A 457,620-nucleotide genomic window follows, 5' to 3' on the forward strand; every position below is an offset into this window, starting at 1 on the left:
GGGGCGATCCTTGGCGTGCTGGTTGCGGCCTCGCTGCGCTCGGTCACGCTTCAGGTTGTGTTCGGGGTCTTCGGGATTGTGATCGGGCTTTACATGGGCTTTGGACGCGCCTCGTGGCGACTGGGCGATGAAATGCCGAAGGGGTTGAAACGCGCGATCCTGTCGCCGCTGATGGGGTTCATGTCGGTGCTGATGGGCATCGGCGGGGGCAGCTTCGGCGTGCCCACCATGAGCCTGTTCAACGTGCCGATCCACCGTGCGGTGGCGACGGCGGCGGGCTTTGGCGTGCTGATCGCGGTGCCCTCGGTCATCGGTTTCCTGTTCCTGCCCATCGCCGCCGAACATCGCCCGCCGCTGACCGTGGGCGCGGTCAACCTTGTGGCCTTTTTCGTGGTGATCGCGATGACGCTGATCACGGCTCCGCTGGGGGTGAAGCTGGCCCATGCGATGGACCCGAAACCGCTGAAGCGGGTGTTCGCCGTGTTCCTGACGCTGGTCGCGCTGAACATGCTGCGCAAGGCGCTGGGGTGGTAGATTAACCCTCGCCGCGCGACATCCGCGCCGCGCGTCCGCCCCGGCGTTTCGCCAGCCGTGGCGCGCGCGCAGGCAGCTCTGCCATGACGGCGCGGCGTTCCTCGGCGCTCATCCGCGACCAGCGGGCGATTTCGTCGATGCTGCGCAGGCAACCGGTGCAAATCCGTTCCACCGGATGCACCACGCAGATTTTCACGCAGGGAGAGTCGACCTCGTCGCGTTTCCAGACCTCTTCCGCCATCAGCCCTCGCGCTCCAGATGGCGCATCCGGTCCAGCGCGCCTTGCAGGATGAAACTGGCGGCAACGTGGTCGATCACCTCGGCACGACGGCGGCGCGAGGTATCGGCCTCGAGCAGCGCGCGCTCGGCAGCGACGGTCGACAGGCGTTCGTCCCAGAACCCGATCGGCAGGTCGATCCGCGCCGCAAGGTTGCGGGCAAAGGCGCGCGTGGCCTGACAGCGGGGGCCCTCGGTGCCGTCCATGTTGCGCGGCAGGCCCAGCAGAACGGCCCCCACCTCGCGCGCGGCAAAAATCGCCTCGAGCGCCTCGGCGTCCAGCGTGAACTTGCGCCGCTTCACCGTCTCGACCGGAGTCGCGACCGAGCGGATACGGTCGGACAGGGCCACGCCGATGGTCTTGGTGCCAAGGTCCAGCCCGGCGATGGCGCGCATCGGCGGGCAGGCGGCGGCGAATTCGGCAAAATCGTCGTGGATCATTCAGCTATCCCTGCGCGCTGTGCGGCCTGTTCTATCTGCTCCAGCGCAGCGCTGTCACCGGCAAAGCGGTTGCGCGCCTCATCTGCGATGGCACGGGCGCGGTCCACCTCGCCCAACACGCCAAGCGCCGCGATCAGCCGAGCCCACTCCGGTGCCGGGCCCCCTTCTTCTGCGAGCCGGGCGGCCAACCCCTCGACCATACCTTGAATCATCTCTTGTCGGCCAGCGTCGTCCAGTTCGGCGGCATTGGCGACATCTTCGGCCGTTGGGCCGGAGGCCTGCGCAGGCAGGGCGTAGTCGACGCCCGCCAGCCGCGCGGCATCGGCGATTTGCGACCGGATCGCGGGGACCCAGGGCGCATCTGGCGGGCTGGCCTGCAGCAGCCTGTTCCATATGCGAAAGGCACGGTCGGGCCGGGCGTTCTGGGCCTCAAGAAGCCCCATGTAATACTGCGCCGGCCCACTGCGCGGATCGCGGGCCAACGTGTCCTTCAAGGCCTGTTCCGCAGTGGGCGAGACATAGCCCCCCGCCGCGAGGATCAGAAGATCGGCATAACTGGCATAATCGCCAGCACCTGCGCCGTCGCCCTTGATGTCGATCACGCGGGCCTGCGCCGCATGGGCAGCGACAAAGTTGCCAAGGGCGGATTCATGACGCGCCAGCAGTTGGTTGCCCTGAAGGTCATCCGGCCGCTGCGCCACGGTTTCGCGCAGCTGTGCCACAAGCGCCAGGTATTCCGGCCCCGGGTCCTGCGCCGGGGATTGCGCAGGCGTCTGCGCTTCGGCGTCAGACTGAGTGGGGCGTTCGGTGCGCAGTCGCTCGGCCATGGCATAGCGTGTCTGCAAGCCCATATCGCCATAGCCCGGCACCCCGAGCCACGCGTAGAGCCCAAGGCTTCCAACGACGAGAACCGCGCCAAGCGCCAGTGCGGGCGCCTTGCCTGCTGGTGCAGAAACCGATGTCGCATCGCGTGCGGCGCTGTCGGCAGCCAGGATGCGGCGGGCGACTTCGGTGCGCAGTTGCTCGGCTTCCGACTCGGGGATGGTGCCGCGCGCGCGGTCGCGCTCGATCTCGGCCAGCTGATCGCGATAAACCGACATGTCATGCGACGCTGTCGTGTCGCCTGCATCGCGCGAGGCGGTCATCACGCGGGCGATCAGCCCTGCGACGGCCAGCGCGACGAGCGCGGGAATGATCCAGAAAACCATGGGCTCTCCTGCCTTTGGCCCGATTGCTGCGTCTGTCTAGCCGCGCAAGGCCGATGACAAAAGGGGCGATACGGTCACAACCGCCGGGGTGCGACATCAAATCTTTGGGCATGTCGCAAATCATGCCGCGAATGCCGCCCATGGTATCCTCTTTTTAGCGGCGTGAGCCAGATACGGGGGGTAGGATACCAAGGTCCGAATCCATGCCGGGGGTGCACCAGATGAAACGCTATTCCGCCTTTGCCGTTGCGCGCGAAGCCCTGCGGTTTCACACGGGATGGGAGCGCGCCTGGCGCAGCCCCGAGCCGCGCCGCCGCTATGACGTGGTGATCGTGGGCGCGGGTGGCCATGGGCTGGCCACCGCCTATTACCTTGGCAAGAATTTCGGCATCACCAATGTCGCGGTGATCGAAAAGGGCTGGCTGGGCGGCGGCAACACGGGCCGCAACACCACCATCATCCGCTCGAACTATCTGCAGGACCCGTCGGCCGCGATCTATGAAAAGGCGCGCGGCCTGTATGAAACGCTCAGCCAGGACCTGAACTATAACGTGATGTTCAGCCCGCGTGGCGTGATGATGCTCGCGCAAACCCAGCACGAGATCCGCGGCTATCAGCGCACGGCCCATGCCAACGCGCTGCAGGGCGTTGAAACCCGGTTCATCACCCCGGCCGAGGTGAAGGAACTGTGCCCGATCATCGAACTCGACGGGCCGCGCTACCCGGTGCTGGGCGCGCTGTGGCAGCCGCGCGGCGGCACGGCGCGCCACGATGCTGTGGCCTGGGGGTATGCGCGGGCCTGTTCGGCCATGGGCATGGACATTATCCAGAAATGCGAGGTCACCGGCATCCGCAGCGAAAACGGCAAGGTGCGCGGCGTCGACACCACCAAGGGCCCGATCGACTGTGCCAAGCTGGGCATCGTCGTTGCGGGCCATTCCGGCGTTCTGGCCGAACAGGCGGGGTTCCGCCTGCCGATTGAAAGCCTTGCGCTGCAGGCGCTGGTATCGGAACCGATCAAGCCCTGCATGGATGTGGTCGTGATGGCCAACACGGTGCACGGCTACATGAGCCAGTCCGACAAGGGCGAAATGGTGATCGGCGGCGGCACCGACGGGTTCAACAACTACACCCAGCGCGGCAGCTTCCACCATATCGAGGAAACCGTCCGCGCCCTGATCGAAACCTTCCCGATGATTTCCCGGCTCAAGATGCTGCGCCAGTGGGGCGGTATCGTGGACATGACCGGCGACCGCTCGCCTATTCTGTCGAAAACGCCCATTGAGGGCTGTTTCGTGAACTGTGGCTGGGGCACCGGCGGGTTCAAGGCAATCCCCGGTTCCGGCTGGGCTATGGCCGAGCTGATGGCGCAGGGGCGGTCTCCGTTGGCCGAGGAATTCTCGCTCGACCGGTTCCGCGTCGGCAAGTTCATCGACGAAAGCGTCGCGGCAGGGGTTGCCCACTGATGGGCGCCTGCTGCCACATATCTTCAGCTCCACGCCGTTCGGCGGGTTCCTGCGCATCCTATGGCGGTGCCCGGAACCGTGCCCGGGTTCATGGTGTTGTTCTCCCAATCGTAAACACGAAGGAGGAAGCACCATGGCCAACCCTGATCTGCACGGAACTGAATACAGCAACAACGGCACCTACGTCGAGCGCGAGCGTATTGAACGCAAAGAAAGCTCGGGCACAGGCATTGCCTTCATCGTTGGCGGCCTTGTCGTCGCGGCTCTTGTCCTGTTCTGGTTGTTCGCTGGCGCCGATACTGCACCGGTTGCAACCGGCACCGATGCCGGCGACGTGTCCGTCACCGTCGAAGGCGCCGACGCCCCGGCAGCGCAAACGGCAACTCCGGACGCCGCAGCCCCGGCGGCTGACTCGGCTGCACCTGCTGCAGACTCGGCTGCTCCGGCTGAAACCGCACCGGCTGCACCCGTCGAAAACAACTAAGGCGCGAGCGCGCGTCCCGGGGTTGCCCCATAGCGGGCAACCCGATGCTTTTTTTCGGAATTTCGTGAAAAAGTCGCCAAACTGCGGGAACCAATTCGCCCCGGCATCTGTTGCGCATACAAGAAGCAGCAACAAAAGAGCGACAGTATGTCTTACCAATCAAACACAACGTCGAGCGCCGGGACAACGGGGCTTGCCTTCATCCTTGGCGGCGTCGTCGTCGCGCTTGGTGTTGTGGTCTGGCTTGCCTTCGGCAATGGTCTGCCCTCAAGCGATCAGCCTGACATCCGTATCGAATTGCCCGGCGGCCAAGCCATCGAAGGCGAAGTTTCCGGAAACTGACGGGGGCCTGCCCCTCGCAGGCGGCGCAGGCTGCGCCGCGCAACCAGTAAGTAGATTTAAAGAGTTCAGGATGGGCCCGCCTCGTGCCCGTCCTTTTCCCGTTTCGGGCCACGCATTTGTGGCCTGCCACGCGAACTCTCCCCTTATCACTCCCCACTTTCCAGCTGATGCCCGGCCCCGGCCGAATGCATCCGCCTGCCTGACCGGAGGTCTGCCATGCTGATCCTTGAATGTCCCTGTTGCGGTGTCCTTGCGGATGAAACCGAGCTGACAGCCGGTGGCGAGGCGCATCTGAAACGCTTTGGCCCGGAGTCGTCGGATGACGAGTTTGAGGGTTATCTGTTCCGGCGTGAAAACCCGCGCGGGGTGCATTTCGAACGCTGGCGCCATTCGCATGGCTGCGGCAAGTGGTTCCACGCCGCGCGCAATACCGTGACGCTCGAGGTTTACGGCACTTACTCGGCGCAGACGACCGAGCCGCCCGAAGCGATCCGCCAGAAAATCTCGGGCGTTGCGCCCGGCTGGAAATGGCGGTTGTTCAAATGACCCGCCCCGCATCGAACCCCTACAAGAACCTCACATCCGAAAGGGCCAAGGGATGAGCCAGCGCCTGCCCAAAGGGGGCCGTCTGATCGACCGCTCCACCGAAATGTCGTTTACCTTCAACGGTCAGACGCTGCACGGCTATGCCGGAGACACGCTGGCCTCGGCTCTGCTGGCCAATGATCGCATGATGGTGGGCCGGTCGTTTAAGTACCACCGCCCGCGTGGCGTGGTCGCCAGCGGCGCGGAAGAGCCCAACGCCCTGATCAACATGGGGCAAGGGTCGCGGTTTGAACCCAACCAGCGCGCCACAACGACGGAACTGTTTTCCGGCCTGACCGCACGGTCCCAGAACCACTGGCCCTCGCTTGACTTCGACGTGGGCGCGGTCAACGCGCATCTGTCGCGGTTTTTGCCGGCGGGCTTCTACTACAAGATGTTCATCCACCCCCGGTCGTTCTGGAAACACGTCTACGAACCCTTCATCCGCCAGTCGGCGGGTCTGGGCCAGGCGCCCACGGAACGTGACGCCGACACCTATGAGCACTTCTATGCCTTCGCCGACGTGCTGGTGATCGGCGGCGGGATTGCCGGGCTGGAAGCTGCGCGGGCTGCGGGCGCTTCGGGTGCAAAGGTGCTCGTGCTGGAGCAGACCGCCCACTGGGGCGGGCGCGCGCCGGTCGATGGCGGGCATGTGGGCGGCCGCCCGGTCGAGGATTACATCGACAGCCTCGTGGCCGAGTTGCAGGCAATGGAGAACGTGACCCTGCGCAGCCGCTGCATGGGGGCGGGCGTCTATGACCACGGCTATGTGCTGGGCTATGAACGCCTGAACGATCACCGCCCGGGTCAGGATGGTCCGCGTCACCGCCTGTGGCGGATCCGCGCGAAACAGATTGTCACCGCGACGGGCGCCATCGAACGGCCGCTGTCCTTTGCGGGCAACGATGTGCCGGGCGTCATGCTTGCCTCGGCCATGCGCGACTATGTGGTGAACTGGGGCGTGACTCCGGGCCAGCGCGTGGTGGTGGCCACCAACAACGACGACGCCTATCGCACGGCGATTGCGTTGAAAAAGGCGGGCGTGGACGTTCTGCGCATTCTGGATGCGCGCGAAACCGGTGGCGGGGCATTGATGAACACAGCCCGCGACATGGGCATCCGCATCGATTGTGGCCGGGGCATCGGCAAGGTCACCGGCGGCAAGCGCGTGAAAAAGGTGCAAATCTGCGCTCAGGCCGGGGCTGGTGGCGCGCTTGAGGAGATCGCCTGCGACGCGGTCGCCATGTCGGGCGGCTGGTCTCCGGTCGTACACCTGTGGTCGCATTGCGGCGGCAAGCTGCTGTGGGACGGCGATCAGGCGCATTTCCGCCCCGACCCGTCGCGCGCCCCCACCGGGGCCGATGGCAAGCCGTTTGTCACGGTCGCCGGGTCGGCCAACGGGCACCTTGGGCTGGACGCGATCCTGCCCGACGCGGGCGAGGCCGGGCGCGTTGCTGCGCAGGCCGCCGGGTTCAAACCCAAACGCGCCGCCGCCGTCGCCGTGGACCCCACGACCGAGGCCCCGATGGAACCCGTCTGGATGATGCCTGCGCAGGCACGCCCGGCGCTGCGGGCGAAGGCGTGGCTGGATTACCAGAACGACGTGAAAGTGTCAGACGTGCGGCTGGCCGCGCAGGAAGGCTATGAAAGCGTCGAACACACCAAGCGGTACACAACGCTTGGTATGGCAACGGATCAGGGAAAGCTTTCCAATATCAACGGTCTGGCAACGCTTGCTGATGCATTGGGCGAGGCCATTCCCAACGTCGGCACCACCACGTTCCGCCCGCCCTATACGCCGATCTCGATGGGGTCGATCGGGGGCGAGGCGCGCGGCGCGGTGTTCCAGCCAGTGCGAGAAACGCCGATGTACGGCTGGCATGATAGCCACGGCGCCGATTGGGAGCCGGTGGGCCAATGGCGCCGTCCCTATGCCTATGTGCGCCCCGGCGAAACCACCCATGACGCGGTGATGCGCGAGGTGAGGAACGTTCGCGAAGGCGTTGGAATGCTTGATGCATCCACGCTGGGCAAGATCGTGGTCAAGGGCCCCGACGCGGGCCGCTTCCTTGACATGCTGTATACCAACATGATGTCGACGCTGAAGCCCGGCAAATGCCGTTATGGCCTGATGTGCAGCGAGAACGGCTTTCTGATCGACGATGGTGTGGTTGCCCGGATCGACGAAGATACCTTCCTGTGCCACACCACCACCGGCGGCGCGGATCGCATCCACGCCCATATGGAGGAATGGCTGCAAACCGAATGGTGGGACTGGCAGGTCTACACCGCGAACATGACCGAACAATACGCCCAGATCGCGGTTGTCGGCCCCAAGGCGCGGGTGCTGCTGGAAAAACTGGGCGGGATGGACCTGTCGAAAGAGTCGCTTGCTTTCATGGAATGGCGCGACGGCAAGATCGGCAGCTTCGATGCGCGGGTCTATCGCATCTCGTTCTCGGGCGAGCTGAGCTATGAGATCGCCGTGCCTGCCAGCCAGGGGCAGGCGTTCTGGGATGCGCTGATGCAGGCGGGGGCCGACCTGGGCGTGATGCCCTATGGCACCGAGGCGCTGCACATCCTGCGCGCCGAGAAGGGGTTCATCATGATCGGCGATGAAACCGATGGCACGGTGATCCCGCAGGATCTGGGCCTGAACTGGGCGATCTCGAAGAAGAAAACCGACTACCTGGGCAAGCGAGCGCAATCGCGCGATCACATGACCGACCCGACCCGCTGGAAACTGGTGGGGCTGGAAACCGTCGATGGCTCGGTGATCCCCGATGGCGCCTATGCGGTGGCCGAGGGCACCAACGCCAACGGTCAACGCAACACCCAGGGTCGCGTCACCTCGACCTATCATTCGCCGACGCTGGGCAAGGGCATCGCCATGGGGCTGGTGCTGAACGGCCCCGACCGCATGGGCGAGGTGATCGATTTCCCCGGCACCGATGGTACGGTCTACAAGGCAAAGATCGTCGATCCGGTGTTCTACGACAAGGACGGAGAAAAGCAGAATGTTTGACCTTCAAAGCGCATTGGCCAACGCCCGCTTCGACGGGATCGCCCAAATCCGCGAACTGGGCCTGCAAGGCATGATCACCCTGCGCGGCGATGTTGCCGCGCCCGTGCTGAAAAAGGCCGCGACTGCCGCATCCGGCACCGCGATGCCGGGGCAGCGCAAGGCGGTGTTCTCTGACACCGGCGGGATGGCGTGGATGTCGCCGGACGAATTGCTGATCCTGTGCCCCTATGCCGAGGTGACAGACCGGCTGGAGGCGCTGACAGACGCGCTGGCAGGCACCCACGCGCTTGCCGTCAACGTGTCGGACGCGCGCGCCGTGTTCGAGGTCAGCGGGCCGCACGCGCGCGAGGTGGTGGCGAAACTCTGCCCCGTCGATCTGTCGCCGCAGGCCTTCTCCCCCGGCGATTTCCGACGCACCCGCATGGCGCAGGTGGCCGCCGCGATCTGGGCCGATGACGACCAGACGCTGCGTATCATCTGTTTCCGCTCGGTCGCGCGCTATGTCTTTGGCGTGCTGTCGGTGGCGGCGCAAAAAGGTTCGGAAGTAGGGTATTTTCAAGCCGGTTAGCGGCCGTGACCGGGAACGGGGCTTGACGCCGCCGGGTTCCGCGCTCACTTATCCGGTAACCGATGCAACCATGACAAGGGGGCCCGAAATGGCTTTTGAACTTCCCGATCTTCCCTATGCGCACGATGCGCTGGCAAGCGATGGCATGTCCAAGGAAACGCTGGAATATCACCACGATATTCACCACAAGGCCTATGTCGACAACGGCAACAAGCTGATCGCCGGAACCGAGTGGGACGGCAAATCGCTGGAAGAGATCATCAAGGGCACCTACGACAAATCCGCTGTCGCCCAGTCGGGGATCTTCAACAACATCAGCCAGCTGTGGAACCACAACCAGTTCTGGGAAATGATGTCGCCGGGCGCGTCGAGCATGCCGGGCGAGCTGGAAAAGGCGCTGACCGACAGCTTCGGCTCGGTCGACAAGTTCAAGGAAGAATTCAGCGCCGCCGGTGCCGGCCAGTTCGGCTCGGGCTGGGCCTGGCTGGTCAAGGACACCGATGGCGGCCTGAAGGTCACCAAGACGGAAAACGGCGTGAACCCGCTGTGCTTCGGCCAGACCGCTCTGCTGGGCTGCGACGTGTGGGAACATTCCTACTACATCGATTTCCGCAACAAGCGCCCGGCCTACCTGACCAACTTCCTCGACAAGCTGGTGAACTGGGAAAACGTCGCCTCGCGCATGTAAGCGCCGCGACCATCTGACTGTTTCAACCGCCGGGGCCGCGTGTCTCGGCGGTTTTCTTTTGCGACCGTTACGATTGCGCTGCCTTGACGTGGCCAAGGGCGCGTGTCAGGCAGCCTCGGTAACAACCGGGCAAGTGCTGATGAGCGATACCAGAAAGGGACTGCTGGCCGCCTTCCTCGGATGCGTGATGTGGGGGCTTTTCCCCATCCTGTTTCGCATGATGGCCCATATCCCGCCGGTCGAAGTGCTGGCCCATCGCGCAACGTGGTCTTTTCTATTTTTCATGGGTCTATTGGCCCTGCAACGGCGTCTGCCCGCGTTTCGGCATGCCCTGACTCACCGTGCGACCCTTGTGCCCCTGGTCTGTGCGATGGTGATGATCTCCTCCAACTGGCTGGTGTTCATCTATGCGACCAGCTCGGGCCAGACGACACAGGTCAGTCTTGGCTACTATATCTTTCCTTTGGCCGCCGTGCTGGTTGGGCGGGTTTGGTTCAGCGAACGCCTTGGGTTGGTTCAGGGTGTCGCGGTGGCGCTGGCGGCGGCGGCGGTGATGACCCTTGCGTTGGCGCAGGGCGCCTTGCCGTGGATTTCGCTGTATCTGGCGATGTCGTTCTGCCTGTACGGGGTGGTCAAGAAACGGCTCGATTTGGGGCCGGTGCTGTCGGTTGCGGCCGAGGTCGCCCTGTTTCTGCCGGTGGCGCTGGTGATCCTGGCGTCAACCTCACTGTCGGGTCAGGGGGCGTTTGGCGCCAGCTTGCAAGACAGCGTGCTGCTGGTTGTCGGCGGCGTCATTACAGCCGTTCCCTTGATCCTGTTCAGTTACGCGGCAAGGCGCGTGCCATTGGGGACGCTCGGGATCCTGCAATACATCAGCCCGTCGATGCATTTTCTATGCGCCACACTGCTGTTTGGCGAGCCCTTCACCACGGCGCATAAGATCGCCTTCCCAATGATCTGGAGTGCGCTGGTTGTGTTTTCCATCGCAACCCTGCGCCAGGATCGCGTCGCGCGTCGCCTTGCCATGGTGCCACCAGCGGTGCCCACCACAGTGAACACCGCTCCGCGCGCCTAGCAGGCGCGCAGAACTTCCATGTTGCGCCTAGCAGGCGCGCAGCTCTTCCATCGCGGCTTCGGGCGTGTCGACCACGCGGAACAGCCCGCGCAGCGAGGCATCGGCAAAGCCCTGGTCGATAACGTGATCCACCAGCGCCAGCAGCGGCTCCCAGTAACCTTCGGTGTTCAGAACAAGGATCGGCTTGGCGTGCAATTTCAGCTGCGCCCAGGTCAGCACTTCGAAAAATTCATCCAGCGAACCTGCACCGCCCGGCAGCACCACAACTGCATCGGCGTTCATGTACATCACCTTCTTGCGCTCGTGCATGGTTTCGGTGACGACATAGCTGGTCAGGTCTTTCTTGCCGACTTCCCAGGCCACCAGATGCGCCGGGATCACGCCGAACGTGCGCCCGCCCGCGCCCTGCGCCGCGCGCGCCACTTCGCCCATCAGCCCCACGTCGCCCGCGCCATAGACCAACTGCCAGTCTGCATGCGCCAGCGCGGTTCCAAGCGCGCGTGCGGCCTCGGTGTAGGCGGGAAGGGCGCCGGGGCGGGATCCGCAATAGACGCAAACGGATGTCACGGGCATGGGCTGACCTTTCGGATAGGGAAATAGGCGATTTGGCGCTTTGACCCCTGATAACGCGGTTGCTAGAGTTGCTCAACTCTGCGGCAGAGCGGGCAATCGCTCTGTGGCACTCTGGGGAAGGGCAAGGATGGCAAACGGTTCGGGCGCGTTCAGCGTGAAATCACTCGTGGGAATGGCGCTGCTGGTGGCAGCGGTGATCGCAAGCGGGGTCTACCTTACGGGCGGGGTGTCGGACCTGCCGGTCACGACAACGGCGCAGACCGACACGGGCAAGACTTCGGGCCAGACTTTGAGTCAGACGGCGGAACCGCCTGCCACATCATCCCAGCCTCAGCCAGAAGCCCAAGCAACACCCGAGGCCAAGCCAGACGCTCCCGCGCAGGCAGAGGCAACCCCCGATCCCGCATCGCCAGCGCCCTCTGACGCCGCTGAGGCGACCGATCCAGCGCCGGAACCTGTGGCCCCGATCATCACCTTCACCCGTGTCGAACCCGATGGCAGCGCGCTGTTCGCCGGGTCGTCCGAGCCGGGCGCGCGTCTGATCTTTTTGTTGGACGGTGTGGAAATCGGCGATGCCATTGCCGGAACGGACGGTAAATTCGCACACATGCTGGACATCGGAGCCAGCAATCAGCCCCGCGTTCTGGCTTTGGTGTCCGAACACGAAGGCACGCAGGTGGAGTCAGACGATCAACTGATCCTCGCCCCCGTTGCGGCCGAACCTGTCGTCACCGCGCAGGCCGATCCGGCCCCCGAGGCCACGCAACCGGCGCCGTCGCAGCCTGCTTCGGACCAGCCAGCAGCCGATCAAACGGCCGAGCCCACGCCAGAGCCGCAGGCTGAGCCCACCACCGATCCTGTGCAGACCGCCGAAGCGGAAACGCCAGGCACGACCGCCGTCGCGCCAGCCTCCACCACAAAGGCCGCCCCGGTGCAGACAGCCCAGGTGGAGCCAACACCAGAGCCGTCACCCTTGGCGCGCATCCCCGCGACAGAAACGGCCCCTAACCCTGCGCCCGAGGCGACCGCACCGGACACATCGCCTGGTGAAGCAGCGCAAGAGTCGCAGCAGACAGCCAGCACGACAGAAGCGGCCGCACCGGCCCCCGAAAGCGCCGAGACCGCTGCCGCGGAGTCGGACACGGCTGCGGGGTCGGCTGAAGACTCGGCCAGGCAGATTGCCGAGGTATCTGCACAGACGCAGCCCCAGCCAGCGGATGACCCGGCCAGCCCTGCGCCGGTACAATCGGCGCAAGCCGGCGACGCGGTGGCAGCCGCGGGCCAATCCGAAGAAACCGCCGATGCAACGCCGGTGGAATCGTCATCCCCGGCGTCGAACCCGGCGGCAGCGCCTTCGACAAACGCCGAACCAGCGCCGCAAACCGCGACGGCGGATCCGGCCAGCGACGTGCAACAAACATCAGAACCGGTGACCCAGACCGCAGAAAACACGGGCCAAACCGCAGAAGACACGCCCAAAACCGCCCCCACGAGGCAGGACACGCCCGCGCCAAGCACCACCACTGTCGCCGCCCTTGCCGACGAGCCTGCCAAGGCGCCGGTGCCCCAATCCGCGACGACTTCGGTGACCCCTGTGGAAACCCGCGCGCCCGCCACGCCGCCAGCCCCCGCCGGGATCGCGGTGATCCGCGCCTCGCGCGACGGAATCGAACTGCTGCAACCGGCCAGCCCCGACCGCCCCGAAGCAATGGACCAGATTGCGCTCGACACCATCGGCTATTCCGAGGCGGGCGAGGTTGAACTCTCGGGCCGGTCGCAGGGCCTGTCCACCGTGCGCGTCTACCTTGATAACCGCGCCGTCGCCGATCTGGACGCAGACGATCAGGGCCGCTGGGCCGGTGCGCTGAACGGTGTCGCCCCTGGCATCTACACCCTGCGCCTTGACGAACTGGACGCAGGCGGCGATGTGCTCAGCCGCCTTGAAACGCCCTTCAAACGCGAAGCGCCCGAGGTGCTGAACCCGCCCGCCAGTGAAACCGCGCCCCAGGGTTCGGCCCTGATCCGTGCGGTGACGGTGCAAAAGGGCGATACCCTTTGGGCGATCTCGCGCGAACGCTATGGCGACGGCGTGATGTATGTCCGTGTGTTCGAGGCCAACCGAGATGCGATCCGCGACCCCGATCTGATCTATCCCGGGCAGGTTTTTACCATCCCCGAATGACAGTGCAGCCGCGCACATTGCAAGGGGCGGTGCTGCACTGGCCTTTGCCGGGCACCCGGCCTATATGGATCGCCCATAGCAAGGCCAGCCGATGACCCAAGCCACCGATCCACACGCCCCTTCAGACGAACGCGCCAGCCGGGCCCGCGTGATCCGAAAGGTTGCGCCCTACCTCTGGCCCAAGGACGCGCCCGCCATGCGCACCCGCGTGGTGCTGTCGATGGTGCTTCTTGTGGTGGCCAAGCTGATCGCCGTCTACACGCCGATCCTCTACAAGGGGGCGGTCGACACGCTGGCGGGCGAAGGCGTGCCGCCGGTTGCGCTGGGGGCGATCGGGCTGACGGTGGCCTATGGCGTCGCGCGGATGCTGAACGTGGGCTTTCAGCAGTTGCGCGATGCGGTCTTTGCCCCGGTGGCGCAACGTGCCCTGCGTCAACTGGCGCTGGAAACCTTTCACCACATCCACCGCCTGTCGATGCGCTATCACATTTCGCGCCGCACCGGCGGGCTGTCGCGGATCATCGAGCGCGGGGTGAAGGGTGTCGAATTCCTGCTGCGCTTCCTGCTGTTCTCGATCGCGCCGCTGATCCTGGAACTGCTGCTGGTGGCGATCATCCTGACCGTGCTCTTCGACGCCTGGTATCTTCTGATCGTGGTGGTGACCATCGCCGCCTATGTCTGGTTCACACTGGCCGTCACCGAATGGCGCGTACGCCTGCGCAAGCAGATGAACGATCAGGACACCGACGCCAACCAGAAGGCCATCGACAGCCTGCTGAACTATGAAACGGTGAAATATTTCAATGCCGAACAGCGCGAAGCCGCCCGTTACGACAACGCGATGAAAGGCTATGAAACCGCCGCCCTGAAGACCGCCTATTCGCTGTCCTTCCTGAACGCCGGGCAATCGCTTTTCATCACCCTTGGGTTGATCGGAGTCATGTTACTGGCGGCGATTGGCGTGCAGAACGGCACGTTGACGGTGGGCGATTTCGTGATGGTCAACGCCTATATGATCCAGATTACCGTGCCACTGAATTTCCTTGGCAGCGTCTACCGCGAAATTCGTCAGGCGTTGGTCGATATGGGCGAAATGTTCGATCTGCTGGAACAACCGGCCGAAATCACCACGCGCCCCAATGCGAAACCGCTGCAAATCTCGGGCGGCGAAATTGAATTGGACAATGTACAATTCGGATATGATCGCAGCCGCGAAATTCTGAAAGGCATCTCTTTTTCGATAAAGCCCGGGCAAAGTGTTGCCATCGTTGGCGCCACTGGATCCGGTAAATCCACGATTGGTCGCCTGCTGTTCCGCTTCTACGATGTCTGGGACGGCGCGCTGAAAATCGACGGGCAGGATGTGCGCGACCTGACACAGGACAGCCTGCACGCCGCCATAGGAGTCGTGCCGCAGGACACGGTGCTGTTCAATGACACGATCCGCTACAACATCGCCTATGGCCGCGATGGCGCCAGCCAGGACGACATCGAAAATGCCGCCCGTGCAGCTCAGATCCACGATTTCATCCAGTCGCTGCCCGAAGGCTATGACACCACAGTGGGCGAGCGCGGGCTGAAGCTCTCGGGCGGCGAGAAGCAACGCGTCGGGATCGCCCGAACCCTGTTGAAGGATCCACCGATCCTGCTGCTGGACGAAGCGACCAGCGCGCTCGACAGCGATACCGAACGCGACATCCAGGCTGCGCTGGATCGCGCCGGGCAGGGGCGCACCGTCATCATGATTGCGCATCGGCTTTCAACCGTGGCCGAGGCAGATCAGATCGTGGTGCTCGAACAAGGTACGATCGTCGAAACCGGAACCCATGACGATCTGCTCGCGCGTGGGGGCCGCTACGCCCAGCTCTGGTCGCGTCAGAAAGCGGAAGAGGTCCGCGCTTCGGCATAAGAGGCAGTCGGCCGGGGGGGCTGCACGTCTCGCGGGCCCACCGGCGCGCCATCGACCTCGTAGACCAACGCGACATCTGTCACGATGTCCGCCTTGCGCGTCGCGAACCGAAGCTGCGATCCGATCTCAAGACACCGCCAGAGATCGGGAAACATGGTCTTGCGCAGCGCAACAAGCGAAACGTCAATACCATCGGGCCAGATATAGGCCGTGGTGCGTTCCCGGTCAAAGAACAGGACAGTTCCGTACACGTCTTGGCCGCTCCATTTCTTGCTGCCAATTGCGCCATCATTTCTGATGTCATGCTGCGCAATTAACATTTATTATGCATGCCAAATACATATTAATTCTTGAATTTTTATATTTGCACGAATTAATCTCTATTTAAACATAATTCTGACAAGAGCCGGTCTGCCTGAGGTTGTGTTGCTTTTTTGGCAAGGCACCATTGTCAGGCACGGCGCTGCCCCGCCTTTCACCTTCGCGTAAATACTCCGGGGGACTCCCGCAGGGAGGGGGGCAGAGCCCCCTTGCTGGAGCCGCTATTCAGCCGCTCCCCGGAGCCTACTCCGCTGCGCGCATCGGGGTGGGCATAGCCGGTGCCTGTGCCTCCGCCTCTGGCGCCATCAGCGCACTGTCCCACTGAATTTCGGTCGCGGGCAAGCGACGGGCCTCGCGGCGCAGCCGCATGTCGCGCGCAATGCGCGAACTTCGGCCCGACGTGAGCCGTGCCAGCAGTCGCCCGATCCATGTGGCATAAACCCCGGCCCAGACCCGCAGCGCCAGGAAGGAAGGCGTCACGATCAGGGTCAGCACCGTGGCAATGCCCAGCCCGAACACCACCGCGGTCGCCAGCTGTTTCCACCACAGCGAGGTTGGCGAATTGATCGAATAGCCACCCCCGATGAAATCAAGGCTCAGCCCGAACATCATCGGCGCCAGGCCAGCCATCGTGGTGATCGTGGTCAGCAGCACCGGGCGGATGCGCGATTCTGCGGTGCGGATGATCGCCTCGATCCGGGGCATGTAGCGGCTGTATTCCTGGTAGGTGTCGATCAGCACGATGTTGTTGTTCACCACGATCCCGGCCAGCGCCACGATCCCCGTGCCCGTCATGATGATCGAAAACGGCTGATTCATCACCATCATCCCGATCAGGACGCCGGTGGTCGACAGCACCACCGCCAGCAGCACCAGGACCGAGTTGTAGAAGCTGTTGAACTGCGCCAGCAGGATGATGAACATCAGCCCCAGCGCACCCAGAAACGCGTTCTGCAGGAACGCGCCGGATTCGGCCTGTTCTTCCTGATCGCCGGTCCATTCCCAGGTGATCGCTGCGGGCAAGGGGTTGGTTTCCAGCCATTCGGTTATGACCCCGATCCGCTCGTTCGCGTTGATCGGGGATATGCGTGCGTCGCCGTCCGCCAGCGCACTTCGCAAGGCGTCAGTGCTCTCGGCGCCCGTCAGTTGCTCAACCGTATAGCCTGCGCCATTTGGGCCCGTTATCGTGCCGCTCTGACCTTCGGGCAGGGCGCGCAACACCGCCAGCCGGGTTTCACTGCCCACCGGCCCGCTGACCGCCTTGAACAGGCCCGCGCTCACGTCCGCCTTCACGTCGTAATGCCGCTTCTGATCGACCCGGCTGATCTTGGCCAGTTTGGCCACCGGCTCGCGGGTGATGAAGTTCGACAGGGGCACCAGTCCGCCCTCGGTGCGCACCTTGAGCGTGTCGAGCGTCGACAGCACCCGGTCTTCGGCAGGCAGACGTACGCGAATGTCGATTTCCTCGTCCGAGCTCGGCACCCGCATCGAATCCAGAAAGATGCCGCGCGTCACCAGCTGCACCATGGCGCCCACCGTGGCGACATCGGCGCCGAACCGGCCGGCCTTTTCCACATCGACGTTGATCTGCCAGTCGATGCCGGGCAGGGGCAGGCTGTCTTCGATCTGGATCAGCCCCGGTACGGATTGGAAATGCTGTCGCGCCAGCCGCGTCGCCTCGTTCAGCTCGTCCCAGCCATCGCCGAACAGACGCAGATGCACCGGCTTGCCCGAGGCGGGGCCCTGTGCCAGCGCAAGGATCTCCGCCTCGAACCCCGGCAGCTTGGCCAGTTCGCCGTTCAACTGGTCGATCACCGTGTCGCCATCGAAGTCCGGCGCGGTGACATGGCGGGTGAAGCGGCCATTCAGGAAAGGTTCGTCCACCTGGGGGCGATCCTCCCACGGGATGATTTCGAACTGCACCTGCCCGATGGTGTCAGGCGGTTGCTGATTGCCGCTGGTGTCGGTGTTCAGCCCGCCGTCGCCCGCAAAGGCAAAGACGTTGATGACGGCGGGGTGCGCGCTGACCACGTCCTCGACCTGCCGCACCATCGCATCGGATTCCGTGAGCGAGATATTGCCCCGCGCCCGCACGAAAACCGTGGCCTGTTCCGGCTCGGATTCGACAAAGAACTCGACGCCCTTGGAATTCGCCGGAAACAGGATGAAGGCGACGTAGAACACCGCCCCGAAGACCGCGCCAATCGCGACCACCGGCATCACCGGGTTGCCCGCGATGGCCTTGATCGCCCAGCCGAAAGGCGTCAGCCGGTGGCCGCTGTCTACACGCCGCGCGCGCCGTTCCACCCGCGCCGCCCCCAGCGCGACCGAGGCCGCAAACGCACCGGCCAGGAAGAGCACCGCGCCAATCAGCGACCCCGGCATCGCCCCGGTGCCCGCGCCCATCAGGTAGGCCGGGTTCAGCACCTGCATCGCGCCCAGGAACATCGCGTACCACGCCAGCGGCACCAGCAGCGCGCAGACCACCCAGGGCAGCCGCCGCCGCAGTGCATCCGACGCTCGGTCGAAACTGCGCGACATGCGCCCGGTCACACCGCCCATCACTGGCAGGTACACCAGCGCCACGATCAGCGAGGCCCCCAGCACGAAGATGATCGTAACCGGCAGCATCCCCATGAATTCACCTGGCACGCCCGGCCAGAACAGCATCGGCAGGAAGGCGCAGAGCGTCGTCGCGGTGGAGGAAATCACCGGCCAGAACATGCGCTGCGCCGCTTCGACATAGGCGTGCATCGGGCCGATCCCGTCGTTGATGCGCTTGTCGGCGTATTCCACCACCACGATGGCGCCATCCACCAGCATCCCCACGGCCAGGATCAGCCCGAACATCACAATGTTGGAAATGGTCACGCCCATCAGGGCAAGAAAGGCAAAACACAGCAGAAAAGATGTGGGAATTGCAAATCCGACCAGAAGCGCGGCACGGCTGCCAAGCGAGGCCAGCACCACTATCATCACCAACGCCACTGCCGTCAGAACTGAACCTTCCAGCTGGCTGACCATCGACCCGACAACCCGGCTCTGGTCGTTCGAGGTGCCGACCTGAACCGCGGCCTGCAATTCCTCGGGCCATTTCGCGCTGGACGCGGCAACCGTTTCCTTGATCTGTGCCACCGTGTCGATCAGGTTGTAACCCTTGCGCTTGACCACCTGCAGCGCGACCGTCGCCTCTCCGTTGAAGCGCGCAGTGCCAACACGATCTTCAAAGGTGAAATTAATCTCGGCCAGATCGCCCAGCGTCACCACCCGGTCGCCATTCGTCTTGACGGGCAGGGCATAGACATCGCGCGGCTCGTCAAAGGACGACGGGATTTTCACGCTGAACGTGCCCTGATCGGATTCCACCTCTCCGGCGGCAATCAACTGGTTGTTGTTGCGCACCACGTTGACCAGTTCAGCTGCGGTAACGTTGTAGGCTTCAAGCCGCTGCGGGTCGATCACGACCTCCAGCATCTCGTCGCGGTTGCCGGCGATGCCGGCTTCCAGCACCGAATCCATCGCTTCCAGGTCGTCCTGCAGATCCTTGGCGATGCGCGCCATGGTGCGTTCGGGCACGGCGCCTGTCAGGTTCACGATAACGATGGGGAATTCAGAAAAGTTGATCTCGGTGATCGAATACTTCTCGTAGCCTTCGGGAAACTTGCCCTCGGCCGTGTTCATCGCGTCGCGCACGTCGGCCATGATGGCCGTCTTGTCCCAGCCGAATTCAAACTCCAGCGCCACGCCGCCATAGCCCTCGGCGGCGGTGGCCGACATCTTCTTCAACCCGTCCAGATCGGCCAGTTCCGTTTCCATCGGTTTGACCAGCAGCGTCTCGGAGTCGGCGGCCGAGATGCCGGGGAAGGGTACAGAGATGAAAAGCGCCGGGATCTCGATGTCCGGCTCGCCCTCTTTCGGCAATGTCCAATAGGCGAAACCGCCGATGATCAGCGACAGCGCGATGAAGGCAAGGATCATCCGGGCCCGGTCTGCGGCCCAGGCAACCAGCCCCGTCATTTGCCGGCCTCGCGATAGGTCGGCGCGACCTGCACGCCCTGGGTCACGAAATCCTGCCCGACGACGATCACGTCGGCTTCGGCCGCCAGCCCCGAGACCCAGACGCCGCTGGATTCATCGCGCAGCATCCTGACGGGCACGAATTGCACCACGTTGTCGGCGTCCACGATGCGCACGCCCAACTGGCCGTCGTTGTTCAGCGTCAGTGCCGATTGCGGCAGCTTGTGCGCCTGCGCGCCCTTGGACGAAATCGCGATGGTGGCGGTCTGCCCGTCGCTGATGCTCAGATCGGGGTTGGGCACTGTCACCTCGGCCAGGAAGGTGCGCGTGGTCGGGTCGGCAGAGCGGCTGACAAATGTCACCTCGCCCGCCACGCGGTGCCCGTCGACCAGCTCGGCCCCCGCCTGCGCGCCCAGCTTCACGCGCGAGATTTCCGTTTCGGGGACATAGCCCACCAGCTTGATCGGGTTCAGCTGAATCACCGTGGCGCACAGTGACCCGGGCTGCATCAGGCTGCCCAACTCGGCCGAGTCGCTTTCCAGCAGCCCGGCAAAGGGCGCAGTGATCTTCAGCCGGGTAATTTCCTTTTCGGCGGCGGCTACAGCGGCGGTGGCGGCCTCGATACCCGATTCGCTGCTCTCCACCCCGGCCTCGGCCGATGCGATTCCCGCTTCGGCGCTCCGCACACCCGCGCGGGCGGATTTCAGCCGGGTTTCCGAGGCATAGCCCTCGGCGCTCAGCTTCTCGGCGGCGTTATAGTTGATTTCGGCCTCTTCCAGCAGAGCGCGCGCCTCTTCCAGCCGCGCCTCGGCTTCTGGGCGGTGGCTGCGGGCCTCGGTCAGACGGGCGCGCGCCTCGGTCAGCGTTGCCTCGCGCGTGCCCGGATCCAGCTCGCACAGCAGATCGCCCTGCGCCACCTGCGCGCCCTTGCGCAGCGGTTCCGAGATCACCGTGGCCGAGGTTTCGGCACGCACTTCGACCTGGCGCGAGGCTTTGGTTTCACCTCGCAGGATCACGGCGTTGTCGATCTCCTGCGCGCTCGAGCGCAGCACCACAACGCCAACCCGCGGTGTGGCCTTGGCAGCCGGACCTGCCTCTGCGGTGCTCTCTTCCTCTGCAACGGGGCGGTCGTCACCGCGGGCAAAGGCCAGCATGCTGTCTCGCTCGAATACCGCCAGATACAGGGCGAACGTGACCAGAAGAGCGGTCAGGATCGGTATTACACGCATGTCGGGCCTTTCGCAGCGGCAAGCGCACCCAAACCGAAGGTGCCGGATGCCGTAAATATAGGGTCGTTATAATCTGAACTAACCGGTTCAGAATAAATTTTTTCGCCTCCCTCTGCAAGGCGGAGACGTGCGGGAAACGCTGGCAGACTTGGCTTGCGCCTTGATGCGGGTTAATAGAAAGCGAATGTGCCGATTTTTCGGCAGGATACAGGTACGAAAACGGGCTGTTTCAGGCATGGCGCACCCGGGAATCGCGGTCACGGCCAGGGGGGCAAATGAGCGATAGCGACAGTTTCATCGACGAAGTAACGGAAGAGGTCCGCCGCGACCGGCTGTTCGGATACTTCCGCCGCTATGGCTGGATCGCCGCCGTGGTTATCGTGGTCGTGGTCGGCGGGGCGGCGTGGAACGAATACCAGAAGGCCCAGTCGCGCGCTCAGGCGCAGGCCATTGGCGACCAGCTTCTGGCCGCGATGCGCGAAAATGACGCATCCGCCCGTGCCTCACGTCTGCAGGCGATCGATCCGGTCGGCCCCGGCGAATCCGCTATCGTGGCCATGTCGCTGGCCGGTGCGCAGGCTGAAGCGGGCGATACTGCCGCCGCCGCCGAGGCGCTGAACGCCATCGCGGTGAACGGCGAGTTACCCGAAATCTATCGTCAGATCGCCGCCTTCAAGGCGCTGACGCTGCAATCCGCCTCGATGACATTTGCCGAACGCCGCGCCGCGTTCGAAAACCTCGCGCGCCCCGGTGCGCCGCTGCGCACTCTGGCCGAGGAACAGCTGGCCCTGATCGACGCCGATGCCGGCGAGACCGAGGCCGCGATTACCCGCTTTCAGGCGCTGCTTCAGGACGCCGAAGCCAGCGGTGATCTTCAGCAACGCGCGATGCAGGCCATCGTGGCGCTTGGCGGCACGCCCCAGCCCCGCGCAGGCGGGCAGGGGTAAGGTATGGCTGGCGAAGAAGCTGCGCCCCACGCGCGAAATAACGGACAGGTTGGTATGAACGCATCGTTTTCCGAACCCCGCCATGCGACACGGCGGATAGCGCCGCTTGGGCTGGCCGCCTGTGTGCTGCTGCTGCTGGGCGCCTGTGCCGAAAAGGAAATCATCTTCAAGGGCGAACGCGAAGACATCCGCGAGATGACCGCCGACACCAGCCTGGAGCGCGCCCCGGACGAGGCCGACAACGTCTCGCGCGCCATTCGCCTGCCGTCGCAGGTGAACAACGCCAGCTGGCAGCAAAGCATCGGCACCGCCTCGCACCGCGTGGCGCACCCCGCGCTTGGTTCCAACCCGGCGCGTATCTGGAGCGCAAATATCGGGTCAGGCGATGGCCGCCGCGTGCGCATCACCGCCGATCCGGTGGTTGCGAACGGGCTGATCTATACGCTCGACAGCGGCGCGCGCGTCAGCGCGGTGAATACCTCGGGGCAGGTGGTCTGGTCGGTCGACCTGATCCCCGTCACCGACGATGAAGAGGACGCAACCGGCGGCGGCATGGCCTATGACAAGGGCACGCTGTATGTGTCCTCGGGCTATGGCCGCCTGACCGCGCTGGACGCCACCAGCGGCGCGGTGCGCTGGCATCAGCGCCTGGAATCGACCGGCAGCGGCACCCCGATGATCGACAACGGCCTGATCTATCTGGTCGCGGGCGATGACACCGGCTGGGCCATCAACACCAAAGACGGCCGCGTGGAATGGCAGATCGAAGCCGCACCCAGCGTCGCCAACGTGCTGGGCGCCCCGGCCCCGGCCATCGCGGGAGACTATGTGGTCTTTGCTTTCGGATCGGGTGAACTCACCGCCGCCTTCAAGCGCGGCGGGTTGCGCCGGTGGAGCACGAACGTCGGCGGCGGCCGCGTCGGGCAAGCGTCCTCGCGTATCAGCGACATCACCGGCAGCCCGGTTGTGGTGGGCCGCACCATCTACGCAGGCAACCACTCGGGCCGCACAGCCGCGATTTCTACGCTGGATGGCAAACCGGTCTGGACAGCCCGCAACGGCGCGCTTGGCCCGGTCTGGCCCGCAGGCGACAGCGTGTTCGCAGTCACCGAACAGCGCCAGCTGGTGCGCTTCGACGCCAACAGCGGAGTGGTGGTCTGGGCCCGCGACCTGCCGGGATACGTCAAGCAGAAGCCAAAGAGGCGCGCCGAAGTTTACGGCAACTACGGCCCCATCCTCGCGGGCGGCCGTCTTGTAGTGGCCAGCAACGACGGCTTCCTGCGCTTCTTCTCTCCGCAGGACGGCAGCCTTGTGGGCCAGGCCGAAGTGCCGGGCGGTGCCACCACCGCGCCGGTCGTGGCGAACGGCACTCTCTACGTCGTCGGCACCACCGGCCAACTGCACGCTTTCCGTTAGCGGCGATATGCGCTAAACCGCGCTTCTGGACGTGCCCCCCGGCGCGTCCCGCAGTATTCGGAACGCGCGTGTCATGACCTTTACACTGGCCATCGTCGGCCGCCCCAACGTGGGCAAATCGACCCTGTTCAACCGGCTTGTCGGCAAACGGCTGGCGCTGGTCGACGACCAGCCCGGCGTCACCCGCGACCTGCGCGAAGGCGCCGCGCGCCTGGCCGACCTGCGGTTCACCGTGATCGATACCGCCGGTCTGGAGGACGCCAACGATGACAGCCTGCAAGGCCGGATGCGCCGCCTGACCGAACGCGCCGTCGATATGGCCGATGTCTGCCTGTTCATGGTCGACGCCCGTACAGGGATCACCCCGACCGACGAGATGTTCGCCGAGATCCTGCGCAAACGCGCGGGTCACGTTCTGCTGGCCGCCAACAAGGCCGAAGGTGCCGCCGCCGATGCCGGTGTGATCGACGCCTGGGGCCTTGGCCTGGGCGAACCGATCCGCCTGTCCGCCGAACACGGCGAGGGGCTGAATGACCTCTACACCCAGTTGATGCCGCTGGCCGATGCCTTTGCCGAGCGTGCGTCCGAGGATGCGCCCGACACGGATGTCGACCTCGACGAGGACGATGACACGGACGAAGCCGCGCCCGCCCGCAAACCCACCAAGTCGCGCCCGCTGCAAGTGGCCGTGGTAGGCCGCCCCAACGCGGGCAAATCGACGCTCATCAACCGCATCATCGGCGAAGAGCGCCTGCTGACCGGCCCCGAGGCAGGTATCACCCGCGATTCGATCTCGCTCCAGATCGACTGGCAGGGCACGCCCATGCGCCTGTTCGACACCGCCGGGATGCGGCGCAAGGCGAAGGTGCAGGAAAAGCTGGAAAAGCTCTCGGTCTCCGACGGCCTGCGCGCCGTCAAATTCGCCGAGGTGGTGGTGGTCCTGCTGGATGCCGCGATCCCCTTCGAACAGCAGGATCTGCGCATCGCCGACCTCGCCGAGCGCGAGGGGCGCGCCGTGGTGATCGCTGTGAACAAATGGGACATCGAGGAAGACAAGCAGGACAAGCTGCGAGAGCTCAAGGAAGCTTTCGAACGCCTTCTGCCGCAACTGCGCGGTGCGCCGCTGGTGACGGTCTCGGCCAAGACGGGGCGCGGGCTCGACCGGCTGCACGGCGCCATCCTGCGCGCCTACGATGTCTGGAACCGCCGCGTGACGACGGCCCAGCTGAACCGCTGGCTGACTGGAATGCTCGAACAGCACCCGCCTCCGGCGCCACAGGGCAAACGGATCAAACTGCGCTACATGACCCAGGCGAAAACCCGCCCGCCGGGATTCGTGGTCATGTGCAGCCACCCCGACAAGATGCCCGACAGCTACTCGCGCTATCTCGTCAACGGTCTGCGGGAAGATTTCGACATGCCCGGCACCCCGATCCGCCTGCACATGCGTGGCCAAAGCGACAAGAACCCCTACAAGGGCCGGCGCGAACGCAATGCCGGCGCGCTCACCAAGCACCTCGGGAAAAACCGCAAGGGCTGAAGATCGCGCTGACGCGCGATGCCTCCGGCGGGGATATTTGAAGCCCAAAGAAGCGGCGGCTTCCCCAACTTCTTTGGGCCATAAATATCCCGGGGGAGTCCCGCAGGGACGGGGGCAGCGCCCCCTTCCTCCTTCAATGCCGCCTCCTGGCGCCATGTGGCAGACCCTCTTCTTCTTGTATTTGCGCCTTCAGGTGGCAGGTGGGCCGCACTTTGCCGGGCGCGCGTGTGCCCGTTGAAGTTGTTACATGAATCGGGCATCCTTAACCAATTGATGCCCAATTGACGAGTTGCGCCATGGCCACTTCACCGGCCTCTGACTTCAACCTCCGTGCCCATACCCGCGCCTATTGCGAGAAGGACAACCGCCTCGCCGCGCTGTCCTATTTTGGCACCTTCGCGGTCTATTTCGCCTCGCTTTTCCTGGCGATCACCTATGTGCACCTTTGGTGGGTCCTGGCACCGATGGCGCTGGTGCATGCCATGTCGGCGGTCCGGCTCTATGTGCTGCAGCACGATACCGGGCACCATTCGCTCTTTGCCACGCGGGGGCAGAACGAACTCGCCGGCCATGTGCTGTCGCCCTTCACCTTCGCCCCCTTCGAGGTGATGAAGCAGAACCACAACCTGCACCACGCCAACATCGGCAACCTCGACCACCGCGAAACCGGCGAGATCCACACGATGACGTTGCGCGAATGGCACGCGGCCGGGATGTGGCGACGGTTGTTCTACCGGCTCTACCGCAATCCTCTCGTCTTTGTGCCCCTTGGCTCGGCGTTTACCTATTTCGTCCGTTACCGCTGGCCCAAGAACACCACGCGATTCGGCATTCCCGGCGTGATCCTCCACAACCTGGCCATAGCCGCCTATATCGGGTTGCTTTACTGGTTCGCCGGCACAACCGGTGTGCTCGTCTGGTTGGGCGCTTCATTCCTTGGCGGCATGATCGGCGTCTTCCTTGTCTACCTGCAGCACAATTTCGAAGATACCTATTGGGATCGCCGCCCCGATCTCGACCCGCAGATCGCCGCGATCCAGGGGTCGTCCTGTCTCGATTTCGGCTGGTGGTTCGATCACACGGTGGCTTGCATCACGCTGCATGATATCCACCACTTCAACGCCCGCATCCCCAGCTATCGCCTGCGTGCCTGTCATTATGCGCTGCCTGAGCATGTGGCACCCCGCCGGATCAAATTTCCCGAGGCCGTCGCGGCGCTCAATCTGAAACTCTGGGACGAAGATCAGGGCCGCCTTGTGCCATTCCCGCCAGGGGAATTTCCGGCACAATCCAAAGCGAGCAGCTGAAATATGCCCCGCCGGGGTTGATTTGGCATATCAGGTGTATATACAAAAGATATCTTCAAGCGTAAGCCTCGTGGTATACCAATGTAGGAGCTTGAACATGTCGAAGTCATCGAAACTCAAATCGCTTAAGGCCGAAGTCAAACTGCGCAAGAAGAAAGTCGCGCGGCAGGAAGCCAAGCTGAAGCAGGCAAAGAAGGCGCTCAAGAAGGCCGCATAGCCCGCCCTGACGATTTGAAGAAGGACACAGCCATGACTGCACTCACCGATATTCCCGGCGTCGGTCCGACACTTGCTGCGCTGTTCAGGGACCACGGGTTCGACAGCGTCGAGGCGGTGGCATCGGCCACGCCCGCGCAGCTCATGCAGGTGCCCCGGATCGGCGCCCTGCGGGCGCCGGCTCTGATCGCTCTGGCGCGCGATCTTGCAAAGGCGTCTCCCGCGCCCGAGGCTGCGAAAGCCGATGCCAAACCGATGGATGCATCGTCCTCTAATCCCGCGACACCAGGGGCAGAGGATGGCACAAAGCCTGATAAATCGACCAAGAAGAAAACCAAGGCGAAAAAGTCCAAAGCAGGCTCGAAAAAAAAATCCAAGCTCGAAAAGTCGAAGCCATCGAAATCCAAGAAACCGGCCAAGAAAACCACGGCAAAGTCAGCCGACAGTAAAAAGCCCAAATCAACCCAAAAGGACAAATCTTCGAAGAAGTCCAAGCCGGCCACTTCAAAGAACTCGACCAAACCCACCAAGAAAAAGAAAAAATAGCCGCGCCGACCATTCGGCGCCAGGGGACAGGGGGACCGCTTGCCCCCTTGCTTCACCTTCACGAAAATACTCCGGGGGAGTTCGCCATAGCGAACGGGGGCAGAGCCCCCTATACCTTCCATTGCCGCCTCCCGGCGGCGGGGGCAGCGCCCCTATCCCACGGCTACAGCCGCGCGCCGGGCTCGCTCAACTTGAAGAACAGCGCCACCAGCATCACGACAATGGCCGCAATTGAGGCTGCAACGATCAGCCCGTTCTGCCCCCAGTTCGACACCACGATCCCGATCAGCGCCCAGACGATCGGCGCCCCATACAGCCAATCCGTCGTCCGCCGCCGCAGAACCCAGACTCCAAGCGCCAGCACAACAACCAGCGCCAGAATCGCGCCCGCCTGCGCCGAAACCACGCCATAGCCCGACAGCACGAGTCCCAGAGCCACCGGCGAGGCCGCCGTCAACCAGCCCGCATACACGCTGATCGGCGCCCGCGCGGTCCATCGGTCCAACACGGGCGTGCGCCGCAACGCCGCCAGCGCAAACCCCAGCATGATCCAGATCAGCACCACCGCGGCCGGCGCACTGACATTCGCCACCGGCAGCCAGGCCGCCCCCACGCCAACCGACAGGGCATAGGCCGGGCGCATCGCCTCCCAATCGGGTGCGCGCCGCCGCGCCAACAGACCGTAGACGGACCCTACCAGCAACCACAGGTAGATGAGGCCCCAGATCGCAAAGGCATAGCCCGCAGGCTGCACCGGCGGGTCGATCTGCGGCACCGGGAACTGCTCGGGCCGGAACCCGCCGAAATCCGGCACCAGCAGGGGCGAGCTGACAAAGGCCAGCGTGACGGCGGCGCTCAGCACCGCCATCAGCGTCGGACGGCGCGGATCGCTCATTCCAGCGCGCCCGCCGCATTCAGCCGGGTCTTGCCGCCCAGGTAGGGCGCCAGCTCCTCGGGCAGCTCGACCGAGCCGTCTTCCTGCTGGCCGTTCTCCAGCACCGCGATAAGGCAGCGCCCCACCGCCAGGCCCGAGCCATTCAGCGTATGCACGAACTCGGGTTTGCCGCCGCCTTCGGGACGGAACCGCGCGTTCATCCGCCGCGCCTGGAAATCGCCGGTGGTCGAAACGCTGGAAATCTCGCGATAGGTGTTCTGCCCCGGCAGCCAGGCCTCGATGTCAAACGTGCGCCGCGCGCCGAACCCCATGTCGCCGGTGCACAGGATCACCGTGCGATAGGGAATCCCCAACGCCTCCAGGATCCCCTCGGCACAGCGCAGCATCCGTTTCTGCTCGGCGTCGCTCTCATCCGGGTGGGTGATCGACACCATCTCGACCTTCTCGAACTGGTGCTGGCGCAGCATCCCCGAGGTATCCTTGCCCGCACTGCCGGCTTCGCTGCGGAAACACAGCGTATGCGCCGTCATGCGGATCGGCAGGGAGCCGGCCTCAAGGATATCCTCGGCCACGGAATAGGTCAGCGGCACCTCCGAGGTCGGCACCAGCCACCAGCCATTCGTGGTCTGGTAACTGTCGTCGCCGAACTTGGGGAGCTTGTCAGTGCCATACATCGCCTCGTCGCGCACCAGCACGGGGCTGTTCACCTCGGTCAGCCCATTCTGGTCCACATGCGTGTCCACCATGAACTGCGCCAGCGCCCGGTGAATCCGCGCCACGGCACCCTTCAGCATCACGAAGCGCGCGCCCGAAATCTTGCCCGCAGTGCCGAAATCCATCGCGCCGGCCACACCGCCGATCTCGAAATGCTCTTTCGGCGCAAAACCGAAGTCGCGCGGCGTGCCCCAGCGGGTCACCTCGACGTTGTCAGCCTCATCGGTGCCTTCGGGCACATCTTCGGCCGGCAGGTTCGGGATTCGCGCCAGCATGTCGGCCAGTTGCGCGTCCAGCGCCTTGGCCTCACCCTGCATCGTGCCCACTTCGGCCTTCTTCTCGGCCACCAGCGCGCGCAACCGCTCGAACTCGGCTTCGTCACCCGATGCCTTGGCCGCGCCCACGGCCTTGCTGGCGGCATTCTGCGCCGCCTGCGCCTCTTCCGAAGCTTGGATCTTGGCCCGCCGCGCGCTGTCCAGCTCCAGCACCTGCGACGACATCCCCGCATCCCCGCGCCGCGCAAGCGCGGCATCGAAACCGGCGGGGTTTTCGCGAATGGCACGAATGTCATGCATGGGCCTGATCCTTGTCTGAGTCGTTTCGCGCGCCTTATGCCCCATTCCCCGCCCCGGGGGTAGGGGGCGTGGGCCTTGGCCGATCCCGCCAAATCGGCTATCCTTGCGCCACCCGCAGGCTCATTTCGCCCCTGGGCAAAATTCCCCAAGACCAATTCCGTTTGAAATCCTTCAAAAACCCGGAGCGTTCCCCATGCGCAATCTGCTTTTCATTGCTCTTGTAACGGCCCTTGCCAGTCCCGCAGTTGCGGGCCCCAAACGTATCAAGACCGAACAGGAATTCACCCAGCTCATCGTCGGACGTGACCTGACCAATCCCGCCGGCACCGTGCGCGCCGAACCGGGCGGCAAGCTGCGCGGGAACATCGCGGGCGCAAAGATCATCGGCGGCGGCTGGAATTGGCAACAGGGCTATTTCTGCCGCGCCTTGAAAACCGCGAAACGCGAATGGCCATCCGAATGCCAGCTGGTCAAGGTCGACGGCAATACGCTTACCTTCACCGGGCAGCAGGGCAAGGGCGAAATCTCCACCTGGACAATCAACTGAGCCACGCCCCGGTTCGCAAATCTCCCTGCTTCTTTTCGGCCCAAATACTCGAAATCCCGACCTCCGCCCCGGGCGCCTCCACCGGTGCCCGCAGGGCCGCCGCGCCCCGCGCCACATCCTGCCCGAACCCGCCTTGCAAAGCCCCCCCTCAGCGCATAGGTTCCGCCCACATTCGCGGGGGGCGCCCGCGATCCGATATTCAAGAAGGAAGACCCCATGGAAGGTGGCGCAATCGCCCAGTTTCTCCCGCTGATCCTGATTTTCGGGATTATGTATTTTCTGCTCATTCGGCCCCAGCAGAAAAAGGTCAAACAGCATCAGGCCATGGTCGAAGCGCTGCGCCGCGGCGACAAGGTGGTGACGCAGGGCGGCATCATCGGCGAAGTCGTGAAGGTCAAGGAAGGCGGCGAGATCGAGGTCGAGATCGCAGAGGGCGTCAAGGTGCGTGTCATCAAGTCCACCATAGCCACGGTGATGAGCAAGACCGAACCGGCCAAGTAACCGGCCACGCGCGAAGAAGGGGCAGGTAATGCTGCACATCGATCTCTGGAAGCGTGCGCTGATCTGGCTGGTCTGCGCCGCTGGCATCGTGCTTTCAATGCCGAATGCCTTTTACACGCGGGTCGAAGGCCATAACGATGCCATCGCCGCGATCGAGGCGGGCAATGACAGCCCCGAACTTCAGGCGCAGGCGGCGCAATGGCCCTCTTGGCTGCCGACTGATCTTGTGAACCTCGGGCTTGACCTGCGCGGCGGCGCGCATTTGCTGGCCGAGGTTCAGGTGTCCGATGTCTACGCCACCCGGATGGAGGCGCTCTGGCCCGATGTGCGCGATGCGCTGCGCCCCGAGCGCGATGCGGTCGGCGGCGTGCGCCGTGTCCAGTCTGCTCCGGGCGAGCTGCGCGTGCGCATCGGCAACCCCGATGGCATGGCCCGCGCGGTCGAGGTGGTGCGCGGGCTTGCCCGCCCGATCCAGACGCTTTCGGGCGTAGGCGCCAACGATATCGAGGTGGGAACCGAGGGCGACATCATCATTGTCACCCTGTCCGAAGCCGAACAGCAGGCCACCGACGATCGCACGGTGCGGCAGGCGCTGGAAATCATTCGTCGCCGCATCGACGCCGTTGGCACCCGCGAACCCACGATCCAGCGTCAGGGCGCCGACCGGATTTTGATTCAGGTCCCGGGCATCGGCTCGGCCACGGAACTCAAGGACATCATCGGCACCACCGCTCAGCTGACGTTCAACCCCGTCGTGTCGCGCGGCACCGACCCGGACGCCCGCGCCGGCACGGGTAACAAACTGGTGCCCTCGCTCGACGAAGAAGGCACCTATTATACCATCGAATCCAATCCCGTGGTCACGGGTGAGGAACTGACCGATGCCCAACCGGCATTCGACCAGAACGGCCGCCCGGCGGTCAATTTCCGGTTCAATACGTCCGGCGCACGCAAATTCGGCGACTACACCCGCGACAACATCGGCCAGCCCTTTGCCATCGTCCTTGATGACGAAGTGATCTCGGCCCCCGTGATCCAAAGCCACATCCCCGGCGGCTCGGGCATCATCACCGGCCGCTTTACGGTCGAGGAATCGACGAACCTTGCGGTGCTGCTGCGCGCAGGCGCGCTGCCTGCGGGCATGACGTTCCTGGAAGAACGGACAATCGGCCCTGAATTGGGGCAGGACAGCATCGACGCGGGCAAGATTGCCACCGCCGTTGCCTTTGGCGCGGTCCTGATCTTCATGGCGCTCAGCTATGGGTTGTTCGGCATCTTCGCCAATATCGCATTGATCCTGAACATCGCGTTGCTTTTCGGGCTGCTGTCGCTGCTGGGCGGCACGCTGACCCTGCCTGGTATTGCCGGGATCGTGCTGACAGTCGGTATGGCGGTCGATGCCAACGTGCTGATCTTTGAACGCATTCGAGAAGAGCTGAAAACTGCGCGCGGCCCCGCCCGCGCCATCGAACTGGGGTATGAAAAGGCGCTCTCGGCCATCCTTGACGCCAACATCACCACCTTCATCACCGCGATCATCCTGTTCGTCATGGGCTCGGGCCCGGTACGCGGGTTTGCCATTACCCTTGGCCTTGGGATCGTTACCTCGGTCTTCACCGCGATCTTCGTGACCCGCCTGCTGGTGGTCATGTGGTTCGAACGCCGCCGCCCCAAGACAATCGAGGTCTGAGATGCGCCTGAAACTTGTTCCCCAGGAAACCAGCTTTGATTTCTTCTCGCGGTGGAAGTTGTGGTTCGGCATCTCGATGGTGCTGATCGTGCTGGCCGCCGTGTCCTTCGGCGTGCGCGGGCTGAACTTCGGCATCGACTTCCGTGGCGGCACGAGTATCCGTACCGAAAGCACGACGGACCTTGATATCGGCGCCTATCGCGACGCGCTGAACGCGCTGAACCTTGGCGATATCTCGATCTCCGAGGTGTTCGATCCGGCATTCGGCGAAGACCGGCATGTTGCCATGATCCGGATTCAGGCGCAGGACGATCAGGAAGCGGTCAGTGCCGAGATGATCGAAGCCGTCGAAACCGCACTCACCGAGGTGGTGCCCGACATCCGCTTCGTCTCGGTCGAATCCGTTGGCCCCAAAGTGTCGGGCGAGTTGATCCAGACGGCGATCTATGCGGTTCTGGCGGCAATTGGCGCGGTGCTTGTCTATGTCTGGTTGCGGTTCGAATGGCAGTTCGCGGTGGGCGCCGTGGTGGCGCTGGTACACGACGTGATCCTGACGATCGGTGTGTTCTCGGAACTTCAGATCAAATTCGACCTCGCGATCATCGCCGCGCTGCTGACCATCGTGGGCTATTCGCTGAACGATACGGTGGTGGTCTTCGACCGGGTGCGTGAGAACCTGCGCAAATACAAATCCCGCCCGCTGGCCGAGGTGCTGAACCTGTCGATCAACGAAACCCTCAGCCGGACCTTCATGACCTCCTTCACCACGCTGCTGGCGCTGTTTGCGCTGATCGCGCTGGGGGGCGACGTGATCCGCGGTTTCGTTTTTGCGATGATATGGGGCATCTTCGTCGGCACCTATTCGTCGGTCTTCATTGCCTCGACGATTCTGCTGTGGCTGGGCGTGAAACGTGACTGGTCGAAAACCGACAAGAACGAAGGCAATCAATACGCCAACATCGATGCCTAAGGGGCAGGGTGCCCGGCCGGGCCTCGCGTCATGACACTCGACGATCTGGCCGAGGTTCCGGCGCTGGTGCTGGCCTTGCCGGGGCTGGGCTGGCTGGTCCTTGCGGTGATGGTTGCCGGGCTGGTGCGCGGCTTTGCCGGGTTCGGCAGTGCCATGATCATCATGCCGGTCGCCAGTTCCGTGCTCACCCCGGTTGGCGCGCTGACCTTCCTGATCATGACGGAACTGTTCGGCCCGCTGCCCAACCTGCGTGCGGGATGGCGCACCTGTGATCGCGGTGATGTGGCCCGTCTGAGCTTTGGCGCGCTGGTGGCGCTGCCACTTGGCGTCTACGGGCTGTCGCGCCTGCCGGTCGATCTGTTCGGATGGGTGGTGTCGGGCGTTGTACTGGTGTTGCTGGTGGCGCTGATGTCGGGCTGGCGATACCACGGTCGGCTGACGCCCTCGCTGGTCACCGGCACCGGCGCGCTTGGCGGCGCGATGGCGGGCGCGGTTGGGTTGGCAGGTCCACCGGTTATCATGCTCTACATGGCCTCGACCCTGCCGATCGCGAAAATCCGCGCCACGCTGTTGCTGTTCCTCTTCGTCATCGACCTGCTGATGATCACCGTCTTTGCGGCTTGGGGCCTTCTGCTGATCGAACCGATGGTGGCGGGCGTCCTGCTGGCGGTGCCCTACATGCTGGCCAACCGCGCCGGAGCCCTGCTGTTCCGCCCGGAAACCGAGTCGCGTTTCCGTGCGGTTGCCTATACGATCATTGCGGCATCGGCCATCCTGGGCCTGCCGGTGTTTGCCGCGGGCCACTAGGCCCCGAACCGCGAAAGGAGCCGCCCCATGCGCCTGAACGAAGTCACCTATACCGATGCCGTTCCGGTTGATGGCTATGGCCCGGGCTTCTTTCGCATCGGCGGCACCGTGTTCCACGGCCCCGTCCTTACCGGCCCCGACGGCCCCCAGCCCTGGGGCGGGGTCGACGATACCGCCCCGCTGCTGGCGCTGGTCGGCAAGGTCGACGTGCTGTTCCTGGGCACCGGGGCCGACATCGCCCATGCCCCCGCCGCCCTGCGCGCCACGTTGGAACAGGCCGGTCTCGGGGTCGAGGTGATGGCCTCGCCCGCCGCCTGCCGCACTTACAACGTGCTGCTCAGCGAAGGCCGCCGCGTTGGTCTGGCCCTGTTGCCCGTTGCCGCACCCGACACGGCAGTGTGACCGCACCCCGATTTCAGGCTTTTTGACGCCCCGCCAATGGGCTAAGCCAACCTAATGATGCTTGGCCTTCACGATCTTTCGGTCGCGCGCGGCGGCCGCCCGGTGCTTTCGGGGCTGTCACTGGCGCTTGCGCCCGGGCAGGCGCTGATCCTGCGCGGGCCCAACGGCGTGGGCAAGACCACGCTGCTGCGCACCATCGCCGGGCTGCAACCGCCGTTTGCCGGACAGGTCGACTGCGCCCCGGAAACCGTGGCCTATGCCGCCCATTCCGACGGGCTGAAACCCACGCTTACCGTGGCCGAGAACCTCAGGTTCTGGGCGGCGATCTTCGGCACGCGCGACATCAACCCGGCTTTGGCCGCCTACGACCTCGCGCCGCTGGCCGAGCGTCCCGCAGGCATGCTCTCGGCCGGGCAGAAACGCCGCCTTGGCCTTGCCAGGCTCATGGTCACCAACCGCCCGCTCTGGGCGCTCGACGAACCGACCGTTTCGCTCGACACCACGGCTGTGGCGCAATTCGCCACCGTGCTGCGCGACCATCTGGGGCAGGGCGGCGCCGCCCTCATAGCCACCCATATCGACCTGGGGATCACCGCCGATACGCTCGACCTCGGGCCCTACCGCGCCGCGCCCGACCGCGGAGATGCCTTCGACGATGCCTTCGAGGATTGGGCATGAGAGCCCTTTTGAAACGCGACCTCACCCTCGCCCTGCGCGCAGGCGGCGGCTTTGGCCTGGGGCTTGCCTTCTTCCTGATCGTCACGGTCATGGTGCCCTTCGCCATCGGCCCGCAACCCGAACTGCTGGCCCGTATCGCTCCCGGCGTCCTCTGGATCGGCGCGCTGCTGGCCTGCCTGCTTTCGCTCGATCGCCTGCTTGCGCTTGATTGGGAAGACGGCAGCCTTGATCTGCTCGCCACGGCGCCCCTGCCGCTGGAAACCGCGATGGCGACCAAGGCGCTCGCGCATTGGCTCACCACCGGGCTGCCTCTGACGGTGGCCGCCCCATTGCTTGGCGTGCTGCTGCACCTGCCGGCGCCGGGCCACCTCTGGCTCACGCTATCGCTGGCACTTGGCACCCCGGCACTTTCGATGATCGGCACCTTTGGCGCGGCGCTGACCGTCGGGCTCAAACGCGGCGGACTGCTGCTGTCGCTGCTCGTGCTGCCGCTTTACGTGCCCACGCTGATCTTCGGGGCCGAACTGGCCCGCCGTGGCGCGGAAGGACTCGCCACACAGACCCCCATGCTGATGCTCGCGGGCCTGACGCTCGGCACCTGCGCCCTGCTGCCCTTCGCCAGCGCCGCCGCCCTCCGCATCTCGCTTCGCTGACCAAACCCGCCTCTCATCCGTCTTTGGGCGACAAATATCCCGGGGGAACCCGCAAAGCGGGCGGGGGCAGAGCCCCCGCAACACCCTCCTCCGGTCGGTTCCAGCCACCACTGGACTCCCGATTGCCCCGCGTCAATCTGCCGACCTCTTCGTGAATTGCCGCCCCCCGGTTAACCCGCTAGAACAGCGCCATGTCACTCTGGCAATACGCAAATCCGCGGAAGTTTCTGGCCACGTCCGAACGTGTCCTGCCAGCCCTCTGGGCCGGGGCAGTGCTATGCCTGCTCGTCGGGCTGACATGGGGCTTTGCCTTCACGCCTGACGATTATCGTCAGGGCAGCACGGTCAAAATCATTTACCTGCATGTGCCCTCGGCGCTGATGGCGATCAATGCCTGGCTGATGATGCTGGTCGCTTCGCTGGTCTGGCTGGTGCGCCGCCACCACGTCAGCGCGCTGGCCGCCCGCGCCGCCGCCCCGGTGGGCGCCACGATGACGGTCATCGCACTGGCCACGGGGGCCATCTGGGGGCAGCCGATGTGGGGCACGTGGTGGGCGTGGGATCCGCGGCTGACGTCCTTCCTGATCCTGTTCCTGTTCTACCTCGGCTACATCGCGCTTTGGTCGTCGATCGACCAGCCCGATACCGCCGCCGACCTGACCAGCGTGCTCTGCCTCGTTGGATCGGTCTTTGCAATCCTGTCGCGTTACGCAGTCAACTTCTGGAACCAGGGGCTGCACCAGGGCGCCTCTCTCAGCCTCGACAAAGAGGAAAACGTGGCTGATGTCTTCTATCACCCACTTCTGATCTGCATTGCAGGCTTCGTTCTTCTGTTCCTCGCGCTCGTTCTCTACCGCACCGGAACCGAAATCCGCGCCCGCCGCATTCGCGCGCTCTTGTTGCGCCAAGGGGCCGAGGTATGAGCGTCGATCTCGGAAAATACGCCACCACCGTGCTCTCGGCATATGCGGCAAGCCTCGTGCTGCTGGCGCTGCTGGTGGCCGTCACCTTCTGGCGTGGCCGCAAGATCCGCGCCCGGATGACTGCGCTCGACGCCACGAAATCCAAGGCCCGATCCGATGCCGCGCATTAAGCCCCTGATGATCCTGCCTCCGCTGGTCTTCGGCGCTTTCGTGGCGCTGGCCGCGTTCGGCATGTTTCGTGACGATCCCGAGTCGCTTCCCAGCGCACTTGCGGGTCGTGCCGCGCCGCCGGTGAAACTCGAACCGCTTGGCCAGAATGAAACCTTCACCGATAACACCCTGCGCAATGGTCAGATCAAATTGGTGAACTTCTGGGCCAGCTGGTGTGCGCCCTGCCGCGCCGAGCACTCCAACCTCGAGGCGCTGGCTGCCGAGGGCCTGCCAATCTACGGCATCAACTACAAGGACGATCCCGCTAAGGCGCAGGCGTTCCTAGATGAACTTGGCGATCCCTATACGGCCATCGGCACCGACGAATCCGGCCGCACCGCGCTCGAATGGGGTCTCTACGGTGTGCCCGAAACCTATGTGGTGGATGGAGACGGCACAATCCTGTTGCGCCACGCCGGGCCGATCACCCAGCGCATCATCGACAGCACTCTTCGGCCTGCCTTGGAGCAGGCGCAAGGCCGCTAAACGCGCCACATCCTAAAAAAAGGAAAACCGCGCTGACGCGCGGTGCCTTTGGCGAGGATATTTGACCCCAAAGAACACGAGGCCTCATACCATCTTTGGGGGAGAAATATCCCGGGGGGTGCGGGGGGCAGAGCCCCCCGCCTTGGTCGGATCGCGTCAGCGATCCGAAACCATGTTCATCAGGCCGCGCTCGCCAGGTTGCGCAGCACGTAGTGCAGCACGCCGCCGTGTTCGATGTATTCGATCTCGATCGCGGTATCGATACGGCACTTCACGGTGATCGTCTTGACCGAGCCATCCGCCATGGTGATCTCGCAGGGCACTTCCTGCAGCGGCTTGATCGTGTCCAGCCCCTTGATCGATACGGTTTCTTCCCCGGTCAGACCCAGCGAGATGCGGGTGTCACTGCCGGTGAACTCGAACGGAATCACGCCCATGCCCACCAGGTTCGAGCGGTGGATACGCTCGAAGCTTTCGGCGATCACGGCCTTCACGCCCAGCAGCGCGGTGCCTTTTGCCGCCCAGTCGCGTGAAGATCCGGCACCATACAGTTCGCCACCGAAGATCACCAGCGGGGTGCCAGCCTCCTGATAGGCCATCGAGGCGTCATAGATCGAGGTCTGTTCGCCATCGGGGCCCTTGGTATAGCCGCCTTCGACCCCGTCCAGCATCTCGTTGCGGATGCGGATGTTTGCGAAGGTGCCGCGCATCATCACCTCGTGGTTGCCGCGACGCGACCCGTACGAATTGAATTCGCGCACCGGCACCTGACGGTCAACCAGGTATTTGCCGGCCGGCGTGGTGTCCTTGAACGACCCGGCGGGGCTGATGTGGTCGGTGGTGATCATATCGCCCAGCACGGCCAGAACGCGCGCACCTTCGATGTTGCTGATCGTGCCCGGTTCTTTCCCCATGCCCTGGAAATAGGGCGGATTCTGAACATAGGTCGAGGCCGCCGGCCAGTCATAGGTCAAGCTGTCGGTGATTTCGACGCCCTGCCACTTTTCGTCGCCCTTGAAGACATCGGCGTATTTGCTCTGGAAGGCTTCGCGCGTCACGGTCGCCTCGACCAGATCTGCGATTTCCTTCTGGCTCGGCCAGATATCTTTCAGGTAGACATCGTTGCCGTCCTTGTCCTGGCCCAGCACGGCGGTTGTGATGTCGACATTCATGTCGCCCACCAGCGCATAGGCCACCACCAGCGGCGGAGAGGCAAGGTAGTTGGCGCGCACATCGGGGCTGATGCGGCCCTCGAAGTTGCGGTTGCCCGACAGCACCGAGGTGGCGATCAGGTCGTAATCGTTGATCGCCTTCGAAATCGGCGCCTCGAGCGGGCCTGAGTTGCCGATGCAGGTGGTGCAGCCATAGCCGACCAGGTTGAAACCGACCTTGTCCAGGTCTTCCTGAAGCCCGGCCGCCTCCAGATAGGCCGAGACCACCTGGCTGCCCGGTGCAAGCGAGGTTTTCACCCAGGGCTTGCGCGTCAGGCCCAGCGCCGCCGCCTTGCGGGCGACAAGCCCGGCGCCGATCATCACATAGGGGTTCGACGTGTTGGTGCAGGACGTGATCGACGCGATTACGATGGACCCGTCGTGCAACTGGTAATGGCCGTCCTCGGTGGTGACATAGCCCCGCTTGTGGTGGCCTTCGTCGCCCGGAATCTCGCGCGGTTCCGGCGCACCGCCTTCACCTTCCCAGCGCACTTCCGACGATTTCGAGGTATCGACACCGCCGCGCACGCCTTTGACGTAGTCGCCAAAGGCTTTGGCCGCGCCGTCCAGCGCAATGTAATCCTGCGGGCGTTTCGGGCCGGAAATTGCGGGTACGATGGTGCCCATGTCCAGGCTCAGCGTGTCGGTGTAGACCGGCGCGTAATCCGCATCGCGCCAGAACCCGTTTTCCTTGGCATAGGCCTCGACCAGGGCGATCCGGTCCTTGTCGCGGCCGGTGTTGGTCAGGTAGCGGATGGTTTCGTCGTCGATCGGGAAGAAGCCGCAGGTGGCACCGTATTCCGGCGCCATGTTGGCAATGGTCGCCCGGTCGGCCAGCGGCAGGGTATCAAGGCCCGCGCCGTAGAATTCGACGAATTTGCCCACGACGCCTTTTTCGCGCAGCATCTCGACCACTTTCAGCACCAGGTCGGTGCCGGTGGTGCCTTCGACCATCTTGCCGGTCAGCTCGAACCCGATGACTTCCGGGATCAGCATGGAAATCGGCTGGCCCAGCATCGCGGCCTCGGCCTCGATCCCGCCAACGCCCCAGCCCAGCACGGCCGCGCCGTTCACCATCGTGGTGTGGCTGTCGGTGCCGACCAGAGTGTCGGGATAGGCGACTTCGTCACCGTTCTGGTCCACGTCGGTCCAGACCGTCTGCGCGAGGTATTCCAGGTTCACCTGGTGGCAGATGCCTGTGCCGGGCGGGACCACGCGGAAGTTGTTGAATGCCTTCTGACCCCATTTCAGGAAGACATAGCGCTCCATGTTGCGCTCGTACTCGCGGTCCACGTTCATCTGGAACGCGCGCGGGTTGCCGAATTCGTCGATCATCACCGAGTGGTCGATGACCAGATCGACCGGGTTCAGCGGGTTGATCTTTTCCGCGTCTCCACCCAGCGCCACGATCCCGTCGCGCATGGCGGCAAGGTCAACCACGGCGGGAACGCCGGTGAAATCCTGCATCAGCACGCGCGCCGGGCGATAGGCGATCTCGCGCGGGTTGTTGCCGCCTTTGTCGGCCCATTCCGAGAAGGCCTTGATGTCATCCACCGACACCGTCTTGCCGTCTTCGAAACGCAGCATGTTTTCCAGAACGACTTTCAGCGCGGCGGGCAATTTCGAAAAATCGCCAAGCCCGGCCTCGGTCGCGGCGGGGATGGAGTAATAGGAGATGGTCTTGCCGTTCACGCTGATCGTCTTGCGTGTCTTGGCGGTGTCCTGTCCAACGGTGATGGGCATGGTGGCCTCCTCAATGAACCTAGGATTGCGGATTCGCTGCCTGCTATCTGCATCAGGAGCCGCACGCTTTCAATAGCGATCACGGGGGGTGCGACGTTTTTTGTATACCATTGCACACAATTCCGGTGCCGGATGGTTGCACTCACGTCACTTCGGCGGGCGTCTCAAGAATGATTGATTTCCTATTTCAGGGTCGGATGGCTAGATGCTAGGGCAAGAAGCCAAGGAAAATCCCCTGATGAAACTGATCGCCGCCTGTTTATCCGCCATCCTTGCCGTTTCGGCAGCAGAGGCGGCGGATGATCCCGTGGTGGTCGAACTGTTTACCTCTCAGGGGTGTTCATCGTGTCCGCCCGCAGATGATCTGCTGCGCGAACTGGCCACGCGCGATGATGTGCTGCCGCTGGCGCTGCACGTCGATTACTGGGATTACATTGGCTGGAAGGATCCGTTCGCCAACCCCGCCTTTACCAAGCGGCAGAAGGCCTACGCCCGGGCTGGAGGGCGGCGGATGATCTATACCCCCCAGATGATCGTGAACGGGACCGAGGATTTGGTTGGCGTCAAGACGATGGAACTGGCCGATCTGATCATGGCACACAAGGCCGCGCCGACCCGCGTGTCGCTGAAGGCGCATCGCGATGGCGCCACGCTGACGATCCGGCTGGCGCCCGCCGATCAGCCGCTAAAAGGCCCTTTGACTGTTCATCTCGTACGGTTCGTGCCGCTTCAGACGACTGAAATCACCCGTGGCGAAAACGCCGGGCGCACCATCGACTATGCCAATGTGGTCAGCAACTGGGCTGTGCTGGGCCAATGGGACGGGTCGTCGGACACGGAACTCTCGGCGGATGTGGATGGCCCCGATCAGGTGGCCGTGCTGGTCCAATCCGGTACGACGGGCCCGATCATGGCCGCTGCGCGTCCCTAGTCCTGCCCGGGCTGCAGGCCCACGTCGAACCAGGGCTTCCAGCGCCGGTGGATCCAGAACCACTGATCCATGTGGCGGCGCACCAATTCCTCCAGTCCGTCGTTGATGGCCTGTGTCATCGTTTCGGCGTCGGAATGCACAATCGGCGCGTGCATTTCTATTTCAAAGTTGAGCCCGTCCGGCTTGCGCACGGCATAGACGGGGATCATCTCGGCCCCGTGCTTCAGCGCCAGCTCGGCCGGCACGACCGAGGTAACAGCCGGCTTGCCAAAGAAATCCAGCGCCCGCCCGCCGTGGGCGTGCAGATCGCCGACGATGGCAATGATGCCGCCACCTTTGAGATGGCGCACCATTTCGATCATGCCGCGGCGGCCCTGTTCGAACATCGGCGTGCCGATACCTGAAATCGTGCGCACGTAATGCTCGTTGAAGAACGGGTTCGCCATGCGCCGATATAATGCGCCCATCGCATGGCCACGATGGATCAACCCGGCGCGCGCCACGTCGTAATTGCCGAAATGCCCGGTCATCAGGATCACGGGCCGCCCTTCGGCGCGCGCGGCCTCCAGCGCCGCAAGCCCCGGTCCGGTAATCGGCGCGGCATGGGCACGGCGCAGGAATTCCGCGCCCGAGTACAACTCGATCAGGGTGCGCCCGGCGTTGTCGGGCACCGCGCGGCACAGGCGGTTCACTTCGGCCACGGGCATCTCGGGGCAGACCAGCGCCAGATTGTCACGCACCCTTCGCCGCAACCCGGCCAAGGGCGCCACAACGCGCGACACCAGCCAGCCCATCGCGGGCACCCGCCAGCGATAGGGCACCGCCAGCGTCGCCCCGATCAGGCCGCGCAGCACCAGGTTCCCGGCGTAGTACCGGACGCGTGCGCCTTGGCTCAGGCTGTCGGGATGTTCAGGCACCGGGCGCGCTCCGCACGAAGGTTTCGCGATACCAGACGTAGATACCGGCGCTGGCGATCACAAGTGTGCCCACCACTGTCCACAGGTCCGGCACCTCGGAAAACAGCATGAATCCCCAGAAGGCGGCAAAGATCAGCCCGGTATAGGAATAGGGCGCCAGCATTGCCGCTTCGCCTTGGGTAAAGGCGCGGATCAGGGCCAGCTGGCCCAGGGTGCCCGCGCAGGCAATCAGCGCCATCAGCCCCAGCGACACCAAGTCAGGCGTCTGCCACGCAAAGGGCACCAGAACCGACAGGATCACCGTGCCCACCAGCCCGGTATAGTACAGCGAAGTCCAGACATCTTCATCGGCGCCCACCCGACGCGTCAGCAGCACATAGCCGGAATAGCAGGTCGCCGCGACCAGCGGCAGGATGGCGGGCAGGGAGAACACCTCGGACCCGGGGCGGATTACGATCATCGCGCCAACCAGCGCCGCGCCAATCCCGGCCACACGCCGAATGCCCAGCCGCTCGCCCAGAAACAGCGCCGCGCCCAGAGTGATGAGCACGGGGTTCGTCGACATCAGCGCCGCCGCATCGGTCAGCGGGATGAAGGCCAGCGAGGTAAAGAAAAATCCGGTCGCGCACATCAGCATGATCGAGCGCGCCACCTGCAAGACAGGGTGCCGCGTGCGCACAACGTCCCTCAACCGGGGTGCGACGAGGATCAGCACCAGCGCCATTTGCCCCGCATAGCGCACCCAAAGCGCCGGAAGAACGCCAACCCGCGCCGTCAGCGCCTTTACGCTGGCGTCCATCAGCGAAAAGCAGAAGATCGCAAGGATCGCCAGCAAGATCGCCTGATTGCGCTGTGCCAGAACGGCCGAGGCGCTCATGTGCGTGCCTCGGGGCCGTCGCTTGCCGTGTCGCGCGGGGCGACAGGGTCGGGCCATGGGCAGGCGCGCCCCGTGATAGCTGAGGAAAGACAATCCGTGGCGCGCCGCTGGGGCAGGCCGACGACGAAAAACGGGCAGGGCGCGTAAACTGGCATGGTTTGGTGATATGCGCCCGGTGACCGGCTGTCCATCGGTGCCGAACAGTGGCAGTAAAAATCCGCGTGGCAAGGCGGGTGCCGCGGAGTCAGATCGCCTGCCCATGTTCGTGTCGTCTGTACCGCGCCCGCAATGCCCGTCTGACACCGCCTAAGCCAAGAACCAAATCGCAGATTTGACCTGTATTGCCAGAGCTGTGGTTATTCCTCTTCCCCGTCTTCGTCGTCCGGCACCACCAGTTCGATATCGCCGATCTGGATGAGTTCGCGGATCGCAATGACCACCTCGTTCATGGCGGCTTCGGCGTCTTTTCCCTTTACCTTGCCGCGGTCCGTCACCTCGTCGCGCAGGTTGTCGGCCATACGTTGCGACATGTTCGAGAACAGGAATTCGACCACGCCCGATGTCTGTTCGTCGGTGGCGCCCGCCAAGGCGGTCACCAGAACGTTGGGATCGACGGCGCGCACCACGGCAGGCACATCGGTGGGTTTCACGCGGGCCGAGATATGGGCGAAGGTGAAAATTTCTTTCCGGACCCGTTCCGCGAATTCGGCATCGGTTTCGTCAAGCGAGGACAGCATGTCGTCGCGCGTGTCCTTGGACGAGATGTTGAGGATTGCGCCGACCCGCGCGCCGGGGTCATCTTCAAACGCGATTTCAGGGCGGTCATCCAGCTGCGCAGCAAGTGACAGGCCGATCCTGTCAACCGCGTCAGGGGTGACACGGCCTGTTTGCGAGATCGCATAGGTGATGCGCCGCGCCAGGGGGCCGGGCAGTTTGCCCAGCAATTCCGCCGCCTTCACGGTTTCCAGCTTCGACAGCAACACCGCCGCCACCTCGATGCTTTCGGCTTGGGCGATGGCCAGCAATTCGTCGGTCTTGGCCGCACGCAAGCGATCCCAGGGATCGCCCAGCTGACGCACGCCAGCCTCTTTCCGAAGGCGGGCGGCGGTTTGCGGAGAGATCTTGCCATCCAGCGCCGAGAGCGCCCCCGCGATGCCCTTGGGAAAGGCCAGGCCCAAAGCCTCGAGCGCGTCGGCGAATTCCTCGGCCACGGCGGTCATGGTGGCCTTGTCGATCAGCCCCATGCGGCCCATTTTCTGGGTCAGCGCGGCCTGCAACTCATCTGGCAGCGATTCCAGCGGGATGTCGGCGCCGTGATTCATCAGCAAGCGTACCACGATGGCCGCCTTTGCCCGCCGGTCCAATGCCGCGGGTGATCCACCCGATGGTGTGGGCGACGGTTTTGTATCGCCGCCGCCCATCATCATCGGCAACCCCATCAGGGGAGCGTTGTCCTGCATAAGCCTGCCCTAGCCAAATCCATGGTCAAACCGTTGCGATGCAATCTGACAAAGACCGGTAAAGAAAGGCTGAAACGGGACTAGTAATTATAGGTCGTGCCGGTGGCGATGGCCTGCCGAAGCGAAGCCTCGGCCCATGTTCCTTTGCCGCCGCGCGCGGTGATTTCGCGCCATTGTGTCACGGCACCGTCGATGTCTCCGGCATCCACCATGCCTTGACCCATGTAAGACCTGGCAAGGATGTTGTCGGGGTTCTGTGTCAGCGCACGGTCATAGAATGCCTGTGCCTGAACCGTATCGCCCAGTTTGCGGTGGGTGAAGCCCCAATAGGTCAGCACACGATCGTCCTGTTGATTCGGCATCGCGGCCAGTACGCCCTGCGCGTCGGAAATGCGCCCGGCATAGGCCAGTTCACGCACTGCATCATAAAGCGTATCGGCATCCAGAGACGAGTCTTTCGGATCGACGCAGGTTTTCGTCTTTTCGTCCCAGACCTGCACGCCTTCGCAGCTTTGCGTGGTCTTGGTGGTGCTGGGCGGCGTCGTGCTGTCGCTGCCGGTGCCAGCGGCATGGGCGGTGGCGGGCAGGGCAAAGGCCAGCGCAAGGGCCGGCAGGGTCAGGAAGCGCATGAATAAACTCCGCATAAGGTTTGCCCCGGAGGCATTTCCACCGGGATCGGGCAATCGTTACATGGGCCGGATGGCCTAGCCAGTGACCTGCTTCACACAGGATTTCGAGGCGGCATCCCACATCATACCCTCGGCGCAGGATTGCGCCTGTTTCTGTCCGCAGCCCGCGGCAAGCGCGAGCGTCGGGGCGAGGGTGAGAGAAAGGGCGGTCAGTGCGATCTTGAGCGGCATGGCATCCTCCGATCTGCGGCTCTGAATGCAGTGAGCGTAGCGCAGGTGGCGGATTTCACCAAATCCTTTGCAAAGCGGGGCCCGGGATGGGCGCGGGCTGGCCGAAGCGGCGCTGCAATTTCAAGCGGTCCGCGCCGTTACGTTTCGCGCACGAAACGTTTGAAGTTGATTGTAAATCAATACTTATCAAACGCTTCTGCGGCTTTCTTCAACGCGATGGTGAATTCGGGCAGGAGCCTTGGACAGCCCCCGCCCGGAGGTGCTTAGCTGTCCTTGAACACGCGGGCAAAGATCGTGTCGACGTGTTTGGTGTGATAGCCAAGGTCGAATTTCTCGTTGATCTCGTCCTCGCTCAGCGCGGCGCGAACTTCTTCATCGGCCAGCAGCTCCTCGCGGAAGTCGGTGCGGTGATCCCAGACTTTCATCGCGTTGCGCTGCACCAGGCGATAGGCGTCTTCGCGGCTGACACCGGCCTGCGTCAGCGCCAGCAGCACCCGCTGGCTCATCACGAGGCCGGGGAACTTGTTCATGTTGTCCAGCATGTTCTGGGGATAGACCAGCAGCTTGTCGATCACCGAAGTCAGCCGGGCCAGCGCGAAATCGAGCGTGATGGTCGCGTCGGGGCCGATGTTGCGCTCGACCGAGGAATGCGAAATGTCCCGTTCGTGCCAAAGCGCGACGTTTTCCATCGCGGGCACCACCGTCATGCGGACCAGACGCGCGAGGCCGGTCAGGTTTTCCGTCAGCACCGGGTTCTTCTTGTGCGGCATCGCCGAAGAGCCTTTCTGACCCATCGAGAAGAATTCGGCGGCTTCCAGCACCTCGGTGCGCTGCATGTGGCGGATTTCGATGGCGATGTTCTCGATCGACGAGGCGACGACGCCAAGCGCGGCGAAGAACGCGGCGTGACGGTCGCGCGGAATGACCTGGGTGCTGATCGGCTCGGGTTCCAGCCCCAGTTTCTTGCAGACGTGTTCCTCGACCGCCGGGTCGATGTTGGCGAATGTGCCGACCGCGCCGGAAATCGCGCCGGTGGCGATTTCGAACCGGGCCTTTTCCAGCCGGTTCAGGTTGCGATCCATTTCCGCGTAGAAGCGCGCAAAGGTCAGCCCCATGGTGGTGGGTTCGGCGTGGATGCCGTGGCTGCGCCCGATGCGCACTGTGTCCTTGTGTTCAAAGGCGCGGCGCTTCAGCGCGGCGAGCAGCTGTTTCACATCCTCGATCAGGATGTCCGAGGCGCGCACAAGCTGAACGTTGAAACAGGTGTCGAGCACGTCGGAACTGGTCATGCCCTGGTGTACGAACCGCGCTTCCTCGCTGCCGACATGCTCGGCCAGGTGCGTCAGGAAGGCGATCACGTCATGTTTGGTCACCGCCTCGATTTCATCAATGCGGGCCACGTCGAATTCCACGTCCTTGGCTTTCCACACGGCGTCGGCGTTTTCGCGCGGGATCACGCCCAGATCGGCCATGGCGTCGCAGGCGTGCGCCTCGATTTCATACCAGATGCGGAATTTGGTCTCGGGCGACCAGATGGCAACCATGTCGGGGCGGGAATAGCGGGGGATCATTGGCAGCGGCACCGTTTTGTGATTGGGAAAGGTCGCGGCGGGTTTAGACCGCCACGCGGGGCGCGGCAAGCTGTTAGGCAAGACGGGGGTGAACGCATGGGGCAACGGGTGCTGGCGGATTTCGCGGGGCGCTGGCGGCTGGAGCGGCGGATCGTGCAGCGCGATGGCCCGGCGGCGCGGTTTTCCGGCGTGGCCGAATGGCGTGGCGACGCCGAGGCGCTGGACTTGCTGGAGCAGGGAACACTGAGCGTGGGCGACCAGCCGCCGATGCAGGCCGAGCGGCGCTATCGCTGGCTGGCCGATCTGACGGTGCTGTTCGACGACGGGCGGTATTTCCACCAGGTGCCGCCCGGGGGTGGCCCGACGGGCCACTGGTGCGACCCCGACATGTATCGCGTGATGTATCGCTTTGGCAGTTGGCCGGCGTTTGAAACGGTCTGGCGGGTCAAAGGCCCGCGCAAGGATTATGCGATGGTGTCGCACTATGCGCGGCTGGGCTGATACAGGTCAGTGCGGCAGGACGCGGGCCTTGTGGGCCTTTTCCGCAGCCTGCGCCAGTTGGCGCCCGGTCGCTGCGCCGGAACCGCGCGCGGCGGGCGAGTCAGGCGGCAGGTAGAGGTGCACAGCCGTGCCTGATGGCGCGGTTTCGATCACGATGCCCCCGCCGCTCTGTTCGGCGAAACCGGACACCATGGCCAGACCCATTCCGCTGCCTGTGCCGGGTGGCTTTGTAGTGAAAAAAGGCTCGGCGACATGAGGCAATACGCTGGCCGGGATACCCGGCCCGCTGTCGCGCACGGTGAATTGGACATACCGTCCTGCTGGCAGAATTCGCCCATTCAGCATTTCTTGCGGTGACATATGCAGCGAGTCGGCAATCGACAATGTGACCGGGGTGCCAGGGCGGCTTTCCTGGGCCTCTGCTGCATTCAGGATAAGCGCCAGAAGCGCCGTCACGAGCTGTGCCTGATCTGTTACAAGATGCAGCGACGACGATGGCCGCATCACCGAGAGGGGCGTTGACGCGGGAATAAGATCGTCCGAGAGCATCTGGATTTCGTCGGTCAAGGACTGCAAGTCCACAAGCTCGGGCGTGATCCGCGCGGTGCGGGCATAGGACAGAAGATGGCGCACCAGATCGGCAGCACGGTCTGCGGCCAGTTGCGCCTCGACCAGCAGGTCTTCGCGGTCCTGTCGGGTGGCTACCATGCGTGCCAGTTCAAGATTGCCGCGAATAGCGGTCAGCAAATTGTTGAAATCATGAGCGATTCCGCTGGAAATTCGGCCGATGGCCTCCAACTTCTGCGCCTCCGCCTGATGAATGGCGGCCCGACGCGAAAACTTAATGCGATTGCGCACCGCGATCTGGGCAATGTGGAAATAGGTCACGGCCGCCGCGCCACTCAGCGCCATGGCCCCGGCGACCCAGACATCCGCGACATTCGCCATGTGATGTGCGGTTATCAAAACGGCTGCCGCTGCCACCAGCGCCGTTTTACCCATAACCAGAAGCGGCTGGGTATCACCGCGCCAGATCAGGAATACCAGCGTTGCGATCATCAGAGCCACAGCCGAGAATTGCAGCGGCGGGTCGTCCACCAGTGCCATGCACACCGGCATCCACAGGAACGAAGCCATGATCACAAGATACAGCAGCGCCGCCACGTTCAGATCGCCCGGATCGGACGAGTCGACATGTGTTTTCAGAAACCTCCAATGAAGGAGGTGAAGCGCGAAATAGATCGGCAGCCACAGCAAAGCCGATGTCCATCCAGTATACAGATAAAGGATTGCGCTGCCGACAGCGAGGATGGCGAAGCGCATCGAAAGTTCGATGGCGCTCGGATATTCGGCGCGGTATAGGCGCTCTATCTCGCTGCGGCGGCGATGAGGCATTGAAAATGGGCCCTGAGAATGCGCGCGACGGTAGGCGTGAACGGGGACTCGGTCAATGGTACATGGGTTGTTTTTGCAACTCGTTCGCAGCTTCACGCTGATCTTTGCCAACCGGGGCCGAACCGAGGGCGGACATGACTGATACATTGGCGACGCTGCAAACAACTATCCCTTACAACCCGCTTGAAGACAGGCGCCTGCCGGGCGTGGCGCCGCTCGATATGGAAGACTGGCTGATCGCGGACGAGGCCTTTGCCGGCCAGATGGCGCGGCGCGATAGACTGCTGACCACACAGCCGGATACGGTCCGGGCGCTGGACCGGAGCGCGCAGGCCGCAGCCGAGGAAGTGCTCGATATGGCACTTGCACAGGCCTATCCCGGTGCAGGTGTGGACGTGACGCGCCACGATGGCATACATGTCCCGATTGACCGGACCGATCCGCTGCTGACATTGGGGCGGTTGGTGCAGGAAGATGTCTGTATCCTGCAGAAACAAGGCGACGAACACGTTCTGACCGGCGCGGTGCTGTGCTTCCCGGCCAGCTGGTCTCTGGACGAAAAATTCATGCGTCCGCTTGCCCGCATCCACGAGCCTGTCGATACGTATGACACTGACATGGCCCGGCGGGTCCAGCGACTGTTCGACGGGGTTCGCCCGGGGCGCCCTCTATGGCGCTGCAACGCGATCTGGTATGACGACGCTGAATTGCACCAGCCCCGCCGCGAAGGGGTGCGCCGCGCCGCGCCTTCGCGAGACACGGCCGCCTTCCTGCGCAGCGAACGGCAATGCATCCTGCGCCTGCCCGAAACCGGAGCGGTTGTGTTTTCGATCCATACCTACGTGGTGAAAAACCCGCATAGCCAAGGCATACGAAGACAGGTTCTGATCTGAGTATTTTTGGAATGATGAAACAGGGAGCGGCACTTCCGCTTCTTTGAGGCTCAAATATCCCGGGGGAGTCCCGCAGGGGCGGAGGCAGAGCCCTCTGATGTCGTCTCGGGGCGTGCGACACATGCGGCTAAAAACCCGCACCCCGGGGGGTTAGCGCCGGGGTGTACTCTTTACCGAACGGTGCTTTGGCCTGGGCTAGAGCGGCAGGGCCGCGACCGCGCTTTCCAGAGCCCCGGTGCTGTGCAGCATAAAAGTGAGTCCCGTCAGGGCGAGCACATGAGTATTCAGGCGGAAATCTTCGCCACGGATCAGATTCACGGCAGCGACAGAGGCTGCAACCGGCGCGGACATGAAGGCGATCATGCCGGTCATGCCCCAGACAGCAAGGCGGCTGACGTCACTGGGGCCGGCCTCGGCATCCTTGCCGGTGCGCTTGCCGACCGAGGCGTCCGCGGCCAGCGGTTCGGAGCGGAACACGATGGCCAACCGGTCTTCGGGAGAGACAGGTGCCGGGGTTTCGCTGCCATATTCGGGAACAGGGGCCAGTCGCGGATCGGCAATGCGGGCCATGGCATCATCGGTGTGCTCGGCCTCGGGAGTGATGGCGGCGAAGGCCGAGAGGAAATCGGCGGTGTTCATCACGGTCAGCGGATCAAGCCACTCGATCATCCGAACGTCTGCCACGGCGCAGATGCGGTGCAGCATCACGGCCAGCAGCATTTCCGAAATCTCGCGATCGTCACGGACCGGGTCCATCGGCGTCATGTCGATCTGGATGCGCCAGTGCTTTTTCGCGGCCTGCGCGTGGCCTGTGTTGATGCCGCCGATAGCGTCGATGCACATGCTGCGCTTGGCGTGTTCGCCCGGAGTAATCCCCTGCATCATCGACAGTTTGACCACGTGGTGGCTGCCAAGGATGCGCGCGGTACGGGGGGTCTGAAGGCTGTTGCGGTCGACCGGGTGGCCGTAATCCTCGAAGGTGGCCGCGACGATCCGGCTGAACCGGTCAAGCATGTCGGCCTCGGTACCAAAGACGACGACGCCACAGTGAAATCTGCTGCGATGGGACATGAAACTGCCCTTCCTTCCTGTATGGCCTGCTTATCTGATCTCGATGGAAACAGTCTGTTCGGGAAGGGTGGTTTTCCTGTGACCGAAAGTGAAAAACTTGTGGGCATTTACAATCACAGGTTGGGCGGATACCCGCTCAAATCTGCTTAAAATACCTCTGAGATGGGGCGATTTCGCAGATTCGAAGGCGCGACTGGGGCGTGATTGTGGCGTCGGCGGGGTCTGGCCGTCGATTAGCCGTCGATTCTGGCCGCCGTGATGGCTATGGCCTTCTGGTAAACCGTGGCGCCGTTCCACTGCTGGATGGCGGCGAAATTGGGCTGTCCGGGCTGATAGCCGCGGCCCGGGCGCCAGCCCTTGGCGCGCAGGAAATTCGCGGTCGAGGCCATGGCATCGGAGAGGTCGTAGAAGTCGATGCGCCCGTCGCCATTGCCATCCACGCCGAATTGCAGTGCGTTGCCTGGCAAGAACTGGGTATGGCCAAGTTCACCATGCTTCGCGCCCTGCGTCGCGGAGGTGATCGCGCCCATGTCGACGAGCCGCAATGCTCCGATGGCGTGGGGGATAAAGAACGCCGAGCGGCGACAATCATAGGCCAGGGTGGTGATGGCCGAAACCACGGCGCTGTCGCCCATGAAATTGCCGAATCCGGTTTCCATCCCGTGCAGCGCCAGCAGGATGCCCGCGGGCACGCCGTATTGCCGTTCCAGCGCGGCGTAGAAATTGGGGTTCGAGGCCTTGCGTTTGCGTCCGATGCGCACGATGGCATCGGCGCCGCGCACCTGCATGAACTTGTCCAGCGAGTATTTGAAACTTTTCTGGTTGCGGTCGGCGGCGATGGTGCGGGTGGCATAATCTGCGGCTGCCAGGGCCTGAAGCCCGCGTTTGCCGACTCCGGCACGGCGCGCCTGATCGGCGAAGTCCTGTTTCCACTGGGCAAAGCCGCTGCCGGTGTTGCCGCAGGTTTGGGCGGCCAAAGGCGCGGTGGCGAGGGTCAGGGCAATTGCAAGCGGGGTCAGGACACGGAAAAGGGGCATGGGCGGGCCTAGCAACTGGTTACAGATGCCAGAACCTTGTGCCAGCGGGCCGCGCCATTCAAGCCCCGGGATAAGCTATTGCTGTGGCTGTGTGGTGGTCAGACCGTCCGAGAAGGTGGCCTGCAACAGCTTTTGCGGTACGTTCAGAAGCGGCAGGCCGATCCACAGGAACAGGCCCACGCCAACGAGAATCATCCATGTCGGGCTGGAGCCCGAGCGTTCGCGCGGCGAGGCCGACAGCCCCGCGAGGCCAACAGGATCGGTGTCGTGGTCGCGCGCCGAGCGGTCCGGGGTCCATTCGTCGTTTGGACGGGGAGCAGCTTCGGCGCTGTGGCCCGATATCGCGGCATAGCCCGGGTGCGGCAGAAAGGGCTGACCGGCGGTCTGGCGCGGGCGTTGCGGTGCGGTTTCCGAGAACGACACTACGATGCGCCCGGCGGGAAAGGCCGCATTGGCCGAGAGGTGACGCACGTAAAGCGCGGTGCCCAGTTTTTCACTCAGCTGGTCGCCATGGGCCAGAGGAAGCGCGCCGCGCGTGGCCTGATGCAGCAGCGTATCCAGCAGGGTTTGCGCCATGTCCATCGGGACTGGTTCGGGGATGTCTTCGACGATCAAGGTGCGCCCCAGAAGGTACTGCGAATTGTGCGCGATCAGGCGGCGGAGGGGTGGCTCTGCGCGGTCGCCTTCGGGTGCGTCCGGGCGGGAGAGGTCGGGATGCACGACAAGCGCGGGGGGCAGCGGCTGGCCCAGTTCGATATCCAGGTCCTTGGGCGTATACATCAGGTCAGACGTGCACAGATGCGCAGCGCGGCAGCGGTAGCGGCGATGCACCATGCGCAGCAGCGCGAACAACAGTTTGAGGCGCTGTTCGACCGGGGCTGGTTCCACCGCATCAAGCGTGACCGGAGAGGTGCCGCTGCCAACCGAGATCACGACATGCGCGCGGCAGGAGTTCACCAGAGCAGGGAAATCGGCGTCTTTCGCGGCGCTGACGGGAGAGGCCAGCGCGCGAGCCAGAGCCTGCGCGCCGATCGGGTTGGCATGCACTGCGATCGTGGCGTGCAGCTTGCCGTCGGTCAGCAACGCGAATTGCGGCGTGGCCATCTGGTCAAGCGCGAAAGTGCCGAGCTTATGCTTCGTGTTCAGCTCGTCCAGCACGGAGACCGGATCGAAGCCCGGTTTCGAATCGTACAGAAGCGCGGCCTGCGTCGTCAGTGAAATGTCGGGCATTGGGGGTGCCTGTCGGTAAAAGCTGCTCGGAAGTGTCCGGATAAACGTGGCGATCGTTGGGCGGCGCGATGTAAATCCGGCGGTTTTTATTATGGGCGGGTCAGTTGGTCGCTGTTGGCGGCTCGGCGGGCTGATCGGGGGCGGGTTCAGACACCGAATGCGATGGGGCGGTCACCTCGGCCACGCGGCCGATGGTGTCGGACAGTGTTTCGTCAAAGGCGATGGCCAGCGCGCGCGCGTGGGGCTGCATCGCGGATGGCAGGTAGGGAGCCAGATCATTGGCAAAGAGCGCGCCGCAGAATAGCACCCCGGCGCACATCACAATCGCACGGCCCAACCCGCCGCGTTTCGGGCGCATGAGCCGTTCCATAGAGTTCACATCTTCGCCCACGAAGGGTGCGATGACGGGCTGTTTTGGCCCTTTTCCCGAATTGCGTGCCTCGATCCGGGCAACGCGGGATGCAAAATCGGTCTGGGCGCGCATGGCCTGGTCCTCTGGCGGCGGGTGTCATGGGGGGCTCCCCGGGCTGCACCATCGCGCTGAATCGCGCCGGAATTCGGGGCGAAACATGGCAATTCACGGGCCGCCGCCATCAGTGTTAAGCGGCGGTTACCGCTCAAACGAATACGGGGCGCCCTATGGGCGCCCCGATCCTTGCCGCATGACCCGAGGGGATCAGCAGCTGTAGTACATGCCGAATTCCACCGGGTGGGGGGTGGTTTCGTATTTCAGGACTTCTTCCATCTTCAGTTCGATGTAGCCCTCGATCTGGTCCTTGGTGAACACGTCACCGGCCAGCAGGTAATCCATGTCGCCTTCCAGCTCGGTCAGGGCTTCGCGCAGCGAGCCGCAGACGGTCGGGATGCCGGCCAGTTCTTCGGCGGGCAGGTCGTACAGGTTCTTGTCCATGGCTTCGCCCGGATCGATCTTGTTCTTGATGCCGTCCAGGCCGGCCATCAGGAGTGCTGCAAACGCCAGGTAGGGGTTTGCCGAGGGATCGGGGAAACGCGCTTCGACGCGCTTGGCTTTCGGCGATTCGGTCCATGGGATACGGACACAGCCCGAACGGTTGCGGGCCGAGTAGGCGCGCAGAACGGGCGCTTCAAAGCCGGGGACCAGGCGCTTGTAGCTGTTGGTGCCGGGGTTGGTGAACGCGTTCAGCGACTTGGCGTGCTTCAGGATACCGCCGATGAAATACAGCGCTTCCTGGCTGAGATCGGCGTATTTGTCGCCCGCAAACAGCGGCTTGCCGTCTTTCCAGATCGACATGTTCACGTGCATGCCCGAGCCGTTGTCGCCATAGATCGGCTTCGGCATGAAGGTCGCCGATTTGCCGTAGGCGTGGGCCACGTTGTGGATCACGTATTTGTATTTCTGAAGCTCGTCCGCCTGTTTGGTCAGGGTCGAGAAGATCAGGCCCAGTTCGTGCTGGCACGAGGCCACTTCGTGGTGGTGCTTGTCGACCTTCATGCCAAGACGCTTCATCGTCGACAGCATTTCGGCGCGCAGATCCTGCGCTTCGTCGACCGGGTTCACCGGGAAGTAACCGCCTTTGAGGCCCGGGCGGTGGCCCATGTTGCCCATTTCGAAATCGGCATCGGTGTTCCACGAGGCGTCGGTCGCGTCGACTTCGTAGGACACCTTGTTGATGGTGTTCGAGAATTTGACGTTGTCGAACAGGAAGAATTCAGCCTCGGGGCCCATGTAGGCCACATCGCCGATGCCGGATTCTTTCAGATAGGCCTCGGCCTTTTCAGCAGTGCCGCGCGGGTCGCGCTCATAGCTTTCGCCGGTGTCGGGTTCCACGACCGAGCAGTGGATGCAGAGCGTCTTTTCGGCATAGAACGGGTCGATATAGGCGCTTTCGGTGTCGGGCATCAGTTTCATGTCCGACGCTTCGATCGATTTCCAGCCCGCGACGGACGAACCGTCGAACATGAAGCCTTCTTCCAGGAAATCTTCGTCGACCAGATCGGCCACAACGGTCACGTGCTGGAGCTTGCCGCGCGTGTCGGTGAAACGGATGTCGACATACTCGATGTCCTCATCCTTGATCAGCTTGAGAACTGCCTTGTTGCTCATTCTCTTTGGTCCCCTTTATTGGAAATTTTGGAGTTTTTTACAGCGCGTCCGAGCCGGTTTCGCCGGTCCGGATGCGGATGGTCTGTTCAACCGTGGTGACGAAGATCTTGCCGTCGCCGATCTTGTCGGTCTTGGCGGCCGCGATGATCGCCTCGATCGCGCCGTCGACCTGTTCGTCGTCCAGCACCACCTCGATCTTCACCTTGGGCAGGAAATCGACGACGTATTCGGCGCCGCGATAGAGCTCGGTGTGGCCCTTCTGACGGCCGAAACCCTTGACCTCGATCACCGACAGGCCCTGCACGCCGACGTCCTGCAACGCCTCTTTGACTTCGTCCAGTTTGAACGGCTTGATGATCGCTTCGATCTTCTTCATCGGCGGGCTCCTCGCAACCTGTTTGGCCGGGTATGATCATTGTTCGGTGACACTCTCAATCGACGCGCTAGGATGCGCGAGGGGTGCAAGGCGAATTCCTGTGGGTGAGATTAAAATTTATGCTTAACGATGTAAAAATAGGCGAAACTGAATCTCGGGTTGTGCGCGCGTGAAGATTGGGCCGACCGAGCTTTTGACGGCCGCACAGATGCGCGCGATTGAACAGGCTGCCATCGACTCTGGCGCCGTCACCGGGCTGGAGCTGATGGAGCGCGCCGGGCAGGGCGTGGTTGACGCGATCTTCGAGGAATGGCCCGAGCTTGCGCCGGGCGTGGCCGTGGTTCTGTGCGGCCCCGGCAACAACGGCGGCGACGGGTTCGTCGTGGCGCGGCTGTTGAAGGAACGGGGCTGGGAGGTGGAGGTGTATCTGTACGGCGACCCGGGCAAACTGCCCCCGGACGCGCGGGCGAATTATGATCGTTGGGCGGCGATGGGGGAGGTTCATGCCCTTGGGTTTCCGGTGCTGGAGCCAGAGGCCGTAAGCGATCTGGCGAGCCTGCTAGTTCGCGAGATCACGCCTGACCCGGCAAAGAGAGGCCGGCTGCCAGTTGCCCTGGTTGTCGATGGCATTTTCGGGACGGGTTTGTCGAGGGCGCCTGATGCTTTGGGGCCGATCTTCGATCTTGCCGACAACCTGCATGGCGCAACGCAGGCGCGCTGGATTGCGATCGATGTTCCGACGGGGCTGTGTGCTGACAGCGGTCGGATCTGGCCCCGGGGCGAGGCGCAGGATTCGCCCAATGCGATTCTGTCGGCCGATCTTACGATTGCCTTTCATCGCGGCAAGTTGGGCCATGCGATCGGTGACGGGGCGCGCTGGAGCGATAGGGTCGTGGTCAAGGACATCGGGCTTGATGGTTTGGTGTACGAGACCGAGGGTAGCGCCCGACCGCGGGCGGGGGCAAAGCGCCCGCCCGGGGGGGCGGTCGGGCGCTGCCCGGCGATGCCGGGCGTGGTGCATCTGATCCAAGGGCCGGGTGGCGGGCTGGACAAGGCGGCAGGGCATAAATTCAGCCACGGCCATGCGCTGATCCTGTCGGGCGGATCCGGGCGCACCGGCGCGGCGCGGTTGGCGGCGCGCGGCGCACTGCGGATCGGGGCGGGGCTGGTGACGCTGGGGGTGCCCGGATCGGCCCAGCTGGAAGTGGCGGCGCAGGTGACGGCGGTGATGCTGCGGCGTGTAGATGACGGCGACGGGATGGCCGATGTGATGCAGGACAAGCGCATCAATGCGCTGTGCCTTGGTCCGGGTCTGGGCGTGGAGCGTGCCGCCGGGCTGGTGGCCGCGGCGCTGGCCGCGCCGCACCGTCCGGCGTTGGTACTGGACGCCGACGCGTTGACGGCCATTGCCCGGGCGCCCGAATTGTTCGCGGCCCTGCATGACCGCTGTGTCCTCACGCCCCACGGCGGGGAATTCGCGCGGCTGTTTCCCGACATTGACGCACGGCTGGCAGAGGCGCCGACACGCGGCCCGGCCTATTCCAAGGTCGATGCAACCCGCGAGGCGGCCGCGCGCTGTGGGGCGGTGGTGCTGTTCAAAGGTGCGGATACGGTGATTGCCAGCCCCGACGGGCAATGCGCGGTCAACGCGGCGTCGTATGATCGCGCCGCGCCCTGGTTGGCCACGGCCGGGTCAGGCGATGTGCTGGCCGGGTTCATCACGGGGCTGCTGTCGCGGGGGTTCGCGCCCATGCAGGCGGCTGAAACCGCTGCCTGGTTGCATGTGGAATGTGCTCGCGCCTTCGGCCCCGGGCTGATCGCCGAAGATCTGCCCGAGGTTCTGCCCCGCGTGCTGGCGCGGTTGGAGGCGGGCTAGGCCCTAGTCCTCCATCGCTTCCAGCTCGTCGATCATATCCGAGATCATGGTCAGCCCCTTGTCCCAGAAGGCCGGATCGCTGGCATCAAGACCGAAGGGCGCCAGCAGCTCCTTGTGGTGCTTCGACCCGCCCGCCTTCAGCATGTCGAAATACTTGTCCTGGAAGTCCGGCGCGCCCTCGGCGTAGACCGAGTAGAGCGCGTTCACCAGCCCGTCGCCAAAGGCATAGGCATAGACGTAGAAGGGCGAATGCACGAAATGCGGGATGTAGCACCAGAAGGTCTCGTACCCGTCCATGAAGTCGAACGCCGGCCCAAGGCTTTCGCCCTGAACGCTCATCCACAGGGCGTTGATGTCTTCGGGCGTCAACTCGCCTCCGCGCCGGGCCTCGTGCAGCTTGCATTCGAAATCGTAGAACGCGATCTGGCGCACGACCGTGTTGATCATGTCTTCGACCTTGCCGGCCAGAAGCACCTTGCGTTGTGCGGGCGTCTGCGCGCCATCCAGCAACTTGCGGAAGGTCAGCATCTCGCCAAAGACACTCGCGGTTTCCGCCAGCGTCAGCGGGGTGGAGGACAGCATCTCGCCCTGGCCGGCGGCCAGCACCTGGTGCACGCCATGCCCGAGTTCATGCGCCAGCGTCATCACGTCGCGCGGCTTGCCCAGGTAGTTCAGCATCACATAGGGGTGCACATCGGTGACGGTGGGGTGCGCAAAGGCCCCCGGCGCCTTGCCCGGCTTCACGCCCGCGTCGATCCAGCCCTTGCGGAAGAACGGCTCGGCAATCTCGCCCATGCGGGGATCGAAGGCGTTATAGGCCTCCATCACGGTTTTTTCGGCCTGCTCCCAGCCGACGGTGCGCGGATCGTCCATCGGCAAGGGCGCGTTGCGGTCCCAGACCTGCATGCGGTCAAGGCCCAGCCACTTGCGCTTCAGCTCGTAATAGCGGTGGCTGAGACGAGGGTAGGCGTTGACGACGGCCGTGCGCAGGGCCTCGACCACCTCGGGTTCGACATCGTTGGACAGGTGCCGCCCGGTCTGGGCCGTGGGCATGCCGCGCCAGCGGTCGATCACTTCCTTTTCCTTGGCCTGCGTGTTGTGGACGCGGGCAAAGGTCTTGACGTTCTCGCCGAACACTGCGGCCAGCTCGCGCGCGGCGGCTTCGCGGGTCTCGCGCGTTGGGTCTGTCAGCAGGTTCAGCGTGCCTTCGATGTTCAGCGGCTCTCCATCGACCTCGAATTCCAGCCCGGCGATGGTTTCATCGAACAAACGCTCCCAAGCGTCACCAACCACGCCAAGATCGTGCAGGAATTTTTCCAGCTCGTCGGACAGTTGGTAGGGCTTCATCGCACGAATGCGGTCGAAGACGGGCTTGTAGCGGGCAAGCTCGGCGTTCTGGGCAAATAGCGCATCCAGATGGCCGTCACCCAGCCGGTTGAGTTCCAGCGTGAAGAACACCAGCGGCGTGGTGAAGTTGGTGATCTTTTCCTGGCAATCCGACATGAACTTGGCGCGACCGCCATCGGTTGTCAGCTGATAATAGCGCAGGCCGGCATAGGACATGATCCGCCCGGCAACGGCGCTGATGCGTTCGTTGCGCAGCACGCAATCAAGGAAGCCCTTGGCGTCAAGCCCGGCCAGCTTGCCTTCGTAGTCGGCGGCAAAAGAGGCGCAGGCGGATTCAAGCCAGTCGAGGTCGCGCTTCAGCTCGGGCGCGTCCTGGCCAGTGTAAAGATCGCTGAGGTCCCACTCGGGCAGATCTCCAAGGTTCTTGCCGCCCGGGGCGGCGTTGGCATCGCGAAGGGGAAAGGGCAGGTGGAGCATGGAAAACCTCTTGTCTGGCGTTGGGCAACATCTAGGCAATGCCGGCGCGCTTCACAACCGGTGCCGGGGACTCTGCCCCCGTCCGCTGCGCGGCCTCCCCCGGAGTATTTTGCGAATAGTGAAGCGGGAAAGGGCCCCATATTTCTTTGAGGTTCAAATATCCCCGCCGGAGGCTTCGCGCGGTACGCGCGAATGGGCGGCGCGCAGCGGCGCCTAGCCGTATTGTGCCAGGATCGCGCGCAGGTCGTCCAGGGTATTGGCCTCTTGCACCGGTTTGTCGTGGCGCCAGCGCGCCATGCGGGGAAAGCGCAGAGCAAGTCCGGATTTGTGGCGTGGGCTTTCGTGGATGCCTTCAAAGGCGATTTCGAACACATGTTCGGGCGTGACCTGTCGCACGGGGCCGAATTTCTGCCGGGTGTTCCTGCGGACCCAGTTGGTGATCTGGCGGAATTCCGCGTCCGACAGGCCGGAATAGGCCTTGGTGAAAGGGACGAGGTCATTGCCGTTCCAGACGGCAAAGGTGAAATCGGTGAACAGGTTCGCCCGCCGTCCGCTACCGGATTGGGCGTAGATCATCACCGCGTCCACGGTCAGCGGGTCGAGTTTCCATTTCCACCAGTCGCCCTTTTTCCGGCCCACCTGGTAGGGGCTGGAGAGGCGTTTCAGCATCAGCCCCTCGGCGCGTTCCTCGCGGGCGGTGATGCGGCGTTCGGCGAGCTCGGACCAATCGGTGAAGCGCACCGTGGGGGCCAGCCGAAGCGGGGCGTCGAGCGGGAGGCTTGCGAACAGGTCTTCGAGTTGCGCACGGCGGTCGGCAAGCGGCTGGGAGCGCAGGTCCTGCCCCTGCCATTCGAGGAGGTCGTAGGCATAGAGCACGACGGGCGCACTGTTCAGCAGCGTCTTGGGCACGGTCTTGCGGCCGATGCGCTTTTGCAGGGCATTGAAGCTGTCGGGATGACCGGCCGTGTCGCCCGACCAGACGAGGATTTCGCCATCTAGCACCGTGCCATCCGGCAGGAAATCGGGCGCGCGGGCGAATTCGGGGAAGGCGGGCGAGACCAGTTCGCCTCCGCGCGACCAGGTGAAATGCTGGCCATCGCGCACCACCAGCTGGCCCCGGATGCCGTCCCATTTCCACTCGGCCTGCCAGTCGGCGGGGTCCCCAAGGTCCTCGGGTGGCTGTTCCAGCGGGTAGGCCAAGTAGAACGGGTAGGGGCGCGAGGCATCGTCGCCCGCGTCATCGGCTTCGGCCAGGCGGTGCCAGGTGGTGGTTTCGGGCGTCCAGTCACCCATCAGCCGATGCGCGAGGTCGGAGTCGTCGCGCCCCGTGGCGCGGGCCATGGCGCGGGTCATCAGCTTCTGGCTGACGCCGATGCGGAAGCCGCCGGTAATCAGCTTGTTGAACAGGAAACGCTCGTCGGTGTCGAGCCTGTCCCAGGCCGACTCGATCGCCTTGCGTTTGGCAAGCTCGTCCAGCGGGGCAAGGTCGGCAAGAAAGCCGATCCAGTCGGTCAGGCTGCGGTCTTCCGGGGCGCCTGGCGGCGGCAAGATCAGCGCGACGGTTTCAGCGAGGTCGCCCGCCACGGCGTAACTTTCCTCGACCAGCCAGAGCGGCAGGCCCGCGCGCTCGGCCGCCCATTCGCGCAGGCGCGCGGCCGGGACGGCGCGGCGCGGGCGGCGCCCGGTGAACAGCGCCACTGTCCAGAGCCGGTCCTGGTCCGGGGCTTCCGAGAGATAGGCGGCCAGCGCGTCAAGCTTTACAGTGGTGCGGGTGGTCTGATCGACCCCGCGGACCATCTCGGCAAAGCGTTTCATGCGGCGGCCTCGGGGGGACCGTCCTCGGCCTCGTCGCCGCCGTACTGTGTGCCCAGCACCTCGGCCTGCAGCCCTTGCGCCGCGAGATGGCGCGAGAACACATCGGTATAACCATGCGTGACCATCACGCGGCTGGCGCCTGTCTCGGCGACGGCGCGGTTCAGCGCGTCCCAATCCGCGTGATCGGACAGCACGAAGCCGCGATCAAGGCCGCGGCGGCGGCGCACGCCGCGCAGGCGCATCCAGCCGCTTGCGGTGGCGGTCGAGATCTTGCCAAACCGCCGCGCCCAGGTGCTGCCCAGCGCGCCCGGCGGGGCGACTACCAGCGCGCCGGGGTAGTCGGCGGCCTTGGTATCGGGCGTTACGGGGATTGTATCGGGCAGCGGATAGCCCTGTGCCCGCAGGATATCGGTGATGGCGCCCACTGCGCCGTGGGTCAGGATCGGGCCGATCGCCGGGTCGAGCATCGACAGAACGCGCTGCGCCTTGCCAAGACTGTAGGCGCCCAGCATCGCGATCATTCCGGCCTCGCGCGTGTCACGCCACCAGGCGTTGATATCGCGCGCGACCTCGGCCTGGTCTGGCCAGCGGAACACCGGCAGGCCAAAGGTGCTCTCGGTGATGAAGGTATGGCAGGCCACCGGCTCGAACGGCTCCGACAGCCCGTCTGGCGCCAGCTTGTAATCGCCCGATACCACCCAGACCTCGCCGCCGCGTTCAATGCGGATCTGCGCCGAGCCGGGCACATGCCCGGCGGGGAGAAAGCTGACCGTGACACCGTTGATTGCACGGGATGCGCCATAGGCGATACCCTCAAGCGTGATATCCCCAAGACGGTGGCGCAGAACGGGGCCGGCGGCATCGGTGGCCAGGTAGTGCGCGCTGCCCTGGCGGGCATGATCGGCGTGAGCATGGGTGATCAGCGCGCGGTCGACCGGTTGCCAGGGATCAACGTGAAAATCGCCGTCAGCGCAATACAGCCCGGCGTCGGAGACCGTCAGAAGAGGCGTTTTATAACTATGTCCCATGTGGCGGAGTTAGGGCCGGGACGGGGTCTGTCCACCAGCACGGGCAGCGATGAATTCGCGCGTCGCGCGAAGCCTCCGGCGGGGATATTTGGACCTCAAAGACGTAAGGGCATTTTTCCGCTTCACTATTCGCGAAATACTCCGGGGGAGTCCCGCAGGGACGGGGGCAGAGCCCCTTTGTCTCAACACCGTTAGGGGGTCAGGCGGTTTTGACGCTCAGGTCGCCCGAGGCGCTTTCAGGTCGGTAGCGGCCCGAGAAGAGATCGGCCATGCGGTCGAAGACGCGGGCTCGGATGGTGGAATTTTCCATCATCACCTCGTGTTCGGCCCCGGCGACCACGTCAAGTTCGCCACCCGGCCAGCGGCGCATCCGGTCGGCCACGGCGGCCGTGTCGATGATGCGCTCCTGCGCGCCGAGGAAGCAGATGCAGGGCAGGTCGGGCGAAGCCTGGCGCGACAGGTATTTGCATTCTTCCAGCCCCTCTCGCAGCCAGATCAGGCTGGGCCCGCCAAGGCCAAGATCAGGGTAGGAGATCAGCTGGCGCTGCATGAAGGCATACATGTCGGTATCCGTCGTGAGCATGTTGCCCTCGAACGGTTTCGCCATGACGTAGCTTTCATAGGTCGTGCTGGGCGGCAGGCGGTTGCCCATGCCAACCAAGTTCGCCACACGGGGCAAGGCCCATCCGAACGGGCGTACCAGGGCCGACATGTAGATGCCCCACATCGGCCCGGTAAAGGCGCAGGTTTCGACCGGCAGCCCCTGCAGCGCGGCGCGCAACCCGATGGCGCCGCCCATCGAGTGGCCGATCAGGTGCCAGGGTTCGGGCGCGCCAAGTTCGCGTGCCAGCGCAACCGTAGCCTCGACATCGTGTTGATAGTCGAGAAAATTGACCACATGGCCCACGCGGCGGTCGGGCAGCAGCCGGTCGGCCAGGCCCTGGCCGCGCCAGTCCACCGCGATGGTGGCGAATCCGCGCCGCGCAAGATCGGCGGCAGCGGCGCCGTATTTTTCGACGAATTCGGTGCGCCCCGGGAACAGCAGCACCGTTCCCGTGGCATTTTCACAGGGCCAATAGCCGACCCGGATGCGCACGCCGTCCTGCGTGGTGCACCAGTAGGCCGCACCGCCCTCCGGCCCGTCTGCCACGTCGTCGTAGAAAGGGGCCGGTTGCAGGGTCATCAGCCCAGCACCGAGGCCAGTTTCATCGCCATTCCCATGTCGCCATCGACCGAGAGCTTGCCGGTCATGAAGGCGCTGGTGGGGTTCATGTCGCCTTCAAAGATCGACTGGAAGGTTTCGGAATCGGCGCTCAGCGTGACATCGGCCTCTTCGTCGCCGACGCGTGCGCCGTCGCCGTCCAGCATGATCGCGCCTTCGTCGGCGATGGCAAACTTGGCGATGCCGTCGAAATCGGCGCCCGCCATCTTCGTGTTCAACTCGGCAACCGCCTGTTCAAGAAATTCGCTCATGATCCCCTCATGGATAATTGACGCGCGGGCCTATGGCCTTTGGCGCGCGCCGCGTTACACTGATACCCGTTATGAGCATTCATCATCCCAATCTCAAAGGTACCGTGGCGGCACTTGGTGTCATAGTCATGTATTCCTTACTTCCGGCTCTTCCAGCGGTTGCGCAGGATCCGGCCGAGCCGCCGCAACTGGACGAGCCGACCATTTCCCTGTCGGTGCCGGACCCCGACATGGACAACGTGCCGGATTCGCGGGACGAGGCCGAGTTGCTTCGCCAGCTGGCACAGTCGGACGAAGCCGGGGCCCGGCGGATCGACCGCCAGTTGCAGGCGCTGTGGAGCCAGAGCGGGTCACCCGCGATGGATTTGCTGCTGAAGCGGGGGCGTGATGCGATGGAGGTGGACGATTCGAAAACCGCCATCGAGCATCTGACCGCGCTGACCGACCACGCGCCCGAATTCGCCGAAGGCTATCACATGCGCGCCTCGGCCTATTTCTCGGCCGATCTGCTGGGCCCGGCGATTGCCGATCTTGAACGCGCGCTGGCCTTGAACCCGAACAATTACAACGCCATCTACGGGCTGGGCGCGATCCTGGAAACGCTGGACGACAAGCAACGCGCCCATGACGCCTATGAACGGGTGCTTGAAATTCATCCCTATCACGAGGAGGCGCTGGCAGGTATGGAGCGGCTGAAACCCGGGATCGAGGGACGCGCGCTGTAGCTTTGCTGGGTGGGCAGAGCTTTCGGCAGGATGTAGGGCACGAGTAGAACTGGGCACACCGCCAATGACCATGTCATCGCAGGTTGCGGCCGTCCTTGGCCCGACCAACACGGGCAAGACCCATTATGCCATCGAGCGCATGCTGGGCCATCGCACCGGGATCATCGGCCTGCCGCTGCGGCTGCTGGCGCGCGAGGTCTATGACCGCATCGTCGCGATCCGGGGGCCGTCGGTGGTGGCGCTGGTCACGGGCGAGGAACGCATCGTGCCGCCGCGCACGCAGTACTGGGTCTGTACCGTCGAGGCGATGCCCGAGGGGATGGGCACAGATTTCCTGGCCGTGGACGAAATCCAGCTCTGTGCCGACCCAGAACGCGGCCATGTCTTTACCGACCGGCTGCTGCGCGCACGTGGCACGCACGAGACGCTGTTCCTGGGCTCCGACACCATGCGCGGCCCCATTCAGGCGCTGGTGCCCGAGGCGCGGTTCATCCGGCGCGAGCGGATGTCGCAACTGGTGTATTCAGGTGGCAAGAAGATAAGCAGAATGCCCCCGCGCAGCGCCATCGTGGGGTTCAGTGTTGATAATGTCTATGCCATCGCGGAACTGATCCGACGCCAGAAGGGCGGTGCGGCGGTGGTTATGGGCGCGCTCAGCCCGCGCACGCGCAACGCGCAGGTGGCGCTCTATCAGAATGGCGAGGTCGATTACCTGGTGGCGACCGATGCCATCGGGATGGGTCTGAACCTGGATATCGACCATGTGGCATTTTCGGCGCTGACCAAGTTCGACGGGCGCCGGATGCGCCCGCTGGCTCCGAACGAGCTGGCGCAGATCGCCGGGCGGGCCGGGCGCGGCATGAGCCACGGCACTTTTGGCGTGACGGGCGAGGCGCGGCCGCTGGATGAAGGCGTGGCGCAGGCGATCATGGAACATCGCTTCACCCCGCTGAAGAAACTCAATTGGCGCAATGCGGCGTTGCAGTTCGGAACCTGCGACGCGCTGATCCGCTCGCTCGAGGCGGGGCCGCAGAACGAACATCTTGTTCGGGCACGCGACGCCGACGATCTGCTGGCGCTGAAAACCCTTAGCGCCATCCCCGAGGTGTCCGCGCGCGCCAGTGACGGTGTTTCGGTCCGCCTGTTGTGGGATGTGTGCCGGATTCCGGATTTCCGCGGCATCAGCCACGGCGAGCATACCTCGCTGCTGCAACGTATTTTCGAGCATCTTTTCGAACAGGGCCGGGTGCCCGATGACTGGCTGGCCCGACAGATTCGCCGGATCGATCGAACCGATGGCGATATTGATGCGTTAAGCAAACGTCTGGCCTTTATCCGCACTTGGACATATGTCGCTCAGCGCAAGGGCTGGACTGCGGACGAAAGCCATTGGCGTGCGGAAACGCGCGCGGTAGAAGACAGGGTGTCGGATGCGCTGCACGACCGCCTGACACAGCGGTTCGTGGACCGTAGGACCTCGGTGCTGTTGCGCCGGTTGAAACAGAAGGAGGCCCTCTTGGCCGATGTGAATGACAAGGGCGAAGTGACCGTCGAGGGTGAATTCGTCGGGAAGCTGGAAGGGTTTCGTTTCAAGGCCGACAAGAGCGCGGCCGGAGCCGAGGAAAAGGCGCTGAAGGCGGCGTCTCTTCAGGCGCTGGCACCGCACTTCCACCTGATGGCCGACCGTTTCTACAACGCCCCCGATTCCGAGCTGGATTTCACCGAGCAGGGCGGGTTGATGTGGGGCTCCAGCGCCGTGGGCAAGCTAGTCCCCGGCTCCGAGCCGCTGAAGCCGCAGGTCGATGTGTTCGTCGACGAGGTGGCCGGGCCCGAGGTGACGCAGAAGGTGCAACGCCGCCTGCAGCATTTCATCGACCGCAAGATTGCCGCCCTGTTCGAGCCGTTGATCGGGTTGCAACGCGATGACACGCTGAACGGTCTGGCACGGGGATTTGCCTTCCGCATGGTCGAGGCCATGGGCATCCTGCCGCGCGCCGATGTCGCGCAAGAGGTGAAGGATCTGGATCAGGACGCGCGTGGATCGCTGCGCAAGCATGGATTGCGGTTCGGTCAGTTCACCGTGTTCATGCCGTTGCTGCTGAAACCCGCGCCAACGCGCCTGCGTCTGGTGCTCTGGGCTCTGGCAAACGGCCAGTCCGATTTCCCCGAAGCGCCGCCTCCGGGGTTGGTGACGGTGCCGACGGTGGCGGACGCGCCCGAGGGCTATCACACCATGTGCGGCTATCGCGCTGCGGGCACCCGCGCCATTCGCATCGACATGCTGGAACGTCTGGCCGACATGCTGCGCGCTGAAAACAGCCGCGCCGGTTTTGAAGCCAAGCCCGACATGCTGTCGATCACCGGCATGACGCTGGAACAGTTCGCCGACCTGATGGGCGGGCTGGGCTATAATGCGGAACGGGGCGAGCGCGAGAAGGTCAAACCGGTGGATGCCGTCGTGCCGGGCGCCGATACCACGCCAATTTCTGATGACATCCCAGTCGCCGATCGCGGTGACATGCCCGCGCCGGGCGCCGTGACCGAAGAGCCGGGCGAGCCCGTGCCCGCCGATGTAACGCCCGACGTGGCCGCCATCCCTGACGAGGGCGTCGCCCCCATTGCAGAAACCCCGGCCGAGCCCGAAGCTGAACCGGCCGTGCCGGAGCAGAGCGAGACCGAGATCGCGCCCGGCGTTGCCGCCGATGCCGAAGTCGCCGGGCCGGAAACCGAGGTGTTCTTTACCTTCACCTGGGGCCGCCCGCAGAACCAGAACCGGGGCCGCAACCAGCGCGCGGGTGGCAAGCCGCAGGGCAAGGGCCGTCCGCAGGGCGGCAAGCCTCAGGGCGGCAAACGCAACGACAAGGGTCGCGGCGGGGACAAGGCGAAAGGGCCCAAGAATTTCTCGGCCCGTCCGCCGCGCCCCGAGAAGAAGATCGACCCCGACAACCCGTTCGCTGCGGCCCTGATGGGGCTGCGCGACAACAAGTAGCCGCGCGATGGCCACGGGTGCGGAAAAGCTGCGCATCGACAAGTGGCTTTGGCACGCCCGCTTTTTCAAGACGCGCACATTGGCGGCCAAGCTGGTGGGCGCGGGCGCGGTCCGGATAAACTCGGTCCGCGTCACCAAGTCCGCCCATGGCGTAGGCCCGGGCGATGTTCTGACGTTTGCCCAAACACAACGGGTGCGGGTCATCAAGGTGGTCGCCTTGGGCGAGAGGCGCGGACCGGCCCCCGAGGCGCAGGCGCTGTACGAAGACCTGACGCCGCCCGATGACACCCCGGCAACCGCCGAACGGGTCGGCGCGCGCCCCACCAAGCGCGACCGCCGCGCGCTGGATGCGCTGAACGACCCATGGGGCGAAGGCGACGCGTGACGCTTTGCCAGCGGATCGTGCGAATGCGGAACAATCGTTCGCCACGCCCCGCAATTGTCGAACCATGCGTCTTTCTGCGGCCTGACGGCTTGAATGCCCCGTATCCGTGATTTAGCTAGGCCGGTGAAGCATTACGGAACGCCGACATGACCTATATCGTCAACGATAACTGCATCGCCTGCAAATACACGGACTGCGTCGAGGTTTGCCCCGTCGACTGTTTCTACGAGGGCGAGAACATGTTGGTGATCCATCCGGATGAATGTATCGACTGTGGCGTTTGCGAACCGGAATGCCCGGCCGACGCGATCCGTCCCGATACCGATCCGGGCACTGAAACATGGGTTGAATTCAACCGTAAATATGCCGAGCTCTGGCCTGTCATCATCACCCGCAAGGACCCGCTGCCCGAGGCAGAGGAACGCGACGGCGAGACTGGCAAGCTCGAGAAATACTTTTCCGAGACGCCCGGCGAAGGCGGCTGAGCGATTCGAATCACGTTGGGCGTGGGTGCCGGCAGCTTGCCGGGCCAATCGTCTGTGTTTGCAGCTATTTTATGCGGTTTCCGTTGCGTCAGCTTCCATATGGGCCATTTTTGTGATATGGTTCCGTTACAAACTATGGAAACAGCCGGTCGGACCCAATTGATCACTCTGGAATGGGTCTTCGTGACATCGGACAACACGCAAACGTGCCGGGACATGGCAGTGCCCCGTTGCGGTTTTCGTGTCTTTGCAGATGCGGCCGGGTTATTGGGAAGTCCTGAATGACCAAATCGAAAAAGCTCGAATTCCGCCCCAACGACTATGTGGTCTACCCGGCCCACGGCGTTGGCCAGATCGTATCGATCGAAGAGCAGGAAGTCGCCGGTCTGTCGCTTGAACTGTTCGTGATCTCGTTCGAGAAGGACAAGATGACGCTGCGTGTGCCCACGCACAAGGCCACCGAAATCGGGATGCGCTCGCTCAGCTCGCCCGATGTGATCAGCCAGGCGATGAAAACGCTGAAGGGCAAGGCCAAGGTGAAACGCGCCATGTGGTCGCGCCGGGCGCAGGAATACGAACAGAAAATCAACTCGGGTGATCTGATCTCGATCGCCGAAGTGGTGCGCGATCTGCACCGCACCGACGACCAGCGCGAACAAAGCTATTCCGAGCGGCAGCTGTACGAAGCTGCGCTGGAGCGGCTGACGCGCGAAGTTGCGGCCGTGGGCGGGGGCGATGAAGTTGTCGCGGCCAAGCAGGTCGATGACGTGCTGATGTCGCGCGCGGCCTAACCGCTCTTTTACACGACAATCGCAACCGCGCCTTTCGGGGCGCGGTTTTTTCATGCGCTACAAGTGGGCGGCAAAGGCCAGCAGCATGGCGATTTCCCCCAGTTGCTGCGACGCGCCCAGGATATCGCCGGTCTGCCCTCCGATCCGTTTGCGCGCCTGCCGCGCCAGCCACGCCAGCGCCAGTGCGCCCAGCAGCGCACCGGTGACCACCTCAGCGCCGGCGGCCAGCCATGCCAGCGCCAGACCAAGCGACAGCCCAATGGCGCAGGCACGTGCCGTGGGGCGTCCCACCCCATGCGACAGGCCAAAATCGCGGGCGTGGGGCAGGGCGGCCATCAGCACCGGCATCCCCGCGCGCGACAGGCAGGCGGCGGCGACAATCGCGCCGGGGGCCACGGGCAGCAGCGCGGCGATCAGCGCCCACCGCAGGCCCAGCGACAGCACCAGCGCAATGGCCCCATAGGCCCCCACGGTGCTGTCTTTCATGATCTCCAGCCGTCGTTCGCGGGTGTGCCCACCCCACAGCCCGTCCAACGTATCGGCCAGCCCGTCCTCGTGCATCGCGCCCGTCGCGGCGCATTGCACCACCAGTGCCAGCCCGGCGGCCACCATCGCAGGCAACCCTGCGTGCAGCGCGAGGACTCCGGCCAAAGCGGCGAGCCCGCCCACCACCAGCCCGGCCAGCGGAAAGGCCCAGACCACGCGCGCCTGCCGCTGGAACGCGGCATCGGGCAGGCGCGGCAGGGGCAGGCGCGTCAGCAGCGCCAGCGCGACAAGGATGTCACGCGCGCGGTCGGCCTTGTCGTTTTCGGGCATTCACGCGGCCTTTCCCGGGGTTGTGCGGCGGGGTGCATGGGTTAAACACCGCGATGACGAATGATGCAATGAGGCTTTGAATGCTGCCCGACCTGAGTGACCTTTCGACGTTCCGTACCCTGCTGGCACAGGCCCCTGCGCCGGATCAGCCCGCGCTGGAGGCCGCGCGCGACCGCAACGGGCAGCTGACGAAACCGCCGGGCGCGCTGGGTCGGCTCGAGGATCTGGCGATCTGGTACGCGGGCTGGCGCGGCACTGGCCGCCCCCGGGTCGAGGCGCCGCAGGTGATCGTCTTCGCGGGCAACCACGGCGTGACCGCGCAGGGGGTGTCGGCCTTCCCGCCCGAGGTGACCGTGCAGATGGTCGCCAACTTTCAGGCGGGCGGTGCGGCGATCAACCAGCTGGCGCAGGCGGCCGGGGCCACGATGACGGTGCACGCGTTGGACCTTGACCGCCCCACGGTCGATTTCACCACCGGCCCTGCGATGAGCGAGGCCGAGTTGCTTGACGCGCTGCGCACCGGATGGACTGCGGTGGATCCTCAGGCCGACGTGCTGGTGGTGGGTGAGATGGGCATCGGCAACACCACCCCCGCCGCCGCGATCTGCACCGCGCTATTTGGCGGTGACGCGGGCAGCTGGACAGGTCGGGGCACCGGCGTGGACGATGCCGGGCTGGCGCTGAAAACCGATGTGGTGGCGCGGGGCGTCGCGCTGCACGCCGAAGCCGCAGGCGACGGGATCGAGGTGCTGCGCCGCCTGGGCGGGCGCGAGATTGCCGCCATGGCGGGCGCGATGGCCGCCGCGCGCGTGCTGCGAATTCCGGTCGTGCTGGATGGCTTCATCTGCTGCGCGGCGGCGGCCTGTTTGCAGGCGGTGGCCCAGGGCGCGCTGGATCACGCCGTCGCCGGCCACCAAAGCGCCGAGGGCGCCCACGCTGCGCTGCTGGGCAAACTGGGGAAAGAACCGCTGCTGACCCTCGGCCTGCGACTTGGCGAAGGCTCGGGCGGGGCACTGGCGCTAGGCGTCCTGAAAGCCGCCATCGCCTGCCACAGCGGCATGGCGACATTCGCCGAGGCAGGGGTGTCTGAGGGGGAGTGATCGGGTAGAGGGGGAACGGGGCCCGAGGCGGTTTGGTCGCCTTGGGTGTTTCTGGGCTGTGAAGGTCGGTTAAGAGCCCATAGCGAACAGTCGGAGGCGTAGCTTCAGGCGCAGACCCAGCAAGGGCTACTGCCCGCACACTGTCGGCGGTGGTAAAGTGCTGTTCCCTGTATAAGATACAGCATGAAAGATACAGCATAATTTTTGAGAGATAGCCGTTATGAGCAAATATGATATTTTAAGGGAGATATCTCGCGAACTGGAAACATTTGACGCCGGTCTGAAGAATATTTTTAAGTGCCCAATCTGTCTGCGAGACCTTCCGGTTGGGAATATTGATTCAAAAGACCGCCAATTTTCAATCGATGAGGAACACATCATTCCAAAATCAGTTGGCGGAAAAATAACAATATTCCTCTGTAAATCGTGCAACAACACTGCTGGCTCAAAGCATACAAAATGGCTTGGCGAATATATAGAAATATTTGAGGGCAAGGCGCCATTTCACGCTTCTGGAAAAAAGCAGAAAGCCACTGCCACTGCCGATGGTTATACGATTAATGGCACCTTAAAAGTGGCTGAAGGCGGGGATCTGGAGTTTGTCGCACTGCGCAGTCATTCGCATCCGCACGCTTTTGAGGGGCATGTAAATGCCCCATCTGGTTCCAAACTCACTGTGCAAGTTGATGTTCCAGCCTATCGGCAAGAGAAGCTGGTCGGGGTTGGTTTTCTGGCTGCGGCTTACGAGCTTTGGTTCAAAAATTTTGGGTACTCATTCGTACTGCAAAAATCGCTAGATATCGTCCGGGAGCAAATATCCAACCCAGAAGAAGACATCATTGACTGGTGCTATACTATAGACACGGAGGAGTATTTTGGTGAAGGACAGATTCTGAGGGAGCCAGCCATCGGTGTGATGAGGTTTGGACAAGATCACTTCGCCATAGCTGTGATCTTTAATCAGATAGTCATCCTTCCATCTCCGACAAAGCAGCACCCTGATAGGGCGCATTACAAGGAAATCCGTCATCTACTATTGTCGCTGAAGCCACAGATTGCTCCACGTTTTCAGAACCGTTGTACTGGGCCTGGATACATGATTTGTGGTGACGATTTGATTGTCAGACCAGACATGGTGGATCTAAGCGCTAAGCCTGTGCGGCAAGTAATCATGCCTGCATTGCAAAAATGGGCCTAAGCGGAGGTCCGCTTTGCCCAATTTGTTCGCATAGTCGACTTTGACCGCTCTAGCGCGGTATCGGCTCCAATCGACCTACAACGTAGACCCGCCCAAACTCGCCAAACACCTACCCTGCCTTCTTCCGGTCCGTGTCCGACACCCGGTTCAGCAGGGCGGTTTCCAGTTCTTTTTCCAGCTCTTTTGAGCGGGCGATGTAGGCGGCGTTTTCTCCGGCGGGGAGGTTCGGGTCCCAGACCTCGGCCAGGCGGAGGACGGATTCGCGATCGTGGGCATAGAACATCTGTTCGGCCTCGGCGGCCTCGTATTCGCTGAGGCCGACGTTTTCCAGGACATAGCGCCCGGCGCGGAGCGAGCTGTCGAACATCTCGCGCACGATGTCGTTGGCGCCGGCGCGGTACAGGCGGAAGACGTGGTTACGGTCGTAGGCGCGGGCGACGATGTGCAGGTCGGGCCTCTGGCGGCGGGCATAGGCCACCAGCTGGGTCGCCTTGTCGGGATCGTCCAGCGCCACCACCAGCACGCGCGCCTTGGCAAGCCCCGCGGCCTTCAGCAGCTCGGGGCGGGTCGGGTCGCCGAGGAAGCCCTTGAAGCCAAAGCGGCGCATCAGCTGGATCGTCTGCATGTCGTGGTCAAGCACGACCGTCTTGAACCCGCTGGCCTGCACCAGCCGGTTCACGATCTGCCCGAAGCGGCCGATGCCCGCGATGATGACGGGGCCCTCGGTGTCGATCTTGTCGGCCTCGTAACCCGATCCGCCATCGCGCATCCGGCGCGAGATCTGATCGTAGAGGATGAACAGCAGCGGCGTGATCAGCATGGTCAGCGCGATCACCAGCAGCAGTTTTTCCGACACGTCGCGCGGGATCACGTTCTGCTGGACGGAAAAGGCGATGAGGACAAAGCCGAATTCGCCCGCCTGCGCCAGCGACAGCGTGAACAGCCAGCGATCGCGCCCCTTGAGCCGGAAGGCGCGGCCCAGCCCATAGAGGATGACGCCCTTGGCGACGATCACCAGAACCGCCAGCCCGATCAGGTCGCCCGGATCGGCGAAGAAGGTGTCAAAGTCGATCCCCGCGCCCACGGTGATGAAGAACAGGCCCAGCAACAGGCCCTTGAACGGCTCAAGGTCGCTTTCCAGTTCATGGCGGAATTCGCTGTTCGCCAGCACGACGCCCGCAAGGAAGGCGCCAAGCGCGGGCGACAGGCCCACCAGCATCATCAGAAAGGAAATCCCGACCACGATCAGCAGCGCCAGCGCGGTATACATCTCGCGCAGGCGGGTGGCGTGGATGAAGCGGAACACCGGCCGGATCAGGTAGACCCCCGTCAGGATCACCACACCGATCGCCCCCAGCGTGACAAGCGTGACACCCCAGCCGGGCAACCCTTCGACCAGAGAGGGCACATGCCCATGCGCCTCGGCCGCCTGATGCACGGCCAGCGAGATCGAGCCGTCTTCGTTGATGGCGCCATAGATCGGGGCGGCCAGCAGCGGCAGGAAGGCCAGGATCGGGATCACCGCGATGTCCTGCGTCAGCAGCACCGAAAAGGCGGATCGCCCGCCACCGGTCTGCATCAGCCCCTTTTCGGAAAGGGTTTGCAGCACGATGGCGGTCGAGGACAACGACAGCGTCAGCCCGATGGCGAGCGCGACCGACCAAACCTGCCCGGCGGCCATCGCGGCCCCCATCAGCGCCAGCGTGCTGACCACCACCTGCATCCCGCCCATGCCGATAAGCCGGTGGCGCATTTCCCACAGCGCGCGCGGTTCCAGCTCAAGCCCGATCAGGAACAGCATCATCACCACGCCAAATTCGGCAAAGTGTTGTAATTCCTGGGTTTCGCTGCCCACGAGGTGGAAGGCAGGTCCAATCAGGATTCCCGCCGCCAGATACCCCAGAACCGAGCCAAGCCCCAGCCGCGAAGCAATGGGCACCGCGATCACGGCGGCGGCAAGGTAGATCGAAGCCTGGTAGAGAAAGCTTTCCATGGCGTGGGCAATATCCTGTCGACTATGCGCCCATGATCCGACGGGGGGGGCGACAAACTCAACCCGCAAAACGCGGGGATGACGGAAAGTTTCGCGCTATCGGCGTGCTCAGGTCGGCAGGGGCGCGTCGCGTTTCAGCTGGTCCATCACGATCTGGCTTTGCACCCGCGCGACCGACGGATGCGGCAGAAGCACCTCGTGCAGCAGGCGGTTCAGCGCGGGCAGGTCCGAGCAGTAGACGCGCAGCAGGTAATCGGCCTCGCCTGTCATGGTCCATGCGCTGGTGATTTCCGGGCGCGATTGCACCAGCCGGGCAAATTCGCGCGATTGCTGCGGCCCATGGGTGGCCAGTTGCACCTGAACGAACCCCTGGACGGCAAGCCCGATGCGCTGCGGATCCAGCCGCGCGGCATAGCCCTGGATATAGCCCTCGGTTTCCAGCCGCTGACGGCGACGCCCGGCCTGGCTGGGCGAGAGGTTCAGAAGCTCTCCCAACTGCTGCGCGGTGAGGTGCGCGTTCTGTTGCAGGGCCGAGAGCAGGCGGGAATCGGTGTCATCCAGCATATGCGGCGTTTTTCCATACTTGGTCGCAATAGTGCGTAGCATACGCATAAAATAGGTTCCGGGGAACGAAGAATGCGCAGAAACAGCATGGGTCCTGCGATAAAATGCATCCAAAGCGGTTCGTTCCGCGTTGACTTGTCAGACAGGAGGATGCCATGGGCCCGTTCCCGCACGACGCACCGAAATCGAAAATCACCCCGGAAAACCCCGCCGGCACCGACGGTTTTGAATTCGTCGAGTTTGCCCACCCCGACCCGGAAGAGCTGCGCGGTGTCTTCTCGCGCATGGGGTACGAGTTGGTCGGCCGCCACAAGACCAAGAACATCGAGCTGTGGCAGCAGGGCGATATCACCTATCTGCTGAATGCCGAGCCGAACAGCTTTGCCGCGCGCTTCGTGGAAGAGCACGGACCCTGCGCCCCTTCGATGGGCTGGCGCGTGGTGGATGCGCAGAAGGCCTTCGACCATGCGGTGTCGAAAGGCGCCGAGCCCTACGAGGGCGATGACAAATCCATGGATGTGCCCGCGATCAAGGGCATCGGCGGGTCGCTGATCTATTTCATCGACCAGTATTACGAGACGTCGCCCTATAACGAAGAATTCGAGTGGCTGAAGCAGTCCAAGCCGCGCGGCGTGGGGTTCTATTACCTCGACCACCTGACCCACAACGTGTTCAAGGGCAACATGGACAAATGGTTCCGGTTCTACGGCGACCTGTTCAATTTCCGCGAGATCCGGTTCTTTGACATCGAGGGCAAATTCACCGGGCTGTTCAGCCGCGCGCTGACCTCGCCCTGTGGGCGCATCCGCATCCCGATCAACGAAGACCGGGGCGAAACCGGGCAGATCGTGGCCTATTTGAAGAAGTACAACGGCGAAGGCATCCAGCATATCGCTGTCGGCTCGGACGATATTTACGACAGCACCGATGCGATTGCCGAGATGGGCGTGAAATTCATGCCCGGCCCGCCGGACACCTATTACGACATGTCGAAAACCCGCGTGGTCGATCACGAAGAACCGATCGAGCGGATGAAGAAGCACGGCATCCTGATCGACGGCGAAGGCGTGGTGGATGGCGGCGAGACCCGCATCCTGCTGCAAATCTTCTCGAAAACCGTGATCGGACCGATCTTCTTCGAGTTCATCCAGCGCAAGGGCGACGACGGCTTTGGCGAGGGCAACTTCAAGGCGCTGTTCGAAAGCATCGAACAAGAGCAGATCGACAACGGCGAAATCGCCGCCGAATAACACCGATCAGACGTGAGACAGGCCAGCCGGTGCGCCCCCCGCGCGCCGGCTGTTGCTTGCGTGCCATGAGGGTACGGGTGACGTTGGGGAAGCTGCTGCCTGTTAATTGTGCGCTTTGTAGGAAGTCGTTAACAAAAAGGACGGCGCGCATCATGGCCGCGCCGGCATTTGAAATATCCCGAGGCAGATCATGTCCAACATCGTCATTTACGACTACGTCAACCAGCTGAGCTTTCCCGGCTTCGATACCATCATGAACGCCGAGCCGACCGGGGCGTATTATGGCCCGACACGGATCTCGGGGTATGTCGACAGCTTCTACGTTTCCATGAATGGGTCATTCACCTATTCAAGCTATGACGTCACCGGCACCCTGAGCGGGATCAGCATTTATCATGGTGGCCAACCCGTGCTGGTCTATTCGGGCTTCAATGTCGATCTGGACGACCTGTTCTATGGCATCCCGTCGGAAGATCCGTTTCTGAAAGGCGATGATACCATCACGTCGTACTGGAATACGGGTGAATATTACGACTCGGGCACCGGCAATGATCGCATTCGCCTTGGCACTGGCGACGATACCGTGATCGGCGGCGCAGGGGTGGATACCTATGTGTTGGAAACCGCTTTTGACCCGGCAACGATCAGCTGGTCCGGATCGCGCTTCGTGATCGACGGTGTCTTTGGTCACGACACGCTGTCCGGCATCGAACTCGTCGAGTTTGCCGATGCTACATATGCGCTGGCCTTCGGGTCGGGCACAACGACCGATGGAGATGTGCACGCGCAGACCCGTGGCGTGGTGAACGACCTTATCGTGGGCAATTCCTACAGCGAGACCATACATGGGTTTGCCGGGACGGACCGGCTCTACGGTAACCGGGGCGACGATAAAATTTTCGGTGGCGCCGGGATCGATCTGTTGAACGGCGGAGCAGGCAACGACCGGCTGTTCGGCGGAGACGATTACGACCTGCTGATCGGTGGGACCGGACGGGATTTTCTGAACGGTGGGGCCGCGGGCGACCGGCTTCGAGGTAGCGCGGGACACGACACGCTGCTTGGGGCGCTTGGCAATGATACGCTGCTGGGCGAAGGCGGCAATGATCTGCTGAAGGGCCAGAAGGGCAATGATGTCCTGACCGGTGGCTCCGGCCGCGATACCTTCTATTTCCGGAAGGGCGACGGCCGCGACACGATCACGGATTTCGCCGTTGGCACCGACACGATCGAGATCGCTCGCGGCGCGGCGCGGTTCCGGGCACTGGAGCTGTCGCAGGAAGGCGACGATGTGGTGGTGGCTTTTGCCAATGTGGTGATCCGGGTCGAGGATGTGACACTGGCGGCGATGGACGACGCGTTGAACTTTCTGTTCTGACACGCATGCGCGTTGACGTGGGGTAAGGGGGGCGCTGCCCCCCTCCGCTGCGCGGAGTCCCCCGGAGTATTTTGCGATGGTGAAGCGGGACTGCGGCCATGCTTCATTAAGGCTCAAATATTCTCGCCGAAGGCAATCGGGCGCCGCGCGACTTCGCAGGGGGCGCGTTTATATCAGCTGCTGGGGATCTTGAGCGTGTGGTTGCGGCCGCCCTTTTGATAGCGCAACTCGCTGTCGCCAATGGCGACGATGCGACCCCCGTCGACGTTGTCGCCAACCTTGACCTTCTTGTAGCGCCCGCTGGGCAGTCGGATCAGGGCGCGGCGATTTGAGGGGGTTCCGTAGACGCCGATCAGGTTGAGCTGCCGCAGGTTGATTGCGTTGCGCACGGTGGCCTGGCGCGACACCGACGCGCTGGTGGGAATGCGCGGCGCAACGGTGGCCGCCGCGACGGTTTCCGGTTCTGGTTGGTCATCGGGTTCGCTGCGTTCGACGATAGCCGCGAAATCGCGCGGACGCCCATCCGGCCGGACCGAGGCGACCACCGCGAGACGCGTTGCATCGGCAAGGTCGGCCGGCGAGGCAGGCGTGACGTTTGACAGAACCCCGGCGGCAGCGGACTGGCGTTCTTCGATGGCGCTGGCCTGCGCGCGGGCCGCGGCATTTGCGACGGCTTCGGCCTGACGCTGCAATTCCGCTTGTTCCTGAACGGATTGCGGGCGCGCACGTGGGCGCAGCCCTGCCAGTTCGGTTCGGGTGAGCCCACCAAGCTGGCTGCGTTCGTTTTGTTCCACCAAGTCATCCGGGCGTGCGCGGGGCCGGCGCTGAGACAGGCGGGATTGCTGGGCAACTGTTTCGGCAGCGGCGTCATCCTCGGGCGTGCTGCGTTCGGGGTAGCGGCGCGGTTTCACCGGCGGCGCCGCGGCATAGACAAGGATCCCGTCAGGCGTGAGCGCCCCATCGCGGCTGGGCGTCACAAGCCCGCGCGCATCCAGCGTGAATTCGGTGCCTGCGGCAGCGGGCGAGCTTAGCGCGTCGGGGCCGGTATCGGTTTCGATTTCGGGAATTTCGGGCAGAGCAAGCGCATCGGTCGACAGGTCGGTCCGGTCGATCGAGGCGATCACCAGATCGTCCAGCCCGATGACCGCAGGCGTGTCGGGTTCGTCGGGGGCGTTGGGCCAGATACCTGTGGCGGCATAGAAGGTATCCGGATCGGACTCGAGCAGCATGGCCGGATCATCGAAGCCAGCTTCGGGGTCTTCTGACGCGGTCGGAGGCAGCAGAGCGGTATCGTCAGCGCCAAGCCCGGGGGCAACGTCCGCCGGAGCGGCCGCATCGCCGGGGCGCAGTGCGTCCAATACGGCGGCATCGGTGTCGGTCAACTCGGGCGCCGGTGTCTCGTCCGGGGCGTCGCGCGCGGCCAGTGTGGGCAGTGCGGTTGCGGGCGCCTCGGCAGGCGAGTCATCGCCCGGCGGCTCCGGGAGATCGGGATCGGCGCTTTGAAGCAGGGGAGATGCGGCGGGGGGCTCGATGACGCGGGGCGCGGGAAGGCTGGCGATGTCGACGGGGGCCGGCGCCGGCGTCGTATCGGTTTCGCTAACGGCGTCGTCCGCAGCACCCGTATCAAGCGCCTCTCCGCGTGGCGGAGCAACCGGTTCTGGCGCCGCAGCCACTTCGGGCGCGTCCGACGCGCCAAACAGCCCGGCAACCCCCTCGTCCAGAAACAGGCTGGCCCAAGCCGCAACTCCGGCGAGAAACAGCAGTAGAGCCGCCGTCAGGATCAGCCCCAGATGCCGGGGCTTTCCACCGACATCTCCGCTGCCGCGTGCTCCGAACACCGTCATCCGGGCCGCTTCGCTTGTAGGGACCTGGCGGTCGGGCAATGCGACACGCTGGGCGACGGCGGGCCGAACGGCGTCAGTCTCGGTTGAGTTGTCGTCGTGTCTTGGCCCGTCTTGCAAGGTGTCATCCGCACGTGCGGCGGCCGGAGGCGGTGAAACCGGACGGGCCAAAGGCGGTTCCTGGCGCCCAGATGGCGATAGCATTGCCGCAAGACGGGGGGGAGACAGCGGGGCAGAGCCATCGTCCAGTACATCGGATGCAACATCAATGCGCGGGGCGGTCACGCCGACCGCCCCGCCATTGGGGTTTGCCGCGCCTGTCGTAGTCTGGCGCGGAGCAGACCTGCGGCGCGATGTGAACTGTGTGGCGAAACTTTCGTCGGAACGAGCCTGATCTGGCTTGGCCTCGGCTGTGGTCTCTGTCTCAGTGGCCTTGGATGTTGCGTCAGTGGCACCATTGGCCTTGGCTGGCGTGTCAGATGCCGTATCTGACTCTATCTCCGGCACCGGCGTGTCGCGTTCTGCTCCGGCTTTTGCTTTCGATTCAGGCGCTTCGGGCGCGGCGTCTTCCTCGGCTTTCGGGTCGGGGTACACGGCCGGTCCGATCACGACCACGGCGATCCCGTCGGGTTCGACGGAATTGGCCCGCACGCCTTCGGGTGTGCCAAACCAGGGCTCGCCCAGAAAGGGCTGCTCGCCTGGGATGGCGGCGAATCCGACGGGATTGAATTTGTGCTCGCTCGCGAAGCCGGCCGCCTCTTCAAGCGTTTCGCGTGCGACGGCGGCCACATGGGTGGTACGCCCCTCGGGCGAGATATCAAACACCAGCTCCGAGACGGAATACGGCGTGGCCCCTTCCAAGGCCGCGCGCACGATTTCACGGCGCGCATCGCCTTCGAAATTGCCGGTTTCCACGCTGAGATAGCGGATCTGGTCGTTGGGCAGGATCAGCTTGGTCGCAAGCCGCGCATCGCTCAGCAACCGTGCCTTGGCGCGCAGCGCGGCCAGCTCGCCACGCAGATCGGCCACGTCAAGCGAGACATCGCCCACATGACGCCAGCCGCTGCCCGAGCGGTGCAAAAGCGTGATCCCCTCGAACGAGAGGGAGAGCGCGAATTCAGGTTTCATCTGCAGCCGATTCTTCCATCCCGACATCATCCTTCACGGCAAACTGGCCTGCCGCAACGGAGCACCGATGGGTCAGGCAGAACTTTGCCATAGGAAAGACTTCGCCCGCCATCGGCTTGCCCTTAGCATAGCAACACCCACATGGTGAATAAAAGGTTTATCCCCCACGTGGGGCCAATCGGAAAGGGTACACATAATGAAACGCAGCTTGATCGGAGCGATTGCGGTGCTGGCACTGACAGCCACGGCAGGGCTGGCGCAGGTGTCAGACAGGCGCCAGATCACGGTCAACGGGGAAGGCTCGGTCGAGGCCGCACCCGACATGGCCACGATCACGCTGGGCGTGACCAACGAAGCGCAGGAGGCCAAGGCGGCGATGGGTGCGACCTCTGACGCGGTGGCGCAGGTTCTGGCCCGGCTGACCGATGCCGGGATCGAAGATCGCGATATCCAGACCCAGAACCTCAGCATGAACCCGGTGTGGTCGAACCGTCCTTCGACGCAAGGCTACGGCAATCAGATCACCGGGTTCGTCGCCTCGAACACGGTGATGGTGCGGGTCCGGGATCTTGCCAGTCTGGGAGAGGTTCTGGACGCGGTGATCGCCGATGGTGCAAACGACTTCAACGGCCTTCGGTTCGGTGTGCAGGACCCCGATCCTCTGATGGAAGAGGCACGCAAACGCGCGGTGCAGGATGCGGTCGCCCGTGCCGAGCTATTGGCCGAGGCGGCTGGCGTCACGCTGGGTCCGGTGCATCAGATCATGGATCATGGCGGAGGTGGCGGCCCGATCATGATGGAGATGGCCGCAGCGTCGCGAAGCGGCGTTCCGGTGGCTGCGGGCGAGGTGACGGTCAACGCGAACGTTACCGTGGTGTTCGACATCGTGGAATAATCGCGCTACGCGCGAGGCCTCCGGCGGGGATATTTGGCCCCCAAAGAAGCAGGGACTCTGACCCTACTTTCATTATTCCCGAAATACTCCGGGGGAGTCCCGCAGGGACGGGGGCAGCGCCCCCGATTGTTTCAAATGGCCGAATCTCGGCGGCGCAGGCCAGTGCCCCCGCCGCCGCAAGATTCAGGCCGACGCCTTTGCAAGCGCCTGATCCAGATCGGCGATCAAGTCGTCGGCGTCCTCGATCCCGATCGAGATGCGAACCACGTTCGGTCCGGCTCCGGCGGCCTCCTGCTGTTCGGCGGTCAGCTGGCGGTGCGTGGTCGAGGCCGAGTGGATCACCAGCGAGCGGGTGTCGCCCAGGTTGGCCACGTGGCTGAAGATCTCCAGCGCGTTCACCAGTTTCACGCAGGCGTCATAGCCGCCTTTGATCGCGAAGGTGAACAGCCCGCCCGCGCCTTTGGGGCAAACCTTGGCCACGCGGTCGTAATACTTGGAGCTTTCAAGCCCGGCATAGGTCACATAGTCCACGCGCGGGTGATTCTCGAGCCATTTCGCGACCTTCTCGGCATTCTCGACGTGGCGTTGCATCCGCAGCGACAGCGTCTCGATCCCCATAAGGGTGTAGTGCGCGGCCTGCGGGTTCATCGTCATACCCAGGTCGCGCAGCCCGATTGCGATACCGTGGAAGGTGAAGGCCAGCGGCCCGAATGTCTCGTGGAATTTCAGCCCGTGGTAAGCCGGTTCCGGGGCCGAGAGCGAGGGGAACTTGTCCGAGGCCGACCAATCAAATTTGCCCGAATCCACGATGCAGCCGCCGGTGACGGTACCATTGCCCGTGAGGTATTTCGTCGTCGAATGCACGACCAGCGTCGCGCCCAGCTCGATCGGGCGGCACAGGTAGGGCGTGGCGCTGGTGTTGTCGACGATCAGCGGCACGCCGGCATTGTCCGCGATCCCCGCGATGGCCGCGATGTCGGTGATGTAGCCGCCCGGGTTGGCGACGGATTCGCAGAACACCGCGCGGGTGTCATCGTCGATCGCGGCGGCCACGGCGGCCTCGTCATCGAAATCGACGAACTTCGCCGACCACCCGAAGCGTTTGATGGTCTGGCTGAACTGGGTCACGGTGCCGCCGTAGAGCCGGGTCGAGGCGACGACGTTCTTGCCCGGCCCCATCAGCGGGAACAGGGCCATGATCTGCGCCGCGTGCCCCGAGGAACAGCAGACCGCGCCCACGCCGCCTTCCAGCGTGGCGATACGTTCCTGCAACACGGCCACGGTAGGGTTGGTCAGGCGCGAATAGATGTACCCGACCTCTTGCAGGTTGAACAGCGCGGCGGCGTGGTCGGCATCGCGGAACACATAGGCGGTGGTCTGGTAGATCGGCGTCTGTCGCGCGCCGGTCGCCGGGTCGGGCCGGGCGCCGGCGTGAATTTGCAGGGTGTCGAATCCGTAGGTGGGGCCGTCGCTCATCTGTCTCTCTCCCAAGCGAAATGTTTGCGCGCACCCTAAGGCGAATGCGCTGGAACTGGCAACAGGGGGAAGCAGGCTCAACATAGTTTTAAACTATGTTGACAGGCTGAGCATTTCGATATAGTTTCAAACTATGTTATCTGTTGGAGGCCAGATTATGGCACTGGATATGGACGAGATCAAAAAAACCGGCGGCAAGCGCGGAAAAGGCGCCAAGGCGGCGAAGGCCGAAGGCGACGCCACGCTGACCAACGCCGAAAAGCGCGTGCAGCGCCGCCAGCGCCTGGCCGAGGCCAATACCGTGACCGTCGTGCTGGACACCGAAGTGCGCAAGTTCATTGCCGCGCAAGCCAAGACCGAAGGCATGGACATGGCGCCCTTCATGCAGGTGCTGGCCGAGAATTACGTGCTGGCCACCGCTCCCGCCGATCAGCCCCTGGCCCGTCGCATTACCGCGAAACGCGCAATCATGGCGCGCACGCTGGAGATTGCCAGGACGCTGGACCAGTCGGGCGGATTTGACGAACATTTCGTGCTGAACGTGGTGCGCGAGGCTGCGGCCGATCCCGCGTTCATGGAACATTACCACGCCGCCGTCGATGCCGACACCGCCGACGAACGCGCGCTGGCCCGCGCCCAGGCCCCCGTGCATCAGCAAATGGGCCGCCTGATCAAACGCGCCGCCGGCGCCCGCAGCAAACGCGGCGACAAAGGCAAGATCCAGCGCGCGCAGGTCCAGGGCGAACTGATCTCGAGCTACACACTGCTGGAAAAGGCCGGCAAGAAGGCCTGATTTCTCTGTTTTTTGGATAAAGGCCGCCTCCGGTGACGGGGGCGGTTTTTTGTTGGTTGTGGGGGGCTGGGGGGATTCAGACCGCTTGACTGCTTTGAGCCGTCACTACCGTATGTTTCGGAAGACATGAACAACTGTTCTTCCAGTTCAGCCCTTGAACTCTCATTACAAGCAGACCTACGTCTACAGATGGCAGATACCGCCCGATTTCGTACAATTCCATGTCGACGATAACATTGAAATTTCCAAAGTATGCCAGCTCAGAAAACCATCACCATTTGGTTTCCAACAAACAGCGATGGATCTCTGACACATCAAATTCACAATTTTTCTGAAGACATATGGCGTGAAATTGAACAAGCAGGTTTAGGCGATGTCGGCGGGATCGAGACCATTGATCGCGCCACCGAAAAGCTGACTATCACGGTCTTTCATAACCGAAAAATCGGAACGGTCAGAAAACTTGTCGAAAGACTTCTGAAGGCGCACTTCCTGGATTATCGATCAGAAGTCGCGTACAGTTAAGGTCAATCTGAAGTTGCGAGCATCGACAGGGAGCGGTCAACTCGTGCTTCGATTGCCGGATGTTCAGAAGCCAGGCCCGACATCAGATTTGTCCGCAGGGCCGATCCTGATTGGTGCTCGACGCCCTGTGAACTTGCCTCGAACCGTGAGATGACCGTTTTGAACCCGAAGCGGACGGTTGGTTCAGCTTGCATCAATGGCCGCCACGACCCGGATTTCGACGACCGCGCCCTCCCTGCGCAATCCCGCGACCTCAACCGCCGTCCATGCGGGAAAGGGGTCGGAGACATAGCATGAACGAACCGCGCAGAACCTATCGAAGTGGTCCCGCAAACCGACATGATAGGGCGTCATCTCGACAACAGAGTCGAAATCCAGTCCGGCCTCCCGAAGAACCGCGCCAATCTTTTCAAACGCCTGTCGGAACTGTTCGTCCAGATTTTCCGGCATCGTGCCATCTGGGCCGCTACCTGTCATGCCCGTTAGAAAAACATAGTTGCCGGAGATGATCCCCGGCGAAAGCTTGATCTGGTCAGCCGCTGCACGCGACCCTCCGCTCGGAAAGAGTGCCCTCCGTGTCATGTTCCCTCGCCGGTCTGGTGAGATTTCAGAGTGCGCGAGCGAACTATCTGCGTCAACGGCTAGATCGTCCCACATAGCCGGCGGTCGTCACGTTTCATCGCGAAAAATTCGAAGACGACGCGTAAATCTGGACGTCGCACCAACTCGCGATTTGGTCGCCATCCGCTGATGTGTCGGGCGCCCCTAGCCTCACCCCTTGCCCCCCATATACCACTCGACTACATACCTCCCCAGCGGGGACGGCCCCGTGGTTTCGGTCAGATCGGGACGGCCCGAGCAGGTTAGGGGTATCCCATGCGCAGCCGCGCCGATCGTATTCGCCATTCGCTCAGCTTTGAAATCATCGCGCTGGCCATTGTCACGCCTCTGGGCGCGTGGCTGCTCGACATGCCGGCCAGCCATGTCGGCGTGGTCACGGTGGTGTCGGCGCTGATCGCGGTGGGGTGGAATTACCTGTTCAACATCGGGTTCGACCGGGCCTTGCTGGCAACCACCGGCACGGTGAAGAAGACGATCCCGCAGCGGGTCCTGCACGCGATCACGTTTGAGGCCGGGCTGGTGGCGGTGCTGTTGCCGTTTATCGCGTGGTACTTGCAGGTCGGGCTGTGGGAAGCGTTCATGATGGATATCGGGTTTTCGGCTTTCTACCTGGTCTATGCCTTCGTCTTCAACTGGGCCTATGACGTGATCTTTCCGGTGCCCGCGCCGACCCGCGCGGGTTAGCGCAGCCAGAACCCCAGATCTTTGATCTGCTTGCGCAGGATCTGTTCGCGCCGGGGCAGGGCGTTGCGGTCGATCCGGGTTCGCAGCTTTTGCCCTCGGCCATGGTAGACCAGCCGCTTGATCGGCTCGTATTGTTTCAGCACCTTCTTGATCGGGTTGGGCGCGGCGACCTGTTCCAGCACCTCGACCACCCGGTCGCTTTCGCGTGCGTAAAGCAGCGGGAACAGCCGATAGTGGCAGCTGACATCGCCATCCAGCAGGCCGGGGGGCAGCGTGTCGCGCCCGCCGCCAAGCGCGTGGATCGCCAGCGGCAGGGCGATCTGGTCCAGCCATGGGTCAAAGCTCTGGCAGGTCAGTTCATCCGGCGGGTCGTCGCGAATGGTGCGGGCATAGTGCAGGAAGGTGTCGCCAAAGCGGCGCGGGCAAGGGCCAAAGAACCAGCCCGCATTGAAATACAGGTAATGCCGCCAGTCGGTTGGCGGAAAGGCCGGGTCAAGGCTGCTGTCGAAATCCAGATCGAAGCGGTCATAGAGCGCGCGCCAGACCTCGCCCGTGGAAGGGCCATACAGCGTGGGTTTGGGCCAGGTCCATTCCCGTCGCATCGACGCCGAGGGGCGCGCGAAATCGAAGGGCACGCGCGCCAGGTCGCCGGTGATCAGCGTGTCGCTGTCGAAGAACACGAAAGGCTCGCCCTCGGGCAGGGCCAGCAGCGCCTCGATCTTGTTGCCGTGGGGGTAGGACTGGCCGAAGACCTGTGACTGGAACGGCAGGATGGTGGCGCCGAGCTTGTCGAGCGCGTCTAGAACGGCGGTATTGGTGAGGTTGGGCGCGCTGTCCCACAGGGGGCCGGGCTGCGGCGTGGCGACGAGCAGCCGCCCGGTGAAATCGGGCGACATCGCCCGCAGCGAAGCGGCAAACAGCACGCATTCATATTGCAGCCGACCAGGCTGGCCCACGATCAGGATATTGAAGTCTTGGCGCGGCGCCTGATTCTTTGCCATAGTCACTCTGCGCCGCGTGGTTTTTGGCGGCGTCTGCCCATTTTCGGGCAGTATAGGCGAAATTTTTCAATCCGGTAGTCTGGTTGCGCGCCAGCACACCGGCGCGGTTGGGAGCGGTTCATGCTGGAGATTTTCCTGTTGCTAATGTCATCGGGGGTGCAAACGGCGGCCGGAGAGTCCTCTGCCAGCGCGGCGGCACTCGCCACGGCAGAGGCACCCGCCGAGATTGTCGCGCCTGCCTTCCCGGCGCCCGCCGAGGCGCCCGAAGTGGCCCAGACCCCGCCCGCCAATGCCGGTGGCAACACCTCGTCCGAGGATATGGGCGAAACCGCTGCGGTCAGCGAACGCACGGCCACGTCGACCAGCGAACAATTCGCGATCGTCCTGCCCGAAGTCTCGCCCGAGGTGACGTTCGACACCACCGCCGAACTGGGCTTGCCGATCTTCCCCGGTTCACCCGCCGAGAAACTGCCAACAGTGGCGGCACAACCCGCGCCGGAACCGGCCCCCGAAACGCCCGCCGCGCCCGCGACCGGATTTGCCATTCTTGGCGCCAAGCCGGTTGAACCGGCGCCAGCGCCCGAAACAACTGCGCCCGAGACCACCGCACAGGCCCCGGCGTTCCTTGCCCCCAAGGCACCCGAAGCCGATGCCGGTCTGACCGCCGAGCCACAGGTCGCCTCGGGGCGGTTCCTGACCGCGCTCGAGGTCAAGCCGATCCTGAACGCGACCAAGGGCAACTGGGTCGCGGTGCGCGAATATGCGGGGCAGGATCTGGTCTATGTCACTCACGTCTGGGCATGGCGCTGCGGGCTGGCGCAGCTGAAGGTGGGCATCAATGGCGCCACCCCCGAGGTCTGGCCGCTGCCCGAGTGCCACACCAATCTGCCGGCGGCGAATTCCGTGCTGCCCGAAGATGGCGACCCCTATCGCGGCTTCCCGCTGCGCTCGGTCCAGCAGATTGAAATTCAACTGACCTATGACGACCTGAGCGTTGAAACCGGGCGCTTCAACCGGCGCGGTGCGTTGATCCCCTAGGCCTCAGCCCGCCACAGGCTCGGGCGCGGTAAAGGCCTGCTGTTCCAGCCAGAGCAGGCGCAGGGTGTCGCCCTGGCCGGTAAAGTAGTCATCCAGCTCTTCGCAGGCCCAGATACGGTCGGTTCGGAAATGCCGGAAGGTGTTGCGCAACTCGCACCAGGTGGCGAGCATCGCGCATTCGACGTGATAGACAATGCCGATGGGGCGCACCACGCGCTGCGTTTCGACTCCGGCCGCGTCGCGATAGGTGATGCGCAGCTTGCGTTCCGCCTTGACCGCATCGCGCAGCAGCGCCTTTGACACGCAGCCCAGCGCCGGGTCGTCCAGCGGCGCGCCCCAAGGGGCGACCTGCAGCCAGTCGGCCCGATTGTGCAGCGCCTCGATCTTGGCGCTGATCCGCGCGGCCGCCTGTTGCAGCGCGCTGTCGCCAGTGCGGGCCAGCATCGACAGCCCGACCTGCAGCGCCTCGACCTCTTCGGCATCGAAATTCAGCGGCGGCAGATCGTAGCCGCGCCGCATGATGTATCCCACACCGGCTTCACCCTCGATCGGCGTACGCATCGCCTGAAGCGCGACAATATCGCGGTAGACGGTGCGCTCTGACACTTCGAGTTGTTCGGCCAGCGCCGCCGCCGTCACCGGGCGCGGCGTGGCGCGCAGGATCTGGATGATTTCGAAAAGGCGGTTTGATCGCTTCATGGTGTCGGCCCCGGTTGCTGCTGACACCCTATCATGCCGTCCTGACAGCAGCGTGTCAGGAGGGGTGTGCGACACCGGGGAAAACATCCGGGAGAGGCAAGATGTGCGACTATGACCACCGCGTTGCGATGAGATTGCAACTGGGCCGTTGGGCGCCGCCTGATGCGCGGGCGGGCCGGGGCTATCCGCCCGCCCGCCCGTTCATGTGGCAGCGCCTGCGCCGGGTTACCCGCGCAGCCGGAACCGCTGGATTTTTCCGGTCTGCGTTTTCGGCAGCGCGTCGGTAAAGATCACCGAGCGGGGGTATTTGTAGGGCGCGATGCGGGCCTTGACGAAATCCTGCAACAGCTTGATCTGAAGGTCCGTCGGCTCGACCCCTTCGCGCAGTACCACATGGGCCTGCACGATCTGGCCGCGCGCCTCGTCCGCGACACCGATCACCGCACATTCGGCCACGTCCTCGTGCGCCAGCAACGCGGCCTCTACCTCTGGCCCGGCGATGTTGTACCCGGCCGAGATGATCATGTCGTCAGATCGTGCGGCGAAATACAGGTATCCGTCGTCATCCATGCGGAAACTGTCGCCCGTCAGGTTCCAGCCATCCTGCACATAGGCCGACTGCCTCTTGTCGTTCAGGTAACGGCACCCGGTCGGCCCGCGCACCGCAAGGCGGCCCACTTCGCCCACGGGCAGGTCGGCGCCATCTTCGCCCACGATCTTCGCCTCATATCCGCCCACCGGCTTGCCCGTGCAGCCCGGCTTGTGATCGTCGAACCGGTTGGTGATGAAGATATGCAGCATCTCGGTCGAGCCGATCCCGTCCAGCATCGGCTTGCCCGTCTTGCGCATCCAGTCGTGATAGACTGGCGCGGGCAGGGTTTCACCCGCCGAAACGGCCGCCCGCAGCGACGACAGATCGGCCCCGTCCTCCATCGCGCTCAGCATCACGCGATAGGCGGTGGGCGCGGTAAAACAGACCGTGGCGCGGTATTTCTCGATGATCTCGATCATGTTGGGCGGCGAGGCGTTTTCCAGCAGCACCGCGCAGGCCCCAAATCGCAGCGGGAACACCGCCAGCCCGCCCAGGCCAAAGGTAAAGGCCAGCGGCGGCGAGCCGACAAAGATGTCCTCGGGCGTCACCCCCAGCACGTCGCGCGCGTAACCGTCGGCGATGATCAGGATGTCTCGGTGAAAATGCATCGTCGCCTTGGGGTCGCCCGTGGTGCCGCTGGTGAACCCCAGCAGCGCCACATCGTCGCGGCCCGTCTGCACGGCCTGAAAGGTCACCGGCTTGTCCAGCGCGGCGCGGTCCAGCTCGGCATCGTGGTTGGCGGTGCCATCGAACCCGATCACCGTGTTCAGAACGGCGCTGTCCTTGGCACACAGGATCATCTCGTCCATCAGCCGCGTGTCGCACAGCGCCACCGTCACCTGCGCCTTGTCGACGATCTTGGCCAGCTCGCCCGCCCGCAGCATCGGCATGGTGTTCACCACCACCGCGCCCGCCTTGGTTGCCGCCAGCCAGCAGGCCACCATCGCCGGGTTGTTGGCCGAGCGGATCAGCACCCGGTTGCCGGGCTTCACGCCGTAATCTTCCACCAGAGTACGTGCGATGCGGTTGGTCCAGTCCGCCAGCTCCTTGTAGCTGCGCCGCCGCCCGTTCCCGATCAGCGCGGTATGATCGCCGAACCCGGCCTCGACCATGCGATCGGTCAGCTCGACGCCGACATTGACATGCTCGGGGTAGTCATGCGCGCCCAGCGCGATCTCGGGCCACATGTCGGGCGGAGGCAGGGAGTCGCGCGCGAATGTGTCGGTATGTCCGGTCGGTCCCAGCGTGGTATTCATGCTCATGCTCCCAGGCATTGGCGCGCGATGACGACCTTCTGAACGTCACTTGCACCTTCATAAATCCGAAGCGCGCGGATCTCGCGATAGAGGCTTTCCACGATATGGCCTTTGCGCACCCCGTCGCCGCCATGCAGCTGAACGGCGGCGTCGATCACCTTCTGCGCGGTCTCTGTCGCGTGCAGCTTGGCCATCGCGGCCTCGCGGCTGACACGGGGTGCGCCCATGTCCTTTGTCCAGGCGGCGCGATAGATCAGCAAGGCGCTGGCATCGACGCCCAGCGCCATGTCGGCGATATGACCCTGCACCATCTGCAGATCGAACAAGGGCGCGCCGAACAACTCGCGGTTCTGCACGCGGCTCAGGCTCTCGTCCAACGCGCGGCGGGCAAAGCCCAGCGCGGCGGCCCCCACGGTCGACCGGAATACATCCAGCACCGACATCGCGATGCGGAACCCGGCGCCGGCCTCGCCGATCAGGGCCGATTTCGGCACCCGCATCCCGTTGAATTTTAACCGCGCGAGCGGGTGCGGCGCCACCACGTCGATCCGCTCGGCAATCTCGAAGCCCGGCGTGTCGGCGGGCACCAGAAAGGCCGACAGCCCGCGCGCGCCCGGCGCCTCTCCGGTGCGGGCAAAGACGGTATAGACATCGGCAATCCCGCCGTTGGAAATCCAGGTCTTCTCGCCGTCGATCACATATTCGTCGCCATCCGCCCGGGCCGTGGTCGAAATATTCGCCACGTCCGACCCGCTGGCCGGCTCGCTCAGCGCGAAGGCCGACAGCGCCGCGCCGCTGCGCGTCTTCTCCAGCCACGCGCGCTGTTCGGGCGTGCCGAACAACGACACCGCCCCCATGCCCAGCCCCTGCATGGCAAAGGCGAAATCCGCCAGCCCGTCATGGCGCGCCAGGGTCTCGCGGATCAGGCAGAGCGAGCGCACGTCAATCGCGTCGCCCCCCGAATGCCGCAGGAACCCGCCCTTGCCCAGCGCCGCCACCAGCCGGCGACAGGCGGCATCCACATCGCCATGATCGACAGGCAGCGCGTCCGTCGCCCAGGTCTCAAGCTCGGCCGCCAGGGCGCGATGCCGGTCCTCGAAAAACGGCCAGTCCAGGAATGTCCGATCTGCCATGTTGCGCCTCTCCCTGCTTCTTTTCGGTCCAAATACTCAAATCCCGACCACGCCACAGGCGCAGCCGGTGCGGGTCATCGCGGCTCAGTCGCCCTCGAACACCGGTTTCTCCTTGGCGACAAAGGCGCGGTAGGCGCGTTCGAAATCGCGGCCCTGCATACAGATCGCCTGCGCCTGTGCCTCGGCCTCGATGGCCTGGTCCAGCGTCATGTTCCATTCCTGGTTCAGCTGGGTCTTGGTCATCATGTTGGCAAATGTCGGCCCCGCCGCGATGCGCGCAGCCATTTTCTGTGCTTCGGCCTCCAGCGCCTCGGCCGGGTGCAGTGCGTTCCAATAGCCCCAGCTCAGCCCTTCTTCGGCCCCCATGGCGCGGCCTGTGTACAGCAGCTCGGCCGCGCGGCCCTGGCCGATGATGCGCGGCAGCATCGCGCAGGCGCCCATGTCACAGCCCGCCAGCCCGACGCGGTTGAACAGGAAGGCGCATTTCGCCTCTGGCGTCGCCAGCCGCAGATCCGAGGCCATCGTGATGATCGCGCCGGCCCCGGCGGCGATCCCGTCGACGGCGGAAATGATCGGCTTGCCACAATGCAGCATCGCCTTGACCAGGTCGCCGGTCATTCGGGTAAAGGTCAGCAGGTCCTTCATGTCCATCGCCACCAGCGGGCCGATGATGTCGTGCACGTCGCCGCCCGAGCTGAAGTTGCCACCGTTGGGCGCGATCACCACCGCGTGGATGTCATCGGCATAGGCCAGCGCGCGGAAGGTGTCGCGCAGCTCGGCGTAGCTGTCGAAGGTCAGCGGGTTCTTGCGCTCGGGGCGGGTCAGGCGGATGGTCGCGATGCCATCGGCGGCCTGCCAGTCGAAATGGGTTGCCTTGTATCCGGCCATCTCGGTCATTCGTGTATCTCCCCTATACGGTCCAGCAATGTGATGAGCGTGATCAACTCGTCCTCGGTGAACGCCGACAGCCGGTCGTTCACCCATGTTTCATGATTGCGCGCCATGTCGGCAAAGCGGTCGATTCCGGCGGGAGTCAGGCGCACGCACATGGCGCGGCGGTCGCCATCGACGGCGACCCGTTCCACCAGCCCCTCGCTGGCCAGCCGCTCGACGATGCCGGTGACATTGCCGTTCGACACCTTCAGCCGGGCCGACAGGTCACTCATCCGCAGCCCGTCGCGATAGCGATCCAGCGCCGACATGACGTCAAACCGGGGCAGGGTGCTGTCATGGCTCAGCCGCAGCTGTTCGCGCAGGTGCATCTCGATCCCGCGATGGGCCGACAGCATCCGCAGCCACAGGCGCAGCCGCTGCTTCGACAGGGGCTTGTTCGACAGGGGCTTGGCCGGGGCGCTCATGTCTCGCCCCCCGAAATCGAAATCGCCTGCCCGGTGATGCCTTCCGATCCGGGGCCACACAGCCACAGCGCGGCGGCCGAAACTTCCTCGGGGCGGATCAGCCGTTTCTGCGGGCTGTTGCGGGCCAGGCTGGCGCGGGCGTCTTCCGCGCTCATCCCCGTCTTGTCGATGATGTTGGCAACCGACCGGTCGGTCATTTCCGTGTCAAGAAAGCCCGGGCAAAGCGCGTTCACCGTGATGCCGCCCTTGGCGGTTTCCAAGGCCAGCGATTTCACCATGCCCACGACACCATGCTTGGCCGCCGCATAAGGCGCGACATAGGCGTAGCCCTTCAGCCCGGCGGTCGAGGCGACGGCAATCAGCCGCCCCCAGGGCGCGCCCTTCATCCGTTGCATGGCGGCGCGGAAGGTCAGGAAGGTGCCGGTCAGGTTGACCGCCAGCATGGCGTTCCAGTCCGCCAGCCCGGTGCGCGCAAAGGGCGCGCTGGTCGAGGCCCCGGCATTGGCGATGACAATGTCCGGGGTGCCGATGTGATCGAACAGGGCCTCGACCGAGGCCTCGTCCGTCACATCGGCGGGGATGCCGTCTATCCCTTCGTGAGTGGCGGCAACGGCATCCAAACTCTCTCGCGTGCGCCCGGCGATGGTAACGCGCGCGCCTTGGGCGGCAAAGCGGCGGGCCATGTCGGCACCCAGCCCGGTGCCGCCGCCGGTGATCAGAACGGTTTTCCCGGTCAGATCGCTCATACGCGAATCCCCAGCCCCTCGCCGCGTTCGGCAAGGCGCGCCATCTGGTCGCGCCCCGGTTTATAGGGCTGCGGCCAGCGCACGCCCGTGTCGCCCAGCGCGGCGGCGGCGTGCAATGTCCAATAGGGATCGGCCAGATGGGGCCGCGCGAGGCAGACCAGATCGGCGCGGCCCGCCATCAGGATCGAATTGACGTGGTCAGGTTCGTAGATGTTGCCGACGGTCATGGTGGGCATGTTCAGCTCGTTCCGGATGCGGTCGGAAAACGGCGTCTGGAACATGCGGCCGTAAACGGGCTGCGCCGCCTTGCTGGTCTGCCCGGCAGACACGTCCACGATGTCGACGCCCGCGTCGCGGAACAGGGCGGCAATCTGCACCGCTTCTTCGGCGTCGACGCCGCCATCGGCCCAGTCGGTCGCGGAAATCCGCACCGACATCGGCTTGCCCTTGGGCCAGACGGCGCGCATGGCGCGGAACACGTCCAGCGGATAGCGCATCCGGTTCTCCAGCGATCCACCATATTCATCGTCGCGCGTGTTCGTCAGAGGCGAGATGAAGGAGGAAATCAGGTATCCGTGCGCGGCGTGCAGCTCCACCATGTCGAACCCGGCGCGATCGGCCATTTCGGTGGCGGCCACGAACTGGTCGCGCACCATGTCCATCTCGGCCCGGTCCATCGCCTTGGGCGTCGCGTTGCGATCCGACCACGCAATGGCCGAGGCCGACATAAGCGGCCAGTTGCCATCTTTCAGGGGGGCGTCCATTTCCTCCCACCCCACCTGGGTGGAGCCTTTGCGCCCGGAATGGCCGATCTGCATGCACAGCTTGGCGTCGGTTTCCGCATGGACGAAGTCGGTCAGACGTGTCCACGCCGCTTCATGTTCCGGCGCGTACAGGCCGGGGCAGCCCGGCGTGATCCGGCCCTCGGGGCTGACGCAGGTCATTTCGACATAGACCAGCCCGGCGCCACCTTTTGCGCGTTCGGCGTAATGGCTGAAATGCCAGTCGGTCGGGCGGCCATCGACCGCCTTGTACTGCGCCATCGGCGAGACAACGACACGATTGGCCAGCCGCATGTCGCGCAGGGCAAAGGGCGCAAACATCGGCGCGCGGTGCACGCCGTTGGCCCCGGCCTGCGCCTGAAACCACTCCTCGGCCGATTTCAGCCAGTCCGGGTCGCGCAGGCGCAGGTTTTCGTGGCTGATGCGCTGGCTGCGGGTCAGCAGCGAATAGTTGAACTGCACCGGGTCCAGATCAAGGTAGCGTTCGACCTCTTCAAACCACTCGGTCGAATTGCGCGCCGCCGATTGCAGGCGCAGCACGTCCAGCCGCCGGTCTTCCTGATAGCGGGTGAACGCCTGTTCCAGCGTGGGTTGGGTTTCCACCAGATCGGCCAGCGCGATGGCGGATTCCAGCGCCAGCTTCGACCCCGATCCGATGGAAAAATGCGCCGTGGCCGAGCTGTCGCCCAGCAGCACCACGTTCTTGTAATGCCACTTTTCACACAGAACGCGGTTGAAGTTGATCCAGGCCGAGCCGCGAATGTGGTTGGCGTTGGTCATCAGCGCGTGACCGCCCAGATGGTCGGCAAAGATGCGTTCGCAGACTGCAATGCTGTCCTGCTGAGACATATCCGCGAATCCGAAGGCGTCGTATGTCTCTTGCGAACACTCCACGATGAAGGTCGCCGTGTCGGCATCGAACTGATAGGCATGCGCCCAGATCCACCCGTGTTCGGTTTTTTGAAAGATGAAGGTGAAGGCGTTGTCGAACTTGGCATGGGTGCCCAGCCAGACGAACTTGCAGGCTCGGGTGTCGATTTCGGGGTTGAACTGCGCGGCATAGTGGCTGCGCACGCGCGAATTGATGCCATCGGCACCGACAACCAGATCATAGTCTTCGGCCAACGCGTCAATGTCTTCGACATTGGTTTCAAATTGCAGGTTAACGCCCAACTCGCGCGCGCGCTCTTGCAGCAGCAGCAGCAGGCGCATCCGCCCGATGCCGCAGAATCCGTGCCCGGTCGACACGGTGTTCACGCCTTTATGGATGACCGAGATGTCATCCCAATAGGCGAAATGGCCGTGGATTGCCTCGGCACTGACGGGATCGTTGGCCTTGAGGTTGGTCAGCGTCTCATCCGACAGCACCACGCCCCAGCCAAAGGTATCGTCGGGCTTATTGCGTTCGAACACGGTGATGTCGTGGTCGGGGTTCTTCAGCTTGAGGCTTATCGCAAAGTAAAGCCCGGCCGGGCCGCCCCCAAGACATGCAACTTTCATCACGACCTCCTCGCCAAGATTCTGGGTCAATTCTGCGAGGGGCCGAAATTTATTTCAAGCATAAAATATCAAGTGTGAAATATCCGGGGTCAAATGCCGTCACTGCCGCCAAAACAGGCGGCATCCGGCATTTTTTGACCGCGTGGTCAAAAAAATGTTGTCAAACGCGGGATCTGTGGCACTCTGACTGCAAAACAATACGACAACAGCGGAGACCGAGATGGCAAACAGCCAGACGACCCCCGGCATCGTGCCGGGGCGCCTTCCAGCCGATGACATTGCCCGAAACTTTACCGACCTGCACGCGCCCCTGGCCCCGCACGAGGCCGCCGTCGCGGCGGATCGCTGCTATTTCTGCCATGACGCGCCCTGCATGACGGCCTGTCCGACCAGCATCGACATTCCGCTGTTCATTCGCCAGATCGGGACCGGCACGCCCGAGGCGGCTGCGAAGACGATCTTCAACCAGAACATCCTGGGCGGCATGTGCGCGCGGGTCTGCCCGACGGAAACGCTCTGCGAAGAGGTCTGCGTGCGTGAAACGGCCGAGGGCGCGCCGGTCGAGATCGGGCGCCTGCAACGGTTTGCGACCGACCGGCTGATGGCGAAGGGCGTGCATCCTTTTGAGCGCGCTGCTGCCACCGGCAAGCGCGTCGCCGTGGTGGGCGCGGGGCCTGCGGGCCTGTCCTGTGCGCACCGTCTGGCGATGCTGGGCCATGACGTGACGATCTACGAGGCGCGCGCCAAGGCCGGTGGCCTGAACGAGTACGGCATCGCGGCCTACAAGACGCCCGATGGGTTCGCCCAGGCCGAGGTCGACTGGCTGATGCAGATCGGCGGGATCGAAATCGTCGAGGGCAAACGGCTGGGCGAGTCGCTGTCGCTGGCCGGCTTGCAGGACGACTTCGACGCGGTGTTCCTGTCGATCGGCCTGGGCGGCGTGAATGCCCTGCGCGCCAGTGGCGAGGACAAGGCGAATGTCACCGATGCGGTCGGCTTCATCGCCGATCTGCGCCAATCCTCTGACCTTGGCGCACTGCCCGTGGGACGCGACGTGGTGGTGATTGGCGGCGGGATGACGGCGGTGGATGCCGCGATCCAGTCGCGCAAGCTTGGCGCGGAAAACGTGACCATCGTCTACCGCCGCGGGCAGGAGGCCATGGGCGCCAGCCGCTACGAACAGGATCTGGCGGCGCAGAACGGTGTGCGGCTGATGTTCAACCTGCGCCCCGTCGCGGTGCACGGCAATGGCGCCGCCGCCGAGATCGAGCTGGAATATACCACCGTGCAGGACGGCACCGTCACAGGCACCGGCGAAACCCTCCGCCTGCGCGCCGATCAGGTTTTCAAGGCCATTGGCCAGACGCTGACGGACGCGCCCGAAGGCCTGGATCTGTCGGGCGGCAAGATCGCCGTCACGGAGGCCGGGCGCACCTCGGTCGCCGGGGTCTGGGCCGGGGGCGATTGCGCCAGTGGCGGCGACGACCTGACCGTGACCGCCGTGGCCGAAGGCCGCGACGCCGCGATGGACATGCACGCCGTCCTGGTGGGCTGATCAGGGCAGGGCGCCCACGGGCCCCGCGCCACACCCTTTCCGGGCACCTGCAAACGCCCGCACCGCGAGACATGATAGGAGGCCCGATATGGCCGATCTGACAACGAATTTTCTTGGCATCACCTCTCCCAACCCGTTCTGGCTGGCCTCGGCGCCGCCGACCGACAAGGAATACAACGTCCGCCGCGCCTTCGAGGCGGGGTGGGGCGGTGTCGTGTGGAAAACGCTGGGCTCCGAGGGGCCCCCGGTGGTCAACGTAAATGGCCCGCGCTACGGCGCGATCTATGGCGCCGACCGCCGCCTGCTGGGGCTCAACAACATCGAGCTGATCACTGACCGGCCGCTGCAAACCAACCTCGAGGAGATCACTCGCGTCAAACGCGACTACCCCGACCGAGCGCTGATCGTGTCGATTATGGTCCCTTGCGAGGAAGAGGCCTGGAAGGCGATCCTGCCGATGGTCGAGGCGACGGGCGCCGACGGGATCGAGCTGAACTTCGGCTGCCCGCACGGCATGGCCGAACGCGGCATGGGATCGGCTGTGGGGCAGGTGCCCGAATACATCACCATGGTGACGGAATGGTGCAAACAGTATTACTCCAAGCCGGTGATCGTGAAGCTGACGCCGAACATCACCGACATCCGAAAACCGGCGCAGGCCGCGTTCAAGGGCAATGCCGACGCGGTGTCGCTGATCAACACGATCAACTCGATCACCTCGGTCAACCTTGACCTGATGGCGCCGGAACCCACGATCGACGGCAAGGGCACCCACGGCGGATACTGTGGCCCGGCGGTGAAACCCATCGCGCTGAACATGGTGGCGGAAATCGCGCGCGACGCTGAAACCCGCGGCAAGCCGATCAGCGCGATCGGCGGCATCACCACCTGGCGCGATGCGGCAGAGTTCATGGTGATGGGCGCGGGCAACGTGCAGGTCTGCACGGCGGCGATGACCTATGGCTTCAAGGTCGTGCAGGAAATGATCTCGGGCCTTAGCCAGTGGATGGACGATAAGGGCTATGCCGCGACATCTGACTTCATTGGCGCGGGCGTGCCCAATGTGACCGATTGGCAGTATCTGAACTTGAACTATATTACCAAGGCGCGGATCGACCAGGACGCCTGCATCAAATGCGGTCGTTGCTATGCCGCCTGTGAGGACACCTCGCATCAGGCGATTTCCATGTCCCCGGATCGCGTGTTCGAGGTTCAGGATGACGAATGCGTAGCCTGCAACCTTTGCGTCGATGTCTGCCCGGTGGAAAACTGCATAACCATGGTCGAACTGCAACCCGGAGAGATGGACAAGCGCACGGGGAAACCGGTGCCATCAGAGTACGCGAATTGGACGACACATCCCAACAACCCCGCCGCCCAGGCCGCCGAATGACCTTCCCAACTCGCGGCCAAGAAAATTCAATTTTCTTGTGAAAATTCTTGAAAGAATTTTCCACGCCGTCGCATAAGGGCAGGAGATGAAACAATTCCTGCCCATCAGCGCCCTGTTGTTCGGCTCTGCCCTGCTGATCTTTGCGGGCGGGATCAATGCGTTGATCCTTCCGATCCGAGGCTCGGCGGAAGGGTTCACCGCAGCCTCTTTGGGTCTTCTTGGCACCGGCTGGGCGGTTGGCTACGTTCTCGGTTGTATCCTGTGCCCACGTCTTGTCGGGCGGGTCGGGCATATCCGGTCTTTCGGCGTGATGGCGGCGCTGGCGGCTGTGTCGGTTCTGCTCTCGCTGCTGTTCATAACGCCTTGGGTCTGGGTGCCACTGCGCGGGTTGTGTGGCTTCTGCTTTGCCGGGGCGGCGATGATCGTCGAAAGCTGGCTATCGGAACGCGCCGCACCTGAGTCGCGCGGCCGCATCTTCGGTATCTATACCATGGTGAATCTGCTGGCCTCGACCATGGGGCAGATGTCGCTGGCGTTGGGAGACAGCAGCGGGTTCACCTTTTTCGTCCTTGCCGCGATCTTCTACTGCCTAGCCCTGATCCCGTTGTCGATTTCCTCCAGCGCCACGCCCAAGCCGCTGGTCAGCGTGAAACTCGACCCGGCGGCGCTGTGGCGCAATTCGCCGGTGGCGGTGGTGGCCGTGTTCTGCGTCGGCATCTCGAACAGCGCCTTCGGCACGCTCTCGGCCGTCTATGCCGACCGGATCGGGCTGACCCTTGGCACCGTCGCGCTGTTTGCCAGCCTTCCGGTGCTGGCGGGGGCGATTTCGCAGGTGCCGATCGGCATGGCCTCGGACCGGCTGGACCGGCGCAAGGTTCTGGTTGTTGTGGCGATTGCGGCATTGGGGGCCGATCTGGCTTTTATCCTGATGCAACCCGAGGGGTTGCTGATAAACCTCGCGCTGGCCAGCGCTTTTGGCGCCACCGTCTATGCGATGTACCCGATCATCGTGGCCCATGCCAATGATCACGCCCCGCCCGGCACCGGCATTCAGGTCAGTGGGGGTCTGCTGATGATCTTTGGCGCAGGGTCGATCATCGGGCCGTCGCTGGCCGGGTTCGGCATGACCAATTTCGGTTCCTTCGGCCTTTTCGCAACCACCCTTGTGGCCCATGCGCTGCTGATCGGTTTTGCGCTGCTGCGCATCCGGGCGCGGGCGCCGGTGACAGAGGCCGAGAAGGGCAATTTCGTTGCAACACCCGCGGGCCGTGGATCGACCCCGGAAACCGCCGCGCTTGCGCTGGGGGAAGGTGAAAATGCGCCGGTCGAACCTGCTGGCTCTGACGTCAGCCCGGAGTCAGCATCCGGGTAAACATGGTCCGCAGGTAGGCCTCGGCCTCGGGGAAGGGGTCCGTCACACCTTCTCCCAGAACTGCGCGCACCTGCACATCGAAATCGGCGTAGTGCTGGGTCAGCGACCAGATCGAAAACACGAGATGATGCGGATTGACGCGTGCAATCCGGCCTTCATCAGCCCAAAGATCGATCACCTTGGCCGTATCATCCACCAGATCGCGCAGCGTTCCGCTGAGTTCGCCGGCAATCCGGGGTGCGCCCTGAATGATCTCATTCGCGAAGAGGCGGCTTTCACGGGGAAAATCACGACTCATTTCCAGCTTGCGCTGTACATAGGCCAGAATCTCGGCCAGCGGATCGCCGCCCGGATCCAGCGCGCGCAGCGGATCCAGCCAGGTGTCGAGCAATTCACCCAGAAGCGCGGTGTAAATCGCCTCTTTCGATGGGAAATAGTACAACAGGTTCGGCTTGCTCAGCCCCGCCGAACTGGCGATCTGATCCACCGTGGCCCCATCAAACCCCTTGAGAGAAAACACATCCAGCGCCGCATCGAGAATCGCGGCGCGGTTCTTGCGCTGAATGCGGGTCACGGGGCGGGGCTGTGCCATTTTCGGTCCTTCCGGTGCCTGTTTTCGCGTCACTTAACGCAGCCAAGGCGAGATTGCGTTGCGTCATCTTCTTGACGTGTCACCCTGTCGTGATAGCGTCGCTTTGACCAGATGGTCAAAAAGAATAATAGCCAAGGGGGACGGGCGATGCGCGCTGCCGCCACAGCCACACAGTTGATCGACGATGATCGCGTGCGGGTCACGCGGTTCGATTTCGCGCCCGGCGCCGAAACCGGCTGGCACGAACATGGGATGGACTACGTCATTACCACCCTGACCGATTGCACGATGACGCTGGAGGAACCCGGCGGCGCAACGCGCACCGTGCAGATCGAGGCGGGTACCAGCTATCGCCGGGACCAGGGCGTAAATCATAACGTGATAAATGGCGGCGATGCGCCGATGGCCTTTGTCGAAGTCGAGTTGAAATAGGAGAGACGCATGGCAGCGCCTGGCGAAAATCTGCGGATCAATGGCGAACGGCTGTGGGACAGCCTGATGGAAATGGCAAAAATCGGGCCCGGCGTGGCAGGTGGCAACAACCGCCAGACGCTGACCGACGCCGATGCAGAAGGCCGTGCGCTGTTCCAGTCGTGGTGCGAAGACGCGGGTTGCACGATGGGCTTGGACACCATGGGCAACATGTTTGCCCGCCGCGAAGGCACCGACCCGGATGCGCTGCCGGTGTATGTGGGCAGCCATCTGGATACGCAGCCCACCGGCGGCAAATACGATGGCGTTCTGGGCGTGCTTGGCGGGCTGGAACTGATCCGCTCGCTGAACGATCTGAACATCAAGACACGCCATCCCATCGTTGTGACCAACTGGACGAACGAGGAAGGCACGCGATTTGCCCCTGCCATGCTGTCTTCGGGCGTGTTTGCCGGGGTCCATACCCAGGATTGGGCTTACGGCCGCAAGGACGCCGAAGGAAAGAGCTTTGGCGATGAACTGACCCGCATCGGCTGGCGCGGCGACGAAGAGGTGGGCGCGCGCAAGATGCATGCGTTTTTCGAACTGCACATCGAACAGGGCCCGATCCTCGAAGCCGAGAAGAAAGACATCGGCATTGTCACTCATGGGCAGGGGCTTGATTGGACCCAAGTCACCATCACCGGCAAGGATTCGCACACAGGGTCCACTCCGATGCCGATGCGGCGCAATGCCGGGCTTGCGATGGCGCGAGTGCTGGAAAAGGTCGAAGAGATCGCGTTGAGCCACGCGCCCGATGCGGTGGGCGCGGCGGGACATATCGATGTCTATCCGAATTCGCGAAACGTTATCCCGGGCAAGGTCGTCTTTACTGTCGATTTCCGTTCGCCCGACAAGGCGGTGATCGAGGATATGGTGACGCGGATGAAGGCTGCCGCGCAGGACATCTGCGACAAGATGGAGATGCAGGTCGAATTCGAGAAAGTCGGCGGGTTCGATCCCGTGGCCTTCGACGAGGGCTGTGTCACCGCGATCCGCGACGCGGCCGATCGGCTGGGCTATTCGCATCGTGACATCATCTCGGGTGCCGGGCACGATGCCTGCTGGATCAACCAGGTGGCGCCCACGGCGATGGTGATGTGCCCCTGTGTCGACGGCCTCAGTCACAACGAGGCCGAGGAAATTTCGCCCGAATGGGCCGCCGCCGGGGCGAACGTGCTGTTCCACGCGGTGGTCGAAACGGCGGGGATCGTGGAGTAATCGGCCCGGGCGGGGGCCGCACAACATGGACACCGACACCGACATCCCCGGCCATATCAAGGCCCTGATCGCGCAGGAAATGCGCGATTTCCCCACGCAGGATCGCGCGGGGCAGATGACGGTCGAGGCGTTCCGCAAGGCCCTGCGCGAACCGCGCAAGGTGACGGTGAATTTTTCCGGCGGCATCACCCAGACCTGCTGGTCGGTGACGCGGCCCAACGGGCCCTACAGGGTCATCTATCTGCCCAGCGCAGATTACTTTTCGCTATGTGTCGAAAGCGACTTCGGTCCGCTGGACATTGGCGTGCACGGAAATGCGATCGGGTGTTACGCTTCGGTCTGACAACAGGAGAGAGAGATGGGCACCACAGTCATCAAGAACGGAACCGTCGTCACCGCCGACCTGAGCTACGAGGCGGATGTGCTGATTGAAAACGGTGTCATCACCGAAATCGGCAAGGATCTGCGCGGCGATCAGGAACTGGATGCGACAGGCTGCTACGTGATGCCCGGTGGGATCGACCCGCACACCCATCTGGAAATGCCCTTCATGGGCACTTATTCCACCGATGATTTCGAAAGCGGCACCCGTGCTGCGCTGGCCGGCGGCACCACGATGGTGGTGGATTTCGCACTGCCCGCGCCCGAACAGGGCCTGCTGGATGCGCTCCAGATGTGGGACAACAAATCGACCCGCGCGAATTGCGACTACTCGTTCCACATGGCCGTCACCTGGTGGGGCGAGCAGGTGTTCAACGAGATGGAAACCGTGGTGCGCGAACGCGGCATCAACACCTTCAAGCATTTTATGGCCTACAAGGGTGCTCTGATGGTGAACGACGACGAAATGTATGCGTCGTTTCAGCGACTTGCGGAACTGGGCGGCATCGCCATGGTGCATGCCGAAAACGGCGATGTGGTGGCGGAACTCTCGGCCAAGCTGCTGGCGGCCGGCAACACCGGCCCCGAGGCGCACGCCTATTCGCGCCCGCCGCAGGTGGAAGGCGAAGCCACCAATCGTGCCATCATGATCGCCGATATGGCGGGCGTGCCGCTTTACGTCGTCCACACCAGCTGCGAAGACAGCCACGAAGCGATCCGCCGCGCGCGCCAACTGGGCAAACGCGTCTGGGGGGAGCCGCTGATCCAGCACCTCACCCTGGATGAATCGGAATATTTCAATGCCGATTGGGACCACGCCGCGCGCCGCGTGATGTCGCCCCCGTTTCGCAACAAGCAACATCAGGACAGCCTGTGGCACGGGCTGCAATCGGGCTCGCTCTCGGTCGTGGCGACGGATCACTGCGCCTTTACCACGGAACAGAAACGCTATGGCGTGGGCGATTTCACCAAGATCCCCAATGGCACCGGCGGCCTGGAAGATCGGATGCCGGTGCTCTGGACCCACGGCGTGGAAACAGGGCGTCTGACGCCGAATGAATTTGTCGCCGTAACCTCAACCAATATCGCGAAAATCCTGAACTGCTACCCGAAGAAGGGCGCCATTCTGGTGGGCGCCGATGCCGATATCGTGGTGCTCGATCCAAAAAAGGAAAAGGTGATCTCGGCGAGCACCCAGCAGTCGGCCATCGACTATAACGTATTCGAAGGCATGGCGGTAAAAGGTCTGCCCCGGTTCACTCTGACACGCGGCCAGGTCGCCGTGCATGACGGCGAAATCCGCACCGAAGAAGGCCACGGCAAATTCGTCAAACGCGCGCCCAACACCCCGGTCAACAAGGCGCTGTCGTCCTGGAAAGAGTTGACCGCGCCGCGTCCGGTCAAGCGCAGCGGTATCCCGGCCACCGGCGTCTGATCAGGACTTTGTGGTGACACTTCAAGCGAATACGCAGATGTCTTCAAGCCAGCCGGTGATTGCCGCGCAGGGTCTGGACCTTACCTTCCAAACCAACGATGGCCCGGTCCACGCGCTGCGCGACGTGAACCTAAGCATCCATAAGGGCGATTTTGTCAGCTTCATCGGCCCCTCGGGCTGCGGGAAAACAACCTTCCTGCGATGTATCGCGGCATTGGAACATCCAACCGGCGGGACGCTGACGGTCAACGGTGTCACCCCCGAGGAGGCCCGCCGCGCCCGCGCCTATGGCTATGTATTCCAGGCGGCGGGGCTGTACCCGTGGCGCACCATTGCCAAGAACATCAAACTGCCACTCGAGATCATGGGTTTTTCCCGGGATGAGCAGGACAAACGCGTGAAAGACGTGTTGCAACTGGTTGATCTGGAAGGTTTTGGAGGGAAATACCCGTGGCAGTTGTCGGGTGGAATGCAGCAACGCGCCAGCATCGCGCGGGCCTTGGCATTTGACGCCGATATCCTGTTGATGGACGAACCCTTTGGTGCGCTTGACGAAATCGTCCGCGATCACCTGAATGAACAACTCCTGAAGCTGTGGGCGCGTACCGACAAGACCATCGGTTTCGTCACGCATTCGATCCCCGAAGCGGTGTATCTCTCGACCAAGATCGTGGTCATGTCGCCGCGTCCGGGGCGCATCACCGATGTCATCGAAAGCCCGCTGCCTAAAGAACGGCCGCTCGACATTCGCGACTCGGCTGAATTCATCGAAATCGCCCACCGCGTGCGCGAGGGTCTACGGGCGGGGCATGCCGATGACTGAAGGGCACCGTGCCACCCCGACCGAACTGCCTGCTCCTACGCACGCTTGGCTCTCAACGGCGCAGCGACATCCCAGAAAAACTTGTCGCAACCATTGCCGCGTCAGGCGCGGCCTTCGATCGAGGCGCATGGATAACGCGGTTGATTTGACCGGGCGCGCGAACAACGGCGGGCACAAAACTCAAATCCGCATAATGGCCCGGGAAGCCTCGGGCGCCCTCCGCTCCCCGGTACCATCCCGCATTGCGTGTTGGGCTGCGAGCGCCCCTTTCACCATTCACGGTCATCGGCTCTCCAGCCTGTACCGTGGTTACATTCAAGGCTTAAACCCTTTCATTATTCTTAAAATACTCAAAACCGCGTGCCTTCGGATGCCAAATAGCTTTGAGTATTTGGGGAATAGTGAAATCGGAAAGGGGGCTTCGTGAAGAGAGTCTTTCCGGTTCTTGTGGTGGTCGCCTGCATTTTTGCGATCTGGTATGCTGGTTCCTTCTTGATGAATCGCAGCTGGGTCATGGATCAGGCCGCGCGGGCGGGCACAGTGCCAGCGTTCTCGGAGGTTCTCCGAGATACGATGAACCAGGATCGCGCGCGTTTGCCCGCGCCGCATCAGGTGGCGGCCGAACTGCATGACGGGATCTTTGACAAGAAGGTCACCTCGAAGCGCAGCCTCGTCTATCATGGGATCATCACGCTTCAGGCGACGATGTGGGGCTTTGTGCTGGGTATCGTCTTTGGAGTGGCCTTGGCCGTCCTGATCGTCCTTAGCCGGATTGCAGACCTTGCGCTGATGCCATGGGCCATAATCTCGCAGACCATCCCCGTTGTCGCCTTGGCGCCAATGATCGTCGTGTTGGCGAATGCGGCGGGTGCTGGAAGTTTGATGGTGCCCAAGGCAATCATCGCAGGATACCTCAGCTTTTTCCCCGTGCTCGTGAGCATGGTGAAGGGGTTGCGCAGCCCCGATGCGATGCAACTTGATCTGTTGCGGACCTACGGCGCGACCCGGGCGCAGACCTTCTGGAAGCTGCGGTTGCCCGCCTCGCTGCCGTATTTCTTTGCCTCGCTCAAGATCGCCGTGGCGGCGGCCCTGGTGGGGGCCATCGTGGGGGAATTGCCGACGGGGGCCATCGCCGGGCTTGGGGCGCGGATGCTGATCGGGTCGCAATTTGGTGAGCCGATGATCATGTGGGCCGCGCTTTTCGCGGCTGCGATCTTGGCGGCGTTGCTGATCTGGGTGGTGAGCGCAATCGAACAGGTGGCGGTGCGGATGATGGGGGCGCGACCGGTATGATCCAACCCGTCTCTCCACTGCTGAAAATCGGCTTGCCCGTGGCCTTCGGGATTATCGTGTTGATCCTGTGGGAGCTGATCGTCGCGCTGTTTGACATTCCGCCTGCCATCCTGCCACCGCCATCGGACATTGGCGCGCGCTTTGCCGCCTCGACTGGGATTCTCTGGATCGACTTTGTGCAGACCGTTATCAAGGGCGCGCTGACCGGGCTGGTAATCGGCGCACTGGCCGGGCTGGGCGCGGCGATCGTTATCGATGCGAGCCCGTTCCTGCGGCAGGGCTTGCTGCCCGTTGCGAATTTTGTCGCGGCGCTGCCAATCGTCGGGATTGCGCCGATCATGGTGATGTGGTTCGGGTTCGACTGGCACTCCAAAGCCGCCGTGGTCGTGGTGATGGTGTTCTTTCCGATCCTCGTGAACACGCTGGCGGGCCTGCAGGATACCGACCGGATGCAGCGCGACCTGATGCGCACTTATTCGGCCTCGTATCTGCAGGAACTGACCAAGCTGCGGTTGCCTGCTGCCATGCCGTTCATCTTCAACGGGCTTAAAATTTCGGCAACGCTGGCGCTGATAGGCGCGATCGTTGCGGAATATTTCGGCTCTCCCACGCGCGGCATGGGGTTTCGCATCTCGACCGAGGTGGGGCGGCTGGGAATCGATATGGTCTGGGCGGAAATTGCCGTGTCGGCCATGGCGGGTACGCTGCTTTATGCCGGTGTCGCGCTGGTCGAACGCTGGGCGACGTTCTGGCATCCGTCGCAGCGGCGACGCTAAGAATAACAACGAGATAACAACAGGACGACAACAAGGAGGTCTCTCATGTCGAACTACAAAACTACGCTGGGTGCAGCCATGGCGGCGGCGCTGCTGGGTGGCGGTGCCCATGCGGCAGACGATGTTACGCTGCAGTTGAAATGGGTTACACAGGCGCAATTCGCGGGCTACTACGTGGCGCTGGAGAAGGGGTTCTATGAAGAGGAAGACCTGAACGTCACGATCAAGCCGGGCGGCCCCGATATCGCGCCGACGCAGGTCATCGCCGGGGGCGGGGCCGATGTGGTGATCGACTGGATGCCGTCGGCCCTGGCCGCGCGCGAAAAGGGTTTGCCGCTGGTCAACATCGCGCAGCCGTTCAAATCGTCGGGCATGATGCTGACCTGCCTGAAGGAAAGCGGCGTGACCAGCCCTGACGATTTTCCCGGCACCACGCTGGGTGTCTGGTTCTTCGGCAATGAATACCCCTTCCTGTCTTGGATGAGCCAACTGGGCATCCCGACGGAGGGTGGCGCCGATGGTGTCGAAGTTCTGAAACAAGGCTTCAACGTCGATCCGCTGTTGCAGAAGCAGGCGGCCTGCATCTCGACCATGACGTACAACGAATACTGGCAGGTGATCGACGCCGGGATCAGCGAAGACGAGCTGGTGACCTTCAAGTACGAGGACCAGGGCGTCGCCACGCTGGAAGACGGGTTGTACGTGATGGAAGAAAAACTTTCGGATCCTGAGTTCGTCGACGAGATGGTGCGCTTTGTGCGGGCCTCGATGAAGGGCTGGAAATACGCCGAGGAAAACCCCGACGAGGCCGCCGAGATCGTGCTGGAATATGACGAAACCGGCGCTCAGACCGAAAAGCACCAGAAGCGGATGATGGGCGAAGTGGCCAAGCTGACCTCGGGCTCGAATGGCGCGCTGGACGAGGCCGATTATCAGCGCACGGTACAGTCGCTGCTGTCGGGCGGGTCTGACCCGGTCATCACGAAAGAGCCGGAAGGCGCCTATACGATGGAGATCACCGACAAGGCGCTGAACTGATCTGATGCCATAGCCGGGCCAAGCGTTCGGCGGCTGACATCCCTCCGGAGCAATCCGGGGGGATTTTTTATGTGCGCTCGGAATCTGGGTGCATGGATCTGAAAAATGTGAAATCACTGTAGTAAGTTACGGAATCCGCCGCGTGATGGGAGAACATGCAGGATTTTGCGCAAGAATTCAGTTTGGCCCTACGGTTGATCCTGACCGGTGACCCCGATCTGTGGGAAATCGTTCTGCTGTCTTTGCAGGTGTCGCTGACGGCGGTGGTGATTGCCGCCGCGATTGCGATGCCGCTGGGGGCTGCGCTGGCGGTTCTGCGCTTTCCGGGGCGGCGGGCGGTGATCGTCCTGATCAATGCGCTGATGGGTCTGCCGCCGGTGGTGGTAGGGCTGCTGGTCTACCTATCACTGTCACGCTCGGGGCCGCTGGGGGTGTTGCAGCTGCTCTATACGCCGACGGCGATGATTATCGCGCAGGTTCTTTTGGTGGCGCCGATCATCACGGCGCTGACGCGCCAGACGGTGGAAACGCTGGATGCCGAATATGCCGAACAGCTGCGCAGCCTTGGGGTGTCGCGGCTGGCCTCGGTGCCGACGCTGCTGTGGGATGGGCGGCTGGCATTGTTGACGGCGCTGCTGGCAGGTTTTGGCCGCGCCATCGCCGAGGTCGGCGCGGTGATCATGGTCGGCGGCAATATAAACCATGTCACCCGGGTGATGACGACCACGATCGCGCTGGAAACCTCCAAGGGCAATCTGGCACTGGCGCTGGCCCTTGGCACGATCCTGATCGCGCTGGCAATCACGGTGACGGCGGCGGTCAGCGCGCTGGTCGAACGCGGAGAAGGGGCCGAGGTGCGCCATGCGTGATTTCGCCCCCGATATGGCCATGACATTTCAGGCAGAGGGCCTGCGGGTCGGGCGTAATGGTGTGACGCTGCTGAATGTCGATCACCTTGCCATTGACGGGCCGGGGCCGACGCTGATCCTGGGACCGAACGGCGCGGGCAAGAGCCTGTTGCTGCGCTGCTTGCACGGGCTGGTCGCGCCCGATGCGGGCCGGGTGCTGGTCGATGGCGCGCCTTGCGCCGAGGCGCTGCGCACACGTCAGGCGATGGTGTTCCAGCGGCCGGTGCTGCTGCGGCGGTCGGTTCAGGGCAACCTTGATTTCGTATTGCGCCGGCGGGGCGTTCCGCGTGCCGACCGACCCGCGCGTATCGCGGCTTTGCTGGCCGAGGGCGGACTGGCCCAGAAGGCGCGACAGCCCGCGCGCTCGCTTTCAGGCGGCGAGGCGCAGAGGCTTGCGATCCTGCGGGCCATGGCGACAGACCCCGAGGTGCTGTTCCTGGACGAACCCACCAGCGCGCTGGACCCAAGCGCCACGCAGGCCATCGAGGCCCTGATCCTTGACGCCTCGCGCCGGGGCATCCGCATCGTGATGGTGACACATGACATCGGGCAGGCGCGGCGGCTGGGGCAGGACGTGGTGCTGATGCACGGCGGCCGCGTGGTCGAACACGCCCCGGCGGCGCGATTTTTCGAGGCCCCCGAAACCCCCATTGCGCGCCGCTTTCTGGCCGGTGCGCTGGTGATCTGATCTCAACCCAACAGGAGTATTAACATGACCAGACCTTGGTTCCATGTGCCGCTTGGCGCGTTGGCCGTCACCGTGTCGCTTGCCGGTGCCGCCCTGGCCGCCGACAGTTTCATCGTGGTGCAATCCACCACCTCGACCGCGAATTCCGGCCTGCTGGATGCGATCCTGCCCGAGTTCACTGAACAGTCGGGGATCGAGGTGCGCGTGGTTGCCGTGGGCACGGGCCAGGCGATCAAGAACGCCACCAACGGCGATGGCGACGTGCTGCTGGTCCACGCCAAACCGGCGGAAGAAAAATTCGTTGCCGACGGCTGGGGCGTGCAGCGGTTTGACGTGATGTACAACGATTTCGTTCTGGTCGGGCCCAGCGCCGATCCGGCGGGCGTGAAAGGCGGCAGCGACATCGTGGCTGCGCTTCAGGCGGTCGCGAAGTCGGAATCCGTCTTTGCCTCGCGCGGGGATGACAGCGGCACCCACAAGGCCGAGCTGCGCCATTGGGGCAACGCCGATATCGACGTCAAGGCCGCGTCGGGCGGGTGGTATCGGGAAACCGGATCAGGCATGGGCGCGACGCTGAACGCCGCCGCCGGTATGGGCGCCTATGTGCTGAGTGACCGGGCGACATGGATTTCCTTCGGCAACAAGGACGGCATGGAAATCCTGGTGGAAGGCGACGACAAGCTGTTCAACCAGTACGGCGTGATCCTGGTGAACCCCGAAAAGCATCCCAGCGTGAAAGCGGTCGAGGGCCAGACCTTCATCAACTGGCTGATCGGTCCCGATGGTCAGGCGGCGATTGCCGACTTCAAACTCGACGGGCAGCAGCTGTTCTTTCCGAACGCCGAGTAATCCAGACAAGGCGCCGGTGGCAAATCAGCCGCTGGCGCCATTGAACTGCACCCGGCCCAGCCCGGTCAGGTCGTAGCCGCCGAATTCCTCGGCGCGGACGGCGCAGGCGGGGCTGGCAAGGAACTGCATCAGCGCGTGCAGCGGCGGGTCGAACCAGGCACGCCGCCACAGTGCCAGGTCAAACCGTTCCTGTATCAGCGGCACGAACCCCAGCCCGTAGATTCCGGCCAGCGCGCCAAGGCCGAACCCGGCTTCGGCCTTGCCCTGGCTCAGCGCCAGCGCCAGGTCTTCCTCGGTCCGGGCCCGGTCGGGCAGGGCGGTGATGTCGTGTCGGCTCAGCCCGGCCTGTGTCAGGCGGCTGTCGAATTCGCGCAGGCTGGCGGCGCTGTCCTGCCGCAGGATCACGCTGCGGCCCTTCAATGCGCCAAACCCGTCAATCCCCGACACCCCCGGCGCCAACAGCAACCCGCGCTGGCGCTGGAACAATTCGATCAGCACCACCGGCGCCTCGCCCATCGCGTCGCGGAGGGCGGCGACGTTCCAACCCTCGGCCTCGCGGATGTGCAGCCCTGCGGCCTGCGCCGAGCGATCAGCCAAGCGTTTCAGCCCGTCGAACGATCCGTCGTAAAAGCTCGCCAGCCCCGAGCCGCTTTCGCGCAAGGCCCAGTCCAGCAGCGGGTCATGGCTGCCCGCAAGGATCGGCGGCAGCGGCGGTTCCGCCACATCCGGCCCGCTGCGCGAGGCGGCGAGCCATGCGGCAATTTCAGCACGTGGAAACAGCAGCTTGCCCACCGCACGCACGCAGGGCACCTCTCCGCTGGCGGCCAGATCATAGACCTTGCGTTCGCCGATGCGCAGCAGATCGGCCAACTCGCGCGTTGTCAGATAGGCGCTCACCCGTCAGTCAAGCCGGACGTTCTCGCCGGTGCCGCGCTCGGCGGCGGAAAATCCGGCGTGGCCCAGCGCGAACCACGCGCCGGTCGAAACGATTGCGATGGCGGCAAGGGCGGCAACAAAGGCTTTCATCGGCTACTCCGGTGCAGTTGCGCGGCGCAGAAAGCCGATCAGATCGGCCCGATCCTGCGGGTTGGTGATACGCTGCATCGGCATCTTGGACCCGGGGATATAGTGGTCGGGCCCGATGTCAAACAGCTGGTCTATCGTATTGTCATTCCAGACGATATCCGATCCGTCAAGGATATCGGAATACGGATATCCCGCAAGGGCTCCGGCACGTCGCCCGAACAGTCCGGCCAGCGACGGGCCCGCACGGCGGCTGCCAGTGCCGCGCAGATCATGGCAAATCGAACATTTGCGCATGAACTGGCGTTCGCCGTTCTCCATCGTTTCAGGTGCGCGCAGGAAATCGCGGGGGGCACCCGACATGGGCACCTGATCGCCCAGATCGGCCAGCGGCCAGCCATAGACCCGGTTTTCCAGACCACCGGCCAGGATGTGGTGGCCATCCGTCGAAAACGCCAGCGCCCAGATCGGACCCGAGGCGGTGGCCCGGAAATCATGCGCCACGGTCCACGCCAGCGTGTCGATCACCATGATATAGCCGTGCCCATCCCCCACGGCCAGACGGCTGCCATCGGGCGACACGGCCAGCGCAAGGATCGGCCGCCGATCAGCGGTGAAATCGGCAATGGCAGCGCCGGTCTCGGGGTCAATCACACGGGTGGTGCCATCGGCCGCGCCATAGGCCAGCCATGCGCCCGCCGGATCCAGCACCAGCGCGTTGATCCCGAACCCGTCGCGCACCAGCCGCGCGGTTTCCTGCCCGGTCGCCACATCCCAGGCGCGAATGCTGCCGTCTGTCGAGGCCGACAGCAGCGCCCCGTCATCGCGCAGCACCAGCGCGTTCACCGGCCCCTGGTGCCCGGTCAGCCGCGACGGAGCGGATCCGTCCAGCGGCCAGAGGCCAATGGTGCCGTCCCAACTGGCTGATGCAATCGCCCCCGGCAGGGCGGCCAGCGCGACCACCTTGCCGTCATGGCGGCCCACCTCGGCCCCGTCGGGCCAGCGGCGCAGGGTGAAATCGTCGCCGCCGGAAAACAGTGCGCCACGGGCAAACAGCACGGCGTTCACAGCGGCGGCGTGGCCCTCGTACCAGTGCGGAACCTTATCCGACCACAGGCCCACCGAATTGTCGAAACTGGCGGTGGCGATGCGCCCGTCGGGTGCCACGGCGATCTGGCGGATCGGGCCGCCGTGGCCGTCGAGCGTAAAGAACTCTTGCGCGGCCACCGGAGAGGCCAGACACAGCGCCACCAAGCCCGCCAGCCAACGCCCCATACGCTATTCCGCCGGGGTGGCGCCCGGCGGTTGCGCCTTGGCGTCGGTGGCCTGTTTCTGCTTCACCTCGTCCAGCCAGAGGCTGTGGTGTTCGCGGGCCCATTGTTCCTCGACCTCGCCGCTGCCCATGGCGTCAAAGGCGCCCTCCATCCCCAGCGTCCCGATGTAGATATGCGCCAGGATCACGCCGATGAAGACGAAGGCGACGATGGCGTGCCACAGCTGGGCGTATTGCATTTCCTCATGCGGTGCCATGGTTTCGGGCAGGGGCGCATAGCCGAACAGCTGGGGCAGGCCCAGGTCGTTGATATGGGTGAAGGTGGCGGCGAACATCGGCATCTGGAACGGGAACAGCAGCGACAGGCCCGAGGCGCTGATCGACAGGCCCAGCACGACCACGGCCCAGAAGATCACCTTTTGCCCGGCGTTGAATTTCTTGGCGGGCGGGTGGCTGTGCTTGGTGAACAGCCCGCCGCCTTTGGCGATCCACTTCAGGTCGGTCTTGTCGGGCAGGTTGTGCCCGATCCAGGCGACGATCACGATGGCAAGCCCGATCATGAAGGCCCAGGCGACATTGTTGTGGACCCACTTCGACCCGATGGCGAGGCTCGAAAACACGTCATGTCCAAACGCGGGGATCAGGTAGGCGCGCCCGAACAGCGACAGAAGCCCGGTAAGACCCAGCAGGATGAAACTGACCGCCAGCAGCCAGTGACCAAAGCGTTCGATGGCCTTGAAGCGGGTGACGGTGCGGCCGGTCTTTGCGCCCTCGATCCGGATGCGGCCCCGGATCAGGTAGAACAGCGCCAGCAGCACGATCACGCCACCAAGGAAATACGCGCCGTATTCAAGCAGGGGACCACGCCGGAATCCCAGCCACCACATGCCGCCATCCTGAATTACCACATCGGCGGCGGGGCCGCGGGCACTGACCGTGGTGTTGGCACTGCCATAGCGCAGAGACCGGAACACCTCGGCGTCCGACGCACCGCCCAGAGTGCCCAACGGGCCAACCGGCGGCGCGGCGCGGGCCGGATCGCCGATCGCATCGCGTCGGAACTGGTCGTCGACCTTTTCACCGCGCTGACGGCGCAGGATGTCTTCCAGTGTCTGGGCGCCGCCTGTGGTGGGGCGTGCCTCGATCGCTGGGGTGGTTTCCTCGGGAGGGCGCACGGAACTTGCCCCCGGATCCACATGCAGCGGCACCTCGCGCACCGGGGTATCCTGCGCTGTGGCGGCAAAGCCGAACACCAGAAAAGTCAGACACAACAGAAGTTTGAGCGCGCGCATGAAAGCCTCGGATCAACTATGCGGCCAAAGGGCCAAGGGGAGACGCGCCCGGAAAATCGCAGGATCCTCCGGGCGCAGCCAGTCGTTCAGGTGTTGGTTCCAAAAGGGCGATCAGCCGCCCTTCTGGTCATAGGCTGTGCCCCAGCCCCATGCGCCCGAGCCAAAGCCGCGCGCCACAACGCGTTCGCGGTAGATGGCCGAAACCACATCGCCGTCGCCGGCAAGCAGCGCCTTGGTCGAACACATTTCGGCACAGATCGGCAGCTTGCCTTCGGCGATCCGGTTGCGCCCGTACTTGGCGAATTCGGCCGAGGAATGGTTCTCCTCGGGGCCGCCGGCGCAGAAGGTGCATTTGTCCATCTTCCCGCGCGAGCCGAAGTTGCCGGCCTGCGGGTACTGCGGCGCGCCGAACGGGCAGGCGTAGAAGCAGTAGCCGCACCCGATGCACAGGTCCTTGCTGTGCAGAACGACGCCTTCCTCGTTCTGGTAGAAGCAATCGACCGGGCAGACCGCCATGCAGGGCGCGTCCGAGCAATGCATGCAGGCGACCGAGATCGAGCGTTCGCCCGGATCGCCGTCATTGATCGTCACCACCCGGCGCCGGTTGATACCCCACGGCACCTCGTGTTCGTTCTTGCACGCCGTCACGCAGGCATTGCATTCGATGCAGCGTTCGGCATCGCAGAGGAATTTTGCTCTTGCCATCTGTCCGTCCTCCTTACGCTGCCCAGATCTTGCAGAGAGTGGCCTTCGTCTCCTGCATCTGGGTTACCGAGTCATAGCCATAGGTCTGCGCGGTGTTCGTCGCCTCGCCCAACACGTAAGGGTCGGCGCCCTTGGGGTATTTGCTGCGCCTGTCCTCGCCCTGGAAATGCCCGCCAAAGTGGAAGGGCATGAAGGCCACGCCGGAATTGACCCGGTTCGTCACCATCGCCATCACCCGCACCTTGCCGCCTTCGGGGCCTTCGACCCAGACCTGGCTGCCATCACGAATGCCAAGGTTGTTGGCGTCGCGCGGGTTGATTTCAACAAACATGTCCTGCTGCAATTCCGCCAGCCAGGGGTTCGACCGGGTTTCGTCGCCGCCGCCTTCATATTCGACAAGCCGCCCCGAGGTCAGGATGATCGGGTAATCCTCGGAAAAGTCCTTTTCCTGGATCGACTTGTACATCGTCGGCACGCGCCAGAACTTCTTGTCGTCGTAGGTCGGGTAATCCGCCACCAGATCGCGCCGGTTGGAATAGAGCGGTTCGCGGTGTTTCGGCACCGGATCGGGGAAGGTCCAGACCACGGCGCGCGCCTTGGCGTTACCGAAGGGGGCGCAGCCATGCTTGATCGCCACCCGCTGGATGCCGCCCGACAGGTCGGTTTTCCAGTTCACGCCGCCGATCTTTTCCTGCCAGTCCGAGGGGTACGGGCCCTGCTGATCCTGCTCGCCGACTTCCTCGCCTTCGCCGGTCCGGTTGCCTTCAAGGTCGCGATAGCCCGCGACATATTCGATCGAGCGGCGCTCGTCTTCGGTCAGGTCGCCGTCCCAGCCCAGGTCCTGCAACATCTGCATGGTGAACTCGGGATAGCCATCCTGGATCTCGGACCCGACGGAATAGACGCCCTCGGCCAGCAGGTTGTCGCCATCGTGCTCGACACCAAAGCGCGCACGGAAGGTCAGACCGCCTTCGGCTACCGGCAGCGACATATCGTACAGGTTCGCAGTGCCGGGGTGGTTCATCTCGGGCGTGCCCCAAGCGGGCCACGGCATCCCGTAGAAATCGCCATCGGCGGGGCCACCCACGGCGCGCAGCGTTGTGCGGTCGAAGGTGTGCTGGTTCTCCATATGCATCTTGATGCGCTCGGGGCTTTGCGCGGTATAACCCACCGTCCACATGCCGCGGTTGAATTCGCGGGTGATGTCCTCGACGTTGGGTTCGCCGTTTTCCACCGCGATATTGCGGAACAGCCGGTCCGAGAACCCGAACTTGTCGGCGAATTTCGCCATGATGGTGTGATCGGGCAGGGATTCGAACAGCGGTGCCACCACCTGTTCACGCCACTGCAGCGACCGGTTCGATGCGGTGACTGAACCGCGCGTCTCGAACTGGGTCGCCGCCGGCAGCAGGTACACCCCATCGGTGCGGTCCTGCATCACCGCCGACACCGTCGGATACGGATCCACCACGACCATCAGGTCCAGCTTTTCCATCGCGGTCTTCATCTCGGTCCCGCGGGTTTGCGAGTTGGGCGCGTGGCCCCACAGAACCATCGCGCGAACGCGATCTGGCTGGTCGATGTTGTCCTTGTCTTCCAGCACGCCATCGATCCAGCGGCTGACCGGAATGCCGGTGGCCTGCATGATGTCTTCGTCGTGGAAGCGGGTCTTGAGCCAGTCGAGGTCTTCCTGCCAGACGCGGGCCCAATGGGCCCAACTGCCCGCCGACAGCCCGTAGTAGCCGGGCAGCGTATCGGCCAGCACGCCCAGGTCGGTTGCGCCCTGCACGTTGTCATGGCCACGGAAGATGTTCGTGCCACCCCCGGCCACGCCCATGTTCCCCAGCGCAAGTTGCAGGATGCAATAGGCGCGGGTATTGTTGTTGCCATTGGTGTGCTGGGTGCCGCCCATGCACCAGATCACGGTGCCGGGGCGGTTGTTGGCCAGCTGTTGCGCCACGCGGCGCAGCTGCGAACCGGGTGCGCCGGTGACGCGTTCCACCTCTTCGGGGGTCCATTGGGCCACTTCCTCGCGGATCTGGTCCATGCCCCAGACGCGGGTGCGGATGAATTCCTTGTCCTCCCACCCGTTTTCAAAGATGTGCCACAGGATGCCCCAGACCAGCGCTACGTCAGACCCGGGCCGGAACCGCACGTATTCGTCGGCATGGGCGGCGGTGCGGGTAAAGCGCGGATCGCAGACGATCAGCGGCGCGTTGTTCTGCTCTTTCGCCTTCAGGATATGCAGCAGCGACACGGGATGCGCCTCGGCCGGGTTGCCGCCGATCAGGAAGATCGCCTTGGACTTGTGGATGTCGTTGTAGCTGTTGGTCATGGCGCCGTAGCCCCATGTGTTCGCCACGCCTGCAACAGTGGTCGAGTGGCAGATCCGTGCCTGGTGGTCGACGTTGTTGGTGCCCCAATAGGCGGCGAACTTGCGGAACAGATACGCCTGTTCGTTGGAATGCTTGGCGCTGCCCAGCCAGTAGACCGAATCCGGGCCGCTTTCCTCGCGGATCGCCATCATCTGGTCGCCGATCTCGTTGATGGCCTGGTCCCAGCTGACGCGGGTCCATTCGCCGCCGACCAGCTTCATCGGGTACTTCAGGCGACGCTCGCCATGGGCATGTTCACGCACCGAGGCCCCCTTGGCGCAATGCGCGCCCAGGTTGAACGGGCTGTCCCAGCCGGGTTCCTGCCCCGTCCAGACGCCGTTCTGCACCTCGGCCACCACGGTACAGCCGACCGAGCAGTGGGTGCAGACGGATTTGACGGTGTTTACAGCCTCGCGCGCGGCGCTTTGGGCGCTGGCCCGTGTGACCGTGCCGCCGGTGGCGCCGATCGCGGCCAGCCCGCCAATGGCTAGCCCCGAGCCGCGCAGAAAGGCGCGCCGGTCAACCGTTTTATGCGCGGCCTGCGCGATGATGCCGGTGCGCGCCGGCGTTCTGGAAACGCTGCTGGTCTTCTTTCTCAACATGGTCCGTATCCTCCCGTGCTGGCCGTCTTTAGCGGCTTGCTTGGTACTGTTGGTGCGTCGCGCGGCGGTCGCGCGGCCGTGTCAGAAGCGCGCCGAGTCCAGGTAGGCGCGGGTGTGATCGGTGTCCTGAATGCGGGTCTCGTTCACCGGTGGCTCGGCCGCTTCGGCCTGCGTGCCGCCCATCGCGGCTGCGGCCACGGCGGCGGGCGCGGCGGTGCCGGCCAGTTTCAGGAAATCTCGGCGGCTGCTGGCGCCTTTGGTCTTTTGCTCGCTCATCGCTGGCTCCTTCCCATATGTTGCTCGTCAGGCCGTGGTCAGCCTGAAACCTTCCTTTTCGATCCCCAGGAACACCCGTCCCACCTGGCCGACCCCGGCATAGAATACCGAGGACTCAGCGGCCTCGAGATCAGTCATGAAATGCGCGGCCCAAGGCCCGATGTGACGCGACCAGAACAACCGCTGGTCGGCCAAGTCGGCGGGCGTGCCGAACCGCCCCGTGATCATGCCGCCCATCATCTCTAGCAGCGAGGCGATGTTGTCCTCGGGCTCATAGGTGTTTTCCGCCCGGGTCATGGCGCGCGCGGCCATATCGCTGCGCAGCCGCGCCAATGGCTTTTCGTTCAGAAACCCGGTCAGGTAATAGCTGGCATAGGGCAGCAACTCGCCGCGGCCCAGCCCGATGAACAGCGCGTTGAATTCCCGTGCCGCCGCGGTTTCGCGGGTCACGCCTGCCACCTTGGCCAGCGATGCGATGGCGCGGCCCAGTTCGCTTTCGTCGCCCGTCAGGCAGGCCGTTTGCTGCAACAACTGCGCATCCGGGGGCGCGGCCAGCAGGCGGGCCAGAAAGTCATACAGATCGGCGCGCATCCGGTCTTCTTCGGGAATGGCGGTCTGAACGGCGGCGTTGCTCATGCCTGCGCCTCTTGCGGTTGCTTGAAGGTGAACGCCATGCGGCGCGGGCGCGGGGCGTGGTCTTCTATGTCTTCTACGTCCGGTTCCTCGACTGTTTCGGCAACGGCCGCGGGCTCTGCCTTGGTTTCCACAATCACGGGCGGCTCTTCACCAACCGTCTCTTCCGGCTCGGGCGTGTTTTCGGCCTGCGCGGCCAGCGCCTCGATATGCGCGCGCAGCCCTTTGCCGACCTGGTATGAGGTCTGGAGCATTCCTGTCGGCACGCTGCCGGTGGTGAAATCGCCGTCGTAATCGTTCAACCCATCAAGGTTCGCCAGCACCGGGTTCAGCCGCCACAGCCGCCGCAACGCCCGCCGGCGCAGGTGTTCGGGCACCGCGCGCGCCATGAAGGCGGCGACATCATCGCCCGAGATCAGCGTATCGGGATCGGGCAGATTGAACTCGGCCAGAATCTCTGCATCGCTTCGGGTATCCTCGGGCGGCGCAACAGCCTGCGCACGGGCCTCGGCCTCTGCTTCGGCTTGTACACCCGCGCGGCGGCGCGACCAGAAATCGCGTTCGGCCTTCATCGCGCACCCCGCTGCGGCACGCGGAACACATCGGCGTCCTGCCGGATACGCATATCGCCAATACCGTCCTGCTTCTGCTCGGGTGACCAATTGCGGCGGCGGCGCTTCACGAACACTTCTTCCTCGTGATGTTGATCGACAAAATCGCCGACCCAGGCAAGCAGCCCTTCGGGCATCGGTACCTTTTCGACCAGCTCTTCGCCGCTGTCGCAGTAATCCTGCGCCTCATAAACCGACGCGGTGACGGCAAAGGCGCGCAACGGCGCCGGGCCATCGGGTTCTTTGCGCAGAACGACGTAGATCGACGGCACCGCATCGGCAAGGTTCACGGCGTAAGCCTCTGTGTCGCTGGAATAAAGCGTCAGTGGCAAAGTGGCGGCATGATACTCGACACTCTCGCCGTCACGGCGCAGCTCGGCCCACTGTGCAGGCGCCGCGCCAGGTAGAATCGCGATGGCACGCCAGTACCAGCGCGCCCAGCGGGTCACGCCCGGAGTCCGGCGCAAAACAACGCCAAGGGGCAATTCGGCCCGATGTGCGCTTTTCTTCGTCATCGCTCCTCCCCGGTCGTCAGTTGTTTTGCGAAGCGTACCCGCGACTATGTGATACATTCGTGATTTCGCCAAGTGTTTTGACGAGGGATTGCACAGATTTCCGAACCAATTTCGCGTGTGCAGGTGTCGCCACGGCTTTACGGCGCCGGGGCGATGTGGCTAGGGTGGTGCGCCCAAGGGGATGGACAGGCAGGAGAGGCAATGCCCAAGTCGTTGATATTGTGCGATTGTGCCGGAACACAGCAGGTGGACCGTGCCGCTCTCGAATCCGCTTGTGGCGTGTCCTGCTCGCGCGTGTTCACAGCCTTGTGTGGTGACCAGATCGACCGGGCCGCCGAGGCCATGCAAAACGGCGACGTGGTGATCGCCTGCGGGCAGGAACAGGCGCGGTTTACCGCGCTGGCCGAGGATATTGGCGCCGAGGCGCCTGGCTTCGTTGACCTGCGCGACCGGGCCGGCTGGTCCGATCAGGGCGCGGATGCTGCGCCGAAAATGGCGGCCCTGGTGGCCGAGGCGTTGCTGCCCGTGCCATCGGTGCGCAGCCTTGATGTGCCTTCGCAAGGGGTCTGCCTGATCGTCGGCCCAGGAGAGGTTGCCTGTGCCCTCGCCGAGGAGGTTGCCGAGGCGCTGACCGTGACCGTTCTGATAACCGACGGGGCCACCGCGCCCCTGTCGCGCGGCTATGACGTGGTGCGCGGGCGTCTGAAACGTGTTCAAGGCGCGCTGGGTGGCTTTCGCGTGACCATCGACGCGCTGGAACAAATGGTGCCCGCTGGCCGTGGCGAATTTTCCTTTTCTTCTCCGCAAGATGGCGCGCAGTCCGAATGTGACATCCTGATCGACGTCGCGGGCGACGTGCCCTTTGTGCCCGCGCCGCAAAAACGCGAAGGCTATCTGCGTGCCGATCCGCGCGACCCGCTGGCGGTGATGCGTCTGGCAGTGCAGGCGGTGCAACTGGTCGGCACCTTTGAAAAGCCGCTGTACCTGCATGTCGAGGAACACCTTTGCGCCCATTCGCGCGCGGAACAGGTTGGATGCAGCAACTGCATCGACATTTGCCCGACGGGGGCGATTTCCCCGGCGGGCGATCATGTTTCTGTCGATCCGATGGTCTGCGCCGGATGCGGCGCCTGCGCGGCGCTGTGCCCGTCTACAGCGATCCGCTATGATGTGCCGGAATTCGATGTCGTTCTGAAACGAATCCAGACACTTGCGACGGTTTTCTCAACCTCTGGAGGAACCTCGGCGCATCTGCTGGTACATGATGATGCCGGGGCCGAGATGATCCGCATGGCGGCCCGTTTCGGGCGCGGCCTGCCTTCGCATGTGATCCCGTTCCACATCGGATCGGTTCAGGTCTTCGGCCACGCGGAGATGCTGGCCGCGCTCGCGCAAGGAATGGCGCGCGTTACCGTTCTGCGCGGCCCAAGGACCGAGGCGGACGCGCTGGATCGCGAAGTCGCGTTGGCCAATGCCATTGCCGGGCGCGAAGCCGCAAATATTCTGGTGACAGACGACCCAGATCAGATGAGCGATGCGCTGTATGGTTTTGACATAAAATCGGAAACCCGAACCCCTATCGTCACGCTGGGCAATCGCCGCCAAGTCACGCGCATGGCCGCGCGAGCGCTGAACCTGGGCCGTGAAACGCCCATCGACCTGCCGCAGGGTGCGCCTTATGGCGCGGTGCTGGTGGACACCGATGCCTGCACGCTCTGCCTCAGCTGCGTGTCACTGTGCCCCTCGGGCGCGCTGCTCGACAACCCCGACATGCCGCAGCTGCGGTTTCAGGAAGATGCCTGTCTGCAATGCGGCATCTGCGCGACGATCTGTCCCGAGCAGGCGATCACGCTGGAGCCCCGGCTGGACCCGCGCCCGCAGGCGCTGGAGCAAAAGGTGCTGCACGAGGAAGAGCCCTTTGCCTGCGTCGAATGCGGGGCGCTGTTCGGGGTGAAATCGACGATTGAAAAAATCACGGAAAAGCTGGCCGGGCTGCATCCGATGTTCGCCACCTCGGACAAGGCGCGGATGATCCAGATGTGCGACAACTGCCGGGTGAATGCGCAGTTTCACAGCGCCGACAACCCGTTTCAGGGCAGGCCGCGCCCGCGCGTGCGCACCACGGATGACTACCTGTCAAAACGCCGGGATCACTGAAGTTGCAGCGGAGCGCCCAGATCTGTGGCGGGCATGGCAGAGACGAAGGCCAGGATCGCTTCCATCTCGTCCCATGTCATTTCCACGGGCACGATGGGCGGGGGCCGGTCAATCGGGAACGGCTCGGTCACGTCGGCGATCTGGGTAAAGGCCATGTGCGGGGCAAGCACGAAGAACTGCTGAAAGCGCACGTCCCAGTCGGGCAGGCCGCGCAGCACGCCAAAAGACGGGGCCGAGCCAAGCCCGGCCATGCGGTTGCGCTGGTCGATCACATGACAACGCCCGCAATGGCGCAAGGACAGCGTGCCGCCGATGTCGCTGTCGCCGTCGAAGGTCACCGGTTCGGCCTCGACGGTGTCTTCCAATGGGGCGCTGAACGGTGGCGGGCTGTCGGGGGCAAAGGATTCGACGGTGCGCAACCCGATGTCGGACGTCAGCCAGTCGGCGAAGCGCCCCGCCGCGTCAGAGCCGTCGCCGCCGCGCAGGAAATACGCCTGATCGCCGCGCCGGAACACAGGCGTGCCGGGCGGCGCATCGGCAATGACCACCGCGCCATCTGCATCGGGGGTGACACGGACGCCGGTTTTCAGCGAAAACCGGGGCAGGATAAACCCCAGCAAACCGCTGTCCACCACTTCGGGCGGGGCGGCAAGGCCAAGCCGGTCTTGCGCTGCAACGGGGCTGGCGGTCAGCAGCAAGCTCAGGCACAACAGGGTCGGGCGAAAATCAAACCTCCGCATGGCGTGGATGATGCCCGGCACCGGGCCGCACGTCAAATGCGAGACTGAAGGAGAGCGAGGATGAGCGACGATTTCAACATGTCGATGCGCAAGTTTCTGAAGCAGGTTGGCGTGACAAGCCAGCAGGCCATTGAAGAAGGGCTGCGCAATGCCGATGCCGCAGCGGGCAAAAGCTTTGAGGCGCGCGTGGTGCTGACGATCCCCGAACTGGGGGTCGAGCACGAGGTGACCGGCACCATCAAGGCTGCGGACTGAGCGATGATTTCAAGGGATGACGTGCTGGCGGTGCTGAAGCAGATCACCGATCCGGTCAGCGGCAGCGATATCGTGGCCGCCGGATTGGTGCGGGCGCTGACGGTGGACAACGGCGATGTGCGGTTCGTGCTGGAAATCGACCCGGCCAAGGCCGAGGTGATGGGCCCGGTGCGCGCCGAAGCCGAACGGCGTGTCGCCGCGCTGGACGGGGCGGGCAAGGTGTCGGCCATGATGACGGCCCATAGCGCCAAAGCGCCGCCACCCGATCTGAAGCCGCGCCCGAAACCCTCGGAAACCGGGCCGCAGCGGGTGGCCGGTGTGGATCACATCATCGCCGTTGCCTCGGGTAAGGGGGGCGTTGGCAAATCCACCGTCTCGGCCAATTTGGCCGTGGCGCTGGCCGCCGAAGGGCGGCGGGTCGGGTTGCTGGATGCCGATGTCTATGGGCCGTCGCAGCCGCGGATGCTAGGCGTGTCGGGGCGTCCGGCCAGCCCGGATGGCAAAACGATCCTGCCGCTGCGCAACCACGGCGTGACGATGATGTCGATGGGTCTGATGACCAATGACGATCAGGCGGTGGTCTGGCGTGGCCCGATGCTGATGGGCGCGTTGCAGCAGATGATGAACCAGGTGCAATGGGGCGCGCTGGATGTGCTGATCGTCGATCTGCCGCCGGGCACGGGCGATGTCCAACTGACGCTGACGCAGAAATTCGCGCTGGACGGCGCGGTGATCGTGTCGACCCCGCAGGATGTGGCGTTGCTGGATGCGCGCAAGGGCATCGACATGTTCCGCCAGATGAAGACGCCGATCCTTGGCATGATCGAGAACATGAGCACGCATATCTGTTCGAACTGCGGACACGAGGAACATGTGTTCGGCCATGGTGGCGTCGCGGCCGAGGCGGCCAAGCTGGGCGTGCCTTTGTTGGCGGAAATCCCGCTGGATCTGTCGATCCGGCTGGCCTCGGACGGAGGCGCTCCGATCGTAGCAAGCCAGCCCGACAGCGCGCAGGCCGGGGCGTTCCGGCAGGTGGCGCGGGCGCTGGTGGAGGCGGGCGTCGCGTGACGCCGGCGCCGGTCTTTCCGCCGCTGCTGACCGGCTGTGCCGCGCCCGAGGGTGCCAATCCGGTCGAACTCGCCTGCGCTATGGCGCGGGCGGGGTGTGACGGCGGGACGATCGTGCATTCGGTGCAGGCCGACATGCTGCGCGCGGCGGTGGTCTTTGCGCCCGAGGTGCCGCTGGCGCGGGCGGTGGCGATGCTGCCGGTCTGCGGCGTCGGGTTGCAGAATGCGCTGGGGGCGCTGGCCCCGCCCGAGGTGGCGGTGCAATTCGGCTGGGACGGGGCGATCTTCGTGAACGGCGGGCGTTGTGGCGGGCTGAGCCTGCTGGCCTCGGGCGTCGACCCGACGGTGGTGCCCGACTGGCTGGTAGTGGGGCTGGCGCTGCCGCTGCTGGTGACGGGGCGGCCCGGTGACACCCCCGAGGCGACCGCGCTGTACGAGGAAGGCTGCGCCGAGGTGGGCGCGGTGGCCCTGCTTGAAGCCTGGGCGCGGCACGTACTGGTCTGGATCGAAACCTGGGAAAGCGAAGGCGCGCGCCCTGTGCGTGCCGAGTGGACGGGAATGCTGCTGGGCTTGGGCGAAACGGCCAGCGTGGCCGGAGAGACCGGCCGCGCCATCGGGCTGGACGAGGATTTCGGCCTGTTGCTGGAGACCGAAACCGGCACCCGCGCGGTGCCGCTGACCCGGTTGATCGGAGAGATGCAATGACGGATGGCCCCCTGAGTCTGGCCCGCGCGATCCATTTCGACGAAAGCGACCGGAACGTGTTCCACGCCCCGGCGCGCACCGGCGAGTGGTGCATGTCGGGCGGATTCGAGTTTTCGAATTGGGGCGAGGGCGATCTGACCGGCAAGGCGCGGCAGGCGTTCGCCAACGGCTGGCTGGGGCTGGAAACCTTTGGGCGGGTGACGTTTGTTGCGGTGACGCGGATCGAGCCGGGCGAATACGCGGTGCTGGAGCAGGCGCTGGCGCAACATTTCGTCGAGGTGTACGGCGCGCCCGATCTTGCGGCGGCGCTGACGGTGGCGCGGGACGAACTGGCGCAGATGGCCGAAATGTGCGCCGATCACGCGCCCAACACGCTGCTGACGGTTGCACGCGAACTGACGCCCGCGGGGGTGCACGAAAGCTATCGCACCATTGCGCCGCAGGATGCCGGGCTATATCAGCTTGCGGTGCATGTCACCCCCGACGAGTGACGGCTCCGGCGCTGTTCGGGCGATGCCCGAAGGCGCCCCGCCCGCCGTCCCCTGCACGCCTAGAACGAGGTTGCGTGGGTGGTGACAGCGGCCTGCACCTCGGCCAGGGTGGCATCAACGAGGGTGATCAGGTTGTCGGCGAGCGCGATGGTCACCTCATCGCCGTCCTGGGCGATGGCTATGTCGGAGGGATTGGCGGTATCGTACAGCCCGATTTCATCGCCGGCGTGGAAATCCGTGATCCTGTCGGAGCCGCTGGCGCCCGTGGTGCCAAACCCTTTGAACACGAAAGTATCATCCCCGGCGCCGCCAGACAGGCTGTCATCGCCCGCCCCGCCGCGCAGAATATCGCGCCCCACGCCGCCGCGCAGGGTATCCGCGCCCCGACCGCCCGTCAGCGTATCGTGCCCGCTTCCGCCGTCCAGCACGTCATCGCCGCTTCCACCAAGAAGCGCGTCATCGCCGTCGCCCCCCATCAGGGTATCGTGGCCCTTGCCGCCTGTCAGGGTGTCGCCATCCGCGTCACCGTACAGCATGTCATCGCCAAACCCGCCATCTAGGCTGTCTGATCCGTCGCCGCCCCTCAGCACGTCGTTTCCCTTGCCGCCCGTCAGAGAGTCGCTATCAGCCCCTCCGGACAGGGTATCGTCGCCCAACCCGCCGTCCAGCCTGTCCCTGCCGGTGCCGCCTTTCAGCCGGTCGCTACCTGCGCCACCGTCCAGCCTGTCATCGCCAGAGCCGCCTATGAGCCGGTCGTTTCCGCCGCGGCCGTACATCCGGTCAAAATCTGCGCGCCCGAACAGGTGGTCCCTTCCGGCGCCTCCGTCCAGGTAATCCCAGTAGGAGCCGCCATACAGACGATCGCGCCCGGCGCCCCCACGAAGATAGTTGTATCCTGTGCCACCGTAGAGGATGTCATTGCCATCGCCGCCGAAGAACCAATCGTCGCCGCCATTGCCATAGGCCGTATCGTCGCCCGGGCCGCCATCAAACCAATTGTGTCCCGCCGCGCCGATAAAGATGTCGTTGCCCTGATATCCATGAGCATCGCTTCTGGCGTTCGTCGCTCTGATCGTGTCGTCGCCGTTCAGAAGCGTCACAAGAGGATCGTTGCTGTAGCGCAGCACATCCCAGACAACGCCGTATTCGCGGTCCAACCCGGTGAGCGAGAGCAGGACCGTGCCTTCGTAGGAGTAGGTGACAGAGGTGACAATGCCTGCTGTCGCAAAGTCTGGCATGTGTGTGAAGGCGCCAGTGAACGTTATGTCGATTGGGAAGGCTGTCCATTCGCCCTCGACGGTTTGACCCGCCCGACCGATATAGAAGGCGCGGAATTCGACAACCGTATCCGTTGCACTGCTGCGTCCGCCAAACTCCAGCCCTAATGGAACGAAAAAGTATGGAAAATCCGGGATTGGGGTTTCGGCAAAAGTAAGATTGGCCATTCGGCACCTCGATCATGACGTTCTGTCACGGCGCGCGGGGGCGCCGGGCGTCACACTCGGGGTCATTCATTTAGATAGGGTGAACCGGGGCGAAGAACCCGCGCCTAAAGTTCGGAAAAGCCGCCGAACTGGCCGCGTTTGAACATCAGCCCCATGCCGGGGCGGTGCCAGAACCGCAGCACCTTGCCCAGCACGATGGAATGGTCGCCCGCCTGCTGGGTGCTGTAGCGGCGGCATTCGAACCGGGCGAGGCAATCGGCCAGCACCGGCTGGCCCGTGGCGCCTGTCTGCCAGTCGATCCCGTCGAAATCATCGCCCGAGCGCGCGAAATGCGAAGCGAGGTCGCGCTGTTCGGCGCCCATCACATGGATCACATAGTCGCGCGCCTGTGCCAGCGGATCGTGCCGGGCCGAGGCGCGCGCCGGGCACCACAGCACCAATGGCGGCTCGAGCGACACGGAGGCGAAGGAATTCGCCGTCATCGCCAGCGGCCCGTCCGGCGTGGTGGTGGAGACCACCGTGACGCCCGTGCCGTAACAGCCCAGCGCCTCGCGATAGGACGACCGGCTTTCGTGGCTTGGGACGTGAGAGGTGTAGGGGGTGTCAGTCATTCGGGTCTGGCCTGTGAAGCGGTGGCCGTGTTGCGGGCGCCTGTCCCTTCGGGTGCCACGTCGCGCGTGGATTGTCCAGCGGCAGGACGGGGCCGGCGCCTGGTGGAACCTTTCCCGCGCGATGACGTTGAACCGGGTACACGCGGCCGGGCCGCCCCGAAGCGGGGGACGATCCGGCACCACGGAAAGACATGAAAGGACGCGCAATGAAACTTGCAAAACTTCTGCCCGCACTGGGAGCTTCGGCCCTGCTGATGACCGGAACCGCAGCCATGGCCGACAACCACAACCACACCGAAGTCGGTTCGCTGTCGTGCGATGTGGCTGATGGCAGCGGCTTTGTCTTCGGGTCGTCCAAGGATCTGACTTGCACCTTCAACCCCGTTCAAGAGGGCGCCAAGGAAGAGGTCTACACCGGACATATTAACAAATGGGGTATCGACATCGGCAAGACCCAGAATGTCGAGATGAGCTGGCTGGTGCTGGCCCCCTCGGAAGACATCGGTGACGGCGCGCTGGAAGGCGAATACGGCGGTCTGTCCGCCGAAGCGACGCTGGGTGTGGGCATCGGCGCCAACGCCATGATCGGCGGCTCGGACGACACCATCGCCCTGCAGCCGATCAGCGTAAGCAAGTCGAACGGCGTGAACTTTGCCGTCGGCATCGGCGAGATCGTGCTGGAAAAAGCCGGCAGCTAAGGGCTGTCGCGCCGAGTTACGGAAAAACGCGCCCCTTTGGGCGCGTTTTTTTTGTCGGCCGGTCGTGTTGGACGCCAGAACGCGCCCCTCTGGGCGCGCCCTGTTTTCCGATCACGCCTTCGCGCGGTTTTCGATCAGGTCGTCCACGACGGACGGATCCGCCAAGGTTGATGTATCGCCCAAGGCGCCGAAATCGTTCTCGGCGATCTTGCGCAGGATGCGGCGCATGATCTTGCCGGATCGGGTCTTGGGCAGGCCGGGGGCCCATTGGATTACGTCGGGGCTGGCAATGGGGCCGATTTCCGAGCGGACCCAGTTGCGCAGCTCGGTGCGCAATTCGTCCGACGGTTCCTGCCCGTTCATCAAGGTGACATAGCAATAGATGCCCTGGCCCTTGATGTCGTGGGGGAAGCCGACCACGGCGGCCTCGGCGACCTTTTCATGGGCGACCAGCGCGCTTTCGACCTCGGCGGTGCCCATGCGGTGGCCCGAGACGTTGATCACGTCATCGACGCGGCCGGTGATCCAGTAATCGCCATCCGCGTCGCGGCGGCAGCCATCGCCCGAGAAGTAGTAGCCCTTGTAATCGGCGAAATAGGTCTTTTCGAACCGGGCATGATCGCCCCAGACGGTGCGCATCTGGCCGGGCCAGCTGTCGGCGATGACCAGAACGCCTTCTACGCCATTGCCTTCGACCACCGCGCCGCTGGCCGGATCCAGCACCAGCGGCTTGACGCCGAAGAACGGTTTCTGCGCCGCGCCGGGCTTGGTGGCATGGGCGCCGGGCAGGGGGGTCATCATGTGACCGCCGGTTTCCGTCTGCCACCAGGTGTCGACGATGGGGCATTTGCCCTTGCCCACGACCTCGTTGTACCAGTTCCAGGCCTCGGGGTTGATCGGCTCGCCCACCGTGCCCAGCAGGCGCAGCGACGACAGGTCGGACCCTTCGACAAAGCTGTTGCCTTGGCCCATCAGCGCGCGGATGGCGGTGGGGGCGGTGTAGAACTGGTTCACCTTGTGCTTTTCGCAGACCTGCCAGAAGCGGCTGGCGTCGGGGTAGGTGGGAACGCCCTCGAACATCAGCGTGGTCGCGCCATTGGCAAGGGGCCCGTAGACGATATAGCTGTGCCCGGTGACCCAGCCCACATCGGCCGAACACCAAAAGATGTCGCCGTCGTGGTAGTCAAAGGTGATCTGCTGCGTCATCGCGGCATAGACCAGGTAGCCGCCGCTGGTGTGCACGACGCCCTTGGGCTGCCCGGTGGAGCCTGAGGTGTAGAGGATGAACAGCGGATCCTCGGCGTTCATCTCTTCCGGCGGGCAGTCGTCGCTGACGGTTTCGGCGGCCTCGTGATACCAGACATCCAGATCGCCGCGCCAGGCGACCTGCTGGCCGGTGCGGCGCACCACAAGGCAGGTCACATCGTCGAAATCGTTCAGCAGGGCCTTGTTCACGTTGTCCTTGAGGTTGGTCACCCGGCCGCCGCGCGGCGCGCCATCGGCGGTGATGACGACCTTGGCGTCGCAGCCGTTCACCCGCGCGCCCAAGGCATCAGGGGAAAACCCGGCAAAGACCACGGAATGAATTGCGCCGATCCGCGCGCAGGCCAGCATGGCATAGGCGGCCTCGGGGATCATCGGCAGGTAGATCACCACCCGGTCGCCCCGGCCCACGCCCAGCGATTTCAGCACGTTGGCCATGCGGCAGACGTTCGAATGCAGTTGGCGATAGGTGATGTGCAGGGCCTCGTCTTTCGGGTCATCCGGTTCCCAGATGATCGCCGTCTGATCGCCGCGCGTGGCCAGATGCCGGTCGATGCAGTTGGCCGCGACGTTCAGCGTGCCATCGGCGAACCAGTTGATATGCACGTTGCCCAGCGTGAAATCGACATCGCGCACCTGGGTGAACGGCTTGATCCAGTCGACGCGCTGCGCCTGCTCGCGCCAGAACCCATCCGGATCGGCGATCGAGGCGGCATACATGCTGTCGTACTTGGCGGCGTCCACATGCGCCTTGGCGATCACGTCATCCGACGGTGCGTGCGCGGCCATGCTGGTGAGCTGGTCGGTCATCTGAGGCTCCTCCCTCTGACTTCTGGTCTGTCTGTCATTGGGCGTGGCGAACGCAACGTCAACACCCTGTGTCTTCCCCGGGCGACTATTATCCACGAAAGAAAATTTGTGAACAAGGCGCTGTGGCAAAAGAAAATAATTGTAAAGGATCTTTCGCTGCAATGCGAAAATCTGTTAACAGATCTGACGATTGACCGGGCAAATCCATGAAATGGCTTGCTTATCCGGTAAAACGCAATCGTTAACGCATTTCGCCCCGCAAAGGGTGCGGCTGGGAAAACTGCGGCAAATCGTTCCGCAGATCAGAATTTGGCGCCATCAGGCCGGGGTGCGGGGCTTGGCAGACCGGCATGTGCGAGATAGTTTCACCCCAAGCGGACGCGACAACGCGCCGCACAATGGGAGAGACTTGCATGAACAGCTTTTTGACCGGCGCCCTCACGGCCGCCCTGGGGTTCAGCTTTGCCGCCGAAGTCGCGGCCGAAGAATGGAACGTGTCCGTCTGGGGCAAACGTCGCGCCTTTACCGAGCATATCGAGAAGCTTGCCGAGCTTGTGTCAGAGAAGACCAACGGCGAATTCACCATGAACGTCAGCTATGGCGGGTTGTCGAAGAACCGCGAGAACCTTGACGGGATTTCCTTTGGTGCCTTCGAGATGGCGCAATTCTGCGCGGGCTATCACCCCGACAAGAACCGCCTGATCACCGTTCTGGAACTGCCGTTCCTCGGGGTCGAGAATCTGGATCAAGAGGTTGCCGTCAGCCATGCGGTTTACGCGCACCCGGCAGTTCAGGAAGAAATGGCCCAGTGGAACGCCAAGCTGCTGATGACCTCGCCGATGCCGCAGTACAACATCGTCGGCACGGGCGAGCCGCGCACCGAGCTGTCGCAGTTCGAAGGCATGCGCGTGCGTGCGACCGGCGGCCTGGGCGAAGCGTTCAAGGCCGTGGGTGCGGTGCCAACCTCGGTCACTTCGTCCGAAGCCTATCAGGCGATGGAATCGGGTGTTGTCGACACCGTGGCCTTTGCCCAGCACGCCCACCTGTCGTTTGGCACCATCAACCAGGCGAAGTGGTGGACGGCCAACCTGAACCCGGGCACCGTGAACTGCCCCGTGGTGGTGAACATCGACGCCTATGAGAACCTGTCGGACGAACACCGCGAGGCGCTGGACAGCTCGGTCGACGAAGCGATTGCCTACTACCTTGAGAACTATGGCAAGCTGCTGAAGCGTTGGGACGAGGTGCTGGAGGAAAAAGGCGTTGAAAAGGTCATGATCAGCGAAGATCAACTGATCGAATTCCGCCAGAAGGCCGCCGATCCGATTGCCGCCAAATGGGTCGAGGACATCGAGGCACAAGGTCTGCCGGGCCAGGAACTGCTGGATCTGGTGAAGGAAGAGCTGAGCAAAGCCAAGGGCAGCTAACCGGCCCTTATCTTCGGATGATCCGAACGGGGGCCGGCGCAGCGCCGGCCTTCGTCATTTTCCAATAACAACAAGACCGGGGGAACCGACATGGCGACAAGTGCCGCCGTGCTGGAGGATTCCAGCCTTCTCAGCCGTTTGGACAGGGCTTTGCTGCCGCTGGAGCGTTTCATGGCGCTTCTGTCCGGGCTGGCAATCTTTTCACTGATGTTTCTGGCCGCGTGGTCCGTCGGGGGGCGCAAGTTTCTTGGGATGCCGCTGCTGGGCTACATCGACTATATCGAGGCGCTGATGCCGGTCATCGCGATCCTTGGCATTTCCTATGTCGCGCGCGATGGCACTCATATCCGCATGGATATGGTGGTGTCGGCGCTGCGCGGGCGGCCGCTGTGGTTTTTCGAGCTGATCTCGGTCCTGCTGATGCTGCTGCTGATCGTGTTCCTGACCTGGGGCGCGTGGGAACATTTCGCGCGCTCGTTCGATTGCGCGCGGCCCCTGTGTTCGCGTGACAGTTCGATCGACATCGGGTTGCCGACATGGCCGTCAAAGCTCGTGGTGCCGGTGGCCTTTGTGGTGCTGGCGGCGCGTCTGCTGTTGCAGGCAGTGGGATATGGCCGTGCGCTGGTGCTGGGGCTGGACAACCCCGTGGCGGTGCCCCTGTCGATCAGCGTGGCCGAACAGGCCCGGCTTGAAGCCGAAAGCCTTGGAGGGGCCGACTGATGGAACCGATCACAATCGGCCTATGGGTCTCGGCCGCGATGCTGGTGCTGGTGGTGCTGGGCATGCGCGTGGCCTTTGCCGCCGGGCTGGCAGGCTTTGCCGGGCTGTTCTGGATTTTCTGGGACAAGTTCAACTACAACCCCGAGAAGATCCTGTTCTTCAACGAACGGCGCGAGGTCTGGGATGGCGCGCTGGCCAAGGCGTTCCAGATCGCGGGGCAGGTGCCCCATTCCAAGGTTTCGGCGCAGGTGCTGAGCCTGATCCCGGTGTTCATCCTGATCGGATACATGGCCTATCACGCCAAGCTGACGACGGCGCTGTTCGAGGCCGCCAAACGCTGGATCGCCTGGGTGCCCGGCGGGCTGGCGGTGTCGACTGTCTTTGCCACCGCCGGGTTCGCCGCCGTGTCGGGGGCGAGCGTTGCCACGGCGGCCGTCTTTGCCCGTATCGCCATCCCCGAGATGCTGAAGATCGGCTATAACAAGCAGTTCGCGGCGGGCGTGGTCGCGGCGGGGGGCACGCTGGCCTCGCTGATCCCGCCCTCGGCCATTCTGGTTATCTATGCGATTATCGTTGAACAGGACGTGGGCAAGTTGCTGCTGGCCGGGTTCATTCCCGGGGTCTTTTCGGCCATCGTCTATGCGATCCTGATCATTGGCATCGCGGTGGTGTTCAAGTCGGTCGGCCCGCCGGTGGGCGGGTTCACGTGGCGCGAACGCTTTGCATCCTTGCCCGGTGCGCTGCCGATTCTGGCCGTGGTCGTCATCATCATCTTCTTTGTCTACAACCCCTTCGGCGATGCCTGGGGCACCCCGACCGAAGGCGGGGCCGTGGGCGCGTTCATCGTGTTCCTGATGGCGCTGTTCCGGGGAATGCGGTGGAAAGAGCTGAAACTGGCGTTGCTGGAAACGGCGAAGCTGACGATCATGATCTTCACGATCATCTGGGGCGTGCTGATCTATGTGCGGTTTCTTGGGTTCGCCAAGCTGCCCGACGCTTTTGCCGACTGGATCACCGGGCTTGAGATGGCGCCGATCCTGATCCTGATCTGTATCCTGCTGGCCTATGCGGTGCTGGGCATGTTCATGGATGCCATCGGGATGCTGCTGCTGACGTTGCCGGTGGTCTACCCGGCGGTCATGGCGCTGAACGGGGGCGAAACGGTCAGCGCGGCCGACAGCGCCTTTGGCATGTCGGGGCCGATGTGCGCGATCTGGTTCGGGATACTGGTGGTGAAGATGGCCGAATTCTGCCTGATAACGCCGCCCATCGGGCTGAACTGCTTCGTGGTCGCCGGGGTGCGCGATGACCTGACGGTTCAGGACGTGTTCAAGGGCGTCACGCCGTTCTTCATCGCGGATGCGGTGACGATCGGGCTGCTGGTCGCCTTCCCGGCCATCGTGCTGTACCTGCCCAGCCTCGCCGGCTAGGCACGGAAAAAGCCGCGCCCGATCTGGCGATCGGGCGCGGCGGTTGTGTCTGTTGCTGGCCGACCGTGTCAGTGCAGGCGTTCGGGCCGGCTTTCCATGAATTCGGGTGGCAGCGTCGCCATCCGCTGAATGGCCAGCCCGACCCGTTCGGCCAGCGCCGTCAGCCCGGGCGCCGCATCGGGGCGCACCATCAGCGTGGCCAGCAGCATCGCGTCTTCGCGGTTGCCCTCGGCCGCGGCGCCGACCAGGTTTGCGAAACAGGCCTCATCCGCGCCCAGACAGTTGCACATCACGTCGTGGCGCATGATCGGGCGGCGGGCATAACCGGCGCATAGCTCCATCATCTGCTCCATCGAATGCACCGCGTGCCCGGCCTGTGCCGGCGGCAGGGCGCGGCGGAACTCGTCACACACGCGGGCCCGCGCCACGGCGCCATCGGCCCACATACGAAGGTACATCACCGCCCCGGCGCCCACGGCATCCAGATCGGCGAGATGCCCCACCGGGGCACCGCCGCGATGTCGGGATGTCATTTCGTCAGGATCAGCTTGCCCGCGCGGGTGATGCGCAGCACGTACATCTGGTCGTCCAGACGGATGTTCGCCAGCGAGCCGCCGTTGGTCAGCTCGACCGCATCATGGGTCGGCAGGGCGGTGTGGGTGGCGTCGGAAGAAGCGGCGTGAAGACGGGTGTCGATCTGCATGAAAAGACTCCTGGATCAAGTCGGACCGGCGGTGCCGGACAAGAACTGGCGTTGGCTGACTCATTTCTGACTGTTTTAGTCGGATTCGTCAAGCAACCAGTTTCCAGAGTGTTTTCAAACGGTCAGCTTCCCGTCACATCCGGCGAGTCATACTCGACAGCCGCGGCATCCTCGGGCTGTGGTGGCAGATCGGGGTAGGGCGGTTTCAGCACATGGTACTGCGCGATGGCCGACCGCAGCAGCGCCAGCAGGGTCATCACATCGGTTTCCAGCTCGATCTCGGCGGCCGGGTCCAGATGGCTGACATCGCGCACGCCCAGATCGTCGAGCCGGATGGTGCGGCGCGTGGTGCCATCGACGACAAAGCGCACATGCCAGACATCGCGCCCGGTCAGCACCAGCAGATCGGGGTGGAAGAACCGCGGCAGCAGTTCGTCGATCAGCAGATCGACCTTGTCGGCGGTGGGCAGATCGTTGAAGGTGACGCGTTCGTCGATGTCGAGATCGAAGGCGATCGCCAGCTTCAGCTCGGGGCGGAAGGCCACCATCAGGGCCTCGGCCCCCGGCGCAGCCGTGACCCTGGCGCGATCTGAGGCAATGGCTTTCTCGAGAGTAATGGATTTGCGATTATACGCGGCGGACTGGTCGATGAATTGCATGGGCGCCTCGGGCGGGAACGGAATGAATGATTAAAACACGAAAAATGTGCCCGCCGGGGGGGCGTTTGTAAAGGATTTAGGGGCGGTCCCTAAATCCGGGTGGTGCGTAAGCCTTCAGCCCGGCATCAACACTGTGCGGATCACCAGCGCCAGCAGACCCACGGCGCCCACGCCTGCCAGCCACAGCGCGACAAACCACGCGACACGCCGCAGACCGTCGCGCCGCGCCATCAGTGATAGCCCTTGTCCGGGTCGATCTTGCCCCGGAACACCCAATAGGCATAGGCGGTGTAGATCAGGATGATCGGCAGCAGGATCAGCGCGCCCACAAGCGCGAACCACAGGCTGGAGTCCGGCGCGGCCGCTTCCCAGATGGTCAACGAAGGCGGCACGATCATCGGGTAAAAGCTGATCCCGATGCCGACGAACCCGGCGATGAAGAACCCAAGCGCGGCCAGGAACGGCTGGATGTCGCTGTCACGCGCCAGCCCGGTGAAGAACAGAAACACCAGCCCCACCATCACAACAGGCACCGTATAGCTCCACAGACTGCCGGGAAAGGCGAACCAGCGGTCGAAGTAGACGTTGTCCTGAAACGGTGTCCACAGGCTGACCATGGCGATCATCGCCAGCGTCGCAAGTCCCAGCCCGAAGGACAGCCGTTTCATGTGATCGCGCAGCCGGCCCTCGGCCTTGAGCACGATCCACGTTGCCCCCAGCAGCGCATAGCCCAGCACGACGGCGACCCCGGTCGCCAGCGAAAACGGGCTGAGCCAGTCGAACCAGCCACCGGCATAGGCGCGGCCTTCAACCTCGATCCCCTGCACCAGCGCGCCCAGCGCAATGCCCTGACACAGCGCCGCAATGGTCGAGCCAAGGAAGAACGTCCAGTCCCACAGCCAGCGAAACCGCTGCGTGCGCCAGCGGTATTCGAAGGACACGCCGCGAAAGATCAGCGCCAGCAGCATCGCGATGATCGGCATGTACAGCGCCGGCATCACCACCGCATAGGCCAGCGGGAACACCGCAAACAGCCCGCCGCCGCCCAGCACAAGCCATGTCTCGTTCCCGTCCCACACCGGGGCGACCGAATTCATCATCACGTCACGGTCGCGGTGCGTTCCGGCAAAAGGAAACAGGATGCCGAGTCCAAGATCGAACCCGTCAAGGATGACATAGACCAGCACTGCAAAGGCGATCAGCCCGGCCCAGATGAAGGCAAGATCGTATTCCATCTACTGCTCCTGTCCCTTGATGCCGGTGTCGTCCTCGGGCAGCGGCGTGATTCCGGCGGCCCGCATCGGGGCATCGCGCAGGTCTTTCTTCAGCAGGCGCGCCGGTTTGTTCATCATCGCCAACAGGTAATAGGTGCCCGCCCCGAAAATCAGGAAATAGACAACGATGAAGGCCACAAGCGTGGTGCCCACAGCAGGCGCATCCACGGGCGAGAGCGAGTCAGACGTGCGCAGCAGCCCGTAAACGGTGAAGGGCTGGCGCCCGACCTCGGTTGTGATCCACCCGGCCAGCACGGCGACGAACCCCATCGGCCCCATCACCACGCAGGCCCGATGCAGCCAGCCGGGGGTGAACAGCCGCCCGCGCACACGTTGCAGCAGACCCCATGCACCGATCCCCAGCATGGCGAAGCCAAGGCCAACCATGATGCGGAAGCTGAAGAACACGATGGCGACGGGGGGCTGATCTTCCTCGGGGATCGTATCCAGCCCCGGCATCGGTGCGTTCGGGTCGTGTTTCAGGATCAGCGAGCCGAGTTTCGGGATCTCGATGGCGTGATCCATCCGCCCCTCGGCCTGATTGGGAATACCGAACAGGATCAGCGGCGCGCCGTCGGGGTGGCTCTCGAAATGGCCCTCCATCGCCATGATCTTGACCGGCTGATGTTCCAGCGTGTTCAGCCCGTGCGCATCGCCCGCGATGATCTGGAGCGGAGTCACGATCACCGCCATCCACATCGCCATGGAAAACATCCGCCGCGCCTCGGCATCGGCCTTGTTGCGCAACAGATGCAGCGCGCCGACTCCGGCCACCACGAAAGCCGTCGTCAGGTAGGCGGCCAGCACCATGTGCACCAGCCGATAGGGAAACGACGGGTTGAAGATCGCGGCCCACCAGTCGGTCGGCACGAACTGCCCGACCTCGTTGAAGCCATAGCCCGCAGGCGTGTGCATCCATGAATTGACCGAGAGGATCCAGGTGGCCGAGGCCAGAGTGCCCAGCGCCACCATCGCCGTGGCGAACATGTGCAGCCCCTTGCCGACCCGGTCGCGCCCGAACAGCATGATGCCAAGGAACCCGGCCTCAAGGAAAAAGGCCGAAAGCACCTCGTAGGCCATCAGCGGGCCAAGGATCGGGCCGGTCTTGTCGGAAAACACCGCCCAGTTGGTGCCGAACTGGTACGACATGGTGATGCCCGATACGACGCCCATGCCAAAGGCGACGGCGAAGATTTTCTTCCAGTAGTCGAACAGCTGACGATACACCCGGTCGCCCCGCCACAACCACAGCGCGTTCAACACGGCAAGATAACTGGCCAACCCGATGGAAAACGCGGGGAACACGATGTGGAAGGACACGGTAAAGGCAAATTGCACCCGTGCCAGGATTTCCGCGGAATAGCTTGCCAGCATGACCCACCTCTTACCCGTGACGCCCCCCCAGCGCCGTTGCTGGTAACCTAGATGCCACGGCCCGAGTGGCCATGTGGCGCAACGCCACGCTGCGACACTATGGAACCCGACCGCCCGGCCATCCGTTGTCCGAAGGTCAACGCAGGAGAGGATTACATGGCCGACAAGACGCGCGTTCCCCCAACCACGACAGATGCAGGCATTCCGGTTCAGAGCGATGAACATTCGCTGACCGTGGGGCCGGATGGCCCGATCGTCCTGAACGATCACTACCTGCTGGAGCAGATGGCGAACTTCAACCGCGAGCGCATCCCCGAGCGGCAACCGCACGCCAAGGGTGGCGGGGCATTCGGCTATTTCGAAACCACCGCCGACGTTTCGAAATACACCAAGGCGAAGATTTTCCAGAAAGGTGCGAAATGTGACACGGTCGTGCGGTTTTCCACCGTCGCCGGTGAACGCGGCAGCCCCGACACCTGGCGCGACCCGCGCGGCTTTTCGGTCAAGATGTACACCGAAGAAGGCAACTTCGACATGGTCGGGAACAACACGCCGGTGTTTTTCATCCGCGACCCGATGAAGTTTCAGCATTTCATCCGCAGCCAGAAACGTCGCGCCGACAATGACCTGCGCGATCACGACATGCAGTGGGATTTCTGGACGCTGTCCCCCGAAAGCGCGCATCAGGTGGCCTATCTGATGGGGGATCGGGGCATTCCAAAAACCTGGCGTGAGATGAACGGTTACTCCAGCCACACCTATTCGCTGGTGAACGAGGCAGGGGAAAAGTTCTGGGTCAAATTCCACTTCCACACCGATCAGGGTGACGGCAACGCGTACCTCAGCCAGGACGAAGCCGACAAGCTCGCCGGCTCGGACGGTGACTATCACCGCCGCGATCTGTTCAACCACATTGCGGATGGGGATTTCCCCAGCTGGACGCTGAGCTGGCAGATCATGCCCTATGAAGAGGCCAAGACCTACCGGATCAACCCCTTCGACCTGACCAAGGTCTGGCCGCATGACGACTATCCGTTGATCGAGGTGGGCAAACTGGTTTTGGACCGCAATCCAACCGATTTCCACACCCAGATCGAGCAGGCGGCGTTCGAGCCTAACAACATGGTGCCCGGCGTGGGGCTGTCACCGGACAAGATGCTTCTGGCGCGTGGCTTTTCCTACGCCGATGCCCACCGCGCGCGGCTTGGCGTCAATTACAAACAGATCCCCGTCAACGCCGCGAAGTCGCCGGTTCACAGCTATTCAAAGGATGGCGAAGGCCGCACGGAAAATGTGGCCGATCCGGTCTATGCGCCCAATTCTTACGGCGGGCCTGCTGCGCAGCCGCACACGCACGAGGCAGGGCTGTGGCACGCCGATGGCGACATGGTGCGCGAGGCCTATACGCTGCGCGAGGACGACGACGATTGGAGCCAGGCGGGCATTCTTGTGCGCGACGTCATGGACGACGCGGCACGTGGCCGGTTGGTCGACAATGTAGTCGGCCACCTGTGCGACGGGGTCAGCGAAACGATCCTGAAGCGGGCTTTCGAGTATTGGTCAAATATCGACGCCGATGTCGGCGCGCGCATCGAAAAGGGCGTGCGCGACAAACTGGGCGGCGAATCCAAAGCGCCCGGCCTGGCATCGGCCAAAAGCATCGGCGGCTAACGGCTCCGAGTGCGGGCGGGTCCTGTTGGCCCGCCCGTTACTGCTTTCAGAGGCGCCGCCGACTTGGCAGTCGGTATCCGGCGTGTCACATAATCCAGCCCCCTCAGTCAAATTTTGCACGGTTGAAGCCGTTCGCCGATGCCGTTCGTCACCCCGAGTGCAGACCCAAGAGTTACTGGTCCGACGCACGGCCATAATCTTTTACCGCAAGGGGCGCGGTGGCCGCTCAGCGTTCTGTGCAACGCCGGAATGGCACTGGCCGCGATGGTGCCGAACTGACGGCGGGGGATAAAGAATGCCCTGCGAGCCCTGGGCGCGAAGGACCAGCAGGCGCGGGACGCAGGCCATATCTTATCGGTTCACACAGGCCGTATGCGCGTGAACAAGCTAAAGGTGTGCCTGATAAGGTTTTACGACCAAGCGCCCCTGCCAAGGTGCGACACCCTGAGTTGGCAAACTGCGCCGCATATTTTGCACCCGATGTTCCGGCATACTGAGCGTGACAGTGTTGGTCGCGACGAACGCTGCGCGGTTGAGAGCGTTTTGCCGGAAGACCTGCACCGCGACTGGCCCACCTTCCTTGCGCTATGTTCTGGTTTGACCTGGAAGATGATCCATCTTTACGCGGCTCGGAGGCACAGTATTACTTCTCCGCGTGGGCACAGAGATTTCTGTCGGGTGTCGGCTGCTATTACTACCGGACGGCGAGCCTATCGTCGTCGGTGAAAGGGTCTTTAGACCTGCGCGAAAAAAGAAACAGCTTACCGCAGAGAAAAAGCGCCGTCGCGGTTCTCTGATTTACGCCACCCGACTGAACGTCTGGTGGGCTTCGGAGACCAGCGGCCACGTTAGGATAAAGGTGCTGCCACGACCATTTCCGCTGATTAAAGTGATTGAACCGCCATGTGTGTCCAGAATTTTTCGTACGATCGCCAGACCCATCCCGCTACCTTCAAGTTGGTCGCGGGTTCGAAGGGTTGAAAACATGTGCCAGATTTTATCATGGAATTGCGTGGCAATACCCGGCCCATCGTCGATCACGCAAAACTTCAGATCACCTCCTTCCATAGTGACGCGCAGGGTGACCACTCCGCGATCGAGGTCATGGTGTTTGATCGCATTGGCCACAAGGTTGATCAAAACCTGCTGAAGAGGCATGCGCTGAATAAGGATTTCCTCGTCCGGTAACTCGACCAGAAAGTCGAAATTCTCTGGGCAACTGGCAAACAGCCCGACATCTGCGACAAGTTCGGAAAGGGGGACCACATCGGTTGGTTCATTCGTGCGCCCGATCTGGGCGTGCCTTAGCAAATCGTCCAGGAAGCGATCCATCCGGTTTACCCGGCTTGTGATCATGTCCATGCTTTCCCGCGTGTCGTCGTCGAAATGGTCGCCCAAATCTTCCTCGAGCCACCGGGCCGCGTTTGCGATTGTGCGCAATGGTGACTTGAGGTCATGCGAGGCGACATAGGCAAACCGCTCGAGGTCGGCGTTTGAACGTTCGAGTTCAAGGTTTTTCGTTTCAAGCTGCGCCAGCACCAGGTTCATTTCCTGTCGGTGCAACACCTCCTGCTCATATGCCACTTTCTGCCGCAGGGCTTCGGCCTCTCCAATGCGGCGGCGGCGCCATTCAACGCTGGCAAAAATTGCAAGCGCGCCGCCGACTGACGACACGCAGACCGCAAGCACCCTGATCCTAAACGGGGTCCAAAATGGCTTTTCGCTTAGCCAACGCTGGCGGATCTGCTGGTATTGCTCGGAAACCAGGAAACCGGGGAGAAGCGCATTAAAGCGCTCGCGCACTTCGCCCAGCCCCTGGCGCAATGCGATCGCCCGGTCGGCTGTGGCAAACGGTCGCTCAATGGCGGCGATCAGATGGTCGAACCCGTCAATCTCGGCCTTTTCCAGAACTGCCGCCCGAAGATGAAGCAGGGCATCAACCTCGCCCGACAAAAATCCCTGTATCAAGTCGTTGATTGTCGCATAGGGGACGACGTCGAAACCGCCATGGCGCCTTGCGATTTCATTCGAGACGTTCAGGACGCTCACGCCGACGCGCATGCCGGCAAGGTCATCAAGATCGGTGATTCCATCCGCATCACCGGGGCGAACAAAGATGGACAGCGGGCTTGCGTCGATCGGCGTTGTAAAATCCATCCTCGTGCGGCGGTCTTCGTTCATCGACGCCTGGGGCAAAAGATCAAAGCTGCCTGCCTGTGGCCCAGACTTCCATTCAGCCGAGGAAATTCGTTCAAACCGCAACTGGTATCCGGCAAGATCGGCCAGAGATTTCAAAACCTCGATCGAATAACCCGATGCTGTCCCGTCTTCTGCAATCACGACGTATGGCGGAAACGGCATGACGCCGACCGACAGAACATCAGGCACGGGCGGAGCCTGCTCAATTGACCATCGGCGCCGCAGATCATCCAGGCGCCCATCGCTTTCAAGCGTCCCAATGCTTGCGTTAATGGCGGCAAGCAGATCCGCTCGGCTGTCGTGCAGCGCCACGAAACGTGGGACCGCCCCAAGATCGGGCCCGGCCGGAACGACACGGTGATCAAGGCGTGCGTGCCGCAGCATGTATCCATTCGGAGCATCGACAGATACGATACCATCAACCAACCCCGTCAGCAGGGCCATATGCGCATGTGCATAGCCTTCGTAGGCGATGATTTCGTTTTGATCCGCGATAAAGGGCGTATCAGAGCCGGCCGTCGGTGGAATGGTTCCGACCCGTCTTCCCCTGAACTGGCTCAGGTCGAATTCAACCCGCTCTTCCGCGCGAACGTAAAGGCGCACCCGGGACGTAGCGACCGGGTCCGAGAAATGATTGGTCGACTCGATCACTGGCAGACGTGCAAGGCCCGCAATCATCTGCGACTCGCCCGTCGCTTGTGCTTGGATGACCTCTGCAACCGTGTCGAAACGCCGAAACTCGATCGCGAATCCAGCGTCGTCTGCGACAAGCCGCGCGAGTTCCGCAAAGAAACCCGTTGGCGCCCCGTCACGCGCTGCAGAGGAAAAACCCGGTGCCTCTGTCCAGCCAACGATAACCGGTGACCGGTCCGGTTGGCCTGACTGGGCCAGTGCGGGAAGCGAAACCAGGCAAAGGGCTATCACGTATGACGCCAGTGCCCCAATTTGATATGCTCGTGGCACGAACGCGCGAAGCTTCATCAAGGTTTGCGCCAAGCACACCACGTTCTGAGACCGGACAGACCCTTGGTTACAGCACAATGCTTGCGCCCTTGGAACGATTTCGATGGGTTGAGCAGCGACCTACTGCCGATACTTGTTCAGTGGTCTGTGTGACGTTCACGAGTTAAAAATTGGTGAATCTTCGCAACCGCAGGAAGCAATAGTTGCCTTTTATTTGGTGAACGTTACCTAGCCTGATAGGTTCGAAGAAATTCGCTTATTAAGGGAGTGGGCCAATGGCCGATAAACTACCTGAGCCGAAATTTGCACCCGATCACCGCAAAGACCCTTTTATGCGCTCCGTATTGCGGGAACTCGTGGGTATTCTGGAAAGCACAGTCGGAGAGCGCGAGGCCGAGGCCTACATCAACCATGTCGGGGTATCGCTGGGCCAGGTGTTGAACGAAGAATACCGGGCGGCTTTTGCCGAAGACCGGCTTGATCTGGCCCAGGTCGCGGCGACCCTTGTTGACCTGAAGGCGCGCATCGACGGCGGGTTCTTCATTGAAAGCATGGATCGGAATGAAATCGTGCTGGTGAATACTGCCTGTCCGTTCGGAGATATGGTCATCGGGCGCACGTCGCTCTGCCGTATGACGGCAAACGTCTTCGGGCACATCGTGGCCGAGAACCTTGGCTATGCGCGCGTCGGGATTCAGGAAGCGATTGCGCGCGGGCACTCGCGGTGCCGGGTGACGATCGGCATCGCCGACCCGGTTCTGCCTGTCGACACTCAGGCCAGCGAATTTTTTGCCAGTGATCAGTAAGGAGAGCGCGTCTTGCCGGAAACCGTCTCGACAATGCTGGGCGCGATACTCGACCTGACAGATGATGCCATTCTTGTCATTGATCCGTCCAGTCGGACGATCCAGTTTTCCAGCCCGCGCGCGATCGAGATTATTGGCCGGACATTGGCAAGCGATAACGTCCCGTTGTCGCACATCTTTGCAAATGACGAGGCCGAATTCGATCAATTCCTGCAGCGTTCAAAATCGGTAACCGATCCGATCATCTCGCAGGTCTCAATTCTGCCCGGCAAGAATGTCATGACCGCGAAGGGTCGGCGTATGACGGCATCGGACGGAACGCCAAAGGTGCTTTTGCTTCTTGAACGCGAAGCTGAGCTGGCCCATCGGTTCCGGCTCATCTCGGATCGGATAACTGGCCTCAGAACGGAAGTCGGGCGCCGTGTACTGGCCGAGCGGAAACTCTCGTCGAATATGACGGCCCTGCGGCGCGCGCTGGATGCCATCCGCAAGATGGCCTCGGTCGATGTTTCCTCGGCAGGTTACCTCGACCAGACGGTGGCCCTGATCGCGGACACTCTCGAGGTTGATGCGGTGATGCTGGTTATGGACACGCTTGGCCAACTCCATGTCAGCGCGGCAGCCGGGAGGTTTGCCGACCATGGCCTTCATGACAGGTTTCTGGAGGTGTCTCGGGTGGACTTCGCGCGCCACTGGGCCGACGATCCACAACGGGCCAAGGCGCTTTTGCTGGCGGCCATACGGCAGGTCTCCGGCCATGCGATCAATGCCACCGACACGATGACTGTGCCGATCACGGTCACTGGCGTGACAAGGGGTGCGCTGATCTGCACCACAGAGCCGGGATCGGTTCGCGGCATGGCCACGCAAGCGGAAGGTGACATCGTGGCCGAAGTGCTTGGCAATCTCATCGCGCGCGCCGAAACCGAAGCGCGGCTTATCCATGCTCAGAAACTGCACGCGGTCGGGCAGCTCACCGGCGGCATCGCGCATGATTTCAACAACATACTTGCTGTTGTTCTGGGGAACGCGGAAATCCTGCTGGACGAACTCAAGAGCAACGAGCGTGAATTGGCCGAAGACATAGTCGATGCGGCGCGGCGCGGTGCGACACTCACCGCGCGTTTGCTGGCCTTCGCCCGCAAGCAGCCACTGAAACCGGAAGCCACCGACGTCAACGTGCTGCTGCGCGAGATAGAACCCCTGCTGCGTCGCACCGTACGCGAGAATATCGAGCTCAGTCTGATTAACGGCGGTAACCTTTGGTCAGGTCGGGTGGACAAGAGCCAATTCGAAAATGCGGTGCTGAACCTTGTGGCGAATGCTCGCGACGCGATGCCGACAGGGGGCAAGCTGACCATCGAAACCGCAAATGTCAGGCTGGATGAAAACTATGCCGCACAGCATGACGAGGTGACGGCCGGCCATTACGTCATGGTCGCTGTCAGCGACAGCGGTACGGGCATGTCTCCCGAGGTCGCGAAAGAGGCGTTCACTCCGTTCTTCACCACGAAGACCGTCGGGGATGGCAGCGGGCTTGGGCTAAGCATGGTCTTCGGCTTCGTCAAACAGTCCGAAGGGCACGTAAAGATATATTCCGAAGTTGGAATCGGCACCACGATCAAGATGTATTTTCCGAGTGCCTACACGGACGGGTCGGACACGTCGGCGCAGCTGTCCGACGATGTCGACAGCGAAGCGCAGCGTCGCGGAAAAATCCTGCTGACAGAGGATGACGCCGGCGTTCTGAGGTTTATCACACGAAGCCTTACCAGGCTTGGCTATGAGGTCGAGGCCGTTTCCAATGCCGAGGATGCTGCAGCCCTGCTACGACGTCACAGCTATGATCTGTTGTTGACGGATGTGGTGCTTCCCGGCGTGATGAACGGCGCAGAACTTGCCGAGATCGCCAAAAGCCTCGCCCCGGACATGCCTGTGCTGTTCATGTCGGGCTATACGGAGAATGTCATCGTGCACAACGGCAGGCTTGATCCGGATGTCGAATTCATCTCGAAGCCCTTTACGCGCGAACAGTTGGCATCACGACTGGCCGCCTTGATCGGCTATCAGCCGTAACGCGCCCCTGAGCCGCAGTCTCAGGGCGACCTTTCCACCAGAATCTACCCTTGCTGGACGGATAGGACCTCTCTTCAAAAGCTGTGGCCGTGGTCTTTCCCACTGAAGTGCTCCACCTTTTGGGTAGTTTGTCCCGTATGATGGAGGACTACTTGGATGGCAGGCAGGCTATGAGACAAATTGCTTGATAGAGAGGTCTTCTATTCGCTGCGAGGAGGCCAGACCCTGATCGAACGCTGGTGCCAGCCCTACAAGACGGTGCAGTGCGTCGGCCGTCCCGTCTGCGGCGCCTCTGTTGCTCCCAGCTCATTTCCGTCGATCACTTGCCGCCACGCTTTGCGGCGCAGCTTCTCCGAACGGTTGTGGAACATCGGGTTCAGGATTGGTTGAATAAGGGATGTCGGCTGTGCCGACGAAGCTGCCGTCGGGCTTTGCTTATGGATGTCCGCCAATCGAAGCAAGAGTTGACCGTTGCCTGTCGATGATCGCAACTTCAGATTGACCCTAACTGTACGCGTCTGACGTGGTCCCTGTTTCCCGGAGAGATTTGCGGCGCTGCTAAGCTTGCCTGTTGATCATGCCGCCGCCTGCAGGTCAGGGCCTTGGTGGGCCTCGACAGGTATTCTACCCCCGAGCGCGGAATGTGGTCGCTCGGTGTCATAGAAGTCGATCCACCTGCCTATGCCAGCCCTGGCCGCCGATCCGGTCTCGAAGGCATGGAGGTAGACGCATTCGTACTTCAATGACCGCCATAGCCGTTCGATCATGAGGTTGTCCATCCAGCGACCGCGGCCGTCCATGGACACCTTCACCGTTGCGTCGAGCAGGATCTGCGTAAAGCACGGGCTTGTGAACTGACTGCCTTGGTCCGTATTGAATATCTCGGGCCGACCATGGATCTTGAAGGCATCCTCCAGCGCCTCGATACAGAACTCGGTGTCCGTCCGCTATGGCCTCGGACCAATGGCGGCTCATGGCGAACTGTTCGACAGCCGCCACGACAGAACCCGGCGCGTGCCCCAGTCCATGATCGCAACCAGATACAGGAAGCCGCGCCGCATGGGGATATAAGTGATGTCTGCGCACCAGACGTGGTTCGGGCGCGTGATCACCAGATCCCGGAGCAGATACGGATACTTGCAGTGCTCCGGATGCGGCACCGTCGTCTTTGGTTTCTGGTAGACCGCGTGCAGGCCCATCTTCGCCATGAGCCAACGCACCTGTTTCCGCTCGACACAATAGCCCTGCTTGCGCAGATGCCTCGCCATTTGGCGGCTGCCGTAGAACGGCGTCTCCATGAACTGCGCGTCGATCAGCTTCATCAGCGCCAGGTTCAGCGGCGTCTCCGTCCTGCCCGGCCCATACCATGCCGACCGGCTTATCCCGATCAGCGCGCATTGCCGGGTGATCGACAGCACCACGTGCCGCGGATCGATCATTTCTCGCCTCCGGGACATGCTCACCGTCCGCTCGCCATTGTCCTCGGACCAATGGCGGACAATGGCTCGCCTTTCGCTAAAAAATCCCGTTCCACCACGAGCTGGCCGATCTTCCCTCTCGCACATGCAGGCATGTGCTGCCGGGCAGAGGGACGTGCAGCTTCTCTATCTCGCCGTCCTTCTCGGCGGCCTTCACTTCGGCTTTGCCCGAGACAATCCCGGACATGCCCCCAAGAGCCTGCCGCTTCCATGTGTTGATCAAGGTCTGATGCACCCCGTGCTTCGCCACCAGCTCGGCGACCGTCAGCTCCCCGCGAATGGCCTCGAGCGCCACCTTCGCCTTGAACTCGGCGCCGTAATTCTTTCGTTTGCCAGCCATGCTGTTCTTCCTCGTCTTCGTTGGCGGCAAGCTTAGCAGGATGTCCGTTTTTCGGGGACCACCTCATGCTCCTGCGGGTACGCGGCTGGCTTGCTGGTGGCTGAAATCGACCGGCCCGAGCTGACGGTGCAGGAGGTGGCAGACAATGCCCGTTGCACGCGCTGCCACGCGCACGGTGCGGTGTGTAAAATGGTCACCTTGGAGGGCGGGTCGTTCGACGCGATACAGGGCGCGCGGAGCGCACAATTTTGATTGGATTCGTGTGACTCATTGGCTGTAAGCCATTGAAATCATATGCGCGAACCTATGCGCTCCGTGTGACACAATGCCATTGATTTTATTGGATTTTTCGGCGGAGGTGGTAGGCCCGGCAGGACTTGAACCCGCAACCAAAGCGTTATGAGCGCTCTGCTCTAACCAATTGAGCTACAGGCCCGCCTGTCTGCTGGTTACGCAAGCGCGCGGGCCCGGTCAAGCGGCGAAGCGGCGCAGGGGGCGTGGACTCCGCGCGCGCTCTGCCGTATCGGAAGTCTCACTTGGATCAAGCGGAGATCGCAGACATGAGCGGCCAGTCGGGCAAAGGCATTACTTACGCGCAGGCAGGCGTTGATATCGACGCGGGCAATGCCTTGGTGGAACGGATCAAACCGGCGGCCAAACGCACCGCACGCCCCGGCGTGATGAGCGCGCTTGGCGGGTTTGGCGCGCTGTTCGATCTGAAAGGCGCGGGCTATTCCGATCCGATCCTTGTCGCCGCCACCGATGGCGTGGGCACCAAGCTGCGCATTGCGATTGATACCGGGCTGGTGGATGGCGTGGGCATCGACCTTGTTGCCATGTGCGTGAACGATCTGGTGTGCCAAGGCGCCGAGCCTTTGTTTTTCCTTGATTATTTTGCCACCGGAAAGCTGGAAACAGACAAGGCCGCGCGCATCGTCGAAGGCATCGCCGAGGGCTGCCTGCGTTCGGGCGCGGCGCTGATCGGGGGCGAAACCGCCGAGATGCCGGGCATGTACCCCGAAGGCGATTTCGATCTTGCTGGCTTTGCCGTGGGCGCGATGGAACGCGGCGCCGATTTGCCCCGCGACGTGGCCGAGGGTGACGTGCTTCTGGGTCTTGCCAGCGATGGCGTGCATTCCAACGGCTATTCGCTGGTGCGCCGTCTGGTCGACATCTCGGGCCTTGGCTGGGACGCGCCCAGCCCCTTTGGCGAGGGTGCCCTCGGCGAGGCGCTGCTGGCGCCGACGCGGCTGTATGTCCGCCCGGTGTTGGACGCGATCCGGGCAGGGGGCGTTCATGCGCTGGCCCATATCACCGGCGGTGGTCTGACGGAAAACCTGCCCCGCGTGTTGCCCGAGGGCATGGGCGCCGACATCGACCTTGACGCATGGGCGCTGCCGCCGGTGTTCGGCTGGATGGCCAAGGTGGGCGAGATCGAGCCGGGCGAGATGCTGAAAACCTTCAACTGCGGCATCGGCATGGTGGTGGTCTGCGCGCCCGACCGGGCCGAGGCGCTGGCCCAACTGCTGAGCGAGGCGGGCGAAACTGTCTGCTGCCTGGGCACCGTCGGCGGCGCGGCGGGCATCCGCTATACGGGTTCGCTGGCGTGAGCCACAAGCGCGTTGCGATCCTGATTTCTGGCGGCGGGTCCAATATGGTCGCGCTGGTCGACAGCATGTCAGGCGATCATCCCGCGCGGCCCTGCCTTGTGCTGTCGAATGACGCGGGCGCTGGCGGGCTGGAGAAGGCGCGCGCGCGCGGCATCGCTACGGCGGTGGTCGATCACCGCCCTTTTGCAGGCGACCGCCCCGCCTTCGAGGCGGAACTGGTGAAACCGATCCTCGAGGCGGGGGCGGACATCGTCTGCCTCGCCGGGTTCATGCGCGTGCTGACCGATGGGTTCGTGTCACAATTCCAAGGCCGGATGCTGAACATCCACCCCTCGCTTTTGCCGAAATACAAGGGCCTGCACACCCACGCCCGCGCGCTAGAAGCGGGCGACGCCGAGCACGGGTGCAGCGTGCACGAAGTGACGGCGCGGCTGGACGACGGCCCCATTCTGGGTCAGGCGCGGGTGCCCGTTCTGCCCGGTGACACACCGGACGCGCTGGCCGCGCGCGTGCTGGTGCAGGAACATCGCCTGTATCCGGCCGTTCTGCGCAAATTCGCGGCAGGCGACCGGACGCCGATCATCCTGACCTGACGGGATGGATTTGCAATTCCGGGCCAATCCCGTATGACTGCGCCCTGATAAACGCCTGCGCTTAAACCATTTCACCACCGGGACCACATGAAAACCATCACCACGACCGAGGATCTGGCCGAGTTCTGTACGGCCGCCGCTGCCCATCCCTATGTCACGGTCGATACCGAGTTTCTGCGCGAACGCACCTATTATTCCAAGCTGTGCCTCGTTCAACTGGCCATGCCCGGCGACACGGACGACACCGCCGTTCTGGTCGACCCGCTGGCCGATGGGCTGTCGCTGGAGCCGCTGTACGACCTGTTCCGCGACACCAGCGTGGTCAAGGTATTCCACGCAGCGCGGCAGGATCTCGAAATCTTTTGGGTCGATGCCAAGGTGTTCCCCGAACCGCTGTTCGACACGCAGGTCGCCGCCATGGTCTGCGGCTTTGGCGAACAGGTCGGGTATGAAACGCTGGTGCGCAAGATCGCGCGCGCCTCGGTCGACAAGACCTCGCGCTTTACCGATTGGTCGCGCCGTCCGCTCAGCGATGCGCAGAAATCATATGCGCTGGCCGATGTGACCCACCTGCGCGACATTTACGAATTCCTTGCCGCCGAGCTGATGAAAACCGGCCGTGATCGCTGGGTGGCTGAAGAACTTGAAATCCTGACCAGCCCTGAAACCTATGACATTCAACCCGACCGGGCCTGGGAGCGGCTGAAAACCCGCACCAACTCGCCCCGGTTTCTGGGAATCGTGCGCGAGCTGGCCGCCTTTCGCGAACGCCACGCACAGGAAAACAACATCCCTCGCAATCGGGTCTACAAGGATGACGCGCTGATGGAGCTGGCCTCGGCCAAGCCCAAGTCGCTGAACGATCTTGGCAACCTACGTCTCCTATTGCGCGAGGCGCGCAAGGGCGCAATCGCCGAGGGCATCGTGGCCGCTGTCAAACGTGGTATGGATTGCCCGAATGACGATCTGCCGAAACCCGATCGCAGCCGCGAAAAGATGCAGATCAACCCTGCGCTGGCCGATCTGCTGCGCGTTCTGCTGAAATCCAAAACCGAAAGCGCGGGTGTCGCGGCCAAGCTGATCGCCTCAAGCGCCGAGTTGGATGCGATTTCGGCGGGCGAACGCGATGTGCCTGCGCTGCGGGGCTGGCGGCTGGAAGTCTTCGGAAACGATGCGCTTGCGCTCTGCAATGGCAAGATCGCGCTGGCTGCCAAAGGCGGCAGCGTGCGCACTGTTCCGCTTTGACGCGTTAGCGGCGGCGGGATTCGCGGGCGTTCTGCGCGGCTTCCACGCGAATCGTGCGGATGCCACGAAGCGCCTGATGCGACAGTGAAAAGGCTTCGTGCACCGTGCGGCTGTGTTCGCTACCCGTGGGCGTGGCGCCCTGCGGATAGACAACGCGAAAGCTGAAACTCAGCACGCCATCTTCGTCGGGGATCAGTTCGGAATTGGCCGGAACCAGCCGCGCTTGGTAGGCGCCCTGACGCCGCGCCACGCCCGAGGCGTACAGGATCGCGCCGCTGTTCGTCGGCTCGATCCGCATTTCCGTGACGGTGGCGATCGGCTCGCTCAGATCGGCCTGCGGCGCGCGCTCAAGAATGCTGGACCGGCGCGGAATAAGCGGGTTCGTTGGCTCGACAACTGTGGCGGTGCGCACCTCGCGGCTGTTGCCGAACCAGTTGCGCGGATTGATCCGCGAATCGCGCCATCCGCAGCTGGACAGGGCCAGGGTTGCCACCAGAAAGACGAGTATTGATCTGCGCATCGCAAAAGCCGGTCCCAGTTTGATTTTCCATGGGGTAGCCGAAATAGCCGGGCTTGAAAAGCCGCAAGGCGGGCTGGACAGGGGTGGTGTGCCGCCTTAGGTCAACCAGAACCGCAATTGCGCAACATGGATGTCACAATGGCCACCGCCGCCTTCGAAGAAATTGTCGCCGATTTCGAGTTTCTCGAAGATTGGGAAGACCGCTATCGCTATGTCATCGATCAGGGCAAGACGATGGCCCCTCTGCCGGACGCACTGAAAGTCCCCGCAACCAAGGTCGACGGCTGCGCCAGTCAGGTCTGGCTGCATCCGCAGATCGAAAATGGTGTGTTCCACTTTGACGGTGAAAGCGATGCGATGATCGTGCGCGGGCTGATTGCGGTGCTGCGTGCGCTGTACAACGGGGTGCCCGTGGCCGATGTGCCTGGCATCGACGCGGGCGGCGAATTGGCGCGGCTGGGCCTGCATGATCACCTGTCGGCGCAACGCTCGAACGGGTTGCGCGCCATGATCCTGCGTATTCGCGAAGTCGCGTTGGCGGCTTGATGTCAAACGCCTAGCGCGGAGAGGTGACCCAATTCCTCAGGCTGCTCTCCAACTCCCCAAAGCCGGTTCGGCGATGCTCGAAATCCAGCCCAAGGCGGTCGGCGCAGGATTGCGCCCGCGCTAGCAGGGCGGGATCGTCAATCTGCGATTGGTAGACCAGTTTCGTGTAATTGCCGAAATACATTTCGATCAGTTCGGGGTGACGATCCAGGCCCAGCGGTTTCCACACGAAGGCATCGAATTGCCGCGCCAGAAAATCAGTCAGGTAAAAGGCGGTAATCTCATCCTCGTGGGCGGAAAAGGCTGCATTGCCTTCGAAAAACGAATAGCAATGCGGGCCAGAGATCATCTCGACACCCAATTCGTCGCAGACTTTTTTCAACGCGCCGCCCGTGCCGCAATCGGCGTAGGCCACGAACACCGCTTTATAGGTCTCACGCGCCCGCAGTACGGCTGTGCGAACCCGTTCGGCAATTTTCTCGGGGTGGTTGTGTAGTATGGCGGGCAGGCAGGCCAAATCAACGTGTGTCCAGCCCGCCGTTCGGGTTATCGCAAGGATTTCGCGCGCCAGCGCGCCGCAGGCGATAACCAGCACCGCGCCCTGACCGGATGGCGCCAATCCGGTGTCGGTGAGCGCGTCGGGGTCGGTTTCGGCCGGGTCTGCCATGGCGTGCCTGCCCTTGCTGGTTGGCTGCGCCCCCGAAAGAGGGCGCGCGCCGGTGTCAGGCGCGCATCTGGTTGTGCTTGCGACCGACGAAGTCTTTCGCAGTTTCCACTGCGACAGCGGCGTCGCGGCAATAGGCATCCGCGCCGATGGCCTTGCCAAATTCTTCGTTCAGCGGAGCGCCACCCACCAGAACGATGTAATCGTCGCGCTTGCCTTGTTCGACCAGCGTGTCGATCACCACTTTCATGTAGGGCATCGTGGTGGTCAGCAGCGCCGACATGCCCAGAATGTCAGGCTGTTCGGCTTCCAGCGCCTCGAGGTAGTTTTCGACGGGGTTGTTGATGCCCAGATCGACCACTTCGAACCCGGCACCTTCCATCATCATCGAAACAAGGTTCTTGCCGATGTCGTGGATGTCGCCCTTGACCGTCCCGATCACCATCTTGCCCACGCGCGGCGCGCCGGTTTCGGCCAGCAGCGGTTTCAGAATGGCCATGCCACCTTTCATCGCGTTGGCGGCCAGCAACACCTCGGGGACGAAGAGGATACCATCGCGGAAGTCGGCGCCCACGATGGTCATGCCGCCCACCAAAGCCTCTGTCAGCACGCGATAGGGTTCCCATCCGCGTTCCAGCAGGATGTTCACGCCTTCCTCGATCTCTTCTTTCAGCCCGTCATAAAGATCGTCGAACATCTGCTGGACCAGTTCTTCGTCGTCCAGTTCCGACAGGATGATCTCGTCTTCGTCCGACATGCGGGTGTTCCTTGTTCACGGGGCGCGAGGGCCGGTTTACCAGTTCTATTCCTTCATATTGCAAGGTTCGACTGCAAGAATTGCGACATGCGCCGCTTTGGTTCCGACCTGTGCGTTGGTTTCCAGGACGGTGCACAATGCCGACATAGAATGATTCTTGTTAATGTTCCCTTTATGTTCCATATGTAGACCATGCAGGAGCTGGACCAGATCGATAAGGCGCGGCGGCGCGGGCGCGGAGCGGGGTCAAACCGCGCTGGACGTTTTGATCTTGGCCGACGGGATGAATGCGATGGCTGGGATATTCCTGAACCGCGTGCCGGTTTCCCCACCCAGGTCGCGACAGAAGTCCCGAAAAGCCTGATCACCTACAATCGGTCGCCCGATCTGCCCTTCGATCGGTCGATCAATCCCTATCGTGGCTGCGAACACGGCTGCAGTTATTGTTTCGCGCGGCCAACCCACGCCTATCTGGGGCTGTCGCCGGGGCTGGATTTCGAAACACAGCTGATTGCCCGGCCCACGGCGCCCGAGGTGTTGGCGCGCGAACTTGCGTCGAAACGCTATCGTGTTGCGCCCATTGCCATCGGCACGAATACTGATCCGTATCAACCGGTCGAGGTGAAATGGCAGATCATGCGCGCCTGCCTGCAGGTGCTATCTGACTGGAACCACCCGGTGGCCATCGTCACCAAGGGCGCGCTGATCGAACGTGATCTGGACATACTGGCGCCGATGGCTGCGCGCGGGCTGGTGCGCGTGGGCGTGTCGCTGACAACGCTGGATCCGGGCCTCAGCCGCAGGATGGAGCCGCGCGCGCCATCGCCTGCGCGGCGGCTGGCCATGATCCGGCAGCTTGCCAGAGCCGGGATTCCGGTGCGGGCCATGTTGGCGCCCATCGTTCCGGGGCTGACAGACCACGAACTTGAAAACCTGCTGGCGGCGGCCCAAGAGGCCGGCGCCAGTGCGGCAAGCTGGATCATGTTGCGCCTGCCGCGCGAGGTTTCGGCGTTGTGGCAGGAATGGCTGGCCGAACACGCGCCGGGCCGGGCCGACGGCGTGATGCGCCGCCTGCGCGAGATGCACGGCGGGCGCGATTACGATGCCAACTGGGGTCAGCGGATGCGCGGGCAGGGGCTGTTGGCCGATCTGATCGCGCGGCGGTTCAAACTGGCCGCGCGGCGGCTTGGGATGGATGCATCGCAACCGTCGCTGCGATGCGATCTGTTTGCCCCACCAGCGCGCGCAGGCGACCAACTGGCGCTGTTTTAACGGCGGCGGCGGTTGCCGCGCGAGCGCCGTTCGCTGGGCTCGTCGTCGCCTGTGCCGTCGCTGGCCGATGAAAATGCACCCAGGCGGGCAACGATTTCTTCCAGTTTCGGGGCTTCGCCTGCGCGCGGACGGGTATCCAGCGCTTCGCGCATGTGGCGCAGGTGTTCGGGCATGGTGCCGCAGCAACCGCCAATGATCGTTGCCCCGCAATCGCGCGCCATCACCGCATAATCGCCCATCAATTCGGGTGTGCCGTCATAGTGGATGTGGCCGTCGACGTATTTCGGGATACCGGCGTTGCCCTTTGCGATGATCGGGCGGCTGTGGCCCTGCGCGGCGAATCCCAGCACGGTGCGCAGCAGATCCGACGCGCCGGTGCCGCAGTTGGCGCCATAGGCCAAGGGCGCCGGATCAAGGCTTTCGACAAGTTCGACCATGGCAGAAGAGGTCACGCCCATCATGGTACGGCCTGCGGTGTCAAAGCTCATCGTGCCGCACCAGGGCAGGCCGACCAGCGCAAAGGCTTCGGCCGCGGCGCGGTATTCCTCGGGCGCGCTGATCGTTTCCAGCCACAGTACGTCCACGCCGCCTTCCTTCAGCCCGTCCGCCTGTTCGTGGAACATTTCAACCGCCAGAGCGTGGCTCAGGCTACCGACAGGTTGCATGATTTCACCCGTGGGTCCGACCGAACCGGCAACGGCCACAGGGCGACCGGCCTTGTCTGCCACCTCGCGCCCCAGTTCTGCACCGATGCGGTTCAACTCGCGCACACGCTTTTCGGCACTGTGCAGCTTCAGCCTCGCGGCGGTGCCCCCGAATGTGTTGGTCAGGAACAAATCGCTGCCCGCGTCGACCGAACCCTGGTAAAGCGCAGTGATTTTCTTGGGTTCGTCGACATTCCACAGCTCGGGCGCGTCGCCGGCCTGAAGCCCCATGTTGAAGAGGTTCGTGCCCGTGGCGCCATCGGCCAGAAGCACATCGTGACTGTTCAGCATTTCGGTGAAGCGATTGCTCATTCTTGCGGCCCCTATCGTTTGGCACGTCCGATCGGGCGCCTCGCCCGACTATCGGCACGGCCCGGGGTGTGTCACGACCGGCGCAACAAGGCAAATCCAAACTTGCGCGGTGCGGGGTCGGGGGCAAAAGGATCGACCGCAGGTGCCAGCGCCTCGGGCCAGTGAACGGCGCGGGCGATATCGGCGGCAGCGAGGACCAGCGAAGTCGGGTCGGGTGCACACAGGTACATCGGCTTCCACACAGGGGCAAAGGCCCGTTTGAAGCGGACCAGCCCGGTTTCCTGCATCCCGCGCAGGGGCAGATCGGGCACGGCGGCAAGCGACAGGGCAGGGATTTGGGCGCTGGCGGCTTCGGCGATAGCCGCGTTGATCAGCGCGTGCATCGTCCCGTCGGGGGCGCTGTCGGTTGTGCGCATCAGGTCAAGGCACCATTCGCGGGGCGACTCGTGGAAGCTGGCAAATCCAATCAACTCGTCATCTTTCCACGCGAGGAAAACGATCTGGCAGGCAACGTAATACGGGTCGTACCGGCCCATAGTGATGCCGCGCGCGCGGCCCTGACGAACCTGCCATTCGGCGTCGACGCGGGTCATCTCGGCCACGGGCTGCACCGGCCCTGCGCGTTCGATGCGGATGCCGGCCTTGTCCGCCTGACGGATCTTGCGTCGCAGCTGACGCCGGGCCGGCGTGTCCAGAGAGAAGCGGGCCGGGAACAGCAATGCCTCGCGCGCGAACCGCACCGGCAGCCAGCCATCGCGGCGCGCGCGGGCTGCGGTTTGCCCGGAACATTTGTACAGGCAGGCGACGCGGTTTTCACGCCGGGCGGTATCGATCACGCGGCGGATGGCGTGCCCCGGGTCGCCACCGACCGGGTCGAACAGGCCCACCGCGACCTGCGGCAGGCTGACCACGGCGATGCGGCTGACATGGTCGCCAACGACGCGGCCGCCGTTCTGGCGGATGACCTGTGTTTCAGCCCGCGCCAGATCGCCGGGGAATGGGCCGGTTGGCGCCGCAGCCTCGACATGGCGGACCGACGTGCGCAGCGGCACGATGAAGAGCAGAACCGCGCCCGCGATCAGCGCCGGGGCAAGGTAATAGACAATGCGAAACGCCAGGATCCCGGCGACAAGCGAGTCGGCAGGGACCGAGGGCAATAGCATCAGCAAGGTGAGCTCGAATGGGCCAACACCGGCCGGCGTGCCCGACACGAGCGCCACCCCCAGCGCGATCAGGAAGGCCGGTAGAAGCGTGGAAAGCACCAGAGGAACATGATCGGGAATCAGGAAATATAGCGCGATGCAGGCGGCGAAGGTATCGACGATGGCCCACAAGCCCATCGCGGCAATGGCGGGGAGGCTGGGAAGGGGCAGGCGCAGTGCACCAAATCGCGCAACGGGACGCAGAAACGCCAGCGCGACCAGACCCAGCGACAGCGCCAGTCCGGCGCTGGCAAGCAGGGCAAACCCGGGAACCAGCGGTATCACGAGCCAGACCAGCGAAATCACGAACCCAAGCGCCCCAAGGAAGGTGACCGCGACAAAGCCGGTCAGCTTGGCGGCAGTGGCGGGCGATAACCCGCGCAACATGCGCCAGCGCGCAAAGCTGCCGGTCAGCAGGCCAAAGCCCACGGTTTGGGAAAAGGCGATGGCGCAAACGCCGGCGCGGCTGGCGCTGCGGGCGCGGATATCGGTGCCAAGGTGGCGGTGCGCGATCGCGTCGTAGCGTCCCAGCGACCAGAAACTGATGACGGTGGCGGCAATGGCACCCATCCACGCATGGGCACCCTGACCCTGCATCTGTCGCCAGACGGCGCCTGCGTCGATCGGACCGATCTGGCGCACCACCAGATACAGACAAAGCGCTGTCAGCCCCAATGGAACAAGATAGCGCGCCGCAAGGGGTGCGACGCGCGATGCAAAGGCGGTTCTGGAGGTCATGTCGATCCTTCGAAGCGGTGCCACCGTGATGGCAGGCTTCGATTACCGACGGGTTAAACCGCGAATTTGAACGGTCGTGACGTTGGGCGCCATCCGCTACAGGACGAGGGGCTCAGCCGACTTCCGACATGATCTGGGCTTTGGCTTCGGCCATCAGCTCTTCCATCTTGGCGCGGATCGCGTCGGGCGAGGATTTATCGCCCAGATCTGCATCAACCTTGCGCACAACGTCTTCGTGGCCGGCTTCTTCGAAATCCGCCAGAACAACGGATTTGGCATAGTCGGTGGCATCATCGCCGGTTTTGCCCATCAGCCCGGCCGCCCAGAGGCCCAGCAGCTTGTTGCGCCGGGCAACCGCCTTGAACATCATTTCCTCATCGTGGGCGTACTTGTTTTCAAAGGCTTTTTCGCGGTTCTCAAAAGTTGTCATGGCCTGTCTCCGGCTGTAGGTCTGTCACCAGATATGCACGGGCGCCCGCAACCATTCAAGGGCAGGAACGTCGCAAGCACCGCACAATACCCAAGTTTTGCGGGCACGGGCGCGGCGCGCTGCGCTTGCGGCGCGGGCGACCTTGGAATAAGAGGGCTCACGCGGCGGGGACTGGGCCCCGATGTGCAAAGGAGCATTGCCCCGATGGCGCGACGCAAGAAGATTTACGAAGGCAAGGCCAAGATCCTGTATGAAGGCCCCGAACCGGGCACGATCGTGCAGTATTTCAAAGACGATGCGACGGCGTTCAACGCCGCCAAGAAGGATGTGATCGACGGCAAGGGCGTGCTGAACAACCGCCTGAGCGAGTTTTTCATGACCGGGTTGAACCAGATCGGCGTGCCGACTCACTTCATCCGGCGGCTGAACATGCGCGAACAGCTGGTGCGCAGTTGCGAGATCATTCCGCTGGAAATCATCGTGCGCAACTTTGCCGCAGGCAGCCTGTCGAAACGGTTGGGGATCGAGGAAGGCACCCAGCTTCCGCGTCCGATCGTCGAATACTGCTACAAGGATGACAAGCTTGGCGATCCGCTGGTCACCGAGGAGCATATCGCGGCCTTCGGCTGGGCCAGCCAGCAGGACATGGACGATGTCCTGAGCCTTGCGTTGCGGGTCAACGATTTCATGTCGGGCCTGATGCTGGGCGTCGGGATCAAGCTGGTGGATTTCAAGATCGAGATCGGCCGCGTGTTCGAGGGTGATTTCCAGCGTCTGGTGATCGCGGATGAAATCAGCCCCGACAGCTGCCGCCTGTGGGACATCGAAACCGGCCAGAAGCTCGACAAGGACGTGTTCCGGCGGGATCTGGGCAGCCTGACCGATGCCTATTCGGAAGTCGCGCGGCGCCTGGGCGTTTTGCCCCAGAACGCGACGCAGATGACCAAGCCGAAGCTGATTAACTAGGCCCGTGGGCGCCTGTGGCCGCCCGTGGGATTTGAGTATTTGAACAAATGAGAAGCCCGGGGTGCCGGGATTCCCCGAGATGGACGGAAAGGCGAGACGATGAAGGCCCGCGTGCATGTGATGCTGAAGACCGGCGTTTTGGACCCCCAGGGCGAGGCCGTGCGCCATGCGCTTGGCGCGCTGGGGTTCGAGGGTGTGAACGGCGTGCGCCAGGGCAAGGTGATCGAGCTGGACCTGGCCGAGGGCGCGACCGAGGACCAGGTGAAGGACATGTGCGAGAAGCTGTTGGCGAATACCGTCATCGAGAGCTATTCGGTCGAACTGGTCTGAGCCGGCAGGGAGTAGGGCAATGAAGGCAGCGGTAATCGTCTTTCCGGGCTCGAACTGCGACCGGGATCTTGCGGTGGCGTTCGAGGCAGCCGGGGCCGATGTAACCATGGTCTGGCACAAGGACAGCGACCTACCGCGCGACGTGGATATCGTCGGCGTGCCGGGTGGGTTTTCCTATGGCGACTACCTGCGCTGCGGCGCCATCGCGGCGAAATCGCCTGTGTGCACGGCGCTGCGCGGCCATGTGGAACGGGGTGGCTATGCCATCGGTATCTGCAACGGATTCCAGGTGCTGACCGAAACCGGGCTGCTTCCCGGCGTTCTGCTGCGCAATGCGGGGCTGAAATACATCTGCCGCACCGTAGGCCTGCGGGTCGAAACCTCGGACAGCGCGTTTACCCAAGGGTACAACGCGGGCGACGTTCTGAACATTCCGATCGCGCATCACGATGGCAACTATTACGCGGACGAGGCCACGCTGGCGGCGCTGAAGGGCGAGGGGCGCATTGCCTTTACCTATACCGACAACCCCAATGGCTCGCAGTATGACATCGCCGGGATCCTGTCGGACAACCGGCGTGTGCTGGGGATGATGCCGCACCCGGAACGGGCGGCGGATGCCGGCCATGGCGGCACCGATGGAACGGCGTTGTTCCGCGCATTGACAGGCGCGCTGACCGCGGCGTGACTTGAGCGCCGCCGTCACTCGGCATAGCCTGCCTGTATGGCCGACCCCAAGCGCCCGATGTCTTCCCAGCTGATCTGGCCCCGCAGCGATACGCTCAGCTGGCGGGTTCGGCTTGCGCTTGTCGTGCTTCTGGTGATCGCGGTGGCCACTGTCTGGGTCACCAACAGCCTGCTGAGCGAGCGCTTTACCCAGACCACGCGCAATCGGGCCGAGCTGCGGCTGGCGCTTTACAGCGGCAACCTGCTGAGCGAGCTGCGCCGCAATGCCATCGTGCCGCAGCTTCTGGCGCGCGATCCGATTTTGATCGGGGCGCTGGACAGCAGCGATTTCAGCCAGTCGACCCAGCGGTTGATCTCTTTCGTCGAGGAGATCGGCGCAGCGTCGCTGATGTTGCTGGATATGGACGGGCGCACCGTGGCCGCGACCGATCGGAACCTTCTGGGATCCAGCCACCGGGGCGAGGCGTATTTCGTCGATGCGCTGCGATCGAACGCGACGGTATTCTCCGTCTTCCCTCGTGAAGTGGGCGGGTACCGGTTCACCTATTCGCGGCGGATCGAGATTGGGCCGACGGTGCTGGGCGCCATCGTGGTCGAGGTGGATCTGCAGAAATTCGAACGCGCCTGGGCCGGGATTTCGGATGCCGTTCTGGTGGTCGACAGCACCGGACAGATCGTGCTGAGTACGGAACCGCGCTGGCGCGGCCTGACGGAAACCGACGCGCTAAGCGTGCACACCCCCGAAACCGCAATTGAACGCGCGATCCGGGCCACTGCCGACTGGACGGCGCTGCCGCCCGATGCCTACCTGCGCGGCGAGGCGGTGATGCGGATGGAAACGCGCATTCCCTTTCGTGGCTGGCGGATGACATCCTTCACCACCTATACCTCGATCCGAGAGCGGGTGAACGGGGTGCTGGCTCTCGAGATCATGGGCTTTGCCATCCTGCTGGCGCTGGCCTTCTATGCGCTATCGCGCAAAACGGCGCTGCGCATGGCGCTGTTCCAGCGCGAGTCGGCGGAACTTCGCGCGCTGAATCTGCGCTTGCAGCGGGAAATCGCCGAGCGGGAGCGGGTGCAGGAAACGCTTGCCGTGACCGAACAGACGCTTGCACAATCATCGAAACTGGCTGCCTTGGGCGAGATGTCGGCCGCCGTCAGCCACGAGCTGAACCAGCCGTTGGCCGCGATGAAAACCTACCTTGCGGGGGCGCGGCTGCTGCTGCGACGAAACCGCCCGGACGAGGCGATGGCATCCTTCGGGCGCATCGACGATCTGATCGAGCGGATGGGGGCAATCACCCGTCAGTTGAAGTCCTACGCGCGCAAGGGATCGGATGCGTTTGCCCCTGTAAACATTGGCGATGCGCTGGCGTCGTCCCTGTCGATGATGGAGCCGCAACTGCGACAGAGGCAGGTGCAGATCACCAAGACATTGCCCGATCAGCCGGTGCGCGTGATGGGCGATCGAATGCGGATTGAACAGGTCATGGTCAACCTCTTGCGCAACGCGCTGGACGCCACCAAATCGGTGGCCGACCCCGAGGTAGAGATCATCCTTGCCGCTGGGGACACCGCATCGCTGACGGTGCGCGATAACGGAGATGGAATCGAGGATTTGGACTCGCTGTTCGAGCCCTTTTACACCACCAAGCAGGCTGGCGATGGCGTTGGTCTGGGGCTTGCGATTTCCTCGGGGATCGTGAACGACCACGGCGGACGTCTGACCGCGCGGAACGCAATGCGGGGTGGAGCCGTTTTCGAAATGCAGCTTCCGATCTTGGACGACACAAAAACATCAGACGGCGTAGAAGCCGCCGAGTGACAAAAGGATACCGCGAATGGCCCAGGCAATGAAAATCGCGATTGTTGACGACGAACAGGACATGCGCCAGTCGATCAGCCAGTGGCTGGCACTGTCGGGTTATGACACGGAAACCTTTGCCAGCGCCGAGGATGCGCTGAAGGCGCTGGGTCCGGATTATCCGGGCATCGTGATTTCCGACATCCGGATGCCGGGCATGGACGGGATGCAGTTCCTGAAAAAGCTGATGGGCAATGACAGCGCGCTGCCGGTCATCATGATCACCGGCCACGGCGACGTGCCGATGGCGGTCGAGGCGATGCGCGTGGGCGCCTTTGATTTCCTTGAAAAACCGTTCAACCCCGATCGCATGTCCGAACTGGCCAAGCGTGCCACTGGGATGCGCCGCCTGACGATGGACAACCGCGCATTGCGGCGCGAGCTGTCGGATGGCACGCAGCTGATGAACAAGCTGATCGGCGCCAGCCCGGTGATGGAGCGGCTGAAGGAAGACATCCTTGATCTGGGCCAAGCCGACGGGCATGTGCTGATCGACGGCGAAACCGGCACGGGCAAGACGCTGGTCGCCCATGCGCTTCACGCGGTGGGTAGCCGTGCGGGCAAGAAATTCGTGCTGGTCAGCTGTGCCGCGCTGGAAGAAAACGCGCTGTCCAAACGGCTGTTCGGCCCAATGCAGCCCGAAGACGGGCAATTGCCTGCCATCGAGGAAGCGCGCGGCGGCACGCTGGTGCTGGAAGACATCGAAGCGCTGACCGACACGATGCAGGCCCGTCTGCTGAGCGTCATCAACGAACAGGGCACCCCGGCGGAAACCCGGATCGTGGCAATTTCGAACCTGCAGGAAGCGGGCCGCACCTGCGAAGACGCGCTGCGCCCCGATCTGTTCTATCGCCTGGCCGCGCTGCGCATCACCGTGCCGCCGCTGCGCCAGCGGGGCGAAGATATCCTGACGCTGTTCACGCGCCTGTCGGAACAGTTTGCCGATGAATACGGCTGTGAGACCCCGCAGGTCAGCGCGCAGGAAGCTGCGCAGCTGCTTCAGGCGCCCTGGCCCGGCAACGTGCGCCAGTTGATCAACATCGCGGAACGCGCGGTGCTGCAATCGCGGCGTGGCTCAGGGACCATCGCCTCGCTTCTGATGAGCGATCACGAGGAAATGCAGCCGGTGATGACCACCGAGGGCAAGCCGCTGAAGGAATATGTCGAGGCATTTGAACGGATGCTGATCGACAACACGATGCGCCGCCACAAGGGCTCGATCGCCAGCGTGATGGAAGAACTCTGCCTGCCGCGCCGGACCTTGAACGAGAAGATGGCGAAATACGGATTGCAGCGGTCGGATTATCTCTGACCGCTTTGGGTGGGGTCAGTCGGCCTGACCCTGCCCACGCACCATCCGGCCAAAACCTTCTGGATCGGCCTGCGCCTGCCGCAGCAATAACGCTGCCCAGAGGGTAATGCGGCGCAACGTGGCGGGGTCGAAAATGGCCTCGGGCGACAGGTCTGCCGCGTCAGGCTGGCTGTCGATGCTGTCAAGCGCCGGGGCGAAACAAGGCGCGCCCACCCATTCGGCGTCCATCCGCACGGCATCGTCGGCACAGCGGGTGCGGATATCTTCGGCTATCTTACGGTGCAGGCGCAACTTCGGTGCGGGGTCTGGCAAAGCATTGTTGCGCAGGAACTGGCCCAACTGCTTGCCAAGGCTTACGTGCGTGTCGACGGGCACATCGCCCTCATTCATCACGCGCTGGAGCACGCGCATCAACGCCAGATCGGGGATCGACAGCGCGCTGTTATCATCCTGTCCGGTATCGCTCAGCGAATAGCCATCGGCCCCGAACACCTGCGCCGCAAAATCGTGGCGCACGTCGCCTTGGTGCAGATGGTCGCGGACGAAGGGGCGCACCACCAGTTTGTCGCCAAATTCAGCACGCCAGCCGTCCAGCCGCTCGGCATATTTCAAGCGGCCGGCCCGTCGGAACCGACGGTAGAACTCGTCCAGAGTGCCGGTATCGTGCCCCAGCTTGATGTTTTCGCAGAATTGCGACAGCACCCGCCCGGCGTGGGGCCGCACGTAAACTAGAACGCTCAGATCGTCCCACCACTGTCCCATATGGTCGCGCAGCGCGCGGGCGACCTTGCCGGGGTCGCTGAATTCAAACAGTTCCGACGACAGGATCGCCACGTCCCACTCGGCCTCGGCAAGCCGTTTCGCCATGCCTCTCCAGCGCGCAGGGTATTGCGCGGGCCGCTGGCCCAAAGACCGCGGCAGCGCGCCATGCACGCCGTTGCCCGGTACGAACAGCCGCGCGTCGCGGGGCGCGCAATCGCCCCTCGCCAGCATGGTCTGGATGACGGTCGACCCGGTCTTGCAGTCGCCGATATGCAGGATCAGGCGGCGCGCCACGCGCTCAGGCCACCGCCGCCGCGAAACTGCCGCGGAAGGTGGCCGCCAGCGCATCCAGCGCGGCTTCGGATTTGCCAAAACGCACGGTGGATCCGGTGAACTTCCCGATATGCGCAATCGGAACGCCCGCCTGTGCGGCGGCGCCCATCAGCGCCTCTGCCTGGTCAAAGTTGCAGCCGATCAGATAGCGCGCCTGATCTTCGCCAAACAGGAATCCGGTGTCGTCGCTGTCGATCTGCACACCAACACCGGCGCCTTCGGCCAGTTCAAAGGCCGCCAGCGCGATGCCGCCATCGGACACATCGGTGCAGGCTTTGATCAACGCACGGTTGTCGCGAATGAAGTCGCCGTTGCGCTTTTCCGCTTCCAGATCGACGGCAGGGGCATCGCCTTCCTCGCGGCCCCAAAGCTCGGCCAGCAGGGCGGATTGGCCCAGGTGCCCGGCGGTGTCCCCGACAACCAGCAGAACATGACCGTCGCGCACGTCACAGCCGATGATGTCGGCGACGTTCTCGATCAGGCCAACGGCACCAATGGTCGGAGTCGGCAGGATCGCCGCGCCATCGGTTTCGTTGTACAGAGACACGTTGCCCGAGACGATGGGCATGTCCAGCGCCGCAACAGCCGCACCGATGCCTTTGATCGCGCCCACGAATTGGCCCATGATTTCAGGCTTTTCCGGGTTTCCGAAGTTCAGGTTGTCGGTGCTGGCCAGTGGGCGCGCGCCCACGGCGGTCAGGTTGCGGTAGGCTTCGGCCACCGCCTGCTTGCCGCCTTCGACCGGATTGGCGCGCACATAGCGCGGCGTCACGTCGCTGGTGAAGGCCAGCGCCTTGTCGGTGCCGTGCACGCGCACGATGCCCGCGCCAAGGCCCGGCACGCGCGCGCTGTCGGCCATCACCATTGTATCGTATTGTTCATAGACCCACTGTTTACCGGCATAGTTGACCGAGGCGATCAGCGCAGTCAGTCCGGCAATCGGGTCAATCGCCGTCACGTCGCCCAGCGGTGCGGGGGCGGCGGGCTCAACCCAGGGGCGATCGTATTCCGGCGCCGAGCTTGCCAGCTTCGACAGCGGTAGATCGGCCTTGGTCTCGCCATTCAGCTGGATCAGAAAGCGATCCTCGGCGATGGTTTCCCCGACGATGGCGAAATCAAGGTCCCATTTGTCGAACACGGCCTTGGCCTCGGCCTCTTTCTCGGGGCGCAGGACCATCAGCATCCGTTCCTGAGATTCGGACAGCATCATTTCATAGGCGGTCATGTTCTGTTCACGCACCGGAACCCGTTCCAGATCCAGCCGGATGCCCAAACCACCCTTGTCGCCCATTTCCACGGCCGAGCAGGTCAGACCCGCCGCGCCCATGTCCTGAATGGAAATCACCGCGCCGGTCTTCATCAGCTCAAGCGTCGCTTCCATCAGGCGCTTTTCGGTAAAGGGGTCGCCCACCTGAACGGTCGGGCGCTTTTCCTCGATGGTGTCGTCGAATTCGGCGCTGGCCATGGTGGCCCCGCCAACCCCGTCGCGCCCCGTCTTGGCGCCCAGGTACACCACCGGCATCCCCACGCCCGAGGCGGCCGAGTAGAAAATCGCATCCGCATCCGCCAGACCAGCGGCAAAGGCGTTGACCAGACAGTTGCCGTTATAGGCCGCGTGGAACCGGACCTCGCCGCCCACGGTCGGAACGCCGAAACAGTTGCCATAGCCGCCGATGCCTTCCACCACGCCATTCACCAGCTGCCGCGTCTTGCGGTGGGTGGTGGCGCCGAAGGACAGCGAATTCATCGCCGCGATGGGCCGCGCGCCCATGGTGAACACATCGCGCAGAATGCCGCCCACGCCGGTTGCCGCGCCCTGATAGGGCTCGATGTACGAGGGGTGGTTGTGGCTCTCCATCTTGAAGACCACAGCCTGCCCATCGCCGATATCCACCACTCCGGCATTTTCGCCCGGGCCACAGATCACCTGCGGGCCGTCGGTGGGAAGCGTACGCAGCCATTTCTTCGAGGATTTATAGGAACAATGTTCGTTCCACATGGCCGAGAAGATGCCCAGCTCGGTAAATGTCGGCGCGCGCCCGATGATCTCGAGAATGCGCTCGTATTCATCCGGTTTCAGGCCATGCGCCGCGATCAGGTCGGGCGTGATTGCTGGGTCTTGCATCGGCTGTCAGATCCCCTGTTTCCTATATGGCGCCGCTTTTACGGCAAGGCCGTGGCAGGGGAAAGGGCCAATGCGGCGGGGCTTGGGTGGCTGCCGCATCACACCGGACTGGCGTCGGTCAATCTTGCCAAGGCCTGGCACGGCGCTCGCCGCAACTATAATCCAAAAAAAAGGCCGAGCACTAAGCTCGGCCGAAGTCCAACAGGGAGGTTGAAAGTGCCGCGCAACTAGGCGCTGCAACCTTCAAGTGTCCATTTATGGTGCGCACCTTGTCTGATCAAGGATCATTTTGCCGCAGTTGCATCAATGCTGATATGCAACTTTTGCAAGGCTAAATTTTTCCCATGAGCCTCAGTTGCTTGCGATGTGCAATAATCTCTTCCTGCACGAAATCGCGGAAAACCGAGATGCGCTGCGACTGACGCAGCTCTTCGGGATAGGCCAGAAATACCGGCACATCGGCCGACTCGATCTGCGGCAGGATACGCACAAGATCGGGAAAATCCTCGACCAGGTAATCGGGCAGAACGCCGATGCCCAGATTGTTCAGCACGCCCTGCAGGACGCCGAAATAGTTGTTCACCGTCAGCAGCGAGCCGGGGTTGTGGGAAATCAGCCGTTGCACCAGCGCCGCGCCCGCCGCGACCTGCGGCGCGTTCGGGTTCTGGCAGATGATGCGGTGGTTGGTGATGTCGTCGGGTTCGGTCGGTTCGCCGTTCACGTCAAGATAATCGCGCGAGGCATACAGCAACATCTGCACCGACATCAGTTTCTTGCGGATCAGGTCGGCCTGGCTGGGCTCTTTCATGCGGATCGCCACGTCGGCTTCGCGCATGGGCAGATCCAGCACCCGTTCTTCCAGCATCAGGTCGATTTTCAGGCCAGGATATTTTTCATAGAGCCGGGGCAGGCGGGGCACCAGCCAAAGCGTGCCAAACCCAAAGGTTGCCGTGACCCGAAGTTCTCCGAAAACTTCATCCTCGCTGTCGCGAATTCGCGCCGCCGCCGCATCCAGCCGTTTTGTCATCGACCGGGTCGCATCGAACAGCAACTCGCCCTGTTCCGTCAGGATCAAACCGCGGGCATGGCGGTGGAACAGCGTGGTGTTCAGCGATTCCTCGAGCGCTCGGATTTGTCGGCTGACGGCCGATTGCGACAGGTTCAACCGGTCGCCCGCATGGGTCAGGCTGCCGGCATCTGCAACAGCGTGAAAGATTCGAAGTTTGTCCCAGTCCATGTCACGGCCTTCGGGCTAACAAGTTGTGATGTCTATTCAGTGATTCACGCCTATATATGTAAAGGGCAGATAACTTGCACCGGGTCATCTGGCCGCGCGGTCAAAATGACTCCGATGTGTTGCAGGGCTATACAGGTCAGCTTTTTTGACCTATTGTGGTCCGGGAGCCAGTTTGTCGCGCTTGGGAGGGCCGCATGAGCACGCAAAAGATTTCCCTGAATGACCGTTTCGATCTGACCAAATCTCCGGTGCTGCTGAACGGCACGCAGGCGCTGGTCCGGCTGATGTTGATGCAGAAGGAACGCGACCGCGCGGCGGGGCTGAACACGGCCGGTCTGGTCACGGGCTATCGCGGCTCGCCCCTTGGGGCGGTCGACATGCAGATGACCCGCGCCGCCAAGCCGCTGGCCGCACATGACGTGACCTTTCAGTGGGGCCTGAACGAAGATCTGGCCGCCACCGCGCTGTGGGGCTCGCAACAGGCGGGTCTGCGCGGCGATGGCAAGTTCGATGGCGTCTTTGGCCTGTGGTACGGCAAGGGGCCGGGGGTCGACCGGTCGGGCGACGTGGTGCGCCACGCCAACATGGCCGGGTCCGCGGCCAATGGCGGCGTCATCATGGCGATGGGTGATGACCACACCGGCGAAAGCAGCACGGTATTGCACCAATCCGAATGGGCGCTGATGGATGCCTACATGCCCATCGTCAGCCCGGCGGGGGTGCAGGAAATCCTGGATTACGGCGCCTATGGCTTTGCGCTCTCGCGGTTCTGCGGGCTGTGGGTTGGTCTGAAAACGATGAAGGACACGGTCGAGGCGACCTCGGTCGTGGATGGCAACCCGCAGCGGATGCAGCTGGTCACGCCCGAGTTCCCGATGCCGCAGGGCGGGTTGAACATCCGTCTGGTCGATACGCCGCACCTGCAAGAGGAACGCGTGATCGACCACAAGCGTTTCGCGGCCGAGGCGTTTGCCCGCGCCAACCGCATCGACCGGCGCATGTGGGGCCAGCAGGGCGCCAAGATCGGGTTCGTCGCCGCCGGCAAGAACTGGCTTGATCTGGTGCACGCGATGAGCCTGCTGAACATCGACGAGGCCGAGGCAGAGCGCCTTGGCATCACAATGTACAAGATCGGCCAGACCTTCCCGCTGGATATGACCTCGTTCCACGAATGGGCCGAAGAGCTCGATCTGATCGTGGTGGTCGAGGAAAAGCGCAAGCTGATCGAGATCCAGATCAAGGAGGCGCTGTTCGACGACAACCGCTATCGCGTTTACGGCTGGTACAAGGGCGGCGCGGGCGCTTTGCACCGCGAAGAGCTGTTCCCGACACGCGGCGCGCTGGATCCGATCATGATCGCGGAAAAGCTGGGCGGCATCCTGATCGAGGAAGGCCGCGACACCGATGCCATCCGCGCCGGAATGCAGGCGCTGTCCGACGCGCGACGCAACGACAACGCCGAGGAAATCGCCGCCCGTCTGCCGTATTTCTGCTCGGGCTGTCCGCACAACACCTCGACCAAGGTGCCAGATGGCAGCCGCGCCTATGCCGGGATCGGCTGTCATTACATGGCGCAGTGGATGGAGCGCGACACCATCGGCTATACCCACATGGGCGGCGAAGGCGCGAACTGGATCGGCGAGGCGCCGTTTTCCAAGACGCCGCATGTATTCCAGAACCTGGGCGATGGCACCTATAACCACTCGGGCATTCAGGCGATCCGCGCCGCCGTCGCGGCGGGCACCAACATCACCTACAAGATCCTGTATAACGACGCCGTCGCCATGACCGGTGGCCAAAGCAACGAAGGCGATCTGGACGCCCCCCGCATCCTGCGCGAGGTGCAGGCGATGGGGGTGAAGAACATCGCGGTAGTGTTTGATGAGAAAGAAGAACCCAGCCGCGATGGGTTCCCCTCGGGGCTGGAATGGCACGAACGCGCCGAGATGGACGCCGTGCAAAAGAAATTCCGAGAGTTTCCAGGCGTTTCCGTCATTGTCTACATCCAGACCTGCGCCGCCGAGAAACGCCGCCGCCGCAAGCGGGGCAGCTTTCCCGATATCGACAAGCGCGTGTTCATCAACACCGATGTCTGCGAAGGCTGCGGCGATTGCGGGGTGCAGTCGAACTGTGTCTCCATCGTGCCGAAAGAAACCGAACTGGGCCGCAAGCGCGCGATCGATCAATCGTCCTGCAACAAGGATTTTTCTTGCCTGAAAGGATTTTGCCCGTCGTTCCTCACGTTGGAAGGTGCAAAGCTGCGCAAGCAGGCAACGACCGACCTGACGCTGCCCGACATGCCCGCGCCCACGCTGCCCACGATCACTGGCACGCATAACGTGGTCATCACCGGGGTTGGTGGCACCGGCGTTGTCACCATCGGCGCGGTGCTGGCGCAGGCCGCGCAGATCGACGGCAAAGGCGCGGGCATGATGGAAATGGCTGGCCTCGCGCAGAAAGGCGGCGCGGTGCACATCCATTGCCGCATTGCCAACCGTCCCGAAGACATAAGTGCCATCCGCGTCGCCACCGGCGAGGCGCACGCGCTGATTGGTGGCGATCTGGTGGTGTCGGCCGGGCCGAAAACGCTGGGCCTGACCAGCACGGGCCGCACCGGTGCCGTGGTCAACAGCCATGAAATCATCACCGGGGATTTCACGCGAAACACCGAATTTGCGTTGCCTGCCGACCGCTTGTCGCTGGCTCTTGAAGCAAGACTTCAAGGTAACCTGGCCTTGTTCGATGCATCGGAGCTGGCCGCGCGCACGCTGGGCGACTCGATCTTCTCGAACATGATGATCTTTGGCGCCGCATGGCAGCGCGGGCTGATCCCGCTGTCCGAGGATGCCATCCGCCAAGCCATCGAGCTGAATGGCGCGGCGGTTGAGCGCAACCTGCGCGCCTTTGATATTGGCCGCTGGGCGGTGCTCTATCCCGAAGAGGCCGCGCGATTGGGCAAGCCGAACGTCGTCGAACTGCCCAAGACACTGGACGAGATCATCGCCTTCCGCGAAACGCACCTGACGGCCTATCAATCCGGCCGCTTGGCCAAGCGCTATCGCAAGCTGGTCGATCGCGCGAGTGATCCGAAACTGAAAGAAGCCGTTGCAAAGGGCTATCACAAGCTCTTGGCCTATAAGGACGAATACGAAGTCGCGCGCCTGCTGCTGGACAGCCGGGAAAAGGCCAAATCCGAATTCGAAGGCGATTTCCGCATGTCCTTCCATCTGGCCCCGCCGATGCTGGGCGGCACCGATGCCAGTGGCCGCCCGAAGAAACGCCAGTTCGGCCCCTGGATGGAAACACCGTTCAAGATGCTGTCGCGGCTCAAATTCCTGCGCGGCACGCCGCTTGATCCGTTTGGTTATACCGACGAGCGCAAGATGGAGCGCGCGCTGATCGCCCAGTATGAAGCCGACATGGAGCGCCTGCTGACCACCCCGCCGAAGAACATGGAGGCCGCCGTCGCGCTTGCACAACTGCCCATGGACATTCGCGGCTTTGGTCCGGTCAAGATGGCGGCCGAGCAGAAGGCGGCGAAACGGCGCGAGGAATTGCTTGCGGCGCTTAGCCAACCGGGAGATAGCGCAAAGCACGCGGCGGAATAGCCGTCACACCGGCGTTACAGGCGGCGTGATATGCTGTGGAACCCCGCGTGGCCCGCGTTCAACCCGAGGTTTGCCCATGTCCGCCCGTCGCCCCACAGATCGCCCCGTTGATCGGCGCCACATCGCCCGCGACATCAGCTATGCCCATTCCGCCGCTTCCAAAGGCGGGCGGGCGCTGATCCGGCTGATGGAAAATTCCACCGGCCGCCTGCGGCTGATCAAACGCGCACACGGCTATGAACACGATATCGCATCGGGCCGCGATTTCTGGTCGGTCATGGTCGAACGCTATGGTCTGTCGCTGAACGTGACGCGCGGCGCGCTGTCGAACATCCCCGCGACCGGGCCCGTGATCCTGATCGCCAACCACCCCTATGGCATCCTTGACGGGCTGATGATGGGCCATATCCTTCAGGCCGCGCGCGGCGATTTCCGCATTCTTGCGCATCAGGTGTTCCGCAAGGCCGAGGATCTGAACCGCGTCATCCTGCCCATCGCCTTCGACGAAACCCGCGCGGCGATCGACCAGAACATCGCCACCCGGAAAGAGGCGCTGCGCTACCTGGGCGATGGCGGGGCGATCGGCATCTTTCCGGGCGGCACCGTCAGCACCGGGGCCAAGGTATTCTCGCACCCGATGGACCCGGGCTGGCGCGGCTTTACCGCCCGCATGATCGCGAAATCCGATGCCGTCGTGGTGCCCGTATTCTTTGATGGCCACACCTCGCGCCTGTTCCAGATTGCCAGCCACCTGCACAGCACCCTGCGCATGGGGCTGCTGCTGAAGGAATTCCGCAAACGGGTCGATACGCCCGTCGATGTGGCCATCGGCGCGCCCATCGGGCGCGACGTTCTGAACCCCCTGTCACGCGACGCCAAAGCGATGATGGATTTCCTGCGCAAAGCGACGTATGACCTGTCTCCAACGCCGCTTCGTGCGGATGAGATCGGGTATGAATTCGAGGAGCGGCATCGCGCCCGCGCATAGATGGCAATTGGCATTTTCGATTCCGGCCTGGGCGGTCTGACCGTTCTGGACGCCGTGCAGAAACGACTTCCGGCGCAGGATTTCCTGTATTTCGCCGACAGCGCCCATGCGCCCTATGGGGTGCGCGATGCCGACGACATCCACGGTCTGACCGTGAAGGCCGTGACCTACATGTGGGATCACGGCTGCGACCTGGTGATTCTGGCCTGCAACACCGCCAGCGCCGCCGCGCTGCGCCGGATGCAAGAGGCGGGCGTGCCCAAGGGCAAGCGCGTGCTTGGCGTCTTCGTGCCGCTGATCGAGGCGCTGACCGAACGGCAATGGGGCGACAATTCCCCCCCGCGCGAGGTCGCCGTGAAACATGTTGCCCTGTTCGCCACCCCCGCCACCGTGGCCAGCCGCGCGTTCCAGCGCGAACTGGCGTTCCGCGCCATCGGCGTGGATGTCGAGGCGCAGGCCTGCGGCGGCGTGGTCGATGCCATCGAAGATGGCGACATGATCCTGGCCGAGGCACTGGTGCGCAGCCATGTGGACGCGCTGAAGCGCAAGATGCCGCGCCCCGAGGCCGCGATTCTGGGCTGCACCCATTACCCGCTGATGCAGCAGACGTTTCAGGACGCACTTGGCGCCGATGTCAGTGTGTTCAGCCAGGCCGATCTGGTCGCCGCCTCGCTGGCCGACTACCTTGGCCGCCATCCCGGCATGGCAGGCAGCGGAGAACCCGGTTTCGTCACCACCGGCGATCCCATCCGCGTGAGCGACCGTGCGACGCAGTTCCTGCGACGACAGATTCGGTTTACCAAGGCATAAGCCTTGGGCCGCGTCCCTGGCGCATTCGCGCCGCCCTACGTCTTTTAGAATGAAAGAGGTCTGCCATGACCCATAAAATCGCAATTCTTGGTGCCAGCGGCTATACTGGGGCGGAACTGATCCGCTTGATTGCCGGTCACCCCGACATGGAGATCGTCGCGCTCTCGGGTGAACGCAAGGCCGGCATGACGATTGCCGAGGTCTTTCCCCACCTGCGCCACATGACCAATCTGCCGACGCTCTGCCGGATTGATGAAATCGACTTTTCCGATGTCGATCTGTGCTTCTGCGCGCTGCCGCACAAGACCAGCCAGGAGGTGATCCGCGACCTGCCCGCCACGCTGAAGATTGTCGATCTGTCCGCCGATTTCCGGCTTCGCGATCCGGCGGCCTACAAGAAATGGTACGGCAACGATCACGCCGCGCTCGCCCAGCAGGACGAGGCGGTCTATGGCCTCACCGAATTCTACCGCGACCAGATCAAGGGCGCGCGGCTGGTGGCCGGCACCGGTTGCAACGCCGCCACGGGGCAGTTTGCTTTGCGTCCGCTGATTTCGGCCGGGGTGATCGGGCTGGACGACATCATCCTCGACATGAAATGCGCGGTCTCGGGGGCAGGGCGCTCGCTCAAGGAAAACCTTCTCCATGCCGAGCTGTCCGAGGGCTACAACGCCTATGCCATCGGCGGCACCCACCGGCACCTGGGCGAATTCGATCAGGAATTCAGCGCCCTGGCCGGTCGCCCGGTCAAGGTTCAGTTCACGCCGCACCTGATGCCCGTGAACCGCGGCATCCTGGCCACCACCTATGTCAGCGGCGATGCGCAGGCGATTTACGACACGTTTACCGCGGCCTACGCGGATGAACCCTTCATCTCGGTTCTGCCCTTCGGCACCGGGCCCAGCACCCATGACGTGCGCGGCTCGAACTTCGTGCATATCGGCGTCACCGGCGACCGGATCGAGGGCCGGGCCATCGTGATCGTCGCGCTCGATAACCTGACCAAGGGCTCCAGCGGGCAGGCGTTGCAGAACGCCAACCTGATGCTGGGGATCGAGGAAACAACCGCGCTGATGATGGCGCCGCTGTTCCCGTAACGCTGCGGGAAAGGGCCGCCAATGCAGACACTTGGCAAGAAACGCCGCATCCAGATGATTGTTGTCGCGGCGCTGGCGCTGGTCGTCAGCACTGCGCTGATCGGTTATGCCATGCGCGACGGAATCAATTTCTTCCGCGCGCCCAGCCAGGTGGTGGCCGAACCGCCGTCGCCCTCCGAGGTGTTCCGCATCGGCGGGCTGGTCGAAGACGGCAGCCTGACGCGCGGGCAGGGGCAGGCGGTGTCGTTCCGCGTGACCGATGGGGGGGCGTCTGTCCCGGTGGTCTATTCCGGCGTGCTGCCCGATCTGTTCAAGGAAAACGAAGGCATGGTCGGCACCGGGCGGTTGATCAACGGCGTGTTCGAGGCCACCGAAATTCTGGCCAAGCACGACGAAACCTACATGCCGAAAGAGGTGATCGACGCGCTCAAGGAACAGGGCGTCTATCAGGAACCGACCGACTGACCTCTGCGCACGGTGGCCTCGCGCCATCTTAACCGCTTTTGCCGCACCTTCCCGCCGCCCGACATTGGGCCAAGGGCAGGAGCGTGCAGATGCAGACGGTACGGCAGATCGCAGAACAGATCGTCGCAAGGGAAGGCGGGTTCGTGAACGACCCGGACGATCCCGGCGGCGCGACCAATTTCGGCGTCACCATCCACACCATTCGCCGGCTGGGACTGGATCTGGATGGTGACGGGCAGGTGGATGTGGCCGATGTGCGCGCTCTGACTCGCGCGCAGGCCACCGACATCTTTATCGAACATTACTTTCGCCGCCCCCGCATCGCCGAGGTGCCAGAGGCGCTGCAAGCGAGCCTGTTCGACATGTATGTGAACGCGGGCGCCAATGCCGTGACGATCCTGCAAACCGTGCTGTGCGAGATGGGGTACAAGATTGGCGTTGACGGTGTTCTGGGGCCGCAGTCGCTGGCCGCTGTCCGCGATGCCGCCGCGCCCGATCCACTTCATCTGGTGGATGCCTATGGGATTGCGCGGCGCAATTATTACTTCCGTCTGGCGGACCGCCGCGCCGCCAGCCGCAAATACGCTCGCACCCGTGCCGGCGGCAAAGGCGGCTGGATCAAGCGGGCCGAGGAGTTCATGTCACCACGGTTTCACTTAAGCGACGCGGCGTTTCAGGAAAGGGTGCGGGAATGGGGCTGATCCAAGGGCTATGGGCCATGCTGTTCGGCAGCGGTCGCAATGTGGTGGTCGAAACCGCCGAAGTCTTCCGAGAAAACGCCGAGGCCGGATCGGCCCGCGCGGCCGAGATTCAGGCGCAGGCGATGCAGCAGTTCGGGGCCGAATTCGCGCAGGCGCGCGTCGGCTGGTTCGACCGCTTCATCGACGCGCTGAACCGTGTGCCGCGCCCGGCCATGGCACTTGGCACGCTGGGGCTGTTCGTGGCGGCCATGGTCGATCCGATTTGGTTTGCCGAACGCATGCAGGGCATCGCGCTTGTACCCGAACCGCTGTGGTGGTTGCTGGGCGTCATCGTGTCGTTCTATTTCGGCGCGCGTCAGCAGGCCAAAACACAGAACTTCCAGCGCGATATCGCTGTTACGCTGGCGCGTGCGCCATTGGTGGTAGAAAATATCAAGGCGCTGCGCGCGCTGCGTTTCGACAGCGTCGGCGCGGCCGACACAGGCCACGATTCCCGCCTTGCCATGGCAGCGGTAGAACCGTCTTCAAACCCCGCCATTCAGGAATGGCGCGCGGCCCGGCACGTCTAAGTTTCAAAACGGAACGTAAAGTAATAAGTCGGCCTATTTCGAAACGCAGCGTTTTACCCGGCCCGCCCGCGACAAAGTGATCGCCTGCGCGGCGCAAAAACCGTTTCAAAGCCGCCGCGCCGCTGCCTATACAGAAGGCATGACAACCGAACTCGGCCACTTTGCCCTTATCCTTGCGTTCATGGTCGCCATCGCCCAAGCGGTGGTGCCCCACATCGGTGCGACCACCGGCCGGCGTAGCTGGATGGCCATGGCCGAACCGGCCGCCAACTTGCAATTCCTGCTGACGGCCTTTTCCTTCGGCGCGCTGATGTACGCCTTTCTCACGTCGGATTTCTCGCTGCGGCTGGTGGTGGAAAACAGCCATTCGGCCAAGCCGTTGCTGTACAAGATCAGCGGAACATGGGGCAATCACGAAGGCTCGATGCTGTTGTGGGTGCTGATCGTCACGCTGTTCGGTGCGATGGTCGCGTGGTTCGGGAGCAACCTGCCCGACACGCTGCGTGCGCGCGTACTTGCCGTGCAATCCGCCATCGCGGTGGCGTTCTTCGCGTTTATCCTCTTCACCTCGAACCCTTTTTTGCGCCTTGCTGTCCCGCCGTTTGACGGCAACGATCTGAACCCGCTTTTGCAGGATCCCGGGTTGGCCTTTCACCCGCCGTTCCTTTATCTCGGCTATGTCGGCCTCTCGATGGCCTACTCCTTCGGCGTTGCCGCCCTGTTGGAGGGCCGGGTCGATGCGGCCTGGGCGCGCTGGGTGCGGCCCTGGACTTTGCTGGCCTGGGTCTTCCTGACCATCGGCATCGCCCTTGGGTCATGGTGGGCCTATTACGAACTGGGTTGGGGCGGCTTTTGGTTCTGGGATCCTGTTGAAAATGCCTCTTTCATGCCGTGGCTTCTGGCCGTTGGTCTGTTGCATTCGTCAATCGTGGCCGAAAAACGCGAAAGCCTGAAAAGCTGGACGATCCTGCTGGCGATCCTCGCTTTCGGGTTCTCGCTGATCGGCACCTTCATCGTGCGCTCGGGCCTGCTGACCAGCGTACACGCCTTCGCCAGCGATCCGGAACGCGGCGTTTTCATCCTGCTGATCCTTGCCTTCTTTACCGGCGGCGCGCTGACGCTCTTCGCGGCGCGCGCCAGCGCGATGCAGGCGCGCGGCGTATTCGGCCTTGCCAGCCGCGAAACCGCACTGGTCGCCAACAACGTGCTGCTGGCGGTGGGCTGTTTCGTGGTGTTCATCGGAACCATGTGGCCGATGGTGGCCGATATGGCGTTCGGGCGGAAACTGTCGGTCGGTCCGCCGTTTTTCGAGGCCGCCTTCACCCCCTTCATGATCGCGCTTGGCCTGCTGTTGCCGGTGGGCAGCCTGATGCCCTGGAAACGCGCGCGGATTGGCCGGGCGCTCTGGTCTCTGCGCTATGCGGCAGTACTTGCCATTGCGCTGGCCGGTTTGGCCTGGACGTTGCAAACCGGGCGGAGCCTGTTGGGGCCGGTCGGGTTGCTGCTGGGCGCCTGGATGGTCGCTGGCGCGGCGCTTGATCTGTGGATCCGCGCGGGCCGCACGCCATTGCGCCTGCTGCGCCTTCCGGGGGCCGATTGGGGGCGCGTTACCGCACATGCCGGTCTGGGCGTCACCTTCTTCGCCATCGCCGGACTCATGGCCTGGCAGCAAGAGGACATTCGTGTCGCCCAGCCGGGCCAGCCGTTCACGGTGGGTGCCTACACGCTGACCCTGCAGGGCGTCGAAAACTTTGAAGGTCCGAATTACATCGCCACCCGTGCCACGGTCGATCTGGCTCAGGACGGTCGGATGCTGGCCGAACTGCATCCCGAAAAACGCATGTACCCCGTTGCGCGCATGCCCACGACAGAGGCCGCGATCGATTATCGCCTGCTGCGCGATGTCTATGTCGTGATCGGCGATCAGCAGAATGACGGCGGATGGGTGGTGCGCACCTATATCAAACCGCTGGCAAACTGGATCTGGGGCGGCTGCATGCTGATGGCGCTTGGCGGGCTGATCTCGCTGTCCGACAGGCGTTTCCGCGTGGCGGCTGGCGCGCGCCGGGCCAGAGCGGTTCCCGCCGAATGATCCGCGCCTGCCTCCTCGCGCTGGCGCTGCTGGCCACGCCTGCTTGGGCCGTCCAGCCCGACGAGGTGCTGGAGGATCCGGCTCTGGAACAGCGCGCGCGCGAGATCAGCAAGGGCCTGCGCTGTCTGGTCTGCCGAAATGAATCCATCGATGAAAGCAACGCCGATCTGGCCCGCGATCTTCGTATCCTGCTGCGCGAACGGCTGGTAGCAGGGGACAGCGATACGCAGGCAGTTGACTATATCGTTGACCGTTTCGGCGAGTACGTGCTGTTGCGTCCCACCACGGGTGGCGCCAATTGGTTGCTCTGGGCCGCCGGGCCACTGATGCTCCTCCTCGCGGGCGGCGGGGCCGCGATCTACCTGCGCGGCCGGGCCAGCAGCGCGGCGCAACCCAAAGGCCTGACCTCGGAAGAAGAAGCCAGATTGCGGCAGATTCTAGAAAAGTGACGCGCCGTTTCGGCTTTCCTCAGCGGTCGGCGGGCGTATGGTTGCGCAAACCCTAACGGAAAGAGGCGCCCGATGGATTACGACACGATCACGCTCGACATCACGGATGGCATTGCCGTCCTTACTCTGAACCGCGCCGATAAGATGAACGCGCTTACCGCGCAGATGCGGGCCGAAATCGGCCATGCTATGCGCGCGGCCGCCAAAGAGGCCCGTGTCATCGTGATGACGGGCGCGGGCCGGGCGTTCTGTACCGGGCAGGATCTGGGCGATGGCGGTGACGCAACCAAGATCGACCTCGAGCGCACCCTACGTGACGAATATATGCCCATGCTCGAAGCAATTTATGATTGCCCCGTGCCCACCATAGCCGCCGTGAACGGCCCGGCCGCCGGAGCCGGCGCCAACCTCGCGCTTTGCGCCGATGTCGTGATCGCTACCGAGTCCGCCTATTTCCTGCAGGCCTTCACCCGGATCGGGCTGATCCCGGATGCGGGCGGCACTTGGTTCCTGCCGCGCCAGATGGGCATGGCCAAGGCAATGGGCGCGGCGCTCTTCGCCGACAAGATCAGCGCCCGCCAGGCCGACGACTGGGGCATGATCTGGGAGGCCGTGCCCGATGAAGCCTTTGAAGAGACATGGCGCAAACGCGCCGCCTTTCTTGCCAACGGACCAACCGGCGCCTTCGCCGGCGTCAAGCAAGCGATCCGGGCCAGCTTTGAAACCGGCCTGTCCGAACAACTCGCGATTGAGGCCCACCTGCAAGGCCAATGCGGCAAAAGCCGCGACTTTCAGGAGGGTGTCGTGGCCTTCATGGAAAAACGTCCCCCAGTGTTCGAGGGCCGATAGCCCTGAAAGTCGCGCTGACGCGCGAGCCTCCGGCGGGGATATTTATTGCCCAAAGAAGCAGGGCCGTTTCGCAAATTCTTTGGGCTGAAAATATCCCGGGGGAGTCGCCCGAAGGGCGGCGGGGGCAGAGCCCCCTCTTTCTATAGATGAAAAGATCAAAAAAACGCGCCCTCCGAACTGGAAGGCGCGTTTTCATTTCAAATAGCGGCGGCCTCAACGCGATACGACGTCGACTTCGTTGTAGCCGGCCGTAAAGCCCTTGAGAGACATCTCAAGCTCGACCACCTGATCGGGGGCCGGTGCCGGGCGCAGGCTGATCTTGGCAGTGCTGCCGCGTTTCATCGCGGTCACGTCTTCTTCGGTCAGGCCGATCTGGGCGATACAACCGATGGGGTTACAGAACGAATAGCCATAGCGTTTGCCCGGGTTCGAATCGATGGCAATGGTCAGCTGCGCCGGCAGCAGCGTTTCCAACGGCACGATGATCGTGGCGCCGGCGACGGCCTGCTGGCCATCGGCGATCCGGAACAGCGAATACTCCGCGATCGGGTTGCCAGCTTCATCGGTCAGAATCTGCAGAAGCGAGCAGGGATCGGTTTCGCCCTCGGTCTTGATACAGGCCAGATCCCAGTCATCGAACTTTTGCTTGGAATAGCGATCGCCCATAGCCAGTTCCCCGTCGTCGACAGAGCGGCCAAGATCCAGTTGATCTTCGCCCGATGCAGAGTCAGCGGCCGGTGCAGCCGTGTCTGCCGGGGCTTCGGAGGGTTGTTCCGTGTCGGTTTGCTGGGCCAGGGCCGGAGCTGACAGAGCAAGAACGGCAAGCAGAGACAGGGGCGTGAGATGTTTTAACATAGGGTACCTGTAGTTTGTTCGTTGCCGCGTTCTCTAGCACGTCCGCCCGGTCATGTCAGCGCGTTATCGCCATTCCTGCGGGCAGTGCGGGCATCGGCGGGGGCCAGCCGGTGGGCCCGGGCCAGCGAATTTCTGCCGGGTTCGGTGCGCCTGAAAACAAATCGGGGGACCGTTGAGGCCCCCCGACTATTTGTATCTCCCCGTCGGACTGGCCGACTTAGTAATTGTCCAAACGTTACGAAAAGGTTTCGCAACGGTCAACAGCAATAAAAGCGATTCTTTAAACCCTTCTTTCATGTGCTCAACTATTTGGCACACCACGGAAAAAAGGCCGTACCCGAAGGTACGGCCAGTCTGACAGGGAGGAAGTGCCCAACCGCCGAAAGGATCAGAGGCGGGCAGAAATCACTATGGCATCGAAACGTTAAGCGAGTATGTTCAAGCCCGGAATTTCGGGGGAACAGGTGATGGACGGCAAGATTTTCCTTGGTGGCGGCGGGCCGGATTACGGCGAAAAGCAAGGGCTTGCGCTGGATTATGCCAATCGTCACGGGCTGATCGCCGGGGCCACGGGCACAGGCAAAACGGTGACTCTGCAAATTCTTGCCGAAGGCTTCAGCGCCGCCGGGGTGCCGGTGTTCCTGTCCGACGTGAAAGGCGACCTGTCGGGCCTTGCCCGCGCCGGCAGCGCCGAGGCCAAGCTGCACGATGCATTCACCAGCCGGGCCCGGACCATCGGGTTTGACGATTTCGCCTATGCCGCCTTTCCCGTCACCTTCTGGGATCTCTTCGGCGCGCAGGGGCATCCGGTGCGCACCACCGTGGCCGAGATGGGGCCGCTGTTGCTGGCCCGTCTGCTGGATCTGACCGAGGCGCAGGAAGGCATCCTGAACATCGCCTTCCGGGTTGCCGACGAAGACGGGCTGCCGCTGCTCGATCTGCGCGATCTGCAATCGCTGCTGGTGTGGATCGGCGAAAACCGGGCCGATCTGTCGCTGCGCTATGGCAATGTCTCGGTCTCGTCGATCGGGGCGATTCAGCGCCGTCTGCTGGTGCTGGAAAACCAGGGCGGCACGCAGCTGTTTGGCGAGCCGGCGCTGGATCTGGCCGACATGATGCGCTGTGACCGTGATGGGCGCGGGCGGGTCAACATCCTCGCCGCGGACAAGCTGATGGGCGCGCCGGGGCTTTATGCCACCTTCCTGCTCTGGCTGCTGAGCGAGCTGTTCGAGGAACTGCCCGAGGTGGGCGACCCGGACAAGCCCAAGCTGGTGTTCTTCTTTGACGAGGCGCATCTGCTGTTCGACGGCGCGCCCAAGGCGCTGGTGGACAAGGTGGAACAGGTCGCGCGGCTGATCCGGTCCAAGGGCGTGGGCGTTTACTTTGTCACGCAAAGCCCCGCCGACATCCCCGAGGATATTCTGGGCCAGCTCGGCAACCGCATCCAGCACGCGCTGCGCGCCTTTACCGCGCGCGATCAGAAGAACCTGCGGCTTGCGGCGGAAACCTATCGCCCGAACCCGCGCTTTTCGACCGAGGATGCGATCCGCGATGTCGGCGTGGGCGAGGCGGTGACCTCGATGCTGATGAAGAAGGGCGCGCCGGGGATCGTGGAACGCACGCTGATCCGACCGCCCTCGTCGCAGCTTGGCCCGATTTCCGAAGATCAGCGCCGGGCGATCCTTGCGACATCGGACATGGCCGGGAAATACGACACGCCGCTGGATCGCCGCTCGGCCTATGAAATCCTGACGGAACGGGCGGCCAAGGCGGCCGAAGCCGCCGAACAGGCCGAGGCGCAGGAAGAACAGGCCGAGGCGGCACAGCGCGAATACAGCGCCGGGCGGCGCTATAGCGGGACGCGCGTCACGCGGTCCACCTCGCGCCGGGTGGGTGCCGAGCGCGACACGTTTGGGTCGGCCATGACCGAGGCTGTCATCAAGGAACTGAAAGGCACCACCGGGCGGCGCATCGTGCGCGGGATTCTGGGTGGGCTGTTCAAAGGCCGCTAGGGCCGGTTCACGTCGCGCCACAGGCTGTCGCCCTCAGGCGGCCAGCCCCGCACATAGCCCTGGAATCGTTCGACCAAATTGCGGTTGTAGCGGGCGAAAATCTCGGCCGGCAGATCGCCGCCGCCCACGGCCCGCATGGTGCCGCCTTCGCGCGGGCCGGCCCAGACGGCGGTGACGATACCATGCTCGGGGAAACCCACGAACCAGGCATCGCGGTTTTCCTGGCTGGTGCCGGTCTTGCCGAACACCGCGCTTTTGTCGAACCGCGCGGCATCGCCGGTGCCGCCGGGCGCGGTGACTTCGGCCAGCATGGCACGCATGGCGGCGATGGCACGCGGGTTCACAACGGTGTCGGTTTCCACCTCAGGCGGCTGGTACAGCACCCTACCATTCTGCCCCAGCACCGCGCGCAGCAGATGCGCCTGCCGCAGATAGCCTCCGTTCGCCAACACAAGGAACGCGCCCGCATTGGCCGCCATGGTCGTTTCTGCCGCGCCCAGCACAACGGCGCTGCCCGGCTCGGTTCCATCTGTCAGCCCCAGCCGCCCGGCCATTTCGGCGACACGCTCCAGCCCGACCTGTTCGGCCAGCCACATGGTACAGACATTGCGGCTCTGACGCAGGCAATCGCCCATCGCGATATCGCCCAGATAGCGGCCATCGACGTTGCGCGGCTGAAACTTGCCCTGCAGCGCCCTTGGATCGTCGCGCAGGATGTCCGTCGCGCTCCACCCGCGCTCCAGCGCGGCAAGGTAGGTGGAGATCTTGGCGGTCGAGGCCGCCTGCCGCCGCGCCTGAATTGCAAGGTTCCAGTTCGATTGCGCGTGATCCAGCCCGCCCACCATCGCCAGTATCCGCCCCCGCGCATCCAGCGTGATCAGCCCCACACGCGCCACGCGGCGGCCGGTGTAATCGGCGGCCTCTGCCCGGGCGATGCGCTGCGCCTGATCCTGCGCCAGCGGGTCGATGGTGGTCAGTGCATGGTGCAGCCCGTTCGGCAGGCTCCCGGCAATCGCCGCCACTTCGCGCATCACCTGATCTTCGATGTATCGGTCGCGCCGGGGCAGTGCGGCGTAATCGGCGGGCAGGGCGGCGGCAATATCGGGGTCGGTCCCCTCGGGCAGCAGCCCCTGATTGCGCATTCGCGTAATGACCAGAGCGGCGCGCCGCGCGCTGGCTTCGGGGTGGCGCACCGGGTTCAGAAGTGTGGGCGCGTTGATCATGCCCACCAGCACGGCCGCCTCGGCCAGCGTCAGCCGCGCCGGCGGCTTGCCGAAATAGGTTCGCGCCGCATCCCGCAGCCCGATCACCGGCACCCCGCGCGCACGCCCGAAATTCACCCGGCTTAGATACAGCCGCACCACGTCCTGCTTGCTGTGGGTCAGCGAGATGCGAGTCGCCAGAAACAGCTCGGCGAACTTGCGGCTGATGCTGCCAGACGCGCCTGTCATCGTGTTCTTGGCCAGCTGCATCGCCAGCGTACTGCCACCCCGGTCGCCCCCCGTCAGAAGCGCCTTGCCAAACGACAGCGGATCGACGCCAAAGTGGTAATTGAACCGTCGATCCTCGGTCGCGATCAGCGCATCCCGCACGACCTGCGGCACCTCGTCCTGCCGCAGCGTGGTGTCGCAGATGCAGGCGATCATCTCCAGCCGGTCACCGGATTTACGAAAGATGACAAGAGGTTGCGTCAGCGCCGCCTGAAACACGCGCCGGTCGATGGGGTAGAGCACGAACAGCGCCCCCAGCACCCCGGCCAGCGCCGCGCCCAGCAGGATCCCGCGCAGCAACCGCCCCAGAAACCCGCGCCGCTGGACACGCTCGGCCTCGGGGTCGCGGGATTGGATCGGCCCATCATCGGGGGGCGGGGGCGTGGAAAAGTACACGGGTCAACCGGGCTGCTACGGGTCTGACCAGACCCCACCAGCATCCGTCGGGTAAGTCAAACCATCCCGCTCACTTTTCCGGGATCAGCCCGCGCGGGCTGAACCGCAGCACCAGCAGCAGAACCAGCCCCATGGTGAACAGCCGCATATGCGCCGCGCTGTCCATCAGGTGATCCTTCAGCCAGTAGCCATCCGCCATCCCCGAGGTCACGGTCTGCATCAGCCAGATGCCCATCGGTTCAACCTGCACCCACAGGAACCATATCAGGAAGCCGCCCAGCACCGCGCCGAAGTTGTTGCCCGATCCGCCGACGATCACCATCACCCAGACCAGGAAGGTAAAGCGCAGCGGCTGGTAGGTGCCCGGCGTCAACTGCCCGTCCAGCGTGGTCAGCATCGCCCCCGCCAGCCCGCAGACGGCGCTGCCCAGCACAAAGATTTGCAGATGGCGGCGGGTCACGTCCTTTCCCATCGCCTCGGCGGCAACTTCGTTGTCGCGAATGGCGCGCATCATCCGGCCCCACGGGCTCTTCAGCGCCATCTGCGACATCCACAGGATCACCAGAAGCACCACCAGGAACAGCGCCGCATAGATCAGCTTCACATAAAGCGTCGAGGCTTCGACCGGGTCCAGCCCAAGCGAGGCCGCCCGTTCCACGAAGCTGGGGTCGCCTTGCAAATCAATCTCATAGGCCATCGGACGCGGGATCCCGACGACGTTCTTCACGCCCCGGCTCAGCCAATCCTCGTTCTTCAGGATCGCAATGATGATCTCGGCAATGCCCAGCGTCGCAATCGCCAGGTAGTCCGAGCGCAGGCCAAGCGCGGTCTTGCCGATCAGCCAGGCCGCCCCCGCCGCCAGCAGCCCGCCCACCGGCCAGGCCACCAGCACCGGCAGGCCCAGCCCGCCCAGATACCCCTCAAGCGCGGGGTTGACCTGTTCGACGGCATCCACACCCGGATCCAGCACACCCCGGTAGACAAAGAACCCCACGATCAGGATGGCAAGGACGGCCAGGCTGCGCATAGCCCCGCGCGGCATCCGTTTGTAGACCTGCACGGTCGCCACGATGGTCGCCGCGCCCAGCAGCAGCCCAAGCAACACGCCCATGCCGCCCGCCGACCAGGCATCGGGAACCGGCTGCATCGACACCAGAACCGTGGCCAGCCCGCCCAGTGCGACAAACCCCATGATCCCCACGTTGAACAGCCCGGCAAACCCCCATTGCAGGTTCACGCCAATCGCCATGATCGCCGAAATCAGCCCCATGTTCAGGATCAGCAGCGCAGTGTTCCAGCTTTGCAGGAACCCGGACCCCACGATCAGCACCGCGACGATGGCAAACAGCATCACATTGCGCATGGTCTCGCTCATACCGATTTCCCCCGGAACAGGCCGGTCGGCTTGAACAGCAGCACGATCAGCAAAATGACAAAGGACACGGCGAATTTGTAATCCGTGCTGAGAAGCTGAACCAGGCTCGAAGGCTCAAGCGAGTCGGGCAGCAGGTAGCCCAGCACCTTTTTCCACGCATAGGTGATAGTCACCTCGCTGAAGGCGATCACGAAGCCGCCCGCGATGGCCCCCAGCGGATTGCCCAGCCCCCCCACGATGGCGGCGGCAAAGATCGGCAGAAGCAGCTGGAAATAGGTGAAAGGCTTGAAGGATTTGTCCAACCCGTACAGCACGCCCGCCACCGTGGTCAGCCCTGCCACGATCAGCCAGGTATAGGTCACGACACGCTCGGGGTTGATGCCCGAAAGCAGCGCCAGATCCTCGTTGTCGGAATAGGCGCGCATGGATTTCCCGGTGCGCGTGCGGTTCAGGAACCAGAACAGCAGCGCCACGACAATCACCGCCGTCACCACCGTCAACGCCTGGCTGGTGCGCAGCGCCAACCCCTCGTCCAGCCCCGACCAGGCCTTGAAATCCCGCGCCGAAATGATGAAGCGCGCCCCGTCAGCGAAATTCTGATCGTCCGGCCCGATGATGAACCGCACGATCCCGTTCATGATGAACATCACACCCAGCGACACGATCACAAGGATCACCGGCTTGGCCTTCTGCTCGCGGTAGAACCGGTAAACCACCCGGTCGGTCGCCACCAGCAGCAGCGCCGTACCCGCGATGCCAAAGGGCAGCGCCAGCAGCGCGGTCGGCAGCACCCCGAGCGAAATCCCCGAGGCCTGAAAGCCCCAGGTCACAAGGATGGTGATCATCGCACCAAAGGCCATGGTGTCGCCATGGGCAAAGTTCGAAAACCGCAGGATCCCGTAAATCAGCGTCACCCCCAGCGCGCCCAGCGCCAGCTGGCTGCCATAGGCCATGCCCGGGATCAGCACGTAATTCGTCAACGCGACGATGGCGTTCAAAAGCTCCATCAGCTTGTCTCCCGCGTGCATTGGCCGGAATAGGTTCCGGCAGACGGCGCCAAGAAGGTGCCGTGAATGGATAGAAAGGCCGCGCCGCCCTCGAACAGGCTCAGCAGTGCGACGGCGTTCGCGTCCTCGTCAATATCGACCGACACGAAATGCCGGGCCTCGCCGTCGCCCATGATCTCGGCGAATGTGCCCGCGATGTCCGATGCGCTCTCAAGCGCCCAGCCTTCGCGCGTGGGTGTCAGCACGGCCTCGATCGGCGCATCGCTGCCGCAATCCGAGGTGCCACAGCCCTTTGTCAGCGTGCAGCGATAGGGCCCGGCCGCCGTGGCTGCACTTGCGGCCAGCATCAGCACCGCCGCGCCAAATCCTGCTGTCATTTTTCCCGCGCGCCTCATCCGCCCAGAAAACTCCGCCGAACCTCGTCATCCGCCAGCAGGTCCTTGCCGGTGCCGGTATGGGCATTGCGTCCCTGCACCAGCACATAGCCCTTGTCGGCGATCTCCAGCGCCTGACGGGCGTTCTGTTCCACCATCAGGATCGGGATGCCGGTCCGCGACACCTCGATGATCCGGTCGAACAGCTCGTCCATCACGATCGGGCTGACCCCGGCGGTCGGCTCGTCCAGCATCAGAACCTTGGGCTTGGTCATCAGCGCGCGCCCCACGGCCACCTGCTGGCGCTGCCCGCCCGACAGCTCGCCCGCCGCCTGCAGCCGCTTTTCCTTCAGGATCGGGAACAGGTCATAGACCTGCGCCATCGTATCGCGGAAATCGTCGCGCCGAATGAACGCGCCCATCTCAAGGTTCTCTTCCACGCTCATCGAGGTGAAGATGTTGTTGGTCTGCGGCACGAACCCCATGCCCTTGGCCACCCGGTCCTGCGGCGTCAGCGCGCTGATGTCCTCGCCATCCAGCAACACATGCCCGCCGCGCAGATCCAGCATCCCGAAGACAGCCTTCATCGCGGTGGACTTGCCCGCCCCATTGGGCCCCACGATCACGGCAATCTCGCCCGGATCCACGGCAATGGTGCAGTCGTGCAGGATGTCGGGCCCCTTGCCATAGCCGCCCGTCATCGTCTCGCCGATCAGAAAGGCACTCTTCGCCTCGGATTTCACCGCCGGCCCGCCCTTACGATAGGGTATCTCGCCCGCGCCCCCGCGCCGGGTAATCGAGGCATCCTTGTTGCCCCGGTCATCGTGATAGGGGTTCGACATCATCACATCCCTTCGTCAAGGCCCGGCGCCACCGCCTGAAGGCTGGCCCCCAGCTTCTTTGGGCCAAAAATATCCCGGGGGACTCCCGCAGGGAGGGGGGCAGAGCCCCCAGAAACCGCCGGCCTCATGCGCCCACCGTATCGCCCTGTACCAGGCCCTTGTTCTTCAACCCGGTGCCCAGATAGGCCTCGATCACCTGCTCATTCGCCTTGATCTCGGCCAGCGTGCCCTCGGCCAAGACCTTGCCCTCGGCCATGCAGATCACCGGGTCGCACAGGCGGTCGATGAAATCCATGTCATGCTCGATCACCACAAAGGTGTACCCGCGCTCGGCGTTCAGCCGCAGGATCGCGTCGCCGATGGTGTTCAGCAGCGTCCGGTTCACCCCGGCGCCCACCTCGTCCAGAAACACGATGCGCGCATCCACCATCATGGTGCGCCCCAGCTCCAGCAGCTTCTTCTGCCCGCCTGAAATCTGCCCAGCCTTGTGATCGGCGAGGTGTTCGATGGTCAGGAACTCCAGCACTTCGTCGGCCTTGGCCTTCAGCGCGCGTTCCTCGTCGGCGATGCGCCTGCGTCCGAACCAGGTGTTCCACAGGGTTTCGCCCGATTGCGCACCCGGCACCATCATCAGGTTCTCGCGGCAACTCATCGAGGAAAACTCATGCGCGATCTGGAAGGTGCGCAGCAGCCCCTTGTGGAACAGATCATGCGGCGGCAGGCCGGTGATGTCCTCTCCGCCCATCGTGACGCGCCCGGAAGTCGGTTCAAGAACCCCGGCGATCACGTTGAAAAGCGTGGTTTTTCCGGCCCCGTTCGGGCCGATCAGCCCGGTGATTGACCCTTCGCGGATCGTCAGCGTGGCCCCGTCGACGGCATGGAAACCGCCAAAGTGCTTGTGCACGTCTTCGACGACGATCATCGCACCCCCTGTCGGCCGCTTTGGTGCAGCCCTTGTGTTGATTGAGACAGCCCGGCGCAGATCTCCTGCGCCGGGCCGTCCGATGTCATGTTTGGATCAGCGGATCTTGACGGTTTCGTTCTTGCCGTCCTTCACCTCGATCTCGCGATAGGTGCCCGCGCTTTCGCCCGGTCCGATCAGTTCAACCGCCGAGGCGCCGACGTAATCGATGTCACCACCGTCGGCGATGATCTGCAGGCCCTTGGCCAGCTCGCCGGGATAGATTTTTTCGCCGGGCGCATTGGCCACTTCAAGGATCTTCGGGCCGTAGGCCGCCGGATCGGTCGATTTGGCCGCCTGCATGGCGAACATGAACAGCGCCGCCGCGTCATAGCTTTCCGGCGTATAGGGCGAGGTCGCGTCGAAATCGCTGCCCGCCATTTCGACCAGCCGGTCGATGCCGTCGCCTTCGGTGCCCGCGATCTGGCCAAAAGATCCGTCAAGATCGGGGCCAACGTTGGTGGGCAGGCTTTCCCCGATCATGCCGCCGGGCAGACCGAAGGTGTCGAACGCGCCCGAATCCAGCGCCGAGCGGATGATGCCCAGACCGCCTTGGTCAAGGTATCCCGCGACGACCAGAATGTCGCCACCGGCCGAGGCCAGCGCGCCCACTTCGGCGGAATAGTCGGCCTTGCCGTCTTCATGCGCGGCATAGATCGTCACTTCGCCGCCCGCGGCTTCGAAGTTCGATTTGATCGCATCGGCCAGACCCTTGCCGTAGTCGTTGTTGGTGTAGGTCAGCGCGATCGACTTGATGCCGCGGTCCTGCAGCACTTCGGTCATCACCTGGCCTTCGCGCGCGTCCGACGGTGCGGTGCGGAAGAACAGATCGTTGTCTTCGACGGTCGACAGGCCCGGCGAGGTGGCCGAGGGCGAAATCATCACCATCCCGTTCGGGATCGCCACGTTCTGCAGCACGGCGCCGGTCACACCGGAACAGTCGCCACCGATCAGCCCGGCAATGCCGTCCGCGATCAGGCGTTCCGCGTTCGAGGTCGCAAGGCCATTGTCGATGCAGCCCGAATCCGCGCGCATCGGCGTGACGGTCGCGCCATCCATGAAGGCGCCACTGTCGTTCACTTCCTTGATCGCAAGCTCGGCACCCGATGCCATCGGGCCGGCCAGCGATTCGATCGGCCCGGTAAAGCCGAACAGGATGCCCAGTTTGACATCGTCGGCCAGACCCGCCGTACCGGTCAGCGCAACGGCAGCCGAGGCAAGAAGAAGCTTTTTCATGAAGGTACTCCCTTGTTGGAACATTTACGTTCAAACCAAAACCTAGGCGGGGAAAAACAAAAAGAAAAGTGCCTTCCAGTCAGGTCACTGTGCCTTTTGCGCGGTTCCGGCGTTTGCCGGGCATCCGATGGGCGCTAGATTGAATGTCTGGCGCATGTATCGGGGAAGAAACATGATTTTTGCAGGTAATATCGCGCGCGGGCTGGTGATTGCGGGCCTGTTTTCGGGGCCGGTTGCGGCTCTGGACACCTCTGTCGGAGAGCTGACGGCAACGGAAATGGTGTCAGGCCTGTCGGAACCCTGGGCCATTGGCCTGCTGCCAAAAGGTGGCTTTCTGGTGACCGAACGCACCGGGCGCCTGTTGCTGGTGCAGGACGGGCAGGCGCAAGCCGTGGACGGGGCGCCGGAGGTCTGGGCGAACGGTCAGGGTGGGTTGCTGGATGTTACCATTGCCCGCGATTTCGACCAGAGCCGAGAGATCTTTCTGACCTACGCGCACCCGCAGCAGGGCGGTGGCAGCACCGCGCTGGCCGTGGCGCGGCTGTCCGACGATGGCTCACGGCTGGAAAATCTGCGCCGCATCTTCGCCGCCAGCCCGGTCAGCAGTGCGGGCCGGCATTTCGGCAGCCGGGTTGTTGAAGCCGAGGATGGTACACTGTTCCTGACGCTGGGCGAACGCGGTGACAGGCCGTCCTCTCAGGATCTGGGCAGCCATAATGGCAGCGTCATCCGGATCAATCGGGATGGCAGCGTGCCGCGCGACAATCCCTTTACTGAAACCAATGGTGCCTTGCCGGAAATCTGGTCGTACGGGCATCGCAACATTCAGGGCGCGGGGCTGGACGGCGCCGGCAAACTGGTGATCGCCGAACATGGCGCGCGTGGCGGGGACGAAGTGAACCGTCCGAAGAAGGGCGCGAACTTCGGCTGGCCGGTGATTTCCTATGGCGTGCATTATTCCGGGGCGAAGATCGGCGAGGGCACTGCGAAAGACGGCATGGAGCAGCCCGAATTCTACTGGGATCCCTCTATCGCACCCTCGGGGCTGATCGTGCATTCGGGCAAGATGTTCCCGGAATGGGAAGGCGACACCTTTGTCGGGTCGCTGAAGTTCGACTATATCGCCCGGCTGTCCGGCAGCCCCCTGACCGAGGTTGAACAGATCGAAGGCACGCAAACCGCCCGTGTGCGCGATCTGGCCGAGGGCCCGGATGGCGCGATCTGGTTCATCTCGGTCGGGCAGGGCGCGGTGTACCGCCTTACCCGTGGGTAAGATGCCTTCGGCTTGGGTAAGGCCGCAGGTAAGGTTTCGAAATCCGTGGCAACGCAAGGCGCCTGCGCTAAGATAGCCGTGAACTCAATTTGATGACCCGAGGTTTTCCAATGCGTATTCTCTGCCTGCTCCTCCTCCTGATATTGCCCACACTTGCCCCCGCCCAAGAGCGGGATTCCGTTTTTGCCAGCTACGAAGACTACGCCCGCTTCGTCGACAGCCGCGTGATGGGCCGCCGGTTCATCGAGCTGATCCAGGTGCTGGGCGGGCGCGATGAATACACACCCGAACAGTTGCAAGGCGCCGACCAGCGGTTCCGGGCGATCTATCCCCGCGATTTCAGCAATGGCGCAGTAACCAAGCAGATCGACCTTGGCAGCGGGTTCGGTCAGGAAATGCGGATCTACTGGGACGAGGGCGTTGGGTACATCTATTACTACGCGCTGCTGCACAATCGCGGCGACAGCCTTGTCGTCATCAACTTCACGCTCAACAGCAATGTCGACAAGGTGTTGGGAAAGTTCTGACTCCTCCCGCCCCGACCGCGCGCCCTAAATCGACAGCCGCGCCGCCTGGCTGCCACGCTCACGGTAAGGCGTCGTGTCGTAATGCGCGCGGTAGCATTTCGAGAAATGCGAGGGCGAGGCAAAGCCGCAGGCCAGTGCCACGTTGATCACGCTCATATCCGTCTGCATCAAAAGGTTGCGCGCCTTCTGCAACCGAAGCTCCATGTAATACCGCTTGGGCGAGCGGTTGAGGTATCGGCGGAACAACCGCTCCAGCTGACGGGTCGACATGCCCACGTCGCGGGCCAGAATGGCGGGGCTGATCGGTTCCTCGATATTGGCCTCCATCATCTGGATGACCTGGCTCAGCTTGGGATGGCGCACCCCGATACGGGTTGGCACAGACAGGCGCTGGGTGTCCTGATCGGTGCGGATCGAGGAATAGATCAGCTGGTCGGCCACGGCATTGGCAAGGTCCGAGCCGTGATCGTCGGCAATGATCTTCAACATCAGGTCAATCGACGACGTGCCACCGGCGGTGGTGACCCGGTTGCCATCCACCACGAAGACCGATTTCGTCAACGTCACCTCGTCGAATTCCTCGGCGAAGCTGTCGGCGTTTTCCCAATGGATCGTCGCGCGTTTGCCGTCCAGCAGCCCGGCGCGGGCCAGTGTGTAAGACGCGGTGCAAAGCCCGCCGACCAGCGCGCCCTTGCGCGCCTCGCGGCGGAGCCAGCCCAGAACCCGCTTGGTCGACACATCCTGAATGGTCAGCCCGCCGCAGACGATGATCGAATCGTCGCGGCTCAGCTCTTCCAGATCGCGATCGACCTGAAAGGTGCTGCCCGCCGAACAGGTGACCGGCCCGCCGCCTTCGCTAACCAGCTGCCAGGCGTACAGATCGTGCCCCGACATGCGGTTGGCGATGCGCAGGCATTCCACCGCCGAGGCAAAACTGAGCATGGTGAATTTTTCCAGCAGGACGAAGATAAACATCCGCGGTTTTACAGGCGGTTTGGCTGGCTCGACAACTTTACGTTGTTCTTTCATGGCTTTTCCTTCGCGTGTGACAAACCCGCACGCGGACGGCTTGTCGCGGCGTCACATTGCTCAGAGGTTTGGAGCGACGTCAAGTGGTCGCATTTCTGATATGGTCAGGGAGCGGGCGCTTTTGTATAAGGTTTGCTCATTCATTAACACAGGGGCTGAGGACATGGGCGACTGGTCGAAATCGGAATGGCGGAACAAACCCCGGATCCAGATGCCTGACTATACGGACGCAGACAAGCTGGCGAATGTGGAAGCGAAGCTGTCGAAGTACCCCCCGCTGGTGTTCGCGGGCGAGGCGCGGCGGCTGAAACGCGAGCTGGGCGCGGCCGCGCGGGGCGAGGCCTTTGTGCTGCAGGGGGGCGATTGCGCCGAAGCCTTTGACCAGTTCAGCGCCGATGCGATCCGCGACACCTTCAAGGTGATGCTGCAGATGGCGATGGTGCTGACCTTCGCCGCCAAGGTGCCGGTGATCAAGGTTGGGCGCATGGCGGGCCAGTTCGCAAAACCGCGCAGCGCGCCGACGGAAACCGTGGATGGCGTGGAACTGCCCAGCTACCGCGGCGACATCATCAACGATCTGGCCTTCACGCCCGAGGCGCGCATTCCCGACCCGGACCGCATGTTGCAGGCCTACACCCAGGCGGCGGCGACGCTGAACCTGATCCGCGCGTTTTCGACGGGGGGCTATGCCGATGTGCACCAGGTCCACGCCTGGACACTGGGATTCACCGAAAGCGGCAAGGCCGACCGCTATCGCGAAATGGCGAACCGCATCACCGACGCGCTTGATTTCATGTCGGCCGCCGGCGTCACGCAGGACACCGCTCATACCCTGCAATCGGTGGATTATTATACAAGCCACGAGGCGCTGCTGCTGGAATACGAAGAGGCGCTGACCCGTGTCGACACCACCAGCGGCAACTGGCTGGCGGGCTCGGGCCACATGATCTGGATCGGCGACCGCACGCGCCAGCCCGACGGCGCGCATGTGGAATATTGCCGGGGTGTGCAGAACCCGATCGGGCTGAAATGCGGCCCCTCGATGACGCCCGAGGATCTGAAGGTGCTGATGAAGCGGCTGAACCCCAAGAACGAACAGGGCCGCCTGACCCTGATCGCGCGCTTCGGCGCGGGCAAGGTGGCGGAACATCTGCCGCGCCTGATCCGCACCGTCCGCGAGGAAGGGGCCGAGGTGGTCTGGGTCTGCGATCCGATGCATGGCAACACGATCAAGTCGTCCTCGGGCTTCAAGACGCGTCCGTTCGACTCGGTCCTGCGCGAGGTGCGCGAATTCTTTGCCGTGCACCGCGACGAAGGCACCATCCCGGGCGGCGTGCATTTCGAGATGACCGGGCAAGACGTGACCGAATGCACCGGAGGCGTGCGCGAAGTCACCGACGAAGACCTGTCAGACCGCTATCACACCGCCTGCGACCCCCGCCTGAACGCCTCGCAATCGCTGGAACTGGCGTTCCTGGTGGCCGAAGAACTCACCTCCCTCCGCGAAGCCCGCCGCGACCGCGCCGCGGGGTGAGTTTGGGGAGAGGTTGAGAAAGAGGCGTCCCTGTGGGGGCGCCTTTTTTTTCGGCAAAAGCGTACACTCGCAAGTGCGCTAACCTGTGAGGCAAAATGCAAGCGGTCATCGTCGGTGCCGAGCCACGTAATGACCAACACTTGTTGTACCGAACTACGCCGGGACACGCAAAAGTTGCTATGGATGATCGCCTGGCGCATGTCAAAGAACAAGCTTTGTGGGCAGGGTCGCTTGATCGAAATGGAAAGTCGCTGCATCATGATGAGGTCAGTGATTTGAGGCACACACATTGACTGGCGCAAAATGAAGTGACTCCTTAATAGGTTAAATTTTGGCGACATAACTTTCTATATTGGAGGATTTCTGGTGGGGCTTAGAACGAACACGTACACGCCATATTTTAATGCCGTTCTGGTAATGAAGCGTGGGTCAAAGGAGCTGGTGAAGAAAAATATCGCCGCCTCAAGCGGAACCGTCAAGCTTGGAAAGGTTTTGGCGCCATGTGACTTTGCTATCGGCATTAAGGGGTTCATTTGCGATGCAAAAGCAAAAGGAAAGCATCCCAGGCCATTTTCGGATCCTTCCTTTTCAGTGCGGTGGTATATGAAGCTGGACGAGGCAGGGAATTGGGAGGCAGCAGGCGCACCACAGATCGAAAAGCTTTCGAAGCACAAGCTTTCCTTCGAAACTGGCGAAATTGTGCCTTTCATGAAGAAAGGTGAAGTTCAATTATCTGTAAAAATGACATCCAGCCCGCCACTTCTTCAAAAAAAGAAAAAAACTATTTCCATGAAGTTCCTATATGAAGTAGAAGAACCAAAGAAAGGAGTGAAGAAAAAGATTTCATTTAATTACACGGTCGGCCCATATCTGACTGACAAAGATCAGTTCACGCAAATTGATAAAAAAGCAAAGAAGCCGAAAGGTGTGCTGTATCCTTTGGAGTTTGAGAAAAAGATTTCGGCCATTTTGAAGAAATATACCGTTGAAGAGGCTACAATCACCGGCTACGCAGATTCTCGCGGGACGGAACTTCACAATAAAGGGTTAGGATTGCGGCGGGCAACAAATTTTGCAAAATTTTTACAGGCAATACCGGATATCGATCGCAAGAATACCTTTGTTGATCCCAAGACACGTGGCGAAGCCCCTGGATCCACGACAGAAGAGGATAATCCAAGCCAACGGGTTGTCGTTGTTAAAATTCTAGCCTCACAAAAGTAGCGGGGACCACTCCTTGCCGTCGCGCGATACCTGTACGTGCGATAGCTCTACGACTTCACCAGCCACAGGTAGGGGCGTTTGCGCTCGGGGCGGACCAAGGGGCGTTGGGGGTCGGCGAAACCCGGGGCTTTGCTAGTGGTTTTGGGCGCTTCGGGGGTGTCATAGCGCAAGCCGCTGATCTCGCGGTGGGCGGCGTGGGTGATGTCGAACCGGCAGGGCACGGTCGGGGCGGGGGCGTTCGAGACCAGCACGCCAAGGCAGCGGCTGATATCGCCAAGGTCGCTTTTCAGCGGCAACAGGATCACGTTGGCGTCGAACTGGCTGCGGCCACGGCGGGCCTCTGAGCAGAGGCTGAGTTCGGTAACGCTGGGGCCGTCGAAGGTGCGGCGCATCACTTCGCCCAGGCTGTTGCGGGCCGCGGGGGTGAACAGGGCGCTGGCGGGCATGCCGCGCACTTCCATTCCGGCAAGTTGGATCAGATGTTGCCCGGCTAGTCGGAAGCGGGCGATTTCCGGCGCGATCCGTTCAAGGATAAAGGCGTATTCCAGCAGGTTTTCCAACCCGCGCGGGTCAATCTGGGTGCGGTAGGGAATGCCGCCGCCGTTGCGTAGGGCTGTCCAATAGGCCTCGGCCTGCCGTAGCGGCGACAGGCTGTGGTTGGGGCGAAACTTGCCTAGCTCGACGATCTTGTCGGCCGGCGGCTGTGCCGCTTTGATTTCGGTGTCCACGATCAGAACTCCTGACAGCTGGCAGGTGCTGGGGAAGTCCCCGGCATCCACGCTGCCCGCACCTGTTATTAAAAGATGAATTGGTTACCTAAGTCTTAATGTATATCGAATCGTTTCAAATTTGGAGCATTAGGTTTCGAAATGGTTAACGGTTTGCCGGTGGCTGTCAGGGTTGCCCCGGTTGCCGGTTTGACGTTATCTGCGCCCACCCGCCAGAGGAGCGGGGCAGGCAACAGGCGCGGAGTTTCATGATACGGTCGATGACGGCATTCGCTTCGGGCACGGGTGGCCTGGGTCAGCACAGTTGGACGTGGGAGTTGCGCAGCGTCAACGCCAAGGGGCTTGATCTGCGCCTGCGGGTGCCCGACTGGCTGGACGGGCTGGAAGCCGCATTGCGGGCCGATCTGGGCAAGGCGCTGAGCCGGGGCAGCGTGACGCTGGGGCTGCGCGTGACGCGCGATGGCGACGAAGGCCGGATCGCGCTGAACCCGTCGACCATGAACACAGTTCTGGATGCGCTGGCCGAGATCGAGGCCGAGGCGCTGCGCCGGGGCATGACGCTGGCGCCCTCGCGCGCCGCCGATCTGCTGGGTGTGCGTGGGATGCTGGATGTCTCAAGCGGTTCGGATGATGCAGGCCCGCTGGTCGCGCAGTTGAAGCGCGAGTTTCCCGACCTGGTGGCGCGTTTCCTTGAGATGCGCGAGTCGGAAGGCGCGGCGCTTGAGGGGGTGCTGCGCGGCCAGATCGACCAAATCGAAACCCTGACCACGCAGGCCGCCGCCCTGGTCGAGGGCCGCCGCGCCGCGATGGCCGAGGCGTTGCAGGCCAACCTGGCGAGGGTAATGGGCAGCGGGCAAAGCGCCGACCCGGACCGCGTAGCGCAGGAACTGGCGATGATCGCGGTGAAATCGGACGTGACCGAGGAAATCGACCGGCTGGTGGCCCATGTCGCCGCTGCGCGAGAGTTGGTGGAAACGGGCGGACCGATCGGGCGCAAGCTGGATTTCCTGACGCAGGAATTCAACCGAGAGGCGAATACGCTCTGTTCCAAATCGCAGCACCGCGAGTTGACGGCGCTGGGGCTGGAGCTGAAGGCGGTGATCGACCAGATGCGCGAGCAGGTTCAGAATGTCGAATAATGCGCAAGGCGCGGCCCGCCGGGGGCTGCTGATCATCCTCAGCTCGCCTTCGGGGGCGGGGAAATCGACGCTCGCCCGCAGGTTGCGCGACTGGGACAGCGACATCGTGTTCTCGGTCAGCGCCACCACCCGCGCGCCGCGCCCCGGAGAGGTGGACGGCGCCGATTACCATTTCACCAGCGAATCCGCGTTCAAGGCGCAGGTGGCCAATGGCGGGATGCTGGAACACGCCCATGTGTTCGGCAACTTCTACGGCTCGCCCAAGGCGCCGGTGCAGGCCGCCATCGACGAAGGCCGCGATGTGCTGTTCGATATCGACTGGCAGGGCGCGCAACAAATCCGCAACTCGGCCCTTGGCGCGCATACGCTGTCGATCTTCCTGCTGCCGCCGTCGATTGGCGAATTGCGCCGGCGGCTGGAATCGCGCGCGCAGGACGATGCCGACACCATAGCGCGGCGGATGCAGCGGAGTTGGGACGAAATCAGCCACTGGGACGGGTATGATTTCGTGCTGGTGAACGACGATCTTGACGCCACCGAGGCGCATCTGAAAACCATTGTCACGGCGACGCGCCTGCGCCGCCTGCAACAGCCGGGGTTGACGGACCATGTGCGCGCCCTGCAATCCGAATTCGAGGATCTCTGATGCCGCTTTACGCCCTTGGCACCCATCGCCCGCAGTTGCACCCCGACACATGGGTCGCCCCCGATGCCAACCTGATCGGGCAGGTGGTGATGGAGGAGGGATCCTCGGTCTGGTTCGGCACCACGATCCGCGCCGACCATGAAATCATCCTGATCGGCAAAGGCAGCAACGTGCAGGAAAACTGCGTGATGCATATCGACGCCGGGTTTCCGCTGACCATCGGGGAAAACTGTACCATCGGGCACAAGGTGATGCTGCATGGATGCACCATTGGTGACAACACGCTGGTGGGCATGGGCGCAACCATTCTGAATGGCGCGAAGATCGGCAGGAACTGCCTGATCGGGGCCGGGGCGCTGGTGACCGAGAACAAGGAAATTCCCGACAACTCGCTGGTTATGGGTGCGCCGGGCAAGGTGGTGCGCGAGGTCGATGAAAAGGCGCTGCAGCGGATGATTTCCGGCTCGCTGCATTATCAGGACAACATGCGCCGCTTCCGCGACGAGATGAGAGAAATCGAAGAATGAAGAATTCGCGCGGGTCGCTGGTGCGGCCCCATCCGCTGCCCGGCAGTGCCAGCCGCCCGGTTGTCACGCCGCTGTCGCCCTCGGTCGTCTATGCCAGCGACACGCCCGATGCGCTGGATGACCAGTACGAAGGCCGGGTGTTCGGCTATACCTATTCGCGCGAGGGGCATCCCAATGGCGATGTGGTGGCCGCGCGGCTGGACGAGATGGAAGGCGCAAGCGGCGGCATCGTCACCGGGTCGGGCATGTCGGCGGTGTCGGCGGTGCTGCTGGGCCTGCTGAAACAGGGCGATCACGTTCTGGGTGGCAACCAGCTGTACGGGCGGTCGCTGCGGATGATGGCCGAGGATCTGCCGCGCCTGGGGATCGACACATCTCTGGCCGATCCCTGTGACGTGGACGCGATGCGCGCCGCGATCCGCCCCGAGACGAAGATGATCCTGGTCGAGGTGGTGTCGAACCCGACGCTGCGGGTGGCCGATATTGCGGGCATTGCCGCACTGGCCAAAGAAAGCGGCGCGCTTCTGGTGATCGATAACACGTTTACCACGCCGCGCGCGTTCCGCCCGTTTGACCATGGCGCTGACATAGTGATCCATTCGGTGACGAAACTGCTGGCCGGGCATTCAGATGTGATGCTGGGCTATGCCGTTGCGCGTGATCCCGCGCTGAACGACAGGCTGCGCGTGTTCGGCGTGACGGCTGGGCTGACGGCCAGCCCGTTCGATTGCTGGCTGGCGGAACGGGGGATGCTGTCGTTCGACCTGCGCTTTGACCGCTCGCAAGAAACGGCGGCGCGGCTGGCCGATCATCTGGCGGGGCTCGATGGCGTGAAGCGTGTGCTGTACCCGATGCGCGCCGATCACCCCGACCATGCGCGCGCGGTTCAGCTTTTGGGCGATCAGGGCTGTAATATGGTCAGCTTCGAGTTGACGGGTGGGCGGGCCTCCGCCAATGCCTTCACGAAGGCGGCAGATGGGCTGAGTTTTGCCCCGACGCTGGGCGATGTGGGCACAACGCTGTCGCATCCGGCCTCATCCTCGCATCGCGCATTGACCCCGGACCGGCGCGCGGCGCTTGGCATATCCGAGGGGTTCTTTCGCGTCTCGGTCGGGTTGGAAGACCCGGATGCGTTGTTGCAGATCATGACAGATGCCGTGGCCGCCGCCCGTGCTGCTGAAGGATAGGCCGAAAATGGCAACGGCGCAGATTTCCGATATTCTGGCCGCCGTGCCGCTTCCCGCCATTGTCATCGACACCAACCAGCGTATCGCCGAGGCGAATGCGGACGCACTGACCTTGCTGGGGCAGGGCATTGTGGGGCGCCATTTCACCGCCATCCTGCGCCGGCCCGAGATGATCGACACCATCGAAGGCGCGCTGGCCGACCGGCGTCCGCGCAAGGCGGAATACCAGACGAACGACGGCGCGCATGATATCATCTACGAAGTCACCTGCCGCGCGGTCGAGGCCCTGGGCGGCATCATGCTGAGCTTTCAGGACACGACCCACCTGCATCAGGCGGGCCAGATGCGGCGCGATTTTGTCGCCAACGTCAGCCACGAGCTGCGCACGCCGCTGACCGCGCTGATGGGATTCATCGAAACCCTGCGCGGCGCCGCTAGCAAGGACGAGGCCGCACGCGAGCGGTTTCTGGCGATCATGGACGCCGAGGCAAGCCGGATGAACCGGCTGGTGGGCGATCTGCTGTCCCTCAGCAGGGTCGAAAGCGAGGAGCGCGTGCGCCCGCGCGAGCCGGTGAACCTGACCGGGCTGCTGACATCGGTGCTGAATTCCCTGCGCCCGTTGGGGGAAACCGCCAATGTGGCTTTTGTGAAGAATTTCCCCGAGGGCGAGGTGACGCTGCCCGGCGATGCCGACCAACTGCGCCAAGTGTTCACCAATCTGATCGAGAACGCGATCAAATATGGCGGCACCGGCGGGCGGGTGACCGTGGCCCTGAGCGTGGCCGAGCGCGACCCGGCCCTGCGCGCGCCCGCCGCGCGGGTGCAGGTGACCGATCAGGGCCCGGGCATTGATCCGCGCCACTTGCCGCGCCTGACCGAACGGTTCTACCGCGCCGACAGCCACCGCTCGCGCCAGTTGGGGGGCACCGGGCTGGGGCTGGCGATCGTGAAACATATCGTCAACCGGCACCGCGGGCGGCTGCGGGTGGAATCGGAACTGGGCAAGGGCGCAAGTTTCACGGTGATCCTGCCAACCAGTGCCCCCGCGCAGGCGGACGAGCAGCAGGCGTAAGCCATGCTCGCCAAGGCGCTTGCGCGAAGGGGTGGGACCTGTCATAAGCCACCGGCTTACGTTTTTCTTTTTCGACCTACTGTCTCCTTCATACGGCGCTCAGTCCCTCGATACAGACCGACTACGCCAAGCTGCCGAATTCTTCGGGCAGCACACCAATTAGGAGACGACGCATGGCCAATGGCACCGTCAAATGGTTCAACTCAACCAAAGGCTTCGGCTTTATCGCACCGGAAACCGGCGGCAAGGATGTGTTCGTGCATATCTCGGCTGTCGAGCGCGCTGGCCTGACCGGCCTCGCAGACAACCAGAAGGTGACGTTTGACGTGGAAGCGGGCCGTGACGGCCGCGAATCCGCGACGAACATCGCTCTGGCCTAAGCCACAGCACATACCGTTCTGAAAGGCGCGGTCCCGGTCAGGGGCCGCGCTTTTTTGCGTTTCCGGGCCGCTGACGCAGGGGCCGTTAAGGATAAAATGACTAAAATCCGCGCTGTCATGAAACTGTTACATGCGTGTCACAAAAGCATTGCGTCGCACCGATAGCTCCCGCCTCAAGATCATCATGGGGGTGATCAGACTTGTCCTTAACTGGAGATATTCGATGTCGTTTGTGAAAATGACCACCTCGGGCCTCGCCCTTGCCGCTTTTGCCGCCACCGCCGCTGCCGCCCGTGATCAGGTGCAGGTTGCCGGATCGTCGACCGTTCTGCCCTACGCCTCGATCGTGGCCGAAGCCTTTGGCGAAAACTTCGACTTCCCGACGCCGGTTGTTGAATCGGGCGGTTCGTCCGCTGGTCTGAAGCGGTTCTGCGAAGGTGTTGGCGAAAACACCATCGACGTGGCGAATGCGTCGCGCCAGATCCGTGAAAAGGAAATCCAGGCCTGCGCCGACAATGGCGTGACCGACATCATGGAAGTGCGCATCGGCTATGACGGGATCGTCTTTGCCAGCGACATCAACGGCGAAACATTCGAGTTCACCCCGGTGCACTGGTACAAGGCGCTGTCGGACAAGGTTGTCGTGGACGGCGCCGTGGTCGACAACCCCTATACCACCTGGAACGAAATCGACGCCGCGCTGCCCGCGCAGCCGATCCAGGCCTTCGTGCCCGGCACCAAGCACGGCACCCGCGAAGTGTTCGAGGAAAAGGTGATCCTGGCTGGCTGTGAAGAAACCGGCGACTTCGAGGCCTTCAAGGCCGCGATGGGCGACGACAAGAAAGCCGCTGAAAAGCAGTGCATCGGCCTGCGCACCGACGGCAAGTCGGTCGACATCGATGGCGACTACACCGAAACGCTGGCCCGTATCAGCAGCAACAAGGACGGCATCGGCGTGTTCGGTCTGGCCTTCTACGAAAACAACACCGACAAGCTGCAAGTTGCGACCATGTCGGGTGTCACCCCCTCGACCGAGACCATCTCGACCGGCGAATACCCGGTGTCGCGCCCGCTGTTCTTCTACGTGAAGAAAGCCCACATCGGCGTGATCCCCGGCCTGAAGGAATATGCTGAATTCTTCGTCGCCGACGAAGTTGCCGGCCCCGATGGCCCGCTGGCCGAATACGGCCTGGTTGCCGACCCCGAGCTGAGCGAGACCCAGAGCGCGGTATCGAACGAAGAAACCATGGGCAGCAATTCCTAAGCTGGCCCGATCCGGCCGGGGCGTGCGTGCCATGCCCCGGCCGTTTTGTCTTTCCTACGAACCGGCGGAGTGTCCATGCCTGTTTCCTGGCTGATCCTAATCCTGGCTGCCCTGACGCTGGGCGGTTACATCGCGGGGCGCGCGCGCGCCCGGGCCTCGGTCCAGGGCGATGTGCGCAGGCTGCATTCGCTGCCGTCCTATTACGGCTATAACGTCGCGCTGTTCGCGCTGGTGCCCGCGCTGGCGGTTCTGGCGCTGTGGCTGCTGGCGCAGCCGATGCTGATCGACGCCCGCGTGTCGGGCATGATCCCGGACACGCTGATCCCCGAAGGGTCGAACCAGAGCCTGGTGATGAGCGACGTGCGCCGCGTCGCCGACGGGCTGGAACTGGCCGTGTCAAGCGGCGCGATGAGCGCCGACGAGGTGGCCGCGCTGGACGCCGACGCCACCGACATCCGCGCCCGCCTGGGCGAGATGGGCGTGGCGCTTGGGTCGGACGTGCGCCCCGAGGTGCTGGAGGCCGCGCAGGCCTATCGCGCCATGTCCTCGACCGGGACACTATGGATGACGGGGGTCGTGCTGGTTCTGGCGCTGGCCGGGCTGGCCTGGTCCTATTCGCGCACCCATTCCGAATTCCGCGCCCGCAACGTGGTGGAGCGGGGCGTTCTGACGCTGCTGATCCTGGCCGCGTCGATTGCCATTCTGACGACCGTGGGCATCGTTCTGTCGATGCTGTTCGAGACGATCAATTTCTTCAGCCTGCACGACTGGAAGGATTTCTTCCTTGGCGCGACATGGGCGCCGAATTTCCGGGGCGACAGCGAATTGTCGATCCTGCCGCTGCTGTGGGGCACGCTTTACATCTCGCTGATCGCGCTGATCGTGGCGGTGCCGATCGGTCTGTTTGCCGCGATCTACCTGTCGGAATACGCCAGCAAGCCGGTGCGCGCCTTCGCGAAACCGCTGCTGGAAATCCTCGCCGGGATCCCGACCATCGTTTATGGCCTCTTCGCGCTGCTGACGGTGGGGCCGCTGTTGGTCGATATCTTCGGGCGCGGAGAAGAGGGTCTGCTGGGCCTGAACTGGATGAGCGGGGCGACCTCGGTCCTGACGGCCGGGGTGGTGATGGGGATCATGCTTATTCCCTTCGTCAGCTCGCTGTCGGATGACATCATCAACTCGGTCCCGCAGTCGATGCGCGACGGGTCATTGGGCCTTGGCGCGACCAAATCGGAAACCGTGCGCCAGGTGGTGATGCCCGCCGCGCTGCCCGGGATCGTGGGCGCCATCCTGCTGGCTGCCAGCCGCGCCATCGGGGAAACCATGATCGTGGTCATGGGGGCGGGCGCCATCGCCAAATTCTCGCTCAACCCGCTGGAATCGATGACAACCATCACCACGCGGATCGTCAGCCAGCTGACCGGCGACACCGATTTCGCCAGCCCTGAAACGCTGGTTGCCTTTGCCCTTGGCCTGACGCTGTTCGTCCTGACGCTGGGGCTGAACATCCTTGCCCTCTACATCGTGCGCAAATACCGGGAGCAGTACGAATAATGACCGATCTGACGCAAAACCCCGCCAGCACCCCCGGACAGGTGCCGCCGCGCCACGGCTCGCTTCTGACACAGGGCGCGCGCACCAAGCGCCGCAACGCCGCCGAGAAACGGTTCCAGCTGTATGGCATGATCGCCATCGGGATCGGGCTGCTGATGCTGGTGATCCTTGTCACCACCATCGTCAGCCGGGGGCTGGGGGCCTATCAGCAAACCTTCGTGACGCTGAATGTCGAACTGCTGGAAAGCAAGCTGGACAAGAACGGCAACCGCGATCTGGACGAGATAAAGAAGGTGTCGACCTTTGGCTATGCGCCGCTGGTGAAGACCGCGCTGGCCGATGCGGTCGCCGGTTACGGGATCGACACCAGCGTGCCGGCCAAGGACATGGACGACCTGCTGTCCAAGGGCGCGGTGGCGCAGCTGCGCGACTATGTGATTGAGAACCCCGACCAGATCGGCCAGACCGTTTCGTTTGAATTCCTCGCCTCCAGCCGCGTCGATGGCTATCTGAAAGGCCGCGTCAGCCGCGAGAGCATCGCGAACGACAAGAGCATCAGCGCCGAGCAGCTGGATTTGGTGGACGATCTGATCGAACAGGGCGCGATCCGCAAGCAGTTCAACCTGTCGTTCATCACCGGGGCCGATGCGTCAGACCAGCGGCCCGAGGCGGCAGGTATGGGCGTTTCGATGGTGGGGTCGCTGTTCATGATGCTGGTGGTGCTGGTGCTGTCGCTGCCGATTGGCGTCGCTGCGTCGATCTATCTTGAGGAATTCGCCCGCAAAAGCTGGCTGACCGATGTGATCGAGGTGAATATCTCGAACCTCGCCGCCGTGCCGTCGATCGTGTTCGGTATTCTGGGCCTGGCCGTGTTCATCAACTACATGCACCTGCCGATGTCGGCGCCGCTGGTGGGCGGGCTTGTGCTGACGCTGATGACGCTGCCGACGATCATCATCTCGACCCGTGCCTCGCTGAAGGCGGTGCCGCCGTCGATCCGCGATGCCGCGCTTGGCGTCGGGGCCAGCAAGATGCAGGCCGTGTTCCACCATGTTCTGCCTCTGGCCGCGCCGGGCATCCTGACGGGCACCATCATCGGGCTGGCGCAGGCGCTTGGCGAAACCGCGCCGCTGCTGCTGATCGGGATGGTGGGCTTCATCGCCTCGAACGCGCCCGACAGCATCGCCAGCGGGTTGCTGGCGCCGAACTCGGCCATGCCGGCGCAAATCTATGAATGGGCGAAACGGGCCGATCCGGCCTTTTACGAACGCGCCTGGGGGGGCATCATCATCCTGTTGGTGTTCCTTGTCACAATGAATACGGTGGCCGTGATCCTGCGCCGCCGCTTTGAACGCCGCTGGTAAGGGGGACCGACCTATGAACCAGATGACCTCAGTGGAGAAGACCGTGAGCACCGAAGCCAACAAGATTACTGCCGAAGGCGTGCAGGTGTATTACGGCGATACGCATGCGATCAAGGATGTGAACGTCCAGATCGAGGACAAGACGGTCACCGCCTTCATCGGCCCGTCGGGCTGTGGCAAATCCACCTTCCTGCGCTGTCTGAACCGGATGAACGACACCATCGACATCTGCCGTGTCGAGGGGCAGATCCTGCTGGATGGCGAAAACATCTATGACCGCAAGGTGGACCCGGTCCAGCTGCGCGCCAAGGTGGGCATGGTGTTCCAGAAGCCGAACCCGTTTCCCAAGTCGATCTATGACAACGTGGCCTATGGGCCGCGCATCCACGGGCTGGCCCGCAACAAGGCCGAGCTGGACGAGATCGTGGAAAAGGCGCTGCGCCGCGGCGCGATCTGGAACGAGGTGAAGGACCGCCTGCACGCGCCCGGCACCGGGCTGTCGGGCGGCCAGCAGCAACGTCTGTGCATCGCGCGCGCCGTGGCGACGGAACCCGAGGTCCTGCTGATGGATGAACCCTGTTCGGCACTGGACCCGATTGCCACCGCCCAGGTCGAGGAACTGATCGACGAGCTGCGCCAGAACTATTCCGTTGTGATCGTCACCCACTCGATGCAGCAGGCCGCACGGGTGAGCCAGAAGACGGCGTTCTTCCACCTCGGCAACCTGGTCGAATTCGGCGAGACGGGGCAGATTTTCACCAACCCGACCGATCCGCGGACGGAAAGCTATATCACCGGCCGGATCGGTTAAGAGGGGAGAGACGACATGGCAGACCAACATATTGCATCCGCCTTCGACCGCGATCTCGAGGCGATTCAGGCGCGCATCATGAAGATGGGCGGGCTGGTTGAAGACGCGATCCGCAAATCGGCGCAGTCGCTGGAAGCGCGCGACGAGGAAATGGCCGACGAGGTGCGCCGTGGTGACAAGGCCATCGACGGGCTGGAAGAGCTGATCAACGAGGAAACCGCCCGGCTGATCGCGCTGCGCGCGCCCACCGCCATCGACCTGCGGGTGGTGCTGTCGGTGCTGAAGATCTCGGGCAACCTGGAACGCATCGCGGATTACGCCAAGAACATCGCCAAGCGCACCGGCGTGCTGGCGCAGATGTCGCCAGTGAACGACAGCGCCGCGGCCCTGCGCCGCATGGCGCGCGAAGTCGAGCTGATGCTGAAAAACGCGCTGGACGCCTATATTCAACGCGACGCCGAATTGGCCGACGACGTGATCCTGCGCGACCGCGAAGTGGATCAGATGTACAACGCGCTGTTCCGCGAATTCCTGACCTTCATGATGGAAGATCCGCGCAATATCTCGGCCTGCATGCACCTGCATTTCATCGCCAAGAACATCGAGCGCATGGGCGACCATGCCACGTCGATCGCGGAACAGGTGGTGTACCTTGTGCGCGGCGAACGCCCGGATGACACACGCCCCAAGGCTGACATGACTTCGGTCACGCCGATTGCGGAGTAACCGGCAATGAGTGCGACAAGACCCAGCGTTCTGGTAGTCGAGGATGAACCGGCCCAGCGCGAAGTTCTGGCCTATAACCTTGAAGCCGAAGGCTTTGACGTGATCCGCGCAGCCAGTGGCGACGAAGCGCTGCTGCTGATCGAGGAAGGCGCGCCCGATATCATCGTGCTGGACTGGATGATGCCGACGCTCTCGGGGATCGAGGTGTGCCGCCGCCTGAAGATGCGCCCCGAAACCCGGTCGATCCCGATCATCATGCTGTCGGCGCGGTCCGAGGAAGTCGACAAGGTGCGCGGCCTTGAAACCGGAGCCGACGATTACGTGGTAAAACCCTATTCGGTGGTCGAGCTGATGGCGCGGGTGCGGTCGCAGCTGCGGCGCGTGCGCCCGGCGACCGTGGGCATCCGGCTGGAGTACGACGACATCGTGCTGGACGCGGAAACCCACAAGGTTAGCCGGTCTGACCAGCCGCTGAAACTGGGCCCTACCGAGTTCCGCCTGCTCAGCACCTTCATGGAAAAACCCGGCCGGGTGTGGAGCCGCGAACAGCTGCTGGACCGGGTCTGGGGGCGCGACATCTATGTCGATACCCGCACCGTTGACGTGCATATCGGACGGCTGCGCAAATCGCTGACCCAGCATGGCGGTATCGATCCGGTGCGCACCGTGCGCGGCGCGGGGTATGCGCTGGGTTAGACGGCCTTCAGGTGGGCGATGGCGTTTTCCAACCTGTCATCGCCCCAGAACACCTCGCCCTTGGCGATGAAACTGGGCGCGCCGAACAGGCCCAAGTCCATCGCCTCGGCAACCTTGTCTTTCAACGCCTGTTTCGCCGCATCTCCGCCCGCCTGTTCGATCAGATCGGCGGGCAGACCGGACTGCGCGAGCAACTCGGCAATCAGCTCCGGGTCGGAAATCTGCCGGCCTTCGCCGAATTCGGCCCGGTAGACCGAGGTAACGTAGGCCGCGCCCTTGGCCGCATCCTGCGCCAAAGCCAGCAGCGCCACACGCGCAGCCAGAACGCCGTTCTGCGGAAAGGGATCGGGCTGCACCAGCGGCAACCCCCGGTCGGCACAGAGCCGCGCCATATCGCGCCACATATACGCGCCCTTGACCGGGTAGAGGTTGAACGGCGAACTGGTCCAACCCTGCGCGTGAAAGATGGGGCCCAACCAGAACGGATGCCATTCCAGATCAACCCCGGCGTCTTCCGCCATCTTCTCGACCCGCATGGCCGAGAGGTAGGAATAAGTCGAGGCGAATTCGAACCAGAAGTGCAGGGTAGGTCGGGACATTTCAGGCTCCTCCGGCTCGGTTGTCCAGACAAAACCACCGGCGCGATCAACTGTCAAAGGCCGTCTTGGAAATCCGGGGTTGCGATGCCGCCCCGCTTGCCCTATACGCGCGCCATTCAAACCCGCAGGCGGGGTTTGGGCCATCCGGGGGAGACATCCCCGGTGGTCCGCCGGTTGAAGCAAACGCTTTCAAACCCCCGCCGAGGCGAAACCGGAAAGGAAAACGAGCATGGCTCTTCCCGAGTTCACCATGCGCCAGCTGCTGGAAGCAGGCGTTCACTTTGGTCACCAGACCCAGCGCTGGAACCCGCGCATGGCGCCCTATATCTATGGCGACCGCAACGGCATCCACATCATGGACCTGACGCAGACCGTCCCGATGCTGGACCAGGCGCTTCAGGCGATCCGCGACACCGTTGCCCGCAACGGCCGCGTCCTGTTCGTGGGCACCAAGCGTCAGGCTGCAAAGGCCGTCGCCGAAGCCGCCGAGAAATCGGCGCAGTACTACATGAACCACCGTTGGCTGGGCGGCACGCTGACCAACTGGAAAACCGTGAGCCAGTCGATCAACCGCCTGAAGCACATCGACGAGCAGATGGAACAGGGCTTTGGCGGTCTGACCAAGAAAGAGCGCCTGGGCATGGAACGCGACCAGGCGAAGCTGAACGCCTCGCTGGGCGGCATCCGCGAAATGGGCGGCACCCCCGACCTGCTGTTCGTCATCGACGTCAAGAAAGAAGCGCTGGCGATTGCCGAAGCCAACAAGCTGGGCATCCCGGTTGTGGCCGTGGTCGACACCAACTGCTCGCCCGATGGCGTTGACTACGTCATCCCCGGCAACGACGACGCCGCCCGCGCCATCGCGCTGTACTGCGATCTGGCCTCGCGCGCCGCACTTGACGGCATGAGCGCCCAGCTGGGCGCCGCCGGTGTCGATATCGGCGCGATGGAAGACGCCGTTGTCGAAGAGGCGCTGGCCGAAGGCGAAGCGGAAACCACCGAAGCCTGATCGGGTGCGCGGCCCTCGACCGGGCCGATGTCACAAGATTGACATGCGGGGCAGGGTAGGCCTGCCCCCATCACGTTTGATTTGAGGAGAGCCGAGATGGCAATCACAGCTGCTATGGTCAAGGAACTGCGCGAAAGCACCGGCGCAGGCATGATGGACGCCAAGAAGGCGCTGACCGAGAACGACGGAGACATGGAAGCCGCCGTTGACTGGCTGCGCACCAAGGGCCTGGCGAAAGCCGCCAAGAAATCGGGCCGTACCGCGGCCGAAGGCCTGGTGGCCGTGGTCGTCGAAGGCGGCAAGGGCGTTGCCATCGAAGTGAACTCGGAAACCGACTTTGTCGCCAAGAACACCGAATTCCAGTCGATGGTCGGCGCGATAGCTCAGGCCGCTGTGTCGGCCGACGACATCGAGGCGCTGAAAGCGGCCGAGGTGAACGGCAAGACCGTCGAGTCGACCCTGACCGACGCCATCGCCAAGATCGGCGAGAACATGAGCCTGCGCCGCATGGTGAAGATCGAAGGCGGTCAGGTCGTGGCCTATGTCCACAACGCGGCCGCGCCCGGCATGGGCAAGATTGGCGTTCTGGTTGCGATGACCGGCGGCGACGAAGCCTTTGGCAAGCAGGTCGCGATGCACATCGCCGCCACCAACCCGGCCGCCCTGAACGAAGCCGAGCTTGACCCGGCCGTGGTCGAGAAGGAAAAACAGGTCCAGATGGACATCGCGCGCGAAAGCGGCAAGCCGGAAGAAGTGATCGAGAAGATGATCGTCGGCCGGATGAAGAAGTTCATGGCCGAAGTGACCCTGCTGAGCCAGCAGTTCGTGATCAACCCCGATCTGACCGTCGGGGCCGCCGCCAAGGAAGCAGGCGCCGAGATCACCGGCTTCGTGCGCCTCGAAGTGGGCGAAGGTATCGAGAAGAAGGTCGAGGACTTCGCGGCCGAAGTCGCCAAGACCGCCGCCGGCGGCTGATCGGGGCCTTCTTCGGATCGAATATGGGGCGCGGTGCATTCCGCGCCCCTTTTTCGTTGGGCGTCTCGTGGGGCAGATGCACACGCACGAAACCGCGCCAATGGGCGCGGCTCCGGCAGACGGTCCGGTAACTATGGGGATGGACGACCGTTCTTTTGGTTTCCGGCCCCGGCAGCGGATCAATACGCGCCCGGACCGGACGGGTCAGAGAGCCTTGATATGGCAAGGTTCTTTTCCCGATGTTCCCAGGCCAAAGCCACCACTCACGGAACATCCTTACCTTGCGTAAAATCGCCGGGATCCGAAAGTAATGGATTCCTTACCCTTAGGTCACGTGAGGCCGAAACGGAGGGCCGCATACCCCCGGATGTCACGGATGCTGCGGGCCGGTTCAGGGGGCGCTGCCCCCGCCCGCTGCGCGGGCTCCCCCGGGATATTTAAGGCCCAAAGAAGCGCTGATTTGGCTGAGTGACCCCCCGCATCATGCGCGGGGGGCTTCTTCGGGCGCGGTCATCGGCGTCCCCGCCTGCACCGCGCTCCAAATCTGCGACAGCAAGGTTAATCAAAGGTTTCTATGGATCGAAATCCGTCCGCTTCTTTGGGCCCTAAATATCCCCGCCGGAGGCATCGCGCGTCAGCGCGATTTTACAGGGCCTATGCCTCGAGCACGAACATCTGGTTGTGCATGGCCGCTTTCAGCACGGCCTGTGCGGTGGTTTCGACCGACAGTGACTCGCGGGCCAGGCGCAGATGTTTCTCCACGGTTGCCGATGTAAGTCCCATCAGCAGCGCGATATCCTGTGTGGTCTTGCCGTCGCCAACCCACTCCAGAGCTTCGCGTTGCCGCTTTGTCAGCGCGCGGTTCGGAGGCGAATACGGCAGAGTCAGGATTTTCAGATGCGCAACGTTGTTCATCAGATGAATGTCGCGCCCGTGCTCGGCCCAGATGGCATCGACCTCTTCCTGTGACATGCCGGCTCGTGCGGCCAGCGAGATGGCGCCCTTTGACCGCGCCGACACCGACTTGAAGCTGATCGTATAGCCGGCGGTGACCTTCATCGTCAGGTTGAACTCGATTACCTTCAGTTCCTGCTGGGTCAGGTTGCCCTTATCGAATTTCTCGCCCAGTGTGCGCCAGCTTCCGGCGCCTTCGTTTTCCAGCGCCCAATGCAGCATCGGCGCGTGGAAATACAGGCCGCCGTCCAGAAAGCCTTTCAGATACTCGGGGCTGTGATTGCTGAGGATGATGAAATCTTCGGGATCACCAAGCGAGGTTTGGGTGCGGAACCGCGTGAACCCGTAGATCAAGCGGTCGAACCCGTAGCTGGCCATCATGTCGGTATGGGCCGACCACAGATCTTCCATCGTCGGGCTGTTCGACAGATAGTGAAGATACGCGCGCAGATCCATCCGAGACCATCCAGACATTGCCATCTGAACCTTTTGGGGTTTCGTGACTATACCGTCAATGGCGGCGTGTGCAAATGCCCTGCGCGCGTGTGGTTTATCCCTGTTAGCCTTGGTCTTCGCCAAAGATGGCGACGCCCAACCAGTCGGCGACAAGGGCCGGTGTTTCCTGGCCCTCGATCTCGATGGTCATGGTGTTTGTGCGCAAAAGCTCTGTTTCGGACCGTTTGCGCACGGCCTTCAGCACAAACCGCCCTCGGACCCGCGACCCGGCCTTGACCGGCGACAGGAAGCGCAGCTTGTCAAAGCCATAGTTGATGCCCATGGTTTGGCCCGGCAGGGCGCCAAGCGCTTGGTAAGCGAAGGTGCTGGCCAGCGACAGTGTCAGGAAGCCATGGGCGATGGTGCCGCCAAAATGGGTCTCGGCCGCGGCGCGGGCCGGGTCGATGTGGATCCACTGGTGGTCGTGGGTGACATCGGCGAAGGTATCGATCATCTTTTGGTCGACCAGGATCCAGTCGGACATTCCGACTTCGGTTCCCAGCTTGGCTTCGGCGCTGGAGAGCGCGTCATCTATGGCTGTCATCATCTGTTCCTTTTCATTGAGAAATCTTATGCCGGATCCGAGCCGACGCGCACCATGCGCTTGCCTCGGTTGTCGCCGCCCAGCAGCCCGATCAGCGCACCCGGTGCGGCATCAAGCCCGTCCACGATGTCTTCCTGTACCTTGATCTGGCCCGCACCGACCCAGGTTTGCAGCGCGCGCAGGGCGGTGGCGTCCTGGTCGGCGAAATCCATCACGATGAAGCCTTCCATGCGCAGGCGTTTCACCACGACAAGGCCGGGCAGGTTGCGCGGGCCCGAGGGGGCGGTGGTATCATATTGGCTGATCGCACCGCAGCACACGACGCGGCCGCGCGTGTTCATGGAAAACAGCGCCGATTCCAGAACCGCGCCGCCGACGTTGTCGAAATAGACATCGACGCCATCGGGGCAGGCCGCGCGCAGGGCCTTGCCCATGCCGGGATCGCGGTAATCGACGCAGGCGTCAAAGCCCAGTTCCTCGACCACCCAATTGCACTTCTCGGCGCCGCCCGCGATGCCCACGGCGCGGCACCCGAGCGCCTTGGCGATCTGACCGACGATGCTTCCGACCGATCCGGCGGCGGCCGAGACCAGCACGGTTTCGCCAGCGATGGGCCGGCCCACGCCGACCAATCCGTGAAAGGCGGTTTTGCCGGCAATGCCATAGACCGACATCAGATGCGACAGCGGGCGGATGTCGGGCAGTTTCTGGCACTTGTGCGCCGGGCGCGCCACGTAGGTGGCCCAGACAGACTCTGCCGCGACGATGTCGCCTTTGCTCAGGCGCGGGCTGTTGCTGTCGACCACTTCGCAGATCGCATAGGTCGGCATGGCGTCGCCTGCGTTGACCGCATCGCGATAGGTGGCGCCCTGCATCCAACTGCGGTTGGCAGCGTCGATCGACATCAGGATCGTGCGCAGCAGAACCTCTCCGTCGCCCGGTTCTGGCATGGGGGCATCTGCCGCCGCGAAATGGCCTTCGGTCAATGTGCCCTTGGGCAGTTCGGCAATGGTGATCTGGCGGTTCTGCATCTGAGTCTCCGGGGGTAAGCTGGTTGTCTTGTGAAGGGTTTTGCCGTTAGGTCCGGGGCATGGCATGAAGAGGAGCACGCAGCACATGGCCCGCGAATACCACCAGTCCGACTATGCACCGCCCGAAGGCGCGGCCGACCTGCTGTTGATCCGACATGGCCGCACCGAAGCGGCGCGGGACGGCGAAAGCTTTCCGATGGTCGATGGCCATGGCGATCCTGCGCTTCATCCAATCGGTGAAGAGCAAGCCGTAAAGGTTGGAAATCGTTTCAAGAATGATTCCGACATCGCGGCGATTTATGTCACCACTCTGCGGCGCACGCATCAGACGGCCGCGCCCTTGGCTGGGCATCTTGGGCTGACTCCGATAGTCGAACCGGATCTGCGCGAAATCCGGCTGGGCGATTGGGATGGCGGCGCCTATCGGCGAAAGGCGGCCGAAGGTGCGCCTGAGTTCAACCGCGCGGTCGAGCGGCAGGAATGGGGCGAGATCCCGAATGCCGAAACCACGGCCGAGTTGCACGCACGGGTACGGGCCGGATTGCTGCGGATTGCTGCTGCGCACCCCGGCGAGCGTGTGGCCGTCTTTGTGCATGGCGGCGTGGTCGGCGCCGCCATGGCGATTGCCAGCGGGGCGCAGGCCTTTCACTTCAACGGTGCTGACAACGGATCTGTCAGCCGCCTTGTGATCCTTGGAGAATCCATGCGGATCAAGGGGTTCAACGACATATCTCATCTTCGGTGACAACTGGCGTCAGCCCATTGTCACCACCACCTTGCCGGTGACCTTGCGGCCCTGCATCATCTCGAGCGCTTCGCCCGCGCGCTCCAGCGGGAAGCTGCCCGAGATGCGCGGCTTGATCTGGCCCTTGGCGTACATATCGAAAAGCTCGGCCACGTTTTCGGCGTGGCCTTTCGGGTCGCGTCGGGTGGCATCGCCCCAAAAGACGCCGACGATCTGGCAGCCTTTCAGCAGTGTCAGGTTCAGCGGCAGTTTCGGGATTCCGGCCGGGAAGCCAACGACCAGAAACCGTCCTTCCCAAGCCAGTGCGCGCACGGCGGGTTCGGCATAGGCGCCGCCCACCGCGTCATAGACGACATTCACGCCGTCTTTGCCTGCCACATCCTTGATTTGCTGGGAAAATGCCTTTTGTCCATCGCGGTCGAGCTCGCGCGGATAGACGATGGTTTCGTCGGCGCCAAAGCTGCGGCAGACCTCGGCCTTGTCCTCCGAGGACACGGCGGCAATGACGCGCGCGCCTGCAGCTTTGCCCAACTCGATCGCGGCCGAGCCGACACCGCCTGCCGCCCCAAGGATCAGCAGGGTTTCGCCTGCTTTCAGATGGGCGCGATCCTTCAACGCATGGTGCGATGTGCCATAGGTAAAGATGAAGCAGGCGGCATCTTCAAAGGGCATCGAATCCGGGACCGGTATGACGCGCGAGGCATCGGCGATGGCGTGAGTGGCAAAGCCGCCGTGCCCGATCAGCGCCAGTACACGGTCGCCGGGTTTGACGGTGGTCACCTTGTCGCCCACGGCTTCGATCTCGCCCGAAATCTCTCCGCCGGGCGCGAAGGGGCGCGGCGGCTTGAACTGGTACATATCGCGGATCATCAGCGTGTCGGGAAAGTTCACGCCAGCCGCGCGCACGCGGATCAGAACCTCGGTGCCTTTGGGTGTTGGCGTTTCGGTTTCGGTCAGCTTCAGGGTTTCAGGGCCCCCAACTTCGGTGCTGAACATCGACTGCATCTTGATCCTCCCAGATATCGTGGCGCGGCGCGTCGGCTGCGACGTTAGGGCAGAAAGTGAGGGAAGCAAAAGCCTGTTGTCAATCGAATTTCGAAATGCAATTCTGCACAGCGGAACATCAGCGCAATGGAGGGGAGACATGGCGCCACAGGAGGAGCCACTTGCCCAGTTCAGATCCGAGCTGCGGGCATGGTTAGAGGAACATTGTCCGCCCGAGATGCGCGACGCAAGCACGACGCGGGGTCGCGACAAGACGTGCTGGGGCGGACGCAACTGGACATTCGAGTCGGACGCGCAACGCGACTGGCTGAAGGCCTGTATCGAAAAGGGCTATACCGTGCCGACTTGGCCCAAGGCCTATGGTGGTGCCGGGCTGAGCCGGGACGAAGAAAAGGTGTTCCTGTCGGAATTGGCCCGGATCGACGCGCGCAAGCCGCTGGAAAGCTTTGGCATCTGGATGCTGGGCCCGGCCCTTTTGCAATTCGGCACGGAAGAGCAGAAACAAAAGTACCTGATCCCGATTTCGCGCGGCGAAATCCGCTGGTGTCAGGGCTATTCCGAGCCCGGCGCCGGGTCGGACCTGGCCAGTGTGCAGACGAAATGCGAGGACAAGGGCGACCATTGGCTGGTGAACGGCCAGAAAATCTGGACCTCTTACGCCGATCAGGCCGATGCGATCTTTGCCTTGGTGCGCACCGACCGTGACGCGCCCAAGCATCTGGGCATCACCTTCCTGCTGGTCGATTTCGAACATGACGGCGTGAGCACCAAGCCGATCAAGCTGATCTCCGGCATGTCGCCGTTTTGCGAGACCTTCTTTGACAATGTCGAAGTGCCGAAAGAGATCGACGGCATTTCCACCGTGGTCGGCACCGTCAATCGCGGTTGGGACGTGGCTAAATACCTGCTGACCCACGAGCGCACGATGATTTCGGGCATGGGCAACAGCGGCGCGCGCGCGCTGGGTGCCGTGATGGCCGACGATCTGGGCGGAGAGATGGACGCGGTGACGCGCGCGGCCGCGCTGAGCGCCGAGGTCGACACGCTGGCGTTTGAACTGACGGTCGAACGCTACAAGGACATGGCGGAAAGCGGGCAGGGCGTGGGCCATGCCTCGGCCATGCTGAAATACGTCGGGACCGAGCTGAACAAGGACCGGTACGAGCTGCTGATGTCGGCCGGTGGCAGCGGTGCGCTGGAATGGGACGGCGAATTCGGTTCGCGCCCGGCGGACTGGCTGCGCACCAAGGCGAATTCGATCGAGGGCGGCACGTCCGAGGTGATGCTGGGCATCATCTCGCGCCGGGTTCTGGGGCTTCCGGGGTGACGACATGACAAAACTGGTGATGAGCGAAGAAGAAACCATGCTGGCCGATGCCGCGCGCGGGTTTCTGGACGAAAGCGCCCCGGTGGCGCATCTGCGGGGGTTGCGTGACGCAGGCAAACGCCACGATCCGGCGCTGTGGAAGGCAATGGCCGACATGGGCTGGGCCGGGATACTGCTGCCGGAATCGGCGGGCGGGTCCGATATGGGCCATGCCGCGGCGGGCGTGCTGGCGGCCGAGATGGGCAAGACTCTTGCGACCAGCCCGTTCCTGTCGACCGCGGTGATCGCAGCCACGGCGCTGCGGCAGGTGGCTGATGACCGCGCGGCACAGGCGATGGCAAAAATCGCCAGTGGCGAGGTGACCTATGCGCTGGCCATCGACGAGGGGCGCAAGTTCGCGCCCGAGGCCACGGACATGCAGGCCACGCGCGATGGCAACGGGTTCCGCCTGAATGGCACGAAAACCTTCGTGGTGGATGGCGCGCAGGCCGACCGGCTGCTGGTGCTGGCGCGGACCGATGCGGGGCTGACGCTGTTCGATCTGCCCGCCGACCGCGACGGCATCACCCGCGAGGCGCGCGCCATGATCGACAGCCGCGATGCGGCGCAAGTGGATTTTTCCGATGTCGCCGCCACGGGTGACGATGTGCTGGGCAAGGTCGACGATGCGATGGCGGTGCTGAAACCCGCGCTTGAGGCCGGGCAGGCGGCGCTGGCGGCCGAAATGTCGGGCGTGGCTGCCGGGGCCTTTGGCATGACAGTGGGCTACCTGAAGGAACGCAAGCAGTTCGGCACCCTGATCGGCAGTTTCCAGGCGTTGCAGCACCGCGCGGCGGATCTGTGGTGCCAGTGCGAGGTGACCGCCTCGGCCATCGCCCATGCGGGGCGGATGCTGGACAGCGATCCCGAGAATGCCACGCTGGCGGTGTCGCTGGCCAAGGCGCGCGCCACGGCCACGGCCAAGGCAGCGGTGATCGAGGGCGTGCAGATGCATGGCGGCATCGGGATGACTGATGAATTCGACATGGGGTTCTTCATGAAGCGCGCGCGTGCAGGGGCCGAGTGGCTGGGCGACTACGGCTATCACGCCGAACAGGTCGCGCGGCTGCGTGGATTCTAGTAGGGTCGCGGGGAATTTATCCGAAACGCCATAGATCAGGTTATTCCCATGTCGATGAAAAAACTTCGAGCAAAGGTTGTGCAGAATTTCAACGAGCAGGAAGGGTTGAGTTTCGCGAACTGGAAAGAGGTGCGCGCCTTTCATTGGGCGCGCAACGATTACCAGCCCGAGGTTGTGGATTACCTTGACGTGCTGCTGGGCGACTACAAGCTGGTCGCCAAGGCGCAGTCGGTCTTTCATCAGTTGAATCGTTTTGAGTTGGGCGAAACCGGCAATCAGGACAATACTAAATGGGTCAGCCGCGATGGACGCCAGGAATATGTCTTTCGGTATGACAACACCATCGCCGGCGGGCAGTTCGAGCTTTTGACGTTTTCTGATGGCATCAATGGGGAAACCCATCAGTCGCATCTGAATGTGGGCACCTATAATTTCGGAACCGGATTGCGAAAGCATGGCAAGCTGGATGTGGATCCTTGGCTTCTATGGGGGAATTCCAAAGAAGACGCCATGCAGTGGACCTATGCAGAGCGTGAGGATGCATTTCAGCCGGTCAAGGGCGCCATAAGCTTGGCTGCCGAAAAATTCGGTGGGTTTGTTGTGTTCGGGACCCCGTTCAGCAACACACTGTCTGGCAATGAACGAACCCAGACGTTCAGGGGCGGTCTTGGGAGCGATACGGTTGAATTCGAGCCGTTGGGCGGGCCTGTCACGGTAAATCTGGACAAGAAAAAAGGCTATGACGGCGATGCGCGGGGCGACAAGTTCATCAGCATCGAAAACATCACCGGCACGATGATGGGCGACATTCTGATTGGCGACAAGAAAGCCAACCGTTTGGATGGCTTTATGGGGAACGACACGATTGTAACGATGCACAATCGCGCGGATACAATCATTGGCGGCTCGGGCGATGACACGGTGATTGTAAAGGCCGGCCTGAACCATTGGATCGACGGCGGAACCGGTGATGACAGTCTTGACCTTCGCGACGTAAACGCGCGCAGGGTCGATTTCAGCCGCATACAGGATTTCGAAGAGGTTCTGACCGATCAGGTCTTCCTGAGTGAATATGGCGGACTTGCCGGTGCCAGTGTCGAGGTCAGCGGGACACACAGGTTCAAGGTAGACGCAGGAGAGAGCCTTTTCCTGATGGCTGGCGCTGAAATTACCCTGGCACACGGGGCTCGGATCGAGATTGCGTTCAAGTTCGATCAGCCAGAGGGGTTCACAAAACAAGACTTGCTGACGCGCGGCGTGAATCGCAGCTTTGACAGCGGGGTGTCGCGGCCTTGGGAAGGGAGCTGGTCAAAAACCAGATTGGCAGAGATCGAGGACGATAGCTTTGATTTCACCTCAGCCGCCTATCGCCAGGCGCATTATTTCGACCCAAAGCACTTGACCAATGGCTCCCAGACGCTGGAACGGAAATTCGAAGTCGATCTTGATCTGCGAGACTATGGCAATGCCGAGCAGATCCAGATTTTGACGGAGGCGACGGTTCGGGGGGCTGCGTCTGGCGAGGCGGATCTGATGTCTCTCTATGGCGGCTACAATGCGCTGGGGTTCGGCCTGCCTATGACGCCCTACCAAAGCACCCTGCGGACCAGCCTGAATTTCGATCTGGCCAATGGCTCGGCCGAATTGCTGGTGGGGGACACCGCCATCGATTTGACACTTATCATCATGTGACCACCACGAAGACGGACAAGAAGGTAGACGCAAATGACCATAAGATTTGACAACAGGGTCGCCATCGTAACAGGCGCGGGTGCCGGGCTGGGGCGGTCGCACGCGATTGAACTGGCCAAGCGCGGCGCGAAAGTGGTGGTGAACGACCTGGGGGCTTCGGTCGATGGCTCGGGCGGTTCCGACAGCGCGGCGAATTCGGTTGTTGACGAAATCAAGGCCGCCGGCGGCGAGGCGATGGCCCATGGGGCGGATGTGTCGAACGCCGAACAGGTCGCCGATATGGTGGCCCGCACGATGGAGGCCTGGGGCCGCATCGACATTCTGGTGAACAACGCCGGGATCCTGCGCGACAAGACATTCGCCAAGATGGAAATGGCCGATTTCCGCAAGGTGGTGGATGTGCACCTGATCGGGACGGCAACGGTGACGCATGCCGTCTGGCCCATCATGCGCGAGCAGAAATACGGGCGGATCGCTGTTACAGCGTCGTCCTCGGGGTTGTATGGCAACTTTGGCCAGTCGAACTATGGCGCGGCCAAGGCGGCGATGATGGGGTTCATGAACGTGCTGCACCTTGAAGGCGCGCGCGACAATATCCGCGTCAACACACTGGCGCCCACCGCCGCGACGCGCATGACGATGGACCTGTTTCCTCCGGAAACCCACGATCTGATGGGCCCCGAGACGATCACGCCGGGCCTGCTGTATCTGGTCAGCGAAGACGCCCCCAGCCGGGTGATCCTGGGCGCGGGCGCGGGCTGTTTCGCGGTGACGAAAGTGTACGAGACGCCGGGCGTGACGCTGACGGGCGACGACCTGAGCCCCGAAGGTGTGGCCGCTGCCTTTGACCAGATCGCCGACACCACGGGGCAGGAAGAGCTGACACAAGCGTTTCAGCAAACCCGGAAATACGCCAAGAACGCCGCCGAGGCGCGCGGCATGAAGTTGAACTGGGGCGAATAAGCCCTTTCGCCTGAACCTAATAAATACAAGGATACCGGACAGATGCGCGACGCAGTTATCGTATCGACAGCCCGCACCCCGATTGGCAAGGCCTATCGCGGAGCGTTCAACGCCACCACACCGCAGGCGCTTGGCGGCCATGCCATCGCCAATGCCGTGTCCCGCGCCGGACTGGACCCGGCCGAGATCAACGATTGCGTGTTCGGCGCGGCGCTGCAGCAGGGATTCACCGCCGGGAACATCGCCCGTCAGGCCGCGATGCGCGCCGGGCTGCCGGTGACCGTGGGCGGCATGTCGCTGGATCGCCAGTGCGCCAGCGGCATGATGGCGATTGCCACCGCCGCCAAGCAGGTGCTGACCGATGGCATGGATGTGGTGATCGGCGGCGGCGTCGAAAGCATCTCGACCGTGCAAACGCAGGACATGCGGGTGAACCGTGACGCATGGCTGAAAGAAAACAAGCCGGCGCTGTATATGACCATGCTGGAAACGGCAGAGATCGTGGCCGACCGCTATGGCATCAGCCGCGAGGCGCAGGACGAATACGCCGCGCAAAGCCAGACCCGCACCCACGAGGCGCAGCAGGCCGGCCGGTTCGACGCGGAAATCGTGCCGATGACCACCGTGATGAAGATGCAGGACCGCGAAACCAAGGAGATTTCCGAACACGAGGTCACGCTGTCGAAGGACGAAGGCAACCGCCCCGGCACCACGGCCGAGAGCCTTGGCGGGCTGCAGCCGGTCTTCAAGGACGGTCAGGTGGTGAAGGAAGGCAAGTTCATCACCGCAGGCAACGCCAGCCAGCTTTCGGACGGATCCAGCGCGGCCATCGTGATGGAAGCTAAACTGGCCGAGAAGAAAGGGCTGGAGCCGCTGGGCCGCTATGTCGGCGTGATGGCCGCCGGGTGCGAGCCGGACGAGATGGGTATCGGCCCCGTCTACGCCGTGCCGAAGCTGCTGAAGGCGCATGGCCTGACGGTCGATGACATCGGCCTGTGGGAGCTGAACGAAGCCTTCGCGTGTCAGGTGATCTATAGCCGGGATACCCTTGGAATCCCTGACGAATTGCTGAACGTAAACGGTGGGGCAATCTCGATCGGCCACCCCTATGGCATGTCGGGTGCGCGGATGGTGGGCCATGCGCTGATCGAAGGTAAACGGCGCGGCGTCAAATACGTTGTCTGCACCATGTGTGTCGGCGGCGGCATGGGCGCGGCTGGCCTGTTCGAGGTTCTGTAACCCGCAATGGCCGAGCTTATCGTTGTCCGGCACGGGCAGGCGTCTTTTGGCGCTGACAATTACGACAGCCTGTCCCAGGTCGGGCACGAACAGGCGCGGTTGGCGGGTGACGCCCTGCGCGATATGGGCTGGGTGCCCGACCGTGTGATCACGGGCACCCTGACGCGGCAGAAGGAAACGCTGGAGTCGATGGGGTTCAGAGCGGGCACACCCGAAGAGCACCCCGGCTTTAACGAATACGATTTTCACGATCTGCTGCACGTCCGCTATGCCGGTGATGTTCCCGTTGCCGTGAAGGGCGAGCGGAAGACCCATTTCCGCACCCTGCGCGAAACGATATTCGAGTGGCAGGACGGCGGGATCGTGGGTGCACGCGAAACCTGGGCCGAGTTTGAGACCCGCACCGGTGACGCGCTGCGCTTTGCCACCAAGACCGACGCGCGCCGCGTGCTGGTTGTCAGCTCGGGTGGGGTGATCGGGCAGTTGGTGGCCCGGGCGCTGAATGCACCGGTGCGCATGATGATGGAGGTTAACCTGCAGGTCAAAAACGCCTCGTTCACGCGCTTCGTGTTCAAGGGCGACCGTTTCATGCTGAGCGAATTCAATGCCACGCCGCATCTGGAATTCGCCGGTCGGGCGGATATTCTGACCTACAGTTGAGGGGGAGAGCATGGCGGACACGCAAACATTGAATACCGAGGCGGTGGCCGCCTATCTGGCCGAACACCTGCCGGGGTTTGAAGGACCGATCGAGGCCGAGAAATTCGACGTCGGCCAATCGAACCCGACATTCCTTTTGAAAACCCCCGCGCGCAATTATGTGCTGCGGCGCAAACCGCCGGGGGTGTTGTTGAAATCGGCCCATGCGGTCGATCGCGAATTTCGCGTGCAACGTGCGCTGGCCGACACCGACGTGCCTGTCGCCAAGATGCATGTGCTGTGTGAGGACGACAGCGTCATCGGATCGGCCTTTTACATCATGGACCATATGGATGGCCGCAACTTTCGCCAGCCGACGCTGGACGAGTTGGACAAGGCGGACCGGGGCGCGGTGATCGACGACATGAACCGCGTGCTGGCCGCGCTGCACATGGTCGATGTCGATGCCGTGGGCCTGTCGGACTACGGGCCTCCGGGGAACTACTTTGAACGGCAGGTGGGGCGCTGGTCGAAACAATACCGCGCATCGGAAACCGAGACCATCAAGGCGATGGACCAGTTGATGCAGGATTTGGCCGCACGGATGCCCGAGGACGATGGCCAGCGCACGCTGGTGCACGGTGACTATCGCATCGACAACATGATGTTTTCCAAGACCGGCACGAACTGCATCGCGGTGCTGGACTGGGAGTTGTCGACCATCGGTCACCCCTATGCCGATCTGGCCAGCGTCATCATGCAATGGCAGATGCCCGCCGGTACCGAAGGGCGCGGGCTGGCCGGCATCGACCGGGCGGCGCAGGGGTTGCCCTCGGACCAAGAGTTCATCGCGGCCTATTGCAAGCGGCGCGGGCTGGACGGGATCGACGATTTCGGGTTCTACCTTGCCTTCTGCTTCTTCCGCATGGCCGGGATTATCCAGGGCGTGCTGAAACGGGCTCTGGACGGCAACGCCTCGAACCCGGAACGCGCGATGAAGGTGGGCGCTTATGTGCCCATGTTCGCCGAACGCGGGCTTCAGGCGCTGCGCGGGTAGGGGCAGGAGTATGGTTGACGACGGCTTGGACGGACCTGACGACCCAAAGGACCGCAATTTCGTCACCGCGCTGGCGCGGGGGCTGGACGTGCTGCGCTGCTTCCGTCCGAACGAGACCGAGTTGACCAATACCGATTTCGCCGAACGCACTGGCCTGCCCAAACCCACGGTCAGCCGGTTGACCCATACGCTGTGCAAGCTGGATTACCTTGTGGCCGCACCGCGCACCGGGACCTATCGGCTGGGCGCCGGGGTGCTGCGGCTGGGGTTTGGCGTTCTGGCCGGGCTGGACATTGGCGAACGCGCTGCCGAGCTGATGCGCGGGCTGCGCAACGGGCCGAATTCTTACATTACCGTGGCCCTGGGCGAACGGCACCGGCTTGAGGTGATATACGTTGCTGTGCGGCGCTCGCGCGAGACGGTCTCGCTCAGCATGAATGTTGGCTCGCGGTTGCCGCTGTTTCACTCTGCCGCCGGACGCGCCTTACTGGTGGCGATGCCAGAGGCGGAGCGAGACGAGGTGTTTGATCTTGTGGCCCGCGACATGCCCGATCAGATGGACGACTGCCGCAAAATTCTGGAAAGCGCCATTGCCGAACACGCGCAACATGGGTTTTGTCGGGGTTACGGCGAGTGGCGGGCCGATGTGAATGGTATCGCGGTTCCGGTGGCTGCCCTGAACAGCGCGCGAAGCTATGCGCTGAATACGGGCGGGCCATCATTCCACGTGTCTCCGGAAGAGCTGGAAAGCACCTATGCAGAGCGCTTGCGCGAAGCTGCTGCCATACTGAGTTCGCCGATTTAGGCGAAATGCCGGCCCGGGCGCCGTCGGGTTTCAGAATCAATCGAGGGGTGTGGAAACTGATTCTGCTATGCGGAACCAGCCGCACTGATGCCTGCTTGCGCATTGGGTCGAATATTGGGCGTAGTGGCGCGGCAAGCGTTAAAAAAATTTTTATTTACCTAGGCTTGACCAAAGTGCTGAAAAATTTTTCAGCCTGTCTCTGGCCAAGGTGTATGACGCACGGGAAACTAGACCGATCAGTACAGATGAAATTATTGTTCGCCAAGGGGTTAGGTTTTGAAACTTCGTTACAATTCGTTGCATTTGCCTGCGACCGCTAACACGACTGCCATGTCGTAACCCGAAGGTGTCGGGGCCTATCCCCGGAAAGGGGCTTTTGGCGCCGGTCGCGCGCTTGACATTGCGCCATGATCTGCAAGGCTTTCCCCAAGCCCGGGAGGATCGTGATTGAAACACGACGGGCTCAGACTTTGGGAGGACATCATATGAAACGTACTATCAAGCTCGGCCTTGGGGCCGCGCTGGCTCTGTCCGTCAGCGCCACGGCCGTTCTGGCCGAGAATGTAAAGATCGCCTTCATCGACCCGCTGTCGGGGCCCTTTGCAACGACGGGCACCAACGGGCTGGCCGAGTTCCAGTTCGCCGCGGAAGAGCTGGTGAACAAGAAGGGTGGCGTTCTGGGCGGCACCAATTTCGAGGTGATCGGGCTGGACAACAAGATGGACGGCAAGGAGTCGCTCATCAACCTTCAGGTCGCCATCGACCAGGGTGTGCATTACATCGTGCAGGGCAACTCTTCGGGGATTGCGCACGCGCTGACCGAGGCGGTGAACAAGCACAACCGCCGCAACCCCGACAGCCAGGTTCTGTTCCTGAACTATTCTGCCGTCGACCCGGCACTGACCAACGAAAAGTGCAACTTCTGGCACTTCCGCTTTGACGCCAACGCCGACATCAAGATGGACGCGCTGACTGATGTGATCGTGCAGAACGACGCGATCAACAAGGTCTACCTGATCGGTCAGGACTATTCCTTCGGCAAAGCCGTGGCCGCCGCGGCCGAGCGTGATCTGGGCGCCAAGAAGAACACTGTCGAGATTGTCGGCAACGAGCTGCACCCGATCGGCAAGGTCAAGGATTTCACCCCGTATGCGCGCAAGATCGTGGCATCGGGCGCGGACGCCGTGATCACCGGCAACTGGGGCTCGGACATGGTGGGCCTTGGCAAAGCGATCATCGAGGCCGGGTTCAAAGGCCCGATCTACACCTACTATGCCGCATCGAACGGGATCACCCGGACCTTCGGCGAAGCGGGTGCGGGCACCATCAACCTTGTCGGCGAAGGATCGATCAACCCGTCGTCCTCGCCCGAGGTGGACGAATACATCGCCGCCTTCGAGGCGAAGTACCCCGACCATGACATCGCCCAGCCGCGGATCGTGAACGTGATCCGGATGCTGGCCATGGCCATCGACGAAGCCGGCACCGCCACCGATGTGGCCAAGGTTGCCAGCGCGCTGGAAGGCATGGAAGCCGACAACTTCTGGGGCGGCAAGATCAAGATGCGCGAGCAGGATCACCAGGCCATTCAGGACGTGTACGTCATGCAGCAGACCGCAGGCGTGAAGCACACGCTCGACAATTCCGAGTTCGGGCTGGAAACCGTCGTGAAGGTGGAAAACGCCTCGGCCGACATGCCCACCACCTGCGAGATGGAACGCCCGTAAGCCGCGTTTCACGTCTGAAAGGGTCGCCCGCGTCCCGCGCAAGCTGCGCGGGCGAACCCATCCGGACTATCCAATAAAACCTGACATTCGACCAAGGAGTGGTGGCCGATGGACCTGGTTGTCATCAATCTCATCGACGGGCTGTTCTACGGGCTGTTGCTGTTCATGCTCTCCAGCGGGCTGACGCTGATCTTTTCCATGATGGGCGTGCTGAACTTTGCCCACGCCAGTTTCTACATGCTGGGCGCCTATTTCGCCTATCAGATCAGCATGTACCTGGGCTTCTGGATGGGCCTGCTGATCGCGCCCCTTATTGTGGGCATTGCGGGCGCCGGGGTCGAACGATACGGGCTGAGGCGCGTGCACCAATATGGCCACGTGCCCGAGCTGATCTTTACCTTCGGATTGGCGCTGCTGATCGAGGAATTGGTGAAATTCTTCTGGGGCAACAACCTGATGGCCTATCAGGAACCCGAGATTCTGAAGTTCGCGCTGTTTTCGGTCGGGGCCAATGCGGTGCCTGCCTACAAGGTCTTCATGATCTTCACCTCGATCGCGATCTTTGTCGGATTGCTTTACGTTCTGACACGCACTCGGGTGGGCATGATCATCCAGGCGGCGCTGTCCTATCCGCGTACGGTCGAGGCGCTGGGCCACAACGTGCCGCTGGTCTTCATGGGTGTCTTTGGCGTCGGCACCGCGCTGGCCGGGGTGGCCGGGGTTCTTGCGGGGCCGGTGCTGGGCACCTTCCCAGGCATGGCCTTTGTGCTTGGCTCCATCGTCTTCGTGACCATCGTGATCGGCGGCCTTGGCTCTCTCTGGGGGGCGCTTGCCGCCTCGCTGCTGCTGGGCTGGCTGACCACTTTCGCCGCCTCGTCGTCGTTCCAGTTTGCCGATCTGCTGAATTTCTTCGGCATGACCCGGCCCGAGGACATGAGTGAATCCTACCTGCGCGATCTCTGGAGCCTGACGCTGCCGCAGATCGGGCCGATCCTGCCCTACATCCTGATGGTGCTGATCCTTGTGTTCCGCCCATACGGCCTGTTCGGGAAGCGTGACGTATGACCGATACTTATCAAAAAACCGCAACCGTGACCAAAGCGCCGGTGTTCAGCATGGCGCAGGTCGCGCCCTGGGTGATTGCCGTCATCTTCCTGATGGTGCTGCCCATCGCCTTCGGGTCGAACAGCGCGATCACCATCATGAACCAGATGATGATCACCATCGTCTTTGCGCTCAGCTACAACATGCTGCTGGGGCAGGGCGGAATGCTGAGTTTCGGCCACGCCGTGTACATGGGGGTCGGCGGGTTCTTCTGCATGCACCTGATGAACATCGTCGAAGCCAACGAACTGCCGATCCCGCTGCCGGTGCTGCCGATTTTCGGGGGGCTGTTCGGGCTGGGGCTGGCGACCATCGTGGGCTCTTTCTCTACCCGCAAGGCGGGCACGGTGTTTGCCATGATCTCGCTGGGCATCGGAGAGCTGATCGCCGCCTGTTCGGTCATCATCGTCGCCTTCTTTGGCGGGGAAGAGGGGATGCCGGGCGACCGGACCTATTTCCTGCCCTTTTTCGGCACCGAATTCCTGCGCCAGATCGAGGTGTATTACCTGATCGCCTTCTGGACGGTGCTGTCGGCGCTGCTGATGTACCTGTTTTCGCGCACCCCCGTGGGGCGCATGGCGAATGCCGTGCGAGATAACCCGGAACGCGCCGAATTCCTTGGGTATTCAGCGCGTTGGGTGCGGTTCTTTTCCTTCTGCGGGGCCGGGTTCTTTGCCGGGATCGCGGGTGGGCTGTTTGCGATCAACTATGAGATCCTGACCGAAACCAACCTGTCGACGACGCAATCGGGGATCATCCTGTTGATCACCTTCCTGGGCGGTGTCGGGTTCTTCTTTGGTCCGATCCTTGGCGCCATCGCCTTCACGCTGCTGCAATCGGTGCTGAGCCTGCAATCGGAAATCTGGCAGCTGTATCTGGGCGCGCTGTTCCTGGCGACGGTGATGTTCTTCCCCGGTGGTCTGGCCGGCGTGCTGATGATGCATGTACCGGCAGCGCGGATGGGGCGGCTGGGCTGGCTGGTGGGGCCATACCTGCGCACCATCCTGCCCGCGTTGATCGGCATCGCCGGGCTGGCCGCGCTGATGGAGCTGCTGTTCCATGTGCGCCACTCGGCCACGGGTGACACCGACATGACGCTGTTCTGGGTAACGTTTGACAGCCATTCTATCCTGCCGTGGATCGTTGCAATCGTCGCCACGGTGGGCGGTATCTGGCTCGCCCGGCAGGGCGCGCCCAAACTGCGCGAAACATGGCACCGCGCCAACACGCCCGGCGCGGCCAAGACGACAGGAGGTGCGGCATGACAGTTCCGGCATTGCAGCTTGAGGGGCTGCGCAAGAGCTTTGGCAAGACAGAGATCATTCGCGGCGTCGACCTGAGCATCGGGCGCAGCGAACGCCATGCCATCATCGGGCCGAACGGGGCGGGCAAATCCACCCTGTTCAACCTGATCACCGGTCGCTTTCCGCAGACCAGCGGCAAGGTGCGCCTGCATGGGCATGATTTGGCCGGTATGGCGCCGTTTGAAATCAACCGGCGCGGGCTGTCGCGGTCGTTCCAGATCACGAACATCTTCTCGAACATGACGGTGTTCGAAAACGTGCGTTGTTCGCTGCTGTGGTCGCAGGGGTACAAATATTCCTTCTGGAACATGGTCAGCCGCTCGCGCGAGCTGACCGAGGGCGCGATGGAGATCCTGGAACAGATCAATCTGACCTCGCGCGCCCAACTGCCGGCGGGCGTGCTGTCCTATGCCGAACAGCGGGCGCTGGAAATCGGGATCACCATTGCCGGTGGCGCCGATGTCATCATGCTGGACGAACCGACCGCCGGGATGAGCCATTCGGAAACCGACTATATCGTCGAGCTGATCCGCAAGGTGACCGAGAACAAGACACTGATCATGGTCGAACATGACATGGGCGTGGTGTTCGGGCTGGCCGATTACATCTCGGTCCTTGTGTACGGCGAAATCATCGCGACCGGCCGCCCGGAAGAGGTGCGCGCCAATCCCAAGGTTCAAGAGGCGTATCTGGGCGCCGCGCTGGAGGCAGAGCACTAATGCTGGAAGTTAACGATCTGCACGCCTACTACGGCAAGTCGCACATCCTTCAGGGCGTGAACATCGAGATCAAGGAGGGCGAGATCGTCGCGCTTCTGGGGCGCAACGGCGTGGGACGGTCCACCACCTGCAAGGCGGTGATGGGCGAAGTGCCCCCGGTCGGCTCGGTCAAGTTCAAGGGGCAGGAGATCGCCGGCAAGAAGGCGTTTGAAATCGCCAACCTTGGTATTGGTTATGTCCCTGAAAACCGGGACATCTTTCCGGGTCTAACCACGCGGCAGAACCTGATCCTGGGGCTGAAGCCCGGGCAGAAAGATGGCGCCGGGCGCTGGTCGATGCAGGACATGTTCAACATGTTCGAGAACCTTGAACGCCGCGCCGATGTCGAAGCTTCGGTGCTGTCGGGGGGCGAACAGCAGATGCTGACCATGTGCCGCACCCTTATTGGCGATCCGGACCTTGTGATGATCGACGAGCCGACCGAGGGCCTCAGCCCGCAGATGGTTCAGCGCGTCGCCGAGTTGTTGCAGGAAATCGCCCGGCGCGGCATCGCCACGCTGCTGGTGGAACAGAAGCTGGCCATCGCGCTGGACATCGCGCACCGCATCTATGTGATGGGGCACGGCAAGGTGGTGTTCGAAGGTACCCCGGAAGAGCTGAAATCGCGCGATGACGTGCGCAAGGAATGGCTTGAAGTTTGACGGACTGCCCCGGGCTTTCGCGGCCCGGGGCGCGTGTTACAGGGCCAGTGCCCTCTGGAATGCGGGTCGCGCTTTCAGCCGTTCGACATAGGCGGCCAGGTTCGGTTTATCCGAATAATCGGCGCCCAGACCACCCGAGACGTAACAGGCATGGCCCGTCATCACGTCGGCGGCGCTGAAATCGTTGGCCAGATAGTCACGGCCTTCCATATGCGCGTCCACCGCCGTCAGCATCTGGTTCAGCAGCTTGGTCGCGCGCTTTACGTTCAACTCGGTCCGGCGTTCGGGTGGAAGTAGGATGGTTTCGACCACGATCGAGTTGACGGGCGGCATGATCATGCCCTCGGCATAGTGCAGCCATTGAAGGAACAACGGAAAATCCGGGCTGGCAACGGCAGGTTGCAGCTGGCCGTTCCCATGTCGCGCCAGCAGGTATTGTACGATGGCGCCGGATTCAAACAGCGTCACGTCGCCGTCGACCAGCGCAGGCACGCGCCCCATGGGATGCACGGCGCGATAGCTGTCATCGCGCATCGCCTTGTCGCCCAACTGGAACCGCTCAAGCTCGTACTCCAACCCCAATTCTTCCAGCAGCCAGGCCACCCTTACGGCGCGGCTGTTGGGTGCGAAATACAGTTTCATTTTCCCCCCGAATTCGCTTTTGTTTCCACAGCTTGCATGGCAAATTCATATCTGCCGGCACTGTCGTGCAAACCCTAACCGGTTCGATCCGACAGCGTCAATCGCGCCCGTGTCCGCGCCCCGGCTCAACGACGCGAGGAGGACAGATGGCAGGCATCCTAGCACCTTTCCGGCTCTTGGCGGCGCGTAGCCTGCCACGGCCAGAATGCGTGCGTGAATTTCTGGAGCGCAGCCAGGTTACGATTTTTGTGTGCCGTATTTTTCGTCGGAATAGAACTTTGCGATTTATATTTAATGCAGGACTTCAATTATGGATAGTAAGAACCTGAAAAAAATCAGAATTCGCCGATCAAAAATACGTTCGCGCGGAATTCATCCACTGCTGAAGGAAGGCCCGGCCATGACAGACACACATATTCAGGGGTTCGACCCGATCCGGCTGGGGCGGATCGCGGCCTGGCAGGATAGGTACGTCGAAGAGCGTAAATTTCCGGGGTCCTCGGTGATTTTGCTGCGCGGTGGGGACGAGGTGTATTTCAACGCCGCCGGATCCCGCAATGTCGAGGACGGTCTGCCGTTCGAACGCGATACCGTGGCGCGGATCTACTCGATGACAAAACCGATCACCTCGGTCGGGATCATGATGCTGGCCGAACTGGGGCTGTTCCATCTGGATGCACCCGTGTCCGAATTCATCCCCGCCTTCCGCGACATGCAGGCGCTGGTGCCCGGCGCGCAGCGGATCGATCAGACCGAACCCGCGTCCAGCCCGACGCTGCACCACCTGCTGACCCATACCAGTGGGCTGAGCTATCCGTTCAATCCCGGTCCACTGGGGCAGGCGATGGATGCGGAAAAGATCATCTTCCGTGCCGACGATACCAGCCTTGCCGAAGTTGCCGATCGCACCGCGGCGCTGCCGCTGGCGTTTCAACCGGGCACGCGCTGGGAATATTCCGTGTCCATCGACATTCTTGGCCGCGTGATCGAGGTGGTGTCGGGCCAGCCGTTGGATGTGTTCCTGCGCGAGCAAATATTCGACCCGCTGGGGATGGGCGAAACTGCCTTCCGCGTGCCCGAGGGTACGGGCGACAGGTTTGCCTCTCTCTACACTCCGCTCGCCGGCAATGCGATGGCGCTGAACGCGGCGCGTGACAGCGACGAAACGCTGCGGCTTGTGGATCGCGCGGGCGCGTCGGTGTTTGAATCCACCACCTGTTTTTCGGGTGGTGGCGGTCTGGTTGGCACGATCGACGACTACGTGAAGTTCTGCGAGATGCTGCGCCGGGGCGGCGCTGCGCCGGGCGGGCGGATCCTGTCGCCGCACACGGTGGATTTTATGATGCGCAATCACTTGCCGGGCGACATCGCCTCGATGGGGCCGCAAAGTTTCGCGGAACAGCCGATGGAGGGTATGGGCTTTGGCCTTGGCGGGTCAGTCGTGCTGAACCCGGGCCGCGTGCGCGTGCCGGGCAGCGAAGGCGATTTCAGCTGGGGCGGCATGGCATCGACCATGTTCTGGATCGACCCCGTGCTTGACCTGACCTGCGTCTTCTTTACCCAGCTCACGCCGTCCAGTTCCTACCCCTGCCGGGCCGAGCTGAAGGCATTGGTACACGGAGCGCTGGTGGAATGAGCGAAGAACGCCCGATCCTGTGGCAGCCGTTGCCCGAGCGCATCGAAAGCTCGTCGATGGCCGCCTTCCTGCGCTGGCTCGAAGCAGAAAAGGACCTGATATTCGCCGATTACGAGGCGATGTGGAACTGGAGCGTGAGCGATCTTGACGGGTTCTGGCGCGCGATTTGGGAGTTCTTCGAGATCGGCCCGGCCGATGCGGTCGAAACCGTATTGGTGCGCCGCAAGATGCCGGGCGCCGAATGGTTCCCTGGGGTTACCCTGAACTTTGCCGAAGTCACGCTGCGCCCGGCCGCGCAGACGCCCGACAAACCCGCGCTGATCGTGCAATCGGAAACCTTTGGCGACGTAGAGATCACCTGGGCCGATTTTGCCGACCGGGTGGGCTGCGTGGCTGCACGGCTTCGGGCTATGGGGGTAGAGCAGGGCGACCGTGTGGTTGCGGTTCTGCCCAACACCGAAACGGCGATTATCGCGATGCTGGCCACCGCCTCGCTGGGCGCGATCTGGTCAATCTGCGCGCCCGACATGGGGCATGTGGCGATCCTTGACCGGTTCCGCCAGATCGCGCCCAAGGTTCTGATCGCACAGGACGGATACGTGCACGCGGGCAAGACAATCGACCGCCGCGCCGTGCTGAAGGACATCGTGGATGGGCTGCCCGATCTGGCGCATCTGGTGATGGTGCCCGTGGTCGGCGATGTGCCAGAGGGCGCGACCCATTGGGACGAGATGACCGCGAGTGCCGAAACGGTCACCCCGGTTCCGGTACCGTTCGATCATCCTCTGTGGATCGTCTATTCCTCGGGCACCACGGGCAACCCCAAACCCATCGTGCACGGCCACGGCGGCATCGCGCTGGAAGGCGCGAAACAATCGCTGCATCAGGATCTGGACGCAGAAGACCGGTTCTGCTGGATGACCTCCTCGGGCTGGATCATGTGGAACTGCCAATTCGTGCCCCTGGCGCGCGGCGGCACGGTGGCGATGTTCGACAGTGCGGCCAATCACCCCGATATGATGGCGCTGTGGAGCTTTGCCGCGCGCCACAAGCTGACGTTCCTTGGGGCAGGGGCGGCCTATTTCCAAAGCTGTCTGAAGGCCGGAATCCGCCCGGGCGACGCCTGCGACCTTTCGAACCTCGTCTCACTGGGATCAACCGGCTCGCCCCTGTCCGACGATGGCTATCGCTGGATCTATGACGCGGTGAAGCCTGACATCTGGCTTGCCCCGATCTCGGGCGGCACTGATTTCGCCGGCGCCTTTGTGGGCGGCAACCCGATGCTGCCGGTGCGTATGGGCGAAATGCAATGCCGCCTGCTGGGCAACGCAGTGCGCTGTTTCGACGATGACGGCAACGACCTGATTGGCCAGGTCGGAGAGCTGGTCTGCACCGAGCCGCTGCCCTCGATGCCGCTGTATTTCTGGGGCGATGATGATGGCAGCCGCCTGCATGACAGCTATTTCGACACCTACCCCGGCATCTGGCGTCACGGCGATTGGATCTCCTTCTCGGAAACCGGCGGGTCGGTGATCTACGGCCGCTCTGACACCACGATCAACCGGAAGGGCCTGCGCATGGGCAGTGCCGAGCTGTATCAGGCGGTCGAGGCGCTCGACGATGTGCAGGATTCACTGGTGATCGACCTCGAATTTCTGGGGCGCGACAGCTTCATGCCCCTGTTCGTGGTGCTCTCGCCCGGGGCGGTTCTGGATGACGCGCTGAAGGGCAGAATTGCAGATGCCATCCGAAACGCCGTGTCGGCCCGTTTCGTCCCGAACGAGATCGTAGAGATTGCCGAGGTGCCGCGCACCCTCTCGGGCAAGAAACTGGAACTGCCGGTGAAGAAACTGCTGCTGGGCGGCGATCCCGCGCGGGTCGTCAACCGCGACTCGATGAGCAACCCGGACAGTTTCGACCAATTCATCACCTACGCCAAAGACCGCGCGCTGACAGAAGGACCCTCCGCATGACGCTGGACCCCGCCGAAGAACTGCTGGACCTGCTGGATATCGAACAACTCGAAGTCGATCTGTTTCGCGGCATCGGGTCGGGCGGGGAAACCACGATGCGCATCTTCGGCGGCCACGTCATCGCCCAGGCCCTGATGGCCGCCTATCGCACGGTGCCAGACCGGCTGTGCCACTCGTTGCACGCCTATTTCATCCGCCCCGGCGATCCGAAAATCCCGGTGGTTTACCATGTCGACCGCGCCCGCGACGGCGGCAGCTTTACCACCCGCCGGGTCGTGGCGATCCAGCATGGCAAGCAGATCCTGAACCTTTCCGCCTCATTTCATGTGGACGAAGACGGCTGGTCGCACCAACACCCGATGCCAGAGGTCGACGGCCCCGAGGGCCTGGCTTCGCGCGCCGAATTGCGCGATGCCATCTCGGAAAAGGTGCCCGAGCCGCACCGCTCGGATTTCCTGCGCCCGCGCCCCATCGAACTGCGCGAAATCGCCCCGCAGGACATGTTCGAACCACAACCGGCAGACGATGTGAACCACCTCTGGTTCCGTATGCAGGCCGCCGCCGGGCGCGATCCGGTGATGCAGCACTGCCTGCTCGCCTATGCCTCCGACATGAACCTGCTGGGCTCATCGCTGCGCCCGCATGGCATCACGTGGTGGCACGGCGGCGTGGTGACCGCCAGCCTCGACCACGCGATGTGGTTCCACGCGCCGATCAGCTTTGACGACTGGCACCTCTATTCCATGGACAGCCCCTTTTCGGGCGGCGGGCGCAGCTTCAACCGCGGCTCGATCTTTTCGCGCGACGGCACTTTGGTCGCCAGCGTGGCTCAGGAAGGGCTCGTGCGCCGCTTCAAGCCCAAGGAAGACCGCACATGAGCGGCGGGCGCTATCCGCGCTGGGTGCCGGGGATCGAGTTGCGCGAGGATTGGCTTGCGCTGACCCGGGAAGAGATCATCGACCCCGACCGCGAAATCGTCGATCCGCACCACCATCTGTGGACCCATGGCACGTCCGAGGCGCCGGCCATCTACGAACTGCCCGAATTCGCGCGCGACACAGGGTCCGGGCACAAGGTGGTGCAAACCGTCTATATCGAATGCCGCGCCCGCTGGGATCTCGACGCGCCCGCTCACCTGCAATCGGTGGCTGAAACCGCCTATGTCGCGTCTTTGACTGCACCGGAGGCCGCGCCCATTGCGGGCATCATCGCCCATGTCGATCTGACCCTGCCGCTGGACCTGTTGGATGAGGCGCTCGATGCTCATACAGCGTCCGGGCAGGGGCGGCTGGTCGGCATCCGCCACTCCGGCGCCTGCGATCGAGAACCCGACAGCCTGATGATCCCGGGCCGCGGTGCGCCGGGGCTTTACGCCAATCCCGATTTCCGCCGCGGCGTTGCCCGGCTCGGCGCGCGCGGACTCGCCTATGACACCTGGCACTACCACCACCAGAACCGGGACTTCCTTGATCTGGCGCGCGCCCTGCCGGAAACGGTGATGATCCTCGATCACTTCGGCACCCCGCTTGGCGTGGGGCGCTTTGCCGAACAACGAGATGAAATCCAGTCCGCCTGGCGCGAAGACATGGCCGATCTCGCCCAATGCCCGAACCTGCGCGCCAAGCTGGGCGGTCTCAATATGCCCGACAACGGCTGGGGTTGGGAAAAAAACGAAACCCCGCCGTCCTCTGACGATCTGCTGAAAGCACAAGGCGACTGGTATCACCATACCATCGATTGCTTCGGCCCGTCCCGCTGCATGTTCGAAAGCAACTTTCCGGTCGACCGCACTTCGGTCGACTATCACGTGCTCTGGAACTTTTTCAAGAAACTCGCGCACCCCTTTGATGAAGAGGAAAAAAATGCACTCTTCGCAGACACGGCGCGCGCCACCTACGGCCTTCCGGATTCATCATTCTGAAAACACTCCGGGGGACTCCGGCACAGCCGGAGGGGGGCAGCGCCCCCTCCAACCTCTCACTTAGCAATTACCGCAGCTTGTCGCCGAAAACCCGGTTCAACTTGCGCATCCCGCCGATCCACTTGTCGTAGTTCTCGGCCTTGTTGCGCATGTATTGCACCACTTCCGGGTGCGGCAGCACCAGGAACGTTTCGGCCCGGATGGTGTCGACACATGCCTCCGCCACCGCTTCGGGCTCCAGCATCCCATTGATCGAGGCGACCCCGTCTTCATGGCCCCGGGTCATCTCGGATCGCACCGCCTGAGGGCACAGTACCGACACCTTGATACCGTCGTCGCCATGGGTCAGCGCCAGCCACTCGGCCAGTCCGACAGCCGCGTGTTTTGTCACGCCATAGGGGGCCGAGCCGACCTGGTTCAGCAAGCCCGCGGCACTGGCCGTGTTCAGCAGATACCCGCCTCCACGCTCTACCATGCGGGGCACCAGATGGCGTGCCGCCCAGACGTGGGACATCACGTTGATCTCCCAGATTCTCTGCCAGTCGTCATTGGCAACCTCGGCGCCACCCGCCACCAGAATCCCGGCGTTTGAACAGAACAGGTCGATCGGGCCAACATCGGCTTCGACCTTGTCGATCAAACCCGTGATCTCTGCCTCGCGCGACACGTTCACTTCGAAGGCTATCCCATTGATCTGGTTGGCAGTTTTCTCTGCGCCCGACAGGTTCATGTCGGCGCAAACAACAGCCTTTGCGCCCTCGGCGGCAAAGCGGATCGCCATGGCCCGGCCAATCCCGCTGGCCGCGCCAGTCACGACGATGATCTTGTCTTTCAATTCCATGGCTTATGTCCACATGTTCGAGCCACCGCAAACCGTCAGCGCCTGACCGGTCATATAGCGGCTGGCGTCTGACGCCAGATATACGGCTATCCCGCAGAAATCCTCGGGGTCGCCCAGGCGGCGCAACGGGATCTCTTGCTTGATCCGTTTCTCCACTTCGGGGTTATCCCACAGCTCTCGCGCGAAATCCGTCTTGACCAGCCCTGGGCAGATCGCATTGAAACGCACGCCCGACGGGCCGAATTCGGCCGCCAGGTTGCGCACCAGACCGATCAGCGCCAGTTTCGACATACCGTAGGTGCCCAGCATTTCCGACGGCTTGAAGGCGCCGATGGACGAGGTGAACATCATCGACCCGGATCCCGCTTTCACCATGTCGCCCACGGCAAGCTGCGCCAACCACAGGTTGGACTGCACGTTGGCCTTCATGGTCTTTTCATAGGCTTCGTCGGGAATTTCCGAGGTCTTGCCGTAATAGGGGTTCACCCCAGCGTTGCCGATGACAATATCGATGGGCCCGACGCGCGACCGCGTTGCGGCGACCAGCGCGTCGATCTGCTCTTTATAGCCTACGTTGCAAGCCACGCCGATGGCGCGCTCGGCGCCAACCGTGTCATTGATCTGGGCGGCAGCCGCATCCAGCTGATCCTGCTTGCGCGCCGAAATCACGACACGCGCGCCGTGATCTGCCAGCGCCGTTGCCATCGCCAGCCCCATGCCCTTGGAGGCGCCGGTCAACAGCGCCACCTTTCCGGTCAGGTCAAACATCTTCCGCATGGTTTACGGCCCCTCGAACATGCGCCCGCCGGTGGCACGCGCGGTGGCGGCCTGACGGTCGTTCGAGTTCTGATAATGGTTCACCTCGGCGCGGGCGACCACGTTGTGATGCACCTCGTCCGGCCCATCGGCAAACCGCAGAGTGCGCTGGCCCACATACATTTCCGACAGCGGGAACCACTGCGACAGGCCGGCGGCGCCATGCACCTGCATCGCCTGGTCGATGATCTGGCAGGCCTTTTCAGGCACCAGCGCCTTGATCGCCGACACCCAGATGCGGGCCTCTTTGTTACCCAGCACATCCATCGCCTTGGCAGCTTTCAGCACCATCATGCGCATGGATTCAATGTCGATCCGCGCGCGGGAAATGGTTTCCATGTTCTTGCCAAGGTCGACGATGCGCTTGCCAAAGGCTTTCCGGTTCAAGGCCCGGTCGATCATCATGTCGAGCGCTTTCTCGGCAGCCCCGATCGAGCGCATGCAGTGGTGAATCCGCCCCGGCCCAAGCCGCAGCTGGCTGATTTCGAAGCCACGGCCTTCGCCCAACAGCATGTTTTCACGCGGCACCCGGACATCTTTGAACCGGATATGCATGTGACCGTGCGGCGCATCGTCATGGCCGAACACGCGCATCGGACCCACGATTTCCACGCCGGGGGTGTCGATGGGCACAAGGATCTGGCTTTGCTGTTTGAACGGCTCGGCCTCGGGCGAGGTTTTGACCATTGTAATCATGATCTTGCAACGCGGATCTCCGGCGCCCGAGATATAGAATTTCTCGCCGTTGATGACCCATTCATCGCCCTCGAGCACTGCGCTGGTCGAGATGTTCTTGGCGTCAGAACTTGCCACGTTCGGCTCGGTCATCGCAAAAGCCGAGCGGATTTCACCGTTCAGCAGCGGTTTCAGCCACCGTTCCTTTTGCTCGGGCGTGCCGATGCGCTCCAGAACCTCCATATTGCCGGTGTCGGGCGCCGAGCAGTTCAGCGTCTCCGAGGCCAGCGGGTTCTTGCCAAGCTCGGCGGCGATATAGGCGTAATCGAGGTTTGACAGCCCTTCGCCCGTTTCGGCATTCGGCAGAAAGAAATTCCACAACCCGTTGTCACGGGCTTTCTGCTTGGCTTCGGCCAGCAATTCCAGCTGACCGGGCGCATGAGACCAACGGTCTGCGCGACCTTCGCCAAGGCGGAAATATTCTTCGGTGATCGGATCGACGTTTTCGGCGATGTGTTTGATCACGGCATCTAGAAGGGGCCGTGCGCCTTCCGACATCCGCAAATCGTTCATTTCCTGTGGGTGTACCGACATTGACATGAGGTGGGTTTTCCTTTCACCGTTTCAGCGGTTTTTCCATTCTGGTTTACGTTTTTCAACAAAGGCTTGAACGCCCTCCTTGAAGTCATACGTTTGGGCGAGATCGGCCTGAACCTCACGCGAGTACATCAGGCTTTCCGGCAGGCCTTCGGCAACCAGCATCGAATTCAGGATACGTTTGGTTGCCTTGACCGAACTGGGCGAGACTGCGCAAAGCTGTTCGGCCATCTCCATTGCGCGCGGCATAAGCGCCTCGGGTGCCAGCACCTCGTTCACACAGCCAAGTTTCAGGGCTTCGTCGGCCATGATGGTGCGCCCGCTCAGCATCATCTCTTGCGCCGCGAGCCGGCCAATATAGCGCGACAACCGCTGCACCCCCGAGGCTGAAGCGAAGAAGCCAACCTTGACTTCGGGCAGCGCGAATTTTGCCGTCTCCGAAGCCAGAATGATGTCGCAGGACAACGCTGTTTCAAATCCGCCTCCCATGGCAAAGCCGTTGACCGCAGCGATGATCGGCTTTTCCAGGTCAAACCGCGACGACAGCCCGGCGAACCCGGTCTCTGGCAAGCCGCCCTTCATGCCTTGGGCGGCCGTGGCCTTCAGATCGTTGCCCGCGGTGAACGCCTTGTCGCCTGCGCCGGTCAGCACCGCGACCCACAGATCGTCATCAGCGGCAAAGTCGTCCCAGCACTGGGCCATTTCGTTGTGCATCGGGCCGTGGACGGCATTGTATACCTCGGGCCGGTTCATGGTGACGATCAGGATATGCCCCTGCCGTTCGGTCTTGATGAACTCAAATGCCATTTTAATTGCGTCCTTTCATGTAAATTCCGGCCCTTCGGCCTGTTTGTTCAGGCACATTGAGCGCAGTGCACGGCGGTCCAGCTTGTCGGTGGTGCCTCGGGGCAGGGTGCCTTCAAGCAGCCAAATGTGTTCGGGTATCTTGAAGCGCGCGATGTGATCGCCCAGGAATCTTTGCAGGGCCTCCGGCTCCAATGTCGCACCGGGTTTCAGCACGACTCCCACGCCGACCACTTCGCCCAGCCTGTCGTCAGGGACTGCGAAAGCACAAGCCTCGGCGACGGCGGGATGGCGGTGCACCGCACCCTCCACATCAAGACAGGCAATGTTTTCACCGCCGCGAATAACGATGTTTTTCTTTCTATCAGAAATAGTTACAACACCAAATTCATCAATCGAACCAAGATCGCCGGTTCGCAGCCAGCCATCTTGCATCACCTCGGCCGTCGCTTCGGGCTTGTTCAGATAGCACCGCATATTACATGGGCTTTTTACCGTTATTTCCCCGACAGTTCCGGGCGAAACTTGATTTCCGGCATCATCCAGAAACCGCAATTCCTGCACCGGCGGATACAAACGGCCGGCCACGTTGGGGCGGTCGTGATACTCGCGCCCAACCAGACCGATCCCGTTGGCGTTGGTTTCGGTCATGCCCCAGCCCGTTGCGATCTGGGCCCCGGGAAAGCGCGCAACGAGGTCTGGCACTTGCGCAGCCGGGCGCTTGGCGCCACCCGCGCCTATGAATGTCAGCGAATTCAAGGACGTGTTCATCCGCGCAGCGGCAACCATCAAATCGGCGGATTGGGTCGGAACGCCTACCAAGCGGGTGATTTGCTCGCGCTCGATCAGTTCAACGGCGTGGTCTGCATCCCATTTTTCCATCACCACCAGTTTGGCGCCAGCCGCAATGCCCAGAAGGAAAACAGGATGGGTCGCCGTGACGTGGAACAAGGGTGTGACCACCAGAAAAGAGGGCCGTAAAGGGGCAGGGGCATCCGGTTCTGGCGGTTCGACCAATGCGGCAATTTCGGCCTGCATCAACCAGGTGTATACCGCGTTCATCGCACCGCGATGGGTTTGCACAACACCTTTCGGTTGACCTGTGGTTCCCGACGAATACATGATTGCCATGTCATCGTCGGTATCAATTTCTACCGTTTCGTCAAATGGTTGCGCGCCATTCATCAAGCCACTGAACGATAACGGGCCGGTTGAATCTGCATCGCGCACACCGATCACGGCAAGGTCGAGTTGATCGACCAACGGCGCAAGACGTTCAGATCGCAGACCATCCGCAAAGACAATGCGCGCAGCGCTGTCCTGGATGGCATAGTCCAGTTCTTCTGTCGTCCACCAGGCATTCAAGAACACCGCGACCGCACCCATCGACGTAATCGCCATCATGAGCATCAGAAGCTCAGGACAGTTGCGCATTGCGATGGCCACTGGCTGGCCTTTTTCCACGCCAAAGCGGCTGCTTAGAACGCCAGACAAAACGTTGATGTGTCGACAAAATTCTTCGTATGTGTACCGTTCCTCGCCAAATACCAGAAACGGATCGCCATTGGCCGACTGCACTTCGGCTGCGCGTTCCAGCAAAGCGCGTGTATGCGGCGGAATATTTGAGAACGCGGTATAATCAACGCCGCGGATACGCACCGGTTCAACCGCAAAGCGCGGGTCTGTCGCCAACAGATGCGCAACGGCTGCATCGATAGACATTGCCGGAGCTATGGTCGACGACGTCACTTCGATATCTCCGACACAGGCCGGAGCCAAGGGCGCAAGGCCTGGCGCATGATGCAATCCTCCCGTGGTGCGCTTGGCGCGGTTCTCCTCAACCGGGCAGCGACTCTTCTTCGCAAAATGCTAGACGGGATTTCAGGGCATGCCAATACCGCGTGTCGGAATTGTATTCCGCAAATTGCTCAGTGTGGATATATATAACATAATATCTATTATACGATATAGCTGCAGGCCAAAGCGCTGGCAGCACTCTCTCTGGCACCGCCCTGTTATGCGGCGCCAGAGAGCGTTTGGTTTAGAAAAACGCCTGAAGGCCGGTTTGTGCGCGGCCCAGGATCAGCGCGTGCACGTCATGCGTGCCCTCGTAGGTGTTCACCGTTTCAAGGTTTACCATGTGGCGGATCACCTGGAATTCGAGGCTGATGCCATTGCCACCGTGCATGTCGCGGGCCATGCGCGCGATGTCGAGCGCCTTGCCGCAGTTGTTGCGCTTGACGATCGAGATCATTTCCGGCGCGGCGTTCGCCTCGTCCATCAGGCGGCCGACGCGCAGCGAAGCCTGAAGGCCCAGCGAAATCTCGGTCATCATGTCGGCGAGTTTCTTCTGGTACAGCTGGGTCTGCGCCAGCGGACGGTTGAACTGCGTCCGGTCCAAACCGTACTGACGTGCCGCGTGCCAGCACGCCTCGGCCGCGCCCATTGCGCCCCAGCTGATGCCGTAACGCGCGCGGTTCAAACAGCCGAACGGCCCCTTCAGCCCTTCGACATGCGGCAGCAGCGCATCTTCGCCGACTTCGACGTTGTCCATCACGACTTCGCCGGTGACCGAAGCGCGCAGGCTCATCTTGTTGCCGATCTTCGGCGCGCTCAGGCCCTTCATGCCTTTTTCAAGCACGAAGCCGCGGATCTTGCCGCCATGCGCTTCGGACTTGGCCCAGATCACGAAGACATCCGCGATCGGCGCGTTCGAAATCCACATTTTGGAGCCGGTCAGACGATAGCCCGAGTCGGTTTTCACGGCGCGGGTTTTCATGCCCGCCGGGTCGCTGCCGGCGTCGGGTTCGGTCAGGCCGAAGCAGCCGATGAATTCGCCGCTGGCAAGTTTCGGCAGGTATTTCTGGCGCTGTTCTTCGCTGCCGTAGGCATAGATCGGGTACATCACCAAAGAGCTTTGTACCGACATCATGGAACGATAGCCGGAATCCACACGCTCGACCTCGCGCGCGACAAGGCCATAGCTGACATAGCCTGCACCGATTCCGCCGTATTCTTCGGGTACGGTGACGCCAAGCAGGCCCATTTCGCCCATTTCGCGGAAGATTTCGGGTTCGACGGCCTCGGTTTCAAAGGCTTCGGTCACGCGCGGTTGCAGTTTTTCCTGCGCATAGGCGCGCGCGCTTTCGGCGATCATACGCTCGTCTTCGGTCAGCTGGTCATCCAGACGCAACGGATCGGACCATTCGAACCGGCCCAGATCGGGCGCGTCTTTCGGCTTCAGCTTGGGTGTCGGGGCGTTCATGCGATATCCTCCGGTATGATCGGCATTTGCGCCACCATAGTCCGGCAAGGTCAGAAAAAACAGCGAGACTTCTTCGCTTATGTATGTCATTTACTCATAGATGAATACGCCTCGCCGATTGTTGCCCTCTATTGCCAGCCTGCGCGCGCTCGAAGCCTTGGACAGGCTTGGCAGCGCCTCGGCCGCAGCGGCAGAGCTGTCGCTCACCCAAGGCGCAGTCAGCCGTCAGATACAGGCGCTGGAATCGCAGATGGGCGTGACTTTGGTGGATCGTGGCGGCAAGAAGCTGGGGTTGACGCCGGCGGCCCGGGATTTCGCAGGCGATATTCGCCAAGCGCTGGGGAGGATTGCTGCGGCAACGCTGCGGCTGCAATCCGCTCCGACAGGTGGTGCGCTGAACCTTGCAATACTGCCTACGTTTGGGATGCGGTGGCTGGTGCCCCGCCTGCCGGGCTTTACCCGCCAGCACCCGGACGTCACTTTGAACATGGCGACGCGGCTGGTGCCTTTTGACTTTGCTGATGACCCCTTCGATGCCGCGATCCGCTTTGGCACGCCCGACTGGCCGGGCACCCGCCATCTGCTGCTGCGGCACGAACAGGTGCTGCCGGTGGCGGCGCCGGGGCTTCTTGACTCCGGACGCCCGGGCCATCCGCAAGCCTTGCTAAACCTGCCGCTCTTGCACATCCAGACACGGCCGCGCGCCTGGGCCGATTGGTTCGCCAGCCAGGATGCGCCGGTATCGGGGCCGATTCCGGGCATGATCTATGACCAGTTCTCAACCATCACGCAGGCCGCGCTGCACGGGTTGGGCGTGGCGCTGATGCCTGATTATCTGGTCGAGGAAGATGTCGCCACCGGGCGGCTGGTGCCGGTCTACGGACCCGCGCGCGAAGTCGCCGGAGGGTACTATCTTGTCTGGCCCGACAGCCGCGACCATCACGGGCCGCTGACCGCCTTTCGCGAATGGTTGGCCGGCCATTCCCAGCCCGAGGATATTTTGCCGCGTTAGCGCCCTGCCCCAATCGCGTCCTAATCACGCAGATCGCCCTGCGGGTGCGCTGCGCGCACAGCGGCTTCGGCGGCGGCGGCCAGTGCTTTGCGGTCGCTGAAATCCGCCACGCGCAGGGGCGGCAGATAGATCACCTGCACCGCGCCTTGCCGTCTCGCTGCCAGCGTCTGCAGCAGATGTGGGCCAAAGGCCATGTCGCCCCACCAACCGTAAAAACGCGAATCCTCGCGCGGCGGCGCATTGTAGATCACGCAACACGGCTGAACATGCAGATCGTCGATATTCAGGTCCGACAGGAAGGCCGCGAACAGCGTCGTCTTGAACGGCAGCACCCGGCGCCCGTCGGTCGAGGTGCCTTCGGGAAAAAACAACAGCCGGTGCCCGGCGCGCAACCGGGTGCGGAACAGATCGGTCTGGGCGCGGGCATGGCGGCGATCACGCTGGATGAACACGGTGCCGGTGGCACGGGCCAGCCAGCCGATGCCAGGCCAACCCGCCACTTCGGCCTTGGACACGAAGTAGACCCGCTTGCGCGCGTTGAGCGCAAAAATATCCAGCCAGGAACTGTGGTTCGCCACAACCGCGCCGGGCATCGGCATCAACTGCCCCTTGGAAGAAAACCCGATCCCAAGGATGAAGAACGCCGCCCGGCAAACCCATTGCGTGATCCATGGGGTCAACGGGCGCCGCGCGCCGAACAGCGGACGTTCGATCAGCCGTAGCGTCAACAGGATCGCCAGACCGCCGAAGACAACCGTGCCCAGGATTAACCCACGCCAGGCCACGCGCAGCCAGCCAAGCGGCGAGATCGGCGCCACGTCAGGCTCGGGCGCGGCATTCCAAAGCGGGCTCACCCTGCCCCGCCTGTCAGGCTGCGGCGGCTGCGGTCGTTCATCCGCGCCGTATCAAGGATCAGGCAGACATCGGTGGTGTTGAATGTGTGATCGACATACGCGCCATCGCCGACAGTGCCGCCGAGACGAAGATAGGCTTTGATCAGCGCGGGCACGGCCACCATCGCGCGGCGCCGGTCCAGTTGGTCGGGCGCGACAAGATTCATCGGCTGATAGTGTTTTTCAAGCGCCCGCACGCGCAATTCGGGCGGTGCCAGGTGGTTCAGGTGCAGCATGGTCAGCGGTTCGGCCAGCGCCTGCGCATCGGTGCCATGAAACGAGGCCGTCCCGAACAGAACGTCGATCTCGCGCTCGTGCACATAGTCGGCCAGCCCCTGCCACATATGGTGCATGCCGATCCCGCCGCGATAGTCGCGCGCAAGGCACGACCGGCCCAGCTCCAGCAGGCGCCGCCCGCTGTTTTTCAGCGGCGTCAGATCGTATTCGCCTTCGCTGTAGAACCCGCCAAGCGCCTCTGCCTGTTGCTGCTGCAACAACCGGTACACGCCCACCACACGGCCCACGGCATCATCGATCAGCAGCATGTGATCGACGTGATCGTCAAAGCGGTCCCGCTCCAGCCCTTCCACATGGTCGACCATCTCGCCGCCCGCGCCCAACTCGCGTACGAAAACATCATAGCGCAGCGCCTGCGCGGCGCGCAGGTCCTCGGACGTTTGGGCCAGTCGCACGGAGAAGTGCGCTTGGGACGATGTCATGGCTGTGAACGGTCTCTTACGGCGTGGGTCGCGGGGAAATACCGCAGGCACGCGCCATATGGCAACCGGCGTTAACACAGGTTTACGCGACTTGGCACAATTGTCGTGGCTATGTTAACCTTTCCTAAAGCAATTTTATCCATCAAAGACGGGCGTCAATTCAACCCGGGTGCCGTCAAGCACCACCTTGCCCTGTTCGCGGAAATTCACGGTCAGCCGGCCTCCGATGTTGGATTGCACCTGCCCCGTACCCCATTCGGGGTGGTCGGGATGGGTGACAAGCATTCCCGGCGACAGAAACGAATTGAGATCGGTCATTGAACATAGCCCTCGGAGGGAGAATGCCTCAGATTAGCGCAGAACTGGCAACACTTGTAGGGTCGCGAATTTGCCATGACCTGATCAGCCCGATCGGGGCTATTTCGAATGGGTTGGAGTTGCTGGATCTTGCCGGATCTTTCAAAGGCCCGGAACACGACCTGATCGCCGAAAGCGTCGCCAGCGCAAATGCGCGCATCCGGTTCTTCCGCATCGCCTATGGCGCGGCGGGCGAACAGATGCTGGGCCGGGCCGAGGTGGCGGGCGTGCTGCGCGATCATGGTCAGACAGCGCGGCTGCGGATGGACTGGCAACCCCAGGATCCCCAGCCCCGACGTGAGGTGCGGCTGGCCTTTCTGGCACTGCAATGCCTTGAAACCGCTCTGCCCTATGGTGGCGAGGCGCAGATCGGCTGTGAGGGCGACAGTTGGGCCATAACCGGGCGCGGCGATTGTTCGGGGCTGGATGGGGCGCTGTGGGACCGGCTAAGCGCGTCGGTCCCGCTCGGCGATCTGGCGCCCGCGCGGGTGCAATTCGCCCTGTTGCCCGTGCTGGCGCAAGACGCCGGGCGCCGCTTGACCACGACGCGCGACGCCGAGGCGCTTTCGATCCGGTTCTAGTCGCGCGACCCGGCAGAGCCACCTGAAGCGGCAGAACAGCTTGGATCAGCCGCGCAGTGCGCCGTTTCCGGTGACCAAATACTTGAAGCTGGTGAGCTGTGCTGCACCCACCGGCCCGCGCGCATGCATCTTGCCCGTCGCAATCCCGATTTCGGCCCCCATGCCGAATTCGCCCCCATCGGCAAACTGGGTCGAGGCGTTGTGCATCAGGATGGCACTGTCGAGCCGCTGAAAGAACGTCGCCGCCGCCTCGGCATCCTCTGTGATGATGCAGTCGGTGTGGTTCGATCCGTAGTGCCGGATATGCGCCATCGCGGCGTCAAGGCTGTCGACCGGTCGCGCCGCGATAATCATATCAAGATACTCGCGGCCCCAATCCTCGGCTGTGGCCGGGGTGGTGCCGTCAATCGCCAGCGCGCCTTCGGCCCGCACCTCGACCCCGGCGGCCAGCAACGCGGCCACCAGATCGCGGCCCAGCGTTTCAGCCACGTCAGAATGCACCAGCAGACATTCGGCCGCGCCACAGATGCCGGTGCGCCGGGTTTTGGCGTTCAGCAGTACATCGGCTGCTTTTACCGGATCGGCGGATTTGTCGATATAGATGTGTACGATGCCTTCCAGGTGCGCGAACACCGGCACCCGCGCCTCGCGCTGGACCAGCCCGACCAGACCCTTGCCGCCGCGCGGCACGATCACGTCGATCTGTCCCGTCATTGTCAGCATCTCGGATACGGCGGCACGGTCGCGCGTCGGGACCAGCTGAATTGCGTCTTCGGGCAGACCGGCGGCGCGCAGCCCCTGCACCATGCAGGCGTGAATTGCTGTGGCGCTGTGGAAGCTTTCCGACCCGCCGCGCAGGATCACCGCATTCCCGGCCTTGAGGCACAGCGCCCCGGCATCGGCGGTCACATTGGGGCGGCTTTCATAAATCACCCCGACCACGCCCAAAGGCGTGCGTACACGCTGGATGTGCAGGCCCGAGGGCATGTCCCATTCGGCAAGAACCTCGCCCACAGGATCGACCTGGGCGGCGACTGTGCGCAGGCTGTCGACCATGCCCTGTATTCGCGCATCGTCCAGCATCAGCCGGTCCATCATCGCGTCCGACAGGCCCTTCTCGCGGCCATACTCCATATCGCGCGCGTTGGCCTGCTTGATTTCATCCCGGGCAGCCCAAAGCGCCTCGGCGGCGGCGGTCAGCGCAAGGGTTTTCGTATCGGCTGGGGCAAAGGCCAGATCCTGCGCGGCGATGCGCGCGCGCGTGCCGATGTCGGCCATTACGGCGGCGATATCATCCAGATCTTTCATGGTCTTGCCCTTTCCCTTGTCTTGCGCAGGTTACCCGGTTTCCACGGCCAGCGACACCGCCATATCATCGCGATGGATCAGCGCCGCGCGGCCAGGATAGCCCAGCCGCTCTTCAATTTCCGAAGAATGGCAGCCGCGAATGCGCCCCGCCTCTTCCGCGGTATAGCGTATCAGCCCCAGCCCCAGCGGCCCGCCCGGACCGATGATACTCACGGGATCGCCGCGCCCGAAATCACCACCCAACCGCGTCACACCGGCGGGCAGCAGGCTGGTGCCCCGGCGCAGTGCACGTTCGGCGCCCGCGTCCACGTACACCTCGCCGCGCGGCTTCATCGCGCCGATCCAGCGTTTGCGGGCAAGCTGCGGATCCTCTTGCGCGGTGAACCACGTCGCATTGGCGCCCTGCTCCAGCAGCGAAAGCGGCCGGTTGGGCGACCCTTCGGTGATGACCATGCCGCAGCCGCCGGTCATTGCCATATGCGCGGCCATCAATTTGGTTTTCATCCCGCCTTTCGACAGACCCGACCCGGCATCGCCGGCCATCGCCTCGATCTCGGGCGTGATGCGGTCGATCACATCGAACCGGCGCGCCGACGGATCCTGCGAGGGATTGGCGGAATAGAACCCGTCGATATCCGACAGCAGCACCAGCAGATCGGCGCCCACCGTCACCGCAATTTGCGCGGCCAGACGGTCGTTGTCGCCATAGCGGATTTCATCGGTCGCCACCGTGTCGTTCTCGTTTACGATGGGCACGACATTCATGCCCAAAAGCGTGCCCAGCGTGGCCCGCGTGTTCAGATAGCGGCGGCGGTCGGCGCTGTCTTCCAGCGTCACCAGCACCTGCGCGGTGGTGATGTCATGCGGCGCCAGCGCCTCCTCATATGCGCGGGCCAGCCGGATTTGTCCGACGGCGGCAGCGGCTTGCGACTGTTCCAGCGCCAGATCGCTATTGCCAAGGCCCAGAACGCTGCGCCCCAAAGCGATGGAGCCGGATGACACCAGCAGCACATCGGCGCCCCGCGCCCGCAGCATCGCCACGTCCTGCGCCAAGGCGTGCAGCCAATCCACGCGCAGCTGACCCGAGCGCCGATCCACCAGCAGCGCCGAGCCGATCTTGACGACGATGCGCCGGGCGGTGGTTAGGGTCGCCATTCGGTATCCTCGGTTTCGGGTTTGCGGCGCAGGCGGTCGGCGTCGATGCGCGAGCGCAGGGCGCGCAGCACGTCGGTCACGCCATCCCGGGCCACGCCCGACATCTGCATGACAGGCCCGCCGCTGGCCTCTTCCAGTGCGGCGGCGGCCTCGGCGCGTTGCTCTTCGTCCAGCGCGTCGATCTTGTTCAGCACCGTCAGGCGCGGCTTGTCCGCCAGTTCGCCGCCGTAGGCCTCAAGCTCTCCGATGATGGTGTTGTAATCGGCGGCCACATCTTCCGATGTGCCATCGACCAGATGCAGCAGCACGGCGCAGCGCTCGACGTGGCCCAGGAACCGGTCGCCAATGCCGCGGCCTTCATGCGCGCCTTCGATCAGTCCGGGAATATCAGCCACCACGAATTCGACGTTGTCCACGCCGACCACACCAAGGTTCGGGTGCAGCGTGGTGAACGGATAATCTGCAATCTTGGGCCGCGCGTTCGACGTAGCGGCCAGAAACGTCGATTTGCCCGCGTTCGGCAGACCCAGCAGGCCCACATCGGCAATCAGTTTCAGCCGCAGCCACAACGTGCGTTCCACGCCCTCCTGCCCCGGATTGGCGCGGCGCGGGGCCTGGTTGGTCGAGGATTTGAAATGCAGGTTGCCCCAGCCGCCATTGCCGCCGCGTGCCAGTTCGACACGCATCCCAACCTCGGTCAGGTCGGCAATGACGGTCTCCTGATCTTCATCCAGGATCTCGGTGCCTACTGGCACCTTCAGCACGATATCGTCGCCATCCTTGCCGGTGCGCTGGCGCCCCATGCCGGGCTGGCCCGACTTGGCAAAGAAATGCTGCTGATAGCGGAAATCGATCAGCGTGTTCAGACCATCAACTGCCTCGGCATAAACCGAGCCGCCGCCGCCGCCATCGCCGCCATCGGGGCCGCCATATTCGATGAATTTTTCGCGGCGAAAGCTGATGCAGCCCGCGCCACCGCCGCCGGATCGGATGTAGACCTTTGCGAGATCGAGAAATTTCATATCGGTTCCTTATCGCAACGGCCCGGCCGTCGCATCACAATTTGCGGCTGTAGGTCCATGTGGCGACCGTTGCATCGCGCGCCACCGAGTAGCTTTCGGCGTCGCCCAGATACTGGAACCCGCAATGAGTCAGCACCTGGGCCGAGGCCGGGTTGTCCTGAAACACACTGGCGAACATCGTGTCATCCGCGTGCGGGTTGGCATCGATCAGCGCCTGTACGGCATCCGAGGCAAGGCCCGTGTTCCAGAACACCGGCGCAACCCAATAAGCAACCTCGGACTGGTTGCGGTCCAGCGGCTTCAGGGAAACGATGCCCATCAACTCGGCGCCGTCGGATTTCGTGCCGTCGATGGCCCAGATGTCTTCGTCGCGATCCTTCGACAGGGCGCGCGCCACGAAGGCCTCGGCGCTGCCCGGTGGCAGCGGATGCGGGATCGACGTGGTCATCGTCGCCACACGCTTGTCGCCGGCGTAGTGGCCAATCAGCCCCATATCGGACTTGCGTAGGGGGCGCAGGTCGAAGCGTTCGGTTTCAACAACCGCCTGTTCGGGTATATGATCCAGTTTCATCCTGTGTGTCTCCTCCGAAACAACTTAATCAATACATTCGCTCCGCCCCTCGCGCGCCAAGTGGCACGTCCCCCCGATTGGGCCGGAAACAAGAAAGGGGACCGGCTTTTGCCGATCCCCTGAATTTTGCAACCCTTCGGGTACGGCTTACTCTGCGGCCTCCGCCACTGGCAGAACCGAAATGAAGGTACGGCCCTTGAGGCCTTTGTGGAACGTCACGGCGCCATCGGTGGTCGCAAAGATCGTGTGATCCTTGCCAAGGCCAACGCCCTCGCCCGGCCAGAACTTGGTGCCGCGCTGACGCACGATGATGTTGCCTGCGATGGCCGACTGACCACCGTAAAGTTTCACGCCAAGACGACGACCCGCGGAATCGCGACCGTTGCGCGAGGAGCCGCCTGCTTTTTTATGTGCCATGCTATGCTCTCCTTAGCCTTTGCTCAGTTCTTTGGCCTGCTCGATCCAGCCTTCGCGCTCGATCCGGCCCTTGAACGACAGTTGCTCGTCCATAGCAGCAACATCGGCGTCCGTCCATGCCGCGATCTGGGCAAAGGTGGTCACGCCTGCGCCATGCAGCTTCTTTTCCAGCGCGGGGCCGACGCCCGACAGCTTGGTCAGATCGTCTGCGCCTTCGGCTTTGGCCGCGGGCTTGGCTTTCTTTGCAGGCGCCTTTTCCGACACGGTGGCCGAGGTGCCTGCAGCGCTGGCGCCGATGGCGGCCTTGATACCGGATTTGTCAGCGCCCGAAGCCAGGATCTCGGTGATCTTGACAAGGGTCAGCTTCTGACGGTGGCCACGGGTCCGCTGCGAGCCATGCTTACGACGGCGTTTGACAAAGTTGATGACCTTGTCGCCCTTGATCTGTTCGATCACTTCGGCCTGCACCCCGGCGCCTTCGATCAGCGGCGCGCCAACGGTGGTCTTGTCACCGCCCAGCATCAGGATGTCGTTGAATTGTACTGTTTCGCCAGCGTCAGCAGCCAGTTTTTCGACCCGGAGGATATCGCCCGAGGCTACTTTGTACTGCTTGCCACCGGTCTTGATGACCGCAAACATGTGCATAGTCCTTTTTCTACCGCGTCTTTCGGCCCCCAAGGTGGGCGTTTCGGGCCAATGGCCGCCCCGGACAGCGCGCCCCCATCGGGGCGAATGATAACAAAACCCGGCGCGAAGCTTCGGCCGGGTGCGCGGCTTATGCGAGGAACAGCCGTCGCTGTCAACCGGATTCGAGGGATTCTGGGCGCATCGACCCGCCTAGAGGTCGCTGGCCTGCAGTTCGTCCGCGACAGCCCTGCCAAGCGCGTAATAGATCGTGTGGTACATCCGGTCAAATCCGTCGAACAGCGCGGCATTCAATGCCTGTCCGGTCTCGCTTTCGGAAAACTCCAGGTAGGCCTGCATGTCCTGTTCCGACAACGGGCTGTACGCCATGAACAGGAACCGGCGCAGCCAGCCATCGGTATCGGCGCGGATCGCATCCTCCTCGGACCAGACAAGGTCAAGGATTTCACCCTCGCCCATGCGATGGCTGCCGCCATCGACCAGCCCGCGATAGAAGCGGTAATTCGCCCCAAGCGCGCCCGACACGTTGCGCTCGGTCAGGTCGTTGATGTCGATGAAACGATCTACCATCGCCACGCGGGACGATTGCGCCTCTTCAGCCTGCGAAAGTGCCTGCGCGGCCATTTCATCCACTGCCGGTTCAGTGATGGCGACGCGGGCGTCCAGTTCCAGTGTAATGATACGTTTGCCGCGGTCGCTGGTGAAAAAGGCGATCGACTGGTCGATCTGTTCCTCGGTCAGCCCCGCGCCGATCCGCGACCCAAGCGTATCAAGCATCGTCTCTGGGTCGTAGATGTCGGAAATGCGCCGGTCATAATAGGCGCCAGCCTGCCCCGACAGCATATCGGTTTTCAAACCGTTGCCATAGACCAGGCCTTCGTCGCGCAGCACCTCAACGACGCGGGCCAAGTCCAGGGCCCGTTCCATTTCGGGCACGCGGCCACCCGCATTTGCGCCACCCACCCCGATGAACAGGGCCGTGACCCAGACCAGAAGACAGCGCAAGGCGCGCATCGTCAGATATCCTGCCCGGGATGCAGGTCGGCCATCCGCGCGGCCAGAACCTCGAACCGGTTGGCCATGATTTCATACTGCACCGCGTTCAGCAGCTGATACACCTCTTGCATCTGCGGTGTTTCCAGCGCCTCGGCATAGGCGATCAGATCGGCATCCGAGATATCCTTGTAGGTGAACGCCGCAGATTTCATCGACGACTCCATCAATGCCGCGCGCATTTCATCTTCTTGCGTTTTCATCGCGGCGCGCAGCTCTTCCGGATCCATCCGCAGTTCGATCACCCCTGCGGCGGCGGCCGACACGAGAAACCGCACCTGAATTTCCTGAATGGCGCGCAGGCTCATCCCGGCCGAGTCGATGGCAGCCATCATCCGTTCCAGCGTGGCAATCCGCGCTTGTCCACGGTCGGTTTCGGACAGGTCGGCCAGAATTTCGGCCCCACCCGTTTGCGCGATACTGTCATCGCTTTCGCTGTGCGAGGCGTTTTCCACTTCGACCAGCCGTTGCCCCAGGTCCGAGGCGTAGAAGTCGACCGCGTGATCCAGGTTTTCCTGCGTCAAGGTTTGCTCAAGAATGTCCAGCGCCATCTTGCGCATGATCGCCGTGTCGAACACCGAGCCCGACACGCGCGTCCAATCGGCACCAAAAGCATCGGGCTGCACGCCCAGCATCTGCGGCGCGGACCCGGCGGAAAAGGCAATACTGTCCAGGGCAATGTCGAAGCCGGTCACATTCAGGAAGTCACGGATCGAGTCGCGATCGGCAGCGCGGGCAGCCGGTGGCGAAATCGCCAAGGCAATAAGGCAGCCGAGGGCCGCGAGCAGGGTAACATGAAGCGGGGCGCGACGCGCAGGAGCATGGGTCATACCGGGGATCCTAGGCGATTTGGGTTAACGGGCAATGGCAAATCGCAAGTTTGAATTTTCTGTGATTTCTCCCCTTGCCACCCGGAGGCGATCTGGTTACACGGTCGCTCCACAGACCCCCGCGGAGAGGTGCCGGAGTGGTCGAACGGGGCGGTCTCGAAAACCGTTGTGGGTGCAAGCCCACCCAGGGTTCGAATCCCTGTCTCTCCGCCATCAGGCTTCTTGGTATACGCCATCGAAACTGCCTGCTGCGCCCCTGAAGTATCGGCGAAAAGATTTATCTGTGACGCTGAATAGCGTCGTGTTGCCAGGGCAACAAACGGGGCATCGCGATCAAGCTCGGGCATCAAGGCGCTTCTGGCACCGCTGATATTTCGCTATTGGCAGCAATCTAATATGTATCAATACCCAGACTGTCTTGAATATGAATACCCAAGTACTGACGGACGCCGCCGGCCTAGGCGGCCACCACAGGCAAGCCACCGTCACCACCGCAGACATCGCAACTCTCGACGCGCTTCACGCGGTACAGCTGGTGGCTTGGTTCACATCCGAGGGCGAGCTGCAAGACGCCAACGGTAACGTTCTTTCAGCGACAGGGCTTACGCTCGAGACGATCCAGGAACGTACCCGGGCCGAATTGATCAGGTCACATGACACCGACGCGACCCGGGCATTCTGGTCGGCGCTGAACCGCGGCGAACCGCAACGTGGCGAATTCCGCCTGCCCGCCCGGGATGGCGGCAGCATCTGGGTTGAAGGTGCCTATGTTCCATCCGTCTCGGCCACGGGCACGGTTGACCGGATCGGGTTGTTCGGGTTCGACGTCACCGCCCGCAAGCTGGCCAAGTCCGACTCGGCCGATCAGATGGCGGCGATTGCCAAGTCTCACGCCGTCATCGAATTCGATCTCGACGGGTTCATCCTGTCGGCCAACGGCAACTTCCTTGAAGCGGTCGGCTACGATCTGGCCGAGATCCAAGGCCGGCACCACCGCATGTTCGTGCACGAAGACGAGGCCAACGGCGAGGTTTACGCAAACTTCTGGCGGCAGTTGCGCAACGGCACCTTTCAAGCCGGCGAATTTTCCCGCATCACCAAGCAAAACCACACGGTCTGGTTTCAAGCCAGCTATAGCCCCATCTTCAATGAACAGGGCGAGGTGACGCGGATCGTGAAATATGCGACCGACATCACCCGCGCCAAGGCCATGGCCGAGGACCTGCAAGGCCAGATCAAGGCCCTGTCGCATTCCCAGATGACGATCGAACTGTCGCTGGACGGCACGATCGTTACGGCAAACCGCAACTTTCTGGAAACCTTCGGCTATGAGATGTCCGAAGTTCAAGGCCAGCATCACCGCATGTTTGTCACGCCCCAGGAAGCGGCGGGCGACGCCTATCTTCAGTTCTGGGCCAAGCTGGCGCGCGGCCAGTTTCAGTCGGCCACCTATAAACGGATTGCCAAGGGCGGTCGCGAGGTTTGGATTCAAGCCAGCTATAATCCCATTCTCGACAAGCATGGCCGCCCGTTCAAGGTGGTGAAATTCGCCACCGATGTGACCGACACCCATTCCGGTTCCGCGGCTTCTGCAAAGGGCACCGCCCCGCAGGAAACCGAAGCTGGGCTGAAATCTGCGCTGATGCGCCAATCCATCACCGATGCGCCGAATGGCATGGCGCTGCTGGATTCGATGGGCACCTTCCTTCACATCAACCCGGCGCTATGCGCGCTGCTTGGCGCCGCCCCCGAAGAGGTTCTGGGCCAGCGGCTGGACGATTTCCTTGCGTCTGGCGCGCCGCTGTTCGGATCGGACGACACATCGGATCTGGAACAGGGCAAGACACAACTGATACAGGAAGAGCGCCCGCTGCAACGCAGCGACGGAACCGAGATCTGGACGATGTTGCACCTGACGCGCGAGCGCAACAGCAGCACGGGTTCCACCGCCTTCGTGCTTCAGGTACAGGACATCTCGGAACGGCAGGCGGCGCAGCAACTGAAGATCGATTTCATCGCCACTGTCAGCCACGAACTGCGCACGCCGTTGGCGTCGATCAAGGGCGCTTTGGGGCTGGTGCTGGCCAATACCCAGATCGCTTTGGACCCAAAAGTTGAACGTCTGGTGGCGCTGGCGATGAAGAACAGCGAACGGCTGGCCTCGCTGGTGAATGATTTGCTTGATATGGAAAAGCTGTCGTCGGGTCAGGCACAATTCCGGGTGTCGGACCAATCGATCAATATGCTGCTGTCGCAAGCGGTGGCGATCAACCAGCCCTACGGCACGGAATTCGGCGTCGACTATGCGCTGGAACTACCCGACAGTGATATCTGGATCAAGGCCGACGCGGACCGGTTTCATCAGGTGCTGTCGAACCTGCTGTCGAACGGCACCAAATTCTCGCCCCGGGGGTCGAAGGTGCGTGTGGTGTGCACGCCGTCCGAAGGCTCTGTTCGCGTGGGCATCATCGATGCGGGCCCGGGCGTTCCCGAAAGCTTTCAGAACAAGATCTTCCAGCCGTTTTCCCAGGCCGACAGTTCGGCGACCCGCCAGAAGGGCGGCACCGGGCTGGGGCTGAATATTTCGCGCCAGATCGTCACGCGGATGGGTGGCAAGATCGGATTTCAGAACCTCGACGAAGGCGGCTGCGAATTCTGGTTTACCGTGCCGACGATCAAAGGCCCCGATGTGGCCGCAACACAGTCGGCGGCAGACGATACCGGCAATGAGACCCAACGCATTCTGCATATCGAACCCGACAGCGATTTCGCCGAGGTTTTCGATGCTACACTGGCAGACCGGTTCGACATCACGCATGTCGCAAACATCGATGCGGCCCGGCCCACCCTGCGCGCCTCACGCTTCGAGGCCATCGTGATAGACTGGAACGGGCCCGACTCGGAAATTGCCGCCTTTTCAAAGGAACTGCGCAAGCTGCAACCGCACGCCAAGCTGATCGGCCTGTGCACTGAAGACCGGATCGTTGGAGCCTTCGGGGCCGGAAACTTCGTGAAAGGCCGTCAGGACATGTCGGTGTTCAAGGCGGAATTGGTCAGGATGCTGGCCTAGCCGTCCGGCTCGGCGTCCATCACATCAAACAACGCTTCCATCGCGCGCGTCTGGTGGCGGTCGGGATGGGTCAGCGCCGAAAACGGGCGCCGACCGTCGGGCAGCCGAATCACCGCAAGCGCGCCCGCATGGGTCAGCGCCAAATCTGACACAACAGTGGCATCGCCCCCGGCAGCAATGGCGCCAAGGATCGCCTCGTTCGAGGGCAGTTCAAGGCTGACAATCAATGCATCCAGCGCCATGCCCTGCCGCGCAAGGTGGCGTTCAAATTCGGCCCGGGTGCCCGAGCCACGTTCGCGCAGGATCCAGCGCGCCGTGTGATAGTCTTCGGGCGGAACCCTGTCGCGCCCGGCCCAAGGATGATCGCGCCGCACGCCGATGGCCAGATGGTCGCTGCCAACTTCGCGCCGGGTCAGACCGGTGTCGTGGATATCGCTCTCCACCAGCCCGATGTCGGCGCTGCCTTCGGTCACCGCCTCGGCCACCTGCGCGGTATTGCCGACGGATACCTGCACGTCAATTTCCGGATAGGCCCGGTGCAGCGCGATCAGCCGCGCAGGCAGCCAATAGCTTGCCACCGTCTGGCTAGAATGCAGGCGCAGCCGCCCGCGCGGTTTGGCCGACAAATCCTGCAACACGACGCGCGCCGCCTCGACCCGGGCGAGGATCTGGCGCGCTTCTTCCAGGAAAATCTTGCCCGCCTCGGACAGTTCGATCCGCCGCCCGACGCGGTGAAACAGCTTTACCCCGGACTGGTTTTCCAGATTGGCGATCGACACGCTGACGGCCGATTGCGTCAGGTTCAACGCCTCGGCGGCGCGCGTCACATGCAGCCGGTCGGCCACGGCCACGAAAATGCGAAGCTGGTCAAACGTCATCCACTCCATCTATCAGATCGAATGATCTAAGCAATATAATGAATTTGCTTTATGCGTCGGGGTGCTTTTCCATGGGCCGATACGAAGGGATCAGCCAACATGCCAAGTCAGCCCAAGGTCGCCATGGATATTCCCGCAGGTGATACAATGCGCCAGACGACCTGCTATATATGCGCCTGCCGATGCGGCATCAACGTTCACCTGAAGGACGGCAAGGTCAAATACATCGAAGGCAACCGGAACCACCCGGTGAACAAGGGCGTACTGTGCGGCAAGGGCAGCGCCGGGATCATGCAGCACTACTCACCTGCCCGCCTGCGCGCCCCGATGAAACGGGTCGGGCCGCGCGGATCCGGCCAGTTCGAAGAAATCAGCTGGGACGAGGCGCTGGAGCTGGCGACCGATTGGCTCGGCTCGGTGCGCAAGAAGGATCCCCGCAAGCTGGCGTTCTTCACAGGCCGCGACCAAAGCCAAAGCCTGACGGGGTTCTGGGCGATGCAATATGGCACGCCGAATTTTGCTGCCCACGGCGGGTTCTGTTCGGTCAATATGGCCGCCGGGGGGCTTTACACCTTTGGCGGGGCCTTCTGGGAGTTTGGCGACCCGGATTGGGATTTGACCAAGTATTTCGTGCTTTTCGGCGTGGCCGAGGATCATGCCAGCAACCCGATCAAGATCGGCATCGGCAAGCTGAAGGCGCGCGGCGCCAAGATCGTGTCGGTCAATCCGGTGCGCACCGGCTATAACGCGGTGGCCGATGAATGGGTCGGCATTCGTCCCGGCACCGACGGGCTGTTTGTGGGCGCGCTGATCCACGAGCTGTTCCGGACCGAGCAGATCGACCTCGATTACCTCGTGCGCTATACCAACGCGCCCTGGCTGGTGATCGACGCGCCGGGCACCGCGCGGGACGGGCTGTTCGCACGGGACGCTTCAGGCAATCCGCTGGCGTGGGACACCGCCAAAGGCGGCTTGGTGAACGGCAAGGCGGCGGGCATCACTCCGGCGCTGACCGGGCGCCGCGATTTGCCCGATGGCTCTACCGCGCGGCCGGTATTCGAGTTGATGGCCGAACGCTACATGGGCGGCGATTACACCCCCGAAGCGGTCGAGGATCGCACTGGCGTGCCTGCCGATCAGATCCGTCGCATCGCGGCCGAGCTGGCCCATGTGGCCTTTCAGGAAGAGATCGTGCTGGACCGGCCGTGGACCGACTGGGCCGGACGCCGCCACGACAAGATGATCGGGCGGCCGGTGTCGATGCATGCGATGCGGGGCATCTCGGCCCATTCGAACGGGTTCCAGACCTGCCGGATGATCCACCTGTTGCAGATCCTGCTGGGCTCGATCGACAGCCCGGGTGGCTTCCGCTACAAACCGCCCTACCCCAAACAGACCCCGCCGAACCTGCTGCCCCACGGCGCAAGCGGCGACATCAAACCCGAGATGCCGCTGGGCGGGCCGCATCTTGGCTTCCCGCATGGGCCCGAACACCTGCTGCTGGACGATGCAGGCCAGCCCAGCCGTCTGGACAAGGGCTTTTCCTGGGACGCCCCGATGAGCGCGCATGGCCTGATGCATATGGTCATCAACAACGCCGCCACGCGCGACCCCTACGGGATTGACGTTTTGTTCATGTATATGGCGAACATGGCGTGGAATTCGTCGATGAACGTGCCCGGTACGCTGGATGCGCTGACGGCCAAGGACGACGCCGGCAACTACAAGATTCCGAAGATCATCTATTCCGATGCCTATTATTCGGAAACCGTGCCCTTTGCCGATCTGATCCTGCCCGATACGACCTATCTGGAGCGGTGGGATTGCATTTCGCTGCTCGACCGCCCGATTTCCGAGCCCGAGCTTGTGGCCGATGCGATCCGCCAGCCGGTTGTCACGCCCGACCGCAACGTGCGCGGGTTCCAGGAGGTGCTGATCGACCTTGGCGCGCGGTTGAAACTGCCGAAATTCGTGAACGAAGACGGCAGCCCGAAATACCCCGGCGGCTATCCCGATTACATCGTGAACCACGAGCGCAAGCCCGGCATCGGGCCTTTGGCCGGGTTTCGCGGGGCGGATGGCGAAGACAGCTGTGTAGGCGCGCCGAACCCCGACCAGCTGGACAAATACATTGAAAACGGCGCGTTCTTCGGCCTGCATATGGCGCCGGAACATGCTTATTTCCGCCACGCCAACCGGGGTTATCTGGACTGGGGCATCGAAAAGGGCATCCGCATGTCGGCCGAGCCGACGATCTTTCAGCTTTACAGCGAACCCTTGCAGAAATTTCGCCTTGCCGCGCAGGGCCACGGCGACCGGCAGCCGCCCGAGCGCGCGCGCGATCGGATCCGCGCGCATTTCGACCCGCTGCCCTTCTGGTATCCCCCGCTGGAAGAACAGGCCGTCAGCGGCTACCCGCTGCACGCGATCACCCAGCGCCCGATGCATATGTATCATTCCTGGGGGTCGCAGAACGCCTGGCTGCGCCAGATCACGGCGGCAAACCGGCTGTATATCCACGACAGCGTTGGCGCGCAGATCGGGGTGGTGGATGATGACTGGGTCTGGCTGCGCTCGCACCTGGGCCGGGTCAAATGCCAGGTCCGGCTGATGGAGGGCGTGAACCCGCTCACCGTCTGGACGTGGAACGCCATCGGCAAGCGCAAGGGCGCCTGGGGTCTGGACGACGATGCGCCCGAAAGCAACCAGGGCTTCCTTCTGAACCACCTGATATCCGAGCTGCTGCCGGCGGGCGGCGGCGGCTATCGCTATTCCAACTCGGATCCGATCACCGGGCAGGCCGCGTGGTTCGACCTGCGCGTGGCCATCGAAAAGGCCGATGGCGCGGGCGAGACGGAACCAAGGTTCGAACCGCTGGGCCACGCGAGCCAGCCACCTTCGCCGCGCAAGCTGGCCTTTGGCCGGTCGTTCAGAAAGGCGCGCACATGACATCGCTTCCCGCCTGCACCGACAAGAAGCTGGGCCTGTCGATCGATCTGGATATCTGCGTGGGCTGTCAGGCCTGCGTGACCTCCTGCAAGGAATGGAACACTGGCGGCTACTCCGCGCCGCTGTCCGATCACGACCCTTACGGCGCTGACCCGTCGGGCGCGTGGCTGAACCGGGTGCATTCCTTTGAAGTCAGCGAACCGGGCTGGGCGCGCACGCTGCATTTCCCGCGCTCGTGCCTGCATTGCGAAAGCCCCGAGTGCGTGACGGTCTGCCCCACGGGGGCCAGCTATAAACGCACCGAGGACGGCATCGTTCTGGTCAACCCCGACACCTGCATCGGGTGCAAGCTGTGTTCCTGGGCCTGCCCCTATGGCGCGCGGGAATACGACCACGACGATGGCGTGATGAAGAAATGCACGCTCTGCGTCGACCGCATCTACAATGACACCCTGCCCGAGGAGGACCGCGTGCCCGCCTGCGTGCGCGCGTGCCCCACCGGCGCCCGCGCCTTTGGCGATTTCGCCGATCCCGACAGCGCGGTCAGCCGGGCCGCCGAGGAACGCGGCGGGTTCGATTTGCTCAAGGAATTCGGCATCGGCCCGGTCAACACCTATCTGCCACCACGCCGAGGCCCTGCCGCGCAGGCCAATCCGCATCAGCCGGGGCATCCGGCGACCTCGCCCAACGGGGCCAGGGTCGCGCCCCTGCCCGCCAGCCTGGCGAAACCGGGCGGGACGCTTGAAAAACTCTTTGCCTGGGCCGACCGGGCGCTGACACGTTAGGGGCGCGCAGATGAACCCGGCCTATTCCGTCATCTTCTTCACCACCGCCTCGGGCGCGGGCTATGGGCTGCTGGTGTGGCTCTGCCTTGCCGAGGTGGCTGGCCTTTTGCCCGATCACCGCTGGCTGCCCTTTGGCACGCTGGCGCTGGCGCTTGCCTTGGCGACCGCCGGGCTGCTGTCGTCCACCTTTCACCTTGGCCACCCGGAACGGGCGTGGCGGGCGCTGTCACAATGGCGGTCATCGTGGCTCTCGCGTGAAGGCGTGGCCGCGCTGGCAACCTATGTCCCCGCGGGGCTGCTGGGGCTGATCTGGCTGTTCGGCCTGTCGTCTCCGCTGGTGCCGGTGCTGTGTCTGCTGTCGGTTGCGGGGGCCGTGGCAACGGTGTGGTGCACCGGCATGATCTATGGCTCACTGCGCACGATCCACCAGTGGAATCAACCGCTTGTGCCAGTGATCTACCTTGCCCTTGCGGCGGCTTCGGGCGCGGTGCTGCTGGCGCTGATCCTGTCGGTCTGGGGTCTCGTCTGGCCCGCGCTGCTGGCGCTGGTGGCGCTGGGCGCGGCGTTGGCGTTGAAACTGGCCTATTTCGCGCGGATCGACGGCAGCAGCGCGGGCTATACAGTGCAGATGGCGTTGGGCCTGTCGCCGGATGCGCGGGTGCGTGTGCTGGACCCGCCGCACAGCCGGCCCAATTTCGTGATGCGCGAGATGGGGTATCAGGTTGGCCGCCGCCATGCCACGCGGCTGCGCCGGATCGCGCTGGGCGCGCTGTTTGGCGCGCCGCTGGTGTTGATCGTGGTAAGCCTGTTTGGCTTCGCGCCAGCCTTGCTGACGCTGGCGGTGCTGTCCTTGGCGCTGGGGCTGATCGTGGAACGCTGGCTGTTCTTCGCCGAGGCGCGCCACGTTTCGATGCTGTACTACGGCCAAAGCGAAGCCTGACCGCGTGTTTTGCCATAGCACCTTTGTGCCACCTGCATTAGCGTTCCGGCGAACCAATCGGGAGGCAAGATTATCGTGACATGGCAAGGCTTTGACGGAGGCGTCGCAATCATTACAGGCGGCGCCGGAGCAATCGGGATTGCGATCGCCCGCTCGCTTGGAAACGGGGGCGCGCGCGTCGCCCTGTGGGATACCCGCGACGAGGCACTTGAGGCGGCAGGGGCGACCCTTGCCAAAGACGGGATCGAGCATCTTCTCTACCGGGCCGACCTCACACAGGAACCAGAGGTCGAAGCGGCCCATGAAGCCACGGTTGCCGCGTTTGGCCCGGTCGACATGCTGGTGAACGCGGCAGGCATCTCTCCGCGCGAGGCGGCGGTGAGCCAATCCCTTGACACATGGCAACGCACGATGGATGTCAACGTGACATCGGTGTTTCTTGCATCGCGCATCGTCGCGCGCGGAATGATTGCCAAAGGCACGGCAGGCCGCATGGTCCACCTTGGGTCGATCATGGGGCTGTCCGGCGGTGGGCTATACCCTAACCTTGCCTATCACACATCGAAAGGTGCCATCGTCAACGCCACGCGGGCCATGGCCTGTGAATGGGCCGCCGATGGGCTGCGCGTAAATTCGGTTGCGCCGACTTGGGTCGATACGCCCTTCCTTGGCGCCTTGAAATCCGACCCCGAGGCGATGCGCCGGATTGCCGAGGTCACACCTCTGGGCCGCGTGGCAACGGCAGAGGAAGTGGCCGACGCGGTGTGTTTCCTGCTGAGCAAGCAAAGCGCGATGATTACGGGGCACACCTTGCCCGTGGATGGTGGGTTTCTCTCGAAGTAAGGGCCGGTTCGGATCAATCCCGATCCTTGGGCGCGGGCAGGATGGCCTCTGGTTCGATCCCCCGTGCCACAGCGCTGGCGGCAACCGCGTTGCGCAGCGCCTTGCTGCGGCCCAGCAACTGGCGGAACCGATCTTCGTCCAGTACCAGAAGCGTTGTCGGGGCGATGGCGCGCACGTTGGCGCGGCGGGCGCGGTTTGTCAGAATCGCCATCTGGCCGAACATGTCGCCACGCCCCAGCCTCCAGACCTGTCCCGCGGTTTCCAATTCGACCGCGCCCGAGGCGATGAAAAACACCTGACGCGCCGCGCTGTCCTTGTGCAACATGACCTCTCCGGCGTTCACGTACCGGGTGCGCAGCGATCGGCCCAGCCGTTTCAACGCGCCGTCGTCCAATTCGGCAAACACCGGGAATTGCTGAACAAACGCAGCACGTTGCAGGGCCACATCAAGGCGCGGGCGGTCTTCGGCGGCGGTGCGGCGGGCGGCCACATCCTGCATCAGCGCGGTGTGCACCTCGGCCCCGATCAGCCCATCCTCGCGCATGGTGATGTACTCGCGCTCCTCCATCCGAAGCGCGGTCCGGCGGATGAACCGGCGTTCCAGTTCCTCGGCATAGCCCGGATATTGCAGCCGCAGCGCCTCGAGCGCGGTTTCCACGCCGTCGATGCGGCGAGTCAACAGATCGCGCAGCAGATCGGCCACCCGGCGGCCGTGGATCCGCCGGATGCGCCCGTCGATGAAGGCGCCCAGATCGCGCAGGATCAGCCGTTGCGACAGCAGCAGCTCGAACCGATCGGCGGTCAGCCGCGCCAGCGGGCCCGACAGGCCCAGCCGCCCGTGCAGCAGAACGGCAGCGCGGAAGGCGGGCCCATAGACCACGCTGCGCCGGGCCGCGCGCTGATAGCCGTTGCGGCCCTGCGTGCGCGCACCTTCGATCAGCCGGTCGGCTTCGGACACCACCACATCAGCCATGCGGGCGGAAATCGTCCGCTCGCGCACCCGTGCAAGGATCGTGTCGCGCTCATGTCCCGCCAGCGCGATCAGGCCCAGCGTGATCCGGTCGCGGTCAAGGATGTCGGCGCTGTCCTCGGCCTGTTTCACCGCCAGATCCAGCCGTTCGCCAAAGCGTTTCGCCTCGGACCGGACAGTATCGCGGTTCAATTCGTAATTCTCGGTTGTACGGGCCACATCTTCGCGCACGGTTTGCAGGGCAACGGCGACCACCTGCCGCGACAGCGCCTCGTCGATGGGCGATAGCCGGTCCAGCCCCAGACGTCCGATGATCCAACGCAGCGTGGTCCCTTGCACCAGCAGCGTGAACAGCGTGAAGCCGGTGGCCAGGATACCGACAAGCCTCTGGATGTCACCGGGGACGCGCACGCTTTCCGTCACGGCCAGCGCCAGCGCCAGCGTCACAGCGCCACGCAAGCCACCCCAGAGGATGGCCGCCCGATAGGGCCGTTCGACCATGGGCGACAGGCGCATCAGCGTCAGCAACGGCATCAGCCCGAACAGGATCACCGCGCGCGCCGCGATGGCGGCCAGCACCACCACGCCGATCAGCGCGAAATCGCCCCAGCGGACCTCTTCCAGCAGGCGCGGAATCAGCAGCGCGGCCAGAATAAAGATCAGCGCCCCGGCCCAATGCGCCAGCACGTCCCAAAGCTCGCGAAGGTTGGCCCAGGACTGCGGAGGCAACCGCCCCGGCGCTGTCAGGTTCAGCGTCAGCCCGGCGGCGACCACCGCGATTACGCCCGAAGCGCCGATGATCTGTTCCGCCACGATATAGGCCAAATAGGGCAACGCGACCGAGATCGAGGTTTGCGCCAGCTCGTGCCGGTTGAACATCGCCATGACCCAGACGGCCAGCCGCGCCGCGAACCAGCCCGTCGCCGCGCCGCCCGCGATCAGCATGGGGAAGCGGGCCAGCGCCGCCCCCAGTTCCGGGTCGGGCACGCCCAGCATCACGAACCCCATGAACAGACCGAACAATGCGATGGCTGCGGCGTCGTTCAGCAGGCTTTCGCCCTCGATGATGCGCGCCAGCCGCCGCGGGGCCGAAATCGAGCGGAAGATCGAGACCACGGCAGACGGGTCCGTGGTCGACACGATCGCCCCGATCAGCAGGCAGGCCGCCAGCGGCAGCGCACTGACCCACGCCAGCGCGTAGCCGATGCTGAGGGTTGCAACCACCACCGCGACCACCGCCAGCACAAGGATCGGCACCCAATCGTCCAGCATCCGGCGCAGGTTCATGCCCAGCGTCGCCTGAAACAGCAGCGTCGGCAGGAAGACATACAGGAACACGTTCGATCGGATCGGCAGGCCCAAAATTGCCTCGGCCACAGGGTTCAGCGCATCGGTCAGATCGGTGCGCAGGAAAAACGTGGCCCCCGCCGCAATCAGGATGCCCAGAAGTGCAAGGATCACGCTGTAGGGCACGCGCAGCCGGGCGGCCAGCGGCTCAGCCGCGCCGATCACAAGGAACAGCGAGGCGATGACCGTGGTGACAAGAATGATGTCCATGAACCCGGAATACCAGAAATGGCCCGCAAGTGGCGGAAGAATTTGAACCTTTCGGTCCGGCGAAGGGATGGGCCGCAGCCGGAACAGGGGTCTCGGGCACGTCTGTCGTCTAGCTGGCGTGTCGCGGCGCTTGCGTCAAGGGGCGCGGCGGACAGGCATCGGCAAATTGCCGCCGCGCTCAGGGGCGCGCGCGGTCCAGCCCGTCCAGCACCGCGCGCGCGGCGCGCAGGCCCGGGCGCTCTCCTCCCTGCCCCAGCCGCTCCATCGTGAGCGCCATGGCATCGGTTTGGGCCTGCGGATCGGCCAGCACCGCCGACAACCCATCGGCAATCTCCTCGGGCGTGCAGGCGGGACCAAGGAATTCGGGCACGACGCGGGTGTCGGACACGAGGTTGACCAGCGTGACCGTGTCGATCAAAGCCATGCGCGAGATGATGTCATGGGTCAGCCGGTTCATGCGATAGGCGATCACCATCGGGGTCTGCGCCGCCGCCAGTTCAAGTGAGACAGTGCCCGAGGCCGCCAGCGCCAGGTCAGCGGTGGCAAAGGCCGCCCGCTTGTGCGCGGCCATCACCTCGGGCGCCACATCGCGCGGATCCAGCACCACGGTTTCGACGGGCCATGCGGCGACCGCCTCTTGCACCATGCCGGCCACCGGAGCGGCGGCGGGCACGATCACCGGCATGTCGGGATGGCGCGCGCCAAAGCGGGCCACCGCCGCGCCGAACACGTCGGATAGCCGCCCCACCTCGGACCGGCGCGACCCGGGCAGCACCAGCAGGCACGACCGGCTGCCAAGCCCATAGCGGTTGCGCAGATCGGCGATTTCGCCGGGTTTCGCCACGGGTTCGGCCACCACCGGGTGGCCGACGAAATCACACTCCATCCCCGCGCGAGTCATCAGCGGCGGTTCAAACGGGAACAGCGCCAGCACCTGGTCGACCACCTCGGCCATCTTGGCGGCGCGCCCCGGACGCCACGCCCAGACCGTAGGCGCGACATAGTGCACCGAACGCACCGCCATCTGCGCCTTGACCAGACGCACCACGCGCAGGCAGAAATCGGGGCTGTCGATGGTGATAAGAACATCGGGGCGCGCGGCAATCACCGCCTCGGCGGTTTCGCGGATCAGGCGTTTGAGGTGAAAATACTTCGGCAGGATCTCGGCCAGGCCCATGACCGACAGTTCGTCCATCGGAAACAGGCTGGTCAGCCCCTGTGCCTGCATCTGCGGCCCGCCGATGCCCTGAAAACTGATGCCGGGGGCCAGGTCGTGCAAGCCTTCCATCATCGCACCGCCCAGCCGGTCGCCCGAGGGTTCGCCCGCGATCACAAAGGCTTTCATGCGGCGCGCACCCACAGGAACAGCCCGGCCTTGTCAGCCGCCGCAATCACCGCGGGGGCGTCCAGCACCATGACACCATCAGCGGCCAGAACGATGCCATCCAGCCCTGCGGCCTTTGCGCCGATCACCGTGTCTACGCCAATGGCCGGCATGTCGAACCGCCGATCTTGCCCGGCTTTCGGCGCTTTGAACAGGATGCCGCCGCGCGGTCCGTCATGTGCGCCTTCGCCGGTAAGTGAGCGTAGCATCCAGTCGGTGCCCGGATAGGCCTCGACCGCAAGCACCTGACCGCGCGACACCACGCAGCCCTGTCCGATGTCCTGATCCGACAGCGCCGCAACCACCGCCATCGCGCGTTCCGCATCGCGGGCGTGGGTGTCGGCGGGTGTGTGTGTGCCCAGCACGCCCGCCTCGGGCAGAAGATCGGCGCGCAACTCATGCGCTGCGACCGGGGTCAACCCGGCCTCCTGAAACAGCGTTGCAACCGCGCGCAATGCGCTGTCATCTCCCCCGCCAAGCGCAGCGGCGATCCGCGGCAGCAAAGGCGCGGTGGCAGCATCGACAAGGCCGGGGTCGAAGGTGGGCCGCCGCACAGCCCCCGCGAAACACACGCGGGTCACGCCGCGCGCCACCAGATCGGCGATCAGGGTTCCCAACTGTTCCAACCGGAAGGGCATCACCGGCAGATCGCCGCGCCCCTCAATCGGATGGCCGTGCAGTTCGGCCAGCACGGGGGATTCGCCCTGAGCAACCAAAGCCTCGATCACCAGCCCGGGCAGCCGCCCGGTGCCCCCAACGATTGCCAGCATGACCTAGCCCCCGGGCGTCAGGAACGACCGGTCGCTGTCGCCCAGCACGAAGGCGACGATCTCGCGGACATAATCGCTTTCGGTTTCGTCACCCAGACGGCGGGCGCGGTCCTGAAAGGTGCCCTCGCCCTGCGCCAGCATCTGAAACGCCGCTCGAAGCGCGGTGATATCCGAACGTTTCACACCGCGCCGCTTCAGCCCGACAAGGTTCAACCCGTCCAGATGCCCGCGCGGCGCCTGCACCAGCCCATAGGGGATCACATCGTTGGTCACCATCGTCACCGCACCAATGATTGCGCCCTTGCCGATGCGTACCCATTGGTGAATGCCCGAGAGCCCACCAACGATCACGTCATCCTCGAGCACGCAATGGCCCGCGATGGCGGCATTGTTCACCACGATCACCCGGTCGCCGATCTGCGCGTCATGGGCGATATGCGCGCCTGCCATGAACAGCCCGTCATCACCCACGCGCGTCACGCCGCCACCACCTTCGGTTCCGGCATTCATCGTGACATGCTCGCGGATGCGGTTGCGCTTGCCCACGACCAGCTTGCTGTGTTCGCCGCGAAATTTCAGATCCTGCGGAATTTCACCGATCACGGCGAAGGGAAAGATCACCGTATCTTCGCCAACTTCGGTGTCGCCCGCGATCACGACATGGCTTTTCAACTCGACCCGGTCGCCCAGCACCGCCTGGGCGCCCACCACACAGAATGGCCCGATCGTGCAGTCGGCGCCGATCCGGGCGCCCTCTTCGATCACGGCAGAGGGATGGATGCTGCTCATTTCGACTACGCCTTCGGCAGGTCGATCATGGCGGTAAATTCGGCCTCGGCCGCCAGTTCACCGTCCACAGTCGCCTTGCCCGCGAATTTCCAGACCTTGCCGCCCGGTTTTCCGCGCGTGGTGGTCACCTGCATTTCCAGCACATCGCCAGGGCCAACCTTGCGGCGGAATTTGCAGCCGTCGATGGCCATGAAATAGATCAGCAGTTCCTTGTCCGCCATATCCAGCGCCACGCCCACCATCACGCCTGCGGTCTGAGCCATCGCTTCAACGATGGTGACGCCGGGCATGACCGGCACGCCGGGGAAATGGCCCTGAAAATGCGGCTCGTTCATGGTGACATTCTTGATGCCCTTGGCCGAATTCGTGCCGTCGATCTCGACCACCTTGTCGACCAGCAGGAACGGATACCGATGCGGAAGGATCCGCTGGATCAGTTGGATATCCGCGCTTTGCAAACCATCGCTCATGGCTGTCACTCTCCTGTTGCGGTGCTGTCACTGACTAACAACCGGGGCGCCGCTGGGCCAGACCCTAGTTTTGTGACCTTTAATCGCCAGCGGGGGCCTGCCCCGGCTCGGGTGTCGTGTCGGGGGTTTGAGGCCGGCCCGACAGCAATCCCTGCCCGTCGCCAATCTTGGCGTCGATCCGTTCAATCGCCAGTTCGGTTATATCAGTGGCATTGGCACTCAGGAACACGCTTGACCGTTCAAGGATCACCCCCGCACCCGTATCTTGCATGACCCCTGCCAGAACTGGCCGCAGTGCCTCGAAAAATGCTCCGCGCGCTTCGTCTCGGCGCTGGGCCAAGGCACGCGCCTTGCCGTCCTGAACGCTACGTATCGTCTGAACCTTGGCATCGAACGCATCGGCGAGCTTTCGAAACTCGTCCGGGTCCATACTTGCACGCCGTTCGGTCAGGTCCAGCTCTTCTGCGGTCAATTCAGATTCAATCCGGCGGTTCTCGGCCGCAAGAACAGTGCCGTCGGCCTCGATTTCGCGTGCGATCCGCTGGCCAAACGCCGAGTCCACAAACAACCGGTCCGAAGAAATCGTCAGGATCGCGCTTTGCGGCAGACCCAGTTGCTGGGCCTGCGCAGCTGACGCGCCGAGACATCCCAGAGCAATCAGACCCGCCAAGAGAACGCTACGAAGCCGGCTCACGCGCGGCCTAGAAACGTGCCTGAAGCGTCAGGTCGAACGTCTGTTCCTTGTCATAGGTTTCCTTGCGCAGCGCATTGGAAAAGTTCAGTCGCAGCGGGCCAAACCCGGTATCCCACAGGATCGAGAACCCGATGACATGACGCAGCGAACCGCTTTCGCCGACAATGGTCCCGACGCCAGAGTTCGAGTTTTCCAAGCCCCAGAGGTTGCCCACATCGTAGAACAGGCCGCCCCGGATACCCAGTTCCTCGGGCAGACCCAGCGGGAATTCGGCCTCGAACCGGGCGACGGCATAGGTGTTGCCGCCAAGCGCATCGCTTTTACCGTTCGACAGATCCCGGGGGCCGATGCCGGCCGGTTCGAAACCGCGGATCGAGTCGGGGTTAAGTATGAAACGGTCAACAGAACGCGACATGTTGTTGCCACGCCAGCGCAGCGCGCCAGCCTCGAACGTCGCCCTCAGCGTTACTTCTTCGCGCAGCACCTGCTTTTGCGCGATGGCTTTGGCCCGTGCGCGGACGAACTTGTTGTCGCCGCCCAGCCCGCCGAAATCTGCGCCCAGTTCAAGAAGGACCCCGGCATTCGGGTTCAGACCGGTCAGCCGGCTGTCGTAGCTGTATTTCAGACCAAAGGCGCTGGACGCACGCCGCCCCATGGCGATCTCGCTGGCCACCACGTTGCCTGTTGTCACGTTGTCGCGCGCTTCCATCAGCGAACTGCTGTAGTTGTAGCTGACCTGCAGCGATCCGCTTTCGCTGACGGGGAACGTCAGTTTGGGCACGAAGAAGCGCGTGTTGGTATCGTAAGACGCAAAGGACGAGTTGGTAGACGATACGCCAAGGTCCAGATCGAACTGGACATTGCGGCCCAGCAGGTACGGCTCTGTGAAGCCCAGAGTGTATTCTTCGGAATCCTGTGCCGTCGCGACGGTAAAGCTCAGCCGCTGGCCGCGCCCAAGGAAGTTGTTTTCCCGCAGGCCGACGGCCACACCAAACCCGTCATTCAACGAATATGAACCACCAAAGGACAGCGAGCCGGTCGGCTTTTCCTCGACGTCGACGTCGATGACAACCTGATCCTGCGTGCTGCCCTGACGCGCTTCGACATCGGCGTTTTCGAAATACCCCAGCGCGCGGATCCGCTCGGCGCTTTCGCGAATTTCGCGCGGGTTGAAGGGATCGCCCTCGACGATGCGGAACTGCTGCCGCACAACACGGTCCAGCGTTGTGGTGTTGCCTTCCACGTCGATGCGCTCAACGAAGATACGCGGGCCACGGGTCAGCACCAATTCGACGTCCAGCGTCAACTCGCGATCGTTCCGGGTGATCCGGGGTTCTACCCGCAGAAAATCGATGCCCTTCTTGATCGCAAGCCGCTCCATCCGGGCGATGGCGTTTTCCACCAGGGTCGGCGTGTAGACGACGCCAGGCTTGATCTTCAGCGCCTCTTGAAATTCTGCGGCGTCGGCCTCGGCAATTTCGCTTGTGGTGCTGATCTGGCCGAACCGGAATTGCTGGCCCTCTTCCACATTCACGACAAGGAAAAAGGCATCGCGTTCGCGGGTCAGCTCGGCATTGGTGCCCAACGTCCGGAAATCAATATAGCCGCGCGACAGGTAGAAATCGCGCAGAACCTGTCTGTCGAACTGAATCCGCTCTTCGATAAGGGTATCGGCGCGAATGAAGGTGCGCAGGAAGTTCGCCTGCTTTGTTTCCAGCACACGGCGCAGGCGCCGGTCGGAAAACGCGCGGTTGCCAACAAAGCTGACGCGCTCGATCTCGATGGTGTCGCCTTCGGAAATCTCGAACACCAGATCGACACGGTTGTCGCTGCGGCGGATGATACGGGGTGTGACCTTGGCGGCGATCCGGCCTTGCTGGGCATAGGCCTCGGCGATGGTTGCGGCATCTGCCTCGGCCTGCCCGGGGCTGAACACGCGACGCGACTGGGATTCGATGAAATCACCAAGTGCCTCGTCCTTGATGCGGCGATTCCCTTCAAAGTTGATCCGGTTGATCGTGGGGTATTCGACCACACGGACCACCAGCGTGCTGCCGCTGGGCACAAGCTCGACGCTTTCGAACAGGCCGGAATTCACGATCCGCTGGTAGGCATCGTTCAGCTCGCCCGCAGAGACGGGGCGGCTGTTGTCGAGCCCTGCGTAATTCGCAATGGTTCCGGTTTGAATCCGTTGGTTGCCTTCAACGCTGATCCGGTTGAACCGATAGCTCTGCGCCCAGGCTTCATGGGCGACACCGCCAGCAATCAGCGCCGCCGCGACCGCTGCCGCAGGCGTGATCTTATACCAGATTTTGGCGATGCCCCGCCGGTTAACGCAGGATTTACCCGCCGCGTTCCCCAAAGCCATATTTCCAACCCGATCCCAGCTACACTTACGTTTAGGTATCGGGATTGTTACGCGATGTCAAAACCAAGCGAAAGCGGCGCGGGAGTTTTTCCCGCGCCGCTTGGCAATTTTTTACGTGGTGCCTGTGCCTGTCAGAGGCTGCCAAGCCATGCCCCGGCGCAAAGCGCGATGGCAAGCGTGGTGACGTACAAAAGCCGGTCCCAATTCAGTGCCATGACAAGGGATAGACCGTTGTAAGAGTGTTGCAGCGTTTGCATGGTTACCGATTCCCTTTTTGCTTGGGCACAACCTAGGGTTCGAATGTGGCAACACTACGGCGCCTTATGGTTGTTTCCACTAGCAGAACAGATCGTTTCCAAGTGCGAAAAGCATCAGCGTCAGGATCGCGGCAATCCCGATCGACATCAGAACGCGCAGGGCCTTTTCGTTCGGCGGGCGGCCTGCAACCGCCTCGTAAATATAGAAAACAAGGTGGCCGCCATCCAGCGCCGGGATGGGAAACAGGTTCAGCAAGCCAACGGCCGTCGACAGAACGGCGATGAACCAGATAAAACTTTGTGCCCCCTGCGACGCCATGGCGCCCGAGGTTTCGGCAATTCCGATCGGGCCCGAGATATTACAGGTGCTGATTGCGCCGGTGATCATGTGCCACAGCCCCGACAGCGAACCCTCGACGATTCGCCCGGTCTGCGCGATGCCGCCCAACAGGGCCTCACCGGGGCCGGCGGCCTCTTTCGCGGGTTCGAATGCCATAGAACTGACGACGCCGATGCGCCAATGGGTCGCAAAACCGCCATCGGCCTGGGGTTCATCCGTCCGGCGCGGGGCCAGCGCGAATTCCAGGGTTTCACCGTCGCGCCAGACATCAATGGCCAGCGCCCGCCCGTCCGAGGATTCGACGGCATTCTTCAACTGGTCGAAGGCAAAGATTGCATCACCATCGACTGCGGTGATCACATCGCCCGTCTCAAGCCCGATGTCGTAAGCGGCGCTGCGCGGCGCGATACTTGAGATCAGGGGCGGATAGGGAAACGGGCCATCCACCGTTAGGTCGGCCCCGTCGCGACGGATGCGGTAATCAACAATGGCTTCGGCCGGAAGTCGGCTGCGGAACTCTTCCCAGTTGCCTGTGCCGTCAAAAGCGGGCGTGGCGATGCCGCCGATCTCAAGCACCTCATCGCCCGCGCGCAGATCGTATTGCGCCGCCAGCGGAAGGTTTGGCGCTTCGGCGACGGTCAGCGGGTCGCGTTCGACCCCGCGAAACATGAAGATCGCAGTGAAAACAAGGATCGACATGACGAAATTGAACACCGGACCGGCGGCAACAGTGGCCGCCCGCGCCCAAAGCGGCGCGCCGTGCATGGTACGTCGCAGGGTTGCGGGATCTTTGGCTGCGGCCTGCATCGCCTCGGCATCCTGACCGGAGGCGGCGTCGGCATCGCCCATGAACCGTACGTATCCGCCAAAAGGCAGCGCCGCGACCTGCCAGCGCGTCCCGCGCCGGTCGACCCGCGAAAACAGCACCGGCCCAAACCCCAGCGAGAACACCTCGGCATGAATGCCGGACCAGCGGCCGACGATGTAATGGCCGTATTCGTGAACGGCCACGATCACGGACAGGGCAACGACAAAGGCCACAACGGTGTAGAGAAGCCCGCCGAATTGGGGGATGAGTGCATAGATGTCCAAAAGTCTAACCTGCCTGCTTTGCCATAGCCTCGTCCGACCACATTCTTGCCAGATGGTCCGTTTGCATAACGTTATCAAGCGTCATTGCGGCATCAATAAGATCTGATTCCGCCTCGAACCGGTCAAGCACCCGTTCCACGATGTCCGCCATGTCCATGAACCCGATGCGCCCCGCGATGAAGGCATCAAGGCTGCGTTCCTTGGCCGCGTTGAACACCGCCCCGGTCAGTCCGCCCCGCGCCATCACGGCGCGCGCCAACCGCAGCGCGGGAAAGCGCGCCTCGTCCGGGGTGGTGAAATTCAACTGGCCGATGCGCGCCAGATCCAGCCGTGCCACGGGCAAAGGCTGACGCGCGGGATGGTGCAGCGCATAGCCGATGGCGTGTCGCATATCGGGCGCACCCAGATGCGCCATCATCGCCCCGTCATGGAACCCGACCAGCGCGTGCACGATGGATTCGGGATGCACCAGCACCTCGATCCGGTCAGGTGCGATACCGAAGAATTCTCGCGTTTCAATGACTTCCAGCGCCTTGTTGAACATAGAGGCGGAATCGATCGTGATGCGCTGCCCCATGTCCCAGTTCGGATGGGTCGCGGCCAGTTCCGGCGTGGCATGGCGCAGCTTGTCCATAGGCCAATCGCGGAAAGCACCACCACTGGCGGTAATTACGATTCGTTCAACACGGTCAATGTCTTCGCCACCAAGCGCTTGAAAGATCGCGGAATGTTCGCTGTCGACCGGCAGGATGCGCGCGCTGTTGGCCCGCGCGGTTTCCATCACCAGCGCCCCCGCACAAACCAGAGATTCCTTGTTCGCCAGCGCCAGCGTTGCCCCCTGCCCCAATGCGGCCAGCCCTGGGGCCAACCCGGCCGAGCCGACAATGGCCGAGAGAACCCAATCGGCGGGCCGCGCGCCCGCCTCCGACAGCGCGGTCGTTCCGGCCGCGGCCTCAATCTGCGTTCCTTCAAGCGCGACGCGCAGATCAGGCAGACACTCGTCGAACGCGGTGACGGCGATATCGGCATTCAGGCGCCGTGCGTCCTGCGCCAGCTGCGCGACGTTGCGCCCGCCCGTCAGCGCAACCACGTCATAGGAGGCTGGGTTGCGGTCGATCAGGTCAATGCAATTCTGGCCGACCGAGCCGGTCGCGCCAAATATCGACACGCGGCGCATCGCTTAACCCCCGGTGACCAGCGTGATGAGCCCGGCCAGCGAGGCGGCAGCCACCAGCGCATCCAGCCGGTCAAGAAACCCGCCGTGCCCCGGAATCAGGTTCGAGGAATCCTTGATGTCCACCCGCCGTTTCATCGCGCTTTCGGCAATGTCGCCCAATTGCGCCGCAAGGCAGACCAGAAAGGTCAGCCCCGCCGCCGCGATCACCGGTACACCGAATTGCGGCAGCACCACAGCACCGAAGAGCGCGGTGCAAATCCACCCCGCCACGGTGCCCGACCATGTCTTCTTGGGCGAGACGGCAGGCCAGAACTTCGGCCCGCCCAACGCGCGGCCCGCGAAATATCCGGAGGTGTCGGAAATCACCACGATGGTGACCAGCGCGACCAGCCCCCAGACACCGTGTTCGGAATAGGCAAAGGCCAGAAACAGCGCCGACCCGGCCAGCATGGCGCCATAGGCCAGCCACAGCAGCCGCCCGGATCGCAACACCACCAGCCCGCCGATCAGCGGCGCAATCAGCGCGATGGTCCCCGCGATATAGCCGCCGTAGAACAGGCCGCCCGGCGCTGTTCCCGGGGGCCGGGTTTCATCCGGCGTGCTGAGCCCTGCAACCAGCAACCCCAGTGCCAGCAGTGGAAACAGCATAGGCAAGGGCGCCAAAGCCCGGCGATGCCGTGCCGCGACATTCGGATCGCACAGCGGCATCAGTTCCCAGATCATCACGCAGTATATGGCATAGACGTAGATGCCCCAGACGATCTGCCCGCCCATCAGCGCCGCGATGGTCACCGCGATCATCACCAGCGCCGACAGCAGCCGGACGCCCAGATCGCGCCAGCGTGCGGGCGGTTTCGTCATACCTTCACCGCGCCAAACCGGCGGTCACGGGCGCCGTAGGAACGGCACAGCGTTTCCAACTCGGCCGCCGTGAAATCGGGCCAGAGCGTATCGATGAATTCATATTCGGCATAGGCCGACTGCCAGAGCAGGAAGTTCGAAATCCGCGCTTCGCCGCTGGTGCGGATCACCAGATCCGGATCGGGCAGAACGTGGGTGTCCAGGTAGCGCGTCAGCGTGGTTTCATCCACCTCGTCCGAGCGCAGGCTGCCCGCCTCGACATCTTCGGCCAGGCGGCGGATGGCCCGGGCCACTTCATCGCGGGCACCATAGTTCAGCGCGATGGTCAGCTCGACCCCGTCGTTCTCGGCGGTCAGGGTCTCCAGCTGGTCCATCAGCCCGGTCAGCTTGGCATCCAGCCGGACCCTGTCACCGATAAACCGCACCCGCACGTTGCGCGAATCCAGCGCGCGCGCCTCTTTCGCGATATAGCGGCGAAACAGGCTCATCAGCCCGGCAACCTCGACCTGGGTGCGCTTCCAGTTTTCGGTCGAAAAGGCAAAGATCGTCAGATACTTGATGCCCAGATCGGGGCAGGCCTCGACCACCTCGCGCACGCGGCGGGCCCCGGCGTGGTGCCCGAATAGGCGCGGACGGCCTCGGGCTTGCGCCCAACGGCCGTTGCCATCCATGATGATGGCAACGTGGCGCGGCCCTGCAATCGGCGCGTGATCTGGATCCTTTGGCATGCCCCCAAACCGCCGGATCAGACCTGCATGATCTCGGCTTGCTTGGTCTCAAGCGCCTCGTCGACCGCCTTGATCATCTTGTCGGTCAGATCCTGCACCTCGGATTCCCAGAATTTCTGGTCGTCTTCCGACATGCCGTCGGCTTTAGCTTTCTTTATCTGGTCCATTCCGTCGCGGCGCACGTTGCGCACCGACACCCGGGCGCCTTCGGCATATTGCCCGGCAACCTTGGTCAGGTCGCGGCGGCGTTCTTCGTTCAACTCGGGGATCGGCAACATGATGATGGTGCCGTTCAGCTGCGGGTTGATCCCCAGCCCGGATTCGCGGATCGCCTTTTCCACCTTGCCGACAAGGCCCTTGTCCCAGACGTTGATGGTGACCATGCGCGGTTCGGGAACGTTCACTGTGCCAACCTGGTTGATCGGCGTCTGCGAGCCATAGGCATCAACCATCACCGGTTCCAGCATCGAGGCAGAGGCGCGACCCGTCCGCAGCGATGCGAATTCGGTGCGCAGGTTCGCCATCGCGCCGTCCATCCGGCGTTTCAGATCGTCGGTATCCAGCATAAATTCGTCAGACATGGGTGAACCTCCGCGTAACCTTGGCCTTTGGCTGCTCTATATCCGCAGTTCCGACCGAATGTATAGTATGCAAGCGCATGGCGCGCCCTATTCGGGCCTAGCCCTGCACCTTGGTATAGGTGCCCTGACCGGCCAGAATGCCACGGAACCCGCCGGGTTCATCCAGACTGAAGACGATGATCGGCAGGCTGTTGTCGCGCGCCAGCGCGATGGCGCTGGCATCCATAACGCCCAGACGCTTGGCCAGCACGTCGTCATAGGTCACGTTGTCGTAGCGTTTGGCGTCGGCGTGTTTCGCCGGATCCTTGTCGTAAACACCGTCGACCTTGGTGCCTTTGAAGATCGCCTCGCAACTCATTTCATTGGCGCGCAGCGTTGCCGCCGTATCGGTGGTGAAGTACGGGTTCCCGGTGCCGGCGGCAAAGATGCAGACCCGCTTCTTTTCAAGGTGGCGCACCGCGCGGCGGCGGATATAGGGCTCGGCCACCTCGTCCATGCGGATTGCGCTGATGACGCGGGTGTGCACCCCCAGCGCCTCGAGCGCGGATTGCATGGCAAGCGCGTTCATCACCGTTGCCAGCATCCCCATGTAGTCGGCGGTGGTGCGTTCCATCCCCTGGGCGCTGCCTTGAAGCCCGCGGAAGACGTTGCCGCCGCCGATCACCATGCAGATCTCGACACCCAGTTCGTGGACCGATTTCACCTCGTTCGCGATGCGCTGGACGGTGGGCGGATGCAGGCCGAATCCCTGATCTCCCATCAGCGCCTCGCCCGATATCTTGAGCATGACCCGCCCATAGGTGACCGGAGCCGTTGAATTCTGCGATGTCGGGGAAGAGGTCATGTTGCGCTCCGCTTGGCCACGGGGTTAGTTTCGCGCAAAATGGCCGAATTCGCCCAGAGGTTCAATGCGCCTTCCGGGCCAAACGCAAAACCCGTGGAAAGGCGCCAGAATGAAGGTTCCCGGCTTTGGCGTCCTGCCCGATGTTGCGCCTGACATGCCGATTCTGATCGCGGGGCCGACGGCTTCGGGCAAATCTGATCTGGCGTTGCATATCGCGGAAACGCAGGGCGGCGTGGTGGTGAATGCCGACGCGAGCCAGGTATTCGACTGCTGGCGCGTGGTGACGGCACGCCCGTCGCAGGAAGACGAGGCGCGCGCGCCCCATGCGCTCTACGGCCATATCCCTTGGAACGCCGATTATTCCGCAGGCCATTGGTTGCGAGATGTCACGCCCTTCTTGGAAGGCGGTGCGCGCCCGATCATCACCGGGGGCACAGGGCTCTATTTCATGACGCTGACCGTCGGGATGGCGCAGATACCACCGGTGCCGCCCGAGGTGCGCACAGAGGGCGACGGGCTGAGCCTTGAGGCGCTGTTGGAAACCGTAGATACCCGCACCCGCGCCGGGATCGACTGCAACAACCGCGCCCGTGTCCAGCGCGCTTGGGAGGTGCAGCGCGCCACCGGCAGAGGGCTGGCCGATTGGCAGGCCGATACCCCGCCGCCCGTGTTGCCGATTACCAGTTGCCTGCCGTTGGTCGTTCAGACTGAAACCGGGTGGCTGAATGCCCGCATCGCGCGCCGGTTCGACAAGATGGTGGATATGGGCGCGCTGGACGAGGTAGCGGCCATGCTGCCATATTTCGACCCCGCCCGCCCGGCCTTCCGCGCCATTGGCGTGCCCGAACTGGTCGCCCACCTGACAGGCGAAGCCACGTTGGACGAAGCCCGCAGCCGCGCCAGCATCGCCACCCGGCAATTCGCGAAACGGCAGCGCACATGGTTCCGCTCGAAGATGCGGCACTGGCATGGGATTTCACCGATCCATTGAACTGGGGGCTTGCATTTTGGCAGACCCGCTGTCACGCATCGCCCCGTGACCCCGAAATTCATGATACGCCAGCAGCAATTCGGCCCGATCGGCGCAGCCAGCGCCGGTATCCGGCTGAACACGCTTGCCCAACTGGCCCGCCACGGCAGCTGGCAACTCGAACTTGCGCATGACCGCCCGCACCACCTGTTCGTCTGGATCACGCGCGGTCAGGGAATCGCGCTGATGGATGGCGCGCGGCGCGGTGTGGGCATCCACAATGCGCTGTTCCTGCCCGCGCGGTCGCTGAACGCGATTGATCTGGGGCGTCAGGGATTTGCACAGGCGATCACCCTGCCGCCCGATCTGGCGCTGAATCTGCCCACGCGGCCGCTGCATCTGCGGGTACGTGACGTGACCGCACAGGGCGAGATGACCTCGCTGCTGGAATCGTTGCAGCGTGAACAGAACGCGGGCCGTCCGCACAGCCAGAACGCGATGGAGGCCTATTGCCGCCTGATTGCGATCTGGATGCAGCGCCATACCGACATGAGCGAGGAACCCGACACCGCGGCGCGGCGTCTGATGCGCGGGTTTTTCCAGCGCCTCGTTGCGCCAGATGCCGGGGTAAACGTGACCGTGGCCCGCCATGCCGAAGCGCTGGAGGTAACTCCCACGCATCTGTCGCGCGTGTGTCGCGCTGAAACCGGCCGCACCGCCGCCGCCCTGATTGCCGAACGCGCGCAGCACCGTGCGCGGATGCTGTTGAGCGAAACAAAAGTGCCGGTGCAGGACATCGCGCGCAACCTTGGCTTTGGCAGCGCCGCCTATTTCAGCCGCTTTTTGCAGCAACGAACCGGGGCGTCGCCGTCCGAATTGCGCCGCCGTGCCCGCGCTTAGTGCCCTTGTCGCAATCGAACCGCGAAAATGTCGGTTTTGGATCCGATAATGCCGATTGCCGCCGTTGACGCCGTGAAAATTCTGGTGCCGAATGTGCTTCGAACGGTGGTGTCCAGTCACGCCCGCCGATCACAACGCCGATCAAAGCCAAAGCAGCCAACGAGGATCGCGATGACATCATGCAGGCAGAGGGGCCCCCGTGGGGGCATGTCACCCGCCCGCATGTCTCCCGATATCAAGACGAAGGTTATAGCCGCACCCCGTGCGGCTCATATGCGTTTCGCGCTTTGAGCGGCAACTGAAATACTCACGAAGGCCCGGTTTCCGGGCCCGACCAGACCCGGCAAACGGGCACAATAACAAGACGACCCACAGGGGGTAAAATGGGACTATTCATCCTGCGACGGACGGTCGTGATGATTCTGACGGCCGTGTGCCTGACGTTCATCGTGTTCTTCCTGACCAACCTGTACCCGAACCTTGAAAAACTGGCCAAGACGCAGGGCAACTTCCGCATGTCGGACGAAGCCGTTGCCAGCTGGCTGGACAAGGGCGGGTATCTTCAACCGTTGCCGGTGAAATATGGCCAGTGGCTGGGCGTGCTGCCCGGCTGGACCCGCCAGACCGACGAAGGCGTGACCGGACGCTGCTTTATCGGCACCCGGAGTGCTGACGCGGCGGCCGAGGCACCGTCGTTCTGTGGTATTCTGCAAGGCTATTGGGGCCAGTCGACCGTATTCAAGGAGTCGGTTGGCGGCATCATCGGCACGCGTCTGGCGCTGACCGGAAAGCTGATGTTCTGGGTTCTGGTCCTGATGGTGCCGATGGCACTGATCGTGGGCGTTCTGGCCGGGATGCGCGAAGGTTCGGTGACCGACAGGACGCTCTCGACTTTTTCGATCATCACCACGGCCACGCCGGAATACGTGTCGGGCGTGATCTTCATTGCGGTTTTCACTTCCTCCGCCGTGGGGTTGAAATGGTTCAAGGGCACCGCAACCAGCGCGATGGAGAACGCGAATTTCGAGAATTTCTTTCTGCCGGTGCTGACGATTTCCCTTTATGGCATGGGCTACATCGCGCGGATGACGCGGGCGAGCATGACAGAGGTAATGACCGCGCAATACATCCGCACCGCGCGGCTGAAGGGCGTCAAATTCTCGAACATCGTGCTGAAACACGCGCTGCGCAACGCGCTGATTGCACCTTTTACGGTCATCCTGCTGCAGGTGCCATGGCTGCTGAACGGCGTGGTGATCGTGGAAACGCTGTTCAACTACAAGGGCTTCGGCTGGACGCTGGTGCAGGCCGCCGGCAACAACGACATCGAGCTGCTGCTGGCGGTCTCGGTCGTGTCGGTCTTCGTGGTGCTGCTGACACAACTGATCTCGGATATCGGGTATGTCTACCTGAATCCGCGGATCCGGATTTCGTGAGGGGCTGAGCGATGGAACCGTTGACCTCTTTCGAGATTGCCACCCGTATCGTGACACAATTCCTGCCGGTGCTGGCCGCGCTGGTGGTGTTGTTCGTGGTGTCGATGATGTACAAACGCAAGCTGGGCCTCTACGGCAAGCTGTTCGACAGCATGATCGGGATGATCGGTTTTGCGCTCGTGATGTTCTGGGTCTTTACCGGCATCTTCGCCGCGATGGACCTGATCGTGACCCACGACCCCCTGACCCAGGTGTCGGGGCTGAAAAACAAGGTGCCGGGCACGCCGCTGCGCAACCCGGACGAAGGCGAGTACGCCTGGTATCTGCTGGGCGGCGACAACCTTGCGCGCGACGTGTTTTCGCGCATGGTCAAGGGCAGCACGATCGTGATTACCATCGCGCCGCTGGCGACGCTGTTTGCCTTCATGATCGGGATCACGCTGGGCCTGCCGGCCGGGTATTACGGCGGCAAGCTGGACACCTTCCTGAGCTTCCTTGCCAACCTGATCCTGGCCTTCCCGGTGATCCTGCTGTTCTACCTGCTGGTGACGCCGGAGATCGTGCTGACCGGGCTGCCGCAATATATGGCGGTGGTGCTGTTCTTCTTCCCGCTGATCTTTGCCGGCGTGCTGATCCATTCGCGCTATCGCACGCAGCCGCAGAAGAACTGGGTCTGGCTGGCGGTGGTGCTGGTACCGATGTTCCTGCTCTATGCCTCGGCGGTAAATGCACCGGGCAGCAAGGTGGCGATTTGGCCGCTGGATTTCTTCGACATTCCGCCAGGGATCCTGGTGGTGTTCGTATCGGTCGTCTTCGTGAACTCGCCCACCGTGTTCCGTATCGTGCGCGGTCTGACGATGGACATCAAGACGCGCGATTACGTGGCCGCCGCCCAGACCCGGGGCGAACGCCCGTGGTACATCATGCTGTGGGAAATCCTGCCCAACGCACGCGGACCGCTGATCGTCGATTTCTGTCTGCGCATCGGGTACACAACCATCCTGCTGGGCACGCTTGGCTTCTTCGGCCTTGGCCTGCCGCCCGAAAGCCCGGATTGGGGCAGCACGATCAACGAGGGGCGCAAGCTCTTGTCGATCTACCTGCATCCGGCCCTACCCCCGGCCATCGCCCTGCTGAGCCTTGTGCTGGGGCTGAACCTGCTGGCGGACGGCCTGCGCGAAGAAAGCCTGAAAGATTGAGGCACGCGCCGGGGGCTGTCTGCCCCCGGACCCCCGAGGATATTTGGACCCCAAAGAAGATGGGCGATCCGACGAAGGAGAGGCAAAATGGCAAAAGAGGCGTATGATGGGCCGATCCTCGAGATCGACAAGCTGTCGATTTCCTTTTTCACGCGGTTGCGGGAAATTCCGGCGGTGATGGATTTTTCGGTCAGCGTGCAGCCGGGCGAGGCAGTTGGGCTGGTCGGTGAATCGGGCTGTGGCAAATCCACCGTGGCCCTGGGCGTGATGCAGGACCTGGGGCGCAACGGGCGGGTTGTCGGCGGGTCGATCAAGTTCAAGGGCCGCGACCTGGGCGAAATGTCTGACGCCGAATTGCGCGACATTCGCGGCAGCGAAATCGCGATGATCTATCAGGAGCCGATGGCGAGCCTGAACCCGGCGATGAAGATCGGCAAGCAGTTGATGGAAGTGCCGATGATCCATCAGGGGCTGTCGGAGAAAGAGGCCTATGCCCGCGCCCTGCAGGTGGTGACGGACGTGAAGCTGCCCGATCCAGAGCGGATTTTGAAAAGCTATCCGCATCAGCTGTCGGGCGGGCAGCAGCAGCGCATCGTGATTGCGATGGCCTTGATGAGCGAGCCGTCACTGTTGATTCTGGACGAGCCGACCACCGCGCTGGACGTGACGGTCGAGGCGGCGATTGTCGAGCTGGTGAAGGATCTGGGGCGCAAGTACGGGACCTCGATGCTATTCATCAGCCACAACCTTGGGCTGGTGCTGGAAACCTGCGACCGGATCTGCGTGATGTATTCGGGCGAAGCCGTTGAACGCGGCAGCATCGCCGATGTCTTCGACGAGATGCGCCACCCCTATACGCAGGCGCTGTTCCGCTCGATCCCCCTGCCCGGTGCCGACAAGACGGCACGCCCGCTGGTCGCCATTCCGGGGAATTTCCCGCTGCCGCATGAGCGCCCGCCAGGGTGCAACTTTGGCCCGCGCTGCGATTACTTCGAGGCTGGGCGCTGTGACGCCAAGGCGATTCCGATGTTTCCGGTTGAAGGCAATGACCGGCATCAGTCCCGCTGTGTAAAATTCGATGAAATCGACTGGGCTGCGCCGGTGAACGTGGGCGAGCTAAAACCCAAGCCAGAGCCGGGGCCCGTGGTTCTGAAGATGGACCGGCTGAAGAAATACTATGAAGTCGCTGCCAATGCCCTGTTCGGCGGTGGTGCGGCCAAGGTGGTGAAGGCGAACGAGACGCTGAGTTTCGAGGCGCGCGAATCCGAGACGCTGGCGATTGTCGGGGAATCGGGCTGTGGCAAATCGACCTTCGCCAAGGTGCTGATGGGTCTGGAAACGGCGACCGACGGGGCGATCCTGCTCGACAACCGCAACATCGAATCGGTGCCGATCGAACAGCGCGACACGCGCACCGTTTCGGACGTGCAGATGGTGTTTCAGAACCCGTTCGACACGCTGAACCCGTCGATGACCGTCGGGCGCCAGATCATCCGCGCGCTCGAGGTGTTCGGAATCGGCGACAATGACGCCGCGCGGCGGGCGCGGATGCTGGAGCTGCTGGATCTGGTCAAGCTGCCGCGCGCCTTTGCCGAACGGATGCCGCGCCAGTTGTCGGGCGGGCAGAAGCAGCGGGTGGGCATTGCCCGCGCCTTTGCGGGCGGTGCGCGGATCGTGGTGGCGGATGAGCCTGTGTCGGCGCTGGACGTGAGCGTTCAGGCGGCGGTGACCGATCTGTTGATGGATATCCAGCGCGAGGAAAAGACCACGTTGTTGTTCATCAGCCACGATCTTTCGATCGTGCGCTACCTCAGCGACCGGGTGATGGTGATGTATCTGGGCCATGTCGTGGAGCTGGGTACCACCGATCAGGTCTTTGCCCCGCCCTATCACCCCTATACCGAGGCGCTGCTGTCGGCGGTGCCGATTGCCGATACCTCGGTCCGCAAGAAACATATCGTGCTGGAAGGTGATATTCCCTCGGCGATGAATCCGCCCCCGGGCTGCCCATTCCAGACGCGTTGCCGCTGGAAGTCGGAAGTGCCGGGCAATCTGTGCGAAACCGAAGTGCCGCCGATCCGTGACCGCGACGGACATCAGATCAAGTGTCATCTGAGCGATGACATACTGGACAGAATGGAGCCGGTGATCGAGATCGCGGCAGAATAGCGGGCATTTCGGAACGACGCGTTTTTATCAAAGACCTAACGAAACGCGGCGTTTCATAAATTCCGATCACAATAAAGAAAGAACCCGTGGGGGGGTGATCCCACGGGCCTTTCCGTATGCTTTGAAGTCGGGGCGTTTGGACGCGCTGTTAACGCGACCCAGCTTCCCGCATGGCTTCAGGCATCTTCTCGCTGACAACTTCGGCAAAGCCATTCAGCATGGCGGTGTAGAAGTCGTCAGTCGACGGATTCACAGCCACGTAGCCGGCCGGAACGGCGGCACCGCCACTGTTCGCAACAATCTGCACCGGATAGCTGACCAGCGGCGCGTTCGTGTTCGGGCTGGAAATCGTTACCACGCCTTCCATCTGGTTGAATTCGGCCGTGTCAGGCAGGGTGGTGTCGCCGTCGAGGCTCACCGAGCCAAGCTTTACATCAACCACATAGCCGTTCGGATCGTCGTCCAGCGTCACGCGGTCGTAGATTGCAGCGCTCAGGTCACCGGAAATCTGTGGGTAATAACGCGAAGCGTTTGCAGTTTCGAGATCGGCCATATCTGCGGTCACGGTCAGTTCACGCACGGTCGGTTCGGCTGCGAGAGCGGGGCCAGCCATCAGGCTGACGGCGGCGACGGTTCCAAGAATGATGCGTTTCATCGTTGTATCTCCTTGATCTGCCGACCTGCCACCGGAACAATGCCGAGGCCGTCGGGCTGTATGAGCAAAGAACGCCGCCTGCCGGAAGATGGTTCCGACAGGCGGCGAAAAAAACGCATAATTTCAGATCAGGTGCTACGTTCTGCGCGGCGGGCTCAGCTGCCCCAGATGATCCGCACATAGTTCGTGGTTTCCTTGTACGGTGGCACGCCACCATATTTTTTCACGGCCTCGGGGCCGGCATTGTAAGCAGCAAGCGCAAGCCGCCAAGAGCCGAACTCCTTGTATTGACGCGCCAGATAACGCGCGCCCCCTTCAAGGTTTTGCATCGGGTCGCCCGGATCAACGCCCAGAGCCCGGGCCGTCGCGGGCATAAGCTGGGCCAGACCCTGCGCGCCCTTGTGCGACACGGCATTCGGATTCCAACCGCTTTCCTGCTGAATCAGCCTTGCAAACAGATCCTCGGGTACGTTGTGCTTGCGGGCCGCCTGACGCGCATGATCCAGGAATTCACCGCGATACTTGCCGCTATAGCCGCGCGGCGCATGTTTGGACGGTGTGTGCACCGTGGGTGGCTGAAGCCGGACAGAATTGGCGTATTGCTTGGCGGCGCGATTATCCAGAACCTTCAACTGCGAGCTGAACAGCTTGCGCTGGGCCTTGGTTGAAAACACATCGGCGCTGGCCGGAAATGCGAGCGCGCAAAGCACTGCCCCCGCAACAAGTGTCGTCTTGCGCATCACCACTTATGCCCCTGTCCCGTTCTCGTCCCGTCTGTACCGCGCGCGACTATACCGCGCAAACCGGAAAAATCCAGATGCAGACCGCAGGATTTGGCCAAGTGCGACGGCGGAACCGTGTTTCAACCCGGCCCCGGCATGTATAGGTTTGCCGGAAACCGATTCCGGGGAATCGGAACACAGCCTTAACGACAGATATGGGGAACGACATGGCCGGCTCAGTGAACAAGGTGATCCTTATCGGAAATCTGGGGCGCGATCCCGAGGTGCGGACGTTCCAGAACGGTGGCAAGGTGTGCAACCTTCGCATCGCCACGTCCGAGAACTGGAAGGATCGCAACACCGGCGAACGGCGCGAGCGGACCGAATGGCACTCGGTCGCGATCTTCAACGAGGGCCTGGTCCGCGTGGCCGAGCAATTCCTGCGCAAAGGATCGAAGGTTTATATCGAAGGACAGTTGCAGACCCGCAAGTGGCAGGACCAATCCGGGCAAGATCGCTATTCGACCGAGGTTGTTCTGCAAGGCTTCGGATCGACGCTGACGATGCTGGACGGCCGTGGTGAAAGCGGCGGCGCTGGCGGTGGTGGCCGCGACAGCTATGGCGGTGGCAACGATGGGGGCTACGATGATCGCTTTGGCGGCGGCAACGATGGCGGCTATGGTGGCGGTAGCAGCAGCGGCGGTGGGCGCAGCGGCGGCGGCGGCAGCCGCGACATGGACGATGAAATCCCGTTCTGATCGCCAGGTCGAATATTAAAGTCGAAGGGCAGAGGCGCGCACCTCTGCCCTTTTCTTTTCAGGCCGACAGACCTATGACAGGCTCGGCTAAGGTCACGCTTTTCCTCACAGCCAACTATGCAATTTCGCAAAGCTGCGCAAATTCGCACAAGCAAAGTTGATCGGCGCGGAATTTACCTGTCGCGTGGTGCTGTTAACTGTTGGGCCATCGCCGGACGACCGGCCTTTGCCCAGAGGAACTGAAATGACTGCCACACTCGACCGTTGGTCCCCCTACATGCTGAGCGTTCTGCGCATCATGTCCGCATTGATCTTTATGGCGCATGGTACGCAGAAGCTGTTCGGCTTCCCGGCGACCGACATGCAGCCCCCCTTCATGTCACTGTTCTGGATCGGCGGCGTGCTTGAGCTGGTCGGCGGCGCTCTGCTGGTGCTGGGCCTGTTCACCCGCCCGGTCGCCTTTGTCCTGTCGGGCATGATGGCCGTGGCCTATTTCATGTTCCACGCGCCCGCCAGCTTCTTCCCGACGCTGAACGGCGGCGATGCGTCGATCCTGTACTGCTTTGTGTTCCTGTACCTGGTCTTTGCCGGCCCGGGCGCGCTTAGCCTTGATGCGAACCGCTCGGCCGAGCCCAAACTCGCCTGATACCTTCGGTGGCGCGGGTCAGCCCCGCGCCGCCAGCGCCTCGGTCAGGATGCTGTGCACCGTTTCCGGGGGCACGTCATCGGCCACGAAGGCAGCTCCGATGTCGCGCGCCAGAATGAACCGCAACTGGCCATCCTGAACTTTCTTGTCCTGCGCCATCAGGTTCAGCAGACCCTGCGCATCGGGCAGATCGCCGGGAATATCTGACAGCTCGGTCTTCATCCCCAAGCCAAGCAGATGCGCCCGCACGCGGCTGGGATGTTCCTGACTGCACAGGCCAAGCGCCGCCGACAGATCGAAGGCCAGCGCACAGCCAATCGCCACACCTTCACCATGCAACAGCCGATCGGAATAGCCGGTCGCCGCTTCCAGCGCGTGGCAGAAGGTATGCCCTAGGTTCAGCAGCGCCCGGTCGCCCTGTTCGGTTTCGTCGCGGGCCACGATCTCGGCCTTCATCTGAACCGAGCGGGTGACAGCGTGAACCCGGGCGGACATATCGCCACCGGCCATATCGACCGCATGGGATTCCAGCCAATCAAAAAACGCGGCATCGCCCAGCAGCCCGTATTTGACCACCTCGCCATAGCCCGCAAGGAAATCCCGCGGCTCGAGCGTTTGCAGAATATCCGTGTCAGCCAGCACCAGTGCGGGCTGGTGAAACGCGCCGACAAGGTTCTTGCCATGCGACGTGTTGATACCGGTTTTTCCTCCGACCGAACTGTCGACCTGCGCCAGAAGCGAGGTGGGAATTTGCACGAACCGAACGCCGCGCCGCAGGATCGCAGAGGCGAAACCGACCAGATCGCCGATCACCCCGCCTCCCAGCGCGATCACAATGTCGCGGCGCTCGATCTTCTGATCCAGCAACCATTCCACACAGCGCGTCAAATGGGGCCAGCTTTTCGTGGATTCTCCGGCAGGCAGGATCAGCGAGTCGACCTTGATCCCGGCGTCTTTCAGCACTTGTTCCAGCGCACCAAGATGCCGCGCCGCCACGTTTTCATCGCTGACGATCGCCACACGCGGCCGTTTCAGCAACGGCGCCATCAGGTCCGGCGCGCGCGCAATCAGCCCGGGACCGATCTGCACATCATAGCTGCGCGCCCCTAGTGCGACATGAACGGTATTCGTAGAAGCCATTACGCCAAGTCCTTATTGCGGCGTCAAAACGTCAGGTCGTGTGCCAAGCGCCGCGATCACCCGATCCACCATATCTTCGATCGAGGCGCCGGCATCGGACACCACGGCGATATCCGCCTGCGCATAGAACTGCTGCCGCTCGGCGAACAGGTTTTCCAGCGTTTCTCGCGGATTTGCCGTGCGCAGCAAGGGGCGGCTGTCGCGATGCCGCACCCTTTGCCACAGCACATCCGTATTGGCGTTCAGCCATATCGAAACGCCGCGTTCAGAAATCATGCGCCGGTTTTCCTCGGCCAGAAAGGCCCCGCCTCCGGTCGAAAGAACACCGCGCGCCTCGTCCAGAAGCCGCGAAATCACCTGCCGTTCCTTCAGCCGGAAAAACGGCTCACCATCGCGGGCAAAAATTTCCGGCACCGTCATGTTTGCGGCGCGTTCTATTTCATGGTCGCTGTCAAGGAACGGAACGCCCAGACGCAGCGCAAGCGCCTTGCCCACAGCGGTTTTCCCCGCGCCCATCATCCCGACAAGCACGACTGTCTTGCGCAGCCGCTCCGCCCCGCGCGATGCCCCCTTTGGGGTTGTCTTCTGCTCAATTCCGCTCATTCTTCCGTGAATGACGTGATCTTGTCGAAAAGGCCATATATAACTTGAGCAAAACCGCGAGCAGTAGAACGGGACAGGACTGACATGATCGGCAAGCTGATAAAATTTTTGGTATATATTCTGTGCCTCAGCTTTATCGGCATTGTCGCCTACGCCTATGTGGGGCCGTGGTTTTCGGCCGATTTCAAGGCACCGCAGACCGAGATACGACAGCCGGTGACACTGAATGCGGATTGATCGCGGGATTCGCGCTGGTCTGATAGGGGTTGCCTTGTGCCTGCCTCAAATCGGCACGGCGCAGCAGCCGCTGAACGCCATTGACTGGCTGGGCCGCAACGCACCGAACGTGCGCACCGGCCCGGTGCTGAACGAACCACCTGTGACGCGCACGGCGCTGCGCCCCGATGTGGCGGTTGAACCGCTGCAGCGGCGCAGCGATCCCATCGGGCTGGTGCCGGGCCGCGTTACCGGCCTGCCGGATCATCTCTGGCGCGGCAGCGATGTGGACACGCTGACGCGGCTGATCGCGCAGGTGCCGGTGCGACGCAGTCCGGCGATGCAGACCATGCTCTACACATTGTTGCTGTCGGAAACGCGCCCACCCCCGGGCGAAGAAGACGCCGAGCATCTGATTCTGGCGCGGCTGGACCGGCTCATGGCCCTTGGCGCGACCGACCCGGCGCAATCGCTGGCTGAACAGGCCGGGCCCAGCAAATCCTCGGCGATCTTCCGGCGCTGGTTCGATGCAACGCTTCTGAACGGCGCCGAAGATACCAGCTGTGCCGAATTGTTGCGCGCGCCCTATCTGCTTGACGATTACGGCGCGCGCATTTTCTGCACCGCCCGAGCCGGCGACTGGCAGACTGCCGCGCTGACGCTTGAGGCGGCGCATGCGCTGTCGATCTTGCCGCCAGATCGGCTGGCGCTGCTTGACAGGTTCCTGAGCCCCGACATTTACGAAGGTGCACCGCCGCTGCCGCCACCTGGGGCGCCAAGCCCGCTTGAATTCCGCCTGTACGAAGCAATCGGAGAGCGCCTGCCCACCGCGTCGCTGCCGCGTGCGTTTGCCAACGCGGACCTGCGCGATGTCGCCGGATGGCGTGCCCAGATCGAGGCCGCCGAACGCCTGACGCGCATCGGCGCCCTGCCCGCCAATCGGCTGCTTGGCCTTTATACTGACCGACGCCCCGCCGCCTCGGGCGGGATATGGGACAGGATTGATGCGCTGCAGCTGTTTGAAACCGCGTTGACACAGGGCAGCGCAGACGCGGTGGCCAAAACCCTGCCCGAGGCCTGGGCACAAATGCGCGCGGCAGAGCTTCACACCGCCTTTGCCGAAATGTTCTCGGATCGTCTTGCCGAGCTGGATCTTGGCGCCACGCCGGTCGCGCAGATGGCCTGGCGCATTCAACTGCTGTCGGCCAATTACGAAACCGCTGCCACGAACGCGCCAGAGGGTCAGGCGTTTCTGGCCGGCCTGGCGCATGGGGCCCCCGATGGCGCTCTGGCCGACAGTGCCACAGAACGCGCTGTGTCCGACGGGTTCACCACGGGCGCCGCCTTGCCGGCGTCCGTTCAGATGGCGCTGGATCAGGGCCAACTGGGCGAAGCGATCCTGCTGGCGATGCAATTCTTCGACCGGGGCGCGCGCGGCAATCCGGCGGACCTCAGCAGCGCCTTGGCCGCGCTGCGCGCCGTTGGCCTGGAAGACACGGCCCGCCGCGCCGCGCTGCATCTGATCCTGACCAGTCGAGGTTAAAGCCGTATGCCTGCCGATCCTGCCCCCCATGGCGCGCATGACTGGATCTCGATTTTCCTCGAGGCGCAGGCCGCCGAGCTGGGCGCGGCTGGAAACACCCGCCTGGCCTATGGGCGCGACCTGAAAGACCTGGCCGCATGGTGCAGCCACCGGAAACTGGCCTTTGCCACGCTGACGCGGTCAGAGATTGAATCCTACATGGTGCATTGCGAAGCCGAAGGGCTCGCCACGGCCACGCGGGCTCGCCGGTTGTCGGCGGTCAAACAGCTGTTCCGCTTTGCCTTTGAAGAAGGCTGGCGTGGTGACAACCCTGCGATCCAGATCAAGGGCCCGGGCCGCGAAGCGCGCCTGCCCAAGACACTTGATATGGTGGAAATCGAACGTCTTCTTGCCGCTGCGCGCACCACGGGACGCAGCGCACAGGACCGGGCGCGCAACACCTGCCTTGTCGAGCTGCTTTATGCCACCGGTATGCGTGTAAGCGAGTTGGTCGGGCTGCCGGTGTCGGGCGCACGCGGCAACCCGGCGCTGTTGCTGGTGCTGGGGAAAGGCGGCAAGGAACGCATGGTGCCCCTGTCACCGCCCGCGCAGACGGCGCTGGCCGAGTGGTTGAGCGTACGCGACGCGGCAGAAGATTTGGCCAGCCGCGAAAAGGGGACACCATCGTCACGGTTCCTCTTCCCCTCGCGCGGCAAAAGCGGCCATCTGACGCGGCACCGGTTCTATCTGTTGATCAAGGAAATCGCCATCGCGGGCGGTGTGTCCCCCGACAAGGTAACGCCGCACACACTGCGCCATGCCTTTGCGACGCATCTTCTGGCCAATGGTGCGGATCTGCGCTCGATCCAGACCCTGCTGGGCCATGCCGACGTGTCCACGACCGAAATTTACACACACGTGCTGGACGAACATCTGAGCGAGCTGGTGCATACCCATCACCCGCTGGCGCGCGAGGACAGGCGCGACCGGGACACGCCGCCGCGCAAGGTGCCTTGAATGCCGGGGGCACGACCCCCATAACCCCCTTGTACCCTTGCCAAATGCCCGAAACACCGGGCCAACCTGCGAAAGACCCTGACGATGGACGCGGCCGACACCGTTTTTGACAGCGCCTTCTGGATCACCACGGGCGGCATTTTTCTGCTGCTGTTCATGTCTGCGTTTTTCTCGGGCTCGGAAACCGCGTTGACGGCGGCCTCGCGCGGAAAGCTGCGGGCGCAGGCCGACAAGGGGTCGAAAGGCGCGGAATTGGCGCTGAAGATCACCGAGGATAACGAACGCCTGATCGGCTCGGTCCTGTTGGGCAACAACCTTGTGAACATCCTCGCGGCCTCGCTTGCGACCTCTCTGTTCACGCGGGCGCTCGGCGACAGCGGCGTGGCGCTGGCGACGCTGGTGATGACGCTGCTGGTGCTGGTCTTTGCCGAGGTGATGCCCAAGACCTACGCCATCATCAACTCCGAGGCGGCGGCCTCTTTCGTGGCGCCAATCATCGCGCTGCTGGTGCGCGTGCTGTCGCCGATCGTGTCCGCAGTGCGCCTGTTCGTGCGTGGGCTTCTGCGCCTGTTCGGCGTTCGGGTCGACCCCGACAGCAACATCCTTGCGGTGCGCGAGGAAATCGCCGGGGCGCTGCATCTGGGCCATTCCGAAGGCGTGGTCGAAAAGGAAGACCGCGACCGGATTCTGGGTGCGCTGGATCTGGGCGACCGCGCGGTGGAAGAGATCATGCTGCATCGTTCGGGGATCGAGATGATCGACGCGGCGCAACCGGCGCAGGCGATTCTGCAACAGTGCCTCGACAGCCCGCACACCCGCCTGCCCGTCTATCGCGACGAGCCGGAAAACATTATCGGCGTGGTCCATGCCAAGGATCTGCTGCGCGCCATGTACAAGGCCGCCAGCGCCCCCGATGCCGACCCGGCGGCGCTGCGCAATTTCGCAATCACCGATGTGGCGATGCCGCCCTATTTCGTGCCCGAGACCACCACGCTGGACGACCAGATGCGCCAGTTCCTGCGGATGCGGACGCATTTCGCGCTGGTGGTGGATGAATACGGATCGCTGCAGGGGCTGATCACGCTGGAAGACATTCTGGAAGAGATCGTGGGCGAGATCACCGATGAATTCGACGTGGATGCCGAGCATCCGCTGAAACAGTCCAGTGACGGCACCTACCTAGTGGATGGTGCGATGACGATCCGCGACCTGAACCGCGCAACCGACTGGAACCTGCCGGATGAAGAGGCCAATACCGTCGCCGGGCTGGTCATCCACGAGGCGCAGATGATCCCGACCGTGGGGCAGGTGTTTTCCTTTCACGGCTTCCGGTTCGAAGTGGTCGCCCGTGAAGGCAATCGCGTGACCCAGCTGCGCATCCGGCCGCTGCATCCGGCGGATTGATTGGGCTTCCCCCCCGGCCGGGAGGCGGCAAGTATACGTCGTACGGGGGCTCTGCCCCCATCCCTGCGGGATTCCCCCGGGATATTTGAGGCCCAAAGAAGCAGGTCAGCTGCGCAGGCGGAGGCCTTTCGGGTCGTACGGGGGCTCTGACAGGATTTGGGCACTGTGTGGGCGGCCGAGGACCATGACCTCGACACGGTCGCCGGGGGCGCCCTTGCTGAGGTAGGCGATGGCGAGCGAGACGCCGACCGTGTGGCCATAGGCACCCGAGGTGACGCGGCCCACGCCTTCGCCGTTCAGGAATACGGGCTCGCCCCCCGTGGCGTCGGCATTGCTGGCGTCGGTTGCGGCCCTGTCGAGGGCCAGCATCACCATGCGTTCGCGAGGCGAATTCGACAGCACCTGTTCAAGCGCGTCGCGGTTGAGGAAGGGTTTGTCCATCTTGCAGAGCCGGTCGAGCCCGCATTCCTGTGGCCAGTATTCCGGGCTGTAGTCGCGGCTCCACGAGCCGTAGCCTTTTTCGATGCGCAGGCTGGTGAGGGCGCGCGCACCGACCGGACCGCCGCCGGCCTTGCGGGCGGCGGCCAGGAGCGCGGCGTAGAGCGCCGCCTGGTCTTCGGTGGCGCAATGCAGTTCCCACCCGAGGTCGCCGGTGAAGGAGACGCGCAGCGCGAGACAGTCGACCCCGGCCACGGTCATCAGGCGGCTGGTCATGAAAGGAAAAGCCGCGTTCGACAGGTCGGTTTCGGTAAGCGGTTGCAGGATGTCGCGCGCCTTTGGCCCGGCAAGGTTGAAGCCGCACATCGCCTCGGTCTGCGAGGTGAAGCTGGTGCCACCGGGGAGCGGCACCGCGCGGAAGAACCGGCTGTGATAGCGTTCGGCGATGCCGGATCCGATGATGCGATAGTCGCCCTCGGCGATGCGGGTGACCGTGAAATCGCCCGCGATGCCGCCGCGTTTTCCGATCAGCGGTGTCAGACAGCTGCGGCCGTCCTGTTGCGGCATCCGGTTGGCAAACACCTGTTCCAACCAGTCGGCGGCGCCGGGGCCGGCCACGCGGTACTTGGCGAAGTTCGAGATGTCGATCAGCCCGGCCGCTTCGCGCAGCATCCGGCATTCGCGGCCCACGGGCGCCCACCAGTTCTGGCGGGTGAACCCGTTGGTATCTGTTGCGCCGGGTGTCTCGGCGAACCATTGCGGGTGTTCCCAGCCGTAGGTCAGGCCGAAGACCGCGCCCATGTCGGCCTGTGCCTGGTAGATCGGGCGTTGGCGCAGGGGGCGGCCGGCGGGGCGTTCCTCGTTCGGGAAATGGATGGCAAAGCGGTGGCTGTAGACCTCGCGCACCTTGGCGCGGGTGAACTCGGCATCGGCCCATGCGCCGAACCGGGCCATGTCCCAGGCGAACATGTCGCGGCTGGTTTCGCCCGTGGTGATCCACTCCGCCGCCATCAGCCCCATGCCGCCGGATTGTGAAAAGCCAGGGATGATTCCGTTGCAGCAGAAGTAGTTGCGCAGTTCCGGCACCGGGCCGAACAGCACGTTGGCATCTGGAGACCAGATCATCGGGCCGTTGATGACCCGCTTGATCCCGGCGCGGCCCACGGCGGGCACGCGGTCGATCGCGCGCATCATATTCGGTTCGATCCGGTCCAGATCGTCGGCAAAGAGTTCATGCCCGAAATCCGGCGGCGTGCCATCTTCGGCCCAGAACCGCATGTCGCGTTCATAGGCGCCGACCAGCAGGCCCATGCCTTCCTGCCGCAGGTAGTATTCGCCGTCGCGATCGGCGACCGAGGGCAGACGGCGGCCCATATCGGCAATCTCGGGAATGGTTTCGGTGACGAAATACTGATGCTCGGTGGGTTGCAACGGCAGGGTAATCCCGGCCAACGCGGCCACTTCGCGCCCCCAGAGCCCTGCCGCATTCACCACCCAGTCGGTATGGATGTCGCCGTTGGGCGTGCGCACTGTCCAGGTGCCATCGGGGCGCTGCTCGGTCGCCGTCACAGGGGTGAACCGGTGGATTTCGGCGCCCCGCGCCCGGGCCCCCGCGGCATAGGCCTGTGTCACGCCCGAGGGGTCGACGTTGCCGCCGTCGGGTTCCCACATGATGCAGCGGATGCCGTCGAAATCGACCAGCGGGTGCAGGCGCTCGGCCTCGTCGCGACTGACCTCGTGAAACCGCATCCGGTAGAGCCGCGCCTTGGCCTCTTGCAACCGCAGTTGGTGTTCGCGGGCCTCGGTCTGGGCCAGATACAGCGAACCGGGCTGGTAGACGCCACAGCCCTGCCCGGTCTCGGCCTCCAGTTCCTTGTAGAGCGCCATCGTATAATGTTGCAGCCGCGAGATATTGGTGCTGTCGTGCAGCCCGTGGATATTGGCCGCCGCGTGCCAGGTACTGCCGCTGGTCAGCTCATCCCGCTCCAGCAGCACCACGTCGCGCCACCCCAGTTTCGCAAGGTGATAGAGGATCGAACACCCGATGACCCCGCCCCCGATCACAACCGCCTGCGCCCGTGTCTTCATCTGTCGCTTCCCTTGCCTGACGGGCCAACCCTGCCCGGGAACATCGCGGCGAAATTGCTGAATGGCGACATCCGGCGTCGTTCCTGGGCGGTGGGCGGCGAGAAATCTTTGCGCGACCACCTGCACCGATAGCCCAAAGACGACGCATCTTGTCGGAAACATGCTTGCCCGGTTGCGCCGTCTTGGTGAAGTTGGCCGCAGCCAACAGCAGGGAAATACCATGAAAACCACAACCCGTGTCGCGGTCATCGGCGGAGGAGTCGTCGGATGTTCGGTTCTGTATCATCTGACCAAGCTGGGATGGTCCGATGTGATGCTGATCGAACGGTCCGAGCTGACCAGCGGCAGCACATGGCACGCGGCGGGCGGCTTTCACACGCTGAACGGTGACACCAACATGGCCGCGCTTCAGGGTTATACGATCCGGCTGTACAAAGAGCTGGAAGAGATCACCGGCATGTCCTGTGGTCTGCACCATGTGGGCGGCGTGACGCTGGCCGACAACCGCGACCGGTTCGACATGCTGGTGGCGGAACGCGCCAAGCATCGTTTCATGGGGCTAGAGACCGAGATCATCGGGCCGGAAGAGATCGCAAAGATCGCGCCGGTCACGAATATCGACGGCATCATCGGCGGGCTGTATGACCCGCTCGATGGGCATCTGGATCCCTCGGGCACCACGCATGCCTATGCCAAGGCCGCGCGCATGGGCGGGGCAACGATCGAAACGCACTGCATGGTGCGCGAAACCAACCAGCGCCCCGACGGGACGTGGGACGTGGTGACCGACAAGGGCACCATCCACGCCGAGCATGTGGTGAACGCCGGCGGCCTTTGGGCGCGCGAGGTGGGCGCGATGGCGGGGCTGTATTTCCCGCTGCACCCGATGGAGCACCAGTATGTCGTGACCGACGAGGTGCCCGAGATTGTCGAGATCATGGCCGCAGGCGGCGAGCATCCGCATGTGATGGATCCGGCGGGCGAAAGTTACCTGCGGCAGGAAGGCCGGGGGCTGTGCATCGGGTTCTACGAACAGCCCTGCAAGCCCTGGGCCGTCGACGGCACGCCCTGGACCTTTGGCCACGAGCTGCTGCCCGACGATTTCGACAAGATCGAGGACAGCATCGAATTCGCCTACAAGCGCTTCCCCGCACTGGCGCGTGCCGGGGTGAAATCTGTTATTCACGGGCCGTTCACCTTTGCCCCCGATGGCAACCCGCTGGTGGGCCCGGTGCCGGGTGTGCGCAACTATTGGTCGGCCTGCGGCGTGATGGCTGGCTTCAGCCAGGGCGGCGGCGTCGGGCTGATGCTGGCGCAGTGGATGATCGAAGGCGAATGCGAACGCGACACCTTTGCGATGGACGTGGCGCGCTTTGGCGACTGGATCAGCCCGGGCTATACCCGGCCCAAGGTGATCGAGAACTATCAGAAACGGTTCTCGGTCAGCTATCCGAACGAGGAACTGCCCGCCGCGCGGCCCAACCGCACCACGCCGATGTATGACATCTTTACCGGCATGGGCGCGGTCTGGGGCCAGCAATTCGGACTTGAGGTCGCGAATTACTTCGCCCAGGGCGACGAGCCGAGCTATGAAACGCCGTCGTTCCGCCGCTCGGACGCCTTTGGTGCCACCGCGCGCGAGGTTGCGGGCGTGCGCAACGGTGTGGGCATCAACGAGGTGCACAATTTCGGCAAATACACCGTCACCGGCGCAGGTGCGCGGGACTGGCTGAACCGCATCATGGCCGGGCGCATTCCCCAGCCGGGCCGCGTGTCGCTGACGCCGATGCTGTCGCCCAAGGGCCGGCTGATCGGGGATTTCACCGTGTCCTGCCTGGCCGAGGGCGATTTCCGCCTGACTGCGTCCTATGGCAGCCAGGCATTCCACTATCGCTGGTTCCTGCAAAACCTTGACGGTGACGTGCGGGTCGAAAACATCTCGGACAAGGTGAACGGGTTCCAGATTGCCGGGCCGAACGCCGCCAAGGTGCTGGCCGCCTGCACGCGCAGCGACATCTCCGACATGCGGTTCCTGGACGTGCGCCGCATGACCGTGGGCATGACCGACTGTGTGGTGCAGCGGGTCAGCTATACCGGCGACCTGGGGTACGAAATCTACTGCGATCCGATGGCGCAGCGGCAGCTGTGGCAGGTGCTGTGGGACGCGGGCCAACCCCATGGCATGGTGCCTTTCGGGATGCGCGCGATGATGTCGCTGCGGCTGGACAAGTTCTTTGGCTCGTGGCTGTCGGAATTCTCGCCCGATTACACCGCGGCCGAAACCGGGCTGGATCGGTTCATTTCGTTCAAGAAACCGGACGATTTCATCGGTCGCAAGGCGGCAGAGGCCGAGCGTGACGCTGGCCCGGCGCGGCGGCTCTGTGCTTTTGCGGTCGATGCGGATGACGCCGACGTGCATGGATACGAACCGATCTGGCTGGACGGCTCGGTGCAGGGGTTCTGCACCTCGGGCGGCTATTCGCACCACGCGGGGCAGTCGGTCGCGATGGGCTTCCTGCCGGTCGACTCCATTGCCGAGGGGCTGGAGGTCGAGATCGAGATCCTGGGCCAGATGCGCCCGGCGCGGCTGATCACCGAACCTCTGTTCGATGCCGATGGCGCGCGGATGCGGGGCTAGGCCACGATGTTCGCCTATCCGGTCATCGTGCTGGCGGCGGGGCAATCCCGCCGGATGCGCGGGGCCGACAAGCTGCTGGAAGATGTCGGCGGGCAACCCCTGCTGCGCCGACAGGCCGGGATCGCGCGGGCGGCGACCACGGGCGCGGTGATCGTCGCCCTGCCCCCGGCCCCGCACCCGCGCCACCACGCGCTGGCGGGGCTGGATGTCACCGCCCTGCCCGTTCCCGATGCGGCCGAGGGCATGAACGCCAGCCTGCGCGCAGGCGTGGCCGCGCTGCCGCCCGGCACGCCTGCGGCCATGGTTCTGCTGGCCGACCTGCCCGAGCTGACGACCGACGATCTGATCCGCGTCGCCACCGCATTCGACCCGGCGCAGACCCCGGCGTGGCGCGGCACCACCGAAGACGGCCAGCCGGGCCACCCCATCGTCTTTGCCGCGCGACTGTTTCCGCAGCTTCTGGCGCTGCAAGGCGACAGCGGCGGGCGCGAGGTGGTCGGCCCGCTGGGCGAGGCGGTCGGTCATGTGCCCCTGCCCGGGCAACGCGCGCGGCTGGATCTGGACACGCCCGAGGCCTGGGCCGCCTGGCGCGCCCGCGATTGACCACGCCCCCGGCGCACACTAGCAAGGGCAAAACTTCGGACCGGGACCAGACATGCTATATTCCACCCCGCAAGAGTGGCGCGAGGCGCCGCGCAAACGGATTTTGTTCTTCGGCATGTCCGGGCTGGGCAAGACATACCTGTCGAACATGCTGCGCGAGGCGGGCGGCTGGTTTCACTATTCCATCGATTACCGCATCGGCACGCGCTACATGGGCGAATACATCGCCGACAACGCCAAGGCCGAAGCGATGAAGGTGCCCTTCCTGCGCGACCTGCTGCTGTCGGATTCGATCTATATCGGGTCGAACATCAGCTTTGAAAATCTGACCCCGGTCAGTTCCTACCTTGGCAAGCCGGGCGATCCCGCGCGCGGCGGGCTGGCGATGGAGGAATACCGCCGCCGTCAGGACCAATTCCGCCAGTCGGAAATCCACGCGCTGATGGACACACGCTATTTCATCGACCGGGCCGAGCGGCTGTATGGCTATCCGCATTTCATCTGCGACACCGGCGGGTCGATCTGTGAATGGGTCGATGCCGAAAACCCCGACGACGCGATCCTCAAGGAACTGTCGGCCCATACGCTGATGGTCTGGATCAAGGGCGACACCGCCCATACGCAAGAGCTGATCCGCCGGTTCGACCGCGCGCCCAAGCCGATGGCCTATCAGCCGGAATTTCTGGCCAGCGCATGGCAGGCTTATCTGGACGAAACCGGCAAGCCCGAGGATCAGGTAAACCCCGACAGCTTCATCCGCTGGACCTATGCGCGCGCGCTGGCCCACCGTCAGCCGCGCTATGAAGCGATGGCAAACTGGGGTGTCACAGTCACCGCCGACGCGGTGTCGCAGGTGCGCGATGCCGCCGGGTTCGACGACCTGATCGCCGGGGCGATTAACCAGAAAAACGGCTGAACCGTTCGCAGGCTTGGCATCAGGGGCGGCAGGGCTTATCTGTCGCCTTCACACGAAACGGATTGTCACCATGCCTATCAAGATTCCCGCCGATCTGCCCGCTTACGAGGTTCTGACCCGCGAAGGCGTGATGGTGATGTCGGACGACGATGCCGACCGGCAGGACATTCGCCCCCTGCGCATCGGACTACTGAACCTGATGCCCAAGAAGATCCAGACAGAGAACCAGTTCGCCCGGCTGATCGGCGCGACTCCGTTGCAGATCGAGCTGTCCCTGATCCGAATGAGCGACCACCAGTCGCGCAACACCGCCGCCGAGCATATGGAAAGCTTTTACCGCACCTTTGAGGAGGTCGAAGCCACTGGCGAGAAGTTCGACGGGCTGATCATCACCGGCGCGCCCATCGAGCACCTGCCGTTCGAAGAGGTCACCTATTGGGATGAACTGACCCGCGTGATGGACTGGACCCAGGCCCATGTGCATTCCACCTTTGGCGTCTGCTGGGGTGGCATGGCGATGGCCTGGCATTTCCACCGGGTGCCAAAGCATATTCTGACCGACAAGGCGTTCGGCTGTTTCCGGCATCGCAACCTTGCCCCGGCCTCGCCCTTCCTGCGCGGGTTTTCCGACGACGTGATGATGCCTGTCAGCCGCTGGACGGAAATGCGGCAGGAAGACATCGACGCCGCCGGGCTGACCACGCTTGTCACCTCGGACCAGACCGGCCCCTGTCTTGTGCACGACCCGGACCACCGCGCCGTCTATATCATCAACCACCTGGAATATGATTCAGACACGCTGAAACAGGAATACGACCGCGACGTGGACAGCGGCACGCCGATCAACGTGCCCGCGAATTACTACCCCGACGATGACCCCTCGCGCCGGCCGATGAACCGCTGGCGCAGCCACGCACATCTGCTTTACGGCAACTGGATCAACCAGATCTATCAGACCACGCCGTTCGATCCGGCCAAGATTGGTGGCTAAGGCGGTTCTCATCGTCGTGATCCTTGGCGCGGCGCTGGTGGCGCTGACGCTATGGCGTGCCTCTGCGCGCGAGGCGGCGGCGATGCAATCCCACCCGCCCGAGGGGCAATTGCTGGACGTGAACGGGGTGCAGGTGCACGCCGTCATCACGGGGCAAGGCCCCGATGTCGTGCTGATCCACGGCGCCAGCGGCAACACCCGTGACATGACGTTCCGGCTGGCCCCGGCGCTGGCGGATCGCTACCGCGTGATCGTGTTTGACCGACCCGGGCTGGGCTATACCGACCGGATCAACACGACGGGCGCCAGCCTGACGGAACAGGCCGATCTGCTGGTCGCTGCCGCGCGGCAGTTGGGGGCCGACCGCCCCATCGTGATGGGGCAAAGCTATGGCGGCGGAGTCGCGTTGGCCTGGGCCCTGAATCATCCCGAGATGCTGTCGGCGCTGGTGCCGGTGTCGGCTGTGTCGAACCCGTGGGACACGCCACTTGATACCTATTACAGCGTCCTGTCCTCCTGGTGGGGCAAGCGGTTCGTGACGCCTCTGATCACAGCGTTTGTCCCGAAGGCGGTGGTGAACAATGCGGTGGACGAGGTATTCGCCCCGCAATCCGCGCCCGACGGGTACAACGCGCATCTCGGCGCCGGGCTGACCCTGCGGCGCATCTCGATGCGCGCCAATGCCGATCAGCGGGCCAACCTGAAATCGGAAATCGTCGCTCAATATCAACGCTATGGCGACATCTCTGTCCCGACCGAAATTGTCCACGGCACGGCCGACACCACCGTTGGCCTGTCGCTGCATTCCGAAAAGCTGGTGCGCCAGATCCCCGGCGCCGTGCTGACCCGGCTGGAGGGCATCGGCCACATGCCACACCAGGTTGCCAGCGAAGATATCGTCGCGGCAATCGACCGCGCCGCTGCGCGCGCGGGTTTGCGTTAACCCGATTAACATCCCATATTGGGCAGAGGCAGCAAGACAGGAGGACAGGCGATGAACCTTCCGTTCGACGGGGCGATCAGCGCCTATTTCGATACCGACGCCCCCGCCGAGGTGCGCGATGCCATCAAACGCGGCGAAAAGGGCGAGATCCTCAGCCACAGCTATCCGCATTCAGAACGTTTGGCGCGCAAGGTCTATGAAAAAGAGCTGAAGCTGCTGCAGATCGAGTTGGTCAAAATGCAGGCATGGGTGAAAGACAGCGGCGCGCGCGTGGCAATCGTATTCGAAGGTCGCGATGCCGCTGGCAAGGGCGGCACCATCAAGCGGTTCCGCGAAAACCTGAACCCGCGTGGGGCGCGCATCGTTGCCCTGCCAAAACCTTCCGAGGCCGAGGCCAGCCAGTGGTATTTCCAACGCTACATCAGCCACCTGCCCTCTGGCGGAGAGATCGTGTTTTTCGACCGCAGCTGGTACAATCGCGGCGTCGTCGAAAAGGTGTTCGGCTTCTGCTCGGACGATCAGCGCGAGCGGTTTTTCCACCAGGTCGGTCCCCTCGAACACTCCTGGGTGCAGGATGGCATCCACCTGTTCAAGTTCTGGCTGAACGTGGGGCGTGCCGAACAATTGCGCCGTTTCATGGATCGGGAAAAGGACCCTCTGAAACAATGGAAGCTGAGCCGGATCGACGTAGAGGGCCTGCGCCGGTGGGACGAATACACCAAAGCTATCCGCGAAACGCTGCAGCGCACGCACAGTGACGTCGCACCCTGGACCGTTATCAGGACTGACGACAAGCGCCGCGCGCGGTTGAACGCAATCCGCAGGGTGCTGCACGGGTTGGATTACACGCATAAAGACGCCAAGGCGATCGGTCAGATCGACACGCAGATTTGTGGCGGGCCGGACATCTGGAATGGGTAAACGGGGCTATCACCACGGCAACCTGCGCCAGGCGCTGGTGGATGCCGCGCTGGACCTGATCCGCGAAAAGGGCCCGACCGGGTTCACCCTGTCGGAGGCGGCCAAACAGGCGGGCGTGACCCCGGCGGCCGTCTATCGCCACTTCGAGGGCCGCGAGGATCTGATCGCCGAGGCCGCGTTGCAGGGCTACGAGATTTTCGCCGACCTGATGCAATTCGCCTATGACAAGGGTCAGCCTTCTGCACTGGCGGCTTTCGAGGCGACGGGCCGCGCCTATCTGGCCTTTGCGCGCAAGTATCCGGGCCACTACATCGCCATGTTCGAAAGCGGGATTTCAGTGAACCGCACGCCCGAACTGGCCGCCGTACGCCAGCGCGCGTGGAACGTGCTGGAAAAGGCGGCCGCCGACCTGGGCAAACATATCCCGGCCGAGAAACGCCCGCCGGCGGCGATGTTTTCCGCCCATATCTGGGCGATGAGCCATGGCGTGGTCGAATTGTTCGCCCGCAACAGCCCCGGCACGCAAAGCCCGTTTCCGCCCGAGGATCTGCTGGAAACCGGAATTGGCGTTTACCTGCGCGGCCTTGGCCTGATCCCACCCGACGAATGACAAGGCCCGCCCTTGCCGCCACGCAGCGGGCGGATTACCAAGGACGCAGAGTTCCCAACAACCTGACCGGGGCGGCCAATTTGTCTCATTTCCTGAAGAACACCAAGATCATCCGCCGGGACCGCCTGCGGGAGTTGAAAAACCGCGAACACGGCTATTTCGATTTGGAATTCATCAAGGCGCTTGAACCCGAGCACCGTGCAAAATGTGTCGATCTGCTGGAAACGTCCTGCAGCCAGGTGCGTCAGGATGTGTTTGCCCTGTCACGGGCAAATTATAAGCGTAACGGGTTTTTCGTGGAATTCGGCGCGACCAACGGGGTCGAACTGTCGAATTCCTATATGCTGGAACGCGACTACGGATGGACAGGCATTCTGGCAGAACCTGCAAAGGGCTGGCACGACGATCTGCGGGCCAACCGCAGCGCAAGGATCGACACCCGCTGCGTCTGGAAGGAAAGCGGCGAAACGGTGAATTTCGTGCAGACCGCCAGCGCGATCAATTCGGCGATCTCCAGCTTTGTAAAAACCTCGCGGAAGGTGCGTGGGCAAAGCTATGACGTGGAAACCGTGTCGCTGAACGATCTGCTGACCCAGCACGACGCACCCTCGGTGATCGATTTTATCTCGATCGACACCGAAGGCAGCGAATTCGACATTCTGAACGCGCTGGATTTCGATCGCTGGTCATTCCACGCGATGACGGTGGAACACAACTACGAACCCCAGCGCGAAGACGTTCACGCATTGCTAACGTCCAAGGGTTATCGCCGCGTTTTCGAAACCGCCTCGCGCTTTGACGATTGGTACGTGAAAGACATCTAGAATTGTTTCTTGAATGGACTGGACCTCTGGCGCGCGCCTTTCCACAAAGCATCGCGATTGGCAGAGCCATCAGGGCGATAGCCATCGCCAAGGATGATGTCGGCCAGCCGCGCAGCCGTATGCACAGTGTTTTCGCCTTCCATTTCGGCGCTCAGTCGGAAACTTTGCAGTTTTGACTTGGCCTTTTCCCACCGCGCCGACAGGCGACGACGGCTGACATCAGATACACGATCCGCCAGCACCCGGTTCAGCGTGTCGGTCTGGTCGATCTGCTTGGCGTAGGCGCGCAACCGCTCGGTGACGTCGCGCTGCTCGTTGGCATCGTGGCCCTTATGATCGGCCAGAATAAATTTGAACCAACTTGCGTAGTCGGGTTGCTCCGGGATTTTGGTGATATCGCGCACGGTCTCCAGGATCTGGAAGAAGTTGCCCCGCACCGAGGTGCCGAAATTGACCAGATCGCGAACCTGATCCGCATTGCTTTCCCGTGCAAAGCGCGTGGCGGGGTTTTCGGCGTTGGCCTTGATCGACTTCGAGTTCGACGCCGCGCCCGTGCTGGCGGCGCTTTTGCCGCTGATCGTGATCGGATGGCACAAATCAAAATGGCGCGCGCCCTTTAGAATGGCGAGATCGGTGTAGTATAAATCCGGGCTGCTTCCGTTGAAGAAAATTCCGTTCGCGGCGCGGTGACGCTCCATAAAGGAACGCGAGGCGGCACCGTGATACAGCGTGGGTGCCTGGAAATCTTCGAAATCGGCAGAGAGGAGTTTCGCGCGGATCCGAGCCATATCGACCTCTTGCAGCGCGCCGAACAGAAACTTCTTTTCAAAACGGACACCGCCAGCCTTGCCGATGAAACCCTCGATCGGCCAGCCATAGGTCGGAATCGACCAGCTAAGAGAGTCGGGCCGGTGGGTTTCCAACGCATTGCGCAGAACCCGGAACTGGCCCGGAATGAACGCATCGTCATCGCCGATATAGATCACATAATCGCCGGTCGCATGAGACAGGGAGAATTCGAAATTCTCTCTCATCGATACCCTTTTCCCGGTGTTGATTACCTTTACACGCGGGTCATGTATCTGCGCCAGCACATCGGCGGTGCTGTCGACGCTGGCATTGTCTGAAACGATGATTTCGATCCCGTCATCTTCGATGTCGAGCACTGTCCGCAAGCAGTGGCGCAGATATATCGCGCGTTCGCGCGTCGGGATGATGATGCTGATACGCATTGGCTAGTCTACGCGTTTCAAGAAGCCATCGGGCGCTACCGAAATCAGCAGCTTGTGATCGATGGATTTGTCGATCTCGAACCCGGGGTTGTCCTTGATCCAGGCGTGTACAGCCGTCTTCGGATTGTCTCCGGGGCCCCAAGGGCGGTCTACAGACATCTCGGGCGGCATATCTTCGACGATCGTGTCATAGACGCAGCAGTAACTGCCAGGGGTTACCATGGGCGCATAGGCGTTCAACTCGGCCAGAACATGATCATGGGTGTGGTTGCTATCGAGGCAGACCAGCACCGACTTGGCGTCGCCGACGGCGGCCTTTACCTGTTCAACGACGGACGGATCGATGGACGAGCCCTGGATCATCTCGATGCGGTTTGACATCGGATGCGCTTCGATGGCCTTGCGGTTGTGATCGCGGATATCGATATCGATCCCGATAACCTTGCGTTTAGGCTTAGATGGGTCAAGCACCTCACCCGCCTCGGTCGCATCACAAATGTCCAGCATGGCCAGAAGCGACGCCGACAGGATCAACGAGCCGCCATGGGCGATGCCGGTCTCGACGATGACATCCGGGCGACAGGCCCACACCAACTCTTGAAGCGCCCATGCGTCATTCGGAAACTGAATCGCCGGACGGCCAAGCCAGGAAAAATTGTAGGACCATTTGTGCCGCGTGATTTCACGCACCCAGACCCGGGACATGGCTTGAAGGTCGGTATCCTTGCCGAGGCCATCGATATTTTCGCGAACCTCTTGCTGGAACTGTTCAATCGGGTTCATGGGTAAATTCCTTCCAAGAGACGGAGCCGGATCGAATGAACGAGAGACCCTCTCGTCCAAGGTTCGCTACCAGATCCAGTGCGGTGACATAAGGGGTGAAGGCGCCGTGCAATTGCGGATAGGGCGCGCGTTGATAGTCCATGTAGCGCACCTCGATGTCTGATTGCTCGAACAGATGGTGATCGAGGTAGTTCGCCGCACCGTGCCCGGTTACATAGGCCGAACCACCCAATGCGACACAGATGTCATGGAGGCGTTGGCTCGAGCTGCCGCCGATGCCAAGATCGCGCGAGTCGCAGAAGCGCGTACCGGAGTCCAGGCCGAAGTAGCGGGACAGTTCGATGATCGAGGCGCGTCCGACATGGCCAAGAGTGTCCGCCGACTGTGAAAACACACGGTCGACAATCCCCAACATCTCGTCAAGATGCGGCGCCTGCCGGTAGGCAGCGCGCAATGTGGCGCGGTGCGCAGCTCGCCAATCCTCGCGGTCGTCGATCCGGACCTCGTCGATCAGCTGACCGCGATGGCGGTCGCGCGTCGGCACCGTCAACCACGGCGTGCCGTTTGGTGTCTTGATCTGCACACGATTGTAAAAGCCACGGGTGAACTGAACATCGTCGTAGTGCACGAACGTATCGGCCAAGCGGACCTGTTCCAGCAGCCCGACCCAAGGGAAGTACATCGATTGAGAGACGACAACCTTCATGGCTGCATGGCCCCCGGCGCATTGTCCGCCAGGAATCCCGCAAAGGCGGCGCGAAGCGCCTGGGCAGCGAGGGCCGGATTGGCGGAAGCTGTCACGCGCGGCACGCATGGACCTGCCGCACGTTCGATCGCGACCAGAGTCAGATAGACCTTCTGGACATAGGACAGCTTGTTATCTGTCTCTGGCGAGGCGTCATTAGGCAAGGGCGATACGACCTGCGCAACAATTGGTCCTGCATCAATGCTGCCATCGACGTTGTGTAGCGTGGCCCCAAGGAACCGGGCATTTGCGCCACGTGCAGCCCGAACCGCACCGAAACCCGGGAATGCAGGCAAAAGTGACGGGTGAATGTTCTGAATCTCGAAACCTTCGTACAGCTCTGGCCCGATCAGACGCAGAAAATAAAGCAGTCCAAAGGTGATATCGTGGCGCCGGAATTCTTCGGCCGCCTGGGTCGAGAACGCGTCGCGCGTGGTCCAGTCGATGCGTCGGTGCGCGATATCACGTTCAACAGCGCGCGCCTCGGCATCACAGGGACGGTCGGTAAGAACAAGTGTGGACCCAGGATCCACCAGCCCGGCCTCCCGCGCCATGTCAAACGCCGTAAAGAACGCGCTGCCGCCAGCTGAACACACTGCACAAAGCCCGATCATGCAGGTTCCCGGAAGAGGTAGACGCTGTATTCGAACAGCGGATAGGCGTGATCGATGCGGAAATATGGGGTCACTTCCGCCATGCACCAGGCGAGGATATCGGTCGGGCTTTGGTAGTACAGGTTCTCGGCGTGAAAGTTGACCTTGGAGGTCATTGTGTTGAATACGCAACCGATGTCTGACAGGTCAAACAGTCGACGGATCAACCGGCGGGCGAAATCGTCCATCTCGCGGCCCGGCGTGTCAAGCTTCTGGGTAAGGATTCCGTTGCAAACCACGATATCGTAACGCCCGTCAAGTGACGCATCCAGGATATCGCCTTCAATGAACATCGCATCGGGATGCGTCCGCCGCGCTTCGTGCAGCATGGCAGGGACCACGTCGATGCCCGTGTACTCAAGCGAAAGTCCTCTTGCGTTGGCATGGCTCAGTAACCCGCCATAGCCGCATCCGACATCAAGCAGGCGTGGGCGGCGAAGGCCGGGCGGAAGGACCGCCAGCATCTTGTCATATCGCAGGGCAAGGCGCGTCTCGTCACTGCCCCAGTCAGCGCCCGCCGATGTCGCACCGTGGCGATCAAAGGTGCCGGCATAATGATCTTTCATGCGTTGGGTGATCCTGTCCATCACGCTGCTCCGTCCATAAGGCCGCGAACCACCTCTGCCACCCGGTCGATGTCGGTCTGCGTCATGTCGTGATAGCTGGGCAGGTTGATGGCGCGGCGCGCAATGTCATGCGCATGGCGGGTTTGCGCGCTGTCAAAGAAGTCGAGGTCGGACAGCGGGCTGAAGAACACGCGGGCATCAATGTCGGCGGCCTGAAAGGCGGCGATGGCCTGGGCCTGCGTGATGCCTGTCTGTTCGGAAAAGACCACCGTAGGCATCCACGCGCCATTCACCACGCCCGTCGGCTCGGGGTTCATCGCGATGCGGTCGTCGGGCAGCAGGCGGGACTTGTAGGCGGCCAAAATCTCGCGCTTGCGCGCGGTCAACTCATCTATGCGTTCGATCTGGGCCAGGCCGATGGCGGCCTGAACGTTCGAGATCTTGTATTTGAACCCGATCATATCGGGCCAGAATTGTCGCGTCTGGCCGCGCGCGCGGCCGTGGTTCGACAGGGTCAGAACGGTTTCATACAACTCGGCGTCCGAGGTGGCGAACATGCCGCCTTCGCCCGTGGTCATCGTCTTGGTGCCGTGGAAGGAAAACGTGGAAAACCGCCCCATCGACCCGGCGCGCTTGCCCTTGTAGACCGATCCGATCGCCTCGGCCGCATCTTCGATCAGCGCGATGCCGTGGCGGTCGGCCAAAGCCAGCAGCGCGTCCATGTCGCAAAGATTGCCGTAGATATGCGTGGCGATGATGGCGCGGGTCTTCGGCGTGATCGCAGCTTCGGCGGCCAGGGGGTCGATGCACCAGCTGTCGGGATCGACATCCACAAACACCGGCGTCGCCCCCACATGGGCGATGGGCGCGGCGGTGGCGATCCAGTTGGTATCGGCCAGGATAACCTCGTCACCCTGCCCGATCCCCAGCGCCGAAAGGCCCATGTGCAGCGCGCCGGTGCAGCTTGACGTGGCGATGACATGGGGCACGCCCAGATGCGCGGCAAACCCGGCCTCGAACCTGTTGATATAGTCATAGCACTGCGCGCCCCAGCCGTTGCGCGCGGCGTCGGTGGCATAGTCGACCTCAAGATCCGTGATTGAGGGCCGGGTATAGGCGATGCGGCTCATGTGATGGTCAGCTCCGGTACGGCGGTGACGAAGCGAGTGCCCTGATCGGCGAGATCCGACAGTTGCGCGCGCACCTCGGTGCCGATGTTCCACGGCAGGATCACCACGTAATCCGGGCGGTTGTCGCGCAGCGCGTCAGGCGCAAGAATCGGAATATGGCTGCCGGGCATGTATTTACCCTGCTTCGATGGCGCCGCATCGCAGACAAAGCCGATCAGGTCGGGCCGCACCCCGGCGAAATTCATCAGCGTGTTGCCCTTGGCCGCCGCACCATAGGCGGCCACGGATTTGCCCTCGGCCTGCGCATCCAGCAAGAAGCGCAGAAAGGCGTTCTTGACCGCCTCGGCCTTGGGTTGGAAGGCGGTGTAGTAGCCGTCCGTCTCCATGCCCCGGTCGCGTTCCTGCGCCAGAATGGCGGCGACAGCGGCGGTTTCGGCGTGCTCGGCCCCGTCGAGGCAGGCGTAGACGCGCAGCGACCCGCCGTGTGTTGGCAGCTCTTCCACATCGAACACCCGCAATCCCGCCCGCGCCATGATGCGCGATACCGCCAGCAGCGAGAGATACGAGAAATGTTCATGATACACGGTGTCGAACTGGTTGAATTCCACCAGCCGCATCAAGTGCGGGAATTCCAGCGTGATAACGCCCTGCGGTTTCAGCGACCGCGCCAGACCAAGTGTAAAGTCATTGATATCAGGCACATGCGCATAGACGTTATTGCCAAGGATTAAGTCTGATTTGGGCAGATTTTCCGCCATCTCAGCCCCGAAGAACGCCTGTTCCACCGGAATTCCCAGCGCGCGGGCTGCCTCGGCCGTGCCTTTTGTCGGCTCGACCCCAAGGCAGGGAATGCCGGCGGCGACGAAATTCTTCAGCAGGTATCCATCGTTCGAGGCCACCTCGATCACATGGCTGTCGGTGCTCAGGCCAAGCCGGTCCGTGATCATCTGAACGTAGGCCGCGGCATGGGCCAGCCAGCCCTGCGAGGTCGACGAGAAATAGGCGTAATCGTCGGTAAACAGCTGATCGGCATCGGCGAAATCCTCGGTTTGCACCAGACGGCACTCCGGGCACGCCGCCAGCCGCAGCGGAAAGGTCAGCTCTGGCCGCGACAGGCCCTCGGGCGCAAGATAGGCGTTCGACGGCGGCGCATGGCCCAAGTCAAGAAAGGGCAGCGTCAGCGGTGTGTCGCAGTGGCGGCAGGTCTGGGTCACAGCGGGTCGCACTCCTTCAGCGGGGGCAGGTCACGGTCTCGGTCCGACATCTGCACGGGTGGCTGCGGCCAGTCGATCCCCAGCGCCGGATCCAGCGGGTTGATGCCGCCTTCGTGCCCGGGTGCATAAGCGGTGGAATGCAGATATTTCAATTCGGTGCCGTCCTGCAACGTTTGGAACCCGTGCGCGAACCCCTTGGGAATGTAGATGGCATTGCGCCGCGCACCGTCCAGCGTGACGGCGGTATGGCGCCCAAAGGTGTCCGAGTCGCGGCGCAGATCTACGATCACATCCAGGGCCATGCCGCGCAGGCAGCGCACCAGCTTGATTTCATCCGCCGGGGGGCGCTGAAAATGCAGGCCCCGCAGGGTGCCTGCGTGGGTGTTGACCGAAATGTTCATCTGCACCCAGGTGGTGTTCAGCCCCTGCGCGGCGAATTCATCGTCGCAATACAGCCGCGCGAACATTCCCCGCGCATCCTCGCGAGGGTCGATGTCGATGCTGACGGCCCCGGCCAGTGGCAGCGGCGAAAAGATCATTGCGCGGCCTCGAAGGCGGCAATCTGCGCGGTGGTGATCTGCGTCGGGTCGGCCCCCTGCGCCACGTCGCGATACCATTCGACCGTGTGGCGCACGCCGGTTTCAAAATCCCAACGCGGGCGATAGCCCAGATCTCGGCGCGCCTGTTCGATCGACAGCGCCAGCAACCCGGCCTCGTGCCGGGCCGAGGGGTCGGACATATCGCGCCAGTCGCCCGGCCAGTGCCGCAAGGCTGTATCCACCAGATCGCGCACCGGGCGCACATCGCAGGTTTCGGGGCCAAGGTTGTAGCTGTCGGCCAGCGCATCACCCGCCAGCGCCCTTTCGGCCAGCGTCATATAACCGGACAGCGGCTCCAGCACATGCTGCCACGGCCGCACCGCACCTGGATTGCGCAGGCCAAGCGCCTGCCCCGCCCCGAGCGCGCGCGCCAGGTCGGGCATGATGCGGTGCGCGGCCCAGTCGCCGCCGCCGATCACATTGCCCGCCCGCGCAGAAACCACGCGCACGAGGTGATCGCCAAAGAAAGACTTGCGGTAGCTGGCGATCACCAGCTCGGACCCGGCCTTGCTGGCGCTATAGGGATCATGCCCGCCCAGCGGGTCGGATTCGCGATAGGGATGCACCCATTCGCGGTTGTCATAGACCTTGTCGGTGGTGATCATCACGGCGGCACAAGGGGCATCCAGCCCGCGCAGCGCCTCCAGCACATGCGCCGTGCCCATCACGTTGCTGGCCCATGTGCCGAGCGGGTCGTCGTAGGACGCCAGAACCAGCGGCTGCGCGGCGAGGTGAAACACCACTTCGGGGCGCACCCCTGCCACTCGGTCGGCGACCACCTTGGGATCACGTATATCGCCGATCCTGTGATCCAGCCTTTCGGCCAGCCCAAGCTGGTCGAACAGCGCCGGATCGGTATCGGGCACCAGCGCCAGCCCAAACACCTGCGCCCCGCGCATCAGCAACCACTGCGACAGCCAGCTGCCCTTGAACCCGGTGTGCCCGGTTACAAGGACGCGCTTTCCCTCCCAGAAGCCGGTCATCCGCGGAGCGGCGCCCAGACACGCCAGGGCGCGCGGCCGTCGGCCCACAGCTGTTCCAGCTCGTTCTTGTCGCGCAGCGTGTCCATCGCCATCCAGAACCCGTCGTGCCGCCAAACGGCCAACTGACGGTCGGCGGCAAGCTGCTCCAGCGGATCTTTCTCAAACACGGTGTGGTCGCCTTCGATCCGGTCGAACACCGAAGGCTCGCAGACCATGAAGCCGCCATTGATCCAGCGGTTGTCGCCCTGCGGCTTTTCCTGAAACGCGGTCACGCGATCGCCATCCAGACCCAGCGCGCCAAATCGGCCCGCTGGAAGGATCGCCGTCATCGTGGCCTCGCAGCCCTGCGCCCGGTGAAAATCGACCGAGGCCGAGATATCGACATCCGACACCCCGTCGCCATAGGTCAGGCAAAATGTGCCATCGACATAGTCGCGCACCCGCTTGATGCGCCCGCCGGTCAATGTGGACTCGCCGGTGTCGACCAACGTCACCTTCCATGGCTCCGAGCTTTGGTTGTGTACCTCCATGCCATTGGTCGTCATGTCGAATGTGACGTCGGACATATGCAGGAAGTAATTCGCGAAATATTCCTTGATCATGTAGCCCTTGTAGCCACAGCAGATCACGAATTCGGTGACCCCGTGGTGGCCGTAGATCTTCATGATGTGCCACAGGATCGGACGCCCGCCGATCTCGATCATCGGTTTCGGACGCAGGTGCGATTCTTCGCTGATGCGGGTGCCGAACCCACCGGCCAGAATGACTGCTTTCACTATCCCACCCGCCAATTGTTGTGTCTTTGCGGCAGGATGTGGTTACACAATCGCGCGCGGCTTCACAAGGAAATCGCAACGGAAAAGGCCGCCCCCTTGCGGGAACGGCCTTGTCCAAACATATGTCCGAAGCTTAACGCTTGGAGAACTGGAAGCTCTTGCGGGCCTTGGCCTTACCGTATTTCTTCCGTTCCACAACGCGGCTGTCGCGGGTCAGGAAGCCGGCGGCTTTCAGCGCGCTGCGCAGCGAGGGATCGTAGAGTTGCAGCGCCTTCGAGATGCCGTGCTTGACCGCACCGGCCTGACCCGAGAGACCACCGCCCTTGACGGTTGCCTGAACGTCGAACTGGTCTTCGACGCCGGCCACGCTGAAGGGCTGACGCAGGATCATCTGAAGCACAGGGCGCGCGAAGTAGTCGTTGATCGGCTTGCCGTTCACAGTCACCTTGCCCGAACCCGGCTTGATCCAGACGCGGGCTACCGCATCTTTCCGCTTGCCGGTGGCATAGCTGCGACCCAGATCGTCACGAACGGGTTCGCGGGGGTCCAGCGTGGTTTCGGTGCCCTGAACGCCGCCGACATTCTCGGTCACCGCGTCCTTGAGATCTTCGAGGGTGTTGATTTGATCGGCCATCTGGATCAGCTCCGGGTATTTTTCTTGTTCATGGATTTGACATCCAGAACTTCAGGGCTCTGTGCCTCGTGCGGGTGCTCGCCACCGGCATAGATGCGCAGGTTCGTCATCTGCTGGCGGCTCAGGCGGTTGCCCGGCAGCATGCGCTTGACCGCTTGGAACACCACGCGCTCAGGGTGCGCGCCCTCCAGGATCTGCTGCTTGGTGCGCGATTTGATCCCGCCGGGGTGGCCGGTGTGCCAGTAGAAATGCTCTTCGCGTTTCTTGCCGGTCATCTGGATCTTGTCGGCGTTGATGACGATCACATTGTCGCCCATGTCCATGTGCGGGGTAAAGCTGGCTTTGTGCTTACCGCGCAGACGCATGGCGACGATCGAGGCGAGACGGCCCAGAACGACACCCTCGGCGTCGATCAGGATCCATTTCTTGTCAATGTCTGCCGGTGTCGCAGAGAAAGTTTTCATGACGGATCTTCCCGTTTGGCGTTAAGCCCGCGGGTTGCCCCGGGGCCGTAATTCGATGGACGGGGTTTATAGGGGGCCATTGCACCAGTCAAGCGGCACATATCCGAATTTATCAATTAAAATCAGCCTCTTAAAAAATAGGTATTATAATACCCCAATAAAATCACACGTTGATCCGCTCGGGCAGGTCGGTCAGCAGATCGCGAAGGCACACCATCGCGCCCTCGAAGGCCTCGATCGGGATTTGTGCGTTGATTGCGATGCGTACCGCATGAGGAGCACGGGCGTCGCGCAGGGTAAATTCATCCGAGGGCCGGATCTGCACGCCGCGCGCCTCGGCGGCCTGACAGAAGGCCGGCGCGCGCCACCCCTGCCCCAGACGCAGCCAGACAAAGGGCACGTCTTCGCGCCACGACAAATCGTAGGCGCCAAGGTGGTTCACCGCGACACGGATGTAGCGCGCGTATTCCGATTTCACCTTGTCGTGCAAAACGGGCAGTTCGGGGCACGTCAGCAGCCGTGCCGCCAGGTCGGCCATTGGCGCGGCAATGCCGAAGAAACTGTCATCCGCCGCGCGCCTCAGATCCAAGGCGCGCTGCTCCGGGGCCACGGCGAACCCAATCCGAAGCGAGGGCGTGAGGCTTTTGGAAATCGACGACGTGTACCAACTGCGTTCCGGTGCAAGACAGCGAAAGGTATCGGCCCGCGCCGGACCGATGCGGTAACAATCGTCTTCGAGAATTTGCAGATCGTAGCGTCGAGCGACCTCGACGATCTCGTGACGGCGCCATTCGGGGGTAAACAGGCAGGTCGGGTTGTGGACTTCGGGCGAGGTGCAGACGATCTGCGCATCATGGGCACGCGCGGCTTCTGCCAGCGCTTCGGGGATCAGCCCATGTTCATCCATCGCCACCGGAACCAGATCGGCGCGCAACAGCTCTGCCGCGCGGCGGAACCCGGGATAGGCCAGTTCCTCGACCAGAACCGCCGGGCGGCGCCCCCGCAACACGGCCTGCAGGATCAGTACAATCGCGTTCTGCCCACCGTGCGCCAGCACCACCTGCCCCTCGTCCAGTTTGCCCAGCGGCGTGCCGGTCAGCCAGCGCACCGCCGCTTCGCGCGCGTGCCGATACGCGGTATGGCTGGGGTAGTGCATCACGCCCGAGGGCGGCTCTTCGGCCACCTTGGCCATACACCGCTTTATCAGAGCGGATTGCCCTACGTTCGGCAGCGCAGGCGAAAACAGGCTTATCGGATAGGTCTTGCCCTCGGATCCATGCGGAACGGGCTCAACCGCGATGGGGGCTGTCGCAGGCGTTTCCGCCGGCTCCACCCGGCGCACAAAGGTGCCCCGCCCGACGCCTGCCACCAATAACCGCTCGTCCGTCAGGATTGTATAGGCCCGCGCAACAGTGCCGGGGGTCACGCCAAGCCGATAAGCCAGTTCCCGCACAGGCGGCACCTGATACCCCGGCGCCAGCTGCCCCGATTGTATGGCACTGCGGATCACACCAGCCAAAACGCGGTACTTCGGACCGGTTCCTGCGGCGAATCCAGACAAGATTGTATCCATCACAATTCTTTCTTGGACAGCGGTCAACTTTTCAATGTATCGCTAATGTACCAAAACATTTTACATTGTGTCAATACAATCGGAAAGGACATCCCATGGCACACACATCCACCTCGCGCAGCCTTGATATGCTTAGCATGGCGCCCCGCCTGCCGCTGATTGCGGCCCTGGCGATCCGAGTCGCGGATGTTGTCACCGTATGGGATCAGCGCCGCCGAACCCGAAAGGCCCTGAAGGATTTGGATAAACACATCCTGTGGGATATCGGCATCACCGAACATCAGGCGCAGAAAGAAGCGCGCCGCCCATTTTACCAACCCTGATCTACCCTGTCTGGCAACAGACCAACCTTGGCCGGGCATCTGCCCGGCCATTTTTTTGCCAAAATTCGCACAACGTTGTGTAAAAAGACATTTTCTTCTTATGCCGATGTGCCAGTATCGCGCGCGGAATCGGCCGGCCCGCAATTTTGCCCGGCCTTTGTTTTGCACTGGAGGAATTTTTAATGGTTGCGTTTCTTGGCGATCAGAATCTGATGTCATCGGCTGGTCTCGGCGTTTTTGTCTATGATCATACCGATGTTGTTCTGGCCGATGGGTCTGTTGTTCTTGCCTACTTCAGCTCATCCACCGGACCCCTGCATTTTTTTCGCTACGATCCTGATACCGGCACCACCACGCACCTGTCGTCGATGGGGGCCATCGGGTCGGGGTACGACACCCCCAGACTGATGGCGCGGGCCGATGGTGGGTTCACCCTGATCATGAAGACCGAGGTCGGTTACCTGACCGAGGATGACCGGATCACCAAGTTCGAATTCGACGCCAATGCGACCCAGCAATCCAGCTTGGAACTGGCCGCCGGCTTCCTTGAAATGCACGATGCGGTTGCGACAGACACCGGATTTTTTGTGGCCTATCGCGACCGGCGCCATTCCGACGGCGTGGAATACAAGGGCCGGTTCATCGACGCCGCAGGCAACGAACTGGCCACCGTCGATTTCAACGCAGGCAATATCAGCTTCAACCGCGCCGTTCCCGATGCCGTGGTCTTGGCGAATGGCAACGTCGCCGTGGTCTGGAACCTTAGCGACGTGCAAGGCACCCGGCTACAGATCTTCCAGCCCAACGGCACCCCGGTGACGGCGGCGCTGGACGTGACGCAATCCGCGCCCTCTGGGCTTTTGTCGAAACCGCCGGTGATCGCCGTGAACCCCGAAGGCGGCTTTGTGATCCTGAGCTATCAGAGCACCGACCAAAACGCGATCCACATCCAGAAATTCACCGATGCCGGTGCCAAGAAAGGCGCCGAGATCATTCTGGATGCCACCGTGGACGCCCCCTTCCCCTATGCTGGCGAGCCCAAGATTGGCTTCACCGCCAGCGGGCTGATGGTGGTTGGCTGGACGACGGACGGCACCAGCACCGACAACAAGAACGACGTATATATTTCGGTCCTCACTCAATCCGGTCAGCTTATCGCCGGGCCCCTGATGGCCGGAGAGAATATCCTCGATGACCAGAAAGAGGTTGGCTTTACCCAACTGAACGACGGCCGCCTGCTGTTCTCTTTCTTCGATGACACGAATGTCTGGCTAAGCCACCAGGCATCGATCCAGGCCCGCCTTTTCGAAGACCCGGATTGGATCTGGGAAGGCAATGGGCGCGACAACACGCGCGGCGGGACCGCCGGGAATGACGTGATGCTGGGCCTTGCTGGCGATGACATCATGAATGGGCGCGGCGGCGAGGATTACCTAAAGGGCGGTCGTGGCAACGACACGCTGAAAGGGGGCGGCCGGGCCGACATTCTTGAAGGCGAACTTGGCGATGACCAACTGATTGGCGGCGCTGGGAACGACCAACTGATCGGCGGCTACGGCAATGACACGCTTGGCGGTGGCGGCGGAGCCGACCAACTGTTCGGCGGTGACGGTGCTGACCTGCTGATCGGCGGTGCCGGGGCTGACATCCTGCAAGCAGGCCGTGGCAATGATGGCCTGCGCGGCGGCAACGGCGACGATGTGATGTCGGCCGAATCCGGGCGCAACAACTTTCAGGGCGGCGACGGCAACGACACCATGACGGGCGGCAGCGGCCGTGACCGGATGCTGGGCCAGAACGGGAATGACGTGATCGATGGCGGCGAAGGGCCCGACAAGCTGATCGGCGGCGCGGGCAATGACATTCTGCGCGGCGGCGATGGCAATGACGTGCTTCAGGGCGAAGATGACAACGATTTCCTGAATGGCGGCGCGGGCAACGACCGCGAATATGGCGGGGCCGGCAACGACACCTTCTACGACAGTGACGGCAACGATCGCTGGTGGGGTGGCGCCGGGTCGGATACCTTCCGGTTCCTCGATACCGACTTTGGCAATGACCGGATCAAGGACTTCGAATTCGGCGTCGATGTGCTCGACATGAGCACGACAGCCCGTGCGCTGGAATTTGCAGGAATGGATCCGATCCTGGTAACCGAAGTGCGCGCCGGGGTCCGGTTCGAGGTGAATGCCGACAACTGGGTGCTGATCGAAGGCGCCACGCTTGCCGATTTCGGCCCGAACGACCTTATTCTGTCGTAATAGGAGGGCGGGCATTGCCCCGCCCAGACACCTCTAGCGCGCGGGCGGGATCGAATAGGTCAGTGTCGCCCGCGCCACAAGATCGGGCGAACCTTCCGACCGCAGATGCACGTCGCCAATCGCCAGAACACGGCCCAGTTTCAGCAATTGCCCGGTGGCGATCAGATCGGCCCCGGCCGCCGGTTTACGCATGAAATCGATGGAGCAGTTCGTCGTCACTGCCAGCGCCTGCCGCCCGATGCGCGACAGCACCATCGCGTAGACGCACACATCCGCCAGCCCGAACATCGACGGCCCCGACACCGTGCCGCCCGGGCGCAGGTGCGTATCATTCACCACCAGCCGCATGGTGATGCCGTCCTCGGTCAACGCGTCGATCCGAAAGGCACCGCGCACCTGCGGAAACACCTCGTCAATGTACGCGGCAAGTTCGTCACGGTTCATCGCAAGCGTCATCTATCCCCCCCATAATTGCCGGTGTCGATTTGTGCCGACAATCGCGCCGGGCGCAACCCCTTGCGCCCCGACATGAAACCGCGCGATGCTGAGGCCGGCCACGGCAGGAGGACCGACATGACCATTCTGGAACGCACCGACGACGGCGCTGTCGCGCATTTGCGGATGAACGCGCCCGAGAGGCTGAACGCGCTGTCCGACGAAATGCTGGCCGCATTGCAAGTGGTGCTGGACCAACTGGCCGACGACAGTGCGATCCGGGCGGTTATCCTGTCGGGCGCGGGCAAGGCGTTCTGCGCGGGCCACGATCTGAAACAGATGACCGCCGCGCGTCAGGCCGAAGACGGGGGTCGCGCCAGCTTCGCCGATCTGTTCGACCGCTGCACCAAGGTGATGACGCGCATCCGCACCCTGCCCCAGCCCGTGATCGCCCAAGTCCACGGCATCGCCACCGCCGCCGGGTGCCAATTGGTCGCCACCTGCGACATGGCGATCGCCGATACGGACACCCGGTTTGGCGTAAATGGGGTGAATATCGGCCTGTTCTGTTCGACACCCATGGTGGCGCTGTCACGAAACATTGCCCGCAAGCAGGCGTTCGAGATGCTGACCACGGGTCAGTTCATCCCCGCGTCCGAGGCCGAGCGTCGCGGCCTGATCAACCGCGCCGTCGCGCCCGAGGCACTGGCCGAAGAGGCCCGCGCGCTGGCGCAAACCGTGGCAGGCAAGCTGGGCGCGGCGGTGCGCATCGGCAAGCGCGCCTTCTATGACCAGCTCGACATGAGTCTCGACGACGCCTATCGCCACACCGGCGCGGTGATGGTGGAAAACATGCTGCACCGCGATACCGAAGAAGGCATCGCCGCTTTCATCGACAAACGCTCGCCCGACTGGCAGCAGTAACCAGTTTCCATATCGGCGCCCGATTGTTTCCAAAACTGCGGTTTCAACTCGGGCGGGAATGTGGCAAATCTACGGCAAGGCAGGCAGCCCGGAGTTGTCGCCTTACGCTTTGGGCCGTCGTCCAGCGCCCGTCCCTCCAGCCGGCCTCTCTCCGGCATGATAGGTACTGCGACGGCCCCAGAAAGCCCTCCAAGCCCTTTTGGACTGCGCGATACAGCGATGTCGCGGCGTTGCGCCCATTGCTCTTGAGCCGCCTCTCGCCTACATGCAGCGGCATGAGCGATGTACTTCATATTGTCGGCGGCGGAATGGCCGGGTCCGAAGCTGCCTGGCAGGCGGCGCAGATGGGTGTAGACGTGGTCATCCACGAAATGCGCCCCGAGGTGGAAACCTTTGCCCACAAAACCGGCAATCTCGCCGAAATGGTTTGTTCCAACTCGTTCCGCTCGGACGACAGCGAACAGAATGCCGTCGGGCTGCTGCATTGGGAAATGCGCGCGGCGGGCGGCATCATCATGGCGCAGGCCGATGCCCATCGCCTACCCGCCGGTGGCGCGCTGGCGGTCGACCGTGATCCCTTTGCCGAGGCGGTGACCGCGCAGCTCATGGCGCATCCCCAAATCTCGGTCAGCTATGGTGAAATAACCGAACTGCCCGACCAAGGGCACTGGATCTTCGCCACCGGCCCGCTGACGTCTTCCGCGCTTGGCCGTGCCATACAGGCCGAAACCGGCTCCGAGGCGCTGGCCTTTTTCGACGCCATCGCGCCCATCGTTTACTTCGACAGCATCGACATGAGCCGCGCCTGGATGCAGTCGCGCTATGACAAGGGTGACACCGAGGAAGAGCGCACAGCCTATCTGAACTGCCCGATGGACCGCGATCAATACGAGGCCTTCATCGACGCGCTGCTGGCCGCCGACAAGGCCGAGTTCCACGAGGGCGAGACCGCCGGGTATTTCGACGGCTGCCTTCCGATCGAGGTGATGGCCGAACGCGGTCGCGAGACGCTGCGCCACGGTCCGATGAAGCCGGTCGGGCTGACCAATCCGCATCAGCCGGATGTGAAAGCTCATGCAGTGGTTCAACTTCGCCGCGATAACGCACTGGGAACGCTATATAATATTGTCGGATTCCAGACAAAGATGAAGTACGGCGCGCAAGCCGATGTTTTCCGTATGATTCCCGGGCTGGAGGATGCGCGTTTCGCCCGCTTGGGCGGCATCCACCGCAATACCTTCCTGAACTCTCCTACATTACTCGATGCGCGCATGCGCCTGAAATCGCGTCCGAATATCAGGTTTGCCGGCCAGATCACCGGAGTTGAGGGCTACGTCGAAAGCTCTGCCATGGGGCTGCTGGCAGGCCGTATGGCTGCCGGAGACATTCTTGGCACAAACATTGCACCACCTCCGCCCACCACCGCGATGGGTGCATTGGTGACCCATATCACCGGCGGGGCCGATGCGCGTACCTTCCAGCCAATGAACGTGAACTTCGGCCTGTTCCCTCCGGTCGAAGGCCTGAAAGGCGGCCGTCGCGGCCGCAAGGACCGCTATAAGGCCTATACGGACCGCGCCAAGTCCGATTGGCGCGATTGGCTGGACGCGACACAGAGTGAAGCGATAGCTTAGGATCGCGCCTCAAGGATTTGATAAATTGGGTTTTCGAACCAGGTTTGCACCTTCTCCAACCGGTCCTTTGCACATGGGCCACGCCTATTCCGCCATCCTCGCGCATGACATGGCCACCGCGAAGCACGGCCAGTTCCTGCTGCGGATCGAGGATATTGATCAATCTCGCGCGCGCCCCGAATGGGAGGCGCAGATATACGACGATCTGACATGGCTTGGGCTGACATGGCCCACACCTGTTATGCGCCAATCCGACCGCATGGCGGAATACCAGGCCGCAATCGCCAAGCTGCACGCCAAGGGACTGTTGTATCCCTGTTCCTGCACGCGGCGCGACATTGCCGCCGCTACATCGGCCCCGCAGGAAGGCGCGCCGCTGCTGGGGCCCGATGGGCTGATCTACCCTGGAACCTGCCGCCCGGACGTGCCGCCAAATCGGATCACGCCCGGACAGACGCTAAGGCTGAACATGGCGCAAGCGGTGGCGCATGTCGGCGACGTGTCATTCTACGAAACCGGCGAAGCGCCGGATGGCACCACCGGCGCCATCACCGTCAGCGCCGATGCGCTGGTGGAAACCGTCGGCGACGTGGTGATTGCCCGCCGCGATATGGCAACGTCCTATCACCTTTCGGTGGTCGTCGATGACGCGGCACAGAAGATCACCCACGTGGTACGAGGCCAAGACCTGTTCGACGCAACGCCAATTCACATTCTTCTTCAAAGGCTTCTCGGTCTTCCCTCACCCGTATATCACCATCACGCACTGATCCGGGACGATCGCGGCAAACGGCTGGCAAAGCGCGACGATGCCCGCGCCATCGCTCGCTATCGCGAGAACGGTGCAAGCGCCGCCGATGTTCGTGGCATGATCGGGGTTTAGGCCATCATTCAGTGCGCCACGGCTTTGGCATCATCTTCCACGCGCCATTGACAAAAATCAGCCCGTCCACCGACAATCCGGCATCCAGCCCGGGGCGCACGAATTCAAAAGCCACGATCGGCTGATCTCCGATGATGTGCTCGACCACATGGCGATAGCCCCCGGGGAATTCCCAACGGATATCATCGCCCGCCTTCAGCGCGCCCATCGTCGCATAAACCAGCCGCAATTCGCTTTGGCCCGGGTTCGGGCGCAGCTCTTCGTTGGGCGTGAACATCTTGTCGTAATAGGCAATCAGCCTGGTTGCCAACGGCTCTGCGTAGACCGCGCGCACATCTTCGGCCGTGGGTTTCAGCGCATAGGTCTTCGCCTTCAGATCGCCCGATTGCTCGACGAACCCCATCAGCAACTGCCGTGCATCCTCTTCCGACCCGGGGATCGGGCCCGCGGCCTCTTCAACGTCTTCCGGGCCAAGCAGCAATGTCGCCAGTGACACGGTTTCATCGTCCAGACAGGCCGTGTAGACGCGCTCCAGAACAGCACGACTTGCGTCAAGGTCCACCGGTCCATCCTGCGCGATCGCTCCCATCGCCCAAGCCGCGACCATCAGCTTGTCACGTTCGTTCGTGGCGCGAAGGGAATCGCCACAGGGCGCAGAGGGATCAAATCCCACCTCCTGCGCAGCCGCCGCCGAACCGATCACGCAACACAGGGCCGCCGCCAAAAATCGCGTCATTGAAACACTCCTGCAAAATAACCTGCGCCAATGCTAGCAGGCGCAGGGCGGCGCTGTCATGTGTCTTTCATCGGCCCCATCAACTCGACCTCCTGGCCATCGCGCACGGCGGTATAAAAACAGCTGCGCCGATTTGTGTGGCAGGCCGGGCCTACCTGACGCACTCGCAGAAGCAGACAATCCCGGTCACAATCGACCCGCAGATCGACCAATGTCTGCACATGACCCGAGCTTTCACCCTTGGCCCAGAACGCCTGACGCGAGCGTGACCAATAGGTGACCCGCCCGGTGTCCACGGTACGGGCCAATGACTGGGCGTTCATCCACGCCATCATCAACACCTCGCCGGTTTCGTCATCCTGCGCGATCGCCGGTATCAGACCGGCACTATCGAAACGCAGCGTTTTCGGGTCGAAACTCATCGGGAAAACCTTTTGCAATGCGGGATCGCGCGACTATGTATTGAGAACCTGCGCCAAGGGAAACCGCAAAGGGAAACCATGTCCGGCGAAAACGACCTGATCAAACTCTACTCGGCGCGCATTCTTGCGCTGGCCGCCGATATCCCGCATCTGGACCGGCTTTCCGCGCCCGGGGCTTCGGTCAAGAAACGTTCGCCCCTGTGTGGATCGACCATCACGGTGGATCTATCCATGAAAGACGGGCGGATTTCCGAATTCGGACAAGAGGTTAAGGCCTGCGCATTGGGTCAGGCGGCGGCGTCGGTCGTGGGCGCGGCGATTGTGGGAGCCACAAGGGCGCAGATTGAAACCGCGCGCGCGCAACTGAAGGCGATGCTGAAAGAAGACGGCCCTGTCCCGGACGCCCCGTTCGACGGACTCGAAGTGTTGATTCCTGCTCGGGAGTACAAGAACCGGCACGCCTCGATCATGCTGGCACTGGATGCCGCGGCCGAGGCATGTTCGCAGGCCGAACAGGCGGATTGCGCTTAATCCGAAGGTAATGAATTCGTCCTAACGTCCCGTTGAAGCTGCGGAGATCGGGATGAACACACAGGCAAGACTGGTCGCGCCGCATGACGCGACCAACGAACTCACTACGTTGAACAGCCTGGCGGCCATTCTAGCGTATGAGTTGGTGGATATTTCGGGCTTCCTTGACCAGGTCCGCAAGGACTCCGAGCAACAGCTGAACTCGGTTAACGATCTGCGCCATCAGGCCAAAGCGATCGTAACGGCCAATGGCGCGGTGCTGAACTTATCGGATACTCTGCACGAGCGATCCTGTAACATGCTTGACGCAGTCGAACATTCGGTGAGCTTCGTTCAGGATTCATCGGAACGCTCACGGTCGGTTGCAACCTGGGTTCAGGCGCTCTGCCACCGGATGAACGAAGTCGGCAAGGCTTTGGAAGCTGTTGAAAAGTCAAACGCTGAAATCGCCGATATCGCGCGGCACGTGAACATTCTTGCCGTGAACGCCAAGATCGAGGCGGCCCGCGCGGGCGAAATGGGCCGCGGCTTCGGCGTTGTTGCCGAAGCCATCAATGAACTGTCGCAAAAGACGGCGCTGGCGGCTCAGGATATCGCGGGAAAAATCGGCGCGCTGTCCGGATGGGTCGGGAACCTGCGAACGGAGTCCGCCGACATCACGCGGGACGCCGACCTCGTCATAGAAAAAAGCGCCGAGGCGGATCGCATCCTCGGCAAAATCTCTGAAGAAGCCCGCGAAAATGACAGCGCCGCCCGCGCCATCCGCGACGAAGCAAAAAAGGTCGGGTCTGCCACGACTGTCTTTGCGCCTACCTTCGACAGTATCTGCACGTCTTTCGAAACGACCGAAACAGGGCTGGCCGCGACACACAAGCGAATCACGGCATTGGTCGACAAAAGCGAAGGCATGGTTCAGGCCGCAGTTTCTTTGGGCGGGACCAGCAAGGATGCGCCATTTATCGCCCGCGTTCAGGAGGATGCGGCGCGCATCTCTGACCGGTTTGCCCATGCCGTGCAGTCAGGCCGAATTACAATGGGTGATCTGTTCGATACGGACTACAAGGCGATACCTGAAACCAATCCCGAACAATATTCCACTCGGTTCACCCGCCTGACGGACGAGTTGTTGCCAGAGATCCTTGAATCTGCGCTGTCTTTCGATCCCAAGGTCGTGTTCTGCGCCGCCGTCGACACGAATGGCTATCTGCCGACACATAATCGAAAATTTTCCCAAAAGCCCGGCAACGATATCGCATGGAACACTGCCAACTGCCGAAACCGTCGCATCTTCGATGACCGCGTCGGACTGAAGGCTGGTCGCAGCACGCAGCCATTCCTGCTTCAGGTCTATCGCCGCGACATGGGCGGTGGAACTTTCGCAATGATGAAGGATTTGTCGGCCCCGATCACCGTCAACGGGCGCCATTGGGGCGGATTGCGGATGGCCTATAGGTTCTGACAGAAAAAACCGCCGCACACCCCGGGCGGGTGGCGGCGGCAGGTTTTGCGTGTCTCATGTGGGACAGGGTCGTTTCATGCAAACCGGGACAGGCAAGTCAGCGCACCAGGATTGGGACAGAGGCGCGCAGATGAAACAACCGGCATGAGAGTCGCAGGCAGAACCTTCAAACAAGCCCGGGCAAGTGCAGGGCGACAAGCAACATCACAACAAGCGCCGCGGCGCCAGCGGCATCCTGAACCAAGGTCGGTTTGGCGCGGTTCAAAACAGATTTCAGATCGGCGGGCATGGCATTGATCCTCGGGTTGCTGTGTTGCCACTTTGTTCTCACAAGCGACAAGCAAAGTAAAGAACTTTTAAGGAACATATAAGAACATTCGGTGAAAGAATCTTTATCCGGGCGTTAACCGACAGAAATCATACGGATCGCTTCGTCCTGTCGCATCAACCATAGCAAGGTCAGCGCGGCCTTGCCGCGATCCGTTTTCAAGGCCGGATCATGTTCCAGAAGCGCGCGCGCATCGCTTTGTGCAATCGCCATCAACCCGGCCTGACGCTCCAGATCGGCGATGCGAAAGCGTGGCAGCCCGGATTGTGCGGTGCCGATCATATCGCCGGCGCCGCGCATTTCCAGATCGGTTTCGGAGATGACGAACCCGTCTTCCGTCTCGCGCAACACTTCCAACCGACGGCAGCCACTGTCGCCAAGGGGCGGTTGATACATGAGCAAACAGGTCGATTCTGCGTCGCCCCGTCCAACCCTGCCACGCAGCTGATGCAACTGGGCCAGTCCGAAAATCTCGGCTCGCTCGATCACCATGATGGTGGCATTGGGCACGTTCACACCCACCTCGATCACCGTCGTGGCCACCAGCACCCGAGTTTTTCCGGATTGGAAGGCCGCCATAGCAGCATCTTTTTCGGCCGGAGGCATCTGGCCGTGCACAAGACCAACCAGCTCATCCCCCAATATGGCGCGAAGCCGCTTGAACCGTTCCTCGGCGGCAGTCAGGTCCGTTACCTCGGATTCGTCGACCAGCGGGCACACCCAATAGCACTGCCGACCCTCGGCAATTGCTTTGCGCAGATGGCCAACAACTTCGTCCATCCGGTTGGTACTGACGACCGCAGTCCGCACCGGTTTGCGGCCCGGCGGCTTTTCGTCAAGCACCGAAACATCCATGTCGCCGAACTGTGCCAAAGCCAAGCTGCGCGGGATCGGAGTGGCCGTCATCACCAAAACGTCTGCAGTGGCGCCTTTTGCGCCTAGCTCCATGCGCTGGCGCACACCGAACCGATGCTGTTCATCGACAATCGCAAGTCGCAGATCATGAAACACGACATCCTGTTGAAACACGGCATGGGTACCCACAAGAATATGGATTCGGCCATCCGCCAGCGCCGCCAGTTTCATGGCTCGATCGTTGCCCTTGTCGCGTCCGGTCAGGACTTCCAGAACAACCCCGGCCTGTTCGGCAAGGGGGCGCAACCCTTCCAGATGTTGGCGCGCCAGAATTTCGGTCGGCGCCATCATGACACCCTGCCCACCCGCTTCGACCGCAATCAGCAACGCCATGAAGGCGACCAGCGTCTTGCCCGCCCCCACATCGCCCTGCAACAGGCGGTTCATCCGCACATCACCCGCCATATCCTCGGCGATTTCGCCAATCGCACGGGTCTGCGCGGCCGTCGGTCGATAGGGCAAAGCAGCAAGAACACGTGATTGCAGTCGGCCCGTGGCCGTGCTGGCCCGGCCCTTGCTGCGGCGCGATCGCCGCCGTGCCAGAGCAAGCGTTAACTGGTGCGCCATCAATTCGTCGTAGGCCAACCGCTCACGCGCGGCAGCGGACGGCGCCACATCGGCCAGCCCCTCCGGCGCATGGGCCGCCGCCAGGGCCGCACGCCAATCGGGCCACCCAGCCTTGGATTTCTGGTTCGGATCAATCCATTCGGGCAGATCCGGCGCGCGGTCCAATGCGGCGCGCGTGGCTTTGAACATCAACTTCTGGGTCACGCCCTGCGTCAGATGATAAACGGGTTCGAAAACCGGGATGCTGCCCGCTTCTTCTGCGGGCAACAGATGGTCGGGATGCACCATCTGAGCCATCCCATCAAACATCTCGACCCGCCCAGAGACAACGCGCCGCGATCCAGCAGGCGCGATCCGGTTCAGGTAATCGCCGCGTGCGTGAAAGAAAACGAGTTGGAAGTCACCCTGCGCATCCTCGACATGAATACGGTAGGCGCCGCCCTTGTTGCGCGGCGGGCGATGCACCCCAATCGTGACGTCCACTGTTACAATGCCGGGCAACTCCGCCCCAATGATCGTATCCCGCCTGCGCCTATCGATCACGGAATAAGGCAGTGAAAACAACATATCACGCGGCGTTTCTACACCTGATTGCGCCAATGTCCGTGCGGTTTTCGGACCGACTCCTGGCAAGGTTTCCAGACCGGAAAACAGCGGAAAAAGGACATCAGGCCGGGTCGTCATGTGTCGCCGATCAGCGCGAGCCAGCCGTCTTCATCCAAGGTGTCGATTCCCAGTTCCGCCGCTTTTTTCGCCTTTGAACCGGCGCCAGGACCGGCGATCAGAATGTCGGTTTTGGCACTGACCGAACCGGCAACTTTGGCGCCCAACGCCTCGGCGCGCGCCTTGGCTTCTGCCCGGGTCATCTTTTCAAGCGTCCCGGTGAACACAACCGTTTTGCCCGCGACCGGACTGTCGGCGGCGGGCGCGTCGGGAGGCTGAATGTTCAATTGTTGCGCCAGGTCCTCGATTGCCGTTCGTTCATCGGGGTTGGCCAGCGCATCCGAAAGCGAAGCCGCCAATGCCGGCCCAATCCCATCGACGCCGATCAGGTCATCCCACGCGGCCTGCGCCACGTCGCCCGGCGCAACAGCGGCAATCGCGGCGGCGCGCACCTCGGCAATGCGGGCGCGACGGCCTTCATCCTGCGCCACGCGGCGTTCGATGGTTTCGGCTTCGTCCGCCGCCCGATGCGCCAGCGCCGCAGGGCGCGCCGCATCCAGCGCTTGGGTCAGCGCGTCCCAACCAAGGTAATGCAGGGCAAGATCGCGCGCGGCGACTTCGCCGACGTGGCGGATACCAAGGGAAAAAATAAATCGCGCCAGATCGATCCGGCGTTTTTCGTCAATGGCATCGAACAGCTTGCGGGCCGAGGTTTCCCCCCAGCCTTCGCGATTTTTCAACTGCTGGATCCCGCTGCCGTAGGTGTCGCGCAAACGGAATACATCGGCCGGCTTCGCGATCCAGCCATCGGCATAAAACTGTTCGACTTGCTTGGCCCCCAGGCCTTCGATGTCAAAGGCGGCGCGCGATACCATGTGGCGCAGCTTTTCGACCGCCTGCGCCGGGCAAATCAGACCGCCCGAACAGCGCCGCACCGAGTCGCCCTCTTCGCGCACGGCCGGAGAGCCGCATTCCGGGCAGGTTTCGGGGAATTGGAACGGCTGCGCATCTTTGGGGCGTTTTTCCAGTTCGACATCGGCCACCTTCGGGATCACATCGCCCGCGCGGTAGACCTGCACCCAGTCGCCAACGCGGATATCCTTGCCGCCACGAATGTCGCCGCCACGCGAGTCCCGGCCAGCGATATAATCCTCGTTGTGCAGCGTCGCATTCGACACCACGACCCCCCCGACCGTAACCGGTGTCAGCCGCGCCACCGGACTAAGTGCACCGGTCCGACCAACCTGAATGTCGATCGATTCAAGACGTGTCCAGGCCAGTTCTGCCGGAAACTTGTGAGCGATGGCCCATCGCGGCGTGGTCGAGCGAAAACCGAGCCGCGATTGCAGCGCCAAGTCGTCCACCTTGTAGACGACACCATCAATGTCATAGCCAAGCGTTGCGCGTTGTTCTTCGATTGATCGGTAGTGCGCGATCATTTCATCGGGCCCGTTGCAGCGTTGCGTTAGCGGATTGGTGGAAAATCCAAGCTCGGCCAACCGCTTGATGGCACCATATTGCGTGTCCGACAGCGGTTCGGAGACTTCGCCCCAGGCGTAGGCGAAAAAGCGCAGCGGGCGTTTGCGCGTTACGCCAGAGTCCAGCTGGCGCAGGGAACCCGCGGCAGCATTGCGCGGATTGGCGAATGTCTTGTCTCCATTCTCGGACTGCCGGGCGTTGAGGGCGGCGAAATCGTCATGCGCCATATAGACCTCGCCGCGGACTTCAAGCACATCGGGCGCGCCGTTCAGACGTTCGGGAATATCCGAAATCGTCCGCGCATTCGCAGTCACGTTTTCCCCGACGGACCCGTCCCCCCGGGTCGCCGCCTGGACAAGAACGCCGCTTTCATAGCGCAGGGAAAGCGAAAGCCCGTCAATCTTGGGCTCTGACGTGTAGGCCAGCGGCGTGTCAGGCCCAATGTTCAGGTACTTGCGCACCGACCCGTCGAAATCCGTCACGTCATCGTCATCGAAGGCATTGCCAAGCGACAGCATCCGAACGGCATGGGTCACCTTTGAAAACCCGTCCGAGGGGCGCGCGCCGACCTGATCGCTGGGGCTGTCGCCGCGCTTGAGATCGGGAAACTTTTCCTCGATCGCGGCGTTGCGGCGCTTGAGCCGGTCATAGTCGTCATCGGACATGACCGGCGCATCGTCGCCATGGTAGGCCTGATTGGCCTGGCCAAGCTGCTTGGCCAGCTGTTCCAGCTCTGCCATGGCTTCGGCCTCTGACAGGACGTCGATATCAGGTGTCTTGCGCACTGCAGTGCCCCTCACTTGCGGTGGTCAAGTGATAGGACGCGGCCGGATCAAGGTCCAGCCGCTCCTCGCGCGCTCAAGTTATGTGCCGTCAGGCGCCGATGGCGACCGCACCGGGCATCTGCGTCGTCGCTGGATCACGCAGCACATAGCCGCGCCCCCACACGGTTTCGATATAATTGTCCCCGTCGGTAGCCTGGCTGAGTTTCTTGCGCAGTTTGCAGATGAACACGTCAATGATTTTCAATTCGGGTTCATCCATTCCGCCATAAAGATGGTTAAGGAACATTTCTTTGGTCAGCGTTGTACCTTTCCGCAGCGACAACAATTCAAGCATTTGATATTCCTTGCCGGTCAAATGTACCGGCGTGCCGTCGGCCTCGACCGTTTTGGCATCAAGGTTCACCGAGATACGACCTGTATTGATGATCGACTGCGAATGCCCTTTGGATCGGCGGATAATTGCATGTATCCGCGCGACCAGTTCCTCGCGATGGAAAGGTTTGGTCAGGTAGTCATCGGCACCAAAGCCGAATCCCTTCAGCTTGTTTTCGGTGTCATCCTCGCCCGTGAGAATCAGAATCGGTGTTTCGATTCGGGCCATGCGCAGTTGACGCAGCACGTCATGGCCATTCATGTCAGGCAGGTTCAGATCCAGCAGGATCAGATCGTAGTCGTAGAGCTTGGCCAGGTCGATGCCCTCTTCGCCAAGGTCAGTTGCGTAAACGTTTAAATTGGCATGGGTGAGCATCAGCTCGATGCTCTTCGATGTTGTTGGGTCATCCTCGACCAGCAAGACGCGCATACTCAAATCTCCGCCATTATCCCCTGTTCCCTTGCTTCATTAACCTTGACGAATAAAAGTTAATCACTGGTTACCCGGACTTCGAAAATAACATATCGCGCTAAACTTGTCGGAATTTCTTTGTCGCCGTGACTTTCAGCGCCTCTTCGCCGTGGTCTGCTACGGCGGCAACCCAGCCATCGAATTCTTCGTCGCTCAGTGCATACGTATTCAGCGCATCCCCCCGGGTGATCAGCCCATAGATCACGCCCCGCACCACCGCCGCCTTCCGCGAGGCAACCCATCGGCGCGTGTTGGCAGGCGGCAGATCGGCGCGCGACATGGTTGTCCCGTCGGGCAGAGTGATCGTGCGCGGCCCCTCGACTTTTTTCAAAAACATCGGCCTGTCCCTTTGCGTAGTCGGGACAAAATGCCTCATACCCCTTAACGACCAATGAAACCTGCCCTTGTGGGTATGTCGGATTTTCCTATATTGCACCGGTATTGCCCCCGTACCGGAGATCACAGCCGTGGCGCTTGACACCCAGCCGCCCCTGAACTCGCTTGGATTCGCCAAGCCGCCTGCCGAAACGCGGGTGGTGGTGGCGATGTCGGGCGGCGTCGACAGTTCCGTCGTGGCGGCACACTTGGCCGAACAGGGCTATGACGTGGTGGGCGTGACGCTGCAACTGTACGACCACGGCGCGGCGCTGGCGAAAAAGGGCGCCTGCTGCGCGGGGATCGACATTCACGATGCCCGCCGCGTCGCGGAAGAGCGCGGGTTTCCGCATTATGTTCTTGATTATGAAAACATTTTCAAGGACGCGGTGATCGACGAATTCGCCGACAGTTACCTGGCGGGCGCCACCCCCGTGCCCTGCATCCGCTGCAACGAACGGGTAAAGTTCAAGGATCTGCTGGCCACCGCGCGCGACTTGGATGCCGATTGCATGGCGACCGGGCATTACATCCAGCGCAAGATGGGCCCCAACGGCCCCGAGTTGCATTGCGCCGAGGACGCCAACCGCGACCAGAGCTATTTCCTGTTTTCGACCACGCCCGAGCAGCTGGCGTTCCTGCGGTTTCCGCTGGGCCATCTGCCGTCGAAAAACGCGACCCGCGACATGGCAGCGCAGTACGGTCTGGCCGTGGCCGACAAGCCCGACAGCCAGGACATCTGTTTCGTCCCCAACGGCGACTATGCCAGCGTGATCGAGAAACTGCGCCCCGGTGCGGGCCAGCCCGGCGAGATCGTGGATGTGAACGGAACCGTGCTGGGCACCCATCGCGGCGTGCTGCACTATACCATCGGGCAGCGGCGCGGGCTGGGCATCGGCGGGCTGGCCGATCCGCTGTACGTCGTGAAGCTGGACGTGGACAAGGCGCAGGTGGTTGTCGGCCCGAAAGAGATGCTGGCGACCCGCACGATTCCGGTGCGCGAAATCAACTGGTTGGGCGATGCGCCGCTGACCTCGCGGGCGGAATGGCATGTCTCGGTCAAGGTGCGGTCCACCCGCCCCCCGCGCGAGGCGATCCTGCGCCCGATCTCCGAAACCGAGGCGACGGTCGAGCTGCTGTCGCCCGAGGAAGGCGTGTCGCCCGGGCAGGCCTGCGTGTTCTACGAAACCGAAGGCACCCGCATCTTTGGCGGCGGATGGATTTGGAAAGGCGCCTGAACGGCGCCCCTTCGTTTATGCAGCGGCGGCGTGGCCGTATCCGGCCAGCGCCTGTGCCATTTCTTGACGCACCCGGGTGGCAGCCTGTTCCTTGACGGGGCCAAAGCCGCGGATCTCTTGCACCATGGCGGCGGTCTCGGTCGCGCGGGTCAGCGTGTCGGCGTTCAGCCCCGCAACCAGTTGCGCCAACGTGGCCTCGTATTCGCCGATCAGCGCCCGCTCCATCCGGCGTTCTTCGGTACGGCCGAAGGGGTCAAACGCCGTGCCGCGCAGGCCCTTCATCTTGGCAAGCACCGCAAAGGCGGGCCGGATCCAGCCACCAAAGCTGCGCTTCAACGGGCGGCCGCGCGCGTCAGTTCCGCGCGACAGCAGCGGCGGAGCAAGGTGATGGCGCAGGGTGAAATCGCCCTCGAACCGGGACTTGATGGTTTTCGCAAAGGCCGGATCGCGGTGCAGGCGGGCCACCTCGTATTCGTCCTTGTACGACATCAGTTTGAACAGCCCCTTGGCGGCGGCCTCAGACAGCGCGCCGGGGGCGCCAGCGACGCGGGCTTCGGCGGCGATCACCGGGGCCAGCGTGGCGCGATAGCGATCGGCCCAGCCGCGATTCTGATAGCCGGTCAGGAAATCGGCGCGCCGGTCGATCATCTGCTCCAGCGTCAGCACCGGCGCGACCGGCAGATCGGCAATGCGCGCCACATCTTCGGGGCGGGCAGCCGCCAGACGGCCCCAAGCAAAGGCTGCCTTGTTCTGTTCGGGCTTCACGCCGTTCAGGTCCAGCGCGCGCATCAGCGCCGCATGGCTCAGCGGCACCAGACCCGCCTGCCAGGCCGCGCCCAGCATCATCACGTTGGCAAAGACGGTATCGCCCACCAGCGCCTCGGCCAGCGCATTGGCGTCCAGCGCGGTCATCGCGCCCTGCCCCAGCGCCGCGCCGATCCGGTTCAACCGCTCGGATGGGCGCAGATCGGCATCGCGGTTGCGGGTGAAATCGCCCGTGGGCATCACCGCCGTATTCACCACGGCCCGCGTTTTCCCGTGCGCATAAGTCAGCGAGGCCTTGGGCGAGGATGACACAACCAGATCGCAGCCGATCAGCGCATCGGCGCTGCTGGGTTCGATGCGCACTTGGTTCAGGTCCGACGCGTCCTGCGACATGCGGATATAGGACAGGACCGGCCCGAATTTCTGGGCAAACCCCATGAAGTCCAGCACGCTGGCACCTTTGCTTTCCAGGTTCGCAGCCATGGCGATCACCTGCCCCACGGTGACGACCCCGGTGCCGCCCACGCCTGTCACCAGAATGTCGAAGGGTTTGTTCAGCGAGGGCATCACCGGATCCGGCAGACCGGCCAACAGCTGCTCAAGCTCGGCTGCACGGTCGGGCGCGGATTTGCGCAGGGTCGCGCCTTCGACCGTCACGAAGCTGGGGCAGAACCCGTTCAAACAGCTGAAATCCTTGTTGCAGGAATTCTGATTGATCTGCCGCTTGCGCCCGAATTCTGTTTCCAACGGTTCGACGCTGAGGCAATTGGATTCCACCGAGCAATCGCCGCAGCCTTCGCAGACCAGAGGGTTGATGAAAGCGAAACGCTTCGGGTCTTCCATCTTGCCGCGCTTGCGCAGCCGGCGCTTTTCGGTGGCGCAGGTCTGCTGATAGATCAGTACCGTGCAGCCGGGGGTGTCGCGCAGATCCCGCTGCACGCTGTCCAACTCGCGCCGGTGAAAGATGTCGACGCCGCCGGGCAGCTTACCAGGGAATTGCTCGGGCTGGTCCGACACGACAACAACGCGCTGCGCGCCTTCGGCCTGAACCGACCGCGCCACGCCCGCCACCGTCAGCGGCCCGTCGACATCCTGCCCGCCGGTCATGGCGACCGCATCGTTGAACAGCACCTTGTAGGTGATGTTGGTGCCTGCCGCGATGGCCTGCCGGATGGCCAGGCTACCCGAGTGGTAATAGGTGCCGTCGCCCAGGTTCTGGAACACATGCTTGTTGCCGTTGAACTTGGACCGAGCGACCCAGTTCACGCCTTCACCGCCCATCTGGATCAATGAACTGGTGTTGCGGTCCATCCAGCTTGCCATGAAATGACAGCCGATCCCGGCCAGCGCCTCGCTGCCCTCGGGCACCTTGGTCGAGGTGTTGTGCGGGCAGCCCGAGCAGAAATAGGGCGTGCGCGCGGCGCCAGATACCTCGATCAGGTTGGGCGGCGGCACCAGCGCGGCGGCTCGGGCGGAAAAATCGTGGCCCGGGAATTCGTGATCCAGCCGCGCGGCGATGATGCGCGCCAATTTCAGCGCGCCCAACTCGCCCGTCCAGGGCACTAGCCGCGCGCCGGTTTCATCGCGTTTGCCGACCATGCGCTCGGGCTTGCGGCCCGGGAAATCATAGAAATATTCCTTCAGCTGGCTTTCGATGATGCCGCGCTTTTCCTCGATCACCAACAGCTCGCGCTTGCCCTGGGCAAATTCAAGCGCACCGTGATGTTCCAGCGGCCAGACCATGCCGACCTTGTACAGGTCGATCCCCATCTCGGCCGCGCGGGCGCGGTCGATCCCCAGCAGGCGCAGCGCCTCGAGCGTGTCCAGATGCGCCTTGCCGGTGGTCACGATGCCAAACAGCGCATCATTGTGACCCCACTCCACCCGGTCGATCGGGTTGGCGCGGGCAAAGGCCAGCACCGCCTCTTTCTTGTGCTCCATCCGCTCTTCGATCTGGAAGCCGGGCAGATCGGGCCAGCGGTAATGCAGCCCGGTTTCGGGGGCCGTGAAATCGGGCGCGGCAAAGGTGCGGTCAGCGGGAAGTTCAAAAGACATACCCGATTCAACGGTTTCCGAGATTGCCTTGAACCCGACCCACATCCCCGAAAACCGCGAAAGCGCATAGCCCCATTCTGCGAAGGGCAGGAATTCGGCCACGTTCGCGGGGCTTACCGTGGGCATGAAGAAATTCATGAACGCGACGTCAGACTGGAACGGCATCGACGACGACACCACCCCGTGATCGTCGCCCGCCACCACCAGCACGCCGCCCTTGGGCGACGACCCATAGGCGTTGCCGTGTTTCAGCGCGTCGCTGGCGCGGTCCACGCCGGGGCCCTTGCCGTACCACATGCCGAACACCGCCTCGCAGGTCTTGTCGGGGTCGGATTCCACCTGCTGCGTGCCGATCATCTGGGTCGCGCCGAATTCTTCGTTCACCGCAGGCAGGAACGACACGCCCGCATCCGCCAGTAGCTTGGCGTTGTTCCCCATCTCCATGTCGACCGCGCCAAGAGGCGAGCCGCGATAGCCCGAGACATAACCGCGTGTATCCAGCCCCGCCGCCCGGTCGCGCCGCGCCTGATCCAGCATGATCCGCACCAGCGCCTGCGTTCCGGTCAGGAACACGCGGCCCGAGGTGCGGGTGTAACGGTCGGATAGTTCATAGTCGCGCAAGATCGGGGTTTGGTCGGTCATGGCTGGCCCTCTGGGATGGCGTTTCACCCATCATGCGCCCGATGTGGTGAAAAGCGCCTGTCATTCTGGGGGCAGGTTGCGCTAAGGTGGAACCAATCCACTCATCAATGAGAAAAATGTGAAAGATATATTTCACCTATCGGAACTGGATAAGCGGATCATTTCCGAAATCCAGCAAGACGCGACACTCAGCGCAGCCGAGTTGGCGCGGCGCACCGCGTCCAGCCCCGCGACCTGCTGGCGGCGCATCAAGGCGATGGAAGAGGCCGGCGTTCTTGGCCCAACCGTGCGGCTGGTGAACCCCGCCGCCGTGGGGCGCGGCATGGATGCGTTCTGTAACGTGCGGATGAAATCGCAGGATGCAACCTCGCGCCGGGCCTTCCTGCGCGCGATGGAACAGGAACAGGCCATCACCGAAGTCTACTCGATCTCGGGTGAATGGGATTACCTGCTGCATTTCGTGGTGCGCGGCATGGACGAGGTCGAGGATATCCTGATGCGCCGCGTGCTGGATCACGACAACGTCGCTGGAACCTCGACCATCTTCGTCCTGCGCCGGGTGAAACACACGACGCAGGTTCCGGTTTAACCCGCCTTGTACACCGTCTTGCCTGCGACAATGGTGCGCGTGGCTGTGATGTCTTTCAACGCCGCGTCAGGCACGCTCAGAAAGTCATCGGACAGTACCGTCAGATCGGCGCGCTTGCCCACCTCGATCGAACCGACGCGATCCTCCCAGAAGGCATAGCGCGCAGCGGCCGAGGTATAAAGCCGCAGCGCCTCTTCCCGGGTGATCGCCTGATCGGCGCCATAGACCGTGCCGGTATGGTCTTTCCGCGTGACCATCACCGCCATGTTGATGAACGGATTCAGCAAGTTGATCGGATTGTCCGTGCCCTGCCCGATCAGATCGAGCCCCATGCGGTCGATCATGTCGCGCATCGGAAAGGCGCGGTCGGCCACCTCTTTGCCCAGGTATCCGGCCACGGCCCCGGCCTTGGTCCACAGGAAGGTGCTTTGCGCATCCACCCGCACGTCCAGCGCGCGGGCGCGGTCCATCTGGTCGGGGCACATGAGAGAGCCGTGAATCACGATGAACCGCCGCCCCTTGATCGGCCGCGTGGCGCTGGCGGCCTCGTAGGCATCCAACACCAGATCAATCGCGCCATCGCCAACCGCGTGCACCCCAACGCGCCAGCCATAGCGGTTCGCGATTTCGACCAGCGCCTTGAACCGGTCGGGTTCGATCACCGCAAGGCCCTTGAATTCGCGGTCGTGCGGATAGCCGTCGCGCATCAGCGCGGTGCCCAGTGTCATGCCGCCGTCGATCTGCAGCTTGACGCCGGAATAGCTCAGCCAGTCGTTGCCGAAATCCGACATCGCCCCGATGCGCGAGAAGAACGAGTCCCATTCCTCAAGGCTCATCGAGGGGTTCAGCGCCCCGGTGGGGGCAAACATCGCACTCACGCGCAGGCTGGCCTCGCCTCGTGCCAGAATGGCCTGATGGGCGCGGAAGGTGACGGGCGACACCGCCGCCGACACGATCGAGGTCAGCCCCTGCGCGTTGGAAAACCGCATCGCATCGCGCAGCTGCGCCTCGCGTTCCGCATCGGTCCAAGGCGGCAGAACGTCCATCACAAGATTCTCGGCCGACTCTTCCAGCAGGCCATTGGCGCGCCCGTCGGCGTCGCGGTGGATCACGCCACCTGCCGGATCGGGCGTGTCATCGCCAATCCCCGCGGCGGCCATACCAAGGCTGTTCGCCATCGAAAAATGACTGACAGGCAGCAGCACAGGGTTGTTCGGCGCCACGCTGTCCAGCTCGTCCCGTGTGAGATAGCGTTTTTCGGCCAGTTGCGACACCGGATGCCACGTCGCCCCCCGGATCCAGACGCCCGGTTCGATCCCCTTCGCATGGTCGGCGATCCGTTCCAGCGCTTCGGCGACCGTCGACACCCCGGCGAAATCAACCGACCACAGGTCATTGCCCAACAGATCCAGGTGCATATGCGTGTCGATCAGCCCGGGCACCACGCAAGCGCCGTGCAGGTCGATCACCTCGGTCTGCGGACCGGCCCAATCCGACACGGACGCATCATCGCCCACCGCAATGATATCGCCGCCACGCAGCGCAACGGCAGAGGCCACGGCAAACCCGGCATCCACCGTCAGGATTTTGCCGCCCCGCAGAATGCAATCGGCGTAGTCTATATGTGCCATGATTACATGCTATCCGGCGCGGGGGTCACATGACCGCAAGCATCACAGGTGCGGTTCGGTTCGCTGTCAAAGAAATTGGCATAGGCTTTCGACACCGGATCGGCGGTATAATCCGACACCACGAAGGTTTCCTGATGCAGCAGCGCGTCGCAGTTGCCGCAGAACCACTGAAACCGGTCTTCTTCGCCCGGGCGGCGCTGGCGTTCGGAAATCAGCGCAAAGGCATCGGGCGGAAAGCGCGGCGAATGCGGCATCCCCGAGGGGGTAAAGTTCAGCCCGCCTTCGGGGATCGTCACGATCTTTTCGGCGCCCTCGGGTGTGCGGATGTGCAGCTGCATCTCGCCCTTGATCATGTACATGATCTCGTCGCTGGGGTTGATGTGGAATTCGCTACGGTATTCGCGGCCCCGCGCAACGAAGGTCAGCTGGTCGGGCTCCTGCCACAGCACGCGCACGCGTTTGCCGGTGGCGGCCAGATCGTCGCAGATTTCATTCAGCTGGGCGACGGGGGCAACGCTCAGATCGCGGCTATACATATCAGATCCTTTCAGCCCAGATAGGCGATACAGTCGATTTCAACATTCACGCCCGCGCGGTGTGGCGTGCCGCCGATACAGGTGCGCGTCACTTTTTCGCCATCCATGAAATCACGGAAGGTTTCGTTGAAGGCCGGAAAATCGGCGGTTTCCCGCAGACAGACACGCATATTCACCACATGGCTCAGATCGGCGTCTCCGGCGGCCAGAACGGAAACGAGGTTCGACAAGGTCTGCCGGGTCTGTTCGCGGATATCCTCGGACACCACGGTTTTTGTATCCGGGTCCAGCGGCCCCTGCCCCGAGACATAGAGGAAGTCACCCGCTCGGATCGCCTGCGCCAGCGGCGAAGGTTTCGAGGCATCGGTAAACCCGGTCACCGGCGCCTTGTTGGATTGCACGATCTGTTTGGGCATCTGGGCCTCCGCCATCTGGGTTTGCCTGCCGCAAGGCTGTCGGGCCGGTGCAGCATTAAGAAACGCTAGGATCAAAATATCGAAATTGCAACAGACTTGTCCCGTCGCTCGCCTCACCTCACGCAGCACAGCTTATCCCCAGTGCGCGCGGCCCTTGCGCTTGTCGTCACAGGCAAACTCAGCCCAGCAAAATGGTCGGATATCGCACAAAACAACATGCTGCTTGAGCGTAAACGGGCAAAATTGCGATTTTTCGACAGCCCTTAACGTCAAAGCGCGCAGCCTGTGATCACTCCGCAAGCGAAGCGCTCAAAAGGGCGTCAAACCTGTCGAAATATTTCGAGACGGAGAAAATTTCGATTTTTATCTATGCAGATTGGAATTCTTATCCTAGCGTACCCTCATGAACGCCTTTGGCCTGCCAAAGCCCACGCGACAGGAGCCACCAAGATGCAACGCGGATGCGAGTTGACCCTGAACTCGGTCACCAAGGTCTATTCGCCCGGCACCGAGGCCGAAGTCCGCGCGCTGGGAAACATCACGCTGAACGTGGAGCCTGGCGAATTCCTGTCGGTGGTCGGCCCGTCGGGTTGCGGCAAATCCACCTTCTTGCAAATCGCCGCCGGGCTGATCGGCGCATCTGGCGGACAGGTCGCGCTGGACGGGCATAAGGTGAATGGCCCGCCCGAGGGGCTGGTGTATCTGTTTCAGCAATACACCCGCTCGCTGATGCCGTGGCGCACCGTGCTAGGCAATGTCGAATTCGCCATCGAGGGGCACAGGATGTCGCGCGCGGAGCGCCGCGACCGCTGCATGAACTTTCTGGCCATGGTCGGGCTTCAGGATTTCGCAAGCCGCTACCCCTGGCAACTGTCGGGCGGGATGCAACAACGTGTGGCGATTGCACGTGCCTTGGCCGCCGAGCCGCGCATTCTGCTGCTGGACGAACCCTTCAGCTCGGTCGATGCGCTGACCCGCTCGGACCTGCACGAGTTGGTGCTGCGCCTCTGGGAAGAACGGGGATTCACAGCCATGCTCGTGACCCATGACGTGGACGAAGCGATTCTGCTGTCGGACCGGATCGCCGTGCTGTCGCATCGGCCTTCTCAGATTGTCGAAACCATCCCGACTGAGCTTCCGCGCCCGCGCGACCGGATTGCTACGCCCGAACTGCCCGCGTTTCTTGAACTGCGTCACTACCTGCTGGACCAGCTGACCAAACGGCCCGCCCATGCTTAAACGCGCCGCGCCCCTGGCCGGTATCGGCGCGGGTATCGCAATACCCATTGCCTTGCTGGCCGCGCTGGAAGTTGCTGTGGGTATGGGCGCCGTAAACCGCGCGCTGGTGCCTGCGCCCTCGGCCGTCTGGACCGAACTGGTCGCCATCATCTCGCGCGGGAAACTTTGGGCGCCACTGGGCGATACGCTAAGCCTGATGTTCACTGCCTATATATGCGCCTCGGTACTGGCGGTGATCGTCGGCGTCATCATGGGTCGCTCACGCGCGGCCTACAACCTGCTGGAGCCGCTGGTCGAGGTGATCCGCCCGTTACCCAAACCCGCGCTGTTGCCGCCGCTGATCCTGTTCCTGGGCATCGGCAACGAAATGAAACTGGTGATCGTCGGGCTTGCCGTGTTCTTTCCGGTGCTCATCAACACCATTCAAGGCGTGCGCGGGGTCGATCCTGTGCTTGTCGATATGGCGCGCACCTTTGGCTATGGTCCGGGGCGTATCGCCACGCGGATCGTGCTGCCCGCCGCGCTGCCCTTCATCTTTACCGGGTTACGCATCAGCCTTGGCCTTGGCCTGATCCTTGTGGTTGTGGCCGAAATGCTCGCCGGGACGGGTGGCATCGGATACCTTATCGTCGACATGCAGCGCAGCTTTCGCGTGACGTCCATGTACGCCTGGCTGTTCATTCTGGCGGCTTTGGGCTTTGCGCTGAACTTTGCATTCGAATGGCTGGAACGGCGCCTGCTGTTCTGGAGCCGTCAACAGGAAAAGGGCGGTTAAACGCCCCCGCGCGCCAAACCACGCGCCCCACCCTCAACAGGAGACAACCATGAAAAACCTTGCAACCTCCACGCTTTACGCGGCGGCCTTCGCGTTAACCCCACTGGCCGCCACGGCGGACGAGCTGACAACCGTGCGCGTCAGCACGATCCCGATCATCGACACCGCGCCGCTTCAGGTTGCCATCACCAAAGGCTTCTTTGAAGAGGCCGGGCTGAAGGTCGATACCACGCCCACCGCCGGGGGTGCGGTGGGTTTGCCCGCGCTGGCCTCGGGCGCGGTGCAATTCACCTTTTCCAACAGCGTCTCGATCGCGCTGGGCGCCAGCCAGGGGCTGGGGTTCAAGGTGGTCGCAGCAGGCAGCTTTACCGCCGATGCCGCGCCGGACATTGCCGGGATCGTCGCCAAGCCCGACGCGGGCATCAAGACCGGCGCCGATCTGGCGGGCAAGACGGTAGCGGTAAATACCCGCAACAACATCATCTGGCTCTACGCCAAGGCGTGGGTCGACGCCACGGGCGGCAGTTCCGACGATTTGACCTATCTCGAAGTGCCATTTCCCCAGATGCTGGACGCGGTCAAAGGTGATCAGGTCGATGCGGCCTTTCTGGTGGATCCATTCCTGACGGCTGGCATCAGCGCCGGCGACGTGGCGATCTCCGGATGGCCCTACAGCGAAATCCAGCCCTCGCTGCCGGTCGGCATGTATGCCGCGACCGAACAATACATCGCCGAGAACCCCGAAACAGTAGCCGCTTTTGTCGAGGCCTATAACAAGGGTGTCGATTGGGCGAACGAGAACGCAGGCACCGATGAATGGGCCGAGATCATCGCCAGCTACACGCGGCTGACGCCCGACCGGCTGGCCGGGCTGAAAATCCTGCCCTATTACAAGGTGATCGACCCGGAGGCGCTGCAGCCGACAATGGACCTGATGCTGAAATACGATCTGCTGAGCAGCGAATTTTCGGCCTCGGACCTGTTGCACGACACCGTACTGGCCAAGTGATCAACCGGCCGGCGCGCAGCCAATTGCGCGCCAGCCTTTCCGGACCTGACAGATGACCGCCCAGACAATGACCGAACCGGCCCCGCCGCCCGCCAAGCCCCGCCGCCCTCTGCTACAATCGCGCGTCAGCGGTGTGTTGCTGGTTCTGGCACTGCTGGTGTTGTGGGATCTGTCGGCGCGGTTCTGGGTCGACAGCACAAGCTGGCCCACGGTGACGGCGGTTCTTGCCGCGCTGTTCAGCGGCAGCGCCGATCTGTTCGCGGCCTTCACCTCTACGATCTCGCTGATGCTGAAAGGGTTCGTTCTGGGGGCGCTGCTGGGCGTGGCAGGTGGCATTGCAATCGGTCTGAGCCCGTTCCTGCGCCGCGCCTTTACTCCGCTTCTGGAATTCCTGCGCCCGCTGCCCGTGCCCGGCATCGTGCCGCCGTTGATCCTGCTGCTGGGGATCGACGATGCTATGAAAATCACCGTCGTCGCCTTTTCGACCTTCTTCCCTGTCTTGATCAACGCGGCGCAGGGCGTGCGCATGGTTGACCCGGTGCTGATCGACATGGCCCGCACCTTCCGCCATTCGCGCCTGCGCAGCATGTGGCAGCTGACCTTGCCCGCCGCCTTGCCCTATGTCTTTTCCGGGCTCCGCATCAGCCTTGCGCTGGCACTGATCGTGACTGTCGTGGCCGAGATGATCGCCGGGGGCACTGGCATCGGCTATTACCTGATGACGATGCAATACGCGATGCAGCCCGACCGCATGTATGCCGGTGTCGTTCTGCTGGCGGCAACGGGCTATGCGCTGAACTGGTTGCTGTTGCTGGCCGAACGGCGGCTGCTGCATTGGTACTCGCCGGGCTGACATGTTCGACCTGACTCTTGGCGACGCGCGCCTTACAAGTGTCGAGGAAATATCGGGGCACCGCTATGCGCCCGATTTCCTGTTGCCTCAGGTCACGCCCGACATTGTCGCCCGGAACGCCTCTTGGATGGCGCCCGATCTATTTGATCCGGCGCGCAACCTGCTGGCGATGGTGCGGCAAAGCAACGTCATCCGCACCCGTCACCATACGATCCTGATCGATACCTGCGTGGGAGATTGCAAACAGCGTGTTGTACCCACCTTTCACATGCTGAACAGCCCGTGGCGCAGCAATCTGGCCGCCGCCGGGGTGCACCCGGAGCAGGTGGATTTCGTGATGTGCACGCACCTGCATGTGGACCATGTCGGATGGAACACGCAGTTGCGCGACGGGCGCTGGGTGCCCACCTTTCCGAATGCGCGTTATATTTTTGGCCGCACCGAATTCAACCGCTGGATGGTTGCCCACGCCGAGGGCCAGGACAGCCCCGATGGCCCGGTGTTCGCGGATTCCGTGCTACCGGTGGTCGAGGCGGGACAAGCGCTGGTTGTCGATGACGGCGCCGAACTGTCGAACGGGTTTCATCTGGAGCCGACTCCCGGACATTCTCCGGGGCACGTCGCCTTTCACCTGAACAGCGCAGGCGCGCATGTGGTGTTTTGCGGGGATGTCATGCATCACCCGTTGCAAGTGCGCGCGCCTGACCTTTCAAGCCGGTTCTGCGAGGATCCGACAGCCTCGGCCCGAACGCGGGCTGACTTCTTGGCGCGCCATGCCGATACCGACACGATCATTGCGCCTGCGCATTTCGAACGCGGCACCTTGGGGCGGGTTCGGTCTGCCTCTGACGGGTTTCACTATGACTTTCTGGCCGGGGGCAGCACCCGCCCCTAGAACAGAGCTGCCGCCAAGGATTTTGCCGAATTCGAGATGTGAACGCGCAGCAGCTCCGCCGCCAGACGCCCATTCCGGGCCAGGGCCGCATCATAGATCGCGCGGTGTTCAGCCTGTAAAATCTCTTGCGGAATTGCATTCAGGCGCACGGCTTGCCGTCGATAGCGTTCGGATTGCTCTATCAGCGTCGCCACAAAGCGCAGCATCCAGTCCGACCCGCAGTTGATGATCAACCTATGGTGGAAATTGCGGTTCTCCTGCTCCCAGGCCGCACTTGCCGTATCGCGCGTGGCATCCAGCGACTTTTCCACGCCCACGAGCCGATGATAGGCAGCGACGAACTGCGCCTCCCAATCCAGCGTGGCGTTGGCGATCGACCGCTCCACCGCTTCGGGCTCGATGAACAAGCGCATGTTGGTGATATCGTCGAATTCCTCGCGTGAAATTGGTTCGACCCAATAGCCACGCTGCCCCGTGGTGCCGACCAGCTGTTCTGACGACAGTTTCGATAGCGCCTCACGTATCGAGCTGAGACCAAAACCATAGCTGTCGCGCAGACGCTCCAACCGCAGCTTTTCGCCGGGCTTCAACTCGCCCGACAGAATGTCGTCGCGAAGCCGGGCATAGGCGGCCTCGGTCCGCGTGGAGTACTCCAAAGGCTGGCTGTCGTTCATATCTCTCGCCCATCCTCCCGGCGCGTGAAGCTCAGTCTAAAGTTTATTGCGTATCCCGCGAAAAATTAAATGAAATTATGCGCCAAAGACAGTGCGTGCGGACAATGCGCTGCTTAGAGCAAGTTTGCTGCCGAAACTGGATAGGAACAAGATGAATTATACAGCGCAAACATTTGATAATTAATGCATTCTCAAAGATACCTAAACCAAAACATTAGATATTACGCCTATATAACTGATTTATATTTGAGAATTCAAAACGACAGCTTGCTGTGGAGAAACCGCAGCCATGCGGCGTGTCGGAAACAGTGCCTGCGCGGCACCCGCTTCGATGGCGCTCACCACATCGGCAGAAAGGCCCTGCCCATTCAGCGCACGCACCGTCGCGGCCATCGTGTCTTCGCCCGCAAAGGGGAAATCCGACGCAAAAAGGATCTGGCTGGGCGGCACAAAGTCCAGCAGTGGCTGCAGCGTGCGCGCACCTGCCGACAAGGCTATATCAAAATAAAACCGCTTCATCTCTGCCAAAGCACCATCCGGCACGTGACACGCCAGATCGGGGCGCCGTTCCAGCCGCGAGATACGATCTGCCAGAAACGGGATCGTGCCGCCCGCGTGCGAAAAGATCATCCGCAAGTCACGCAGCCGCGCCGCCTGCCCCGAAAACAGCAGGTTGGTGATAGCCCGCGTGGTTTCGAACGGAAATTCCAGTGTGGCGGCCGGAAGATGCGGCAAGGGGCGACCGCCCTCGATATCCGAGGGATGCACGAAGGCGACAGTGCCGCGAGCATTCAGATACTCCAGCACCGGTGCGAGCCGTGCATCGCCAAGGTAGTGCCCGCCATAGTTCGTCAGCAGGCAGATGCCGTCGGCCCCAAGGCCATTCAAAGCGCGATCCACCTCGGCCAGCGACTCGTCGATATGCGGCAAGGGCAGCGTGGCAAAAAAACCGAAGCGTCCGGGATATTGCGCGCAAATCGCGGCAGCCTCATCATTGCACAACCGCGCCAAAGCGGCGGCGTCGGCGGCACTGTCAAAGTGAAACCCCGGCGCGGCAAGCGACAGCATAGCCGTAGCGATCCCGTTGCGATCCATCGCCTCCAACGAGACCTCGGCCGTCCAGTCGGGGCATTGGTTCGACACAATTGTATCGGCGATCCGGTCGCGTCCGACGGCCCGCACGTAAGCCTGCGGCAAGAGGTGATGCTGAACGTCGATCCGATGCGCCATGGAGCCCCAATCGTAAACCAAGATACCTGGCAAAAATATCGAAATTAATAGCTTTCGCAAGAGATTTACGCAGCACTGCCGACGTGGACATCGGTGAATGCGTTAAATTACCGCAACCGCGCTGTAATCGCTGCATTCGATCACCACGTCGCTTATCGACACTGATAGAAATTTCGAAATAATTCGAAGCTCCGCGAAAAGCCGGTAGGCCCTTAACCCTGAAACCAAACGCCGATAAGGGCAGCAGGCGGCCCATTGCCCCTTGGGCGGGTTTTCTGGCAGTGTGACGAAGATGGATGCCACGTGCATCCTTTTTACCATCATACGGACATGACAATGGATTTTATCGAAACCCTGTCTGACTTGCGCGCTGTCTATGGCGATGCATCAGAAGTTGCGCACAAGAAGCAACTGGCCAAGCTGGATACGCACTCGCGCAATTTCCTGTCGAAATCGCCCTTCGTGGTCATCGGATCGCAAGATGGCATGGGGCTGGGCGATGCCACGCCTAAAGGCGATGCGCCGGGGTTCACGCTGGTTCTGGACGACACCACCATCGCCATCCCCGACCGCCCAGGCAACAACCGTCTGGACACCTGGGAAAACGTGATCCGCAACCCCGCGGTCGGACTGCTGTTCCTGATCCCCGGCATGCAGGAAACTCTGCGGATCAATGGACGCGGGCGGCTGACGGTCGACCCGGACCTGTGTGAGCGGCTGGCGATGAATGGCCGCCCGGCCAAGGCCGCACTGGTGGTGGAAACCGACGAGGTCTACATGCATTGCGCCAAGGCGTTCATGCGCTCGAACCTGTGGAACCCCGAGAGCTGGCCCGCCCGATCCGAGATGCCGACATTTGGCGAAATCATCCGCGACCAGATGCATCTGGCGGCCAGCGCCGATGACATCGACAGAAATCTGGCCGAGGGCTACCAGAAAACCATGTGGTAACGCCCTAGCCCGCCGCCAGATCCGACAGGATCGGGCAGTCGGGCCGTGAGTCCCCGGCGCAGCAGTGCACAAGGTGGGCCAGAGTGTCGCGCATCGATTCCAGCTGCGCGATCTTGGCGTCGATCTCGTCCAGATGCTGCTGTGCCACGGCCTTGACCTGCGCGCTTTCGCGCTCGCCATCTTCGTACAGTGCCATCAGCGTGCGGCAATCCTCGATCGAAAACCCCAGCGTGCGGGCACGGCCCAGAAACGCCAGCTTGTGCAGATCGCTGTCGCGGAAGGCCCGATAGCCGTTTTCCGACCGTTGCGGCGTGACCAGCCCGATATCCTCGTAATAGCGGATCGTCTTGGCAGGCAGGCCAGAGCGGCGCGAGACATCTCCGATGTTCATGGCGTGGCCTCCTCCAATGCGCGCCCTTGGTCGCGGTGCGTGGCTGGCGCCGGCTGCCCGGTATCGAACCGACGCAAACGAAGCGCGTTCCCCAGCACAAAGACCGAAGACAGCGCCATCGCCCCAGCTGCCAGCACCGGCGACAGCAGCACCCCAAGCGCCGGGTACAGAACGCCCGCCGCCACCGGGATCAGCAGCGCGTTATAGCCAAAGGCCCAGAACAGGTTCTGCCGGATGTTGCGCAGCGTGGCGCGCGACAGGGCAACGGCGCGCACCACCCCGCCAAGGTCGCCCGACATCAGCACCACATCGGCGGCCTCAATCGCGATATCCGTGCCGGTGCCAATCGCAATGCCGATATTGGCGTGTGCCAGGGCGGGGGCGTCATTGATGCCGTCACCGACAAAGGCAACCGTGCCGCCATTGGCGCGCAGCCGGTCCACGGAGGCGACCTTGCCATCGGGCATCACGCCCGCCACCACGTCCGTGATGCCAACCTCGGCGGCAACCGCGCGTGCCGTCGCCTCGCCATCGCCGGAAATCATGGTGACCTTGACGCCCATGTCCTGAAGCGCGGCAATCGCGCTGCGTGCCTCGGGTTTCACCGGATCGGACACGCCGATCAGCGCGGCCAATTCGCCGTCGATGGCGGCAAACAGCGCGGTGCGCCCGGTGCGGGCCAGATCGTGGGCCCTTGCGTCCAGCGGCGCGGTGTCGATCCCTGCCTCGGCCATCATCCGAGCCGAGCCGACCAAAATCGCGCGCCCCTCCACCCTCGCGCGGATGCCAAGCCCGGTGTCCGAGCGGAAATTTTCGGCCTGCCCCGGCACGATGCCCTGCGCCTGCGCGCCCTGCACGATGGCGCGGGCGACGGGGTGTTCCGACAGCGCCTCGGCGGCGGCGACATGGGCCAGCACGTCGGACTCGTCCTGGCCGGCGGCAAGGATCACGTCGCTCAGCGCCGGGTGGCCGCGCGTGATGGTCCCGGTCTTGTCCAGCGCGATATGGGTGATCTGGCCCAACGATTGCAGCGCGTCGCCCTTGCGGAACAGCACGCCCAGTTCGGCCGCGCGGCCCGTGCCCACCATGATCGAGGTCGGTGTTGCCAGCCCCATGGCACAGGGACAGGCGATGATCAGCACCGATACCCCGGCGACCAGCGCATGGGTCAGCGCGGGCGACGGGCCAAACAGCAGCCATGCCAGCACGGTCAGCAGGGCAAGCCCAATGACAACAGGCACGAACCACAGGGTGATCCGGTCCACCAGGCCCTGGATCGGCAGTCGCGCGCCCTGCGCCCGTTCGACCATGCCCACGATCCGCGCCAGCACCGTATCGCTGCCGACATGGGAGGCGCGCACCACAAGGCTGCCGGTGCCGTTCACCGTGCCGCCCGTGACCTGCGCGCCGGGCGCCTTTTCCACCGGCAGCGGCTCGCCCGTGATCATCGCCTCGTCGACGTGGCTGGCGCCTTCGATCACCTCGCCATCGGCGGCAATGCGTTCGCCGGGGCGCACGATCACTTCGTCGCCCACGCGCAGCTGGGAAATCGGGATGTCCTGTGTCTGGCCCGCGCGGCGCACACGCGCCACCTCGGGCGTCAGCGCCATCAGCTTGCGGATCGCGGCGCCGGTGCGGCCCTTGGCCCGCGCTTCGAGCCAGCGGCCCACGAGGATCAGCACCACGATCACCGCCGCCGCCTCGAAATACACGGCGCGCAGCCCTTCGGGCAGCAGCGCGGGCGCGAACAGGGCGACGACCGAATACAGGTAGGCCGCCGCCGTTCCCAGCGCGACAAGGCTGTTCATGTCGGGCGCGGCGCGCAGCAGCGCGGGGATGCCCTTGCGATAGAATTGCAACCCCGGCCCGGCCAGAACCGCCGTGGTCAGCGCGAACTGGATCAGCCAGCTGGCCTGCATGCCGATGGTATTGGCAATCGCCATGTGCAGCGCCGGGATCATGTGGCTGCCCATTTCCATCACGAAGACCGGCAGCGCCAGCACCGCCGCAATGGCCGCGCGGCGCCCCTCAGCGCGGGCCGGATCAGGCTGCTCAGACACAGGCGCGGCATCGGGCGCCTGCCAACGCGCGGGGTACCCCCCCGCGGTCAGAACCTCGGCCAATGCGTCCGGCCGGACCACGCCATCAAGGTATGTCACCCGCGCCTTGCCCGTCGCCAGATTGACCTCGGCCCCCGTCACGCCGGGTTGCGCACGCAGCAGCCGGTCGATGCGGCCTACGCAGGATGCGCAGGACATGCCCGAAATCTCGAACACGGCCTCGGATTCGCGCGCCGGGTATCCGGCATCGGCCAACGCACGGGCAGCGGCGGCAATTCCGCCGGGCGCGTTGAGCGTAAACCGCGCGGTATGAGTCGCAAGGTTCACCGCGACGTCGTCGATCTCGGGCACGGCACGCAACGCCTTGTCGGCGCGGCCCACACAGGAACCGCAGGACAGCCCCTGCACTGAAAAACTGACGGATTGGTCCATGACCTGTCTCGCTTTTGTCTGTATCGACACCCCACATAAGGGTTCCAGTCACGGGAAGGTCAAGAGGCTGTTATGCGAAAATGCGCCCCGCCGTTTGCGAGGCTTTGCAGACAGCCGTTGCGATGCTAGCGTAGCGCGGCCCGCGGCGCGCAACCGCCCGGCACCGGAGGAGAGGATCAGCACAACCAACCGCCATATCGACCGCGTCCTGTCGACGGTCACCTCCGGGCGCGCCGCTGCGGCCACCCGGCTGGCAGCGTCTTGGCAGCGATCGTGGCAGATGCACCGGATCGATCCGGCCGACCACGCCGCGCCGGAACGCACCGACGATGCCGACCTGCGCGCCCGGCGCGAGGCCAGTGGCGAATTGCTGTCGGTCTCGGCACCGCGTCTGGACGATCTGTTCCGCCTGATCGGCCATTGCGGCTGTGGCGTGATCCTGACCGACGCCGACGGGCTGATCCTTGACGCGCGCGTCCACGATGGCGATGCCGAGGCGTTCCGCGCCTGGGGGCTGGAGCCGGGCACGGCCTGGGGCGAAGACGTGCAGGGCACCAACGGAATCGGCACCTGCCTGGCCGAGCGGCGCGCGGTCACCATTCACCGCGACCAGCATTACCTGCCCCGCAACATCGGGATGAGCTGCATGGACGCGCCGGTTTTCGGCGCCGACGGTCAGATCGTGGCGGCGCTGGATGTGTCCTCGGCCCGGGCGGACCAGACCGAAGGGTTCAACGCGCTGATCTCGGCCAGCGTGGGGCAAGTGGCGCGGCAGATCGAAAGCGATCTGTTTCGCGCTGCCTTTTCCAAGGCGCGGATCGTGCTGGCGGGCGAAACAGACGCCCAAGGCGCTGCGGCATTGCTGGCGGTGGATGGCGACGATCTGGTGATCGGAGCCACACGCACGGCACGCCGCCTGCTGTCACTGGAACGTGACGGCAAAATTCGGCCCCGTCCGGTGCGCGACCTGATCGGCACGCAAGAGGACGACGCGGGCAGCGGGCTGGAGCGCGCCGAGCGTGCCGCCCTGCTGCGCGCGCTGAACCGGGCCGAGGGCAACGTGTCGAAAGCCGCTGAAACGCTGGGGATCGGACGCGCCACGCTTTATCGGCGGATGAAGCGGCTGGGGATCGCGGATTTCCGGCCCGGAGTGTCTCGGAACTGAGACAGTCGGACCCGGCCACCCCACCGGCATGGGCTGATTTATTGTCGTGATCATGGCCTTCTCTGCCCGTCGCCCGCCACCGGGCACAGGTGAAGAGGAGGTTCACATGAATGAGATGACACAGGTGCAGGCCGGATACACCGCACCCTTCAAGACCCGTTATGACAACTTCATCGGCGGCGCATTCGTGCCCCCGGTCGAGGGCGCTTATTTCGACAACATCACACCGATCACCGGCCAGGTGGTCTGCCAGGTCGCCCGCTCGGGCGCGGCGGATGTAGAGCTGGCGCTGGATGCCGCCCACGCCGCGAAAGAGGCCTGGGGCCGCACCGCCCCCGCCGAGCGCGCCAACCTGCTGCTGAAGATCGCCGACCGGATGGAGCAGAACCTTGACCTGCTGGCGCAGGCCGAGACCTGGGACAACGGCAAACCGATCCGCGAAACCACCGCCGCCGACATTCCGCTGGCAATCGACCATTTCCGGTATTTCGCGGGCGTGCTGCGCGGGCAGGAAGGCAGCATGTCGGAGATCGACGCCGACACCGTCGCCTATCACTTCCACGAGCCGCTTGGCGTGGTCGGGCAGATCATCCCGTGGAACTTTTCAATCCTGATGGCGGCGTGGAAGCTGGCCCCGGCGTTGGCGGCGGGCAACTGCATCGTGCTGAAACCGGCCGAACAGACCCCGGCGGCGATCATGGTACTGGCGGAACTGGTGGCCGATCTGCTGCCAGCGGGCGTGCTGAACATCGTGAACGGCTATGGCGCCGAAGTGGGCGCGCCGCTGGCGAAAAGCAACCGTATCGCCAAGATCGCCTTTACCGGCTCGACCGCGACGGGGCGGATGATCATGCAATACGCGACCGAGAACCTGATCCCGGTGACGCTGGAACTGGGTGGCAAATCGCCCAACGTCTTCTTCAAGGATGTGATGGCCGAGGATGACGCCTTTCTGGACAAGGCCATCGAGGGGTTCGTGCTGTTCGCCTTCAACCAGGGCGAGGTCTGTACCTGCCCGTCGCGCGCGCTGATCCACGAAGACATTTATGAAGAGTTCATCGCCCGCTGCATCGACCGGGTGAAGGCGATCAAGCAGGGCGACCCGCGCGACATGGCCACGATGGTGGGGGCGCAGGCCTCGGCCGAGCAGCAGGAGAAGATCCTGAGCTACTTGCAGATCGGGGTCGAGGAAGGCGCAGAAGTGCTGACCGGCGGCGGCGCCGCGCAGATGAGCGGCGCGTTGAGCGAGGGGTTCTATATCCAGCCGACGATCCTGAAGGGGCACAACAGGATGCGCGTGTTCCAGGAAGAGATCTTTGGCCCCGTGGTTTCGGTGACCACCTTCAAGACCGACGAAGAGGCGCTGGCGATTGCCAATGACACGATGTACGGGCTGGGCGCCGGGGTCTGGAGCCGCGATGCCAACCGCTGCTACCGCTTTGGCCGCGCAATCGAGGCGGGCCGGGTCTGGGTCAACAACTACCACGCCTACCCCGCCCACGCGGCCTTTGGCGGCTATAAACAGTCGGGAATCGGGCGCGAGAACCACAAGATGATGCTGGACCACTACCAGCAGACCAAGAACATGCTGGTCAGCTACAACCCCAACAAGCTTGGGTTCTTCTAAGACGATCAAGGGCCGGCCCTGCGGGGCCGGTTTTCGCTTGGTTCGCTGAAAGACGGATAGGGTGTCGGGGGCTCTGCCCCCCTCCGCTGCGCGGAGTCCCCCGGGATATTTGGCCCCAAAGACGCAGGGGCGTCAGCGCGATGGAAGCGTGACCTCATCCAGCGGCCAGATGGGGCGGCGGATATTGCTCCAAGGAAATATCGTGTAATCGACGGCGACCAGACAGCCGGTGTCGACGAAAACCAATTCACGCGCGATTGGCTCGAAATCGGCGCGGAAATGGTTCTGGCCTTTCAGGGCGATGATGTTGGCCTGTTCCGGGTCGATCCCGAAGATACGGTATTGTTCGCGGTCCTCGGGCTGCTGGCGCTGCGAGATGATGACGATGCGGCAATTGCCCGAGGTGATGCAGGCGCTGTCGCCCATACGTCCGGTCGAACCTGTCAGATAGGCCCCTTTGCGCAGGTAGGTGCCATCATTCAAGGCGCTGACCTGCCCCGTGACCGTGACGGGTGGGCCACCATAGGTGGGGTCGGTCTTGCCGCCGATGGCAAGGGTGATCGTGGCCCCGGTGCCAGCCTGCGCCGCGTCCGTCACGGCCTGCGGGTCGAGGATCGGGCCGATCACAGTGCCGGGCAGATCCGCTTTTAAAAGTAAGTCGAGCAATTCGGTGCCGTCGGAATGTGCACCGCCAAAGGGCCCGTCGGTGAAATCGACCAGGATCATGGGGCCTGCGCCCGGATCCGGTCGGTCAGCCGCCGCCTTGGCCACCGCCTCGGGTCCGGTGAAGAAGGACAGGCTGAAATAGTCGCGTGTCTCCCAGGCCTCGAGGATCAGATCGTCGGCGATCTGCTGAAACCGCGCGTCATCGCCATTGCCGATCACCACCACCGAAGGGCCGGTTTCCGCGATGTCCCCATAATAGAATCCGGCGTTCAAGCAGATTTCGAGCACCTCCGGGTCGCGCGCCTCGATCTGGCGTGCGCGCACGTGCAGCCGTGCCATCGGGCCGTCGGGATCAACGGTGCGGCCCATATCGAGCCCGGCCATCATCGGCAGACGCCCCACGTGGCAATGCGGCGCGCTGCGGGAATGCATTGCATCGTCCAGCAGGCGCGCGACCCGTTCCGCCGTTTCACGTTGATCGGTGTGCGGCGTGGTGCGGTAAGAGGTGATGATATCGGCGCTTTGCCCCATCAGGTCGGAGACATTGGCGTGGCAGTCCAGAGTCAGGGCCAGCGGCACATCGGGGCCAATGACCGCACGCACCCGAGCGGCCATATCGCCTTCGGTATCGGGGCAATTTTCAGCGAACATCGACCCGTGCAGCGCCAGGATCACCCCGTTCACCGGCATCGCCTTTCCCAGTTCGTCCAGCAGGCGGGCCAATAGCGTGTCATAGGCCGCAGCCGCCACCGGGCCCGAAGGCGCCGCCTTGGCGAAAAACGGAAAGCAAAGGTCCCAGCCAAACGCTCGCGCGGCGGAGATAATTCCGCCTTCGGTCGTTCGGGTATCGGCCAGGCCCGGCTGGCCAAGGATGCTGCCCGGCTCGGCGTCTTCGAAGGCTGACAGCGGTGTCCGCACCGAATTGAAACTGTGGCTTTCATGCAGGGCGCCGGCAACGAAGACCTTCAACGGCGTAACTCCTTTTTCATCGGGTCGCATTAAAAACATTATACACCGTATAATTTAACGCAAGACTGTTTTTCAGGGCCTGTCATCCCATCGTGACGGATCGCACGATTGCATCTATTGTCATGTCAACTCATCCTGGGACGGAGATCACCATGCACGCCGACGACGCCCCCCAGCCGCCCAAGCGGAAACGCCGGCCGTCCAAGGATGCGCCCTCGCTCAGCAGTGACCGCATCATTGCCGCGGCGCTGGACCTGATCGATACACAAGGGGTCGATAATTTCTCGATGCGCAACCTTGCAAAGTTGCTTGGTGTCTATCCGATGGCGATTTACTGGTATGTGCCCAACCGGAATGCGCTTGTGGCGCGGGTGACGGCGCATGTGTTGGCCGATCTGGTGCCCGAAGATCCGAGCGCCGATTGGCAGGACGATCTGCGCACCCTGTTGCATCGGTTTCGCGCCATCATTCGTGCCCATCCCAACGTGGCCCCGCTGATCGGCGCGCAGCTGGTGTCGAACGCCAGCGTCGACCTCATGATGATTGAATGGGTGTTGCAGGTGCTGCGCCGCTCGGGCCTGAATGAGGCCGACATCCCGGCCGCCTATACCGCGACGATTGGCGCCATGACCGGTTTTGTCACGCAGGAATTTGCGGCAGTACCGCAGGATGACAAGACTGGCTGGGCCGACGAAATGAAGCAGATTGCCCAATCCGCTGACCCGGAGCAATTCCCTTTGGCGGCCGCGTTGATGCCGAAACTGCTGAACCGGTCGTTTATCCTGCGCTGGGATAACGGCAGCGCGGTGCCGCTTGACGACGGGTTTGACTTTTTCGTCGAGAGTTTCATCGCCGGGCTGGCCCGACGCGCGGGCCACTAGACAGACCACTTCGCTTCCTGTACGCCGTATAATAAATTGGCTCAGGAGGACTCTATGCCTGCCACAACCGCAGCCTGGATCGCGGCACGCGACGCCGCCGCCGACCGTTTTGCCACAGCCAATCCCGAAAGCGCCGCGCAACTGGCACATGCGGCCGAGATTCTGCCCGGCGGAAATACCCGGAGCGTGCTGTATTACCCGCCCTTCCCGCTTGTCATGGCCAGCGGGATGGGCGCGCGACTATGTGACCTTGACGGGCATGAGTACCGCGATTTCCTGGGCGAATTCACCGCCGGAATTTACGGCCATTCCCACCCGGTTCTTGCCGATGCGCTGCACGGTGCCATCAAAGGCGGGATGAACCTGTCGTCGCAAACCCGGGGCGAGGCAGAATTGGCGCGGATCATCACCGACAGGTTTCCCTTCTTCCAATCGCTGCGGTTCACCAATTCGGGAACCGAGGCCAATATCATGGCGCTGATCGCCGCCCGCCACTTTACCGGGCGCAGCCGGGTGATGGTGTTCAGCGGCGCCTATCACGGCGGGCCCCTGTCGTTCGGAGGCGGCGCGTCTGCGACGAACCTGCCGTTCGATTTCATCTACGGCAGGTACAACGACACAGTTGCAACGCTGACCACTCTTGACGCCTCCGACGCACCAGTGGCCGCGATCCTTGTCGAAGGCATGCTGGGGGCTGGAGGCTGCATTCCGGGCGATCCTGCATTTTTGTCAGAGTTGCAGCAGTGGGCGCATGCCAACGGCGCCTTGTTCATCCTTGACGAGGTGATGACCTCGCGGCTGCATCCACATGGGCTGCAATCGGCGCTTGGATTGTCGCCAGATCTGACGGTGATGGGCAAATACCTGGGTGGCGGCATGCCGATTGGCGTGTTCGGTGGCCGTGCCGACATCATGGCGCGGTTCGATCCTCGCGTGGCAGGTGCGGTGCCCCATGCCGGCACGTTCAACAACAACGTCATGACCATGCAGGCAGGGGCCGTCGGGCTGACCCAGGTGTTCACCGAAGAGGCGTGCCAGTCGCTGAATGCACAGGGAGAGCGGCTGCGCGCGCGGCTGAACACGGTCTGTACAGCCCGTGGCGCGCCTGCGCATTACACCGGCATCGGCAGTATCATGAACCTGCAGTGCCAGCCACCGCATGTGACCCGGCCCGAGCAGGTGGCGCGCGAAAACGCCGAGATGAAGGACATGGTGTTCTTTGGCCTGATCGAGCGGGGCTTCTACACGGCGCGGCGCGGGCTGATCGCGCTGAACCTGTGTCTGAGCGAGGGAGATTGCGATGATCTGGTCGCAGCCTTCGACGACATACTGGCCGAGATGGCGCATCTCTGGGCGTGATGCAAAAATCCGGTTTTTCGCGTCGCTCCGAGGCCGAAGCAGCCAAATTCCCCGATTTGGTGATTTTTCGGACATGGTCTTGCTCGGATCGGGGTAGAAATGTTCAACGGATGTTAACCCGCCCCGGGGCATGCCCGGGCGACCACAGCGCAAGGCCAGCGAACCAGTGCCCTATTCCGCCCTGCCCCCTTCGGCCTTCTGGAAACCCTGCCAGCAGGATCCGGGTTTTCGCGCGCAGGACATCTATGCGCCCAAGGTAACGCTGCGCCCGGAAGACAGGATCGCCACGGCGGGCAGTTGTTTCGCGCGCAACATCACGCGCTATCTGACCCGCTCAAATCTGACATTCCATCAGGCCGAACCTTCTCCACGCGGCATGGATGCGGCTACGGCGCAGGCGTTCGGCTATGATCTGTACTCCGCACGCTACGGCAATATCTACACCGCGCGACAGCTGCGCCAGTTGATCGAGGACGCGCTGGCGTTGCGGGTGGATGACGCGGCGATCTGGCTGCGCGGGATGCGCCATGTCGATGCGCTGCGCCCCACGGTTGAACCCGAAGGGCTGGCGAGCGTGGACGAAGTGCGCGCCCATCGGCTCGACCATCTGCGCCATGTCGCGTCGATGCTCCGCGATATGGATGTGTTGATCTTCACGCTGGGCCTGAGCGAAACCTGGGAGGATGTTGCCACCGGCCGCGTGTTCCCGTCTGCCCCCGGGGTCGTGGCGGGCACCTTCGATCCGGACCGCCATCGTTTCCTGAACCAGACTTATCCCGAGATCCTGAAGGACATGCAGGCCAGTTGCGCCCTGCTGCGCAAGGTAAACCCTGGGGTGCGGCTGATCCTGACGGTGTCGCCCGTGCCTCTGACGGCCACGGCTTCGGGCGCGCATGTGCTGGCCGCGACGACCTACTCCAAATCAGTCCTGCGCGCGGTTGCGGGCGATCTGGCGGCGCAGGACGATGGGATCGACTATTTTCCATCCTACGAGCTTATCACCGGGCAACCCTTTGCTGGCACAAGTTTCGACGCCAACCAGCGCACCGTGGCCGAGGCCGCGATTGATCGGGTGATGTCGGTGTTTTTTGCCGCCCACGGCGCCACGCTGGAAACCGGGCCCGCGCCGGGCCAAGCCAAACGACGCGCGGCCGATCCCACCTGCGAAGAGGCGATGCTGGACGGGTTCGCACCGCGATGAAGCTGTGTGTTTTCGGAAATTCTCACACCGCCATGCTGGCCGGCCCCTACCGCGAAGGCGCGGGCACAGGGCTGGGTCTGACCTTCTTTGCCCAGCAGGGCCGTGGCCCCGAAGGCGCGCGTCTGCGCGACAGGCAGATCCGGGCGGCCCATCCGCGCCTGAAACGTGCGTTGTCCAAAATGGGGATGCCCGAAGCAGTCGACCTGTCAGAATTCGACGGGTTCGCCATTGTCGCGATGACCACCTCGATGTTTTCGCTGATGCCGATGCTGACCAGCCACGCGGTCTTCGGCTGGCCTGCGTGGCAAGAGACCAACGCAGAGGGCGACACCCTGCCCGACCGCCCGCTGGTGTCGGAACCTGCGCTGGAGGCTGCAATGGTCGCTGCGATCCGCGCCAACCTCGGGCACCGCTTTGTCAACATGATCCGGCAGGTCAGCGATGCGCCGATCGTCCTGATCCGCCAGCCGCATCCTTCGGTTGCCGTACTGAAGCAGAAGAAAAAATTTCTGGGCCTGCGCCAGATTCTTTGGCGGAAAGAAGGCGATATGGCTGCCGCCCTGCTGGATCGCGCCCATGTCACCGCGTTTGCAGAATTTGACGGTTTACACATGCTGACCCAGCCCGCCGAAACCATCGAGCACGGGTTCCTGACCGCCGCCGCCTATACCCGCGGGGCCGAGCGGCTGAACGAGGGCGGCCGCCAGCCCGACACCGACATCCTGCACGCCAACCCTGCCTATGGGCGCCTTGTGCTGTCGCAGCTTGCGCAAAAATCAGACGGTTTTATCGATAAATTTTAGATAGTTACGACGCACTCCTCGCGCACAACTTAACGTGCCCTTGCAGGGTTGTGCGCAACACTTTGCGCCTCATCCACGGGGGCGCAGATGACCACTCCGATCTATATCCTGGCCGGGCAAAGCAATGCCCGCGCGATGGAAGATGCTATAATATCTGAACTTGACCAACGTCACGGCGCACAGGGCTATCGGCTGGTGCATGTCAGCGCCTCGGGCGCACCGCTGACCTACAAGCGCGCGGAAGACGATTGGCATGTCGGAACCGAACTTCCCGAGAGCCTGACCCAACGAACCTTGGCCGTACTGAACGAATTGCCCGACGGGCGGATCGCCGGGATGATCTGGATTCAGGGCGAAGGCGACACCCATGCAGTGGCGCGGGGTGAAAATTATGCCAATCACCTGGCCAAGCTGATGGATGAGTTTACAAATGAAATCGCACAACGGTTCACGGGGCGCGACACGGGCGTGGAAACGGCACCCCTCGTCGTCAGCGGGTTGTCAACCCACGCGCCCGATGCCGAAGGGCGCGACAACTGGGAGGTGATCCGCGCACAACAGGCCGCCCTTGCCGCCGAACGCGCCAACACGGTGCTGCTGGACCCGGACCAGATTGCCGAGGCCGCCGGAGTCTTGCCACCTGCGATGTTCGAGGACGGGCTCCATTACGGCACCGGCTTTCGCGACGATCTGGCCTCCGCTCTGGTGGGCGCCGTGCCCGACCTGCCGATCCTAGCGCCTCCGCCGACGGGCCTGACACAAGGCACCGACGGAGATGACATTCTGACCGGCACCGCACTGGGCGACGTAATGACAGGCGGCCGCGGCGACGACATCTATATCCTGAACCATCGCGACGACCGGATCGTGGAACTTGTGAGCGAAGGGATCGACACGGTTCAAAGCGTGTTTGGCACCTCGCTGCTACGGCTGAGCCAGCATATCGAGAACCTGACGCTGACCGGTACGGGCAACCACAACCTGCGCGGCAATGCCCGCGACAATACACTGATCGGCAACGCGGGAGACAACGTGTTGAACGGCGCCAATGGCCGTGACACGCTGATCGGCGGAGATGGCAATGACAGCTTCACCGATCCGCGCGGGCGAAATGTGCTGATCGGCGGGCGGGGCGACGATACTTACTATATCGACGCCAAGATCGCGCAGATCGTGGAACACGCGGGCGAAGGCACCGATACGGTTGTCAGTTCGATCAGTTTCACCCTGCGCTATCACAGCCAGTACATCGAGAACCTGACCCTTACGGGCGCAGAGGCGATCGACGGCACCGGAAACGGACTAAACAACCTGATGCGTGGCAACGCAGCCGCGAACCGGCTGGACGGTGCCTGGGGCGACGACGTGATATTCGGCAACGGTGGCGACGACTGGCTGCGCGGCCATCGCGGCGACGATGTGCTGACCGGCGGCGCCGGCGCTGATACGTTCGTCTTTGCTGCGCAGGACGGGCGCGACCGCATCACCGACTTCACGCCGGGCGAAGATGTGATCGCCTTTTTGCCGGGCGTGGAGCGCAACAGCATCCACATCCACGGCGACACGATCCACCACTCGGGCAGTGATACGATCACGCTGACGGGGTGGAACGGCACCGGGCTGACCACCGAAGACTTCCTGTTCCTCTAGGCATAAGGGGCCCGGTCAGAGCAGGAAATCGTCCGCCGCCGCGTTCTGAATGCCAGCCAACAGCAGCCACATATCCGCCTGCCCATCGCCATCACGATCAAGGGTCAGCCGGGTGCCTTCGGCCACGACGGTCGTGACAAGGCTCGCGTGACCTGCGGAATGCGCGCCCAGAAGCCGAACCTCGGCCCCCTCGGCGCCAAGCGCGGATAAGTCAATTCGGTCGACCCCGGTTTCAAAATCCATGATGGTGTCGGTTCTGCGGCCCACAGGCGCATCATTAATGCTCCGGAAAATAAATACATCGGCGCCCTCGCCCCCGGTGAGGCGATCAAACCCGCGCCCACCGATCAAAATGTCATCCCCATTTCCGCCAAGCAGAACGTCGGCCCCATTCCGGCCATCAAGCCGATCATTGCCGTTTCCGCCGCGCAGATGATCATGCTGGCTTCCGCCGATGAGGCGGTCATTGCCGGCATTGCCGTACAGCACGTCATTCCCTGCCTGGCCACGGATCATGTCGTTGCCGCCCTTGCCGCTGATGGTATCAGCCCCCGCGCGCCCGGCCAGGCGGTTGGCAACAAGATTACCGACCAAACCATCGTCGCCCGAGCCGGCAATCGCAACTTCGATCAGCCCGCGGGTATCGCCATCGACCAGCAGGGCATTGGCGATATTGCCACGCGCCAGCACCGGGCTGTCGGCATTGCGGTTCAGATTGGCCAGCTGTGCACCATCCAGCACCGACCAGCCCCCCGGCGACAGGTCCACCAAGAGATCGGACGTGTAATTCGAGAAATCGTAGATATCGTACCCGTCGCCATCCCATATGGTGCGGAAAATCCGGTTACCCGCAGGCGCGCCCTGCCCGACCCCGTTCACGAACATCTCTCCCGTGGTCTGCGAGAAACCATACCGCGTCTGACCTGACCAAAGCGCATCCGCAGCATCGTAGTTCGCGCCATACAGAAATTGCAGCGCGGCGATATCCAACTGCATGTAACTTTGCGCCCAGTCGATGGGCCCCGAGTCATAGGAATCCAGATCGTCGTCACCGACGTGGTCGGTATAGGTCATGATGGTGAATTCCTGCGAATCCCATTCTGACCCGCGAAACACCCCGAAATCATGGCCATGGTTCAACCCAAGCGTGTGGCCGAGTTCATGAATGAAGAACAGATAGGCTTCGTTCCCCGGAACCGGATTGGCAGCCGCATAGCCAAAGAACGCATCGCCCGCCTCTTCGGTCAGCGCCGGGCGATAAGCATAGGCACCGCCAAGGTGCGTCTCGCGCGCAAGCCGCATAATGGCCGGATCATCCGACGATACGGCGATTTCGGCGAAGGATAACAGTGTCAGATTAGAAACTTCCGTAAAAACCGCGCGCACGGCATCCCGCTGCTGCGCATCCAACCCGCTGACATCGTCACGGTCCTGATAGCGGTAGGTCGCGCCATTGCGCGGAAAGGAGTAGGTCAGCGTGTCAAGATTCCAATGCCACGTGGTCAGCCAAGGGTCGAACACGGCATCAGTTGTTCCAGTCACTGAAACTTGCGACATTCCTGTTCCCCCACCATGGACAACGGATCATTTTAAATAGAGCGCCTCCGGCAAAAATCGACCGCCGAAAGGGTGCGCAGGGGCCCAATCCTGCACCGATCCATTATTCGAATCCCGGTCGTATTTTTCAACCCCGGATTGGATCATCCATGCAGACCGGCGCGGAACCGCGCCTGCATATCCTGCGTTGGCATCGGAATGGCAAACACATTTTCGTGTGATCAGGAAGGACATTGAACATGGCCGAGACCTATACGCATACCCGTCCCCACAGCCGCCCCGGTGCCCGTTCCGCACCGCAACCAACCCGCGCGTCAGAACTGGATCGGCTGGAAAAGTTGGCCCACAACATGGACACGCTGTTCCGTATACCGCTGACCTCAATCCGTGTCGGGCTTGATTCGCTGCTGGGGCTATTGCCGGGTGTCGGCGATACCGCCGCACTCGCCCCGGCGGCCTATATCGTCTACCGCGCGCATCAGATGGGTGCGCCGCGGTCGTTGCTGGGGCGGATGGGCGTGAATGTCGGCATCGACTGGCTGGTCGGGTCGATCCCGCTGGTCGGTGACATATTCGACGTGGGGTTCAAGGCGAACCGCCGCAATGTTGCGCTGCTGCGCCGTCACTTCGACCGCTCGGAAGTGTGACGACAAAAAAAGGCGCGCCCGAGGGAGCGCGCCTTTCCTCTGTACCAAAGCCAGTCCGGCGTTAGCCGACCAGTTCCAGCCCCGAGAAGAAATAGGCGATTTCGACAGCAGCCGTTTCCGGCGCGTCCGAACCGTGAACCGAATTTTCACCAACGGATTCGGCAAATTCGGCGCGGATGGTGCCCGGTGCGGCATCGGCGGGGTTGGTGGCGCCCATGATTTCGCGGTTTTTCGCGATGGCGTTTTCACCTTCCAGAACCTGAACGACAACCGGCGCCGACGACATGAAGTCGCACAGTTCACCATAGAACGGACGCTCGGCGTGGACCGCGTAGAACACGCCGGCCTGTTCCTTGGTCATGTGGATGCGCTTCTGCGCGACGATGCGCAGGCCGGCATCTTCGAACTTGGCGTTGATCTTGCCGGTCAGGTTGCGGCGGGTTGCATCGGGCTTGATGATGGAAAAGGTGCGTTCCAGGGCCATGTCGGTTTCCTTTTTGTGGGCGCCGCAGCGATCTGCGGGGCCGCGCTGTTCAATCGGGCGCCCGGTTAGCATGGGTTCGCCGCCTTGGGAAGGGCGCCCGATGCGACCGGCACGGGTTTCGTGCAAAATTCATGTTTGATCGGGTCTTCGTCGTCTCTGGCGAAGGACGGCGCGCTCTGCTAGGGCAGCCGTCATGCTACGGATCCAGGACATATCGTATTCGGTCGCCGGTCGGCCGCTGTTTGAAACCGCCGCCGCGACGATTCCGACGGGGCACAAGGTGGGGCTGGTCGGGCGCAATGGCACCGGCAAGACCACCCTGTTCCGCCTTATCCGGGGCGAGCTTGCGCTGGAGGGCGGGTCGATTTCGCTGCCCAGTAAGGCGCGCGTGGGCGGCATCGCGCAAGAGGTGCCATCGTCCGATGTCAGCCTGATCGATACGGTGCTGTCCGCCGATACCGAACGCAGTGCGCTGATGGCCGAAGCCGAGACCGCCACCGACCCGCACCGCATCGCCGAGGTGCAGACCCGTCTGGCCGACATGGATGCGTGGTCGGGCGAGGCGCGCGCCGCCTCGATCCTTAAGGGGCTGGGCTTCGACGACGAAGATCACCTGCGCCCCTGCGCCGATTTCTCGGGCGGATGGCGGATGCGCGTGGCGCTGGCGGGCGTGCTGTTTGCCCAGCCCGACCTGCTGCTGCTGGACGAACCGACCAACTACCTGGACCTTGAAGGCGCCCTGTGGCTGGAAAGCTACCTGGCGCGCTATCCCCATACCGTCATCATCATCAGCCACGACCGTGGGTTGCTGAACCGGGCGGTCGGGTCGATCCTGCACCTGGAGGACCGCAAGCTGACGTTCTACCAGGGCAATTACGACACCTTCGCCGAAACCCGCACCGCGCGGCTGGCCGTAGCCAGCGCCGAGGCCCGCAAACAGGAAGCGCGCCGCGCCCACCTGCAAAGTTTCGTTGATCGCTTCCGCGCCAAGGCCAGCAAGGCGGTGCAGGCCCAATCGCGCCTGAAGATGATCGCCAAGCTAAAGCCGATCACCACCCCGCAAGAGGCCGCGTTGCGCGCGTTCACCTTCCCCGAACCGGAAGAGCTTTCGCCCCCGATCATCAACATCGAAGGCGGATCGACGGGTTACGAGGACAAGACGATCCTGTCGCGGCTGAACCTGCGCATAGATCAGGACGACCGCATCGCGCTTCTGGGCAAGAACGGTCAGGGCAAATCGACCCTGTCCAAGCTGCTGTCGGAACGGCTGAGCCTGATGTCGGGCAAGATGGCGCGATCGTCCAAGCTGCGCATCGGGTATTTCGCCCAGCATCAGGTCGATGAACTTCACATCGACGAAACCCCGCTGGACCACCTGCGCCGGTTGCGCCCCACGGAAAGCCCGGGCAAGTGGCGCTCGCGCCTTGCGGGGTTCGGGTTGAACGCGAACCAGGCCGATACGCTGGTCGGGCAGCTGTCGGGCGGACAAAAGGCGCGGCTGTCGCTGCTGATCGCGACGCTGGATGCGCCGCACATGCTGATCCTTGACGAACCGACCAACCACCTTGACATCGAAAGCCGCGAGGCGCTGGTCGAGGCGCTGACCGGCTATAGCGGCGCGGTCGTGCTTGTCAGCCACGACATGCACCTTCTGTCGCTGGTTGCCGACCGGCTGTGGCTGGTCTCCGAGGGCACGGTCAAACCCTATGACGGCGACCTTGAAAGCTACCGCGAGCTTCTTCTTTCCCGCGACCGTCCTCAGAAAAAAAATGAACCTGTCAAAACGGCAGAAAAGCCCAAGAAACTAGGGCGCGAGGCAATGGCTGCATTGCGGGGCGAGGTCAAGAAGGGCGAACAAAGAATTGAAAAGCTGAATGAGATGCGAGATAAACTTGCTACCAAGCTTGCCGATCCGTCACTGTATGAGACTGAACGAAAAGGCGAAATTGAAGTCTGGCAAAAGAAATACGCCGAGGTGATGGAAGGTCTTGATCGGGCCGAAGCCCTTTGGCTTTCGGCTATGGAAAAACTGGAAACCGCTCAGTCGGCCGGTTCCTGACGACCGGACAAAAGCGCGAATTGTAGAAAGTTACAAGTAAAGGTTGAGTATCCCACACTGAGAGGTTGAAGGCCCAAAGGTGAGATGAAACCGAAATTCGACATCGCCGCCACACGCGAGGCCATGCACAAGATCGCTGCGGCTCTGGCTGTTCTGGCATTTGCGATCGCGTGGTCCGTCCTTATCTTTGGTTGGGGTCTTGGCGCGGACAGCATGATCCGAATCCAGCCGCATTTCCCTGCAATGGTTCCCGAAACCGCGATGTTCCTGATCGCCGGCGCCGCGGCGACGTTTCTGCAATCCTTGCGGGTCCTTCGTCCGCTTGTCCTGCTGTTGGGCTGGCTGATCCTGGCAATCATGGCGCTGGGCACCATAGTGCCCATTGCGGCACAAGGGGCACGGCCCGGGGATGCCATGTCGTTTGCCACCTCTGTCGCCGCATCTCTCATGGGGCTGTCGCTGATCCTGACCGACAAGGATCCAACCCGCCGAAGCCTGTTCCGGGCCAGTCTGAACGTGGTTGGTCTTTCGGTCGTATCGCTGCCCTTGCTGGGATACCTGTTTGCAGCCGAGGCGCTGTTCAGCAACCCGATCTACACGTCGATGGCGCTGCATACGGCCGGGTGTTCCTTCCTGATTTTTACCGGTCTGACCCTGCTGGAGCCCCGCGGCAGCTGGGTATCGATCCTGCTGGCGCCGGAACACGGCAGTGAACTGACCCGCCGGATTCTGCCGCTGATCGTGGTCGGGCCGATCTTTCTGTGTGCCATTGCGAAACTCGCAACCGATATTGAATTGATGGAGGCAGATTTCCGCCTTACATTGCTTGCTTTTGCGATGATCGTTTCCATCGGCGGCGCAACTTTGTTTTTTGCGAACCTTGTAAATATCGCGGAACGGCGGACAAACGCAATTGAACGTCAATTACGCCTGAGCGAAATGACCCGGCAAAAAACCGAACTGGCAATAGCCCGAACGCAAAAGGTTGAAGCGCTAGGCCAGTTGGTGGGCGGCGTGGCGCATGACTTCAACAATACGCTGACGGTCGTGCTGGGCAATCTTGATCTCATCATTCAGTCCACCAACGAGGAAGAACGCAAGCAATTCACTGTCGAGGCGATGCAGGCAGCCGAGCTGGCGGCGAACCACACCCGCCAGCTGCTGGCCTATGTGCGCAAGTCGCGGCTGCAACCCTCGCCGCAGAAGCTGGCCGACCTGGTCGGGCCGACCTTGCTGATGTTCCGCCGACTGCGCCCTGCCAATATCGAGATTCATACCGAAATCGACGATAGTGCCTGCCGGGTGCTGGTCGATCCGGTCAATTTTCAGCAATCGCTGCTGAACCTGTTGATCAACGCCCGTGATGCCCTGCCTAACGGAGGCCATATCACCGTGGCGCTACAGGAAAAGCATAGCTCCGAGATCTCCGGCCCGATGTCGGACAGTGCCGAACTGCTGCCCGGCAACTACATGGCCGTCTCGGTGCTGGATACCGGGATCGGGATGGACGTGCGCACGCTGGAACGCGCCACCGAACCGTTCTTCACCACCAAGGATGTGGGCGAAGGCAGCGGGCTTGGCCTGTCGATGGTGTCGGGGTTTTGCCGCCAGTCCGGCGGCGGTCTGCGCATCAAGAGTACCGTGGGCGAAGGCTCCGAAGTGGTGATGCTGTTCCCGATCAGCGACACCGTCGAGCAACCCAAGGCCGATCAGCATGACGTCAAACCACATCGCGGCGACGACAAGGCCACGATCATGGTTGTCGAGGATGAACCGCAGGTTTCGCGCGTGTTGGCGCGCCAGCTTGAGGCGGATGGCCATACCATTCTTCTGGCGCTCGACGCGGAAGAGGCGCAAGGCCTTCTGATATCGGGCGACACCCTGCCCGATCTGGTCCTGACCGATCTGATCATGCCAGGCCGTATTCAGGGTCACGAGCTGGCGCAATGGGTGCGCGAGACCTACCCCACGATCAGCGTGGCGCTGATGTCGGGCTACGAGTCAGAAAACGAACGGCGCCAGTATCCCGGCGTGGCCGACCTGCCCTTTATCCAGAAACCCATCGACCGTGACCGCCTGCGCAGCATCGTCGCCGAGGCGATTGGCAACCGATCCAAACCAGTCTAAGCCGCTTGGATGGACACCGCCTTTCTGATCACCGCCTTCGTCACCCTGTTCGTGGTGATCGATCCGTTGGGGCTCGCGCCGCTGTTCGTGGCATTGACGCAGGGCATGGCCCCTGCACGGCGACGGGCCATCGCGCTGCGCGCCTGTGGCACGGCGATTGCAATCCTGACCGCCTTTGCCCTGTTCGGAGAGGCGTTGCTCGGCTTTGTCGGGATTTCAATGGCCGCCTTCCGTGTGGCGGGCGGAATCCTGTTGTTTCTGACCGCGCTCGACATGCTGTTCGAGCGCCGCACCCGCCGCCGCGAAGACCAGACCGAGGAAGACCACAGCGACGACCCATCCGTCTTTCCGCTGGCGATTCCGCTGATCGCCGGGCCCGGTTCAATCGCGTCGATGATCCTGCTGACCGGCCAGCGCCCCGGCGCCGAAGGGTTCGCGCTGGTGATCGGGGTGATGGTGGCCGTCATCGCGGTGGCCTTTCTGCTGTTTCTGGCCAGCGGATTGCTGGAACGCGCGCTGGGCCGGGTCGGCATAACTGTCGTGACCCGGTTGCTTGGGATGCTTCTGGCCGCGCTGTCGGTGCAATTCGTGCTGGACGGGCTGCGCGCCTTTGGATTTGCGCCTGCGCCTCTGTAAGGACTGGTACTGCGCCCGCGCGCGCCTACATTGAACGGCAGGATACCCCGAAAAGGACAAGCCGCCCGTGTCATCCGCCGATTCCGCCAGCCTGATCTACCTGTTGTTGCTGGGGGCCGCGCTGGCCTTCTGGTTCTTCATCCAGAATCGCGATTCACTGAACAAGAAACTGCAACAGGCCGCGCTTTGGGCGCTGATCTTCGTGGGTGCCATTGCCGCCTATGGGCTGTGGGACGACATCAGCCGCAGCGGGATGAGCGCGCGGATCAGCGCCGAAACCGGCGAGATCACCGTGCCACGCTCGGCTGACGGGCACTACTACCTGACGCTGCAGGTGAACGACACGCCGATCCGCTTTGTCGTCGATACCGGCGCGACCGACATGGTGCTGACCCGGGCCGATGCCGTGACCGCCGGGGTGGATCCGGGCGACCAGGGATTTTCGGGCCGCGCCCGCACTGCCAACGGCACCGTGCGCGTGGCCCCGGTGCGGCTGGGCACCGTTGCAATCGGCCCCGTTCAAGATCGCAATGTCCGCGCTTCGGTCAACGACGGCGAGATGGATACATCGCTGCTGGGCATGACCTATCTGCACCGCTTCAGCAGCATCCAGATCACGAACGGCGAAATGATCCTGTCGCGCTAGGCGCCGCTTTCGGCCTTCTTTTCCCAGCGGCCTGATTCTTCCGACCAGTATTGCGCGGCGCGGCCCGCCGCCGTCAGCGCCTTCCACTGGCCACGCGCGGTTTGCACGGCGTCCGGGTCGTTGCCATCAAACAGGATGCAGACGCGGTCAAGGCGGGTGACTTCCTCGGGCGCGACCTCGGCCCCGTCCCATGCCATCAGGCATGCCGGGTCATTCGCCGCATCGCCCGCGCCTGTGGTCAGCAGGATCGGCTGGTCGGCGTCATGGGCGCCGCCCGCAATGCCATGCGGCAGAAAGCTGTCTTCGGGCATCACCCACAGCCGTTCGTCCAGCCATTGCACCCGGCGCGGGTCGCGTCCGCGCAATTCAATCGCCCAGCCCGCCGCCCGCGCCTTGCCCAAGAGAATAGGCAAGGTGCGGTCCAGCGGGTTCTGCGTCAGGTGATAGAAATACGCCGCGCCCAAGGCGTCAGCCCTTCTCCAGCATGTCGGCCACCAGCCGGTTCAGCGCGGCCACTCCCCAGCCTGTTGCCCCCTTGGGCGCATAGTCCGTTGCCGATTTGACAGAGGCCACGCCCGCGATGTCGAGATGGACCCAGGGCGTGCCCTCTTTGACAAAGCGTTGCAGGAACTGCGCGGCGGTGATCGACCCGGCCGGGCGGCCGCCCACGTTCTTCATGTCGGCGATGCGCGATTTCAACTGATCGTCATAGGCCTTGCCCAGCGGCATCCGCCACGCGCCTTCACCCTCGGCCTCGGCCGCCTTGAGGAAGGCGTTGCACAGGGCGTCATCGTTGGAAAACACGCCTGCGTTCTCATGGCCCAGCCCGATGATGATCGCGCCAGTCAGCGTGGCAAGGTCGATCATGCCGCGCGGCGAAAACCGATCTTGCGCGTACCACATCACGTCGCACAGCACCAACCGACCTTCGGCATCGGTGTTGATGATCTCCACCGTGTCGCCCTTCATCGAGCGTACCACGTCGCCGGGGCGGGTGGCCCGGGCCGAGGGCATGTTTTCCACCAGCCCGACCAGCCCGACAACATTCGCCTTGGCCTTGCGCAGCGCCAGCGCACGCATCACGCCCGACACAACGCCCGCGCCGCCCATGTCCATGGTCATGTCTTCCATGCCGGCGGCGGGTTTCAGCGAAATGCCGCCGGTGTCGAACACCACGCCCTTGCCGATCAGCGCCAGCGGCGCCTCGCCCTTTTCGCCGCCGTTCCATTGCATCACGACAACCTTCGACGGGCTGTCAGAGCCGTGGCCGACGCTTAGCAGGGTGCGCATCCCCAGCTTTTCCAGTTCGTCCTCTTCCAGCACTTCGACCTTGAGGCCAAGCGCCTTCATTTCGTCCAGGCGGTTGGCGAATTCGGTGGTCGTCAGCACGTTGGCGGGTTCGTTCACCAGATCGCGGGTGAAATGCACGCCTTCGGCCACGGCCAGCAGCGGATGTGCAGCCTGCGCGAGTTCTTCGTGCGCGTTGTGGCAGAGGGTGACTTCGGCCGGGGCTTTGCCAGTGTCTTCGCCGGTCTTATGGGCGTCAAAGGTGTAATCTTTCAGCGCGAGGCCAAGCGCCAGATCGGCGGCGTTCTTCAAGCCGCCCAGCATCACCAGCGCGGGCTTTCCCGCCTTCAGCGCACCAAGGGTCGCGCCCGCCTTGCGTGCAGCAAGCGGATCGGCGTTGCGCGGCAGAACCAGCACGTCCAGCGCCTCGGCAGCCAGCCCGACGGGCATTTCCAGCGTTATGACGCTGCCCGCCTTGGCCTTGGAAAACCGCTCGCTCTCCAGCAGGCGCGCGATGGCGCCCTTTGACAGCCGGTTGGCCCGCCGCGCCGCCACGTCCAGCTTGCCGTCTGGCGTCACAATCACCACAACACGCCCTTCGGCTGTGGCAATGCGGTCGATATCCGTTTCGGCAAAGGTGATCGGGGTCAGGCTGGTCATATGCGGCTCCTGTCAGATGTTTCCCAACAGCTAGCCCCTTGGACCCGGATTTGCCAGATACCAGTTTTCCCCGCCCGCCAATTGCACTAGGATTGCCGACAACGGATCGAACGCAGGCTTCGGGGGATCGCATTGTCACGATACGACAGATACGTCCTGTCGCAATACCTGCTGTTTTTCGGGTTTTTCGCACTGATTCTTGTCACGGTTTTCTGGATCAACCGGGCGGTCGTCCTGTTCGACCGGCTGATCGGCGATGGCCAATCGGCGCTGGTGTTCTTTGAATTCACCGCGCTGACCCTGCCGAACCTGATCCGCATGGTGCTGCCGATGGCCGTCTTTGCCGCGACGGTCTATGTCACCAACCGGCTGAACTCGGAATCCGAACTGACGGTAATGCAGGCCACCGGCACCGGGCCTTGGCGGCTGGCGCGTCCGGCGCTGGCCTTTGGCGTGCTGACCGCCCTGATGATGAGCGTGCTGACCCATGTTCTGCTTCCCGCCTCGATCAGCCAGCTGGAACAGCGCGAGGTGGAAATCGCGCGCAACGTGACCGCCCGCCTGCTGACCGAAGGCAGTTTCCTGCACCCCGCTCCCGGCGTCACCTTCTACATTCGCCAGATCGACCCGGACGGCACGCTGAACGATGTCTACCTGTCGGACCGGCGCGATGCGGCCACCATCGCCAGCTATACCGGCGCGCGGGCCTTTCTGGTGCGCGATGGCGATGCCGCCAGCCTGATCATGGTGGATGGCATGGCGCAGCGGCTGGATGTGAAATCGAAAACGCTGTCCACCACGCTGTTTGCCGATTTTTCCTATGACATCAGCGCCTTGGTAAAACCCTCGGACCAGCGCACCCGCAATATCCGCGCCATTCCCACGCTGGAATTGCTGACCGGAGAGGCGCGGATCACCGAGGCGGATAACTATACCCCCGGGCAGTTGGCAGAGGAATTGCACCTGCGGTTTGCCCGTGCCGCGATCTGCATTGCGGTGGCACTGATCGGCAATGCGACGCTGATGCTGGGCACGTTTTCGCGCTTTGGAGTCTGGCGGCAGGCCCTGCTGGCCTTTGTGCTGCTGATCCTGCTTGAGGTGATGCGCGGGGTGGTGTCGGAACCGGTGCTGGAAAACGCCGCGGCCTGGCCGCTGGTCTACCTGCCCACGATCATCGGTATTGCAGTGGCGGCGCTGTTCCTGCGCTACGCCTCGCGGCCCCTGCCCCGGATCTGGCCGCGCCGGGCGACCCCCGAGGGCGCGCCATGATCCTTGATCTGTATTTCGCACGCAAGTTTCTGCAAAGTTTCCTGCTGATCCTGGCGGTGTTCCTGACGCTGATCAGCCTGATCGACGTGATTGAACAAATCCGCAGTTTCTCCAGCGCCGATGTGGGGCTGGCGCGGCTGGCCGTGCTGACGTTGCTGAACGTGCCTGCCGCGATCAAGGAACTGCTGCCGCTGCTGATGATCCTGTCGACGATCCTGTTATTCGTTGGTCTGGCGCGCAGCAGCGAGCTGGTGGTAACACGCGCCGCCGGCCGGTCGGGCATCCGCGCACTGGCCGCGCCCGCGCTGGTGGCCTTCCTGATCGGCATTCTTGCGGTGACCACGCTGAACCCGATCGCGGCAGCCACCGCGAACCGCTATCAGCAACTGGCCGACACCTATCGCACCGGAGGGCCTTCGGCCTTGTCGCTTAGCGGCGAAGGGCTGTGGCTACGCCAAGGCGGTGCGCAGGGGCAATCGGTGATCCACGCGACTGGCTATGGCGGCGCCGATGCCGTTGTTCTATACGGCGTGACGATCCTCAGCTACGCGGCCGGCGGCGGCCCCGTGCGCCGCATAGCCGCCGGATCGGCCAGGCTGGAACAGGAAGACTGGGTATTGAGCGACGTAAAGGTCTGGCCGCTGGACAGCGGACGCAACCCCGAGGCGGCTTCGGAAACCCATGACACCATGCGCCTGCCCACCACGCTGACGCCCGACCGTATCCGCGACAGCATCGGCCGCCCCACCGGCGTATCGATCTATGATCTGCCTGAAACCATCCGGTCGCTGCGGCAGGCCGGATTCGCCACGACGAAACACGAAGTCTGGTATCAGGTCGAACTGGCGCGCCCGCTGTTCCTGATGGCGATGGTGCTTGTCGGCGCGGCCTTCACGATGCGGCACGCACGGTTCGGCGGCACCGGCATCGCGGTACTGACGGCGGTGATGCTGGGTTTCGGGCTGTACTTTGTGCGCAACTTCGCGCAGATCCTTGGCGAGAACGGCCAGATTCCCGTGGCGCTGGCCGCATGGGGCCCGCCAATCGCCTCGATCTTCCTGACCCTCGGGTTACTGCTTCACGCCGAGGACGGATAAGAATGACCGCCCGCCGACTGCCTCTTCTTCTTGCCACCTGCGCCCTGCTGGGCCTGGCCCCGCCTGCGCTGGCGCAGACGCCGTTCAACCAGCCCATAGCGGCGCAAGAGGGCGACGACCCGGCCGTGCTGGTGGCTGACAGCGTCTATGTGACCCCCTCGCGCGAGTTGATCGCCGAGGGCAATGTCGAGGCGTTTCAGGGCCAGACCCGCCTGCGCGCGCAGCGCATCCGGTTCGACCGCGAAACCGGCACGCTGACCATTGACGGCCCGATCCGCATCGACGAAGGCGGCGAGATCACCGTTCTGGCAAGTTATGCCGAACTGGACCGCGATCTTCAGAACGGCCTGCTGACCGGCGCGCGCATGGTGTTGAACCAGCAGCTCCAGATGGCTTCGCTTCAGATGACGCGGGTCGGCGGACGCTATACGCAGCTGTACAAGACCGCCGTGACATCCTGCCATGTCTGCGGCGACGGGCGCCCGCCGCTTTGGCAGATCCGCGCCCGCAAGATCACCCACGACCAGCAGGAAAAGCAGCTGTACTTCGAGGATGCGCAATTCCTGATCATGGATGTGCCGGTGATGTATTTCCCCGGCATGCGCCTGCCCGACCCGACACTGAAGCGCGCGACCGGGTTCCTGTTTCCCACGGTGCGATCCACCTCGAACCTTGGGACCGGGGTGCGCGTGCCCTATTTCTTCCGGCTTGGCGATCATGCCGATCTGACCCTGTCGCCCTATGTCTCGGCCAAGACGCGAACGATGGATTTCCGCTATCGCCAGGCGTTTAGGCGCGGGCGGCTGCAACTTGAAGGCGCCTATACCAAGGACGATCTGCGGCCCGGATCCACCCGCGGTTACCTGTTCGGTACTGCCTATTTCGACCTGCCGCGCGGCTATCGGCTGGACATCTCGACACAGACAACCACCGACAACGCCTATCTGTCGGATTACGGCCTGCCCGATCTTGACCGGCTGCGGAGCGAAGTCTCGATCAGCCGCTACCGGCTCGACAGTGCGTTCCGTGCCCGTATCATCGAATTCCAATCCCTTCGGGATGGCGACAACGAGGCCGAGCTGCCCACCGTCATGTTGGATGCCACGCTGGAGAAACGCTATTTCCCCGACCGGATCGGCGGAGAGCTGCGGGTCGGGCTGGATATTCACGGCCACCACCGCACTTCTGACGCCGATGTGCTGGGGCGCGACGTGAAGCGCCTGACCGCCGATCTGTCCTGGCGGAAGACCTGGACGCTGGCAGGAGGCTTGCGGGCGCAGTGGTTGATGGACATTTCCGCCGATACATTCGACATCAATCAGGACAGCACCTATGCCAACCGGATCGACCGGCTGACGCCGCGCGCGGCGCTGACGTTTTCCTATCCGATGGCGCGGGTCGGGCGAAACGGATCGGTGCAGTATCTGGAACCGATCGTGCAATTGGGCTGGACCGAAGTCCACGGCCCGGCGCTGCCCAATGATGAAAGCACATTCGTCGAATTCGACAGGGGCAACCTGCTGGAACTCTCACGCTTTCCCGCCCCCGACCGGCGCGAAGACGGCCCGACGCTGGCCTATGGCGTGAACTGGGCGCGCTATGCCCCGTCGGGCTGGCAGATTTCGGGCACCATGGGGCAAGTCATCCGCAAGACGGCCAACCCCAGCCTGACGCAGACCTCGGGGCTATCGGGCACCACCTCGGACGTGCTGGTTGCCGGTCAGATCCGACTGGCCGACAAGCTGTCGCTGACCGCGCGGTCGCTGATGGACAATGCCTTCAGCCTGTCCAAGGCGGAATTGCGGGCGCACTGGAAATCCGAGCGAACCCAGCTGTCGGGCACCTACCTGTGGCTGGGCGCAGACGCGGCCGAGGCGCGCGCCCGTGCGCTCTCTGAAATCTGGCTGGCCGGGGCCTATGATGTCTCTCAGGGTTGGACAGCCAGCGCCAACCTGCGCTATGACATCTCGGACGCCCGGGCGACCCGGGCAGGCGTTGGGTTTGTCTATCGCAATGAATGCGTTACCGTCGATTTCAGCGTAAACAGACGGTATACGACGACGACGAGTATTGAGCCGACCACCGATTTCGGCTTTACCATCGCCCTTAGCGGCTTTGCCGTGGAACAGGGCTCAGAAAAATACAGGCGATCATGCAGTTGAAAATGACACATCTGATCGGGCGCAGCCGGCCCTTGGCCAAGTTTCTTGCCACCACCCGTCGCGCGGGTGTTGCCGCCGTGGCGATGGTTGCACTGGCCGCGCCGGTTGCGGCGCAGAACTTGTTCGCCCCGGCGCTGACCGTGAACGACGATGTCATCACCAACTACGAACTCGTCCAGCGGACCAATTTCCTGACGATTCTGCGCGCGCCCGGCGATCCGGCCGAACTGGCCCGTCAGCAACTGATAGACGACCGCCTGCGCAATCAGGTCACAACCGAGGCCGGGATCGAGGTCACTCCCGAACAGGTCAAGGCCGGGGTCGAGGAATTCGCATCGCGCACCAACCTGTCCGCCGAAGCCCTGTTGCAGGCCGTAGGCCAGGAAGGCATCGCGCCCGAAACCGTGCGCGACTTCGTGCGCGGCAGCTTGGCGTGGCGGCAATATGTGCGCGACAAATACATCAACCAGGCCCGCCCCAGCCGGGCCGAGATAGACCGCGCGGTTGCGCAGGGTCCGCAGCCGGGTGTGCGCGTTCTGCTCTCCGAAGTCATCATCCCGATCACGCCGGAAACTGCCGATCAGGTCGAGGCGCTTGCCCGTGAAATCGCGGCGCTGCGCAGCTATGACGCCTTTTCAGACGCCGCACGCCAATTCTCTGCATCGGACACACGTAACAACGGTGGCCGCCTCAACTGGATTGCGCTGAACACGCTGCCACCGCAGCTTCAGCCGCTTCTGATCGACATGAATCCCGGAGATACCACCGCGCCGATCCCGCTGCCCAATGCGGTTGCGATCTTCCAGATGCGCGGCATTCAGGAAATCGTGCCGCCGACCCCGTCCTATTCCAGCATCGACTATGCCGCCTATTACATTCCCGGTGGCCGCTCGCCCGAGGCGCTGGCCCGGGCGGCTGCGCTGCGCGGACAGGTCGATCGCTGCGATGATCTTTACGGGATCGCGCAGGGCCAGCCCGAAAGCGTTCTGGACCGCGAAAGCCGCGCGCCGGGGCAGATACCCAGCGATATCGCGCTTGAGCTGTCCAAGCTGGACGTGGGCGAAGTGTCGACCGCGCTGACCCGATCGAACGGGCAGCAGCTGGTGTTCCTGATGCTGTGCAAGCGTACGGCCGCGGTAAATGCGGATGTCACACCCGAGGATGTCGAAGCGGCGCTGACTCAGCGCAAGCTGTCTGTCTTTGCTGAAAGCGAATTGGCCCAGCTGCGCGCGAACGCCCTGATCGTCGAGCAATGACGCAGGCGCCCATTGCGCTAAGCTGTGGCGAACCTGCGGGTATTGGGCCGGAAATCGCGGCCCGGGCGTGGGACGCGTTGCGCGACAGCTGCCCCTTTGTCTGGATCGGCGATCCCCGTCATCTGCCCGAGGGCACGCCGGTGGAGGTGGTCTCGGCTCCCGCCGACGCGATTGCGCTATCCGCGCGCGCGCTGCCCGTCCTGCATCACCCCTTTGCGGCCGCCGCCACACCCGGACAGCCCACCCCGGAAAACGCCGCCGGGGTCATTTCGGCCATCGAACGCGGTGTCGCGCTGGTTCAGTCAGGAGAGTGTGCAGCGATCTGCACTGCACCGATTCACAAGAAGGCGCTAATTGACGGCGCGGGGTTCGCCTATCCCGGCCATACCGAATTTCTGGCAGCACTTGCCGGGGTCGATCGTGTCGTGATGATGCTGGCCAGCGATCAGCTGCGCGTGGCGCCCGCCACGATCCACATTGCGCTGTCCGAGGTGCCCCGCTGCCTGACACCCGATGTGCTGCGCGACACCATCCGCATCACCCATGACGGGCTGCGCGCGCGGTTCGGCATTGCCGCCCCGCGGATCGCGGTTGCCGGGCTGAACCCCCACGCGGGCGAAGGCGGAGCCATGGGGCGAGAGGAACTTGACTGGATCGCGCCGCTGATCGACGAGATGCGCGCCGAGGGGCTGGATATTTCCGGCCCGAGACCGGCGGATACGATGTTTCACACTGCCGCGCGCGCCGGGTACGACGCAGCGATTGCCATGTATCACGATCAGGCGCTGATCCCGATCAAGACGCTGGATTTCGACCGGGGCGTGAATGTTACGCTGGGGTTGCCATTTGTGCGCACCTCCCCCGACCACGGCACCGCTTTCGACATTGCCGGACGTGGCATTGCCAATCCGACCAGCCTGATCGAGGCGCTGAAACTGGCGCAACGCATGGCGCAGGGGGCCGCATGAGCGCGATCGACAGCCTGCCGCCGCTGCGTGCGGTGATTGCCGAACACCAGCTTTCGGCGAAAAAGCAGCTGGGCCAGAATTTCCTGCTGGATCTGAACCTGACCGCCAAGATTGCGCGACAGGCGGGCGACCTTGCTGGTTGTGACGTGCTGGAAATTGGCCCCGGTCCCGGAGGGCTGACCCGAGGCTTGCTGGCCGAAGGCGCGCGCCGTGTTCTTGCGGTAGAGAAGGATGCGCGCTGCATCCCCGCGCTGGAGCAGATCGCCGCCGCCTACCCCGGCCGGCTGGAGGTGGTGCACGGCGATGCGCTGGAGATTGATCCGCTGTCGCGGCTGACGCCGCCGATCCGGATTGCGGCGAACCTGCCTTACAACGTGGGCACAGAGTTGCTGGTACGCTGGCTGACGCCAAAGGACTGGCCGCCGTTCTGGCAAAGCCTTACGCTAATGTTCCAGCGCGAAGTGGCGGATCGGATCGTGGCGGCGCCGGGTTCAAAGGCCTATGGCCGGCTGGCGATCCTGTCACAATGGCGCGCCGAGGCGCGGATCGTGATGTCGCTGCCGCCCGAGGCCTTCACGCCGCCGCCGAAGATCTCAAGCGCCGTTGTTCATCTGACCGCCCTGCCCGAACCGCGCTATCCCGCCGACGCCGCCGTGCTGTCGCGCGTTGTGGCCGCAGCCTTCAACCAGCGCCGCAAGATGCTGCGTGCGGCCCTGAAGGGGGTTACACCGGATGTGATCGGCTGTCTGGAACGCGCGGGCATCGACCCGACGGAACGGGCCGAGCAAGTCGATCTGGAACGGTTCTGCGCGCTTTCCCGCGAGGTGGCGAAGTCGCGCTGACAGTTTGGACCGCCCGCCCGTGCGGACAGATACGTCGAACCGCCAAGTGCCAATTTGCAGAAAACATGGGGGCTCTGCCCCCGTCCGCCTTGCGGACTCCCCCGGGATATTTTTACCCCGAAGAAGCAATAATGTCGGGGCCGGATGGACCCCGCGTGCGTTTACTCGGCGGCTTCTGCCGGGCCGCTCTCGTCCGAGGATTCGCCAGTATTTTCCTGAGACGGCTTGGCCGCTTTCGCCCGGCTTGGCTTTTCGCCCGGTTCTTTCGGCGCCTTGGGGGCCGCAGGTTTGCGGGCGCGGGGTTTGCGGGCGGGCTTGTCAGCCTTTTCGGCGATTTCAGCCGGCTTTTCGGCGCTCTCGGGCGTGGTGACAAGGTTCGAGTCGGACGTGTCTTCCGATGCAAGGTCGATCACGTCAGGCTGCGGTGAGGTTCCAGGATCCGAGGACTCTTGCGCACGCGCAGGCGCGTTGTCCTGCCGATCGTTGCGATCGCGGTCACGGTCACGTTCGGCCTGACGTTCGCGGTTCTGGCGTTCCTGTTCCTCGCGGCGCTGGTGGATTTCACGCTGGGCGCTGCTGAGCAGGCGAAGATAATGTTCCGCGTGCTGCTGAAAGTTTTCGGTTGCCACGCGGTCGTTCGACAATTGCGCGTCGCGGGCAAGCTGGTTGTACTTTTCGATAATCTGCTGTGGCGTTCCGCGCACCTTGCCTTCGGGGCCCGAGCTGTCGAACACGCGGTTGACAACGTTGCCGCCGGAATTCGGACGGTTGCGGTTGGATTTGGAACGCGAACGGGATTTAGATGATCTCATTGACTTGGTGTCAGCCTTATACTCGCTGTCGTGTGCTCCGCTTTCGCGCCTCTTGCGCTCTGATGATATCGCAGCTTCGACTTTTGGGCTTGGCGTCACCGGGAGCTGCAACAGCTCCACAACGGCGACGGGTACGAGAAACCATGTTCTTGTCCTTCTGACAAGGGCCTGTCGCGGATTTTCGCCATTTTTTGCTGGAAAGTACCGGATGGCCGACGCGGATCAGATCCGAGCGACGATAACCCTGTCACGACCGTCCAGATCATGCAGTACTGCAGGCGTTGCAAATCCGGCCTGTTCCAGCAAGGCGCAGACGGCGCGGGCCTGGGTGGGGCCGATTTCCAGCAGAAGCCGGCCGCCCGGGGCCAGATGGGGGCGCACCCCTGCGGCAATGCGGCGATAGGCGCCAAGGCCGTCGCCTTCGTCGGTCAGCGCAAGGCGGGGTTCATGCTCGCGCACGTCGCGCGACAGGCTGTCCCATTCATCCAGCGCGACATAGGGCGGATTCGAGACGATCAGATCGAATTGGCCTTTGATTTCGGCAAACCAGTCCGATTGGCGGATATCAGCACGGGCCTGGACATCGTGCAGCACGGCGTTGGCGCTGGCCTGGAGGCAGGCGGCTTCGGACAGGTCGACACCGATGCCGGTGACATCAAGCCGTTCGGCCAGCAGGGTCACAAGGATACAACCCGATCCGGTGCCCAGATCCAGCACGCGCGCAAAGGGCTCGGCCAGCGCCGCCTCGATCAGGGTTTCGGTTTCGGGTCGCGGGTCCAGCACCTCGGGACCGACCTTGAAGCGGCGGCCATAGAAGGCGCGTTCGCCAACAAGGTGCGACACCGGGACGCGCACGGCGCGCAGGGCAATCAGGCGGTCAAACCGCTCGGCGATGTCGTGGGTCAGCTCTTCCGGGGCGATCAGGGTGATCCGGGCGGCATCGATTCGGGCCGCGTGCGCCAGCAAAAGCCGAGCATCGCGGGCGGGCGAGTCGACTCCGGCAGCCCGCAGACGTGCAGCCGCCGCCGCAAGGGCCTGCCCTGCGGTCAGGGCGCCCGGGCTCACTGCCCCATGTCCGCAAGCATCCGCGCCTGACCGTCCGCGATCAGAGCGTCGATAATGTCGTCCAGATCGCCCTGCATCACCTGATCGAGTTTGTACAGCGTCAGGTTGATACGGTGATCCGTCATGCGGCCCTGCGGGAAGTTGTAGGTGCGGATCCGTTCCGACCGGTCACCGCTGCCAACCTGCGCCGCGCGGTTGGCCGAGCGTTCGCTGTCGACCCGTTGACGCTCCAGATCATAGAGCCGCGTCTTCAGCACCTGCATCGCAATCTCGCGGTTGCGGTGCTGGGATTTTTCCGAACTGGTCACGACCAGACCGGTCGGAATGTGGGTGATGCGCACTGCCGAATCGGTAGTGTTCACATGCTGCCCGCCCGCGCCCGAGCTGCGCATGGTATCGATGCGCAGGTCATTCGCGTCGATCTGGATATCCACGTCTTCGGCCTCGGGCAGCACGGCGACCGTGGCGGCCGAGGTATGGATGCGCCCGCCGCTTTCGGTGCTGGGCACGCGCTGGACCCGGTGCACGCCGCTTTCGTATTTCAGCCGGGCGAACACGTTGTCGCCCTTGATATGGGCGACCACCTCCTTGATGCCACCCAACTCGGTCGCCTGTTCCTCGATGATGTCGAGCGACCAGCCGCGCGCCTCGGCATAGCGGTGGTACATGCGCAGCAGGTCGGCCGCAAAAAGCGCGGCCTCGTCTCCGCCGGTTCCGGGGCGGATTTCAAGGATGGCGGGGCGCACGTCGGCCTCGTCGCGGGGCAGCAGCGCCAGTTGCAGGGCGTGTTCCACCTCTGGCAGGCGGGCACGCAGGCGCGGCAGCTCTTCCTCGGCCAGTTCCTTCATGTCGGGGTCGGCCAGCATCGCCTTGGCCTCGGCCATGTCGTCGCGCAGGGTGCGCCATTCACCGATCTGTTCGACAACCGGCTTCAGCGCGGAATATTCGCGCGCCAGCTTGGCAATATCGCCACGGCCATCGGACATGGCGGCCTCCAGATACTGGAAGCGTTGGAAAATCTGTTCAAGGCGCTCTTCGGGAACCATTTTTGCGGTGTCGGACAAACCGGCGCTTTGGTCAAGGCCCGGCGTGTGCTAGGATCGGGACATGACCCGCATCCTGGCCGCCTTTGCGCTGATCGCTTCGCCCGCTTGCGCCGATGTTGTCGGCCCCGGCGGCAAGGTCCAGGATTGCTTTTGCACCGATACCTCGGGCGCCCGGGTCGAGCTGGGCGAAACCATCTGCCTTCAGGTGGATGGGCGGATGTTCATGGCGCAATGCCAGATGTCGCTGAACGTGCCGATGTGGCGCGAGGTGCAGAAGGGGTGCCTGTCATCGCGCCTGCAAAGCCTGCAGCCATCCATCGACTCGGGCGGCATTCACCCCAAGGTCTGAGCTGCCGAACCGCTGGCGGGCATGTATGCGCACCACCGCATCCTGTTGCTCCACCGTGGTGAAATCGGGAAAGCCGATGATGGCCGAGCGGGTGATGTAGGTATAGCGCCCCTCGGTCAGAGAGCCGGCCAGAACGCGGGTGCGCGGCGTGGCGCGGGCGATCACGTCCAGCTGTTCCAGCGTGTCGGGGCCGGCGGGCAGCTCGCGCCATGTACCCGCGCGCGCCTGTTCGTCCAGCGGAATATGCCAATCGGCCGCGCGCGTCGGCACCAGCCGGACATAGCCCACGGCCACCACCACTACACACAGAACAATCCAGGCCAACATCAGGATCCGGCTCATACCCGTTTCACTTCGATCGCGGTCATTCCCTTCAAGATGGCAACCGCAATCCCGTTTGTCAGTGCGGCGTAACGCCCGGCAGGACGCACAGCAGTTCGTACAGCAGATTCGCGCCGGTCAGAGCCGTATTCCCGGAAGGGTCGTAGGGCGGCGAAACTTCGACCAAATCGCAGCCGACGATGTTAAGCCCCCGCAACGCACGGATCAATTGCAGCGCCTGTGGCGTGGTCAACCCGCCGATTTCGGGCGTGCCGGTGCCGGGCGCATAAGCCGGATCGAGGCTGTCGATATCGTAGGTGATATAAACGGGCCGTTCCGGGCCAATGTCGCGCCGGATTTCGGCGCCCAGCTGGTCCAGCCCACGGCCCCAGAGTTCATGGGCCTGGAACACCTGAAACCCCCAGCCCTGCGCCTCGGTGAAATCGGTGGCGGCATAGCCGGTGCCGCGCAGCCCGATCTGGTACACCTTGTCGGATTGCAGCAGCCCTTCTTCCTGCGCGCGGCGGAACACGGTGCCGTGGGTTTCCTTTTCGCCGAACATGTCGTCGTTCACATCGGCATGGGCGTCCACATGCACCAGCGCCACGGGGCCATGTTTGGCCGCGATGGCGCGCAGAATCGGCAGGGTGATCGAATGATCGCCGCCCATCGCCATCGGGATCAGATCGTGCTGAAGGATCGCCCCATAGGTTTCGCGGATGATGCGCAGGCTGTCGGCCAGCGAAAACGTGTTGATCGCCAGATCGCCAATGTCGGCCACTTGCAGATGATCAAACGGTGCAGCCCCGGTGGCCATGTTATAGGGCCGGATCATCGCGCTTTCGGCCCTGATCTGTTTCGGCCCGAACCGGGTGCCCGACCGCCACGAGGTGCCGATATCCATCGGAATGCCCAGGAACGCCACGTCCAGCCCGTCGAAAGACCGCGCCTGCGGCAGCCGCATGAAGGTGTTCGGCCCGGAAAACCGCGCCAGTTCGTTGCCGCTGATCGGCTGGTTGAACTCGCTCATGCCACGCCGCCTCGCATCCGGTGGCCCAGCAGGCACAGAATTTCCGTCGCCACATGGGCGCCCGCGATGGCGGTGGCGCCAGTGGTGTCAAAGGGCGGCGATACCTCGACCACATCGCCGCCTCGAATGTTGATGCCGGCGAGTGCCCGAAGGATCGCCGCCGCCTGCCAGCTGGCCAGCCCGCCCCAGACCGGCGTGCCGGTGCCGGGCGCGAAGGCCGGATCCAGCGCGTCGATATCGAAGGTCAGATAGGCGGGCGATTGCCCGACGATGGCGTGAACCTGCTGGGCCACCGCCTCGGGGGTGCTGCGGTGCACCTCGCGCGCGTCGATGATGGTGACGCCCAGCGGGTCTTCGTTCACCGTACGAATGCCGATCTGGACCGAGCGTGCAGGGTCCACGATGCCCGATTTCACCGCCTTGTAGAACATCGTGCCGTGGTCCACGCGAGTCATGTCGTCATCGGGCCAGGTGTCGGTATGAGCATCGAACTGGATCAGCGAGAGAGGCCCGTATTTCTCGGCCATGGCGCGCAGGATCGGAAAGCTGATGTAGTGATCGCCGCCCAGCGTCACCGGCGCCACGTCGGCGGCAAGAATCCCGGCGATATGGGCCTTCAGCCGCTCGGGGAAGGCGGGCACATCCGCGTAATCGAACGCCAGATCGCCGTAATCGACGATGGTGCGTTCCGCCAGAACGTCGAACTCCCAGCCATAGGGCGGATCGAACGCCTGCAACGCGCTTGCCTCGCGGATGGCGCGGGGGCCAAGCCGGGTGCCGGGCCGGTTCGTCACCGCCTGATCGAAGGGCACGCCGGTCACGGCGATATCGACGCCATTCAGATCCTTGGTATAGCGGCGGCGCAGGAACGACGTGGCACCGCCAAAGGCGTTCTCGAAACTCGCGCCGCGTGGGTCGTCCCGCGTAAAGGCCTGATCGACCTGGGTTTTCGCGTCTTCCAGTGCCATCAGCGCGCCGCCATCGGCTGGGCCCGTTCGACCAGCCGCGCAAACAGCGAAGCGCCGACCGGGGCGACATCGTCGTTGAAGTTGTACTCGGGGTGATGCAGCCCCGCGCTAGGCCCCTGCCCCAGGAACAGGTAGGCTCCGGGCCGCGCGTTCAACATATAGGCGAAATCCTCGGCCCCCATCTTGCGGGTGACATTGGCGTTCACGCGGGCGTCGCCCACCACTTCGCGCGCGATACTGGCCGCGAATTCCGTCGCCTTGGCGTCGTTGACCGTGGCGGGATAGCCGACCTCGTAGACCAGCTCGGCCGCGACACCGAAACTGGCGCCCTGCCCCTCGACGATCTGGGCCAGACGGTCGCGCACCATCTGCTGCACGACCGGATCGAAGGTGCGCACGGTGCCGTTGATATAGGCAGTATCGGGGATCACGTTGTCGGTGGTGCCCGCGTGAATCTGCGTGACCGAGATCACCAGATCATCCAGTGCATAGCTGTTGCGGCTCACGATGGTCTGGATGGCCTGTGCAATCGCGACGGCGGCCATGATCGGATCGCGAGTCATATGGGGCGCGGCGCCATGGCCGCCCTGCCCGCGAATATGGACGTGAAACGCGTCCACCGCCGCCATCACCGGCCCCGGCGCCGTCATCACGCTGCCCTCTTCCGCATTGGGCGTGTTGTGCATTGCAAAGACGCGGGCAATGTCGAACCGCTCCATCACGCCTTCCTGCACCATCAGCTCGGCCCCGCCGCCGGTTTCCTCGGCCGGTTGGAAGATCAGCGCGACCCGGCCCGCGAAATTGCGCGTCTCGGCCAGGTATTTCGCCGCACCCAGCAGCATCGCTGTATGCCCGTCATGGCCGCAGGCGTGCATCCGCCCCGGCGTGGCGCTGGCATAGGCCAGCCCCGTCGCCTCGACGATGGGCAGCGCATCCATATCGGCGCGCAGCCCGATGGTCGGCCCTTCGCCCTGCCCGTAGATGATCGCCACGATACCCGTCTTGGCAATGCCCCGGTGAATTTCGTCTACACCGAATTCGGCCAGCCGCGCCGCGACGAATTCCGCCGTTTCGTGACAGTCCTGCCCAAGCTCGGGATGTTGATGCAGATGTTGGCGCCACTGCGCCATATCGGTAGAAAATTCTGCAATCCGGTTGACAACGGGCATGTCTTGCAACTCCTTTGCCGGCCTGTCCATTGCTCCATCTGACACCGGAAAGGAGACGCCCGCAATGCCGGATGATGCCCTGATACATGATGCCACGGCCGGAATCGAACGCCTGCTGGAAATCATGCGCCGCCTGCGTGATCCCGAAACCGGATGCCCCTGGGATATCGAGCAGGATTTCGCTTCTATCGCGCCCTACACCATCGAAGAGGCCTACGAGGTCGCCGATGCCATCGAACGTTCAGACTGGACCGAGCTGGAGGGAGAGCTGGGCGATCTGCTGTTGCAGACGGTCTATCACACGCAGATGGGCGAAGAGGCCGGGCACTTCACCTTTCAATCGGTGGTGCGCGCGATTTCCGACAAGATGGTGGCGCGGCACCCGCATGTGTTCGGCGAGGACAGCCGCGACAAATCGGCCGAGGACCAGACCCGCGATTGGGAGCGCATCAAAGCGGCGGAACGGGCGGGCAAGGCGCAGGGCGGCACGCTGGATGGGGTGGCGCCGAACCTGCCTGCCCTGCTGCGCGCGCTGAAATTGCAGAAACGCGCTGCCCGTGTTGGCTTCGACTGGCCCGACGCCAGCCATGTGATCGACAAGATCCGCGAAGAAAGCGCCGAGCTGGTCGAGGCGCGCGATACGCTGGGTCCGGACGAGATCGAAGAGGAATTCGGCGACCTGTTGTTCGTGATGGCGAACCTTGGCCGCCACCTGGGGCTGGACCCTGAACAGGCCCTGCGCCGCGCCAATGCCAAGTTCACCCGCCGGTTCGAAGGTGTCGAGGCGCGGCTGGCCGCGATGGGCAAAACCCCGGCCCAGAGTGATCTGGCCGAGATGGACGCGCTGTGGGATGCGGTGAAAGCCGACGAGAAGGCCGGTTAGGCGAAGAGAACACCGGGCAGCGCGCGGATGCGATCCAGATCGGAGGCGTATCTGTCGTTCAAAACCCGTTTCTGATCTGCGGTAAGCACGGTCAGGCCAAGGTCACGCGTGTCTTGGGCGTGGTCTGCTATCACGGCCTGCCAGTCGGGCCGGGCCAGTGTCTCACCCGCGTGCAACCGCTTTTGCAGCGCCCGCAAGGCGGCGTCGGTGGCGCTGATGTTGATCTGGCGGTCGGGTTCGGCGAGGTCGTCGCGCGGCACCTCGGGCAGCAGGCGGTGCAGCAAGCCGCGGCTTTCCCCGCGCTGCGCATAATCCACCACGATCAGCCGTTCGGGGCGCAACCCGTCGCGCAGGGCGGTGATGATATCCGGCCAACCGCGATCCATCGCCATCAGGTGCTGGACGGTTTCGGAAAAAGGCGCGGCGGCGGTATCCTCGGCCCGTTTGCGCCAGGCCGAAACGTAAAGCCCCGCGTAGGGCCGCACCACCAGCAGCACGGCACGCGGCGGCGCCTCCAGCGCGCGGGCCAGCGTCGCGATGCGCTTTTCAGCCACCGGGTAAAACTGCCCGTGGCTGAAGTGCAGCATCCGGCCCACGATGTTTTCCTCGGACAGGATCAATGCGCGACCCGGGTCGGGCGAGAGCCTTTGAAGATGTCCGCGCAGATCTTCGGCGAACCCCGCAAGCCGGTTTTCGCCATGGCGCAACGCCGGAAGCCGCAGACGAAGCCGCCCGCGCGGCACCCCGTCACGCCCGGGATAGGCCACGTCAAATCCACGCGCAGCCAGCGTGTCACGGTTGTGATGCAGGCACGATTGGAACGAACTGCTACCCGTTCTGTGCGCGCCCGCGTGAATGTAGATCGCTTTGCTCATCGGCGCGACAATGCCCGGCAGCCGCAGCCACAGCAAGGCCCTGCGGCTGCATGGGTTGCATCCCCTGCCCCGCGTCCCTACCAAGGCGCCTCAATCCACTGCCCGACCGGAGCCGCCCATGACAACCGCCCTGCACCTGGCCAAAAGCGACGACCTGCCCAAGCTGTCGGCGCTGGTTGCTGCCTTTCACGCGGAATCCGGAATCGAGATCAGCGACGAGGCGCGAACCAATGGTCTGGCCCCGCTGCTGAACGGGATCCCGCATGGGGCGGCCTATCTGCTTGGCCCCGCCCGGGCGCCGGTGGGCTACGTGATTGTCTCCTTCGGCTGGTCTGTGGAATTCGGCGGCATGGACGGCTTCGTTGACGAGCTGTATCTGCGCCCCGCCGTGCGCGGGCGTGGCATTGCAACCGAGGTTTTGCTGGCGCTGCCCAAGGCGCTGGCCGAAGCCGGGATGAAGGCGATTCATCTGGAGGTGGCCGCAGACAATGCCACGGCACAGTCGCTTTACGAGCGTACCGGTTTTCGAACCCGCGATGGCTATCGGCTTATGACACGGGTGCTCTGACACCGTTTGGCAGGTTCCTGCCGTCTTGGACATTCTTTCTGGAACCCGAAACGGACACGCAGCGTTTGCCCCTCAGTCCGCAGGCGCATGGCGCAACGCGGCCAAGCGTCCTGACACGGGACGGGGAACAAGAATTGGAGACAGAGAATGAAAACCACCATCATCAGCCTGCTTGCCGGATCCGCCATGTTTCTGTCGGCCTGTGACACGATGACAGCCGATCAGCGCACCGTTGCAGGCGTGGCCGGGGGCGCCGCAGCCGGGCTGATCGCCGCCGACGTGCTGGAGGCCGATGACGATTGGACGCTGATCGCGGCCTTGGGTGGCGCGGCAGCCGGCACAATGGTTGCTCAGAACTCGGCGAGCCGTACCTGTGCTTATTCGCGTGGCGACGGCACCTATTACACGGCGCCTTGCGCATAATAGAGGCCGTATCGGGGGGGCTCTGCCCCCACCCCTTGCGGGGTTCCCCCGGGATATTCGGCCCCAAAGAATGCCCGAAATTGATGAACGCCGGCGCAGGATATCGCGTCGGCGTTTTCGTATTCGTGCAAGATCAGATCAGCCCGGTGCTATGCATGGAAAACGCCACCGTCCCAAGCGCGATAGCCAGGGCTGTCAGGATCAGCGTGTTCCAGCGACGTCCTTGCCGTTTGAGAGCGATAGCGGATTGGTTGCTTGCTTTGATATCAGACATGGAAAAGCCCGAGTGGGCCATAACCAGAGCCGCCTGCGCCGGATCGGACGGCTCGGGAAAGCTGTCTGGCACGGCGGCCGGTCTACCCCGATGCGGTTGGAACAGCGTGTCGGGAATCGCAAAGGGCGCGGCACTCCGGCGCCAGCCACGGGCCCGTGCCTTGGTGCGCGCGATTTCAAATGCGGTGAGCGCACTGCGCAGTTCACCTGCGCTGAGTTCGAGGCGACTTGGATCAAGCTGGCTACATGCGATCCGGCCTGCGAGCGTGGTCAGCGACATTTCCAGTGCGGCGTGGCCGCTGCCGAGGCGTGTTTGTTCCGATCGCGCACCAAAATAGGGATAGTGGCGAAACAATTTCCAGAACAGCAACCTGGCATTGGCACTGTCGAGCGACGGATGCGTGGCAAGGCGAATCCCGATCTCTCGATCCAGCGTCGCCGGGTCGAACGTGCGGCTTCGCAGGTAATGCATCCACAGGCTTTGCGGCTGCGCGTCGAGCCAGGCAAGAATGGCCTTTACCGCAAGGTCCCGACGGCCTGATACCTGCGACAGATCTGCCGATTTCGGAGTAAGGCCATAATCGTCAAATGGAAAATCGAGGGACATTTACCAAGGAACCGTCATGAAATTGACCCAAGGGCATCCCGGGCCGTGCCCAGTGGCCTGCCGTTAAAATGCGGCAATTTCGTGTCAACAACGCGAGATTCCATGCCACTTGCACGGATTTTCATGCAAGTCGCATGGAAATCCGTGCAAGGATGAAAATAGGCGGGTCCCCGTGCCCGCTTAGCGGAGGATCGAGCGGCCCGCGTAGATGGCGCTTTCGCCAAGCGCTTCTTCAATGCGGATCAGCTGGTTGTATTTGGCCAGCCGGTCCGAGCGCGCCAAGGAGCCGGTTTTGATCTGGCCACAATTGGTGGCAACCGCCAGATCCGCAATCGTCGCATCCTCGGTTTCGCCGGAGCGATGGCTCATCACGTTGGTATAGCGGGCGCGATGCGCCATTTCGACCGCGCGCAGCGTTTCCGAGAGCGAGCCGATCTGGTTCACCTTGACCAGCATCGAGTTGGCGCAGCCGCGCTCGATTCCCATTGCAAGGCGCTCCGGGTTGGTGACGAACAGATCGTCGCCGACCAGCTGCACCTTGTTGCCCAGCCGGTCGGTCAGCGCCTTCCAGCCGTCCCAATCGTCTTCGCTCATCCCGTCCTCGATCGAGATGATCGGGTAGTCGGCGACCAGCGCGGCGAGGTAGTCGGCGTTTTCCTCGGGGCTGAGTGTTTTGCCTTCGCCGGACAGGACGTATTTGCCGTCCTTGAAGTATTCCGTTGCCGCGCAATCCAGCGCGAGGTGGATGTCATCGCCCGGTGTGTACCCAGCCTTTTCGATCGAGCGCAGGATGAAATCCAGCGCGTCGCGGGTGCTGCCAAGTTCGGGAGCAAAGCCACCTTCGTCGCCCAGGCCCGTCGACATGCCCGCAGCCGAGAGTTCCTTTTTCAGCGTGTGAAACACCTCGGACCCCATGCGCACGGCATCGCGGATCGTGTCGGCGGCCACCGGCATGATCATGAATTCCTGGATGTCGATCGGGTTGTCGGCATGTTCGCCGCCGTTGATGATGTTCATCATCGGCACCGGCAACACGCGGGCCGACGTGCCGCCCACATAGCGATAAAGCGGCTGGGTCGTGAAATCGGCCGCCGCCTTCGCCACGGCCAGCGACACGCCAAGGATCGCGTTGGCGCCCAGACGGCCCTTGTTGTCGGTCCCGTCCAGCTCGATCATCGCAGCGTCGATGGATTCCTGCTCGGTCGCGTCGAACCCGGCCAGGGCCTCGGCGATTTCGCCGTTCACGGCGGCCACGGCTTCGAGCACGCCTTTCCCCATATAGCGGGATTTGTCGCCATCGCGCTTCTCCACCGCCTCATAAGCGCCGGTTGACGCCCCCGACGGCACGGCAGCGCGGCCCATGGTGCCGTCTTCCAGGATCACGTCGACCTCGACGGTGGGATTGCCCCGGCTGTCAAGGATTTCGCGGGCGTGAATATCGATGATCGTGCTCATGGTACGTCCTTGGTTTTAAAGGTTCCCCAGCCTCTTACCCAGCGCATCGCGGCAGGGAAAGGGGGGCATCGAGACGTTAGCGCCGAAACAAAGCATGACTTGCGCATATAGTTGCGAAAGGCACGCGGCGGTGATAGCAGAGCACCATGATTTCGGGAAAATTTGCCGCCGACCTGCGCGTGACCGCGCTGACCCTGGCGATTGGCGCTTTGGGGGCTGCAATCGGCACCTGGGCGCATATTCCGGTGCCGTTGCTGCTGGGGCCGGCCTGTGCCGTCAGCATCGCGGCGTTGGCGCAAGTGCGCGTCGGACTGGCTGACTGGCTGCGCAACTGCTGTTTCGTGGTGCTGGGGCTAAGTATCGGGGCCGGGCTCGACAGCGACGCCGGAGCCGCGATTGTGCGCTGGCCGCTGGCCTTCGTGGCGCTGTTCATCTCGCTCATGATTACGCTGTTCCTGTGCAAATGGGTGCTGGTGCGGGTCTTTGGTTTTGATGCGCGCTCGGCGGTGCTGGCCTCGGCGCCCGGGCACCTCAGCTTCGTGATGAGCCTTGCAGCGGATTCGGGGGCCGATATCGGGCGGGTTGCCGTGGTGCAGGCCATCCGGATCCTGGCGCTGACGCTGATCGTGCCGTTTCTGGCGCTGGCGCTGGGGCTGCGCGTTGATGCGCTCGGGGCGATTGGATCGGCACCGCCGATGGGGGTGATCCAGCTGGTGGTTATGGTCGTGGTGGGTGTGGCTGCGGGGCTGGTGTTTCGCCGGTTGCGTCTGCCTGCGCCGCTGCTTCTGGGGCCGATGGCCGTTTCAGGGGTGGGACACCTGACCAACGTCGCTCCGGGGACGATGCCGGTTGAACTGGTGACGCCCGCCTTTCTGGTGCTTGGCACGCTGATCGGCGCGCGCTTTGCGGGCATGACCCTGCGCAGCCTGCGGGAATCGGCCTTGGCCGGGTTGGCGGCTACGGTGATTTCCGCAGCCGTCGCGCTGGCGGCGGCCTTGCCCGTGGCGGCTGCATTGGGCTTTCCCGTGGCGCACGTGCTGACCGCATTCGCGCCCGGCGGGCTGGAGACGATGATTGCGCTGGGCACTGCGCTGGGGGCCAGCCCCGGATTCGTTGCGGCCTGCCATGTGCTGCGACTGTTGATGCTGACGGTGCTTATTCCACTCAGCCATGCGCGCAGCAACCGGACCGGCGCAGCACCGCAGGCTTAGGACTTCTTGATCGGCACGCCGTACAGCTCCATCCGGTGACCGCGCAGGTGATATCCCAGCTTGGCGGCGATCTTTTCCTGCAAGGCCTCGATCTCTGGATCGACAAATTCGATCACCTCGCCGGAATGCATGTCGATCAGATGGTCGTGATGGTCACGTTCCGCATCTTCGTAACGCGCCCGCCCGTCGCCAAATTCCAGCCGCTCCAGAATCCCGGCCTCTTCGAACAGCTTGACGGTACGATAGACGGTGGCGATGGAAATCGCCGAATCCAGCTTGCTGGCGCGCGCATACAGCTCTTCCACGTCGGGGTGGTCGCTGCTGTCCTCCAGAACCTGCGCAATGGTGCGCCGCTGGCCGGTCATGCGCAGGCCCTTCGCCTCGCAGCGTGCGATGATTGATTCCGCCATGTCCCGTCCGTCCGTGATTCAGGGTTTTCGGTTTACCGTGAACAGGGCCATCCTGCCAGCGGGTTTTCCCGCAACGCAAGCCCGGCCTGCAGCCAGAACGGTTGACTTTTGCACGCGCAGCATTCACATGGAGGCCAACACTGGTTTCGTGCCGCGTGAGCTGCGACATTTCCGGGCCGATGGCCCTTGCCCCGAAACGGGGCCGTCCGAACCAGTATCATAGACGACCTGTTCCCAAAATCACGCGTGGGGCAAAGCGCCGATCCGGCCAGAGCGGCACCCTGCCCTCAGGCCCGAGGAGACGCGCCCCCAATCGCCCGCCATATCGGTCGGGCCAACCGGCGTTGTTTGCGTCGGACAGACAAAGGAAAGACTTTGAGCGACTTTGACATGATGGGCCTGCCCGCGAAACTGGTGGCGCGCCTTGCCGCCATGGGCATTGCCGAACCGACGCCGATCCAGGCGCAATCCATTCCGCACGCGCTGAACGGGCGCGATGTGATGGGCCTTGCCCAGACAGGCACGGGCAAAACGGCCGCATTCGGTGTGCCACTGGTGGCGCGGATGCTGGAATACGGCAAGAAACCTGAAAAACACACCGTGCGGGGTCTGATTCTGGCACCCACGCGCGAATTGGCCGGGCAGATTTCAGTGCATCTGCGCGGCCTGTGCGAAGACACCCCGATGAAGGTGGGCATGGTCGTGGGCGGCCAGTCCATCGGCGCCCAGATCAAGCGCCTGGAACGCGGCACCGACATTCTGGTCGCCACCCCGGGCCGCCTGATCGACCTGCTGGAGCGCAACGCGCTAACACTGGAATCCTGCGATTTCCTGGTGCTGGACGAAGCCGACCAGATGCTGGACCTTGGGTTCATCCACGCGCTGCGCAAGATCGCGGAAATGCTGCCCAGCGAACGCCAGACCATGCTGTTTTCGGCCACGATGCCCAAGCAGATGAACGAACTGGCGCAAAGCTATCTGAAAAGTCCGATCCGCATCGAGGTCTCGCCTCCGGGCAAGGCGGCCGACAAGGTGACGCAGGCAGTGCATTTCATCGCCAAGGCGGAAAAGACTTCGCTGCTGATCGAGCTGCTGGATACCCACCGGGATGAACTGGCGCTGGTCTTCGGCCGCACCAAGCACGGGTCGGAAAAGCTGATGAAGACGTTGGAATCGAAAGGCTTTGCCGCCGCCTCGATCCACGGTAACAAAAGCCAGGGCCAGCGTGATCGCGCGCTTGCCGCGTTCCGCGCGGGCGATATCAAGGTGCTGGTGGCGACCGATGTGGCCGCGCGCGGGCTGGACATTCCCGATGTGAAGCACGTCTACAACTTTGACCTGCCCAATGTGCCGGAAAACTATGTACACCGGATCGGGCGTACCGCACGTGCGGGCCGGGATGGGGCGGCGATTGCCTTCTGCGCACCGGATGAAATGGGCGAGTTGAAGGCCATCCAGAAGGTCATGGGGATCACCATTCCCGTCGCCTCGGGCCGTGCATGGGAACCGATGGAGGAGGCTAAGCCTGCCGGGCGTCGCGCCGGGCCGTCACGCCGCCGCCCCGGAGGCAAACCCGGTCAGAAACAAGGCCAAGGACAGAACCGCGGTGGGGGTAAGCCCGCCCATGCAGGTGGAAAGCCTGCGGGGGCAAATGCCGGCGCGAAATCCGGCCGTCCGCGTCGCGCCAAATCGAACCGGGGCCGCTCGGCCGCGTAGAATACTTGCACCGCCCCTGCCTTATGGCCGGGGCGGTTGCAGCCCGATTAGAAGGCCGCGTTGGTCAGCCCTGTGGCATCGCCCAGAACTTCCAACGTATCGGGATGCACCTTCAGTACGCGGTTTTCCACCTCGTAGTACCGCCAGTAGCCATCAATCGGCGGCAGGCCGTAGTAGCTGCGGTTCATCAGCATATAGTATTGCCCGCGCGGCAGATGATCGCCCACGTCATAGCGGGGTGAGGTCGATACGGCTTCGACCGTCTTGACCCCGGACGTTGACGAAAGAGCCATTCCGCAACCAGCACCCGTCGCAGCCGTGAGACAGTCGGCTTGGGCTGCGGTTGCGGCAATGACGAAAAACGATGCGATCGAGACAGACCTGAACATGATACTCGTACCTTTCCTGACACCCTCATGAGCGAATTCTTGCCACATGAGTCAGGAATGGAACGCGGGTCAGGTCATCGGGTTCCCGCCAAAACTTAACAAAATCAGATCCGGCGCAGCGCCAGCACAGCATTTAGCCCGCCAAAGGCAAAGGCGTTCGAAAGGCAGACAGATACGTCCGCTTCGCGCGCCTCGTTCGGTACAACATCCAACGCGCATTCCGGATCGGGTTCTTCGTAGCCAATTGTCGGGGCGATCACCCCGTCGCGCAGCGCCATGATGCACGCCAGAAGTTCGACCGCGCCGGTGCCGCCGATCAGGTGGCCGTGCATCGACTTGGTGGACGAAATCATCAGCCGGTCGGCATGGGGGCCGAACACATCGGCCACGGCGGCGCATTCCGTCTTGTCGTTGGCGGCGGTACCGGTGCCATGGGCGTTGATGTACCCCACACTGTCGCGGTTCACACCCGCATCGGCCAGCGCCCCGGCCATGGCCCGCGCCGCGCCCTGTTTTGACGGCATCACGATGTCTGCCGCATCCGAGGACATGGCAAACCCGATCACCTCGCAGAGAATCTCGGCGCCACGCGCACGGGCGCGTTCGTATTCCTCGAACACAAAGACCCCGGCGCCTTCGCCCTGCACCATGCCGTTGCGGCCAAGGCTGAACGGGCGGCAGGCGTCTTTCGACATCACCCGCAGCCCTTCCCACGCCTTGACCCCGCCAAAGCACAGCATCGATTCCGACCCGCCGGTGATCATCGCGGGCGCCATGCCCGAGCGCACCATCGCGAACGCCTGCGCCATCGCGTGGTTCGAGGACGCACAGGCCGTCGACACCGTGAACGTCGGGCCCTTGAGGTTGTATTGCATCGAAACGTGGCTGGCGGCGGCGTTGTTCATCAGCTTGGGCACCACAAAGGGATGCACGCGGTTTTTGCCGTCCTCATAGACGCTGCGGTAATTGTCATCCCAGGTGCTGACGCCGCCCCCGGCGGTGCCCAGCACCACGCCCGAGCGCGCCGCCAGATCGCCGTGGAACTCCAGCCCGGACTGGGCAATCGCCTCTTCCGCCGCGCAAAGCGTGAACTGGGTAAACCGATCATACAATGTCATCTGCTGGCGGTTGAACCGGCCTTCGGTTTCAAAATCGCGCACCTGACCGCCGATCTTGATCGCCAGACGGTCTACATCGCGAAACTCCAGCGGGCCAATGCCGCACCGGCCTTCGCGCATCGCCTCAAGCGTTTGTGGCACGTCATGACCCAGGGCGTTGATTGTCCCTGCGCCGGTAATCACAACTCTTTTCATTGCCGTCCCGAACCGCCTGTGGCGATCACGCCTTTTCCGCCATCAGGGATTGGATGCCCCCGACAATCGCCGCCACATTGGAGATATCGAAATCGCCCGACGACGGGTCGTTTGCGTTGAAGGGGATCGAAATGTCGAACTCCTCTTCAATGGCAAAGATGCTTTCAACCAGGCCAAGGCTATCGATGCCGAGGTCTTCCAGCGTGCTGTCCATGGTGACGTCAGATGGCTCCAACACCGCCTGTTCGGCGATGATGGCGATGACACGGTCCTGAATGCTCATCCCCAAGCTCCCGTTGTGTTGCCTGATGCCGATTTAATCACTCGGACCGTCTTTGGAAACCGCCTTTTTCTTGAGCGCATCGACGTCGCGCGCAAGACGCGGCAGGCGGCGGCTGGCCTTGTACATTTCGGTATGGGTGTCCATTTTCACCGCCGGAAAGCCCATCATCACGCGCCCGTCCGGCACGTTCGACAGGATCTTGGTGCCTCCCGTCGCAATCACGCTGTTGCCGATCTTGAGGTTGTCCGACACACCGGCCTGACCGCCCAGCACGACATTGTCGCCCAGCACGGTAGACCCGGCGATCCCGGCCTGGCCGCACAACAGGCAGTCACGCCCAATGCGAACGTTATGGCCCACATGAACCTGGCTATCCAGCTTGCTGCCGGACCCGATCACCGTGTCGCGGATGGTGCCGCTGTCGATGGTCACCAGCGCGCCAACCTCGACATCGTCCCCGATTGTGACGGCGCCAAGCGAATGGATACGCGCCCAGGCCTGAGCCGCCGCATCACCCTGATCACCCAGAGTCTTGCGGGCCATTTCAACCCCCGACACTTCTGGCGTGACAAAGGAAAACCCGTCGCCTCCGATCACCGCGCCCGGTTGGGCGATGAACCGCGCGCCAATGGTGCAACGCGCGCCGATGCTGACCTTGTCACGCAGATAGGCGTTTGGCCCGATGCGCGCACCTTGGCCAATGAAGCACTGCGGCCCGATAACCGATCCTTCGCCAATTTCAACTTGAGCGCCGATCACCGTAAACGGCCCGACGCTGACGCCGGGGGCAATCGTGGCGGTCGTGTCGATGACCGCCGAGGGGTGGATTCCCTCTCCAAAGCCTTGCCCGGGGTCCAGCTTGGCCGTCAGACCCGACATTGCCATGCGCGGGCGCGGCGCAAAGATCGCCGCCTTAAGCCCCAGCGCCTGCCAATCTGCGCCCTGCCACAGCATCGCCGCCCGGGCCGCACCCAGCGCCAGTTTTTCGGCATAGGCCGGGGTCGAGGCCAGCGCCAGATCGGTCGGCCGGGCATCTGCCGGTTCGGCAGCGCCGGTGATGGTGATCGACGTGTCACCCGCCGCCTGCGCGCCAAGTGCCTCTGCGATCTGTTGAACGGTAAAACTCATGGCAAGGCCCCGCTTGTTACGGGGCCCAGCGTTACCCGCGAACCGCCGAGAGTTCCACCCCTGCGCGGTTCAGCGCCTCCCAGATCTTGGCATCACGCCCGTAAACATCGCGGCGGAATTCCGCGCGGCCCTTGGGCGAAATCAGCGCCGTGCGATAGATCAGATGCACCGGCAGCGGAGTCACCAGATCGATCTTGGTTTCCCGACCAGTTTTCAGGACGCGCTGGAAATATCCTTTCGGATCAGCTTCCTGCTTCGCCAGCAGCGCGTAGGCAAAATCGAACGGATCAGCCAGACGGATACAGCCGTGCGAATATGCGCGGGTTTCGCGTGCGAACAGGTTTTTCGCAGGCGTATCATGCAGATAGATGTTGTACTTGTTGGGGAACATGAACTTCACCAACCCCAGGGCATTGCTGTTGCTGGGCGCCTGACGCATCGAAAACGGGAAATTCCGCGCCGAGAATTGCGTGAAATCCGTGTTCGCGCGATCCACCTGCCGGCCATAGCGGTCGGTGATGATCAGGTGGCGATTGGAATTCGGGTTCCGCTGCAATTGCGGCAGATATTCCTTGGTGATGATCGAGCGCGGAACATGCCAGCTCGGGTTCACGATCATATGTTCCATCGTGTCCGAGAATTCGGGGCTGCGCCGGTCGGGCCGGTTCATTCCGATCACCGAACGGGTGCGGAATGTCACCTCGCCATGGTCGATGATCTTGGCGGTGAAATCGGCAAGGTTCACAAGGATGTGGCGTTCGCCCCGGTCCATGTTGGTCCAGCGTTCCCGTTCCATCGCGACGAGCACGGATTTCAGCCGTTCCTCGGGCGAAACGTTGATTTCCTCGATGGTGCCGTCACCGGCCACGCCATCGGTTTCAAGCCCATGCGCCTGCTGAAATTCCATCACGGCGCGCTGCATCGCCGGGTCGTAATCGCGCGAGGGGCTGCGTTCCAGATAGCCCATGGCGATCAGCCGGTTGCGCAGCGCCACGACACCCGCGCCACTGTCGCCCGGCTCCATCTTGCCGCCAGGCACACGCGGGCCCCAGCTGCCATTCGCGACCGTCTGCTGGAGTTTCAGGCGTTCCTTCACCAGCATACGATATTCCATGCTGGTGGGCGGCAGCGCGCGGAACACGGCGCGGGGTTCACCTTCAGCAAGGCCGCGCAGAAGCGTGGCGCCGTCGCGGTATTCGACCTTGCGCACAAGGCCCGGATCAATCTCGATCGGGGTCAACATGCCCGACTGCACGTCGCGGGCATACCGCAGAAAGGCTTTGCTCAGCGCAACTTCGACCATACCGATATCGCGCGTGGTATGCGCCTCGCGCATCTGGCGCATCAGCCCGGCCACATCGTAGCGCCCCGCCGGAAGCCCATGAACTTCGACATTTTCCAGGGCGTCGATCAGCGCCGCGCGCCGTGCGCGAAATTCCGCGCCCTCGCCTGTCCACAACGCGGCATAGTTGACGGAACGGTAATATTCACCCACCGCATCGACGCCCGCAGCAGCCTCGGCCACCGCCTGTTTATAGGCCGTCACCTGCGCCGAAACCGGCGTGCCAGAGAGCCCCGCAATCACGGCAAGCACCGAAGCAAGGCCAAGGCCCCGCCGCACGGCTGTTGTCAGTTTTGTGGGCATAAGTCTGGCCTTCCTCAATATGTCGTATCACTGCGCGGAAATTCGCCTTTGAAACCAAAATTCCGTTATCACGAAGAACTGTCTATTCACAATTCTGTAGGGGCACAAATTTTCCGTTAATGTCTGGCGCGGGTGTTGCGGTTCCATCGCACCGGCGCAAAATCGGGCAGGATTGGCAAGAACTTGCCGAAAATCGATTGTTCCTAAAACACGATCAATTCCGGTGTTGGCGGAAAATTCATGCTATGCAATATACAAGGCACATCTGGGGATGGATGTAACAATGCGTGTGCAACGTCGCACGCAGGCAGGACTAACAGCGTACGGGACAACGCAGACCAATGACATCAGATTCGCAAGCGGGTTTATCCCGCCGCGCCCTTCTGGGTGCCTTCGCCGCAACAGCCCTCACCGCAGCTCCAACGTTTTCGAAGGCCGCCGGGTTCCTTCGGGGTGGTGGCGATATTCGCCGCATCCGCATGTATTCGGGCCGCACCGGCGAACGGATCGACATGGTGTACTGGATCGAAGGCAAATACATCAAAGATGCCTGCAAGGAGATCACGCATTTCATGCGCGACTGGCGCAATGACCTGCATATGGACATCGACCTGCGCACCATCGACATCATGACCGCCGCGCACAACCTGATGGATGTCAGCGAACCCTACATGCTGTTGTCGGGCTATCGCAGCCCGCAAACCAACGCGATGCTTCGGTCACGCTCGCGCGGGGTTGCCAAGAATTCCCTGCATATGAAGGGCCAGGCGGCCGACCTGCGGCTCGCCTCTCGGTCGGTCGGGCAGATGGCGCGTGCAGCATCGGCCTGCCATGCGGGCGGTGTGGGCAGCTATTCCCGCTCGAACTTCGTCCACATGGATTGCGGCGTCGTCCGCAGCTGGGGCGGCTAAACCACCCAACCGCCAAGCGTGCTCACGTTGGCCTGCCCGGGCCTGCGGCATCCCCTGCGCGCTTAATCGTCCGTTCCAAGCTGCCGCAGGATGTGCCGGATCGCCGCGGCATATCCTTCAATCCCCAACCCGGCGATCACCCCATCCGCCCGGAGCGATACGTAAGAGTGGTGCCGGAATGTTTCACGCTTGTGAACATTTGACAGGTGCACCTCGATCACGATCCCCTCAAAAGCGTTGAGCGCGTCCAGAATAGCAACCGAGGTATGTGTGAATGCCCCGGGGTTGATGACAATGGCACAGCCATCCTGCCGCGCGGCGTGAATCGTGTCGATCAGCGCGCCTTCGTGGTTCGACTGGAACGCCATCAGCTCAAGCCCGTCGGGCAGCAACGCGCGGCAGGCGCTTTCGACATCGTCCAGCGTGTCATAGCCGTAAATCTCGGGCTGGCGCTGCCCCAGCAGGTTCAGGTTCGGCCCGTTCAGCAGGTAGATGGTTTCGCTCATATCGGCACTCCCCCGTTGCGTTCTTCTTACCTTGTGCCACGCCCATGCCACGCCGCCAAGCGCCGAGGTAACAGCGCACAGGCAACAGGCACCGTACGGTGGATTAAAGACTTAGTGATATTGTCGGAATTGACTTACCCCAGCAAATAAGTCAGGTATGCGGGAAATCCGGAGCGCTGCCTCCGGCCCCCTTTCCGACCGAATACTGGAGTTTCCATGCGCCGCGCCCTTCTTGCCTCGTCCACCGCCCTGACCCTTGTTGCGGGGGCCGCGCTTGCCGCAGACAAATCCGCCATCGTCACCACCTACGCCGATATTGCCGCCGCGAAATACGCCGACAGCCTGGCCACCGCACAAACCCTGAAATCCGCGATTCAGGCGCTGGTCGAGTCGCCCTCGGACGATACTCTGAAAGCGGCCCGCGCTGCCTGGATCGACGCGCGCGTGCCCTATCAGCAGACCGAGGTGTACCGTTTCGGCAACCCGATCGTGGACGACTGGGAAGGCAAGGTGAACGCGTGGCCGCTGGACGAGGGGCTGATTGATTATGTCGATGCCTCCTACGGTGGTCCGACCGATGCCAACGAACTGGCGGCGCTGAACATCATCGCCAACCCCGCGATCACCATCGCCGGAACCGAAGTGGACGCCAGCACGATCACCCCCGAGCTGATCGCCGAGACCCTGAACGAGGCAGACGGGATCGAAACCAACGTGGCGCGCGGCTATCACGCCATCGAATTCCTGCTGTGGGGCCAGGATCTGAACGGCACCAAGGCCGGTGCGGGCGATCGCCCCTTTACCGATTACGCGCAGGGTGACGACTGCACCAACGGCAACTGCGACCGCCGGGCCGCCTATCTTCTGGCCGTGACCGAACTGTTGGTGGCCGATCTGGAGGAGATGGCCGCCGCGTGGTCCGAAGGCGGCGAGGCGCGCGCCGCAGTCACCGAAAACCCCGATCAGGGCATCGTCGCGATGCTGACCGGCATGGGCAGCCTGTCTTATGGCGAACAGGCGGGCGAACGGATGCGTCTGGGCCTGATGCTGAACGACCCCGAGGAAGAACACGACTGTTTCTCGGACAACACCCACAACAGCCACTACTACGACGGGCTGGGCGTGCAGAATGTCTATCTTGGCGCCTATACGCGCCCGGATGGGACGATGATCAAAGGCGCGTCACTGGCCGATCTGGTGGCCGAAACCGATTCATCGCTGGACGACGAGATGCGCGCCAAGCTTGACACCACCATGCAGGCGTTGGGTGACATCAAATCGGCGGCCGAGGGCGGATTTGCCTATGACATGATGCTGGAACAGGGCAACGCCAAAGGCGAGGCGCTGGTGATGGGCGGCGTCAACGGGCTGATCGACCAGACCCGTACAATCGAGCGCATCGTGACGGCGCTCGACCTGAACCAGATCGCGTTCGAAGGCTCTGACAGCCTCGATAACCCCACGGCCGTGTTCGAATAAAACTCTCCTCCCTGGCCAGCGATCCCCGCTGGCCGCCCTACCTGAAAGACAAGACCTGAATGAAGACGATCACCTCCTCCCTGCTGTGCGCAACCGCGATCTGCGCCGGCCCAGCCGCGCTGGCGGCGCAAGAAACGCAGAGGTTCACTTGGGAAGGCACCATCGAGCTGGGCTATGACAGCGCCTATGACTCGGATGTTCCGGGCGCGGAAGTCAGCGATACCTACGCCACCATCGATTTTTCGGCCGAATACCGGTTCAGCGACCGAATCTCGGCCTTTGCCGCCATCACCGCCGAATCCGTCCGCCCGCTGGTGCAGGACCGGACGTTCGATGACATGGGCGCCTATATCTCGGAGCTGGGGCTGCGGTTCCACTTTGATCCGGTCGTGATCTCGCTGGGCAAGGTCGCACCGGCCTTTGGCACGGCGTGGGATGCGACGCCGGGCTTCTACGGCACCTCGATCGCCGAAGACTACGAAATGTTCGAAGCCATCGGCACCACCGTCGATGTCGATCTGGCCGAGGCCGGCACCCTGTCGCTGGCAGTGTTCTACGCCGATGACACGCGCCTGTCGGATAGCTTTGGCGCCCGTCGCGGACGCACCGTTGCCACCGCAGGTGGCGCGGGCAACACCGGCAAGCTGAACAACGTCGCGCTGCAATGGTCCAAAAGCTTTGACGCCACCACAGTCACGCTGGGCGCGCGCCACCTGAAAGCGGGCCAGGGCGACGTGAAGGACGAAACCGGCTATGTCGCCGGGGTCAGCCACGACTTTGCCAACGGTCTGTCGCTGCTGGCCGAAGTGGCGCATTTCGACGGCTTTGGCGGCACGGCCGACGATGCCGATTACGCCACGCTCGGCGCAAGCTATGGCATGGGCAACTGGACCTACTCGGCGTCTTACACCCAACGCGACATCACCAGCACCGGCAAGGACAAGTTCTATACGCTTGGGCTGGATTACACGTTCAAGAACGACATCACCCTCAGCGGCGGGCTGGCCCTGCTGGACGAGAGCGGTGCGAAAACACGTTCGGCCGGGGTGGCTGTGATCATCCCGCTGGGCGGCTGATCCGGGAGTAACCAGTATGATCGTCTGCCATTGCAAAAGCATTTCCGACAAGGACATCCACGCCGCCATCGACTGGATGCGCGCCGCGGACGCGCAGGCGATCATCACACCGGGCAAGGTTTACCGGGCACTTGGAAAATCGGCCGATTGCGGAGGTTGCATGCCGCTGTTCCTTGCCACCATGCGCACGAATGATAATGTCGAGGTTCCACCCCAACTCCGGCATCTGCGCGCCGGATCAACACAGGAATCACGCACATGCAAGGCGATCCCAAGGTTATCGAATACCTGAACCGGGCCATCCGATCCGAGCTGACAGCCGTCAACCAGTATTGGCTGCACTACCGCCTTCAGGAAGACTGGGGCCTTGGCAAGATGGCCAAGAAAAGCCGCGAGGAAAGCATCGAAGAGATGCACCACGCCGACAAGCTGATCCAGCGTGTCCTGTTCCTGGGTGGCCATCCGAACCTGCAAAAGCTGGACGCGCTGCGCATCGGGGAAACGCCGCGTGAAACGCTCGACGCCGATCTGGCGGCGGAAAAGGAAGCCTGTGACCTGTATCGCGAGGCGCGCGGCTACTGCAACGAAGTGAACGACTATGTGTCGATGAAGCTGTTCGAGGAACTGCTGGTTGACGAGGAAGGCCATATCGACTTTCTGGAAACCCAGATCGACCTGTTTGACCGCCTTGGTCCGGAGAAATATGCCCTTCTCAATGCTAACACGATGGACGAGGCCGAATAAGGCCATTGTTGCTGTGATTTTTGCCGCCGGTGTTCTGCCGGCGGCTGCCCAGGGGCCGCAAACTACCCCTTTCGCGGATGATCCGCATCTTTCCATCACCCCCCGTACCGTTGATGAATCCGCCCGCATCGCTGCGGCCGTAGCACCCACGCGCGATTTCACCCGCGCCGAACCGTTCGAGGTGAACCCCGGCGGCAAGGCGACCGTGCGGCGGCGTACCAATGCCGATGCGTTTTCCCAGCCCTCTGGCGGCATGGGGTTTGACCGCGAGCTTGATTTCAAGGTCGGCAACGGGCTGTTCCGCAAGATCTGGGTTTCGGCGCCCTCCTCCACCGTCGGGTCGGACGGGCTCGGTCCGCTGTATAATGCGCGCGGCTGCCAGAACTGCCACATCAAGGATGGGCGCGGCCATCCACCCGAGGGTCCGGAAGACACCGCCGTGTCGATGTTCCTGCGCATTTCCGTGCCCTCCGACCCGGGGGCCGAGGCGACCGAGATCACCGAGTTTCTCAGCACCGCGCCCGATCCGGTCTATGGCGGCCAGTTGCAGGATTTTGCGACGCCGGGCCAGAAGGCCGAGTACCGGCTGGGCATTACCTATGAAGACGTGCCCGTCGCGCTGTCCGGCGGCGAAATCGTCACGCTGCGCGCGCCCACCTACACGGCCGAGGATCTGCGCTATGGCCCGCTGCACCCCGACGCGATGCTGTCGCCCCGCGTGGCGCCGCAGATGATCGGACTGGGCCTGCTCGAGGCGATCCCGGCCGCTGATATTCTGGCGCTGGCCGATCCCGAGGATGCCGATGGCGATGGCATTTCGGGCCGCGCCAATATCGTCTGGTCGCATGAATTCGACCGCCCGATGCTGGGCCGCTTCGGGCTGAAGGCCGGGGCACCCACGGTGCGCGAACAATCCGCCGCCGCCTTTGCCGGGGATATCGGAATCTCAAACCCGCTGTTCCCGGATGACTTCGGTGAATGCACTGCCGAACAGGTGGCCTGCCGCGCCGCACCGGGCGGTGGCGACGCCGCACATGGCGGGTTCGAGATTGATGCCGAGGGGCTGGACCTTGTGACGTTTTACAGCCGCAATCTGGCCGTGCCCGAACGACCCGACGCAGGCGCGGCCGAGGTGCTACACGGCAAGAAGGTGTTTTATGACAGCGGCTGCACATCCTGCCACACGCCGAAATTCGTGACCCATCGGCTGAGCGATCAGCCGGAACAAAGTTTTCAGCTGGTCTGGCCCTATACCGACATGCTGCTGCACGACATGGGCGAAGGACTGGCCGACCACCGCCCCGAGGCCCGCGCGACGGGCCACGAATGGCGCACGCCGCCGCTGTGGGGCATCGGGTTGACCGCGCAGGTCAGCGGTGTTGAAACCTACCTTCACGATGGGCGCGCGCGCACCCTGCTCGAGGCGATCCTGTGGCACGGCGGAGAGGCCGAGCCCGCCCGCCAGCGCGTGATCGCCATGCCGCCTGCCGACCGTGCCGCCCTGATCGCCTTTCTGGAGAGCCTGTAACCATGTCATCCCCCGTCCCGTCCGTGCCGCGCCTGATCATGGCACCTCTGCTGGCGCTGGCGTTCACCGCCCCGGCGAACGCTGATGTGGCCGAAGTGGTCGACAGCCACATCCTGCCCGCGCTGACCGATTTTGCCGACGCCACCGAGCAGCTGGACAGCGCCGCACAGGCCGATTGCACGGCCAAGGCGCTGCGCCCGGCCTACCACACAGCTTTCGATGCCTGGGGCCCGCTGGCCGATCTGCGCCTTGGCCCGTCGGAAAACGGCGCGCTTTCGGTCGTGTTCTGGCCCGACGCGCGCGGGTTCACCCCCAAGGCGTTGCGCCAGATCCTCGGCTCGGACGATGCCGGCATGCTGACGCCCGAGGCGTTCAGCGACGCCTCGATCGCCGCGCGCGGGCTGATGGCGCTGGACATGATGCTGTATGATCCGGCCTTTGCCGACTACGGGCCTCAGGACCGCGCCTGCGCGCTGGTGCAGGCGATTTCCGCCGATCTGGCGCGGCAGGCGGTTGCGCTGGAGACCGGCTGGGATGCCTTCGCGCCAAAGCTGCGCGCCCCCGGCGGTGATGGCAATGCCCAGTTTCAGGACGCCTCCGAGGCGCTGCGCGCGATCTATACCCAGATCACCGCCTCGCTGGAATTCACCGCCGACACGCGGCTGGGGGGGCCTCTGGGCACCTTCGACCGCCCCCGCCCGCGCCGGGCCGAGGCCTGGCGGTCGCAGCGCAGCCTGCCGAATGTGCTGAACGTTGCCCGCGCCGCCCATGCGATGGCGCAGGCGCTGGCCGATCATCCCTTGCCGGAAACCGATGAAGCACTCGAGGCGGTCGAGCGCGCAGGCGCCGCTATCGCCGACCCGTCGTTCCAGAACATCACCGACCTGCAGGCGCGGCTGAAGGTCGAGGTGCTGCAACAGGCGGTGCGCGCGCTGAAGCTGTCGATCACCACCGAGGTGGGGGCCGAATTGGGCATTTCCGCCGGGTTCAACGCACAGGACGGGGATTAGGCCATGACCTCGCGCCGCGCCTTCCTGGCCACGCTGCTGGCCGCCGGGGCCGCCCCCCGGCTGGGCTGGGCCGACGTGGGTCAACCCGCCTATCTGGCGGCCGCGCGTGAACCCGATGGCGGTTTTGCCCTGTTCGGGCTGGATGAGGCGGGGGCGGACATGTTTCGAGTCCCCCTGCCCGCGCGCGGCCATGCCGGCGCGGCGCATCCCACCCGGGCCGAGGCCGTGGCCTTTGCCCGCCGCCCGGGCCGCTTTGCGCTGGTGGTTGACTGTGCCAGCGGCACGGTGCGCCATAACCTGACGCCCCCCGAGGGGCTCAATTTCAACGGGCATGGGGCGTTCTCTCCCGATGGTGCGGTGCTGTTCACCTCGGAACAGATGGCCGACACGAGTGCCGGGCGCATCGGCATGTGGGATGTGCGCGGCGGCTATCGCCGGATCGGCGCGGTCGACAGTGGCGGGATCGGGCCTCATGACCTGCGCCTTATGCCGGATGGACTCAAGCTGGTCATCGCAAACGGCGGCATCGCCACCGACCCGGCCACGCGGGACAAGCTGAACCTTACCACTATGCGGCCCAACCTGACGTATCTGACGTTAGAGGGCGCTTTGGCCGAGCAACTCGATCCGCTGGCCGGGCTGCACCAGAACTCGATCCGTCACCTTGCCCTGGGCGCGGATGGAACGGTGGGCGTGGCGATGCAATGGCAGGGCGAAGACGGCGCCGCGCCGCCGCTGATTGCACTTCACCGCCCCGGGCGCGCGGCGTTGGAGCCGGCCGAAGCCCCATTGGAGGATGAATTGACCATGAAAGGCTACGCCGGAAGCATCGCTATTTCAGGCGCGGGCAGCGAGGTGGCAATAACCTCTCCGAAAGGCGGACGTATTCATCGCTTTGCCGTCGAAGATGGGGCCTTTCTCGGCCACGTGGCGCGCGCAGATGTTTGCGGACTGGCGCCTGCGCGCACCGGGTTTGTGGCCAGTGACGGGCACGGCGGGCTGATCGCGCTGGAGGGCGACCGCACCCGCCCGCTGGCGCGGCAGGATCGCAACTGGGACAATCATCTGGTTGCGCTGAGGGGCTGACCCGGGCGCGTACAGATTGGCTGCAAAGGTGCGACGGGGGCTCTGCCCCCCTCCGCTGCGCGGAGTCCCCCGGGATATTTGGCCCCCAAAGAAGTGGTTCATTGTGTTTCGTCGCCACCGGACGATAGGGCGACGATAATTTCGCCCGGTAGCGTGCTGCCATTTTCGAGTTGCCGCAGGCGGATTCCGGCAGATGAAGGCAGCGTGGATGCCACACGCGCGGCAAGGGCCTTGTCGGCGGCGTAGCTGTATCCGATCTCGGTTCCTGTAACGCTCCCGGAGGCAGAAACCGTGCCCGGGCGGACCCAATAGCCCGCGCGGCGCAGGTCCTCGGCGAGAAGCCCAACGAAGGCAGCCGCCTCGGGGATTGGAGGTGCGGCAATGCGGACTCGGCCCCGCGGCAGGGTTGTCCCGGCCCTGCCCTGCCATGGTGCCGCCGTATAATCGGTGCCAGAGTCGTCAAATGCCAGCACCCGCCAGAGCACCTGCGGATCGGGTGCTGTGTAGTCGGCGATCGCGCCGGTTCCCGGTGTCACCACCAGCGCAAGAGGTTCGGCATACCCCTGTGCCGCGTCGGGTATCGCGACCACTTCGACCCCATAGCGCGCGGCGCCTGCCCCGGACCAGACCAGTTCGATCCGGCCCGCTGATTGCGCCTGAAATATCACGTCGGGGCGATCTCCGACCACTGTAGCTGTCGCGCCGTCAAGCCGCGCAAGCTGAGCTTGCGAGGCGGGCAGCGTTGCGGCACGCGAGAACCAGTAGCGCGCGGCCTTGGGGTCGGCAGAGCCTGTGGTTTTGCCCGAGCCATTCGCCGGGTCGTCGGCTGCGAGCATCAGGGCGGTGTTGTATTGCGCGCGCGCGTGCCCTCGCAGTGCCGCCCGGGTATACCAGACCAGCGCCGCACGCGAATCCCGGGATACACCAATGCCGGAGTCAAGCATGACGCCCACATTGAACTGCGCCTCGGCCAACCCGTCGGACCCGGCATCCAGATACCATTGGAATGCGCGGGCGTGATCCCGAGGCTGGCCAAGGCCCTGATCGGCCATCAAGCCCAAAGCCAGCTTGGCCTGCGATGACCCGCGCGCCGCCGCGATCTGCCACAGGCGGGCCGCACCTGCGTAGTCTTTCTGGTCAAACAGCTGCTGGGCTGCATCGGGACCGGCTTCCACAGGTGCAGCGCCGTCTTGCGCCCGGGCGGGTGCGGCACCGTTGGCAAGCTGTGCCAACAGCAGCAGGGCCAGCGCGATGTATCGCATCATCGCCAGCTGATTTCGACGACCCGGTTGCCCTCTTCCGGGACGCCCGGTTCGGTTGGAATCCGCAATTCACTGTTGCCTCGGCCCAGCACCTGAAGACGCGTTACGGGGATGCCACGTGCCACAAGACCGTCTGCCACACTGGAGGCACGACGCAGGGAAAGGTCAAGGTTTTCCAAGGGATCGCCCACAGTATCGGCACCTCCGGAAACGACCATCACCAATGGGTTACCATCCCGAAAGGTACGCGCGGCAAGATCAAGGGTAGCCGCCTGATCGGCCTGCACGCGGGAACTGCCGCTGGTGAAATAAACTTTGAGCGAATTGCTCTCTGGTTCGGCGACTTGATCGGACACTTGGTCAGATGGCTGGGCGGCAGATGATTGCGCCGCGCCTGCGGTTGGCGCCAAACCGGCGAGGACGATGGACGCGCCCATCGCGATAAACTTCAATCCCTGTGTCATACGTCGAAATTCCCCCACTCTAAAGCCCGATATACCGGGCAGATCGCGCCGGAACCGGATCAAGCCCCTCCCGGCAATAAAATATCGAGACGCGGCGTTTCGGGCCGCGGACGATACCATGTCAGATCAACGACAGTGCCGCCGAACATTCCCGCGACCTGACGGGCGGTATCGGCCTGAGCAGCATCGTAATAGCGGACTTGCCCTTGCGACGCCGCGATAGGCGCATATCGCTCGCGCAGACTGTTGGCGCCGGCCAAAGCCAAGGCGGCACGCAGTGCCTCGCCATTCGGCGCGTTCAGATGTGCCGTGTGCACGACCACATCCAGCCCCGCCAGACCGGTCAGCCCGGATGCGTCGCATCCAAGGCAGATTGGCATCTGGTCCGATGATGGCAGATGCATTTCCCCGGGCGCTGTCGCGTGAAAATCTGTACGGGCCGTGTCCTCTGCGATCCACGCCTGCTGCGATGCAATGCTTGGCGATGCAATGCTTGGCGCGATGGGAACCAGCCTGGGCGACGTGGGAAACACAGGCATCGCCACGCGGGTGCTCCGTGTCGGAACCCTCTCGTCAATCAGGGCGGGATCTTCCGACAGCAGCGCAGGAACGCGCCGAACGGGCCCTGCCGACGATGCAATGGGCGCATCTGGACCGGCCTGCACGTCACCCGGAGCGAGCATGGCCGACGATGGTTGCGGCGCGCGCGCCACAACTGCAGGCACCACCGGGCGAACGGCGCTTGTCTCGTCGGATGAGGGGGCCACTGCGGGCTCGGCTCTGGTCAGAACAATGATGGCCCCGGCACCTAGCATCGCCAGCGCAAGCACAAGCGCCGCGAAGATGGGCCATCGGCGCCGAGGCGTGCCCTGAGCCGCCGCAAATCCCGTGCTGAGGGGTTTCGAGATTGGGCGCGCCTGCGCGACAGACGCTTTGCGATCCGACACCGGATCAAGCACCGTTCCGTCCGGACCTGTTTGGTCAGTCTCGGGTTCGGCGTCATAGGTCGCAGGGTCAGACCGGGCGGCAAATTGCGAAATCAGCTCTGCACGGCGCTCGCGCACGGTTTTGCGGGCCTGCTCTGGGTTGTCGGCGTTCAGCGTGATCAGCTGGGCAAGCTCGACGGGATCATTCTGGGCCGTGCCCTTCTCTTCCGGTTCGGCTTCGCGCTCCCAGGGCTTGCGCACGGGCAGCACCCGCCGCTCCGGAGCATCGCCGAGTGTTACCGTCCGCGCCTCACGCGCCAAGCGCAGGCGCTCGGACCAGCTGAGCGTTCTGTCGAGATAGCCGGCCTCCCTTGTGTCCTCATTCGAGGCTGCAAGCGAGACGTGCCGTTTCACATTGCCCATCTGGGCCACCATCACCAATCAACACACCAATACCCAAACAGTATAGCGCAATTGCGCGAAAAGTCAGCACGGACGCGGAAATGTGAAAGGCCGCGCCCGGTCAGGCGCGGCCTTTGTTCAATATTGTCCTGCGCTTCAGGGATGCCCCCCTGCCAGCAGGGACCACCTAGATCCAGTAATAGGGCATTGCGTAGTGATCGTGCACGCGCTGTTCCCAGTCGCGATCATGCTGCCAGTTGGTGTCGCGTGTCGGGGCGCGTTCCAGCTGATCCTGCGTGATCCCGGTGACATAACCCTCTTTCGAGGTGTCGTATTTCAGCGCATCCCACGGCACTGGATGTTGCGTTTCGCCAAGTCCGAGGAAGCCGCCGAAATGCATCACGGCATAAGCCACCTTTCCTGACTTCTTGTCGATCATCACGTGGTCGATATGGCCAACCTTGTCGCCGTCATTGCCATAAACGTTGGTTCCGTCCACGTCAGCCGAGGACACCAGAGCGGATGTGTATTCCATCGTCGTCATCGTTTTCTCCTCCGTTACGGATTGGTTTCCGTTACGCGAACAAAACGTCTGAACCCGATCCAATGTTCCGGTTTCGTTTGACTGCGGCAAGCGCCTGCAAGCCAGTTTCCGCCGAGCCGGGTGCGGCAGTCAGCCAACATCTTCCACGGGCGCTCCCGCTGCCTGCCATTCGCTGAATCCGCCTGCCAGATGGGCAACCGGCGTCAGGCCCATGTCTTGCGCCACCCGTGCCGACAGGGCCGAGCGCCACGCGCTTGCGCAGTAGAAGACATAGGTTTTGTCCTGGTTGAACACCGGCTTGTGATACGGGCTGTCCGGGTCGATCCAGAATTCCAGCATTCCGCGCGGGCAGGAAAACGCACCGGGGATCTTGCCTTCGCGCTTCAACTCGCGCGGGTCGCGCAGATCGACGATGACGTGATCGGGCGAGCCAAGCAGCGCGCGCAAGGTATCAACGCTGATCGTCTCGACAACAGTATTGGCCTCGGCCACCATGTCTTTGACATGTCGGGTAATTGTTTGGGGCATTTATTTTGATCCGTTACGTTTCGTATCACTTCGGGTCGGCGACCGTGGGCAGGCCACAAGCCGCTTCAATCACCGCTCCCGCGCGGAACAGGACATCTTCGCGGAAGCGGTCTGCGATCAGCTGCACCCCGCAAGGCGCGTCACCGGCCATGCCGGTCGATACGGCCAGCCCGGGCATGCCCAGCGTCGGCAGCGCGCGCTGGATCAACTGCGCCTCCATCACCCGGTCGAAATCGGCCTCGGACCGGATGTCGAGATCCTGTTCAAAGGGCAGCATCCCGGAACTGGGGCACAGCACCACAGGATAATCCGCCAGAAAGCGTGCCCAATCGCGTTGGACGCCAACACGCGCGCGCAGCGCCTCCATCAATGCGGGCAGATCCATTTCGGGCGAATCCGCCGTCATCCGGGCAAAAACGAACTGCGCGGCGGCATCCCCTTCGCGGGCAATCATGTCGGTGGTGTACCGTGCCTCTGCCATCCAGAGCTGGGCGTTGATGTCAGCCGCCTTGCGGAATCCGGGCCCGCTCACGGTATCCACGTGCCAGCCTGCCGCACGCAGGGCCGCCGCCGCGCGATCCAGCGCTTCGGTCACCTCAGGTGCAACAGGCATACCATCGGGCGCTGCGATCAGCCCAACGCGCCGCGGCAACGCGCCTGCCTCCAGCGGAGCGGGCACCCACCACGGATCTTCGGTGCTGCCGACCGCCATGGCCGTCAGCGCCATGCGCGTATCGGCCACCGAGCGGGCGATCGGACCCGACACCGCCATCAGCTGTGCCCCAAGCAACCGATCCGGCCCCGAGGCATTGCGCGCGGGCACACGCCCCAGCGTGGGCCGTATCCCCTGCAACCCGCAGGCATAGGCCGGATAGCGGATCGACCCGGCGATATCGGTGCCATGTGCGATGGCACACATCCCCGCCGCCACGGCCGAGGCCGCCCCACCTGACGATCCGCCCGGCGTCAGCGCCGCGTTGCGCGGATTCAACGTGCGACCATGCAGCCCGTTTTCGGTGAACCAGCGCATCGAAAACGCGGGCGTATTGGTGCGCCCCACGATCACCGCGCCCGCCGCGCGCAGGTTGGCGACGACGGGGCTGTCGCTTTGGGCCATCAGGTCACGTTGCAGGGTCAGCCCGTTGGTGGTAGCGCAGCCCGCCTGATCGACGTTGACCTTGATCGTCACCGGCACACCCGCCAGCGGCCCCGGGTCATCGCCCCGCGCCAACGCTGCATCCACCGCTTCGGCCGCTTGCAAGGCCGCGTCCGGGTCGTGCTGGACGATGGCGTTCAACCCCGGGTTCACGGCCTCGATCCGGTCAAGATGGTCGCGCGCCACGCGCGCCGCCGTTACCTCGCCCGCGCGGACCTGCGCGGCAATATCGACCGCCTGCCACCTGAAACTGTCTGTCATGCGCCTCCCCCTGACGATATCGACAGGTTGGCCGCAATTGGGCGCATGTTCAATGGCCTTCGCGCGCCTAGCCTGCGGTCATCGTGGCAAGAATGTCGTCGCGTGCCTCGGTCAACCGCACCCGATAGCGGCGCAGCGCCTTGCAGGCGAATTTGTTGTGCCGTGCCGCGTTGGTTTTTGGGTCTTTGCGCGCGTCCGCTTCAAGATCGGTGATGCAGGTATCGACTTCTTCGATTTCCTTGATGATCTCGGCCAGGTCCTTTGCCGTATCCGTCATGCCAATTGCCCTTCGTGCCAAATCAGGCCGAAACCGGCCCTGCCGTGAAAAAAATCCGCCGCGCCCGGTAGGGTGCGGCGGATCAAGTCTAGGGTCAAAGGCGCGATGCGATCAAGCCCGGCGGCGCCGACTGCCGGCCCGGCCGCCCCGGCCACGTCCCTCTTCGCCGTCTTTCGCAGGCGGCTTGTTAAAGCGGATCCATTCCCCACCATGCGGGTCGTTGTTGGTCAGGAAGTTGGCGGCGCGGATGGCCTCCATCTCCTTGCCCGCGCGGGATTTGGTAGAACCAAGGCCGAACAGCGTGACAAAGGTTTCGTCATCCATGCCCTCGGGCAGCACGATCCCGGCGGCTTCGATCTCGGCTTTCTTCTCGGCGATGGCCTTTTGCGTCACGGGCAGCGCGACCGGGTTCATGATCGCGCTGGTCATGCCCGCGCCCATCGCCATCGGCAGGAAGGCATTGTTGATCCCGTGGCGGTTGGGCAGGCCAAAGCTGATGTTCGAGGCGCCGCAGGTCGTGTTCACGCCCAGCTCGTCGCGCAGTCGGCGCACCAGCGTGAACACCTGCAACCCGGCGGTGCCCATCGCGCCCACCGGCATCACCAGCGGATCGACCACGATGTCATGCGCGGGAATGCCGAAATCGGCGGCGCGCTCCACAATCTTCTTGGCAACGGCGAACCGCACGTCCGGGTCTTCGGAAATGCCGGTGTCGTCGTTCGAAATCGCCACAACCGGCACGTTGTATTTCTTGACCAGCGGCAGCACCAGTTCGAGCCGGTCTTCCTCGCCCGTGACCGAGTTCAGCAGCGGGCGGCCCTGGCACACCTCCAGCCCGGCTTCCAGCGCGCCGGGAACCGAACTGTCGATGCACAGCGGCACATCGACCAGCCCCTGCACCAGCTCAACGATCTGGCGCATCAGCGGCGGTTCGGTCTCGTTGGGGTTGGGGTTCGAGTTATAGACCACGCCCGCGTTGATATCGAGCACGGTCGCCCCGGCGGCAACCTGCGCCAGCGCGTCCTTTTCCACGGTCGAGAAATCGCCCGCTTCCAGCTCGGCCGCCAGTTTCTTGCGGCCCGTCGGGTTGATCCGCTCGCCGATCACGCAGAACGGCTGGTCAAAGCCGATGATGGCGGTCTTGGTCTTGGATTCAAGGATCGTACGGGTCATGCCTTGGCCTTTTCTGCGGTGATGTCTGCCGGGCGGGCCGCGTTGCCGCCATTTTCGATGGCCCAGTTGGCATTGGTCTTGATGCCGCCCAAGGGGAAGAAGTGGACGTTCTCGATGTTGAAATCGGGGTGCGCCGCCTTGTGCGCGGCCAGCTTGGCGATCACCTCGGTCGGCTCGTACGGCAGCAGCAGTTTCGACACGTCCATTGCGCGCTTTTGCAGCACCTTCAGCGAGGGGCCGACGCCGCAGGCGATGGCGAACTTGATCAGCGTCTGAAGCTTGGCCGGACCGGCGATGCCGATGTGCACCGGAATGTCGATGCCCGCCTCGCGCAGGCTGTCGGCCCAGGCGATGATCGGATCGGCGTCAAACGCGAACTGCGTCGCCAGCGCCATCTGCGCGTCCGAGCTGTCGCGGAACCGCTGTTTCCAGCGCAGCGCGTCGGTCACGTTGGCCATGCCGCCATCGGGGTCGATGTCGCGGTTGCCTTCGGGGTGGCCGGCGACATGCAGGCGCGTGAACCCGGCATCGCCGAACAGCCCGGTTTCCAGCAGCTGCATCGAGCTGTCGAAGTCGCCATGCGGCTCCGACACGCCACCCGCCAGCACCAGCGCCTGGCGCACGTCGGCCTCGCCCTGGTAGCGCGCGATCCAGTCGCCCAGCATCGCCTTGTCACGGATGATGCGCGCGGGGAAATGCGGCATCACCTGGAACCCGTCGGACGAGAGCCGCTTGGCCGTCGCCACCATATCCTCGATCGGCGTGCCGTCGATATGGGCGATGTACACGCGCGTGCCTTCCGGCAGCAGGGCGCGGAAATCCTCGACCTTCTCGGCAGTGCGCGGCATCACCTCGATCGAATAGCCCTGCAGAAAGGCCTCGACCTCGGCACTGGCGCCACGCGGCGCGGCGGCCTCGCGTTTTCTGAAATTCAAAAGTGCCATCGCGGCCTCCCAGTATCTGCGCAGGCTCATGCCCGCCCGTCGGTGTCGATCAGCGCCTTCAGGCGCGCGGTGTCGTATTCAGCCTCAAGCCGCGCCACTTCGGCTTCGGCAATCTCCTCCGGCGCGCCATCCATCTCGACCGGATCGCCCTTGCGCCACTCGGCCAGATAGGCATCGCTGTCCTTGGCCCCCCCCTTCATCGCGGCTCGGTCGATGGCCTGTTCAAACCGTTCGGCCAGCACCCGTTTTGTGCCGCGCCGGCCCTTGCCCACGATCACCTGGGCCGGGATATCGCGCCAATAAACAATCGTGACTTCGGGCATGTGCTGATTCCTTCGCGCCGCCGCGCCTTTGCGCCTGTTTACGGCACGCGCGCGCCCCGCCGCTGCCTGTTTTCGACACAACCGCCGATAACAGCGACGTGGGGTGACCCCGCGACGCGACGCAACACCTTGCGGCATGGGCACAACGCTCCTATTGTCAAAGTAACTCGAAATCGGAGGGCGTGACCAATGGCGCCCAAGCGTCCCACTGGTGCGGGCGCGTTCCCGAAAGCGGTCGAAAGCCCCGCGCCTGAACGTCCGGATCCAGCCGAGCTTTATGCCGCGCTGGATCTTGGCACCAATAGCTGTCGTATGCTTGTCGCCCAGCCCAAGGGCAGCGGCTTTCATGTGGTGGACAGCTTCTCCAAATCGGTGCAACTCGGCGCCGGTCTGGAACACAGCGGCCGGTTGTCGCGCACCTCGATGGCGCGCACGATCCAGGCGCTCCGCATCTGTCAGCAGAAGCTGAAGCGCAATCAGGTGTCGCGGATGCGCCTTGTCGCAACCGAAGCCTGCCGGCGTGCCCATAACTCACGCGATTTCATCCGCCAGGTGCGGCTGGAAACCGGCCTGCGCCTTGAAGTCATCGAACCCGAGGAAGAAGCCCGGCTTGCGGTGATCTCCTGCGCGCCGCTGGTCAGCACCAAGACCGAACAGCTGCTGGTGGTCGACATCGGCGGCGGCTCGACCGAACTGGTCTGGATCGATCTGTCCTCGGTGCCCCACCGCGACCGGCCCCGCGCCATCATGCGGCTGCACGCCGGGTTCCACCCGCCCGCCAGCCCGTTTCCCTCGGCCCGCGTGGTCGACTGGATCTCGGTGCCGCTGGGCGTGGCCACCCTGCGCGACCAATTTTCTGACGTCACCGACGATGCCGCGCGCTTTGCCCTGATGAGCTGGTTTTTCGAGGAAAACCTTGCCGATTTTGCGCCCTACAAGGACGAGCAACTGCGCGAGGGGTTCCAGATTGTCGGCACCTCGGGCACCGTGACCACCGTGGCGGCCAGCCACCTTGGCCTGAAACGGTATGATCGCACCAAGGTTGACGGGCTGCGCATGACATCCGACCAGATCGACCGCGTGATCCGCCGCTACCTTGCGCTTGGTCCCGCCGGACGGCGCCGCGATCCGCGCATCGGCGAAGATCGTCAGGCACTGATCATGTCGGGTGCCGCGATCCTTCAGGCGCTGCTGCGCTGCTGGCCGACCGATCGGCTCTCGGTCGCAGATCGCGGCCTGCGCGAAGGCCTGTTGTACGCGCAGATGAGCGCAGATGGCGTCCTGGAAGACGGGCCCTTCTAGCCCCCGCATCTCTTTGGGGCCAAATATCCCCGCCGGAGGCTCCCCGCCTTCGGCGCAATGCCCCCTTCCGCGACAGCGCGCACCCTTGCCGGGCAGGCCCGCAGCCGCTAAGAAAACCCCTTGCAGCAACGGGCATAACGATGACCAAGAACACATCCGGGCGCGGACAGCGCGATCTCAAGGTCAAGGTCAAGACAGCGCGCGGGCGCAAGCTGTCCTCGACCCGTTGGCTGCAACGTCAGTTGAACGACCCTTATGTGCGTCGCGCGCAGGCCGAAGGCTATCGCGGGCGCGCTGCCTTCAAGATCCTCGAGTTGGACGACAAGTTCCGCTTTCTTGTGCCGGGCGCCCGCGTCGTCGATCTGGGCTGCGCGCCGGGCGGCTGGCTGCAGGTGGCCGTGAAACGCATCAACGCCCTTGGCGAACGCACCGACAAGAAGGTGGGCCATATCATTGGCGTCGATCTGCAAGAGGTCGAGCCGATAGCGGGTGCGGACATCTACCAGCTCGACTTCATGGCCGACGACGCCGACCTTCAGGTGAAAGAGTGGCTTGGTGGCCGCGCCGACGTTGTGATGTCGGATATGGCCGCCGCGTCATCGGGCCACAAGCAGACGGATCACCTGCGCATCATCGCGCTATGCGAAGCCGCGGCCTATCTGGCTTTTGACGTGCTGGACGAAGGCGGAACCTTTGTCGCCAAGGTTCTGGCCGGCGGGGCCGAAGGAGAATTGCAGAAGCTGCTGAAGCAGAAGTTCACCAAGGTCGCGAACGTCAAGCCGCCCGCCTCACGCGCGGACAGCTCGGAAAAATTCGTTGTGGCAACGGGCTTTCGCGGCGCCTGATATCGTCCCTTGCACGGGTCCCTGCGTCGCCCATGTGGGGCGGCCCCAGCTGGCGATCGCACGCTCCAGAAATGCATGACTGTCCTGCGCGTCCTGCTGCGGGTTTTCTGGTTTTTTCGAACGATGCGCGGCCTGACGCGACAATCCTTGCTGGCGCAGCAATTCAAACAGCGCCCCATGTGACTGGCGTGTGGTCTGGGTGGTCATGGGCGTTTCTCCTGCGGTTCGTTATCCACAGGATGGTGCGGGATTTCGCCACGGCGATGGCCCGATTGCGGCCAAGGCAAGGAATTACATCAGCGTTTCGAAGGTCCGCGCAGTAATGCGCCGTTGAATTCCGCCCCGAAAATCAGGATCACCGCGATCAGATACAGGAAGATCAGCGCCGCCATCGCCCCGGCCAGCCCCGCATAGGTCGCGTTGTAATCCGCGAAATAGGCTATGTAGAGCGAGAACCCCCATACCGCCGCGATCCACAGCGCGATGGTCAGCCCAACCCCGGGCCACACATCGACAAAACGATGCCGCAACCCAGGCAGCCAGATATGGCAGGCTGACACGGCAAAGGTCAGAAACGTCAGCGTCACCACGAATTTCAGGGAATCGTTGTTCAGCAAATTGCTGAACCGGTTCTCGACCGGGTCCGGCACCACCTCGGCGATATAGCGAAAGTATGCAGGCAGCCCCACGCCCACAGTCAACCCGACGATGATCAGCCCGCCGCCCACCAGGACAAACACCACAGCCACGAACCGCGTTTTCCAGAACGGACGCGGGTCGTAATCACGATAGGCCGAACTGATTGCGATGCGCACCGCATCTACCCCGTTCGAGGCGAAATACAGCGCCACCAGCCCACCGAGGGTCATCAGGCTGGTGCTGTCGGTTTTCACCACCGCGCGAATCTCGGCCACGATGGGGGCGGCGATATCGTCGGGCCAGACGCCAAAGATGATCTGGATCAGGTCATCGATTTCAACTTCGCCGGTCATCGCGCCCGCCAGCGCGACGACAAAGAGGATAAAGGGAAACACCGCCAGCATCACCGACATGGCGACGTGACTTGCCATGACAAAACCGTTGTTGCGATTCATCCGGCCAATGGCCGCCCACAGCGCCCGGGCCCATGTCAGGGGGAATGTCTCAACCGGGTCGCTCATGTCCCCGCTATAACGTGCCCCTGCCCTCCATACCATCCCACAGTCGGCAGGGATTGCGCCGCCGCGCTTTTGCGGCCACGGTCGGCGCATCATGCTTGCCCCGTCCCCCGGTGGCCCGCTGTTTCTGGGCCACGACATCTATCGCAATTCGACCTACGGCAGCCGCCATCCGCTGGCGATTCCGCGCGTGCCGTCGGTGATTGATCTGTGCCGCACCCTGGGGTGGCTCCCGCAATCGGCCTATCGCACCAGCCCCCGCGCGCGGCCCGCCGCGCTGCAGGCCTTTCACACGCCAGCCTATGTCGCCGCGTTGCAGGCGGCCGAGGCCACGCAATCCGTCAGCGACGACATTCGCCAGCAGCACGGGCTGGGCACCCTGTCGAACCCGGTCTACCCTGAAATGTTTCGCCGCCCTGCCACCTCTGCCGGAGGGGCGCTTCTGGCGGCCGAACTGGTCGCCCATGGCGGCACCGTGTTCCACCCCGCGGGCGGCACGCACCACGGGTTGCCCGACCGGGCCAACGGCTTCTGTTTCCTGAACGATCCGGTTCTGGCGATCCTGGCCCTGCGCCGCCTGGGCGTGGATCGCGTGGCCTATGTGGATATCGACGCACATCATTGTGACGGCGTGGCCCATGCCTTTGCGGAAGTACCCGAGGTGCTGATGGTGTCCACCCACGAAGCCGACCGCTGGCCGTTTACCGGCACGCTGTCCGAACGCCTGTGCGGCAACGCGCTGAACCTGCCGTTGGAGCGGAGCGCGGGCGATGGCGATGCCGCAATGGCGCTGGATTCTCTGATCCTGCCAGTGGTCCAGGCGCATCGCCCCGGCGCCATCGTGTTGCAATGCGGATCCGATGCGGTAGCAGAAGACCCGCTTTCGCGGCTGGAATGGACGAATGCCGCCCATCGCCGCACCGTGGCCGCGCTGATGGGCCTTGGCATCCCGATGCTGGTGACCGGCGGGGGCGGCTATAACCCGTGGTCGGTGGCGCGCTGTTGGAGCGGCATCTGGGCCGTGATCTCTGGGCGGGAAATCCCCGACAGGCTCGATCCATCGGCGCAGGCCGTGTTGCGGGGACTGACATGGCACCGCCGCGCCGGACAGCGCCCGCCTGAGCATTGGTATACCACTCTGGCGGACCCGCCCGGCGCACCCGGCATTCTTGACAGCACGCGCGCCAGCGTGGCCGCCCTGCGCGCGCATCTGAAAGCGGTAATCTAGCCGCGCGCCATGCAATCGGCCAAGGCGCGTTCATATTTCTTGGCCTTGGCGGCCTCGCGCCGTTCCACGCTGTAGGATCCGGCGAAGGGCGGCGAAGCGGGGCTTGTCGCGCCCCGGCTGCGGCCCACCCCAATCGCCACGGATCCGCCGATCCGCGCAGTAAATGGGCCGATATTGAAGCTGGGGATCCGGCCACCGTAATAACCGCTGACCTCACGCGCGCGGTTATCGCATCGGTCGCGCAGGGTATCTGCCCGGGGCGCGCCTGTGCTTGCCAGCACCGCCGCAAGGGCGGTTACAATCATCATGGCGTGGCGCATGCGGCGTTCCTTTTTTACCTGGGGCACGCCAGAGATAGGCGCACGGGCACGTCCTGCCAACCCGCGCGGCCCAATGCGGCGGCATCGCGCCACAGGCCAAGCGGTGGACATTCACCGGCGCGCCCTATGATATGCCGGAACCACGAATTGAGGGCCGCGCGTGCAACTGCAAATCGACCAGATCACCAAGACCTACCCCGGCGCCCCTGCCCCTGTTCTGCAAGACGTTTCGCTGACGCTGGACGCTGGCGCCACTCTGGCGTTGACCGGTGAAAGCGGTAGCGGCAAAAGCACGCTGCTGCATCTGACCGGGGCACTCGACACCTTTGACAGCGGAGACATCCGGCTGGGCAAGACCGCCTATTCCACCCTCACCGAGGCACAGCGCGCCGATCTTCGTCGCACCCAAGTTGCTTTGGTGTTTCAGCAATTCAACCTTGTCGGATCAATGACCGTGGCGGCCAACCTGCGCTTTCACGCCCGTCTTGCCGGGCGGGACGATCCGGCGTTTGCCGATGATCTGGCGCACAAGCTGGGGCTCGAGGCGCTGGGGCACGCCTACCCCGAACAACTGTCGGGCGGGCAACAGCAGCGTGTCGCCATCGGCCGGGCGCTCGCGATGCGACCCGCGCTGCTGCTGGCGGATGAACCCACCGGCAATCTTGACGAAGCGACGGGCGACGCGGTGCTTGATCTGATGCTGGACCTCGTGCACGACAGCGGCTGCGCGCTGCTGCTCGTCACCCATTCGACCCGGATCGCGGCACGGCTGGACGCGCGGTTGCACCTGTCGCGCGGGCGGCTGAAATGAGAGGCGCCGCCTGGTCGGCGCTGTTCCGCCACTGGCGGCGGCAACCGCTGCAACTGCTGGTGCTGGTGATCGGGCTGTCGCTGGCGACCGGCCTGTGGTCGGCGGTTCAGGCGATCAATGAACAGGCGCGGGCCAGTTATGATCGCGCCACCGCGCAAAGCACGCTGGCCTTTCGCGAAACGCTGCGTGCGCCCTCGGGGGTTATCCCGTTGCAGACATACATCGCGTTGCGCCGTGCCGGGTGGCAGATTTCGCCGGTTCTGGAAGGGCGCTATCGGCTGGGCGATACATGGGTCACGCTGCGGGGCGTCGACCTGACCAGCTATCCGCTGCTACCGGCCGACCGGGACTCCACAACCGAAACCACCGATCTGTACGCGGCGATGATCGCCCCCGGACAACTGTTCACCGATCTCCAAACAGCGGCGTTGACAGGCGAAACACCCGGCCTGCCTCCCATTGTGGGCAGCACCGATATTACCGCCGGCACCGCGCTGACCGATATCGCGGTGGCCGCGCGGCTGCTACAGGCGCCGGACAGGCTAAGCTATCTGATGGTGCTGCGCGACCAGCCTATGGGGCTGCCGCCGATTGCCGAAATCGCGCCGGACCTGATTGCCGAGCCCGCTGATCCGGGTGCCGATGCCGCGCGTTTGACCGACAGCTTTCACCTGAACCTCACCGCCTTCGGGTTGCTGTCATTCGCCGTGGGGCTGTTCATCGTGCACGGCACCGTTGGGCTGGCGTTTCAACAACGCCGCGCGATGTTTCGGACCCTGCGCGCGCTGGGGCTGCCCTTGCGCACGCTGGTTGCGCTGGTGATGGGGGAACTGCTTGTGATTGCGCTGGTGTCCGGCGTGCTTGGGCTGATCCTTGGGTATGGCATCGCAGCGGCCCTTTTGCCCAATGTCGCGGCCACGCTGCGCGGTCTGTACGGCGCGAGTGTTGACGGTGGGCTGGTGCTGCGCCCGGCCTGGGCGGCGGCGGGACTGGCGATGGCGCTGGTGGGGACCGCAATTGCCGGGGCGCAGGGGGTCTGGCGGCTGTATCGTCTGCCGCTGCTTGCCGCCCCCGGCGTGCAGGCATGGAGCGCGGCACAGGGGCGTGGGGCGCAGATCGCGGCGGGGTTTGGCGTGGCTTTGGCCCTGGCCGGCGTTGCGTTGCATGTGTCCCTGCCGGGACTGATCGGAGGTTTCGCGCTGCTGGGTGGGTTGCTGTTGGGCGCGGCCCTGGCGCTGCCGCTGTTGCTGGGTACCGTGCTGACGCTGCTGGCGCGGTTGCTTAGTGGCCCGGTGGCCGATTGGGTCTGGGCCGATCTGCGCGCCCAACTGCCCGGTCTGTCACTGGCTCTGATGGCGCTGCTACTGGCGCTGGCGACCAACATCGGTGTCGGAACGATGGAGTCGAGCTTTCGCACCACCTTTACCGGCTGGCTCGATCAACGGCTGGCCTCCGAGTTGTACGTTACGGCCCGCACCACGGACCAGGGGGACGAGATCGAGCAATGGCTGCGCCCGCGCGCCCGCGCCATTCTGCCGATCCGGTCGGTCCCCGCACAGCTGAATGGGCGGCCCGGCGCGATCTATGGGGTTGTCGACGACCCGACCTATCGCGACAACTGGCCCCTGATTGCCGCCCAAGCCAACGTTTGGGACGTGGTGGCGCAGGGCCAGGGCGCGCTGATCAACGAACAACTGGCCCGGCGCGCGAACCTGTGGCCGGGCGACCGCGTCACGCTGATGCCGGACTGGGCGCTGCCGGTGGCCGGAGTCTATTCCGACTATGGCAACCCGAAACCCCAGGCGATGGTGTCTCTGCCCGCCCTGCTGGCCCGCGCGCCCGAAATCGAAAACCGACGCTTCGGCATTCGCATCGCGCCCGATCAGGCCGCCACATTGGCAGAGGACCTGCGCCGCGAATTCCAGCTCAGTTCCATCGATCTGGTGGATCAGGCGCAACTCAAGGCACGCTCGGTCGCGGTGTTTGAAAACACATTCGTCGTCACCGGGGCGTTGAATGTGTTGACCCTTGGCGTGGCGGGGTTTGCCATTCTGACCAGCCTGTTGACCCTCTGGACCCAGCGTTTGCCGCAGGTGGCGCCTGTCTGGGCGCTGGGCCTGTCGCGGGCGCGGCTGGCGCGGCTTGATCTGCTGCGCAGCCTGGTTCTGGCCGGGGTGACCGGTTTTCTCGCGCTGCCCCTGGGGCTGATTCTGGCATGGATCCTGCTGAACCGGATCAACACCGCCGCCTTTGGCTGGCAATTGCCGATGTTCCTGTTTCCTGCCGACTGGATCCGCCTGTGGCTGCTGGCACTGGCCGCCGGTGCACTGGCGGGCGCCCTGCCCGCCCGGCGTCTGCGGCGCGTGCCGCCTGCCGAACTGCTGAAAGTCTTTGCCAATGAACGCTAGCCTTGCCGCAATTCTGCTTTGGCTGACCCCGCTCGCCTGTACCGCGCAGGGCTTTGCCGGGTTGGGCACCACCGCGGACGGGTTCACCACGCCGCACCCCGAAACCGCGCTGGACTTTCCCGCCGACCACGGCGCGCATCCCGATTTCCGGATCGAGTGGTGGTATCTGACCGCCACGCTGCACGGCGACGACGGGCAGGACTATGGCGTCCAATGGACGTTGTTCCGGTCGGCCCTTCGGCCCGAACGCGATGACCTGCAAACCGGATGGGACAGCCCGCAAATCTGGATGGGACATGCCGCGCTGACCTCGGCCCGGTTTCATCATATGGCCGAGCGATTGGCCCGCGGCGGCATCGGTCAAGCCGGGGTTTCCGCCACCCCCTTCTCGGCCCGTATCGACGACTGGACCATGGCCAGCCCAGATCCCGAAGGCATCGACCGGCTGACCCTGACCGCGCGTGGCGACGCCTTTGTCTATGATCTGTCGCTGGAGGCTCAAGGCCCGCTGGTCCGCCACGGGGCAGATGGCTATTCCGTCAAATCGCGCGAAGGCCAGGCCAGTTACTATTACAGCCAGCCCGCCTATAAAGTGACAGGCACGATTGCAACCGATGCAGGCGAAGTGCCTGTCACAGGTCAGGGCTGGCTGGATCGGGAATGGTCCTCGCAACCTCTGGCCGAAGGGCAAACCGGTTGGGACTGGTTCTCGTTGAGTTTTGACAGCGGCGCGCGGTTGATGGCCTTCCGGCTGCGCGATGGCGACGCTGGCTTTACTTCGGCCACGTGGATCGGGCCCGACGGCAGCGTGACCCCCTATGGCGACGGTGCCGTCGCCCTGACCCCACTTGCGACCAGCGAGGTGGCCGGCCGGACGATCCCGACGCGCTGGCAGGTCACCATGCGTGCCCGTGATCTGGACGTGACCGTTTCCGCCCTGAATTCGCAGGCGTGGATGGACACATCCTTTGCCTATTGGGAGGGCCCGGTTGGGGTTTCAGGCAGCCATGACGGGCGCGGCTATCTGGAGATGACGGGATACGAACAAACCATTGCAAAGTGACCTTATTGTTGCAAAAGTGAAAACAAAACTCAATAAACAGCCCCATTCCCCCACTCCGATGCAGCATAAGGACAGGGCCGCGACAGTCCGAACGCTTAACCCAACTGAACCATCGGCAAAGAAGCAACGCGAGGGGCGCGGTAGAATTGTGAAGCGCGCCCTCTCGTTATAGAACGAGACTGTCGAAGAGGAGACCCGCATGCCCTTTGCCCCGCCCGTCACCGGCCGTCCGCTGCGGCTCTACGTGCTCGATTACGGACTGTTTCGTGTTCATTCCGGGCCGCGCGATGTTGGGATCCAAGGGTATCTGATTTCAACCGATGCGGATGAACACATTCTGATCGACACCGGGTTTCCCCAGAAATACGCCGACGATGCAAATGCCGCCACGGCCGAGGACAAACTGGGCAGCTTTGGCAAGGTGCTGGAGTGCACCAACGAGAACATGCCCGCCGCGCAGCTGGCCCGGGCCGGGCTCGATCTGGAGGATATCACCCTGATGATCCAGACCCACACCCATATCGACCACGTCGGCCATATGGATGCCTGCCCGCAGGCTCCGATCCTGATCGCCGCTGACGAACGCGCTCTTGCAAGACCGCTTTACTGGGGCAAGGTGCAGCCGATGACCTGGCCCGACCGCGAGTATCTACTGGTCGAGGACGATTGCGAGATCGGCCCCGGTTTGCAGGTGCTGTTCGTGCCCGGCCATGCGCCGGGCCAGATTGCAATAATGGTGGAGCTGCCCGATACCGGACCTGTTCTGCTGACATCGGATGCGATTTCGCGCCCGACCGAGTTCGACGACCGCTTTGCGGGATCATGGGACGCGCCACTGGCGCTTTACCATGCGAAACGTCTGATACGGCTGGCTGAAGAGCGGGATGCCAAGGTGATCTATGGCCATTGCCCCGAGCAGTGGAAAACCCTGGCCAAAGCGCCCGAGTTCCTGAGTTGAGCCGCGTCCCTTCGGCATGGGTGGCGGCGATCGCGCTGGCCGCCGGGCTGACCTGTTCGCCGGGTAAGGAGCTGAGGGCGCAGGATGCCACGGAATCCGAGATTGCGCGCACCTTGCTGGCCAGCCTTCAGGCGGAATCCTTTGAGCGCAACCGCGAGATCTGCGGCAAGATCGGACTCACGCGCGATGGCACCTTTGTCGTATCAAGGCCCCACGTTGGAGGCCGCAACGGTTGCTGGCCCCGACGTCCGGGCGGCGCGCGTCGGGTGACGGCCAGCTATCACACCCATGGCGGGTTCGATCCCGGGACCGACAGTGAATTGCCCTCGCCACAGGATGTCTATTCGGACATGCATTCGGGCACCAACGGCTATGTCGCCACGCCGGGCGGTCGGTTCTGGTATATCGATGGCACCAGCGGATCTGTCTATCAGCTCTGCGCCCCCGGCTGCCTGCCCAGCGACCCGCGTTTCATGCCCGGGCTCTTCGGCGAGATACGCGCGTTTTATACGCTGGAGCAACTCGAGCAACGGCTGGCCGGGTTCTAGAACGCCAGCTTCGCTGTGCTTTTTGCACGTTCAGGGGCCAAAGGGGGCGCTGCCCCCGTCCCCGCGGGATTGCCCCGGGATATATATGCCTTAAAGAGTCCGGAACGGTGTCCACCGCGTCCAAACGCCCCCACAGAACACACGGCAAGCGGGTTTATGCCGATCAAAACTCCACAATGACGTGCAGGCCCCTCTATTGTCGCCAGTTCGCGAACCCTGCGCCGCCTTTTGGCAGCAATGACATTGCGATACGGCCCATAGGCGCCTAGCATACTTGCCATTAAAACCAGAGTATTCCCGCTTTTTAGGGCGACCACATGTTGACAGGACCAATGCCAATTCTCGGGCGATATGTCATAGCGCGTGGCCTGCTGGTCGCAGCCTGCCTGATGTCGGGTGGCGCGGCGCAGGCGGGCGACCCGCCGTTCAGCTCCACCGCCGACACGGTTTTCGACATCATCCGCGCCGAAGACACTTCGGATTTTCTGTGCCTCGACTATCAGGGGCGCGAGCGGCGGCAGATGTGGGACAAACGGCGCGACGATGAGGACGATTACGACACCTTCCTGTTTCGCGCCTATTTCAGCGCGGGCCCCGCAATCGACATTATCCTGAACCCGGAATTCGGCACCGAAGAGGACGCCCGCGCCGAGGCGATGCGCTATACCGGCGGCCTTGGGCGGCTGCCGCTGATCCTGCGCGAAGGGATCGCCCAGTTCGGTATTCACAAGGGGGACAGATCGTTCCACGGCGGGCCCGGCAAGATTTTCATGTATCAGGACAAGGCCAGCCTGCGCATCGCCCAGAACAAGCTGGAGGAATCCATTCTGCATGAGGCGGTCCATGCCTCGATCGACGCGCGCTGGCGCGACGATCCCGCGTGGCGGGCCGCCCAAGACGCCGACCCCGGCTTTGTCACCCGCTATGCCGCCGACAACCCCGAACGCGAGGACCTGGCGGAATCCATCCTGTTCGCGCTGGCCCTTCTGCGCCACCCCGGGCGTATTCCGCCGGTGGACAGTGCCGACATCCTGCGCGTGATGCCAAACCGGATCGATGTTGTCGAAACCATCCTTGAAACGCCCGGCACGGTTGCGCAGGCCCCGTTACCGCCGGATACTTGCCGCTAGGTGACGCGGGACACAGTCCGAATCACGGCGCGGGTGCATTTTTCACCTGCGTTCAGGCCGCTGGCCAAATCAATTTGAAGAGAAGACAGGAGACATTCACATGACCCGCACAATTTCGCAGATCGCAACCGGCAATGGCAGCGACGAACTGCGACGTGACGATTATTTCCCGACACTGATCTATTCGATCAACCTGCATGACGCCGAAGACATGAATCGCGAAATTCTGGCCGCGATCTATGACGAGCGCGAGCGCGATTCAAAGGGCATCGAGCGGTCGAATTTCCGATCGCTTGGTGGCTGGCACAGCCATAACAACCTGCACAAAGAAGCCCGGTTCAAGCGTCTGACAGACCGCGCCCACAAGATGCTGGCGGGCATCCACGAAAACCTTGGCTATGATGCCAACACCCGGCTTCAGATCACCACCATGTGGTCGATCACCAACCCTCCGGGCAGTTCGAACCGCGCGCATATCCACCCGGGCGCGTTGTGGAGCGGCGTTTACTACGTCCAAGCACCCGAAGGTGCGGGCCAGATCGAATTCACCGATCCGCGCACGATGCAGATCATGAACAGCGCAAATTTCATCCCCAACAAGCGCCGCAAGACGGAATGCTGGACCAAGGTCAAGGTCAAACCGATCGCGGGCAAGATGCTGTTCTTCCCCAGCTGGCTGTATCATAGCGTCGAGCCGAACCTCGCCGAAGGCGAAGGTGCCGAAGCGGACCGCACGATCATCAGCTTCAACATCAACCAAAAGCGCATCCCCAAGCCGAAACCGGCAAGCTGACGGTTGAGACTTTCACCCGTCTGTTCAAGACTGAATGACGATCGCATTTTCTTTATGGGGCCGGTAAGTTCACCCGGCCCCTTTCGTTTATTGCCTGGGGGATGACATGGCCAATTTCACGATTATCACCGATGCGTTTTTCGGGACACCCGGTCCGGACTGGTTTCTGGGCACCGGAGGCGATGACGACTTTCGGGCCTTGGGCGGGAATGACAGGATCGAAGTCACTTCGGGGACTGACTCATTAAATGGCGGGGACGGCTTCGATACTTTCCGCATATCAAAGGCTGTCTTATCCCAACCAGACAATTTCACTGCGATTGGAGAAAATTTTGGCGCCGAAGGGAAGGATATTCTTCGATTCATTGACATCGAACCCGATGAGCTTCGAATGTGGAGTACCGCCGGAGGTCTCAATTTTAGTCTTGATGGTGGTGGTGTAGTCCTGATTGCAAATTCCGGGAAAGAGTTTTGGGACCAGTTTAAGGCAGTGCGGTTCGACGATGGCACGCGGTGGTCTGCAAAAAACGGGTTCGTGGCTATCGGACTCAGAGATGCCCAAAACCATTACGGGACCCCGAATAGAGATACCATCAAAGGAATGGAAGGAGATGATTTCATCTGGGGCAATCGTGGTAGCGATTGGCTATTCGGCGGCTCGGGCGACGACTCCATACGGGGTGAAAGTGGCCACGACCGCATTTTTGGAGGCCTGGGCCTTGACGTACTCGAGGGATTGTTGGGAAATGATCGTCTTTGGGGTGGGCCGGGTGATGATCAATTGTATGGTTGGGACGGAAAGGACATTCTGAAAGGAGGCAGCGGCAGCGATAAATTATACGGACAGATTGGCGACGACAGGTTGTTTGGAGGAACAGGAAACGATCTACTTCAGGGCTTACAAGGCAATGATATTTTGAACGGCCAAAAGGGTAATGATCAGTTGAATGGTGGTGATGAGCATGACCGCGTGTATGGCGGCCCTGGAGATGACGAAGTAAGAGGTGGGAATGGGGATGACATAATTGTTGGTGGAAGAGGGAATGACTTTCTGCAAGGGAATACCGGTGTCGACACCTACGTCTTTAACCAACGCGACGGACACGATAGGATCATGGATGTTGATGTTAGGCGCGACATCATTGACCTTTCAAAATTAGGTATTTTCGAGAGCCTCGACGAATTGAAGGCTATGGCTATTCCAGAGAAGCCGACAGGCGGCGATGTTGTTATCGACCTGTCGCCAAAGGCAGGTGCCATGGCACACACCCTGTTCATTTTCGGCGTCACACCCGAACAGTTGGACGAGTTGACCTTCCTGTTCTGAGCCTATTTGCCCAACAACGCCAGTCGTCGGTTCAACACCTGCGCCAGAGCGACTGTGGATTTTGAAATCGATAGCAGGATGATCACCGGGGCGACGCGGAACAGCGACGTTGTGACCAGCGAATCCGCCGCGCTGGCGGCCAGGGTGCGGATGCCGGCGGCAATGGGAAAGGCATAAGCCGAAAAGATGATGACGAAGGCGACAGCAATCGCGAGATCGCCGTTCAGCCGCGCCTTGGCCTGCCCCTGCCGCACCCGGCCCAGCATATCGCCATAGCGGCGCAGACGATCGCGCATGACTTCTTTCTTGGCCATGCGCAGCGCGGGGGGCGCCAGTGCATCATGGCTGGCCCGAAACGACAGGGCCGCGTGTTCCAGCCGCGTCTCGCTGCGATCAAAGGCGATGCCCAGCACGCGCAGCACCTGGGGATCGCCGGTGATCATCGTCACCACGATCAGCGCAACGATCACCCCGATCACCACCAGCGGCGAGATGAAATAGACAAAGCACAACAACAGCAGGAAGCCGAAAATGACCGCCTCTTCCTCGCGCTTGCGGTTGATGTCCTGCAGGATGGCACTGACGCTGTTCAGGCTTAGCGCGCCGTGGTCGGCCTTGCGGTATTCGAACTGGAACTGCTCGCGCATCCGCTGCAACCCTTCTTCGTTGAGCGCGCGCGTCCGGGTGCGCAACCCCACCGCCAGCAGCCCGATCCCGAAGGCAAGGCAGAAGATCAACGCGAAAGGTTCGGCCGCATAGGATTCAACCCCCGATCGCACGGCGTAGAACAGGGTGACGATCGACAGGATCGACAGCACTTTCGACAGCAGGCGGTACACCTTGGCCCGGCTCATCTCGGGCGCCATCAGCGCGCGCATCCGCGTCGACAGCGCCTCGGGCGAGTCGACACCGCCCAGCAACACGCCGTGCAATTGCACGATGGCGCAGGTGTCCTCGCCCTCGAGCAAGGGAAAGTTCCGTGTCACGATCCATTCGCCCTGCGCCGGATCCCAACGCGCGATATCGCCTTGCCGGCGCCCCCGCCGCAGGCGCAGCGCATAGGCCGCGCGCGGCGCCGCGCTTGGGTCTACCGGGGTGATCCATTCCGCCGCTGAAACGGAACTGCCGCCCTGGTCGCCAAAGAACACGCGGATCGGCAGCGCGGCCAGTTCCGGCGCGGCAGAGGCCTCTTCGTATGGCCAGATATCGCCAAGGATCGGGTAGGATACGCTCATGCCGCCTGTACCACTGTCAGCCGTTTCATCGTCAGATGCCCGGCCCGCGTCAGCCCGGCTTCGGTCATGCGCGCTCGGATATCCTCTACCGCCATGCGGTTGCGCAAATCCCAGAACACCGGGAAGTCGCCCGATGCGCAGGCGTACAGGTTGCGTAACACCGGGTCTTTCAGCACGCGCGCCCGCAGATCGGTGCCCCCCTGTACCATTGGCAACACCTGCCCCGAGCGCGCCTGATGCGCGGTCAGCAGATGGTCGAAATCCGGTTGGGTGGCATCCTGGCCGGGTCCGAAGATGCGGATCGGGCCAATCTCGGGGCGGGTGTCATCGGGCACCAGCGCGATGGCATTGCGCACGGCTTCGGCCATGATCAACCGCTGCTCGCGCACCGTCAGATCGGGCTGGTGCAGCGCCTCCGTCAGCGCGGCGATGTTGTCGATCCGCAGCAGAGCGGGCGCTTCGGTGATGCGAACCTTCGCGGTCTCTGGCACCGCCTGCCCGCGCATCGGAACCTCGGCCGCCACCAGAGGCGAGATTGCCTGTTGCCCTCCCAACGCGGGCGACAGCACCGCCACCCGCTTGAAATCCTGGGGCACGATCTGCATCCCCGTGAGGATCCAGAACATCAGCGCCACGGGCGGAAGCCCCCAGTACAACACGCCAAAGCCTGCAAACCCGATCACCGTCCACTTCGCGATCTCGCCCATCAGGTCGGGCGCCACCACACCTCCGGGCAGCCCCAGTTTCGCGCTCAGCCTCGAATAGCGCCCCACACCCTTGCGCACAGACAGGCGGCACAGCTGAACATCGTCGAGCTGCATCAGCACGATCAGGCCCAGGAACAGCATCGCGTGTACCAGCGCAATCACCGGGCTAAGCACCGCCAGCAGAGCCGTCAGCCCCAGCAACCCGCCAAGCGCCCCGGGCACCTGCGCGCGCTGCGGCAGCGCCATCATCATGCCGCGCCGCACGCTGCCTGACACATCCCGCTCGTACCGTCCGCGAAACCCGGCCAGATCGCGCCCGCGCATCACCGCCCGCAACATTCCGCGCCACAGCCGCGCCTGCGCCCCGCGCGCCAGCGCATCCTCGGCCCCAAACCGGGTCTGCCGCGTGATCAACAGCAGCCCGCCACACGCCGCGATCAACCCGGCCACCGTCAGGATCGCGGGCATGCTGGCATGGTTCAGCACCATATAAAGCGCGGCCACCAGACACAGCAGCAGCCCACATTCCATCAGGCGCGAGGTCACGCCCAGCACAAACAGCCCCGCCCGACGCGCCCGCGCAGGGTCCGCGCCACCCACCACACGCCCGGCCCCTGCAGCCTGCGGCAGGGTCTGCCCGCTGCCGCCACGGCGCGTCACCGCCAGACAATGGCCCGAATACAACGCCGCAAAATCGGCCAGCGGATAGAACACCACCCCAACCGCCGGATCGAACACCAAAAGACCGGCCCGCGCACGCCTGAGCAGCACGACGTAATGCTGCTGGTGCATGTGCAGAATAACATGACCCTTTACCCGCCCAAGCTGGTCGGCCCGCGCCGCCAGCGCCTCGGCGCCCAGCCCGTACACATCGACCATATAGCGCCGCATCGTCTCAAGCGAACTGCCCTCGCGGTTGCGGTCCAACACCTCTGCCGCATCCACCGGATCGGCGCGCCGCCCCAGCAGGTTCAGCACCGTCAACACCGAGGCCACGCCACAATCGGTGCGGGCGCTCTGCAGCACCATGTGCCGCTTGGCAAACAGCAACCGCAGCGCGGCGCCGGCCCAGAACAGGCTAGATCGCAGCATTTTTCGCCATCAGAAAGCTGAACAGGGTCTGCCGGCCCAGGGGAAAACTCAGATGCACCACTGCGCCGGGCAAATGCGATATCCGCTCGGCCGAGCTATCGGACACCTCGACCACCACCTGGCTCAGAACACCCCTCTTGATGATCTTGTCGGCCAGCGACTGGTTGCCCAGCCGCACACCCAACTCGCGGGTGTCCACGGTGGAAAAATCCCGCTCCAGCAGCCGCGCTTCAAACACGATCTCGGACCCCGTGCGCGTGTTGCTGATCGCACCGCGCACCGCCTGTCCGGGGCGCAGGACGACAGCGTGACGATTTTCCAGAAAGCCGATGATTTCCTGATGGTCTCCCGTCTGCCTCGGATCGTCCCCCGGATCGGGCAGCGTCACATCCGCGGTAATCGGCACAGGCCGACCCAGCGCATCACGCGCGCGCATGGCAACCAACTCGGGGCGGCGGGCGGGCGTCGAGACCAGCGTGGCAAACAGGGACACGATCTGCTGGCCGCCCATGACCTGGGCATCGCGGGTGACATCGGCAACCTCCAGACCGATCGCGCCCAGTGAATTTGCCATCGCTTCCGTATCGACGGGCAGCGCGATCCGGGCCTCGCGGCCCTCGTGGCGGATCACGATTTCGCCCGTGTCGGGCGCACCATAAAGAATGAACGACAGCGACGGCACCGCCGTGCCGGTGGCCAGCAGGCGCAGCGCATCGGTGCGGGCCACATCGGCGCGGCTGGCCTGCAAGACCCGCATGTCGGTTGATGCCACGCTCGCCACGGCAACCTGCGGCAGCACCGCCTTCGCCAGATAGGTGGCCTCGGATTCAGCGCGCTGGTTGTCGCGCAACACGGTCAACTCGCGAATCTGCAATTCCTGATCCGCCACCTCTTTCGACAGGATCTCGACTTCGGACCGATCAATGGAATTGGAATAGATCAGGTCGTTCTGGCCCTTGATCATGTCCAATATCATCTTGTCGCTGGAAAACGTTGTGCCTTTCGAGGTGATGACCGACAGCCGGTCACTCTGGATATCTTCCAGCATCGTCGCCAGCTTCTGCGCCGGCAGGGCCGACACCTCGCCCGAACGTTTCACAAGGTCTTCCAGCCGCGACAGCTGTGCCAGCCGCTCTTCGTTCAGCGACGAAATATCGCTCACGCTTTCCGAGGTGAATTCCTGTAATGCCACCAGCACTTCGGCGGTGTCGGCGATCAGCTGGTTGCGCGCCTCCAGCCGCTCGGCCGTGGCGCGCCGCTTGGCGATATTGCGGTCCATCGCGGCCCGGATTTTCGTCGTCTTTTCGGTGAAATCCGATTCGATCTTTGACAACTCGGCCTGCATCGTACCCAGCAGCAGCGCGTTCTTGGCCGCTGCATCCGGGTAGGTCACGCCGCTGACAATCTGGCCCGGCCGGAACTGCCCACCGTCCGAGGCGAAATGATGCACCACCCCATCCTCGGTTGCGCGGATGGTGCGTACGCCGCCGGGGTTCACCACAAGGCCAAAGCCATCCACCGAAAACGACACCGGCACATAGAACACGCCCAGCGCCGCGAGCAATAATCCGATCGAGAGCGAAAACAGCTTCATCTTTCCAGCCTCGTCAAAAGGGCGCCCAGCGCCCAGAGTTCCACCGATCCTGCCACCGGCACCCGCCCCGCGATGTGACCACGATCACAGAGCCGGGGCGTTCCGGGGGCCAGCCAGGGCCCCCGATCGATTTATGCGGCCAGAGGCCGTTCACATGCCGGGGTCGATTTCATCCAGACCGCCGCCAAGATCGGCCCCGACAATATCATCGAACCCGTCACCGCCAAAGCCGCCGGCATCAACGGCGCAGGCATCGGCCCCGCAGGCGTCGGCCTCTTCAACGCCGCCGTCGGCCCCGCAAGAGAAGCCGCGTGCAGCGGCGGCTTCGTCGCCTTCGTTGCCCTCGTCCCCTTCATCGCCCTCGTTGCCTTCGTCGCCTTCATCGTTTTCGTCACCCTCGTCGCCTTCGTTGTTTTCGTTGCCTTCGTTGCCTTCATCGCCTTCGTCGTTTTCGTCGTTTTCGTTGCCTTCATCGTTTTCGTCGCCTTCATCGTCCTCGTCGCCTTCGAAATCCTCGTTGCCTTCGTTGCCTTCATCCCCTTCGTCACCTTCGTCGCCAGCGCTGTTGGGGTCGTCCTCGTTGCCTTCGTTACCTTCGTCGCCCTCGTCGCCCTCGTCGTCTTCGTTGCCTTCGTTGCCTTCATTGCCCTCGTTGTGTTCGTCGCCTTCGTCGTCCTCGTTGCTCTCGTTGCCTTCATTGCCTTCGTCGTTTTCGTCGTTCTCGTCGCCTTCGTTGCCTTCGTTTTCTTCATTGCCCTCGTCGTTCTCGTCGCCTTCGTCGTCCTCGTTGCCTTCGATCCCTTCGTTGCCTTCGTCGCCTTCGTCACCCTCGAGCCCGTTGTTCAGGTGCTCGTTGCCCTCGTCGCCTTCGTCGTGCTCGTCGCCTTCGTCGTCTTCGTTGCCTTCGTCCGACTCGTTGCCCTCGTCACCTTCGTCACCTTCAAGGTCTTCATTGCCTTCATTGGCTTCGTCGCCCTCGTCGCCTTCGTCGCGTTCATTGTCTTCGTTGTTTTCGTTGCCTTCGTCGTTCTCGTCGCCTTCGTCGTTCACGTAATCTTCGTTGCCTTCGTTTTCTTCGTCGCCTTCGTCACCTTCGTCGCCTTCGCTGCCCTCGTTGCTTTCGTCGCCTTCATCCCCTTCGTCCCCTTCGTCACCTTCGTTATCCTCGTTGTTTTCATTGCCTTCGTTGCCTTCGTCACCCTCGTTGGTGCCCTCAGCGCCACTCTCGTCGCCTTCGTCGCCTTCGTTGTCCTCGTCTTCCTCGTTGCCCTCGTTGCCCTCGTCGTATTCGTCGTCCTCGTCACCTTCGTTGGCTTCGTCGCCCTCGTCGTGTTCGTCGCCTTCGTTGTCCTCGTCGTCCTCGTCACCTTCGTTGTGTTCGTTGCCTTCGTCGCCTTCGTCGCTCTCGTTGCCCTCGTTGCCTTCGTTGCCCTCGTCGCCTTCGTCGTCTTCGTTGTTTTCGTCGTCTTCGTTACCTTCGTCGCCTTCGTTGCCTTCGTCGTCCTCGTCGCCTTCGTTGCCTTCGTTGCCTTCGTCGTTTTCGTCGCCTTCGTCGCCTTCGTTGCTTTCGTCGCCCTCGTTTCCACCGTCGGCAAAGACGTGTTCATTGCCTTCGTCGCCTTCGTCGCCCTCGTCACCTTCGTCGTCTTCGTTGGCTTCGTCGGACTCGTTGCCCTCGTCGCCCTCGTCGGCTTCGTTGTCTTCGTCGCCTTCGTCGGACTCGTTGCCCTCGTCGTCTTCGTCGCCCTCGTTTCCTTCGTCGGATTCGTTGCCTTCGTCGCCTTCGTCGTTTTCGTTGTCCTCGTTGTCTTCGTCGCCCTCGTTGCCCTCGTTGCCCTCGTCGCCTTCCTCGCCGCGCTGGCCCTGATTATCGCCGTCTTCCTCGTTCTCGTCGCCTTCGTTGCCCTCGTTGCCTTCGTTGCCTTCTTCGCCCTCGTCGTGCTCGTCGCCTTCGTTGCCTTCGTTGCCTTCGTTGCCTTCGTCGTGTTCGTCGTTCTCGTTGTCTTCGTTGCCTTCGTTGTGTTCGTCGCCTTCGTCGTATTCGTCGTTCTCGTTGTCTTCGTTCAGCTCGTCACCTTCGTCGCCTTCATCGCCCTCGTCGCCTTCATCATCCTCATCGGCTTCGTCACCTTCGTCGTATTCATCGTTTTCGTTGTTCTCGTTGCCTTCGTTGTCCTCGTCGCCCTCGTCGAATTCGTCGCCCTCGTTGCCCTCATCGTCCTCGTTGTGCTCATCGCCTTCGTCGTGAAGGCTCAGCTCGTCGCCTTCATTGCCTTCATCGACACCGCGCTCATCGCCCTCGTCGTCTTCGTTGCCTTCGTCATTCTCGTTGCCCTCGTCCTCACCGGCCTCGTCGCCCTCGTCGCCTTCATTGCCTTCATCGCCCTCGTCGAGCCCGTCCTCGTTGCCCTCGTCGTCTTCGTCGCCTTCGTCATCCTCGTCGCCTTCGTCGACGGTGCCACCGCCGAATTCGTTGTTTTCATCGCCCTCGTCGGCGCCTGGCTCATTGCCTTCGTTGTCCTCGTCGCCCTCGTTGCCCTCGTCGCCCTCGTCAGTTCCGGCTTCGTCGCCTTCGTCGCCCTCGTTGCCCTCGTCACCTTCGTCCAGCCCGATTTCGTTGCCTTCGTCGCCTTCGTTGCCCTCATCACCCTCATTGCCGCTGTCGTTCGGCGTCGACTCGTTGCCCTCGTCGCCCTCGTCCAGCCCGGCTTCGTTGCCCTCGTCGTGTTCGTTGTTCTCGTTGTCTTCGTTGTTTTCGTTACCTTCGTCGTTTTCGTCGTTCTCGTTGTTCTCGTTGCCTTCGTTCTCTTCGTTGCCTTCGTCGCCTTCGTTGTGCTCGTCGCCCTCGTCGCCTTCGTTGTCCTCGTTCGACTCGTCGCCTTCGTTGCCTTCGTCGCCTTCGTCGCCTTCGTTGTCTTCGTTGGATTCGTTGCCTTCGTTGCCCTCGTCGCCTTCGTCGCCCTCCGCATCCTCGTTGCCTTCATTGCCCTCGTCGCCTTCGTCACCCTGATTGCGAACGCCCTCGTTCCCTTCGTTGCCTTCGTCGCCTTCGTTGTTCTCGTCGCCTTCTTCGCCTTCGTCGCCTTCGTCGTTCTCGTTGCCTTCGTTGCCTTCGTTGTTCTCGTCGCCCTCGTCACCTTCGTCGGCTTCGTCGTCTTCGTTACCCTCGTTGCTTTCGTCGCCTTCGTCGCCTTCGTCATCCTCGTTGGCTTCATTGCCCTCGTCGCCATCATCGCCCGTGTCGATGTGGCGTTCCGGATCGGGCGACGGTGCGCCGCCCAGGATCGCCTCGGCCTGCGCGGGTGTCAGGCGCACAGGCGTTTCAGAATTGGACGCAACCAGCAGCGCAGCAAGGCGGGCGAAGAAGATGCGAAGAATGGTCATGGCGAAAGTGTCCCTATCGTAAAGTCAGATTATGCGACCGGTGCGGTCTGTCCGCCGCCGGGCATTGGTGTCGAGAAATGGCGCGCCCCTGTCCCACTCGGGCGCCTCCATGCACGGCCGAACGACGCCCAGCGCCAGACGGCAACGACCGCCCCCAAGGGGACGGTCGCGTGTTTCAAAGTGGTTGAAGAGGCCCGAGGGGTTGCCGGGCTGCCCGTAGGCAGGATGTCAACTGGTGGCATCTTCCCGGCTCCTTTCCTTATGTCAGGCCCGCTTCGGATCACATACCCGGATCGATTTCATCCAGGCCGCCGCCAAGGTCGGCACCGATGATGTCATCGTAATCATCGCCTCCCATTGCGCCGCCCGCGTCGATCGCACAGGCATCCGTTCCGCAGGCATCGGCATCTTCAAACCCGCCGTCGGCACCGCAGGAGAATCCGCGCGAAACCGCTTCATTGCCTTCGTCACCTTCGTCGTTCGGCGTGAATTCATCGCCTTCGTTGCCTTCGTCGACGCCGGCTTCGTTGCCCTCGTCACCTTCGTTGCCTTCGTCGCCTTCGTTGCCCTCGTCAACGCCGGCTTCGTTGCCTTCATCGCCTTCGTTGCCTTCGTTGCCTTCATCGCCCTCGTCGAGACCGTGTTCGTCGCCTTCGTTGCCTTCGTTGCCTTCGTCGCCTTCGTTGCCTTCGTCGTTGGCTCCGGTCTCGTTGCCTTCGTCGCCTTCGTCGACACCAGCTTCGTTACCTTCGTCGCCTTCATTGCCTTCGTTGCCTTCGTTGCCTTCGTCCGCGCCCACTTCGTCGCCTTCGTCGCCTTCGTTGCCCTCGTTGCCTTCGTTGCCTTCGTCGACTCCGGCTTCGTCGCCTTCGTCGCCTTCATTGCCTTCGTTGTTCTCGTTGCCGTTGTCGTTCGGCGTACTTTCATCGCCTTCGTCGCCTTCGTCGTTCGGCGTGGTGTCTTCGTTGCCGACGGCACCTTCGTTGCCCTCGTCGCCTTCGTCACCTTCGTCGCCTTCGTCGCCTTCGTCACCTTCGTCGGCTTCGTCGTCTTCGTTGCCTTCGTCGTTTTCGTCGTCCTCGTCGCCTTCGTCGCCTTCGTTGTTTTCGTCGCCTTCGTCGGCTTCGTTGTCTTCGTTGTTCTCGTTGAACTCGTCGTTTTCGTCGCCTTCGTCACCTTCGTTGTTTTCGTTGGCTTCGTCGTTCTCGTCGCCTTCGTCGCCTTCATCCCCTTCGTCGCCGATGGTCACGTAGGTCTCGTTGCCCTCGTCGCCTTCGTCGCCCTGGTTGTCCTCGTCGCCTTCGTTGCCTTCGTCACCTTCGTCGGTTTCGTCGCCTTCGTCGCCTTCATTGCCTTCGTTGTTTTCGTCGCCTTCGTCGCCTTCTACGCCTTCGTTGCCTTCGTTTCCTTCGTCGCCTTCGTCGGCTTCGTTGCCTTCGTCGTCTTCGTCGCCTTCGTTGAATTCATTGTTCTCGTCGCCTTCGTCGGCCTCGTTGCCTTCGTCGCCTTCGTCATTCGGTGTCGAGGCGAATTCGTTGCCCTCGTCGCCTTCGTCGGCTTCGTTACCTTCGTCGCCTTCGTCGCCTTCGTCGTCTTCGTTGTTTTCGTCGCCTTCGTCGGCTTCGTCGCCTTCGTCGCCTTCGTTGCCTTCGTCACCTTCATCCAGGCCGGGCTCGTTGCCCTCGTTGCCTTCGTCGCCTTCGTTGTTTTCGTTGCCTTCGTTGTTTTCGTCGCCTTCGTCGCCTTCGTTGTTTTCGTTGTCTTCGTCGCCTTCATTGCCTTCGTCGTTGCCGATCTCGACGATGAAGTCGGCGGTCTCGTTGCCTTCGTTGTCTTCGTTGCCTTCGTTGAACTCGTCGCCTTCGTTGCCTTCGTCGCCTTCGGTGCCTTCGTTGTTCTCGTCGCCTTCGTCCTGTTCGTCGCCTTCGTTGCCCTCGTCCCCTTCGTCGGTGCCGGCGGCCGGGCCCTCGTTGCCCTCGTTGTCTTCGTCGTCTTCGTTGCCTTCGTTGCTTTCGTCGCCTTCGTCGCCTTCGTCGCCTTCGTCACCTTCGTCGTTGGGCGTGAATTCGTTGCCCTCGTCGCCCTCATCGGCAGGCTCGTTGCCCTCGTCGCCTTCGTCGCCTTCGTTGTCCTCGTTGCCTTCGTCGAATTCGTCGCCGGATTCGTCGCCTTCATTCCATTCGTTGTTTTCGTTGCCTTCGTCGCCTTCGTTATTCTCGTTGTCTTCGTCGCCTTCGTTGCCTTCGTCATTGCCGATCTCGACGACGAAATCGGCCGTTTCATCGCCTTCGTTGTCTTCGTTGCCTTCGTTGAATTCGTCGCCCTCGTCACCCTCGTCACCTTCGTTGGAGCCGGTCAGGTCGGGGTCTTCGGCAGTCGTTTCGTTGCCTTCATCGCCTTCGTTGTTCTCGTCGCCTTCGTTGTTTTCGTCGCCTTCGTCACCTTCGTTATTTTCATTGTCCTCGTCGTTTTCGTCGCCTTCGCCGCCTTCGTTGCCTTCGTCGCCTTCGTTGTTTTCGTTACCTTCGTCGCCGTCGTTGCCTTCGTCGTTTTCGTCGCCTTCGTCGCCTTCGTCGTGTTCGTTGCCTTCATCGTTTTCGTTGTTTTCGTCGCCTTCGTCGCTTTCGTCGCCTTCGTCGTTCTCGTCGTCTTCGTTGCCCTCATCACCTTCGACGCCAAGGTTCACGCCTTCATTGCCCTCATTGCCTTCGTCGTTCTCGTTACCTTCGTCACCTTCGTTGTTCTCATTCCCTTCGTCGCCCTCGTTGGCCTCGTTGTCCTCATTGCCCTCGTTGGCTTCGTCGCCTTCGTCGCCTTCATCGTCCTCGTTGCCCGAGAGGATGGATTCATCGCCTTCGTTGCCTTCGTTGCCTTCATCGCCTTCGTTGTCGGCCGCGTTGAATTCGCTGTTTGTCTCGTCGCCTTCGTTGCCTTCGTTGTCTTCGTCGCCTTCATCGCCTTCGTCGTTTTCGTCGCCTTCGTCGGCTTCGTCGTTTTCGTCGTTTTCGTCGTTTTCGTTGCCTTCGTCGTCTTCGTCGTTTTCGTTGCCTTCGTCGTTTTCGTCGCCTTCGTCGTTTTCGTCGTTCTCGTCGCCTTCGTCGTCTTCGTTGCCTTCGTCGCCTTCGTCGCCTTCGTCGGCTTCGTCGTTTTCATCGCCTTCGTCGTCTTCGTTGCCTTCGTCGCCTTCGTCACCTTCGTCACCCGAGTTTTCGGCCTGGGCCGGATCGGGGTTGGGCATACCGCCAGTGATCGCCTGCGCCTGTTCGGGCGTCAGGACGATGATGGGGTCGGCTTCGGGATCAGTTGTGATGGATGCGATGGATGTGCGCAGATGTGCCAGGAAAGTCATTTCAATCTCCAGTCAATGTGTAAGGCCAGGGCTGCGACGCAAGAAAAAGCGTCCGAGATGGCCTGATAAAAAGCCGCCGTTTCCCGTGTCTCACTCGGGTCGGGCGACGTGATCGCTACAAGGTCGTGTTCCGCGACGGTCCGCTTCGGGGTCGAGTGCGCGAAGCGCATCGGGAAAGAAGCTGGCGTGCGGAAAAATCCCGGTGCCCGGATGGGCAACGGGGTGGGTGCGCCCGGCAACGGCGCCTTTGGAAAGCTGTTCGCGCAGCCCGAAAAAATGGGCCTCTTGCTCCGTGAATTGCATGGCAATTCACCTTTGCTTCAATTCGACCCGGTGCACGGACCAGATCTTGCCAATGGACCGGAAAAAGTCCTGACCTTAAATCGACGCGCCCTGTGAAATAAGCGCGCCGTGGATTGCCTGAATGGAATCAAATGTATGTCGATCCCCTGTGAGCATTCCATCATCCTTGACCGTGGGGCTGCGTTCCTGATCCCAGTCGTCATCGCTGACGAAACCGCGCGCCTTCGCACGCAGAAACAGCTGTTCGGCCATGTTGAATTTCAAACTCGGGCACGGCAAACGGCCGGTTTCACCCGAGGCATAATCGTTGTGAATGAACTTGAATGCGCAGGCCCCGCCGCAGGACGGCAGCAGCTTGCACCCGGCGCAGACCGCGTTGTCGAACGGGGTCCATTCGTCCCACATCTTGCGGGTCTGAGTATCTGTCCTGCGGGGCGCGGAAATCACGCTGCCCACACGGCGCGCGGAATCCATCACCGTGTCCCAGCATTTGTGCAGATCGCCATTGGGCACGACGACATACGAATTTGGCTTCACCGCCGTGCACAGGCCTAGGAAGCGCGGCATCTTGGGCAGCGCCATCAAACCCTTTTCAAATGCCAGCTCCTGCAGGCGATTTTCGACATCTGCGTAATCGGTCTTCGACAGGCAGCTGTCACAGCCCCCGGCGTTTTCCGCGATGGATTCGACCGGCGCGAAATAGACCGAGACGCCACAGTGCAGCCCCAGCCCGGTCGCCTGCAACACGTCCAGCAGCGCGCGCGCCTGTGCCTCGTTCGAGCCGTCGATGTTCACCCGCACCGACACCTTCAGCAGCCGGCGCGCGGTGACCTGCCGGATGTTGTCGATGATCTTGTCGAAGGTGCCGCGCCCGCTGGTCAGGTGTCGGCGGCTGTCATGCATGGCGGCATCGCCGTCGATGGTGATCTGTACGCGACCCACGCGCGCCTTCTTCAGCTTTTCGGCGACCGGAACGGTCATCTTGTAGCCGTTCGAGATCATCATCGAGGTGTATTTGATGCCATGCGCGTCGCAATGGGCAATCGCCGCGGCCGAGACATCCCAGATCGTATCCTGATCCATCAGCGGCTCGCCGCCATACCACGTCATGTGAAAGCTGCGGCGCCCCTCCAGCTGATCCATAAGCCAGGCCTTTGTCGCCTCGCGCACCTTGGGGGTCATTTTCGTCAGCGGCTTGTCGAGCCCCTGGAAACAGTAGTGACAGCCGAAATTGCACGACAGGGTCGGCGCGATCGTCACCATCATGTGGCTGTCGTTGGTGCGAGTGCGGTCGTAGGACCGCTTCACCTCGGCACGCTCGTCTGTGTTGGCGTTCACCACATAGCCGCCTTGAACAAAGCCGCGATAGTCGGCGCCATAGGCCACGTCGCCCCGCGTCTCCATCTGCTGCCAGAGCGCCATGTCGCGGGCATCCCAGACAGAAAAGGACTGCGAGACCGTATTGTAGGCCAGATGCCGGGCCCCGGTCAGCGGCACCAGCACCGTGTAAAGCGAGGGTTTCACCCTCGTTTCGGTTGCCGTCTGCTCGATGAACTGTCCGTCAGGCATATCTCAACTCGCTTTGCTTGGGCGCCAATGTGCTGAGCACAGTCAACGACATCGCGATGGCAGCGACTGTGAACCAGATCGCATAACGCGGAAATTCCGCACCCCCCGGCAGCCCGAACAGCTGCGGCCCGATCAGCATGGTCGCCGCCTGGGCCAGGGTAATGGCAAGCATGTTGCCCCCTGAAACCCGAAGCGCCAAGTAGTAGATTCCTGACCCTGCCACGATCAATGCCGTCCATGGACCCTGCGGCAAGGCGTAGATGAAACACGCCAGTCCCGACGCCAGAAACAGCGCAAGCCCGCGACCGCCAAAGCATTTTACCGCCGTCTCGCGGAAGAACAGGTTCAGGACAAAGCTAACTGCCAGCGCGGCGGCAATCTGTTCCGCAGCTATTGTCTTTGGCAGCGCGCTCAGCGTCACCGCGCCTGTCACCGCCCCATAGACCAGCGGAATCATCAGCACCAACGGACCCAAAAGCAATGCTGCAAAGCTGCGTCCGACAGTCCAGTCCGCCCCCAGCCGCGCATCAGGCGACTGGCGCGGACGTCGCACCAGCAAAGCTAGATCACTCCGCAGCAAAGCCACGGCCGCCAGCAGCAAAGCGACATGCCCGATAACGGTGACTTCGAACCCGGACAGCCCGAACACGCCGTTCCGCAATGTCTCGATCAAGGCCACATAAGCGACAAATGTTATGGAGAAGGCAACTGCCACAAGCCCCCCAAGAAATAGTTACAAAAATGCTTACCAAGAATGACCGAGCAGGCCACGATTCGTAAAGTAATAATTACCCACCAAACCCATGACAAAAGCAACAATATTACAAAGGCACACGAGTTATAAAATCATTCTACCTTTTCGGCGGAGACAAGTCGAATAGGCATCACTGCCTAGCTAAGGGCGAAACATTAACTGCGGATCACAAGGTACTGCGCCTCCTACGGAAACACTTACCTCAGCCAAAAATCCGGCCCCGGTTCAGAATGCCCTTCGGATCCAACGCGCCACGCAGGCTGCGCATCATCGCGATTTCCTGCGGGCTTCGGCTTTGTGGCAGATAGGCGCGTTTCGACAGCCCGATGCCATGTTCCGCCGAAACCGAGCCACGGCGCGCGCCGACCAGCGCGTAAACTTCGCGTTCGATCGCCTGAAGGGGCTGATCTTCCGGCGCCACGCCATTCGCACGCACGGCCAGATGCAGGTTGCCATCGCCCAGATGTCCACCGATCAGGATCATCGGGTCGGCCATATGCGCGCGCAGCCGGTCGCTCAGAACCTGCTCCAGATCCGCCATATCAGACACCGCAAGACTGATATCAAAGCTCACGATGGGGCGTTCGGCGCCCATCGCATGGGCCATGCCATCGCGCAGCTCCCACAGCGCGCGGACTTCGGCGTCGGATTTCGACACAACCGCATCGGCCAGCAGCCCCTGCTCCAACGCCATCCCAAGCGTCTCTTCAAACCGCTCGGGGTCACGCGCGCCGTCGCTGCCCATCATCTCGGTCAGCACATAGAACCGGTGCCCCCGTGGCAGCGCGGCCCGAACCTGCGGCACCTTCTCGCAAATCGCGTCATAGGTGGCCGACCACAGCACTTCGAACGCCGAAAGCGACGCCCCGATTGTGGTTTGCATATGCGCCAGAAAGCCGACAACCGCATCGAAACTGTCCAACCCGCAATAGGCCACGGCCTGGCTTTGCGGGCGCGGAAACAACCGCAGAACGGCGCGGGTAACAATGCCCAGCGTGCCCTCAGCGCCAATGAACATCTGTTTCAGGTCATAGCCGGTGTTGTTCTTGATATAGCTACCCATGGCGTCGATCACCGTGCCATCGGCCTGCACGGCCTCCAGCCCCAGCACCAGATCCCGCGTCATGCCATAGCGGATCACCCGGTTGCCGCCCGCATTGGTCGCGATATTGCCGCCGATGGTGCAACTGCCCCGCGCGCCCAGATCCAGCGGAAAGAACAGCCCCGCCGCCTCGGCCGCCTCCTGCACGGCCTGCAGGGGGGCACCGGCTTCGGCCACGATGGTCCGCCCGGCGACATCTGGCGCAGCCACCGCCGTCATGCGATCGGTCGCAATCACCACTTCGCCCGGCTGCGGCACCGCGCCCCGCACCAACCCCGTCATGCCGCCCTGCACTGCCACGGACAGGCTTTCGCGATGACAATAGGCCAGTATCTGCGACATCTCTTTGGTGGTCGCGGGGCGCAACACCAACTCGGGCCGCACCGGCCCCTCGCCACGCCAATCCGTGAAATAGCGCGGCCCGATATCCGCGCCGCGCAGCACGCCGCCACGCCCAAGCAGGGCGCCAAGCGCCTCGTAATGGCTGTCTGTCATCCGCGCCTCCCGGCCTGAACGCCTAAGCCGCGCGCAACCCAAGGATCTCGCGCGCGGTTTTCCAATCGGCCACCGGGCGGTCGTATTTCTCGCACAGCTCGACCGTGCGTTTGACCAGCGCCGCATTCGACGGCGCCAGCGTGTCGCGATCAAGCCGCACGTTGTCCTCAAGCCCCGTGCGCGCATGGCCTCCGGCCGCGATGGCCCAGTCGTTCAAAACGATCTGGTTCGCGCCAATACCCGCCGCGCACCAGGCAACATCCTCGCCGAACAGGCGATGCACGGTTTTCAGATAGAAATCGAACACCTCGCGATCGACCGGCATCGCGTTCTTCACGCCCATCACGAATTGCACATAAGGCACCTGCGCGATCTGGCCCTTCTTGTGCATCTCTGCCGCCTTCAGGATATGCGACAGGTCGAACGCCTCGATCTCGGGGCGGACCTCGTATTTCACCATCTCGGCGGCCAGCCAGTCGACCAACTCGGGCGGGTTTTCATAGACGCGGGTCGGAAAATTGTTCGACCCGACCGAGAGCGAGGCCATATCGGGCCGCAGCGACAGCATTCCGCCCCGCGCCTGCCCCGCGCCCGACCGACCCCCGGTCGAGAACTGGATGATCATGCCGGGGCAATGCTTTTCCAACCCCTCCTTCAACCGCGCGAATTTCTCGGGATCCGAGGTCGGCGTCTCGTCAGGGTTGCGCACATGGGCGTGGCAGATCGTGGCTCCGGCCTCGAACGCCTCCTGCGTGCTTTCCACCTGTTCCTCGATGCTGATCGGCACGGCCGGGTTCGCCGCCTTGGTCGGAACCGATCCGGTGATGGCGACACAGATGATGCAAGGTTTCGACATGGGCTCCCCCGGGGCTGCTGCAAATTTCGTCAACGGCCAGTCTATCGCAGGTTTCCTGCCGCCATCCAAGCCAAACCCTTGAACTGACGTCCGCAAAGGTGCACCTGCCACAGCAACGACAGGAGCCATTCGTGACCGACCCAACCGATCTTTCCCTTGCCGCCCGAACCGCCCTGCCCGATCCGCTGCGCGTGCTGCTGGCCGAATACCCGCGCGAGGCATGGCAGGCCGACCCCGGCTTTTCCGAGCTGATTCGCTTCTGGTTGGATCGCCACCTGATGTTCCGCCGCCTGATCGACCAGATGCAGACTGACGCGCAGGCAGCCATCGACGGAAATATCTCCGCCCTCGACTATCAGCGTCGGCTGGCCCGCTTCGGCGGCATGTTCGTGAATGATCTGCACATGCACCACCAGATCGAGGATACGCATTACTTCCCCGTGCTCCAAGCCCAGGACAGCCGGATCGCGCAAGGCTTCGCCATTCTCGACACCGATCACCACCAGATTGACGCAGGCTTGCACAGCTTCGCCGACACGGCGAACGCGGCCCTTCGCATGCCCCCCGAGGCGCCCGGTTTCAGCGATGCCGCCGCCAATGTCCTCAATGGCGTCGATACGCTCGCTCCGCTGCTGAACCGCCACCTGATCGACGAAGAAGAACTCGTCGTGCCGGTCCTGCTGAAGTTTACACCGCCCGGGCTCGCCTGACCCCCAAATTCTTTGGGGTCCAAATATCCCGGGGGAACCCGCGCAGCGGGTGGGGGCAGAGCCCCCCGGCTCCCCCCACCCCAACCGGGCCGGTTTTCGCAGTCGCCTGTGCACCGCTGCACAGCAATCCCCGCCCGCCTCGCTTGGCCTCGGCAGAACGGCATGTTAGCGCCATAGCATCCCAAGGGAGCGTCCCATGCCCGCAATGTCCCGTACCGAGTTCATCGCCCTGATCGCGATGATGTTCGCCACCATCGCCTTTTCCATCGATGCCATGCTGCCCGGACTGCCCGACATCGCGACCGAACTCAGCCCCGCGGACCCGAACCGCGCCCAGCTGATCCTGACGTCCTTCGTCGTGGGCATCGGCATTGGCACCTTCTTCGTCGGGCCACTCTCCGATACCTTTGGGCGCAAGCCGGTGATCATCGCCGGATCCGCCCTCTATATCGGTGCGGCGCTGCTGGCCTATGTCAGCACATCGCTGGAAATGGTGCTGGCCGCCCGCGCCCTGCAGGGCCTGGGCGCCGCAGCCCCGCGCATCGTGTCCCTGGCAATCATGCGCGATATCTACTCGGGCCGCATCATGGCCCGCATGATGTCGATCGCGATGATGATCTTCACGATCTTCCCCGCCTTCGCGCCGCTGATCGGGGCGGGCATCATCTCGGTCCTCGGCTGGCGCGGCATTTTCCTGGCCTTCGTGCTGTTCTCGGTCATCTCGGTCGGCTGGATGACGTTGCGGCTGCCGGAGCCGCTGCCGCGCTCGGCACGTCGCCCGTTCCGCCCCCGCGTGATGCTGGCCTCGCTGCGCGAGATGGTGGCACACCCCACAGTGCGCCTGTCGATCATCGTGCAGACACTCTGCATGGGCGCGCTGTTTACCAACATTACCATGGTGCAGCCGGTTTATGACGTGGTCTTCGACCGTGCCGACAGCTTTCCCTTCTGGTTTGCCGCCGTCGCAATTGTGTCCGGGTCGGCCAGTATCCTGAACGCCGTCGTCGTGGTGCGGGTGGGCATGCGCCGCATGGTCACCTGGTCACTTGCGGCCCAACTGGTGCTCTCGGGCGCGATGATCGCGATCCACGGCGTTCCGCTGTCCGACACCATCGAATTCGCGATCTTCATAGTCTGGCAATCTTCAGTCTTCTTCATGGTCGGCACGACGCTTGGCAACCTGAACGCCATCGCGATGGAGCCGATGGGCCATATCGCGGGCATGGCGGCTTCGGTGATCGGGGCCATCGCCACGGTCTGCGCCGCCGCTATCGCCGCTCCGGTCGGGCTGCTGTTCGACGGCTCGATCATGCCGCTTGTGGCAGGTGTTTTCGTGATGTGCGCGATCGGCTTTGCCCTGATGCTGCTGATGGCACGGGCCGAGACCCGACTGGCGGCTTGAACCGCCCGCCCCGCCGGTTAAGCTCGCCCCGATCAAATGAAAGGGGCGCGCGATGGATGATTACGGATATGACCTAGGGTCCCACGGCCTGCCCGTGTCCACAAGCTCCGATCAGGCGCAGCTGTGGTTTGATCGCGGTCTCAACTGGCTATTCGGGTTCAACCACGCCGAATCCATTGCCTGCTTCCGCCGCGCGCTGGAATTCGATCCCGGCTGCGCCATGGCGCATTGGGGCATCGCCTATGCACTTGGCCCGAATTACAACATGCCCTGGGATCGCTACGACGACGCGGGCCGGGCCGAGGCGCTTGCCGGCGCCCATGCCGCAACACTGGCCGCGCAGGCCGCCAACCCCACTGTTCCCATGGAACAGGCCCTGATCGCTGCACTTTCCGCCCGATACCCCAGCGCCACCGCCGCCCCCCTGCCCGACATGCAAGGTTGGGATCGCGCTTTTGCCGACGCGATGCGGAAGGTGCAGGCGACCTTCCCCGATCAGGACGATATACGCGCCCTCTTCGCTGAATCCCTGCTCAATCTGACTCCTTGGAAAATGTGGACCATTGCAATCGGCACCCCGGCCCCGGGCGCCGCCACCAAAGAGGCCCAGACCCTGCTGGAAACCGGCCTTGCCACGCCCAGCGGCGCGCGCCACCCGGGGATCCTGCACCTCTACGTGCACCTGATGGAGATGTCGCCGACCCCCGAACGCGCCCTGCCCGCCGCAGATGCGCTGCGCACGCTGATGCCCGACGCCGGCCACCTGATCCACATGGCCACCCATATCGACGTGCTCTGCGGCCACTACCGCGACGTGGTGCACTGGAACCAGCAGGCGACGCTGGCCGACATGAAATACTATGCCCGCGAAGGCGCTTTCAACATCTACACCGGCTACCGGCAGCACAACTATCACTTCGCCATCTACGGCGCGATGTTCCTCGGTCAGCTGGCGCCCGCGCTCGAGGCCATACAGGGTATCCGCGATACCGTGCCAGAGTCGCTGCTGCGCATCGAAAGCCCACCTATGGCCGATTATTTCGAAAGCTTCACGGCGCTGCTGCCCCACGTCCTGATCCGGTTCGGGAAATGGCACGACATCCTCGCCCTGCCCGCCCCAAAAGATCCTGAACTGCACTGCACCCTTGCCGCCTTCACCAGCTACGCCAAGGCGGTGGCCCATGCCGCGCTGGGCGATGTGCCCTCCGCCCGCGCCGAAGCCGAAGCCTTCGCCCGGAACCGCGCGCGCGTGCCCGACAGCCGACTGATGCACAACAACCGCGTCACCGACCTGCTGGCCGTGGCCGACCGGATGATGTGGGGCGAAATCACCTATCGCGAAGGCGCGTTCGACACGGCCTTCGCCCACCTGCGCCACGCCATCGCGCTGGAAGACGCGCTGCCCTATGACGAACCCTGGGGCTGGATGCAGCCCGTGCGCCACGCACTGGGCGCGCTGCTGTTCGAACAGGGCCGCACGGCCGAGGCCGAAGCCACCTATCGCGAAGATCTTGGACTTGGCGGCACCCTCGCCCGCGCCACGGTTCACCCCGACAATGTCTGGGCCCTGCGCGGGCTGCACGATTGCCTCAAGGCGCGCGGCGACACGATGGAACTGCCTCTGATCGCCCAGCGGCTTACGCTTGCCCTTGCACGGGCCGACCGCGCCGTCGCCGCCTCCTGCTTCTGCGCCCAATCCGCGATGCGCGCTGCCTCAGCCTAGGTCACGGCCCAACCCCTCTTTGGGGCCAAATATCCCGGGGGAATCCGGCGCAGCCGGATGGGGGCAGAGCCCCCGACGCCCTCGCCGCGCCTACCCCGCCTTCTTCTTCGCGACGACCTTCTCGGCCAGGTCGCGGGCGATGGCAAAGGCACCCTTGATCTTGTCGGCGTCATTTTTCCAGTCACGGCGCACGACGATCTTGTTGTCTTTCACCTTGGCCAGCCCCTTCTGGTCCTGAATGAACTGCACCAGCCCCTCGGGCGCGGCAAACTTGTCGTTGTGGAACTGGATCGTCGCGCCCTTGGGCCCGCCGTCCAGCTTGGCAATCCCGGCGCGTTTGCACATCGCCTTGATCCGCACCACCAAAAGCAACGTGTTCACCTCGCGCGGCAGCTTGCCGAACCGGTCGATCAGCTCTGCGGCAAACCCTTCCAGCTCGACCTTGGTGCTGAGCGACGACAGACGCCTATACAGGCCCAACCGCACATCCAGATCGGGCACATAGGCTTCGGGGATCAGCACCGGCACGCCCAGGTTGATCTGCGGCGCCCATTGGTCGTCCACCTCCGACAGGCCCTCGGCCTCGCCCGCGCGGATCTTGGCAATCGCCTCTTCCAGCATCGACTGGTAAAGTTCATAGCCCACGTCGCGCATCTGGCCGGACTGTTCCTCGCCCAGCAGGTTGCCCGCGCCGCGAATGTCCAGATCCTGGCTCGCCAGCGTGAACCCCGCGCCCAAAGTATCAAGGCTGCCCAGCACGCGCAGACGCTTTTCCGCCGTGGCAGTCAGCTTGGCGCGCGGCTTGGTGGTCAAGTAAGCATAGGCCCGCGTCTTCGACCGCCCGACCCGGCCGCGTATCTGATACAGCTGCGCCAGCCCGAACATATCGGCGCGATGCACCACCATCGTGTTGGCGGTGGGAATATCCAGACCCGATTCAATGATCGTCGTCGCCAGAAGCACGTCATATTTGCCATCGTAAAAGGCGTTCATGCGGTCGTCCAATTCGCCCGCCGCCATCTGGCCATGTGCCACGACGACGCTGACCTCGGGCACCTGGTCGCGCAGGAAGTCCTCGATCTCGGGCAGGTCGCTGATGCGCGGCACCACATAGAACGACTGCCCCCCGCGATAGCGTTCGCGCAGCAGCGCCTCGCGGATCGTCACCGCGTCGAATTCGCTGACATAGGTGCGGATCGCCAGACGGTCGACCGGCGGCGTGCCGATAATCGACAGGTCGCGCACCCCCGACAGCGACAGTTGCAGCGTGCGCGGGATCGGAGTCGCCGTCAGCGTCAGCACATGAATGTCGGTGCGCAGCGATTTCAGCCGCTCCTTGTGGCTGACCCCGAAATGCTGTTCCTCGTCGATGATCAGCAGGCCGAGATTGGCAAACCGGATCCCCTTGGCCAGCAGCGCGTGTGTGCCGATCACGATGTCCACCGTCCCGCGCGACACCGCCTCGCGCGTGGCGGCGGCCTCCTTGGCCGAGACAAACCGCGACAGCTGGCGCACGTTCACCGGAAAGCCGCGAAAGCGTTCGGCAAAGCTGGCGTAATGCTGCCGCGCCAGCAGCGTGGTCGGCGCGATCACCGCCACCTGCGTGCCCGACATCGCCGCGACGAAGGCCGCGCGCATCGCGACCTCGGTCTTGCCGAACCCCACGTCGCCGCAAATCAGCCGGTCCATCGGCTGGCCGCTCGTCATGTCGTCCATCACGTCGCCAATGGCGCGCAGCTGATCCTCGGTTTCCTCGTAGGGAAAGCGCGCGGAAAACGCCTCCCACGCGTGGTGCTCGGGTTCCAGCACCGGGGCCTTGCGCAGCGCGCGTTCTGCGGCCACGCGGATCAGCCGGTCGGCGATCTCGCGGATGCGTTCCTTCAGCCGCGCCTTCTTGGCCTGCCACGCGCCGCCACCCAGCTTGTCAAGCAGCCCTTCCTCGTGCCCATAGCGCGACAGCAGCTCGATGTTTTCGACCGGCAGATACAGCCGCGCGCTCTCGGCATATTCCAGCGCCAGGCATTCATGCGCGGCCCCGGCGGCGGTAATCACCTCGAGCCCGTGATACCGCCCGATCCCGTGATCGACATGCACGACCAGATCGCCGGGGCTGAGGCTCTGCGCCTCGGTCAGGAAATTCTCGGCCTTGCGGCGCTTGCGGGTGGACCGGATCAGCCGGTCGCCCAGCACGTCCTGCTCGGAAATCACGGTCAGATCGGCCGTCTCGAACCCGTGTTCAAGCGCCCAAACCGCCAGATGCAGCCCACGTTTGCCAATCCGGCGACCATCCGGGATCGGGATCACCTCAGCCAGGCCTTCGTCTTCGATCAACCCGGTCAGGCGTTCGCGCGCGCCCTCGGAATAGGACGCAACCACCACGGGACCAACCTCAAGTCGTTTGCGAAGATGATCCGCCAGCGCACTGAAAAGGCTTATGTTTTCCTGCTGTCGCTCAGGTGCAAAATTGCGCCCGATGCGCCCGCCCGCGTCGATCACCCCCGGGCCGCTCGCCTGCGCCAGCGGGTGGAATTTCAGCACGCGATGCGCCGCCACGGCCGTCTCCCAGGCGGCATCGTCCAGGTACAGCAACCCCGGCGGCGTCGGTTTGTAGACGCTGTCGATGCGCGATTTCTGCTGCATCGCGATCTTGCGCGTCTCGTATTGGTCAGCAATGCTGTCCCACCGCGCCAGCCGCGTCGCAGTGGACTGGTCGTCCAGCGTCACCACGGCCTTCGGCAGGTAATCGAACAGCGTCTCCAGCTTTTCGTGGAAGAACGGCAGCCAGTGTTCGATGCCCTGGTGCTTGCGTCCCGCGCTGACCGCCTCGTAGAGCGGATCATCGGTACCCGCCGCGCCGAATTCGATCCGGTAATTCTGACGGAACCGGGTGATCGCCGCCTCGTCCAAAATCACCTCGGACACGGGGGCCAGTTCGACCGCCTCCAGCTTTTCGGTCGTCCGCTGCGTGGCCGGATCAAACCGCCGCGCGCCGTCCAGCACATCGCCAAACAGGTCAAGCCGCACCGGCCCACCTTCGCCCGGCGGATAGATGTCGATGATGCCGCCGCGCACCGCATAGTCGCCCGGCTCCATCACCGTGGGGCTTTGGCTGAACCCCATGCGCACAAGGAAGGCGCGCAACCCGGCCTCGTCGATCCGGTCACCCACGCGGGCCGAAAACGCCGCCTCGCGCAGCACCTCGCGCGCCGGCACCCGCTGGGTCGCGGCGTTCAGCGTGGTCAGAAGCACGAATTGTGCCGGCATCTGATGCACCAGCGCCGCCAGCGTCGCCATCCGCGCGGCGGAGATATCTGCGTTGGGCGACACGCGATCATAGGGCAGGCAATCCCACCCCGGAAAGGTCAGCACCGGCATCTCGGGCGCAAAGAACGCCAGCGCCGCCCGCATCGCCGCCATCCGCTTGTCATCGCGCGCCACATGCAGCACCGGCGCCCCGCTGCGCGCCACTTCGTTCAGGATCAGCCGTGCGTCAAAGCCTTCGGGCGCGCCGCCGACGGTGATGTGTTCGGGTGCGGTCATCTGTACAGGTCCGGTCCGGCGGCTATGATCCAAGCACACCGATGTTAAGGTTTTGATACATGCCCCACAGCGCGGTCACGAAAATCGACAGCGTGCCGATCATCTGCGTATAGGTCCGGTGGCGGGTCAGCCGCTGGCGCAGTTGCTCGCCGGTGCATTGTTCGTATTCGATCTTGCGCGCGGTCGACAGGCTCAGCAGCCCCACCAGCGACATCGGGAACCCCAGCAAGAACAGCGCCTGCGCGAATTCGATCTTGTACCAGAACCCCAGCAGCGCCAGCATTGTCAGCAGGAAACAGGCAAATCCAAGCAACCACAGCCCCGAGACCCGCGCGATGAACAGCAACCGGTTCACGTTGACGCGGGTGATATCCTCCAGGTCGGCCTCGGCCTGCCCGCCATTGCGGCGCGCACGGTTCACCATGTCAAACGGAACCCCCAGCACCCAATGCGAGGTGGTCGACCAGGTCACCGCAAGCGCGATCCAGAACCACAGGTTGGAGAAGGATCGCATATCGATCAATTCGAAGATCGAACTGTACCAGTCCAAACCGCAGGCCCTTTATTTGCTGATTGGCCCGCAATGCCGGCCCCGATCCCTTGTGAGGGTCGGCAATCCATGCCACCCAATGGACAAATGTGCAAGGAGACCGTGCCATGAAACCGACAGTTGCCAGCTTTCCCCGCGCCCGCCTGCGCCGCACGCGCCGCACACCCGCCCTGCGCGGCCTCGTGCGCGAAACGCTTCTGTCGCCGGATGATCTGATCTGGCCGGTCTTCGTGCGCGAAGGCGACGGGGTCGAGGAACCGATCCCCTCAATGCCCGGCGTGATGCGCCGCAGCGTCGATCGCATCGCCGAGGCCGCGCGCGAGGCGCATGCCCTGGGCATCGGCGCGATCTGCATTTTCCCCTACACCCCGCTCGAGGCCCGGACCGAGGATTGCGCCGAGGCCTGGAGCCCCGACAACATCGCCAACCGCGCCATCCGCGCGGTCAAGGCCGCCGTGCCCGACATGGCCGTGATGACCGATGTGGCGCTCGATCCCTACAACATCAACGGTCACGACGGTTTCGTGGTTGACGGCGAAATCGTCAACGACCGCACGGTCGAGGCGCTGGTCAGGATGACACTGGCCCAGGCCGAGGCCGGCGCCGACATCATCGGCCCCTCCGACATGATGGATGGCCGTATCGCCGCCATGCGCGACGCGCTGGAAGCGAAGGGGCACAGCCATGTCTCGATCCTGTCCTATGCCGCGAAATTCGCCAGCGCCTACTATGGCCCCTTCCGCGATGCGGTCGGCGCCAGCGGCGCCCTGACCGGCGACAAGAAGACCTACCAGATGGATGTCGCCAATTCGGACGAGGCAATGCGCCTGATCGAGCGTGACCTGATGGAAGGCGCCGACATGGTGATGGTCAAACCCGGCACCCCCTACCTCGACATCTGCCGCCGCGCCCGCGACACCTTCGGCGCGCCGACCTTCGCCTATCAGGTCAGCGGGGAATACGCGATGATCCAGGCCGCCGCCCAGAACGGCTGGATCGACGGCGAGAAGGTGATGATGGAATCCCTCATCGGCTTCAAACGCGCGGGCTGCAACGGCGTACTCACCTACTTCGCCCCCGAGGCCGCCCGCCTGCTGAACGGCTGACGCACCCCTCTTTGGGGCCAAATATCCCGGGGGACTCCGCGCAGCGGAGGGGGGCAGAGCCCCCTTCTTACCCATGGATGTACGCTGGCACCGCGCGGCGGTTCCGGCGTGATCCCATACGCAAAACGCACCGTTTCGAAATGCGCCGAGCGACAGACTTCGGCGCAATTCTGACGCGATCAAGGCGGCGTTTCCCACACGGAAACATTGTGCGCCCAATGTCATTCCAAGCATTTTCAAGCCCTTAGCCGAAAACGCCCCCTTTTGCCCGAACACTGTGTTTCCCAAGCGGAACCCTACCGCCACATTCTGGCCGTAATTCATTGAAATTAAGGCGAAAGTTGGTTTTAAATTGGTTGTTGTTTCATGAGTGGAACCGGATCTCTCTCGGCGCCTGTCAGCGCCTCGGGAAACGCGATAATCGACGGTATCCTCGGCCACGCGGCCTGGGTAGGCGACACGCTCACCTTCGGCTTTGCCGGGGAAACCGTCTCGCGCTTCGATCCGGTCTATCGCGCCTACGCCTTCAGTGGCGAAGCGCAGGGCGTCTATGCCCCGACCGGCGCGATCCGCACGGTCATCGCCGGGGCTCTGGATGCCGACGCAGGCCCCGCCGCCCGCGCCGGTCTGGCCGTCGAGGGTTTCACCGCGCTGAACATATCCGAGACCACCTCGGGCGAGGCGCGGATCAACGTCGCGCAAACCAGCACCGATCCCTACGGCTACGGCACCGCCTGGGCCTACTACCCGTCGGAAAAGGACACCGGCGGCGATGTCTGGTTCTCTGACACGCGCTATGATTTCTCGAAGGCGCAGATCGGCACCTATTCCGGCTATGTCATGATGCACGAACTGGGCCATGCGCTGGGCCTGGATCACGGGCACGACGAAGACCACCACGACGATATCGCCGCCCTGCCCCACGATCTGGATTCGATGGAATATTCGCTGATGACCTACCGCTCTTACGTCGGCGCGTCGGGTCTATCTCTGTCGAATGGCGCGGACAGCTACGCGCAAAGCTGGATGATGGCCGATATCGCCGCGCTTCAGCACCTCTATGGCGCGGATTTCTCGGCGAATGCGGGCAACACCACCTATTCCTGGCGGCCTGACAGCGGTCAGACAGTGATCGACGGTGTGGTCGCGATTGACCCGGCGGGCCTGCGTATTTTCGCCACGCTTTGGGATGGCGGCGGCATCGACACCTATGACCTATCGGCCTACAGCACCGACCTGTCGATTGATCTTGCCCCGGGTGCCGCATCCCTGTTCAGCGCGGCGCAGGCCGCCAATCTGGGCCACGGCCATCTTGCCCGTGGTAATATCTATAATGCCCTTCAGCACGATGGCGATGCGCGCTCGCTGATCGAAAACGCCATCGGTGGCGCAGGCAACGATGACATCGCGGGCAACCACGCCCGCAACCGACTATCCGGTGGCGAGGGCGATGACACCCTCAGCGGGCTGGCCGGAAACGACGTTCTTGCCGGACAGGCTGGCGATGATCGCCTGTTCGGCGGCGCCGGGCGTGACAAGTTGTTTGGCCACGCGGGCAACGACAAACTGTTTGGCGAGGCCGGCCGCGACGTGTTGCGCGGCGGCGCGGGCGACGACCTGCTCTGCGGCGGCACCGGTGCAGATCGGTTGATCGGAGGCGCAGGTGCCGATACTTTCCGGTTTCTTGCGGGCGACAGCCTGACGGGTGGAAAACGCCACGACCGGGTCGTCGATTTCTCCTCCGGCGAAGACCTGATCGACCTGATCACCATGTCCGAAGCCGCCCCCCTGGGCCTGACGTTTGCCGACCTGACTCTGCGCGACACCAAAAACGGCAGCCGGATCCTGATTGATCTGGATGGCGACGGGCTGGTCGATCAGCGCATCGACATGATTGGATGCAGCGCCCTGACTGCAGACGATTTCCTGTTCTGAATCCAATAGATCGACCGGCAGAATCGTGCCCGCTGCCCGCAGCGGCCCCATATGCGCGCCCATGTCACGTGACATGCGGCGAAATCCCGCGTATATTTTGTGGCAAGGTTGGGTCAACCGACCATATCAAGCGGATTTAACGGGCAGAATCGACATGAGCACATCCAATTCCAACCGGCTGACACGCCGGGGTTTCACCTTGACCGCCCTTGCCGGGCTGGGCGTGACAACCGCCGCCTGCGGCAATGGCGTGGGCAGTTCCGGCGCACAGAAAATCGACGCACGCGTCGATGCCACGCTGTCGGAAATGTACAATACCTATCCCAACACCCGCAGCCTGGCCCAGAAAGCCACCGGCCTGCTGGTGATGCCACTGGTGACAGAGGCCGGGTTCTGGCTGGGCGGCGCCTATGGGCGTGGCGCGTTGCGGGTCAATGGCGTGACGGTGGACTACTATTCAACTGCGAAGGCCAGTGCCGGGTTGCAAATCGGGGCACAGCAATATGCGCACGTCCTGTTCTTCATGACCGAAGGCGCGCTGTCGGAATTCCGCTATTCTTCGGGCTGGGCCGTGGGCGGCGATATGGAGTATGTGGTGCGCGACACCGGCGATTCCGTGGCCGCCGACACCACGACGCTGCGCTCGCCGGTTCTGGCCGCGATCTTCGGCCGCGCCGGGCTGCGGCTGGGGGCGACGCTGGAAGGCACCAAGTACACGCGCATCATTCCCTAAGGTCTTCGCAACCGTCAGAACGCAAAAACGCCGGGCATTTGCCCGGCGTTTCGCATGTGGATCGTGGCGCGATTAGCTGCCCGATTCAGCTTGGTTGTCGATGCCCTGCACTTCCGAGCCGGTTTTATCGCCAGCGCCGCGCGAGGCAGTTTCCGAATCCGAAGTCGGTGCGTTGAGGGGTGTGCCCGGCGCTTCGTCAGCGACTTCTTCGCTGGTAGCATTATCTTCGCCGCGCGATGCTTCCATGGCTTCGGCTTCTTCGTCGTTGATGACAACGCTGCCGTCATTCGAGGCGGTCACTTCTTCGCTGCTGTCGTTGGCGTTGCCGCGCGAGGCATTGTCGATGTCGTTCGAGGCGGCGTTCGATGCGCTCATCGTGGCGCCCATGTCGGCCGGTGCAACGCCGTTGACCGTCACGTCGGCGCCGGTTTCACCCTTGGCGATCTCTTCGCTCGTCAGGTTATCTGCGCCACGCGAGGATTCATTGCTCAGGTCGGTGCCTGCAACTTCGTCCGACTTGATCAGCGGGCTGTCAGCAGCTTCTTCCGACTGAATGTCGGCGTTGCCGCGCGACGAGGCCTGCAGTTCGGCGTTCGCATCTGCGTCGACCGGCGTGTTCATCTGCACCTTCTCTTCCGAGGTGACATTGTCGGCACCGCGCGAAGCGGTTTCTGCATATGCGCCGGTTGCGATCAGTGCGGTGGCCAGTGCGGTTGTCAGCGTCAGTTTCATCGTGTCGTCCTTTCCGTTTCCGGTTTTCTCTCTGGCGGTGCTGCCCGCCTCGTATGGGGGGACAACACCAGCCGAGAGCGGATGGTTCCGAACGAATTCTGACAGCAGGTCACAGGGCCGTGACCGTGAACCGTCAGCCCATATGGCGCAGACGCTTGAACAGGCTCGACGTATCCCAGCGCCCGCCACCCAATTTCTGGACGTCCTTGTAAAACTGATCGACCAGCGCGGTGACCGGCAGGCTGGCCCCGTTTTCATCAGCCGTATCAAGGCAAATCCCCAGATCCTTGCGCATCCAGTCCACGGCGAAGCCATGTTCGAAATGATCGTCCAGCATGGTTTCATAGCGGTTTGCCATCTGCCACGACCCGGCCGCACCCTGGCTGATGACCTCGACCACAGCCCGGCCGTCAAGCCCCGATTTCTCGGCCATGTGCAGCGCCTCGGACAGGCCCTGCACCAGCCCCGCGATGGCGATCTGGTTGCACATCTTGGTCAACTGGCCTGCGCCCAGATCGCCGATACGACGGCAGATGCGCGCATAGGCATCAATCACCGGTGCGGCGCTGTCGAAAGCTGCCTGCGTACCACCACACATCACCGACAGCACGCCATTCTCGGCGCCCGCCTGCCCGCCGGAAATCGGCGCATCGACATAACCCAGGTCCAGCGATTCCGCTTCGGCCCCCAACTCGCGCGTCACCAGCGCGGAAACGGTGGTGTGGTCGACAAACACCGCGCCCTTGGTCATCCCGGCAAAAGCGCCATCCGTGCCCAGGCAGACGCTGCGCAGATCATCATCGTTGCCCACGCAGGCCATCACGAAATCCGCACCCTCAGCCGCCTTGGCCGGCGTCGTCGCCATCGCGCCGCCGTGTTCGGCCACCCACGCCTCGGCCTTGGCGGCGGTGCGGTTATACACCGTCACCTCGTGCCCTGCCTTCTGCAGGTGCCCCGCCATCGGATACCCCATCACGCCCAACCCCAGAAATGCCAGTTTCGCCATCTGCTTTCCCCTTGAACCAACTTCACATGCTGTTGGAATTTCACTATCAGGCATTGGCGACAAATGGAAACCTGTCCCGGTGTGCCACGCGCTGTCCCCGGGTCGCTACCTGCGCGGGGGCTTGCGATGGCATTGGTGTTTCGGTGGTTGATGCGGCTGGCCGCCGGTCTGGTCCTGCTGGTGGTGGCGGGCGTCGGGCTGGTTTACTTTCTGGCCAGTCAATCCTTACCGGACTACGACCGCGAGTTGACGGTTTCCGGCGTTTCCGCCCCGGTCGAGATCGTGCGCGACAACAATGACGTGCCGCATATCTTCGGCGACAGCGACGCCGATGTGTTCTTTGGCCTTGGCTATGCCCACGCGCAGGACAGGCTGTGGCAGATGACAATGCTGCGCCGAACCGCACAGGGCCGACTGTCCGAGGTATTCGGTGCGCGGACCCTGCCCATCGACCGGCTTCTGCGCCGCTTCGACATCTACCGCCTGGCGATGCAATCGATCGACGCGCAGGATGCCGAAACCCGTGCTGCGCTGACCGCCTATGCCGCCGGGGTGAACACCCGACTTCAGGAAATCAACCACCGCGCGCTGGGCCGTGGCGCGCCCGAGATGTTCCTGTTCAACGCCCCTGTCGCGCCCTGGCAGCCCGGCGATTCCCTTGCGATCATCAAGCTGATGGGCCTGCAACTGTCGGGCCACCTCAGCAACGAGGTGCTGCGCGCCCGCACCTCGTTGATGCTGCAAGACGGCGACCGTCTGCGCGACATCCTGCCCGATGCGCCGGGCACCGGAGTCGCGGCCCTGCCCGAATATGCCGCCCTGTTCCCCGACCTGCCCCGCTATGCCGAGGGCCAGCGCCTGCCCGACAGCCCCCTGTCGCCCGTGCCCGCGCCGGGGCTGGCGGGGGCATCGAATTCCTTTACCGCCGCGCCAAGCCGGTCGGCCTCGGGCGGGACGCTGCTGGCGAACGACCCGCACCTTGGCTTTACTGCGCCCGCGATCTGGTATCTGGCCCGGATGGAGCTTGCGACGGGCGGTGTGATCGGCGGCACCATTCCGGGGATGCCCGTCATCCTTACAGGTCGCAGCACCGGGCTGGGCTGGGGCCTGACGACCGCATATGTCGACGATCAGGACCTGTTCGTTGAAAAGCTGAACCCCGACAACCCCGAGGAATACCTGACGCCCGACGGCTACAAACCGTTCGAAAGCCGCCCCTCGATTATCGAGGTCAAGGACGAGGCCCCCATCACCCTGACCCTGCGGTGGACAGAAAACGGCCCCGTGTTGCCCGGGTCCACCTATGATCTGGAAACCGTCACACCGCCAGGCCACGTGATGGCGCTGGGCTGGACGGTGCTCAGCCCGCGCGACACATCGATGAGCGCGGCCATGGGGCTGATGAAGGCGGGGTCGGTGACCGAAGCGATTGCCTCAGCCGAGCGATA

At 63.2% G+C, this 457,620-nt stretch carries 424 protein-coding genes, 2 tRNA genes and 1 pseudogene (2 of these 427 only partly in view); 220 read left to right on the forward strand and 207 right to left on the reverse strand.

Features of this window, described 5'->3' with window-relative positions; translation table 11 throughout:
- Window positions 1-534 carry the 3' portion of a sulfite exporter TauE/SafE family protein gene (locus FGK64_RS10865; RefSeq protein ID WP_138864293.1) on the forward strand. 291 nt of this gene lie to the left of the window's left edge, so only the last 534 of its 825 coding nucleotides appear in the window; its start codon lies beyond the left edge, outside the window; its stop codon occupies window positions 532-534.
- Between the two features lies 1 nt (window position 535).
- Here the strand turns inward: FGK64_RS10865 and FGK64_RS10870 are convergent, their stop codons facing one another.
- From FGK64_RS10870 to ccmI, 3 genes are read right to left on the reverse strand one after another with little or no spacing between them, the layout of a single operon-like run.
- Window positions 536-775 (reverse strand): DUF1289 domain-containing protein, encoded by a 240-nt coding sequence (locus tag FGK64_RS10870; protein WP_138863806.1) that lies wholly within the window; start codon window positions 773-775, stop codon window positions 536-538.
- Window positions 775-1,251, reverse strand: coding sequence for a Holliday junction resolvase RuvX (gene ruvX / locus FGK64_RS10875; RefSeq protein WP_138863807.1), 477 nt, complete (start codon window positions 1,249-1,251; stop codon window positions 775-777). The genes FGK64_RS10870 and ruvX overlap by 1 nt, the downstream gene beginning before the upstream one ends.
- A complete protein-coding gene (gene ccmI, locus FGK64_RS10880) occupies window positions 1,248-2,459 on the reverse strand; it encodes a c-type cytochrome biogenesis protein CcmI (RefSeq protein WP_138863808.1) in 1,212 nt (403 codons plus the stop codon). The genes ruvX and ccmI overlap by 4 nt, the downstream gene beginning before the upstream one ends.
- A gap of 221 nt (window positions 2,460-2,680) precedes the next feature.
- Here ccmI and FGK64_RS10885 point away from each other — a divergent pair, with 221 nt between their 5' ends.
- The 8 genes from FGK64_RS10885 to rarD all read left to right on the forward strand — a co-directional run bounded on the left by FGK64_RS10885 (window position 2,681) and on the right by rarD (window position 10,692).
- Window positions 2,681-3,925, forward strand: coding sequence for a sarcosine oxidase subunit beta family protein (locus FGK64_RS10885; RefSeq protein WP_138863809.1), 1,245 nt, complete (start codon window positions 2,681-2,683; stop codon window positions 3,923-3,925).
- A 133-nt stretch (window positions 3,926-4,058) separates the two neighbouring features.
- Window positions 4,059-4,409 carry a hypothetical protein gene (locus FGK64_RS10890; protein ID WP_138863810.1) on the forward strand — a complete coding sequence of 117 codons (351 nt, stop codon included), beginning with the start codon at window positions 4,059-4,061 and terminating at the stop codon, window positions 4,407-4,409.
- Window positions 4,410-4,556: 147 nt separating this feature from the next.
- Window positions 4,557-4,751 (forward strand): hypothetical protein, encoded by a 195-nt coding sequence (locus FGK64_RS10895; RefSeq protein WP_138863811.1) that lies wholly within the window; start codon window positions 4,557-4,559, stop codon window positions 4,749-4,751.
- Window positions 4,752-4,967: 216 nt separating this feature from the next.
- A complete protein-coding gene (locus tag FGK64_RS10900; RefSeq protein WP_138863812.1) occupies window positions 4,968-5,297 on the forward strand; it encodes a sarcosine oxidase subunit delta in 330 nt (109 codons plus the stop codon).
- Between the two features lie 52 nt (window positions 5,298-5,349).
- Window positions 5,350-8,361: a sarcosine oxidase subunit alpha family protein gene (locus FGK64_RS10905; RefSeq protein WP_138863813.1), complete on the forward strand. Its 3,012-nt coding sequence runs from the start codon at window positions 5,350-5,352 to the stop codon at window positions 8,359-8,361.
- Window positions 8,354-8,929 carry a sarcosine oxidase subunit gamma gene (locus FGK64_RS10910; RefSeq protein WP_138863814.1) on the forward strand — a complete coding sequence of 192 codons (576 nt, stop codon included), beginning with the start codon at window positions 8,354-8,356 and terminating at the stop codon, window positions 8,927-8,929. The genes FGK64_RS10905 and FGK64_RS10910 overlap by 8 nt, the downstream gene beginning before the upstream one ends.
- A gap of 88 nt (window positions 8,930-9,017) precedes the next feature.
- Window positions 9,018-9,617, forward strand: coding sequence for a superoxide dismutase (locus tag FGK64_RS10915; RefSeq protein ID WP_138863815.1), 600 nt, complete (start codon window positions 9,018-9,020; stop codon window positions 9,615-9,617).
- Between the two features lie 139 nt (window positions 9,618-9,756).
- Entirely contained in the window at window positions 9,757-10,692 is a 936-nt protein-coding gene (rarD, locus tag FGK64_RS10920) for an EamA family transporter RarD (protein ID WP_138863816.1), read from the forward strand.
- A gap of 27 nt (window positions 10,693-10,719) precedes the next feature.
- On the opposite strand, the gene FGK64_RS10925 is transcribed toward rarD, so the two are convergent.
- Complete coding sequence (locus FGK64_RS10925) at window positions 10,720-11,265, reverse strand: LOG family protein (RefSeq protein ID WP_138863817.1); 546 nt, start codon at window positions 11,263-11,265, stop codon at window positions 10,720-10,722.
- Window positions 11,266-11,392: 127 nt separating this feature from the next.
- Between FGK64_RS10925 and FGK64_RS22535 the strand changes: the two genes are divergently transcribed.
- Both FGK64_RS22535 and FGK64_RS10935 read left to right on the forward strand, forming a co-directional pair.
- Window positions 11,393-13,447, forward strand: coding sequence for a LysM peptidoglycan-binding domain-containing protein (locus FGK64_RS22535; RefSeq protein WP_246057732.1), 2,055 nt, complete (start codon window positions 11,393-11,395; stop codon window positions 13,445-13,447).
- A gap of 91 nt (window positions 13,448-13,538) precedes the next feature.
- Window positions 13,539-15,356: an ABCB family ABC transporter ATP-binding protein/permease gene (locus FGK64_RS10935; RefSeq protein ID WP_138863818.1), complete on the forward strand. Its 1,818-nt coding sequence runs from the start codon at window positions 13,539-13,541 to the stop codon at window positions 15,354-15,356.
- Here the strand turns inward: FGK64_RS10935 and FGK64_RS10940 are convergent.
- The 3 genes from FGK64_RS10940 to FGK64_RS10950 all read right to left on the reverse strand — a co-directional run bounded on the left by FGK64_RS10940 (window position 15,323) and on the right by FGK64_RS10950 (window position 20,923).
- On the reverse strand, window positions 15,323-15,607 hold the full coding sequence (locus FGK64_RS10940) for a hypothetical protein (RefSeq protein ID WP_171054037.1): 285 nt from the start codon (window positions 15,605-15,607) through the stop codon (window positions 15,323-15,325). The two genes, FGK64_RS10935 and FGK64_RS10940, sit on opposite strands and share 34 nt — an antisense overlap.
- A 313-nt stretch (window positions 15,608-15,920) precedes the next feature.
- Complete coding sequence (locus tag FGK64_RS10945) at window positions 15,921-19,694, reverse strand: efflux RND transporter permease subunit (RefSeq protein ID WP_138863820.1); 3,774 nt, start codon at window positions 19,692-19,694, stop codon at window positions 15,921-15,923.
- A complete protein-coding gene (locus FGK64_RS10950) occupies window positions 19,691-20,923 on the reverse strand; it encodes an efflux RND transporter periplasmic adaptor subunit (RefSeq protein WP_138863821.1) in 1,233 nt (410 codons plus the stop codon). The genes FGK64_RS10945 and FGK64_RS10950 overlap by 4 nt, the downstream gene beginning before the upstream one ends.
- Window positions 20,924-21,198: 275 nt before the next feature.
- Here FGK64_RS10950 and FGK64_RS10955 point away from each other — a divergent pair, with 275 nt between their 5' ends.
- The 5 genes from FGK64_RS10955 (at window position 21,199) to FGK64_RS10975 (ending at window position 26,895) form a co-directional block, all read left to right on the forward strand.
- The gene (locus tag FGK64_RS10955) at window positions 21,199-21,870 is read left to right on the forward strand and encodes a tetratricopeptide repeat protein (RefSeq protein ID WP_138863822.1); all 672 of its coding nucleotides are present in this window, start codon (window positions 21,199-21,201) and stop codon (window positions 21,868-21,870) included.
- A gap of 54 nt (window positions 21,871-21,924) precedes the next feature.
- The gene (locus FGK64_RS10960) at window positions 21,925-23,286 is read left to right on the forward strand and encodes an outer membrane protein assembly factor BamB family protein (protein ID WP_138863823.1); all 1,362 of its coding nucleotides are present in this window, start codon (window positions 21,925-21,927) and stop codon (window positions 23,284-23,286) included.
- 73 nt (window positions 23,287-23,359) lie between these two features.
- Window positions 23,360-24,826 (forward strand): ribosome biogenesis GTPase Der, encoded by a 1,467-nt coding sequence (gene der / locus FGK64_RS10965; protein WP_138863824.1) that lies wholly within the window; start codon window positions 23,360-23,362, stop codon window positions 24,824-24,826.
- A gap of 296 nt (window positions 24,827-25,122) precedes the next feature.
- Window positions 25,123-26,133 carry a fatty acid desaturase gene (locus tag FGK64_RS10970; protein WP_138863825.1) on the forward strand — a complete coding sequence of 337 codons (1,011 nt, stop codon included), beginning with the start codon at window positions 25,123-25,125 and terminating at the stop codon, window positions 26,131-26,133.
- Between the two features lie 249 nt (window positions 26,134-26,382).
- Window positions 26,383-26,895, forward strand: coding sequence for a helix-hairpin-helix domain-containing protein (locus FGK64_RS10975; protein ID WP_171054038.1), 513 nt, complete (start codon window positions 26,383-26,385; stop codon window positions 26,893-26,895).
- A 163-nt stretch (window positions 26,896-27,058) separates the two neighbouring features.
- Here FGK64_RS10975 and FGK64_RS10980 read toward each other — a convergent pair whose 3' ends face one another.
- Window positions 27,059-27,790 (reverse strand): hypothetical protein, encoded by a 732-nt coding sequence (locus tag FGK64_RS10980; protein WP_138863827.1) that lies wholly within the window; start codon window positions 27,788-27,790, stop codon window positions 27,059-27,061.
- Window positions 27,787-29,079: a serine--tRNA ligase gene (gene serS / locus FGK64_RS10985; protein ID WP_138863828.1), complete on the reverse strand. Its 1,293-nt coding sequence runs from the start codon at window positions 29,077-29,079 to the stop codon at window positions 27,787-27,789. Before serS ends, FGK64_RS10980 begins: the two co-directional genes overlap by 4 nt.
- Before the next feature lie 193 nt (window positions 29,080-29,272).
- Here serS and FGK64_RS10990 point away from each other — a divergent pair, with 193 nt between their 5' ends.
- The 11 genes from FGK64_RS10990 to FGK64_RS11040 all read left to right on the forward strand — a co-directional run bounded on the left by FGK64_RS10990 (window position 29,273) and on the right by FGK64_RS11040 (window position 36,946).
- Window positions 29,273-29,626: a hypothetical protein gene (locus FGK64_RS10990; RefSeq protein WP_171054039.1), complete on the forward strand. Its 354-nt coding sequence runs from the start codon at window positions 29,273-29,275 to the stop codon at window positions 29,624-29,626.
- A 216-nt stretch (window positions 29,627-29,842) separates the two neighbouring features.
- Entirely contained in the window at window positions 29,843-30,127 is a 285-nt protein-coding gene (gene yajC, locus FGK64_RS10995; RefSeq protein ID WP_138863830.1) for a preprotein translocase subunit YajC, read from the forward strand.
- Window positions 30,128-30,155: 28 nt separating this feature from the next.
- Complete coding sequence (gene secD, locus FGK64_RS11000; protein WP_138863831.1) at window positions 30,156-31,817, forward strand: protein translocase subunit SecD; 1,662 nt, start codon at window positions 30,156-30,158, stop codon at window positions 31,815-31,817.
- 1 nt (window position 31,818) lies between these two features.
- Window positions 31,819-32,787, forward strand: coding sequence for a protein translocase subunit SecF (gene secF / locus FGK64_RS11005; RefSeq protein WP_138863832.1), 969 nt, complete (start codon window positions 31,819-31,821; stop codon window positions 32,785-32,787).
- Between the two features lie 30 nt (window positions 32,788-32,817).
- Window positions 32,818-33,594, forward strand: a complete 777-nt coding sequence (locus tag FGK64_RS11010) for a sulfite exporter TauE/SafE family protein (RefSeq protein WP_246057733.1) — start codon at window positions 32,818-32,820, stop codon at window positions 33,592-33,594.
- Between the two features lie 27 nt (window positions 33,595-33,621).
- Window positions 33,622-33,996, forward strand: a complete 375-nt coding sequence (locus tag FGK64_RS11015; RefSeq protein WP_138863833.1) for an Mth938-like domain-containing protein — start codon at window positions 33,622-33,624, stop codon at window positions 33,994-33,996.
- 54 nt (window positions 33,997-34,050) lie between these two features.
- Complete coding sequence (ccmA, locus tag FGK64_RS11020) at window positions 34,051-34,674, forward strand: heme ABC exporter ATP-binding protein CcmA (protein ID WP_138863834.1); 624 nt, start codon at window positions 34,051-34,053, stop codon at window positions 34,672-34,674.
- The gene (gene ccmB / locus FGK64_RS11025; RefSeq protein ID WP_138863835.1) at window positions 34,671-35,327 is read left to right on the forward strand and encodes a heme exporter protein CcmB; all 657 of its coding nucleotides are present in this window, start codon (window positions 34,671-34,673) and stop codon (window positions 35,325-35,327) included. The genes ccmA and ccmB overlap by 4 nt, the downstream gene beginning before the upstream one ends.
- 191 nt (window positions 35,328-35,518) lie before the next feature.
- A complete protein-coding gene (locus FGK64_RS11030) occupies window positions 35,519-36,250 on the forward strand; it encodes a heme ABC transporter permease (RefSeq protein ID WP_138863836.1) in 732 nt (243 codons plus the stop codon).
- Window positions 36,247-36,420 carry a heme exporter protein CcmD gene (ccmD, locus tag FGK64_RS11035; RefSeq protein WP_138863837.1) on the forward strand — a complete coding sequence of 58 codons (174 nt, stop codon included), beginning with the start codon at window positions 36,247-36,249 and terminating at the stop codon, window positions 36,418-36,420. The genes FGK64_RS11030 and ccmD overlap by 4 nt, the downstream gene beginning before the upstream one ends.
- Window positions 36,407-36,946 (forward strand): DsbE family thiol:disulfide interchange protein, encoded by a 540-nt coding sequence (locus tag FGK64_RS11040; protein WP_138863838.1) that lies wholly within the window; start codon window positions 36,407-36,409, stop codon window positions 36,944-36,946. Before ccmD ends, FGK64_RS11040 begins: the two co-directional genes overlap by 14 nt.
- Before the next feature lie 179 nt (window positions 36,947-37,125).
- On the opposite strand, the gene acnA is transcribed toward FGK64_RS11040, so the two are convergent.
- A complete protein-coding gene (gene acnA, locus FGK64_RS11045; protein WP_138863839.1) occupies window positions 37,126-39,900 on the reverse strand; it encodes an aconitate hydratase AcnA in 2,775 nt (924 codons plus the stop codon).
- 238 nt (window positions 39,901-40,138) lie between these two features.
- On the opposite strand from acnA, the gene FGK64_RS11050 reads away from it, so the two are divergent.
- Entirely contained in the window at window positions 40,139-40,831 is a 693-nt protein-coding gene (locus tag FGK64_RS11050) for a DUF1223 domain-containing protein (RefSeq protein ID WP_171054040.1), read from the forward strand.
- Here FGK64_RS11050 and FGK64_RS11055 read toward each other — a convergent pair.
- The 6 genes from FGK64_RS11055 to purB form a co-directional block, all read right to left on the reverse strand.
- Window positions 40,828-41,748, reverse strand: coding sequence for a lysophospholipid acyltransferase family protein (locus tag FGK64_RS11055; protein WP_138863840.1), 921 nt, complete (start codon window positions 41,746-41,748; stop codon window positions 40,828-40,830). The genes FGK64_RS11050 and FGK64_RS11055 overlap by 4 nt on opposite strands.
- Window positions 41,741-42,625, reverse strand: a complete 885-nt coding sequence (locus FGK64_RS11060) for a DMT family transporter (RefSeq protein ID WP_171054041.1) — start codon at window positions 42,623-42,625, stop codon at window positions 41,741-41,743. The genes FGK64_RS11055 and FGK64_RS11060 overlap by 8 nt, the downstream gene beginning before the upstream one ends.
- Window positions 42,626-42,981: 356 nt before the next feature.
- Window positions 42,982-44,085, reverse strand: coding sequence for a flagellar motor switch protein FliG (locus FGK64_RS11065; protein ID WP_138863841.1), 1,104 nt, complete (start codon window positions 44,083-44,085; stop codon window positions 42,982-42,984).
- A gap of 80 nt (window positions 44,086-44,165) precedes the next feature.
- Window positions 44,166-44,714, reverse strand: a complete 549-nt coding sequence (locus tag FGK64_RS11070) for a tetratricopeptide repeat protein (protein WP_138863842.1) — start codon at window positions 44,712-44,714, stop codon at window positions 44,166-44,168.
- Between the two features lie 75 nt (window positions 44,715-44,789).
- On the reverse strand, window positions 44,790-44,945 hold the full coding sequence (locus FGK64_RS22155; protein WP_171054042.1) for a hypothetical protein: 156 nt from the start codon (window positions 44,943-44,945) through the stop codon (window positions 44,790-44,792).
- A 263-nt stretch (window positions 44,946-45,208) separates the two neighbouring features.
- Window positions 45,209-46,516 (reverse strand): adenylosuccinate lyase, encoded by a 1,308-nt coding sequence (gene purB, locus FGK64_RS11075; RefSeq protein WP_138863843.1) that lies wholly within the window; start codon window positions 46,514-46,516, stop codon window positions 45,209-45,211.
- Between the two features lie 96 nt (window positions 46,517-46,612).
- Between purB and FGK64_RS11080 the strand changes: the two genes are divergently transcribed.
- On the forward strand, window positions 46,613-47,017 hold the full coding sequence (locus tag FGK64_RS11080; protein WP_138863844.1) for a DUF6314 family protein: 405 nt from the start codon (window positions 46,613-46,615) through the stop codon (window positions 47,015-47,017).
- Window positions 47,018-47,023: 6 nt separating this feature from the next.
- Here the strand turns inward: FGK64_RS11080 and FGK64_RS11085 are convergent, their stop codons facing one another.
- Complete coding sequence (locus tag FGK64_RS11085; RefSeq protein ID WP_171054043.1) at window positions 47,024-48,412, reverse strand: sensor histidine kinase; 1,389 nt, start codon at window positions 48,410-48,412, stop codon at window positions 47,024-47,026.
- Between the two features lie 134 nt (window positions 48,413-48,546).
- Here FGK64_RS11085 and FGK64_RS11090 point away from each other — a divergent pair, with 134 nt between their 5' ends.
- Complete coding sequence (locus tag FGK64_RS11090; protein ID WP_138863846.1) at window positions 48,547-49,305, forward strand: heme-dependent oxidative N-demethylase family protein; 759 nt, start codon at window positions 48,547-48,549, stop codon at window positions 49,303-49,305.
- Window positions 49,306-49,500: 195 nt separating this feature from the next.
- Here the strand turns inward: FGK64_RS11090 and FGK64_RS11095 are convergent, their stop codons facing one another.
- The 6 genes from FGK64_RS11095 to FGK64_RS11120 form a co-directional block, all read right to left on the reverse strand.
- Window positions 49,501-50,376 (reverse strand): hypothetical protein, encoded by an 876-nt coding sequence (locus tag FGK64_RS11095; protein ID WP_138863847.1) that lies wholly within the window; start codon window positions 50,374-50,376, stop codon window positions 49,501-49,503.
- Window positions 50,377-50,609: 233 nt separating this feature from the next.
- Window positions 50,610-51,413 (reverse strand): lytic murein transglycosylase, encoded by an 804-nt coding sequence (locus FGK64_RS11100; RefSeq protein WP_138863848.1) that lies wholly within the window; start codon window positions 51,411-51,413, stop codon window positions 50,610-50,612.
- 75 nt (window positions 51,414-51,488) lie between these two features.
- Window positions 51,489-52,643 carry a hypothetical protein gene (locus FGK64_RS11105; protein WP_138863849.1) on the reverse strand — a complete coding sequence of 385 codons (1,155 nt, stop codon included), beginning with the start codon at window positions 52,641-52,643 and terminating at the stop codon, window positions 51,489-51,491.
- Between the two features lie 100 nt (window positions 52,644-52,743).
- Window positions 52,744-53,127: a hypothetical protein gene (locus FGK64_RS11110; RefSeq protein ID WP_138863850.1), complete on the reverse strand. Its 384-nt coding sequence runs from the start codon at window positions 53,125-53,127 to the stop codon at window positions 52,744-52,746.
- 192 nt (window positions 53,128-53,319) lie between these two features.
- Entirely contained in the window at window positions 53,320-54,726 is a 1,407-nt protein-coding gene (glnA, locus tag FGK64_RS11115) for a type I glutamate--ammonia ligase (protein WP_138863851.1), read from the reverse strand.
- A gap of 37 nt (window positions 54,727-54,763) precedes the next feature.
- Complete coding sequence (locus FGK64_RS11120) at window positions 54,764-55,102, reverse strand: P-II family nitrogen regulator (protein ID WP_138863852.1); 339 nt, start codon at window positions 55,100-55,102, stop codon at window positions 54,764-54,766.
- A gap of 208 nt (window positions 55,103-55,310) precedes the next feature.
- On the opposite strand from FGK64_RS11120, the gene FGK64_RS11125 reads away from it, so the two are divergent.
- The gene (locus FGK64_RS11125; protein ID WP_138864298.1) at window positions 55,311-56,978 is read left to right on the forward strand and encodes an NAD(P)H-hydrate dehydratase; all 1,668 of its coding nucleotides are present in this window, start codon (window positions 55,311-55,313) and stop codon (window positions 56,976-56,978) included.
- Window positions 56,979-56,981: 3 nt separating this feature from the next.
- Here the strand turns inward: FGK64_RS11125 and FGK64_RS11130 are convergent, their stop codons facing one another.
- From FGK64_RS11130 to FGK64_RS11150, 5 genes are all read right to left on the reverse strand, one after another.
- A complete protein-coding gene (locus FGK64_RS11130; RefSeq protein ID WP_138863853.1) occupies window positions 56,982-58,802 on the reverse strand; it encodes a M3 family oligoendopeptidase in 1,821 nt (606 codons plus the stop codon).
- A gap of 213 nt (window positions 58,803-59,015) precedes the next feature.
- The gene (locus FGK64_RS11135) at window positions 59,016-60,617 is read right to left on the reverse strand and encodes an ATP-dependent DNA ligase (RefSeq protein WP_138863854.1); all 1,602 of its coding nucleotides are present in this window, start codon (window positions 60,615-60,617) and stop codon (window positions 59,016-59,018) included.
- Window positions 60,614-61,645, reverse strand: a complete 1,032-nt coding sequence (locus FGK64_RS11140) for a ligase-associated DNA damage response exonuclease (protein WP_138863855.1) — start codon at window positions 61,643-61,645, stop codon at window positions 60,614-60,616. Before FGK64_RS11140 ends, FGK64_RS11135 begins: the two co-directional genes overlap by 4 nt.
- Before the next feature lie 199 nt (window positions 61,646-61,844).
- A complete protein-coding gene (locus tag FGK64_RS11145; RefSeq protein ID WP_138863856.1) occupies window positions 61,845-62,828 on the reverse strand; it encodes an alpha/beta fold hydrolase in 984 nt (327 codons plus the stop codon).
- Complete coding sequence (locus FGK64_RS11150) at window positions 62,828-63,118, reverse strand: SCP2 sterol-binding domain-containing protein (protein ID WP_138863857.1); 291 nt, start codon at window positions 63,116-63,118, stop codon at window positions 62,828-62,830. The genes FGK64_RS11145 and FGK64_RS11150 overlap by 1 nt, the downstream gene beginning before the upstream one ends.
- 71 nt (window positions 63,119-63,189) lie before the next feature.
- Here FGK64_RS11150 and FGK64_RS11155 point away from each other — a divergent pair, with 71 nt between their 5' ends.
- The 5 genes from FGK64_RS11155 (at window position 63,190) to FGK64_RS11175 (ending at window position 68,493) form a co-directional block, all read left to right on the forward strand.
- On the forward strand, window positions 63,190-63,843 hold the full coding sequence (locus FGK64_RS11155; RefSeq protein WP_138863858.1) for a tetratricopeptide repeat protein: 654 nt from the start codon (window positions 63,190-63,192) through the stop codon (window positions 63,841-63,843).
- A gap of 64 nt (window positions 63,844-63,907) precedes the next feature.
- Window positions 63,908-66,832: a helicase-related protein gene (locus FGK64_RS11160; protein WP_138863859.1), complete on the forward strand. Its 2,925-nt coding sequence runs from the start codon at window positions 63,908-63,910 to the stop codon at window positions 66,830-66,832.
- A gap of 7 nt (window positions 66,833-66,839) precedes the next feature.
- Window positions 66,840-67,217 (forward strand): RNA-binding S4 domain-containing protein, encoded by a 378-nt coding sequence (locus FGK64_RS11165; RefSeq protein WP_138863860.1) that lies wholly within the window; start codon window positions 66,840-66,842, stop codon window positions 67,215-67,217.
- 146 nt (window positions 67,218-67,363) lie between these two features.
- The gene (gene fdxA, locus FGK64_RS11170) at window positions 67,364-67,702 is read left to right on the forward strand and encodes a ferredoxin FdxA (protein WP_138863861.1); all 339 of its coding nucleotides are present in this window, start codon (window positions 67,364-67,366) and stop codon (window positions 67,700-67,702) included.
- A gap of 281 nt (window positions 67,703-67,983) precedes the next feature.
- Window positions 67,984-68,493, forward strand: a complete 510-nt coding sequence (locus tag FGK64_RS11175) for a CarD family transcriptional regulator (RefSeq protein ID WP_138863862.1) — start codon at window positions 67,984-67,986, stop codon at window positions 68,491-68,493.
- Between the two features lie 57 nt (window positions 68,494-68,550).
- Here the strand turns inward: FGK64_RS11175 and cobS are convergent, their stop codons facing one another.
- Window positions 68,551-69,309, reverse strand: a complete 759-nt coding sequence (gene cobS, locus FGK64_RS11180) for an adenosylcobinamide-GDP ribazoletransferase (protein ID WP_138863863.1) — start codon at window positions 69,307-69,309, stop codon at window positions 68,551-68,553.
- A gap of 80 nt (window positions 69,310-69,389) precedes the next feature.
- Between cobS and cobT the strand changes: the two genes are divergently transcribed.
- Window positions 69,390-70,409: a nicotinate-nucleotide--dimethylbenzimidazole phosphoribosyltransferase gene (gene cobT, locus FGK64_RS11185; RefSeq protein ID WP_138863864.1), complete on the forward strand. Its 1,020-nt coding sequence runs from the start codon at window positions 69,390-69,392 to the stop codon at window positions 70,407-70,409.
- Between the two features lie 220 nt (window positions 70,410-70,629).
- Window positions 70,630-71,607: an HNH endonuclease gene (locus FGK64_RS11190; RefSeq protein WP_138863865.1), complete on the forward strand. Its 978-nt coding sequence runs from the start codon at window positions 70,630-70,632 to the stop codon at window positions 71,605-71,607.
- A 109-nt stretch (window positions 71,608-71,716) separates the two neighbouring features.
- Here FGK64_RS11190 and FGK64_RS11195 read toward each other — a convergent pair whose 3' ends face one another.
- Both FGK64_RS11195 and FGK64_RS11200 read right to left on the reverse strand, forming a co-directional pair.
- Window positions 71,717-73,600: a monovalent cation:proton antiporter-2 (CPA2) family protein gene (locus FGK64_RS11195; RefSeq protein ID WP_138863866.1), complete on the reverse strand. Its 1,884-nt coding sequence runs from the start codon at window positions 73,598-73,600 to the stop codon at window positions 71,717-71,719.
- A 108-nt stretch (window positions 73,601-73,708) separates the two neighbouring features.
- Complete coding sequence (locus FGK64_RS11200) at window positions 73,709-74,164, reverse strand: Lrp/AsnC family transcriptional regulator (RefSeq protein WP_138863867.1); 456 nt, start codon at window positions 74,162-74,164, stop codon at window positions 73,709-73,711.
- Between the two features lie 155 nt (window positions 74,165-74,319).
- Between FGK64_RS11200 and hppD the strand changes: the two genes are divergently transcribed.
- Both hppD and FGK64_RS11210 read left to right on the forward strand, forming a co-directional pair.
- Window positions 74,320-75,414 (forward strand): 4-hydroxyphenylpyruvate dioxygenase, encoded by a 1,095-nt coding sequence (gene hppD / locus FGK64_RS11205; RefSeq protein WP_138863868.1) that lies wholly within the window; start codon window positions 74,320-74,322, stop codon window positions 75,412-75,414.
- Between the two features lie 190 nt (window positions 75,415-75,604).
- Entirely contained in the window at window positions 75,605-76,792 is a 1,188-nt protein-coding gene (locus FGK64_RS11210; protein WP_138863869.1) for a calcium-binding protein, read from the forward strand.
- A 173-nt stretch (window positions 76,793-76,965) separates the two neighbouring features.
- On the opposite strand, the gene FGK64_RS11215 is transcribed toward FGK64_RS11210, so the two are convergent.
- Window positions 76,966-79,761, reverse strand: a complete 2,796-nt coding sequence (locus FGK64_RS11215; RefSeq protein WP_138863870.1) for a hypothetical protein — start codon at window positions 79,759-79,761, stop codon at window positions 76,966-76,968.
- Window positions 79,751-79,873, reverse strand: a complete 123-nt coding sequence (locus tag FGK64_RS22725; RefSeq protein WP_281280403.1) for a hypothetical protein — start codon at window positions 79,871-79,873, stop codon at window positions 79,751-79,753. Before FGK64_RS22725 ends, FGK64_RS11215 begins: the two co-directional genes overlap by 11 nt.
- 84 nt (window positions 79,874-79,957) lie before the next feature.
- Between FGK64_RS22725 and FGK64_RS11220 the strand changes: the two genes are divergently transcribed.
- Window positions 79,958-80,656 (forward strand): SIMPL domain-containing protein, encoded by a 699-nt coding sequence (locus tag FGK64_RS11220; RefSeq protein ID WP_138863871.1) that lies wholly within the window; start codon window positions 79,958-79,960, stop codon window positions 80,654-80,656.
- 183 nt (window positions 80,657-80,839) lie between these two features.
- Here FGK64_RS11220 and FGK64_RS11225 read toward each other — a convergent pair whose 3' ends face one another.
- Window positions 80,840-82,132: an O-acetylhomoserine aminocarboxypropyltransferase/cysteine synthase family protein gene (locus tag FGK64_RS11225; protein WP_138863872.1), complete on the reverse strand. Its 1,293-nt coding sequence runs from the start codon at window positions 82,130-82,132 to the stop codon at window positions 80,840-80,842.
- Window positions 82,133-82,301: 169 nt separating this feature from the next.
- On the opposite strand from FGK64_RS11225, the gene FGK64_RS11230 reads away from it, so the two are divergent.
- Together FGK64_RS11230 and FGK64_RS11235 are read left to right on the forward strand one after the other, a co-directional pair.
- Entirely contained in the window at window positions 82,302-82,925 is a 624-nt protein-coding gene (locus tag FGK64_RS11230) for a hypothetical protein (protein WP_171054044.1), read from the forward strand.
- A 252-nt stretch (window positions 82,926-83,177) separates the two neighbouring features.
- Complete coding sequence (locus FGK64_RS11235) at window positions 83,178-83,450, forward strand: hypothetical protein (RefSeq protein ID WP_138863874.1); 273 nt, start codon at window positions 83,178-83,180, stop codon at window positions 83,448-83,450.
- 183 nt (window positions 83,451-83,633) lie between these two features.
- On the opposite strand, the gene FGK64_RS11240 is transcribed toward FGK64_RS11235, so the two are convergent.
- Window positions 83,634-84,107 carry a RidA family protein gene (locus FGK64_RS11240; RefSeq protein WP_246057734.1) on the reverse strand — a complete coding sequence of 158 codons (474 nt, stop codon included), beginning with the start codon at window positions 84,105-84,107 and terminating at the stop codon, window positions 83,634-83,636.
- Window positions 84,108-84,326: 219 nt separating this feature from the next.
- Here FGK64_RS11240 and FGK64_RS11245 point away from each other — a divergent pair, with 219 nt between their 5' ends.
- Window positions 84,327-84,755, forward strand: coding sequence for a PACE efflux transporter (locus FGK64_RS11245; protein ID WP_138863875.1), 429 nt, complete (start codon window positions 84,327-84,329; stop codon window positions 84,753-84,755).
- On the opposite strand, the gene FGK64_RS11250 is transcribed toward FGK64_RS11245, so the two are convergent.
- Entirely contained in the window at window positions 84,752-85,756 is a 1,005-nt protein-coding gene (locus tag FGK64_RS11250; RefSeq protein WP_138863876.1) for an alpha/beta hydrolase family protein, read from the reverse strand. The genes FGK64_RS11245 and FGK64_RS11250 overlap by 4 nt on opposite strands.
- A gap of 120 nt (window positions 85,757-85,876) precedes the next feature.
- Here FGK64_RS11250 and FGK64_RS22540 point away from each other — a divergent pair, with 120 nt between their 5' ends.
- Window positions 85,877-86,794 carry a hypothetical protein gene (locus FGK64_RS22540; RefSeq protein ID WP_246057735.1) on the forward strand — a complete coding sequence of 306 codons (918 nt, stop codon included), beginning with the start codon at window positions 85,877-85,879 and terminating at the stop codon, window positions 86,792-86,794.
- 3 nt (window positions 86,795-86,797) lie between these two features.
- On the opposite strand, the gene FGK64_RS11260 is transcribed toward FGK64_RS22540, so the two are convergent.
- From FGK64_RS11260 to FGK64_RS11290, 7 genes are all read right to left on the reverse strand, one after another.
- The gene (locus FGK64_RS11260; RefSeq protein WP_138863877.1) at window positions 86,798-87,493 is read right to left on the reverse strand and encodes a helix-turn-helix transcriptional regulator; all 696 of its coding nucleotides are present in this window, start codon (window positions 87,491-87,493) and stop codon (window positions 86,798-86,800) included.
- Between the two features lie 225 nt (window positions 87,494-87,718).
- Window positions 87,719-89,347: an AMP-binding protein gene (locus FGK64_RS11265; RefSeq protein ID WP_246057736.1), complete on the reverse strand. Its 1,629-nt coding sequence runs from the start codon at window positions 89,345-89,347 to the stop codon at window positions 87,719-87,721.
- Window positions 89,344-90,474, reverse strand: a complete 1,131-nt coding sequence (locus FGK64_RS11270) for an acyl-CoA dehydrogenase family protein (RefSeq protein WP_138863879.1) — start codon at window positions 90,472-90,474, stop codon at window positions 89,344-89,346. Before FGK64_RS11270 ends, FGK64_RS11265 begins: the two co-directional genes overlap by 4 nt.
- Before the next feature lie 84 nt (window positions 90,475-90,558).
- The gene (locus FGK64_RS11275; RefSeq protein WP_138863880.1) at window positions 90,559-91,371 is read right to left on the reverse strand and encodes an enoyl-CoA hydratase family protein; all 813 of its coding nucleotides are present in this window, start codon (window positions 91,369-91,371) and stop codon (window positions 90,559-90,561) included.
- Window positions 91,368-91,832 carry a MarR family winged helix-turn-helix transcriptional regulator gene (locus tag FGK64_RS11280; protein WP_138863881.1) on the reverse strand — a complete coding sequence of 155 codons (465 nt, stop codon included), beginning with the start codon at window positions 91,830-91,832 and terminating at the stop codon, window positions 91,368-91,370. The genes FGK64_RS11275 and FGK64_RS11280 overlap by 4 nt, the downstream gene beginning before the upstream one ends.
- Window positions 91,829-92,578 carry an SDR family NAD(P)-dependent oxidoreductase gene (locus FGK64_RS11285; RefSeq protein ID WP_138863882.1) on the reverse strand — a complete coding sequence of 250 codons (750 nt, stop codon included), beginning with the start codon at window positions 92,576-92,578 and terminating at the stop codon, window positions 91,829-91,831. The genes FGK64_RS11280 and FGK64_RS11285 overlap by 4 nt, the downstream gene beginning before the upstream one ends.
- Window positions 92,575-94,860, reverse strand: a complete 2,286-nt coding sequence (locus FGK64_RS11290) for a bifunctional salicylyl-CoA 5-hydroxylase/oxidoreductase (RefSeq protein ID WP_138863883.1) — start codon at window positions 94,858-94,860, stop codon at window positions 92,575-92,577. The genes FGK64_RS11285 and FGK64_RS11290 overlap by 4 nt, the downstream gene beginning before the upstream one ends.
- Before the next feature lie 220 nt (window positions 94,861-95,080).
- Between FGK64_RS11290 and FGK64_RS11295 the strand changes: the two genes are divergently transcribed.
- From FGK64_RS11295 to FGK64_RS11305, 3 genes are all read left to right on the forward strand, one after another.
- Complete coding sequence (locus FGK64_RS11295) at window positions 95,081-96,415, forward strand: NAD(P)-dependent oxidoreductase (protein ID WP_138863884.1); 1,335 nt, start codon at window positions 95,081-95,083, stop codon at window positions 96,413-96,415.
- Between the two features lie 88 nt (window positions 96,416-96,503).
- Complete coding sequence (preA, locus tag FGK64_RS11300; RefSeq protein WP_138863885.1) at window positions 96,504-97,808, forward strand: NAD-dependent dihydropyrimidine dehydrogenase subunit PreA; 1,305 nt, start codon at window positions 96,504-96,506, stop codon at window positions 97,806-97,808.
- Window positions 97,809-97,893: 85 nt separating this feature from the next.
- Window positions 97,894-99,180, forward strand: a complete 1,287-nt coding sequence (locus FGK64_RS11305; RefSeq protein WP_138863886.1) for an MFS transporter — start codon at window positions 97,894-97,896, stop codon at window positions 99,178-99,180.
- On the opposite strand, the gene FGK64_RS11310 is transcribed toward FGK64_RS11305, so the two are convergent.
- Window positions 99,155-99,772: a TetR family transcriptional regulator C-terminal domain-containing protein gene (locus tag FGK64_RS11310; protein WP_138863887.1), complete on the reverse strand. Its 618-nt coding sequence runs from the start codon at window positions 99,770-99,772 to the stop codon at window positions 99,155-99,157. The genes FGK64_RS11305 and FGK64_RS11310 overlap by 26 nt on opposite strands.
- Window positions 99,773-99,919: 147 nt before the next feature.
- On the opposite strand from FGK64_RS11310, the gene FGK64_RS11315 reads away from it, so the two are divergent.
- The 11 genes from FGK64_RS11315 (at window position 99,920) to FGK64_RS11365 (ending at window position 109,655) form a co-directional block, all read left to right on the forward strand.
- Window positions 99,920-100,204, forward strand: coding sequence for a cupin domain-containing protein (locus tag FGK64_RS11315; protein ID WP_138863888.1), 285 nt, complete (start codon window positions 99,920-99,922; stop codon window positions 100,202-100,204).
- A gap of 9 nt (window positions 100,205-100,213) precedes the next feature.
- The gene (locus FGK64_RS11320; RefSeq protein ID WP_138863889.1) at window positions 100,214-101,464 is read left to right on the forward strand and encodes a Zn-dependent hydrolase; all 1,251 of its coding nucleotides are present in this window, start codon (window positions 100,214-100,216) and stop codon (window positions 101,462-101,464) included.
- Between the two features lie 25 nt (window positions 101,465-101,489).
- Window positions 101,490-101,807: a hypothetical protein gene (locus FGK64_RS11325; RefSeq protein ID WP_138863890.1), complete on the forward strand. Its 318-nt coding sequence runs from the start codon at window positions 101,490-101,492 to the stop codon at window positions 101,805-101,807.
- 15 nt (window positions 101,808-101,822) lie between these two features.
- Entirely contained in the window at window positions 101,823-103,280 is a 1,458-nt protein-coding gene (gene hydA, locus FGK64_RS11330; protein ID WP_138863891.1) for a dihydropyrimidinase, read from the forward strand.
- Window positions 103,281-103,317: 37 nt separating this feature from the next.
- Window positions 103,318-104,103 (forward strand): ABC transporter ATP-binding protein, encoded by a 786-nt coding sequence (locus FGK64_RS11335; RefSeq protein ID WP_138864301.1) that lies wholly within the window; start codon window positions 103,318-103,320, stop codon window positions 104,101-104,103.
- 423 nt (window positions 104,104-104,526) lie between these two features.
- Entirely contained in the window at window positions 104,527-105,396 is an 870-nt protein-coding gene (locus FGK64_RS11340) for an ABC transporter permease (RefSeq protein WP_138863892.1), read from the forward strand.
- A complete protein-coding gene (locus FGK64_RS11345) occupies window positions 105,393-106,172 on the forward strand; it encodes an ABC transporter permease (protein WP_138863893.1) in 780 nt (259 codons plus the stop codon). The genes FGK64_RS11340 and FGK64_RS11345 overlap by 4 nt, the downstream gene beginning before the upstream one ends.
- Window positions 106,173-106,217: 45 nt before the next feature.
- Window positions 106,218-107,210, forward strand: coding sequence for an ABC transporter substrate-binding protein (locus FGK64_RS11350; protein WP_138863894.1), 993 nt, complete (start codon window positions 106,218-106,220; stop codon window positions 107,208-107,210).
- A gap of 155 nt (window positions 107,211-107,365) precedes the next feature.
- Window positions 107,366-108,079 (forward strand): ABC transporter permease, encoded by a 714-nt coding sequence (locus tag FGK64_RS11355; protein ID WP_138863895.1) that lies wholly within the window; start codon window positions 107,366-107,368, stop codon window positions 108,077-108,079.
- Window positions 108,072-108,806, forward strand: a complete 735-nt coding sequence (locus FGK64_RS11360) for an ATP-binding cassette domain-containing protein (RefSeq protein ID WP_138863896.1) — start codon at window positions 108,072-108,074, stop codon at window positions 108,804-108,806. The genes FGK64_RS11355 and FGK64_RS11360 overlap by 8 nt, the downstream gene beginning before the upstream one ends.
- Window positions 108,807-108,830: 24 nt before the next feature.
- Window positions 108,831-109,655 (forward strand): ABC transporter substrate-binding protein, encoded by an 825-nt coding sequence (locus FGK64_RS11365; RefSeq protein WP_138863897.1) that lies wholly within the window; start codon window positions 108,831-108,833, stop codon window positions 109,653-109,655.
- Window positions 109,656-109,679: 24 nt separating this feature from the next.
- On the opposite strand, the gene FGK64_RS11370 is transcribed toward FGK64_RS11365, so the two are convergent.
- The 10 genes from FGK64_RS11370 to FGK64_RS11410 form a co-directional block, all read right to left on the reverse strand.
- Window positions 109,680-110,552: a helix-turn-helix transcriptional regulator gene (locus FGK64_RS11370; RefSeq protein ID WP_138863898.1), complete on the reverse strand. Its 873-nt coding sequence runs from the start codon at window positions 110,550-110,552 to the stop codon at window positions 109,680-109,682.
- A 3-nt stretch (window positions 110,553-110,555) separates the two neighbouring features.
- A complete protein-coding gene (locus FGK64_RS22730; protein WP_281280405.1) occupies window positions 110,556-110,681 on the reverse strand; it encodes a hypothetical protein in 126 nt (41 codons plus the stop codon).
- Window positions 110,682-110,684: 3 nt separating this feature from the next.
- Window positions 110,685-111,953 (reverse strand): c-type cytochrome, encoded by a 1,269-nt coding sequence (locus tag FGK64_RS11375; RefSeq protein WP_138863899.1) that lies wholly within the window; start codon window positions 111,951-111,953, stop codon window positions 110,685-110,687.
- Between the two features lie 3 nt (window positions 111,954-111,956).
- Window positions 111,957-113,243, reverse strand: a complete 1,287-nt coding sequence (locus FGK64_RS11380) for a formate dehydrogenase subunit gamma (RefSeq protein ID WP_138863900.1) — start codon at window positions 113,241-113,243, stop codon at window positions 111,957-111,959.
- A gap of 111 nt (window positions 113,244-113,354) precedes the next feature.
- Window positions 113,355-113,948 (reverse strand): formate dehydrogenase FDH3 subunit beta, encoded by a 594-nt coding sequence (gene fdh3B, locus FGK64_RS11385; RefSeq protein WP_138863901.1) that lies wholly within the window; start codon window positions 113,946-113,948, stop codon window positions 113,355-113,357.
- A 13-nt stretch (window positions 113,949-113,961) separates the two neighbouring features.
- On the reverse strand, window positions 113,962-116,925 hold the full coding sequence (locus FGK64_RS11390) for a formate dehydrogenase subunit alpha (protein ID WP_138863902.1): 2,964 nt from the start codon (window positions 116,923-116,925) through the stop codon (window positions 113,962-113,964).
- Between the two features lie 81 nt (window positions 116,926-117,006).
- Complete coding sequence (locus tag FGK64_RS11395) at window positions 117,007-117,201, reverse strand: ubiquinol-cytochrome c reductase iron-sulfur subunit N-terminal domain-containing protein (RefSeq protein WP_138863903.1); 195 nt, start codon at window positions 117,199-117,201, stop codon at window positions 117,007-117,009.
- A gap of 27 nt (window positions 117,202-117,228) precedes the next feature.
- Window positions 117,229-117,837: a TorD/DmsD family molecular chaperone gene (locus tag FGK64_RS11400; protein ID WP_138863904.1), complete on the reverse strand. Its 609-nt coding sequence runs from the start codon at window positions 117,835-117,837 to the stop codon at window positions 117,229-117,231.
- Window positions 117,834-118,406, reverse strand: coding sequence for a DUF3306 domain-containing protein (locus FGK64_RS11405; RefSeq protein WP_138863905.1), 573 nt, complete (start codon window positions 118,404-118,406; stop codon window positions 117,834-117,836). The genes FGK64_RS11400 and FGK64_RS11405 overlap by 4 nt, the downstream gene beginning before the upstream one ends.
- Window positions 118,403-118,960, reverse strand: coding sequence for a DUF3305 domain-containing protein (locus FGK64_RS11410; RefSeq protein WP_138863906.1), 558 nt, complete (start codon window positions 118,958-118,960; stop codon window positions 118,403-118,405). Before FGK64_RS11410 ends, FGK64_RS11405 begins: the two co-directional genes overlap by 4 nt.
- 201 nt (window positions 118,961-119,161) lie before the next feature.
- Here FGK64_RS11410 and FGK64_RS11415 point away from each other — a divergent pair, with 201 nt between their 5' ends.
- On the forward strand, window positions 119,162-121,117 hold the full coding sequence (locus FGK64_RS11415; protein WP_138863907.1) for a 4Fe-4S binding protein: 1,956 nt from the start codon (window positions 119,162-119,164) through the stop codon (window positions 121,115-121,117).
- Here the strand turns inward: FGK64_RS11415 and FGK64_RS11420 are convergent.
- Window positions 121,111-121,857: a cytochrome c family protein gene (locus tag FGK64_RS11420; RefSeq protein ID WP_138863908.1), complete on the reverse strand. Its 747-nt coding sequence runs from the start codon at window positions 121,855-121,857 to the stop codon at window positions 121,111-121,113. The genes FGK64_RS11415 and FGK64_RS11420 overlap by 7 nt on opposite strands.
- A 60-nt stretch (window positions 121,858-121,917) precedes the next feature.
- Here FGK64_RS11420 and FGK64_RS11425 point away from each other — a divergent pair, with 60 nt between their 5' ends.
- From FGK64_RS11425 to FGK64_RS11440, 4 genes are read left to right on the forward strand one after another with little or no spacing between them, the layout of a single operon-like run.
- Entirely contained in the window at window positions 121,918-122,112 is a 195-nt protein-coding gene (locus FGK64_RS11425; protein WP_138863909.1) for a DUF6494 family protein, read from the forward strand.
- 3 nt (window positions 122,113-122,115) lie between these two features.
- Window positions 122,116-123,180, forward strand: coding sequence for an Mrp/NBP35 family ATP-binding protein (locus FGK64_RS11430; protein ID WP_138863910.1), 1,065 nt, complete (start codon window positions 122,116-122,118; stop codon window positions 123,178-123,180).
- Window positions 123,177-123,884, forward strand: coding sequence for a biotin/lipoate--protein ligase family protein (locus FGK64_RS11435; RefSeq protein ID WP_138863911.1), 708 nt, complete (start codon window positions 123,177-123,179; stop codon window positions 123,882-123,884). Before FGK64_RS11430 ends, FGK64_RS11435 begins: the two co-directional genes overlap by 4 nt.
- On the forward strand, window positions 123,881-124,375 hold the full coding sequence (locus FGK64_RS11440; protein ID WP_138863912.1) for a DUF6505 family protein: 495 nt from the start codon (window positions 123,881-123,883) through the stop codon (window positions 124,373-124,375). The genes FGK64_RS11435 and FGK64_RS11440 overlap by 4 nt, the downstream gene beginning before the upstream one ends.
- Before the next feature lie 59 nt (window positions 124,376-124,434).
- Here FGK64_RS11440 and FGK64_RS22735 read toward each other — a convergent pair whose 3' ends face one another.
- Together FGK64_RS22735 and FGK64_RS11450 are read right to left on the reverse strand one after the other, a co-directional pair.
- A complete protein-coding gene (locus FGK64_RS22735; RefSeq protein ID WP_138863913.1) occupies window positions 124,435-125,820 on the reverse strand; it encodes a calcium-binding protein in 1,386 nt (461 codons plus the stop codon).
- 104 nt (window positions 125,821-125,924) lie between these two features.
- The gene (locus FGK64_RS11450; protein ID WP_138863914.1) at window positions 125,925-126,431 is read right to left on the reverse strand and encodes a flavin reductase family protein; all 507 of its coding nucleotides are present in this window, start codon (window positions 126,429-126,431) and stop codon (window positions 125,925-125,927) included.
- Window positions 126,432-126,637: 206 nt separating this feature from the next.
- Here FGK64_RS11450 and FGK64_RS11455 point away from each other — a divergent pair, with 206 nt between their 5' ends.
- Window positions 126,638-127,129, forward strand: coding sequence for a DUF992 domain-containing protein (locus FGK64_RS11455; protein ID WP_138863915.1), 492 nt, complete (start codon window positions 126,638-126,640; stop codon window positions 127,127-127,129).
- Between the two features lie 111 nt (window positions 127,130-127,240).
- Here FGK64_RS11455 and acs read toward each other — a convergent pair whose 3' ends face one another.
- Window positions 127,241-129,202, reverse strand: a complete 1,962-nt coding sequence (gene acs, locus FGK64_RS11460) for an acetate--CoA ligase (protein ID WP_138863916.1) — start codon at window positions 129,200-129,202, stop codon at window positions 127,241-127,243.
- Window positions 129,203-129,615: 413 nt separating this feature from the next.
- Here acs and FGK64_RS11465 point away from each other — a divergent pair, with 413 nt between their 5' ends.
- The 3 genes from FGK64_RS11465 (at window position 129,616) to FGK64_RS11475 (ending at window position 132,779) form a co-directional block, all read left to right on the forward strand.
- Complete coding sequence (locus FGK64_RS11465; protein WP_138863917.1) at window positions 129,616-130,629, forward strand: C4-dicarboxylate TRAP transporter substrate-binding protein; 1,014 nt, start codon at window positions 129,616-129,618, stop codon at window positions 130,627-130,629.
- Window positions 130,630-130,719: 90 nt separating this feature from the next.
- The gene (locus tag FGK64_RS11470) at window positions 130,720-131,349 is read left to right on the forward strand and encodes a TRAP transporter small permease subunit (protein WP_138863918.1); all 630 of its coding nucleotides are present in this window, start codon (window positions 130,720-130,722) and stop codon (window positions 131,347-131,349) included.
- Window positions 131,349-132,779 carry a TRAP transporter large permease gene (locus FGK64_RS11475; protein ID WP_138863919.1) on the forward strand — a complete coding sequence of 477 codons (1,431 nt, stop codon included), beginning with the start codon at window positions 131,349-131,351 and terminating at the stop codon, window positions 132,777-132,779. The genes FGK64_RS11470 and FGK64_RS11475 overlap by 1 nt, the downstream gene beginning before the upstream one ends.
- A 68-nt stretch (window positions 132,780-132,847) precedes the next feature.
- On the opposite strand, the gene FGK64_RS11480 is transcribed toward FGK64_RS11475, so the two are convergent.
- From FGK64_RS11480 to FGK64_RS11505, 6 genes are all read right to left on the reverse strand, one after another.
- On the reverse strand, window positions 132,848-133,312 hold the full coding sequence (locus FGK64_RS11480; RefSeq protein WP_138863920.1) for a hypothetical protein: 465 nt from the start codon (window positions 133,310-133,312) through the stop codon (window positions 132,848-132,850).
- Window positions 133,309-133,482, reverse strand: coding sequence for a hemin uptake protein HemP (gene hemP / locus FGK64_RS11485; protein WP_138863921.1), 174 nt, complete (start codon window positions 133,480-133,482; stop codon window positions 133,309-133,311). The genes FGK64_RS11480 and hemP overlap by 4 nt, the downstream gene beginning before the upstream one ends.
- A 122-nt stretch (window positions 133,483-133,604) precedes the next feature.
- Entirely contained in the window at window positions 133,605-134,141 is a 537-nt protein-coding gene (locus FGK64_RS11490) for a bifunctional DNA primase/polymerase (protein ID WP_138863922.1), read from the reverse strand.
- A 114-nt stretch (window positions 134,142-134,255) separates the two neighbouring features.
- The gene (locus FGK64_RS11495; protein WP_138863923.1) at window positions 134,256-134,372 is read right to left on the reverse strand and encodes a DUF2474 domain-containing protein; all 117 of its coding nucleotides are present in this window, start codon (window positions 134,370-134,372) and stop codon (window positions 134,256-134,258) included.
- Window positions 134,372-135,376, reverse strand: coding sequence for a cytochrome d ubiquinol oxidase subunit II (cydB, locus tag FGK64_RS11500; protein ID WP_138863924.1), 1,005 nt, complete (start codon window positions 135,374-135,376; stop codon window positions 134,372-134,374). The genes FGK64_RS11495 and cydB overlap by 1 nt, the downstream gene beginning before the upstream one ends.
- Entirely contained in the window at window positions 135,377-136,789 is a 1,413-nt protein-coding gene (locus FGK64_RS11505) for a cytochrome ubiquinol oxidase subunit I (protein ID WP_138863925.1), read from the reverse strand.
- A gap of 156 nt (window positions 136,790-136,945) precedes the next feature.
- On the opposite strand from FGK64_RS11505, the gene FGK64_RS11510 reads away from it, so the two are divergent.
- Window positions 136,946-138,460, forward strand: coding sequence for a catalase (locus tag FGK64_RS11510; protein WP_138863926.1), 1,515 nt, complete (start codon window positions 136,946-136,948; stop codon window positions 138,458-138,460).
- A 798-nt stretch (window positions 138,461-139,258) separates the two neighbouring features.
- Here the strand turns inward: FGK64_RS11510 and FGK64_RS11520 are convergent.
- The gene (locus tag FGK64_RS11520) at window positions 139,259-141,640 is read right to left on the reverse strand and encodes a transporter substrate-binding domain-containing protein (RefSeq protein WP_246057761.1); all 2,382 of its coding nucleotides are present in this window, start codon (window positions 141,638-141,640) and stop codon (window positions 139,259-139,261) included.
- A gap of 314 nt (window positions 141,641-141,954) precedes the next feature.
- Here FGK64_RS11520 and FGK64_RS11525 point away from each other — a divergent pair, with 314 nt between their 5' ends.
- Together FGK64_RS11525 and FGK64_RS11530 are read left to right on the forward strand one after the other, a co-directional pair.
- Window positions 141,955-142,428: a methanogen output domain 1-containing protein gene (locus FGK64_RS11525; RefSeq protein ID WP_246057737.1), complete on the forward strand. Its 474-nt coding sequence runs from the start codon at window positions 141,955-141,957 to the stop codon at window positions 142,426-142,428.
- A gap of 12 nt (window positions 142,429-142,440) precedes the next feature.
- Window positions 142,441-144,504: a response regulator gene (locus tag FGK64_RS11530; protein WP_138863930.1), complete on the forward strand. Its 2,064-nt coding sequence runs from the start codon at window positions 142,441-142,443 to the stop codon at window positions 144,502-144,504.
- Between the two features lie 575 nt (window positions 144,505-145,079).
- Here the strand turns inward: FGK64_RS11530 and FGK64_RS11535 are convergent.
- Both FGK64_RS11535 and FGK64_RS11545 read right to left on the reverse strand, forming a co-directional pair.
- Window positions 145,080-146,322 (reverse strand): annotated as a pseudogene (locus tag FGK64_RS11535) (IS3 family transposase).
- 359 nt (window positions 146,323-146,681) lie between these two features.
- Window positions 146,682-146,758 (reverse strand) — tRNA-Ile (locus tag FGK64_RS11545).
- Window positions 146,759-146,882: 124 nt separating this feature from the next.
- On the opposite strand from FGK64_RS11545, the gene purM reads away from it, so the two are divergent.
- The 3 genes from purM (at window position 146,883) to rnd (ending at window position 149,770) form a co-directional block, all read left to right on the forward strand.
- Window positions 146,883-147,932 (forward strand): phosphoribosylformylglycinamidine cyclo-ligase, encoded by a 1,050-nt coding sequence (purM, locus tag FGK64_RS11550; protein WP_138863931.1) that lies wholly within the window; start codon window positions 146,883-146,885, stop codon window positions 147,930-147,932.
- A complete protein-coding gene (gene purN / locus FGK64_RS11555) occupies window positions 147,929-148,525 on the forward strand; it encodes a phosphoribosylglycinamide formyltransferase (protein WP_138863932.1) in 597 nt (198 codons plus the stop codon). Before purM ends, purN begins: the two co-directional genes overlap by 4 nt.
- Window positions 148,526-148,612: 87 nt before the next feature.
- Entirely contained in the window at window positions 148,613-149,770 is a 1,158-nt protein-coding gene (gene rnd, locus FGK64_RS11560) for a ribonuclease D (protein ID WP_138863933.1), read from the forward strand.
- A gap of 4 nt (window positions 149,771-149,774) precedes the next feature.
- On the opposite strand, the gene FGK64_RS11565 is transcribed toward rnd, so the two are convergent.
- Window positions 149,775-150,290, reverse strand: a complete 516-nt coding sequence (locus FGK64_RS11565) for a hypothetical protein (protein ID WP_138863934.1) — start codon at window positions 150,288-150,290, stop codon at window positions 149,775-149,777.
- Between the two features lie 138 nt (window positions 150,291-150,428).
- On the opposite strand from FGK64_RS11565, the gene FGK64_RS11570 reads away from it, so the two are divergent.
- Window positions 150,429-150,836, forward strand: coding sequence for a SufE family protein (locus tag FGK64_RS11570; RefSeq protein WP_138863935.1), 408 nt, complete (start codon window positions 150,429-150,431; stop codon window positions 150,834-150,836).
- A 10-nt stretch (window positions 150,837-150,846) separates the two neighbouring features.
- Here FGK64_RS11570 and FGK64_RS11575 read toward each other — a convergent pair whose 3' ends face one another.
- Together FGK64_RS11575 and FGK64_RS11580 are read right to left on the reverse strand one after the other, a co-directional pair.
- Entirely contained in the window at window positions 150,847-151,503 is a 657-nt protein-coding gene (locus FGK64_RS11575; protein WP_138863936.1) for a DUF1638 domain-containing protein, read from the reverse strand.
- A gap of 55 nt (window positions 151,504-151,558) precedes the next feature.
- Window positions 151,559-152,257: a corrinoid protein gene (locus FGK64_RS11580; RefSeq protein WP_138863937.1), complete on the reverse strand. Its 699-nt coding sequence runs from the start codon at window positions 152,255-152,257 to the stop codon at window positions 151,559-151,561.
- A gap of 192 nt (window positions 152,258-152,449) precedes the next feature.
- Between FGK64_RS11580 and FGK64_RS11585 the strand changes: the two genes are divergently transcribed.
- Entirely contained in the window at window positions 152,450-153,529 is a 1,080-nt protein-coding gene (locus FGK64_RS11585; protein ID WP_138863938.1) for a PA0069 family radical SAM protein, read from the forward strand.
- On the opposite strand, the gene bmt is transcribed toward FGK64_RS11585, so the two are convergent.
- The 3 genes from bmt to FGK64_RS11600 all read right to left on the reverse strand — a co-directional run bounded on the left by bmt (window position 153,526) and on the right by FGK64_RS11600 (window position 156,915).
- The gene (gene bmt / locus FGK64_RS11590; RefSeq protein ID WP_138863939.1) at window positions 153,526-154,545 is read right to left on the reverse strand and encodes a betaine--homocysteine S-methyltransferase; all 1,020 of its coding nucleotides are present in this window, start codon (window positions 154,543-154,545) and stop codon (window positions 153,526-153,528) included. The genes FGK64_RS11585 and bmt overlap by 4 nt on opposite strands.
- Before the next feature lie 71 nt (window positions 154,546-154,616).
- A complete protein-coding gene (locus FGK64_RS11595; RefSeq protein ID WP_138863940.1) occupies window positions 154,617-156,485 on the reverse strand; it encodes a phosphatidylglycerol lysyltransferase domain-containing protein in 1,869 nt (622 codons plus the stop codon).
- A 112-nt stretch (window positions 156,486-156,597) separates the two neighbouring features.
- Window positions 156,598-156,915 (reverse strand): DUF1476 domain-containing protein, encoded by a 318-nt coding sequence (locus FGK64_RS11600; RefSeq protein ID WP_138863941.1) that lies wholly within the window; start codon window positions 156,913-156,915, stop codon window positions 156,598-156,600.
- 204 nt (window positions 156,916-157,119) lie between these two features.
- On the opposite strand from FGK64_RS11600, the gene purC reads away from it, so the two are divergent.
- The 5 genes from purC to FGK64_RS11625 all read left to right on the forward strand — a co-directional run bounded on the left by purC (window position 157,120) and on the right by FGK64_RS11625 (window position 162,074).
- Window positions 157,120-157,881 carry a phosphoribosylaminoimidazolesuccinocarboxamide synthase gene (gene purC, locus FGK64_RS11605; RefSeq protein ID WP_138863942.1) on the forward strand — a complete coding sequence of 254 codons (762 nt, stop codon included), beginning with the start codon at window positions 157,120-157,122 and terminating at the stop codon, window positions 157,879-157,881.
- Window positions 157,882-157,980: 99 nt separating this feature from the next.
- Entirely contained in the window at window positions 157,981-158,211 is a 231-nt protein-coding gene (gene purS / locus FGK64_RS11610; protein ID WP_138863943.1) for a phosphoribosylformylglycinamidine synthase subunit PurS, read from the forward strand.
- Between the two features lie 19 nt (window positions 158,212-158,230).
- On the forward strand, window positions 158,231-158,899 hold the full coding sequence (gene purQ / locus FGK64_RS11615; RefSeq protein WP_138863944.1) for a phosphoribosylformylglycinamidine synthase subunit PurQ: 669 nt from the start codon (window positions 158,231-158,233) through the stop codon (window positions 158,897-158,899).
- Between the two features lie 36 nt (window positions 158,900-158,935).
- Window positions 158,936-160,723, forward strand: a complete 1,788-nt coding sequence (locus tag FGK64_RS11620) for a sensor histidine kinase (RefSeq protein ID WP_171054045.1) — start codon at window positions 158,936-158,938, stop codon at window positions 160,721-160,723.
- A gap of 16 nt (window positions 160,724-160,739) precedes the next feature.
- Window positions 160,740-162,074 carry a sigma-54-dependent transcriptional regulator gene (locus tag FGK64_RS11625; RefSeq protein ID WP_138863945.1) on the forward strand — a complete coding sequence of 445 codons (1,335 nt, stop codon included), beginning with the start codon at window positions 160,740-160,742 and terminating at the stop codon, window positions 162,072-162,074.
- Between the two features lie 15 nt (window positions 162,075-162,089).
- On the opposite strand, the gene FGK64_RS11630 is transcribed toward FGK64_RS11625, so the two are convergent.
- From FGK64_RS11630 to FGK64_RS11640, 3 genes are all read right to left on the reverse strand, one after another.
- A complete protein-coding gene (locus tag FGK64_RS11630; protein WP_138863946.1) occupies window positions 162,090-163,130 on the reverse strand; it encodes a hypothetical protein in 1,041 nt (346 codons plus the stop codon).
- Between the two features lie 4 nt (window positions 163,131-163,134).
- Window positions 163,135-165,294, reverse strand: a complete 2,160-nt coding sequence (gene purL / locus FGK64_RS11635; protein WP_138863947.1) for a phosphoribosylformylglycinamidine synthase subunit PurL — start codon at window positions 165,292-165,294, stop codon at window positions 163,135-163,137.
- Window positions 165,295-165,625: 331 nt separating this feature from the next.
- A complete protein-coding gene (locus FGK64_RS11640; protein WP_138863948.1) occupies window positions 165,626-166,531 on the reverse strand; it encodes a LysR family transcriptional regulator in 906 nt (301 codons plus the stop codon).
- A gap of 194 nt (window positions 166,532-166,725) precedes the next feature.
- Here FGK64_RS11640 and FGK64_RS11645 point away from each other — a divergent pair, with 194 nt between their 5' ends.
- The 10 genes from FGK64_RS11645 (at window position 166,726) to FGK64_RS11690 (ending at window position 178,159) form a co-directional block, all read left to right on the forward strand.
- Window positions 166,726-170,139 carry an indolepyruvate ferredoxin oxidoreductase family protein gene (locus tag FGK64_RS11645; protein ID WP_138863949.1) on the forward strand — a complete coding sequence of 1,138 codons (3,414 nt, stop codon included), beginning with the start codon at window positions 166,726-166,728 and terminating at the stop codon, window positions 170,137-170,139.
- A 76-nt stretch (window positions 170,140-170,215) separates the two neighbouring features.
- Window positions 170,216-171,127: a lysophospholipid acyltransferase family protein gene (locus FGK64_RS11650; RefSeq protein ID WP_138863950.1), complete on the forward strand. Its 912-nt coding sequence runs from the start codon at window positions 170,216-170,218 to the stop codon at window positions 171,125-171,127.
- Entirely contained in the window at window positions 171,128-171,937 is an 810-nt protein-coding gene (gene murI / locus FGK64_RS11655) for a glutamate racemase (protein WP_138863951.1), read from the forward strand.
- Between the two features lie 65 nt (window positions 171,938-172,002).
- Window positions 172,003-173,034 (forward strand): N-acetyl-gamma-glutamyl-phosphate reductase, encoded by a 1,032-nt coding sequence (gene argC, locus FGK64_RS11660; RefSeq protein ID WP_138863952.1) that lies wholly within the window; start codon window positions 172,003-172,005, stop codon window positions 173,032-173,034.
- Window positions 173,035-173,055: 21 nt separating this feature from the next.
- Window positions 173,056-173,499 (forward strand): cytochrome c maturation protein CcmE, encoded by a 444-nt coding sequence (gene ccmE, locus FGK64_RS11665; protein ID WP_138863953.1) that lies wholly within the window; start codon window positions 173,056-173,058, stop codon window positions 173,497-173,499.
- 89 nt (window positions 173,500-173,588) lie between these two features.
- Window positions 173,589-174,200: a holin-associated N-acetylmuramidase gene (locus FGK64_RS11670; protein WP_138863954.1), complete on the forward strand. Its 612-nt coding sequence runs from the start codon at window positions 173,589-173,591 to the stop codon at window positions 174,198-174,200.
- The gene (locus FGK64_RS11675; protein WP_138863955.1) at window positions 174,191-174,769 is read left to right on the forward strand and encodes a holin family protein; all 579 of its coding nucleotides are present in this window, start codon (window positions 174,191-174,193) and stop codon (window positions 174,767-174,769) included. The genes FGK64_RS11670 and FGK64_RS11675 overlap by 10 nt, the downstream gene beginning before the upstream one ends.
- Window positions 174,770-174,908: 139 nt before the next feature.
- Window positions 174,909-176,861, forward strand: a complete 1,953-nt coding sequence (locus tag FGK64_RS11680) for a heme lyase CcmF/NrfE family subunit (RefSeq protein WP_138863956.1) — start codon at window positions 174,909-174,911, stop codon at window positions 176,859-176,861.
- On the forward strand, window positions 176,858-177,310 hold the full coding sequence (locus FGK64_RS11685) for a cytochrome c-type biogenesis protein (RefSeq protein ID WP_138863957.1): 453 nt from the start codon (window positions 176,858-176,860) through the stop codon (window positions 177,308-177,310). Before FGK64_RS11680 ends, FGK64_RS11685 begins: the two co-directional genes overlap by 4 nt.
- A 72-nt stretch (window positions 177,311-177,382) precedes the next feature.
- The gene (locus tag FGK64_RS11690) at window positions 177,383-178,159 is read left to right on the forward strand and encodes an enoyl-CoA hydratase-related protein (protein ID WP_138863958.1); all 777 of its coding nucleotides are present in this window, start codon (window positions 177,383-177,385) and stop codon (window positions 178,157-178,159) included.
- 213 nt (window positions 178,160-178,372) lie between these two features.
- On the opposite strand, the gene FGK64_RS11695 is transcribed toward FGK64_RS11690, so the two are convergent.
- Window positions 178,373-179,014: an invasion associated locus B family protein gene (locus FGK64_RS11695; RefSeq protein ID WP_138863959.1), complete on the reverse strand. Its 642-nt coding sequence runs from the start codon at window positions 179,012-179,014 to the stop codon at window positions 178,373-178,375.
- A 467-nt stretch (window positions 179,015-179,481) separates the two neighbouring features.
- Here FGK64_RS11695 and FGK64_RS11700 point away from each other — a divergent pair, with 467 nt between their 5' ends.
- Window positions 179,482-181,026 (forward strand): helicase HerA-like domain-containing protein, encoded by a 1,545-nt coding sequence (locus tag FGK64_RS11700; protein WP_138864303.1) that lies wholly within the window; start codon window positions 179,482-179,484, stop codon window positions 181,024-181,026.
- Here FGK64_RS11700 and FGK64_RS11705 read toward each other — a convergent pair.
- From FGK64_RS11705 to FGK64_RS11735, 7 genes are all read right to left on the reverse strand, one after another.
- Window positions 181,023-182,912, reverse strand: coding sequence for a transglycosylase domain-containing protein (locus FGK64_RS11705; protein ID WP_138863960.1), 1,890 nt, complete (start codon window positions 182,910-182,912; stop codon window positions 181,023-181,025). The genes FGK64_RS11700 and FGK64_RS11705 overlap by 4 nt on opposite strands.
- A 70-nt stretch (window positions 182,913-182,982) precedes the next feature.
- Complete coding sequence (locus FGK64_RS11710; RefSeq protein WP_138863961.1) at window positions 182,983-184,287, reverse strand: branched-chain amino acid ABC transporter permease; 1,305 nt, start codon at window positions 184,285-184,287, stop codon at window positions 182,983-182,985.
- On the reverse strand, window positions 184,284-185,294 hold the full coding sequence (locus FGK64_RS11715; protein ID WP_138863962.1) for a branched-chain amino acid ABC transporter permease: 1,011 nt from the start codon (window positions 185,292-185,294) through the stop codon (window positions 184,284-184,286). Before FGK64_RS11715 ends, FGK64_RS11710 begins: the two co-directional genes overlap by 4 nt.
- Window positions 185,294-185,671, reverse strand: a complete 378-nt coding sequence (locus FGK64_RS11720) for a hypothetical protein (RefSeq protein ID WP_138863963.1) — start codon at window positions 185,669-185,671, stop codon at window positions 185,294-185,296. Before FGK64_RS11720 ends, FGK64_RS11715 begins: the two co-directional genes overlap by 1 nt.
- 14 nt (window positions 185,672-185,685) lie before the next feature.
- The gene (locus FGK64_RS11725; RefSeq protein ID WP_171054046.1) at window positions 185,686-186,513 is read right to left on the reverse strand and encodes an ABC transporter ATP-binding protein; all 828 of its coding nucleotides are present in this window, start codon (window positions 186,511-186,513) and stop codon (window positions 185,686-185,688) included.
- A gap of 121 nt (window positions 186,514-186,634) precedes the next feature.
- Entirely contained in the window at window positions 186,635-187,432 is a 798-nt protein-coding gene (locus FGK64_RS11730) for an ABC transporter ATP-binding protein (protein ID WP_138863965.1), read from the reverse strand.
- 96 nt (window positions 187,433-187,528) lie between these two features.
- Window positions 187,529-188,707 (reverse strand): ABC transporter substrate-binding protein, encoded by a 1,179-nt coding sequence (locus FGK64_RS11735; protein ID WP_138863966.1) that lies wholly within the window; start codon window positions 188,705-188,707, stop codon window positions 187,529-187,531.
- Between the two features lie 172 nt (window positions 188,708-188,879).
- On the opposite strand from FGK64_RS11735, the gene FGK64_RS11740 reads away from it, so the two are divergent.
- Both FGK64_RS11740 and FGK64_RS11745 read left to right on the forward strand, forming a co-directional pair.
- Complete coding sequence (locus FGK64_RS11740) at window positions 188,880-189,980, forward strand: PQQ-dependent sugar dehydrogenase (protein WP_138863967.1); 1,101 nt, start codon at window positions 188,880-188,882, stop codon at window positions 189,978-189,980.
- 110 nt (window positions 189,981-190,090) lie between these two features.
- Complete coding sequence (locus FGK64_RS11745; RefSeq protein ID WP_171054047.1) at window positions 190,091-190,507, forward strand: hypothetical protein; 417 nt, start codon at window positions 190,091-190,093, stop codon at window positions 190,505-190,507.
- Between the two features lie 24 nt (window positions 190,508-190,531).
- Here FGK64_RS11745 and FGK64_RS11750 read toward each other — a convergent pair whose 3' ends face one another.
- The gene (locus FGK64_RS11750; RefSeq protein WP_138863969.1) at window positions 190,532-191,536 is read right to left on the reverse strand and encodes a GlxA family transcriptional regulator; all 1,005 of its coding nucleotides are present in this window, start codon (window positions 191,534-191,536) and stop codon (window positions 190,532-190,534) included.
- Window positions 191,537-191,699: 163 nt separating this feature from the next.
- Between FGK64_RS11750 and FGK64_RS11755 the strand changes: the two genes are divergently transcribed.
- Together FGK64_RS11755 and FGK64_RS11760 are read left to right on the forward strand one after the other, a co-directional pair.
- Complete coding sequence (locus FGK64_RS11755; protein ID WP_138863970.1) at window positions 191,700-193,070, forward strand: class II 3-deoxy-7-phosphoheptulonate synthase; 1,371 nt, start codon at window positions 191,700-191,702, stop codon at window positions 193,068-193,070.
- 441 nt (window positions 193,071-193,511) lie between these two features.
- Complete coding sequence (locus tag FGK64_RS11760) at window positions 193,512-194,294, forward strand: OmpA family protein (RefSeq protein ID WP_171054048.1); 783 nt, start codon at window positions 193,512-193,514, stop codon at window positions 194,292-194,294.
- Between the two features lie 47 nt (window positions 194,295-194,341).
- Here the strand turns inward: FGK64_RS11760 and FGK64_RS11765 are convergent, their stop codons facing one another.
- Window positions 194,342-195,022, reverse strand: coding sequence for a PAS domain-containing protein (locus FGK64_RS11765; RefSeq protein ID WP_246057738.1), 681 nt, complete (start codon window positions 195,020-195,022; stop codon window positions 194,342-194,344).
- Between the two features lie 260 nt (window positions 195,023-195,282).
- Between FGK64_RS11765 and FGK64_RS11770 the strand changes: the two genes are divergently transcribed.
- The 12 genes from FGK64_RS11770 to phoB all read left to right on the forward strand — a co-directional run bounded on the left by FGK64_RS11770 (window position 195,283) and on the right by phoB (window position 206,388).
- A complete protein-coding gene (locus tag FGK64_RS11770; protein ID WP_246057739.1) occupies window positions 195,283-196,161 on the forward strand; it encodes a YicC/YloC family endoribonuclease in 879 nt (292 codons plus the stop codon).
- Complete coding sequence (gmk, locus tag FGK64_RS11775; protein ID WP_138863972.1) at window positions 196,151-196,807, forward strand: guanylate kinase; 657 nt, start codon at window positions 196,151-196,153, stop codon at window positions 196,805-196,807. Before FGK64_RS11770 ends, gmk begins: the two co-directional genes overlap by 11 nt.
- The gene (locus FGK64_RS11780; RefSeq protein ID WP_138863973.1) at window positions 196,807-197,334 is read left to right on the forward strand and encodes a gamma carbonic anhydrase family protein; all 528 of its coding nucleotides are present in this window, start codon (window positions 196,807-196,809) and stop codon (window positions 197,332-197,334) included. Before gmk ends, FGK64_RS11780 begins: the two co-directional genes overlap by 1 nt.
- Window positions 197,331-198,521, forward strand: coding sequence for a trans-sulfuration enzyme family protein (locus FGK64_RS11785; RefSeq protein WP_138863974.1), 1,191 nt, complete (start codon window positions 197,331-197,333; stop codon window positions 198,519-198,521). The genes FGK64_RS11780 and FGK64_RS11785 overlap by 4 nt, the downstream gene beginning before the upstream one ends.
- A gap of 7 nt (window positions 198,522-198,528) precedes the next feature.
- Window positions 198,529-199,593, forward strand: coding sequence for a sensor histidine kinase (locus tag FGK64_RS11790; protein WP_138863975.1), 1,065 nt, complete (start codon window positions 198,529-198,531; stop codon window positions 199,591-199,593).
- Window positions 199,594-199,766: 173 nt separating this feature from the next.
- Window positions 199,767-199,973: a cold-shock protein gene (locus FGK64_RS11795; protein WP_138863976.1), complete on the forward strand. Its 207-nt coding sequence runs from the start codon at window positions 199,767-199,769 to the stop codon at window positions 199,971-199,973.
- Between the two features lie 223 nt (window positions 199,974-200,196).
- The gene (locus tag FGK64_RS11800; protein ID WP_138863977.1) at window positions 200,197-201,237 is read left to right on the forward strand and encodes a substrate-binding domain-containing protein; all 1,041 of its coding nucleotides are present in this window, start codon (window positions 200,197-200,199) and stop codon (window positions 201,235-201,237) included.
- 75 nt (window positions 201,238-201,312) lie between these two features.
- Entirely contained in the window at window positions 201,313-202,791 is a 1,479-nt protein-coding gene (gene pstC / locus FGK64_RS11805) for a phosphate ABC transporter permease subunit PstC (RefSeq protein WP_138863978.1), read from the forward strand.
- Window positions 202,791-204,155 (forward strand): phosphate ABC transporter permease PstA, encoded by a 1,365-nt coding sequence (gene pstA, locus FGK64_RS11810; RefSeq protein WP_138863979.1) that lies wholly within the window; start codon window positions 202,791-202,793, stop codon window positions 204,153-204,155. Before pstC ends, pstA begins: the two co-directional genes overlap by 1 nt.
- Before the next feature lie 13 nt (window positions 204,156-204,168).
- On the forward strand, window positions 204,169-204,966 hold the full coding sequence (gene pstB, locus FGK64_RS11815; protein ID WP_138863980.1) for a phosphate ABC transporter ATP-binding protein PstB: 798 nt from the start codon (window positions 204,169-204,171) through the stop codon (window positions 204,964-204,966).
- 15 nt (window positions 204,967-204,981) lie between these two features.
- On the forward strand, window positions 204,982-205,692 hold the full coding sequence (gene phoU / locus FGK64_RS11820) for a phosphate signaling complex protein PhoU (protein WP_138863981.1): 711 nt from the start codon (window positions 204,982-204,984) through the stop codon (window positions 205,690-205,692).
- A gap of 6 nt (window positions 205,693-205,698) precedes the next feature.
- Entirely contained in the window at window positions 205,699-206,388 is a 690-nt protein-coding gene (gene phoB, locus FGK64_RS11825) for a phosphate regulon transcriptional regulator PhoB (protein WP_138863982.1), read from the forward strand.
- On the opposite strand, the gene FGK64_RS11830 is transcribed toward phoB, so the two are convergent.
- A complete protein-coding gene (locus FGK64_RS11830) occupies window positions 206,385-206,987 on the reverse strand; it encodes a 2-hydroxychromene-2-carboxylate isomerase (RefSeq protein WP_138863983.1) in 603 nt (200 codons plus the stop codon). The genes phoB and FGK64_RS11830 overlap by 4 nt on opposite strands.
- Window positions 206,988-207,216: 229 nt before the next feature.
- Between FGK64_RS11830 and rpsB the strand changes: the two genes are divergently transcribed.
- Together rpsB and tsf are read left to right on the forward strand one after the other, a co-directional pair.
- Window positions 207,217-207,996 (forward strand): 30S ribosomal protein S2, encoded by a 780-nt coding sequence (rpsB, locus tag FGK64_RS11835; protein ID WP_138863984.1) that lies wholly within the window; start codon window positions 207,217-207,219, stop codon window positions 207,994-207,996.
- 96 nt (window positions 207,997-208,092) lie between these two features.
- Window positions 208,093-208,971 carry a translation elongation factor Ts gene (gene tsf, locus FGK64_RS11840; protein WP_138863985.1) on the forward strand — a complete coding sequence of 293 codons (879 nt, stop codon included), beginning with the start codon at window positions 208,093-208,095 and terminating at the stop codon, window positions 208,969-208,971.
- A gap of 654 nt (window positions 208,972-209,625) precedes the next feature.
- On the opposite strand, the gene FGK64_RS11845 is transcribed toward tsf, so the two are convergent.
- The 3 genes from FGK64_RS11845 to FGK64_RS11855 form a co-directional block, all read right to left on the reverse strand.
- Window positions 209,626-210,381 carry a helix-turn-helix transcriptional regulator gene (locus FGK64_RS11845; protein ID WP_138864306.1) on the reverse strand — a complete coding sequence of 252 codons (756 nt, stop codon included), beginning with the start codon at window positions 210,379-210,381 and terminating at the stop codon, window positions 209,626-209,628.
- A gap of 103 nt (window positions 210,382-210,484) precedes the next feature.
- Window positions 210,485-210,964, reverse strand: a complete 480-nt coding sequence (locus FGK64_RS11850) for a MaoC family dehydratase (RefSeq protein WP_138863986.1) — start codon at window positions 210,962-210,964, stop codon at window positions 210,485-210,487.
- Between the two features lie 26 nt (window positions 210,965-210,990).
- Window positions 210,991-211,995: an NADP-dependent oxidoreductase gene (locus tag FGK64_RS11855; RefSeq protein ID WP_138863987.1), complete on the reverse strand. Its 1,005-nt coding sequence runs from the start codon at window positions 211,993-211,995 to the stop codon at window positions 210,991-210,993.
- A 64-nt stretch (window positions 211,996-212,059) separates the two neighbouring features.
- On the opposite strand from FGK64_RS11855, the gene FGK64_RS11860 reads away from it, so the two are divergent.
- Window positions 212,060-212,740: a histidine phosphatase family protein gene (locus tag FGK64_RS11860; protein ID WP_246057740.1), complete on the forward strand. Its 681-nt coding sequence runs from the start codon at window positions 212,060-212,062 to the stop codon at window positions 212,738-212,740.
- Window positions 212,741-212,749: 9 nt separating this feature from the next.
- Here the strand turns inward: FGK64_RS11860 and FGK64_RS11865 are convergent, their stop codons facing one another.
- Window positions 212,750-213,745, reverse strand: a complete 996-nt coding sequence (locus tag FGK64_RS11865) for an NADPH:quinone oxidoreductase family protein (protein WP_138863988.1) — start codon at window positions 213,743-213,745, stop codon at window positions 212,750-212,752.
- 139 nt (window positions 213,746-213,884) lie between these two features.
- Between FGK64_RS11865 and FGK64_RS11870 the strand changes: the two genes are divergently transcribed.
- From FGK64_RS11870 to FGK64_RS11930, 13 genes are all read left to right on the forward strand, one after another.
- On the forward strand, window positions 213,885-215,072 hold the full coding sequence (locus FGK64_RS11870; RefSeq protein ID WP_138863989.1) for an acyl-CoA dehydrogenase family protein: 1,188 nt from the start codon (window positions 213,885-213,887) through the stop codon (window positions 215,070-215,072).
- Window positions 215,073-215,076: 4 nt separating this feature from the next.
- Window positions 215,077-216,192, forward strand: coding sequence for an acyl-CoA dehydrogenase family protein (locus FGK64_RS11875; RefSeq protein ID WP_171054049.1), 1,116 nt, complete (start codon window positions 215,077-215,079; stop codon window positions 216,190-216,192).
- 48 nt (window positions 216,193-216,240) lie between these two features.
- Window positions 216,241-217,884 carry a calcium-binding protein gene (locus FGK64_RS11880; RefSeq protein ID WP_171054050.1) on the forward strand — a complete coding sequence of 548 codons (1,644 nt, stop codon included), beginning with the start codon at window positions 216,241-216,243 and terminating at the stop codon, window positions 217,882-217,884.
- Between the two features lie 33 nt (window positions 217,885-217,917).
- The gene (locus FGK64_RS11885; protein WP_138863991.1) at window positions 217,918-218,847 is read left to right on the forward strand and encodes an SDR family NAD(P)-dependent oxidoreductase; all 930 of its coding nucleotides are present in this window, start codon (window positions 217,918-217,920) and stop codon (window positions 218,845-218,847) included.
- Between the two features lie 42 nt (window positions 218,848-218,889).
- A complete protein-coding gene (locus FGK64_RS11890; protein WP_138863992.1) occupies window positions 218,890-220,086 on the forward strand; it encodes an acetyl-CoA C-acyltransferase in 1,197 nt (398 codons plus the stop codon).
- Window positions 220,087-220,092: 6 nt separating this feature from the next.
- Window positions 220,093-220,746, forward strand: a complete 654-nt coding sequence (locus FGK64_RS11895; protein WP_138863993.1) for a histidine phosphatase family protein — start codon at window positions 220,093-220,095, stop codon at window positions 220,744-220,746.
- A gap of 10 nt (window positions 220,747-220,756) precedes the next feature.
- On the forward strand, window positions 220,757-221,782 hold the full coding sequence (locus FGK64_RS11900) for a phosphotransferase family protein (protein WP_138863994.1): 1,026 nt from the start codon (window positions 220,757-220,759) through the stop codon (window positions 221,780-221,782).
- A 10-nt stretch (window positions 221,783-221,792) separates the two neighbouring features.
- Window positions 221,793-222,587: an IclR family transcriptional regulator gene (locus FGK64_RS11905; protein WP_138863995.1), complete on the forward strand. Its 795-nt coding sequence runs from the start codon at window positions 221,793-221,795 to the stop codon at window positions 222,585-222,587.
- A gap of 485 nt (window positions 222,588-223,072) precedes the next feature.
- Window positions 223,073-224,314: a branched-chain amino acid ABC transporter substrate-binding protein gene (locus tag FGK64_RS11910; protein WP_138863996.1), complete on the forward strand. Its 1,242-nt coding sequence runs from the start codon at window positions 223,073-223,075 to the stop codon at window positions 224,312-224,314.
- A gap of 108 nt (window positions 224,315-224,422) precedes the next feature.
- Complete coding sequence (locus FGK64_RS11915; RefSeq protein WP_138863997.1) at window positions 224,423-225,379, forward strand: branched-chain amino acid ABC transporter permease; 957 nt, start codon at window positions 224,423-224,425, stop codon at window positions 225,377-225,379.
- On the forward strand, window positions 225,376-226,683 hold the full coding sequence (locus FGK64_RS11920) for a branched-chain amino acid ABC transporter permease (protein WP_138863998.1): 1,308 nt from the start codon (window positions 225,376-225,378) through the stop codon (window positions 226,681-226,683). The genes FGK64_RS11915 and FGK64_RS11920 overlap by 4 nt, the downstream gene beginning before the upstream one ends.
- Window positions 226,680-227,441: an ABC transporter ATP-binding protein gene (locus tag FGK64_RS11925; protein ID WP_138863999.1), complete on the forward strand. Its 762-nt coding sequence runs from the start codon at window positions 226,680-226,682 to the stop codon at window positions 227,439-227,441. The genes FGK64_RS11920 and FGK64_RS11925 overlap by 4 nt, the downstream gene beginning before the upstream one ends.
- The gene (locus tag FGK64_RS11930) at window positions 227,441-228,142 is read left to right on the forward strand and encodes an ABC transporter ATP-binding protein (protein ID WP_138864000.1); all 702 of its coding nucleotides are present in this window, start codon (window positions 227,441-227,443) and stop codon (window positions 228,140-228,142) included. The genes FGK64_RS11925 and FGK64_RS11930 overlap by 1 nt, the downstream gene beginning before the upstream one ends.
- 36 nt (window positions 228,143-228,178) lie before the next feature.
- Here FGK64_RS11930 and FGK64_RS11935 read toward each other — a convergent pair whose 3' ends face one another.
- On the reverse strand, window positions 228,179-228,784 hold the full coding sequence (locus FGK64_RS11935; protein ID WP_138864001.1) for a glutathione S-transferase family protein: 606 nt from the start codon (window positions 228,782-228,784) through the stop codon (window positions 228,179-228,181).
- 400 nt (window positions 228,785-229,184) lie between these two features.
- On the opposite strand from FGK64_RS11935, the gene FGK64_RS11940 reads away from it, so the two are divergent.
- The 4 genes from FGK64_RS11940 to FGK64_RS11955 are packed head-to-tail and all read left to right on the forward strand — an operon-like array spanning window position 229,185 to window position 234,314.
- Window positions 229,185-230,420, forward strand: a complete 1,236-nt coding sequence (locus FGK64_RS11940) for a serine hydrolase domain-containing protein (protein ID WP_138864002.1) — start codon at window positions 229,185-229,187, stop codon at window positions 230,418-230,420.
- Window positions 230,417-232,393 carry an acetoacetate--CoA ligase gene (locus FGK64_RS11945; protein ID WP_138864003.1) on the forward strand — a complete coding sequence of 659 codons (1,977 nt, stop codon included), beginning with the start codon at window positions 230,417-230,419 and terminating at the stop codon, window positions 232,391-232,393. The genes FGK64_RS11940 and FGK64_RS11945 overlap by 4 nt, the downstream gene beginning before the upstream one ends.
- Window positions 232,390-233,271, forward strand: a complete 882-nt coding sequence (locus tag FGK64_RS11950; protein WP_138864004.1) for an acyl-CoA thioesterase — start codon at window positions 232,390-232,392, stop codon at window positions 233,269-233,271. The genes FGK64_RS11945 and FGK64_RS11950 overlap by 4 nt, the downstream gene beginning before the upstream one ends.
- Window positions 233,268-234,314: an amidohydrolase family protein gene (locus FGK64_RS11955; RefSeq protein WP_138864005.1), complete on the forward strand. Its 1,047-nt coding sequence runs from the start codon at window positions 233,268-233,270 to the stop codon at window positions 234,312-234,314. Before FGK64_RS11950 ends, FGK64_RS11955 begins: the two co-directional genes overlap by 4 nt.
- Before the next feature lie 67 nt (window positions 234,315-234,381).
- Here FGK64_RS11955 and FGK64_RS11960 read toward each other — a convergent pair whose 3' ends face one another.
- From FGK64_RS11960 to FGK64_RS11985, 6 genes are all read right to left on the reverse strand, one after another.
- A complete protein-coding gene (locus FGK64_RS11960) occupies window positions 234,382-235,155 on the reverse strand; it encodes an SDR family oxidoreductase (RefSeq protein ID WP_138864006.1) in 774 nt (257 codons plus the stop codon).
- 3 nt (window positions 235,156-235,158) lie between these two features.
- The gene (locus tag FGK64_RS11965; protein WP_171054051.1) at window positions 235,159-235,932 is read right to left on the reverse strand and encodes an SDR family NAD(P)-dependent oxidoreductase; all 774 of its coding nucleotides are present in this window, start codon (window positions 235,930-235,932) and stop codon (window positions 235,159-235,161) included.
- Window positions 235,933-235,935: 3 nt separating this feature from the next.
- A complete protein-coding gene (locus FGK64_RS11970) occupies window positions 235,936-237,219 on the reverse strand; it encodes an acyl-CoA dehydrogenase family protein (RefSeq protein ID WP_138864310.1) in 1,284 nt (427 codons plus the stop codon).
- A gap of 51 nt (window positions 237,220-237,270) precedes the next feature.
- On the reverse strand, window positions 237,271-238,050 hold the full coding sequence (locus FGK64_RS11975; RefSeq protein WP_138864007.1) for an enoyl-CoA hydratase-related protein: 780 nt from the start codon (window positions 238,048-238,050) through the stop codon (window positions 237,271-237,273).
- A 15-nt stretch (window positions 238,051-238,065) separates the two neighbouring features.
- Window positions 238,066-239,769, reverse strand: a complete 1,704-nt coding sequence (locus FGK64_RS11980; RefSeq protein WP_138864008.1) for a class I adenylate-forming enzyme family protein — start codon at window positions 239,767-239,769, stop codon at window positions 238,066-238,068.
- Window positions 239,770-240,088: 319 nt separating this feature from the next.
- A complete protein-coding gene (locus FGK64_RS11985; protein WP_138864311.1) occupies window positions 240,089-241,312 on the reverse strand; it encodes an acyl-CoA dehydrogenase in 1,224 nt (407 codons plus the stop codon).
- Between the two features lie 100 nt (window positions 241,313-241,412).
- On the opposite strand from FGK64_RS11985, the gene FGK64_RS11990 reads away from it, so the two are divergent.
- The gene (locus FGK64_RS11990) at window positions 241,413-242,324 is read left to right on the forward strand and encodes a LysR family transcriptional regulator (protein ID WP_138864009.1); all 912 of its coding nucleotides are present in this window, start codon (window positions 241,413-241,415) and stop codon (window positions 242,322-242,324) included.
- Between the two features lie 20 nt (window positions 242,325-242,344).
- On the opposite strand, the gene olsA is transcribed toward FGK64_RS11990, so the two are convergent.
- The 3 genes from olsA to FGK64_RS12005 all read right to left on the reverse strand — a co-directional run bounded on the left by olsA (window position 242,345) and on the right by FGK64_RS12005 (window position 244,254).
- Window positions 242,345-243,178: a lyso-ornithine lipid O-acyltransferase gene (olsA, locus tag FGK64_RS11995; protein WP_138864010.1), complete on the reverse strand. Its 834-nt coding sequence runs from the start codon at window positions 243,176-243,178 to the stop codon at window positions 242,345-242,347.
- Complete coding sequence (gene olsB / locus FGK64_RS12000; RefSeq protein ID WP_138864011.1) at window positions 243,175-243,936, reverse strand: L-ornithine N(alpha)-acyltransferase; 762 nt, start codon at window positions 243,934-243,936, stop codon at window positions 243,175-243,177. The genes olsA and olsB overlap by 4 nt, the downstream gene beginning before the upstream one ends.
- A 135-nt stretch (window positions 243,937-244,071) precedes the next feature.
- The gene (locus tag FGK64_RS12005) at window positions 244,072-244,254 is read right to left on the reverse strand and encodes a DUF3553 domain-containing protein (protein WP_138864012.1); all 183 of its coding nucleotides are present in this window, start codon (window positions 244,252-244,254) and stop codon (window positions 244,072-244,074) included.
- 23 nt (window positions 244,255-244,277) lie between these two features.
- Between FGK64_RS12005 and FGK64_RS12010 the strand changes: the two genes are divergently transcribed.
- Entirely contained in the window at window positions 244,278-244,874 is a 597-nt protein-coding gene (locus FGK64_RS12010; RefSeq protein ID WP_138864013.1) for a histidine phosphotransferase family protein, read from the forward strand.
- Between the two features lie 45 nt (window positions 244,875-244,919).
- Here the strand turns inward: FGK64_RS12010 and FGK64_RS12015 are convergent, their stop codons facing one another.
- The 8 genes from FGK64_RS12015 to FGK64_RS12050 all read right to left on the reverse strand — a co-directional run bounded on the left by FGK64_RS12015 (window position 244,920) and on the right by FGK64_RS12050 (window position 251,875).
- On the reverse strand, window positions 244,920-246,182 hold the full coding sequence (locus FGK64_RS12015; protein ID WP_138864014.1) for a glutamate-5-semialdehyde dehydrogenase: 1,263 nt from the start codon (window positions 246,180-246,182) through the stop codon (window positions 244,920-244,922).
- Between the two features lie 30 nt (window positions 246,183-246,212).
- Window positions 246,213-247,337 carry a glutamate 5-kinase gene (gene proB / locus FGK64_RS12020; protein WP_138864015.1) on the reverse strand — a complete coding sequence of 375 codons (1,125 nt, stop codon included), beginning with the start codon at window positions 247,335-247,337 and terminating at the stop codon, window positions 246,213-246,215.
- Window positions 247,325-248,359 (reverse strand): GTPase ObgE, encoded by a 1,035-nt coding sequence (obgE, locus tag FGK64_RS12025; protein ID WP_138864016.1) that lies wholly within the window; start codon window positions 248,357-248,359, stop codon window positions 247,325-247,327. Before obgE ends, proB begins: the two co-directional genes overlap by 13 nt.
- Before the next feature lie 34 nt (window positions 248,360-248,393).
- On the reverse strand, window positions 248,394-248,930 hold the full coding sequence (locus FGK64_RS12030) for a GNAT family N-acetyltransferase (RefSeq protein WP_138864017.1): 537 nt from the start codon (window positions 248,928-248,930) through the stop codon (window positions 248,394-248,396).
- Between the two features lie 147 nt (window positions 248,931-249,077).
- Window positions 249,078-249,347: a 50S ribosomal protein L27 gene (rpmA, locus tag FGK64_RS12035; protein ID WP_138864018.1), complete on the reverse strand. Its 270-nt coding sequence runs from the start codon at window positions 249,345-249,347 to the stop codon at window positions 249,078-249,080.
- A gap of 12 nt (window positions 249,348-249,359) precedes the next feature.
- On the reverse strand, window positions 249,360-249,986 hold the full coding sequence (locus FGK64_RS12040; protein ID WP_138864019.1) for a 50S ribosomal protein L21: 627 nt from the start codon (window positions 249,984-249,986) through the stop codon (window positions 249,360-249,362).
- Between the two features lie 198 nt (window positions 249,987-250,184).
- Window positions 250,185-251,006: a DUF2059 domain-containing protein gene (locus tag FGK64_RS12045; RefSeq protein ID WP_138864020.1), complete on the reverse strand. Its 822-nt coding sequence runs from the start codon at window positions 251,004-251,006 to the stop codon at window positions 250,185-250,187.
- 2 nt (window positions 251,007-251,008) lie between these two features.
- Window positions 251,009-251,875, reverse strand: coding sequence for a DUF2059 domain-containing protein (locus FGK64_RS12050; RefSeq protein WP_138864021.1), 867 nt, complete (start codon window positions 251,873-251,875; stop codon window positions 251,009-251,011).
- A 123-nt stretch (window positions 251,876-251,998) separates the two neighbouring features.
- On the opposite strand from FGK64_RS12050, the gene FGK64_RS12055 reads away from it, so the two are divergent.
- Both FGK64_RS12055 and FGK64_RS12060 read left to right on the forward strand, forming a co-directional pair.
- Window positions 251,999-252,088 (forward strand) — tRNA-Ser (locus tag FGK64_RS12055).
- Between the two features lie 211 nt (window positions 252,089-252,299).
- Entirely contained in the window at window positions 252,300-254,945 is a 2,646-nt protein-coding gene (locus FGK64_RS12060) for a PAS domain S-box protein (protein WP_138864022.1), read from the forward strand.
- Here the strand turns inward: FGK64_RS12060 and FGK64_RS12065 are convergent.
- Window positions 254,942-255,823, reverse strand: a complete 882-nt coding sequence (locus FGK64_RS12065; protein ID WP_138864312.1) for a LysR family transcriptional regulator — start codon at window positions 255,821-255,823, stop codon at window positions 254,942-254,944. The genes FGK64_RS12060 and FGK64_RS12065 overlap by 4 nt on opposite strands.
- A 99-nt stretch (window positions 255,824-255,922) precedes the next feature.
- Here FGK64_RS12065 and FGK64_RS12070 point away from each other — a divergent pair, with 99 nt between their 5' ends.
- From FGK64_RS12070 to FGK64_RS12085, 4 genes are all read left to right on the forward strand, one after another.
- On the forward strand, window positions 255,923-258,772 hold the full coding sequence (locus FGK64_RS12070; RefSeq protein ID WP_210236564.1) for a molybdopterin oxidoreductase family protein: 2,850 nt from the start codon (window positions 255,923-255,925) through the stop codon (window positions 258,770-258,772).
- The gene (locus tag FGK64_RS12075; protein WP_138864024.1) at window positions 258,769-259,557 is read left to right on the forward strand and encodes a 4Fe-4S dicluster domain-containing protein; all 789 of its coding nucleotides are present in this window, start codon (window positions 258,769-258,771) and stop codon (window positions 259,555-259,557) included. The genes FGK64_RS12070 and FGK64_RS12075 overlap by 4 nt, the downstream gene beginning before the upstream one ends.
- Before the next feature lie 10 nt (window positions 259,558-259,567).
- Window positions 259,568-260,497, forward strand: coding sequence for a dimethyl sulfoxide reductase anchor subunit family protein (locus FGK64_RS12080; protein WP_138864025.1), 930 nt, complete (start codon window positions 259,568-259,570; stop codon window positions 260,495-260,497).
- A 75-nt stretch (window positions 260,498-260,572) separates the two neighbouring features.
- Window positions 260,573-261,340, forward strand: coding sequence for an SDR family NAD(P)-dependent oxidoreductase (locus FGK64_RS12085; protein WP_210236565.1), 768 nt, complete (start codon window positions 260,573-260,575; stop codon window positions 261,338-261,340).
- A gap of 13 nt (window positions 261,341-261,353) precedes the next feature.
- Here the strand turns inward: FGK64_RS12085 and FGK64_RS12090 are convergent, their stop codons facing one another.
- The 14 genes from FGK64_RS12090 to pyrH form a co-directional block, all read right to left on the reverse strand.
- Window positions 261,354-263,867 carry a cation:proton antiporter gene (locus tag FGK64_RS12090; protein WP_138864027.1) on the reverse strand — a complete coding sequence of 838 codons (2,514 nt, stop codon included), beginning with the start codon at window positions 263,865-263,867 and terminating at the stop codon, window positions 261,354-261,356.
- 178 nt (window positions 263,868-264,045) lie between these two features.
- Window positions 264,046-265,212 carry a lipid-A-disaccharide synthase gene (lpxB, locus tag FGK64_RS12095; protein WP_138864028.1) on the reverse strand — a complete coding sequence of 389 codons (1,167 nt, stop codon included), beginning with the start codon at window positions 265,210-265,212 and terminating at the stop codon, window positions 264,046-264,048.
- Window positions 265,209-266,021, reverse strand: coding sequence for an LpxI family protein (locus FGK64_RS12100; protein WP_138864029.1), 813 nt, complete (start codon window positions 266,019-266,021; stop codon window positions 265,209-265,211). The genes lpxB and FGK64_RS12100 overlap by 4 nt, the downstream gene beginning before the upstream one ends.
- A 3-nt stretch (window positions 266,022-266,024) precedes the next feature.
- The gene (gene lpxA, locus FGK64_RS12105) at window positions 266,025-266,810 is read right to left on the reverse strand and encodes an acyl-ACP--UDP-N-acetylglucosamine O-acyltransferase (RefSeq protein ID WP_138864030.1); all 786 of its coding nucleotides are present in this window, start codon (window positions 266,808-266,810) and stop codon (window positions 266,025-266,027) included.
- Window positions 266,811-266,815: 5 nt separating this feature from the next.
- A complete protein-coding gene (gene fabZ, locus FGK64_RS12110; protein WP_138864031.1) occupies window positions 266,816-267,280 on the reverse strand; it encodes a 3-hydroxyacyl-ACP dehydratase FabZ in 465 nt (154 codons plus the stop codon).
- A gap of 79 nt (window positions 267,281-267,359) precedes the next feature.
- Window positions 267,360-267,974 (reverse strand): OmpH/Skp family outer membrane protein, encoded by a 615-nt coding sequence (locus FGK64_RS12115; protein WP_246057741.1) that lies wholly within the window; start codon window positions 267,972-267,974, stop codon window positions 267,360-267,362.
- A gap of 7 nt (window positions 267,975-267,981) precedes the next feature.
- The gene (gene bamA / locus FGK64_RS12120) at window positions 267,982-270,342 is read right to left on the reverse strand and encodes an outer membrane protein assembly factor BamA (RefSeq protein WP_138864032.1); all 2,361 of its coding nucleotides are present in this window, start codon (window positions 270,340-270,342) and stop codon (window positions 267,982-267,984) included.
- 131 nt (window positions 270,343-270,473) lie between these two features.
- Window positions 270,474-270,599: a hypothetical protein gene (locus tag FGK64_RS22740; protein ID WP_281280408.1), complete on the reverse strand. Its 126-nt coding sequence runs from the start codon at window positions 270,597-270,599 to the stop codon at window positions 270,474-270,476.
- Window positions 270,600-270,678: 79 nt separating this feature from the next.
- Window positions 270,679-272,031, reverse strand: a complete 1,353-nt coding sequence (rseP, locus tag FGK64_RS12125) for an RIP metalloprotease RseP (protein WP_138864033.1) — start codon at window positions 272,029-272,031, stop codon at window positions 270,679-270,681.
- A 4-nt stretch (window positions 272,032-272,035) separates the two neighbouring features.
- On the reverse strand, window positions 272,036-273,208 hold the full coding sequence (gene dxr, locus FGK64_RS12130; RefSeq protein WP_138864034.1) for a 1-deoxy-D-xylulose-5-phosphate reductoisomerase: 1,173 nt from the start codon (window positions 273,206-273,208) through the stop codon (window positions 272,036-272,038).
- Window positions 273,209-273,211: 3 nt separating this feature from the next.
- Window positions 273,212-274,069 (reverse strand): phosphatidate cytidylyltransferase, encoded by an 858-nt coding sequence (locus FGK64_RS12135; RefSeq protein ID WP_138864035.1) that lies wholly within the window; start codon window positions 274,067-274,069, stop codon window positions 273,212-273,214.
- Window positions 274,066-274,797 (reverse strand): undecaprenyl pyrophosphate synthase, encoded by a 732-nt coding sequence (locus FGK64_RS12140; RefSeq protein WP_138864036.1) that lies wholly within the window; start codon window positions 274,795-274,797, stop codon window positions 274,066-274,068. Before FGK64_RS12140 ends, FGK64_RS12135 begins: the two co-directional genes overlap by 4 nt.
- Window positions 274,798-274,814: 17 nt before the next feature.
- Complete coding sequence (frr, locus tag FGK64_RS12145; RefSeq protein WP_138864037.1) at window positions 274,815-275,378, reverse strand: ribosome recycling factor; 564 nt, start codon at window positions 275,376-275,378, stop codon at window positions 274,815-274,817.
- 97 nt (window positions 275,379-275,475) lie between these two features.
- A complete protein-coding gene (gene pyrH, locus FGK64_RS12150) occupies window positions 275,476-276,222 on the reverse strand; it encodes a UMP kinase (protein WP_138864038.1) in 747 nt (248 codons plus the stop codon).
- A gap of 109 nt (window positions 276,223-276,331) precedes the next feature.
- On the opposite strand from pyrH, the gene miaA reads away from it, so the two are divergent.
- From miaA to FGK64_RS12175, 5 genes are all read left to right on the forward strand, one after another.
- Window positions 276,332-277,213: a tRNA (adenosine(37)-N6)-dimethylallyltransferase MiaA gene (miaA, locus tag FGK64_RS12155; protein ID WP_138864039.1), complete on the forward strand. Its 882-nt coding sequence runs from the start codon at window positions 276,332-276,334 to the stop codon at window positions 277,211-277,213.
- Window positions 277,214-277,258: 45 nt separating this feature from the next.
- Window positions 277,259-278,092 (forward strand): helix-turn-helix transcriptional regulator, encoded by an 834-nt coding sequence (locus FGK64_RS12160; RefSeq protein ID WP_246057742.1) that lies wholly within the window; start codon window positions 277,259-277,261, stop codon window positions 278,090-278,092.
- A gap of 383 nt (window positions 278,093-278,475) precedes the next feature.
- Entirely contained in the window at window positions 278,476-279,528 is a 1,053-nt protein-coding gene (locus tag FGK64_RS12165; protein WP_138864040.1) for an ABC transporter permease, read from the forward strand.
- A gap of 11 nt (window positions 279,529-279,539) precedes the next feature.
- Window positions 279,540-280,727, forward strand: a complete 1,188-nt coding sequence (locus tag FGK64_RS12170) for an ABC transporter permease (RefSeq protein WP_138864041.1) — start codon at window positions 279,540-279,542, stop codon at window positions 280,725-280,727.
- Window positions 280,728-280,814: 87 nt separating this feature from the next.
- Window positions 280,815-282,896 (forward strand): dipeptide ABC transporter ATP-binding protein, encoded by a 2,082-nt coding sequence (locus FGK64_RS12175; protein WP_138864042.1) that lies wholly within the window; start codon window positions 280,815-280,817, stop codon window positions 282,894-282,896.
- A 148-nt stretch (window positions 282,897-283,044) separates the two neighbouring features.
- Here FGK64_RS12175 and FGK64_RS12180 read toward each other — a convergent pair whose 3' ends face one another.
- Both FGK64_RS12180 and FGK64_RS12185 read right to left on the reverse strand, forming a co-directional pair.
- The gene (locus FGK64_RS12180) at window positions 283,045-283,551 is read right to left on the reverse strand and encodes a hypothetical protein (RefSeq protein ID WP_138864043.1); all 507 of its coding nucleotides are present in this window, start codon (window positions 283,549-283,551) and stop codon (window positions 283,045-283,047) included.
- A 155-nt stretch (window positions 283,552-283,706) separates the two neighbouring features.
- Window positions 283,707-284,291: a lytic transglycosylase domain-containing protein gene (locus FGK64_RS12185; protein ID WP_138864044.1), complete on the reverse strand. Its 585-nt coding sequence runs from the start codon at window positions 284,289-284,291 to the stop codon at window positions 283,707-283,709.
- 209 nt (window positions 284,292-284,500) lie between these two features.
- Between FGK64_RS12185 and FGK64_RS12190 the strand changes: the two genes are divergently transcribed.
- Both FGK64_RS12190 and FGK64_RS12195 read left to right on the forward strand, forming a co-directional pair.
- Complete coding sequence (locus FGK64_RS12190) at window positions 284,501-285,031, forward strand: single-stranded DNA-binding protein (RefSeq protein WP_138864045.1); 531 nt, start codon at window positions 284,501-284,503, stop codon at window positions 285,029-285,031.
- Between the two features lie 244 nt (window positions 285,032-285,275).
- Window positions 285,276-285,677, forward strand: a complete 402-nt coding sequence (locus tag FGK64_RS12195; protein WP_138864046.1) for a DoxX family protein — start codon at window positions 285,276-285,278, stop codon at window positions 285,675-285,677.
- Window positions 285,678-285,695: 18 nt separating this feature from the next.
- Here FGK64_RS12195 and aroB read toward each other — a convergent pair whose 3' ends face one another.
- The gene (gene aroB, locus FGK64_RS12200) at window positions 285,696-286,817 is read right to left on the reverse strand and encodes a 3-dehydroquinate synthase (protein WP_138864047.1); all 1,122 of its coding nucleotides are present in this window, start codon (window positions 286,815-286,817) and stop codon (window positions 285,696-285,698) included.
- 12 nt (window positions 286,818-286,829) lie between these two features.
- Entirely contained in the window at window positions 286,830-287,420 is a 591-nt protein-coding gene (locus tag FGK64_RS12205; protein WP_138864048.1) for a shikimate kinase, read from the reverse strand.
- Window positions 287,421-287,504: 84 nt separating this feature from the next.
- Between FGK64_RS12205 and FGK64_RS22160 the strand changes: the two genes are divergently transcribed.
- From FGK64_RS22160 to FGK64_RS12220, 4 genes are all read left to right on the forward strand, one after another.
- Entirely contained in the window at window positions 287,505-287,657 is a 153-nt protein-coding gene (locus FGK64_RS22160) for a hypothetical protein (RefSeq protein WP_171054000.1), read from the forward strand.
- Complete coding sequence (locus FGK64_RS12210; RefSeq protein WP_246057743.1) at window positions 287,647-289,179, forward strand: hypothetical protein; 1,533 nt, start codon at window positions 287,647-287,649, stop codon at window positions 289,177-289,179. Before FGK64_RS22160 ends, FGK64_RS12210 begins: the two co-directional genes overlap by 11 nt.
- A 6-nt stretch (window positions 289,180-289,185) precedes the next feature.
- On the forward strand, window positions 289,186-290,175 hold the full coding sequence (locus FGK64_RS12215; protein WP_138864049.1) for a tyrosine recombinase: 990 nt from the start codon (window positions 289,186-289,188) through the stop codon (window positions 290,173-290,175).
- 84 nt (window positions 290,176-290,259) lie between these two features.
- Window positions 290,260-291,579: an HlyC/CorC family transporter gene (locus FGK64_RS12220; RefSeq protein ID WP_138864050.1), complete on the forward strand. Its 1,320-nt coding sequence runs from the start codon at window positions 290,260-290,262 to the stop codon at window positions 291,577-291,579.
- Window positions 291,580-291,684: 105 nt separating this feature from the next.
- Here FGK64_RS12220 and FGK64_RS12225 read toward each other — a convergent pair whose 3' ends face one another.
- Complete coding sequence (locus FGK64_RS12225; protein WP_138864051.1) at window positions 291,685-294,105, reverse strand: GcvT family protein; 2,421 nt, start codon at window positions 294,103-294,105, stop codon at window positions 291,685-291,687.
- Window positions 294,106-294,325: 220 nt separating this feature from the next.
- Between FGK64_RS12225 and FGK64_RS12230 the strand changes: the two genes are divergently transcribed.
- From FGK64_RS12230 to FGK64_RS12265, 8 genes are all read left to right on the forward strand, one after another.
- Complete coding sequence (locus tag FGK64_RS12230) at window positions 294,326-296,743, forward strand: GcvT family protein (RefSeq protein WP_138864052.1); 2,418 nt, start codon at window positions 294,326-294,328, stop codon at window positions 296,741-296,743.
- 6 nt (window positions 296,744-296,749) lie between these two features.
- A complete protein-coding gene (locus FGK64_RS12235; RefSeq protein ID WP_138864053.1) occupies window positions 296,750-297,346 on the forward strand; it encodes a nucleotidyltransferase family protein in 597 nt (198 codons plus the stop codon).
- A gap of 52 nt (window positions 297,347-297,398) precedes the next feature.
- Window positions 297,399-298,262, forward strand: a complete 864-nt coding sequence (locus tag FGK64_RS12240; RefSeq protein WP_138864054.1) for an ATPase — start codon at window positions 297,399-297,401, stop codon at window positions 298,260-298,262.
- Between the two features lie 70 nt (window positions 298,263-298,332).
- Window positions 298,333-299,253, forward strand: a complete 921-nt coding sequence (metA, locus tag FGK64_RS12245; protein ID WP_138864055.1) for a homoserine O-acetyltransferase MetA — start codon at window positions 298,333-298,335, stop codon at window positions 299,251-299,253.
- Entirely contained in the window at window positions 299,246-300,196 is a 951-nt protein-coding gene (locus FGK64_RS12250; protein ID WP_246057744.1) for an alpha/beta fold hydrolase, read from the forward strand. The genes metA and FGK64_RS12250 overlap by 8 nt, the downstream gene beginning before the upstream one ends.
- Window positions 300,197-300,247: 51 nt before the next feature.
- On the forward strand, window positions 300,248-301,117 hold the full coding sequence (gene ppk2 / locus FGK64_RS12255; RefSeq protein ID WP_138864056.1) for a polyphosphate kinase 2: 870 nt from the start codon (window positions 300,248-300,250) through the stop codon (window positions 301,115-301,117).
- A complete protein-coding gene (locus FGK64_RS12260; protein ID WP_138864057.1) occupies window positions 301,110-301,727 on the forward strand; it encodes a TetR/AcrR family transcriptional regulator in 618 nt (205 codons plus the stop codon). The genes ppk2 and FGK64_RS12260 overlap by 8 nt, the downstream gene beginning before the upstream one ends.
- Before the next feature lie 80 nt (window positions 301,728-301,807).
- Window positions 301,808-302,551 (forward strand): FkbM family methyltransferase, encoded by a 744-nt coding sequence (locus FGK64_RS12265; protein WP_138864317.1) that lies wholly within the window; start codon window positions 301,808-301,810, stop codon window positions 302,549-302,551.
- Here the strand turns inward: FGK64_RS12265 and FGK64_RS12270 are convergent.
- From FGK64_RS12270 to FGK64_RS12330, 13 genes are all read right to left on the reverse strand, one after another.
- Window positions 302,548-303,783 carry a glycosyltransferase family 2 protein gene (locus tag FGK64_RS12270; RefSeq protein WP_138864058.1) on the reverse strand — a complete coding sequence of 412 codons (1,236 nt, stop codon included), beginning with the start codon at window positions 303,781-303,783 and terminating at the stop codon, window positions 302,548-302,550. The genes FGK64_RS12265 and FGK64_RS12270 overlap by 4 nt on opposite strands.
- A 3-nt stretch (window positions 303,784-303,786) precedes the next feature.
- Window positions 303,787-304,566: a cephalosporin hydroxylase family protein gene (locus FGK64_RS12275; protein ID WP_138864059.1), complete on the reverse strand. Its 780-nt coding sequence runs from the start codon at window positions 304,564-304,566 to the stop codon at window positions 303,787-303,789.
- Window positions 304,553-305,272 carry a WbqC family protein gene (locus FGK64_RS12280; protein ID WP_138864060.1) on the reverse strand — a complete coding sequence of 240 codons (720 nt, stop codon included), beginning with the start codon at window positions 305,270-305,272 and terminating at the stop codon, window positions 304,553-304,555. Before FGK64_RS12280 ends, FGK64_RS12275 begins: the two co-directional genes overlap by 14 nt.
- A complete protein-coding gene (locus FGK64_RS12285; RefSeq protein ID WP_138864061.1) occupies window positions 305,269-305,925 on the reverse strand; it encodes a formyltransferase family protein in 657 nt (218 codons plus the stop codon). Before FGK64_RS12285 ends, FGK64_RS12280 begins: the two co-directional genes overlap by 4 nt.
- Window positions 305,922-306,551 (reverse strand): class I SAM-dependent methyltransferase, encoded by a 630-nt coding sequence (locus FGK64_RS12290; RefSeq protein ID WP_138864062.1) that lies wholly within the window; start codon window positions 306,549-306,551, stop codon window positions 305,922-305,924. Before FGK64_RS12290 ends, FGK64_RS12285 begins: the two co-directional genes overlap by 4 nt.
- Window positions 306,551-307,660 carry a DegT/DnrJ/EryC1/StrS family aminotransferase gene (locus tag FGK64_RS12295; RefSeq protein WP_138864063.1) on the reverse strand — a complete coding sequence of 370 codons (1,110 nt, stop codon included), beginning with the start codon at window positions 307,658-307,660 and terminating at the stop codon, window positions 306,551-306,553. The genes FGK64_RS12290 and FGK64_RS12295 overlap by 1 nt, the downstream gene beginning before the upstream one ends.
- The gene (locus FGK64_RS12300; RefSeq protein WP_138864064.1) at window positions 307,657-308,874 is read right to left on the reverse strand and encodes a class I SAM-dependent methyltransferase; all 1,218 of its coding nucleotides are present in this window, start codon (window positions 308,872-308,874) and stop codon (window positions 307,657-307,659) included. Before FGK64_RS12300 ends, FGK64_RS12295 begins: the two co-directional genes overlap by 4 nt.
- The gene (locus tag FGK64_RS12305) at window positions 308,871-309,413 is read right to left on the reverse strand and encodes a dTDP-4-dehydrorhamnose 3,5-epimerase family protein (RefSeq protein WP_138864065.1); all 543 of its coding nucleotides are present in this window, start codon (window positions 309,411-309,413) and stop codon (window positions 308,871-308,873) included. The genes FGK64_RS12300 and FGK64_RS12305 overlap by 4 nt, the downstream gene beginning before the upstream one ends.
- Window positions 309,410-310,456 carry a CDP-glucose 4,6-dehydratase gene (gene rfbG, locus FGK64_RS12310; protein ID WP_138864066.1) on the reverse strand — a complete coding sequence of 349 codons (1,047 nt, stop codon included), beginning with the start codon at window positions 310,454-310,456 and terminating at the stop codon, window positions 309,410-309,412. Before rfbG ends, FGK64_RS12305 begins: the two co-directional genes overlap by 4 nt.
- Complete coding sequence (rfbF, locus tag FGK64_RS12315; RefSeq protein WP_138864067.1) at window positions 310,453-311,232, reverse strand: glucose-1-phosphate cytidylyltransferase; 780 nt, start codon at window positions 311,230-311,232, stop codon at window positions 310,453-310,455. Before rfbF ends, rfbG begins: the two co-directional genes overlap by 4 nt.
- A gap of 133 nt (window positions 311,233-311,365) precedes the next feature.
- Window positions 311,366-311,866, reverse strand: a complete 501-nt coding sequence (gene rpsI / locus FGK64_RS12320) for a 30S ribosomal protein S9 (RefSeq protein ID WP_138864068.1) — start codon at window positions 311,864-311,866, stop codon at window positions 311,366-311,368.
- A 5-nt stretch (window positions 311,867-311,871) separates the two neighbouring features.
- Entirely contained in the window at window positions 311,872-312,330 is a 459-nt protein-coding gene (gene rplM, locus FGK64_RS12325) for a 50S ribosomal protein L13 (protein WP_138864069.1), read from the reverse strand.
- A 163-nt stretch (window positions 312,331-312,493) separates the two neighbouring features.
- Window positions 312,494-313,903 (reverse strand): aminotransferase-like domain-containing protein, encoded by a 1,410-nt coding sequence (locus tag FGK64_RS12330; RefSeq protein WP_138864070.1) that lies wholly within the window; start codon window positions 313,901-313,903, stop codon window positions 312,494-312,496.
- 95 nt (window positions 313,904-313,998) lie between these two features.
- Here FGK64_RS12330 and FGK64_RS12335 point away from each other — a divergent pair, with 95 nt between their 5' ends.
- Window positions 313,999-314,226 carry a DUF1127 domain-containing protein gene (locus FGK64_RS12335; RefSeq protein WP_138864071.1) on the forward strand — a complete coding sequence of 76 codons (228 nt, stop codon included), beginning with the start codon at window positions 313,999-314,001 and terminating at the stop codon, window positions 314,224-314,226.
- 182 nt (window positions 314,227-314,408) lie between these two features.
- Window positions 314,409-316,487: a calcium-binding protein gene (locus tag FGK64_RS22745; RefSeq protein WP_138864072.1), complete on the forward strand. Its 2,079-nt coding sequence runs from the start codon at window positions 314,409-314,411 to the stop codon at window positions 316,485-316,487.
- A gap of 33 nt (window positions 316,488-316,520) precedes the next feature.
- Here FGK64_RS22745 and FGK64_RS12345 read toward each other — a convergent pair whose 3' ends face one another.
- Window positions 316,521-316,943: a PaaI family thioesterase gene (locus FGK64_RS12345; RefSeq protein WP_138864073.1), complete on the reverse strand. Its 423-nt coding sequence runs from the start codon at window positions 316,941-316,943 to the stop codon at window positions 316,521-316,523.
- 117 nt (window positions 316,944-317,060) lie between these two features.
- On the opposite strand from FGK64_RS12345, the gene FGK64_RS12350 reads away from it, so the two are divergent.
- From FGK64_RS12350 to gluQRS, 3 genes are all read left to right on the forward strand, one after another.
- Entirely contained in the window at window positions 317,061-317,846 is a 786-nt protein-coding gene (locus FGK64_RS12350; protein ID WP_138864074.1) for an enoyl-CoA hydratase, read from the forward strand.
- A 275-nt stretch (window positions 317,847-318,121) separates the two neighbouring features.
- Window positions 318,122-319,480: a methylenetetrahydrofolate--tRNA-(uracil(54)-C(5))-methyltransferase (FADH(2)-oxidizing) TrmFO gene (gene trmFO, locus FGK64_RS12355; protein ID WP_138864075.1), complete on the forward strand. Its 1,359-nt coding sequence runs from the start codon at window positions 318,122-318,124 to the stop codon at window positions 319,478-319,480.
- Between the two features lie 73 nt (window positions 319,481-319,553).
- Window positions 319,554-320,363 carry a tRNA glutamyl-Q(34) synthetase GluQRS gene (gene gluQRS, locus FGK64_RS12360; protein WP_246057745.1) on the forward strand — a complete coding sequence of 270 codons (810 nt, stop codon included), beginning with the start codon at window positions 319,554-319,556 and terminating at the stop codon, window positions 320,361-320,363.
- 4 nt (window positions 320,364-320,367) lie between these two features.
- Here gluQRS and FGK64_RS12365 read toward each other — a convergent pair whose 3' ends face one another.
- Window positions 320,368-321,099 (reverse strand): hypothetical protein, encoded by a 732-nt coding sequence (locus tag FGK64_RS12365; RefSeq protein ID WP_138864077.1) that lies wholly within the window; start codon window positions 321,097-321,099, stop codon window positions 320,368-320,370.
- Between the two features lie 56 nt (window positions 321,100-321,155).
- Entirely contained in the window at window positions 321,156-321,521 is a 366-nt protein-coding gene (hisI, locus tag FGK64_RS12370) for a phosphoribosyl-AMP cyclohydrolase (protein ID WP_171054053.1), read from the reverse strand.
- Window positions 321,522-321,599: 78 nt separating this feature from the next.
- On the opposite strand from hisI, the gene FGK64_RS12375 reads away from it, so the two are divergent.
- Together FGK64_RS12375 and FGK64_RS12380 are read left to right on the forward strand one after the other, a co-directional pair.
- On the forward strand, window positions 321,600-322,052 hold the full coding sequence (locus tag FGK64_RS12375; RefSeq protein ID WP_138864079.1) for an iron-sulfur cluster assembly scaffold protein: 453 nt from the start codon (window positions 321,600-321,602) through the stop codon (window positions 322,050-322,052).
- A gap of 52 nt (window positions 322,053-322,104) precedes the next feature.
- Entirely contained in the window at window positions 322,105-323,511 is a 1,407-nt protein-coding gene (locus tag FGK64_RS12380) for a methyl-accepting chemotaxis protein (protein ID WP_138864080.1), read from the forward strand.
- 166 nt (window positions 323,512-323,677) lie between these two features.
- Here FGK64_RS12380 and FGK64_RS22750 read toward each other — a convergent pair whose 3' ends face one another.
- From FGK64_RS22750 to sciP, 5 genes are all read right to left on the reverse strand, one after another.
- Window positions 323,678-323,800: a hypothetical protein gene (locus FGK64_RS22750; protein WP_281280409.1), complete on the reverse strand. Its 123-nt coding sequence runs from the start codon at window positions 323,798-323,800 to the stop codon at window positions 323,678-323,680.
- Window positions 323,801-323,914: 114 nt separating this feature from the next.
- Window positions 323,915-326,005 (reverse strand): ATP-dependent DNA helicase RecG, encoded by a 2,091-nt coding sequence (gene recG, locus FGK64_RS12385; protein ID WP_138864081.1) that lies wholly within the window; start codon window positions 326,003-326,005, stop codon window positions 323,915-323,917.
- Window positions 326,002-328,203 (reverse strand): NAD-dependent DNA ligase LigA, encoded by a 2,202-nt coding sequence (ligA, locus tag FGK64_RS12390; protein ID WP_138864318.1) that lies wholly within the window; start codon window positions 328,201-328,203, stop codon window positions 326,002-326,004. Before ligA ends, recG begins: the two co-directional genes overlap by 4 nt.
- Before the next feature lie 133 nt (window positions 328,204-328,336).
- Window positions 328,337-329,050 carry a response regulator transcription factor CtrA gene (gene ctrA, locus FGK64_RS12395; protein WP_138864082.1) on the reverse strand — a complete coding sequence of 238 codons (714 nt, stop codon included), beginning with the start codon at window positions 329,048-329,050 and terminating at the stop codon, window positions 328,337-328,339.
- A 100-nt stretch (window positions 329,051-329,150) separates the two neighbouring features.
- Complete coding sequence (sciP, locus tag FGK64_RS12400) at window positions 329,151-329,429, reverse strand: CtrA inhibitor SciP (RefSeq protein WP_138864083.1); 279 nt, start codon at window positions 329,427-329,429, stop codon at window positions 329,151-329,153.
- Between the two features lie 130 nt (window positions 329,430-329,559).
- Between sciP and mnmA the strand changes: the two genes are divergently transcribed.
- Window positions 329,560-330,705 carry a tRNA 2-thiouridine(34) synthase MnmA gene (gene mnmA, locus FGK64_RS12405; RefSeq protein WP_138864084.1) on the forward strand — a complete coding sequence of 382 codons (1,146 nt, stop codon included), beginning with the start codon at window positions 329,560-329,562 and terminating at the stop codon, window positions 330,703-330,705.
- A gap of 15 nt (window positions 330,706-330,720) precedes the next feature.
- Here mnmA and FGK64_RS12410 read toward each other — a convergent pair whose 3' ends face one another.
- Complete coding sequence (locus FGK64_RS12410) at window positions 330,721-334,167, reverse strand: indolepyruvate ferredoxin oxidoreductase family protein (RefSeq protein ID WP_138864085.1); 3,447 nt, start codon at window positions 334,165-334,167, stop codon at window positions 330,721-330,723.
- A 118-nt stretch (window positions 334,168-334,285) separates the two neighbouring features.
- Between FGK64_RS12410 and FGK64_RS12415 the strand changes: the two genes are divergently transcribed.
- Window positions 334,286-334,756 (forward strand): Lrp/AsnC family transcriptional regulator, encoded by a 471-nt coding sequence (locus FGK64_RS12415; RefSeq protein ID WP_138864086.1) that lies wholly within the window; start codon window positions 334,286-334,288, stop codon window positions 334,754-334,756.
- On the opposite strand, the gene FGK64_RS12420 is transcribed toward FGK64_RS12415, so the two are convergent.
- The 3 genes from FGK64_RS12420 to FGK64_RS12430 are packed head-to-tail and all read right to left on the reverse strand — an operon-like array spanning window position 334,753 to window position 337,339.
- Complete coding sequence (locus FGK64_RS12420; RefSeq protein WP_138864087.1) at window positions 334,753-336,387, reverse strand: amidohydrolase; 1,635 nt, start codon at window positions 336,385-336,387, stop codon at window positions 334,753-334,755. The genes FGK64_RS12415 and FGK64_RS12420 overlap by 4 nt on opposite strands.
- Before the next feature lie 2 nt (window positions 336,388-336,389).
- Window positions 336,390-336,923, reverse strand: coding sequence for a 3-hydroxyanthranilate 3,4-dioxygenase (locus FGK64_RS12425; RefSeq protein WP_138864088.1), 534 nt, complete (start codon window positions 336,921-336,923; stop codon window positions 336,390-336,392).
- 11 nt (window positions 336,924-336,934) lie between these two features.
- The gene (locus FGK64_RS12430; protein WP_138864089.1) at window positions 336,935-337,339 is read right to left on the reverse strand and encodes a RidA family protein; all 405 of its coding nucleotides are present in this window, start codon (window positions 337,337-337,339) and stop codon (window positions 336,935-336,937) included.
- Between the two features lie 450 nt (window positions 337,340-337,789).
- On the opposite strand from FGK64_RS12430, the gene FGK64_RS12435 reads away from it, so the two are divergent.
- The 5 genes from FGK64_RS12435 to FGK64_RS12455 are packed head-to-tail and all read left to right on the forward strand — an operon-like array spanning window position 337,790 to window position 342,110.
- Entirely contained in the window at window positions 337,790-338,578 is a 789-nt protein-coding gene (locus FGK64_RS12435; RefSeq protein ID WP_138864090.1) for an ABC transporter ATP-binding protein, read from the forward strand.
- Window positions 338,571-339,353, forward strand: coding sequence for an ABC transporter permease (locus FGK64_RS12440; RefSeq protein ID WP_138864091.1), 783 nt, complete (start codon window positions 338,571-338,573; stop codon window positions 339,351-339,353). Before FGK64_RS12435 ends, FGK64_RS12440 begins: the two co-directional genes overlap by 8 nt.
- Window positions 339,354-339,402: 49 nt before the next feature.
- Window positions 339,403-340,362: an ABC transporter substrate-binding protein gene (locus FGK64_RS12445; protein WP_138864092.1), complete on the forward strand. Its 960-nt coding sequence runs from the start codon at window positions 339,403-339,405 to the stop codon at window positions 340,360-340,362.
- Window positions 340,363-340,414: 52 nt separating this feature from the next.
- Entirely contained in the window at window positions 340,415-341,215 is an 801-nt protein-coding gene (locus tag FGK64_RS12450) for an ABC transporter permease (RefSeq protein ID WP_138864093.1), read from the forward strand.
- A gap of 1 nt (window position 341,216) precedes the next feature.
- Window positions 341,217-342,110 (forward strand): MBL fold metallo-hydrolase, encoded by an 894-nt coding sequence (locus FGK64_RS12455; RefSeq protein ID WP_138864094.1) that lies wholly within the window; start codon window positions 341,217-341,219, stop codon window positions 342,108-342,110.
- Here FGK64_RS12455 and FGK64_RS12460 read toward each other — a convergent pair.
- Together FGK64_RS12460 and FGK64_RS12465 are read right to left on the reverse strand one after the other, a co-directional pair.
- Window positions 342,107-342,784 carry a GntR family transcriptional regulator gene (locus FGK64_RS12460; protein ID WP_138864095.1) on the reverse strand — a complete coding sequence of 226 codons (678 nt, stop codon included), beginning with the start codon at window positions 342,782-342,784 and terminating at the stop codon, window positions 342,107-342,109. The genes FGK64_RS12455 and FGK64_RS12460 overlap by 4 nt on opposite strands.
- A 240-nt stretch (window positions 342,785-343,024) precedes the next feature.
- Window positions 343,025-344,014 carry an amidohydrolase family protein gene (locus tag FGK64_RS12465; RefSeq protein ID WP_171054054.1) on the reverse strand — a complete coding sequence of 330 codons (990 nt, stop codon included), beginning with the start codon at window positions 344,012-344,014 and terminating at the stop codon, window positions 343,025-343,027.
- A gap of 336 nt (window positions 344,015-344,350) precedes the next feature.
- On the opposite strand from FGK64_RS12465, the gene FGK64_RS12470 reads away from it, so the two are divergent.
- Window positions 344,351-344,965 carry a pyridoxamine 5'-phosphate oxidase family protein gene (locus tag FGK64_RS12470; protein WP_138864319.1) on the forward strand — a complete coding sequence of 205 codons (615 nt, stop codon included), beginning with the start codon at window positions 344,351-344,353 and terminating at the stop codon, window positions 344,963-344,965.
- 4 nt (window positions 344,966-344,969) lie between these two features.
- Here the strand turns inward: FGK64_RS12470 and cueR are convergent, their stop codons facing one another.
- Together cueR and FGK64_RS12480 are read right to left on the reverse strand one after the other, a co-directional pair.
- On the reverse strand, window positions 344,970-345,356 hold the full coding sequence (cueR, locus tag FGK64_RS12475; protein ID WP_138864097.1) for a Cu(I)-responsive transcriptional regulator: 387 nt from the start codon (window positions 345,354-345,356) through the stop codon (window positions 344,970-344,972).
- Window positions 345,353-347,848 (reverse strand): heavy metal translocating P-type ATPase, encoded by a 2,496-nt coding sequence (locus tag FGK64_RS12480; RefSeq protein WP_138864098.1) that lies wholly within the window; start codon window positions 347,846-347,848, stop codon window positions 345,353-345,355. Before FGK64_RS12480 ends, cueR begins: the two co-directional genes overlap by 4 nt.
- Window positions 347,849-348,128: 280 nt before the next feature.
- Between FGK64_RS12480 and FGK64_RS12485 the strand changes: the two genes are divergently transcribed.
- Both FGK64_RS12485 and adh read left to right on the forward strand, forming a co-directional pair.
- Complete coding sequence (locus FGK64_RS12485) at window positions 348,129-349,013, forward strand: GAF domain-containing protein (protein ID WP_246057746.1); 885 nt, start codon at window positions 348,129-348,131, stop codon at window positions 349,011-349,013.
- A gap of 106 nt (window positions 349,014-349,119) precedes the next feature.
- Entirely contained in the window at window positions 349,120-350,640 is a 1,521-nt protein-coding gene (gene adh, locus FGK64_RS12490; protein WP_138864100.1) for an aldehyde dehydrogenase, read from the forward strand.
- Window positions 350,641-350,772: 132 nt separating this feature from the next.
- Here adh and FGK64_RS12495 read toward each other — a convergent pair whose 3' ends face one another.
- Entirely contained in the window at window positions 350,773-352,275 is a 1,503-nt protein-coding gene (locus FGK64_RS12495; RefSeq protein WP_171054055.1) for a M81 family metallopeptidase, read from the reverse strand.
- 152 nt (window positions 352,276-352,427) lie between these two features.
- Here FGK64_RS12495 and FGK64_RS12500 point away from each other — a divergent pair, with 152 nt between their 5' ends.
- From FGK64_RS12500 to FGK64_RS12520, 5 genes are all read left to right on the forward strand, one after another.
- Window positions 352,428-353,156 (forward strand): TetR/AcrR family transcriptional regulator, encoded by a 729-nt coding sequence (locus FGK64_RS12500; protein WP_171054056.1) that lies wholly within the window; start codon window positions 352,428-352,430, stop codon window positions 353,154-353,156.
- A 54-nt stretch (window positions 353,157-353,210) separates the two neighbouring features.
- Entirely contained in the window at window positions 353,211-354,515 is a 1,305-nt protein-coding gene (locus FGK64_RS12505; protein ID WP_138864103.1) for an aspartate aminotransferase family protein, read from the forward strand.
- 130 nt (window positions 354,516-354,645) lie between these two features.
- Window positions 354,646-355,716 (forward strand): GSCFA domain-containing protein, encoded by a 1,071-nt coding sequence (locus FGK64_RS12510; protein WP_138864104.1) that lies wholly within the window; start codon window positions 354,646-354,648, stop codon window positions 355,714-355,716.
- Entirely contained in the window at window positions 355,713-356,519 is an 807-nt protein-coding gene (locus FGK64_RS12515) for a hypothetical protein (RefSeq protein WP_171054057.1), read from the forward strand. Before FGK64_RS12510 ends, FGK64_RS12515 begins: the two co-directional genes overlap by 4 nt.
- Before the next feature lie 87 nt (window positions 356,520-356,606).
- Complete coding sequence (locus FGK64_RS12520) at window positions 356,607-358,169, forward strand: sialate O-acetylesterase (protein WP_138864106.1); 1,563 nt, start codon at window positions 356,607-356,609, stop codon at window positions 358,167-358,169.
- A gap of 15 nt (window positions 358,170-358,184) precedes the next feature.
- Here the strand turns inward: FGK64_RS12520 and FGK64_RS22755 are convergent, their stop codons facing one another.
- Window positions 358,185-359,726, reverse strand: coding sequence for a M10 family metallopeptidase C-terminal domain-containing protein (locus tag FGK64_RS22755; protein ID WP_138864107.1), 1,542 nt, complete (start codon window positions 359,724-359,726; stop codon window positions 358,185-358,187).
- Between the two features lie 239 nt (window positions 359,727-359,965).
- On the opposite strand from FGK64_RS22755, the gene FGK64_RS12530 reads away from it, so the two are divergent.
- A complete protein-coding gene (locus FGK64_RS12530) occupies window positions 359,966-360,373 on the forward strand; it encodes a DUF4112 domain-containing protein (RefSeq protein WP_138864108.1) in 408 nt (135 codons plus the stop codon).
- 61 nt (window positions 360,374-360,434) lie between these two features.
- On the opposite strand, the gene ndk is transcribed toward FGK64_RS12530, so the two are convergent.
- A complete protein-coding gene (gene ndk / locus FGK64_RS12535) occupies window positions 360,435-360,857 on the reverse strand; it encodes a nucleoside-diphosphate kinase (RefSeq protein WP_138864109.1) in 423 nt (140 codons plus the stop codon).
- Window positions 360,858-361,050: 193 nt separating this feature from the next.
- Here ndk and FGK64_RS12540 point away from each other — a divergent pair, with 193 nt between their 5' ends.
- The 4 genes from FGK64_RS12540 to FGK64_RS12555 all read left to right on the forward strand — a co-directional run bounded on the left by FGK64_RS12540 (window position 361,051) and on the right by FGK64_RS12555 (window position 366,325).
- The gene (locus tag FGK64_RS12540) at window positions 361,051-362,916 is read left to right on the forward strand and encodes an ABC-F family ATP-binding cassette domain-containing protein (protein ID WP_138864110.1); all 1,866 of its coding nucleotides are present in this window, start codon (window positions 361,051-361,053) and stop codon (window positions 362,914-362,916) included.
- 84 nt (window positions 362,917-363,000) lie between these two features.
- Window positions 363,001-365,043 carry an ATP-binding protein gene (locus tag FGK64_RS12545; protein ID WP_138864111.1) on the forward strand — a complete coding sequence of 681 codons (2,043 nt, stop codon included), beginning with the start codon at window positions 363,001-363,003 and terminating at the stop codon, window positions 365,041-365,043.
- A gap of 9 nt (window positions 365,044-365,052) precedes the next feature.
- Window positions 365,053-365,679 carry a MarC family protein gene (locus FGK64_RS12550; protein WP_138864112.1) on the forward strand — a complete coding sequence of 209 codons (627 nt, stop codon included), beginning with the start codon at window positions 365,053-365,055 and terminating at the stop codon, window positions 365,677-365,679.
- A gap of 67 nt (window positions 365,680-365,746) precedes the next feature.
- Window positions 365,747-366,325, forward strand: a complete 579-nt coding sequence (locus FGK64_RS12555) for a retropepsin-like aspartic protease family protein (RefSeq protein ID WP_138864113.1) — start codon at window positions 365,747-365,749, stop codon at window positions 366,323-366,325.
- Here FGK64_RS12555 and FGK64_RS12560 read toward each other — a convergent pair.
- Together FGK64_RS12560 and FGK64_RS12565 are read right to left on the reverse strand one after the other, a co-directional pair.
- The gene (locus tag FGK64_RS12560; protein ID WP_138864114.1) at window positions 366,322-366,789 is read right to left on the reverse strand and encodes a DNA polymerase III subunit chi; all 468 of its coding nucleotides are present in this window, start codon (window positions 366,787-366,789) and stop codon (window positions 366,322-366,324) included. The two genes, FGK64_RS12555 and FGK64_RS12560, sit on opposite strands and share 4 nt — an antisense overlap.
- Window positions 366,790-366,793: 4 nt before the next feature.
- Complete coding sequence (locus FGK64_RS12565; protein WP_138864115.1) at window positions 366,794-368,272, reverse strand: leucyl aminopeptidase; 1,479 nt, start codon at window positions 368,270-368,272, stop codon at window positions 366,794-366,796.
- A 132-nt stretch (window positions 368,273-368,404) separates the two neighbouring features.
- Between FGK64_RS12565 and lptF the strand changes: the two genes are divergently transcribed.
- From lptF to rsmA, 6 genes are read left to right on the forward strand one after another with little or no spacing between them, the layout of a single operon-like run.
- Complete coding sequence (lptF, locus tag FGK64_RS12570) at window positions 368,405-369,541, forward strand: LPS export ABC transporter permease LptF (RefSeq protein ID WP_138864116.1); 1,137 nt, start codon at window positions 368,405-368,407, stop codon at window positions 369,539-369,541.
- Window positions 369,538-370,638 (forward strand): LPS export ABC transporter permease LptG, encoded by a 1,101-nt coding sequence (gene lptG / locus FGK64_RS12575; RefSeq protein WP_138864117.1) that lies wholly within the window; start codon window positions 369,538-369,540, stop codon window positions 370,636-370,638. Before lptF ends, lptG begins: the two co-directional genes overlap by 4 nt.
- A 2-nt stretch (window positions 370,639-370,640) precedes the next feature.
- On the forward strand, window positions 370,641-372,800 hold the full coding sequence (locus FGK64_RS12580; protein ID WP_138864118.1) for an LPS-assembly protein LptD: 2,160 nt from the start codon (window positions 370,641-370,643) through the stop codon (window positions 372,798-372,800).
- A gap of 2 nt (window positions 372,801-372,802) precedes the next feature.
- On the forward strand, window positions 372,803-374,056 hold the full coding sequence (locus tag FGK64_RS12585) for a peptidylprolyl isomerase (RefSeq protein ID WP_246057747.1): 1,254 nt from the start codon (window positions 372,803-372,805) through the stop codon (window positions 374,054-374,056).
- Complete coding sequence (gene pdxA / locus FGK64_RS12590) at window positions 374,053-375,024, forward strand: 4-hydroxythreonine-4-phosphate dehydrogenase PdxA (RefSeq protein WP_138864120.1); 972 nt, start codon at window positions 374,053-374,055, stop codon at window positions 375,022-375,024. The genes FGK64_RS12585 and pdxA overlap by 4 nt, the downstream gene beginning before the upstream one ends.
- Entirely contained in the window at window positions 375,021-375,866 is an 846-nt protein-coding gene (gene rsmA, locus FGK64_RS12595; protein ID WP_138864121.1) for a 16S rRNA (adenine(1518)-N(6)/adenine(1519)-N(6))-dimethyltransferase RsmA, read from the forward strand. Before pdxA ends, rsmA begins: the two co-directional genes overlap by 4 nt.
- Before the next feature lie 161 nt (window positions 375,867-376,027).
- Here rsmA and FGK64_RS12600 read toward each other — a convergent pair whose 3' ends face one another.
- From FGK64_RS12600 to prfA, 3 genes are all read right to left on the reverse strand, one after another.
- Window positions 376,028-376,678, reverse strand: coding sequence for a DUF4167 domain-containing protein (locus FGK64_RS12600; RefSeq protein WP_138864122.1), 651 nt, complete (start codon window positions 376,676-376,678; stop codon window positions 376,028-376,030).
- A 222-nt stretch (window positions 376,679-376,900) separates the two neighbouring features.
- Entirely contained in the window at window positions 376,901-377,743 is an 843-nt protein-coding gene (prmC, locus tag FGK64_RS12605) for a peptide chain release factor N(5)-glutamine methyltransferase (protein WP_138864123.1), read from the reverse strand.
- Window positions 377,740-378,789: a peptide chain release factor 1 gene (prfA, locus tag FGK64_RS12610; protein ID WP_138864124.1), complete on the reverse strand. Its 1,050-nt coding sequence runs from the start codon at window positions 378,787-378,789 to the stop codon at window positions 377,740-377,742. Before prfA ends, prmC begins: the two co-directional genes overlap by 4 nt.
- Window positions 378,790-378,850: 61 nt before the next feature.
- Here prfA and FGK64_RS12615 point away from each other — a divergent pair, with 61 nt between their 5' ends.
- The gene (locus tag FGK64_RS12615; RefSeq protein ID WP_138864125.1) at window positions 378,851-379,138 is read left to right on the forward strand and encodes a hypothetical protein; all 288 of its coding nucleotides are present in this window, start codon (window positions 378,851-378,853) and stop codon (window positions 379,136-379,138) included.
- Here FGK64_RS12615 and FGK64_RS12620 read toward each other — a convergent pair.
- Genes FGK64_RS12620 through FGK64_RS12635 form a run of 4 tightly spaced genes read right to left on the reverse strand, consistent with a single transcriptional unit; the run spans window position 379,076 to window position 382,626 of the window.
- The gene (locus FGK64_RS12620) at window positions 379,076-379,480 is read right to left on the reverse strand and encodes a DUF1499 domain-containing protein (protein ID WP_138864126.1); all 405 of its coding nucleotides are present in this window, start codon (window positions 379,478-379,480) and stop codon (window positions 379,076-379,078) included. The genes FGK64_RS12615 and FGK64_RS12620 overlap by 63 nt on opposite strands.
- Before the next feature lie 58 nt (window positions 379,481-379,538).
- Window positions 379,539-380,489, reverse strand: a complete 951-nt coding sequence (gene speB / locus FGK64_RS12625) for an agmatinase (protein WP_138864127.1) — start codon at window positions 380,487-380,489, stop codon at window positions 379,539-379,541.
- Window positions 380,486-381,457 (reverse strand): agmatinase, encoded by a 972-nt coding sequence (speB, locus tag FGK64_RS12630; protein ID WP_138864128.1) that lies wholly within the window; start codon window positions 381,455-381,457, stop codon window positions 380,486-380,488. Before speB (FGK64_RS12630) ends, speB (FGK64_RS12625) begins: the two co-directional genes overlap by 4 nt.
- The gene (locus tag FGK64_RS12635) at window positions 381,457-382,626 is read right to left on the reverse strand and encodes a M20 aminoacylase family protein (RefSeq protein WP_138864129.1); all 1,170 of its coding nucleotides are present in this window, start codon (window positions 382,624-382,626) and stop codon (window positions 381,457-381,459) included. Before FGK64_RS12635 ends, speB (FGK64_RS12630) begins: the two co-directional genes overlap by 1 nt.
- Before the next feature lie 64 nt (window positions 382,627-382,690).
- On the opposite strand from FGK64_RS12635, the gene mazG reads away from it, so the two are divergent.
- Window positions 382,691-383,509: a nucleoside triphosphate pyrophosphohydrolase gene (gene mazG, locus FGK64_RS12640; protein WP_138864130.1), complete on the forward strand. Its 819-nt coding sequence runs from the start codon at window positions 382,691-382,693 to the stop codon at window positions 383,507-383,509.
- Here the strand turns inward: mazG and FGK64_RS12645 are convergent.
- Window positions 383,506-384,384 (reverse strand): hypothetical protein, encoded by an 879-nt coding sequence (locus tag FGK64_RS12645; protein WP_138864131.1) that lies wholly within the window; start codon window positions 384,382-384,384, stop codon window positions 383,506-383,508. The two genes, mazG and FGK64_RS12645, sit on opposite strands and share 4 nt — an antisense overlap.
- 118 nt (window positions 384,385-384,502) lie before the next feature.
- On the opposite strand from FGK64_RS12645, the gene FGK64_RS12650 reads away from it, so the two are divergent.
- Together FGK64_RS12650 and FGK64_RS12655 are read left to right on the forward strand one after the other, a co-directional pair.
- On the forward strand, window positions 384,503-384,952 hold the full coding sequence (locus tag FGK64_RS12650; RefSeq protein WP_138864132.1) for a GNAT family N-acetyltransferase: 450 nt from the start codon (window positions 384,503-384,505) through the stop codon (window positions 384,950-384,952).
- Between the two features lie 147 nt (window positions 384,953-385,099).
- On the forward strand, window positions 385,100-385,375 hold the full coding sequence (locus FGK64_RS12655; protein ID WP_138864133.1) for a glucose-6-phosphate isomerase: 276 nt from the start codon (window positions 385,100-385,102) through the stop codon (window positions 385,373-385,375).
- 133 nt (window positions 385,376-385,508) lie between these two features.
- Here FGK64_RS12655 and FGK64_RS12660 read toward each other — a convergent pair whose 3' ends face one another.
- Together FGK64_RS12660 and eno are read right to left on the reverse strand one after the other, a co-directional pair.
- Window positions 385,509-386,255 carry a hypothetical protein gene (locus FGK64_RS12660; RefSeq protein WP_138864134.1) on the reverse strand — a complete coding sequence of 249 codons (747 nt, stop codon included), beginning with the start codon at window positions 386,253-386,255 and terminating at the stop codon, window positions 385,509-385,511.
- 180 nt (window positions 386,256-386,435) lie between these two features.
- A complete protein-coding gene (gene eno, locus FGK64_RS12665; protein ID WP_138864135.1) occupies window positions 386,436-387,710 on the reverse strand; it encodes a phosphopyruvate hydratase in 1,275 nt (424 codons plus the stop codon).
- 146 nt (window positions 387,711-387,856) lie between these two features.
- On the opposite strand from eno, the gene FGK64_RS12670 reads away from it, so the two are divergent.
- The gene (locus FGK64_RS12670; protein ID WP_138864136.1) at window positions 387,857-388,921 is read left to right on the forward strand and encodes an AbrB family transcriptional regulator; all 1,065 of its coding nucleotides are present in this window, start codon (window positions 387,857-387,859) and stop codon (window positions 388,919-388,921) included.
- Here FGK64_RS12670 and FGK64_RS12675 read toward each other — a convergent pair.
- Entirely contained in the window at window positions 388,918-389,331 is a 414-nt protein-coding gene (locus FGK64_RS12675; protein ID WP_138864137.1) for a Fur family transcriptional regulator, read from the reverse strand. The two genes, FGK64_RS12670 and FGK64_RS12675, sit on opposite strands and share 4 nt — an antisense overlap.
- Window positions 389,332-389,706: 375 nt before the next feature.
- Here FGK64_RS12675 and FGK64_RS12680 point away from each other — a divergent pair, with 375 nt between their 5' ends.
- On the forward strand, window positions 389,707-391,047 hold the full coding sequence (locus FGK64_RS12680) for a DEAD/DEAH box helicase (RefSeq protein ID WP_246057748.1): 1,341 nt from the start codon (window positions 389,707-389,709) through the stop codon (window positions 391,045-391,047).
- A gap of 47 nt (window positions 391,048-391,094) precedes the next feature.
- Here FGK64_RS12680 and FGK64_RS12685 read toward each other — a convergent pair whose 3' ends face one another.
- From FGK64_RS12685 to FGK64_RS12705, 5 genes are all read right to left on the reverse strand, one after another.
- Window positions 391,095-391,340 (reverse strand): hypothetical protein, encoded by a 246-nt coding sequence (locus tag FGK64_RS12685; RefSeq protein WP_138864138.1) that lies wholly within the window; start codon window positions 391,338-391,340, stop codon window positions 391,095-391,097.
- Window positions 391,341-391,540: 200 nt separating this feature from the next.
- Window positions 391,541-392,749, reverse strand: a complete 1,209-nt coding sequence (locus FGK64_RS12690; RefSeq protein ID WP_138864139.1) for a beta-ketoacyl-[acyl-carrier-protein] synthase family protein — start codon at window positions 392,747-392,749, stop codon at window positions 391,541-391,543.
- 25 nt (window positions 392,750-392,774) lie between these two features.
- Window positions 392,775-393,032: an acyl carrier protein gene (locus FGK64_RS12695; RefSeq protein WP_138864140.1), complete on the reverse strand. Its 258-nt coding sequence runs from the start codon at window positions 393,030-393,032 to the stop codon at window positions 392,775-392,777.
- A gap of 33 nt (window positions 393,033-393,065) precedes the next feature.
- Window positions 393,066-394,160 carry a UDP-3-O-(3-hydroxymyristoyl)glucosamine N-acyltransferase gene (lpxD, locus tag FGK64_RS12700; RefSeq protein ID WP_138864141.1) on the reverse strand — a complete coding sequence of 365 codons (1,095 nt, stop codon included), beginning with the start codon at window positions 394,158-394,160 and terminating at the stop codon, window positions 393,066-393,068.
- A gap of 31 nt (window positions 394,161-394,191) precedes the next feature.
- Entirely contained in the window at window positions 394,192-395,805 is a 1,614-nt protein-coding gene (locus FGK64_RS12705) for a L,D-transpeptidase family protein (protein WP_138864142.1), read from the reverse strand.
- Between the two features lie 341 nt (window positions 395,806-396,146).
- Between FGK64_RS12705 and mepK the strand changes: the two genes are divergently transcribed.
- Complete coding sequence (gene mepK, locus FGK64_RS12710) at window positions 396,147-396,716, forward strand: peptidoglycan L,D-endopeptidase MepK (RefSeq protein WP_138864143.1); 570 nt, start codon at window positions 396,147-396,149, stop codon at window positions 396,714-396,716.
- Window positions 396,717-396,778: 62 nt separating this feature from the next.
- Here mepK and aroQ read toward each other — a convergent pair whose 3' ends face one another.
- On the reverse strand, window positions 396,779-397,222 hold the full coding sequence (gene aroQ / locus FGK64_RS12715; protein WP_138864144.1) for a type II 3-dehydroquinate dehydratase: 444 nt from the start codon (window positions 397,220-397,222) through the stop codon (window positions 396,779-396,781).
- A 216-nt stretch (window positions 397,223-397,438) separates the two neighbouring features.
- Between aroQ and FGK64_RS12720 the strand changes: the two genes are divergently transcribed.
- The 7 genes from FGK64_RS12720 to FGK64_RS12750 are packed head-to-tail and all read left to right on the forward strand — an operon-like array spanning window position 397,439 to window position 404,145.
- Window positions 397,439-398,701 (forward strand): imelysin family protein, encoded by a 1,263-nt coding sequence (locus tag FGK64_RS12720; protein WP_138864145.1) that lies wholly within the window; start codon window positions 397,439-397,441, stop codon window positions 398,699-398,701.
- Between the two features lie 59 nt (window positions 398,702-398,760).
- Window positions 398,761-399,777, forward strand: coding sequence for a porin family protein (locus FGK64_RS12725; protein ID WP_138864146.1), 1,017 nt, complete (start codon window positions 398,761-398,763; stop codon window positions 399,775-399,777).
- A 16-nt stretch (window positions 399,778-399,793) separates the two neighbouring features.
- Window positions 399,794-400,069, forward strand: a complete 276-nt coding sequence (locus FGK64_RS12730; protein WP_138864147.1) for a (2Fe-2S)-binding protein — start codon at window positions 399,794-399,796, stop codon at window positions 400,067-400,069.
- Window positions 400,036-400,521 carry a bacterioferritin gene (gene bfr, locus FGK64_RS12735; RefSeq protein WP_138864148.1) on the forward strand — a complete coding sequence of 162 codons (486 nt, stop codon included), beginning with the start codon at window positions 400,036-400,038 and terminating at the stop codon, window positions 400,519-400,521. The genes FGK64_RS12730 and bfr overlap by 34 nt, the downstream gene beginning before the upstream one ends.
- On the forward strand, window positions 400,493-402,049 hold the full coding sequence (locus tag FGK64_RS12740; protein WP_138864149.1) for a di-heme oxidoreductase family protein: 1,557 nt from the start codon (window positions 400,493-400,495) through the stop codon (window positions 402,047-402,049). The genes bfr and FGK64_RS12740 overlap by 29 nt, the downstream gene beginning before the upstream one ends.
- Window positions 402,050-402,051: 2 nt before the next feature.
- On the forward strand, window positions 402,052-403,059 hold the full coding sequence (locus tag FGK64_RS12745) for an imelysin family protein (RefSeq protein WP_246057749.1): 1,008 nt from the start codon (window positions 402,052-402,054) through the stop codon (window positions 403,057-403,059).
- Window positions 403,060-403,062: 3 nt separating this feature from the next.
- Complete coding sequence (locus FGK64_RS12750; protein ID WP_138864150.1) at window positions 403,063-404,145, forward strand: DUF1513 domain-containing protein; 1,083 nt, start codon at window positions 403,063-403,065, stop codon at window positions 404,143-404,145.
- Window positions 404,146-404,243: 98 nt separating this feature from the next.
- On the opposite strand, the gene FGK64_RS12755 is transcribed toward FGK64_RS12750, so the two are convergent.
- The 10 genes from FGK64_RS12755 to FGK64_RS12800 all read right to left on the reverse strand — a co-directional run bounded on the left by FGK64_RS12755 (window position 404,244) and on the right by FGK64_RS12800 (window position 412,405).
- On the reverse strand, window positions 404,244-405,410 hold the full coding sequence (locus FGK64_RS12755; protein ID WP_138864151.1) for a tetratricopeptide repeat protein: 1,167 nt from the start codon (window positions 405,408-405,410) through the stop codon (window positions 404,244-404,246).
- Window positions 405,407-405,871, reverse strand: a complete 465-nt coding sequence (locus FGK64_RS12760; RefSeq protein WP_246057750.1) for an OmpA family protein — start codon at window positions 405,869-405,871, stop codon at window positions 405,407-405,409. Before FGK64_RS12760 ends, FGK64_RS12755 begins: the two co-directional genes overlap by 4 nt.
- 59 nt (window positions 405,872-405,930) lie before the next feature.
- Window positions 405,931-407,220, reverse strand: a complete 1,290-nt coding sequence (locus FGK64_RS12765; protein ID WP_138864152.1) for a hypothetical protein — start codon at window positions 407,218-407,220, stop codon at window positions 405,931-405,933.
- Between the two features lie 166 nt (window positions 407,221-407,386).
- Complete coding sequence (locus tag FGK64_RS12770; RefSeq protein ID WP_138864153.1) at window positions 407,387-407,743, reverse strand: PRC-barrel domain-containing protein; 357 nt, start codon at window positions 407,741-407,743, stop codon at window positions 407,387-407,389.
- A gap of 129 nt (window positions 407,744-407,872) precedes the next feature.
- The gene (locus FGK64_RS12775; RefSeq protein WP_138864154.1) at window positions 407,873-408,271 is read right to left on the reverse strand and encodes a rhodanese-like domain-containing protein; all 399 of its coding nucleotides are present in this window, start codon (window positions 408,269-408,271) and stop codon (window positions 407,873-407,875) included.
- A gap of 25 nt (window positions 408,272-408,296) precedes the next feature.
- Complete coding sequence (locus FGK64_RS12780) at window positions 408,297-409,688, reverse strand: amidase family protein (protein WP_138864155.1); 1,392 nt, start codon at window positions 409,686-409,688, stop codon at window positions 408,297-408,299.
- A 67-nt stretch (window positions 409,689-409,755) separates the two neighbouring features.
- A complete protein-coding gene (locus FGK64_RS12785) occupies window positions 409,756-409,965 on the reverse strand; it encodes a hypothetical protein (RefSeq protein WP_138864156.1) in 210 nt (69 codons plus the stop codon).
- Between the two features lie 111 nt (window positions 409,966-410,076).
- Window positions 410,077-411,138: a methyltetrahydrofolate cobalamin methyltransferase gene (locus tag FGK64_RS12790; protein WP_138864157.1), complete on the reverse strand. Its 1,062-nt coding sequence runs from the start codon at window positions 411,136-411,138 to the stop codon at window positions 410,077-410,079.
- Window positions 411,135-412,082: a methylenetetrahydrofolate reductase gene (locus FGK64_RS12795; protein WP_138864323.1), complete on the reverse strand. Its 948-nt coding sequence runs from the start codon at window positions 412,080-412,082 to the stop codon at window positions 411,135-411,137. Before FGK64_RS12795 ends, FGK64_RS12790 begins: the two co-directional genes overlap by 4 nt.
- A gap of 26 nt (window positions 412,083-412,108) precedes the next feature.
- On the reverse strand, window positions 412,109-412,405 hold the full coding sequence (locus tag FGK64_RS12800; protein WP_138864158.1) for a virulence factor: 297 nt from the start codon (window positions 412,403-412,405) through the stop codon (window positions 412,109-412,111).
- Window positions 412,406-412,594: 189 nt separating this feature from the next.
- Here FGK64_RS12800 and FGK64_RS12805 point away from each other — a divergent pair, with 189 nt between their 5' ends.
- Window positions 412,595-413,707: a Ppx/GppA phosphatase family protein gene (locus tag FGK64_RS12805; protein ID WP_138864159.1), complete on the forward strand. Its 1,113-nt coding sequence runs from the start codon at window positions 412,595-412,597 to the stop codon at window positions 413,705-413,707.
- Window positions 413,708-413,847: 140 nt separating this feature from the next.
- Window positions 413,848-414,552: an RlmE family RNA methyltransferase gene (locus FGK64_RS12810; RefSeq protein ID WP_138864160.1), complete on the forward strand. Its 705-nt coding sequence runs from the start codon at window positions 413,848-413,850 to the stop codon at window positions 414,550-414,552.
- On the opposite strand, the gene FGK64_RS12815 is transcribed toward FGK64_RS12810, so the two are convergent.
- Together FGK64_RS12815 and FGK64_RS12820 are read right to left on the reverse strand one after the other, a co-directional pair.
- Window positions 414,496-414,759 carry a hypothetical protein gene (locus FGK64_RS12815; protein ID WP_138864161.1) on the reverse strand — a complete coding sequence of 88 codons (264 nt, stop codon included), beginning with the start codon at window positions 414,757-414,759 and terminating at the stop codon, window positions 414,496-414,498. The two genes, FGK64_RS12810 and FGK64_RS12815, sit on opposite strands and share 57 nt — an antisense overlap.
- 89 nt (window positions 414,760-414,848) lie before the next feature.
- The gene (locus tag FGK64_RS12820; protein WP_138864162.1) at window positions 414,849-415,712 is read right to left on the reverse strand and encodes a YihY/virulence factor BrkB family protein; all 864 of its coding nucleotides are present in this window, start codon (window positions 415,710-415,712) and stop codon (window positions 414,849-414,851) included.
- A gap of 91 nt (window positions 415,713-415,803) precedes the next feature.
- Between FGK64_RS12820 and FGK64_RS12825 the strand changes: the two genes are divergently transcribed.
- Complete coding sequence (locus tag FGK64_RS12825) at window positions 415,804-416,937, forward strand: acetoin utilization protein AcuC (RefSeq protein ID WP_138864163.1); 1,134 nt, start codon at window positions 415,804-415,806, stop codon at window positions 416,935-416,937.
- Here FGK64_RS12825 and FGK64_RS12830 read toward each other — a convergent pair.
- Complete coding sequence (locus tag FGK64_RS12830; RefSeq protein WP_138864164.1) at window positions 416,934-417,257, reverse strand: hypothetical protein; 324 nt, start codon at window positions 417,255-417,257, stop codon at window positions 416,934-416,936. The two genes, FGK64_RS12825 and FGK64_RS12830, sit on opposite strands and share 4 nt — an antisense overlap.
- Window positions 417,258-417,417: 160 nt before the next feature.
- Between FGK64_RS12830 and FGK64_RS12835 the strand changes: the two genes are divergently transcribed.
- From FGK64_RS12835 to FGK64_RS12870, 8 genes are all read left to right on the forward strand, one after another.
- Complete coding sequence (locus FGK64_RS12835; RefSeq protein ID WP_138864165.1) at window positions 417,418-418,068, forward strand: ABC transporter ATP-binding protein; 651 nt, start codon at window positions 417,418-417,420, stop codon at window positions 418,066-418,068.
- Window positions 418,065-420,476, forward strand: coding sequence for an ABC transporter permease (locus tag FGK64_RS12840; protein ID WP_138864166.1), 2,412 nt, complete (start codon window positions 418,065-418,067; stop codon window positions 420,474-420,476). Before FGK64_RS12835 ends, FGK64_RS12840 begins: the two co-directional genes overlap by 4 nt.
- Entirely contained in the window at window positions 420,466-421,539 is a 1,074-nt protein-coding gene (locus FGK64_RS12845; protein WP_138864167.1) for a lipocalin-like domain-containing protein, read from the forward strand. The genes FGK64_RS12840 and FGK64_RS12845 overlap by 11 nt, the downstream gene beginning before the upstream one ends.
- Before the next feature lie 199 nt (window positions 421,540-421,738).
- Window positions 421,739-422,497, forward strand: coding sequence for an N-acyl homoserine lactonase family protein (locus FGK64_RS12850; RefSeq protein WP_138864168.1), 759 nt, complete (start codon window positions 421,739-421,741; stop codon window positions 422,495-422,497).
- Window positions 422,494-423,045, forward strand: coding sequence for a DUF4329 domain-containing protein (locus FGK64_RS12855; protein ID WP_171054058.1), 552 nt, complete (start codon window positions 422,494-422,496; stop codon window positions 423,043-423,045). Before FGK64_RS12850 ends, FGK64_RS12855 begins: the two co-directional genes overlap by 4 nt.
- A 317-nt stretch (window positions 423,046-423,362) precedes the next feature.
- On the forward strand, window positions 423,363-424,175 hold the full coding sequence (locus FGK64_RS12860) for a hypothetical protein (RefSeq protein ID WP_171054059.1): 813 nt from the start codon (window positions 423,363-423,365) through the stop codon (window positions 424,173-424,175).
- A 100-nt stretch (window positions 424,176-424,275) separates the two neighbouring features.
- Entirely contained in the window at window positions 424,276-424,968 is a 693-nt protein-coding gene (locus FGK64_RS12865) for a TIGR02466 family protein (RefSeq protein ID WP_138864171.1), read from the forward strand.
- Window positions 424,969-425,074: 106 nt separating this feature from the next.
- Window positions 425,075-426,295 carry a calcium-binding protein gene (locus FGK64_RS12870; protein ID WP_138864172.1) on the forward strand — a complete coding sequence of 407 codons (1,221 nt, stop codon included), beginning with the start codon at window positions 425,075-425,077 and terminating at the stop codon, window positions 426,293-426,295.
- A 2-nt stretch (window positions 426,296-426,297) separates the two neighbouring features.
- Here the strand turns inward: FGK64_RS12870 and FGK64_RS12875 are convergent, their stop codons facing one another.
- From FGK64_RS12875 to FGK64_RS12930, 10 genes are all read right to left on the reverse strand, one after another.
- Window positions 426,298-427,530: a hypothetical protein gene (locus tag FGK64_RS12875; protein WP_138864173.1), complete on the reverse strand. Its 1,233-nt coding sequence runs from the start codon at window positions 427,528-427,530 to the stop codon at window positions 426,298-426,300.
- Window positions 427,527-429,329 carry a cysteine peptidase family C39 domain-containing protein gene (locus FGK64_RS12880; protein WP_138864174.1) on the reverse strand — a complete coding sequence of 601 codons (1,803 nt, stop codon included), beginning with the start codon at window positions 429,327-429,329 and terminating at the stop codon, window positions 427,527-427,529. The genes FGK64_RS12875 and FGK64_RS12880 overlap by 4 nt, the downstream gene beginning before the upstream one ends.
- Window positions 429,316-430,923 (reverse strand): hypothetical protein, encoded by a 1,608-nt coding sequence (locus tag FGK64_RS12885; RefSeq protein WP_138864175.1) that lies wholly within the window; start codon window positions 430,921-430,923, stop codon window positions 429,316-429,318. Before FGK64_RS12885 ends, FGK64_RS12880 begins: the two co-directional genes overlap by 14 nt.
- Window positions 430,924-431,073: 150 nt before the next feature.
- On the reverse strand, window positions 431,074-434,307 hold the full coding sequence (locus tag FGK64_RS22165; RefSeq protein WP_171054060.1) for a putative sodium/potassium/calcium exchanger: 3,234 nt from the start codon (window positions 434,305-434,307) through the stop codon (window positions 431,074-431,076).
- Between the two features lie 280 nt (window positions 434,308-434,587).
- Window positions 434,588-437,656, reverse strand: coding sequence for a putative sodium/potassium/calcium exchanger (locus tag FGK64_RS22170; RefSeq protein ID WP_171054061.1), 3,069 nt, complete (start codon window positions 437,654-437,656; stop codon window positions 434,588-434,590).
- A 90-nt stretch (window positions 437,657-437,746) separates the two neighbouring features.
- On the reverse strand, window positions 437,747-437,959 hold the full coding sequence (locus FGK64_RS12910) for a hypothetical protein (RefSeq protein ID WP_138864176.1): 213 nt from the start codon (window positions 437,957-437,959) through the stop codon (window positions 437,747-437,749).
- 75 nt (window positions 437,960-438,034) lie between these two features.
- Window positions 438,035-439,528, reverse strand: a complete 1,494-nt coding sequence (locus tag FGK64_RS12915; protein ID WP_138864177.1) for a radical SAM/SPASM domain-containing protein — start codon at window positions 439,526-439,528, stop codon at window positions 438,035-438,037.
- Window positions 439,521-440,243 (reverse strand): hypothetical protein, encoded by a 723-nt coding sequence (locus FGK64_RS12920; protein ID WP_171054062.1) that lies wholly within the window; start codon window positions 440,241-440,243, stop codon window positions 439,521-439,523. The genes FGK64_RS12915 and FGK64_RS12920 overlap by 8 nt, the downstream gene beginning before the upstream one ends.
- Window positions 440,244-440,484: 241 nt before the next feature.
- The gene (locus FGK64_RS12925) at window positions 440,485-441,879 is read right to left on the reverse strand and encodes an FAD-binding oxidoreductase (RefSeq protein WP_138864179.1); all 1,395 of its coding nucleotides are present in this window, start codon (window positions 441,877-441,879) and stop codon (window positions 440,485-440,487) included.
- Window positions 441,880-441,901: 22 nt separating this feature from the next.
- Window positions 441,902-442,735 carry a 3-oxoadipate:acetyl-CoA acetyltransferase gene (locus FGK64_RS12930; RefSeq protein WP_138864180.1) on the reverse strand — a complete coding sequence of 278 codons (834 nt, stop codon included), beginning with the start codon at window positions 442,733-442,735 and terminating at the stop codon, window positions 441,902-441,904.
- A 131-nt stretch (window positions 442,736-442,866) separates the two neighbouring features.
- On the opposite strand from FGK64_RS12930, the gene FGK64_RS12935 reads away from it, so the two are divergent.
- The 3 genes from FGK64_RS12935 (at window position 442,867) to FGK64_RS12945 (ending at window position 446,570) form a co-directional block, all read left to right on the forward strand.
- The gene (locus tag FGK64_RS12935) at window positions 442,867-443,445 is read left to right on the forward strand and encodes a hemerythrin domain-containing protein (RefSeq protein WP_138864181.1); all 579 of its coding nucleotides are present in this window, start codon (window positions 442,867-442,869) and stop codon (window positions 443,443-443,445) included.
- Between the two features lie 205 nt (window positions 443,446-443,650).
- Complete coding sequence (locus FGK64_RS12940; RefSeq protein ID WP_138864324.1) at window positions 443,651-444,847, forward strand: MFS transporter; 1,197 nt, start codon at window positions 443,651-443,653, stop codon at window positions 444,845-444,847.
- A 52-nt stretch (window positions 444,848-444,899) separates the two neighbouring features.
- Window positions 444,900-446,570, forward strand: a complete 1,671-nt coding sequence (locus FGK64_RS12945) for a tetratricopeptide repeat protein (protein WP_138864182.1) — start codon at window positions 444,900-444,902, stop codon at window positions 446,568-446,570.
- Between the two features lie 90 nt (window positions 446,571-446,660).
- On the opposite strand, the gene mfd is transcribed toward FGK64_RS12945, so the two are convergent.
- Both mfd and FGK64_RS12955 read right to left on the reverse strand, forming a co-directional pair.
- On the reverse strand, window positions 446,661-450,110 hold the full coding sequence (gene mfd / locus FGK64_RS12950) for a transcription-repair coupling factor (protein ID WP_138864183.1): 3,450 nt from the start codon (window positions 450,108-450,110) through the stop codon (window positions 446,661-446,663).
- 22 nt (window positions 450,111-450,132) lie between these two features.
- Window positions 450,133-450,660: a component of SufBCD complex gene (locus FGK64_RS12955; protein ID WP_138864184.1), complete on the reverse strand. Its 528-nt coding sequence runs from the start codon at window positions 450,658-450,660 to the stop codon at window positions 450,133-450,135.
- Window positions 450,661-450,767: 107 nt separating this feature from the next.
- On the opposite strand from FGK64_RS12955, the gene hemB reads away from it, so the two are divergent.
- The 3 genes from hemB (at window position 450,768) to FGK64_RS12970 (ending at window position 454,434) form a co-directional block, all read left to right on the forward strand.
- Window positions 450,768-451,766 (forward strand): porphobilinogen synthase, encoded by a 999-nt coding sequence (gene hemB, locus FGK64_RS12960; protein ID WP_138864185.1) that lies wholly within the window; start codon window positions 450,768-450,770, stop codon window positions 451,764-451,766.
- Window positions 451,767-452,132: 366 nt separating this feature from the next.
- The gene (locus tag FGK64_RS12965; RefSeq protein ID WP_138864186.1) at window positions 452,133-453,701 is read left to right on the forward strand and encodes a M10 family metallopeptidase C-terminal domain-containing protein; all 1,569 of its coding nucleotides are present in this window, start codon (window positions 452,133-452,135) and stop codon (window positions 453,699-453,701) included.
- A gap of 154 nt (window positions 453,702-453,855) precedes the next feature.
- Entirely contained in the window at window positions 453,856-454,434 is a 579-nt protein-coding gene (locus FGK64_RS12970; RefSeq protein ID WP_138864187.1) for a lipid-binding SYLF domain-containing protein, read from the forward strand.
- A gap of 72 nt (window positions 454,435-454,506) precedes the next feature.
- On the opposite strand, the gene FGK64_RS12975 is transcribed toward FGK64_RS12970, so the two are convergent.
- A complete protein-coding gene (locus FGK64_RS12975; RefSeq protein ID WP_138864188.1) occupies window positions 454,507-455,166 on the reverse strand; it encodes a hypothetical protein in 660 nt (219 codons plus the stop codon).
- A gap of 133 nt (window positions 455,167-455,299) precedes the next feature.
- Complete coding sequence (locus FGK64_RS12980; protein ID WP_138864189.1) at window positions 455,300-456,172, reverse strand: NAD(P)-dependent oxidoreductase; 873 nt, start codon at window positions 456,170-456,172, stop codon at window positions 455,300-455,302.
- 126 nt (window positions 456,173-456,298) lie between these two features.
- Here FGK64_RS12980 and FGK64_RS12985 point away from each other — a divergent pair, with 126 nt between their 5' ends.
- Window positions 456,299-457,620 carry the 5' portion of a penicillin acylase family protein gene (locus tag FGK64_RS12985; RefSeq protein WP_138864190.1) on the forward strand. 1,144 nt of this gene lie beyond the right edge of the window, so only the first 1,322 of its 2,466 coding nucleotides appear in the window; its start codon is at window positions 456,299-456,301; the stop codon falls past the right edge of the window.

It is taken from the genome of Arenibacterium halophilum (genome assembly GCF_005938225.1).
In the GTDB taxonomy this organism is placed as follows: domain Bacteria; phylum Pseudomonadota; class Alphaproteobacteria; order Rhodobacterales; family Rhodobacteraceae; genus Arenibacterium; species Arenibacterium halophilum.

Coding starts and splice junctions, on each gene's coding strand:
- acs (WP_138863916.1), bottom strand. CDS start 129,202: ATGACCGACCAGCTCACCAGCATGGCCGCGCACGCACCGTCGGATGAC.
- FGK64_RS12620 (WP_138864126.1), bottom strand. CDS start 379,480: ATGAGCCGGATCCTGATGTTGGCCTGGATTGTTCTGTGTGTAGTGGTG.
- FGK64_RS12875 (WP_138864173.1), bottom strand. CDS start 427,530: ATGAGCGTATCCTACCCGATCCTTGGCGATATCTGGCCATACGAAGAG.
- FGK64_RS10970 (WP_138863825.1), top strand. CDS start 25,123: ATGGCCACTTCACCGGCCTCTGACTTCAACCTCCGTGCCCATACCCGC.
- FGK64_RS11060 (WP_171054041.1), bottom strand. CDS start 42,625: ATGAGCGCCTCGGCCGTTCTGGCACAGCGCAATCAGGCGATCTTGCTG.
- FGK64_RS12760 (WP_246057750.1), bottom strand. CDS start 405,871: ATGACACAGGGATTGAAGTTTATCGCGATGGGCGCGTCCATCGTCCTC.
- FGK64_RS11595 (WP_138863940.1), bottom strand. CDS start 156,485: ATGACCTCCAGAACCGCCTTTGCATCGCGCGTCGCACCCCTTGCGGCG.
- FGK64_RS10870 (WP_138863806.1), bottom strand. CDS start 775: ATGGCGGAAGAGGTCTGGAAACGCGACGAGGTCGACTCTCCCTGCGTG.
- hppD (WP_138863868.1), top strand. CDS start 74,320: ATGGGCCCGTTCCCGCACGACGCACCGAAATCGAAAATCACCCCGGAA.
- FGK64_RS11645 (WP_138863949.1), top strand. CDS start 166,726: ATGAGCACGCAAAAGATTTCCCTGAATGACCGTTTCGATCTGACCAAA.
- FGK64_RS11940 (WP_138864002.1), top strand. CDS start 229,185: ATGACAGACACACATATTCAGGGGTTCGACCCGATCCGGCTGGGGCGG.
- FGK64_RS12080 (WP_138864025.1), top strand. CDS start 259,568: ATGAACCCGGCCTATTCCGTCATCTTCTTCACCACCGCCTCGGGCGCG.
- FGK64_RS11030 (WP_138863836.1), top strand. CDS start 35,519: ATGTCACTCTGGCAATACGCAAATCCGCGGAAGTTTCTGGCCACGTCC.
- FGK64_RS11105 (WP_138863849.1), bottom strand. CDS start 52,643: ATGCCCGACATTTCACTGACGACGCAGGCCGCGCTTCTGTACGATTCG.
- gluQRS (WP_246057745.1), top strand. CDS start 319,554: ATGGGCCACGCCTATTCCGCCATCCTCGCGCATGACATGGCCACCGCG.
- pstC (WP_138863978.1), top strand. CDS start 201,313: ATGCCTGTTTCCTGGCTGATCCTAATCCTGGCTGCCCTGACGCTGGGC.
- FGK64_RS12290 (WP_138864062.1), bottom strand. CDS start 306,551: ATGGACAGGATCACCCAACGCATGAAAGATCATTATGCCGGCACCTTT.
- FGK64_RS12860 (WP_171054059.1), top strand. CDS start 423,363: ATGTTGACAGGACCAATGCCAATTCTCGGGCGATATGTCATAGCGCGT.
- FGK64_RS11700 (WP_138864303.1), top strand. CDS start 179,482: ATGGACGGCAAGATTTTCCTTGGTGGCGGCGGGCCGGATTACGGCGAA.
- FGK64_RS11575 (WP_138863936.1), bottom strand. CDS start 151,503: ATGGCAGACCCGGCCGAAACCGACCCCGACGCGCTCACCGACACCGGA.
- FGK64_RS12450 (WP_138864093.1), top strand. CDS start 340,415: ATGACCGCCCAGACAATGACCGAACCGGCCCCGCCGCCCGCCAAGCCC.
- FGK64_RS11070 (WP_138863842.1), bottom strand. CDS start 44,714: ATGCGCTTCCTGACCCTGCCGGCCCTTGCGCTGGCCTTTGCCCTGCCC.
- miaA (WP_138864039.1), top strand. CDS start 276,332: ATGAAGGTTCCCGGCTTTGGCGTCCTGCCCGATGTTGCGCCTGACATG.
- ligA (WP_138864318.1), bottom strand. CDS start 328,203: ATGGCAGAGCTGGAACAGCTGGCCAAGCAGCTTGGCCAGGCCAATCAG.
- FGK64_RS11410 (WP_138863906.1), bottom strand. CDS start 118,960: ATGACGAAGAAAAGCGCACATCGGGCCGAATTGCCCCTTGGCGTTGTT.
- FGK64_RS12645 (WP_138864131.1), bottom strand. CDS start 384,384: ATGAGCAAAGCGATCTACATTCACGCGGGCGCGCACAGAACGGGTAGC.
- FGK64_RS12915 (WP_138864177.1), bottom strand. CDS start 439,528: ATGCCTGACGGACAGTTCATCGAGCAGACGGCAACCGAAACGAGGGTG.
- FGK64_RS11420 (WP_138863908.1), bottom strand. CDS start 121,857: ATGCGGAGGTTTGATTTTCGCCCGACCCTGTTGTGCCTGAGCTTGCTG.
- secF (WP_138863832.1), top strand. CDS start 31,819: ATGCGCCTGAAACTTGTTCCCCAGGAAACCAGCTTTGATTTCTTCTCG.
- FGK64_RS12240 (WP_138864054.1), top strand. CDS start 297,399: ATGCTATATTCCACCCCGCAAGAGTGGCGCGAGGCGCCGCGCAAACGG.
- FGK64_RS11220 (WP_138863871.1), top strand. CDS start 79,958: ATGAAACGCAGCTTGATCGGAGCGATTGCGGTGCTGGCACTGACAGCC.
- FGK64_RS11165 (WP_138863860.1), top strand. CDS start 66,840: ATGGCCACGGGTGCGGAAAAGCTGCGCATCGACAAGTGGCTTTGGCAC.
- FGK64_RS22745 (WP_138864072.1), top strand. CDS start 314,409: ATGGTTGCGTTTCTTGGCGATCAGAATCTGATGTCATCGGCTGGTCTC.
- FGK64_RS11260 (WP_138863877.1), bottom strand. CDS start 87,493: ATGAAGCGATCAAACCGCCTTTTCGAAATCATCCAGATCCTGCGCGCC.
- FGK64_RS11650 (WP_138863950.1), top strand. CDS start 170,216: ATGTCCGCCCGTCGCCCCACAGATCGCCCCGTTGATCGGCGCCACATC.
- FGK64_RS10925 (WP_138863817.1), bottom strand. CDS start 11,265: ATGCCCGTGACATCCGTTTGCGTCTATTGCGGATCCCGCCCCGGCGCC.
- bamA (WP_138864032.1), bottom strand. CDS start 270,342: ATGGCTTTGGGGAACGCGGCGGGTAAATCCTGCGTTAACCGGCGGGGC.
- FGK64_RS12435 (WP_138864090.1), top strand. CDS start 337,790: ATGCAACGCGGATGCGAGTTGACCCTGAACTCGGTCACCAAGGTCTAT.
- FGK64_RS11065 (WP_138863841.1), bottom strand. CDS start 44,085: ATGCAGGACAACGCTCCCCTGATGGGGTTGCCGATGATGATGGGCGGC.
- FGK64_RS11685 (WP_138863957.1), top strand. CDS start 176,858: ATGATCCGCGCCTGCCTCCTCGCGCTGGCGCTGCTGGCCACGCCTGCT.
- FGK64_RS12830 (WP_138864164.1), bottom strand. CDS start 417,257: ATGCGCCACGCCATGATGATTGTAACCGCCCTTGCGGCGGTGCTGGCA.
- FGK64_RS12345 (WP_138864073.1), bottom strand. CDS start 316,943: ATGACGCTTGCGATGAACCGTGACGAACTTGCCGCGTACATTGACGAG.
- FGK64_RS11350 (WP_138863894.1), top strand. CDS start 106,218: ATGTCGAACTACAAAACTACGCTGGGTGCAGCCATGGCGGCGGCGCTG.
- FGK64_RS12845 (WP_138864167.1), top strand. CDS start 420,466: ATGAACGCTAGCCTTGCCGCAATTCTGCTTTGGCTGACCCCGCTCGCC.
- rpsB (WP_138863984.1), top strand. CDS start 207,217: ATGGCTCTTCCCGAGTTCACCATGCGCCAGCTGCTGGAAGCAGGCGTT.
- phoB (WP_138863982.1), top strand. CDS start 205,699: ATGAGTGCGACAAGACCCAGCGTTCTGGTAGTCGAGGATGAACCGGCC.
- FGK64_RS12215 (WP_138864049.1), top strand. CDS start 289,186: ATGCCTGCCGATCCTGCCCCCCATGGCGCGCATGACTGGATCTCGATT.
- fdxA (WP_138863861.1), top strand. CDS start 67,364: ATGACCTATATCGTCAACGATAACTGCATCGCCTGCAAATACACGGAC.
- FGK64_RS11110 (WP_138863850.1), bottom strand. CDS start 53,127: ATGCGCGCCCAGACCGATTTTGCATCCCGCGTTGCCCGGATCGAGGCA.
- FGK64_RS12030 (WP_138864017.1), bottom strand. CDS start 248,930: ATGAAACTGGATCATATACCCGAACAGGCGGTTGTTGAAACCGAACGC.
- FGK64_RS12090 (WP_138864027.1), bottom strand. CDS start 263,867: ATGGACATCATTCTTGTCACCACGGTCATCGCCTCGCTGTTCCTTGTG.
- FGK64_RS12670 (WP_138864136.1), top strand. CDS start 387,857: ATGATTTCGGGAAAATTTGCCGCCGACCTGCGCGTGACCGCGCTGACC.
- purC (WP_138863942.1), top strand. CDS start 157,120: ATGGCGCGACGCAAGAAGATTTACGAAGGCAAGGCCAAGATCCTGTAT.
- FGK64_RS12455 (WP_138864094.1), top strand. CDS start 341,217: ATGTTCGACCTGACTCTTGGCGACGCGCGCCTTACAAGTGTCGAGGAA.
- dxr (WP_138864034.1), bottom strand. CDS start 273,208: ATGCGCCGCGTGTCGATATTTGGCGCGACCGGCTCGGTCGGCCAGAAT.
- FGK64_RS11210 (WP_138863869.1), top strand. CDS start 75,605: ATGTCCAACATCGTCATTTACGACTACGTCAACCAGCTGAGCTTTCCC.
- FGK64_RS12820 (WP_138864162.1), bottom strand. CDS start 415,712: ATGAGCGACCCGGTTGAGACATTCCCCCTGACATGGGCCCGGGCGCTG.
- FGK64_RS12815 (WP_138864161.1), bottom strand. CDS start 414,759: ATGACCACCCAGACCACACGCCAGTCACATGGGGCGCTGTTTGAATTG.
- ppk2 (WP_138864056.1), top strand. CDS start 300,248: ATGAACCTTCCGTTCGACGGGGCGATCAGCGCCTATTTCGATACCGAC.
- FGK64_RS11325 (WP_138863890.1), top strand. CDS start 101,490: ATGGACACCGACACCGACATCCCCGGCCATATCAAGGCCCTGATCGCG.
- FGK64_RS11950 (WP_138864004.1), top strand. CDS start 232,390: ATGACGCTGGACCCCGCCGAAGAACTGCTGGACCTGCTGGATATCGAA.
- FGK64_RS12965 (WP_138864186.1), top strand. CDS start 452,133: ATGAGTGGAACCGGATCTCTCTCGGCGCCTGTCAGCGCCTCGGGAAAC.
- FGK64_RS11830 (WP_138863983.1), bottom strand. CDS start 206,987: ATGTCCCGACCTACCCTGCACTTCTGGTTCGAATTCGCCTCGACTTAT.
- FGK64_RS11990 (WP_138864009.1), top strand. CDS start 241,413: ATGAATACGCCTCGCCGATTGTTGCCCTCTATTGCCAGCCTGCGCGCG.
- FGK64_RS12420 (WP_138864087.1), bottom strand. CDS start 336,387: ATGGCACATATAGACTACGCCGATTGCATTCTGCGGGGCGGCAAAATC.
- FGK64_RS11305 (WP_138863886.1), top strand. CDS start 97,894: ATGAAACAATTCCTGCCCATCAGCGCCCTGTTGTTCGGCTCTGCCCTG.
- FGK64_RS10910 (WP_138863814.1), top strand. CDS start 8,354: ATGTTTGACCTTCAAAGCGCATTGGCCAACGCCCGCTTCGACGGGATC.
- FGK64_RS12775 (WP_138864154.1), bottom strand. CDS start 408,271: ATGCCCCAAACAATTACCCGACATGTCAAAGACATGGTGGCCGAGGCC.
- FGK64_RS22740 (WP_281280408.1), bottom strand. CDS start 270,599: ATGCAAACGCTGCAACACTCTTACAACGGTCTATCCCTTGTCATGGCA.
- FGK64_RS11860 (WP_246057740.1), top strand. CDS start 212,060: ATGAAGAGGAGCACGCAGCACATGGCCCGCGAATACCACCAGTCCGAC.
- FGK64_RS11625 (WP_138863945.1), top strand. CDS start 160,740: ATGGCCCAGGCAATGAAAATCGCGATTGTTGACGACGAACAGGACATG.
- FGK64_RS11130 (WP_138863853.1), bottom strand. CDS start 58,802: ATGCTCCACCTGCCCTTTCCCCTTCGCGATGCCAACGCCGCCCCGGGC.
- aroQ (WP_138864144.1), bottom strand. CDS start 397,222: ATGAGCGAAACCATCTACCTGCTGAACGGGCCGAACCTGAACCTGCTG.
- FGK64_RS12015 (WP_138864014.1), bottom strand. CDS start 246,182: ATGAAAGATCTGGATGATATCGCCGCCGTAATGGCCGACATCGGCACG.
- FGK64_RS11040 (WP_138863838.1), top strand. CDS start 36,407: ATGCCGCGCATTAAGCCCCTGATGATCCTGCCTCCGCTGGTCTTCGGC.
- FGK64_RS22750 (WP_281280409.1), bottom strand. CDS start 323,800: ATGCCCGCCGATCTGAAATCTGTTTTGAACCGCGCCAAACCGACCTTG.
- FGK64_RS11470 (WP_138863918.1), top strand. CDS start 130,720: ATGGCGACAAGTGCCGCCGTGCTGGAGGATTCCAGCCTTCTCAGCCGT.
- FGK64_RS12615 (WP_138864125.1), top strand. CDS start 378,851: ATGACCCGCATCCTGGCCGCCTTTGCGCTGATCGCTTCGCCCGCTTGC.
- FGK64_RS11680 (WP_138863956.1), top strand. CDS start 174,909: ATGACAACCGAACTCGGCCACTTTGCCCTTATCCTTGCGTTCATGGTC.
- FGK64_RS11915 (WP_138863997.1), top strand. CDS start 224,423: ATGGACCTGGTTGTCATCAATCTCATCGACGGGCTGTTCTACGGGCTG.
- FGK64_RS22730 (WP_281280405.1), bottom strand. CDS start 110,681: ATGAAAGCCTTTGTTGCCGCCCTTGCCGCCATCGCAATCGTTTCGACC.
- FGK64_RS11240 (WP_246057734.1), bottom strand. CDS start 84,107: ATGTGGGACGATCTAGCCGTTGACGCAGATAGTTCGCTCGCGCACTCT.
- FGK64_RS12805 (WP_138864159.1), top strand. CDS start 412,595: ATGGCGCCCAAGCGTCCCACTGGTGCGGGCGCGTTCCCGAAAGCGGTC.
- FGK64_RS12185 (WP_138864044.1), bottom strand. CDS start 284,291: ATGCGCAAGACGACACTTGTTGCGGGGGCAGTGCTTTGCGCGCTCGCA.
- FGK64_RS11010 (WP_246057733.1), top strand. CDS start 32,818: ATGACACTCGACGATCTGGCCGAGGTTCCGGCGCTGGTGCTGGCCTTG.
- olsB (WP_138864011.1), bottom strand. CDS start 243,936: ATGACATCGTCCCAAGCGCACTTCTCCGTGCGACTGGCCCAAACGTCC.
- FGK64_RS10935 (WP_138863818.1), top strand. CDS start 13,539: ATGACCCAAGCCACCGATCCACACGCCCCTTCAGACGAACGCGCCAGC.
- FGK64_RS12065 (WP_138864312.1), bottom strand. CDS start 255,823: ATGACGTTTGACCAGCTTCGCATTTTCGTGGCCGTGGCCGACCGGCTG.
- FGK64_RS11440 (WP_138863912.1), top strand. CDS start 123,881: ATGACGGATGGCCCCCTGAGTCTGGCCCGCGCGATCCATTTCGACGAA.
- FGK64_RS11250 (WP_138863876.1), bottom strand. CDS start 85,756: ATGGCAAAGAATCAGGCGCCGCGCCAAGACTTCAATATCCTGATCGTG.
- recG (WP_138864081.1), bottom strand. CDS start 326,005: ATGACGACCCGGCCTGATGTCCTTTTTCCGCTGTTTTCCGGTCTGGAA.
- der (WP_138863824.1), top strand. CDS start 23,360: ATGACCTTTACACTGGCCATCGTCGGCCGCCCCAACGTGGGCAAATCG.
- FGK64_RS11885 (WP_138863991.1), top strand. CDS start 217,918: ATGACCATAAGATTTGACAACAGGGTCGCCATCGTAACAGGCGCGGGT.
- FGK64_RS11720 (WP_138863963.1), bottom strand. CDS start 185,671: ATGACAGCAGGATTTGGCGCGGCGGTGCTGATGCTGGCCGCAAGTGCA.
- FGK64_RS11875 (WP_171054049.1), top strand. CDS start 215,077: ATGACAAAACTGGTGATGAGCGAAGAAGAAACCATGCTGGCCGATGCC.
- FGK64_RS12505 (WP_138864103.1), top strand. CDS start 353,211: ATGCCTGCCACAACCGCAGCCTGGATCGCGGCACGCGACGCCGCCGCC.
- rnd (WP_138863933.1), top strand. CDS start 148,613: ATGAAAACCATCACCACGACCGAGGATCTGGCCGAGTTCTGTACGGCC.
- FGK64_RS12205 (WP_138864048.1), bottom strand. CDS start 287,420: ATGAGCGGAATTGAGCAGAAGACAACCCCAAAGGGGGCATCGCGCGGG.
- FGK64_RS11450 (WP_138863914.1), bottom strand. CDS start 126,431: ATGACTGACACCCCCTACACCTCTCACGTCCCAAGCCACGAAAGCCGG.
- FGK64_RS12880 (WP_138864174.1), bottom strand. CDS start 429,329: ATGCTGCGATCTAGCCTGTTCTGGGCCGGCGCCGCGCTGCGGTTGCTG.
- FGK64_RS12980 (WP_138864189.1), bottom strand. CDS start 456,172: ATGGCGAAACTGGCATTTCTGGGGTTGGGCGTGATGGGGTATCCGATG.
- FGK64_RS12235 (WP_138864053.1), top strand. CDS start 296,750: ATGTTCGCCTATCCGGTCATCGTGCTGGCGGCGGGGCAATCCCGCCGG.
- aroB (WP_138864047.1), bottom strand. CDS start 286,817: ATGGCTTCTACGAATACCGTTCATGTCGCACTAGGGGCGCGCAGCTAT.
- FGK64_RS12350 (WP_138864074.1), top strand. CDS start 317,061: ATGACCATTCTGGAACGCACCGACGACGGCGCTGTCGCGCATTTGCGG.
- FGK64_RS12690 (WP_138864139.1), bottom strand. CDS start 392,749: ATGAAAAGAGTTGTGATTACCGGCGCAGGGACAATCAACGCCCTGGGT.
- hemP (WP_138863921.1), bottom strand. CDS start 133,482: ATGCAGATCGACACCCGTCTTCACGCCGCTTCTTCCGACGCCACCCAC.
- gmk (WP_138863972.1), top strand. CDS start 196,151: ATGTCGAATAATGCGCAAGGCGCGGCCCGCCGGGGGCTGCTGATCATC.
- mepK (WP_138864143.1), top strand. CDS start 396,147: ATGACATCAGATTCGCAAGCGGGTTTATCCCGCCGCGCCCTTCTGGGT.
- FGK64_RS11100 (WP_138863848.1), bottom strand. CDS start 51,413: ATGCCCCTTTTCCGTGTCCTGACCCCGCTTGCAATTGCCCTGACCCTC.
- FGK64_RS12650 (WP_138864132.1), top strand. CDS start 384,503: ATGACAACCGCCCTGCACCTGGCCAAAAGCGACGACCTGCCCAAGCTG.
- FGK64_RS12005 (WP_138864012.1), bottom strand. CDS start 244,254: ATGACCGATCTCAATTCGTTTCTGTCGCCGGGAATGCTTGTCACCCAT.
- bfr (WP_138864148.1), top strand. CDS start 400,036: ATGCAAGGCGATCCCAAGGTTATCGAATACCTGAACCGGGCCATCCGA.
- FGK64_RS11910 (WP_138863996.1), top strand. CDS start 223,073: ATGAAACGTACTATCAAGCTCGGCCTTGGGGCCGCGCTGGCTCTGTCC.
- FGK64_RS10960 (WP_138863823.1), top strand. CDS start 21,925: ATGAACGCATCGTTTTCCGAACCCCGCCATGCGACACGGCGGATAGCG.
- rarD (WP_138863816.1), top strand. CDS start 9,757: ATGAGCGATACCAGAAAGGGACTGCTGGCCGCCTTCCTCGGATGCGTG.
- ccmD (WP_138863837.1), top strand. CDS start 36,247: ATGAGCGTCGATCTCGGAAAATACGCCACCACCGTGCTCTCGGCATAT.
- FGK64_RS12280 (WP_138864060.1), bottom strand. CDS start 305,272: ATGAAGGTTGTCGTCTCTCAATCGATGTACTTCCCTTGGGTCGGGCTG.
- hemB (WP_138864185.1), top strand. CDS start 450,768: ATGAAACCGACAGTTGCCAGCTTTCCCCGCGCCCGCCTGCGCCGCACG.
- FGK64_RS11455 (WP_138863915.1), top strand. CDS start 126,638: ATGAAACTTGCAAAACTTCTGCCCGCACTGGGAGCTTCGGCCCTGCTG.
- FGK64_RS12260 (WP_138864057.1), top strand. CDS start 301,110: ATGGGTAAACGGGGCTATCACCACGGCAACCTGCGCCAGGCGCTGGTG.
- FGK64_RS11850 (WP_138863986.1), bottom strand. CDS start 210,964: ATGACAGCCATAGATGACGCGCTCTCCAGCGCCGAAGCCAAGCTGGGA.
- FGK64_RS12930 (WP_138864180.1), bottom strand. CDS start 442,735: ATGTCGAAACCTTGCATCATCTGTGTCGCCATCACCGGATCGGTTCCG.
- FGK64_RS11270 (WP_138863879.1), bottom strand. CDS start 90,474: ATGGCAGATCGGACATTCCTGGACTGGCCGTTTTTCGAGGACCGGCAT.
- FGK64_RS11235 (WP_138863874.1), top strand. CDS start 83,178: ATGCCAGCTCAGAAAACCATCACCATTTGGTTTCCAACAAACAGCGAT.
- FGK64_RS12480 (WP_138864098.1), bottom strand. CDS start 347,848: ATGGACCAATCCGTCAGTTTTTCAGTGCAGGGGCTGTCCTGCGGTTCC.
- phoU (WP_138863981.1), top strand. CDS start 204,982: ATGGCAGACCAACATATTGCATCCGCCTTCGACCGCGATCTCGAGGCG.
- FGK64_RS11345 (WP_138863893.1), top strand. CDS start 105,393: ATGATCCAACCCGTCTCTCCACTGCTGAAAATCGGCTTGCCCGTGGCC.
- speB (WP_138864127.1), bottom strand. CDS start 380,489: ATGAGCGAGTTCAACCAGCCGATCAGCGGCAACGAACTGGCGCGGTTT.
- FGK64_RS11730 (WP_138863965.1), bottom strand. CDS start 187,432: ATGATCGTCGTCGAAGACGTGCACAAGCACTTTGGCGGTTTCCATGCC.
- FGK64_RS11320 (WP_138863889.1), top strand. CDS start 100,214: ATGGCAGCGCCTGGCGAAAATCTGCGGATCAATGGCGAACGGCTGTGG.
- FGK64_RS11880 (WP_171054050.1), top strand. CDS start 216,241: ATGTCGATGAAAAAACTTCGAGCAAAGGTTGTGCAGAATTTCAACGAG.
- FGK64_RS12765 (WP_138864152.1), bottom strand. CDS start 407,220: ATGGGCAATGTGAAACGGCACGTCTCGCTTGCAGCCTCGAATGAGGAC.
- FGK64_RS12225 (WP_138864051.1), bottom strand. CDS start 294,105: ATGAAGACACGGGCGCAGGCGGTTGTGATCGGGGGCGGGGTCATCGGG.
- FGK64_RS11935 (WP_138864001.1), bottom strand. CDS start 228,784: ATGAAACTGTATTTCGCACCCAACAGCCGCGCCGTAAGGGTGGCCTGG.
- bmt (WP_138863939.1), bottom strand. CDS start 154,545: ATGAGCAATCGCTTCACCGAAATGCTGAACAGTCACGATGTGCTTCTG.
- trmFO (WP_138864075.1), top strand. CDS start 318,122: ATGAGCGATGTACTTCATATTGTCGGCGGCGGAATGGCCGGGTCCGAA.
- FGK64_RS22735 (WP_138863913.1), bottom strand. CDS start 125,820: ATGGCCAATCTTACTTTTGCCGAAACCCCAATCCCGGATTTTCCATAC.
- FGK64_RS11780 (WP_138863973.1), top strand. CDS start 196,807: ATGCCGCTTTACGCCCTTGGCACCCATCGCCCGCAGTTGCACCCCGAC.
- FGK64_RS22155 (WP_171054042.1), bottom strand. CDS start 44,945: ATGCCGCTCAAGATCGCACTGACCGCCCTTTCTCTCACCCTCGCCCCG.
- FGK64_RS11930 (WP_138864000.1), top strand. CDS start 227,441: ATGCTGGAAGTTAACGATCTGCACGCCTACTACGGCAAGTCGCACATC.
- FGK64_RS11490 (WP_138863922.1), bottom strand. CDS start 134,141: ATGCAATTCATCGACCAGTCCGCCGCGTATAATCGCAAATCCATTACT.
- eno (WP_138864135.1), bottom strand. CDS start 387,710: ATGAGCACGATCATCGATATTCACGCCCGCGAAATCCTTGACAGCCGG.
- FGK64_RS10950 (WP_138863821.1), bottom strand. CDS start 20,923: ATGCGTGTAATACCGATCCTGACCGCTCTTCTGGTCACGTTCGCCCTG.
- FGK64_RS11215 (WP_138863870.1), bottom strand. CDS start 79,761: ATGAAACCTGAATTCGCGCTCTCCCTCTCGTTCGAGGGGATCACGCTT.
- speB (WP_138864128.1), bottom strand. CDS start 381,457: ATGGCACTGGAAGACGCGAAAACCCAGGTCGATCAGGCCTTTACGCGG.
- FGK64_RS11900 (WP_138863994.1), top strand. CDS start 220,757: ATGGCGGACACGCAAACATTGAATACCGAGGCGGTGGCCGCCTATCTG.
- FGK64_RS12750 (WP_138864150.1), top strand. CDS start 403,063: ATGACCTCGCGCCGCGCCTTCCTGGCCACGCTGCTGGCCGCCGGGGCC.
- pstA (WP_138863979.1), top strand. CDS start 202,791: ATGACCGATCTGACGCAAAACCCCGCCAGCACCCCCGGACAGGTGCCG.
- FGK64_RS11355 (WP_138863895.1), top strand. CDS start 107,366: ATGCAGGATTTTGCGCAAGAATTCAGTTTGGCCCTACGGTTGATCCTG.
- FGK64_RS12010 (WP_138864013.1), top strand. CDS start 244,278: ATGCCTCAGATTAGCGCAGAACTGGCAACACTTGTAGGGTCGCGAATT.
- FGK64_RS12520 (WP_138864106.1), top strand. CDS start 356,607: ATGACCACTCCGATCTATATCCTGGCCGGGCAAAGCAATGCCCGCGCG.
- FGK64_RS12470 (WP_138864319.1), top strand. CDS start 344,351: ATGGATTTTATCGAAACCCTGTCTGACTTGCGCGCTGTCTATGGCGAT.
- FGK64_RS12135 (WP_138864035.1), bottom strand. CDS start 274,069: ATGACGAAACCGCCCGCACGCTGGCGCGATCTGGGCGTCCGGCTGCTG.
- FGK64_RS11510 (WP_138863926.1), top strand. CDS start 136,946: ATGGCCGACAAGACGCGCGTTCCCCCAACCACGACAGATGCAGGCATT.
- FGK64_RS11425 (WP_138863909.1), top strand. CDS start 121,918: ATGAGCGACGATTTCAACATGTCGATGCGCAAGTTTCTGAAGCAGGTT.
- pdxA (WP_138864120.1), top strand. CDS start 374,053: ATGACGCAGGCGCCCATTGCGCTAAGCTGTGGCGAACCTGCGGGTATT.
- FGK64_RS11770 (WP_246057739.1), top strand. CDS start 195,283: ATGACGGCATTCGCTTCGGGCACGGGTGGCCTGGGTCAGCACAGTTGG.
- FGK64_RS22725 (WP_281280403.1), bottom strand. CDS start 79,873: ATGGCGGGCGAAGTCTTTCCTATGGCAAAGTTCTGCCTGACCCATCGG.
- FGK64_RS11310 (WP_138863887.1), bottom strand. CDS start 99,772: ATGGCACAGCCCCGCCCCGTGACCCGCATTCAGCGCAAGAACCGCGCC.
- FGK64_RS12050 (WP_138864021.1), bottom strand. CDS start 251,875: ATGACCCATGCTCCTGCGCGTCGCGCCCCGCTTCATGTTACCCTGCTC.
- argC (WP_138863952.1), top strand. CDS start 172,003: ATGACCCATAAAATCGCAATTCTTGGTGCCAGCGGCTATACTGGGGCG.
- FGK64_RS11380 (WP_138863900.1), bottom strand. CDS start 113,243: ATGCGCGCGCTCAAACTTCTGTTGTGTCTGACTTTTCTGGTGTTCGGC.
- frr (WP_138864037.1), bottom strand. CDS start 275,378: ATGTCTGACGAATTTATGCTGGATACCGACGATCTGAAACGCCGGATG.
- proB (WP_138864015.1), bottom strand. CDS start 247,337: ATGGCGACCCTAACCACCGCCCGGCGCATCGTCGTCAAGATCGGCTCG.
- FGK64_RS11230 (WP_171054044.1), top strand. CDS start 82,302: ATGGACGAGATCAAAAAAACCGGCGGCAAGCGCGGAAAAGGCGCCAAG.
- FGK64_RS11015 (WP_138863833.1), top strand. CDS start 33,622: ATGCGCCTGAACGAAGTCACCTATACCGATGCCGTTCCGGTTGATGGC.
- FGK64_RS11395 (WP_138863903.1), bottom strand. CDS start 117,201: ATGAGCGAGCAAAAGACCAAAGGCGCCAGCAGCCGCCGAGATTTCCTG.
- FGK64_RS22165 (WP_171054060.1), bottom strand. CDS start 434,307: ATGACCATTCTTCGCATCTTCTTCGCCCGCCTTGCTGCGCTGCTGGTT.
- FGK64_RS12465 (WP_171054054.1), bottom strand. CDS start 344,014: ATGGCGCATCGGATCGACGTTCAGCATCACCTCTTGCCGCAGGCTTAC.
- FGK64_RS11405 (WP_138863905.1), bottom strand. CDS start 118,406: ATGAAGGCCGAACGCGATTTCTGGTCGCGCCGCCGCGCGGGTGTACAA.
- FGK64_RS12885 (WP_138864175.1), bottom strand. CDS start 430,923: ATGAAGCTGTTTTCGCTCTCGATCGGATTATTGCTCGCGGCGCTGGGC.
- FGK64_RS12425 (WP_138864088.1), bottom strand. CDS start 336,923: ATGTATAGCCGCGATCTGAGCGTTGCCCCCGTCGCCCAGCTGAATGAA.
- FGK64_RS12810 (WP_138864160.1), top strand. CDS start 413,848: ATGACCAAGAACACATCCGGGCGCGGACAGCGCGATCTCAAGGTCAAG.
- FGK64_RS11365 (WP_138863897.1), top strand. CDS start 108,831: ATGACCAGACCTTGGTTCCATGTGCCGCTTGGCGCGTTGGCCGTCACC.
- FGK64_RS11925 (WP_138863999.1), top strand. CDS start 226,680: ATGACAGTTCCGGCATTGCAGCTTGAGGGGCTGCGCAAGAGCTTTGGC.
- FGK64_RS11475 (WP_138863919.1), top strand. CDS start 131,349: ATGGAACCGATCACAATCGGCCTATGGGTCTCGGCCGCGATGCTGGTG.
- FGK64_RS12330 (WP_138864070.1), bottom strand. CDS start 313,903: ATGGATACAATCTTGTCTGGATTCGCCGCAGGAACCGGTCCGAAGTAC.
- purQ (WP_138863944.1), top strand. CDS start 158,231: ATGAAGGCAGCGGTAATCGTCTTTCCGGGCTCGAACTGCGACCGGGAT.
- FGK64_RS10900 (WP_138863812.1), top strand. CDS start 4,968: ATGCTGATCCTTGAATGTCCCTGTTGCGGTGTCCTTGCGGATGAAACC.
- mazG (WP_138864130.1), top strand. CDS start 382,691: ATGCCGGATGATGCCCTGATACATGATGCCACGGCCGGAATCGAACGC.
- pstB (WP_138863980.1), top strand. CDS start 204,169: ATGAACCAGATGACCTCAGTGGAGAAGACCGTGAGCACCGAAGCCAAC.
- lpxD (WP_138864141.1), bottom strand. CDS start 394,160: ATGAGTTTTACCGTTCAACAGATCGCAGAGGCACTTGGCGCGCAGGCG.
- FGK64_RS12730 (WP_138864147.1), top strand. CDS start 399,794: ATGATCGTCTGCCATTGCAAAAGCATTTCCGACAAGGACATCCACGCC.
- FGK64_RS12440 (WP_138864091.1), top strand. CDS start 338,571: ATGCTTAAACGCGCCGCGCCCCTGGCCGGTATCGGCGCGGGTATCGCA.
- preA (WP_138863885.1), top strand. CDS start 96,504: ATGGCCGATCTGACAACGAATTTTCTTGGCATCACCTCTCCCAACCCG.
- FGK64_RS12660 (WP_138864134.1), bottom strand. CDS start 386,255: ATGTCCCTCGATTTTCCATTTGACGATTATGGCCTTACTCCGAAATCG.
- FGK64_RS12865 (WP_138864171.1), top strand. CDS start 424,276: ATGACCCGCACAATTTCGCAGATCGCAACCGGCAATGGCAGCGACGAA.
- FGK64_RS12600 (WP_138864122.1), bottom strand. CDS start 376,678: ATGAGATCATCTAAATCCCGTTCGCGTTCCAAATCCAACCGCAACCGT.
- FGK64_RS12445 (WP_138864092.1), top strand. CDS start 339,403: ATGAAAAACCTTGCAACCTCCACGCTTTACGCGGCGGCCTTCGCGTTA.
- FGK64_RS12485 (WP_246057746.1), top strand. CDS start 348,129: ATGCACCGGATCGATCCGGCCGACCACGCCGCGCCGGAACGCACCGAC.
- FGK64_RS12530 (WP_138864108.1), top strand. CDS start 359,966: ATGGCCGAGACCTATACGCATACCCGTCCCCACAGCCGCCCCGGTGCC.
- FGK64_RS12460 (WP_138864095.1), bottom strand. CDS start 342,784: ATGAACGACAGCCAGCCTTTGGAGTACTCCACGCGGACCGAGGCCGCC.
- FGK64_RS11335 (WP_138864301.1), top strand. CDS start 103,318: ATGTCTTCAAGCCAGCCGGTGATTGCCGCGCAGGGTCTGGACCTTACC.
- FGK64_RS22160 (WP_171054000.1), top strand. CDS start 287,505: ATGATCGGCAAGCTGATAAAATTTTTGGTATATATTCTGTGCCTCAGC.
- FGK64_RS12780 (WP_138864155.1), bottom strand. CDS start 409,688: ATGACAGACAGTTTCAGGTGGCAGGCGGTCGATATTGCCGCGCAGGTC.
- FGK64_RS12800 (WP_138864158.1), bottom strand. CDS start 412,405: ATGCCCGAAGTCACGATTGTTTATTGGCGCGATATCCCGGCCCAGGTG.
- FGK64_RS12705 (WP_138864142.1), bottom strand. CDS start 395,805: ATGCCCACAAAACTGACAACAGCCGTGCGGCGGGGCCTTGGCCTTGCT.
- ccmI (WP_138863808.1), bottom strand. CDS start 2,459: ATGGTTTTCTGGATCATTCCCGCGCTCGTCGCGCTGGCCGTCGCAGGG.
- FGK64_RS11945 (WP_138864003.1), top strand. CDS start 230,417: ATGAGCGAAGAACGCCCGATCCTGTGGCAGCCGTTGCCCGAGCGCATC.
- FGK64_RS11975 (WP_138864007.1), bottom strand. CDS start 238,050: ATGGCATTTGAGTTCATCAAGACCGAACGGCAGGGGCATATCCTGATC.
- lpxA (WP_138864030.1), bottom strand. CDS start 266,810: ATGAGCAGCATCCATCCCTCTGCCGTGATCGAAGAGGGCGCCCGGATC.
- FGK64_RS11280 (WP_138863881.1), bottom strand. CDS start 91,832: ATGAGCGCCCCGGCCAAGCCCCTGTCGAACAAGCCCCTGTCGAAGCAG.
- FGK64_RS11755 (WP_138863970.1), top strand. CDS start 191,700: ATGGGCGACTGGTCGAAATCGGAATGGCGGAACAAACCCCGGATCCAG.
- FGK64_RS11620 (WP_171054045.1), top strand. CDS start 158,936: ATGGCCGACCCCAAGCGCCCGATGTCTTCCCAGCTGATCTGGCCCCGC.
- FGK64_RS11640 (WP_138863948.1), bottom strand. CDS start 166,531: ATGGACTGGGACAAACTTCGAATCTTTCACGCTGTTGCAGATGCCGGC.
- FGK64_RS12840 (WP_138864166.1), top strand. CDS start 418,065: ATGAGAGGCGCCGCCTGGTCGGCGCTGTTCCGCCACTGGCGGCGGCAA.
- fdh3B (WP_138863901.1), bottom strand. CDS start 113,948: ATGGCAAGAGCAAAATTCCTCTGCGATGCCGAACGCTGCATCGAATGC.
- FGK64_RS22170 (WP_171054061.1), bottom strand. CDS start 437,656: ATGACTTTCCTGGCACATCTGCGCACATCCATCGCATCCATCACAACT.
- hydA (WP_138863891.1), top strand. CDS start 101,823: ATGGGCACCACAGTCATCAAGAACGGAACCGTCGTCACCGCCGACCTG.
- FGK64_RS11675 (WP_138863955.1), top strand. CDS start 174,191: ATGGGGCTGATCCAAGGGCTATGGGCCATGCTGTTCGGCAGCGGTCGC.
- adh (WP_138864100.1), top strand. CDS start 349,120: ATGAATGAGATGACACAGGTGCAGGCCGGATACACCGCACCCTTCAAG.
- FGK64_RS12565 (WP_138864115.1), bottom strand. CDS start 368,272: ATGACCAGCCTGACCCCGATCACCTTTGCCGAAACGGATATCGACCGC.
- FGK64_RS11600 (WP_138863941.1), bottom strand. CDS start 156,915: ATGACAACTTTTGAGAACCGCGAAAAAGCCTTTGAAAACAAGTACGCC.
- FGK64_RS11785 (WP_138863974.1), top strand. CDS start 197,331: ATGAAGAATTCGCGCGGGTCGCTGGTGCGGCCCCATCCGCTGCCCGGC.
- prfA (WP_138864124.1), bottom strand. CDS start 378,789: ATGGTTCCCGAAGAGCGCCTTGAACAGATTTTCCAACGCTTCCAGTAT.
- FGK64_RS12740 (WP_138864149.1), top strand. CDS start 400,493: ATGCTAACACGATGGACGAGGCCGAATAAGGCCATTGTTGCTGTGATT.
- FGK64_RS10885 (WP_138863809.1), top strand. CDS start 2,681: ATGAAACGCTATTCCGCCTTTGCCGTTGCGCGCGAAGCCCTGCGGTTT.
- fabZ (WP_138864031.1), bottom strand. CDS start 267,280: ATGAGCGATGGTTTGCAAAGCGCGGATATCCAACTGATCCAGCGGATC.
- FGK64_RS11125 (WP_138864298.1), top strand. CDS start 55,311: ATGCGCGCGATTGAACAGGCTGCCATCGACTCTGGCGCCGTCACCGGG.
- FGK64_RS11150 (WP_138863857.1), bottom strand. CDS start 63,118: ATGAGCGAATTTCTTGAACAGGCGGTTGCCGAGTTGAACACGAAGATG.
- FGK64_RS11870 (WP_138863989.1), top strand. CDS start 213,885: ATGGCGCCACAGGAGGAGCCACTTGCCCAGTTCAGATCCGAGCTGCGG.
- rplM (WP_138864069.1), bottom strand. CDS start 312,330: ATGAAAACTTTCTCTGCGACACCGGCAGACATTGACAAGAAATGGATC.
- FGK64_RS11690 (WP_138863958.1), top strand. CDS start 177,383: ATGGATTACGACACGATCACGCTCGACATCACGGATGGCATTGCCGTC.
- FGK64_RS12285 (WP_138864061.1), bottom strand. CDS start 305,925: ATGATCGGGCTTTGTGCAGTGTGTTCAGCTGGCGGCAGCGCGTTCTTT.
- FGK64_RS11580 (WP_138863937.1), bottom strand. CDS start 152,257: ATGTCGGACGAAGACGAGATCATCCTGTCGGAACTGGACGACGAAGAA.
- FGK64_RS11415 (WP_138863907.1), top strand. CDS start 119,162: ATGCCCAAGTCGTTGATATTGTGCGATTGTGCCGGAACACAGCAGGTG.
- FGK64_RS10980 (WP_138863827.1), bottom strand. CDS start 27,790: ATGAGCGATCCGCGCCGTCCGACGCTGATGGCGGTGCTGAGCGCCGCC.
- FGK64_RS11725 (WP_171054046.1), bottom strand. CDS start 186,513: ATGATGTCGAACCCCTATCACGATGACCGGGGCAACAAGGATGCCTCG.
- FGK64_RS11160 (WP_138863859.1), top strand. CDS start 63,908: ATGACCATGTCATCGCAGGTTGCGGCCGTCCTTGGCCCGACCAACACG.
- FGK64_RS12500 (WP_171054056.1), top strand. CDS start 352,428: ATGCACGCCGACGACGCCCCCCAGCCGCCCAAGCGGAAACGCCGGCCG.
- FGK64_RS12410 (WP_138864085.1), bottom strand. CDS start 334,167: ATGACCGACCAAACCCCGATCTTGCGCGACTATGAACTATCCGACCGT.
- FGK64_RS11795 (WP_138863976.1), top strand. CDS start 199,767: ATGGCCAATGGCACCGTCAAATGGTTCAACTCAACCAAAGGCTTCGGC.
- FGK64_RS11465 (WP_138863917.1), top strand. CDS start 129,616: ATGAACAGCTTTTTGACCGGCGCCCTCACGGCCGCCCTGGGGTTCAGC.
- ccmE (WP_138863953.1), top strand. CDS start 173,056: ATGCAGACACTTGGCAAGAAACGCCGCATCCAGATGATTGTTGTCGCG.
- FGK64_RS12380 (WP_138864080.1), top strand. CDS start 322,105: ATGAACACACAGGCAAGACTGGTCGCGCCGCATGACGCGACCAACGAA.
- obgE (WP_138864016.1), bottom strand. CDS start 248,359: ATGAAATTTCTCGATCTCGCAAAGGTCTACATCCGATCCGGCGGCGGT.
- FGK64_RS12295 (WP_138864063.1), bottom strand. CDS start 307,660: ATGAGCCGCATCGCCTATACCCGGCCCTCAATCACGGATCTTGAGGTC.
- sciP (WP_138864083.1), bottom strand. CDS start 329,429: ATGTTTTTGAAAAAAGTCGAGGGGCCGCGCACGATCACTCTGCCCGAC.
- FGK64_RS12940 (WP_138864324.1), top strand. CDS start 443,651: ATGTCCCGTACCGAGTTCATCGCCCTGATCGCGATGATGTTCGCCACC.
- FGK64_RS11845 (WP_138864306.1), bottom strand. CDS start 210,381: ATGGATCTGCGCGCGTATCTTCACTATCTGTCGAACAGCCCGACGATG.
- FGK64_RS12850 (WP_138864168.1), top strand. CDS start 421,739: ATGCCCTTTGCCCCGCCCGTCACCGGCCGTCCGCTGCGGCTCTACGTG.
- FGK64_RS12270 (WP_138864058.1), bottom strand. CDS start 303,783: ATGCGTATCAGCATCATCATCCCGACGCGCGAACGCGCGATATATCTG.
- FGK64_RS10955 (WP_138863822.1), top strand. CDS start 21,199: ATGAGCGATAGCGACAGTTTCATCGACGAAGTAACGGAAGAGGTCCGC.
- FGK64_RS12165 (WP_138864040.1), top strand. CDS start 278,476: ATGGGACTATTCATCCTGCGACGGACGGTCGTGATGATTCTGACGGCC.
- FGK64_RS22755 (WP_138864107.1), bottom strand. CDS start 359,726: ATGTCGCAAGTTTCAGTGACTGGAACAACTGATGCCGTGTTCGACCCT.
- FGK64_RS11715 (WP_138863962.1), bottom strand. CDS start 185,294: ATGGAGCTTTTGAACGCCATCGTCGCGTTGACGAATTACGTGCTGATC.
- FGK64_RS12190 (WP_138864045.1), top strand. CDS start 284,501: ATGGCCGGCTCAGTGAACAAGGTGATCCTTATCGGAAATCTGGGGCGC.
- FGK64_RS11360 (WP_138863896.1), top strand. CDS start 108,072: ATGCGTGATTTCGCCCCCGATATGGCCATGACATTTCAGGCAGAGGGC.
- FGK64_RS11175 (WP_138863862.1), top strand. CDS start 67,984: ATGACCAAATCGAAAAAGCTCGAATTCCGCCCCAACGACTATGTGGTC.
- FGK64_RS12970 (WP_138864187.1), top strand. CDS start 453,856: ATGAGCACATCCAATTCCAACCGGCTGACACGCCGGGGTTTCACCTTG.
- FGK64_RS12045 (WP_138864020.1), bottom strand. CDS start 251,006: ATGCGCGCCTTGCGCTGTCTTCTGGTCTGGGTCACGGCCCTGTTCATC.
- FGK64_RS12230 (WP_138864052.1), top strand. CDS start 294,326: ATGAAAACCACAACCCGTGTCGCGGTCATCGGCGGAGGAGTCGTCGGA.
- FGK64_RS11155 (WP_138863858.1), top strand. CDS start 63,190: ATGAGCATTCATCATCCCAATCTCAAAGGTACCGTGGCGGCACTTGGT.
- FGK64_RS10905 (WP_138863813.1), top strand. CDS start 5,350: ATGAGCCAGCGCCTGCCCAAAGGGGGCCGTCTGATCGACCGCTCCACC.
- FGK64_RS11895 (WP_138863993.1), top strand. CDS start 220,093: ATGGCCGAGCTTATCGTTGTCCGGCACGGGCAGGCGTCTTTTGGCGCT.
- FGK64_RS11520 (WP_246057761.1), bottom strand. CDS start 141,640: ATGAAGCTTCGCGCGTTCGTGCCACGAGCATATCAAATTGGGGCACTG.
- FGK64_RS12720 (WP_138864145.1), top strand. CDS start 397,439: ATGCGCCGCGCCCTTCTTGCCTCGTCCACCGCCCTGACCCTTGTTGCG.
- pyrH (WP_138864038.1), bottom strand. CDS start 276,222: ATGACCTCTTCCCCGACATCGCAGAATTCAACGGCTCCGGTCACCTAT.
- FGK64_RS12060 (WP_138864022.1), top strand. CDS start 252,300: ATGAATACCCAAGTACTGACGGACGCCGCCGGCCTAGGCGGCCACCAC.
- FGK64_RS11750 (WP_138863969.1), bottom strand. CDS start 191,536: ATGAAAGAACAACGTAAAGTTGTCGAGCCAGCCAAACCGCCTGTAAAA.
- FGK64_RS11960 (WP_138864006.1), bottom strand. CDS start 235,155: ATGGAATTGAAAGACAAGATCATCGTCGTGACTGGCGCGGCCAGCGGG.
- FGK64_RS11430 (WP_138863910.1), top strand. CDS start 122,116: ATGATTTCAAGGGATGACGTGCTGGCGGTGCTGAAGCAGATCACCGAT.
- FGK64_RS12755 (WP_138864151.1), bottom strand. CDS start 405,410: ATGATGCGATACATCGCGCTGGCCCTGCTGCTGTTGGCACAGCTTGCC.
- FGK64_RS12275 (WP_138864059.1), bottom strand. CDS start 304,566: ATGAACCCGATTGAACAGTTCCAGCAAGAGGTTCGCGAAAATATCGAT.
- acnA (WP_138863839.1), bottom strand. CDS start 39,900: ATGCCCATCACCGTTGGACAGGACACCGCCAAGACACGCAAGACGATC.
- FGK64_RS12725 (WP_138864146.1), top strand. CDS start 398,761: ATGAAGACGATCACCTCCTCCCTGCTGTGCGCAACCGCGATCTGCGCC.
- FGK64_RS11050 (WP_171054040.1), top strand. CDS start 40,139: ATGAAACTGATCGCCGCCTGTTTATCCGCCATCCTTGCCGTTTCGGCA.
- FGK64_RS12825 (WP_138864163.1), top strand. CDS start 415,804: ATGCTTGCCCCGTCCCCCGGTGGCCCGCTGTTTCTGGGCCACGACATC.
- FGK64_RS11195 (WP_138863866.1), bottom strand. CDS start 73,600: ATGGAAAGCTTTCTCTACCAGGCTTCGATCTACCTTGCCGCCGCCGTG.
- rfbG (WP_138864066.1), bottom strand. CDS start 310,456: ATGACCGGCTTCTGGGAGGGAAAGCGCGTCCTTGTAACCGGGCACACC.
- FGK64_RS12550 (WP_138864112.1), top strand. CDS start 365,053: ATGGACACCGCCTTTCTGATCACCGCCTTCGTCACCCTGTTCGTGGTG.
- FGK64_RS11085 (WP_171054043.1), bottom strand. CDS start 48,412: ATGCCTCATCGCCGCCGCAGCGAGATAGAGCGCCTATACCGCGCCGAA.
- FGK64_RS11285 (WP_138863882.1), bottom strand. CDS start 92,578: ATGAGCGATCTGACCGGGAAAACCGTTCTGATCACCGGCGGCGGCACC.
- FGK64_RS12785 (WP_138864156.1), bottom strand. CDS start 409,965: ATGACGGATACGGCAAAGGACCTGGCCGAGATCATCAAGGAAATCGAA.
- FGK64_RS12430 (WP_138864089.1), bottom strand. CDS start 337,339: ATGCCCAAACAGATCGTGCAATCCAACAAGGCGCCGGTGACCGGGTTT.
- FGK64_RS11495 (WP_138863923.1), bottom strand. CDS start 134,372: ATGGCGCGGCGCGACGGTCTGCGGCGTGTCGCGTGGTTTGTCGCGCTG.
- FGK64_RS12655 (WP_138864133.1), top strand. CDS start 385,100: ATGAAAACCACCATCATCAGCCTGCTTGCCGGATCCGCCATGTTTCTG.
- FGK64_RS10945 (WP_138863820.1), bottom strand. CDS start 19,694: ATGACGGGGCTGGTTGCCTGGGCCGCAGACCGGGCCCGGATGATCCTT.
- FGK64_RS10975 (WP_171054038.1), top strand. CDS start 26,383: ATGACTGCACTCACCGATATTCCCGGCGTCGGTCCGACACTTGCTGCG.
- FGK64_RS12795 (WP_138864323.1), bottom strand. CDS start 412,082: ATGGCACTTTTGAATTTCAGAAAACGCGAGGCCGCCGCGCCGCGTGGC.
- FGK64_RS12685 (WP_138864138.1), bottom strand. CDS start 391,340: ATGGCTCTTTCGTCAACGTCCGGGGTCAAGACGGTCGAAGCCGTATCG.
- cobS (WP_138863863.1), bottom strand. CDS start 69,309: ATGCCCGAAAACGACAAGGCCGACCGCGCGCGTGACATCCTTGTCGCG.
- FGK64_RS11245 (WP_138863875.1), top strand. CDS start 84,327: ATGCGCAGCCGCGCCGATCGTATTCGCCATTCGCTCAGCTTTGAAATC.
- FGK64_RS11565 (WP_138863934.1), bottom strand. CDS start 150,290: ATGCGCAGATCAATACTCGTCTTTCTGGTGGCAACCCTGGCCCTGTCC.
- rpsI (WP_138864068.1), bottom strand. CDS start 311,866: ATGGCCGATCAAATCAACACCCTCGAAGATCTCAAGGACGCGGTGACC.
- FGK64_RS11275 (WP_138863880.1), bottom strand. CDS start 91,371: ATGACCGAGATGGCCGGATACAAGGCAACCCATTTCGACTGGCAGGCC.
- rsmA (WP_138864121.1), top strand. CDS start 375,021: ATGAGCGCGATCGACAGCCTGCCGCCGCTGCGTGCGGTGATTGCCGAA.
- FGK64_RS12675 (WP_138864137.1), bottom strand. CDS start 389,331: ATGGCGGAATCAATCATCGCACGCTGCGAGGCGAAGGGCCTGCGCATG.
- FGK64_RS10915 (WP_138863815.1), top strand. CDS start 9,018: ATGGCTTTTGAACTTCCCGATCTTCCCTATGCGCACGATGCGCTGGCA.
- FGK64_RS11190 (WP_138863865.1), top strand. CDS start 70,630: ATGAGCAAATATGATATTTTAAGGGAGATATCTCGCGAACTGGAAACA.
- cobT (WP_138863864.1), top strand. CDS start 69,390: ATGCTGCCCGACCTGAGTGACCTTTCGACGTTCCGTACCCTGCTGGCA.
- FGK64_RS12365 (WP_138864077.1), bottom strand. CDS start 321,099: ATGACGCGATTTTTGGCGGCGGCCCTGTGTTGCGTGATCGGTTCGGCG.
- FGK64_RS10990 (WP_171054039.1), top strand. CDS start 29,273: ATGCGCAATCTGCTTTTCATTGCTCTTGTAACGGCCCTTGCCAGTCCC.
- ruvX (WP_138863807.1), bottom strand. CDS start 1,251: ATGATCCACGACGATTTTGCCGAATTCGCCGCCGCCTGCCCGCCGATG.
- serS (WP_138863828.1), bottom strand. CDS start 29,079: ATGCATGACATTCGTGCCATTCGCGAAAACCCCGCCGGTTTCGATGCC.
- FGK64_RS12210 (WP_246057743.1), top strand. CDS start 287,647: ATGCGGATTGATCGCGGGATTCGCGCTGGTCTGATAGGGGTTGCCTTG.
- hisI (WP_171054053.1), bottom strand. CDS start 321,521: ATGAGTTTCGACCCGAAAACGCTGCGTTTCGATAGTGCCGGTCTGATA.
- FGK64_RS10895 (WP_138863811.1), top strand. CDS start 4,557: ATGTCTTACCAATCAAACACAACGTCGAGCGCCGGGACAACGGGGCTT.
- glnA (WP_138863851.1), bottom strand. CDS start 54,726: ATGAGCAACAAGGCAGTTCTCAAGCTGATCAAGGATGAGGACATCGAG.
- FGK64_RS11735 (WP_138863966.1), bottom strand. CDS start 188,707: ATGAAAAAGCTTCTTCTTGCCTCGGCTGCCGTTGCGCTGACCGGTACG.
- FGK64_RS11570 (WP_138863935.1), top strand. CDS start 150,429: ATGGCCACCGCCGCCTTCGAAGAAATTGTCGCCGATTTCGAGTTTCTC.
- FGK64_RS11695 (WP_138863959.1), bottom strand. CDS start 179,014: ATGTTAAAACATCTCACGCCCCTGTCTCTGCTTGCCGTTCTTGCTCTG.
- FGK64_RS11865 (WP_138863988.1), bottom strand. CDS start 213,745: ATGCAGTCGATGTTCAGCACCGAAGTTGGGGGCCCTGAAACCCTGAAG.
- FGK64_RS11985 (WP_138864311.1), bottom strand. CDS start 241,312: ATGAACGCCCCGACACCCAAGCTGAAGCCGAAAGACGCGCCCGATCTG.
- FGK64_RS11095 (WP_138863847.1), bottom strand. CDS start 50,376: ATGTCCCATCGCAGCAGATTTCACTGTGGCGTCGTCGTCTTTGGTACC.
- FGK64_RS11090 (WP_138863846.1), top strand. CDS start 48,547: ATGACTGATACATTGGCGACGCTGCAAACAACTATCCCTTACAACCCG.
- FGK64_RS11480 (WP_138863920.1), bottom strand. CDS start 133,312: ATGACATCCCGACATCGCGGCGGTGCCCCGGTGGGGCATCTCGCCGAT.
- FGK64_RS12075 (WP_138864024.1), top strand. CDS start 258,769: ATGACATCGCTTCCCGCCTGCACCGACAAGAAGCTGGGCCTGTCGATC.
- FGK64_RS11200 (WP_138863867.1), bottom strand. CDS start 74,164: ATGCTGGATGACACCGATTCCCGCCTGCTCTCGGCCCTGCAACAGAAC.
- FGK64_RS12580 (WP_138864118.1), top strand. CDS start 370,641: ATGACCGCCCGCCGACTGCCTCTTCTTCTTGCCACCTGCGCCCTGCTG.
- FGK64_RS12695 (WP_138864140.1), bottom strand. CDS start 393,032: ATGAGCATTCAGGACCGTGTCATCGCCATCATCGCCGAACAGGCGGTG.
- FGK64_RS12335 (WP_138864071.1), top strand. CDS start 313,999: ATGGCACACACATCCACCTCGCGCAGCCTTGATATGCTTAGCATGGCG.
- FGK64_RS11140 (WP_138863855.1), bottom strand. CDS start 61,645: ATGGGACATAGTTATAAAACGCCTCTTCTGACGGTCTCCGACGCCGGG.
- FGK64_RS12745 (WP_246057749.1), top strand. CDS start 402,052: ATGTCATCCCCCGTCCCGTCCGTGCCGCGCCTGATCATGGCACCTCTG.
- FGK64_RS11905 (WP_138863995.1), top strand. CDS start 221,793: ATGGTTGACGACGGCTTGGACGGACCTGACGACCCAAAGGACCGCAAT.
- FGK64_RS11390 (WP_138863902.1), bottom strand. CDS start 116,925: ATGTTGAGAAAGAAGACCAGCAGCGTTTCCAGAACGCCGGCGCGCACC.
- FGK64_RS11265 (WP_246057736.1), bottom strand. CDS start 89,347: ATGAGCATGAATACCACGCTGGGACCGACCGGACATACCGACACATTC.
- FGK64_RS11800 (WP_138863977.1), top strand. CDS start 200,197: ATGTCGTTTGTGAAAATGACCACCTCGGGCCTCGCCCTTGCCGCTTTT.
- FGK64_RS22535 (WP_246057732.1), top strand. CDS start 11,393: ATGGCAAACGGTTCGGGCGCGTTCAGCGTGAAATCACTCGTGGGAATG.
- FGK64_RS12180 (WP_138864043.1), bottom strand. CDS start 283,551: ATGAAACGCATCATTCTTGGAACCGTCGCCGCCGTCAGCCTGATGGCT.
- FGK64_RS11225 (WP_138863872.1), bottom strand. CDS start 82,132: ATGAGCGACGGCCCCACCTACGGATTCGACACCCTGCAAATTCACGCC.
- ccmA (WP_138863834.1), top strand. CDS start 34,051: ATGATGCTTGGCCTTCACGATCTTTCGGTCGCGCGCGGCGGCCGCCCG.
- FGK64_RS11855 (WP_138863987.1), bottom strand. CDS start 211,995: ATGCAGAACCGCCAGATCACCATTGCCGAACTGCCCAAGGGCACATTG.
- FGK64_RS11375 (WP_138863899.1), bottom strand. CDS start 111,953: ATGGGGCGTTGGCTGGCGGGCTTGGTGGCGCTGTGTCTGGCCTCTCCG.
- purS (WP_138863943.1), top strand. CDS start 157,981: ATGAAGGCCCGCGTGCATGTGATGCTGAAGACCGGCGTTTTGGACCCC.
- FGK64_RS12790 (WP_138864157.1), bottom strand. CDS start 411,138: ATGACCCGTACGATCCTTGAATCCAAGACCAAGACCGCCATCATCGGC.
- FGK64_RS11670 (WP_138863954.1), top strand. CDS start 173,589: ATGCAGACGGTACGGCAGATCGCAGAACAGATCGTCGCAAGGGAAGGC.
- FGK64_RS11745 (WP_171054047.1), top strand. CDS start 190,091: ATGCGTATTCTCTGCCTGCTCCTCCTCCTGATATTGCCCACACTTGCC.
- FGK64_RS11710 (WP_138863961.1), bottom strand. CDS start 184,287: ATGAGCGAGACCATGCGCAATGTGATGCTGTTTGCCATCGTCGCGGTG.
- FGK64_RS12515 (WP_171054057.1), top strand. CDS start 355,713: ATGAAGCTGTGTGTTTTCGGAAATTCTCACACCGCCATGCTGGCCGGC.
- FGK64_RS12375 (WP_138864079.1), top strand. CDS start 321,600: ATGTCCGGCGAAAACGACCTGATCAAACTCTACTCGGCGCGCATTCTT.
- FGK64_RS12975 (WP_138864188.1), bottom strand. CDS start 455,166: ATGAAACTGACGCTGACAACCGCACTGGCCACCGCACTGATCGCAACC.
- FGK64_RS12170 (WP_138864041.1), top strand. CDS start 279,540: ATGGAACCGTTGACCTCTTTCGAGATTGCCACCCGTATCGTGACACAA.
- mfd (WP_138864183.1), bottom strand. CDS start 450,110: ATGACCGCACCCGAACACATCACCGTCGGCGGCGCGCCCGAAGGCTTT.
- purL (WP_138863947.1), bottom strand. CDS start 165,294: ATGCAAGACCCAGCAATCACGCCCGACCTGATCGCGGCGCATGGCCTG.
- FGK64_RS12510 (WP_138864104.1), top strand. CDS start 354,646: ATGCCCGGGCGACCACAGCGCAAGGCCAGCGAACCAGTGCCCTATTCC.
- FGK64_RS12945 (WP_138864182.1), top strand. CDS start 444,900: ATGGATGATTACGGATATGACCTAGGGTCCCACGGCCTGCCCGTGTCC.
- FGK64_RS11120 (WP_138863852.1), bottom strand. CDS start 55,102: ATGAAGAAGATCGAAGCGATCATCAAGCCGTTCAAACTGGACGAAGTC.
- FGK64_RS11295 (WP_138863884.1), top strand. CDS start 95,081: ATGGCAAACAGCCAGACGACCCCCGGCATCGTGCCGGGGCGCCTTCCA.
- tsf (WP_138863985.1), top strand. CDS start 208,093: ATGGCAATCACAGCTGCTATGGTCAAGGAACTGCGCGAAAGCACCGGC.
- FGK64_RS12770 (WP_138864153.1), bottom strand. CDS start 407,743: ATGACGACGATGGAATACACATCCGCTCTGGTGTCCTCGGCTGACGTG.
- FGK64_RS12175 (WP_138864042.1), top strand. CDS start 280,815: ATGGCAAAAGAGGCGTATGATGGGCCGATCCTCGAGATCGACAAGCTG.
- ndk (WP_138864109.1), bottom strand. CDS start 360,857: ATGGCCCTGGAACGCACCTTTTCCATCATCAAGCCCGATGCAACCCGC.
- FGK64_RS11920 (WP_138863998.1), top strand. CDS start 225,376: ATGACCGATACTTATCAAAAAACCGCAACCGTGACCAAAGCGCCGGTG.
- lpxB (WP_138864028.1), bottom strand. CDS start 265,212: ATGAAAGCCTTTGTGATCGCGGGCGAACCCTCGGGCGACCGGCTGGGC.
- FGK64_RS11585 (WP_138863938.1), top strand. CDS start 152,450: ATGCAGGAGCTGGACCAGATCGATAAGGCGCGGCGGCGCGGGCGCGGA.
- FGK64_RS11290 (WP_138863883.1), bottom strand. CDS start 94,860: ATGAAAGTTGCATGTCTTGGGGGCGGCCCGGCCGGGCTTTACTTTGCG.
- metA (WP_138864055.1), top strand. CDS start 298,333: ATGCCTATCAAGATTCCCGCCGATCTGCCCGCTTACGAGGTTCTGACC.
- purM (WP_138863931.1), top strand. CDS start 146,883: ATGAGCGGCCAGTCGGGCAAAGGCATTACTTACGCGCAGGCAGGCGTT.
- FGK64_RS11970 (WP_138864310.1), bottom strand. CDS start 237,219: ATGAACGATTTGCGGATGTCGGAAGGCGCACGGCCCCTTCTAGATGCC.
- FGK64_RS22540 (WP_246057735.1), top strand. CDS start 85,877: ATGCTGGAGATTTTCCTGTTGCTAATGTCATCGGGGGTGCAAACGGCG.
- FGK64_RS12195 (WP_138864046.1), top strand. CDS start 285,276: ATGACTGCCACACTCGACCGTTGGTCCCCCTACATGCTGAGCGTTCTG.
- FGK64_RS12040 (WP_138864019.1), bottom strand. CDS start 249,986: ATGTTTGCGGTCATCAAGACCGGTGGCAAGCAGTACAAAGTAGCCTCG.
- FGK64_RS12910 (WP_138864176.1), bottom strand. CDS start 437,959: ATGCAATTCACGGAGCAAGAGGCCCATTTTTTCGGGCTGCGCGAACAG.
- FGK64_RS12545 (WP_138864111.1), top strand. CDS start 363,001: ATGAAACCGAAATTCGACATCGCCGCCACACGCGAGGCCATGCACAAG.
- FGK64_RS12305 (WP_138864065.1), bottom strand. CDS start 309,413: ATGATCTTTTCGCCGCTGCCACTGGCCGGGGCCGTCAGCATCGACATC.
- FGK64_RS12100 (WP_138864029.1), bottom strand. CDS start 266,021: ATGCTGGCAATCGTTGGGGGCACCGGGCGGCTGCCCGGGCTGGTGATC.
- FGK64_RS11400 (WP_138863904.1), bottom strand. CDS start 117,837: ATGAGCAACGCCGCCGTTCAGACCGCCATTCCCGAAGAAGACCGGATG.
- FGK64_RS10890 (WP_138863810.1), top strand. CDS start 4,059: ATGGCCAACCCTGATCTGCACGGAACTGAATACAGCAACAACGGCACC.
- FGK64_RS11525 (WP_246057737.1), top strand. CDS start 141,955: ATGCGCTCCGTATTGCGGGAACTCGTGGGTATTCTGGAAAGCACAGTC.
- FGK64_RS12585 (WP_246057747.1), top strand. CDS start 372,803: ATGACACATCTGATCGGGCGCAGCCGGCCCTTGGCCAAGTTTCTTGCC.
- yajC (WP_138863830.1), top strand. CDS start 29,843: ATGGAAGGTGGCGCAATCGCCCAGTTTCTCCCGCTGATCCTGATTTTC.
- ctrA (WP_138864082.1), bottom strand. CDS start 329,050: ATGCGCGTCTTGCTGGTCGAGGATGACCCAACAACATCGAAGAGCATC.
- FGK64_RS11135 (WP_138863854.1), bottom strand. CDS start 60,617: ATGAAACGCTTTGCCGAGATGGTCCGCGGGGTCGATCAGACCACCCGC.
- FGK64_RS11080 (WP_138863844.1), top strand. CDS start 46,613: ATGGGGCAACGGGTGCTGGCGGATTTCGCGGGGCGCTGGCGGCTGGAG.
- murI (WP_138863951.1), top strand. CDS start 171,128: ATGGCAATTGGCATTTTCGATTCCGGCCTGGGCGGTCTGACCGTTCTG.
- FGK64_RS12140 (WP_138864036.1), bottom strand. CDS start 274,797: ATGCCAAAGGATCCAGATCACGCGCCGATTGCAGGGCCGCGCCACGTT.
- lptG (WP_138864117.1), top strand. CDS start 369,538: ATGATCCTTGATCTGTATTTCGCACGCAAGTTTCTGCAAAGTTTCCTG.
- FGK64_RS12070 (WP_210236564.1), top strand. CDS start 255,923: ATGCCAAGTCAGCCCAAGGTCGCCATGGATATTCCCGCAGGTGATACA.
- FGK64_RS12540 (WP_138864110.1), top strand. CDS start 361,051: ATGCTACGGATCCAGGACATATCGTATTCGGTCGCCGGTCGGCCGCTG.
- ccmB (WP_138863835.1), top strand. CDS start 34,671: ATGAGAGCCCTTTTGAAACGCGACCTCACCCTCGCCCTGCGCGCAGGC.
- FGK64_RS11955 (WP_138864005.1), top strand. CDS start 233,268: ATGAGCGGCGGGCGCTATCCGCGCTGGGTGCCGGGGATCGAGTTGCGC.
- FGK64_RS11965 (WP_171054051.1), bottom strand. CDS start 235,932: ATGCGGAAGATGTTTGACCTGACCGGAAAGGTGGCGCTGTTGACCGGC.
- purB (WP_138863843.1), bottom strand. CDS start 46,516: ATGATCCCCCGCTATTCCCGCCCCGACATGGTTGCCATCTGGTCGCCC.
- FGK64_RS11890 (WP_138863992.1), top strand. CDS start 218,890: ATGCGCGACGCAGTTATCGTATCGACAGCCCGCACCCCGATTGGCAAG.
- FGK64_RS11505 (WP_138863925.1), bottom strand. CDS start 136,789: ATGCTGGCAAGCTATTCCGCGGAAATCCTGGCACGGGTGCAATTTGCC.
- cydB (WP_138863924.1), bottom strand. CDS start 135,376: ATGGAATACGATCTTGCCTTCATCTGGGCCGGGCTGATCGCCTTTGCA.
- FGK64_RS11145 (WP_138863856.1), bottom strand. CDS start 62,828: ATGACCCTGCAACCGGCCCCTTTCTACGACGACGTGGCAGACGGGCCG.
- FGK64_RS11315 (WP_138863888.1), top strand. CDS start 99,920: ATGCGCGCTGCCGCCACAGCCACACAGTTGATCGACGATGATCGCGTG.
- FGK64_RS12635 (WP_138864129.1), bottom strand. CDS start 382,626: ATGCCCGTTGTCAACCGGATTGCAGAATTTTCTACCGATATGGCGCAG.
- secD (WP_138863831.1), top strand. CDS start 30,156: ATGCTGCACATCGATCTCTGGAAGCGTGCGCTGATCTGGCTGGTCTGC.
- FGK64_RS12220 (WP_138864050.1), top strand. CDS start 290,260: ATGGACGCGGCCGACACCGTTTTTGACAGCGCCTTCTGGATCACCACG.
- FGK64_RS12870 (WP_138864172.1), top strand. CDS start 425,075: ATGGCCAATTTCACGATTATCACCGATGCGTTTTTCGGGACACCCGGT.
- cueR (WP_138864097.1), bottom strand. CDS start 345,356: ATGAACATCGGAGATGTCTCGCGCCGCTCTGGCCTGCCTGCCAAGACG.
- FGK64_RS12925 (WP_138864179.1), bottom strand. CDS start 441,879: ATGACAGACAGCCATTACGAGGCGCTTGGCGCCCTGCTTGGGCGTGGC.
- FGK64_RS11790 (WP_138863975.1), top strand. CDS start 198,529: ATGGCAACGGCGCAGATTTCCGATATTCTGGCCGCCGTGCCGCTTCCC.
- FGK64_RS11740 (WP_138863967.1), top strand. CDS start 188,880: ATGATTTTTGCAGGTAATATCGCGCGCGGGCTGGTGATTGCGGGCCTG.
- rpmA (WP_138864018.1), bottom strand. CDS start 249,347: ATGGCACATAAAAAAGCAGGCGGCTCCTCGCGCAACGGTCGCGATTCC.
- FGK64_RS11980 (WP_138864008.1), bottom strand. CDS start 239,769: ATGTCTATCGATGCAGCCGTTGCGCATCTGTTGGCGACAGACCCGCGC.